Here is a 406,592-nt window from a genome sequence, read left to right on the forward strand (position 1 = left end):
TCACCAATGTTCTGAATGAACTTAGGTGAGTTTAAGAGGTTAAGCATCATATCGGCATCGTCAATGCTCGTGGGGCGTAGTATGAGTCGCTCTGTTGTGTATTCTTTCATAATATCGTTTCAAATTTAGCCTTATAGTCAGGTGTAATCTTTCGCACTAAATCGTTTGAAAAAGACAATAGCCGACTCTAGGAGGCGGCTATTGTGATTTAGTAAGGCGTAGAAAAACTCTACTGTTCTATTTTACAATAGTCATTTCCTTAATAAGGTGACCTGCACCTGCATATTTGTCAATGATCCAAAGTACGTAACGTGCGTCAACGCTAATGGTTTTTTGCCATTCTTTTTCGAAAACAATATCCCCAGAAAGTGCTTCTGAGTTTCCGTCAAAGGCAAGTCCAATTAACTCTCCGTTACCGTTTAGCACCGGCGAACCTGAGTTCCCCCCTGTGATGTCATGGTCAGATAGGAAGTTCACAGGTAAGTATCCCGCAGGATCTGCATACTGCCCGTAATCTTTTTGTGCATTCAGATCGATCAGTCTTTGTGGAAGATCGAATTCTTCATCTCCTTTTTTGTATTTCGCAACGGTACCGTCAAGATCCGTATAGAAGTTGTTCGTGATTCCGTTGTAGTTGCGATCGTCTCTCATGGGAAGAGTTGAGATTTTACCAAAGGTAATTCTCATAGTCGAATTTGCATCAGGATAGAATTCTTTTCCTGGGTGCGATTTTCTAAGACCATCAAAATAGAGTCGGTTGCTGTCTGCAAACTTGTCGTCTTGTTCTGTGTATTTTGCTGCACTTTCTCTTGAACTTTCAAGGTAGGCATTTACCAATCGGTAAACAGGATCTTGATCTAATCTAGGTCCGTATGCGAATGTAAGAAAATGCATTGCAGATTCTTTAGTTGCAAAGATTGAATTCTTTGCTAGTTCATCTAGAATCGAAGTGTTTAGATTTCTAAATGCAGGCGACGCAGCTGCGAAAGGAACTTTTTTCTTGTAAAGAACAATCATTTCTTCAAACATTTGTTGTTCGAGTTCAGGATTGAACTTCTCGTATAGAGATTCGATACGTTCTGCAGTTGATTTTTTAAGTTCCGCTTTTTTTGCAGGATCTGTCTCTGCAAGATAAGCTTTGTACATAGAGCCTAGCGTTACGGCATAACGGAAGTATTTCGCATTACGTGTCATTTGCGAGGCATAGTTTCTTTCAATACCACGGGCAGCCGTCGCATTGTAATAGCTTTGCATGTTGCTAAGTACATCTCCATAAAGAGCCTTGTTTTCGTCTTGGTTTGCCCAAGTCTGGAACACTTGCTCTACTTTTTGCTTGTCTTCAATTGTACCGTTCTTTTTTACAGACTCAATGGTACCTTGTCTGTTTTTCCAGTAATTCGCCACGCTCGCGTACTGAGATGCGTAGTTAAGTTTGGTTGCTTGGTCTTTGTCCATGTAAGATTTCATTACATCCATGGCAACTTTGGAAGCATCCACCCAGGCTGGATAGTCTTTGTTAACCAATTGGTCAATCCCGTAAGAGGTCATGTAACGATTGGTACGTCCAGGATATCCAACGATCATTGAAAAATCACCTGGCTTAAAGGATTTAAGAGAAACCGGTAAGTGGTGCTTTGGTTTCAAGGGAACATTCTTTGCTGAAAAATCAGCTGGATTGTTAGTTTTATCTGCATAAACTCTGAAGACAGAAAAGTCACCGGTATGTCTTGGCCATTCCCAGTTGTCTGTGTCTCCTCCGAATTTACCGATGGAGTTTGGAGGAGTACCCACCAAACGAACGTCGTTATAGTCTTGGTAAACGAAATAATAAAATTCATTTCCATTGTAGAAATCTTTCACAGACACTACATATTTCCCGTTTTCGGAGTTTTCCGCTTGAATAGCTTTGTATTCCGCGTTAATAATAGACTGTCTTTCCTCTTGAGACATCTGGTTGTTTAGTTTGGAATTGATTCGTTCTGTTACGTCATCCATTCTTACTAAGAATCGAACCGAAAGTCCTTTTGCAGGAAGCTCTTCGCTTCTTTTCATGGCCCAGAAGCCGTTTGTAAGGTAATCGTGTTCAGGGGTTGATAGAGCTGCAATTTGTCCATATCCACAATGGTGGTTAGTAAACAAAAGCCCTTCTTGGGAGACCATCTCTGCAGTACAACCTCCACCGAATTGAACAATCGCGTCTTTAAGGCTTGAATTGTTTACAGAGTAAATTTCCTCTGGAGTTAATTTTAGTCCTTGCTTTTGAAGATCCTGACCGTTCAATCTTTTTACAAGCATCATTAGCCACATTCCTTCGTCCGCTCTCATTTGAACGAAACTTAAAAGAAATGTACATAGTAAAAATAGTTTTTTCATTTCTAGATTTAATTTTTAATTGGACGCAATTTAAGTATTTTTTGTGGGAATCAAAATGGGATTTATCGAGAATTATACGTGGAGAGCCTTAAAATTGACAAAATCCGCGAGGATAAAGTCAATTTGAGAGTCCTTTGGTCTCTTCACGATGCAAAGGAATGAGGCTGTGTCTTTTAGAAAGGCTAGGATGCAAACGAGTCAATTATGGAATGGGATTCCGAAGTGCATTTTTATTTTTTTCCTCCAGTCTATTGAAGTGATTGGGCCTATGTAGGATGTGGATGGCGACTTGAATCAACAAATCCTGGTAACGCAGTATAGAGACCAACGGATTTTTCATTAAATTTGTACTCGACGAGAATAAATTATGCTTGAAAAGAAAGAACATACTTATGAACAGGCCGTTTTGGTCGGTTTAGTTACAAAGGATCAGGACGAAGAGAAGTTAACTGAATACATGGATGAGTTAGAGTTTCTAGCGTATACAGCGGGAGCTACTATCGAAAAACGATTCACCCAAAAACTTTCAAAGCCGGATCCAAAAACCTTTGTGGGTTCTGGAAAGGCAGAGGAGATTAAGGAATTTATCAAGGAGCATGAGATTGGAACTGTGATTTTTGATGATGAACTCTCACCCTCCCAGTTAAAAAACTTGGAAAGAGATTTAGAGGTTAAAATCTTGGATAGAACCAATCTTATACTTGATATTTTTGCGCAACGAGCGCAGACTTCCTACGCAAGGACGCAGGTGGAATTAGCTCAATATGAATATTTACTACCTCGATTAACGAGAATGTGGACTCACCTTGAGAGACAGCGAGGAGGTATTGGGATGAGAGGACCAGGAGAGACCGAAATTGAAACCGACCGAAGGATAATTCGCGATCGAATTTCCCTCTTAAAAGAGAAACTAAAAACGATTGATAAGCAGATGCATACGCAGCGTCAAAACCGTGGAAAAACGGTTAGAGTCGCACTTGTAGGGTACACCAATGTTGGAAAATCCACGTTAATGAATGCGCTTTCTAAATCCGAGGTTTTTGCGGAAAATAAGCTATTTGCAACGCTTGATACAACGGTACGAAAAGTGGTGATAGGAAATCTTCCTTTTTTACTAACCGATACGGTTGGATTTATTAGAAAGTTGCCGACTCAACTAGTAGAGAGTTTTAAGTCCACATTAGACGAGGTGAGAGAAGCGGACCTTCTAGTGCATGTGGTTGATATTTCACACGAAAGTTTTGAAGATCATATTGATTCGGTCAATAAAATTCTTACTGAAATTGGAGCTAGGCAAAAGCCCACGATTATGGTGTTTAATAAAATAGATGCCTTTGCTTACGAACCGAAAGAAGGGGACGATTTAACCCCATCCTCCAGAAAAAACATTTCCCTTGAGGAATGGAAAAAGACTTGGATGGCAAAATCTGAGGTTCCTACTGTCTTTATTTCTGCGCTCAACAAAGAAAACTTCCCAGAGCTTAAAAAGCTTCTTTATGACGAAGTGTACCGATTGCATATCGCTCGTTTTCCATACAATGATTTACTCTTTGAATATTTCGAAGACGACGAGTCGCTTGAGGATTAAAGTTTGAAAATGTGGAGTATACCGCAAAGGATTTGCAGGAGGCTTTAGCCCTGCTAGCACAGGAGGATCGAAGAATAAAAAATACTCGATTTTTTAAAACGGGGGTAGGAGACTATGGTTTTGGTGATGAGTTTTTGGGCGTGACGGTTCCTGATCAACGAAAAATTGCGAGTTCTCTTTATTCCCTATCCCTAGAGGAGCTTCAGAAGGTACTGCGCTCCTCAATTCACGAACACAGAAGTTGCGCGTTGTTTATTCTTGTGCTAAAATTCGAAAAAGAAAACAAGAGTGAAGAACGAATGGAGATCGTTAGGTTCTACTTAGAGAACCTCTCCTGGGTCAATAATTGGGATTTGGTTGATAGTTCATGCTATAAAATCTTAGGCAGACATTGTTACGAAACGAACTCAGCGGCGATCCTTCATGAACTTGCCCAACGGAATGATCTCTGGGCTAATCGTATTGCAATTGTATCCACCATGTTTCACCTCAAGAAAGACGTGTACGAATTAACCAAAGAACTTGTGTTAAAGAATAAAAATCATTCTCATGATTTGATGCACAAAGCCAATGGTTGGCTTTTGCGCGAAATGGGCAAGCGTAACGAGGACGAACTGATTGAATTTTTGAAATTGCATTCGAAGGGGATGCCTCGAACAACCCTTCGGTATGCTATTGAGAAATTGGATCCAATCTGCAGAGCAAATTTTCTAAATGCAAAATTTTGATGGAAGCACTGCCAATTGTAAAGAATTTTGTTCATTATTTCCTTCATTTTGGACTTCCCCTTCTAATCGCATTTTTCTTCTATCGATCGGAGTGGAAAAAGGCATATCTTGTCTTACTGTTAACTATGCTAGTGGATTTGGATCATTTGCTTGCCACGCCTATTTTCGATCCTAACCGAAATAGCATTGGATTTCATCTGCTTCATTCGTATCCCGTAATTGCTGTGTACGCAGTATGTGCCCTTTTCACAAAAGGATATTACCGTCTTTTCTTTCTTGGACTTTTGCTTCATATGTGTACCGATTTCCAAGACTTTTATCTCTGGCAATAGGCTGAAAATGTTATTAGTTTTTTAGATTGAATAACCTACTTTTAATAGATTATTTGTATTTTGCAAAAAAAATAAAATGAAGCTCAAAAGATTCCTGAAATGGTATACTTTAGTTCCCTTAGTCGCTACTTTATTTTATTTGAGTGGAGCACTAAACGGCGCCGCCATAATGAATGTGATAGGAGCGGCACTACTGTTTATTTGTGTTTTAGCGGCAGTACACCATGCCGAGGTAATCGCGCATAAAGTGGGAGAACCCTACGGAACCATCATTCTAGCCATCTGTATTACGATTTTGGAGGTGGGTCTTATCATCTCGTTTATGCTCTCGGGAGGTGATGGCGCACTCACTTATGCGAGAGACACTGTTTTTGCAGCGGTCATGCTAATACTAAATGGAATCTTGGGCGTGTGCATTTTGATTGGTGGATTTAAATTCAAAGAGCAGAATTTCATGCAAAGTTCCGCTACTACCTACCTAGTTAGTTTGGTCGCAATCGTTGTTCTTACTTTGATCCTTCCAAATTACACCTCGAGTGCGAGAGGTCCCTTTTATACGAACGCGCAACTTATTTTTGTATCCATCGCTTGTCTCGTTATTTATGGTACTTTTTTGATGGTACAAACGGTTCGTCACCGTAACTTTTTTATAGTGGAAGGGGAAGGCGAAGTTATTCATGAAGCGGATCCTCCGACAACGGGGACCACTCTTAGAAGTCTTGTTCTACTCTTAGTTTGCCTTGCCGTTGTGATTTTTATGGCCAAAGGATTGTCACCCGTGATTGAATCGTTTGTTCAATCCATTGGGGCGCCACATGCACTGGTCGGAGTAATTATTGCGGTCGTAGTATTGCTACCGGAATGCGTGGCGGCCATTCGTGCTGCGAAGAACAATCAAATACAGTCTTCTATTAACTTGGGACTAGGTTCTGCGCTAGCCAGTGTTGGGCTTACAATTCCTGCTGTTTCCGTTGTATGTATATTATACGATATTCCTTTCGTGCTCGGACTGGACCTCAAATCGATTATCCTTCTAGCTCTGTCGTTTTGCGTGGTGATGTTATCACTAAGTAGAGGAAAGACTAATATATTGTATGGAACCGTTTTGCTTGTGATTCTAGCTGCTTACGTGTTCACAGTAATCGTGCCTTAATCCTAGCGCAATTTTCTTGCAATTTCCATTTTATGGGCCATTAAACGAGCAATGTTAGTGGCTTTGTAGATGGCTTGATCTGCCATTTCACCCGCGAAGTGCTCATTAACGGTGTCAGTCCATAATTTTAACCAATGTTCAAAGTGGTCTTTTTCGATGGCCACAACCTCATTGATAGGGAAGTGTTTTGCCATTGGATTTCCTTTGTAGGAAGCCTGTCCGAAGAGTAAAGTTTCCCAAAAGCTATACATTTTAGGTAAGTGATATTCCCAATCAACTTTAGCAATGTCCGTGAAGAAATAACCAATGGTGGGATCCACAGCTACCTTTTTATAGAATGTATTGACGAGAAGTTCAATGTCTCCTCTGGTTTCTAGCTTGTTCATACTTGCAAAATTAGGCAATTGCAAGGAGATAGGAAATTTTGGTTATACGGAGGCAGACTAATTACAAAGAGCTAAAAGTGGAATCCCGCAAGAATGCCGTATTTTTGCAACTGTAGTTTACAGGATTACCATTTATTATGGATATAGAGCAAAATCGCAAGGCCGCACTTTTAAAATCAAAGGACCATAAAAAATTCTTGGAGGGACTTAAGCGCAAACCTCCCAAAGACTTGGATTCTCATGTTCAAGAAATTCACGAAAAGGTCTTTTCGAAGATAGATTGTCTAAGTTGTGCTAACTGTTGCAAGACCACAGGGCCACTTTTTACCTCTAAGGATGTCGAACGGATTTCAAAGCATCTGCGGATGAAAGCATCGGATTTTGAATCTAGGTATCTTCGTGTGGATGAGGATAAGGATATGGTTCTGCAAAATTTGCCTTGTCACTTTTTAGCAAGTGACAATACATGCTTGATTTATGACGTACGTCCAAAAGCGTGTCGTGAATTTCCACACACAGACCGAAAAAAGATCTACCAAATCAATTCTCTGACATTGCAAAATACTTTGATTTGTCCTGCAGCCTTTGCCGTTGTGGAAGAGCTCAAAGTGAAATACTCATCGGGTAAAGACAAATGAGCTTTGGTTTTCACAGACTTGTGATTTTCGATAGAAGTCTTATGTGATTCTCTACCCATGCGATCGAACGGCCAAGCCGATATTATTTCATTAAGAATATTCTTTGATTAGATCACGCTCTAATTGTGACCATTTTTGCAAGTGCATTCTCTTATTTCCATAAGAATTCTATACTTGTGGATGCTTTGTAAACCCTTGTCCCACCGCGCGATGCGGTTTTCTCTTGTCATCTGTTTTGGTATATATTTTCATTACATTTTCTTTGATGTAATTTTACTAAATTCTGAACACGCTTCCTTTTTCTCCTCTGTTTTTGTAATAATTTCAGAATATTGACATCCAATTGATAGCTACAAGAAAAAAGCAATTTCATTATCAGCCAATTTATTTAAAAATGAAAAATCATTATCAACAGATTGATCATCACCAAATATTCAAAAAATGACTTACAATTTTGATCAACTTTACCAAGAGTTTTCACCTAGAATTTACAAGCTATGTCTGAGCTATTCAGGTGATAGATTATTTGCAGATGACCTTCATCAAGAAACATGGATTGCTGTTTGGAACAGTTTACCAAAATTCCGAAACGAAAGCAAAATTGGAACTTGGATTTATAGAATCGCGATTAATACGTGTTTGGTTGGACTAAAAAAAGAAAAAAACAAAGATCAAAATTCCGAAATTATTCTTTCGAAATTAATGTACGAAGAAACTTATGATAACTCCAAAGAAATCAACCTTTTGTTTGAATGCATTAGTAAACTAAGAGAAAGCGAAAGAATTATTATCACTTTGGTTTTGGAAGAAAAACCGTACGAAGAAATTGCTGAAATTACAGGAATAACAGAAAATAATCTGCGCGTAAAAATCCATAGAATCAAAAAAGAACTTCACGAAATATATACCCATCATGGAAGAATTTAAAGAACTTGAAAATCTTTGGAATCAATCTGAAACAAAGATTCCAACAAAAAATACTAATATTTCAAAAATCAATAATAATCGTATGAAACTGAGAAAAACGTATTCAAAAGGCGCAATTTTGCTTTTGGTTACTGGGATTTTAATTTTGGGATTAATGACCACTTTCGATACCGAAATAAAGACTACTGCACTTATTTTCTCAATGGTTATGGTTTCGGTAATTTGTTTTCTACAGGCAATTTTAATGCTTTATACTGCTAAAAAAATTGGAGATATTGATGACAGCTCGACGCCCAGTTTTCATCTTCAACAATGGCAAGATTTCCGAATTTTTCAAAAAAAACAAAGACATTGGAATATGCCTATTTACTACGTTTTACTAAGCGCGACATTAGGAATTTATCTTTATGAAATATTGAAAGATGTGGATTTATGGAAGATCGTTTTGACCTTCTTAGTTACTTATTCTTGGATGTTATTTGCGTATTTTTATTTAGGTAAAAAAGAGATTAAAAAACAGGATGCAAAATTAGATAGCATCATTTCGGACCTGAGAAACCTTGAAAGCCAATTTCATTAGTTTGGCAATTCGATTCTCAATTGGGGTTAGTAGTTTGCATCACACAAGCTAAAGACACGCGAGTTTTAGGTTTATTCTTTAAAGTTGAATAAAGAAAGCAGATAAAAATTAAAAAGAGCGCCTCTATTGGGGCGCTCCTACTTTTTAATGGAATTTCACATATCGTACAATGCCTCCGCCTATACAACACCTTGGGCAAGCATCGCTTCTGCAACTTTTACAAAGCCTGCAATGTTCGCTCCCTTCACATAATTTACATATCCATTCTCTTCTTTTCCATAATCACGGCAAGCCTTATGGATCCCGATCATAATTTCTTTTAGTCTTGCATCGACCTCTTCTGAAGTCCAATTTAATCGAATTGAATTTTGAGTCATTTCTAACCCTGAGGTTGCAACTCCCCCTGCGTTAGAAGCTTTTCCTGGACTAAAGAGTATTTTGTTATCAACGAAATGGTTGATTGCCTCAAGCGTGGAAGGCATGTTTGCTGCCTCAGTAACACATAACACACCGTTGGAAACCAAAAGTTCGGCGTCTTCTAACAAAAGTTCATTCTGGGTGGCTGCAGGAATTGCAACATCGCATTTTACTTCCCAAGGACGTTTTCCCGCATGAAATACAGCGGAAGGAAATTGAGTAGAAAAGTCCTCTGCACGGTTCGTTCCTGAAGCTCTCATTGAGAGCATGAAATCTACTTTCTCTCCGGAAATTCCATCTTTATCGTAAATGTACCCATCCGGTCCTGAAATCGTAAGTACTTTTCCGCCTAATTCATTAATCTTTTTCACGACTCCCCATGCCACATTTCCAAATCCAGAAACAGCAAAGGTTTTCCCAGGAATTGTTTCGCCGATGGTTTTTAGCATCTGTTCACAAAAATAAACGACTCCATATCCAGTGGCTTCCGGTCTAATTAAGGAGCCTCCATAGGCTAGTCCTTTTCCCGTAAGTACTCCACTAAATTCATTTCTGATTTTCTTGTATTGTCCGAATAAGTATCCAATTTCTCTAGCTCCCACTCCAATGTCTCCTGCAGGAACGTCGGTTTCTGGGCCTATGTGTTTGCACATTTCCGTCATAAAGGCCTGGCAGAATCTCATGATTTCCATGTCGGTTTTGCCTTGTGGGTCAAAGTCCGCACCTCCCTTACCTCCTCCCATGGGAAGGGTTGTCAAAGAATTCTTAAAGACCTGTTCAAAGGCTAAGAATTTAAGTACGGAAAGATTTACAGTTGGGTGGAAACGAATTCCTCCTTTGTATGGGCCAATGGCAGAATTCATTTGAATTCGGTAGCCTCTGTTTACATGGATTTCTCCTTTGTCGTCCATCCATGGGACCCTGAAAATGATGATCCGCTCTGCTTCCGCCATGCGTTCCAAAAGCTTTTTGCCGCTATATTCCTTTCGGGTTTCGATAAAAGGTAGAACCGTGATGGCTACCTCTTTGACCGCCTGTAGGAATTCGGGTTCGTTCGGGTTTCTGGCTTCTATTCTCGCAATAAAGTCTTGGATTTTTTGCTCAATGTTAGGGTTCTCCATAATGATGAAAATTATAATAAACAAATTTAATTTTATTTTTAAACCTCACAAGCAATCAATTTCTATTTGCAAAAAATTCATTTAAATGAGGTTAAGCACTCGGTTTTGTGCGATTTTAGCCATCGGTTCCTTCTATTTATTTTGGTTTTTGCTGAAATTCGTGCAGAGTTAAAAATCGAAATCTGATACAAGAAGCCAATGTAAGCACCAAAATGTATTGCGAAAATCGCAATCTGAACCTGAATTTGAGTAAAACCTAAAATTTCCAGTCCGATTCAGAGCTTTTCGAATGAGTTCACTATTTTAATTGAATTCTTTCTTATCGCTTTCAGAAAAGTAGCCCAAAACGCTATTTGTTGCGAAGTTCTTCTAGCCTATCCCATACAGGGTCCTTCTTTTTTTGTGGCATTTCATTAAAGTCCTCTGGATGCTTTAGGATATATTCTTGCCAGAGACGATCGTCTTTCTCACTGTAATAATTAGGGTATTGCCATAAAAACTTCTTTTTTCGTTCGCCCGATCGTCTCATGAGGAATGCAAGAACGAGGCCCACGACCGCACCTGCTAAGTGAGATTGCCAAGAAACTCGGCTAGGAGCCTCTAGCTGCTGAAAATATTCCTCAGGAAATATTCCCCAAATAAGACTACCGTAATAAAATGCAACGGCAAGACTCACGGCCAATAATTTTAGATCCCAACGAAAAACTCCACTAAAGAAGAGAAAGAATGCGAGTAAATAGACAAGTCCACTCGCCCCAATAATGCAGGCGTAGCTTGAGCGCAATCCTGTATAAAAATCAACTGGGGGCAAGAGCCATACCACGAGACCTGTCGTAATCCATCCAATAAGCAGCGTGCGGTGTGCAATTTTTGGGTAAAATTGATAGAGTAAAAAGGTGAGAATTAGAATGGGAAAAGAGTTGCTCAATAAGTGGTCCAAGCTTCCGTGTAGCAAAGGACTAAGGAAAACTCCCTTTAAGCCTTCAGGCAATAGAGGGATAATTGCACCAAAACAATCTGGCACTAGATTTAAATATTGTAATAAATACCCCACCCACATCCCAAGGAGCAGTAACACTGGGAACACCAATGCATCGATTTGAAGGGGAGAGTTATTTTGCATGAAGCGATAGAGTCAAAAAGAGTGCTAAATTTATTTCCTGACTAATTTACGACTAAAAATCAGTTCAATTTCTTTAAAATTGAGACAAAAAGGCAATATTTTTTATTTTTCTTAAGATTTTCAATAAATTGCAAGCTCAAAGTATATAATTTCTAACAACCGTACCCTTGAAGCGAATAGTTTTATTGGTGATTCTTTTCACTACCACAGGTTTTCATGCACAACGCACAGAAACACAGAAGAAATTGGATTCCATTTCCCACTCAAACTGGCTAAAGATGCAACCGAATTTAGATTCTCTCGCCAATCCCGTGTTGGAGGGCATCGAGGTCATTGAAACCGATACTCTGGTCATTCGTGATGAGATTATCATTCCTCAAGTTTCCACAGAAATTCCAATGACTCCCTTTAATTTGATTAATTATGAGCAGGAAAAACGTTGGTTCTTCTTTGGGCAAAACAATTTGCACTTTAACCAAGCCTCTTTTTCAAATTGGAATTCAGGAGGGAATAACAACATGGGAGTTCTTGGAAAAGTGAATTATAATCTCAGTTATAAAAACAACCGACATTATTTGGAGAATTTATTTTCCTTTGGTTTTGGATTTGTGGCAACGGACGGACAAAGTACTCGCAAGACGGAAGACTTCATCAACATTGCCTCCAACTACGGATATGAATTAGGACGGAACTACTACCTTTCTGCAGGGTATCAATTGCTTTCTCAATTTACACCAGGGTATAATTATTCTGCTACACCGGATCCAAATTACGAAGATCGAATCTCTCGCTTCATGGCACCAGGCTATTTAAACCTAGGGATCGGGCTCTCGTATAACCCCAGTGAAAATTTCCAAGTAATAGTTAGACCCATCAATGGCAAGTTTACGTTCGTTCTGGATCCTGATTTGCAAGTGGCCGGAAAATACGGTTTAGAGGAAGACGGCCAGAGTGTACGTAGTGAGCTTGGTACCAACGTCAACTTCCTATATCGACTTAAGATTTACAAGGATATATACCTAAACAACCAACTGAATTTCTTTGCCAATTATCTTAGTCATTTTGAGAGGGTCGATGTGAATTATTCGGGAGTACTAAACCTAAAGTTCAATCAATTCGTTTCCGCCATTGTAGGACTTGATATCCTTTACGACCATGACCAAATTCAAAAAACCCAGCTTAAACAAACCTTGGGAATTGGATTCACATACAGTCTGGGAGAGAAAGGAGTTCCAAAGAACACAAGCAAAAAACAGATTAAGCCTTTTCTCAATTAGGAAAGAGCTTTACATAAATCGATCCCCCTTTTTCAGATTTTTCAGGTCTTGAACATAGTCTTTGATTAACTGATCGTGGTCTCGAGGACAAATAAGTAGGGCTTTGTCGGTGTCTACCACAATGTAATTTTTTAGTCCGTCAATGATGGCCGCTTTGTTTTTGCTTTTTAGGCGTACCACATTTCCTTTGGAGTTGTAGCTTAAGATATTCTTCGAATTCACAGCATTGTTTTGATCGTCCTTTATTGCATTTTGGTAGACGGACGTCCATGTACCCAGATCACTCCATCCGAGATCGGCAGGGATCACATGCACATTTTGTGCTTTTTCTAAAATTCCATTGTCAATGGAGATTTTTGTCAGTTTTGGATAAATCTCTTCAATGCAGTGTTCCTCCTTTTGTGAATTGTACTCACAATAATTGAACTGCTGAACCATCTCAGGTAGATACTTTTCAAAGGCATTGATAATAGATTTGACGCTCCAAATAAAGATTCCCGCATTCCATAGAAAATCACCGCTTTCTAGAAAGGCTTTTGCAATTTCCAAATTGGGTTTTTCTGTGAAAGTTTTTACTTTGAAAATCGATTTATTTTCTTCGCTTAGGTATTGAATATACCCATAACCTGTATCGGGCCTCGTAGGCTTAATTCCTAAGGTTATGAGGTAATCGTTCTGCTCCACTAGGGAAAGAGCCAGATTGATTTTTTCTTGGAAACGAGCTTCCTTTAAGATTAGGTGATCCGCTGGAAGTACTACAAGTTTTGCCTCCGGATTGATCTCTGAAATTTTGTTAGCCATGTAAAGATTACACGCTGCGGTATTTTTCATCATAGGCTCTCCCACAATATGCTCGGGGTTAATCTCCGGCAATTGAGAGTAGGTGAGCTCTAGGTATTCCTTACTGGTGACAACAAATATGTTTTCCGCAGGAAATAGTTCACTAATTCGGTCATAGGTCTGTTGAATCATAGTGCGACCTGTTCCTAAAATGTCTTGAAATTGTTTTGGATATTTGGTTGTACTCATAGGCCAGAATCGACTTCCGATTCCTCCTGCCATAATCACGCAGTACAAGTTTGACTTATTCATGTATTTTTAATTTTTCCACCTTGGCTAAGGCGCTGAAATTATAGAGTCGTCCCGTACCAAGTTGTTCACAAAGATAATTCTTTTTCATCTTCTTCTTAAGTAGGTAGGTCTGGCCTTTAAATTCAAACTGATCTTGAGGCTGAAGGTTTTCAATATACGTTTTTGTACTGGTGGGATCCGGGGTTTCAAAATACTTCACTAGATCGGGTGAAGCCATGAAATTTGCTTTCGGACTCCTTGAGAAGGGAAGGAGAATGCGCTGAAGATCGAGAGGGTAGAGATCAATGGATTCCAAAATCATTTGACCAAAAGTGATTTTCCATTCGATGCCGTGGGGTGCGATGCGTCGAGAATAACGTTCAAAAGCGAGCAAGTGTGCAATTTCATGAGTGAGGACCAGAAAAAAGAGGTTAGGCTCTAGGTTCCCATTGATGGAAATTTGATGTTGTCCATTTTGAACCTTACGGTAATCTCCTAATTTTGTTAATCGTTTTTTTGTAACTGTGAGGAGAAGAGGATATCCGTCTACCCATTTTTGTAGAATGGGAATGGCTCCTGAAGGAAGTCTGGGTTGTAAAGGAACAAGCGACATTTCTTATTGTTTCGTTTTGACAAATTTAGGAATTGTTTTGCAGTCTCTAAATCTTTGTTTGAAACGGCATAAGTGCGGGCTGTAGTTCTCTAATTCAAATTGGATTAAAGAACTACAGCCAGTCTTAAGAAAATAAGGTTTTATGGAACCTTCAAAGTTTGAAAATTGTCGAACTTAAAGGGTGATAGGAATCCCTTGGTAGAAATTCAGAAGTTTAAGGCTAAATAAGTAATTGTATTTGGCCTGAGCTACTGATCCTTTTGCATTAGCACTGCTGTTTCTTGCGTTGTTCAGATCGTATATGGTGCTTTTCCCCGCTTCATAGCTTTTTTCTGCAAAATCCAAAGCCAGTGTAGAGCTTCTTTCCGCTTCCAAGGCTGCAAGGTAACTTTCATAATTGCTTTCTGCATCAAATTGAGCAAGTTGCACATTTTGTTTTACCGTTTGCTTTTGTTGTAAAAGCGTGTTTTGAGCAATGCTTTCGTTGATTTTAGCTTGTTCTACTTGCAATTTGGTAATCCCTTTGTTAAAGATTGGGATGTTTGCACTAAGACCAATCTGTTGTCCAAAGTTCTCTGAATATTGCTTAAAGAAGCTCGTATCTCTTCCTTGGTTTAACTGATTGAAATAGAAGCTACCCACACCTGCACTTAGACTTACGGTAGGATAGAATGCGGTTTTGGTTATTTCGGTTTGTTCCTCCGCGGCCTGGATTCTGTACTGAGCTGCTTTGATCTCAGGTTGGTTTTCATAGGCCGTTTCAACAATCGTCTCTCCTGCAATCAAAGGAGCATTTAAATCGCTGTCTAAAATCACATTCTCAATGTCAAAATCTTTATAGTTTTCTAACTGTAGGAGCTGAGCCAGATTAAATAACCCGCGATCTACGTTTACTTCGGCAGTAATTACATTTTGCTTTTCCCTTGCCATGGAAGCTTGGGCTTCGGCAAGAACAATTTGCGCCGTCGTACCGACCTCCGTGGTTATTTTTGCGCGCTCAAACAAGTACCTCGCGTTTTCAAGTGCACTTTGGCTAATGGCTACAATTTCCTTGTTTAGAAGGATGGTTAAGTATTGCTCTGCGATTTGCAAAGAGATGTTGTTCTTAATGGTTTCTACATCGTACCGACTAGCATCGAGTTCATAGGAAGCTTTCTGCACAGCTTTCTCGAGTCGATTGTGATTGTACAAAAGAACATCAGCACTAAGGTTCGCACTGTTATTGAAGTTGTCATTTCTCTGCACTAAATTTACATAACGTTGCTGACCAAAACTAAGATTGTTTGATAGCGAACCCGAAACACCGGGAAGCTTTTGCTTTTTGGTGGTTTCTAAAGTAAGTGCCTGAATATCTTGGTTGTATTGGTTGCTGAGTACTTGCAGATTATTCTCCAAGGCATAAGTGACGCACTCTTGTAGAGACCATTTTTTTTGGCCAAAACTATAGGTTGCGATAAGGGCCATGGTGGCGAGGAGCAGTTTTCTCATGTTTGCTTTTATACAAATTAGACGCATAGTTCTTTTTTTTGTTACAAATTTCATTTAAGGATTTCATTAGACTTAAAAATTTTCTATTTTTGTTACCTATGGCAACGAAGGCTTTATTCAATTCTTTAGTGAACTGGTTCATTAAACAAAGAATTGATAACATTCAAAATTTCATAAAGGATCCCATTGAAACTCAAAGTGGAGTTTTGTTTTCTCAGTTGTATTTGGCTGAGGACACAGTCTATGGAAAAGAGTATGGATTTAACCGGATTGGAAGTATTGAGGATTTTCAAAAACGAGTTCCAATTGTATCCTATGAAGAAATAGAGCCCTATATTGAACGAGCCAGAAGAGGAGAAAAGAATGTGCTGTGGCCAGGCGGTGTAAGGCATTTTGCCAAGTCTTCTGGGACCACCAATGCAAAGAGTAAATACATCCCGATTACGGAGGAAAGTTTAGAGCATTGCCATTTTAAAGCAGGAAAGGATTTGATTTCAATTTATGCAAACAACCATCCTGAAAATCAACTCTTTTCCAACAAGAATCTAAAACTAGGAGGAAGTGCCGAGCGATACGAAGATTTTAACTCGAAGTACGGAGATCTTTCTGCCATATTAATTGAGAATTTACCCATGTGGGTGGACATCACCACTGTACCGAGTCGAAAGGTTTCGTTAATGTCCGAATGGGAAACGAAATTGGAAGCGATAATTTCGGAAGTTAAACACCAAGATGTGGGAAGCCTCACAGGGGTGCCTAGTTGGATGATGGTGCTTCTAAAACGAATTTTGAAAGAAACGGGCGCACAAAACATGGCAGAGCTATGGCCCAACTTGGAAGTCTTTTTTCACGGAGGAATTAGTTTTAAACCGTATCGTGAGCAGTACAATCAGATTGTTGGACGCCAAGTGAATTACTACGAAATATACAATGCGTCCGAAGGGTTTTTTGCCATTCAAGATCGTCCCAATAGCGATGAAATGCTCCTTATGCTCGATTACGGTATATTCTATGAGTTTATTCCCATGGAGGAGTTTGGAAAACCAGATCCGGTGGTGCTAACCCTTCCTCAGGTCGAGATTGGAAAGAATTATGCATTAGTGATTTCAACCAATGGGGGACTTTGGCGCTATTTAATTGGCGATACAGTACGATTCACCTCTTTAAGTCCATTTCGAATCCAAGTTTCGGGAAGAACCAAGCATTATATCAATGCCTTTGGGGAAGAGCTAATGATCGATAACGTGGAGACGGCATTAAGCCGAGTTTGCGAGGCTTGTGGAGCCCAAGTGAAGGAATTCACTGGAGCGCCCATTTACATGACAGATCAGGGATCAGGAGCCCATGAATGGATTATTGAATTTGCAGTAAAACCAACAGATCTGTCTTACTTCACAGACTATTTTGATAAACAATTGCAGTCGTTAAATTCAGATTATGAAGCGAAGCGGTACAAAGACATTACCTTAAAAGCTCCCGTTGTTCACGTAGCAAAGGAGGGACTCTTTTATGAGTGGATGTCCAACCGCGGCAAATTGGGAGGACAGAACAAAGTGCCTCGTTTAAGTAATGAGAGAGAGTATATGGAAACCTTACTAGAACTCAACGTGTAATTTCTTATAAAACAAACCTAACAAAAAGGGCGACTTTGATCATTCAAAGTCGCCCTTTTTTAATTTATAGTATGAATTACTTGTTGTAAAGTTCTTCTACTTTGTCCCAATTGATCACATTGAAGAATGCAGATACATAATCAGGTCTCTTGTTTTGGTAGTTAAGGTAATACGCATGTTCCCAAACGTCTAATCCTAACACAGGCGTCCCTTTGCAGTCGGCTTGTGGCATTAAAGGATTGTCTTGGTTCGGAGTAGAGCACACTTGAAGTGAACCGTCCTCTTTTTTGCATACCCATGCCCAACCTGATCCGAATCTAGTTTTTGCAGCTTCTGAAAAATCGGTTTTTAATTTTTCAAATCCACCGTACGCTTCGATTTGACTTTTTACGTTTCCAACAGGCTCACTACTTCCTCCAGGAGTAAGAACTTCCCAGAATAAGGAGTGGTTAAAATGACCACCTCCGTTATTTCTAACAGCGGTTTTATCAGATCCTGACATGCATACTTCCTCAATTGTCTTTCCTTCCAAGTCAGTTCCGGCAATGGCTTTGTTTAAATTGTCCACATACCCTTGGTGGTGTTTCGTATAGTGAATTTCCATTGTTTTTGCATCAATGGTAGGTTCTAAAGCGTCGTAAGCATAGCTTAATTTTGGTAACTCGAATGACATAATTGTATTTTTTAGTTAATGGTCTAATTTAAGCAAAAATTATGCAGATCCCTAATCTATGCTATGGTTTTAATAAATCTTTAACATCGAAAAGATGGATAATGACAGTCAGATTGATGGCCTTATTTAGTCTTAACGATTCATTGACATTAAGAACTCTTCGTTCGATAAGGTGCCTTTGATGTTCTTTTCAACAAAGTCCATCGCTTCTAGAGGGTTCATATCAGACAAGTATTTTCGTAAAATCCACATACGCTGAGTGGTGGTTTCTGATAAGAGTAAATCGTCCTTTCTCGTACTAGAGGATACCAAATCAATGGCGGGGTAAATTCTCTTGTTCGCAATTTTACGATCCAGTTGCAGTTCCATATTCCCTGTTCCTTTGAATTCTTCAAAAATAACCTCGTCCATTTTTGAACCAGTATCAATAAGTGCCGTTGCAATGATGGTTAACGAACCGCCTCCCTCAATGTTTCTAGCAGCTCCGAAGAATCGTTTAGGTTTGTGAAGAGCGTTGGCATCCACACCACCAGAGAGAACTTTACCTGAAGCAGGTGTGACGGTATTGTATGCTCTTGCAAGCCTTGTAATAGAGTCTAAAAGAATTACAACATCATGCCCGCATTCCACTAGTCTTTGTGCTTTTGCAAGAACAAGGTTGGCTACTTTCACGTGTTTGTCTGCGGCTTCGTCAAAGGTAGAGGCAATCACTTCCGCATTGACGCTACGCTCCATATCCGTCACTTCTTCAGGACGCTCATCAATTAAAAGAACCATCATGTAGGCTTCCGGGTGATTTGCTGAAATTGCATTTGCAATGTCCTTTAAAAGCATGGTTTTACCGGTTTTAGGTTGTGCGACAATCATCGCTCTTTGGCCTTTTCCGATCGGGGCAAAAAGGTCTACAATTCGAGTAGATATGGTAGATCCTTTTCCCGCCAAGTTGAATTTTTCTTCTGGAAATAAAGGAGTTAAATATTCAAAAGCAACACGGTCTTTGATGAAATCTAGATCTCTACCGTTCACTTCTAAAGGCTTTTTCAAAGAGAAATACTTTTCTCCTTCCTTAGGAAGTCTAACAATCCCTTTCACCGTATCTCCCGTTTTTAAACCGTAATTACGAATTTGAGTCGTAGATACGTAAACATCGTCTGGAGAAGAAATATAGGAGAAATCTGAAGAGCGAAGGAATCCGTAGTTGTCTGGAAGAATCTCAAGAACTCCTTCAATGGTAACGAGTCCATCGAAATTAAATTCTTTTTTAGATTCCGCTGGTTCCTGCGTTCCTTTGTTGGAATGGTTATTATTATTGTTGTTGTTGTTGTTGTTGTTGTTGTTGTTGTTGTTGTTGTTGGCTCTTTGAGAATTTCCTGAGTGAGCCGGTCTTTTCTGACCTTGTGGAGTAGCAGAGTTTTGTGGTCTTCTCTCTCTAGCTNGTTGTTGTTGTTGTTGTTGTTGTTGTTGGCTCTTTGAGAATTTCCTGAGTGAGCCGGTCTTTTCTGACCTTGTGGAGTAGCAGAGTTTTGTGGTCTTCTCTCTCTAGCTTCTTCCTGGTTTTGTGAAGTTTCAGTCTTCACAAGGTTAGGTTTTTCCGTAGGTGTCGCCATCTCGGTTTCCTTTGCCGTTTCTCCCTCGATTGCTGGTTCAGCGGAAGAAGGGTTCACTTCTTCTGTCTTACGCTTTGCTTTGGGTTGATTAGCCGGTTTTCTTACCGGCTTGTTTTGCTTTGCGGCGGGAATTTCTTTCGCCTCTACCTCAGACTTTTCGTCTAAGATGGCTACAGCCTCTTGAGAGGTCTCTTCGACTTGGGTTGGTTTTTTCACGGCCGGTGCCTTTTTCGCTGTTCTTGCCGGTGCCTTCTTTGCAACGGGTTTATCAGCTACGGTTTGGGTCGTATCGCTAGGTTCTTTCGCAGGTTGCGAAGGGGTGGTAGAAGTGTAATAGTCTTTTGCAATTTTAGGATTAGAAGCCTGGAAGTCAAGTATTGCAAATATTTTGTCGTTTTCGGTTGCAGCTTTCGCAATTTTAATACCGAATTCTTTTAGTATAAGTGCCAATTCCGAGTCGGATTTTGACCTTAACATTTCAATGTTGAACATAAAGTGTTGAGTAAAATGTGTTTGTAAGTGGGTTTGTGTATAAAAGAATAAAGCCAGGATGGCTTAGAAATAGAATCAATTATTGTGCAAATCTACATTTTTTTTTAAAAAATGCAAAAAAAATTACTATTTTTGCCATATGTTACAGCGAATTCAATCGGTTTGGATGTTACTCTCCGTACTTGGCAGCGTGTTTTTATACGTAACTAGCCAAGATTTGAATACTTTATTATTTGAGGGGTTTGTTAGTGGGGCTGCCATCGTGCTAGTTCTTCTAGGAGCATTTTCAATCTTTAATTTTAAGTCGAGATTAAGACAATTGCTGCTGAATTATATCAGCATCATTATAAACGTTTTGTTGATCGGTGTACTTGTGTACGGTTTACTCAATTTATCTGGAGGAATGTCATTTCCTGAGAAAGGTATTGAGCCTATTTTCCCTTTACTGAGTTTAATTTGTTTGCTTATTGCAAACCATTACATACGTAAAGACGAGAAGCTCGTAAAATCTGTAGATCGACTTAGGTAGCCAAACAACGATTTTTTTTAGAGTGTAAGAAACTGTCTCCAATGCGGAGGCAGTTTTTTCTTTGCAATTTGCGGGGACTTTCGCCTTTTTCTTTGTGAGGAACTAAACTCCTTAGAATTGTGTATTTTTGTAGCTTAATTTCAAGTATGAAGCCACTCCAAAGAATCTTGTATTTCGCAGGTCCGCATAAGCGTTTTCTATACCTAAGTATCTTCTTTAACATCCTTTATTCAGTTCTGAATATTTTTTCGGTGGCCACGATGCTTCCTATTTTAGGTCTTATGTTTGGCACAATGGACCGTGTGGATGTGAGTACAAAGCCCGTATACAACGGAGAATTTGGAGATTATTTCAGTTATTTAAAAGATATAGCGTATTACCATATTCAAGTGCAGATCGACCAAAACGGAGCCGTCCAAGTACTAGCCATTCTTTGCGCCGTGACAGCATTTGCATTTTTGCTTCGTAATATTTTCCGCTACTTAGGGGCTTTTTTGCTGGTGAATTATAGGGTAGGGATCACGAAAGATTTGCGCTCAGCAATGTATCGTAAATTTTTGAAGCTTCCAGTTTCTTTCTTTACGGAGAAAAGGAAAGGGGATATGATGTCGCGAATTTCGAATGACATTGGAGCTGTAGAGAGTGGAGTGATGGGTAGTTTAGTGGACGTGGTGAACGCTCCTTTTATGATCATTACTTCCCTTATCACTTTGTTCTTACTTTCTCCCAATTTGACACTGTTTTCCCTTTTGGTCTTTCCAATTATGGGTTGGATTATCTCTAGTGTGGGCAAAAGTTTGAAAAGGAAGGCGACCGCAGCCCAAGAAGAGTTGGGAAATTTGTTTTCTTTGGTCGATGAGACGCTCAAATCCTCCAAAGTGATTAAAATTTTCAACGCAGATAAAATTTTAAATCGACGCTTTGATAAAACGACACTCAACTGGCAGACGCATACCATTGGAATGAGTCGAAGAAGAGAACTTGCCTCGCCTATGAGTGAATTTTTAGGCTCAGTAACCATCTTACTTATTACCTGGTTTGCAGGGTATCAAATTCTAAATCAAGACTCAATGGATCCGGAAACATTTTTGGTTTTCATTGCGATTTTTTTCCAAATTTTAGAACCTGCTAAGAAGCTTTCAAATGCGTATTCTAACATCCAAGGGGGGATGGCCAGTTTGGACCGAGTCTCGGAAGTTCTCGATTACGATTTGAGAGTAGAAGAGTCTGTGAATGCACAACCTATTGAGGAGTTGAAAGACAAAATTGAGTTTCAAAATGTATCCTTTTATTACGATTCAATTCATCCCATCTTGGAAGACTTTAACTTGGTTTTAGAAAAAGGGAGTACCGTAGCCCTTGTGGGGCAGTCTGGAAGCGGTAAAACGACCGTTGCCAATTTGCTTGCTCGTTTCTACGACGTGCAGGAAGGCTCTATTCTAGTGGATGGAGTGAATGTAAAGGAACTTCAGTTAGAACCCTTCCGCAACTTGCTAGGAATGGTTACTCAAGAATCGGTTCTTTTTAATGATAGCGTTTACAATAATATTCTAATGGGAAAACCGGAAGCAAGTGAGCAGGAAGTTATTGCGGCGGCAAAAATTGCCAATGCGGATTCTTTCATTACTCAATTTGCCGAAGGCTATCAAACCAATATTGGAGACGACGGATCGAAACTCTCTGGAGGGCAAAAGCAAAGAGTATCCATTGCGAGGGCAGTACTTAAAAATCCGCCGATTATGATTCTTGATGAGGCAACCAGTGCACTGGATACCGAAAGTGAGCGTATGGTTCAAGATGCTTTAGACAAAATGATGGAGAACAGAACCTCGCTTATTATTGCCCATCGACTTTCCACCATCCAAAAAGCAGACTCTATTGTGGTAATGGAAAAGGGCAGAATTGTGGAGACAGGGACTCACCAGGAATTACTAGAAAGGAAAGGGGTTTATTACAAACTGGTAGAATTGCAGAATTTTACAAGTTAAAAAATCTTTACTTAAATAGTTTTCCAATCAAATTCCCAATCTCACTATAATCTTCTAAATTGTTGTGGCTTCTCCGATTCGTGTACGATCGAAGTGTAGTCGGTTGATCAGATTCCGTCGAAGGGTAGAGTACCAGATAATTCGTCTTCGTGAAGTTCTCATGAAGGAAGTTTGGCACCTTGGCCATTTCCTTGATATAGGAAGCCTGTCCTCTTTTGCTCATCATTAGAATAAGTCCTTCGTCCGCCTTCATTTTTTCTGCTATTTTTGGCAGGTCATTCCAATTGGTGAAGATGATAAACTCGGATTCAATCGTTGCTTTTTTCTGAATCTTTTCTAGAAGTTTGATCGTACTCTCACTGGTATAGAAAACCATTTGTGCACCGGAATGTCGAGCCAAGTTCCATATTTTGAGCAATGATTTGAAAAAGCCTGGTTCCTTAGGTGCTTGGTCTGGAATCACGGTGTGATACGTATGAATGGTGGCGGTAGGCTGTGCACTATGGTACACCAGAACATTGGTCGTGGAATTGCTTAAATACCCGTTGTAAAGATTGTAAACGAAAGACGAACTAAATCCTTTCGCTTGGTCCACACCGATTAGTAGATCCGTAATCTTATGCTCTTTTATTTCATTGTTAATCCCATTGATTACATCCGAGTCGTGCCTCTTTAAAGTAGTAATTAGAATCTCAGCTCCGGCCGCAACGTTTGCCGCTGTATGCAACAGCTTGTCTGCATGCTTGTCCGAGGATTCATTCCTTCCTTCATTAATCACATTAAGTGCATAGAGATGGTCTTTGTTTGAGCTCGATTTTACGAGCAGAGCTAGGTTGGTCATTGGTTCAACCGTTTCTGGATAATTAAGAGCTAGTAGAATTCTCTCTTCGCCTGCATTTTCATCTGATATGTTTTTCTCGCTTTCCCGTTCAAAGATATTGGTGGCGCTTTTAAGCGATACAAAAGAGGAAATGGTACAAGAAATTAAGATCAGTAAAATACTTCCGTTCAGGATGCTTTCGTTCAAAAGTCGAATGGGTTCGCCAGAATCCGTTTCGCCTAAGATTACATTGTATCCTACCATTACTGCGGCCAGTGTTGCCGCAGCGGAAGCGGAGGAAAGTCCAAATACTAAATTGCCTTCATCGTCGGTCATCTTGAACGTTTTTTTCGTAGCCATTGCGGCCAAGTATTTTCCACCGATGGCAAGTATGGTCATAACCAGAGCGACTTTTATCGTTTCAAAGTCTTTAATAAAGGCTTGGAAATCGATAATCATACCCACAGAAATAAGGAAAAAGGGAATAAATAAAGCGTTTCCGACAAAGTCGATACGATTCATAAGGGTTGAGGTATGAGGAATTAGGCGGTTCAAGGCGAGTCCGGCCAAGAAAGCACCAATGATCGCTTCTACCCCGGCTAGTTCAGCGAACAGTCCCGCTAGATAGATCATCACCATGACGAAAATGAAATGGGAGACCTTGTCGTCTACTTTTTTGAAAAACCAACGGCCTATAATCGGGAATCCAATTATTACCACGGCTCCAAAAACCGCGATTGAGATTCCGAGTCGTATCCAAAAGGCGTTGTTTACTTCGCCTTGGGACATGCCTACAATGACCGCAAGCACTAAAAGGGCAAGCACGTCCGTAATCATCGTTCCTCCTACGGTAATGTTGACTGCTTTATTTTTTGTAATCCCTAATTTACTGACAATAGGATAGGATATTAGGGTATGAGAGGAGAATATACTCGCAAATAAGATGGAAGTAATCCAATCAAAACCTAGAAAATAATGGCCCGCAAACATTCCCAGAGTAAGAGGAATGACGAATGTGTATCCACCAAACCCCAGACTTTTCCATTTGTTTTTTTTGAATTCTGTGAGGTCGATTTCAAGACCGGCCATAAACATGATAAATAGAAGACCTGTGGTTCCTATGACCACAACGCTAGCGTCCCGGGGAAGCACCCCAAATCCATTGGGGCCTATGAGAGCTCCCGCAATAATCAGTCCTATTAAATGGGGCACCTTGATCTTATTTAAAAGAAGAGGCGCAGCCAATATAATGACAAGAATTACTAAAAACTTGAGTAGAGGATCCTCAATGGGAATACTGAAGTGTCCTGCACTTAAAATTGTGAGCATAAAAAATCAGCTTATCGTGAAAGTTCAATGGTGTATTTACTTTGGCATTTCCCGTCGATTTGAACGTTACGAGAACCCGAAAGTTTGTTTGCGGATAGATCCGGAAATACGATGCCTATGTTTAAGACCGTGGTCGCATCTGCAGGGCTGTTGTAGTAGAGTTTTAATTGGTTGTTTTCGATGGTCCCTTTGTAAACGCGAATAAAGCCCGATTTATTCAAGTTTTTAGCCGTTACAATCCCGGCGACGACCTCAAGTTGCCAATCGTCAATTCGCGTGTCTCCCACAACGTACTCAGGACAGCTACTTTCGGTACAAACAATCTTTCCTTTCCATTTTCCTGCAATGAGGTCTAATTTAGGGTGAATGTCAAGAGAATCCACGGAGCTCACAATAGAGTCCCGCATTTGGGAAAGCAGTTGGTAATCCGCTTGTTTTAACGCAAATGCGCTTTCTTTTTCCTGCAAAGCGGCCTCGCGCTTTTCAAGCTCGATTTTTTGTTGGTTAATATCCTGCGTACAGGAAACAAGTAGAAAAAGAAGGGCGGCGCTGAAGCCAAAAAGTCTTAACAATGTCATAAAGGAAGAATTTTGGTTTAAAAGGTACAAAAAAAAACTAAAATAATTTTTTGCAAAGCCAAAATTTGATTTTTAGGTCGCTAGACTTTTTTTCGAGATTAAAAGGGAGCTAGGGACTAAGACCCTAGAAATTGTCTATTAAGAATCGGATTTGGATAGTTGTGCAATTAGATCCACTCCGCCTTTAGTTTTGTCTCCAATTTTACAGAGTATTTCCGAGTCTAAAGGTAAAAACACATCCATTCTTGATCCGAATTTGATAAACCCAAATTCTTCTCCCGCTTTTGCCTCGTCACCAGGTTCACAATAGAAGACAATTCTTCGAGCGACATACCCTGCAATTTGACGAAATACAATCTGATGCTTTGCCGGAGTTTCCACCGCAACGGTGGTTCTTTCGTTTTCGGTCGATGATTTCTCATGCCATGCGACGAGGTATTTTCCCGGATGGTACTTTTTATAAATTACCTTTCCGGAAACAGGGTAGCGGCAAATATGCACATTAAGAGGGGACATGAAAATGGAGATTTGAATCGCTTTTTGATTCAAAAACTCCGATTCATCCACTTCTTTAATCATGACCACTTTGCCATCGACAGGAGCCACAATGGATAGTTCCTGCTCCGATAAAATACGATGAGGTACTCGGAAGAACCAAAACACCAGCCCATAGAGAATGAGAAGGGGAACGATAATAAGCAGGGACCACTGCTTTAGAAAATAAATCGTGAGTATCGCGACGATCACGAAAAGTAACGTGGCAACTAGAAGAGTGCCTTTAGATTCTTTATGCAGTTTCATAGTCGATTTTATAAAAGTTGATTGAGTAGGAAGTAAAGATACACAACGGGAGCACAAATAATAAAGCTATCGAGCCGATCGAGCACTCCGCCATGACCTGGAATAAGGAATCCACTATCCTTTACATTGAAATTTCGTTTTAATTGGCTTTCTACGAGATCCCCTAATGGGGCGAAGATAGAAACTAAAAGACCGACTATAATCCAGTTTCCTCTTAGTTGAGGCAAATTAGATTCAATGAAGTAGGCTAAAATCAAAGTAAGAAGGACTCCTCCTGCAAACCCTTCCCAGGTTTTCTTAGGAGAGATGGTGGGGGCCATTTTATGTTTGCCAAACAGTTTACCTGAAAAGTATGCAAAGGAATCGCTTGACCAAATCAGAACAAAAAGCCAAAACGCTTCCCATGTAAACTGATCGTTTTCGAATTGAACGAGACCTAAAGCAAACCCAAAGGGAAGAGCCGTATAGAGAACGGTAAAAACTAATTTTCCAGAATTGTTGCTAAGTTCTTTCTTGAAAAAGAACAGCGTAAGACAGGCGACAAGGATCAGAAAGAGCGCCATCCATTCAGAGGAATTCGCTTCATAAGAAAACCCCTGTTCAAAATATCGTTTTGCAAAGATGTAAAAGACGGCTAAGCTTAAGGGAAGGGCAAAGATTCGTTGCCACCCTTCTGTGATTTTGAGAATTCGAATGCATTCCCACACACTGGCCAATAGAAGAAAGGCAATAAGGCCAAAATACAAATGATGTTGACGAAGTTTAGGGGCGATGGGCTCTAGTAGACTCTGCCCAAGAGAAGTTGTGCAGAGTATGATAATTAAGCCGTACACTAGTCCTGAGATTAGCCTTTGAATTAAATTTTTATCCAATTTTGTTCTGATTAGAGAGTAAACATACCAGGGGTTTAATCTTCGAGTAAAAGTAAGAAAAGTTTTGTATTGTCTTTCCCTGTATGATCCAATTTCGAGTGCCCGCCACTAATGGAGGTAAGATTTTTAAGGGTGCCTCTTCTTTTTACCTTCATCATGGCATCCCCCAAATTGGTCACAATTTGCGAGACGTTCGCCATAATAATAATCTTTTCAGGAAGTCGAGAAGAATGGTAATGAAGAATGTTGTTGTGTGAGAGCATAATTCGACCGTCGTACGCGATGAGATACTCACAAGTGATAAAGGCCGCATCGTGGAACGATTCTAACGTTTTGTCATAAGGAATCTTAACGACATCCAAAAAATTCTTTAGGTCCTGATCGCAGCAAAAAACGGATCGTATATCCTCGAGCTTTAAAATCTGGTTGAGGACTTGCAAGGCCTCCGCTTCGTCTTGGCAATAATTAAAGTAGCCTCCCGAGTGCGTGAAAAGCTGGGCGAACTTGTAATCCAAATCCGCATGCTTTAACTGGTCTCCTAATTTTACCAGATCGTTCTCGTCATCAACTTCAGGCTGATTAAGAATTTTTCCTACAAATTTCCTAAATAAGCTCACGTATACAGTATGGATTTATCAATTATAGAATACAAAAATAGAAATTATATTTTATTGAATCGCATAAATAGCAAAATCCTGACCGAAAGTAAATTCTTAGGTCAGGATTTTGTATTTAATTAAGAGGGTAGCTCCGAGGAGGGAGCCTCTGGTTGCAGCGGCTCTGCTTCGCTAGGAGGGGTAGATATAGGCTCTACATCCTCTTTCTTATTTTCTTCTGCAACCTGCAGGGGTTGTTCCGTAAGTTCTGGATCCCAGGCTCTTTTGCCAAAAATCTCTTCTAAATCTTCTCGGAAAATAACCTCCTTCTCTAACAGCTTACTAGCGAGTGCATCTAGCTTGTCGCGGTTGTCAGTTAAGATCTGGAGTGCACGGGTGTACTGAAGTTCAATGATTTTAGAAATTTCTTCGTCAATGGTTTTTGCGGTATGTTCTGAGTAGGGTTTTCCAAGGGAATATTCACTCTGTCCTGAACTATCGTAATAAGAGATGTTTCCTACTCGATCGTTAAGACCATACACGGTTACCATGGCTTGTGCTTGCTTGGTTACTCTTTCTAGGTCGGAAAGGGCTCCGGTAGAAATGTTTCCGAACACAGTTTGCTCTGCAGCTCTACCTCCCAGGGTTGCACAAATCTCATCGTACATCTGCTCGGTTGTGGTAAGTGAACGTTCTTCAGGCAAGTACCATGCGGCGCCTAAAGATCGGCCTCTTGGTACAATAGTCACTTTAAGAAGAGGCGCCGCGTGCTCTACGAGCCATGAAATGGCAGCATGTCCTGCTTCGTGGAAGGCCACTCGCTTCTTTTCGGAAGGTTTAATGGCTTTGTTTTTCTTCTCTAATCCTCCAATAATACGGTCTACTGCATCGAGGAAGTCCTGTTTGGTTACCGTATCGTGGTTGTTTCTTGCTGCAATAAGCGCCGCTTCGTTACATACGTTTGCAATGTCTGCACCGCTAAACCCAGGGGTTTGTTTTGCTAAGAAATCACGATCTACGTTGGGATCCAGTTTGATTTTCGCCAAATGCACATCAAAGATTTGTCTTCTTTCGTGAAGTTCGGGAAGGTCTACATAGATGGAACGGTCAAAACGTCCCGCTCTCATAAGTGCTTTGTCTAGAATGTCCGCACGGTTGGTTGCCGCCATCACGATCACGTTGGTGTCGGTTCCAAAACCATCCATCTCCGTAAGGAGTTGGTTCAAGGTGTTTTCCCTTTCATCGTTTCCTCCCGTAATGTTTCCTTTTCCTCTCGCACGTCCAATCGCATCAATTTCATCAATGAAGATAATGGCGGGTGATTTTACTTTTGCTTGAGCAAACAGGTCTCGAACTCTAGAGGCTCCTACTCCTACAAACATCTCAACAAAATCAGAACCTGACAGGGAGAAAAAGGGAACTTTTGCTTCGCCAGCTACGGCTTTTGCAAGAAGGGTTTTCCCAGTTCCCGGAGGACCTACTAAAAGGACTCCTTTCGGGATTTTCCCACCTAATCTTGTGTATTTATCTGAATTTTTTAAGAAATCTACAACTTCTTGAACTTCTTCTTTTGCTCCTTCTAGTCCAGCTACGTCTTTAAAGGTAACTTGTACTTTGTCTTTTTCGTCGAAAAGCTTGGCTTTCGATTTGCCAATTGAGAAGATCTGTCCGCCAGGTCCTCCGCCTCCGCCACCCATTCTTCTAAAGAGGAAGAAGTAGAACAAACCAAGTACGGCAACCCAAATTAGGATCGTTACAAATAAGTCCGAAATCGGGTTTTTAGCGGTCGTGTAATCCATTGTGGTAGCAATGGCAGGGTTGGTCTTTTTAAGGTCTCGATACGTTTCTAATAGAATTGTTTTGTCCCCGTATGCAAAAGTATAGTCGGGTCCCGTTTGAGGACTTAGCATTTCAAAAGGGCTCGGAGTCTGCTCTTTGCCGTTTTTTGCCAGTTCTGCCTTGGCATCTTTGGTTAAAAAGACATCGGCTTTGCTGATGTCCGTGTAGACTAAGACATCTTTTACCTTGCCTTGTTCCACGAGCTCATAAAATCGCTCTTCGTCTAGTTTCGATCCTTCGCTAGAGCTAAACATGGGCTGTAAAAAGAGAAACAGCACCACTGCTATGGCGATCGGAAAAAACCAGTTAAATCCTTTATTTTTCATTTTTAATGGTCTTCTTGGTAGGAAACGAATTCCTTTTAATAATTAATCTTCGATGCTTGTAATCTTGGCATCCCCCCATAGTTCTTCTATTTCATAGTATTCGCGGGTTTGTCTTTGGAATACATGCACGACAACAGAGACATAGTCCATAAGCACCCACAGTGCATTGTCGGTTCCTTCCACGTGCCATGGACGTTCGCCCAGCTCGTTTCGAACTTTCTTTTCTACATTGCCAGAAATGGCGTTCACTTGGGTGTTGGAATTCGCACTACAGAGAATGAAGGTTTCTGCGACAGAGTTTTCGATGCCAGTAAGGTCAAAAATTTTGATATCCTCACCTTTGGTATCTTGAATCGCCTCGACGATTTTGTCTATAAGTTGTTGCTTTTGTGTATTTTTACTCATTCAAAAATTGGTCTAATCTGCAAATTTATTGTTTTTTGTTTACTTTCTGCGCTCCAAGGAGGGTTTTAATCTCATAAAGTTTCATAAATGTTTCCTCTCTACTACTTGACTTCCTGCCTTTCTACGAATGATGCCATCATAAACTTCCTTTCGGAACCTACACGATCGCTCGCTGTTTACACCTTTAATCAAACCAAGGGGCGCGGTCAGTACGGCAATTCGTGGGAAACTCAGGAGAATCAAAACCTGGCATTTTCTCTCGCACTTCCCGAGCAGATGCTCGCACTTAGTGAGAATTTGCTCAATTATCATACCGCGGAAACCTTTCGGCAGTTTCTTGCCAAATTGACCCAATCGGATACTTTGATCAAATGGCCAAACGACTTAATTCTACACAAGAAGAAAGTGGGAGGGATGCTCATTGAAAAACGACGGATTGGTAAAGTGGGATATTATATACTCGGTGTCGGAATCAATGTTCGCCAAAGAGATTTTACAGCTTTACCCTCGGCAGGCTCCTTATGGACGCAATCTGGGCAGGAGTTCGACTTGCATGAGACCGCGCAATTGCTAAATGAGTACCTTTTTCAGAACTTACAAAAATGGCCGAGTAGCGAGGCTATTCTAGAATCTTACAATGCTCATTTGTTCAAAAAAGACGAGGTTAGTGTTTTTGAAATTCAAGGCTTGCGCCAAAATGGCATAATCAAAGAGGCAGACCTCGAGGGAGGGCTCCTGGTGGATTTAGAAAAGGACGAAATGAGGCGGTTTTACCACAAAGAAATCAAAATGCTTTATTGATTCGCTCTTCTAAAATAGAGGATAAGGGCCATCGGTCCAAACAGTAAATTCGGAAGCCACATGGCTACCACAGGAGGAAGCACATTGTTTTGAGAAACGACCTTCAGGGCTTCAAAGGAGAATACAAAAGCAAATGCAAGGGAGATTCCAATAGCCAGATTGACACCAAGACCTCCTCTTTTCTTTTGCGAGGCGAGAGAAAGAGCAAGAATCGTCAGAATGATAATGGAAACGGGCATGGAAGTTCTTAGGTAGAGTTCGTTTAGAAAGTAATTTAAATTTTTGTTTCCTTTGTTTTTCTCCTGCTCAATTAGTTTTAAAAGTTTGGGTGTAGTTTTGGTTTGTCCTAAGTATTCGTCCGGAAACAACTCTTCCGGCGGATAGCCGAAATTCAGGTCTTTCAAATCCCCGTTCGATATTTTTTCTGTCTGTTTTGGGCCGCTTTTCCTCTCCAAATAACTCGTGATCGTGAATTTGTTCTTTTTGGCATCCCAAAAGATCTCGTTCGCAGAAATTTCTTCAATCAATTTGCGGTTTTTATCAAATTTTTGATACAAAAAGCTAGACCCTCGTTTTTCTTTCCGGTTGTAATTGTGAATAAAGATAAAGGTGGTAGGGGAGAGCTGAGTCGCTATTTCCACGTTGCCTAGGATTTTCTCTTTAGAAGTGTCCCCCATGGTATAAACTTCCAATTTGTTTTTTTGAATGTTTGCCCAAGGCAAAACAAAATGGTTTGTTGCTAAGGAAAAAATGGCAATCACCCCCGAGGCAATAAAATAAGGACGAGCAAACCGGTGGAAACTTGCGCCACTGCTTATGATAGCTACAATTTCGGTGTTGTTGGCCAGTCGAGAGGTGAAGTAAATTACGGAGATGAACACGAGAATGGACATGAACGTAATGACCAAATAGATCATCCAAAACGGATAGAAATTAAGCAGGAAATATCCTACCGTAAATCCATTTCCTTCAATTCTTGGAGATTTAGATTGCACATCGATTACCACTACAATTAAGGAGAGTAGCAAAAGCATGAACCCGAGCGTCCCTAAGTACTTTTTGATGATATATTTGTCTAGTATGGTCATAAATAAACTAGAGTCTTTGTTTTAAATTAGGAAGTATGGAATCTTTCCAGGAATAGAAGTCCCCTTTCACGATGTGTTCTCTTGCCACACGAACGAGATCAAGATAGAATGCGAGGTTGTGAATTGAAGCAATCTGTTTGCCTAAATATTCTTTCGAAACAAAAAGATGCCTTACGTAGGCTTTGGAGTATTCCTTATCGACGAAGCTAGTTCCAAAAGAATCGAGGGGTGAAAAATCGTCCTTCCATTTTTGGTTTTTCATGTTCATCACACCGTTCCATGTAAAAAGCATCGCGTTTCGAGCATTCCGAGTCGGCATCACGCAGTCCATCATGTCAATTCCAAGACCGATGGCCTCAAGAATGTTCCATGGCGTACCTACGCCCATTAGGTAGCGGGGTTTCTCTATAGGAAGAATGTCCGTCACTTCGTTTGTGATACGGTACATTTCCTCCTCAGGTTCTCCCACAGAGAGTCCTCCTATGGCATTTCCTTCAGCTCCCTGCTCTGAAATGAATTCGGCTGAAGCTTTCCTTAGGTCTGAGTAGGTGGATCCCTGCACAATTGGGAAAAGTCGCTGTTTGTGGTCGTAAATTTCTTTGTTTTGATCCACCCATTGAATGCATTGCTTTAACCAACGGTGGGTCATTTCCATAGACTCCTTTGCTTGGTTATACTCACAAGGATACGGAGTGCACTCATCAAAGGCCATAAAGATGTCTCCTCCAATTTGTCGCTGGATCTCCATTGATTTTTCAGGGGATATGAAATGAAGGCTTCCGTCAATATGCGATTTAAATTGCACGCCTTCTTCCGACATCTTTCTACTTTTGGACAAAGAAAAAACTTGATATCCTCCAGAATCGGTAAGAATAGGACCTTGCCAATTCATAAACTGATGCAGACCTCCTGCTTTTTGCATGATGTCCATCGTAGGACGAAGATATAAATGGTAGGTATTGCCCAGTATGATCTGCGCTTTAATGTCGTCTTTAAGTTCTCTTTGGTGCACCGTCTTCACGGAGGCCACTGTGCCTACAGGCATGAATATTGGCGTTTGGATTTCGCCATGGTCTGTGGAAAGAAGGCCCGCTCGAGCTTTGCTTTCTGATTTTTTCTCAATTTGAAAAAAAGGTTTTCCCATAATTTATCTTGCAAAAATAGGCACTGAGCCTACTTCTTTTAATTTTTTCTCAATATAGCTTTTCGCTTTGGGGTCTTTTTCCGCTACGATTTGCTGTGCTTGCACAAGGATTTTTTCAAGTACCCTAGGGGAAGCAATATAATAATTATAACTTTCTTGAAACTCTGTGGCGCTTACTTTTTGGGAAGCAAGCACATAGCGCGAGGTGGTTTCTAAATCCCCTCCTTTGCTTTGGTAATTTACTTGTTCGCTGACCGCAAACTCGGCAATAATCGTAGCCATCTGATCCGGTTCAATCAGATTCTTTGGCTTATCGACGGCGCCCGATTTTTGACACGAAGTGGCAAAGAGTACTATAAAAAGGAGTCCTAGTTTTTTCATAACCTTCCCAGAATTGATTTCCAACGCAAATTAAGAATCCCGAAAATAGCCTCTCCAATAATCCCTCCGTTCATTTTGCTTTCCCCGAGCAGACGATTGGTAAATATAATAGGGACTTCTTTGATTTTAAGACCTTTTTTAAAAACACGGTATTTCATTTCCACTTGAAAACCGTAGCCTTTTAATTTAATACGGTCTAAATCAATTTCACGAAGTGTGCTTTCTTTAAAGCATACAAACCCTGCTGTTGTATCGTGAACAGGAATTCCCAGAACGATTTGTACGTATTTAGAGGCGAAATAAGAAAGAAGAACTCGTCCCATCGGCCAATTCACTACGTTTACTCCTTGAGAATACCTACTGCCCACACTCATGTCCGCATTTTTACATCCTTCCCATAGGGGAATGAGGTCGTTTGGATTGTGCGAAAAATCAGCGTCCATTTCAAAGATATAGGAATACTTCCTTTCTAAAGCCCATCTAAATCCGTGGATGTAGGCTTTTCCAAGTCCGTCTTTTACTTTTCGAACGGTTAAATGGAGAGTAAGAGGAAATTCCTTTTGCAAGGATTCCACAATTTGAGCGGTTCCATCAGGAGAGGAATCGTCTACCACTAAAACGTCAAACTTCTCTTCCAAAGCAAAGACGGCGCGAACGATGGATTCGATGTTTTCCTTCTCATTGTAAGTCGGAATAATGACTAGTTTTTCCATATTAATTTGCAAAGATAATGTATTTTTCAAATGCGTTTTTTCGGATTTAAAAATAGTCTTACTTTTGCAAAAACAATGTGGGCTTGGTAAGAATTATAGAAAACAGGGACTGGGTAGTCGGGGTTCTTTTAGCCTCTGTACTTGTGATGATTGTCGTATTGCAGTATTTGCAACGCGAACGCGGTCTCAAGGGATTTTTTACTGCGGCGTACAGTGATTCTGGAAATATATTTCCCACTTGGATTCTAATCTCAGTTGTGTACGTCTTCTTGTTATCTACTTTGTTTTGCTCTTACGTTCCCATGGTACCTCTCGAAATCGAGCGGCTCTCTATTTTTGGTTTTTCTTTGAATCGATTTGGCTATACACTTCTTGTTTTTAGTTTGTTTTATTTCTTGCGGTTTTTTCTCACCTTCTTTTTTTACAGCAGCGTAGGTCAAGATCGCAAATGGGGGCGTTTGTACTTTGTGACTTCCAAATTTTATATGGCTCTTTGTTTTTTACTGATTGGAGCGGTGGTCTTGAACTATTACTTTCTTATCGAGCGACTGGAGTTTCTCCAAGTGACACTTTTGGTGGCGGTTGGACTGTTTTTATTTAAAATTTTATTCTACGCCTTCAACCCAAACTACATTCTTCCAAAAGAGTGGTATTATAAAATTTTGTATATTTGCACGCTGCAATTTATACCCATACTTGCCCTATGGAAGTTGCTTTTTTTATAAACGAAATTAATGATGAAAGTAAAGTCTATATTGGTGTCTCAACCAGAACCAAACGAATCTTCTCCTTATTTGGAAATCGCCAAAAAAGAGAAGATTAAAATCGACTTCAAACCCTTTATTTTAGTGGAAGGTGTGGATGCAAAAGAGCTCCGGACACAAAAAATTGATTTGAGTCAGTATACAGGGATTGTGTTTACGAGCAAGAATGCAATTGATCATTATTTTAGATTGGCAGAAGAAATGCGTTTTTCAGTACCGGATACCATGCGCTATATTTGTCAAAGTGAAGCGGTAGCCAATTACTTGCAAAAGCACATTGTCTATAGAAAACGAAAAATCAGTTTTGGGGAAAAACTCTTTTCGGATCTAGCTCCACTGTTCAAAAAATACCCAAACGAGAAATATCTCCTTCCGTCTTCTGATGTCTTGAACGCAGACGTACCTAGCACCTTGGACAAGGCTGGAGTGGAATGGACTAGAGCGATTATGTACCGTACTGTTTATGCGGATCTATCACAGACTCCAGTAAACGACTATGATATGCTCGTGTTTTTCTCCCCACAAGGAATTCGTTCTTTGTTTGAAAACTATAAAGATTTTAAGCAAAATAGCACACACATTGCAGTGTTTGGAACTACTACGCAACAGACGGCTGAAGAATTAGGCCTCGTGGTCAATTTAATGGCACCTACGAAGGAAACCCCGTCCATGACCATGGCCATCGAAAAATACATTCGTAACGGGAAGTAGAGTTCATAAAACTCAAAATTAAAATAAGCCGTCTTTTCCCTTTGGATAAGATGGTTTTTTGTTACTTTTAGACCATAAATAAGATGATGCAGGCACCTAGGGCCCAAAGAATAGAAAAAAAATTAAAGAAGCATGGCGATTTACGAATCGATGCCTATTATTGGATGAACGATCGGGAATCTAAAGAGGTGAAGGCCTATTTAGAGCAGGAGAATGCTTATTGTGACGAGGTGATGTCCTCGACACAGGACCTCCAAAATGAGCTTTATGAGGAGATGAAGAGTCGGTACAAAAAGGACGATGAATCGGTCCCCTATTTTTTCAATGGCTATTGGTACATCGTTCATTACTTTGAGGGAAAAGAGCATCCCGTTTTCGTTCGCAGGAAAGGATCTCTTGACGCGCAGAGTGAAACAATCGTGGATGTGAACTCTCTTGCTCTCGGCTATGAGTTCTTTGAGATAGGAAGCGTAGCAGTAAGTCCTGACAATGAGTTAGTAAGCTATGCTTGGGATGCGGCAGGAGATCGTAGTTATTCCATTTCAATTAAGAACTTACGTACGGGAGAAGTCCTTAAGGATGAGCTTTTGAGCACCACGGGAAAACTCGTGTGGGCCGAAGACAATACCCACGTTTTTTATGTGAAACTAGACGAACAGCTCCGCGCAAGTCGAGTGTATCGACATCAGGTGGGTACCGATCCCTCTGAGGATGAACTGGTTTTCATGGAAGAGGACGAAGCTTTTGATGTGCATGTGCAAAAATCCAAATCCCAAGAGTATATTTTATTAGGTATTTCAAGCACCCTTTCGGATGAGTGTTGGTTTTTAAGATCCGATGAGCCTCTTGGAAACTGGAGCTTAATTCAGCCGCGTGAAGACGGATTAGAATACTGCGTCGAACCTTATAAACAGGAGTGGATCCTTTTAACCAATGAAGGAGGGGCTACCAACTTTAAGTTAATGAAAACAAGTGTTTTAACTCCCACTAAAGAACATTGGCAAGAGTTGCTTCCTTACGATTCTAACGCACTGTTGGAAGGGTTTGAAGTGTTTGAAAACTACCTCGTGGTAGAAGAACGGCGAAAAGGGCTTCTTTTCATCCGAATTGTAGATCGAAAAGCAAATGAGTCTCATTATCTTCCTTTCCAGGATCCTACCTACAGTGCTTATATAGGTCTTAATTTAGATTTTGAGACCGACCAGCTTCAATACGGGTACAGTTCTCTTACACATCCGAACCGGGTCTGCAACTACGATATGTCCCTTCGAGAGAGTACAGTGCTGAAGGAGCAGCAAATTATGGATCCTACGTTTAAGATTGAAAATTATACGTCTAGTCGACTTTGGGTGAAGGCGCGAGACGGAAAAGAAATTCCTGTTTCGTTGGTGTACCGTAAGGATACAGAGCTTAGTACAGAAACTCCCTTGCTTTTGTATGCCTACGGTAGTTATGGGAGTACGGTAGATGCGCACTTTTCAAGCGTAAGACTTTCCCTATTAGACCGAGGATTTGTCTATGCCATTGCTCATGTACGTGGAGGAGAATATCTAGGAAGGGAATGGTATTTGGACGGAATGATGCTCAAAAAGAAGAACACCTTCTACGATTTTATAGACGTAAGCAAGGAATTGATTGCACGTGAAATGACCTCTTCACGTCATTTGTACGCGATGGGCGGCAGCGCGGGAGGTCTTTTGATGGGAGTCGTGATGAATTTAGAACCGACTCTTTATCATGGAATTGTTGCTCAAGTGCCGTTTGTCGATGTTGTGACGACGATGCTAGACTCATCCATACCCCTAACCACAGGGGAATATGACGAGTGGGGGAATCCAAACAAAAAGGAGTATTATGAGTATATGAAATCCTATTCTCCCTACGACAATGTTGAGAATCTTCCCTATCCCAACCTTTTGGTGACCACGGGTTTTAACGATTCCCAAGTGCAATACTGGGAACCGGCTAAATGGGTTGCGAAGCTAAGAGTACACACTCAGTCTGAAAATCTAATTCTGCTAAAGACAGATATGGATTCTGGACATGGGGGCGCAGCAGGACGCTTTGAATCCTTAAAAGAAGAAGCTTTAGAATTTGCTTTTTTATTAAAATTAGAACAAGCCACATGAAAGAAAATGAATTATGGAGCGAAGTAGAACGCTTCTTTGTCACGAATTTTGATACCGAACCTCACGTAGCCATCGAAACGGTCCTGTTTTTAATTGGAGTTCAAGAACTGGGAAGTGGCAAACAAAAGTACACGAAAGAGGACAAACTGAATTTGATTCACATCGCAGTATGTCGACTTCTTCAGCCTTATGGGTTTTACGAGTTCTCGCATTACGACGATGCGGGGTATCCTCATTTTAATGCCAAAGAAGAGATGCCTCAACTCAAGCCAAACGAGCAGACGATTTTGATGAAAAAGGCAGTCGTTCAATATTTTATAGATGAAAATCTCTTTTCTCAGGAGGTTCTCGATTCTCTATCTAAGGCGTAATTGAAATAATTGTGTTAAAAACCAATGTTTTAAGAGTGTTTGCTTAATTTTATGGCCTATTTTTTGTATTTATATTGTTAAATGGTTTAATTTTAACAATTGAAACTTAAAAAGAGCTCATGAATCAACGGTTTATTCCTATCATCTCCATCTTGATGTCAATTTCAGTGGTGGTTTTTGTGACGCTTCAAATCAAATGGTTGAAAGAGTACTACGGTGCGTTAGATCAGGATTTCTCGAACAAAGTAGAAGCCTCCCTTGTTAGTTCCGTGAGAGAACTTAATGATTTGGAGGTGGATAAATATTTGAACGAGACGTTTAAGAACTTCGGAAATACCGTCGTTGCCAACAGTAAACAACCTAGCTCCACAATCATTCAACAAACGGAGGACTCTGCGACCAAAAGAACCATCACGTATCAACAGAATATTATAGAACGGGAAAATTTACCGATTGCCAATACGGGCGATAGTTTAAACCGTATCAAGATGTGGACTGACGAGGTTCTCGTCAAGCAAACCAAAGATTCTTCGCATGCCGAGCCTTTAACAGCTGCGCTGAATAGTTCCATTAATTCAGGAGAATACAATCTAAAAGAATTTTATCGTATTGTTGGGAATAACCGTCCTATCGAAAAAAGGGTAGAACCAAAGGCGATTGATTCGCTCGTTCGAAAATCTTTAAAAAACCACGGAATCGAAATCGATTTCGGCTACGGAATTTTTGACAAGAGCGGAAATGTGACCAGCATCGCTAATGTAAACTACGAAACGCAAACGCAGAATGCAAAGTACGAAGAAGTGCTTTTTCGCGATGCGGATGACCAACCCTTATATACACTTTCCCTTGTGTTTCCTAGGCAGAACTTCTCGCTCGTGAAAAACAATCTTCCTATGCTTTTAGGTACTTTTTTGTCCCTTCTGACCATCCTAGGAATCTATATAACCTCCATCAATTATATGATGCAGCAAAAGAAGATTGCGGACATTAAAACGGATTTCATTAACAACATGTCGCACGAGTTCAAAACTCCACTTGCGACTATTTCCGTGGCCACAGACTCGCTGGCAAATGATAAAATCGCAAGTGTTCCCGAGAAAGTAAAGTACTATTCGCAGCTTATAAAGCAGGAGAATTTGCGCATGAAAAAGCAGGTGGAGAACGTTCTAAATATGTCTAAATTAGAACGTAACGAAGTTCAATTGTTCCTCAAGGAAACCAATGTAAGAAGTCTAATCCAGAAGATCACTCAATCGTTTGAACTTATTGTGCATGAAAGAGGAGGAGCGCTTATTCAAGAATTTGAAGCCACCGATTTTACTTTTAAAATTGATGAGTTTCACCTTTCCAATATGCTCGTGAATTTACTTGACAATGCAAATAAGTATTCTCCTGAAGCCCCCAAAATCTGGGTTCGAACCCGAAACGAAGGCTCCTTTTATGTCATAGAAATCCAAGACAAAGGAATGGGCATGGAAACGGTGAATAGAGTAAAAATCTTTGAGAAGTTCTTCCGCGAAGAAACGGGAAACATTCATAATGTCAAAGGGCAAGGACTAGGGCTTTCGTATGTAAAGAAAATTGTAGAGCTTCACAAAGGAAGTATTCACGTGGAATCCACGATCGGAAAAGGATCTAGCTTTACGGTAAAGCTGCCCATGGTTTAATAGAAAATCAATTTATAATCAAACAATCACAAAATAGTAAGAATATGAGCAATAGAATTTTATTAGTAGAAGACGACCAAAGTTTTGGTGCCGTACTAAAGGATTACCTGACGATTAATAGCTTCGAAGTTACGCTCGCTACGGACGGAGAGCAGGGGTTAAAAGAGTTCACGGAGAATGAATTTGACATTTGCATATTTGATGTCATGATGCCAAAGAAAGATGGATTTAGCTTAGCGGAAGACGTCAAGAAAATTGATAAGTCTACGCCCATTATTTTTCTGACCGCAAGAAATTTAAGAGAAGATATTTTAAAAGGATACCAAATCGGCGCAGACGATTACATCACAAAGCCTTTCGATACCGAACTGCTTCTTTACAAGATTAAAGCGATCTTACAACGTTCTTCTACCATTGAGAATGAAGAACAGGAACAGTTTAAAATTAGCAATACGTACTTCGACTCAATGCTAAGACAATTGAAAGTAGGAGATTTAGAATATAAGTTGTCCCCTAAGGAAAATGACTTATTGAAGCTTTTGTGTATTCATAGAAATGACTTTATGCCGAGAGACTTGGCGCTTCGAAAAATCTGGAAAAAGGAAAACTATTTCACAGCCCGAAGTATGGACGTCTACATTGCAAAACTGAGAAAGTTACTGCGCGATGATGAAGGCTTAGAGATCATTAACGTACACGGAGAAGGGTTCCGTTTGCTTGTGAAAAATTAAATTTTGAATAAATATTTGAATTCTGCCTTTTTAGAGGCGGAATTTTTTTTGTGCGTCAAACAACACAACCATCTAGGATTACAGACCAACTTGATGAGTTTCCATGTGCACAAGAACTTGCACGATCATTGCCCAATTTAGAAAATGACATTTCGAAATTGCTAAATAGTACTTTTGGTAATAATGATCGGTATCACATTAGCTTTAATGCGAAAAGTGGATTAGGTGAAATCGATGGATATGAAATATCAAGTGGCAGTTATGAGTTTGATACATTTAAGTCTACAATTTATCTTAATGACGAAATGTTGAATAATGCAACAAAAGAGTATATCCTAATCACTATGTTTCACGAAGCAATTCATTCTTTCTTGCGATATGAAATGTTCAAGTTGGGACAAGAAATGTTTAGCAGTAAATATCCCATGTTTATTGTTTATAGTGAAAAATTACCAAATGGTATTCCTGTGTTTAAGTACTACTATGATCATGATCATAGTAATTTTGGCTTATTTATTCACGATTTAAAGAAAGTATTGTCTAGTTTTATAGTAGTTTGCCATTAAATGTCATTGAGGCGTTAGTAAAAAGAGGTATTGCACCAGAGAGCGATCAGCAAAAGCAAATTAATGAAAATGAGCGAAATACATTAATGAATAATTATCAAGGAACTAAATGTTAGATATGAAAAAGACTCTCATTATTTTAATTGGCATTTTGCCTTTGTTGATTTTTGGACAGCGATATGTTTTATTAAGCGAGTTGCAGTCAAATTTCAAGGTTAATTCTTTTAATTTGGATACTAAGGATATCTATGATATAGATGAACAAATCAGGGTGCATAATGTTTATGTGAGCCCAAACACTATTCTGTTATTCTCAGAGCTACCTGATCTCGAACCGACAAAGAGTAAGAATGTCCTCGAGTTAAAGGATATTAAGGGAGAAATCCTGTCAGGAAAGGATATTTTGAAACTAGTCACTGATTTTTACGCACAAGAAAGTGTAGAAACCCCATTTCCGAAAACTTTTGAAATCATTTTAGTGCGAGAGGAAAGTGGCAAGTACATCCCTAGTAAAACGCTCACAGAATTATTTCATGTCAAGAGGCTGCCCGCTCCTATGGTAGCCAGTCCTGGTGTAATAAATATATTGGAAGATCCAATTTCGATTGCTAACATGAAGAAGGTGGTTACGGAAGATGATTCTGGAGCCGTTTTTTTATTAGATGTTCGAGCGAACGCTCAACTAAAAAGTTTGCCTCAGGCGTTTTCCAACAAATATTATTTATCGAAGAAATATGAGATAGCGGGTAAAGAGGCTTATCAATTTTGGACTTTGGACGGATGGTATGTTACCGATGGTTATGACCTTCATCGTGGAATTGATCGGTTTGTTTACATTGAAAACCTTGGAATTGTTGGTGGATCTTTCGACTTTTACTTTAAACAGAAACCAACTCGCTCATCTCCTTCCTATTTTACGGTCTCCAAAGAAATTCTGTGGGACAATATCATTAACGAGAAAGTGATGGTAGCCAAGGAATTATAACCCATGAGTAGGATTTCAGGTTTTTCGGTGAATTAGTTCTTCGAAGTGTAGAAAATTATACCAAACTATTCTTATCCGCGTAATTCAATTTAAAAAAGATAGCCGTCATAATGGAAAAGGCGAGTAGTGAACTGCCTCCATAACTAAAGTAAGGAAGCGGAATCCCCACAGTGGGAAAGAGTCCCATCACCATTCCAATATTGATTGCGTAATGAATTAGTAGGATGGAAGCAAAGCTATATCCAAAGATTCGGTTAAAGTGGTTTTTCTGTCTCTCTGAGAGGTAGTAAATTCTAGCAATGTAGATGGCGTATGCGATGAGCAAAAGAGCACTTCCGAAGAATCCCCATTCTTCTCCAACCGTACAAAAGATATAATCGGTTTCTTGTTCCGGTACAAATTTACCTTGCGTAACGGAGCCTTGCTTGTACCCTTTTCCCCAAAATCCGCCAGACCCAATGGCTGTTTTTGAATAGAGTAAGTTGTATCCTGAAGTATCGCGAAACGCTCTTTCCCCTTTGTAGAGTACTTCAATTCTTTCCCGTTGGTGCTTCGGCAATTTTTCTAAAACGCTCGGTGTGGCGAAGGCCAAAGCGGAAAGTACAGCAAGAGAGCCACCAATGTTCGCGAAGGTGTAAACGTTCCACCGAATTTTACCATAGTATCGCAAGATTAAAATAGCGGTTAAAAGCAAAAGACCTAAAACCACATAGAGAGGGTTTACAGCGATAGAAACTAAAAAAACAACAGCTAGAATACCCACCACACCAAAGAGCCAACCGCTTAGTCCTTCTCGATAAAGCGCGATGAAAAAGGCGCCAAAGACGAGAAGAGAACCTACGTCCGGGATTGCCAATACAACAATGGCAGGAATGGCGACAATCGCAATGGCGGTTCGAAGGCTTTTGCCGTACTTGATATTGAAATTGGGTCCAGAAACGTAATGAGCAAGCATCAGGGCGGTGCCTATCTTTGAAAATTCGACGGGCTGCATGGTAAAGCTTCCGAATCTATACCAGTTCTTCTGTCCTAGAATCTCAGTTCCAAAAGGGAAAAGCCCTACAAGTAAAACAAGTCCAAGCAGGTAAAAAACACTTGACATATTTTCGAAGAACTTGGTTCGGGTAATGAAAATCAAGATCCCCACAAAAAGGGAAATGCAAAAGAAAAGGAATTGCTTTTTACCTAATGCGGGATCCACACTGTAGATATTCGCAATGGCAAAGGAGCTGATTAAAAGATACAGCGTAATTCCGAGTTTGTCTAATCCTTGAGTCCACTTCATAACCTACTTTTTAGAAGTTTTGCGTTCGTTGAATCGTGTGAGTAGGGAATCTCGACGGTAGAGTAGTTTCTCACGCTGCGCTTTGTTTTTGATAAAACGAAGACTGTCTTGAATCTGAACAATTTGCAAAGAGTCTTTGCTTGGTTCTTTGTAGAGACCTTTGCGCTTTTGCTCTTCAACCCATTGTCTACGGTATTCTCCCATAAAGCTCGCGTTAATCATGCGGTCGTAGAGGTATTCTCTTTTAATGGTACCTGTCAAAAATTTTTCTGCAATGATCGTACTGGCGGGACCTGCCCAGGTGGAGCCGAAGCCAGCATGTTCAATTAGGGCGATCACCACAATTTGCGGCTTTTCTTTGGGCGCAATTAACACGTATACGGAATTGTCTTTCCCTTGCGGTACTTGGGCCGTTCCCGTTTTCGCAAGCTGCGTAAATTCATTTGACTTTAATCCTCGTCCGGTACCGGCTAAAACCACCTGTTCCATTCCTTTTAAAATCGGATCGTAATGTTTGGGATCCACTAGGGTCTTATGTTTTACCTTAAATCGGGGATCCGGATTTGGTTTGCCGTCAATGGACTTGACGATATGGGGCGTGTAATAGAATCCTTTGTTAGCAATGGCTGCAATTCCATTGGCCAATTGAAGGGGCGTAAGCATGACATCGCCCTGTCCCATTCCATTAAAGATGGCTCCTGTGGAAAGTGGACTCCAAACTTTCGTTTTTGCTCGTTTTTCGTAAAATTCACCGCTAGGAATTTGTCCCTTGGCTCCTGTGGCTAAATCGTTGTTAAGGTATTGGCCAAAGCCAAAGCTTTCCATTATTTTCTTCCATTCGTTTACGCCTTTTGAAGGGTTGCCAGGGTATTTGTTGACAATGGCGAGATAAGCATATGAAAAATAGCAGTTGCTGGAGACCTGAATGGAGGGGATTAAGGGGTCGGCTCCTCCATGACCTCGAATCCGAAGACCTTTGTAGTTGAATCCTCCTCCGCATGGGAAAATAGTATTTTCATCCATAACTCCCATTTGCATGGCAGCGAGTGCGGTAAACATTTTGAAAGTAGAGCCGGGCATATGGGCAGACTGGGTGGAGCGGTCAAACATGGGCTTGTTAAACGTGTCGTTTAGTAGCGCATTAATCTGTTTGGATTTGCCAGGTCCGGTGAAAGAATTCGGATCGATATCCGGCCCCGTTGCGAGGGCTAAAATCTCTCCATTGTTTGGATCTAAGGCCACAATGGCCCCTCTTTTATTGACCATCATTTCTTCTGCAATTCGTTGCAGGTCGTAATCGATGGTGAGAGTTAAGTCTTTTCCAGTCACGACATCGACATCAAGATCTCCGTCTTTGTAGGGACCGATGTTTCGAAGTCGAATGTCTTTTTGAATATAGTGGATTCCTTTGGTTCCTCTGAGTACCTTTTCATACGATTTTTCAACCCCTGATTTTCCGATATTGTCTCCCGGTAAATAATAAAGTGAGTCTTTCTTAATGTCATTGTCATTAACCTCGTTGGTGTATCCTAATAAGTTTCCGGAAGTACCCACTTCATACTGTCTCTGTGGCCTTTCTATGATGCTAAAGGCTGGGTATTTAAAAATGATTTCTTGAATTCTAGCAATTTCGTCCCGACTAATGTTTTTCTTAAAGGTGATGGGAGTCATTCGAGAATAGTAGCGTTCTTTTTTGACCGAATCAAGAATCGAAATAAATCGAGGTTTGCTGATCTTCATTAACTGGCAGAACCCAAGAGTGTCAAAATCAGGTTTTAAAAGCGCTTGAGTGAAAGAGATTTCGTAAGAAGGTTGATTGCCCACGAGTATTTTCCCATTGCGATCAAATATAACCCCTCTTTGAGGAATAATGTATTCCTTTTTAATGGAAGTATTGGCGGCATTTAGGGCGTACCGATCGGTAAAAAGTTGTAAGTACGCAAGCCTCGCTATAAAGACAATAACGAGAAAAAGGAGAAAAAGAGAAATTTTTAAATACTGGGACCTCACACTTTTTGTTTGATTCTAAAAGCCAAAGCGTATATCAATATAAAGACAAACGAAATGCAGCTGCTTGCTAAAATGTTTAATAAAATTTCTATCGTTCGAGAGAATTTAAAGAATTCAATGGTTTGAACGGTAAACTGATGAACAAAGATACTTGAAAAAATAAAGAAGAGGAATTGACTCCATTGCAAGGTTTGAAAAGAGAAGAAATCTGTGGAGGTATCTGTGGAGGTTCGAAAGATGATCGTCCTAAAATACGCGATCAGCGTGGTGGCGAAGGCATTAATTCCCCAAGTTCCTAAAAAGGCGTCAATGCAAAGCCCTAAGATAAAACTTGAAACAAGAAAAAGGTACTTGTTTCGAAAGAAAGGATAAAACATGACGAAGACCGGATATAGGACAGGGGTATATTTTCCGGCCAGAGTAATTCGGTTTAGCACAAAGATTTGAAGTGCGACGAGCACGACAATGGAAAGAATGTCGGTGAAAATACTTCTACTAATCATCTCTTGACATTTGTACTTTTAGGGTATCCTGAATTTTTGCAACTTCTACTTTCTTTAGATTCTCAACGATATAGATCTTATTCAAATTCCCCATGGTTTCGCTGAGCTCCACGGCGATGTCCCAAAATCCCGTCTTGCGGTCTACTTGGTAACCGGCCACGGTGCCAATCATTACCCCTTGAGGGAAGATGGCGGATTTTCCGTCGGTTACTACGGTGTCTCCCACGAGCAAAGGAACGTATTTTGGAACGTCTTGCAAATGCATAATTCTAGAATCTTCACCTCTCCAGGTGAGGGTTCCAAAATATTGTGAGTTTTTCAACGCTGCATTAATTTTGATCTTGTTTGTGCTTAAAACAGACTGAACCAAAGCGTAGTGATCTGTCGTATTCACGACTATGCCTGCAATCCCTTTGGGAGCAATGACTCCCATTTTAGGTTTAACCCCATGAAGTTTGCCTCGGTTGATTGTGAAATAGTTATCCTGTCGATTGATGCTATTGTATACGATATCCCCATCCACAATGGTGTAAGCTTGGGCAATTCCGGTCGTATCTCGGATCGTTTTAAGAATCGCAGGGTCCGCATTCTGGTTCCCATAAAGCTCTTGGAGTAGGGACTTGTTCTGCGCGACAAGGCGATCGTTAATTTGCTTTAGTTTCAAATAGGAAGTCCCTTCGTCGACAAATCCAGAGACCGTCGAATTGAATGCAGTGGTTTGTCCGGCAATCCAACTTTGTTGCATAGAATTGCGGGTAAACACTAGGACAAGTGCGATTACTTGCAAGACCAGAAAAAAGAAGAACAGTGCATTCTTCGAAATTAATCTTAACAAAAATCCCATCCCCAAAAAGTCAAATTAGTATGATTAGCGAATCAAAAAGTTGAATTTATCCATGTTTTTAAGTGCAATCCCAGTTCCTCTTACTACGGCTCTTAAAGGATCTTCTGCTACGAAAACAGGCAGGCCTGTTTTGCGGTGCAAACGGTCGGCAAGGCCTCTTAAGAGAGCTCCTCCTCCTGCTAAATAAATACCTGTTTTGTAAATATCGGCTGCAAGTTCTGGTGGTGTTAAGGAAAGCGTTTCCATCACAGCATCTTCAATACGAACAATAGATTTGTCAAGCGCTCTTGCAATTTCTTTGTACCCTACCATGATTTCTTTCGGTTTCCCCGTAATAAGGTCACGCCCTTGAACTGGAATGTCATCGATGTCTACATCAAGTTCTTCCACGGCAGACCCTACCTCGATTTTCACACGTTCAGCCGTTCTTTCACCAATGTAAAGATTATGGTGTGTTCTAAGATAGTAAGCAATGTCACTGGTAAAAACATCTCCGGCAATTTTTACGGATTTATCACAAACAATCCCTCCTAAGGCGACTACTGCGATTTCCGTAGTTCCTCCCCCTATGTCGATAATCATGTTTCCTTCCGGCTTTTGAACATCAATTCCTACACCGATGGCCGCAGCCATGGGTTCATAAATTAAGCGAACTTCTTTTGCGTTTACTTTTTGTGCGGAATCTCTTACGGCTCTTTTTTCTACTTCTGTAATTCCTGAAGGAATACAAATTACAATTTTTAGGGCAGGTTGTATGAGCTTGCCTTTGATGGCAGGAATTTTTTTAATGAATTCTTTTATCATGTGCTCAGAGGCATGGAAGTCTGCAATAACTCCGTCCTTTAGTGGACGAATCGTGCGGATGTCCTCGTGCGTTTTCCCCTGCATGTGTTTCGCCTGTTCCCCTACGGCAATTGGCTTCCCGGATTGACGCTCGATAGCGACAATCGAAGGTTGGTCCACAACAATTTTGTTGTTATGGATAATCAGTGTGTTAGCTGTTCCTAAATCAATTGCGATTTCTTGTGTGAACATATCAAATAAACCCATCTTCTTCGATAAAAATATTAAGGATACAAAGATATAAATTTAGACCCATTATAAGAATCGATACAATCAATATTTGGTTAAAGTTTTATTAAAGTTTACTCAGGGCAAAGAGTTACTAGCAATATCCAGGAATTGGAATTTCGGAGTGACTTTCGTCATGGGTTTATTAATTAAAAAAGCCCTAAATTTGCCTTTGTTTACTATGCCACAAAATAATAACATACATCAGACCTCTAATTTTGCGGTGTTAAGTGTCAGTTTTGAAAAAGCCGACGCGAAAACCAGAGGTAAATTTGCTTTTTTTGACCAGCATGTCAAAGAATTTGTTGACCGAATTCATTCGGAAAACTTGGGCGATGCTTTCGTGGTTTCTACCTGCAATCGAACGGAAATTTATACCACCACTCCTAACTACCTTTTAATTGCGGAGCAATATTGCAAATCTGTCGATGTGGAATTGACGGATTTTATGAAATATGCAGAAGTTCTAAAAGAGAAGCATGCGCTCAACCATCTGTTTCGTGTAGCGGCGGGTCTAGAAAGTCAGATTCTGGGAGACTTTGAGATTATTGGTCAAATCAAAAACGCATACAATCGATTCAAAAAAGAGAAATCGAAATCAAATCCGTATCTTGAACGAGCGATTAATTCGGCGATTCAGATTTCCAAGCGAATAAAAAACGAAACTGGAATTTCTAATGGGGCTGCAAGTGTATCCTACGCAGCGGTCCATTATATTTTGAATTCCCAAACCCAACTCTCTGGAAAAAACATCCTTTTGCTAGGGGTTGGAGAGATTGGACAGAATACCGTAGAGAATTTGGTAAAGCACATTTACCAACCTAAAGTAAAGATTGCCAACCGTACCAACGAGATTGCAGAGAAAATAGCGCAAAAATACCAGATTCCCTATGTGGAATTTGAGGATTTTTCCAATGAGCTTCTTGAAACAGACATTTTAATTGTCGCCACGAGCGCAAAAACGCCGATTATTAAGAAGTCCCATTTTTCTGGAAAAAAACCTATGCTCGTGATTGATCTCTCGATTCCGAACAATGTGGATTCGGAAGTGAAAGAAATCAAGGGAGTAGAACTTGTGGATGTGGATATTCTTTCAAACCATATACAAGAAACCATGGAGCAGCGAAAGAAAGAAATTCCAAAGGCTGAAGAAATTATTAAAGGAATGACGAGTGATTTCATAGATTGGGAGAAGAAGCGGACGCTTGCTCCCACAATTCATGACTTTAAAGCCATGTTGAAAAACATGGAACGCCATGAGATGCACAGCATCCATAAAAAGCATCGGTATATTGCCGTAGACGATATGGAGCTCACAGATAAGATGATTCAAAAGATCACGAATCGTTTTGCGAAGTACATCATAGACAACCCGTCTCGAGCGAACGAAGTAAGTGATCTTATGCACGAAATGTTTGTGGAACAACCAAATAAAGAATTCAATGAAAAGCATTAAAATTGGCACACGCAAATCTCCACTTGCTCTTTGGCAAGCGAGAGAAGTGGCGAGGCATTTGCAAAATCGGAATTTTAAAACAGACATTACTCCGATTCTTTCGAAGGGCGATAAGCAACTAAATCAACCTCTTTATCAAATGGGTATTACAGGTGTGTTTACACGCGATCTTGATACCGCCCTTTTGAATAAGGAAATTGATATTGCTGTGCACTCTTTAAAAGATGTACCCACTTTGCTTCCAGAGGGACTAGAACTTGTAGCTTTCTTAAAAAGAGATTACCATCAAGATGTTTTGGTCAGGAGTCAAAAAGCAAAAAGCAAGCGACTTGAAGAGTTGACTCTTGCCACGAGCAGTCTTAGAAGACGAGCGTTTTGGTTGGAACAGTTCCCGGATACGAGCTTTGTCGATATTCGCGGAAATGTCCAGACGCGACTGGATAAAATTGAGAGTGGTCTGGCAGATGCAACACTTTTCTCAAAAGCCGGTCTCGCAAGGTTGGAGCTAAAAGTAGAATTTGAAGAACTGCCTTTTATGCTAAGCGCACCCTCGCAAGGTGTAGTTGTAGTTACAGCGCGCACAGAGGATTTAGAGATAAAAGAAATTCTACAGGGAATAAACGATCGCGACACACAAATATGTGTAGAAATAGAAAGAGCCTTTCTTCAAACTTTAGAAGGTGGCTGTACGGCGCCGATTGGCGCGTACGCAGAAATTATTGAAGAAGACGTTCGATTTCAAGGGAGAATATGCACTCTTGATGGACGCAATTGCATCGGTTTGGAAGAGATCTTGTCCAAGGAAAGTCCAAGAGAGCAGGGGATTAAGATGGCGCAAACCTTCCTTAATTCGGGTGCAAAAGAAATTATGGAGGAAGTGAAACCAAGATTGGGTGGTACTTTATAAGGAAGGATAAAGCGTTTTTTGAAATGAATATACTTTTCACAAAAAAAAATCTAGATCGAAAACTGATCGCCAAGTCACTTGGGGATCAGTTTTCCTATGATTTTGTAGAAGTAATTAAAACGACCCCTCTTAAAGTCGAACCCTTTGACTTAATAGATTATTCCTTAATATTCACGAGTGTGAACGGCGTAGATTCCTTTTTTGAAAATGGTTTTAAACCTAATGAAGTGTTTACCAATCGCCGGTACAATCGTATCTACACCGTGGGTCCTAAGACGAAAAATGCACTTCGCAAATATGGATTTGGCACCTACAAAGTAAAGCGCCATGCGCAAGAACTTCGAGAGTTTCTAGTCGAGAACGCTCAAGGGGAAAAGTTTTTGCATTTTTGCGGAACGTTATCCCTAACGATTTTAGACTCTTCTCTACCTCTACAAAACTTTAGCTACCGACAAATTCCGGTGTACCAAACCGAACTCCTACATCCAAAAGTAGAACAAGAGTACCAAGTGTTGGTCTTTTTTTCACCTAGTGGAGTGCGAAGTTTTGTTGAGCACAATAGTCTTGAAAACAAGAAATTGTTTTCAATCGGTCTCACCACCGAAAAAGAATTAAGAAAATATACTCAAAACAAGATAAATACAAGTATGGAAAGTAATTTCGAAGACCTGATGAAGGTTTTAGTTCGAGAACTTTCGCATACGAAATAAGCCCATTATGATTAAAAATGATTTGTTCCTTAAGGCCCTAAGGGGTGAACAGGTGGAAAGACCGCCGGTTTGGATGATGAGACAGGCAGGACGCTATTTGCCGGAATTCATTGCGCTACGGGAGAAATACGATTTCTTTACGCGCTGTCAACGTCCAGAGCTTGCCTCTGAAATTACGGTTCAACCTCTTCGCAGGTTTCCACTTGATGCTGCGATTTTGTTCTCTGATATTTTGGTCGTGCCTCAAGCGATGGGGATTAATTTTGAAATGAAAGAATCGGTGGGTCCTTGGTTAGAGAACCCAATTCGTACGATGGCACAAGTAGAAGCGGTTCAAGTACCCGATGTGGATGAAAGCTTAGGATATGTCTTTGATGCGATCGAGATGACCTTAGAGAAATTAGACAATGAAGTTCCACTGATTGGATTTGCGGGATCGCCTTGGACTATTTTATGCTATTGTGTGGAAGGGAAAGGCTCCAAAGCCTTTGATATTGCAAAATCCTTCTGTTTTCAACACCCTGAGGCCGCGCACCTATTGCTTGAGAAAATTACACAAACTACGATTAAGTATCTCAAGAGAAAAGTAGAGAAAGGAGTTTCTGCGGTTCAAATTTTTGATTCTTGGGGAGGGATGTTGTCTCCGACTGATTATCAAGAGTTTTCATGGAAATACATCAACCGTATTGTGGAGGCACTCAGTGAGGTGACCCAAGTGATTGTTTTTGGAAAAGGATGTTGGTTCGCACTAGAAGAGATGGCGCTTTCAAAAGCCTCTGCATTAGGTGTAGATTGGACCCTAACCCCAGAGCACGCTAGAGCTTTGGTTGGCCCAAATATGACTCTACAAGGGAATTTTGATCCTGCTAGACTACACTCCTCACCAGAGGTGATCCGAAAAATGGTTCATGAAATGATTGACCGCTTTGGAACACAGAGGTATATCGCGAATTTAGGGCATGGTATTCTACCTAATATTCCAGTGGAAAATGCAGAAGCTTTCATACGTGCAGTAGTAGAGTACGAAAAGAAATAGAAACCTCCTTGATTAAAGATGAAAAAGCGGCCTCTTGTTTAAGAAGCCGCTTTTTATATGGAGTCTTTGTCTAGTCCGATTACTTAATGTCAAATGTAGCAATGACCGGAAAGTGATCCGAGATGTGAACACTTCGATCTACCTGATAACTTCTTGCTTTTAGAGAGTTCGAGTGAAATAGATAATCAATTCGGATTGGAAATTTATAATCGTGAAAACTCGTGGCACTTCCATGTCCTACTTCTAAGAAGGGATCGAGTAGGCCTTCGACCAAATGATAGTATTCCCAAGAATTTGGAACGGAGTTAAAATCTCCTCCGATAATGACAGGGTAAGGTGACTCCTGAATTGCACGACGAATTTGTTGTACTTGGCTTTGGTGCGCTTTAAAGGTAGGGACGAGTCGGAAAATGAGTTTTTTAGCCTTCGCTTGATCCACAGCCGCATCCCCCGAGGGTTTTACCATCGATTTTTGAAGCTGAAAGGGTTGAAGATAAACATTTACAATGCGCACGATTTTCCCTTCTATATCAAGGTCAGCGTAAAAAGCGTGAGAATTCGATCCGTCTGTAATTAATGTTTCCTGGTTTACAATTTTGTACTTAGAAAACAGCTGAGTCCCACCCTGCGTAATTAGGTTTTCTGAATCCAGTTTTGTGTGATCTTCCTGCACAATGACAATGTCAGCATTTTGACTGGCCAGATAGTCTTTGACACTTGTTTGGGGGTTGCCAGTGGCTTCTATTCCATTTTTGGTGTTGAAGGTGATAATCTTGATTTTCCCTTCAGCAGAAACCGACGGGTTGTAATTTACAATACGCTGAGCCGGTTTTAGAAAGAAAAGAGATAGAAGTATAAAGACAATGGCCCTTTTTTTCCAAAGTACAATCCAAAGAAGCGTAAGTCCTAGATGAAATATCAGAAGAATAGGAAAGGACAGAGATAACAAGTTTAAATAGCCTAACGTTTTAGGAGCTATATAGTCATTTAATAACGTGCCTAGCATCAAAACGACGATACAGAAATGGACAAACGTGAGGGCTGCTCGAATTAATGCCATCTTTGAATGTGGTTTTTTCTAAAGTACAAGGCAAGCAAGAATCCAACGATTGCGCCTCCAATATGAGCAAAATGGGCAACTCCTCCCATGGATCCACTAAATCCTAAATAGAGCGACACGACTAGGATAATTGGAAATAAATATTTTGCTTTTATAGGGAAAGGGATGAACAAGAAAACCAATTTCGCATCCGGAAACATGGTTGAAAATGCAGCGACTACGCCGAAAATGGCACCGGATGCACCAAGCATTTTCCCGTTCAGCATTTGACCCAGAAGCAGGGCGTCTGGATTATTAAATACACTCATATCACCGTGATACCCTTGGGCGCTTTTCCGAAACACCTCCGCAATGTCGACTCCTTGCGTTTGCAATTGGGTTACCACTGTGTTTACTTCGTAAAAATTCCATACGTTAAAGAGAATGAAAGCACCAAGTCCACTTACAAAATAAAGGATTAGGAATTTTTTCTCTCCCAAAACCTGTTCTAATACTGGGCCAAAGCTCCATAGGGTGAACATGTTAAAAAGAATGTGTGTAAGGCCAATTCCTTCTCCCATGGGTGCATGCATGAACATATGGGTGACAATTTGCCACGAATGAAAATTAGGAGAAAAAGGATAGTAGGCCGAGAGTAAGTCGTAGAGTTTTCCGCCAAAAAGTAAATTACTAAGGAGATAAACAACGATATTGATTATAATAATACTTCTTGTAATGGGGGGGATGTTTTTAAACATGCTTTAAAATTTAGTTTTTAACTCATCAAGTGGGAGTTCAATAAAACATTTTTTACCTCCTGGAGTATAGGTTGGGAATCCAATCGCAATGTATTCCTTGATAAGTGCCTCTGCTTCGTATTTATAAAGGAAATCAAAACGAGATTTGGAATGGATCTTGTCCCATTGGTATTGGTACTGGGAGAGGAACTCTTCCTCACTTTTGTATTCCAATTTTTCAAATAAGTTTTCTAGGAATTTGATGACCATACTTTCTTTTAAACCCTCTGGCACAGCATCGATTCGAAGCGTGTTTTCATGGGCTAGGGTCATTTCAAATCCTAAGGAAGGCAAATGCTTTTTAAAGGATTTGTATTTGAGTTTCTCAATTTCATTCATTAAATATTCTAAGGAAAATAGCAGCGGTTGACTGACCGAGCTTCTTTTTTTGCCTTGGTTTTTATGACCAATCAGAATTCGATGCATTCTTCCAAGGTCTAGCATCAAGGTTTTGTCTCCTTGATTGAAAAGCCAATACCCATTGGGAAGTCGCATTAAGTCTTCATCAAATTCTTCGTCCTCGAATAAGTTGATTTTGGAAGGTTTTGCCTCTAGAGGTGTATCGTATATTTCTTGCAGATTGACGATCTCATTGGCAGTAGCAGCATCCGTTGCACGGAATGGATTGAAATCACGAGGTACCGAAATATGACCCGGCTTTTCGTTCATAGCACTAGCAGACGATCCGTTGGATCCTCCCTTGTTTTGGAAATCAAGAAATGTATCTAGGTTAGGGTCTCGGTCAAAATCAAGGCTAGGGGCAATGTTGTAAATACCAAGCGCTTTTTTGATTGTGGAACGAATTAAAGCAAAGATGAGATTTTCATCTTCAAATTTGACCTCTGTTTTTTGAGGGTGAATGTTAATGTCAATCTTTTCAGGATCAATTTCCAAGAATAGAAAAAAGGAAGGGTGGTAACCAGGCATCAATAATCCTTCAAAAGCATCTTGTACTGCCCGATTAAGATAAGGACTCTTGAAAAATCGATGGTTAACAAAAAGAAACTGTTCTCCTCTAACCTTTTTTGCACCTTCAGGTTTCGAAACGAACCCACTAAGCTTGATCCAATCTAAATCTTCTTTGATGGGAATCAAAACGGGCTGTAATTTTCGACCAAAAATTTCAATGATTCGTTGAAGCATGGTGCCCTTACGCAATCTAAAAATGATTTCGTCGTTATGATACAATTCGAACTCTATGTCTTGATGGGCAAGTGCAACACGTTGAAATTCATCAATAATATGACGAAGCTCAATATTGTTATTTTTTAAAAATTTACGTCTTGCCGGAATGTTGAAGAATAAATTTTTAACCGCAAAACTAGATCCTTCGTGCGTTTGGATGGGTTCTTGAAATTTAAATCCACCCCCTTCAATGTATAGGTTGGTGCCTGTTTCTGCCAGCCTTTGTTTTGTTTTTAGCTCCACTTGAGCCACAGCTGCAATGGAAGCCAATGCTTCTCCACGAAAACCCTTTGACCTGATCTTAAAAAGGTCTTCAGAACTCTTTATTTTCGAAGTCGCATGGCGTTCGAAAGCGAGTCTAGCATCGGAATCCGACATGCCTAGTCCATCGTCAACAACTTGGACTAAATTCTTACCTGCTTCCCGTACAATAAGCTCAACTTTAGTGGCTTGTGCGTCGATTGCGTTTTCCAAAAGTTCTTTTACAATGGATGCAGGACGTTGCACGACTTCACCCGCCGCAATTTGGTTGGCGACGTGATCAGGTAAAAGTTGTATGATATCAGACATGCACGAATTTATTAAGGCAAAAATACGGATTAGATTCGGTAATAAAAATATGTAAACGAGTGAACAGCTAAAATAAGGCCATACCTAGATTTGAATTTACAGTGCGCTTTATAACCTTTTGAAATAAGGACAAAGCTTGGCTACAGCTTTCGTAGGTATTTCTGTTTTCTTCAAAAATTTCTTGTCTTCGTAATACACCGTAAGAGGGAGATTACACGTTCGTTATGGGATCGTGTGAAAGCACTAGAAAGAAAGCACTGCTCCTTGTTTCGCCGCTTCACGATTGATGCTCTTTTATAGAGGTCCGGTAAAATACATCTTGTTTCTTGTTAAATACATGCTTGTTCTGTAGAATACTAGACTGAATTTAAGGAACTTCACAAAAATAAAAATGGCGTGAAGAAAAAGAGAATTGATTTTGAAACGAAGATTTGGGAGGGAGTCGAACTAGACTCTTGGTTGTCTGTGATGCGAGCCTTTTTTCGTGTGGAGGACCTAGTGACGCTTAAAGAACAACGAAATGAAATGCTTCGTTTTGCATTCTCTTCGAGTTCCGCTCCGATTAGAATGGGGCACAACGTGTTTTGGAACTATCTCTGCATGCGATCCTTTCTTAAAGCGTGCTTTGTTTTAAGTAAGCAAACTTATAAGTGGAGACTATCTGAGGCTCTAATTCCTTCCTCTAATTTATTGTTTGCATCGCTATCGAAACTGGAGTACCAAGATCCGTTCTCAATCTTTCGAGACGCGTTTAAAAAATACAGCCTTAAGGATTTTGAATGCTTTAATAGTCAGGTAGTTCACTTGTCTATGGAGGAGTTTTCTGAAGCGCCTGAGGTAAACCTTCTCGTTTTGCAACACTTTTTGGTTAAAATGCTTGATGGAGCACAACTTATTCTCGAGCGTGATCCACAGAGGATTTAGCCCTAAAATAGGGCGTTTGAGACGGGTTAACAGATTTTTAAATTAGGATTTTACAATTAATTAGCAATTTATTACATTAACCTCAACTAAAACTTAACTATGGAATCGAAGAATCGCTTCAACACGCGGTATATAACTAACGTAGAGGACGCTAGAAGATCTTTAGAAGCTCTGCTTGGAAAAAATGAAAAGGGTGCACTAGAAAAAAGTGTTTATGATCTGAGTTCAAGCTTGAACATTCCTATTCTTGAGATGCATGTTAGAGAATTTCCAAAAATTTTACAACGGTATCGGTTTGACCAATTAATCTCTGCTGAATTCGAAATTAAAGGGATGGAATCAGTTGATATTAGACGTTTGGGTTATATGACCAGTATTCTTTCGCTCGCATCCTTCGGAGGTGGCTTAATAGATGAGAATAATAAGTTAATCCCCTTGCCAAATATTAAAGGTAACAATGCTTGCTTTGGGATGATACAGTATCTAACTAATTTCATTTCACTGGATGATTACTTTGATGTTTTGTATCTGATGGTATTTACCGCGGTTGGTAAGGAGTATTATGATGTGATTAACTCGAAAATACAGCATGGTGAACTTAGGGCAGAAAATTTGGAGATTATTTACTCTGACCCTGATCTAGAAGTTCACCGTAATTTGATGCTTGCTTTTTCTATGATACGGATGTTTTTAGAATCTATCTATGTCTACTTTGATTTAGAAAGTCATTATGCTGAAAACTAATTCTTGATTTTGACCGCAATTCGAACTACAGTATTCCCATGTTTACCAATATAGTGTGTTTAGTTAAGTTATCTGAAGATTCCTATTCAAACTTGTATGATTAAATACTAAATGATTTGGAAAGGGAAACAAGACGAAATGCTTTTACCCAAAAGAATCTAGTTACTAATAATTAGGGAAAGACTATGCCAATACCCTATCCTTTTTAAATTGAATTAAAGAAAATGAAAATTTCTTAATGCATTGGCACTTAATCTTAAAAAAAAATAAACATGAAAAAACTTTTCTTGCGTAACAAACTTTACTTTGGCAAAGAGTGGTCAAGCAATGATGTTAAAACAAGATAAAACAGAAAATACCGCAAATGATTATAGAGAATTGGAAAGAAGTATACAAAATAATTTGAAGAGATATAACAATCCAATTGAATTATCTCAGAAAGTGGATTATAAATAGTACCAAAATAATAACTAATTTTGGTTTCATCCTTCATCTAGAATAAAAAAGACTATTAATCGTTGATTAGTAGTCTTTTTATGTACTCCAGACGGAGGTGTAAATACGTCCCTAATTTTAAGTTCTGGTTCTATATTTCAGGACAAGACATAGTTTAGAGCGGATATGACATAAGGGAAATGGGGCTTCCCTCCGACCAAAAAAACATCTCCGAAATTCTAGAAATATAATTCTTGGAGAATTTTTGCATTTCTTGGAGAATCGAATTATGATCATAATCTCAATTTTTCAATTGGTGTATTTGCCAATAATTCGCCTCCAAAAATCTTTGTAATAATTTGCACAAAAATATTTTGTCGCACCAAACTGTATCTTCAGTAATGAGAATTTGTTCTTGATCCCTTTTATTAAAGCCAGCATTGAAGCCAACTCTAAAAACAAAAAAGACTGTTAATCAATGATTAACAGTCTTTTTGTGTACCCCAGACGGGACTTGAACCCGTACGTCCTTGCGGACACAGGATTTTAAGTCCTGCGTGTCTACCAATTCCACCACCAGGGCAAAGTAGAAGTTGAGCGAAAAACGGGACTCGAACCCGCGACCCCAACCTTGGCAAGGTTGTGCTCTACCAGCTGAGCTATTTTCGCAAAAAAAATTTCTAAGTGATTAGAAATTTTTAAAATAGTGCGGATGAAGGGACTCGAACCCCCACGCCTCGCGGCACCAGATCCTAAGTCTGGCGTGGCTACCAATTACACCACATCCGCAGTTATTATAAGATCTTCTTTTCTTTTTTGTGAGTGCAAATATAGCTTATTTTTAAATTGTAAAACAAATTTTTTTTCATTTTTTTTATTTGCAAAATACTAGGTTTTGAATTCATTTTTTTAAGTTTGTTTTTGCTATTTTTACCGAATTAAGTTTTTAGATTATGGAATTACAAGGCACAGTGAAGAAACTTTCTGAAACCCAAACTTTTAACAGTGGATTTCAGAAGAGAGAATTAATCCTTTTAACGCAGGAACAGTACCCGCAGCCTATTAGTATTGAGTTCTTGCAAGATAAGATCTCATTGCTAGATACAGTAAGCGAGGGCGACCAAGTTAAAATTGGAATTAACCTCAGAGGAAGAGAGTGGACAAGCCCTCAGAATGAAGTTAAGTACTTTAACTCGATTGTTGGCTGGAGAATTGAAAAATTGGCTTCTGACAATTTTAATGAACCCACTCAAGCTGCCCCACTTGAAGAAGGAGCAAAGCGTGAATCGCAAAATGCAAATCCTTTCGAAGAAGAGGATGATGATTTACCTTTCTAAAAAGTAAAAAATAATTGATTTGAATCCCACTATCTTTGGTGGGATTTTTTAATTCTATGGTTTCATTAAAGAAAGAGGAAATAGGATTTCCGGATCCAAGAGAGTACCATCCTTTAGGGGGTCTCATTGCTATGGGAGGTGACTTGTCTTCCGAAAGGCTATGGCTTGGTTATAATCTTGGACTGTTCCCGTGGTTTAATCCCGGTGAAGAGATTTTATGGTGGTGTCCGGATCCTCGATTCGTTCTTTTTTCAAAGAATTTGTATGTCTCCAAATCCATGAAAAAGGTTCTTAATTCCAACCAATTTACCTTTACTAAGGATCAGGCCTTTGAAGAGGTTATGCGTGCTTGCATGGAGGTCCCTAGAGTGGACCAAGACGGAACTTGGATCAGTGAAGAGCTGATCAGTGGGTTCTTAGAACTGCATCAACAAGGCAAAGCTACGAGTATTGAAGTTTGGCAGGGTGATACGCTTGTAGGTGGGTTTTATGGTGTAGTGGTGGGAAATGTGTTTTGTGGTGAAAGTATGTTTTCAAAAGTAAGCAATGCTTCAAAGGCCGCATTTATCACCTTTGTACAATCCAACCAAGGCAATTACAAATTAATCGACTGTCAAATTCACTCCAATCATTTGGAAACTTTTGGAGCCGAAATGATTTCAAAAAAGGAGTACCTTGAAATTCTCTTTGAGTCGAATGGGCTCTAAATTCGATTAAAACTTAAATGAAACATTTGCGAAGAACGTACGTCCGCGATCATACCAGAATTTGGTGCCAAATAGAGGTTCTGATCTTTGTGAATCTATTTGGGATTCCGGATAGTTTGTGTTTCTAATTTGTTCGTAGCCACCCGAAATATAATCTCTGTTATTTAGTACGTTGATTACGCTTAAACTTAACCCTAAGGTGTAGCGCCCCACACTGAAAGACTTTCCTGCATCCAAATTAAATAGCCACTGATCTTCCATTTTGACTTGAGAAAGTAGGGGTGAGATGGAAGAGGGACGCGCTGCTGGAATTACAAGTCCTGTATTTTTGTCTGTGCTTTGCTCGTAATGGCTTCCTGTTTGAGGATTGGTGTAAAAATTGGAAGTTCGATTGGCTGCATAAAAGTCCATGTAATGGTCTGCGAAAAAATTGGCAGAACCGCCTAGCCACCAAAGTTTTTTATTGCTATATCTAAATCCTAGCGTAGCTGCTGTTTGTGGGGAACCCGCTAATTTATAATCTTTGATTTGTGCCGGGCCTAAGTCTTGATATCCTTGGGCAGAGGTTTCGTTTTCGGTGGTTAGAAGTACGATTGGATTGTTCTCAATGGTATACTCTCCTAAACTGGATATGGCAAAGAGTTTTAAATTCGGAAAAATCCTCGCCTCGATTCCGACTTCGATTCCCTTGTAGCGCTTTTCAACTCCGGATAAGAACTCGGTTACATAGGATTCTGTGTTGTTATTTGTGCCCTGAGAGTAAAGATCTGTGTAGAATCTTGAAACTTCGGTCCCATTTTTTAAATCACTCCAAAATCCTGACACACGAATTCTTAGGGCTTGGCTACTATAGTTATAGCGAAGTTCGTTGGAACTTACAACTTGGTTCCTTATTTCAGGCGTTTCCAGATTGCTTAATCGAGGGTTGACAAATAAGTCCGTAAGGGTAGGGGCAGCGCTGTAAAGCATCGCATTGTATGAGAGCTGACTTCTAGGATTTAGTTTGTAGCTAACTCTTGCTTTCACGCCTGCATCCAGATTTTCAATTCGCTTGCTTAAACCTTTTGAGTTGCTGTAATATGGATTTAGGTAATTGCCTTTTCTTTGAGAGGATGTATAGTTTACGAAAACAGAGGCCATTACATTCCATTTGTTAAGTTCAGCATCTGTGGACAGATTGAGGCTGGCTTTGTTCTTAAAAAACAAAAAATCGTATTTATAATGATCGCCGACGGTAAGTTTCGTATTTTGATTGGAGGAATCGTAGTTTTCATTGCCATTGGAAGCGTACTGGTTTAGTGCAAATTCTGCCCCCAGTAAATCGTTTATTTCTTGATAATGCTTCGAAGTGAAATTTTGATAATTTAAATTCAGATTTAAATTCCAAAAATCAGTTAGTTTTGTGTCGAAATGCGAAGCGAAATTAAAATTTTTGATGTCACGAACATCTTCTACCACCATATATTTAGCACCTTCTTCTAAATGGTTTTGATTTTCCATTCGTAAAGCTTGCCAATTGATTTGATTAAAGGAATCGTCTTCGTTCCATCTCTGTTCGAGCAGTTCTAATTCACCTGGGCGTGCATTTATAGATCGGTAATAGCTGGGTAGGTTTGTGTAGTACGTAGGGTAGGGATTGGGTGCGTTTCTCCAGGAAAGACGGCTTTGGGCGTCTCTTCCGTATTGATACGATAAGGTATTGTTCCAATTGCTGTTCTCGCCAACCACATTGTAAAATTGCAGTTGGAAGACAGGCATAAAGGAATTTCTAGTACGCGCACTGCGATTTTTTCCTCCATCAAATCCCCAGTATGCATTGTAATTTTTACCCATTAAATCGTACACTTCTCTTGTGTTTGCACTATAGGTGTCTCTTTGAGTGGGTGCTCCAAAGGCCGTAAAGTTTATAGAAAAACGGTCTGACAACTTCTTTTCAACCGATCCAAAGTAAGCGTAGGAGTCTTGTTCAATTCCCTGAATCACGCCATCGCTTCCTGATCTTTTGCTTACAGAAAGAGCAAACGCCCATCCGCTAGGAAAAAGTCCACTTGCGTAAGAGGCTAGAAGTCTGTTTTTATAATTGCGATTGAGGTAGGAATAAGTAATCGAAGCCTCTTTGTTCAAATTAGAAGCTTTCGTGTCGTAGTAGAGGGAGCCAGCAAGATTTGCAAAGCCGTATTTTGAAAAGGATAAATAGTCAGAGATTTCAGAAGGATGCCTCGTAACGTCGCTTAATCCTCCCCATTGAATAGGATCTACTACGCCGTCTATGGGATCCGACATTGATACTCCATTAAAGGAAATTTCTTCGTAGCGGTTGTCCACCCCTCTTGGAACAAAATTATACATGCCCTGTTCAAGCATGGCATTTTTTTGATACACATCCCGTCTTGCACTTAGTAGTGAGGTCATGGGCTGTACTAAAGATCCGTCACTATCGGCAATGGCATCATCAAGAACTAAAATTCCTAAGTCAGTACTATGGTTAGCAGAGCGCATGCTGATGACCCCAAGGTCTTTTCTTTTTTCACCCTGCTCGATAGTAAAGGTGATTCGTCGCGGTTCTAGTCCGGCCTTGGAAATGTTTATTTGGTAGGTACCGGGATCTAATCTTACAAATTGGAAGTAGCCAATTTTGTCGGCTACAAGGTCATTGGAGGATTGGCTTAAATCAACCTCCGCTCGTTCTACTGCATTCCCATGCTCATCTTTAATGTAGGCAAAAGCCGTAGTTTGCGATTGAAACCATGCAAAAGTGAATACGGTAAGGGCGATTGAAAAGAGAATCCTAATTTTCAAACTTTGATTTCTATTTGTCTTTTGCACTCCCATAACCATGGCTTGCCTTCTTGCAAGAGTGCAACAAAGGTTTGACTTGAAAAATGATTTGGAAACTAAGGAAATCATTCGGATTCTAGTGGTTTGGTCCAAAGTTTTCCCTTGGAATTTTTGGATTCACAATGAGGGACTTTGTGGGGTGGGTTTCGTACAATATTTTGCTAGAATTTTGCAACAATAACCGTTCCAATCTTTCCTATTGCGGGCTCAATAAGCAAAGTTGCTTGGATTCTTTGAGTGTAGTTCAAGTTTGGCGTTTAATTTGCTGCCTTTCCAGCATATACAACAGTCATGAAAACAACATTCTATCTAGTTTTGCTCATTGGAGCTTTAAGCTTTGTCACGAGTTGCAGTAGTTCGCGCGCACTGAGTAAGGGCGACTCGACTGTGATGAAACCGGAAAAGAATGAAGAGGGGGAATGGGAGCTGATTGTAATGGACACACAATTTGATTATTTTCTCTCTGCGATTGCAAAACCGCAGAGTATGTATAGCGAAAGCAGTCTAAAAGTACGCAATGCAAGTTTGGTTTCGGAATGGAATAGCTATTACTATTCAGGACGTTACCGAAATGTAATTGAGTCAGGGATTGATTACGATCCCAATGAAAATTACGGAATGGCTTTCGAATATAAATTGTATCAAGTCTTTGCCTATGTCCAATGGAAATACGGCTTGAGACTTCGAGGTCTTGGAGGAGCCGAGGTGCGCTAATTTCTTCTAACTTAGCATTCTTTGAGCCTTACGGACTCCCTCTACCAATGCGTCTATTTCCTCTAGTGTATTATAAATTGCGAAACTCGCACGAATGGTACCTGCTATTCCATAAAAGTCCATAATAGGTTGAGTGCAGTGATGTCCTGTGCGGACGGCAATACCCAGTTTATCTAAGATCATTCCCGCATCGGATGCAATTCCCGCATTATTCAACGTGAAAGAAATTACGCCTGCACGGTGTGCATTTTCGGCATAGATATGTAAGTCGTCGAGCTGCTGAAGTTCTTTTTGGGCGTATTCAAGTAGTGCATGTTCGTGACTTTGTAAATTGTCATGTCCAATGGATTCCATGAAATCTACTGCTGCCCCTAGGGCGATATTTCCTCCCACATTCGGGGTTCCTGCTTCGAATTTGAAAGGGAGTCCCGCATACGTGGTTTTCTCAAAACTACAGGTAGAAATCATTTCTCCTCCACCATGGAAAGGAGGAAGTTTTTCAAGTAACTCTTCTTTTCCATAAAGGATCCCAACTCCCATGGGAGCGTACATTTTGTGGCCAGAGAAGACGAAAAAATCACAATCCATTTCTTGCACATCAATTTTTAAATGTGGCACAGACTGAGCACCGTCAATGATGATTTTAGCACTAGAATTTTTACGGATCATGGAAATAATTTCCTTCAGGGGATTGACTACACCTAGCGCATTGGAAATTTGATTAACCGAAACTATTTTCGTTTTCTCACTTAAATTATTTTCAAGAAAAGTAAGATCGAGCTCACCTTCCAAGTTCATAGGGATCACCCGTAGTTTTGCGCCAGTTCTTTCGCAAAGCATTTGCCAAGGCACTATGTTGGAATGATGTTCCAAATAGGAAATTATGATCTCATCACCAGCCTTAATCTCGCTTGTATGCGCATAAGCAAGTAGGTTGAGGCCCTCCGTAGTTCCCTTTGTAAAAATGATTTCATAATCATGTTTTGCTCCAATGAATTTTTGAATTTTCTTACGCGAATCTTCCATAGCCTCTGTGGCAATTTGACTAAGGGTATGAATTCCTCGATGCACGTTTGCATTGTATTCAAGATAGTACCGGTCCCAGGTTTCTAGTACCGAGAGGGGTTTCTGCGAGCTTGCTGCATTGTCCAGGTATACTAAAGGTTTTGAATTCACTTCTTGCGAAAGAATTGGAAATTGGGATCGTATGGCTTGTATTGAAAACATGTGTCTTATTTAGAATGGTTCAAATTTACGGAATTTAAAAGGAATCAAACAGTTTATGCCTCGAAGAAATTAACAGAAATAGCAAATGGCCTAATGCAATTAGACCATTTGAATTTTCTTTTTTCGATGAAAATTTAAAGCTTAGACAAAAGGGTTCTAAAGTTTGTTTTTTCGTCAATGATTCTTCGTAAGTCTGCTACCTTGACTCTCTCTTGCACCATGGTGTCACGGTCACGTAGCGTCACGGTGTGTTCTGTTAAGGATTCATGGTCCACGGTGATGCAATACGGAGTTCCAAGCGCATCGTTTCTACGGTATCGTTTTCCAATGCTATCTTTTTCCTCGTAATTCAAGTTGAAGTCGAATTTTAAATCGTTGTATATTGATTCTGCATATTCCCCTAACCCGTCTTTTTTCATAAGCGGAAGTATCGCCGCTTTAATAGGAGACAAGGCCGGAGGTAGAGAAAGAACAGTTCGCTCAGACCCATCTTCAAGCACTTCGTCTTTTAAGCAATGTGACATTAAGGCAAGGAACAATCGGTCGAGTCCAATGGAGGTTTCGACTACGTAAGGAACGTAGTTCTCGTTTTTCTCAGGATCAAAATATTGAATTTTGCGACCGGAAAACTCTTCGTGCGCCGAAAGGTCGAAATTGGTTCTGGAGTGAATACCTTCGAGTTCCTTAAATCCGAAAGGAAATTTAAATTCAATGTCCGTCGCTGCATTTGCGTAATGGGCTAACTTTTCGTGGTCATGAAATTTGTAATTTTCTGCTCCGAGTCCTAACGCCAAGTGCCAGTTAAGCCTTTTTTGTTTCCATTGTTCAAAATGAGAAAGTTCGGTATTTGGTTGTACAAAAAATTGCATTTCCATCTGTTCGAATTCACGCATTCTGAAAATAAATTGTCTAGCAACAATTTCGTTACGAAAGGCTTTTCCGATTTGAGCAATCCCGAAAGGTAATTTATGTCGGGATGTTTTTTGTACGTTCAAATAGTTAACGAAAATTCCTTGAGCAGTTTCGGGTCTTAAATAGAGGTCAGTCGCGTTTTCAGCAGAGGCTCCTAGTTTGGTTCCAAACATCAGGTTGAATTGTCGAACGTCCGTCCAGTTTTTACTTCCTGAATCAGGATCTGCAATCTCTAGTTCCTCAATTAATGATTTAACATCTGCCAAATCATTGCTTTCTAGTGATCTCGCCATTCTAGAAAGAATGGTTTTTTGACGTTCGCGATAGTCTAAGACTCTCGCATTTGTAGATTCAAACGTCGAGAGGTCAAAGGATTCTCCGAATCGCTTTGCCGCTTTGTCAATTTCTTTCTGTGCCTTGTCTTCTAGCTTTGCACAATAATCTTCAATTAAAACATCGGCACGGAAGCGTTTTTTACTGTCCTTGTTATCAATTAACGGGTCGTTAAAGGCATCTACGTGACCGGAAGCTTTCCAGATCGTAGGGTGCATTAGAATCGCGGAATCAATTCCGACGATGTTTTCGTTTAACTGTACCATGGCTTTCCACCAGTACTGCTTAATATTGTTTTTCAGTTCCGCGCCGTTTTGTCCATAGTCGTAAACGGCAGATAGTCCGTCGTAAATTTCAGAACTTTGAAAAATAAACCCATACTCTTTTGCATGGGAAACTACTTTTTTAAACGCATCTTCCTGTTTTGCCATAATTGTCTTGATAATTTGGACAAAATTAGTGAAATAAAACTGAATAACGTCGGATTTAGCTCGTTTCGAGACTTAATTTGCCAAACAGGGCGGATCGCATTTTTAGCAGTTTTGAATAAGGTTTTGCAAAAGAGAAATTCCTAGATTATAGGGTCAGACTATAGAAAAAGCTTTAAATTTGTCGTATCCATCTTTTTACTATGTACAAAACTATTTTACGTCCGCTTCTATTTAAGTTAGATCCTGAAAAAGCTCACCATCTGACGTTCTGGATGCTTCGGAATTTCGGGTTCCTGGCTCCCTGGTTTTTACGCAAACCCTTAGAGGATTCCAAACTTGAACGAGAGGTTTTTGGATTGAAGTTTAAAAATCCAGTGGGTCTTGCAGCGGGATTAGACAAAGATGCGAAACTTTATAAGCAGCTAGGAGCCCTTGGATTTGGATTTGTAGAAATTGGAACCTTGACACCTAAGGCGCAAAGTGGCAATGAAAGGAAGAGGCTCTTTCGGTTGGTGGAAGATTCCGGTATTATTAACCGAATGGGGTTTAACAACGAAGGTGTAGATAAAGCGGTTGAGAGGTTGAAGTCGAATACGGGTGTGTTAATAGGCGGAAATATTGGAAAAAATAAATTAACGCCGAACGAAAAGGCAAGTGCCGACTATAAACTTGCTTTTGACGCTTTGTTTGAGGTCGTGGATTATTTTGTCGTCAATGTAAGTTCGCCGAATACTCCAAACCTTAGAGCACTTCAAGATAGAGGTCCTTTGACAGAGTTGTTAAATGAATTGCAGAAGCAAAACAATACCAAAACCAAATCAAAGCCGATTCTTTTAAAGATCGCCCCCGATTTGTCCGAAGACCAATTGCTAGACATCATTCAAATTGTTAAAGAAACAGGTATTTCTGGGGTGATTGCTACCAATACAACTCTTTCGCGTCAGAATTTAATTTCTGTCAATCAAAAAGAGTCGGGAGGGTTATCGGGAAAACCCCTAAAGGAAAGATCCACCGAAGTCATTCGTTTTCTTCATGAGAAGAGTGAGGGAGCGTTTCCTATTATAGGTGTCGGTGGAATTCACTCAGCGACTGATGCACTTGAGAAACTGGAGGCAGGTGCTTCCCTTGTTCAACTGTATACGGGCTTTATTTACGAAGGGCCACAGCTGATCACAGAGATTAACAAAGCCCTTTTGAAACAGGCTAAATGAAAAAATTAGCAATCGTATAGAGGATTAGTCCCACGAGTCCTCCCACGAGAGTTCCATTCACACGAATAAATTGAAGGTCCTTTCCGACTTCCAATTCTAATTTTTCACTAAGCATTTGTCCGTCCCAGTTTTCCACTGTGCTCGAGATTAAATCGCTAACTCGGTGCGTGTTTCGTAAAAAATATCGATAGGCTGTAAGTCGAACCCATTTGTCAATTTTAGTTTTTAAGTTCGGGTCCTCAGTAAGATCCACGGCTAAGTTATGGATGGATTTTTGAAGATAGGCCTTTAGTGGAGAATCACTTTGAGCGAGTTCCTTTAAAAGAAGGGTTTTTATGGAATGCCAAATATCCTTTGCGTAGCTCTGTACCCTTTCTTCCGTGAGAAAATAGGATTTCATCGAATGGATTTTCTCGTTCCATTCTTCTTTCGTTTTTAAGTCCAGTGACAATTCCTTTATTTTTTCTGTCAGAACTGATCGAACAGGATGAGATAAATCCGATTCAATTTCTTCAAAGTACGAGACAATTCCTTTTGAAATCTTATCTGCAATGGCTTTGTCTACAAAATTGGGAATAATCGAATAACTCTGTCTTTTCACACGCTCTCTAATTTCCTCCTCGTTTTCAAGAATGTACGTTTTGATGTGAGAAGCGATCGAGCTTACTAGAAGTTGGTGTTGATCTTTTTCGACCAAATATTCCATCGTACTGCCTAGTGCGGAGGCTAAATTAAGATTTTCTGTAAGTTCGTTTGTTTTTTGAACTAGGAAGGATTCTATGGAATGGTCTTCCAGTTTTGAAATAAGATCTTGTATAATAATAGACCCCTCGGAGATTAAAAGTTGCTGGTTGCTGGGTTTTAGAAGCCAAGTGCCTAGGTATTCCGATAGGTTTAGCTTTGAAATGTAAGGGCGAATCGTCTCCGCAGATAAAAAATTGCCGACGACGAACGAACCTAAGTTGTCTCCGATTTGGTCTTTTTTGTTTTGAATCAAGTTTGTATGCGGAATTTTCAGCCCTAAAGGATAATGGAATAGGGCACTGACCGCAAACCAGTCCGCAAGTGCGCCTACCATTGCCGCTTCTGAAAATGCATGCAGATATCCTATCCAATGCGAATCAGACTGCTTTTGTATGGCGGTGGTCACCATAAAAATAGCCGCCATTAAAACAAAGAGTCCCGTTGCAAATAGCTTATGATTTCGTAATTGTCTTCTTTTTTGTGTTTCTGTCATTTAGTATTATTTCACTAATTTTGAACTAAATAAATAAGTTTTAATAGGCTCTTTAGGCCTTAAGAAACTGATCAAATGAAAAAAATTCTATTAATATTGGGAGGTATACTACTTCTGCAAGCGTGCTCGCAGAGTTATTCTCCTATTAAGTCCAACGTTATGCAAGATTCTACATCAAAAAACAATCCATACTTTTCTCCTAATGACTCTACAGCAGTAAGCAAAAGCAATGAGGAGTGGAAAGAAGTGCTCGCACCTGAGCTCTATTATATTGCACGAGAAAAAGGAACCGAGCGTCCTTTTAGTGGCAAATACAATGAATTCGACCAGCACGGCGATTATTATTGTGCGGTTTGTGGTAACCATTTGTTTAGGAGCGACCAAAAATTTGCTTCCACTTGTGGCTGGCCTAGTTTCTTTGAGGCCGATAAGAACGGAGTCTCTTACATGAGAGATTCTACCCACGGAATGGAAAGGATTGAGGTTCTTTGCAAAAAATGCAGTTCGCACCTTGGACACGTTTTTAACGACGGTCCCAAACCTACGGGTGTTCGTTACTGTATGAATTCGGTGAGTCTTACTTTTGTAGCTGACACGCAAAAAGAGGCAGAATAATAAGGATCAGAGCTGTTAACATTGTTATAAATTTCTGTTAAAGTGTTTCATAATAACGTTCTGATTGTTATGATTTTATAAATTTGCAATCGCAATTCTATTTAACATAATATTTATGACAAAGAAAATACTGCTCTCTCTGGTTTCCGTTTTGGCCTTAAGTACGTCTTACAAATCGTCAGACTCAGCTAAATCAGTCAGCACGAAGGAAGCTAAATCAGATACTTCTGCATACGTGGCCTTACCTGAAGTGAATGTAGAGAAGAGTTCATTGTCCCAGATCGTATTGAGTTCATACAACCGACTTGATTTTTCAAAAGCGAACGAACTAAGTTTTGAGGTGTTTGAAAAAGCAATGACGGGATTCGAAAATCTCAAAAAAGCAGGGGAAATTAAGGAAGAGACCGTTTTATTGACCGTTTTGGATTTTTCCAAATCTTCGAATGAAAAACGTCTGTGGGTGATTAACACCAAAACGGGGGCGATCCTGTTTAATGCATTAGTTGCTCATGGGAAAAACACCGGGGAGGAATTTGCTCAGAACTTCTCGAATACCGAAAGTTCCCTTCAAAGCAGCCTTGGCTTCTATCGTACGGATTTAACCTATCAAGGGGGTAATGGATACTCTTTAAAATTGCACGGGCTCGACAAGGGATATAACGACGCTGCATTTCGTCGGGCTATTGTGATGCACGGTGCAAACTATGTAAACGAAAATTTCGCAAAACAGCATAAGCGTATCGGGCGAAGCTGGGGATGTCCCGCTGTTTCTACTGAATTAGCGAAACCTATTATTAATACCATTAAGGACGGAAGTGTTTTGTTTATATACTATCCGGATCAATCCTACTTGAATGAAACTAGATGGCTTAAAAGCTAAGAGCTCTGAACATCGAAAACAAAATGAACCTGATTCTTGAGAGAGTCAGGTTCATTTTGTTTTAGAGTGGAATGCAGTCTATTCCAGTATTTAAATTAGAATTTCACATCAATTCCAATGTAAAAATTAGCAGGCATGATTGGCGCGTAGATCATGCCGCCATCGAAATAGTTTCCAAAAGGATTCTGTGCATCTATAATGGCAAGGTCTTGCGTATACGACGTCAAGTTTTCACCCCCAAGATAAACTCGGAATTTTGAGGAGAAATCTCGAGCGATCTGTGCGTTTAGTGTACCGTATGACGGGGAGTAAGAGGCAAGCCTAAATTCCGCTGGGTTTTGCTCCGTAAGAGGTAGTCTTTGTTTTCCAACATAATTAAGGGTTGTGTCAAAACTCCAAAAGGCACCCTTGTCATTTTTTGTTGTAGCATAGGCAATATTGAGGAAACCTCGGTGCTTCGCCATAAATGGAGCTTGCTTTTCGCCACTGTGGTACTCTGCCTTTACATCGTAAAATTTGTAGGCTAGGCGAACGTCTAAGTTTCTTACTGGACTTAGGTCAAATTGAGTTTGAAAACTGTTCGCGTACGATTTATTCTTAAGATTGTAGAAAAGAATTTTATGTGTGGATTCGTCCAAATCTAAAATGACCTGGTTTTGGAAATCGGTACGGAAAAAATCGACAAGTACTGCGGCACTGCGACCAAATAGTTTTAGCTGTTGGTTAAAGCTAACACCATAATTCCAGGCGATTTCGGGATCTAAGCCATACAGATCGTCTCTTGTTTTTTCCACTTCAATTTGACGGTTCGAAGCAAGGTAAGCTTGACTTTCTGCAAAAATATTGGCAGTTCTAAAGCCTCTTCCTGCGGAAAGCCGAAGGGTAGTAGAAGGCGAAAGATCGTAACGGAAATTTAGACGCGGGGTGAATTGTGTTCCGGCTAGATTATGGAAATCCGCTCTTGCCCCTGCCACTAAAGCATAGTTAAGTCCAGTTAGAGTGTATTCAAAAAACACACCTGGGACCGTTTCTGTCCTTTCGATTGGGCCCTCTCGATATATTTCATCAAATCGGTCGTAAAGGAAGCTTACCCCCGTTTTGTACTTATGGTTTGTGTTTCCAATAATGCTTTCAATGACCAAGTTAGAGTAGAAGGTTTGTTGCTCTCCTAAGTAATTTCGAAGCCCAAAGAAACTATCCTGCTGATGGTAGGTGTATTGGTTCATCAAGCCAAGGCTTTGATAGGGTTTTCCTTTGAAGATGTATCCTGTTTTATTCCATACTTGAAATCTTGAGATATCAATGCCTACACCGTAAGCACTTTGCTCTGAGGCGGCCTTGTGTTTATCAAAGAGGGTCTGTCCACCGTAACGGGAGTCACGAACCAAGTTAATTCCAAAGTGGCTTCCCCATCCAGAGTGGTCCAGATCATTGTAATTTAGGAGATACGCTAAGTTCATTTGTTCTCCTGTCGGTTGGTCCAAAAACCCATCTTGGTTGTGGTCTTCTTGCCCAAGGGTTGCATTTCCATGAAGAAGGATGCTTTGGTTCCAATGCTCATTCAAACTTGAGGTATGCGTAAGGTTCATCTCGGTTCTTGCATTTTGATCGACAAACAAATTGAGCTGGGTCTCATTTTCCCCTGAATATTTACGCAGCTCCGTGTTAATTTGGCCTGTAATACTTTCATAGCCACTCGTCACGGTACTTCCCCCTTTGGTGAGTTGAATTCCTCCTATCCACCTTCCAGGGATGAAATTAAGGCCGTATGCAGTGGCTAGACCGCGGATCTCCGGCAAGAGTTCCTTTGTAAGGGCGGTGTATTTTTGGTCAAGTCCTAGCATTTTAAGCTGCTTGGTTCCGGTCACTGCATTGCTATAGGACACATCGACTGTTGCATTCGTTTCAAAGCTTTCTGCCAGATTGCAGCAGGCTGCTTTTAGAAGTTCTTTCTCTCCAATGTTGAAAACAAGGCCTGCGCTCTTTTTGTCTAGTGCGGTCGCCGCTTTGGTCTTTAAAAGAGAAACCGTTTCTAAGTTTGTTTCTCGACCTTCTGGAGTAGTGGTATCAGACTCGTCCTTGTCAAAATGAACAAGCTCGCTAATTTGCCCTAATGGAAGATCACGGTCATACAAACAGCAATCCGGTAAATTTTTATACGCCTTATCCTCTGCTGTAAAAAGTTCATTGTCATGCCCAACCATTGCGATTTCTTTGAGAATGGTTTCGGCCGAGGTTCTCGACTCGTCAAATTCAAGCGTTAGTTTCTGCGTTAAGGGTGTCCATTTTGCCTCCGTGGCTCCCGCTTTTTTCGCGGTCGATTCGATACGCAATTGACAGGATTCACAGTTTCCCCTTACAAAATATTCGTTTGAATGCTTGTGGTTAGTAGAATCTGCATCTAAGAAAGAAGGCTCACGTGCATACAGACAGCAGGCGGGAAGATTTTGATAGGCCGCTTCCGATGCTTGCATATATTGATTGTCATGTCCTGCCTCTGCAATCTTCGTGAAAATAGCGGGTATGGAGGTCTTTTGTGAATCGTACTGCACGGAAAGAGTCTGAGTGCTAAGGTCCCATGCCGCAACCGTCGCACCTGCCTCTTTCGCGCTTGATTCAATTCGCTCTTTGCAGAGCTCACAATTTCCTTTGACTAAGGCGCTATGTTCATGAGTTGTTTGCGCCTGAAAACTACTGCTGATAAGTAGTATGCTTAAAAATAGGAAGTATTTTATAGTAAATTTCATTAGAATAGTTCGTTGTATAATTTAAAGTTCATCCTTCCGGAGGTCTTAAAAAGTTCATCAAAAATGGAACTTTCAGGACTTAAGAAAGTCTTGCAGCTGGAATGCAGTAGACTCCTTACCTGGGATAGGATAAATTTGGGGTGCAATAAAGGGGGAGAAAGTGGAAAGGAGCGTGCGTCCTACGTCCAATAAAGGGTTTAGCCTATTTTAGGAGGTTGCCATATGTCCTTGCTGCTATCTAGCACGAAAGAAGATATGTAACTAAAAGTACTTGTTCTGAATTTTCGAGCCGAACAAAGACTCGTGTCTGAGAAGCTCGAGTTGAGTAGGGGTGTCCCGACATGCAGACACAAACCGCAGTGCTGCGCACAGTGCGAGTCGCAATTCTGATCAGAAGATGGATTTGAACGGTCTGAGCCCGAATCCGTTTGTTGCATGGGATTATGGCATGGATCTGTGCTTTGGGTCTCGCAGCAATTGAGCGCCATGATTTGAGCGGAAAAATTTTGCTGTGGAAGTAAAAGAACTCCCAAGGATAAAAGGATTAAAAAAAGCTTGAGTTTGCGTTTCATTGCAAATGCAAAATTATGAAATACTTCTTAGGGCAAAAAAATAAACCGCTAGAAATTTTCTAGCGGTTGATATTTTTCAATTAATTAATCTTACTATTATTCTGTGCTAAGTTTTGCGCATCCATAAAGCCGTCGTTTATAACGCGTTTGGCGAATCTGAATTTTGGACCCCAATAACGATCGCTAAGCGGGGAAATCATTACGCCTCTAGAGGTTGCCGCATGAATGAAGTGAATCTCTCCGTTGCTATCCACATCGTGAACAATTCCTACATGAGAAATTCTGCCTCCTCGTGAGAAGAATACTAAATCTCCTTTGCGGATGTCTTCTTTTGCGATTTGTTCTCCTTCTTTTGCTTGGGAAGCGGCTACTCTTGGTAAGTTAAGTCCCATAGTGGCTCCAAACACAGAAAGGACGAAAGCGCTGCAGTCAATTCCGTTTCTTGTGTTGCCACCATAACGGTAAGGGACTCCAAGATACGATTCTGCTTCGGCTAAGAGTCCGTCCATTTTTTTCTCAAACTGAATGGTCTTCTCAATTTCCGCCGCTTTATTGGCAGTTTCGACAGAGGCAAGTGCCATGTCGATTTGTTGAGAAGGGGTTAAATCTTTCTTTAAAAAGTTGAGAGTCTTAGGACTTACAGCTGCCAGTTTGGCATCTGTTTTGTATAATATGGGTTGAGTAACAACGTAGTTCGAAACGCAAGATTGTAATGTGAATACAGAAGTAATTACAGTCACATAAAATAGAACTCTTTTCTTCATATATATTTGATTATCTGTGTTATAGATATTATTTACTTTGATTTTGACTAGACAAATGTAGATAATAGAGCCAAAAGATGCTGTTTTTCAAAATTAAAAACACTCTTTTTTAACACATTTTAACATTATCATCCGATATGTTAAAGGAAGACGGTCCGCAATCCCTTTATTTAGGGGTTGCGGCTTTTTGTTTTGTTAAGGTTTATTAACATTTATTGTTTTGGTCTATTTATTATATAAATCTATACTATAATTCCGTAAAAGTGGAGAGGTCGAAGTGCTCTATATTTGTCATGTTGTAAGGTCTGTCTTGTAACTCACTTTGAATCTTATAATTTGTACTTTTTGAAACCTAACCTTAAGTGTAAGTTGGCAAAGAAAAGTGTTGAGAGTCAATGATTTTATGAATTGCTTTGCTCTCTTAATTTATTTCCTTTGTAGAAAATAATACAACCTTAATAGAACAAGATAACGAGGGGACAAGAAGAAAACAAGAAGAGCGCAAATCCAAGGGGATTCCCTGGGTTTGCGCTCTTCTTTGAATTAAGCTTTCGTAGCCGCTTTTTTCTATCTTGTAAATAGAAGTTCGCGGTACTTTGTCATTGGCCAAAGTTCATCGTCTACAAGCATTTCCAGCGTATCGCATGCCTCTCGAATTTTATCAAATCGGGGTCTTACATCGTCGCAGTATGTTTCGGCTTGCTTCTGTCCGTGCTCCTTTTCGGCTTTGTCTTTTGCTTTCAAGAGTTCATCTACCCCCACTTTGATTTGAGATACATTATGGGAAATGCTGCGAATTAAATCCATTTGCTCTTTAGCAAGCGTTTGAAATTCTTTATCTGTGAAAATTTCTTTTAGGCCTTTTACATTGTCTATCAATCGGTTTTGATAAGAAAGAGCGGCAGGCACAATGTGATTTCTTGCAATGTCTGAAAGTACTTTGGCTTCAATGTCAATCTCAGTTGCGTATTTCTCTAATTTGATTTCGTTACGAGCTTCAAATTCTCTATGATTATAGATTCCGAGTCCTTCATAGAGTTGAATGAATTTCTCGTCAAGTTCACTTTTTAAGGCTTCGGGAGTGGTTCTAAGGTTGTTGAGGCCTCTTTTTTTAGCTTCTTTGGGCCAGTCATCAGAATATCCATCCCCTTCAAACATAATTTGTTTGCAGTCCTTTATGTATTCTCTTAAGACGTTAAACAATGCTTCGTCTTTCTTTAGTTTTTTGTCTGCAATTAATCCATCTACTTGCACCTTAAACTCTTTCAATTGTTGAGCTACAATTGCGTTAAGTACGGTCATCGGTTCTGCGCAGTTGGCTGAGGAACCTACGGCTCGGAATTCGAATTTATTTCCTGTGAATGCAAAGGGAGATGTTCGGTTACGATCCGTATTGTCCAAAAGGATTTCTGGAATCTTACCTACCACGTTTAATTTAAGTTCCGTTTTTTCTTCAGGGGAAAGTTTTCCGTCGGTTACCTTCTCAAGCTCTTCAAGGACACCAAATAGCTGGGTGCCTATAAAGGCCGATATAATTGCAGGTGGAGCTTCGTTTGCCCCGAGGCGGTGATCGTTGCTTGCGGTGGCAATTGAGGCGCGAAGTAAATCTGCATATTCGTGTACCGCTTTAAGGGTATTGACAAAGAAGGTAAGGAACTGAAGGTTTTTCTTGGGGTTTTTACCTGGACTTAATAAATTCTCTCCTGTATCCGTTGCCAGTGACCAGTTGTTATGCTTTCCGCTTCCGTTTACTCCTTGAAAAGGTTTCTCATGAAATAAAATATGAAAGTGGTGTTTGTGTGCCACTCTGGCCATGATGTCCATTAGTAAGGAGTTGTGATCGACCGCTACATTCGTTTCTTCAAACATGGGCGCAAGCTCAAACTGGTTGGGAGCAACTTCGTTATGACGAGTCGTGACCGGGATTCCAAGTTTCATGCATTCGATTTCCAATTCTTTCATGAAGTTCATGACTCGCGTTGGAATCGATCCGAAATAATGGTCGTCTAATTGTTGGCCTTTGGCCGGGGAATGTCCTAGCAGCGTACGACCTGTAAAGATTAGATCGGGTCTTGATTGGTAAAGAGCGCTGTCAATTAGAAAATATTCTTGTTCCCAACCTAAGGTAGGGGTTACTTTGGTGATGTTTTTGTCAAAATAAGCTTTGCAAACTTCGGTCGCAGCATCGTCTACGGCGGATAACGCTCTTAAAAGTGGCGTTTTATAATCTAATGTTTCTCCCGTATACGAAATGAAAATGGAAGGGATGCAAAGGGTTGTACCCATGATGAAGGCAGGAGACGTCGGGTCCCACGCAGTGTATCCACGGGCTTCAAACGTATTTCGAATTCCTCCATTAGGAAACGAGGAGGCGTCAGGTTCCTGTTGGATAAGCATGGCTCCGCTAAAGCGTTCAATGGCTCGGTCGCTTTCGAAAGGGGTGAAGAAGCTGTCATGTTTTTCCGCAGTGGTTCCCGTTAGAGGTTGAAACCAGTGTGTGTAATGGGTTGCTCCTTTCGAAAGAGCCCAATCTTTCATGGCAACCGCAATTTGATCCGCAATTAATCGAGGGGTTTTCGTTCCTTTTTTAATGGCGTCTTGGATAAAGGTGAAAGCTTCTTTTGTTAAATAACTACGCATGGTCTCTTCCGAGAATACGTTTTCACAAAAGAGTTCTGATAATTTTTTAGGAACTTCGATCGCGTTGTTTTTTCTGTAATCGCGAAAGGGAAGTTGCGACAGGGCGTTGAATCTTAGTGTTGGCATAGTGATCTGTTTAGACTGCAAATTTAAATAAAAAATCAATTCAAAATAAAAAAATGGAAAAAAACAGGGGGTCTGATTTGAAAATAATAGTATTTGTGCATTTGCACCTGCTGTATTTAGGGGTTAGTGTGTTTAATTCTGAATTTTCGTGAGAGGTCTATTTTTCCCAGCATGTCTTTTTATGACCCGAATCCAAGTGGATCACCTGTCTACTTAGACGTGATTATTGGCGAACGGAACTCATTTCATAGGATGAACTCATAAATTCACAAAAGATTAATTTAATTTTCATTAACTTTGTGCGTCATTAATTGTAAATTTAACAATCTAAATATAATTTATGGCGACCAATTTAAAAGCACGCGAAACGACAGAAGCAATTGAAAGGCTGTATGTCACGATGCGTCACTTATTCTATAGAGGTTTCTTCAAGCCGGGCGGCATTTCGGGAGAAACAATTCGAAACCTTTTAATGACTATTTCACCTGAGATCTATGGATCGATGGGCATCAAAAACAAAGTAGAACTAGACGGTTTGCTTTATGTTCTTGATCGATTGCCAGCAGGAATTGAAGAAACGGCATTTGTTCATTTGACTTCAGACGAAGGATTTGAGAAGGGAAGCTTCGAGCTGATCGTTCCTAAGAAAAGGAGACGGAATTGCTACCGTATTGATTCTCATCAAATGAATATTGAAGTCCTTTTAGGACGCTCTGAGATTTACGACATCTTAACTCACTTAACCTTCTTATATATAGAGGCGGATAAAATTCGAGAAATAGCTTATCATCAAGGAGAGAACTATGCTCCTACAAGAACCTGGCGAATTATTGAACAGGTGGCAATGGGGGAAAAGAAATTAAGTCGAAAAGAAAAGGAAGTGGCATTAATTCACTTGTCTTCACTTTTAGGAAGAACCTTTGAAGAGGTCCTTCAGGCCTACCATAATTTTGGAGACGACCAGAATCCCGATCGCCTTTTCAAAATCATTTACCATTTAGGAAACAATTCCTTAAATGATTTGAAAGGGATTAGAGATCGTGAAATATTCTTTAGTGCTATTCTAAGAGAACGGGTGGGTCACCACCTTTTCGGAGAACGTTGGGCCAATCAATTAAAAGAAGAACTCGTGAGCAGAGGACTTCAAATGAAACCACTCCACATCATCTCAGCGAATATGCACTCCGTTAAAAATATGCTGTTTGCCGAGAATGCTTTAGGGTTAAAACCCTCGTCGAATGAGGTAGATTATACTCTTTACGAGGAAATTAGCAACAAGAAGCCTTTACAAGAAAAGATTTTAACTTATTCTGAGAAGCACGGCCTAACCTACGTGAAAGATCACAGCGGAAGTAATATTGATGTTCAAATAATTGACCTCTCGAAAGTGAACCTTAAGAATTCACCTTTTGGTTCCTTAGGATTTAAGGGAGACGATGTGGTACTCGTGTTTGACTATGCATTTGGGGAACAGGCCTTTGAAGTGATGGATGAGTTGTTAAGACCATATCAGTCGAATGAAGAGGTCTATACAATGAAAGTGAAGTCCATTTCCATTATGGGGAAAGCGGGGATTTTAACCGGAAAAAAAGGAGATATCATGATCCCGAACTCGCATATTTTTGAAGGAACTGCCGACAATTATGTGTTTGAGAATGCACTGAAATTAGATGATTTTAAAGACGATGAAATTAAGGCTTACGAAGGCTCAATGCTTACCGTACTAGGAACTTCTCTTCAGAACAAAGATATCCTTTCTTACTTTATGAATTCTACATGGAACACTGTAGGATTAGAAATGGAAGGAGCGCACTACCACAAAGCGATCCAGGTTGCCTCAAAGATTAGACACCATATTTCACCCGATTTGTTTGTTTGTTACGGCTATTACGCCTCAGACAACCCCCTTGAAACGGGAAGTACTCTATCCTCCGGAGGACTAGGGCTCACCGGGGTGAAACCCACCTATATGATTACAAGACGAATAATTGAAAAAATTCTTTTGTCTTCCCGATCGTAAGATAAACTGTGTATTCGTACTAAAGGTCGCCCAGTAGGCGACCTTTAGTCGTTTTACGACTGTGGGCCGCAAAGAGCCTGGTTTAGTGCCTGAATGGCTTTGTTGTAATGCTCACGTTTAATAATGAATTGCAAGTTTACTTGCATAAGCGATTGTCCGTAACATTCAATGTTAATCTGGTTTTCATAAAAAGCTTTCGCAGCTCGATATAAAAATCCAGGTCCTTTAATGTTCGTGCCCATAGCACACACAATGGCCGCGTCAATGGTCGAGACGCGATAGAATGTTTTTGTGAGCTCTTCAATGAGTTTATGGGCCTCGGCTTGATCCCATACCACCATTGTAATTGAGTTCGCATTGGTGGATTTGAATACGTAACTTACTCCGTGTTTTTGGAAATAACTCATAATACGGGCATCGAAACCGACTTCGTTCACCATAAGTGGATCGTGGATTTCAACGGCAATCATCTGGGTGGATCCCGAGACTATTTCTACGCGAGCCTCCTTCGAGATGTAATCTTTTGAGATCAGAGTTCCCTCGTGAAGCGGCTCAAACGTGTTTTTAATTCGGATGTTAATTCCTGCAAGTTCAAGGGGTTTTGCTGCTTTTGGGTGGATTGCCTCCATCCCTATGTCTGCCAATTGGTCCGCCACGATGTAATTGGTTTGCCCCACAGGAGCACAATTCTCCACCCCAACAATGGCCGGGTCTGCGCTAGACAGATGGTATTCTTTGTAAATTATGGCTTCGTGCGCCTTTAATTCCACGGCAATTTTGCTAAAGGTAACCTCTGAATATCCACGGTCAAAAGCTCTCATAATACCTTCGGTACCTTTGGTATAACCTGTACAAATACAGACTGTCTTCGCGAGATCAAGGTCTTCAAATTCACGCTTAATTCTTTGGTCAATGGTGAGCGATTCATTGTCATTGAAACCACATAAATCGATGTATTTTGCATTAAAACCTTTGCTTTGCACGATATTGACTGAATTCCATGCAGAATGAGCTTCTCCAATGGAGGCGAGAATTTCTCTGGCTGCAAGTCGAATGTCGGTTGGGTTTACATACCCTGAGGCCATTACTTGACTCAAACTCAAAAGCATGGTTTTGGCCTGCTCGATCCGGAGCGTAATAAACTGCGCTGCCTTTACGGAGTCCAGGCCTAAGGGAACGTATTTTTCATTGATTTCTAAAAGTCTCCCTAGCAGTTCGTCTAAAGCCTCGCTGTAATTTTTGTTCTCAACGAAACGGCTGTAAACTCCCTTTTCTCCTGTTTTTTTGTGCTCCAAGAGCCAGTTTGTCACATGGCTATACGCGGAAACCACAAACACTCTTTCGTAAGGGGCTTTTCTGCTTGCACTGGTTCGAAGGATAATGTTTTTTAGGACGTCTTCAAATTGACTCATGGAGGTGCCTCCAATTTTCTCTACTGTGACCATGGATTTTGATTCTGCATGCAAAACTAGTAAAGTTTCAGATTGAAATTATGCAAAATCGTAAAAAGTATGCATCCAATCCCTGACTTTAGCCTACCTAGATTTTGAAATTTGCTAAATTTCCGTAACTTTCCCTCAAATTTAAGTGTTTCATGGAAAAAACGATGTTTCTAGCGCTAGGTCTTTTAAGCGCTTTTTTATTTGGTCAAAAAGAGCAGTACTATCAGCAGCACGCGAAGTACAAAATGGAAATTGATGTGGATGCGGCTCATTTTACGTACAAAGGGAAGCAAACTCTTACCTATACAAACAATTCTCCAGACGAATTAAAAGTAGTCTATTTTCATCTGTATTGGAACGCCTTTAAACCGGGTTCCATGATGGATCAAAACGTTTCGAATCAAGGTGTGAATGGCGACAGCCGTTTGCAAGTAGGCGGCGTTTCTCGCCTCGCTAGTATTCCTACAGAAGAGGAAGGTGTTCAAAACATTCGCTCTATTCAACAGAACGGTGCCGACTTACGTTTTGAGATCCAAGAAACGATCATGAAAGTAGTTTTAAACGAACCGATAAAACCGAATTCTTCTACAGTATTCACCCTAGATTGGGATGCGGTGGTTCCCTACCAAATCCGTCGTGCCGGTAGAAACAATAGAGAAGGCATTGACATGACCATGACCCAATGGTATCCGAAGATTGCAGAGTACGATTACGATGGCTGGGCGACGTTTGATTATATCGGACGTGAATTTCATGCTCCCTTCAGTGATTACGATGTGACGATTAAAATTGACAAAGACTATGTACTTGGTGCAGGCGGGGTACTTCAAAACCCTGGAGAAGTGAAAGGATACCAAGACAATGCAGAGATAAAAACAGATAAAGGAGGCAAGGCAACTTGGCGCTGGAAAGCAAACAATATTCTTGATTTTGCTTGGGCTGCAGACCGGGACTACACCGTGGAGAGTTTTACAGTTTTAGATGGACCTAAAGTTTATTACGTTTATCAGAAAAACGAAAAAACAGCCTTTTGGGAACAAAGTAAGCCCCTTATTACCAAGTATTTTCAAATCATGAATGCCGATTACGGTCGTTATGCCTATCCAACCTATTCGTTTATCCAAGGAGGTGACGGAGGTATGGAGTACGGAATGGCCACGATGGTCTTAGGAGAACATAGAACCCTTGAACGATTAGTGGGACTGATGGTTCACGAAGGTTCACATATGTGGTTTCAACAAATGCTTGCAAGCAATGAAAGCACAAAACCTTGGATGGACGAAGGGTTTACAAGCTATGCTTCCACCAAAGTAATGAGCCAACTTTTTCCTCCTGCGACGCCTGAAAGCAATCCTTTTGTAGGAACCTTGAGAAGCTATGCGAATTTCACGAAGACAGGAAAAGAAGAGCCTGCTTCTTGGTTAGGGGATCATCACGATGATGGAAGAGCTTATAGTGTGGCAAGTTATACGAAAGGAGAAACCTTCCTTGTTCAACTGGGCTATATCGTAGGGGAGAAAAATCTTTCTCTCATCATGAAAGAATATTTCACTCAATGGAGTTTAAAGCATCCTTCCGATCGGGATTTCATGCATATCGCTCAGAAAATATCAGGCATGGATCTAAAATGGTTTTACCACTATTGGATTAATACGGTAAAAACAATTGACTATGCGATTAAAAATGTGGAGTTTTCTGAGGGAGCTACGAAAATCACTTTAGCGAATGAAGGAGGGGTTCCCATGCCGATTGATTTTAGTGTTCTTACAGCAGATCAAAAGATTGTGAATTACCAAATACCTCTGAACATGACAAGAGAATGGAAGAAAGCGGATTTGTACGGATCCTTCACAACTCTGCATTATTGGCCTTGGACTCAAAAAGAGTATACCTTCGTAATTCCTTACGGGAAAGAGCAAATTAAAGCACTTGGAATTGATTTTTCTGGCCGATTGGCAGACGTTGATTTAGAAGATAACTATAGAGAAGTGCAGTAATTTCAATTTGGACACTAGACTAGAAATTAAAGATGAATGCGATTGTAGTCAATATCGGGAATACCAATATTCGCTTTGGTCTCTTTAGGGACGATGAGTGTCAAAGTTCATGGATTATTAACACGAAACCTTATCGGACTCGGGATGAGCTTTATGTACAGTTTCTTATGCTGTATCAGAGTTATTCCGTGAAGATAGAAGACATCGATCTTCTGGTCATCGGGTCTGTGGTCCCTCAACAGACCCATGATATTGTTCGGGCTTTAGAAAAAATTCATTACATCAAGAATTTAAAGGCTGTTTTGGTCGATCGAAATACACCCTCGGGCGTGCGTGCGAAGAGTAAGCAAATGGGTACGGATATCTATGCCAACCTTGTGGCAGCGCACAACCTATATCCTGGGCGAAAGAAAATCATCTTAGATTTTGGAACCGCCCTTACGGCAAGTTGCGTGGATGAAAATGGGGAAACCTTGGGCGTAATTATAGCCCCAGGGATTATTACAGCATTAAACTCGTTAGTGGGTCAAACGGCTCAACTTCCGGAGATTGAACTCGTAAAGCCAAAAACTGTACTTGGACTGGATACCGTCTCTTGCATGCAGAGCGGAATGGTCTATGGATATTTAGGGATGGTGGAAGGATTTATTGACCGTATTAATGAAGAAGTAAAGGATACCTGCATGGTGATTGCCACGGGAGGTGTATCCCATGTGTACAAACCGCTGACGACAAAAATTGACATAGGTGATCGTCTCCATACTCTGAAAGGACTTTATTATTTAGGAAAAGACAAGTAGGTCATTTTCTTTTCGATTGAAAAAATTCTAAAAGAAGTGATCTGCACTCGTCTTCAAGAACTCCTGTGATTACTTTGGTTTTCGGATGAAGCTTTAGGTTGTGCTTTTGATAGCCGCGCTCCGGATCGGGGGCTCCAATCACCACATTTGAAATTTGACTCCAATTTAGGGCTCCAGCGCACATAACGCAAGGTTCTAAAGTGACATAGAGTGTACAGTCGAGTAGATACTTGCCGCCAAGATAATTGGCTGCACTTGTGATCGCCTGCATTTCCGCATGTGCCGTTACGTCATTTAGCGTTTGGGTTAAGTTGTGACTCCGCGCTAGGATTCTATCTTTGGCCACTACGATGCAGCCCACAGGCACCTCGTCCCTTTCAAAGGCTGCCTTGGCTTCGTTTAGCGCGAGGCGCATGTAATATTCAGCACTAAATTCCATAGGGATTTTTTCTTTGCTCATTTCCGAAAATAGAAAAAGGCTTAACGAGATCGTACAGCCTTTTATGTTCGTTGGAATTTTAGAGTTAAAATTCTACCTGATTGGTTTCTCTTCCTCTCGTAAAATTCATTGTTTTTTGTTGCCCTTTGTATGCGACGTTCACTACATTAAATTGTTTAGGGTAGGTCTCAAGTAAGATCGAATTTCGAATTTTTAATTGTTTGATTTCACTTACACCCTTCGCTTCAAAATAAACCCAAACGGACTCTCCATTCACTTGGCTGCCCGTAAAGGTTAGTGTTTTTGCACTTCCGTTGACGTGGACATCTACATTTTTATTGACATAGCGCTTAACCTCCGCTTCAAACCCTGCTGTTTCTGGCCTAATTTTAATGGCGCTTGAAATGTGCTCCGTGTTTAATTTGGTGGTAAACTTAAGTGTTTTACTACCCTCGACATAATCTACTTTGGTCATCGAGGAGTAAAAGTCTGCATTTGTGGAGCTTGTCATTAAGAAGAAGCCCAAAAGTGCAAATATGTATAATTTAATATTCATTATAGTTTAAATCTAATTGCAAATATAAGATTTATGATATAATCTCAAATAATATGCCATTGCTAGAAATTAACATCAATCGTGTACTTGTCATAGAAAGCTTTAATATGAGCTGCCGCCTCTTCAGCCGTATCTACGACTCGATAGAGGGAAAGATCCTGCTCCGAAATAAGTCCATTTTCTAAAAGTGTATTTTTGAACCAGTCTAGTAAACCACTCCAAAACTTGGAGCCTACAAGTACAATAGGGAAGCGAGCTACTTTTTGTGTTTGAATTAAGGTTAAAGCCTCGGAAAGTTCGTCAAGGGTTCCAAATCCTCCAGGCATCACCACAAATCCCTGAGAATATTTCATAAACATCACTTTGCGAACAAAGAAATAATTGAAATCCATGGAATAGTGCTTATCGATATACGGATTAAAATGCTGCTCAAAAGGTAGCTCTATGTTAAGTCCGATGGATTTCCCACCTCCCAGATGTGCTCCTTTGTTTCCTGCTTCCATAATTCCAGGACCTCCTCCTGTAATAATTCCAAAACCGATTTCGGTGATGCGGCGAGAAATATCCACAGCCATTTCGTAGTAAGGGTCTTCTTCACTGAGTCTTGCCGATCCAAAGATAGAAACGCAGGGTCCAATTTTCGCTAATTTTTCATAGCCGTCAACAAATTCGGACATGACTTTAAAAACCATCCAACTGTCCTTGGTGACCGTTTCATCCCAAGTTTTTTCTTTGAAACTCATCTGAACTCGTTGGTCAATTTCTTTTTCTGGACCTGCGACCATTTTGGTTAGCCCTTTATCTCTTTTTATTTTTTTCATAATTTAATCAAAGTGTTTTTCCGCTTCTATGACAGATTCGGGACGACCGACATCGACAAGCTTAGCCTTGTGCTCGAAGCCCTGAATAATGCCTTCCTGCATTTGGTCTAAATACTCATCCATGATTGAGAATTTCCCCGTTCTTTTCATTTTCTCCAGGAATTTTGAATCAAGACAGTGAATTCCACTAAATGCAAGGGGAGTTAGGCCCGTGTTTTCCCCAGACAGTTTTTCTTCGCCCGTGGTAGTGTTGCGCCAACCTTTAAGTTCCATTTGACCATTGAAGAGGAGCTTTCGGGAACTGTTTCGATTGGATACAGCAAGGGTCACGAGAGCCTCCGTATTTCTATGGTGGTTGATGAGAGAGGATAAATTTAAATCCGTGAGAATATCAGCATTCATAATGAGAAAGTCCTTTTCGTTTTGAAGCATTTCTTTTGCGAACAGCAATCCTCCTCCTGTCTCTAATAGCGCTAAGGACTCGTCTGAGAATTCAATATTCGCGCCGAAGTTCTTATGGTCATTCAAATAGGTCTGAATTTGATCTCCAAAATGATGAAGGTTAATCACGACATCCTTTATTCCATAGGACTGTAGATAGAGCAAATTTCTCTCGAGAAGCGTTTTGCCATTGACTTTCGCTAAGGCTTTGGGATGAGAATCTGTAAAGGGCTTTAAGCGAGTGCCTTTTCCTGCGGCAAACAATAGAGCTTTCATAAAAGTAGAATTGCGTGGTACAAGGAGTAAAAGGCTAGGAGGCTAATTGAGGCTGCTCATCATGCTGAATCGTTACGCGGGTCTCCGGGTATTTTTCCTGAATGAATTTCGCCGTTTGGATGGCTGCATAAACGGAGCGGTGTTGTCCTCCCGTGCATCCAAAATTAATTTGCAAATGCTCAAAGCCTCTATCCACGTAGTTGTCTAGTGTAAGACTTAAGATTTCGTGCGCAGCCTTAAGAAATTCAGGCATTTTGGTTTGGGTTTCCAGAAATTCTTGCACCGGCACTTCTGCACCTGTCATAGGTTTGTACTCATCCATTCTTCCTGGGTTGAGAATCCCCCGGCAATCAAAAGCGTAACCGCCACCGTTCCCAGTAGAATCTTTTGGAATTCCACCTTTTTTATAAGAAAAACTATGAATTTCAACATGTAAAGTGCTCATGGACATTTTATTTTAAGGTATTTGTAGAATGGGAACCCAGAAATATGTTCAATTTCGATTTCGTTTCGGGGCTTTCTAAAGCTTGAATTACGCTTAGCAGTTCTGGAAAATGAGTTATTTCTTTCCATTGACGAGAAAGGGAAGACGTATTTTTAATTCCATTTTCAAGGCTGCTTAAGAAGTGGGATTTTCGTTGGACGAGGCCTCGTAGCCCGTAGGCTCCTAGTACTTGAAGTGAACGAATGAGCCTAAGTGGTAAAATTCCCTGTTTTAATTCTTTGCGCTGATTTGCATCCTCAAAAAGATTCAGGTAATAGGTAAGCATATCCTTTCTTAATTTCGCAGAAAAGGGAGCTTTAGCCTGATAAAGGAAGGACACTACATCGTAGAGCAAGGGGCCATACATGGCCGATTGGTAGTCAATAAAATAGATTTCTTGGTTAGGCCCAAGCATTATATTTCGGGATTGAAAATCTCGAATCATGAGTCCTTTAGGACCGAGCTGCTCAAGTAGATGAGTAAGTTTTTTAAACTCCGTCAACAGGCGGGTTTTGTGATAGGGAATTTCTAGGATGTCAACTAATAAAAATTTGAAGTAATTCAAATCATGCAGAATTGGGAGCTCATTGTATTTTTCATACTCAAAGGTTTTAGAATAATCGATCCGCCCTTGGGTTTTCATTTGGAGATCGTAGAGTTTCTCTAAAACATTCTGTAAAAGAGCTCGAAGTTCCTCTTCGGAGCTCACCTTTGGGAAGTATTCAAAAAGGGTTTGCTCACCCAGATATTCTTGAAGATAAATTGTTTTGTCCTTTGAGACAGATAAAATCTCTGGAGTGTTTAATTTGAGTTCTGAGAAAACGCGTGAAAAATAGATAAAACTTTCGTTCTCTAAAATGTTTTCATTTTGGGTTAGAATGTATTTCTGACCCTCTCCCTCAGCCAAATAATTAATGCGCGCAGAACCACTTTGGGGTAGTGCGTTTAGCCTTCCTTCGCTGGCTAAATAATCGTTTAGAAATTCGTTTGCCGTTTTCAATAGATCCTTGATGTATGCCTAGCAAAGATAAGTATTTGAAATCAAACCTTTGTCTTTGAACGGATTTGATTCTTAGTTGATCAGCGAGGTAGATAGGCACTACTCCTCGCTATGCACTGTATGTTTGTCTGGCTGTGTTATGGTTTTTGAGGTCCATACAATTTGTTTTTCAAATGCAAATTCTCGCACAGGACAAGTGTCTAAATTGCATATTTTACACGAGAAAGGTTTGCAGTCGTCCATATGGAAATTGAATTCAATTTGGCGATCCGTATTCTTAGCGATGGATTTAATGACGTTTTCCATTTCTGTGTGTGCTTCCCTTAAGGATAAATAATAGGGCAGCGTAAGATGCGCATCAATATGAAGTTTGCTGCCATGCTGCTGGATGCGCACGTTATGCAAATCGACCCACTGTTTTTCGCGAACCGACTGCAAGTAGTTGGCAAGGCTCGAGATCATTTTGAGATCGGCCTCGTCCATAATCCCACTAAGGGATTTACGGATGATTTTATAGCCCACGAACATAATATAGGCACCGAACAGCAAGGCAACAACAGAGTCAATCCAATTAATTCCTGTCAAGTACACGAGGATAAGGCTTAAGACCACTCCTAAGGTCGTAAAGGTATCACTTTGCAGATGTTTCCCAGAGCTCTGTAGGACCAGTGAGTTTTCCTTCTTGCCTCGCTGAATAGAGTAATATCCAATTAAATAATTCACTAGAGCCGTAGCTGCTATGATATAGATTCCTGCATCAAGCTTTTGCAAAGTATTGCCGTGAAGTACAGAGTCTGCAGCCTGGATGATGATCATAATCCCTGCAAAGATAATGAGGGCACCTTCTATCCCCGAAGTGACAAATTCGACTTTGCCATGTCCATAGGGATGGTCATGATCCACAGGTTTGGCTGCAAGATAGAGCGAATAGAGACCCATAAAGGCAGCGATTATGTTGACAATGCTTTCTAGCGCGTCAGAAAACACCGCATCGGAACTCGTGAGTCTCCAAGCTAGAAGTTTTGCCAAGAACAAAACAATTCCTAAAATCGCAACCGTGCGTTGGAAAGTAAAATTTTTGTTTTTTGAAGTGAGTACGGGTTTCACGGGTCTGTACTATATTGTTAAAGGGTTCTAACAAAGCATCCCGCTTTTGGGCGGGATGCTAGTTTATACTAATTTCTGTTGGACCAAATATTCTGCAATTTGAACTGTGTTGGTCGCCGCACCTTTTCGAAGGTTGTCCGCTACAATCCACAAGTTGATTGTTTTGGGTTGAGAAGGGTCTTTTCGAATTCTTCCTACAAACACCTCATCCTTTCCTTCGCTGTAGTAAGGCATAGGGTAGCGGTTGTTTTCTGGATCGTCTTGCAATGTGACCCCCGGTGTCGTGGAAAAGATTTGACGAATTTCTTCTAGTGAAGGTTCCGTTTCAAACTCAATATTGACACTTTCGGAATGCCCTCCTTGAACTGGAACTCGAACCGCCGTAGCGGTAAGAGAGAAGGAGTCGTCTTGCATTATTTTTTTGGGCTCCGTCATGAGTTTAATTTCCTCCTTCGTGTATCCACTGTCCGTAAAGACATCGCAATGCGGCAATGCGTTTTTAAAGATTTGATAAGGATATACTTTTTCCGAAGGGGTTCCTGAAATTTCTGCATTTAATTGATCTACAGCTGCCTTGCCTGTACCTGTAACGGATTGGTAGGTGCTGACCACCACGCGTTTTAGCGAGTAGCGTTTATGCAAAGGGGCAAGGACCATTACAAGCTGAATAGTGGAACAATTCGGATTGGCAATGATCTTGTCGTTTGCTGTAATTTGATCGGCATTGATTTCGGGAACAACCAGTTTTTTATCCTTGTCCATTCGCCATGCGGAGGAATTGTCAATGACAAAAGTTCCTCGTTCTGCAAACTGAGGCGCCCACTCCAAGGAAGTTTCCCCTCCGGCGGAAAATAGAGCAATCTCAGGTTTAAGATCCAAGGCTTCTTTCATCGAAACAATCGGATAGGATTTTCCTTGAAAAGAAATTTCCTTTCCTATCGATTTACTTGAGGCAACAGGTATCAATTGAGTTAAAGGAAAGTTTCGTTCCTCCAATACTTTTAGCATGACTTGTCCCACCATTCCGGTGGCTCCAACAACGGCTACTTTCATGAATTTAAATACGAATTATGCGCCAAATAGACGTCCCCATTGGAAAGCCCAAAGCATGAATACCACTGCCAATAAAGCCATAATGAACGTTCCCATAGAAAGCTTTTCATTTGTCTTAATTCGTTTGTTTGCGATGGTTAATAATACCGCTGCAATAATCATTGCCGCAGGATGTTCAACATAGGTGTTTCTTGAAAGAGAATCGCTCATTAGCGTACCTGCTTCTTTTGCCTGCTTAAATCCTGGCGAAAAGAAGAACAACATCACCAATCCAATTAAGGCTTGCAAGTGAAAGAAAATCATGGTAAACAAAGATGATTTTCTAAGAAACTTTGAAATGGTTCCCGAGTATCCAAACATCACTAAAAAAAGTGAGATGACAAGGAGCGCAGTTAACAGAAGTATAAGGTAAGCAAATCCTCTGTGCGCTTGAAGCATGATAAAAAACGTATCCATTGAATTGGTTTTAAGTTAATGACAAAGATAAAAAAAATCCCGGTGAAAACCGGGATTTGAGTAAGATATGATCTAATTATTAGAACGTGTACGCAACGGATGCGTTCCAAGTTCTACCGAACCCGAAGTAAACTTCGTTGTTCTTGTTAATACCATTCCAGTTGTTTGCTGCATTAGAATCTGCTGCGATGTTGGTTCTAGATTCAGCGATGTAAGTCGTATCAAATACGTTGTTCACGTTCACTCTGAATTTAAGACCTTGTGCGTTTGCAAAGTTCCATTTGAATGTAGCTCCGAAGTCTGCAAGACCATAAGAAGGTAGCTTAACGGCAGTAGCACCGTCATCGCTCGTTCTGTTTTGAGGCTCGAATGCAGAGTATAAGTTGTCTGCGAATCTATATTGAGCATCTACGTTGAACCAATCTGTTACTTTGAAGTCTGCTCCTAGTGCTGCAGTTAATTGAGCTGCATCCCCTACCTTAAGACCATCTAAGTAAAGAGTTTGTGTAGAAACCACTTCGTTTGTACTGTCGTCAATGAAAGAAGCCGTTGGGTTTCCTTTGTAAGTCCAGTCTCCGATGGATAGCATCCCGAATACGTTCATGAAGCTTGTTGGTTTCGCAGTGAAATCAAATTCGATTCCTTTGTGAACTTCTTCAATACCTAACATATTAGCTACATAAGAGACGTTGTTAACTCTTGAAGTTAGTCTTCTGTAGATATCATCCCATGAAGTTGAGTACACGTTTAAGTTTGCATCGAAGAATGCAGATCTGAATCCGTATCCAATTTCAAATGAGGTAATTTTCTCGTTAGTTAAACCTGGGTTTACGTCGTTTCTGTTATTCAAGAATACAGCTCCAAAGAAAGGCTGTCTTTCGTAGTAACCTGCGTTGAAGAATACATTGTGATTTTCGTTGATGTTATAATTAGCACCCCCTTTCACGTTGAATCCCACTAGGTCTACTTTTTTGCTTTCTTGTTCTGCTGGTTCGAATAGCATGTAATCAATTCTCTGGAATCCTTGGTTGGATATAGATCCTTGAACAAATGCAGATAGAGCATCGTTTGTGTATTCAACTTGTCCAAATCCACCAATCCAGTTTACAATACCGTCATTGCTATAAGCAATTTGGTCTTTAATATCGTTGGTTTTTCCACCAAATGGATTCCAGCTTGCTGAAGGACCAAAAGTGTTTGTCACACGGTTTGGTTTGTTGTTTACATTCGAATTGTCTGTGTACCCGTTGTTTCCAAGAAGGTCAGAAACAATTCTGTAGTGCATTCCGTCGTATCTTCTTGCGTCAACACCAATCGTAGCATTAATGTTTTCTGTAAATTTGTGGTTTAAGCTAGAGATGATTCCGAACCAGTTATGTGAGTTAATAGAAGCTCTTCTGATTAGCCCGTTTCTTCTGTTTCCGTCTGCTTCAAATGGGTTTGCGTCTACCGCTCCAAAATCAGCAACTACTCCACCCTGATTCCATTTTACAATGTCGTCAAAACGGATAAGTCCGTCTGCAGTTCTTGGAAGTGCAGTGTATGATTTGTTATCAATACCTCCTAAATCTCCAGATCCTCCACCTCTACCGAAAGAAGCGTAAACAACCGAGTTTAATTTGGTTTGCTCATTGAATTTCCAATCCCAGTTTAAGGACATTACCGGTTTGTGGTAGTAGTTACGAGTCATGGAATATTCTTCCCCGTTCAAATACCCCCAGTTTTGGTTGTATTTTCTGTTTGGCTCGTCTTCTGATCCACCGTATTTAATATGGTCTGAAATTTTAGATTGGAAAGCTCTTTGATTGTGCCATTGTGGCGCACCTGTCATTGTGAATTGGAAGTCATGCTTAGCGCTTGGATTGAATCCTAAAGCGAAGTAGTAGTTGTACCCTTCGAATTCAGTTCCGTCTGCATACATTGAACCTGCCGTTCTACTCATTAAGATAGATGAAGACCATCCAGATTCGTATTTACCTGTGTTGTAAGAGAATAAGGTTTTGTGGTATCCGTCGTTTCCAACACCCACCATAATATTCCCTTGCTTCTTTTTATCTGCTGCTCTAGTAAGAACGTTAATCGTTCCTCCAACGGAAGCAATCGCTAATTTAGAAGAACCTAGTCCTCTTTGCACTTGCATTGCAGAAGTCACGTCAGAAAGACCTGCCCAGTTAGACCAGTAAACAGCTCCGTTTTCCATGTCGTTCACAGGAACTCCATTGATCATTACCGCTGTGTTTCTTTGGTCAAATCCTCTTACGTTGATTCGAGAGTCTCCAAATCCACCTCCACCTTTTGTGGCGTATACGGAAGGAGTTGTGTTAAGGATTTCAGGAAATTCTTGGTTCCCCAGTCTTTCCACAATTACAGTTTCTCTAATAGTAGAAACGGCAACTGGTGTTTTTCTGTCTTTCGCGATGTCAGCGACTCCAGAAAGTACAACCTGCTCAATGTCTCTTTCTCTTTGCAGAGTGTCGGAATTTTGAGCAAAATAAAAACTTGCAGTAGATAAAGTGACTACCGTCGCAAGCATTGATCTTTTGAATGGATTAAAATTCATAATGGTTTAATTAGGTAAAATTAATTTTCACGTGGCAAAAATACTATTAAAATTCAGATTACACATTAACGAATTGTTAATATTTGAAATCTCCGACTTTCCCTCTTTAGAATTGTTGATTACTAGGGGCTTGTGGCGATATTCAAAAATGATTTATATTTTTATCTTTTGATAATTTAACAAAAAAAACGCATTATTTTCCAAATCAAACAATTATATATCGTTTGGTACGGCTTTTAGACTGATGTCTATATTGCTTGCCGAATGCGTGATGGCTCCAGCGGAAATGAAATCCACGCCGCAAGCAGCTACGCTTTGTAATCGATCGCGAGTGATTCCACCTGAGGCTTCGCTCTCGCAGCGTCCTGCAATTAATTCTACGGCTTTACTCATCGTATTATTGTCCATATTGTCAAGCATAATCCGGTCTACTTTTGCGTCGATCGCTTCTTTCACTTCCGCAAGGTTCCTCGTTTCTACCTCGATCTTCAATCGTTTTTTGTTGGTCTTGAGGTATTCTTTGCATCGTTTTACAGCGTCTGTAATGCTTCCGTTGAAATCAATATGATTGTCTTTCAGCATAATCATATCGTACAGACCGTATCGGTGATTGGTGCCCCCGCCAATAGCGACTGCCCATTTTTCACACACCCGGAAATTCGGGGTGGTTTTTCGGGTATCTAATAATTTGGTTTTTGTTCCCAAAAGGCGGGAATCCCAGTCGTGCGTCAGGGTAGCAATTCCACTCATGCGCTGCATACAGTTAAGAACCAATCTTTCCGTTTGTAAAATAGATTGGGCTTTTCCTGAGACGATAAAAGCAATGGCTCCTTTTTTCACAAAGGTGCCGTCTTTGATTAGCACTTCGATTTCCATGGTTTTATCAAACGTGGTAAAAATCTTTTCAGCCAGTTCAACGCCAGCCAGGATGCAATCCTCTTTAATAATGCATTGGGCTTTTTGAATAAGGTCTTTCGGAATCGTGGAAAGCGTAGAGTGATCTCCGTTTCCTAGGTCTTCTTCGAGTGCGGATTTAATGAATTGATTAAGTACTTTGTCTGTGGCGTATGGGGGTCTTGTCATGCGTATAGTTCTTGAATTAGCTTTAGGCTAAAGTTAAGGGTTTGTCAGCGAGGTCTTTGTTGTAAAAGGATCCCTTATTCTCTGTCATTTCTAGGGACTGCTTTATAATAAGATAAGAAATGTTTACTAGGTTTCTTAATTCTGAAAGTTGCGGAGATAGAATCGAGTAGTTATAGAGCTCGGTGACGGCTAAGTAAATTTCGTTTTGTTTTCGTTTTGCAAGTTCTAATCGAGAATGACTTCTTACAATCGCGACGAGGTCACTCATTAGCTCCTGCAATTGTTTACGAAGGTAACTAATAATGATCATTTCATCGATGGTCTTCATACCATCATCATCCCAAGTAGGGACTAAGGAAAGATCCTCATAATTAAAAGAATCTTCATTTAAGAGCTCTACACTTCGCATCGCTGCATTGTGTCCAAAGACAAGACCTTCTAAGAGAGAGTTGGAGGCGAGGCGATTTGCGCCGTGCAGTCCAGAGTTTGTGCATTCTCCACAAGCAAACAGGTTCCGAATGGAACTTTGCCCATCGCGGTCCACTTCAATTCCTCCCATAAGATAATGGCAGGCTGGTACCACCGGAATTAGTTGTTTGAAAGGGTCTATTCCTTCACTCATGCATTTTTGGTAGATATTTGGAAAATGCTCCATGAATTTCTTTTGGTCCATATCACGGCAGTCTAAACCTACGTAATTGTCTCCACTTTTAAGAAGTTCGTTATCGATTGCGCGCGCGACTATATCCCGAGAAGCGAGTTCTTCTCTAGGGTCGTAAAGATGCATGAATGGCTGTCCATTTTTCGTTCTTAATTTTGCGCCATCCCCTCTGAGCGCTTCGGATATCAGAAAGAGCATTCCTTCACGCTGTGAATAGAGTGCCGTCGGGTGAAACTGATAGTACTGCATGTTGGAAACCTTTCCTTTTGCCCGATGTACAAAGGCAATGCCGTCTCCAGTGGCTATAATGGGGTTGGTGGTATTTTTATAAACGTGTCCTGCGCCGCCTGTAGCGACGAGTGTGATTTTTGCCGCAATTTTTGTAACCCGTTTCGTTTTCTGATCTAGAACATAGGCGCCATAGCAAGTAATATTCTCTAAATCAAGGGTCCGTCCTGGGATTTGGTGTTGAGTGATGAGATCGACCACATAGTGGTAATCAAGGATGGTAATGTTGGGGGAGTGATTAGCGGTTTCTAAGAGTGCACGTTCAATTTCAAAGCCTGTGATGTCTTTGTGATGCACAATCCGGTTCTCTGTATGCCCACCTTCCCGTCCAAGCTTGTAGTCTCCGTTTTTCGCTTTGTCAAAATGAGTTCCCCAATCCACAAGTTCTTGAAAACGTGCAGGCCCCTCTTTAATGACCATTTCCACAACTTCACGCTTGTTTTCGCCGTCTCCGGCACGCATGGTATCTTCGATATGTTTTTCAAAGTTGTCTTGATCAAAGTCGGTGACCACTGCAAGCCCTCCCTGCGCGTATTTTGTGTTGCTTTCGTCTTCGTCCGCCTTGGTGACAATGGTGATTTTTGTGTCGGGTCTTTTTTCAGCAATTTTGATAGCATAGGAAAGACCGGAAATTCCAGAACCTATTACAAGCACATCTGTGTCAATCATCTTTTGTGTTTTAGAATTCAGCTTTACAACCAAAGATAAAAAAAGGTTTGTTATAAATAGGTAAGTAGTTTTTCATTTGGTTTTCTTACTTTCTTAAGTGTACTGAAAACATCATCCTGTGCTCGGTATCCAAGTGCGAGGGTGACGGCCGGCCGCTCGAGGGTCGTATCAATTCCTAAAGCCTCAGCAAGAATATCGGAATTAAATCCTTCCATGGGGCTGGAGTCGATTTCTTCTAATGCCGCTGCCATAATGAGATGACCTAAAACGATATAGCCTTGTTTTTCCGACCAATGAATTAGGTTCTCAGTGCCCACTTTTTCGCGATGACCTTGAATGCTGGTTTTAAATCCCTCGAGACTTTCCATCGGTATTTCTCTCACTTCGGAAATATGCCGAAAATACCCCTCAATGTAGGAGTCTTCTATGTTCGTTTTGGCCGTGATGAGAATTAAATGGGAACAAGTAGAGATCTGAGATTTATTGTAAAAAGCGTCAGCCACCTTTTCAAGACTTTCGCTCGATTCTAAAATATAAATTTTATAGGGTTGAAGACCTAAAGAAGAGGCAGAAAGCTGTCCTGCCTTAAGGATACGTTCTAGCGCGTCCTTTGGTACTTTTTGGTCGCTAAATTTCTTGACAGAATATCGTTTCTCTAATGGGGTAATGTAATTCATATCACAAAATTAAGGAATTTACGCTAGCTCTCAGAGGTAAAAAAACATTCCTTTTAATTGAGGCTTAAAATAGAGAATCGGCCTGCTGCGCTTCAAATCCCTTGTCAATCTCAAGAATCCCTTCTTTATAAGCTTTTACCGCGAGTTGGTCACAGATTTCGTTTTCACGATGACCTGCATGGCCTTTCACCCAATGAAAAGTGGGCTTATGCTTTTCGTAAAGAGGAATGAATCGTTTCCAGAGGTCTGGATTTTTGACGTTTTTGAAGGCTCTTTTCTGCCAATTGCTAAGCCAGTTTTTGTTAATCGCGTCCGAAACGTACTTGCTATCGGTATACAAATGAATGGTATGGCCGTCTGTCTTTAATTCCTCTAAGGCTGCAATCACGGCAAGAAGTTCCATGCGGTTGTTGGTGGTTTTGCGAAACCCTTTCGAATAGAATTTCTCATGGCCTTTGCCTTCAATGCGCATCACAATTCCATAGCCTCCTTTTCCAGGATTCTTGCTGCAGGCGCCGTCGGTAAATATACTAATGGTAAACCCCAAAATTATGAGTTAAAAAGGTAAGTCTTCGTCGCTTGAGTCGTCGAAATCGTTCATTGAGGAACCTGAAAGTCCTGAGTAGCTAGCGTTGTCTGGGGCGTCAAACGCACTGGCGGGATCGATTCCTTTTCGAATCTGATCGAGTCCACTTGTGGAATCTTGGTTGGTAAATTGCGCCCCTCCATATCCTTGGCCAAAGCCGTCGCCGTACAAATCTAAATCGGCAAATTTCCCGAGGTTCTTGATAAACGAAAGTCGAACATCTTCAGTCGCTCCATTTCGGTGCTTAGCGATGATCAGTTCTGCCTGGTTTTCTGTCGTGGATTCCATACCCTCTTCGTCGTTATCCCAGACTGCAATTTTATAGTATTCAGGTCGAAAGATAAACGAAACAATGTCCGCATCTTGCTCAATCGCACCCGATTCCCGAAGGTCGGAAAGTTGAGGGCGTTTCCCGGGTCTGCTCTCCACACTTCTAGACAACTGAGAAAGCGCGATTACAGGCACGTTTAGTTCCTTTGCAATGGCTTTGAGGGATCTCGAAATGGTGGCAATTTCCTGTTCTCTGTTTCCTCCATTTTTCCCTCCACTATTTGCTGTCATCAGCTGAAGGTAGTCTACCATGATGATTTTCACGCCGTGCTGCATGACCAGACGTCGGCATTTCGCACGGAAGTCAAAGACAGAAAGCGAGGGAGTTTCGTCAATAAACAACGGTGCATTTTCAAGTTCAGAAACATTCGAATAAAGTCTCTGCCATTCATCGTCAGCCATTTGACCTTTTCGTAGTTTTTCGGAGGAAATTCCAGTCTCCGAAGAAATCATTCTCGTGATTAATTGGACGGAGGCCATTTCTAAGGAAAATAGAGCGAGGGGTATTTTGTGTCCTACAGCAATGTTTCTAGCCATTGACAGCAAAAAGGCGGTCTTACCCATGGCGGGTCTTGCCGCAATAATCACGAGATCCGAGTTTTGCCAGCCTCCGGTTGCATTGTCAAGCGCCGTGAATCCTGAGGGAATTCCCGAAAGACCTTCCTTGTCTTTTAAAGATTTAATGGTTTCAACGGCTTGTTTTACGAGCGTATTGGCCGTGTCAAACCCTTTTTTAATGGTGCCGTTTGTGATTTCGAAAAAGCTTTGCTCCGCTTTGTCAAGCAGTTCAAAAACATCGGTGGATTCTTTGTAGGAATTGTCTATTACGTTTGCAGAAACGTTAATAAGACTTCGTAAAATGTATTTTTCTAAGATGATACGCACATGGTATTCTATGTGCGCGGAGGAACTTACCCCAAGGGTTAATTCAATTATATAATGATCTCCTCCCGCCAATGAAAGTTTTTCTTGGCGCTTGAGTTCTTGAATCACCGTCATGAGATCGACCGGATGGTTGTCTTGAAATAATTTTAATATGGCCTCAAAAATGACTTGGTGTCTTGGGTCGTAAAAGACCTCTAGTTGCAGTAAGTCAATGGTGTAATCGAGTCCCTTTTTGTCAATGAGGAACGTGCCTAAGACTAATTTCTCGAAATCAATTGCATTGGGAGGCATTTTGCCTTGAGAAATAGACAATTCCTGTGCAAAGTTCCCATGAATTAAGGACGATAAAGTTTCGTTTTGTGCCATTTAGCAAAGATAGTTTTTTTGAAGATGGAATAAAAAAAAGTAATTCACAATCCTTTTTAATTTTTCCTAATATATTTGTAAACAGGAGGTAACGATGTGGATAAGTTGTCTTTAGAGATCCGTTAAAGGAGCTTTCTCTTTAATACTGCATCTTTCTAAGTTTAGGGATTTTCTTCGCTACAAACAAAGCGATAATAAGGGTCATCGTTCCACCAAAAACGACCGATCGTGCTACCCCTAGTAGTTTGGCTGCAAGTCCACTTTCAAATTGACCGAGTTCATTGCTTGACATAATAAAAATGGAGTTGACACTCAGCACGCGACCCCGTATGTGTTCAGGCGTTTTAAGCTGTACAATGGTTCCTCGAATGACGACCGAAATTCCGTCCAAAATTCCACTAAGTACGAGGAAGAAGAACGAAAGCCAATACCATTTTGAGAGACCAAACCCGATGATACAAAGTCCAAATCCTGCCACGGCAAATAAGAGTAGCGTGCCTTGGTTCTTACGTAAGGGCACAAAGGCTAGTGTAATAATAACTACCATAGCGCCTATGTCTGCTGCGGCATTTAAGAAGCCAAAACCTTGGGATCCGACATGCAAAAGGTCTTTTGCAAAGACGGGAATCATGGCCACTGCGCCCCCAAAAAGGACGGCAAACATATCAAGTAGTAAGGCTCCTAGGATTTCTTTTGTGCGGTATATATAGGAGAGTCCTTCTTTCATGCTTTCCATGACTTTCACGCCTTTGTTTACGGCTTCACTGGGATGCAGAGGCAAACGCCAGAAAAACAGGGAAGCCAGAGTCATGAGCCCTACCACGCAAAAAAGCGTACCTGGAATCCCAAACCAATGGATGAAAAAACCGCCGAGTGCATGGCCCGTGACTGAAGCCGTTAAAAAGGTTGCTTGATTGACGGTAATGGCTGCAGGCAAACGAATCGTCCCTACAATTTTAGGGATCATGGACGGAACGATAGGGCCTAAAAAGGCGCGGCAAAAGCCCGTGAGAAATATAGTTCCGTAGATGAAGTAGGTAAGTTCTTTTCCACTAAATCGATGGAGATCACTTTGGAAGTAGGCGACAAGCGCGAGCGTTCCAATTAAAACCACGTATAAATAATTGCATATAAGGAGGAGCCTTTTTTTCTCGGTGTTGTCAATCACGTGTCCTGCGTACAAAGCGGAACTGACCGCAGGGATGACCTCGGAGAGTCCAATGAGTCCGATGGCGAAAGGGTCTTTGGTTAAATCGTAAACCCACCAGCCAAGTAAGGTGGCCAGCATCCGGAAAGCCAAGACTAAAAAAAAGCGCCCCACAATTAAATCACGAAATTGGGGGATTAAAAGGGTCTTGATCGGCTCTCTAGAAATCATGGCTCAAATGTATTAAAAGCAGAGCTACAAATTAGAAAAGTATTCTCTCTTTTTTTTCGTGAATTGCAACCTAGGAGCGATTTGCTTATTTTTGCCCCATGAACTGGATTATTTTAATTGTTGCTGGACTTTTTGAAACGGGATTTGCGACCTGCTTAGGGAAAGCGCAAGAGACCCAAGGAAAAGAAAGTCTTTATTGGTGGATTGGATTTGGACTCTGTCTTTTTATTTCCATGTTTATGATGTATAAATCGATTTCGTGGGGAACAAATCCAATTCCAATTGGAACTGCCTACGCCGTTTGGACAGGGATTGGAGCTGTAGGTGGAGTACTTGCGGGTATTTTCATTTTTCAGGAGCCCGCTACAATGTGGCGCTTGTTTTTTGCGAGTACACTGATTGCCTCTGTCGTGGGTCTTAAACTCGTGAGTAGTTAGAGGTTTTCAATCGCATACTTAGAAAGCTCGTCTCCGATTTTACGATCGTTTGCAAGGCGCGGAATTTTGTTTTGTCCGCCCAGTTTTCCATTTGATTTTGCATACTGACGAAAAGCTCCTTTTTCTAGAGAGCAAATTTTTAAGGCTCGAAGAACTCGACCTTGCACTAGGTCTCTGTAATAAGAGTTTTGATCTTGAAGAGCCGTGTCGAGTTGGCTGGCAAACAAGTCTAAATCCTCAGGATTTCTCTCGAATTCAATAAACCACTCATGGTAAGGAGGTCCCTCTTTAGGGTCTACTTGCGGGGCCAAATGAAATTCAGTGACTTGGGCTTGTACGGATTTCAGTGCAGATTCCATCGCGTTTTCCACTTCAATGGCAATGACATGTTCGCCAAAGGCAGACGTGAAATGTTTCGTTCTTCCGCTGACTAGAATTCGGTAGGGTTCTTTGGAGATGAAGCGAACCACGTCCCCAATGGAGTAACTCCAAAGGCCTGAATTCGTCGTTAAAATAAGGGCGTAATCGGTATGAAGTTCAATGTCTTTAAGAGTCAATCGAGGAGCACCCGGTTTTCCATACTGTTCCAAAGGAATGAATTCATAAAAGATGCCATGATGGGTTAAAAGAAGGAGCCCTTCTTTTTGGTAATCGTCTTGAAAGGCGAAAAAACCTTCACTAGCCGGAAAGGTCTGAATTGTATCCACAGGCCTTCCTAAAAGCTCGTTCATTTTTTCACGGTACGGTTCGTAATTCACCCCACCCGTAATTAAGAGTTGAAGATTGGGAAACATTTCTGTGATTTTCTTTCCGCTTCTCGCCGTTAGTTTCTCAAAGTACATCACTAGCCAAGGCGGAATCCCAGAAATGAGCGTCATGTTTTGTTTTTCAGTTTCTAAAACAATTTGATCTACTTTTTGCTCCCAGTCTTCAATTAAGTTCGTTTCTAAACTAGGAAGACGGTTTTTTTGTAAATAGGCGGGAATATGGTGAGCGACAATTCCAGAGAGTCTCCCCACGTGAATACCGTTCTGTTCTTCAAGCTCAGGTGAGCCTTGTAAAAAAATCATTTTCCCATTCACAAAATCGGCAGAGTCCTTTTTGTCAATGTAATGGAGGATCGCGCTTTGCGCAGCCTGAAGTTGAAATGGCATTCCTTGTTTGGAGATCGGAATGTATTTCGAACCAGAGGTCGTTCCAGAGGTCTTCGCGAAATACAGGGGGATGCCAGGCCATAGAATATTCGCTTCGCCTCTTTTGGTTTTGTCAATATAGCGCTTCAAACCTTCGTAATCACTTACCGGAGTTTTATTTTGGTACTGCTCAATCGTTTGAACCGTATTAAACTCATGCTCGAGACCAAATAATGTCTTTTCTGCAGTCTTTACAAGTTCTAAAAGTAAGGTTTCTTGGTCCTCAATCGCCTTGTTTTTAAACGCCTGTGATTTTTTCACATGGCGTTTGGCCCAGAGTCTTGCAAACGTTTTCTTGATAAAAGGAATCATAGAGCAAATTTAGCAAAAATTATGGGCGCAAAACTGTTTTTTCCAAAAACACTACCTTTGCGCAAATAACGGTTTCAGGAGTCCTGAAATCGCTTTTCTGCTTTAAGTACTTTTATCTATGCCATTAAAAAGCCTTCGAGATACTCTTTTCCCTCAGATTCTTTTAAAAGAGTTTGGAAAACAAATTATTGAGTCTCTTTCTCAGCCTGCCCCGACCAGTGTTAAAGGGTTTGTGGGAAGCGCCCATTCTCTTTTTGTTGCAGAGCTTGCGCTCACGCAAAAGAAAACCTTACTTTATCTGGTGGCAGATAAGGAAGACGGTCTTTATGCGAGCGCAGAACTAGAGGAAATCTTAGGCAAAGAAAATGTTCTTTACTTTCCGCCCTCCCATATGGAGCCCTATCAAGTAGAGAAAATCCAAAATGCAAATCTAGTTCTACGTACCGATGTACTCAATGAACTATTGGCTGACAAATCAGCCAAGGTGATTGTAGCTCCCTATAGAGCTCTCAGTGAGAAGGTGCTTAAAAAGGAAGATTTTTCTCGCATATCTCAGACCCTCCGAGTGGGCGAGTCCCTCCCTTCAAATTTTGAAGAGGAATTAGCAGAGAATTATCACTTTACACGATGCGATTTTGTCTCGGAACCCGGAGAGTTTTCCGTTCGAGGAGGAATCGTGGACATCTTTTCCTATTCCAATGAGCAGCCCTACAGGTTAAGTCTTTTTGGAAGTGAAGTAGAGTCCATTAAGACCTTTGATTTAGAATCGCAGCTTTCTGTAGAAAAAGTAAGCTCCTTCCAATTGGTTTCTAATATGAGCTATTCGGTGAGCTCAACTCGCACAGGATTCTTGGATCTTTTTCCAAAGGATTCAATTGTAGTGAGTAAAAATTTAGAACTGGGTGCTACACAAATAGAAGCCTTTTTCGAAAAAGCAGAACTTAATTTTGTAAACTTAAGCAAAGACATAAAACACCAACGCCCTGAAGAGTTGTTCATTTCAAAAGTGGATTTTGAGCATAGCCTGCAAAGGTTTAAACAAATTGATTTTTCTTCTCAGCCGAGGACTGGCGCCATGCTTATTGAGTATCCTTTGCAACCACAGCCTACTTTTCATAAGAATTTTGAATTTCTAGCGGAAGATTTGAATTTGAAGAGAAAGGCAGGTTATGATACCTGGATTTCCTTTAGCTCGCCAAAGCAAAAGGAAAGGCTCGAAAGTATCCTTGAAGAAATGAACCACGATTTAAGCTTTCAAAGTTTTAAATCCGAACTTCATGAAGGGTTTGTGGACCCAAACCTAAAAATTTCGGTTTATACCGATCACCAGATTTTTGATCGTTTTCAACGCTACAAAGCGAAGAACGAATTTGCAAAATCGGAGCAGCTTACACTAAAGGACCTAATGTCCTTGCAAGTAGGAGATTATATCACCCACATTGACCATGGAATAGGGAAATTTATGGGACTTGTAAAGGTGAATAACAATGGTAGAATTCAAGAGTGTTTTAAACTTTCTTACAAGAATCAAGATTTGCTTTATGTAAGCATTCACTCGCTGCATAAGATTTCAAAATATACAGGGCCCGAAGGCAAAGCAATCGTCCTTTCCAAACTGGGATCGCCCGCATGGAAATCCTTAAAGGCAAAAACCAAAGCGAAGGTAAAGCAAATAGCCTTCGATTTAATTGAACTTTACGCCAAGCGAAAAAGCGCAAGAGGATTCGCTTTTACCCCCGATACGTATCTTCAAAATGAGCTCGAAGCTAGTTTTATTTATGAAGACACGCCCGATCAAGAGAAAGCCACGCAAGATGTGAAAAAAGACATGGAAGCTGTGGGCGTGATGGATCGTCTGGTGTGTGGAGATGTAGGGTTTGGGAAAACTGAGGTCGCGATTAGAGCGGCTTTCAAAGCAGCAACTGACGGGAAGCAAGTAGCAATTCTAGTGCCCACCACGATCCTTGCCTTTCAACATTACCGTAGTTTTCAAGAGCGATTGAAAGATTTTCCAGTGACGGTTTCCTATTTGAACCGGTTTCGAACTGGGAAGCAAAAAGCTGAAACGAAGGAAGGACTTAAAAATGGAAAGATTGACATTGTAATCGGAACGCATCAGCTGGTGGGGAAAGACATTGTTTTTAAAGATTTAGGGCTTTTGATTATCGATGAAGAACATAAGTTTGGAGTCGGGGTAAAAGACAAATTAAAGACTTTGAAAAGCAACGTGGATACGTTAACTCTTACAGCCACGCCGATTCCAAGGACTCTCCAGTTTTCGCTCATGGCCGCTCGGGATTTGTCCGTAATCAAAACCCCACCGCCCAACCGTCAGCCCGTGCAAACAGAGTCCATCGCATTCGATGAAGAAATTATTCGAGATGCAATTTCTTATGAGCTCCAACGAGATGGGCAGGTCTATTTTATCAACAATCGAATTGAAAATCTAAAAGAAATTGCAGGTCTTATTCAGAGGCTTGTGCCGGATGCAAGGGTCATTACGGGGCACGGTCAAATGGATGGAAAAACCTTAGAGCGAAACGTGCTTGACTTTATGGAAGGGAAGTACGATGTTCTTGTCTCGACAACTATTGTAGAGAGTGGTGTCGACGTTCCCAATGCAAACACGATGTTCATCAACGACGCCCAGCGTTTTGGAATGGCGGATATCCACCAAATGCGAGGGAGAGTGGGGCGAAGCAATCGAAAAGCGTTTTGCTATCTTATTACTCCATCTTACGATTTAATTTCTTCACAAGCTAGAAAAAGACTTGAAGCCATCGAGCAATTCTCGGACTTAGGTAGTGGATTCCAAATTGCCATGAAAGATTTAGAGATTCGGGGAGCTGGAGATTTGCTGGGAGCCGAACAAAGTGGATTCATCAACGAAATGGGATTTGAGACCTACCAAAAGATCATGCAGGAAGCTCTAGAGGAGCTTCAAAACGACGAATCTTTTGAGGATTTGTTTGAGAACGAAGAGCAGCGAAGTAAGCTGGTTCAAACCAAACGCGATGTGAACATTGATACCGATTTAGAATTAATGCTTCCGGATTACTACGTTCAAAGCACGGAGGAAAGGCTTTCTCTGTACCAGAAATTGGCAGAAGTTGGAGATGCCATTGGACTGCTTCGTTTTGAACATGAGCTAATCGACCGTTTTGGACCGATTCCAAAAGAGGGAGCGAACCTTTTAAAATCGGTAGAGCTCAAATGGCTTGCCCAGTCTATTGGTTTTGAAAAGGTGATTATTAAAAGCGGTGTGTTTTTAGGATATTTCCCCGGAAATCCCCAAGATAAATTTTATACCACACCTCAATTTAGCCATTTGATTTCCTATCTTTCGGCCAATCCTGAGGAAGCTATTTTGAAGGAAAAGCATACCAAAGAGGGAAGCCAATTAATCTTCCGAAAGGAACAGGTAGACTCTGTAGATGAGGTGACTCATCTCTTAGAGCGTATCCTAGGATCAGCCCCTAAAAAGTAACGTATTAATTCTCTAATTGACGGAGTAAGAAACTATGAAATATCTAATTGTAGGCCTTGGAAACAAAGGCGAGGAGTACGAAGAGACAAGGCACAATGTAGGGTTTAAAGTGGTTGATAGAATTGCGAAAATCCTGGAAGTCCCCTTTGCTACGACGAATTTTGGTTGGATGGCTGAAGGGAAATACAAAGGCCGCAAGGTTTTGCTTTTGAAACCGGATACCTATATGAATTTGTCCGGCAAAGCCGTGAAGTATTGGATAGCAAAAGAGAACATACCGCTTTCTAATGTGCTTGTCGTAACCGACGATCTTGTTCTTCCCTTTGGAACCTTGCGTATGAAAGCAAAAGGATCGAGTGCAGGCCACAACGGATTAAAAAGTATGGAGCAGGAATTGGCCTCCCAAAACTACGCAAGACTTCGTTTTGGAATTTCCGCCGAGTTTTCAGAAGGAAAGCAGGTGGATTATGTGCTAGGCACGTGGAATGAAGAAGAGAAAAAAGACTTAGAGGCCCGAATCGAGCAGTTTTCTCGAGCTTGCCTCAGTTTTGTCTTTGCTGGAATTCAAAATACGATGTCCGCATTTAACGGAAAGTAGCAAAAGGGTTTTGTTTATTCTCCTTTTTTGTTCATAACCCAGCTTGAATTCGTAAGGTCATAAACCTTCTGGATGTCCTTCAAGATTTCTTCAAAATCAATGTCTAAATCAATGAGGCGGCCTGTGGCCATATCAAACACGAGACCGTGGACAATGGGATAATCTTCCATTATATACCGCTCTTGTACGCATGCCATTTTAATCACATTGATGCACTGTTCAACCACATTTAACTCCACGAGTCGATTGTAGCGCTCCTTGTCGCATTCAATTTGATCAAGTTCCTGTTGGTAAGTTCTGTATACATCGCGAATGGTTCTTAGCCAGGGATTTAATAGTCCTAAATCTTCTGGTGTCATGGCTGCTTTTACACCACCACAACCATAATGTCCGCAAACCATAATGTGTTTCACTTTCAGATGCTGCACGGCATATTGAATGACAGCCGTAGAGCTCATATCCAAAGTGTTAACCACGTTGGCAATGTTACGATGCACAAAAAGTTCTCCGGGTTTAAGTCCCAACAATTCCTCTGCTGTCGCTCTTGAGTCACTACAACCAATATAAAGGTATTCTGGCTTTTGCCCTGCCGCAAGCTTTTCGAAAAATTCAGGATCTGTTTCTAGTTTTGATTCAATCCATTTTTGGTTGTTTTCAAAAAGGACTTCGTAGGACTTGCTCATAGAGTAGGTTTTTAAGGGTTAATTCAGCTGTATAGATCTGCGGGAAATGTATGTTTTCAGATGTAAGATTAATTTTCTCTAGGATCAATTGTTTTTCGACCAATGCTTTTGTAATAAAATTGATGTTGTTTAGGCCTCTCTAAAGGATAAAGATTTCGGCCGTCAAAAATTACTTTTTGGTTCATTTTTTCTGCCATTAAATTGAAGTCTGGGTTTTTGAATTCGGGCCATTCTGTAGCAATTAAAAGTGCATCCGCGCCTTCCAGCGCATCATACATGGTGCTGGCATACTTGATTTTTGAGCCGAGTAGTTTTTTTACATTCTCCTCTGCGATGGAGTCATAGGCTGTGACCTGCGCTCCTTTTTCTAGCAGCAGTGCAATATTGTCTAACGAGGAAGCCTCTCGTATATCGTCCGTATTGGCTTTGAAGGCAAGCCCCCATAGGGCAATCTTTTTGCCTTTTAAATCGCCAAAATAATTCTCCATATCATCTATCAGAATCACCTTTTGTTTTTGGTTTACATCCTCCGTGGATTCAAGTATTTTAAAATCAAAATTCTCATCTTTTCCAGAATGAATTAAAGCTTTGACGTCTTTTGGAAAGCAGCTTCCTCCATATCCAATGCCAGGGAATAGGAATCGTTGTCCTATTCTATCGTCAGATCCCATTCCTAATCTTACCATGTCTACGTCCGCTCCTACCTTTTCGCAATAATTTGCAATTTCATTCATAAAGGTAATTTTCACCGCCAAAAAAGAATTTGCAGCGTATTTGGTGAGTTCCGAAGATTTTTCATCCATGAAAATGATAGGAACACCTGTGTTGGTAAAGGGCTGATAGATTTTGGACATGATTTCTTTTGCTTTGGCACTTTGAGTGCCCACAATCACACGCGCAGGATTCATGGAATCTTCGACGGCAAATCCTTCTCGTAAGAACTCAGGATTCGAAACGACGTCGAAAGGATGGTCTGTTTTCGAAGCAATAAGCTCACTTACTTTCTGCGCGGTTCCTACAGGAACGGTCGATTTATTAACCACCATTTTGTACCGGTCCATAAGTTCTCCGATTTGTCCGGCTACGCTTAGTACGTAGGATAGGTCCGCAGAACCGTCTTCCCCTGGAGGAGTTGGTAGGGCTAGGTAGATCACTTCACATTGTGAAAGCGCTTCCTTAAGATCCGTTGTGAAATGCAGGCGTTGCGCCTGAATGTTACGAAGGAACATTTCTTCTAAATTGGGCTCGTAAATGGGGATTTGTCCGCTTTGCATTTGCTTTACTTTGGACTCGTCGACGTCGACACAGTAAACAGAGTTTCCAAGTTCGGCAAGAGTGGTGCCTGTAACCAGACCTACATAGCCGGTTCCAACGATGGTAATATTCATAACGTTTTATTGCTACTGCAAATTTAGAAAAAAAACGCCGGTCTTTGCGTACTCTAGAAACTCACGCAGATATTTCTTGTTTTTAGTTCGGTTTTCAAGTTTATTTAGGATGTACTATATTGATTATAAGGATGATATTGCTTTGTGTGACCAAGCATTGCCTTTTATAGGATTTACTTTGCTTTCTTCCCTGAATGCTCCTATTGCCTGGGTTAATCCATTAATTTTGAAGTTACTAATTATTTATGTATCTTTGCCGAAGATTTAGAGAACAGATGAAAAGGCCTTCGCGTAGAAAGCCTTTTTTCGTTCGAAATATTTTGAACATGGAATTTAAAAAACAGATTGAGCAGTTATTGAATGATTTTCTAGAGCAAAGAGAAGATTTGTTTCTGATAGATTTGAAAATTTCAACCTCTGATGAGGTAAACGTCGTGTTAGACGGGGACAATGGTGTGACTCTGCAAGATTGTCTGGACGCCAGTAGGGCGATCGAATTCAATCTAGACCGCGAAGAGCGAGACTTTAGTTTGCAGGTAGGATCCGCAGGACTTAGCGAACCGCTAACAAGACCAAGACAATTTCGTAAAAATATCGGACGTGACTTAAGCGTAGTTCTTCAAGATTCAACTGAAATTGAGGGAGAACTCAGTCGTGTGGAAGAGGATAAAATAGCCTTAGTCCTACGCTACCGAAAACCCAAAGAAATTGGAAAAGGAAAAGTGGACGTGGAAGAAGAACGCGAGATTTTACTCGCTGACATAAAGAAAGCCACCGTCGCACTTAAATTTTAAAACGGACTGCTTTAAAAACAAGCAGAGAAAAGAAAAGGCAACATGAAACTTTTAATAAGAACAAAGTAATGGATAATTTAGCTTTAATTGAAGCGTTTGGCGATTTTAAAGATGAGAAAAGTATCAGTAAAATTGACCTGATGGCCATCATCGAAGATTCCCTAAAAACGCTACTAAGAAAGAGATACGACTCAGATGATCATTTTGATGTGATTGTAAACCCAGATAAGGGAGATTTTCAAATCTTCCTAAATAAAAAGATTGTCGAGGATGAAATGTCTGAAGACGATGATTTGGAAATTGAGATTTCGCAAGCAAAGAAAATAGATCCTACGTTTGAGGTTGGTGAAGATTTCACCATGGAAATTCCCGTAGCGCAGTTAGGTAGAAGAAATATCTTAACTTTGAAGCAGATTTTGGCTACCAAATTGCAAGAACATAACAATGCGCTTCTTTATGAGCAGTTCCACGATCGAATCGGAGAAATTGTGGTAGGAGAAGTTCACCACATTCGCCACAAACATGTGATTCTTTTAGATGACGATGGAAATGAGTTTATTCTTCCAAAAGAAAACCAAATTCCTTCGGACTTCTTTAAGAAAGGAGAAAATGTAAGAGCAATTGTAGAGAGTGTAGACTTTAAGGGGGCTAAACCTCAAATTATTGTCTCACGTACAGCGCCTAAGTTTCTTGAAAAACTTCTTGAATTGGAGATTCCAGAAATTCAAGACGGAACGATTATTTTGAAGAAAGTAGTTCGTATCCCGGGTGAGAAAGCGAAAATCGCTGTGGATGCGTACGACGATAGAATTGATCCAGTAGGTGCCTGTGTAGGGGTGAGAGGGTCAAGAATTCACGGAGTAGTTCGCGAATTAAGAAATGAAAATATAGACGTGATCCAATGGTCTAAGAATCCTGAAATAATGGTAAAAAGAGCCCTTGGGAATGTCACTGTCAATAAAATAGAAATTAATCCAGAGACGGGATATGCACTTGTGTATACACCGGTTGAGGAAATTTCGAAAGTGATAGGTAAGCATGGACAAAACATTCGTCTAGCTTCCTGGTTAAGTGATTTTGAGATTGATGTATACCGTGAGACTGTTGAAGAAGACGACGTTGAATTAAGCGAGTTCTCGGATGACATCGAACTTTGGATCTTAAATGAATTTAAAAAAGTGGGTCTTAACACTGCAAAAAGTGTCTTGGACAAAGACACGGACAGTTTGATAAACATGACTGACCTTGAAGAGGAGACCATCGAAGAAGTGAAACAAATTCTTAAAGAAGAATTTGAGGATTAGACGAAGCGATATACTCTAGTTCACTTCGAAGCCCATTAAAAACAAAAGTTAAAAGTATAAATGCCAAAAATTAGATTAAATAAAGCGGTTAAGGAGTTTAATATCTCGATGTCAAGGATGGTGGAATTTCTACAGTCTAAAGGTTTCGAGGTCGAAAGCAACCCGAACGCTCAATTAGAAGAAGCGGCATATTCTGCATTGGAAGCTGAGTTCGCCAAAGACGGGGAACAAAGAAAAGCATCCCATGAGGTTGTCATCTCTAAGGTTCCAGAAGAGAAGCTAGAACTAGAAGAGAAGAAGCCTGAGGTCATAAGAGCCAAAGCTAGTCTAAAACCAGAAACGAGAATTCTTGGTAAAATTGATTTGGAAGCAGCTGCAGGTACTCCCGCGGAGGCACCTGCCCCAAAAGCAGAAGTAAAGCCTGAGGCACCTGTGGAAAAAGAGCCAGAGGTGATCAAAGCGGCTAAAACCGAATTCAATGTGCTTGGAAAAATCGATCTCTCTAAGATTGATAGTTCTTCTAAGCCAAAGCCAAAGACGCAACCCAATGAGGCAAAACCAACCGAAGAGGTGAAAGAAGTGAAAGAGCCCGCAGAACCGAAAGTGGAAAAAGTGGAGGCGCAGTCTGAGCCTGTGAAACGTGAAGTGGCTGAACCTGTGAAAGAAGAGGTCAAAGAGCCCACTGCACCTGCAAAAGAGACTGTGGATTCTCCGGAAGGACAAGAGTCCGAAGTGCTTAAGACACAATATAAGAAATTAGACGGTCCAAAAATTCTTCAACAAAAAGTGGATCTTACTCAATTCCAATCGAAGAGTAAAGATTCTGCAAATAAGAAGAAGAAAAGAAAGAGAATTGAAAAACCGGCTACGCCAGGAACACAAGCTGCTAGCGGCACCGGAAATCAAAATCGTCCTAACCAAGGAGGCGGAAATCGCCCTAACCAAGGGGGAGGTCAGAATCGTCCGAATCAAGGGGGAGCCAAAAAAGGCACAGGTCGTCGCGGAGAGCGCGTCATGCCGGTTGAGCTTACCGACGAGCAAGTTAAAAACCAAATTCGTGAAACTCTAGAGAAGCTTACTAACAAAGGAGGTAAGAGCAAAGGAGCAAAACACAGAAGAGATAAAAGATCCGTTCGACGTGAGCAAGACGAGCTACAGCAAGAGATCGACGCACAAGACAGAACCTTAAAAGTAACGGAATACATTACCGTAGGAGAACTTGCTTCTCTTATGGATGTAAGTCCAACGGAAGTGATTTCCACATGCTTCTCTCTAGGAGTAATGGTAACCATGAACCAAAGGCTAGAAGCGGATACGCTTCAATTGGTTGCAGATGAATTTGGATACGATATTGAATTCTCTGACGCAGACCTTGAAGAGGCTGCGGAAGAAGAAGTACCAGACAGAGAAGAAGACCTTTTACCTAGAGCACCAATTGTGACTGTAATGGGTCACGTTGACCACGGTAAAACTTCCCTTCTGGATTACATTAGAAAGGCCAATGTGATTGCAGGAGAATCCGGAGGGATTACCCAGCACATTGGAGCCTACAATGTGAAATTAGAAAACGGTCAAAGAATTACATTCTTAGATACTCCAGGTCACGAAGCGTTTACAGCGATGAGAGCTAGAGGGGCGCAAGTCACCGACATTGTAATCGTTGTAATTGCAGCGGATGATGACGTGATGCCTCAAACCAAAGAAGCGATTGCTCACGCACAGGCGGCAGGTGTACCGATGATTATTGCAATCAACAAGGTAGATAAGCAAACTTCCAATGCGGACCGAATCCGGGAACAACTTTCGGCCATGAATATCTTGGTAGAAGATTGGGGAGGAAATGTTCAAGCGCAGGAGATCTCTGCAAAATTTGGTACCAATGTAGACCAACTCTTGGAAAAAGTTCTATTGCAGGCGGAGATGCTTGAATTGAAAGCAAATCCTGATAAAAATGCACAAGGGGTGGTGATTGAAGCTTCCCTAGACAAAGGAAGAGGTTACATTTCGACGGTCTTAATTCAATCGGGAACTCTGAAATTAGGAGATTATGTACTCGCGGGGAAAAACCACGGGAAAGTAAAAGCCATGTTGGACGAACGAGGGAAAACCATGGAAGGTGCCGGGCCTTCAATTCCAGTCACTATTTTAGGACTTGATGGAGCGCCTACCGCAGGGGATAAATTCCGAGTTTTTGCCGACGAGAAAGAAGCAAAATCAATTGCAAACAAGAGAGAGCAGCTTCAAAGAGAACAATCGATTCGAACCAAGAAACACCTTACACTCGATGAGATTGGAAGACGTATTGCACTTGGAGACTTTAAAGAACTTAACATTATCCTGAAAGGGGATGTGGACGGTTCAGTGGAAGCGCTTTCGGATCAGTTACAAAGACTATCCACAGAGGAAATCCAAATCAATATCCTTCACAAAGGAGTAGGTCAGATCACAGAATCCGACGTGCTTCTCGCTACAGCATCGGATGCCATCATGATCGGATTTAACGTTCGTGCTGGAGTAAGTGCAAAAGAGATTGCGGACAGAGAAGAGATTGAGATTAGAACCTATTCTGTTATCTACGATGCAATTGACGATGTGAAAGAAGCGATGGAAGGGATGCTATCTCCTGAAATCCGTGAACAAGTTATTGGAAACGTGGAAATCCGTGAAGTCTTTAAAATATCGAAAGTGGGAACCATCGCAGGATGTATGGTCCTTACAGGTAAAGTGACTAGAAACTCGAAAATCAGACTACTACGTGATGGTATCGTGAAACACGACGGTGTCCTTGAAAGTTTAAAGCGATTTAAGGATGACGTGAAAGAAGTAACGAAAGGCTACGAATGTGGACTTAACATAAAGGGATACAACGACATAGAAGTTGGCGATGTATTAGAAGTTTATGAAGAAATTGCAGTGAAGAAAAAACTTAAGTAGTTTTCTTTATGATAATATTAACAAACCAGATGAGAAATCATCTGGTTTTTTTGGTTTTTATTGCAAAAGTTTTTGACGTAATGTTCTGAAAAATAATAATATGCAGTTATTTAAAATCATTATAAATAAGAAATATTATACCAAATTTAAGATATTTGCATATAGCGGAAATTGATAGTAATCTCACATTAAATGGCAGTTAACATTTTGTAATCCATAATAACTTAGGTCATATCATAGGGTTAAACTTTTTAAATGGACTGAAAGTTTGCGGGTGTTAAATTTTTTTAACATATTTGCGAAAATATAATATTAAATTTTGTTAATATGAATGTAAAACTACAGGTGTTGACCGCAGGTGCGCTATTCTTTTTGGGTAGTCAAACGGTATTAGCACAAAAAGATTCTCTTAGAACACAGAATGTTGAAGAAGTAGTGGTTGTTGCTTTTGGTAGTCAAAAGAAGGAGGCGATCGTCGGTTCCGTTGCGACTGTTGATAAGAAGACCATCGAAAGCCAGCAAGCGACTAGTGTACTAAGTGCCTTGCAAGGGACTGTTGCTGGGGTAAATGTGATTTCTACTGGTGGTATGCCAGGAGATAACCCAACTATTTACATTAGAGGTATTTCGTCTATCAACGCGAGCGCTGAACCTCTTATTATTGTAGATGGATCCCCTTACGGAGGAAACTTAAATTCAATTCCACAAGATCAAGTTGAATCATTAAGTGTACTGAAGGATGCTTCTGCAACTGCACTTTATGGATCAAGAGCTGCAAATGGGGTTGTGATTATTACTACAAAAAAAGGTAGACTAAATTCAAAACCAAGAGTTAGTGTAACGTCGCTTATAGGTGTGTCTACATCTGCAGTTAAGTTTCACGAAACTTTAGGGGCAGAAGATTTCTTGAAGGGTACATGGGAAGCCTTCAAGAACAATGAAATGTATAACAACGGTGCAGATGCTGCAACAGCAGGTCAATTTGCATCAAATCAGTTAATCAATAGACTAGGTTACAATCCATATGATGTTGCAAATCCGGTCGATGCAAATGGAAATATCGTAAACGGAGCTAATCTTCTTTGGGATACAGACTGGAAAAAAGCGATTATTAATGAAGCTGCTATCAAGCAAGAACATCGTTTTAATCTATCTGGAGGTAGTGAAAACACAACTTACTTTTTAGGAGCTGATTACTTAGACATGTATGGTAACGTGAAAACTTCAAGATTCGAAAGACTTGGATTTAGAGCGAATGTAGAATCCAAAGTGAACAACTGGTTGAAAGTTGGATTGAATTCTTCATTTACATCTTCTTCACAAAACTATCCTACTCAGTCAGGTAACTCGTACCAAAGTGCTGTTCAATGGATTTATACAATGCCTAACATTTTCCCTCTTTATATGAGAGACGAAAGTGGTGCATTTATCTATGATACATTTGGTAATAAGCAATATGACTACGGAAATAACGCTTCTTCTGGAAGATTACTTAATGCACAAAGAGGTACATTAAATAATGAAAATGCTGTAGGTGCACTTTATAACTACCAAGTAAGAAATAATCGTTACGACGTTTTTGCAAATGGATTTGCAGAAGTAACATTTACCGATTATTTAAAATTAAGATCTCAAGGGTCTTTCCAATTATATACATACGACAGCTATGAATATAGCCACTATGCATATGGAAACGCTGCGAGTGTTGGTGGTCGTGTTTCTCAGGGAAGAGACCTTGCGAAAACAATTAACTGGACAAACAGTTTAAACTTCAATAAGAAATTTGGTTTACATACGGTAGATGCTCAAGCAATTTTTGAGATCATGGACTATCGCTATGATGCTTTAAGTGCACAAGGAACAGGTTACTTACCAGAAGTATTTGTACTTAATGGTTCTACAGTTCCAGAAGGAGTGGGAGGCTACATCAACCAAGAAAGACTTGTTGGTTATTTAGGAAGAGCTGCTTACAACTATGCTAATAAGTATTTTGTTGAAGGTTCAATACGTACAGATGGTTCAACAAGATTTGCTCCAGAAACTAGATGGGGAACTTTCTATTCTGTTGGTGGTGCATGGGTAGTAAGCAAAGAGAATTTCTTCCAAAATGACGTGATGAATCATTTTAAACTAAAAGCATCTTATGGTGAGCTTGGTAACAATGCGACATCAAGTTACTTCCCTTATTTATCTGTGTACAATACGGGATGGAATCAATTAGATCAAACGGGTATCCTTTTAGGAGGTGCAAGAGATTACTTCTTAACTTGGGAGAAAACAGCGTCATTTAACGCAGGAGCTGAGCTTGGATTCTTTAACAACAGAATTACTGCAGACGTGGATTACTTTAACAAGGAATCTATTGACCTTATCTACGCGAAGCCACTTCCTGGTTCAACAGGTAACACTTCCATCACAACAAACGTAGGAGCATTAAGAAACTACGGATGGGAATTTAGTATCAACTCACTAAACTTTGATACAGATAAATTCACTTGGAGAACGAACCTAAACATGACTTTTGAGAAAAATGAAATTACTGCGTTAACTCAAGATTCATTCATCAACGGAACTAAGAGATGGGAAGTTGGACGTTCACTTTACGATTTCTTCCTTGCAGAATGGGCTGGTGTTGATCCTCAGACGGGAATGGGTACATGGTATCATACTGTAACCGATGCAAATGGTAATGAAACGAGAGAAGTTACTTCAGATTATAATTTAGCAAACCTCGAAGAAAGTCGTATTTATACAGGTACTTCTTTACCTAAATTCCGAGGAGGTTTAACAAATAACTTCCGTGTAAGTAATTTCGAATTAAACACATTATTTAACTTTGCATTCGGAGGTTCAATTTATGACTCTACGTATGCAGGATTAATGAGTGGATTCTCAAGTGATGGTAGACAGCAACATGCAGATACTAAGAATTCTTGGAAAAACCCTGGAGACATTACGAATGTACCAATGAATATTGCTTCCAACAATCAGAATACATCACAATCAACAAGATTCTTGTTTGATAACGATTATATCAGATTAAAAGCTGTAACTTTAGGATACAATGTAAATAAAGATCTAATAGAAGGAATGGGACTTAACAACCTTAAGATTTTCTTACAAGGAGATAATCTGTGGACTTGGCAGTCACATGAAGGTATTGATCCAGAACAAGGTTTATCAGGAACGACAAACAGTAGATCCTACAACCTACGAACTATTTCGCTTGGTGTCAATTTTGGATTTTAATATAAAAAGAAGTTAAAACAATGAAAAATATAAAATTAATTTTATTAGTACTTTTGATTGGTTTTGTTCAATCATGCCGTGAAGAATACTTAAATGAACCTGCGCCGACAGACACGGTTACTCCTGATGTGGCATACGGTTCTTATGAAGGAGCAAAAGCACACATCGCTGGTATTCTTAGAAGAACTCGTGGGCAGTTTACCTCGACCGACTCAGGTAATTTAGGTGCGATGTATTTTGCACGTGAAAATAAAGGGAACACTACGATAAACAATGGTAGCTGGTTCGCTTTCGACTATGAAAACGATAACAGAGAGCCTAACTACAGACGTACTGTATTTACATGGAACTTTCCTTATTACCTAATTAATCAGGTTAATGCTTTTATTCAAGGAGTGGAAGAAAGTACAGCGATTAGTGATACAGAGAAAAATGAGTTATTAGGACAGGCGTATACAATGCGTGCTTACTTCTATTTTGAATTGAGTTTAGAGTTCCAGCATACTTATTCTTTTGATCCTTCACTGCCAGCTCCTCCGATCTATACGGATGCAGGCGCATTAGAAGGTAATCCAATGAGTACAATGCAGGAAATGTACAAATTCATCACTGATGATTTAGAAAAAGCAATTTCAATTGGTACTAACGCAAGAGATAATAAATCTTATTTCAACAAGGCAGTTAGTTACGCTGTTGCAGCAAGAGTTTACCAAGTAATGGGTGATTGGACAAAAGCAGGGAATTATGCGAAATTAGCATACGGTGGTAGCGCTGCAGCTGCACTAAGCCCAAGTTTCTATCAGTCAGGATTTGATAGCATGGATGAAGGTGTGGAATGGTTATTAGCTGACCCACAGACTGCAGACCAATCTACTTACTATTATTTAGCTCCTCACGGATTCTATACAAGAACAGAAAGTGCATATAATAATACGTTTATTAACAAATCGTTTGTTGCGTTATTTTCAGCAACCGATGTGCGTAACCAGTTTTATAAAACGCAAGCAGGAATTACAGATTATAGAGAATGGTACACGAGGAAATTTAAATTCGCATTTGATTCCGATTTAGCCCTTATCAGAACTCCTGAAATGATCTTAATTGAAACAGAAGCGCTTTATCATTCAAGTCCATCTGCAGCGCATGATTTGCTTTATACATTGCAAAAAAACAGAGATCCATTGGCTGTGAAATCTAGTAATACTGGAGCCGCATTGTTAGAAGAGATTTTAACAGAAAGGAAAAAGGAATTGTATGGAGAAATTGGAGTTGAGTGGTATGATGCTAAAAGACTTAGAAGAGGTTTACCAAGAGATGCTTGGCACCGTGTGAATTTAGCAAACAATCCAATGATGCCAGATGATAAGAGATTCTTCTTAAAAATTCCTCAGGCAGAACTTGATGCGAATCCAAACATCGATCCCGCAATTAATGCGAATCGTTAAGATTTGAGATATAATATTTGCAATTTGCAAATGATATGCGCCCTATTATTCAATAGGGCGCTTTTTGTTTATGTAATGTTGTAGATATCCTTCGAATTGAATCTATAGTACACTTAGTAGTAAAGTTGGAGTTTATAATTAGATGAGGAGGGTGGGCTCGTGTCGCTTTAGTCCAAGGAAAATTTGACGAGGTCATTTTATTTGAATTGATTTCTTAAATTTGCAGTAGATTCCCATTTGATGAAATACATAATTTGCTTTCTATTTATAGCGGTTGGTCTTAATGCACAAGTTGTTAACAAGACAGACCGTACAATAAACAATTCCGATACGCTGGTAGTGGATAACGGTGAAAAGGATTCCATGAAGATCTTTAAGCCTACCATTGAAGATTATCGTTTCAAGACGCAATATGGGGAGACCAAAGTCTTCGACACTACCTTTACGGCAGATCGAACCTATAAATTTTCACAGTACAATAACCAGGATAATTTTGGTAAGATTCAATTTGCCAATATTGGTTCCGGGTTTCAGGATTTGGTTTTAACAAGAAAGAAAGAACAAGCTCTAACGTTACTGCCGAGTAATAAGTCTCATTTTTATTTGTCAGAGAACCAAATCAAATACTACGATGTAAAAACGCCAACGACTTCTTTTATATACCATACAGCAATGCGTAACGGAGCAGCCCTCCAATCTACATATACTCAAAATGTAGGCAAAAATTTTAATTTTGCTATCGAGTATATGGGGCTTCGGTCTCAAGGATTCTACACCAATAGTTTAGCAGCAAATAGCAATACGCTATTCTCGGCCCATTATCGATCGGAAAACGGCAAATATGAGGCTTTTGCGCATTACATCCATCAAAATGTAAATAACGAGGAGTATGGTGGGATTGAGGATTTGGATTTGTTTTTGGGAGGTGATTCAAGGTTTAAAAACCGGGAGAACCTAGAAGTGAATTTGAACAATTCGGATTCCCGATTTTCAGCAAGACGGTATTATTTGAGTCAAAGTTTCACACCTTTTAATCCAGAAAAATATCCCTTTAAACTTCGTCATACAATTATGCACCAAGGAAATAAGCAGTATTTCAATTTAGGTGCAAACGATGTCACTTACTTTGAGATGCTTCAATCCGGAAGAGATCTTGGTAGTAAGACCTATTCCAACAATTTAAGCAATACGGTTAGTCTAGTTTTTGATAACGAAAAATTTAAATTAGATGCAGGGGTTAGACATCAGAATTTAACCTTGGGAAGTCTTAATGAAATTTCAGAAACGGGACTCTTCGCGGGAGAAGAATGGAGTGAAAGTCGACTAGGAGCAGTAGGGAACTTGCAGATAGATCTTTGGGATAAATTTAACTTGAGATCAGGCGTAGAGTTCTCCAATGGAAAAGTGTTTGGCAATTTCCTCAGAGTGGATAACAATTTGAGTTTTGAGCCTATTAAAGAGTATTTTGTGGATGCCCACGTAAATTTCCAAAGTGCGGCTCCAAGTTTTAATTATTTGCTAAAGGCTTCCCCGATTGTCAATTACAATTACGCCTTGAAAGGTTTCGACAATGAAAGTGTGCTGGAAGTTGGTGGTGTAGTGGGTCTTAAGTGGTTTGATGCCAAAGCGCTAGTAAACTATTTAAGGATTGATAATTACACTTATTTTAGTTCCGTCGGACAACCTAAGCAAGCCGAAAACTCACTGGATGTCACGCAAATTGGTGGAGAAGCGACTTTTTCTGCAGGTAAGTTTCACCTCAATGCCAAACTTCTATTTCAAAGCGCGCTTGGGAACAAGGATTTGTTTCCAATGCCGGATTTTATAGGGCGAGCGAATGTGTACTACAAAGCTCCCGCGTTCAAAAATGCAGCGCAGGTAATGACAGGGCTTAAAGTCTATTACTTCTCAAAGTTTAATTCTAGAGAGTATTCGCCTGTTGTCTCTGAATTTATTTTACCAGGCGCATCAGGCTATGCCATCGGAGGAGAACCCATAGTGGATGTATATTTTAATATGAAGGTGAAAACGATGCAATTTTTCATTGAAGGTCAGAACTTAACCGCTACTTTTATGCAGAATAAATCTTACACTGCTCCTTTTTATCCTCTATACGATTTTAGATTAAACATCGGAATCGTATGGAATTTATTTCATTAATATTTTGAAAAGCATCACCCACATACCCTTTACGCAGATCGACAGCATTCCAAAGTTAATTAAAGATTATTTGGAGGGCGATTTAGAGGCTTACAATGCACAGCGCTTTAGCCTCGAGCATTTTGCAAACCAAATCGAAAAAAAGAAACATTCCTTTTCGAAATCAAGCAGGGAAATTCTTTCGGAGGTTCTATTGGACCAGCACAGAGTGCTTGAACTTAGCGAGAAGCAAAGGTCGAATCTTGATCTGATCAAAGGAGAGAATACATTTACGGTCGTTACAGGGCACCAATTGAATTTGTTTACAGGCCCCGTCTTCTTTGTTTATAAAATATTGCAAACGATAAAAACGGCGGAATTTTTAAAAATAAATTTCCCCCACTATAATTTTGTTCCCCTTTTTTGGCTTGCGACTGAGGATCATGATTTTGAAGAAATAAATCATTTCAAAACCAGAGATGAGTATTATGAACTAAAAGCGAAATCTGGAGGGGCTGTAGGACGAATTGAAATAGAAGAACCCTTCTTTATTCATGAATTTCAAAAGCAGTTTGAACATTCAATTTACGGGACGGAATTGATTCGTTGGATGAAAGAGGCGTATGAGAAGGGTACAAGTCTCACGGAGGCGACAAAGAAACTTGTAAACCGCTTATTCGCTTCTTATGGCCTACTTATGGTGGATGGTGATGAAAGGCGCCTTAAAAGAGGCATGATTTCCACGTTTAAAGAAGAGTTGGAGAGCGAAGCTCTATTCCAGCATTCAAAGAAAGAGGTAGAAACGATAGTAGATACCTACGGCAAAGCACAAGTTAACCCAAGAGAAATCAACCTTTTTTACCTTTCAAGTACTCGCAATCGGATTCAGAGTAGTCCAGAGGGGTTTGAGATCGTGGACACAGAGCTTAAATTCACAAAAGAGGAGCTTTTTAACGAATTACAAAAGCATCCTGAACGATTTAGCCCAAATGCACTCATGAGACCTGTTTATCAGGAAACGGTCCTTCCGAACCTGGCTTATATTGGTGGAAATGCAGAAATCATGTATTGGATGGAACTTAAATCCTATTTTCAACATTTGAATTTAGACTTTCCCCTTTTGATTCCACGCAATTCGTTTTTAATGATATCGGAAAAGACACTCGGAAAAATAAAGCGCATGGATTTGCATGTGTCTGATTTCTATAAGAATTTCGCACAGGTTGTAAATCGTAAATTCCTCGTTGAATCTCAAGTTCAACCTACTCTAACTGAGCAAAAAGAACTACTTATAAAAGGGTTTGAGGCCCTTAAATCAAGAGCCTTTGAAACCGACAAAACCTTTTTGAATTTGGTTCTTGCAGAAGAGAAGAGGCAGCTTCGTTCTTTTGATAAAATGGAGAAAAGACTTCTGCGCGCCGAGAAAATTAAACACCATGAAAAATTGGATAGACTTGAACAGTTGTTTTTGGAGGTTCATCCGGGTGAAAATTGGCAAGAGAGGGTGTTTAATTTCAGTGTCTTCTACTCTGAATTTGGCAGAGATTGGCTCCAAAATTGTTACCTTCAGATGGAAGTTGAAAAATCGGGTGTTAATATCCTGATGATTTAATTTGAAAGCGTTATTTTTGCAAGCAAGAGACACCGATATGATAAAAAGATTCCTACTATTATCTGCCGTTGTGTTTGGTTTTGGAGCTAGTGCCCAAAGCACGCACACCGTCATAAAAGGGGACACGCCATATAATATTTCAAAAAAATACGGCCTGTCTATTAATGAATTGTACCGATTGAACCCCTCGGTTGTCGAAGGGACTATCAAACTTGGTGATGTACTTACCGTTACGCGCGGTAGTAGCCAAAATTCTGCGCAAAGTACCACGGGAGCTTCTACAGGTGTCATTGTTCTTCAGCCGAAGCAAACCATTTACGGAATCACAAAAACCTATCGTATTTCTGAAGCGGATTTAAGAAAACTAAATCCAGAGCTCGACTCTCATATGAAAATTGGAGATAAGGTCGTACTTCCTCTTGAAAACATTAGAAAATACGGACCTGAATCTGCCGTAGTCGTTAGCGAGGCTAATGTAAACACAGTTAAACCTACTGCACCTGAAGAAGTTAGCGATCTTTTGCAAGGCCAGGAGCGTTACGAAGTGCAGCCTCGTGACAATTATTATCGAATTACTCGAAAGTTTAAGCTGTCACAAGCCGAACTTTTTTCCCTTAATCCTGGGCTTGAATCCAAAGGACTTCAACCTGGAGATTTTCTTGTTGTGAGTACCCGTTCGAAATCCTCGGACGATTCCGTTGCGATGACAGAATTAGAGCCGGCAGTTTCTGAAAGTATACCGGTTTCGACTGTTAATAGAGAAGATGTCCTCGAAGAGTCAGGTGATTATCTAACCTATACAGTACGTAGTGGAGATACGGTTTTTGGGATCTTAAATGAATTCAAAATTACACTGGATCAATTGCTTTCCTTAAATCCCTCTTTGAGCGGTGGACTTAAGGCTGGCATGGTTCTGAAAATTAAATCCATTGATTCACAATACGTTAAAAAATCAGGCGACCAATTAAATGTGGTGTTAATGCTTCCGTTCGGATTTGATGCGGGGGATAGCAAATACCGTAGTTTAGCAAGTGACTTCTTAAGCGGTGCAAAACTCGCCATTGAGCGCAGTGCAGCCGGTGGGCAAAAGTTGAACATTAATATAGTGGACTCTGGAAATGATACCAGTTTTAAAAATAGTTTGAGCCAAATTCAAAAGGAAAATACGGATTTGATCATCGGACCCTTCTTTAAATCTGGAATTGTAGAGGTACTAGACTATGTAGGCTCGTCAAAAATCCCAGTTGTTGCACCCTTTGCGAATACGGAAGATTTGTATGGGCACAGCAATTTAATTATTGTAGAAACGAAAGAAGATATATATGCGGATCGCATTGTGGAAGAAGCAGAAAAAGTATTCAGCAACCAAAAGGTGTATATCGTTGCAGACTCTGACAAAACACAGGCGAACCGAGTAAAAGCTGGCCTCGAGAAATCCCTAAAAAATGCTTCGATTTCAATCGTGACTTCAGTCGCAGATATTGTAAGCGAAACCAACATGATGACGGGGCAGCCTACACCTGTAATTGCCATTCTTGCCTCCAATAATGATTCTCTTGGAAAAGCATTTGGTGAGCGCATGATTCAAATGTCTAACGAGATCAAAGGCAATCGTGCCTTTAGCCTTTATTACCATAGTATCTTCGAATCGCAAATGGACGCTTTAAGCCAAGCCAATCTTGTGTATTTAATGGATAGAAAGGTAAATATGGAGGGGAAATTTGAAAAAGAAATTTTAGCGGCCTACCAAACGAAGTATTGTAAGTCTCCTTCGAGATATGCAATCATTGGGTTTGACGTGGTCAACGATATTCTAAGCAGAGAAAATAAAAACGGGGAAGTTTTTAAACAGATAGACAAAGTGCAGACTCAACTTGCAACCAAGTTCGAATACGTCCGTGCAAAACGAAATGGCGCCTATATCAACACTGGGTACCGTGTAGTTCGATTGGTGCCTTAAGAGCAAAAAAAACATAACCCTTGATTTACTAAATTAATTATGAAGAAAGCATTAGTGTTTCCCGGACAAGGGTCACAATTTGTCGGCATGGGAAAGGAATTGTATGATTCTAGAAAAGACATCAAAGATTTGATGGAGTATGCAAATGAGATTCTAGGATTTAATATTCTATCCACAATGTTTAGTGGAACGCAAGAAGATTTAACCAAAACAAGCATTACACAACCGGCAATTTTTATTCATTCCGTGGCTGCTGTAAAAGCGATAAACGCATTAGGAGCAGAGATGGTGGCCGGGCATTCTCTTGGAGAGTTCTCCGCCTTGGTGGCCAACGGTGTCTTGTCCTTTGAAGACGGACTAAAATTGGTTTCTGAACGAGCTCAAGCCATGCAGGACGCTTGCGATAGCAACCCAGGTTCTATGGCTGCTATTTTAGGTCTTGACGATGCCCTTGTCGAAGAAATTTGTGAACAAATTGACGGAATCGTAGTCCCTGCCAATTACAATTGTCCTGGACAATTAGTGATTTCGGGAGAAACTGCGGCAGTTGAATTAGCTTGTGAGAAGTTAAAGGAAGCGGGTGCCAAAAGAGCTCTTATGTTGAGCGTTAATGGAGCTTTCCATTCTCCGCTTATGCAACCTGCACAAGACCGTTTAGCCTCAGCGATTCAAACGACCAAATTTAGAAAGGCTACCCTTCCTATTTATCAAAACATATCGACTTTGCCGGTGACGGATGAAAACCAAATTAAGGAGAATTTAATTTCACAATTAACGGGTCCCGTAAAATGGACGCAAAGCGTTCAGAATATGGTGAAGGACGGTGCTACCTTATTTATGGAAGTTGGACCGGGTAAAACATTGCAAGGCTTAATTCGCAAAATTGACTCTGACGCGCAAGTGACTTCCGCAATTTAAATCTTTCCCATGGAGTCTTTTTTCTCACCAGGAAAGCTCTTACTTACCAGCGAATATGTAGTACTCGACGGCGCACTTGCCTTAGCTGTCCCTACGAAATGGGGACAAGAACTTTGGGCAGAAGAAGAGTCTGATTCGAAATCACGGGTCTATTGGGAAGCCTACCACCAAGATACCTTGTGGCTTCGCTGTGAAATTGATTATGCCAATTGGAAAGTGGTAAGCACCAACAATCTCGAAGCCTCTCTTTTCGTGGTGAGCGTTTTACAGTGGGTTCAAAAAGCTTCCTTAAAGGTATTGCGAGATACTCGCTCTTACCGCCTGAAAACCAATTTACAGTTTCCTTCTGATTTTGGACTTGGAAGCAGCTCTACTCTCATGACTAACCTTTCTCAATGGGCCGAAATTGAAGCGTTCACCTTAAACGATCGAGCTTTAGGGGGGAGTGGATACGATATTGCAGTAGCTCAAGTGAATCATCCGCTTCTTTTTCAAATTCAAGCATCGAAAAGAGTAGTGCAGCCCATCGATCTTGATTTTAGATTCAAGAATGAACTTCTTTTTATTCATTTGAATCAAAAACAAAATTCAAGAGATGGAATAAAGCATTATCGAAATAAACCGATTAGCACGAACTTGGTATCAAAATTTACAGATATCACAAAAAAAATTATCGTTTCTCAAACAGTTGAGGAGTTTTCGACGCTCCTAAATTTGCATGAAGATTTGCTTTCTTCCCATTTAGAGCTTGATACAGCCCGTAAACTGCACTTTGAGGACTGTCCTGCCTTTGTGAAAAGTCTGGGTGCTTGGGGGGGCGATTTTGTATTAAGTGCCAAGTTTGAGGGTTATCAGAGCTATTTTCAACACAAGGGTTTTCCGACTTTTTTCGAGTGGTCTGATTTAATCAAGTGATAATAAGTGAGTTACAGTAAATTTGTAATTTTGTAATATCTGATTAATATCATTACCTTCCCCATGTGAAAAGTTTTCAATAAGTGTAAATTTGGATTCTTGAAAGAAAATCGAAAAAAAAGTAATTTTATGAAAGACAATCAAATCATTCAGCAGCTGCATGATATGGGAATCAAGGGTTATGAAGAGATCATTTACAATCCGTCCTATGAAACTTTATTTAAAGACGAAGTCTCTAGTGAGAACCAAGGTTTTGAAAAAGGGGTTTTGACGGAATCAGGAGCTATCTCGGTGCAAACTGGAGAGTTTACTGGACGTAGTCCAAAGGATCGCTATATTGTTCTAGATGACGTAACAAAAGACACGATTTTTTGGGATGGAAAAGTAAACATTCCAACCACAAGTGCACTTTTCGGACACTGTAAAGATTTGGTTGTAGAGCAACTTTCTAAAGCAAAAAAGCTATACGTGGTGGATACCTTTTGTGGTACAAATCCAGACACAAGACTAAAAGTAAGATTTATAATGGAAGTGGCTTGGCAAGCTCACTTCGTAACCAATATGTTTATCCGTCCTTCCTCGTTCGAGCTTGAGAAGTATGGAGAGCCTGATTTTGTGGTAATCAATGGATCTAAGACGACGAATCCAAATTGGGAAGAACAAGGATTAAATTCTGAGAATTTTGTCATGTTCGATTTAACGGAGAAAGTACAAATTATTGGAGGTACGTGGTACGGTGGAGAAATGAAGAAAGGAATGTTCTCTATTATGAATTACTATTTGCCTCTAAACGGAATGGCTTCTATGCACTGTTCTGCTAACGTAGGAGAAGATGGAGACGTTGCTCTGTTCTTCGGTCTTTCAGGTACAGGGAAAACCACGCTTTCTGCGGATCCAAAACGTTACTTGATCGGAGACGATGAGCACGGTTGGGATGACAACGGTGTCTTCAATTTTGAAGGAGGATGTTATGCAAAAGTTATTGACCTTTCTGAAGAGAAAGAACCGGATATTTTCAAAGCGATACGCCGCGACTCACTGCTGGAAAATGTGGTAGTGGATGAGAACGGAGTTTGTGATTTCACGGACAAAAGTATCACTGAGAACACAAGAGTATCCTATCCAGTTCATCATATTTCAAAAATTGTTCTTCCCTCAAAAGCAGGACATGCAAAAAAAGTGGTTTACCTTTCTGCGGATGCCTTTGGAGTATTGCCACCGGTATCTATTTTAAATGAAGAGCAGGCTCAATACCACTTCCTTTGTGGATATACCTCTAAATTGGCGGGCACGGAAAGAGGGATTACAGAACCTCAACCTTCCTTCTCACCAGCATTCGGTGAAGCTTTCTTAACGCTTCATCCCACTATGTACTCTAAAACCCTAATTGGGAAAATGCATGAACATGGAGCAAAAGCTTATCTCGTAAATACAGGATGGAACGGAACAGGAAAACGTATTTCCCTTAAGGATACAAGAGCGATTATTGATTCCATTATTGACGGTTCGATTGATTCGGCACCAAAAGATGTAATTCCAGTAATGAATCTTGAAATTCCTACAGCGCTTCCTCATGTATCTGAAGGAATTCTGGATCCTCGTGCTACGTATGCAACTGCTGAGCAGTGGGAAGAGAAAGCAAAAGATTTAGCGGCACGCTACATCAAAAATTTTGAAAAATACACTGATACAGAAGAAGGTAAGAGGCTGGTTGCAGCGGGTCCAACCCTTTAATCGTTGTAATAATAAAAAAATCTCCATCTTACTAAAGATGGAGATTTTTTATTTTGCCTTTTTCTTACAAGCTTAGCACGGCCAATCGGTAGCCTTGCATTCCGAAACCAGATATGAGTCCTCTCACATAGGGAGCCGTAACCGATTTGTGTCGAAACTCTTCCCGCGTGTATAGGTTGCTTATATGCACTTCAATTTTGATCTTTTGACAATTCTTTAAACAATCCGCTAGCGCATAGGAATAATGAGTGAAAGCGCCTGGATTCATAATCAAGGCATCAAAATCTTCTTTTTGAATTCGATCAATTAATTCTCCTTCTGAATTGGACTGAAAATACTGAAATTCATACTGAGAGAATTCAGTTTCTAGTTCACTTAAAGTACTCTCCATGCCTTTGGTACCATAGATGCTGGGCTCCCGAGTGCCTAGTAGATTTAAGTTGGGTCCGTTAACTAATAATATTTTCATATTCAAATTTAGGGAAATAAAGATAAGAATTAGTAAAAGAGGTTGGATTTGATCTATGTGTGAGTTTCTTCCGGTAAAGAAGGGGGCATCTGGTAGGTATATACGTTATAAGGAAAGATCCATTTTGAAAAATAATTTGCACTGACAGAGCCTACTAGGATGGGAAGTGCGAGTGTGAATCCATTCGGAACAAGGTTGCAAATCAAAAACAGGGCTGTCAAGGGTGCGTAAATACTGGCAGAAAGCATGGCCGCGGCGCCCACAAGCATGAAATTTAAAGGTATAAGGGTGGTTCCAAAGAATGTGTTGCAGAACAGAGCGAACGCTAATCCTAAAAAGCCTCCTGCGACAATGCTAGGTGCAAATACTCCACCATCTCCACCAGCGCCTAGTGTTAGAGCTGCGGCAAGTGGCTTGATAAAGGCGAGTATCACTAAAGTAGCAATGGCGTAGGTTTCTGGATTTACAGCCAATTTATTAAGCCCGTGGTAGCTATCTCCATATAAAACTGGAAAAAGAAAGAGCATGGTCCCTACGCTGAGTGCTCCTAGGTTCACTCGAATAAAATTGTTGTTGATTCCAGAGAAAAATTGTTTAAGTCTAGTAACTAGGAATGTGAAATAGATTGACATGAGAGCACCAAGGACCCCCAAGATTGCCATGTAAGGAATAGCTCCCCATTTCCAATCGCTCACACTTACAGGAATGATAGGCGCACTTTCGAGAATGTTTAGTAGACCCCATGAGACTAACGCGGCCGCTGTACAACTTAGAATAATTGTTTTGTTGAGTCGACGTGCTATGACCTCCACGGCAAATAGCCAACCTGCAATAGGACTGTTGAAAAGAATTGCGACCCCTGCACATACTCCGGCACAAACAAGTTCGCGTTTGTACATTTTGGCAGAGAATTGCCATTTATAGATTCCATTTCCAATCGTAGCGGAAGCGACCACGGTAGAAACTTCAACTCCTGTAGATCCACCAAAAATCACAGTTAGAAAACCGTTAATGTAATGAGAAGGAACTTTAAACCAAGGCAAGTGTTCTTTTCGAAGGTCTAAGGTTTTGTAAATTTCTTGTATTCCTTTGTTTCGTCGATTTTTAAATACGTATTTCCTAAGAAAGTAGATCGCGGTAATCCCCACTGAAGGGATTATAATAAAAAGCAAATAGCTTTTTAATTTTATGAAATGAAAAATATGTTCTTGGAAATATTCCGTAATTATCTTCAGAGAATATGCCATAAAAGAAGCTAAGACTGCGATTAATGCGGCTGCAAAAATTAATCGAAAGTAATATTGTCTTTGAATGGTGACTCTGTTCATGATTATCTGAGAATTAAGGTGCAAAGTTACATTATCTATTTCCGAATCGGAAATTATCAGATATTCAATTCTAGGTGAATACAATGGACTTTGTACTACTTAGCGGAATTGGCCGTTTTTTTGAACATAGAAAAGGCAGATTAAGAATAATCCACTTGTTAATTGTGGCCTTAGCGGAATTGGTTTCGTTTTAGGAGGGTAATTTTCAATGTCTTGTTGAGGGTACTCTCGAAGTGCGAACCGGCTTACTAATCTTTAGGATAATTCAAAATATTAAATAAGAAGGAATTACAGTAGATGTAGTATTAAAAGGAAACTGCTAAAATTACTGCGCTGTTGCGCTAGACAGTTCTTCTGGTGTTTCGTTGTTTAATTCTCAAGTAGGATATAACTCCGTGGGATCTTATATCGATAAACTACTTCGGGTTTTCATAACACACCTCTTTACCATTTTCCCAATAACAATATGGTTTGCTTTTTTCCTGGGACGCCACGGGATCCGCACGTTCACATGAATACATACTTAATATAATCACACAAAGGGCCGTTGAAAGTGGTTTGCATTTTTTGATGGCGAAACAACTAAAGATATTTTGATGTTTTCTGATTGATTTTTTCATATGGGTGTGGATTTAAGGTGAATATTTGACGAGAGTTTAATTCATTGCGTATGTCGGTTCGTGTGCGTCACAAAATTTTCGTGGTTAAATACACCGATTAATACGATGCCAATACGATAAATGCCATGTAGGAAAGAGAATAGATACGGTTCAATTTAATTTTCATATCAAAGAACCATAATTATCCCATAAAAAAAAATACCTCGAAAGAGGTATTTTTTAGATAAAGAACTTGCTAAACATTATTCCTTTTTGATTATGTATTCACCAGTTGTGGTACCAAGCACAAACACATCGGTATTTGTTGCCTAAATTAAATTGAAAGTGTGCAGATATAGTAATCGTGCAAGGAAGGTTTTGAGCATAAAAAAAGTGGATTAAAAATAATCCACTTTTTTGATTGTAGCCCGTAGGGGAGTCGAACCCCTCTTGCAAGAATGAAAATCTTGAGTCCTAACCGATAGACGAACGGGCCTCCTATACTAATTAAGCTAGTTTGTTAACGTGCTTAGTTAATTTGCTTTTTAGGTTAGCCGCTTTGTTTTTATGGATGATGTTTTTCTTAGCTAAACGATCCACTAGCGAGATAACTTTTGACAATTGCTCAGTAGCAGCTTGTTTGTCTTCTTCGTTTCTTAGTACTTTCACAGCTGTTCTTGCAGTTTTGTGATAGTATCTGTTACGCAGTCTTTTTGCTGCGTTTTGTCTGATTCTCTTTAGAGCTGATTTATGATTTGCCATAATTGTTTCTCAATTGTGGGTGCAAAGATAATACTATTTTTAATTCCCACAAATTAATTTTTAAAATTAATAAAATTTTTCTTTTATCTAAAGTAAGGCTCCATACTTTGCTTATTTCACCTTCTTATTTTGCTTTTCTACTCTCTGATTTAGAAAGAGCGGCAAAGATACGTGAATCTCTGCTGATTTCAAAGAGTGATTTCAATTTTCCTTTCTAAAAAGTGCATAATTGCAACGGGTAAAGTTAGGATATGGTAGCCTATAGGGGAATCGAACCCCTGTTGCAAGAATGAAAATCTTGAGTCCTTACCACTAGACGAATAGGCCGGATTTGAGGATTGCAAAAATACGGAATTATTTGCAGTTGGCCAACCATTGGGCAATTCGTCTATAAAAGTGCTAATTAATTCAGTTTTTGAATCACTGTGCCTTCAATTCCTTTTTTCTCAAGATCTTTTTGAAGTTCAACTGCCGCTTCCAGCGTTTTCACACTTCCATACGTGTAGTAGAAGACTCCGTTCTCTTTCGTTCTGGTCACTTTATCCTTAAGGGTTTTCAGTAGGTAGGAGTTGCTACTAAGTCTACTTTTTGAAACGGCTAATTCAATGGTGTAGGACCCTTTCGACAACTTTTGGTTTGGTGTAAATCCTATGGAAGTTGCATTTCGGAATCCTGCATCTTTGGCGGTTTTTAAATTTGCATCTCTAACCGATGCAAAATTCGTGGTTGCATAATAGTACTTGTAGAGTTTTCCTTCTTTTATAGTAAGGATATACTTAAGGCCTTTAAGTGCAGGGTCAGCGTCATTGTATTTTGAATTCGAACTCATAAGTAGAATTCTAAAATCATTTTTCAAAGGTTGTTCCACTGGTTTTTCAGGAACTTTTTCAACGATAGGACTGGATTTTCCACCGGACTTGCGATCGTATGCTTTTTTGTAACTGACTATGGAATTGTAGATGCTTTCTGCGACTTCGTTTTTTCCTCTTGTAGAAGCAAGATAGTGCGCTTCGTCGTAATTGGATATAAATCCTGTTTCAATTAAAACGGAAGGCATTGCATTCATCCTAAGTACGTGAAGGTTCATTTGTTTTACTCCGCGTGAGAGTCTTTGGTCTTTTTTAGAGAAATTCTCTTCAATATGCCCCCCTAGAATTAAACTTGCCTCTAAGTATCTGTTTTGTTGAATTTTTAATGCAATTAGGGATTCAGGTGTTTTTGGGTCATAGGATCCAAAGGTTTCCTTGTCCTTTTCATCTAAAAAGATTACGTCATTCTCTGCTTTCGCCACTTCCAGATTTGTGCGATTCTGATCAGGCCCCTGTACGTAGGTTTCAGTTCCGTAAGGAGAGGTTCTTTCATTCGCATTGAGGTGAATTGAAATAAAGAGATCAGCCTTGGATCGGTTGGCTAGATTGGTTCGGTCCGTAAGAGAAGGATAAACATCTGTTTTACGCGTATAGATTACTTTATAGTCTTTGTCTTTTTCAAGCATTCTCCCCACTTTTAGGGTAATGTCTAGAGCAATGTCTTTTTCTGCGACATATCCAATATCCGCATACTTACGATTTGCTCCGTGATCATGACCGCCATGACCCGCATCTAGGACGACAACGAATTTATTCTGGCCCCAAAAAAAGGCACTTAAAAGAATAAAAAATATCCCCAAAAATTTATTGGGATAATTTGTTTTGCTATTCATCAGCATTATTTAATAAAAATATTTAATTTTGACCCCATTAATGATAAACATAAAGCGAATCAAAATCAGCTTCAAAAATATATTACATATTTCAATTATCCTAATTTTTAACAGTTTTTTAGCACAAGTAAGCGCTCAGAATCAGGTTAAAAAAGAGGGGGTTGATACGATTATGGTGAAATCAGACACTCTGAATTTAAGAGAGCCTGAGCCCTTGGCCGCCCCTGTGAACTCCACGGCGGATAACATTCGTACAGACGTGCCTAAGCGCATGACCTACCTGAATCAGAATGCGGAAGTCACCTATCAGGATATGAATATCAAGGCAGACTATATTTCTATTGATTGGAATACAGGGAATGTTTTTGCTCGAGGTAAGCTCAATGATAAAGGTCGGGTGATAGAACCTGTAATTACAGAGCAGGCAGGGAAAATCTATGAAACGGATCAGTTCAATTTTAATTACAAATCCAAGCAGGCAATTGCTTACAACACTCGAACGGAAGAAAGTGAGGGGGTGATTGTGGCAGAAAAGACGAAGAAAGTCAACGACTCTATTTTTTATATGCGTCGAGGTAAGTATACGACGGATGAGTATTTTCTGAGTAAAAAAGATACCATAGCAGATTACTATCTGCTTGCGCCGAATATTAAGCTTATAAAAGGCAAAAACAAATCTCAGGTGATCACGGGTCCTATTCAAATGTACATTGAACAGGTTCCCACGCCTCTCGCATTACCCTTTGGAATTTTGCCTTTCTCAGACAAGAGATCCGCAGGGATCTTGATTCCAAGTTTTGGGGAAAGACAAGATGTCGGGTTCTTTTTGAACGGACTCGGGTATTACCAACCGATTGGTGAGCATTTCGATATGAAAGTAATGTTGGACTTTTTCACCAAAGGAAGTTGGAATATACGACCAGAAGTCAATTATCGAAAGAACTACCGTTACAACGGAAACTTTAATTCCGAAGTGGGAACTACTGTTCGAGGAATTAAAGGGCTGGATGATTATCAGAAATCATCTACCTATCGAATTGGCTGGAGACATCAGCAAGATTCGAAAGCGAATCCTTATTTTAATTTCTCCGCCTCAGTCAACGTAGTAAGTAGCAAGTTTTACAGCAATACGATTAACAACAATCATATTTTTGATCAGAGTGTTCTTAATACACAGCAGAATTCTACGATTTCTGCGACGAAAAGGTTCCTGACGCTTCCAATTACGATCACAGGAACGGCTTCCTATTCCCAGAACTTTGCGGACGGCAGCGTCAACTTAAGGCTTCCCCAGATGAATGTGGCTATTAATCAGTTCTATCTATTCTCTCCCAAGGATGGGGGGATACGAGAAGGCCTTTTGCAAAACATTACTGTGAACACAGGACTTAACTTCTCAAATTCTATTAGTGGCGTAAAAGAAGAGGATATGTTCCAAAAAGCGATGTGGGACAACATGCAAACGGGTCTTCAGAATAATTTATCCATTGCGACCAATACTACACTCGCAAAGTATTTCACATTTTCTCTTAGTGCAAGTGCAAACAATGTGCTGACGACCAAAACTCTGGATCGTTTCTACGATCCCATTGAGGATAAAGTGCAAAATGTATACGAGAAAAAAATCGCAGGGTATTCCACATTCTCCACTTCAGCGAGTTTGCAAACCACACTTTATGGGATGCTAAATTTCAAAAAAGGAAGTCTTGTCGAACGAGTTCGACATATGGTAATTCCAAGTATTGGATTTACTTACCAGCCTGATTTTGGTACTCCCGATTGGGGTTATTTTAAAAATTATTATTCAGCCACGGGTGAGCTTACACCTTATTCCATTTTTGACGGAGGAATGTTTGGGTCTCCCTCGAGCGGTATGGTCGGGGCAATGACCTACAGCATTGGAAACAATATTGAGATGAAGGTCCGAAACAAAGAAGATTCCACTGGCGTGAAAAAAGTAAAACTTTTTGAAAGTTTGAATATTTCAGGAGGATATAATTTTGCTGCAGAAAGCCATAAATGGAGTATGGTCAACATAAACGGACAAACTTCTTTATTCGATGGCAAAGTAAATATGAATACAAGTTTGGTGATTGATCCATACGAAACCATTTACGATGTAAACGGTTTAGGAACTCGAACCGAGAATTTTGGAAAATTCAATTTACAAGGGTTTAGTATTCAGATGTCTGTTCCTTTAAGTGATGCACTTTTTGCGTCGAAAGACAAGAAAAGTCCAGAAGAAATGTACAAAACCAGAGGAGAGATTCGAAATGAGAATTATTATTTTGACGAGTTTAACTATGCTCATTTTTCTCAGGCATGGACTCTGAATTTAAATGCGAATTATGCCTATACCCAAGGGGCAACGCAGTTTGGAAATAAGGTCGCTTCCGTCGGTATTGACGGCTCTATCAAGCTAACTCCGTTTTGGAACATTACGGGAAGTACGCATTACGATTTTATTACAAAGAAACTGGCGTATACCCGAATCGGGTTCTTTAGAGACCAGCGAAGTTTCACAATCAACTTTAACTGGGTGCCTTTTGGACAGTACAAAGTCTATGACTTCTTTATCGGAATCAAAGCGAATATCCTAAGCGATGCGATTAAATACAATGATCGTAGCTTTACAGAACCGAATTCAAAATTCTAGACTTTCGAGTATTTTAATAATAATATTACCTTTGCAAAAATTCAACTATGGAAAAAAAATATATAAACACGACGAAAGCACCCGCTGCAATAGGTCCCTATTCACAAGCTGTTCTTGCAAAAGGAGTTCTTTATATTTCAGGTCAAATCCCATTAGATCCTGCTAGCGGTAAGCTAATTGAAGGAATTGAAAAGGCGACTCATCAAGTGATGCAGAACCTTCAGGCGATTCTCGAGGAGGCAGGAATGGATTTTAGAAATGTGGTCAAATCAAGTATTTTTCTGACCAACATGGATGATTTTGCTCTTATGAACGAAGTGTATGCGTCTTATTTGAATCCTGAAAATTTACCGGCTAGGGAAACGGTTCAAGTATCTTCTTTGCCTAAAAATGTTGAGGTCGAAATATCGATGATTGCCTACGAGAATTAATCAGATGAATTTCCTTCGTAATACAATTGCCGTCCTATTAGGGCTGGGAATCGCAGGTCTTATTATCAGTTTCGGTATTCGAATTAATCCGGATTGGATTACCTATGAGCGGTTTTCAGCATTTCAATCGTGGGAGAACTTTCTTTATTCCATGAAGGACAATGATGCCTTCTTTGTCTTCTTACTTTTCCTTTCGGGGATTGGTGCTACAATAGGTGGCGTTTTGACCGCGATTGTGGTGAAATATGCGAAGGTTGCTTATGCCATCCTAATTGGGTTCATCCTTTTGTTTATCGCAATGATGGATGTAATTGTAAACCCCTATCATCCTACTTTTTATAAGATCCTCATCTTTTTAACTTTTTTCCCTTTTTCGTGGATTGGAGGCAAAATCACCGAGGTGATTTACGATAGAAAGGAAAGACAGGCAAGAAAAAAAGAAAAGAAGGCCTTAGAAAATTAAATAGATTTTTTTACAATAGAAAAGGGGCTTCGAAGTAATTCGAAGCCCTTTTTTAATTCAAATATTTATTAGAAACGAAAGTTTCTTACTGCGGCATTTTAAATCCTTGTGTGTAGATTCCGCCACGTTCATTGACATACTTCACTTGAACGTTTCCGGTAAAGCCGTTAAGTATTTTGTCGACGTCTTTTTGGGAGTTTACGGGTTTTCCGTTGATCTCAATGACGATGTAGTTGTCCACAACTCCGATCTTAGCCATTTCTCCACCTTGGACCACGTTTCTGACAAGAACTCCGCTATTTAGCCCATACCGAGTCTTAAATCCTTCGTTTAGGGGCTGGAATTCAGCTCCAATTTTTTCAGACACTGTAAGATCGGCACGAGTACGGACCGAGGTGTTTCCTTTCTGGTCTTTCAATACCACACGAACCGTGTTTTCTTTGCCATTACGGTTGTAGGTTACATTTACTGCATCCCCAGGTCTTTTACTACCGACTGCTACAGATAGGTCAGCGAAATCAGTAATGTTTTGGTTGTCCACTTTGTATATAATGTCTCCTGCTTTTAATCCCGCATCTTCGGCCCCGGATTTTGCGGAAACTTCTCTTACGTAGATTCCCACACCCGGCTTCAAACTTGTTTTGTATTCTCGGTTGTACAGAGCTACTTGCTGTTCGTCGGAAAGATCAACAGACATTACACCTAAGAATCCTCTTTGAACGAGACCGAATTTTTTAATGTCCTCCACAATCTTACGCGCAAGATTAGAAGGCACTGCAAATCCATACCCTTGGTAGTAACCATTTGTAGAGGCAATGGCAGAATTAATCCCAATTAGATCCCCGTTTGTATTGACTAGGGCACCTCCTGAGTTCCCCATATTAATAGCTGCGTCCGTTTGAAGAAAACTTTCAATCGGGTTGGTTGCGGATCCCTGGGAAAGAATTCCAATTCCTCTTCCTTTCGCTGAAATAATTCCGGCAGTGGCAGTGGAGTTTAACCCTAAAGGATTCCCAACGGCAAGTACCCATTGACCTACTTCAACAAGATCAGAGTTTGCAAAATTCAAGTAGGGCAATCCCTTTTCATCAATCTTTAATAAAGAGATATCTGTGTTTGGGTCTGTACCTACTAAAGTCGCGGTATAGCTTTTCTTGTTACTTAGAACTACTTCCAATTTAGAAGCGCCCGCCACCACGTGGTTATTTGAAATAATATAGCCATCGGGTGAGATGATTACTCCAGATCCCATTCCACTTGGCATGTTGTCTGGACGTTGTTGTTGTCTTGGTTGAGCACGTTCCCCAAAGAACCATTCGAAAATGTCTTGTTCAGAACTACGTCCTGCGGATCTTGTGGAGTAATTTTTAATGGTTACCACGGCCGGTACAGTCATTTTTGCAGCTGTGGTGAAGTCTGTTCCTGTACTGGCTGCTCCGAGGGAAGCGAAGTGAGCACTGTCGTTTTTAGTTGAACCGAAATAAGAGTAATCTTGCAAGCTTGCTTGCTGATTTTCGGCTAGTTTAATACCGCCAAAGACGGTAGCTCCTGAGATAACCCCTACAAGAGCAAAGGGTAGCATTTTTTTGACTTTCTCTGTCATTTTTATCTTTCTCATTATTAAGTTAATTGGTATGTATCGCAAATTTAACACTAAATAGGTATGCAGTCAAAAGCGGTTGTTTCATATTTAACGGAACTTTAACAAGATTTATCACTATTTTAGAGTATTCCTTCGCGTTCTATACCTTTGCCGAAAGATAGGGGGCTTTAATTGAGTGATTTCAGTCGTTCTTGCACAAAATTTAAAACCATATCTTTGCAAAAATTTTTGATATCATAATGACAAATACAGGAAAAATTGAATTGATGGCTCCCGCAGGAGACTTTACGGCCATGCAAGCTGCGCTTGACAATGGTGCGGATTCTATTTATTTTGGTGTGGAGCAGTTAAACATGCGTGCTCGCGCTTCCATGAATTTTACCATCGACGACCTTCCCGAAATATCGAGACGTTGCAAAGAAAAAGGAGTGCGTACCTATTTGACACTCAATACGATCGTGTATGACCACGACCTTTCTATCATAAAAACTTTACTAGATAAAGCCAAGGCTGCCGAGCTTACCGCTGTGATCGCGATGGATCAAGCTGTTATCTCCTACGCGAGACAAATTGGACTTGAAGTACACATCTCCACTCAGATTAACATCACCAATATTGAAACTGTGAAATTCTATGCACTGTTTGCAGATACGATGGTCATGAGTAGAGAGCTCAGCATAACGCAAATAAAAAAGATTTGTGAACAGGTAAAAAGAGACGAGGTTAGAGGTCCTAACGGAGAACTTGTTGAGATCGAAATTTTTGGACATGGAGCCCTTTGTATGGCGGTTTCTGGAAAATGTTACCTTAGTTTGCATTCCAGTAACTCATCAGCAAATAGAGGTGCCTGCAAACAAAACTGTAGAAAAAAATATACGGTAATCGACCAAGAATCTGGATTTGAAATTGAATTAGACAATGAATACATGATGTCTCCTAAAGACCTATGTACCATTGGATTTTTAGATCAAGTAGTGGATGCCGGTGTAAAAGTCCTGAAGATTGAGGGGCGTGGACGTGCGCCAGAATATGTGGCCACAGTCGTAAAATGCTACCGCGAAGCGATTGACGCAGTGGCAGACGGTTCGTTTAGTCAAGAGAAAGTGAAAGGATGGATGGACCGATTGGAAACCGTTTACAATAGAGGTTTTTGGAGTGGGTACTATTTAGGACAGGAGCTTGGCGAATGGTCTGAGAATCCAGGTTCTAGTGCGACACAGAAAAAAGTATACATTGGAAAGGGTCGTCATTTTTATCCGAAATCCAACGTAGCTGAATTTTTAATTGAAGCGTACGACTTAAGTGTAGGGGATAAAATTCTTATACAAGGGCCAACTACCGGTTCACAAGAAATGGTAGTGGAACGGATGCTAATTGACGAGAAAGGAGAAGCAGAAAAGGCAAGCAAAGCGGATGTGATTACTTTCAAAACAGAATTTAGAGTAAGACCTTCCGACAAACTTTACAAAATTGTTGAGGCTTAAGCAAGGAACGGAACTATGGTGATTGTTACGCTACAAAGAGATAAATGCATTGGATGCAACTACTGTGCAGAGTTTGCGCCTGAGTATTTCCGAATGTCTAAAAAAGATGGAAAATCGGTACTTTTGAAATCTACAGATAAGAAAGGGTTTTTCACTTTGAAGACCCCTTTTCCGGAAGCATTGACGCCGTGTGAAAGGGCGGCCAAGGCTTGCCCAGTCAATATAATCTCTGTTAAAGAAGTGTGAAATGACAAAAAGTGAAATTCGTCAACATTATTTAGAACTTAGAAAAACCTTATCTAGCGATGAGGTTTTGTCTTATTCTACACAAATCTTTGATCGGTTTCTTAAAGCCTTTGATCCTTCAGAGATTCAAAAGGTGCATCTTTTCCTAAGCATTGCCAAATTTAAAGAAGTGAATACAGAGCTTTTTATTTCCTATTTTTTGGAAAGGGGTATCCGTGTTTTTGTTCCTAAGATGGTCGGAGACACCCTTATTTCAATCGAGCTAAAAAGAGAGACTCCAATGGCCCTTAACTCTTGGGGGATACTCGAACCTACAAGCACAATGGATAGTGGGGAAAAGGATTTCGACCTAGTCATCACACCACTTCTGTATTGTGATTTGCTTGGCAATCGTGTTGGGTATGGGAAAGGGTTTTACGACCGATTCTTCGCTTCGCTTCCTGCAAAAACGAAAAAAGTGGGGGTGGGTTACTTTGACCCGGTACAACCCGTAGAGGATGTATACGATTCGGACGTTCCACTTGATTACTTAGTGACTCCTAGAGAAGTACTGTCTTTTATCGGCGTTTGATAGAAGTTGAGAAAAAAGAATTTAAATTCCTTCTGAAATTGTTTGGGCGTTGATACGAGAACATACTGCGCCTCACGCTGTTTCCTAGCGATCGATCTATTTTGTGCTGAGAAATATTCCACATCAAATTTCGCAAAATTTAACGTGTCATTTTCGTGAATTTTTTCATAAACGCTGAGGTTATGCACTTTTGCAGCTCTCACTTGGAAGCTATCCAGTTCCTTTAACAACGGTTGCAATGTAGTTGAATCCGCCTTAAAGAAGTAGCCCTGCAGTTGAGAGTACATTGCGGAATCAATCTCTGTATCTTGTTTACCCGAACTATACAGGATCGAAAGATCAATAACCTCCTGTACTTTTTGTTTCGTAATGGAATTAATAGCCTGGGCACTGTCCATATTTGCACTTGGATAAGAGGACTTGTTATTGTTGTACTTTACATTTTCAAGTGATAGTTCGTGTTTGTCTTTTTTGCAGGCTAATACTAAAAAGGCAAGGGCAAAGAGTAATACGTATGGATTAAAGTTCTTCATGGTTTGTAATTCTAAATTTAATTAAGACAATCTTACCTTTTTCCATTTTTGTGTCGATTACCTCCATATTCTTTAAAGAAGTCGTTGGAGTAGTTACCAAATTGATATATCGAGATTTGTCAAGTGTTTCAATCCCATAAGTGTCGTTGTCATAGACTTGATAGATAAGGGCGTCTTGACTGATTAGAAAGTTTAAGCTCTCCCGCTTTCTCTTAATGTCCTGAATGGAATTAGAGTAATAATAGAGCATAATCGCATAATCGTTCGGCTTTAGCTCAATGATTTCACTTTCTGGGGCCGTTTTTAAGTTTCTACGAATTGTGTCGGTTCGGTAGTACGGAGACGAAACAACCATTGTGAGCGTGGAGCCTTCGGGATTTCGATACACGAACGGTTCGTTTGGTTTCGCATTGTATAAAATTGGAGATTCATCTTTTTTCAAAATCTGTACCTGAAGTTCCGCGTTTATTTTGGAATTTCGATCGGAATCAATAAAGTTGTAATAATATTCCTTTGTGAAGAGCTCGTCTTTGTAAAGGAAAATCACCGCTGCGAGTGCGATAAAGGCCAGTCCCGCAATCCCATACCACATTTTTGCTGTTCCCAGTTCTATTTTTGATTCCTGTTTTTTTTCAGGGACCGTTAGGTGGTTCGTGACTTTAGAGAGTGAAGCGTCCAATTCAACCATTTCAGAAGGCTGAGACTCTATTTTTGTAGGAGAGCTAGGAATCTTTGGGTCTCGTTCCTCCGTGAGATTTGATTCGGAAGAAGGACTGTGAGTCATTGGGCTCGCTTCTTCATTTTCTAGTTCCGAGAGAATTTCATCAGCGTAAAGGTGTTTCTTTTTAAATTCATACCAAGAAGAGTATCCAGCGTAATCGGACAGTAAGTTTAGAATGTCGATGCGGGGTAGTTTGGTAACGGGTGAATTCTTGAAATAGGTGTAAAATGATTTCTCACTGATGTTTCCTTTCACCTTTTGACGCAAATCTTCTTGGAAATAAATGATGTCGATTCCTTTCCAATGGGCTATATTTTCTTCAGACGGAGTGTGTGATTCTAAGTATTTTGCCTGAATCTCCGTTTTAAGCTGTTCAAAATGCAATAAATCTAAATCGCTCAAAGTAGATGTTTAGTATTTAAGTCGTTGGTTTTCAGTTATACAAAATTGTAAATTGATTTTACAAATATAATACAATCAATTTTCATAAACAAGTTTGGTATCCGATATACCTTTGTATTGTTCAATTGAAGATGTGCTTTAGAGCGAATCCTAGATTGAATAACAAAAATAGGAAATCAAATCAAACCAAACACCTTATTATGAAAAAATCATTATTCCTAGCTGGATTTGCTGCACTTACCTTAGTAGCATGTAAGAAAACAGAAACTGTAGAAACTGCGAACGCTGCAGATTCAACTGCAAATGCACTAGCTGATTCGGCTGCTGTAATTGCGGATTCGGCTGCATCTGTTATTGATTCTGCTGCAACTGCAACGGTTGACGCTGCTAAAGATGCTGCGGCTGCAACGACTGCGGCGGGTGCTGAAATAGCAAAGGACGCTGCGAAAGGAGCTGCTGATGCTGCGGAAGGAGCTGCGGATGCAACTGTGAAAGCTGCAAACGAAGCTAAGAAAGCAGTTAAGGAAGCTACTAATTAGTAGAAAATCCTTTTTATTCCAGAAATGGATAAAAAAAAGTGCGACGTATTAAAAAATGAATTACATTTGCACGCTTAATTAAAAAAACAATTTTTAAAACAATAATTTATTATGAAAAAGTCATTATTCGTAGCGGGTATCGCTGCTTTAGCTCTTGTAGCTTGTAACAAAACTGAAACTGTTGACACTGCTGCTGAAGTAGTAGATTCTACTGCTGCTGTAGTTGATTCAGCTGAAGCTGTAGTTGACTCTGCAAACGTAGTTGCTGATTCTGCTGCTACTGTTGCTGAAGAAGCTGCTGCAACTGCTGTTGAAGCTGCTGAAGAAGCAACTAACTAGTCACTAGTTTAGAAAAGCTAAAGCCATCTTACCTTAGGTAGGATGGCTTTTTTATGTTTAGGCTTTAGATGCAATTATCTATTTTTCCATTTTTTGCCTTACGATCTCATAACAGCTTATTGCAACGGCATTGCTTAAGTTGAGTGAGTCAATGGTACCTACCATAGGAATAAGAGTGTTTTGGCCCTTGTTTTCCCAAAATGAGGAGAGTCCTGAATGCTCAGTCCCGAAGAGGATGGCTGATTTTTTTGTTAGATCTTTGGAAGGAAGTGACTTGGACGTTTGGTCCATTAAGGTGGTTAGGATCTGAAAGCTATTTTCTTGCAAAAACGAGTGCAACTCTTCATTGTTTGAAGTGTAGACCTGAAGCCCAAACAAACAACCCACACTAGAACGAATTACGTTAGGATTGTATAAATCTACCTTTGGATCGCTGATAATTAACGCATCGATACCAAAAGCCTCGCAGCTGCGAAGAATGGCTCCTAGATTGCCTGGCTTTTCAATTCCTTCCAGAACAATAACTGAGGCGTTGGAAGCGGGTTTGTACTCGGATAGTTCACTTTCTTTTGCTTTGTAGACACCTAGGATCCCTTCGGAACTTCCCCTATAGGCAATCTTTTCGTAGACCGTAGAGGAAACAAGATAAATTTTTGAATTCGGAAGAGGTTCGTGGTAGTAATCTTCGCATATATAAAACTCAAGGGGCTCGTAGTGGAAATCAAGAGCTCTTTTATTCTCCTGTCTACCTTCTACAAAAAAGATTCCTTGTTTTTTGCGCTCTTGATTTTTCGTCAAAAGTCGAGTGAGGGTCTTTATTTTTTCATTTTGCGCACTTTCAATTCTCATTCGTATGGTTTTCTAGGGTGGCATCATTGCCGACTTCGGACTGTTCAATTATGGTTTGCGAGAATTCTTTTTTGCTTTTGATTCCCAGCGCTTTCATTTTTTGGGTTTGATGAATCAAATTGTCTCTTCCGGTGTTAAGTTGCTTGTAGGCTTCGTTGTATGTGTTTTGAGCAGCATCTATGTTTTTCCCAACCTTTTCTAGGTTTTCCACGAACGAGACGAACTTGTCGTAAAGTTTAGTGCCTCTTTCCGCAATTTCAATCGCATTTCGATTTTGGTATTCCCGTTTCCACAAATCTGCAATTAGCTTAAGCGAAGTGATCAAGTTGTTTGGACTGAGAAGCAGAATTCTTTTGTCGTAGGCGTAATTCCAAAGAGTAGAATCGTGCTGCATAGCTGCAATATAGGCGGCTTCGTTAGGAACGAACATCATTACGAAGTCTAGGGATTTCCCATAATCATCGTACGCTTTTTGAGAGAGTTGGAGGATGTGATTCTTCATAGAACCTACATGCAGCTTTAGATGCGATTCGTACGTGTCGGGATCGGTTTCGTCAATTAGGGCTGAGTAGGCCGTTAAAGAAACTTTGGAGTCAATGATGACACTGCGATCGTCTGGGTATTTAACCACCGCATCCGGACGCATTTTCTTTCCAGAGAACTCGGAAAAGAGTGCTTTTTGATCTTGGTCAGTTAATTGATGCTCCATGAAGTACTCCCGTCCTTTTACCAGTCCGGACTTTTCTAGTATGCTCTCCAAAATCATTTCGCCCCAGTTTCCTTGGGTTTTGCTTTCTCCTTTTAAGGCGCGCGTTAGGTTTTTCGCATCTTGGGAAATTTGTTGATTTAGTTGGGCTAGTTCCTTTACTTTTTCTCCAAGGGAGAATCGTTCCTTAGACTCCTTTTCATAAGATTCGCTTACTTTGGTTTTAAGTTCTTGAATCTTGTCTTGAAAGGGCTCGAGGATTAGTTTGAGATTGGATTGGGTCGTCTGGGAAAATTTGGTTGATTTCTCTTCAAAGATTTTATTGGCGAGATTTTCAAACTGCTGTTTGGACTGCTCATGTAGTTTTTCTACTTCCTGGACATGGGATTCGATTTTGCTGCGCAGTTGCTTGTTTTCTTCAAAGAGTTGCGTTTTTTGTCCAAATAAGGTTTGCTCCTCCGTTCGGAAAGTTTCTAATTGAGCTAAAAGATCTTTCGTGCGCTCTTTTTCTTCATCGTAGTGTTGGGTTTGACTTTCAAATTTTGCATGGATACCGGCCTGAGTCTCTCGGGCTATCTCTAACGCAGCTTCTAGCTCCTTTCTTTTAGCTTGATCCTGCTCGAGTTGCCCTTGCAAATGCTCCATTTGTTTGATCGCATTTTGCTGTTCTGTTCTAATTTGAATGAATTTCTCATTCAAATCTTCAAATTGACTTCGCTTTACGCTCGAAGATTTGTTTAAAAAATAGGCGATTAGACCGCCGAGTAAAATACCCAGTACGAGTCCTACAATCAGATATATGGTTTCCATGGTTCAAAAGTACGAAACTATGTGAGTACAATCAAGAGCAAAGCTAGGGGATTCCTTAGGGGTTTTGTTTCGCGATTTTCTTGTGAATTTTTAGGTGGGTACCTATAGCGGCAGAGCCATACCAGGGTAAAATCTCAGCTTCAAAGATCCCTTCACTCAGCGTGGGGTCGCCCTTCAATAGTTCTTTTGCCTCCTCCTCTGTCTTGCAATTTAGAAGAAAAATTCCGCGATACTTTCGTGTGTTTGCAGTCGAAAACGGACCTGCAATCACCAGTTTTCCAGAATCTGCCAATGCATTTATATTTGCAAAATGGCCTTTGAAAAGTTCTGCTCTTTGGACAGGGTCGGTTAGTTCCTTGTCCTTAGGTCCTGTTTTTAGAATGACCAAGATGTAAGATTTCATTCCATAGTCATCTGCGCCCAAGGAGTCTGCTAGTTTTTGGTCAAAATTCGGGTTTAGGATTTCCTTGTCTTGCTCAGCTGCTTTGTTTTGTGCATTTGCAAAGCAAAAGCTAAAGAACAGGCCAACAAAAATGAGATGGAAAGTGCGCATTTTCTAATCTTTTATTTGTAAGAATTCTTTGGCAAGCTTAATCATACTCGGATCACCCGTGTACTTGCCATGCTCGTCAGAAAGTTTGATTGTGGGGATCCAATCTCCATTATGGCCTTGAACTCCAATGAGCTTCATGACAATGTTCATGGGCTTTAGACCCACGTCGTTCGTGAGGTTGGTGCCGATTCCAAACGAAGTGCCGATTTTTCCTTCGCAATAGTTACGAATTTCTTCCACTTTGGTTAGGTTCAGTCCATCGGAAAAGATGATGTATTTATAGAGTGGGTTGATTCCATTGTTTACGTAATGGGCAATGGTCATGTCTGCGAATTCCATAGGATCTCCACTGTCGTGACGGACTCCATCAAATAGTTTTGCAAACTTTTTGTCAAATTGCTGAAAAAACACTTCCGTGGTGTAGGTGTCCGAAAGAGCGACTCCTAGATCCCCGCGGTAGATATCCACCCAATGTTCTAAGGCGAGTTTGTTTGCCATTTTAAATCCAAACTCCGCCCCATGGAACATGAACCATTCGTGCGCATGCGTCCCAATGGGCTTCACTCCATATTTCATTGCGAAGTGAACGTTTGAGCTTCCCGTGAATTTCGTGTTTTGATTTTGAACCAGGGAGTTCACAACCATGTCGTGCACTTTGTAGGAGTGGCGACGACGGGTGCCAAACTCTGCAAAAGTGACCCCAAGTTCAACCAGTTTTTGTGCTTTTCGATCCGTCGTTTCGATGACCGTTTCGTTGGAATCTCTTTCCATATGATTTAGAACATAATGGAGTTCGGAGATAAGAGCTAAAAGGGGGACCTCCCAAAGGATTGTTCGATACCATAGGCCCTCGACCCAAACTTTCAGTTCATTTCCCTCCTGTTCAATATGGACCTCTGAAGGATCGTAATGGTAACCTTCTAAAAAGTCAAGATACGGAAGGTCAATGTAGGGACATGTGGTTTGCAGATAGGACTTTTCTGCTTTGGTTAACTTAAGTTCTGCCATTGCGTTTACGGCCTGACGGAGCTCCTGCGCAAATCCGGGAGGAAAGAAGTGTTGCCCCCGGTTGATGAATTCGTATTTTACACTTTGGGTAGGAAACAGTTTTACAACTGCATTTTGCATTGTGAATTTGTAGAAATCATTGTCTAGGATGGAGTTGAATCGAACGTCTGCCATATATTGTTTACTAAGTAAATACAAATGTAACGAAACAGATCATAAAAAAATCGCCACGAGGGGCGATTTTCGAAAAACTTGGATAAAGCTTTTATTTTCTTAAATACGCATTATACATCCATACTTCTTTTTCTTGTTCGGTCACATAATCACTCATTTGAGAGTTGGTTCCTTCGTCTCCTGCTTTTTCGCTCAAATCGAGAAGTTCTCTCTGCAAATCAATCACGATTTTAAAAGAGTGTAGAATGTTTTCGACCGCTTTTACAGGGTCGCTCACTTCCTTACTTTCCTTGATCGTTGAGATTTCAAGATAATCTGAATAGTTGTGTAGGGGAGTCCCATCGAGGGTTAGAATTCGCTCTGCGATTTCATCAATTTTTAAAACTAAATTATTGTAAAGCTCTTCAAATTTGGGATGCAAGGTGAAAAATTGATCTCCTGTAATGTTCCAATGAGCCCCTCTTGTGTTTTGGTAAAAAATAGAGTAATTGGCAAGTAGAGTATTTAATTTACCTGCGATTTCTTCGCAGTCGGCCTTAGCCAGACCGATAATAGCATGTCTTTTCATATCGCTTGTTTTTAAGTTTCTTGTTTGATTAAGACAAAGGTAGGAAGAATCGATGGCGATACCCAAAGCATCGAATAGAAGGTTTCAATCTGCATGATATTCAATATGATTTGCGAAGTGTGAACTTTGATTATGTTCCTGTTCACCCTCTACTTTTTGATTGAGATAGACCTTTGATCCTCCAAATCACAAGGGGTCCACCATTTATGTTTGGGAAAATCTGGGGTAATTCATTGACTATGAAGCGAGGCAAATGTTGAAATTATGGCAAGAGCTATTGCCAAATAAAAAATATTCACTACTTTTGCACCCTAAAATAAAAAGCAATTAAATGCCTACTATTCAACAATTAGTTAGAAAAGGAAGAGCCACGCTTGCCAAGAAGAGCAAATCGGCTGCCCTTGAATCCAGTCCACAAAGACGAGGAGTATGTACGAGAGTATATACGACTACTCCTAAGAAACCGAACTCTGCACTTAGAAAAGTTGCAAGGGTAAGACTTTCTAATGGGAAGGAAGTCAACGCTTATATCCCGGGCGAAGGACACAATCTTCAAGAGCACTCGATAGTATTGGTACGTGGAGGAAGGGTGAAAGACCTACCGGGAGTACGTTATCACATTGTTAGAGGAGCCTTAGACACCGCTGGTGTTAACGGAAGAACCCAAAGAAGATCCAAGTATGGAGCTAAGAGACCAAAACCAGGTCAAGCGGCTGCAACTGGTAAGAAAAAGTAATCATTAATTATTTAGAAACGAAACAATGAGAAAGACAAAAGCGAAAAAAAGACCGTTGTTACCGGATCCGAAGTTTAATGATCAACTGGTAACACGATTTGTAAATAACTTAATGCTCGATGGTAAGAAATCGATCGCATTTAAGATATTCTACGATGCATTAGATTTAGTAGAAGCGAAAAAAGGAGAAACTGAAAAGACTTCTCTTGACATCTGGAAAGATGCGCTAACCAATGTAATGCCACACGTAGAAGTACGTTCAAGAAGAGTTGGGGGTGCAAACTTCCAAATTCCAATGCCGATTCGTGCAGACAGAAAAATTTCAATGGCCATGAAATGGTTAATCAAATATTCTAAAGCAAGAAACGATAAATCAATGGCTCTTAAGTTAGCGACTGAAATTATCGCGGCTGCAAAAGAAGAAGGTGCTGCTTACAAGAAGAAATCCGATACGCACAAAATGGCAGAAGCCAACAAAGCGTTCTCACACTTTAAATTCTAATCTGAAATGGCAAGAGACCTTAAATACACAAGAAATATTGGTATCGCTGCTCACATTGATGCAGGTAAAACCACCACGACAGAAAGAATTTTATTCTATACGGGTAAAACTCACAAACTGGGAGAAACCCACGAAGGTTCTTCTCAGATGGACTGGATGGAGCAGGAAGCTGAAAGAGGGATTACAATCCAATCTGCAGCAACTACTTGTAGTTGGGTGTTCCCTCGTAAAGACGGACAACCTACACCTGAGTCAAAAGATTACCACTTCAATATTATTGATACCCCGGGACACGTTGACTTTACCGTAGAGGTAAACCGCTCGTTAAGAGTACTTGACGGTCTTGTTTTCTTATTCTCTGCCGTAGACGGTGTGGAGCCTCAATCGGAAACGAACTGGAGACTTGCAGACAACTACAAAGTAGCCCGTATGGGATTCGTTAATAAGATGGACCGTCAAGGTGCAGACTTCTTAATGGTAGTGAAGCAAGTAAAAGAAATGCTTGGATCGAATGCCGTTCCAATCGTACTTCCTATTGGTGCAGAAGAAGACTTTGTTGGGGTTGTAGACCTTATCAAGAACAGAGCGATCGTTTGGCATGACAATACACAAGGGGCAACCTTTGACGTAGTGCCAATTCCAGAGGATATGAAAGAAGAAGTTCACGAATATAGAGAGAAGTTAGTAGAAGCAGTAGCGGATTATGACGACACTCTAATGGAGAAATTCTTCGAAGATCCAGATTCTATTTCAGAAGACGAAATCAACGAAGCCCTAAGAAAAGCGACAATCGATATGTCGATTATCCCAATGACTTGTGGTTCTTCATTCAAGAACAAAGGAGTTCAGTTTATGCTGGATGCGGTATGTAAATACCTTCCTTCTCCAATGGATAAAGAAGCGATTGATGGAACCGATCCAAAAACAGACGAGCCTATTACAAGAAGACCTGACGTAACCGAACCATTCGCTGCGTTAGCGTTTAAAATTGCGACGGATCCATTTGTGGGACGTTTAGCATTCTTCAGAGCTTATTCTGGAAGATTGGATGCAGGATCTTACGTTCTTAACAACAGATCAGGTAACAAAGAGAGAATCTCTAGAATCTACCAAATGCACGCAAACAAGCAAAATCCAGTGGAGTATATCGAGGCTGGAGATATTGGTGCTGCTGTTGGATTTAAAGATATCAAAACAGGAGATACTCTTTCTGATGAGAAAAACCCAATTGTTTTAGAATCTATGTTGTTCCCAGATCCAGTGATCGGGATTGCAGTAGAGCCGAAAACAAAAGCGGACCAGGATAAAATGGGGAACGCTCTTGCTAAATTAGCAGAAGAAGATCCAACATTCCAAGTAAAAACAGACGAAGCTTCAGGTCAAACGATCATCTCCGGAATGGGAGAGCTTCACTTAGATATCATCGTAGACCGTATGAGACGCGAATTCAAAGTGGAAGTAAATCAAGGTCAACCTCAAGTAGAGTACAAAGAAGCACTTACTGCGAAAGCATCTCACCGTGAAGTTTATAAAAAGCAATCGGGTGGACGTGGTAAATTTGCTGACATTGTATTTGAAATTGGTCCTGCAGACGAAGACAAACCAGGTCTTACCTTTGTGAATGAAATTAAAGGAGGTAACATTCCAAAAGAATTCATTCCATCGGTTGAGAAAGGATTTAAGGAATCTATGAAAAACGGTCCTTTGGCTGGATTCGAAGTAGAGTCCATGAAAATTACACTGAAAGACGGATCTTTCCACGCAGTGGACTCGGATCAACTTTCTTTTGAACTTGCAGCGAAAATGGGATTCAGAGAATCCGGTAGAGCAGCGAAAGCCGTGATCATGGAACCGATCATGAAACTTGAAGTAGTGACTCCTGAAGAATACATGGGAGATATCGTAGGGGACCTTAACAGAAGAAGAGGAACCGTAAACGGTATGGACGATAGAAACAATGCGAAAGTAATTAAAGCATTTGTCCCACTTTCTGAAATGTTTGGTTATGTGACTTCGTTAAGAACCTTGTCTTCTGGTAGAGCAACCTCTTCCATGGAGTTCGAGAAATACGAAGCAGCACCTAACAATATTGCTGAAGATGTAATCGCGAAAGCTAAAGGTTAATTTTTAAAATTAGATTAAAATGTCACAAAGAATTAGAATAAAACTTAAGTCTTACGATTACAATTTAGTAGATAAATCTGCTGAGAAAATCGTAAAAACTGTAAAAGCTACAGGGGCTGTTGTAAATGGACCTATTCCATTGCCAACCAACAAGAGAATCTTTACTGTGTTAAGATCTCCTCACGTGAACAAGAAAGCGAGAGAGCAATTCCAATTGTCCGCACACAAGCGTCTAATGGATATCTACTCTTCTTCTTCGAAAACGGTTGATGCTCTAATGAAGCTAGAACTTCCAAGTGGAGTAGACGTTGAGATCAAAGTATGATCCTTGTTTACTCACTATAACTCAAAACCGCTCTTTGGAGCGGTTTTTTTTTGGTACTTCCAATTCTAAATTAGCCAATCTTATTTAGAATAGTTCTAGATTAATTTTAAATAACTGATATTTGTCATTCTAAGTCCTTATTTAGACTAATTAAAAATTGTAATTTTGGGCATCGAAAAAAACGACAGTTACTTATGAGAAAATCAATAATTATTGCCGCTGTCTTAGGATCTATGGGGATCTTTGCCCAACAAAAAAAGGATTCTATCCCGGCCGTAACACAAATAGAAGAGGTAAACTTATTTGGAGCCAGTGCTGCCCAGCCGGAAGGTCTTGAGATGATTACTCGTATGCCTCTCAAAACTAGAGATCAAATTCAAAGCATATCAGTTCTTTCTTCCAAAGTGATTGAAGACTTAGGGGGACTTAGTGTAACCGATGTCGTAAAGAACATTCCAGGCGTTACGCAATTTGCCTCTTATGGCGGAACTAAGGAAAGTATGACAATCCGTGGATACCGCGGAGTACCTGTACTTAAAAATGGAGTTCGCATGGACAGTGATTTTAGAACGAGCTCTATGCTAACGGATATGCAAGGAGTAGAATCCATCCAAGTAATTAAAGGATCGGCCGCCGTTACCCAAGGAGTGGCTAGTGGATTAGGAGATGCTGGGGGAGTGATTAATATTGTGACTAAGAAACCGCATTTCATTAACAAGGGAAGTGTGGGAGTGCGTTACGGAAGTTGGGATTTATACAGAGGTTTTCTCGATGTACAACGTGTTCTGGACCCTGCAAAGAAAGTAGGAGTTAGACTAAATGCTTCGTATCAAAACAACCAGAGCTTTAGAGACAATGTTCAGGGAGAAAGAGTTTACATTAATCCTTCCGTCGCTTACCGAATAAGCGATCGAACGGAAGTAAGTGTGGAAATGGATTATTTCAATTCCAATTTAACTCCAGACCGAGGGACCGTGAACTTAGGCCCTGGAAGTGAAAATCACATTTACGAAATGCCAAAAGGAAACTTTTTAGGTTTCAAAACGGACAATAGCCATACCACGACTATTAATTTAGCGACGAATTTTACTCACCGACTAAGTGATAAATTGAAGTTACGCGCTGCTTATTACAATTCTTCTTATACAAATGACAATATTTCTTCTTCCCTAGGAAAAGGATCGAGTTCGACGGGGTACGCTATTTTGTCTCGTTCTTTAGGACGAAGCGAAAGAGAAGACAACAACCAAACGTTGCAATTCGATTTCATTGGACAAGATGTGTATACGGGCTCTATTAAGCATACGTTTCAAACAGGGTTTGACTGGACGCAATCCAATGTGGATACCTATTCGTATGCGACCAAGTCGAATGTCGATCAAATCAATGTACTCGAGAAAATTAACAATACACTTCCTGCAGGAGTCAATCTTGATTTTGGATCGAGACCGGATGCTGTCAATACAAAAAACAGTACCTACGGACTTATTGCACAAGACGTGATCACAATCAATCCATTCTTAAAAGCAGTTCTTGGACTTCGCTATAGCCATTTGAATGGACTCGATGCAGAAACTGTAAAAGATGCTTGGAACCCGACCTTAGGTTTAATGGTTTCCCCACGAGAGAATATGAATATCTTCGCGTCCTATACTTCAACCACTTCTTTACGAGGTGCAAACAATCCTCTTGAAGGAGGTGGAATTGTAGGGTCAGAAAGAACAGATCAAGTTGAGGCCGGATTGAAATCGGACTGGTTCCAAGAAAAACTTAGATTCAATGTGACTTTGTTTCATATGAATACAGACAATCTTTCCTACACCATCTTAAATGAACAAGGACAGTCGACAGGTCTTTATGGTCTTGCGGGGAAACTGGTTCGTTCGGGTGTGGATTTAGAACTAATTGGTAAGGTAATGACCAATCTGCAGGTGATGGCTGGGTACTCGTACTTAGATGCGAAGTATAAGGAATCTCCTGCCTATATGGACGATTCTGCTCCTATGAACACTCCTTCACACACTGCGAACGGATGGGTAAACTACAAATTTAACGAAGGGACACTTCGAGGTCTTGATTTCGGAGTCGGTGCTTATTTTGTGGGGGCGAGACCGGTGGACAATTACACAAAGAAAACCATCCAATCGACCCACGTAAATTCCGTGGAACCCGGAGTGAAACCGTTTGAACTTGATAGCTATGCTACACTCGAAGCGCAAGTAGGATACCAAATGGGAAATCTCGGACTGAGAGTTTTCCTTAACAACTTAACCGATGTGGTGAATTATAGTTCTTATTTCCGAGGAGGCTATTTGGATCAGATTCAACCGCGCAATGCTTCTGTACAATTGACATATAAATTCTAATCTTATAAAACTGAAAAAATGAAATTAATCAAAACTCTGTTGTCTTTTGCTCTTGTCATGCTCGTAGTGGCTTGTTCAAAAGAAGGAAAGAAAAGAATGGCTGACTATTCTATCATTCAAAAAGAATTGAATTTGGATAGTGAAACCTCAACGACCTTTAAAGCCATCACCGACAAATACGATGAGTCTCGTAAGAGCTTCCGAGCGACCCTTGGTGAACACCCGGACCGTGTCACTCTTTTCTCTAAATACGAAGAGTTCCAAGCGAGTCAAGATGGGGAAGTAGCGAAGATTTTAACCCCTGAGCAAATGGCGAAGTACAGTAAGTTTGTAGATGAGAACACAAGAAAGAGACCAAGGTACAACAATGCGACTTTGGCCCTGATTCAATCTGAAGCGCAATTGGATGAATCCCAAATGCAAGTGGTCAATGCGGCGAATGATGCTTTTGAGAAGTCCTATTCCGATGCGCACGACTTGTATCATGGCAATCCCGAACTTGGCAAAGAATATTGGACGAAGTTTGATGCGCAAAGAAAAGCAGCGATTGAGTCCGTTTTAAGCCCAGAACAAAAAGCGGCCTATACGGAAGTCGTGAAAGATATTTCTAATACTAGCAAAAAGTAAGTGACTTTAAGTAAGTCTATTTTCATCCCTTTAATTTAATTACGGAAAGTTGAACCTTTAGAGGTTCAGCTTTCTGTAAATATAGTCATGAGCAACGTAAAGAAGAGTTTATTTCGAAAACGCCGAAAGAAGGAGAGTCGTCTGAAGTACTTCATGTTTCTTTCTCATTTATGGTTAGGGCTACTTAGCGGAGTCGTCATTATGCTGCTGTGTATTTCAGGCTGCCTTTACTCCTTTAAAACGCAAATTATTGAGTACTATAACTCGGATAAAGTTTTTGTACAAGCGAAGGGACAGAAGCCCATTAGTCCAAAGAAGCTACAGGATCTATTAGAGGCTAAGGACCATAAACTCAATAGCATTCATTTGCCAAAGGAGGCTGATCGCGCATGGAGCTTTTCCTATTTTGATAAGCAAGAAAATTTAAAAAGCACGTATTTTAATCCCTATACGCAAAAAGAGCTGGGAACAAGCGATGCAGCACTGGATTCCTTTTTTCAAGTCGTACTTGATTTTCACCGAACCTTTCTCTTGGGCGATTTTGGGCGCCAAATCTTAGGGGTGGGGGTTCTTATGTTCTTGTTTTTAATGCTGAGCGGTTTTGTTCTATGGCTACCCAAAAAACTTAAGTATCTTAAGCAAAGTTTTACGATAAAATTTAGGGCTAAATTTCAGAGAGTAAATTATGATTTTCATAAAGTGGTTGGGTTTTATTCCATGCTGCTACTCGCTTTTATTTCGGTGACTGGAATTTACGTTACTTATCCGTGGGTAAAGAGTGGACTTATCGTAGCTCTTGGGGGAGAGGCTCTAAGTCAAATTAATTCTGAGAACGAATTAGAAGGTTCAGGGGATTTTGCTGCCCTGATGCAAGACATGCTGAAGAGACAAGATGAAAAGAAGCAAGTGCCTGAGCAAAAAACAGCCACGCTCGCGGAAATTGTAGATAAGGTTCAAAAAGAATTTCCAGCCAAGGCAAGTCTTACCATAGAATTCCCGAACTCTGAAAACCCTCGCTTCATGGTGAAGAGGAGGCATAATGAGAATACACTTCGCTTCATTGTGGAGGATGAACTTAGTTTTGATCGAACTGGGGGGCTACAGACCAAAGAGATTTTTCTAGACAAGCCCCTAAACAAACAGTTTTCTGCTTTAGCAAAACCGCTTCATACGGGCGAAATCATGGGACTCTCTGGTATTATTGTATACTTTATCGTCACTTTGATTGGCGCATTACTTCCATTGAGTGGATTTTTGATCTGGTGGAACCGCGCACGAAAACTAAAATAAAGCTAAAGCTCTGAACGGGAGCTCTTCCGAGTTTAAGCACTAGATTCAAAAGCTAGTTTGCACATTCTTTGTTATTTTTCTGAAATTAATTTAACTCACTGTTTGTCAGTTAAAAAAATATCCTTAAATTTGCACACTCATTTTAGGGGAGAAGTGTGCCTAATTGAATCATAGAAATCACTTACAAACCGAAATGAAATCGTTGAAAACAGTAACTATATATTAAATAATGTCAGGTATTATTGGAAAAAAAATCGGGATGACTTCCCTGTTTGACGAAAGCGGAAAAAACATTCCGTGTACCGTTATTCAGGCGGGGCCTTGCTCGGTTTTACAGGTCAGAACCGTAGAAGCTGATGGCTATAGCGCCGTGCAGCTAGGTTTCGATGACAAGAGTGAAAAGAACGTTGGTAAAGCGTTAGCCGGCCATTTTAAAAAGGCAGGTTCTACTCCAAAAGCTAAATTGGTAGAATTCGTACACGGATCTACGGAATTAAGCGTTGGAGATGAAGTAAATGTAAAACTTTTTGGAGAAGGAGAGTACGTGGATGTAACCGGTACCTCTAAAGGTAAAGGATTCCAAGGGGTAGTAAAAAGACACAACTTTGCGGGTGTTATGCAAGCGACTCACGGTCAGCATAACCGACTAAGAGCACCAGGTTCCATTGGAGCAGGTTCTGACCCATCTAGAGTATTCAAGGGCATGAGAATGGCCGGAAGAATGGGAGGTAAGCAAGTGACGGTTCAAAACCTTCAGGTGTTAAAAGTGGATGAAGAACAAAATCTTTTAGTTGTAAAAGGTGCTGTTCCAGGGGCTAAAAATTCATATGTAATTGTAAGAAGATGGAACTAGTAGTATTAAATAATTCAGGGAAAGAAACCGGAAGAAAAGTTACTCTTGACGAATCTGTTTTCGGAATTGAGCCTAACCAACACGCGGTTTACTTAGAAGTAAAACAATACCTGGCTGCACAAAGACAGGGAACCCATAAGTCGAAAGAAAGAAGCGAAATTACCGGTTCTACTAAGAAACTTAAGAAACAAAAAGGATCTGGATCTGCACGTTACGGGGATATCAAATCACCAATCTTCAAAGGAGGAGGACGTATTTTTGGTCCAAAACCAAGAGACTACAGATTCAAATTGAACAAAGCGCTTAAGAGACTTGCTAAAAAATCTGTTCTTTCACAGAAGCTGAAAGACAACAGCATTAAAGTCCTTGAAGATTTGAGCTTGAACGCTCCTAAAACCAAAGATTTCATCAGCGTATTGAACGCATTGGAATTGAACGGTAAGAAGTCTCTGTTCATTCTTCCTGAAGCGAATAAGAATGTGTATTTATCTTCAAGAAATTTACCTAAAACAAGAGTATTGAGCTATACTGAGATTAGTTCTTACGATCTTGTAAATGCAGGTGAGATTATTTTCTTCGAAGGTGCAATTGAAAAATTCCAGGAAAACTTAAAGAAATAAATCATGTCAGTTATTATTAAACCAGTTATTTCAGAGAAAGCCAACTACCTTACCGAATTAAGAGGGGCTTATTCTTTCTTAGTAGATACTAAGGCGAATAAAATCCAAATTAAAGGGGCTGTAGAAGAAGCTTACGGAGTGAAAGTAGCGGACGTTAGAACCATGATTTATGCGCCTAAAGTTTCTGCGAAACACACAAAAAAGGGTCTTCAAGTAGGAAAGACAAACAAATTGAAAAAAGCAGTAATTACCCTTCAAGAAGGGGAAGTACTAGATATTTTTTCAGTATAAATAAGTATTAATAGTATAAATAATAGTAATGTCTGTTAGAAAATTAAAACCTATCACCCCGGGACAGAGATTCAGAGTTGTAAATAACTTTGAGGAAATTACTACCAACAAACCAGAGAAGTCTCTAACTGTTGGTATTAAAAAGTCAGGCGGACGTAACCAAACTGGTAAAATGACCATGCGTTACACCGGAGGTGGACACAAAAAGAAATACAGAATTATCGACTTCAAAAGAAATAAATTTGACGTTGAAGCAACCGTTAAGTCTGTAGAGTACGATCCAAACAGAACTGCTTTTATCGCACTTCTAGAATACACAGATGGAGAGAAGAGATACATCATCGCTCCTGCAGGTATCCAAGTGGATCAAAAAGTAGTGTCTTCAGAATCAGCGGAACCTAATGTAGGGAACGTAATGAAGTTAAAGAACGTACCTTTAGGTACTGTGATTTCTTGTGTAGAACTTAGACCAGGACAAGGAGCAATCCTTGCGAGATCTGCAGGTTCATCCGCACAATTAACTTCAAGAGACGGAAAATACGCGATCGTTAAACTTCCTTCAGGGGAGTCTAGAATGATCCTTACGGAATGTCTTGCAATGATTGGTTCTGTATCCAATCACGACCATATGCTTACCGTTTCTGGTAAAGCAGGTAGAAGTAGATGGCTTGGTAGAAGACCTAGAACGAGAGCGGTTGTAATGAACCCAGTCGATCACCCAATGGGTGGTGGTGAAGGTCGTTCTTCAGGTGGACACCCAAGATCAAGAAACGGAATGCCGGCCAAAGGGTACAAAACCAGAAAGAAAAACAAAGTTTCTAACCGTTACATCGTATCTAAAAGAAAATAATTATGGCAAGATCACTTAAAAAAGGACCATTCATTCATCATACTTTAGATAAGAAGGTTCAGGCAAATATTGAGTCTGGTAAGAAGACAGTAATCAAAACGTGGTCCAGAGCATCGATGATCTCTCCAGACTTCGTAGGACACACCATCGCAGTGCACAATGGAAAATCTTTTATTCCTGTATACGTGACTGAAAACATGGTAGGTCATAAGTTAGGCGAATTTTCTCCGACAAGATCTTTTAGAGGTCACGGTGGTAACAAAAATAAAGGTAGCAGATAATCATGGGATCAAGAAAACAAGATAGCGCAATCGCTCAAAAAATAGCAAAGAAAGACGTGGTACAAGCCCGTCTTAACGACTGCCCATCTTCTCCTAGAAAAATGAGATTAGTTGCTGATATCATCAGAGGAGAAAGCGTAGACAAAGCTCTATACATTCTTAAATTTTCTAAGAAAGAAGCGTCAAACAAATTGGAGAAGCTTTTGCTTTCTGCAATGGCAAACTGGCAAACGAAAAACGAGGGGGCTGACATTGAGGAAGCAAACCTTATCGTGAAAGAAATCTACGTGGATAGTGCAAGACAATTGAAGAGACTAAGACCGGCTCCACAAGGAAGAGGTCATAGAATCAGAAAGAGATCTAACCACGTGACATTAATTTTAGGGAACAAAGAAATTTAATCAAGGTATGGGACAGAAGACAAATCCAATTGGTAACAGATTAGGTATCATCAGAGGATGGGATTCGAACTGGTATGGTGGAAAAGATTATGGAGACAGAATCGCAGAAGACTATAAAATCAGAAGATACCTTGATGCTAGATTATCTAAAGGTGGGGTTTCAAAAATCTACATCGATAGAACCTTAAAATTAGTAACTGTAACAATTACGACTGCTAGACCGGGACTTATCATCGGGAAAGGAGGACAAGAGGTTGATAAATTGAAAGAAGAATTGAAAAAACTTACCGGTAAGGAAGTTCAAATCAATATTTTCGAAATCAAGAGACCAGAACTTGACGCTGTATTAGTAGCAGATAGCATTGCAAAGCAAATTGAAAACCGTATTTCTTACAGAAGAGCGGTAAAGATGGCCATTGCAAGTAGCATGAGAATGGGAGCGGAAGGAATCAAAGTAATGGTTTCTGGACGTTTGAACGGAGCTGAAATGGCAAGAAGTGAATCTTTCAAAGACGGAAGAATTCCACTTTCTACTTTCAGAGCTGATATCGATTATCATTGGGCTGAAGCGCACACGACTTACGGAAGACTAGGCATCAAAGTCTGGATCATGAAAGGAGAAGTTTATGGAAAAAGAGACTTAACTCCACTTGTAGGTCAACAACAGAAGAAATCGGCTCCAAGAGGAGAGCGTTCGGATAGAGGTGGCGATAGAAGACCAAGAAGAAACAATAATAATTAAAATTTTAGATTAGACGTTTTTAATTTTAAATTACCGTTACTTTTTTAAAATGAGAAAATCTAAAATCTAAAATCTAAAATCTAAAATTTAGAAATTATGTTACAACCAAGAAGAACCAAATTTCGTCGTGTTCATAAGATGAAGATGAAGGGAAGTGCGCAGAGAGGATCTCAATTAGCGTATGGAACTTTTGGAATCAAGGCCACAGACGGAGCTTGGATTACTGCAAGACAAATAGAGGCTGCGCGTATTGCTGCAACTCGATATATGAAAAGAGAAGGGCAACTATGGATTAAAATATTCCCAGACAAGCCAATTACCAAAAAACCTGCGGAAGTACGTATGGGGAAAGGAAAAGGTGCTGTAGAATATTGGGTAGCTGTAGTTAAGCCTGGTAAAATTATGTTTGAAGTGGGTGGAGTTCCTTATGAAGTTGCAAAAGAAGCTCTTCGTTTGGCCGCTCAAAAATTACCAATCGTCACTAAGTTCGTGGTGGCTAACGATTTTGTTAAACCTGAATAAATCTTTGAATTATGAAAAATGCGGAAATCAAAAATTTAAGCGCAGGGGATCTACAAGCTAAGCTAGCTGAAGTAAAAGCAGAATTCATTAAATTGAAACTTGCTCATAAAATCAGCCCAGTAGAAAACCCAATTCAAATCAGAGATTTGAGAAAGACGATCGCTAGATTAAATACTGAGTTAACTAACAAACAATAATTTCATTTACCAATGGAAAGAAATTTAAGAAAAGAAAGAATCGGAGTTGTTTCCAGCAACAAAATGGAAAAAACTATTGTTGTTAGTGAAACATTGAAAATGAAACACCCGATGTATGGAAAATTCGTTACCAAAACGAAGAAGTACACGGCACACGACGAAAACAACGAGTGCAACGAGGGGGACACTGTTCTTATCCAAGAAACAAGACCTCTTAGTAAAAGCAAGAATTGGAGATTAGTAAGAATCATTGAAAAAGCTAAGTAATGTTACAAACAGAATCAAGATTAAAAGTAGCTGACAATACTGGTGCAAAAGAAGTACTAGTGATCAGAGTTCTGGGAGGAACCAGAAGAAGATATGCTTCCGTTGGTGATAAGATCGTAGTGACTATCAAAGATTCTACACCACAAGGAAACGCGAAAAAAGGACAAGTATCCAAAGCGGTTGTTATACGCACAAAGAAAGCAGTGAGAAGAAAAGATGGTTCTTACATCAAATTCGACGACAATGCTTGTGTGTTACTTAACGCAGCTGGAGAAATGAGAGGTACGCGTGTTTTTGGACCGGTAGCTCGTGAGTTGAGAGACAAAGAATACATGAAAGTCATTTCATTGGCTCCCGAAGTACTTTAATTTTTAAAATTTAAGAAGAATGACAAAAGTTAAAATTAAAAGAGGAGACCAGGTACTAATTACAACCGGTAAGAACAAAGGTTCTAAAGGGGAAGTACTTGAAGTGATCAAAAAAGAAGGAAAAGATCCAAGAGTAGTAGTTGCGGGAGCAAACATCGTGAAAAAACACGTAAAGCCCTCTGCTTCTAACCCTCAAGGTGGTATCGTAGAGAAGGAAGCTTCTATTCATATTTCTAACGTCGCTTTGATGGACAAAGACGGAAAAGCAACGAAAGTAGGAACGAAAGTAGAAGGTGACAAAAAAGTGAGAGTTGCTAAATCAACCGGTGAAACTTTATAATGCATAAGACAATGGAATTTATAGCAAGACCTAAAACAATATATAAAGAGAAAATTGTTCCTGCGATGATGGAAGAGTTTGGGTACAAATCTGTAATGCAGGTACCTAAATTAGAAAAAATCGTAATTTCCCAAGGTTTGGGAGCTGCAACTGCGGATAAAAAAATCGTAGATTATGCAGTGGAAGAATTGACAATGATCACTGGCCAAAAAGCAGTAGGAACACTTTCAAAGAAAGACGAAGCTGCATTCAAATTAAGAAAAGGAATGCCAGTAGGTGCAAGAGTGACTTTAAGAGCGATTAGAATGTATGAATTCTTAGATCGTCTTACGTCTTCTGCACTTCCGAGAATTAGAGATTTCAACGGCATCAAAGCAGATGGCTTCGATGGTAGAGGAAACTATAACTTAGGAATTACCGAACAAATCATTTTTCCTGAAATCGTAATTGACAAAGTGAAAAAGATCCAAGGGATGGACATTACGTTTGTAACTTCTGCGAAAACAGACAAAGAAGCAAAAGCGTTGTTAACTCATTTCGGTTTACCTTTCAAAAAGAACTAAGAATGGCTAAAGAATCAATGAAAGCGCGTGAGCGCAAAAGAGAAGCAATGGTTGCTAAATATGCTGAGAAAAGAAAGGCTTTGAAAGAGGCTGGCGATTACGAAGCATTACAAAAACTTCCTAAAAACGCTTCCCCTGTAAGACTTCACAACAGATGTAAACTTACAGGAAGACCTAGAGGATATATGAGAACTTTTGGTTTGTCTAGAGTAACATTTAGAGAAATGGCCAATCAAGGACTTATCCCAGGGGTTAAGAAAGCAAGTTGGTAACAATTTATTTTAAATCAAGATAATTAAGTTTAAGTCCTAGTCGAAAGTTATTTTCAGATAACTTAACTCGAAATTAGCCTTCGACGGATTTAAATACTGATTATTCTCAACCAATAACAACAAAAACGAAAAATGGTAACAGATCCAATTTCAGATTTCCTAACTAGAGTAAGGAACGCACAAAGCGCAGGCCACAAGGTGGTGGAAATTCCTGCATCGAAAATCAAAAAGGAGATTACGAAGATTCTATTTGATCAAGGGTACATTTCAAACTACAAGTTTGAAGAGAGCTCTGTTCAAGGGAACATCAAAATCGCTTTGAAGTACGACAAACTATCCGGTAAACCCGCGATCAAATCTATCCAGAGAGCTTCTAGACCTGGACTTAGATATTATGCAGGTTCTACTGAACTTCCAAGAGTTCTTAACGGATTAGGAATCGCTATTATCTCAACTTCGAAAGGAGTAATGACAGGTAAACAAGCGAAGAGCGACAAAGTAGGCGGTGAAGTAATCTGCTATGTTTATTAATTTTTTAAAATAAGGAAAATGTCAAGAATTGGTAAAGCAATTATAAATATTCCTTCTGGAGTGACGGTAACAGAGTCTAATGGCGTTGTTACTGTGAAAGGCCCGAAAGGGGAACTTTCACAAACTCTTACGGATGGGATCGCTTTAGAGCAAAAAGACGGAGTTCTTACAGTAACTCGCCCTTCTGAATCTAAGCAGCACAAAGCGCTTCACGGTTTATACAGAGCGCTTATTAACAACATGATCATTGGAACCAACGAAGGTTTCACCAACAAGCTTGAGCTTGTAGGGGTAGGATATAGAGCTTCTCATTCAGGTCAAAAACTTGAATTGGCTTTAGGTTTCTCCCACGGGATCGTTCTAGAACTTCCAAGCGAAGTGAAACTAGAAACATTAACTGAAAAGGGTAAAAACCCAATTATTACTTTGTCTTCACACGACAAGCAGCTATTAGGAATGGTATCTGCTAAAATCAGATCTTTCAGAAAGCCTGAGCCGTACAAAGGTAAAGGGGTGAGATTCGTAGGTGAAATCGTGAGAAGAAAAGCTGGTAAATCTGCTTAATAAATTTTAAGAAAATGGCACTGAATAAATTACAGAAAAGAAACAGGATCAAAAGAAGAGTAAGAGGAAAAATCTCTGGCTCTGCTGAACTGCCAAGATTATCCGTATACAAAAGTAATAAGGAAATTTACGCACAGTTGATCGACGACAAAGAGGGAAAAACCCTTGCTTACGCGTCTTCAAGAGCGTTAAAAGCGACAGGAAATAAAGTGGAAGTTTCAATGCAAGTGGGGAAAGCCATTGCAGAGGTTGCAAAAGCAGCTGGAATTGAAACTATAGTGTTCGACAGAAACGGTTTCGTGTACCATGGTAGAGTGAAAGCTTTAGCGGAGGGAGCGAGAGAAGGCGGACTTAAATTCTAATCATATAATTTCGGAAACAATGTTTGGACAAGATAATATCGAAAAAGTAAAACCGGGAGGATTAGAACTTAAAGATCGCCTCGTATCGGTGAACAGAGTAACTAAGGTAACCAAAGGGGGACGTGCATTTGGATTCTCTGCTATTGTAGTAGTAGGAGACGAAGCCGGAATCGTGGGTTACGGTTTAGGGAAATCAAAGGAAGTTGCAACTGCAATTTCAAAAGCAGTCGAAGACGCGAAAAAGAATTTGGTTAAAATTCCGGTAACAAAAGAAGGAACTATCTACCACGAGGCAAAAGCTCGTTTTGGTGGGGCAGACATCTTTATGAAGCCAGCTTCGCATGGTACAGGGGTTATCGCAGGTAACACCGTACGTATCGTAGTGGAATCGGCTGGTATTAAAGACATTCTTACAAAATCTAAAGGATCTTCTAATCCACATAACATGGTAAAAGCAACTTTCAAGGCGCTTTTAGACATTAGAACTCCAGAAGAAATCGCAAGAATGCGTGGTGTATCTCTTGATAAAGTATTTAAACACTAAAAGTTTTAAAAAATGGCAACAATTAAAGTAAAGCAAGTAAGAAGTGCTATTGGTAGAACAAAATCTCAAAAGAGAACTCTTGAGGCTTTGGGTTTAAAGAAATTACACCAAGTAGTAGAACACGAAGCAACCCCTTCTATCTTAGGAATGGTAGCTGCCGTGAGACATTTAGTAGAAGTTCAGGAAAACTAATCAAATTTAATTACAATGAAATTAAATACTATACAACCGGCTAGCGGAGCTACTCACAATTCCAAAAGAATTGGTAGAGGTCAGGGAAGCGGAAAAGGCGGTACTTCAACCAAAGGACATAAGGGTCAGAAGTCAAGATCTGGGTATTCTCAGAAGATTGGTTTCGAAGGAGGGCAGATGCCACTTCAAAGAAGACTTCCTAAGTTCGGTTTCAACAACGTGAATAGAAAAGAGTTTAGAGGAATCAATTTAGATTCAATTCAAACCCTAATTGATACGAAAGGTCTTACTGGTGATATCACTAAAGACGTATTAGTAGCAAACGGTTTAGCCTCTAAGAATGACCTTGTGAAAATCATGGGTCGTGGCGAGTTCAAAGCAGGAGTTTCGATTACTGCCGACAAATTCACCAAATCTGCGGAAGAATTAATTTCAAAAGCAGGAGGTAAAGCAATTACTCTTTAATCTCTTATTTACGTAATGAAAGAATTTATACAGACACTGACAAACATTTGGAACCTCAAGGAACTTAGGGAAAAAATTATTTTTACCTTAGGGTTAATTCTTGTGTATAGATTCGCATCTTATATTTCTCTCCCGGCCATTAACATGGCCGAGGTAGGGAATTTATTGGAATTATATAAAGATCAAGGTGGTAGTCAATCAGGAGCAGGTCTTCTAGGGCTACTTTCTTCGTTTACTGGAGGGGCGTTCAGTCGGGCCTCTATTATGGCTCTTGGGATCATGCCTTATATTTCTGCTTCGATTATCGTGCAGTTAATGGGGATGGCCATTCCTTACCTTCAGAAACTTCAGAAAGACGGACAGAGTGGTAGAAATACCCTTAATCAAATTACGCGTTGGTTAACCATCGCTGTTTGTTTGGTTCAAGCCCCGTCTTACCTTACCTCAATTACGCAGATGTTCCTTCCGTACTCTCAATTCCAAAGCGCATACTACGTAGAGCCCAATTCAATTATGTTTTGGCTTCCTAGTATTGTAATTTTGGTTGCTGGATCCGTTTTCGCGATGTGGCTTGGAGAAAAAATTACGGACAAGGGAATCGGTAACGGTATCTCAATTCTAATTATGGTAGGTATCCTAGCGGATCTTCCTTCCTCTTTCTTGCAAGAAATTGCAACGCAAACTGGAAAAGGAGGATTTGGAACTATTATGATTCTGATTGAAGTATTGTTCTGGATGCTGGTCGTATTGCTAGGAGTTATTCTTTCGGTTGCCGTAAGAAAGATTCCAATTCAATATGTATCACGTGCGCAAGCTCGAGGAGGAGTGAACCGTAATTTAATGCAAGGTGCAAGACAGTGGATCCCTTTGAAAGTGAACGCTTCCGGAGTGATGCCAATTATCTTTGCCCAAGCACTAATGTTCGTTCCTGGTTTATTAACCAATATGGATGAGACTAATACATTTTTGGCTGGTTTCAAAAATGTTTTTAGCTGGCAGTACAATGTGCTGTTTGCAATCTTAATTATTGTATTCACATTCTTCTATACCGCAATTACAATTCCTGTGAATCAGATGGCTGAGGATCTAAAAAGGAATGGGGGACTTATCCCTAAAGTAAGACCGGGGAAGGAATCGGCTGATTATCTGGATGATATATTGTCCAAAATTACTTTGCCGGGTTCAATATTTTTAGCTATCTTTGCAATCCTTCCGGCACTTGTGTACGGAACTCTGGTTCAGACAGATAGATTCGCCTTATTCTTTGGGGGAACTTCTCTGTTGATTATGGTGGGCGTTATATTGGATACCATTCAACAAATCAATACGTACTTGTTGAATCATCATTATGACGGATTAATGCAATCGAAACTCTCCAGAACCACAAATTTTGAATAGATAGATGGCTAAGCAAAAACATATTGAACAGGATGGCGTGATCGTGGAAGCACTTTCTAACGCCATGTTTCGCGTGGAGCTTGAAAATGGGCATATTTTAATTGCACATATTTCTGGCAAAATGAGAATGCACTATATTAAACTCTTACCTGGTGACCGGGTAAGACTCGAAATGTCCCCTTATGATTTAACGAAGGGGCGCATCACTTTTAGATATTAAAAATAATTACAATGAAAGTAAGAGCATCGATTAAAAAAAGAAGTGCTGATTGCAAAATTGTGCGTCGTAAAGGAGTACTTTTTGTAATCAACAAAAAAAACCCAAAATTTAAACAAAGACAAGGCTAACATTAAATTATGGCGAGAATTTCCGGTATTGATTTACCAAAAAACAAAAGAGGCGTTATCGGTTTAACTTATATTTATGGAGTAGGTAGAAGCACAGCTTCTGCTATCCTTAAAAATGCCGGTATCAGCGAAGACAAAAAAGTCAACGAATGGAATGACGATGAATTGGCGGCTATCAGAAACTACATCACAGACAACGTAAAAGTTGAAGGTGAGTTACGTTCAGAGGTTCAATTGAACATCAAACGTCTGATGGACATAGGATGCCAACGAGGAATACGTCACAGACTCGGATTACCTTTAAGAGGCCAAAGAACGAAAAACAATTCTAGAACCCGTAAAGGAAGAAGAAAAACAGTTGCTAACAAGAAAAAAGCAAGTAAATAATCGTTAGAATTATGGCAAAACAAAGTAAAGTAGTTAAGAAAAGGAAAGTAAAAGTTGAGGCTATTGGAGAAGCACATATTCAAGCGTCTTTCAACAATATTATCATTTCTTTAACCAATAAAAGTGGGGAAGTAATCTCTTGGGCATCTGCCGGTAAAATGGGATTCAGAGGATCTAAAAAGAACACTCCTTTTGCAGCTCAAATGGCTGCTGAAAACTGCGCTACTGTAGCTCACGATGCGGGACTACGTAGAGTAAAGGTGTTTGTGAAAGGACCCGGACAAGGGAGAGAATCCGCTATCCGTACCATTCACAATTCAGGTATTGAAGTTAGTGAAATCGTAGATGTGACTCCAATGCCACACAACGGATGTAGACCACCTAAAAGAAGAAGAGTTTAATTTTTAGATTTAACCTATGGCTAGATATATTGGACCAAAAACAAAGATTGCGAGAAAGTTTGGTGCTGCAATCTTCGGAGACGACAAGAACTTCGAGAGAAGAAAAAACCAACCCCCAGGACAACACGGACCGAACAAAAGAAGAGGTGCGAAGAAGTCTGAATATGCAAATCAGCTTGCAGAAAAGCAAAAAGCTAAATATACTTATGGTATTTTAGAAAAACAATTTGCAAACTTATTTGAAAAAGCCTCCAGAGCCAGTGGCGTAACTGGGGAGATCCTACTTCAACTATGTGAATCAAGACTTGATAACGTAGTATACAGAGCAGGATATGCAAAATCAAGAGCAGGTGCAAGACAATTGGTTTCTCACAGACATATTACTGTGAATGGTGAGTTAGTGAACATCCCGTCTTATTCCCTTAAGCCTGGTGATGTAATTGCAGTAAGAGAGAAATCAAAATCTCTAGAAGTAATTGCAGATTCACTTGCTTCCAAGTCCACATACGAGTGGTTACAATTCAACGATGAAAAGAAGGAATGTAACTTCGTAGCTGTTCCCGAAAGAATTCAGATTCCTGAAGACATTAGAGAACAGTTTATCGTGGAACTATACAACAAATAATAATTAAATCAATTTTTGCTCAACCAACAATATGGCAATTTTACAATTCATAAAACCCGATAAGGTAATTCTATTAAACTCTGATGATTTTAGAGGTCAGTTTGAATTCAGACCTTTGGAACCTGGTTTCGGTCTTACCATCGGTAATGCTTTGAGAAGAGTATTACTTTCTTCTCTAGAAGGATATGCTATTTCATCTATCAAAATTGAAGGTGTAGAGCACGAGTTTTCAACTATTCCTGGAGTAATCGAGGATGTAACAGAGATTGTTCTTAATTTGAAACAATTGCGTTTGAAAGCGAAATCTGAAAATGAGGCCTCTGAGCAGGTTGTAGCTAAAATTACTGGTCAAACTCAAGTGACGGCTGGCGATTTAGGTAAATCAATGAACGGTTTTGAAGTGTTGAATAAAGATCTTGTGATCTGTAATTTAACCAAAGACGTAAGTTTTGAAATTACTTTCAATGTAGAGAAAGGAAGAGGATATGTTCCATCGGAGCAAAACAAGTCCAACAATGCTCCCCTAGGGACCATTGCGATTGATTCTATCTTTACGCCGATCAAGAAAGTACAGTATTCTATTGAAAACTACCGTGTAGAGCAAAAAACAGACTACGAAAAATTAGTTATTGACATCGAAACTGACGGTTCGATCACTCCACAGAATGCTTTAACAGAAGCTTCTAAGATTTTGATCTACCACTTCATGCTATTCTCTGACGAAAGGATTACCCTGGAAACAGAAGCAGTGAAAGCTTCGATTCAGTACGACGAAGAAACTCTTCATACAAGACAACTTCTAAAAACGAAATTATCTGATTTAGATCTATCGGTAAGAGCGCTTAACTGTCTTAAGGCAGCGGAAGTTGAAAGTTTAGGAGAACTAGTTTCTTACAGTAAGTCTGATTTAATGAAATTTAGAAATTTCGGTAAGAAATCTTTAACTGAATTAGAAGAATTAGTACATTCAAAAGGTCTTAACTTCGGTTTTGACGTCGCAAAGTATAAACTAGATGCTGATAAATAATTAACAATGAGACACGGTAAAAAATTTAATCACTTAGGAAGAACAGCGCCACACAGAAAGGCAATGCTTTCTAATATGGCTTGTTCTCTTATTGAGCATAAAAGAATCAACACGACTGTGGCTAAAGCGAAAGCTTTAAGAGTTTATGTTGAACCCCTTTTAACAAAAGCAAAAGAAGATACAACTCACAACAGAAGAACAGTGTTCTCTTACTTACAAAGCAAAGAAGCGATTACGGAACTTTTTAGAACCATCGCTCCTAAAATTGCAGGTAGAGAAGGAGGGTATACCCGAATCATCAAAACAGGTTTTAGACTTGGGGATGCTGCGGATATGGCTATGATCGAACTGGTTGACTTCAACGAGCTTTATAATCCAAACGAAGAGGAGAAGAAAACAACTAGAAGAAGCCGCAAGACTTCCACGAAAAAAGCAGAAGCAGTAGCTACTCTTCCAACGAAAGAGGAAGAGAAAGCTCCAGAAGCTGTGGAAGAGCCAAAAGCTGATTCCAACGAAGAAAAATCAGAAAACTAATCGTTTTTTGATTTCAAATAAATTAGTCCGCTTAAGCAATTAAGCGGACTGTTTGTTTTTACTAGTCCTGACCTCTTGCTTTTTTGAGTTCAATCACGTTATCGCCTTGGTCAAGTACGATACTATCCCCAAAGGCACGGATTTCAATGTCGTGATCCTTGTAGATCGCCTCATTGTCTTTTGAGTCTACTTGAGGAACCGTCAGGGTCAATTGATTGCTTTTAAGCGTAATGGTGTTGCCTCCATTCTCAGTTGCAAAGGTTACGTTTGTGTTCGATCCGTCAAATGCTACATAACGAAAGGTGCCAGGTTCCATAGTGTAGCTTAAATTAACACTATCTACTGCCGTCGTACTTATCGTATCTTGCGAGTCTGCCACGACTATGCCTTTGTTTCCTTCCGTTTTTGAACAACTAAATAGTAAGACTGCTGGAAGGGCTAGGAGTAAAAGTTTTGATTTCATCTTCTTATGATTTTTATAGTTACCGAAAGTTACAATATTTTCAGTAAACCAAAGGGTGCAGAAAAGACCTGCTAAAATTTACATAAATGCTTTATTTTGATTATTTTTGTAGGATAAGTTTTTAGCTTACTAACATTTAATTATTTACACAATGAGTTACATTTCGTACATCGAAGCAAGACAAATTTTAGATTCTAGAGGAAATCCAACTGTAGAAGTGGATGTCTTTACAGAGAATGGTTCTATGGGACGCGCTGCCGTTCCTTCAGGAGCTTCTACTGGAGAACACGAAGCCGTAGAACTGAGAGACGGAGGTAGTGATTATTTGGGGAAAGGAGTGCTCAAGGCGGTAGAGAATGTTCGCGATGAAATTGCACCTGAACTCATTGGAATTCCTGTACACGAACAAAATTTGATTGATCAGATTATGATTGATCTTGACGGAACACCTAACAAAGGTAGACTTGGTGCGAATGCCATCCTAGGGGTTTCCCTTGCGGCTGCTAGAGCGGCTGCAAAAGATTTAAGAATGCCACTTTACAAATACGTAGGCGGTGTGAATGCAAATACGCTTCCGGTTCCGATGATGAATGTCATTAACGGAGGATCTCATTCGGATGCACCGATTGCTTTTCAAGAATTTATGATCATGCCTGTGAAGGCTGATTCTTTCTCCCATGCACTTCGCAAAGGGACAGAGATTTTTCATCAATTAAAATCCATATTAAAATCTCGTGGTCTTTCGACAGCCGTAGGAGACGAAGGTGGTTTTGCTCCAACATTTAAAGGGACTGAAGATGCATTAGATACTCTTACGCAAGCGATTGAGAAAGCGGGATATAAGCCAGGTGACGATATTATGTTCGCCCTAGACTGCGCAGCGTCTGAATTTTACAAAGAGGGTACTTACGATTACCGCAAGTTTGAAGGGGACAAAGGAGCTCACCGTTCCCGTGAAGAACAGGTAGATTACTTAGCTGAGCTCGCTGCGAAATACCCTATTATTTCTATCGAAGACGGAATGCAAGAAGACGACTGGGAAGGTTGGAAGATGCTAACTGATAAAATTGGAGGCAAAGTACAGCTCGTCGGAGATGATTTATTCGTAACCAATGTAGAGCGCCTTTCAAGAGGAATTAAGGACGGTATCGCAAATTCTATTTTAGTAAAAGTGAATCAGATCGGAACTCTTTCCGAAACGATGGCAGCGGTACAAATGGCACAACATAACCGTTATACCTCCGTAATGTCTCACCGTTCGGGAGAAACAGAAGATTCAACCATTGCGGATCTTGCGGTGGCGATGAACTGCGGTCAAATTAAAACAGGGTCTGCTTCTAGATCCGATCGTATGGCGAAATACAACCAACTTCTTCGTATCGAAGAAGCGCTTGGAGATACGGCCGTATTCCCTGGATTGGAAGCCTTTAAAATCAATCGTTAAACGAAATTAAACTATGCAAAACATCGGATATTCCGGTGTTTTTTTATGAATCAAATTGACAAGTAATCAGGCAGATAAAGGGAGCAGAGCTTTTCAAATTTTTCAATGTACTTTTTTGAATTAAAATCATAGAAAAATATTATAGAGATCCCAAGGCTAACGCTTGATTTGTAAGTCTTTTTTCCGTAATTTTAACAAAAAATATAGAACAATATGTCAGACAACAAAGTAATATTAAGTTACGATGGAAATTCTTACGAGTACCCAATTGTAGACAGTACAATTGGAGACCGAGGAATTGATATATCAAAATTGAGAGCCCAAACGGGACTGATTACCTTGGATTTAGGGTACAAAAATACTGGTGCGACCGTAAGTGAAATCACCTATTTAGACGGAGATAAAGGAGAACTTTATTACCGTGGATATCCAATCGAACAAATTGCGGAGAAATCCAACTTTACAGAAGTAATGTATTTACTTTTGAATGGAGAACTTCCTACGCAAGGACAATTTGCAAATTTCGAACAAGGAATTAAAAAATACAACTACGTGGCAGAAGAGATGAAAAAAATCATCGATGCGTTTCCACGTTCTGCGCACCCAATGGGAGTGCTATCTTCTTTAACTTCGGCTTTAACTGCATTCAATCCTAAATCAGTCGATGTGCGTAGCAAAGAAGGTTTAGACCATGCTGCGGAAATGCTAATTGCAAAATTTGCTCATCTATGCGCATGGACCTTTAGAAAAACACAAGGGTTCCCTCTAAATCACGCGGACAACAATTTAAATTATGTGGAGAACTTCTACCGCATGACCTTCCGCATGCCAAACCGAGATTTCGAAGTAGATCCCGTAATTGTAAATGCACTAGATAAACTTCTAATTCTTCATGCAGACCACGAACAAAACTGTTCTACGTCAACCGTAAGAATGGTAGGCTCTGCACATACAGGTCTTTTTGCCTCTATTTCTGCTGGGGTTTCTGCACTTTGGGGACCACTACACGGGGGAGCAAATCAGGCAGTAATTGAAATGCTAGAGAGAATTGAAAAAGACGGAGGTGACGTTGCGAAATACGTAGCCAAGGCGAAAGACAAGGACGATGACTTCCGATTGATGGGCTTTGGACACCGTGTGTACAAGAATTTCGATCCAAGAGCGAAAATCATCAAGAAAGCAGCAGACGATATTTTGAACTCTCTAGGAATAGACGATAAGGCACTAGACATTGCAATGCAATTAGAAAGAGTAGCTTTAGAGGATGAATATTTCATCGAAAGAAAACTATATCCAAACGTCGACTTCTATTCCGGTATTATTTACCGTGCCCTAGGAATTCCAACGGAAATGTTTACAGTTATGTTTGCATTGGGTAGACTACCAGGATGGATTTCTCAGTGGAAAGAAATGAGACTAATGGAAGATCCTATTGGACGTCCAAGACAAGTATACAAGGGAGCGCCGGCAAGAAATTATGTCGACATGGCAAATCGCTAAGCTTTCAAGAACTTATATTCAATTCCGTTTCTCTTCCCTTGAGAAGCGGAATTTTCATTAAGACTAGATTGGTTCTTTTGTATCCATTTCTTTGATTATATTTGTAACAATCTCAACTTATGAAATTAAATATCACAAACGAAACGGCTCGATTAAAATCTGTAGTACTCGGTCAACCCGCTTCTCTAGGTGGAATCCCAATTTTAGAGGAAAGCTACGATGCGAAATCCTACCATTCGATTCAGAATGGAATTTATCCGACTGAGTCTGATGTCATTCATGAAATGACAGAATTTGAAAAAGTTCTGCTTAAGTATGAAATTGAGGTTCTGCGCCCTGAAATCATAGAGGATTACAATCAAGTCTTCGCGAGAGACGTAGCTTTCGTGATTGATGACAAGATGATCATTTCCAATGTGATTCAAGACCGTGCAGATGAACAAGATGCCTACCGTAAGATTTTTGAAAAAGTAAAATGGAGAGATATTATCAATCTACCAGAAAGTGCGCACATTGAGGGTGGGGACGTCATCGTCTGGAATGATTTTCTGTTTGTGGGAACTTGCTTTTCGGAGGATTATAGAAATTTCAAGACGGCTCGTACAAATGAATATGCAATCAATATTTTGAAGGAGTACTTTCCTAAGAAACGAATTATAGATCTTGAATTAAAGAAAAACGATACGGTTCCGTTTGAAGGAATTCTTCATTTAGACTGTACTTTTAATCCGATTGGAAAGGATAAATGCATTATTTACCAGAATGGATTTGTAGATCAGAGTGACTATAGGCTTCTAATTGATATTTTTGGCGAGGAAAATTGTTTCCATGTAAGCGATCAAGAAATGTTTGAAATGTGCCCGAACGTTTTTTCTATTTCTCCAGAGATCGTTGTGTCCGATTCTAGTTTTACAAGAATGAACACCTTTCTAAGAGAGCAGTGGGGTATAACGGTAGAGGAAGTTCCTTATCGTGAAATTTCAAAAATGGGAGGGCTTCTAAGATGCTCTACCATGCCGCTTGTTAGATCCAACTAAAGATATTTTTTTAGTTTTTTAATCTCGTCGTCATTCACATAGGTTTCGTAGGTGGGAATTGCTGAGGAGTGAAAGGATTTGGCACCTGTATGGAGTTTTAATAGCTCTACGTTATCCGACCTTACTTCACCCCCCACGAGTATTTCAATGTTCTCCTCATACGATTCCACAAGCTGTTTAAGGCGATCTCTTCCTTCCATAGCACTTGAGGTTCCGCCAGACGTTAGTACTGTGGAAAAGCCAAGCTCTATGAGCTGCGTAAAGGCCTGGTCAAGATCAGGAGTTCGGTCTACGGCGCGATGGAAAGTACAGGGCAGGTGCCCCGCCAGTTCAATCAGTTCTTTGTTCTTTTCCCTATCGATGTGGTTCCCTTCGTTTAATATTCCAAAAACAAACCCATCGGCTCCAGAAGCTTTGAATTGCAAAAGATCCTTTTTCATTTGCTCAAATTCAATTAGGTTGTAAAGAAACGAACCTTCTTTGGGTCTCAACATGACGCGAATAGGTTTCGTTGAGATGCTCTTTAAGTATCGAAACTCGTCAATATTGGGGGTAAGTCCTCCTACATTCCTTTCTGCACAAAACTCAATTCGATCTGCAAGCGAGTTTAAGGCAATCTGTGCAGAGGTAATCTCAAAGCACGCTATTTCTAAAGTATAATTCATAGGGTCTTAAATTAAGTGGAGAGCCGATTTCAATTGGTTCTCTTGTGGGGTGTGACAGGCATAAGTAAATCCTTTTTGGAGGCTGTATGCACCGGTTTCTCCCTGTTTATTTAGAGCGATAAAGCCGATTTGAGTATCCTTTAGAGATCTCTTTTGATTGATAAAATTTTGGTAGATACGTTCGACTGCTTTTTTGCATGCCGTTTGCGGATTATGACCTTGGCGCATGAGCTCCACGACTAAAAAAGAACCCACAGTGCGAATCACTTCTTCTCCATGGCCTGTAGCGCTAGCCGCTCCAATACTGTTGTCAACAAACAGTCCAGCTCCAATGATAGGAGAGTCTCCCACTCGACCGTGCATTTTGTAGGCCATCCCAGAGGTCGTACACCCTCCAGATAGGTTTCCTTCTTTGTCAAGTGCGAGCATTCCTATGGTGTCGTGGTTTTCAATGTTGACTTTTGGTTCATAGGTTGAAGATTTTAGCCACTGCTCCCATTCCTTTTTGCTTGTCTTGGTAAGTAGGTCTGTTTTTTGAAATCCTTGCTCCAGGGCAAATTGCAAGGCCCCTTCCCCCACAAGCATGACATGGGGTGTTTTTTCCATCACGGCTCTTGCGACTGAAATTGGATTTTTGATGTGCTCGAGGGCAGCCACGCTGCCTATCCCCGCGTTTTCATCCATGATACAGGCATCGAGTGTAACTCTTCCATCGCGATCGGGTCTACCCCCATATCCTACACTTCGCTCATTCGGATCATCTTCGACTAGCCGCACTCCTTTTTCGATGGCATCGAGCGCGCGCCCTCCCGATTGAAGCACTTTCCATGCCTGTTCATTTGCTTTTATTCCGAAATCCCAGGTGGAAATAACCACGGGACCTATGGGCGCTACGGGTTTAGAAACCTTTGGTTGGGCTCCTAATTTAGGGGTAAGGAGTCCGCCTAAAGCGCCAAGAGTAGTCAATTTTAAAAAAGTTCGACGGTCGTGCATGTGTGGGAAGTTTACCTTACTAAAGTAGTCAAATTAATCGGACTGGAAAAGATTTGGCATTCGGCTAATTATGGTTATTTTTGTTATCTAAATTCAAAGAATGCAAACAACTAGTACACTTCTAATGATAGAACCCGTTTCGTTCGGGTACAATGCCCAAACGGCGGAGAATAATTATTTTCAAGTGAACTCCGAAGGAGATTCAACCCAAGCGCAAGCTTTGCAAGAATTTAACCAATTTGTTGAAAAATTAAGAGCTGCAGGCGTCGAAGTTATTGTCGTAAAAGATACTTTGGAGCCCCATACGCCGGATTCTATTTTCCCGAACAATTGGGTGAGTTTCCATAAAGACGGTACTGTATATCTCTATCCTATGTTTGCTCCAAATCGTAGAGACGAGAGACGAATCGATGTTTTAGAAAAAGTAAGAGCGGAGGGATTCGAGGTTTCGGAAATTATCGATCTTTCCTCTTCCGAGTTGGAAGGAAGATATCTAGAAGGAACGGGAAGTATGATCTTTGACCATGTGAATAAGATTGCATATGGTTCGGTGTCACTTCGTTTGGAAGAAGAACTATTCAATGAGTTTTGCTTAAGAATCGGATACCGTCCGATTGCTTTCCATAGTTTTCAGAGCGCCGGAAACGAGCGCTTACCTATCTACCATACGAACGTCATGATGTGTGTTGCCGATAAGTTTGTAGTGATTTGCCTGGATAGCATCGACGATGAAATGGAAAGAGAAAAAGTGCAAGAAACCATAAAAGCTTCGGGCAAAGAAGTGGTGGAAATCTCTGAGGAGCAAATGCACCAGTTTGCGGGTAATATGCTGCAGGTTGAAAATAAAGAAGGAAAAAAATACCTAGTAATGAGTGAATCGGCCTATAAATCCCTTTCAAATGAGCAGGTTGAACTTCTTGAGTCTTACAACGAGATATTGTATTCAAATCTGTCTACCATCGAGGAAAATGGAGGTGGAAGTGCACGTTGCATGCTAGCGGAGGTTTTTCTTCCAAAAGCGTAAAAGAAAAAATCTTAAGTAGAAATCAATAAGAAATCCAAATCAAAACGAGTTGCGTTTTCCGGAATGGGAGACGCAATTTTTATTTTCTTCGCTGGGGGTACAACGTCTTATTCTCTTTCTTACATTTTGTTCCGCACTATAGAATCGAAAAGCCAGAGTAGGGTTAAACTCTGGCTTTTCTCCAAAAATATTGAAATGAAATGAATTCTAATTGGATTTATTGCGTTCTCGATTTAGCATCTGTGTTTGCATCTTTGATTTCTCTAACCTTTTTCACTTTTTTATTTCCAAAATTGTAAGTGATTGAGAGCTCGATCGATTGATTGAAGTTGTTGTTGGTTACATTGTTGTAGTTTCCATTGCTTTGAAGATCTTTCACTTTGACCACATTGGTCTTTAATAGGTCAAAGACCTGCAGGTTAAAAGTCCAATCATTCCAGATCTTTTTAACATTCATATCGAGGGAAGATATGGGCTCTAAAGTTCCTATGTTTAAGATCTGAGAACCGATATGGAAAAAGTTAACTCCTAAGAACCAATCTTTTTTGCTGGAAAGTCTAAGGGTATTGTTCGTTTGAAAATAAATTGAATTGGTTGCTGTGTCAATGGTAAAAGGATCAAATTTATCTCCTGTAATAGGGTCTGTATCTAGGAAGGCATCCACTTTTGCATGTTGTAAACCTATGGAAGTATTGGTGGTCCAGATCCCTTTAAAGTAACTTTTTTGCATTCCCAAGGATACGGTGCTTTGCGTTTTATCTCCGTAGTTGGTTCTAATGTATCTCAATTCTTCGCCGCTTTGCAAAGGGACTTGAGAATAATCATCTTTGGTTAGGTTGTGGCCAATAATTAAGAAGTAGGAGTTTTTGTACATGTAGGTCAGTTCATGGTTGTAAACTTCCGCAGCTTTCACAAAAGGATTGTTTTGTATGTAGTTTGTTGGCGTAAGGTAGAGGCGGACCGGATTCAGTTCCCAGAAACTTGGCCTTTTTATGCGGCTAGAAAAGGAATAGGAAAGATTGTGGTTTGCATTAATACCATAGCTAGCACTTGCATACGGTAGTATATTCGTATACTTGCGATCGATTGTCAGATCGGTCCCTAGAACTTCTCCTTTTGCATTTGTGTCTTCTAAACGAGTACCTATTTTTGCGGATAGGCGATCCGAAAATTGTTTTTCTAGAGTAAGGTAAAGTCCGCTTATGGTTTCATCGTAAACGAAATGATTTGATTGATTAGGATCCATAACATAATCCCCTGTGCTTAAATCTAGATTCTCTAAGTAAGTATCATTGTCTGTTTTGGTTCGGCCATAATTTGCACCTATGGAAGCTGTGAAATCATTTTTGAACTTTTGAATGTAATCCGCTGTGGCTGCGTAATTATCAATTTTTTGAGGGGTCCTTTGTTTGAACTCCTGTTGTAAATCTAAAGTTTCTTCAAGGGAATTTGAACGGTAGGTTGTGTTGTGTGTAAACTGTTTTTTTTCGAAATGAAGATAGGCGGCGTTCAGATTTAACTTGCTTCCCAAATCGTCCGTACGAAGTTCATAGTTTAAATTCGCGGAGTTGTTTGATGATTTTTCATTTGCATCTATATGGGTTAGGCTGTATTTCGATTCTCCATTTCTTGTTATTTTATTGAAAAGATCCGATTGTGCACCCTTGCCATCATTATGATAAGAATTTAGACTAAGGGCTATGTTTTGTCGGTCCGCTAGTTCATAATCTAAATTCACATAGCCCCCAAAAGATTGATTTGGAAACTTGACATATCCTTTCGTTGAATTGTCAAGCTCGGGCGTTCCATTCTCTAAATGTAGATCTTCGATATGAGTCCTGTTTCGAGTGCTTAACGAGGTGGATATACCCAGCCTATTTTTTCTTATATTGAGGGATACAGCGCCACTTTGCTGGTTTGTTTTTGATTGGGTATTGCTTAATCTCAAATTCCCGCTAATCCCATCGTCTAGTTTTTTCTTAAGAATTATATTGATAATTCCATCGGAGGATTCTACATTGTATTCGCTACCAGGGACCGTAATGACCTCAATTTTACTAATGTTTTCGGCCGGTGTGTTTTTTAATAACTCAGTAATTGCCTCAGCGCTCATGTTCGTCTTGCGACCATTCATGTAGATAAGGGCATTGCTCTTACCTAGAATCTTTAGCGTTGTATCGTCTGTGCTAGAAACAAGGGGAGTCTCTTTTAAAAGTCCAAAAGCAGTATTCCCTTTTGCAACTGGAGAGGCGGATACATCGTAGACAAAACGATCCGATTTTTTTTCGAAAACTTTTTTCGTTAACGTGATTTCCTGAATGTCGGACACTTTCGAGGAGTCGGTCGTTTGCCCGTAAGAATATGCGGCGCAGACAAGTAGGATGGGTAGGACTAATTTTCTCATGATGTTTTTTTTTGAATGGCATTCATTGGAAATTTGATTTCAAAGAATCACCCAGGTAGTTTTATTTTTTCAGAAGTTTCTTATGCAAAGATATATTAATATTCTAGTATTATGCAATACAAAGTAGTAAATAATTATTTTACACATTAATATGCTGATAGTCAGAATAGTAAATTTACATAGAAATGCCTTCCTGTTCTAATAAGACAGGTAAAGAGAGAAAACGTTACATCAAAATTGAAAAATACTACTCTTCGCGATCAAATTTTGCCAGTTTCTTGTCGATCCATATCGTTGCGAACGGAAAGAAAGCAGCTAAGATGGCAAAAATGAAATCCTCATCGTCCCAAGAATAGATTGTCCTGGCAGGTATTGTAAGCAGCAAATAGAGGGTAAAGAAGAGTCCGTGGATATTTCCCACGACGATAATGAAAATGAGTGCAAAATCTGCTTCCGGAAAATAGCGCTTAAGGGGCATCGCCACTAAGTATAAAAAGAAGCATGTCCAAGCCTCAATAATACAAGCTTTTTTGAACCAGCGAATTACTTTTTCTTCGCCGTATTTTGCTATAAATTTGTCGACAGTGGGTTGCATGAATAGAAAATTTAAGATTTGTAAAATGAGCTTCCTTCTAAATAGTCGTAGACTTCTGCAGGGAGCATCGGACGGACGTTTTTTCCTTCTTTGATCATTCTTCTAATCTCAGTGGCAGAGATTTCAATGATTGGGGCCTCAATTAAGGAGATCATAGGGCTTAACTCGGAAGGGGACTGGGTCTGTTGGTCGCTATTAAGGCGTGGATACACAATGATTTGATGGTTATCAATTATCTGCGATGCATTTTTCCACTTAGAAAGCCCTTTCAGATTGTCCTCGCCCATGATAAGACTAAAACTGTAAGTAGGATGCTTCTCGTGAAGGTATGCAAGAGTGTCTACTGTATAACTAGGTTTTGGAAGTGAAAATTCAACATTAGAAGCTCGCATTTTAGGATACGACGCGATGGCTTGTTGTACCATATCCAAACGGTGGTGATCGGCTAAAAGTGATTTTTTGTCTTTGAATGGACTGTGGGGGCTTACGACAAACCAAAGTTCGTCCAAATCTGAAAACTCTAATATATAGTTTGCAAGAATCAAATGACCAATGTGAATGGGGTTAAAAGACCCAAAGAAAAGTCCTACTTTTTTAGCTTTCATTGAACTTAACGTCTTTAATGTTTAAGTAATAGGTGACATTGCCTTTCCAATGATTTTCTTCTGCGGTAAACGCAATATCAAAGGACTTAGTGTTGAATTCAGTAAAATACTTTCCCAATTTAAATCCGACACATTCAATGTTTCGGTTGTTCTGTGGATTGTGAAGATAAAACTTAATGTGATTGCCTTCTTTTCCCATTTGCTTTGCCACTCCTCTGATTTTGCGGTTTGTGAGCGTAAGTACAGGTTTTTGATTGTGAGGACCAAAGGGACCTAGCTTTCTATGAAAATTAAAGAAGTCCTTGCCCAAATCTTCGACTTCTACCTTTCCATCAATTACGATAGAGGGCTCTTTTTGATAATCTTCAATGGTCTCTGTTACCGTTTTTTCAAACTTTATTTTGAATTCTTCTAATTTGTCTTTTTCCATGGAAAGTCCTGCTGCAGCAGGGTGGCCTCCAAATTTGGTGAAAAGTTCAGAGCAATTCTCGAGCGCCCTATGGACATCGAAATCAGACACGGAACGTGCAGACGCTACAAGCTCTCCATTGTTTCCGTCGGTAAAGACCACCGTTGGTTTGTAGTGGCTTTCGGTGAGCCGCGAGGCCACAATCCCGATGACTCCTTTGTTCCAGTCAGGACCATAAACGACAGTTGTGGTTAAGGAATCCTGATGTGTATCTAAAACTTGCTGCAACGCATCGGTCGTCGAACTTAAATCAAGTTCTCGACGAGAGTCATTTAAATCCACAATGTTCTTAGCGATTTTGTTGGCATGCTTTAAATTGTCAGACACCATCAGTTCAACCGCTGCTTTTCCATGGGAGATTCTTCCCGCTGCATTTATCTTAGGGGCAATCTCAAAAACTATGTTTGAGATTTCATAAGTAGCTAGCTTTTCCTCGGGGATCAATAAACGTAGGCCAATGTTTCTTGTTTTTCTTAGGGTCTTCAGTCCCATCTTTGCAAGAACTCTGTTTTCTCCTGTCATTGAAACGATATCCGCCGCAATGGAAATGGCGAGGAGGTCTGTCAGTTCGTGAAGTTCTGTTTCAGGAATTTTATAAATGGTATTGAGTCCTTGACAGAGCTTAAATCCAACCCCGCAACCGGAAAGTTCTTTGAAAGGGTAACGGCAGTCTTTTCGTTTTGGATCTAAAACTGCGGCTGCCTTCGGAATTTCAGGTCCAGGCAAATGATGGTCACAAATGATAAAGTCAATCCCATAGGACTTGGCGTATTCGACTTGATTAATTGCTTTGATCCCGCAGTCTAAGGCGATAATAAGCGAGTAGCCCTGGTCTCTTGCGAACTCGATACCTTCGTCCGAGATTCCGTATCCTTCTGAATTACGGTCGGGGATGTAATAGTCTAAATATTTTTTTTCAACCAGTTTGCTTAAGTAGAGATACATTAAAGCTACCGCGGTAGTGCCGTCCACATCGTAATCTCCGTAAACCATAATTTTTTCTCCCATTTCGATGGCCGTGGCGATGCGCTCAACGGCTTTCTGCATGTCTGCCATCAAAAAAGGATTATGGATATCGGTAAGATTGGGTTTGAAAAACTCTCGGGCTTTTTGATAATTGTCTATTCCTCGTAGTACGAGGATTTTAGATTCCAGAGTCCCGAAACCTAGCGAGGTACTTAGTGCGTCGACTACATCCTCATTGGGCTCTGTTCTGTAAATCCATTTTTGTTTCATAGGTCTACAAAAATACACAAATATTTTTGTTTTACCGTGGTGAATCAAGGGGATAAATCCCTGCTTGTTTGACTTGCAAGAATGAAAAAACCGCACTTTTGTGAGTGCGGTTTAAGGGTATGAGTTAGATCGAATCTAAGAATACATTTGTTCTCTAAGTTCTTTCATTTTTTTGTCTGACAAGTACTCATCGTAAGTCATGTCGCGATCAATGACTCCTTTTGGAGTGAGCTCAATGATTCGGTTACAGACCGTTTCCAACATTTCGTGGTCATGAGAAGAAAGTAAGATTGTGCCTTTAAAGTTAACAAGAGAGTTGTTTAAAGTGGTAATACTTTCTAGGTCCAAGTGGTTGGTAGGCTCGTCCATTAAAAGAACGTTTGCTCTTTGAAGCATCATGCGGCTAAACATACAACGCATTTTTTCACCTCCAGAAAGTACCGTGCTGGATTTAAGGGCTTCGTCTCCTGAGAAAAGCATTTTCCCAAGGAACCCACGCATGTATTCTTCGTGTCTTTCCTCATCGTTCTTGGTGAATTGTCTTAGCCAATCTACTAGGGATGAGTCTTTGTCCTGGAAAAATTCGTTGTTATCAAGAGGAATGTAGGATTGGTTTGTGGTAACTCCCCACTGATAATCTCCTTTGTCCGCTGTTTGATTTCCAGCAATGATTTCAAAAAATTCAGTGATTGCCAAGGAGTTTCTTGATAAGATCGCCACTTTGTCGCCTTTTTTTAACTTGAAATCAATGTTTGAGAACAAAAGTTCAGAATCTTTAGTCTTAGAAAGTCCTTGAACTTCTAGAATTTGGTCTCCTGCTTCACGTTCCGTTTCAAAAATAATAGCAGGGTAGCGTCTAGAAGAAGGTTTGATGTCGTCAATATTTAATTTGTCGATCATCTTCTTTCTTGCGGTCGCTTGCTTTGCTTTCGCTACGTTTGAGCTGAATCGCGCAATAAAGTCTTGAAGCTCCTTCTTTTTTTCCTCTGCCTTTTTGTTCGCTTGCTGTCTTTGTCTTGTGGCAAGTTGAGAGGCTTGGTACCAGAAGGAATAGTTTCCTGTATAGAGATTAAGTTTTGCATAATCTAAGTCACCGATGTGTGTACAAACGGCGTCTAAGAAGTGACGGTCGTGAGATACAACAATTACTGTGTTTTCATAATCAGCCAAGAAATCTTCTAACCAAGCAATGGTATCAATGTCAAGGTCGTTGGTTGGTTCGTCTAAGATTAGAACGTCAGGATTTCCAAAAAGAGCTTGTGCCAAGAGAACCTTTACTTTATCCTTGTTTTCAAGTTCGCTCATCATTTGGTAATGCATGTCGTCTTTCACCCCTACGTTGGAGAGCATGGTTTGTGCATCTGATTCTGCGTTCCAACCGCCCATTTCTTCGTAAGTGACACCGAGTTCACCCGCTTTAATTCCGTCTTCATCTGAAAAATCAGGCTTTGCATAAAGCGCATCCATCGCTTCTTTAATTGCAAATAGCTTTTCATTTCCACGAAGGACGGTTTCCAAAACTGTGAAATTATCGTAAGCAAAGTGATCCTGCTCCAATACAGACATTCTTTTGCCGGGTTCAAGTGAAACGGTTCCGGTGGTGGGTACTTGTTTTCCAGTGAGGATTTTAAGGAAAGTGGACTTTCCTGCCCCGTTGGCTCCAATAATCCCGTAGCAATTGCCTTTGGTAAACATAATGTTTACTTCGTCAAAAAGCACTCTCTTACCGAACTGAAGAGATAAATTAGATACTGTTAACATAGAGTTTTGTAGATTTGCCGCAAAATTACGAAAACTAATTGGCTTTACCACGTATGTCATTTTATTAAAGAACATTAGAAAAAATATATACGGTATATTTAAAAAGGGTTAAATTTGCCTTTAGTTCTAAAAAACAAAGCTAAAATTATATAAATTCGAGAAACTTACCAGTTCGTACCTTTACGCCATCCAAATGAAGATAGAAAAAACGGTTACCATTTTAAACAAACGGGCTCGATTCGAATTCGAATTAATTGAGCAAATCGAAGCAGGGATCGTGCTTACGGGGACAGAAATCAAATCATTACGTTCTTCAAAAGCTTCGATCACGGAGAGTTTTTGTCAGATGATTGAAGGGGAGTTATATGTAATCAATATGTCTATAGATGAGTATAAACTCGGTACTTTTTACAATCACAAAACGAAAAGGGAACGGAAATTGCTCTTGCACAAAAGGGAATTGCAGAAATTTGAGAAAAAACTCAAAGACGTAGGAACTACGATCGTGCCTTTGAAATTGTATATAAATGAAAAAGGAATTGCCAAATTACTGATTTCCTTAGCGAAGGGAAAAAAACTGTTTGACAAAAGAGAAGCTATAAAAGATAGAGAAAATAAAAGAAATATGGAGAGAATCCTAAAGGATAGGTGAAAAAATCTCTGTAAATCTTTGTTTATAAAGAAAAATTATATTTATTTTGCATTATCAATTATTTAATCATTTAATTCTATGAAAAATCTAAAATTAGGAATTTCAGCATTGGCACTAACCGTTGCCTCTACTGTATTTGCGCAGACAGCGAACAACCCGTGGTTAATCGGGGTGGGAGCTCACGCGGAGAATCACGTAGCAGCTGGTGGAAATGTTGGTGACGTTTTTAAACAAGCGTTCTCGGGTGAAGAGTTATATAGTATTAACAACTTTACTATCACACCACCACTTTCTAAATTAACTGTTGCAAGACACCTTACAGGTCCGTTAGTGTTAGACTGGCAAACTACTGTAGGTAACGTAGACAACAAAAAAATCGGTATGGATAAAGAATTCATGCTAATGACTGGTCTAGGTCTACAATTAAAAGCAAACTCTCTTTGGAACGAAGAATCTTGGTTCGACCCGTACTTAAGAGTTGGTGCTAACTACCTAAGACATGACTATTCAGGTACAGGTGTAGTGAACGGAGACGGTAAAGCAGTAGGTGCTAACCATTTCGCTCTTGCAACTGGTATCGGATCTAACTTCTGGTTAACTGACAACTTCGGTTTAGGTATCCAAGGAGATTACGTTTCTACTCCAGGAGACAAATCTTCTGTTGCGAACTTTTTCCAAGCAGGTGCGTCTCTATTATTTAGATTCGGACAATCAGACAGAGATAAAGACGGAATCCTAGACAAAGACGATCTATGTCCAGACGAAGCAGGTTTACCTGAATTCCAAGGATGTCCAGATACTGACGGTGATGGAGTTCCAGACAAAGATGACCAATGTCCAGATGTTGCAGGTCCAGCAGATAACAACGGATGTCCTTGGCCAGATACTGACGGAGACGGAGTATTAGACAAAGACGATGCTTGTAAAACTGTTCCAGGTCTTGCTGAGTACAACGGATGTCCTAAACCACAAGAAGATCTTGCACAAGATGCAACGGTTGCACTTACCGATATCTTATTCGATTTCGATAAATCAACTGTAAGAGCTGAATCTCAACCTAAATTAGATGCAGCTGCTGAAATCATCAAATCTTCTAACGGTGGAACATTCCTAGTTGCTGGTCATACAGACAAAAAAGGTTCTGCTGCTTACAACTTGAAGTTATCTCAAAGAAGAGCTGCTGCAGTTGTAAAAGGATTAGAAGCGAGAGGAGTTGTAGATTCTCAACTTAAATCAAAAGGTTTAGGTGAATCAGAAGCTACAGTTGACGAAAACGCATCTAACGAAGAAAGACTTAAAGACAGAAAAGTTGTCGTAAGCGCGGTTGATGCTGCTGCTTGGGATGCTATCAAAAAGAGAGATTACTAGTCGTAATTGAATCTTAATAAAAAGAAACACTCGCTCTAAGCGGGTGTTTTTTTTATGCTCATTTTTCAGTATTTTTGTATCGTAAAAATTAAGTTATGGGACGCGCATTCGAATATAGAAAAGCATCAAAGATGGCCCGTTGGGATAAGATGGCCAAAACTTTTTCAAGAATTGGAAAAGACATTGCACTTGCAGTGAAATCAGGAGGACCGGATCCGGATACGAACCCCACGTTAAGGCGTTGCATTCAAAATGCGAAGGGTGCAAATATGCCGAAAGACAATGTAGAACGTGCCATTAAAAAAGCGAGCGGAGCTGAAGCAGAACACTATGAAGAGGTCACTTACGAAGGGTACGGACAAGGAGGTGTTGCTTTTTTTGTGGAATGTACCACAAACAACCCTACTCGTACAGTAGCTAATGTCAGAGCCATTTTTAATAAATTTGATGGGAACCTTGGGAAAAACGGAGAGCTTGCCTTCATTTTTGACCGTCATGGAATCTTCACTCTAGATAAATCTCTAGTCACTATGGATTGGGATGATTTTGAAATGGAAATGATTGATGGAGGTGCAGACGAGATAGATAGTGATGCGGAAGAAGTAATGGTGACCACAGCGTTTGAAGATTTTGGGACTCTTTCACATAAGCTTGAATCCATGAGCATAGAAGCAAAGAGTGCGGAGCTTCAAAGAATCCCGAATTCGACCAAAGCGGTTACCGAAGAGCAATTCAAAGCCAACATGAAAATGCTTGAAAGGTTTGAGGACGATGACGATGTGCAAAACGTCTACCACAATATGGAAATCACGGAGGAGCTTCTTAATTCCTTGTAAAAACTAATGCGCTACCTTTTAAAAAGTAGCGCATTTTTCTTAATCGTTCGTTTTTAATAAAATATCTTGCACTTCCGGCATTCTCATCATAACCGAACGTGCATAGGAACAGTGTGGATATATATTCCATTGGTTTTCTCGCGCAAATTCAATTGCATTGCTCACAAGGTATTTCCCCATTCCTTTTCCTTCATGTTGAGGGTGAACCAAAACGAAAGAGATAATCATTTTTTTGTCGTCTGGGAATAGCGTATAGGTGAGTCGGCCAATTTCTTCCTGCTCTTTTTTCAGAAGGATCACACCTCCGTTTCCGCTTCTTTGATTTTCGTAAGTCATATTTGAAGTTTTTTAATTTACTCATAGGATCTGTTCAAATAAAACAGATTGTCCTACGTATGCAGCGAAAGAAGTGCCAATCTTTTCTTTCTTATCGAGAGGGGTCTTTTAAGAATTTGGTATCTTTACATTTGGAAAAATAAATACCCTATTTTATGCAAATTCATTTAGAACGAATCGACGAAAACTTTCTTTTTCAATGCACAAATGCATCTGGCAATTCAATTTTGCTTGACAATACCTCAAGAGAGGGTGCCAAAGGGGTTTCTCCTATGGAGACCGTACTTATGGCCGTGGCAAGTTGCAGTGGGATTGATATTGTTGCCATCTTACAAAAACAAAAGCAGGAGGTAACGTCTTTTAAAGCAGAGGTTACTGGGGATCGCGAACAAGTAGGAAGTGCAAAGCCCTTTAAAGCGATTTTGGTCAAGTTCTTTCTTGAAGGCGGTGTAGATCCTCAAAAAGCGTACAAAGCGGCTCAATTGTCCTTTGACAAATACTGTTCTGTCTCCAAGACGTTAGAGCCCAATGTAACCGTAAACTATGAAGTTCATGTGAATGGAGCCAAGGTGGAAGAAAGTGCGGTCAATTAACCTAACCGAGGTTGAATTAGTTTGGCAAGGGTAGCAGTCCAACCGCATTGATGGGAGGCACCTACCCCTCGACCATTGTCTCCGTGGAAATATTCATAGAACATGATGTAATCCTTGAAATGGGGATCGTGGTTGAATAAATCATTGTTTGCATTAAACGCTCTTTTGCCCATTTCATCTCGCGTAAAAATTGATTTTAATCTTTCGATTAGATCTGACGAAATAAAATCGAGGTTTCGCATTTCTCCGCTCCCTGTTGGGTATTCTACTTGGAGACTTTCGTCGTAGTAATAGTGGAATCTTTGAAGACTTTCCACAATGAGGAAGTTGATGGGGAACCAGATGGGTCCTCGCCAATTGCTATTGCCCCCAAACATGCTGCTATCGCTTTCTGCCGGTAAGTATTGGACTTTGAAGTGTTGTTTTTCAAAGGTGAATTCAAAAGGGTTTTCTTCATATACTTTGGAAAGAGAACGAACGCCGTAGGGACTTAAGAATTCTTTTTCATCGAGCATTCGGTTGAGGATTCGAGAAAGTCTTGTTTTCCTCAAGATGCTCATTAAATGTTTTCTGCCTTTTCCTTCGACTTCCCAATGCGATACCAAATTGGCTAACTCGGGCTTGTTTTTAAGCACCCATTCCATCCGTGTTTTGAAGTTCGGTAAACGCTCAAGCGTTTCATGTTCGATCACTTCCACGGCAAACATCGGAATGAGCCCTACGATACTTCTGAGCTTAAGGTTGACAGAATCTCCATACTGGTCTTGAAGGACATCGTAAAAGAACCCATCCTTTTCATCCCACAATCCGTCTTTATCGCCAATGGTCTCCATCGCTTCCGCGATGTAGAGGTAGTGCTCAAAAAATTTAATGGCCATGTCTTCGTAGACGGGGTTGTGAAGAGCTAGTTCCATTGAAATGCGCATCATGTTTAGAGCAAACATGGCCATCCAACTTGTCCCGTCTGCTTGTTCCAGGTATTGACCGTTTTGAAATTGCATGTTTCGGTCGAAGGCACCAATGTTGTCTAGACCTAAGAAACCTCCACCAAAAATATTGTTGTCGTTCGGGTCCTTCCGGTTTACCCACCATGTAAAGTTTAATAGAAGCTTTTGGAAGACCGCTTCTAAAAATGGTAGGTCGGGAGTTCCGTTTATCTTTTCATCAATTTTGAAGATTCGAAACGTGGACCAGGCATGCACGGGGGGATTGACATCACTAAAGTCCCATTCGTAAGCAGGAAGTTGCCCATTGGGGTGCATATACCACTCTTTGGTTAGGAGTCGCATTTGGTTTTTCGCAAATTCACTGTCAATAAGGGCAAAAGGTACACAGTGAAAAGCTAAATCCCAAGTTGCAAACCAAGGGTATTCCCATTTGTCTGGCATTGAGATGATGTCTTTGTTGTGCATATGTGACCACTCCTGGTTCCGTTGGTAGGTGCTTGGATCTCGAGGTTGTCCATTTTTCGGGTCTCCTTTAAGCCATTTGTTCACGTTGTAATGGTAGAACTGTTTGTTCCAAAGTAGTCCAGCGAAGGCTTGACGTTGAATGTTTCGTTCGTCAGCGTCTGGAATGACCTCTTGTAATTCCCCGTAAAATTCATCCGCCTCCTTTTTTCTAGCCTCAAAGACCGTGTCAAAGTCAAAAAAGGCATCTTGCATATCGTGGGGCGAGAGTCTAAACTCAAAGGTTTTGCTTTCTCCAGGACTTAGGATTGTATTCACTAAAAATGCAGCTTTCGTTCCCGTTTTGTTTGGATTGACGGTGTCTAACCCGTGCACCACATGATCGTTAATCCCGTCTTTGTAAAACCCGTCCTGCTGAGAAGAGCCGGATAATTTGGGTTTGTTCGTCTGGTTTTCACAAAATAGAGTGGTGGCTGTTTTGTCCTTGCTGTATAGATATTTATAGGGGAGAGATTCATGCTCAATTTCAATAACGCCTTCCTTACGATGCTTTAAATTGGGTTTGTAAGTGCCGTATCCCCAGTCCCAATTGTTTCGATACCATAAAGTCGGAAGCAGGGTCAGGGGGGCGGGCTCGTTACTGCGGTTTACGGCTGTAAGTCGTATAAGGATGTCATCGTGGTAGATTTTCGCATACTCAATAAAAAGATCTACGTATTTGTTGTCCTTGAATATTCCTGTATCGACGAGTTCAAATTCAGGATCCTTTTTGCTTCGTATGGCATTCTCATGAACGAGTTGTTCGTAGGGAAATGCATCAATTGGATACTTGTACACCATTTTCATGTATGAATGAGTGGGCGTGCCGTCCAGGTAATAAAAGATTTCTTTAATGTCCTCCCCATGATTCCCTTGATGGTTGTTTAAACCATAGAATCTTTCTTTTAGGATTTCATCTTTTTGATTCCAAAAGCTAAAAGCGAAACAAAGTAGCTGCTTTTCATCGCTAAGTCCTGCGATTCCGTCTTCACTCCAACGGTAAGTTCGGCTTATGGCTTCGTGGTATGAAGTATATCCCCATGCATTTCCATGATTGCTATAATCCTCTCTTACCGTACCCCATTGCCTGTTGCTTACATAAGGTCCAAATCTTCTCCATAATGGGTCTTTTAACCGCTTCTTTTCAATTGCCATAGTTCAGTATCAAAGTGCAAAATTAAGGGTTTTAGATTAATTTACGGAGTCCTCGCACGAAATGCTGTAACCTTCATATACTCAAAGTGAAACCGCTAAAATCGGTGCGCTACGGCTTGAATCGGAAGCTTAATGTAGTCCTGAGGAATGGAAAATTTGAAATGCATAAGAGCTAAAATGTTTTTAGTGGATACTTTTTGCTCGATCCAAACTTATTCAGTCCATTTGATGCCAGGTAGAAGGGTTTAGATAGTGGCGAGAATAGCTTCCAAAATGTCGATTTGAAAGAAGGTTTATCTTTTGTTTTTTTTAAAATCTCAAAAATTACTAGGTGGGTTCCTCAATTTTGTTCTATATTTGCGTCCAATTAGTTCATTCACATATTGAAAATGTTATCAAGAAAGGTGGAGGGAATAGACCCTATGAAACCTTGGCAACCTACCGCGATGCGGAAAGGTGCTAAATTCTACTCTTTAGCGAGAGGGAGATAACAGTAAATTCTTTTTACCTTTTTAGGTCGCATTTTCAATTTTTAAATCTTTTAAAAATTGAAGCCGACACTTTCTTTTATTACCATAACCGATTTTAGAACTTCCCTAGGGGAGAGTATATCTCTTACCTTGAGTTACGAAGTTTTTGGAAAACCTTTGGCCGAGGCGCCTGTGGTTCTAATTAATCATGCCCTCACGGGAAATTCAACGGTGGCGGGAGTAAAAGGGTGGTGGAATAAAGTAGTGTACGAGGGGGGACCCATCGATTTGAATCGCTACAGTGTTTTGTGTTTTAACATACCCGGAAACGGATATGATGGAATCGATCAAAGCCTTCCCTTCGAACTTGCACTTTCTGATATCGCTGCACTTTTTCTTGAAGCACTGTCTCAACTTAAAGTTACTCATCTTTATGCACTCATCGGTGGTTCGATTGGGGGCTCCTTAGGATGGGAGATGCTTGCGCAGTCTCCGAAATTTACCGATTTGTTTCTTCCCATCGCCTGTGATTATAAAACCACGGATTGGCTTTTTTCACAATGCCTTATTCAGAAATACCTTTTGTCTCATCCTGAAAATCCTTTGCATAAGGCGCGTGCCCACGCCATGCTTTGTTATCGCACACCTGAATCTCTTAACTCTCGCTTTCGAAGCGAAGTTTCCTCCGAAAGTGGCAAGCGCCGGTCCCAAGAATGGTTAGAATTCCATGGAGATAGATTAAACGAAAGATTTAGTTTAAAAGCTTATCGTTTGATGAATCGCCTTTTAACCACGATAATGGTTCAAACGGAGTCACTTCTTCAGATCGAAGCAAGAATCCATCTCATAGGGATTGACAGTGATCTGTTTTTTCCCGCGAAGGAGAGTAAGGACTGCTACGAGCTGCTTCTTGCCAATCAAAAGCAAGCAGACTATAGTGAAGTTCAGTCTGTTCATGGTCACGATGCCTTTCTTATCGAGTACACGCAATTAAATACAATTATAAATAAAGTCCTAGTATGAAAACCCAAAAAGAAGTGAAGCTATATAAAAACCGAGCGATTATTCGATTTGAAGGTGATGATTTTTTAGATCAAGTTGGTATTGACGGTAGAATTTTCAAAGCCTTAACCCTTGCTAGAATAAGTGTCGGGGTTATTTCTCAACAAGCCATTGAAAATGGACTCTCCATTTTAGTTCAATCCACAGATTCTCAAAAAGCCATCGAATGCCTTGAAAGAGAATTTCAAAAAGAGAGAGAAGAGCAGAAAGTACAGTCCATTTATAGCATTAATGCGGTCTCGGTTCTCGCCTTCGATTGTGAGGACTATAGCAGGCTCTCTCAGGAGCTGGGCCGTAACGGTGTGTTCCCACTCATTTTAAGTCAAGTGGCCTCTGAGAATCGAGTCAATATCGTGGTGAGCTCCTCGCAAGACGAAAAGTCAAAAAGCATTATTGAAAGTGAACTTTTTGGAAAACCGAAAGTGGTGCATCTCGCCATCATTGGACATGGCAATGTAGGAGGAACCCTCATCGAGCAGGTTTTAGGTTCTCAAAAAGAGATTCGCCGTAGAAAAAACTTAGATCTTCGGATTGTCGGGATTGCCAATTCTAAGAAACAGATCTTTAATCCTAGAGGAATTAACTCGGAGTGGCGAAGTGAACTTGAGTACAGTGATTCTGTGTCGGATCTTCAAACTTTGGTGTCCCAGCTACATCGCTACCAACTTGAAAACCTGATAGCGATTGACAATACAGGGTCCAGAGAATTTGTAGAACACTACCCGTATCTTGTTGAGAATGGATTTGACATTGTCTCTTCCAATAAAATATTCAACACCCTTCCCATTGAGAACTATCGCAGTCTTCGACGCTTGCTTGCGAAAAACACCAAGCGCTATTTATACGAAACCAATGTGGGAGCAGGCCTTCCGCTTATCGACACCATAAAATTACTGCACCTGTCGGGCGAAAACATAACTAGAATTAAAGGAGTTTTTTCAGGGTCATTAAGTTATTTGTTCAATCAATTTTCTCAAGGAGATCAGGCTCTTTCCGAGGTTTTGCAAGAGGCTATTGACAAAGGATTTACAGAGCCTGATCCCCGAGAAGATCTTTGTGGGTTAGACGTAGCAAGAAAACTTCTGATTTTGGCTCGTGAGCTTGACTTGGAAAATGAACTTGACGATATCAAAATTGAAAATTTGATTCCACCTTCTCTTCGAGTGGGTTCGAAAGAGAACTTCTTGAAGCGAATTCATGAGATTGATTCTCCGTATGAAAAACGTCGACAATCCCTGAAACCTGGACACGTCCTGCGATATGTTGGGGACCTTTCTGGTGATCTACAAAAAGAAAAGGGAGACTTAGAAGTGAAACTGGTAGAGCTTCCCGTCCATTCGCCTTTAGGACAACTTAAAGGATCGGATTCTGTCTTTGAAATCTATACCGAAAGCTACGGGGAGCAGCCTATTGTGATTATGGGTGCAGGTGCTGGCGCAAAAGTGACCGCGCGCGGTGTTTTTGGCGATTTGTTACGTATCAGTGAAACCAAGTAAATAGAAACTAAAAAAAAAATTGGAATGAGTACTCATTTTGAAACGGATGCCATCCGTTCACAGACTCCTAGAAGTCAATACGGCGAACATTCGTCCGCACTTTATTTAACCTCAAGTTTTGTCTTCGACGATGCCGAAGACATGCGAGCTAGTTTCGCCGAAGAGAAGGAAAAGAATCTTTACAGTCGCTATAGCAATCCAAACGTCAACGAATTCGTTGACAAAATGGTATTGTTAGAAGGAGCAGAAAAAGGCTACGCATTTGCCTCGGGCATGTCTGCAATCTTTTCGACCTTTGGAGCACTACTAGAATCCGGAGACCAGATTTTGAGCTGTCAAAGTGTTTTTGGAGCCACCCATGCCCTCTTCACGAAATACCTTCCCAAATGGCAGATTGGAACTACCTATTTTAAAGCCGAGCGTCAATACGAGATTGAGAGTCTCATTACGCCTTCTACTAAAATTCTCTATGTGGAAACCCCAACGAATCCTGGAATTGAAATTTTGGATTTAGAGTTTTTAGGTGAGGTTGCAAAAAAAAGAGGGCTTATATTCATTGTGGACAACTGTTTTGCAACCCCTTATCTGCAGCGCCCTATAGAATTTGGAGCGGATGTCGTCGTGCACTCGGCTACCAAGCTTTTAGATGGGCAGGGACGTGTGCTAGGAGGGGTCGCAGTGGGATCTAAAAAATACATTGATCTGATTTATGCATTTTCTAGGCTTACGGGTCCCTCTCTTTCTCCCTTCAATGCATGGGTATTAAGCAAAAGCTTAGAAACCCTTGCTGTGCGTGTAGAGAAGCACTGCGAAAATGCGCTGAAAGTCGCAGAGTTTTTAGAATCTCATCCCAAGGTGGAAAAGGTGAATTATCCCTTTCTAGCCTCTCATCCAACTGTGGAAATTGCCAAACGTCAAATGAAATTGGGCGGAAATATTGTGGCATTCGAAGTAAAAGGAGGCATTGAAGGAGGAAGGCGTTTTTTAAATAACGTAAGACTCTGTTCCTTGTCTGCTAATTTAGGAGACACCAGGACCATCGTCACGCATCCTGCGTCGACCACACATTCAAAGCTCCTCGAATCGGAACGTATGGAAGTGGGCATTTCCCCTGGACTTGTTCGCTGCTCTGTGGGATTAGAGAATATAGAAGATATTATTAAGGACTTAAAATTAGGTTTGGATGGGAACTAAAAAACGGACTCTTTTGAAAAATAGTGAAGCTTTATACAAAGCTTTAAATGAGAGGATTCTCCTTTTGGATGGAGCTATGGGAACCATGCTTCAACAATATAAGTTTTCCGAGGCTGATTTCCGCGGTGTTCGGTTTGCGAATTGGGAATCGGACCTAAAAGGAAACAATGACCTTCTGTCCCTTACGCAGCCTGCGGCAATTCGGGCAGTTCACAAAGCGTATTTAGAAGTGGGTGCCGATATCGTGGAAACCAATACATTTTCTTCTACAACAATTGCGATGGGAGATTACCGGATGGAAGAACTTGTGTATGAACTTAATTTCGAATCGGCGCAGATTGCACGAAAAGTGTGCAATGAATTTACGGCTAAGGATCCGAGTAAACCTCGGTTTGTTGCTGGTGCTATGGGACCTACAAACAAAACCGCTTCCTTATCCCCTGATGTAAGCGATCCGGGATATCGAGCGATCACTTTTGAAGAGTTGAAAACGGCCTATTACCAGCAAGCCAAAGCCTTGGTTGAGGGAGGTGTTGATTTGCTGTTGGTTGAAACCGTCTTTGACACCCTCAATGCAAAGGCCGCCTTGTTTGCGATTGATTTGTATCGAGAAGAATCAGGAAAGGAGGTTCCTATTATGGTTTCTGGCACCATCACAGACCAATCGGGTAGAACCTTAAGTGGCCAAACCGCGGAGGCCTTTCTAATTTCCATTTCCCATTTGGATCTTTTAAGTGTAGGATTTAATTGTGCACTGGGCGCGCAGCAACTCCTGCCTCACTTGGAAACGCTTTCTCAAAATTCAGAGTTCTGTATTTCAGCTTACCCGAACGCGGGATTACCCAATGCTTTTGGAGAGTACGATCAAAGTGCGGAGCAAATGGCTAAGGAAGTAAAACAATATGCTGAGAAGCAGCTTGTAAATATTGTGGGAGGATGTTGTGGGACCACTCCTGCCCACATTGAGGCTATTGGGAACGCACTAAAAGGATATAAGCCTCGAAGAGCAATGAAAGAGGCTCTTTAAAAATGAATTTAAACAATTTGAAAATTAACTTTCTACGAAAATGAAGTATTTAAAATTATCCGGTTTAGAACCCCTTATTGTGACTCCTGAAAGCAATTTTATCAATGTAGGGGAAAGAACCAATGTGGCAGGAAGTAAGAAGTTTCTTCGTCTTGTGAAAGAAGGAGATTTTAACGAAGCCCTAAGCGTGGCTAGAGATCAAGTCCAAGGAGGTGCCCAAATTTTGGATGTCAATTTTGACGATGGACTGCTTGATGGAAAGGCGTGCATGGTGAAATTTCTAAACCTTATCGCCTCAGAGCCTGATATTGCGCGTATTCCGGTGATGATTGACAGTTCAAAATGGGAGATCCTAGAAGCGGGTCTTCAAGTGATTCAAGGGAAGGGAGTGGTGAATTCCATCAGTTTAAAAGAAGGAAAAGACTTGTTTTTAACTCAGGCTAGAACCATCAAACGCTATGGGGCTGCCGTTGTGGTGATGGCTTTTGATGAGCAGGGACAAGCGGATTCATTTGAAAGACGAATTGAAATTGCCAAACGTTCGTATGAACTTTTAGTGAACGAGGTTGAGTTCCCACCTGAGGATATTATTTTTGATCTAAATATTTTCCCTGTTGCTACAGGAATGCAAGAGCATAGACGAAATGCAATTGATTTCTTTAAGGCGGTGGCTTGGGTCAAAGAGAATTTGCCTTACGTTTCTTTAAGTGGAGGCGTTTCAAACGTTTCCTTTTCTTTCCGTGGAAACGACCGGGTTCGGGAGGCCATGCATTCCGCTTTCCTTTACCATGCCATCAAGGCAGGTATGAACTTAGGCATCGTGAATCCGAATCTGCTTGGGATCTACGATGAGATTAAGCCAGATCTTTTAACCTTAGTGGAAGATGTCTTATTAGACCGAAATGAAGAGGCTACGGAGAAACTTGTGGAATATTCCATGACGCACGATTCTAGTGTTAAGAAGCTAGAAGAAGATCTAGCTTGGCGCGAAGTTTCCTTACAGGATAGAATTAATCACGCGCTGGTAAAAGGGATCGATCGTTTTATTCTTGAGGACATCGAACAAGCAAGGAGTGAGGCGGAAAACCCTCTTCATGTAATCGAAGGCCATCTTATGACCGGAATGGGAATTGTGGGCGATTTGTTTGGTAGCGGGAAGATGTTTTTGCCTCAAGTGGTCAAGTCCGCGCGTGTCATGAAAAAGGCTGTAGCCTATTTACAACCTTTTATAGAGGAGCGAAAGGACGGTTCTAAACCAAGCAACGGTAGAATTCTGTTAGCAACCGTAAAAGGAGATGTACACGATATTGGGAAGAATATTGTGGGCGTGGTTCTAGGGTGCAATAATTATGAAATCATTGATTTAGGAGTGATGGTGCCCCCTCAAACCATTATTCAAACGGCCATTGAGCAAAAGGTGGATGCGATTGGTCTAAGTGGACTTATAACACCCAGTTTAGACGAGATGGTGCATTTGGCACAGGAACTAGAGCATCAAAAACTTGATTTTCCGCTTTTAATTGGTGGAGCCACCACTTCCAAAGCGCATACAGCCGTGAAAATTGATCCGGGATATAGCCGGGCTGTGATTCATGTAAACGATGCTTCGCGAGCCGTTGGAGTTGTAAGTCGACTAATCGGGGAAAAGAAAGAGTCCTATAAAGACGAATTAAAACTAGAATACAAAGATTTCCGGGAGAAATTTCTAAGTCGCCAAGTAGAAAAGAACTACGTAGAGTTGGCCGTGGCCAGAGCACAAAATTTCAAAGTGGACTGGGAAAAGAATCCGCCCGTTTTGCCTCGTAAACTAGGAGTACATGTACTTGAAGATCAGGATTTAAGTGAACTAATCCCTTATATCGATTGGAGTCCCTTTTTCCGGACGTGGGAACTGCACGGAAGGTATCCAGACATTTTACAGGACGAGGTGGTGGGTGAACAAGCAAGAGAACTCTTTAAGGAAGCTCAGGAGAAACTTTCTGAAATCATAGACCAAAAGCTCTTGAAAGCAAAAGCTATTTTTGGGCTGTTTAAAGCCAATTCAAATCAGCAAGATGACATTGAAGTAAGTGACAGCGCCGGAAACTATTTAGCAAAATTTCATACGCTTCGACAACAACTCGAGCGATCCAAAGGGAAGGAGTACCACGCACTTTCCGATTTTATCGCTCCCAAAACTTCGGGTATTCAAGATTACGTAGGTTGTTTTGCCGTTTGCACAGGTTTTGGTTCAAGTGAATTAGAAGCCAAATACCATGAGGATCACGACGATTACAATGCGATTCTCGTAAAATCTTTAGCCGATCGTTTGGCAGAAGCCTTCGCGGAATTTTTGCATGAAAAAGTTCGAAAAGACTATTGGGGGTATGCAACCGAAGAGGAGCTAGACAACGAATCGTTGATCAAAGAAGCTTATGAGGGCATTCGGCCTGCACCCGGATACCCCGCCTGCCCAGATCACCTCGAAAAAGAAACCATTTGGAAACTCCTTGACGTGGAAGAAAAAATTGGACTCACCCTGACTCCAGGTCTTGCGATGTTCCCAACAGCCGCTGTTTCTGGTTATTACTTTGCTAATGCGCAAAGCAAATACTTTGGGGTCGGGAAAATTACCCCGGAGCAACTAGAAGAGTATGCAAGCCGTAAGGAGGTGGATGTAAGCTATGCTGAAAAATGGCTTAAACCCAATTTATCTACCCATGCACTATAGAATAAGATCAAGCAATTGCAAAAAGAATTCCCTTAAACCATGAAAATTACAGAGCATATAAAAGCCGCAAAAGATAAGACCCTTTTTTCCATCGAAGTCATACCCCCCACTCGAGGAACAGGAATTGAGGATTTGTATAGTCATATTGATCCTTTAATGGAATTCAATCCTCCTTTTATTGATGTGACCACTTCAAGAGAGGAATACGTGTATTTGGAAAAAGCAGGGGGGTTAATGGAACGCCGAATTACGCGCATGAGACCTGGGACCCTTGGGATATGTGCTGCGATACAACATAAATATAAAGTCGATACCGTACCTCATGTGCTTTGCGGTGGATTTAGCAAAGAAGAAACCGAGTATTTGCTTGTTGATTGTCTTTATCTTGGAATTGAAAACATCATGGCCCTTCGTGGAGATGCAAGAAAAGGAGATGTTCATTTTGTTCCAAGCAGTGGAGGTCATTCTCTCGCAAAACACCTCGTGGAACAGATTAATGACATTGGTAGGGGCAAGTATTTAACTGACAATGAGCGATGCGACTCAGAGAATAAATTTTGTGTGGGTGTGGCCGGTTATCCCGAGAAGCATATTGAGGCTCCTTCACTTGCAACCGATCTCCAAAGGCTTAAAGAGAAAGTAGAAGCTGGGGCAGACTATGTCGTCACACAGATGTTTTTTGACAATCAAAAATACTTTCAGTTCGTCGAGAAAGCTCGTGAGATTGGGATTACAGTGCCAATCATTCCAGGGATTAAACCCATTGCGATTCAAAGTCATCTTTCCATGCTACCGAAGACATTTAAAATCGATCTTCCGCAAGACCTTGTTAAAGAAGTGGAAATGGCTACGAGCAATGCCATGGTAAAAGAAATTGGAATTCAGTGGGCTATCCAGCAGTGCAGAGAACTTAAAGAGGCAGGTGTACCCCTACTTCATTTTTATTCTATGGGAAAAAGTGACAACATACGTAAAATTGCCTGCTCTTTATTCTAAGAGCAGGGATTTACACATCCGTAAGGCGCTTGAAGGGCTTTTCGCGATCGAAAAGGTAACGATTGGTGGCTAGTTTTTTAGTCACCGTCGTATCTAGTGCTTCTGCAATTTTGATCATCTTGGGATTGAAATCGCCAATCCATTGCAGTTCGGTTTTTTCAAAATCGGTATGCTTTCGTAAATGTTGAGTGCCTTCCCAAATCATATAGCCATCTAGCCCCGTTTTTTGCCATTCCGGTACGATACCAAAAACGATACCCACCATTGTGGTGTTCTTTTTGAATCGTTTAAGCCAGAGGAATTGGAGTTTTTGGAGCAGTCCGAATCGCCCTTTTAAGTATTTGAACCACTGGTTGACATCGGGAAGATTAAGCCACATCGCAATGGGTTCATCGTTATGATAGACAAACCAAGAAATATGTTCGTTTATGAGAGGCTTCATCGATTTGAACATGCGAAGCGCTTTTTTGGGATCCATTTGTTTCCCTTCTCCATGCGAGGCCCAAGCCGCGTTGTAGACAAGAGTGAAATCCTTCGCGAATTTCTCAAGTTGGTTTCTTTTAAGAGAGACGGCCTTTAATTCAGGATTTCGCGAATGCTTTTTATGCATAAGGGTGAAAAGTCTAGAAACCTCACCGTGTACGGGTCTCGAAAAACAAAGTTGATTGAAATAGACCTGAAATCCATAATTTTCAAAAAGGGACTGGTAATAAGGTGCATTGTAATTCATTCCATAGAGAGGCTCCTCAAATCCTTCAATTAAAACGCCCCAAAATTTATCTCGCTCCCCAAAGTTAATGGAACCGTCCATTGCCTCCATCCCCCGATCTTGCAAATATTTTTTTGCGAAATCAAAGATGAAATTGGCTGTATTCTGATCGTTTATGCAATCAAAAAATCCGATTCCTCCTGTGGGTTGGTCTTGAGAGTATTTTGCGTTGACAAAGACCGCGACTTTTCCTAGGGTCTTATTTTCCTTATCTACAAAAAGAAATCGCTCACAAGTACCCGACTGAAAAAGCTTGTTTTTTTTAGGATTGAAGACGGCTTCAATATCCCTATCTAGGGGACGAATATAATGAGGATCATCCGCATAGAGTCGTGCAGCGAATTCAAGAAATTCTCGCTTTTGATTGTCATTTTGCACTTTTACTGCCTTCATCTAAATCCGAATTTAGTATACAGGACAGTGCTGTACACCCACTGTACTTATTTTTTGTGTTTTGTCTTTGAGGATGAATTCTACGTTTGGAACCATCCCGTAGAGACAATCCGAAGTCATTTCGTTAAAGCTTCCATTTTCTGCGATCACTTTAATCTGTGGCCCACTTAAGATATAATTGTTCTCCGAGAATTGCATTTTTGTGAGGCCATAGGATTTGCCCTCTACGACTGCTTCTCCATTCTGCGCCTGCAAATCGTAGGATAGAATCACGTTTTGGTCTTTTTTAAACTGGAGTTTGCCCTGTGCCGACTGCTCATTTAGCGCTGTGGCAAGAGAATCCGCTTTTAATTGATCCGTAAAGGCAAGAGAATCGCTTGTCGTACTAGGGATTTGTAAGGTGTCCACTATAGGGGTGTCCGCCACAGGAGCTTCCTTTTTACATCCTGCTAAAAATAGAAAAGCGGTGAGAAATAATAAAATTCGTTTCATTCGCTAAAAATAGGAAATTTCTAGCAGCTGGACATTCCTTTAAAAGTGTTAAATTTGTGCATCTAATAGTAAACTATGATTTTATCGATGACCGGCTTTGGTAGAGCCGAAGGTATATTTGAAGGCAAAAAAGTCACTGTGGAGATTAAGTCTCTCAATTCCAAGGGTATGGATTTAAGTATGCGTGTGCCCATGCGATATAAAGAAAAAGAATTTGAAATTCGTAAAGTGCTAAACGATCAAATCGTTCGAGGCAAAGTGGATTGCTACATTAACAGCGAAACTTTGGAAGACCATCAAGAGGTTCGCCTTAGTAAATCTTTGCTTGAGGCCTATATGCAAGAGCTGAAAAATGTCGCGTCTGACGGTCCCGATTTTGAGTATTTAAAAATGGCCATTCGAATGCCTGAGGTTATCTCGTCGAAATCAGACGTGCTCACCGAGGAAGAGTGGGAATTTTTAAAGAAAGTCCTTCAAGAAGCGATGAGTACCTTCCAAGCCTTTAGAGCAGAAGAAGGTCGGATTTTAGGGGAAGAACTGAAAAGCAATTTGCTATTTATCAAGCAGTATCTTGGCGAAGTAGAACCTTTTGAAAGCGTACGAATGGATGCTGTTAAGCAGCGTTATGAAACGACCTTAAAGGAGTTCGAAGCGGTCGATCAAACGAGGTTCTATCAAGAATTAGCCTATTACACAGAAAAGTTAGATATTGCGGAAGAGAAAGTTCGCTTAACTCAGCATTTAATCTATTATCAAGAGGTCTTAGAGACCGAGAATCAGAACGGAAAAAAACTCGGGTTTATCGCCCAGGAAATGGGTCGTGAGATTAATACACTTGGTTCGAAAGCGAATCATGCAGAGATTCAAAAACTTGTGGTGAAGATGAAGGACCATTTGGAGAAAATCAAGGAGCAAACCTTAAACGTACTATAATGGAGAAAGGGAATAGCAAGGAAAAAGTGATCGTCTTTTCCGCTCCTTCCGGAAGCGGTAAAACCACACTTGTGAAACATGCCTTAGGGGTTTTTGACCAGCTTGAATTTTCAATTTCCTGCACGACCAGAGCACCAAGAGGTGAGGAAATCGACGGTCAGGATTATTATTTTTTATCAATTGAAGAGTTTCAAAATGCAATTGCGAAGGACGCTTTTGTAGAATACGAAGAGGTTTATGAAGGAACCTTTTACGGTACCCTTAAAAGCGAAGTACAGCGGATTTGGGCTCAAGGGAAAACAGTGATTTTTGATGTGGATGTAAAAGGTGGGATAGCCCTAAAGCAGTTTTTTGGAGAAAAAGCCCTGAGTCTGTTTATTACCGTCCCTAGTATAGAGGAATTGGAACAAAGATTGATTAATAGAAAGACAGAGGATAGGAAGACCATAGCGATGCGTGTAGAAAAAGCAGCTTATGAAATGAGCTTTCAGCCTCAATTTGACCAAATTTTAGTGAACAAGGAATTAGACAAGGCCCAAACGGAGCTCGAGAGTCGAATTAGGGCGTTCTTAGCCTAAGTTTTCCTTTCAACGAATAGAAACAAAAAGCATGAGTACAGAGAATTTTCAAAAGGCCATAGCGAATTTACCCGTAAAAGGTTTTTTAGACATTAGCGATATTGCAATTCCGCAAGGAGAGGCATTAGTAGAGGCTATTTTAGAGCTAAAGAAGGAGAAAAATGCGGTGATTCTCGCCCATTACTACCAGCCACCTGCCATTCAGGACATCGCTGACTTTTTAGGGGACTCCCTGCAGTTAGCGCGTCAGGCCAAAGATACCGATGCGGATATGATCGCTTTTTGTGGTGTTCATTTTATGGCGGAAGCGGCTAAAATCCTTAATCCCACTAAAAAAGTAGTGCTCCCTGATTTACAAGCGGGATGTTCTCTTGCGGACGGTTGTAGCGGGGAAGGACTAAGAGCCATGCGGGAAAAGCACCCAAGTGCTTTAATTGCCACCTATATTAATTGCAATGCTGAAACGAAAGCAGAAAGTGATATTATCGTGACAAGTTCCAATGCGGAAACCATCATTAATTCTTTACCGAAGGATAAGCCGCTTATTTTTGCTCCTGATAAAAACCTAGGTCGATACCTGATGAAAAAGACAGGACGTGATATGATTTTATGGGATGGGAGTTGCATTGTTCACGAGGCATTCTCCATGGAGAGAATCGCGGCTCAGATGGCTGAGCATCCCAATGCGAAGCTAATTGCGCACCCGGAAAGCGAAACGCCTGTCCTTGATCTTGCTCATTTTATTGGGTCTACTTCCGCTCTGCTCAATTTCGTGGAAAAAGACGAAGCTACTGAGTTTATCGTAGCGACGGAGGAAGGAATCCTTCATGAGATGCGCAAACGAGCACCTGAGAAAACGTTGATTCCGGCCCTTGTTTTTGACGAAAGCTGTAATTGTTCTGAATGTTTCTTTATGAAAAGAAATACACTTGAAAAATTATATTTGTGCATGAAGTATGAGCTTCCTGAAATCACAATGGACGAAGATCTTAGACTCAGAGCACTTGTACCCGTAGAAAAAATGTTAGAACTTTCCCAATCGGTTAAATAGTGGCGGGCTCTATGGCAAGAATCATTCTAGAAGATGTAAAAATCTATGCGTACCATGGTGTACTAGAAGAGGAGACTCTAACGGGTACTTATTATCTTCTGACTTTGGAGCTGCATGCCGATATCGAAAAGGCGGTTGCGTCTGACTCCCTTGAGGACACAATAAATTACGCGATTGTAAATGACATTGTGCATGAAGAAATGAAAATTCCTTCCAAGCTTTTAGAGCATGTTTGCGGACGTATCTTAAATAAGATTCATCTAGAATTTCCCCAGGTGGAGTTTATGAAAATCAAACTGACTAAAACCTCGCCGCCCATGCGTGGTGAGATGCGTGGTGTTAGTGTGGAAATTGAGAGGAGTTACTAGTAGCTTCCGGTACTGAATTTACTGCAATTAAAATGAACAAGCCCTAGACAACGTCTGGGGCTTGTTCTGTTTTTTTTAGTTGCTAAGTTCACCCACCACTTCTTTAAGGATTCGATACGATTCTTTTCGAGCATTCTCATCGAAGATAGCAGAATTGATCATGATTTCGTCTACGTTAAATCGTTCTTGGAACTCTGTAATTTGCGTTTTCACTCCTTCTTTGCTACCAATGAAACTGTATTTTAATTTTTGCATTAAATGGGCTTTTTCTTGAGGGCTCCAGATCGCATCCATATCGTCTACGGGTTTTGCATAGGGTTTTCTTTCGTTTCGAATTAGACCTAAAAACGTAAGGTATAAAGTTGAGGATATCTTTTGAGCTTCTTCTTCTGTGCTCGCTGCCATCCCATTTACACAAGCAATTGTATAAGGTTTTTCAAACTGAGCACTCGGCTCAAAGCGTTCGTGATAGATTTTAAAAGCTCTTTCCATCATCTCTGGTGCGAAATGACCTGCAAAGGCATAAGGAAGACCTAATTCTGCTGCGAGATAAGCACTATCCGTTGAGGAGCCTAACATATAGATGGGGATGTTGCTCCCTTCTCCAGGGATGGCCCGCACAAGAGCGTTACTGTTTTCAGAGGAGAAATAGGTTTGAACCTCATTAATCTGCTTTGGAAATTGCGTGTTGATTGTCATGGGGTTTCTGCCAAGTGCTTTGGCGGTATAGCCATCGGTACCCGGCGCACGACCTACTCCTAAATCAATGCGGTTAGGATAAAGTGCTTCTAGGGTTCCAAATTGCTCCGCAATCACTAAGGAAGAGTGATTGGGAAGCATCACTCCGCCTGAACCTATACGCATGGTTTTCGTTCCGGAAGCAATGTATCCGATTAAAACGGAAGTAGCGGAACTGGCAATGCCTTCAAAATTATGGTGCTCTGCGAGCCAGTAACGGTGATAACCTAAAGACTCAACATATTTTGCTAAATCCATGCTTTCATTCAAGGCTTCTTTGACAGAACAGCCTTCCTTTATGGGAGCGAGATCCAGAACGGATAATTTAAATGCTTTCATATAATTCAATTAATCTGTTAAGATACGAAGGCTTTTTCTGCATACAAAACGGATTCAATTCAAAAAAGCTATAAGCTTAGGTTGAACTATATATCAGTCTTCTTTTGGAGAGAAAAAGGAGCTTAACAATCTAATTTCTCCGTATTCGAATTCAGGGGGAAGAATCGCTTTCCACTCATTTAAAGTCTGCTTAGGCTCTTTTGAAAATTGAGATTCAAATGTCTTTATCTTCTCTTTGGGCAAGAGTCGCAAAAGATCCTGCATATCTAAAGATCCGTTCTGAGCAAATTTATCAAAATGCCCAATGAGTGTGGCCCGAATAAGTCCTCTGTGTTTTTCAATCTCCGTAAGTGTTTTGCCTTCTTTAAAGAGCTGCCAAGTCATTTGGTGGCTAGGTATCTTAACTACTTTTGTACTTAGATCCAGATCGGTGTCCGAGTCTAAAAGTGGAGTGTCAAGAAGTTTAAGGTCTCTAAGGTCCTGCAAGTAATTTTGAAAGTCTTCAAGTAGATCTTTCGTTTTTTCGTTAAATCCTTTTAAACCACTGACTCCCTTCGTATGCGAATAGAACAGTTTGAAGGGTTGGAAAAGATTTTCGTGAACGCTTTTGAAGAAGAATTCGGTGGCTCCTTTTGTTTTAAGATCTAGCGCTTCCCATAGAATTTCTCCCGCAAAGAATTTCTCCTTCATTTGGGGTAGAATGCGAAAGAACTTTTGATAGATTGCCCCTAGATGCTCAAGTTCTTTCTGGCTTCTAAATTCTAAAGATTTGACATCGCTTTGGTCGATATTTTTACTTTCTCTTGCCACTTTATGCCATACGCTCAATTCTTTTTTCGCCCAAGTTATGTCAAGCTTTTGCAAGATTTTTGAGATTGTGAAATCGTATTTTTCCCGTTCTAAAATCTCTTCAATCCTATCGTTTGCGTGCGTAGAGTCCTGAAAGCTTGCGATTCGACGGTCCGAAAATATGACCTCTGGAGTGATTTTAGACTTAAGCACAATACCTTCTAAAGTACGACAACGAGAGAGCGCTACATATACCTGACCTGAAACAAAAGAATTTCCCGCATCAATGATTACGTTTTCAAAGGTAAGCCCCTGGCTTTTGTGAATGGTAACTGCCCAAGCTAGGCGAATCGGGTACTGCTCAAAGCTTCCAAGTACGTCCTCTTTAATGTTTTTATTTTGATCAAGTGAATAGGATTTCTGTTCCCATACTTCTTTTTTAAGCGTATAAAGAGATTCACTCCCTTCAATCTGTACTTTAATTGAGTCCTCCGAAAGGGATTGTACCACGGCAAGTTTTCCATTGAAATAGCGTTTTTCAGCCGAGGCATCGTTTCGGATAAACATGATTTGAGCTCCCACCTTTAGTTCAAGATTGGTTTCACAAGGGTATTGGTTTTCTTTAAAATCGCCCACTATGCTTGCAGGGTAGAACTCGGAAGATCCTGGGAGCTCCTCTATTTTTTTTCGGTTAATGGCATCTGCCATTTTATTATGAGACGTGAGGTATACATAAGACTTTTCACTTGGCTCAAAATCGGGATCGTAACGCTCATTTAGGCGATCGAAATCAATGGCATCCACATCCGCGTCACGAATCGCATTCAAAAGATCAATGAAGTCCTGATCACTTTGGCGATAGACTTTCGTTAACTCCACCGTAATTAATGGCAAACCTTGCAGGACTTTCGCACTAAAGAAAAAAGGAGTAGGATAGTAGCGACCTAAGGCCTCTTGTTCACGAACCACGGGGGGAAGTTGATAAAGATCCCCAATGAATAACATTTGAACCCCTCCAAAAGGAAGAGGGGAGCGCCGTACAAAACGAAGCGAATAATCCATCATGTCAAGGACGTCTGCACGAAGCATGGATACTTCATCAATAATGAGAAGCTCTAATTCCCGAAGTAGTTTTAGTTTTTCTTTGCGGTATTTAAAATGTTGAAGTAAATCGTTTACATTGTTGCCTAGATGCCCGTCAATACGATCGATGGTTGGGAGAAAAGGTCGTAGGGGAAGGCCAAACATCGAGTGAATGGTGACCCCGGAGGCATTGATGGCCGCGATTCCTGTGGGTGCGACAACAATGTGTTTTTTGCGTGTTTTCTTGACCAGCTCGTTTAAGAAGGTGGTTTTTCCGGTGCCCGCTTTTCCGGTTAAAAAAAGACTTCGGTTGGTGTATTCCGCAAGCTCAAAAAGAGGTGGGTTCATGGCTCAAATTTAAAGAAAAAAAAGAGATTTTGTTCGGCCTGAATCTTGCTTCCTTTTCCTTAGATTTACGCCTTAATACTTTTTTTATGAACCGAATTGCCTCTTTTCTACTCCTATCTTTATTTTTGTTGGGATGCAAAACCAAGGACGTCGCACAAGACCAGGAGCGATTGCCAAAAGATGTGGCCTTAATGCCTGAAAGGGATTATACGGATAAAGAAGATATGGATATTGAACGAGACCGAGGATACCTTACCGAATTGAGAGCTTCGATTGCAGAACAAATCTCAAGTGTAAAATGCTCAGATCCCCTGCAATGGAGAGTGTCGCCTTTAGGGTCCAAAGCTTGTGGAGGGCCCGCTAGTTTCATTGCATACCCTATTGAACTAGAGGAAGAGCTTCTTCCTCAAATTTCGACATACAATCAGGCTAGCTCAAGTTTTAATTTAAAGTATGGAATTATTTCTGACTGTTCCGTTACTCAGGCTCCTGCTGGAATCCGTTGTGAAGAGGGAGTGGCTACTTTGTATTATGGGCAAAGTGCACTAGAGGTTACTCAATAAATAGAAATTGAAAAAGCCACAGATCTTGTGGCTTTTTGACTGCTTGCAGTTAATTTCACTCCTTATACCAATTTGAGTACATCACATAATTGTCTGCAATCCGATTTACTTCGCCTTCTAAAAGATCCACAGAAATGTCTTTTAGTTTTCTTGCCGGTGTTCCTGCCCAAACTTCACCTGATTTAATTCGGGTTCCTTGGGTAACTACAGAGCCTGCTCCTACAATTGAATTGCTTTCTATCTTGCAGTTGTCCATGACGATGGCCCCCATCCCGATTAGGACATTGTCCTCTAATGTGCAGCCGTGTACTATGGCATTGTGGCCAATAGAGACGTTATTTCCAATTACAAGTGGATACTTCTCATACGTACAGTGCAACATTACGTTGTCCTGGACATTCACTTGGTTTCCCAATTTAATGAAATTGACATCCCCGCGTATCACCGCATTGTACCAGATACTACAGTCTTTCCCCATCTGCACGTCTCCGATCACAGTAGCTGTTTCTGCTAAAAATGTACCCTCACCAATTTGAGGGGTTTTTCCTAAAAGTTCTTTTACAAGTGCCATGACTTAAATTATTTTATGATAAATGTTAATTGACAATCTCTACTGCACTTCAGCTTTTATGTGGGCTTAATTGCGTATTTTTGCTATTCAAATTTACGAAAAATGAGACAACTAACGATAGAGACTACTGCGAATCCAAAAGTAATAAAATTCGCAACCGATTATACCCTGATACCAGGCTCTTTAGAGCTAGATCGGGACACCGATAATTCAGAAATTCCCCTAGCAGGAGAACTTTTGAAGTTCCCTTTTGTTGAGAAAATTTTTGTCACGGCCAATTTTATTGCAGTCGCGAAAGCAGACGGTGTAGAATGGGACGCAGTTCAAGATCAATTAAAAGAGATTATTGAAGACCAACTGTTAGAAAACCCGAGACTTTACGCTAAAACGAAGAAAAGAGAGCTTTTCCCTGTCTATGCAGAAATGACTCCAAATCCTGCCGTAATGAAGTTCGTTTCCCAACGATTTATTTTGGAAGGATTTCTTGAAGTGAAATCCCGAGAGGCAGCTACTGAAGTTCCCTTAGCAAGCGCATTGTACGAAGAATTTGAATTTGTGACCGAATTGTTTATTTCAGACAATTTCGTGGCGGTTACAAAAGACGATTCCGTAGAGTGGCATCAGGTAATGGTGGCTGTGAGAGGATTTATCGCAGAATTTTTGCAAAGTGGAAATACAGTATCGCTTATCAAGGCGCAAAGTCACGAAGCACCTGCTATGGAGCGTATTCAAAGAGAATACACGGATGCAGAGCAAGAGATTTCCAATATTTTAGATGAATACGTTTCTCCTGCTGTAGAAAATGATGGCGGTAAAATTACTCTTATCGAATACGATGCTGACAGTAAGACTGCAAAAATGCTATTACAAGGTGCCTGTTCAGGATGTCCTAGCTCAACTGCAACCCTTAAAGGAGGGATTGAAAACATCCTAAAGCAATTTGTACCTGAGTTAGTGGAAACCGTAGAGGCGGTGAACGGATAGTCGAGAATCAAGATCCCTAGAAAGCAGAGACTTTTAGGACAAGAGATAATTATGAAGGGAATTTTATTAGTCAATCTTGGATCGCCAAAGTCGACCGAGGTAGAAGATGTCAAAACATATTTAGACGAGTTTTTGATGGACGAACGTGTCATTGATTACCGTTGGTTTTTTAGGAATTTGCTGGTAAGAGGCATCATCTTAAAAACACGTCCCAAGAAATCCGCTGAGGCCTATCGTTCCGTTTGGACGGACAAAGGTTCACCTCTTATTGTGATCACAGAGCAAATTAAAGAAAAATTGCAGCTCCTGGTCGATGTACCTGTGGCTGTGGGAATGCGGTATGCAGAGCCAAGCATTGAGACTGGGATTCGAGAGCTTGTGGAAAAGGGAGTCGATGAAATTGTCCTTTTCCCACTGTATCCGCAATACGCAATGAGTACCACAGAAACGGTTATCGAGAAGGCAAAAGAAGTACAGGCGCTAAAGTTCCCGAATGTGAAAATTAATTACGTTCCTGCGTTTTACGATAGGGATATTTACATTGATGCTCTTGCGAAAAGTATTGAGAAGGATTTGCCTCAAACGTTTGATAAATTGCATTTTTCCTACCATGGAGTTCCCGAAAGACATTTGCGTAAAACCGATCCCACCAAGACCTGTCGTATAGACAATTGCTGTCAAGAGGATTCTTTGCCTGCTCACAAATACTGCTACCGACATCAATGTTTCCGGACTACGGAACTTGTTCGTGAGCGTTTAGGGTTAAGCAAAGATCAGGTGGCAATTTCCTTCCAATCCCGTTTAGGAAGTGACAAATGGATTGAGCCCTACACCGACAAAACCCTAGAAACTTTCCCCAAAAACGGAGTGAAGAAAATCGCCATTTGCTGTCCTGCATTTGTGTCCGATTGCCTCGAAACTTTAGAGGAGATCGCCATCGAAGGAAAAGAACAGTTTACCCATGCAGGTGGCCAGGAATTTCAATACATTCCTTGTATGAATGATCAGGATCCTTGGATCCATGTAGTTAAAACCCTTTGCGAGGAGCAAATGAATTTTAACTAGTCCCAATCTAATCATCTAAAAGCTCATCAAACTCGCAAGTCTAGATGAGCTTTTTTAATAGACCCAATCCAATTACTATTCCCTTATGTTTGACTTTGAACCCTTTGCATTTAATCCTTTTTCTGAAAACACATATGTTCTCAATTCTGAGACTCAGGCCTGGATTTTAGATCCTGGCAATAGCAACGAAATAGAAACCAGAAGTCTGTTTGATTTTATTGAATCCAAGAATCTTACAGTAGAAGGGGTTTTACTAACGCATGCGCATATCGATCATGTTCTCGGGCTACAGGCGTGTGTAGACCGGTACAAGGTGCCGGTTTCTTTGCATGCCCTTGAAAAAGAGATTTTGGCCAGAAACCCTCTTGATGCTAGAAGATTTGGATTTGAGTTTGAAGCATTTCGTGGAGAAATTAAAGAGCTTACCGAAGGGGAGGTTTTGCATTTAAACGACCAGCATTTTGAAGTACTGCATGTTCCTGGACACTCTCCTGGACATGTGGCGTTTTACTCGAAGCAAAACAAGGCCATTTTCAGTGGAGATGTATTGTTTCAAGGAAGCATTGGACGTACGGATCTCTATAAGGGAGATCATCCGACACTTCTAAAAAGCATTGAAGAGAAACTTTTTACCTTAGATTCAGACACAAATGTATATTGTGGACACGGCCCCTCCACAAACATTGGGTTTGAAAAGCAGTATAATCCCTATTTCTAGGAGCGCGTTTTAGATAGATGAATTTTAAATAGAAAGAGAAATTCCTACTTCCATTTGATGCCGCATCCTAAGCTTGGTTTTTGAAAATCTTCCTGAGGGGCACCCGCAAGTAGGTTTTCAAAAGCTATAATTAAATCCTCGCCCGTGATTTCTTTTGTGTTGCCAGGTCTGGAGTCGTCCATTTGTCCGCGGTAAATAAGGTCCAATTTCTCATCAAAAAAGAAGAAGTCTGGCGTACAAGCCGCATCGTATGCTTTGGCAACCGATTGACTTTCATCAAATAAATAAGGAAAATCAAAACGGCGCTCAATCTGAAACTCAATCATTTTCTCTGGTGAATCTGCAGGGTACTTTTCAGCGTTGTTCGCGTTAATTGCAATGAACTCGATTCCTTGACCTTGATAGTCTTCATACAGTTCCGTAAGCTTGTCAATCACATGCTGTACAAAAGGACAATGGTTGCACATGAAAATAACAAGGGTTCCTTTTTCTCCTTTCAATTGCTCAAGGCTTTGAGTTTCTCCTTGTGTGGAAGGATTAGGAAGTTCGAAGTAAGGGGCTCTGGTTCCTAAAGGGAGCATATTTGAAGGTGTATCTGCCATGGGGGAAATGTGTTTTACTCGTGATTTCGAAAGTCAAAAATACTGAATTTTTTCCAATATAACCCTGCTCTTGGAAAGTGCTGGGATCTTTTAATTGTTAGTGCTAGATAGCGGCTCCATAGGTGCGAACGGATGGGTTTTCAAATACTGCATGCTTTGCTCAAAGGCATCGCTGTGGTCGACCCAAAAAATATCATTTTCCTTCCGGTACCAGGTGAGTTGACGCTTTGCAAACCGCCGAGAATTTTTCTTGATTTCTTCGACCGCATTTTCTAAGCTGCACAGGTTTTCAAAATATTGAAAAAGTTCACTGTAGCCTACGGTCTGTAAAGCAGGGTAGTCTTTGAAGGGAAGTAAAGATTTTACTTCTTCTAAAAGCCCCTTTCGCATCATCGTTTCCACCCGTTGGTTTATCCGCTCGTATATGAGCTCTCGAGGGGCTTTGATTCCAATTCGAATGGATTGAAAAAAACGACTTGATTTTGATTCTTGTAAGAGAGTAGAATAGGGAGACTTAGTTTGCCAGATGATATCAAGAGCGCGCAGCAGTCTACGGGGGTTTTGAAGGTCCACTTGATTATGGTATAGCGGATCTAACTCTAAAAGTAGATTTTGAAGGGCTTGCAGCCCTTTGGTTTGCCACAATTCCAGTAATTTCGCTTGGTTTTCATCGTTGGCAGTAGGTAGAGGGTGAAGTCCTTCTAGAACGGCTTTCTCGTACATCATGCTACCTCCTACCAGAATGAGAAGTGAGGACTTCTTAAACGAAATTTCGAGTTCTTCTACTACGTCATGTTCGTATTGGCCAATGGAGTAGGGCTCAGAAACAGACCTCTGTCCAATAAAATGGTGAGTAGCCTCTTGGAGTTCCTCCTTAGAGGGTGCCGCCGTGCCGATCGGCATTTCTTTGTAAAATTGACGAGAGTCACAAGAGAAAATCTCAGTTTTCAGCTCCTTAGCTAAATCAATAGAGAGTTTTGTTTTTCCGATTCCTGTCGTACCTACAATTGAGAGTAAAGTCTTCACGGCGTAAATTTGAGGAAAAATTTGGTAAAATAAAACCGACGAAGGAAATTCGCCGGTTTTGTTTTTGATTTGTTCTTATTTCTATCCTTGTGCTTCAATATCTAGTGTTGTGATTCCTTCTTTTTGCATGGCTTCCCAAAGCAAGAATTTGTCTATTTCTTTGAGTAGTCTAGGAATGATAAAGGCAAGTACCGCAAGATCGTCTAACGATCCGATGACCGGTACCGCTATTTCTGGGATAAGGTCAATGGGGGAGATCACATAGAGAAGCCCTAAAATAGGGATGATTAAATCGATCGCTTTTGTCTGATAAACTCCCTTTCTCCATAGTTTGACCATGCGCCAAATGACAGGAACTTTTTGTAGGAAACCTTTGTGCTTAATGGCTTCCTTGATAAGTGCAATTTTTGAATATTTCATTTTGTGTTGTTAGGCTAATTTAATTGCAAAATGCATTCCATAATGAATTTGATAAATTAAATTGCCGACAAATTATTTCAGCATATTGTCAATGAACTCATTGGACTCCACACTGTTCCAATCTTTCGTCGCAGTTTCCTTTTGCAAGATTCTTCCCGTTTTATCGAGGATAAATGTGGTGGGATAAACCTTGGGAAGAATTTTGCCACTCACGGGGCTTTTGGCTAAGTAGACCGGCGCCGTATACTCATTTTCTTTCATGAATTTTAAAACCGCTTCTTTTTCGTCTAGCATCGCGATAAGAACAAAGTCCATCTCTTCTTTACGGTCTTTGTAGAGCGCTTCAATGGTAGGCCACTCTTCTCGACACGGTGCGCACCAAGTGCCCCAGAAGTTGAGAAAAAGAAGCTTTTTGCCTCGAAAATCTTTCAGGTTTGCATCAGGAGTATTAAGTCCTTCAAGGGCAATGTCATAGTCCTCTTCATTCACTTTCACCGCCTCTTCTATTTCGGCGACCGGCATAAACATTTCTTTTACTCCCGGTACAAATGCGATGATACCTAATGCGGCTAAAAGTACGATGTAAATTAAATTCTTTTTCACTGCTATTTTTTTTGTGGATTTATATCAAATCTAAAAGTTCTTCAAGGGCGTCTTTTCCTTTGTTCTTTGCATAATATACTTGCAAATCATTGTAGAATTCTTCCCTCGGATAGGCTTCTGGATTCTCTTTGAATTTTTTTAGAAGTTCGAAACCGTGTTTAGGTCGAGGCCCCCAATGAGCCAGCACATCATCGTCTTGATTTAAGACCAAAGCAATCGGAATCGATTGCGTTCCGTTTGTAAGATATTGGTCAATTAAGGAGGTGTCGTCGTCGCGTAGGAAGATTTTCACCTCATGGGTATCCTTGAAAAACTGATAGATGACAGGAACCGTTGCGCTAGCATCGCCACACCAGGGTTCAGAAATCATAAGAATTTTGCCGTTGAATTTTTTTGATTTTAATTTTTCAACTAAAGCTTCATCCTTTTTAAAGGATTTTAGAGTTCGTGCCATTCGCTGCGCTCCGAGATCATAGTATTCCTTGTAGGATGCTTCCTGCTCGTTCTTCGGCTGTTCGAGTCGTTGGTTGTTTACTTCTAGGTACTGGTCAAGACTAATAGCTTTGTCCCAAAATGATTTTACGTTGTTCATGGTATTATAATTTTCTAGTTTTTTGAATTAAAAATAAATCTGCCAGCACAAAGGCCGCTAGATTCTCCACAATAGGAACGGCCCTAGGAAGTACGCATGCGTCGTGCCTGCCTTTTCCTTCCACTATGGTCGCGTCTCCATTTTGATCGATGCTAGGTTGAGGTTTTAAAAGAGTAGCCACCGGTTTAAAAGCCACCCGGAAATAGATCGGCATTCCATTGGAAATCCCCCCTTGAATTCCTCCTGAAAGGTTGGTCTTCGTAGTGAAATCTTCGTTGAATAGATCATTATGCTCGCTTCCTTTCATCTTCGCACCACAAAAGCCGCTACCGTATTCAAAGCCTTTGGCCGCGTTAATATTGAGCATCGCTTTTGCAAGCTCTGCTTGAAGCTTTCCGAAGACAGGTTCGCCTAGGCCGGCGGGAACATTTTCAATCACGCAGGTAATGGTTCCACCAATGGTATCTCCTTGTTTTTTTATCTCTTTTATTTTGGCCGTCATCTTTTCCGCAGAGTCTGGGTCCGGACATCGAACATCAAAGTCCTCCGTTTTTGAGAAGTCTAATTCTTGATACGGTTTTTCACAAAATATTTCCCCTACAGAAGAGACGTACGCATTGATGGTAACGCCTTCCAAAAGGTGTCTTGCAATCGCTCCTGCGATGACCCAGTTAAGGGTTTCTCTTGCAGAAGATTTACCTCCTCCTCGATAATCACGAAACCCAAATTTCTTATCATAGGTGTAATCTGCGTGGCTCGGACGATAACTCTCTTTTAAATGGTCGTAATCTTTGCTTTTTTGATTTTCATTTTCCACTAAGAAACCGATAGGAGTTCCCGTGGTTTTTCCTTCAAAGATTCCACCAAGAAATTGAACGGTGTCACTTTCTTTTCTTTGCGTGACTAGTTTGCTCTGCCCTGGTTTTCTTCGGTCTAGTTGATACTGGATGGAAGGGAGGTCTAACTCTACCCCTGCAGGAAAATTACTTAAAATACCTCCATAGGCAGGGCCATGGCTTTCGCCGAAGGTGGATAGTGTGAGGAAATTACCAAGTGTGAACATAGTACAAATATAAGCAATGTTCGGGGTGCTTGCCTAAGGATTATGGTGAATTTAATCATACGGAAGCAAAGATAAGTTCCGGCTTTGTTTTTTTTTAGATCCTCCATTTAGATGGGGAGGAAGTGGCAAAAAGCAACCGTCCGAAATCACAAGACTCCGGACGGTTTATAATATTAAATTTTGTTCTTTTGGAAGGACTTAACGAACTACACGTCCGTCTTTCCTGTCTTGAGATCTACCAATGGTATATCCGGTTGCACCCCCAATAATACCTCCGACTACAGCTCCAGCACCTCGGTTCTTTTTGCTAATAATTGCACCTGCAGCAGCTCCTCCCACAGTACCAATTATGGTTCCTTTAGCGGCCTTACTAATTCCCGTTCTGACAGGAGCTTCTTCGTAAGTCCCGTAGTCATCTCCACCCGCATAAGTTCCGGAATTAGAAGAAGGACTCTCTCTATACACAGTCTTTTCTACCACTCTTTCTCTAACTGGCGTTGCGGATCTTGAAACAGCAGCCTGTTTTTCAGACTCGACTTTCGCGATACTATCTTTGGCTCTTTCGAACACCATTTTTTCTTTTTCAATGGCAAGTTTTTGCCTTTCAATTTCTAATTGACGAGCTTGGTACTCAATTTTTTCTTGCTCAAGTGATTTCTGAGCAACGGTTTCGTCCTTCTTACATCCACTCAGCATTAAAACTGAAGCGGCTCCTAGTATTACTATTGCTTTCATTATTTCTATTTTTCAGTTAGAATAATTAATTCTACTTAACCTATAGACAAGTAAGAAGCCAAACCTATGTTAAGGAAATGTTAAAATTCTTAAATTGAGTTTGACAAATAGAAGCTTTAGTGTTGCTATGTATTTAGTATCGAATGATTTATGCGCTATAAATTGAATTTTAATATTCTTTTTAATTGCTTCATTCTGATTTTTAAAAGGAAAGAAAGTGGAGTGCTTTCTAGTTTTGAACTTATTTGCCGTTCGTTTTGTGCAAAGTGAACCGCATGCTTTTTAGGCCTTCATTTAGACGTGAAACCAACAAAAAACCCTATGTCGCTTGGATTCAGCATCATAGGGTTTTGTAGAGGTACCTAGCGGATTCGAACCGCTGTAGATGGTGTTGCAGACCACTGCCTAGCCACTCGGCCAAAGTACCCTTTATTGGAATGCAAAAGTAGGCAAATTTTTATTAATCCATAATATCCGCTGTAAATTTTTTTTCAACCCTTATTGCTTCGTATATTTGTAATCTATTTTATACCACAAAATGTCAGATATTCAACTTAATACCATTCCCGATGCAATCGAGGATTTACGTCAAGGGAAAATCATCATTGTAGTTGATGATGAAAACCGCGAAAACGAAGGCGATTTTCTTTCCGCAGCCGAACTTACCACGCCCGAAATGATCAACTTTATGACTCTTTACGGTCGAGGACTAATTTGTACGCCCCTACCTGAGAAGCGCTGTGACGAGCTGGGACTCGATATCATGGTAACTCGTAGTAGCGATCCAAAGGAAACTGCATTTACCGTTTCAGTAGATTTGTTAGGAGAGGGGGTATCCACAGGTATTTCTGCAAGTGACCGTTCGAAAACCATCTTAGCTCTTATGGACCCAAAGACAAAACCTGCGGATTTCATGAGACCAGGCCATATCTTTCCGCTTCGCGCTAAGAAAGGAGGCGTTTTAAAACGTGCAGGGCACACAGAAGCTGCGATCGATTTAACTCGATTAGCAGGTCTAAAAGAAGGAGGTGTAATCTGTGAGATTATGAACGAAGACGGATCCATGTCTAGACTTCCTCAACTCGTTGAGCTTGCTAAAAAACACGATCTTAAAATCGTGTCCATTGAAGATCTAATTCATTATCTACTTCAAAAGGGAGATTTAATAGAAAGACTAGAGGAAAGAGAAGTCACCACGCATTACGGCGATTTTCATTTTTATGCTTTCCGTGAAACCAGTACAGATCAAATTCACTTTGCTTTGACCAAAGGAAGTTGGAAAGCGGACGAACCGGTACTCGTACGTGTACAAGCCTCTAATTCTTATTTCGATGTATTAAGTAGATTAATCAACGGAGAAAAGCCTTTGCTAGAGAAGGTAACCCAGATGATTAATGAGGAAGGCAAAGGAGCGCTTATTTTCATTAATAACGTTTCCAACAACGAAAATACGATGCGCAAGCTTCAGCAATTTCTTAATTACCAAGAAGGCTCTGCTGCGCGTCCAACACTCGCTTCTAATTTCCGAGACTACGGAATTGGAACTCAAATTCTGAAGAATTTGGGAATAAGTAAGTTTCGGGTGATTACACAGAATCCGGATCTAAAACCGATAGTGGGAGGATACGACGTAGAAGTCAGCGAGCTTGTTGAACTTTAAAAAAATTAAAGAGCCTGAAAAATCAGGCTCTTTTTATTTCGGATAAGGATTTGAACCCGTTTAATAGGTCCTTAATTTCCATTCTTTTTTTACCTTCAAGTTGAACGCTGGTGGGGAAGTAGATTCCGTCTTTTGTATAAATTCGGAGTTCATTTTTATCAACAGAAAGAGTTCCTGGGTCTTTCCCTGTTTCAAGGATTTCAAAGCGTCCTTCATAAATTTTAAGATTCTTTTGCTCTCCTCCAATTTCAAGGGTCGTAAATGCGGAAGGGTAAGGAGAGAGTCCTCGAATGAAATTATACAGGGTTTCACTGTCTTTTTGCCAATCAATTTTGGTGTCTTGCTTAAAGATTTTGAACGCGTTTTTAGGTTCTTTTGTTTGAATTTGAACCTTAGGTTCCAACTCGTTTGCAGCCAAACCGTCAAGGGTTTTTAAAACCAAATCTGCTCCAAGATGCATTAGTTTGTCATGCAGCGTGCCGGCCGAGTCCGTGGTCTCGATTGCTATTTCTTCCTGCATAAGGACTTCTCCTTCGTCTATTTTTTCGTTTATGAAAAAAGTGGTGACACCTGTTTTTTTCTCGCCACCCATAATCGCATAGTTGATGGGTGCAGCACCTCGGTAGTCTGGGAGTAGGGAGGCATGGAGGTTGAATGTGCCCAATGGCGGCATTTCAAAAAGGATTTTAGGCATCATACGGAAAGCTACAACCACGAAAAGGTCTGCCTTAAGCGCCTCAATCGAAGAAAGAAAATCGGGATCCTTGAGTTTTTCAGGTTGAAATAAGACAAGTTCATTTTCATGTGCAAAGCTTTTTACAGCCGATTCCGATACTTTCTGTCCCCTTCCTGAAGCTTTGTCTGTGGTCGTAACGACTCCGACGACTTCGTGCGAGGACTCATGTATTGCCTGTAAGATTGTTTTTGCAAACTCTGGGGTGCCGAAAAAGACGACTTTAAGTGGTTTCATAATGCAAAGATATTGCTTGTTTTAAAGCTGTGCAAAGCTTTATGCCTTCGTATAGGTTCGAAAATCTTTCATCTTCACTTCCTCCTTATCTAGGAGTAGTATTAAAGATTCGAGAATATCATTTTTCGGGTAGAGACTTAAGTGTACGGAGAGCTGTTCCAAGGTCTTAGGCCCTCTTTCCAGAGCAAAGAGAAGTTCACTCTCTAGGGAGCTTCCAAAATTTGCTTCTTGGTTCTTTTTACAGACATAGCATCGCTGGCACGGCTCATTTGATGATTCCCCAAAGTAACGGAGGATGAGAACCATTTTGCAGGTTTTTTCCTCTTTTACAAAGTATTTCATTTCCTCCCATTTTTGAACTTTGTTTTTCTGTATCTGTGCAAATAAAGGGTAGTAGCCAAAGGAGAGAGCTCTGGAATCGCGTGGTTTTAAGAATTTCACACTAGAAAGCGAGCCGTCCATATAAAGAGCATAGTCTGTTTTGTTTAAAGTGACAAAAGTCTGTTTTAAATTCTCAAGTGAGACGCCTATCTTCGAGGCGAGGCCAATGTCCGAAAAATGGACTCTTTGCTTGGAGAGACCGGGAAGCTGACGGTATAGATTTTCCAGAACCGCTGCCTCCGAAGCAGGGAGTTGATCAATTTCATCCGGAGATAGAAAAAGCTCTAAAGTGGAGGGGCTTTTGTAGTCGTTATGGTAAATCAATTCCTGGTGATGGAGGAATTGAATGATGTTGCGCACCTTTGCTCCAGAGCAGCGTGTAAGTCGCTTTATCTTTTCAATGTCTAATACGAAAGATTTTTCCGGAAGTTCTCCTTCTGCGACTTGGTAAATCGAGTATAGGATGCTCAGTATTTTTTCATACTGTTCTTTGGTCGGCATTTGATTCTTTAGAATTCGGTCAAATTCCGCGATTTCTTCCTCGGACCATAGCAGTAAAGCAAGGCTTAAATGAGCGTCTCGTCCTGCACGTCCAATTTCTTGGTAGTAATTTTCGAGTGAGCTTGGGATCGTAAAGTGCACGACGAATCGAACGTTCGTTTTGTCGATACCCATTCCAAAAGCATTGGTGGAGATAAGCACTTGGTTCGAGCTTTGGAGCCAATGGGTTTGACGACTTATTTTTTCTTTTGCTGAGAGTCCCGCATGGTAATATTGAACTCGATCGTTCCCTCGTGAGCGAAGGAATTGACTCAGGTTTTCTGCTTCTTTTCTGGTTCTTACGTAGATGAGGCCCGACTCTTTATGATTTCGCAAAAGCTCAGCAACTCTTTCGTACTTATGGCTTTCTTTCTCCATCGCAATTTGGAGGTTGTCTCGCTTAAAGCTTTTTTGAAAAAGTTGAACCGGAGTAAGGGCTAGCTTGGTCTTAATTTCGGCCAGAACTTGGGGCGTTGCGGTGGCCGTCAGAGCAAGGCAAGGAACTTGAAGAAATTCTTCTCGAAATTGTTTGATGTGTTGATAGCTTGGTCGAAAGTCTTGGCCCCACTCAGAGATGCAATGGGCTTCGTCGACGGCCAAAAACGAAACTTCAATTTCTTCCATGTGGCGAAGGAATACCGAGTTCTGGAGTCGCTCTGGAGAGACAAACAGGAGTTTAGTGACGCCTTCTTTGCATCGGGAGAGAATGAGTTCCATTTCTAAATCCTCAAGTTCGAACGAAAGGTATTCAGCTTCAATGCCTAGGGCTTTTAGTTGAATGACCTGGTCTCGCATAAGGGCAAGAAGCGGAGAGATGATAAGGCAGGTGCCCTCCAAGAATAGAGCTGGAAGCTGATAACAGAGTGATTTTCCTGCTCCTGTGGGGAGTAGCGCAAGGGTGTCTTTTCCTGAGACTATGGAATCAATGATTTCTTCTTGTTGATCTCGGAATTCACTATACCCCCAAAACATTTTCAAGTACTCATACTTCAGCTGTTGGTAGCGAGCGTCGTTCATGGCGTAAAAATACTTAAATTAAACAAAAAAAACCACGCAAAGTTGCGTGGTTTTCACTGTTTTTGGGTTTAATGCCCTATTAGTTAGCCTCGAAGTATACTCTTCTGTTTGCTCTGTTTTTCCATTCAGGGCATTTTGTAGAAGGATTACATTCTGGGTATTTAAGGTCTTTCTCACCTCTACCGATTGCGTTAAGTCTAGTGCTTTCTACACCGCTTTCGATTAGATAGTTTTTCACGCTACCTGCTCTTCTTTCGGAAAGTTTTTGGTTGTAAGCATCAGATCCTGCAGTATCCGTTCCACCTACAACATTGTAGTTGCCTGTAGAAGAATTGATGTAGTTTGCAGCAGAGTTAAGGATTGGACGATTTGATGGAAGTACTTGAGAAGAATCGAAGTCAAACTCGATACCTTCTAAAGCTCTTGTGTCATCGCTTACAATTCCTTGTCCTGTTGGACAACCGTTGTTTTCAATCGGTCCTGGAACCGTAACACATTTGTCATATAGGTCAATTACTCCGTCTAAATCTGTGTCTAGTGCAACACCGGCTCCGTCAACTCTTGCACCTGCTGGTGTGTCAAGTTCTCTATCCCAGTCGTCACATACACCGTCATTGTCCGCATCTCCTTTTTTACAAACTTCTACGTCTTGGTTTTTGTTTTCAAGTACGTCTACTTTGTAATAAAGTTCTTGAAGTGGGTCATGCCACATTAGGTGAGATTGGTGTTGACCTAGTTTTAAGGAAAGACCTAAAGTCGCATTCCAGAAACTAGCACCTGCTCCTGATGCAGAAGCTGCACCGTCAAATAGATCGTCTCCAGTGAACACGTACATTGCTCTACCTTCAAGGTCGATTCTACGGTTCACTTTGTATTTTAAACCTGCACCTGCTTGTCCAAATGGAGAACCAAGTTTAAAAGGTTTTACTTCTGCTACTAAACTTTGTCCGTTTGCATTTTCTTGGTAAGCTCTATAAGCTAAAGTACCAATACCTGCATACCCGTGAAGAGCCCAACGCATTGGCGATTGGTTGTCTACACGTCTAAGTAAGTTAGAGAAGTTAATGTCTCCTAAGATGGAGATAGCATCGTACTGAGTTCTACCTGCTACTTGGTTACCCGTTGCGTTGTCAGATTTGGTGTTGAAATCACCTTGTCTTGTTTCTCCTCTGTCGTATTGTAATTTCAATCCGAACGCATGAGAAATCGCTTTATCCACACTTAAGTATGCGGAATAACCGAATACATTCTTACCGTTTCCGTCTTCTTTCAAAGAGACTAGGTTGGCAGAATGTTGCAAAAGTGGAACCCCTGCACCAGCAGAAATACTCCAGTCATTGAATCTCTTTGATTCTTGTGTAAAAGGGCTCACGTTTGCAGAACCGGAAGTATATGTGTTTGGATACACTTCGCTTGCTACTACAACTGAATCCTGCGCGTAAGAGGCTACTGGAATTGCCAGTGCTAGCGCCAAACTTGCTAAATTTAGTTTCATAAAATATATTTTTAGTTAATAAATGATTCTTTTTTATTTTGCATCCCTAAAGATGCCTTTTTCTTGCGGTCCTAAGCTGGAGAAATCTCCATTTGAGTTAATTGGGGCCTCTTTTACCCTATTTAACAAGAAACATGCCATGAATGGGATTGGTTCTTATATAATAGTTTATAATATTCACATTTTTTAACATAAACCTACTTGTTTCCGCCTCATTCGCTTGCGTTTCCTCTATTTCTATTGGACCAAAGTTATGCCATAGCCTTTAGTTCTTCAAGGATTTGCATTGAAAATTCACGCTCTTTTAAGTGACGCAAATGGGGAAGTTCTAAGGTAGAACTTTTAAATTCTAGGTTGTCATAGGAAACGATGTCTAGGTCAATCAGACGATCCGTAACCTTTCCAGACGCTTTCGAGTCCAGGGGTCTACCCATTTCGCTCTCAATTTTCTTTAACGTTTTCAAAAGTGAAACAGGAGAAAGTGAGGTTTGAATTTCCAACGCAAAATTAAGAAATTTATAGGGACTCACAAACTCTACGGGGCTTGTTTCTATGATTTTTGTCTCTTTAATGATAGTCACTGCATAGTGCTCTAGGCGTAATTTTGCCTCTTCAAGATTCTTTTCTCGGTTATTTAAGTTGGATCCCAGTAACAAAATGGCGGTATGTAGCGACATATAGAGTCATATTTATTGCAGATAAAGTTATGAAAAGTTTTTTTAAGAATGTACTGGCTAATGTTGTAGCCATTTTTATAGTAGGAGCCATGCTATTTTGCTTCTTCCTTATCATGATGATTGTAGGGAGTCTTACCGGTGGAGACAAGGTAAAAATTCAAAACGATTCGATCCTTACTCTAAATGAGAAGATGCAGATTATTGACAGCCCAGGGGAAGATCAGCCTTCTTTGTTTTTTTTAGCGGCCCCACAGCATTCAAAGGTCCTTTTAAAGGATGTTCTATTCGCTATTAAAAATGCGAAAACAGACGATAAAATCAAAGGGATTAGCATTGAAACGGATTATATTATGGCAGGTCTTACTCAATTAGACGACATTCGAGCCGCTTTGGAAGATTTTAAATCCAGTGGTAAATTCGTGTATGCGTACGGGAATGGGGTTACTCAAAGTGGATATTACCTAGGCTCGGTTGCTTCTTCCTATTATCTCAACCCGATGGGAATGATTGATTTGAAAGGGATGTCTTCGGAAGTCGTATACATGAAAGGATTCATTGAGAAGTATGGAATAGGGATGGATGTCATCCGCCATGGAAAATTCAAGGCAGCAGTAGAACCTTTTTTACGCGAATCGATTTCAGAGGAAAATAAAGAGCAGCTTTCTACCTTGCTGGGGGATCTTTGGGGCGACAGCGCTCAAAAAATCGCAAACTCAAGATCGATGTCCGCCGACGAATTTAAATTGGTGACCGACAGTTTGTATGGAATGATTCCAGAAAATGCACTCAAATACAAATTAGCAGATAAGTTAATTCAAAAGAGCCAGTATGAGGATCTTATCCGTTCTAAAATTGCGGCGAAGAAAGACTCGAAATTAAATCGAGTGTCTTTTGCAAAATACATCGAGTCCACAAAAGATTCTCAAAAAACAGGAGCAGATCAGATTGCAATTCTCTACGCGAGTGGGGCTATCTATAATGGGGAAGGTCACGACGGGATCTATTCTCAAAATTATATTGAATATATACAAAAGCTTAAAGACGATGACAAAGTAAAAGCGGTCGTGCTAAGAATTAACTCTCCGGGAGGGAGTGCAAATGCGTCCGAAGAAATACTCTATGAGCTGCAGCAACTTAAAGCCAAAAAACCACTTGTGGTTTCTTTTGGGGATTATGCCGCTTCAGGAGGATATTATATTGCCATGGCAGGAGATAAGATTTACTCAGAGCCTAACACGTTAACGGGTTCCATCGGTGTATTTGGCATGATTCCGAATTATAAGGAGCTTGCAAACCGCAACGGCATTCGTTCGGATGTAGTTCAAACCAATGAGAATACAGTGTACCATTCATGGCTTCAAGGATTAACGCCTGCGGGAGAAAGAATGTTTACGAATAGTGTGGAGCACACCTACAAGAAATTCGTGCATTGGGTGACTGCAAACCGTAAGCAAACTTTTGAGCAAATCGATGCCATTGGTGGAGGTCGTATCTGGTCTGGAAAACGTGCAAAAGAATTAGGCTTAGTGGATGAGTTGGGTTCTTTGGATCAGGCGATTGCTGAGGCAGCGAAACGTGCAAAAATGACAGATTATACGCTCGAATCTTTTCCTAAGAAAGTGTCTCTATACGAGCAACTGATCAAGGATTTAAACTCCGATCAATTGTACAACAAAGTGCTTAAGAATAAATTAGGAGAAGATAAATTCAAACTTTTTGAAACGATCAGCTCTCCAGAATCAAAACCTCAAATCATGATGGAATCTTTCTATAGAGTGAAAATAGATTAAGACCTTAAACCCTATAAAAAAAGCAGCCGTTCTAGGAACGGCTGCTTTTTTCTTTTTTACTTTGGTTCTATCTTTTTGTGGCCATGCCATAAATCCATAAAACAATCAAGGCTCCAACTACAGCGAGTGCCATGCTTCCAAAAGAGAAGCTGTTGACATCACCAAGTCCTACAAGACTTCCGACGAATCCACCGACGAATGCGCCAACGATTCCTAAGATGATGGTCATTAACCACCCCATGTTTTGGTTTCCTGGCATAATTAATTTTGCAAGTGCGCCTGCAATAAGGCCAAAAATGATCCAAGTTAAGATACCCATAGTTTAAATTTTTTAATTGTTAGTATTTGAAATGATTTGGTTTGCTTAAGGCTAAAATTACACCAAAAAACAATACGCTGTTTCAAATATTGAAAAATTATAACAATTTCGGTAAATTATTAAAAATGGGATTATCGTCTTGTGAAAAATGATTCAACGAATTCTTCGCCGTTAAAGAGTTGCAAGTCTTGCATTTTCTCTCCTACACCAATGTATTTTACGGGGATTTGAAATTGGTCCGAGATCCCGATAACAACTCCCCCTTTTGCGGTGCCGTCTAATTTGGTTACCGCTAAAGAATTAACCTCAGTGGCCGCAATGAATTGTTTGGCTTGTTCAAATGCATTTTGGCCGGTCGATCCATCGAGTACGAGCATGATTTCGTGAGGAGCGTCCGGAATCACTTTTTGCATGACTCGTTTGATTTTGGTAAGCTCATTCATTAGGTTCACTTTGTTGTGTAATCGTCCTGCTGTATCGATAAGGGCAATGTCTGCTCCTTGTGCTACTGCGCTTTGTACTGTATCAAACGCGACAGAAGCAGGGTCGGAACCCATTCCTTGTTTTACAATGGGCACGCCTACACGCTCACTCCAAATGACAAGTTGGTCCACTGCGGCAGCACGAAACGTGTCTGCGGCCCCTAGGATTACGTTTTTACCCTGGCTTTTGAATTGGTGAGCGAGCTTTCCAATTGTGGTCGTTTTGCCCACGCCATTCACACCTACCACCATGATCACATAGGGTTTTTTAGTGGGCCCGTTTTCGTTAAGTCCTTGAGATGGGTTTTCAAGAAGGAGTCCTTTAATTTCTTCTTTAAGTATTTTGTCAAGCTCTTCCGTGCCTACATATTTGTCTCGACTTACGCGCTCTTCTATTCGCTCGATAATTTTAATGGTGGTACTGGCTCCCACATCGGATGCGATTAGGATTTCTTCCAGTTCATCGAGAACCTCGTCGTCCACTTTGCTTTTTCCGACAACGGCTTTTGAGATTTTATCGAAAAATCCAGTGGATGATTTTTCTAGTCCCTTGTCAAGGGTCTGCTTTTCTTCTTGATTAAATATTTTTTTAAACCAGCTCATGCATTAGGGGTTAACCGGGGTTTGTTTTTATAGGACGTTAAGTCGCTGTACAAAGATAAAACAAAAAAACCACCCAAAATTGGGTAGTTTTGATATTGTATTAAGTGTGGGAGTCTTATTTCTTAAGAAACGCGTCTACTTCGTCCGCACTCATCACTCTTTCTTCGAAAACGTAAGCTCCAGATTTAGGAGACTTTACCATTTTCACCACTTTGGTTAGTTTTTTAGAGGTCCCGTCTTTTAGGGTTGCTACTACTTTTTTTGCCATTGTAAATATTCTTTAAAAATGGTTACTTAATTTCCTTGTGAACCGTGTACTTCTTAAGAACCGGGTTGAATTTTTTCAGCTCCAGTCTTTCTGTCGTGTTCTTTTTATTTTTGGTTGTGATGTATCTGCTCATCCCAGCCATGCCAGTTTCTTTGTGCTCAGTGCACTCAAGAATTACTTGAACTCTGTTACCTTTTTTTGCCATTGCTGTTATTTTTTAATAAGTCCGTTTCTTTTTCCAATTTCAACTGCCTCTTCAATTCCGATTTTGTTGATAATTCTAAGTCCGTGTGCAGAAACTTTTAACGTGATGTTCTCGTTGGTTTCTGGAAGATGAAATTTCTTCTCCAATAAATTGATTTCAAAACGTCTTTTCGTTTTGTTATGGGCGTGGGAAACGTTGTTACCAACCATTGCACGCTTTCCTGTTATTTGGCAAATTCTTGACATATCTCGATGTTCTTTTTACGACTTTATTATTTGAGTGTGCAAAATTAGGATTAATTTCTGGTACCTCCAAATGTTTTTGAAATTTATTTTCAAATAGTTGCGCTTGAAAGCAAGGGAGAATTCCTCTTGTTGGAGCGTTAAGATACGGGGGGTCACTCGTAAGGCTGCAAAGATACTCTTTTTTGTGCATACGGCCGTTTTAGATTCCTGATTTATTGGGAATCGCGAATTGTAGTGGAGTCTAAAACGGTCTGAAAAGACGTATTCTAGTGCATTAGGCTTTCTTTCGGTTTTGAAACTTTTTGATTAGTGTGTAAAATAGCAAGAAACCTAAAGTAAAGATTGAAATCCGGGTTAAAAGGTCACCGCTTTGCGTATAAAAGGTTTGGTTTTCGTACAGCTTCACTTTGGCATAGAGCGCAGTTTGGTCTCCATAAAAAGTGTCGTTTATAATTTCCCCTCTTGCATCGATATGAGCAGAGATTCCACTGTTTGCTGAGCGCGCAATTTCGCGCCTGTTCTCAATGGCTCGTAAACGGGCATAGGAGAGTAGTTGTTTGTGACCGTTAGAGACTCCCCACCAACTGTCGTTGGTCATGATGGCTAAAAAGTTGGCTCCGTTCTTTACATACTCGGTGGTAAACTCTCCGTAGATGCTTTCGTAGCAAATAACAGGAGCTAATTTTCCTGGGTTGTAAGGGTTTGAAAAGACAGCCCTTTTGTCGTCCTTTCCCAGAGAAGCCACTGCGCCGCCAAAATTAAGCATCGCATCTCCTAAAAGGGGCTTTAAAAGGTTCATGTAAGGGAAGATCTCGACGCCGGGTACTAATTTGCCTTTGTGGTAAGTTTGTATTTCGCTTTTAGGATCTAATTGAACGGCCGTATTGTAACTTTCTACAAAAAGACCCCCTGAAGTTTGGTAGGCGTTTTTGGGTGCGGTTTCTAGTGGAGAGAAAAAGCGGTGCGAGGAGATTCCTGCTGCAAACACGGCGCCGGGTTTGGTGCTTAAAAATTCTTTAACCTGTCCTAGGACGAGGCTATGGTCAAATCCAGTTTCAGAAATGGAACCGCTTCCCGGGAGTGAAGTTTCGGGAGCGATGTAATAGTCGATTTTTCCAGTGGAATGGCTCTGTGCCAATTGCAAAAGCTCCGAAAGGATGGTAAGGGAATCTTTGCTGTATTTCTCGGTATAGGGGTTTAAATCGGGTTGCAAAAGTAATACACTTACTTCCCCTGTAGGCTTCTGCTTAAAAGATTGGTACTTAAGCAGAGAGATTGCCATGGGCAATAGGATTCCAGCTAGGAGAATTGAGGAATTGATAAGCAATGCTTTTTGTTTTCTTGCGGCCTGCCAAACTCGTAAGGTGTAGAATCCGAAGACGTTGATAAGCAAGATCCAGAAACTTCCGCCGGTGGCCCCTAGTGTGTCGTACCACTGAATTAGTTTCGGATACTCTGAAAATGCATTCCCAAGGTTTAACCAAGGCCAAGTGAATTCCCAATTGAGATGAAGCTTCTCAAAGCCCATCCAAATGGCCACAAAGAAAACAAGTCCCCAATAGGTGCCTTGAATTCTCTTATAATGATGATATAGAATGAATACACAGGAGTAGAGTAGGGAATTGGCAAGAACAGGAATGACCACCGCTAAAAGGGAATGAGTTCCGTCTGGGTTTAAAGAGCCGTAGAGCCAACCCGTGGTGACGATGTTCCATATAAGGAAGGTGAGATACGAAAAGCCAAAAATAGACCAGGCCTTGTTTTTTATTTTTGAAAACTTACTTAAGTCGTGCTCCATCACGAGTAAGGGAATGAGCGCGAAAAATAGGAAGAAAGGAATGCCGTATGTAGGCCATGAAAGAGCAAGAAGTACGGCGCTGAGAAGGCTGAGAAACAGGTATTTCATATAAACAATTGCTTCTAGCAAAAATAGGGCTTTAAATTTAGATTCTCTCCCCTAGGTTTGCATTAATTGTGTAAAGCCGATAAATGTCAGGGACCTAAAGAATATTTACTTCTCTCTCTAAGGTAATTCCAAAGGTTTGAAAAACGCTTTGTATGATTTTTTCAGAAAAGTCGAATACTTCCTTTCCTGTTGCCTTTCCTGTTTTGTTCACAAGTACGAGCGCTTGGTGCTCGTGGGCGGCTACATTTCCAATTTGCTTGCCTTTCCAACCGCACTGCTCAATTAAGTAGCCCGCAGGGACTTTTTGTCCACTGGTCGCGGAGTAATGAGGCATGCCGGGAAATTTCGCTTCCAATGTTTGGAAAAATGAATCGGAAACAATTGGGTTTTTGAAAAAACTACCGGCGTTTCCTAAAATTTTGGGATTGGGAAGCTTGCTTTGTCGAATGGAGATCACCGCATTAGAAATGTCTTGAATGCTTGGGTTTTGAATTCCTTTGGATTCAAGTTCCGCGCTAATTGCACCGTAGTTTGTTTTTAAAAGATGAAAAGGGTCTTTTGTGAGTTCGAATTCTACTTCGGTTATTACGTATTTTCCTTTTCCCTGTTTTTTGAAAAAAGAATCGCGGTACCCAAACTGCGCTTGCTCTAAAGAAAATTCTTCTAACTCTAAGGTTTGCAAATTAAGAGCTTTGCAGTTTTTGAAGACATCTTTGATTTCCACTCCGTACGCTCCTATATTCTGTATAGGAGAGGTGCCGACGTTTCCTGGAATAAGGGAGAGGTTTTCCAGGCCGCCGAGGTTTAATTCCTCTAAGGTATAAAGCACGAACTTATGCCAGTTTTCTCCAGCCATGGCTGAAATGGAAGCGGATTTTGGCCCCTTGGATTCCCACTTAATTCCTTTTAAATTGAGTTTGATAACCAGCCCGTCGTAGTCTTGTGTAAAAAGTAGATTGCTTCCTTGTCCTAAAAATAGAGGAGGTTTTAAACTAGGCTCTTCCTTCAATAGAAAGTTGTAGTTTAAAAGAGTCTCTTTGAGCTCATCCAAAGTGGAAACGGCGGCGAAATAGCGTGCCTTTGCCTCCACGCCAAATGTGTTGTACTCTTTAAGAGAATAGGATTCGTTCAAGGTCATAATGCTTTTTTTACACTAAAAAAATAAGGATGAAATAAGAGAAACCGTAAGTCCTATAAAGGGCTTACGGTCCTGTTGGGTTTTAAATGCCTTTGGCTTCTCTGTAAGCAGCAATTGCTTTTTGCAGTAGCTCTACGCTTCTTCTTAAATCGTCTTCGTTTAGTACATAGGCGATACGAACTTGTTTTTTTCCAAGCTCTGGATCGCTGTAGAATCCTCCTGCTGGAGCCACCATGACGGTCTCTTTGTCGTCTTGGAAGTTTTCTAGCATCCACTGCGCGAATACTTCTGTATCATCAACCGGTAGTTCCGCTACACAATAGAATGCGCCCTTCGGTTTTGGACAAATTACTCCCGGAATCGTATTGAGTAGTTCGACAAGTAAGTTTCTTCTTTTGGTGTATTCTTCGCGAACACTTAAAATGTACTCCTGATCGTTTTTATGAGCTGCTGCAGCTGCAATTTGTCCTAAGAGAACAGGGCTTAATCGAGCTTGAGCGAACAGCATTGCCGCATTATGGATAAGTGTAGATCTTGTAATCATACAACCAATACGAGCGCCGCACATGGAATAGCGTTTTGATTCGGAGTCAATCACGATGGCGTGATCTTTTAGCTCTGGAAACTCTAAAATAGAGACTGCTTTTTCTCCATCGTACACATATTCTCTGTAAACTTCATCAGAAATTATAACGATATCATGTTTTAATGCAATTTCAGCAAGCTTTTGAAGCTCTTCTTTTGTGTATAGGTAGCCGGTCGGGTTTCCTGGGTTGCACAGGATGATAGCTTTGGTTTTCGAAGTAATCTTCTTTTCAAAATCTTCCATCGGTGGAAGAGAAAACCCGGATTCAATGCTTGATGGAATGGCCACAACTTTTACTTTGAAAGTAGAGGTGAACCCATTGTAATTTGCGTAGTAAGGTTCTGGGATGATCACTTCGTCTTCATCATCACAAAGTGTAGAGATCGCAAAGTTAAGGGCTTCTGAGCCTCCGTTCGTCACGATGAAATTGTTTGTAGTTAGGTCTGTGAATCCTAAAGAATGGTAATAGTCTCGTAACGCTTCACGGTATTCGATATTGCCTTCAGAAAGTGCATATTCGTAGATCTTAAGATCATTCTGTTTCACGGCATCAAGTGCGGTTTGCGGGGTTGGGATGTCCGGCTGCCCGATGTTTAGATGGAATACTTTGATTCCTTTGGCTTTGGCCTGTGTGGCAAATGGGACTAGTTTTCTAACCGGGGATGCCGGCATTAATTGAGCTCTTTTAGAGATGGTAGGCATATCGAAAATCTTTTACGCAAAATTACTGAAAATACTTCAATTTTCTAGGGATTCCAATTTTGAATTCTAGAGCAGAATTCTATCACTTTATTTTCCTAATTTTGAATGTGCATCAAAATGCGTTAAATCAAATACGAATAAAATGAAGTTTAAATCCCAAGACATTCAGACCTATTACGAGGCACTACCCCAAGATAGAAAGGTGCCTTTTGAGAAACTGTTTCGAATTTTCGAAACCCATTTACCCTCAGGATTTGAATCTCGTCTATCTTATGGTTTTCCAACCTTTAGTGTTCCGCTCAGTACGTATGGGGCAGGGTATCATTGCAAAACGGATGAGCCACTTCCTTTCCTTTCCATTGGTTCACAAAAGAATTTCATGGCGGTTTACCATATGGGTCTTTATGCGAGCCCAGAATTATTAGCGTGGTTTACTACTGAGTACCCCAAACATAGCAAGTACAAATTGGACATGGGAAAATCTTGTATTCGCTTTAAGAAAATGGATGCGATTCCGTACGAGCTCCTAGAAGAATTGGCGGAGAAGATGACCGCACAGCAATGGATTGAGCTTTATGAAAGAAGCTTCCTAAAGCAATAAGTTAAATTACTCGGGGCATCTAAACCAAGTAGTTGTTCTGCGTCGTACAGATGGAAAGCAAGACGAAAAGTACGTGCCTTAAAAAAACTCTCTCGATTTCACTACCTAAAAGTATTAATCTTTAAGTGGTAGCGAATCGAGAGAGTTCTATTTTTTAAAAGGATACCCTTTTAGGAGGTGCGGACAATGTCTGCTCCTAAAGCCTTTAATCGTCCGTCTATGTTTTCATACCCACGGTCGATTTGCTCGATGTTGTGGATCGTTGATTTTCCCTCGGCACTTAAAGCTGCAATTAAAAGCGCATTTCCCGCTCTAATGTCTGGTGATATAAGCGTGGTGCCTCTTAAGGGTGCTTCATGATTTAACCCTACCACTGTGGCGCGGTGTGGATCACAAAGAATTATTTGTGCTCCCATGTCAATTAGTTTGTCCACGAAGAATAGTCTGGACTCAAACATTTTCTGGTGCACCAGTACCGTTCCTTTTGCCTGAGTTGCGACCACTAAAATAATGGAAAGTAAATCCGGTGTAAAGCCTGGCCATGGGGAATCCGAGATGGTTAAAATCGATCCGTCAATAAATTTTGAAATTTTATAGTGTTCTTGAGCGGGAACGAGAATGTCTTCCCCACTACGTTCTAGTTGAATTCCAAGTTTTCTAAAGGTAGAGGGAATAAGCCCGAGCTCTGGCCATTGTACATTTTTAATCGTGATTTCAGATTTGGTCATGGCCGCAAGTCCAATCCATGAACCAATCTCTACCATATCTGGCAGCATGGTGTGCTCGGTTCCGTGTAAGGTTTTAACTCCTTCAATCGTGAGTAGATTGGAGCCAATTCCAGAGATTTTAGCTCCCATACGGTTCAGCATTTTACAAAGCTGTTGCAAGTAGGGTTCGCATGCTGCATTGTATATGCGAGTAGTTCCCGTGGCCAATACAGCGGCAAGTATAATGTTAGCTGTTCCTGTTACCGAAGCTTCTTCTAAAAGCATATAGGTTCCTTTCAGTTCCTTCGCGGATAGACTATAGAATCCTTCCGTTTCATCGTAATGGAATTCAGCGCCTAACTCGACAAGTCCTTGAAAATGCGTGTCAAGTCGACGGCGTCCAATCTTGTCTCCTCCAGGAGTGGGCATATACGCCTCACCAAAACGAGCCAGCATAGGGCCGAGAAGCATAATAGAGCCTCTTAACTTTGCACTGTCTTTTTTGAACTCTTCGGATTTGATATAATCAAAATTGATTTCATCCGCCTTAAAGGAATAGTCTCCATGACCATTTTTTGTGATTTTAACCCCAAAATCGCCAAGGATTTCAATAAGACGGTTCACATCGTGAATGTCGGGGATGTTTTTCACACGAATTTCGCTGTCGCTTAAAAGCACAGCGCATAAAATTTGAAGTGCCTCGTTTTTGGCACCTTGTGGAATGATTTCACCGGAGAGTCTTTTTCCTCCTCTTATTTCAAACGTCCCGCTCATTATTTTCTTCGGTTTTTATTCTGTTGGTATTTTTGACGGTTTTTGTTGCTGTGGTCGCTAGGGCCTGAGTGCTTTTGGTTTTTGTTACGCGTATTCGAATAATAAATTTTGCTTTTTTCTAGCGAATCGATACCGGTTAAATCCAGTCGGTCCTCAGAGAGCTCTTTTAAATGCCTGAAAATAACATCGTCCGTCACGTGCTCCTTGTTATAGATGTTATAGGACTTTTTCATGTTGTTTGCAATGACCTCGATCAACGCTTCTTTTTCATCCCCTTCCTCTTGCTCAATCGCGAGTTCGATGAGTTGAAGAATGCTTTTCCCATAGAATTTGAATTCTCCTTGTAGTATAGGGTAATCTAATTTTTTAGGCTCCGTTTTTCTTTGGTCTTTCGTCGGTATAGGGTAGGGAGAATCCACATCCAAGTCAAAATCTGCTAGGATGAATAAATGGTCCCAAAGTTTATGTCTATAGTTTTCTTCGTCTCGTAAACTCGGATTTCTTTGACCCATGAAGTCCACAATGGCGTGGCTCATTTCATTTCGCTCTTCCTTCGTAGGTAGCTCTTTGCATTGTTCGACCAATTGCTGAATGAGTCGTCCGTACTCAGGCATATTAAGCTGGGTTCTATCGGTATTGTATTCCATGGGTGCAAATATAAGGATTGAAGACGTAAAAAATCTTAGTCAATGAATTTCTTTCGCTGCACTTCGGTGGGCACCGCGCAGTAGGAGCTCGCAAGGTTTTTGCGGTTTTTGGCCACCTTATCGTAGAGGGTGTCGGTTAGCGATCGAGGTAGGAAATTGATTCTGGCCAGTAGTCCATAGGTCCCGCCTAAAACCTTTGCGATTTCAATTGCTGCGCTTGATTTCGTATGGTAGTATAAGCCCGGTTTCCACAAATAGATTGTGTTCATTTCGCCTGCTTCCAATCCTCGTTCTTTTAAAAAGGAGGTAGAAAATTCACTCTGCAGCGCAGAAAATCGAAACAGGTCCTTTGAATCTCGTTTTAAAATCCACTGAATCCAGAAATTGCAGAAGCCGCAATCCCCGTCGTAAAGTACATAGTACTTAGAGGAGTCTACTTTAGGTTCCAATTATTGGGGTTGAAGGTTGAATTTTATTCTTGTGTCGAGTTCTACTTTCTTGAAGTAGTCCACTACCATTTTCATGTCTTCCGGCGAAAACTTAGCCTCTGGGTGTCCAAGTAGGTACGATTCCATCGGCATGTTGCCATTTTGAATTTCTTCCGCGGATTCCTCAAGCTTGTGAGCTTGGCGTTTAGGTTCGTACGTAGCAAATGTGGAAAAATTCAGTTTGGTTCTCGCATCTTCAATATGTTTTTTCAAAAGCCAAGCGGTCGGTTGTACGTTAGAGTACCACGGGTAGCGTGACTCGTTGCTGTGGCAATCGTAGCACGAATTGCGTATTTTTTGAGCGATCGGTTCTGGAGTTTGCTTTGAAATTAGGAAATCCATTCCTTTTGTAACCGGTGGATTGGTCTTGTCAATGGGGAAGAATTGAATGATCACAAAGGCGACCAGTAAGACAAGGAGAAGTTTTTTCATAGCAGGATTTGGTTTGGAGATGTGAAATTACTACTTTTTTTAAGAACTGTAAGAATGGAATTGCATATCTTTGCAAAAATTTTTGGGCTCGGAAAGACTGGGTAACCCATTAATAATCATCATCCTTGAGAGATCTCGGATTATTAAACAAAATTTTGATGAGCAATATTGTCGCTATCGTAGGACGTCCTAACGTCGGAAAATCAACCCTATTTAACCGTTTGCTTGAACGTAGAGAGGCTATTGTCGACTCCGTATCCGGTGTGACCAGAGACCGCCACTACGGGAAGTCCGATTGGAACGGTGTTGAATTCACTGTGATTGACACAGGAGGATACGAAGTAAATTCTGAGGATGTTTTCCAAGGAGAAATCACCAAACAAGTGCAACTAGCCATCGAAGAGGCTACTTCTATTTTGTTTATGCTGAGTGCAGAGGATGGACTGACCGACACAGACCAAGAAATTTTTGAAATGCTTCGCCGCTCTCAAAAGAAGGTCTATTATGTCGTGAACAAAGTGGACTCTGCTACAGAGGAAGTGGCTGCGACTGAATTTTATTCCTTAGGAATTGAAAAGTACTATACCATGTCATCGGCTACAGGATCTGGTTCTGGTGAGCTTCTAGACGACGTGGTAAAAGATTTTCCTACAGTGGATTACAAAGACCCTTTTGAAGGCCTTCCTAAGATAACCATTGCCGGGAGACCTAACGTGGGAAAATCCACAATGACCAATGCCCTTTTGGACAATGAACGTAATATCGTAACGGATGTTGCAGGAACAACCAGAGACAGTATTGAGACGCTTTATAATAAATTTGGACATGAGTTCGTTTTGGTCGATACCGCAGGTATGCGACGAAAAGCGAAAGTAAGTGAGGATTTAGAATTCTATTCCGTGATGCGTTCGGTTCGTGCCATTGAGAACTCGGATGTCGTTATCATTATGATCGATGCCACGCAAGGTTGGGAAAGCCAAGACATGAATATTTTTGGGATTGCCCAGAAAAACCGTAAAGGAATTGTGATTTTAGTGAACAAGTGGGACTTGATTGAGGATAAGCAGACCAATACCATGCGTGATTTTGAACAAAAAATCAAAGACAAAATTGGTCAGTTTACCGACATTCCCGTTTTGTTTGTGTCGGCGTTGACGAAACAAAGAATTTTAAAAGCGGTGGAGGTTGCCATGGAAGTTTTTGAGAACCGTAAGAAAAAAATCAAAACTTCGAAACTTAACGAGGTGATGCTTCCGATCTTTGAAAATTATCCACCTCCTGCATTAAAAGGGAAATACATTAAAATCAAATACTGTGTGCAGTTAGGAACCCCTTCGCCTCAGTTTGTATTCTTCTGCAACTTACCTCAATACGTAAAGGAACCTTACAAGCGTTTTACGGAGAACCAACTTCGGAAACATTTTGGATTTAACGGTGTTCCCATTGAAGTGTATTTCAGACAGAAATAAGAAAAATAAGAATTTGCCTTTTGAGTTTTGACTCAAAAGGTTTTTTAATACCTTTATCGCAACGATATTTTAAACGCTAATTTGATTATGGTGACGCTGCTTTCTGCTCAAAACTCCCTTGTGAGTTGCTGGATGAATGAACTAAGAAATGTGGAGGTTCAATCGGACCGCTTACGATTTCGACGCAATATGGAACGTATCGGAGAGATCGCGGCCTATGAATTAAGTAAGGAACTGGAATTCAAAACAAGTGAAATCTCAACGCCACTCGATGTAATTTCTGTGAATGAGTTTTCAGTTCAGCCTGTGATCACCACCATACTTCGAGCAGGAGTTCCTTTGTTTCAAGGACTACTCAACTATTTTGATAAGGCGGACTGTGGCTTTGTAGCTGCTTACCGCAAACACGAAGAGAATGACTACTTTTCCATCAAGCAGGATTATTTGACTTGCCCTAGCATTGAAGGACGACCCCTTATTGTGGCCGATCCTATGCTAGCCACGGGTGCCAGTTTAATCGAAGCGTTAAAAGACTTACTATCCAATGGAACTCCTTCCAGTATTCATATTGTGGCTGCTATTGCAAGTAGACAAGGGATTGCCACGTTAAAAGAGGCGTATCCTGAGGCAAGAATGTGGGTGGGAGCCATCGATGAGAACCTAACTCCCAAAGGGTATATTACCCCAGGACTTGGAGATGCAGGAGACCTTTCTTATGGCGAAAAACTACAGAGTTAAAGTGGACTTTGAAATTCAATTTAGCGATTGGAATCCATTTCGTACTTGAGCGCTACGGTCCTTTTAAAAAGAGTAATCCTTTAGACATAAAATAAAGAATGCCTATCTGAAACGGAGATAGGCATTCTTTGTTTTAGAAATACAAGTTACTTCTCAAGTAAGTAGGTATTGAAATGCTCTAAGATTCGGCGGTACTCGTCCGTCCAGGAGGAAGTCTCGCGAAAACCATGAGCCTCCACGGGATAAGAAGCTAGATTCCAATTTGTTTTTCCAAGTTCAATGAAGCGTTGTTGCAGCCTGACAATGTCTTTGTATTCCACATTGTTATCCACTACGCCATGAAGCATTAATAGGTGATCCTGTAGATTGTCCGCATAATAAATGGGTGAGGATTTTTTGTAAGCCTCAGGGTCTGTCTCAGGGAAATTTAAAATATTGCCCGTATACCCATGGTTGTAATGGGCCCAATCGGTCACAGAGCGCAGCGCAGCGCCCGCTTTAAATTCACCCGGCTCAGTGAGTAATGCCATAAGAGTAATGAAGCCTCCATAGCTCCCTCCGTAGATTCCAACTTTGCTCGGCTCGATTCCATACTTTTCAACAAGAAGCTTTTTTGCATCCAAATGATCGGAAAGATCTTTGCCACCCATAAAGCGGTAAATGCCGGTTCTTACGTCTCTTCCGTATCCATCGCTTGCCCGGTAATCTATATCAAGAACGGTGTATCCTAAATCGGTTAATAGGTTATGAAACATATATTCTCGAAAGTAAGAACTCCACCAATTGTGCGCATTTTGCAAATAGCCCGCCCCGTGCACAAAAATCACGGCGGCTGAGTTTTTCACCTCTGCTTTTGGCTTGTAGATTCTTGCGTAAATTTCTTGACCGTCCTGCGCATTGAAAGAGAGAACTTCCGGTTCTTTCCAGGAATAGCGATTAAATTCCTTAGTGGTGGAATGGGTAATGGGTTGGAGTTTTGGGTTTGACGAGTTGTCAGCCACATAAAGTTCCCAAGGTTTGTTTTTGTACGAATAGCGAACGGCTACTTTTTTCTCATCTGGAGAAAGCACGACTTCGTGAGCGCCGTTTTGGGTAAGGAGTGGGGTGAGTTTTCCACCGCTAGTGCTTAGTTTGTAAAATTCTCGGTTCCCAGGATGCGTGGTATTGGTTGAAAGGTAAAACGTTTTTTTGTCTTTAGAGAGCTGGGCTTCTCTCACTTCCCAGTTTCCGCTGGTAAGGGTTTTTCTTTCTTTCGATTTCAGGTTGTACGTGTAAAGATGCGAATATCCCGTTTTCTCAGATTGGTAGTAGAGTGTGGATAGGTCCTCTAAAAACCCAATGTTTCCCGTGCCGAAGGAATAGGAAGGAATGCCCGGTCCGCCTATCCAAGCTTCGTCATGTTGATGGTCAATTTCCTCAAAACTTCCATCCTTTAAATTTAAAGAAACGAGCCATCGATCTTTGTTGTCTTGGGATCGAATGTCCACAACCGCGTAGCTTCCATCGTCACTGTACAGGGTCCGTCCAAAGGACAATTCTCTTGGTTCTTTTTTGCTTTTGCTCTCTGCTTTTGCAGAACTAGTGGTTTGGCGAAGATACTCGGGCTCTATAGAAAGACCGGTTAAGGTTTTAAATTCAACAAAATAAGCGCTGTCTCTTTCGATACTATAAATTCCAAGTCTAGAAGGGAAGAGGTTCTTGTGGGACACTTTCTGTTTGGTTGGCCTCGATTCGTTGTATCCATCCTCTGTGATGAATACGGCCATGACTTCGTTTTGATTTTTAGCGCGCGTACCTTCCACAAACGTGACATACTTCTCGTTTGGATTTACGGAGAGATTAAAGAAATCTTTTCCTGTACCGAAAGATTTCGGTAAGGTTTTTTTTAGGAGTTTGCTTCGCTGTTCTCTCCACTTTTTTCTCGCGTTTTGGTCTTGAATGTATTCAAAGAGTTCCTTTTGTTGAGAGGCTAAGAAACTGTCCTTTGCTTTTGGTTTCTCTTCTGTTTTTGCTTTTGAAAAGTTTGTGATCTGAACGAGGCTTCCTTCGCTAGAACTCAGTTTGAAACTATTTCCATTTTGCTCAAAGAAAAGTACGCCTGGCGTTTTGCCCAATTGTAAATTAGAAAGGGGAGCCGCGTTTTGAAAAAGTCTTTTTTTCTTTTTGCTTTTCGAGTCATAGGACCAAAGGGCGCCTCCTGACACATAATAATAGGTTTGAAAATCCTTAGTTTGAAATCGGCTGCTATAAAACTGCTCGTCCTCAAGGCTTGCGGGAAGAGGCTCTCTCATTCCTTTTTTCCAGTAATGCATCGTTTTCCCAAGCTCGTTTTTTGGGTTCCAATCAAAATAAAGAGTTTCATTGTCGAAGCCCCAAACTGGGTTTTCAGGGGAATAGCCTACGAACTCTTCACCTTTCATGATTTCGGCTAGATTTAGAGGTGAGGATTGAGCAGACAAAAGGAGGGCAAAAAGAAATGCCGAGAGCCTAAGGAGTTTTTTCATAGTTACTTTTTTTCAGGAGAGTTCAAATATAATTATTTTTAACACAAAACGAGTAGTGATAAAGGGGCTAGCAGGAAATTAGTATTCAAAGGAGGACCTATTTTCGAAGTGCAAGATTTTTGATTTGCAAAAGAGCACGATTTGCTAAATTCATCCTCGTCCTTATTGCTATGGGTCCCGAGGGAGTAAGGCGACTAGGCAAGAGAGTTCTCGTTTTAAAGTTTTATCTTTGCGCTATGATACGCATCACCAAACAGTTCAGTTTTGAAACCGCCCACGTCCTTTACAATTACGATGGGAAATGCAAAAACATGCATGGGCATTCTTATAAGTTGTTTGTTACCGTGAAGGGGGAGCCCATTCAGGATTTAGACCATGCTAAAAATGGAATGGTAGTTGATTTTGGTGACATTAAGGCCATTGTCAAAAGACAAATCATTGAACCTTGGGATCACGGAGTTTTGGTCAATGCACTTTCCCCGCACAAGCAATTGGGGGAGGATTTGCAGGCTCAAGGACATAAGGTGATTTTTTGCCCTTACCAACCGACCTGCGAGAACATGCTCTATGAAATTGCCAAAAAAATAAGCGCAGAACTTCCTAAGGGAGTAGAACTTGCGTATTTGAAACTCCACGAAACAGAGAATTCTTACGGCGAGTGGTTTCTTGAAGAGAACCGCTAATCTTAGCACTTGAGATAGTACCATGACAGAAATTGAACTTTTACCCGGAAAAAAAGTCTATTTTGCTTCCGATCAGCATTTTGGCGCGCCAAGCTTCAAAGAAAGCAAGGTTCGTGAGCAAAAATTCATTCGTTGGTTAGAGCAGATCTCTTCGGATGCGCAGGTGCTTTTCTTAATGGGGGATTTGTTTGATTTTTGGCACGAATGGAAACACGTCGTGCCCAAAGGCTTTGTTCGCGTATTAGGAAAATTAGCCGATTTACACGACCAAGGAGTTGAAATCCATTTTTTTATTGGCAACCACGATTTGTGGATGAAAGATTATTTTGAAACCGAAATTGGGGCCAAAGTATATTTCGAGAAACAGATTTTCAAAATAGGGGATAGGACCTTTCTTCTCGCTCACGGAGATGGATTAGGACCTGGAGACAAAGGGTATAAGCGAATGAAAAAGCTTTTCACCAATCCGCTTGCACAATGGGCCTTCAAATGGATTCATCCAGACTTAGCCATGCGCATAGCGCTGTACCTTTCACAGAAAAACAAAATGATTTCCGGAGAAGAAGACAAAGCTTTTTTAGGAGAGGACAAAGAATTTTTAATCCTTTATTCCAAGGAGAAATTAAAGGCGCAGCATTATGATTATTTTGTCTATGGACATAGGCATTTGCCTATGGTTTTAGACCTAGACCAGAGCGGCTCACTTTATATTAATCTGGGAGATTGGATTTCGTATTTTACCTATGGAGAATTTCAAACGGAATTTGAATTGAAAACGTTCGAAGGGTAGATGGATTCAATCTTTGACATAAAATCTAAGCCGGATTTCCTTAAGGCGGCACTCGAAACATTTCAGTACCAGTATGAGAACGTGGAGGTTTATCAGCGGTTTGTTGATTTTCTAAACGTGAAAGTATCTGCGGTCCAGAAGTTGGATCAAATTCCATTTTTACCCATCGAAATGTTTAAGAACCATACGATTTTAGATAAAAATTTTGAGAGCGAACTCTATTTTCAAAGTTCAGGAACCACACAAATGGTTCGATCAAGTCATCATATAGCAAAAAGCGCGCTTTACGATAAAAGTCTCTTTAAGTCCTTTGAACTCTTCATAGGCCCCCCTGACGAATTTATCATTTTAGGTCTCTTGCCCTCGTATCTTGAAAAGTCGAATTCGTCTCTCATCTACATGGTGGATGCGCTGATGAAGCGGTCCAATAGGCCAGAAAATGATTATTTCCTGTACAACCACGAGGCTTTACTTGAACTCCTTCAAAAAACACAGAATGAAAAAGTGGTGCTTTTTGGAGTTTCTTTTGCGCTGCTTGATTTTTTAGAATCGGACCCGAGCATAAAGGAATTAGATCTCAAAAACCTCGTTGTGATTGAAACCGGAGGAATGAAAGGCCGAAAGGTGGAAATCACCAAAGACGAACTGCTTTTGCAACTAAAAGAGGGGTTTGGAATTCAATCGATCTACTCTGAGTATTCCATGTGTGAACTTTTATCGCAAGCGTACTCCTTAGGAGAAAATCGCTACCAGTGCCCCCCTTGGATGAAAGTTCTAATTCGCAGTTTGGATGATCCTATGTCGTATTTGCCTGAAAATAGAAACGGCGCACTTAATATTATCGACTTGGCGAACCGGCATTCTTGCTCTTTTATTGCGACTCAGGATTTAGGAAAACAAAGGGACCTCTTTTTTGAAGTCTTAGGTCGTATTGACCATTCGGATGTTCGGGGCTGCAGTCTACTGGTTTCCTAAAGTAAGATATTTGCATGAAATTTGTAGCTTTTGGCTAAGCGCATGCGCCTTTAAATAAACTATAGGATTTATGATTCCAAAAAAATACAAAATGCTACTGCTCTCTCTAGGAGTGCTAGGCGTTCTTTTGCTAGGTTATATCTTGTATCAGCTAGCTACGAATAGTGCGGCTCAAGGGGGAGTGATGATTTTAGTGATGCTCGTGCTAGGTCTTCTCTTGGGCGGTCTCATTACGTATTTGGCAGTGGGGAAATTAAAATCCTCTCCTCCTGTAGTGAAGGAAAGTTCGCATACGGTGGCGCAAAGTTTAAAAAAAGTTTTTAAAGTCGTTTCCGCGGAAGGGCATTTTAGTGAGATTTACAATTACGAAGAAACCAAAAAGCTTTTAAATTTCATTCCTACGAAGAAAAGAGCGCTGGTCATCGTGGAAGCAAAAGTCCTTGTAGGGTACGATTTTGAGAAATTAAAATGGGAATTAGACTCCGAAACCCGGACGGTGAAACTAATCGATTTTCCAGAGCCCGAGATTCTTTCTACAGAGACTGAATACAAATATTACAATATTGAGGAGCAGCTATTCAATCTCTTTAGCCGAGAAGATCTCGCCAACATTCAAAGAAATAGCAAGGCTCAAGTGATTGAAGCGGCAAAAGCTTCCCATTTGCCCGAGGCAGCCAAAGAACAAATGCAGATGCTCCTTACAGAGCTTTTAAGTTCCAAGAATTTCAGATTGGAAAATGCGAGCCTGATTACCCAAAAGGAATCCGGTCTCAGTTTGCCTAACGCAGCGCAAAACTAGACGTTAAAAAGGGAAAGAAACGATTTTTTTGTTGACTGAAAAGGGGTTTTTTAGACTCAAATTGGGAGTTCAAATTCCTCATACAATTTTCGTACTTTTGCACCCGTAAACTTTTTACCTAACTACTATGCTTTCAGTTCAGGGCCTTGGCCTTCATCATTCGGGAAATTATCTCTTCCGTGACGTTAACTTTACCATCAAGCGCGACGATAAGGTCGGTCTTGTAGGGAAGAACGGTGCGGGAAAATCGACGCTTCTAAAAATCTTATCTTCTGAGATACAATTTTACGAAGGAGTTGTGGTACCTGAAGGGTCCATCACCATTGGGTTTCTAAAGCAGGATTTGGAGTTTGTGAAAGGCCGCACGGTTTGGGAGGAGACTCTTCAAGCCTTTGAGCAGATAAATCTCTGGAAAGCAGAGCTTGAGGAGGTGAATCATCAAATGACGGTTCGAACCGATTACGAAAGTGACGCCTACACGGATTTGATTACTCGTATGACGGAGCTTAACGATCTTTTGCACCATCACGACGCATACAATTTAGAAGGCGATATGGAAAAAGTACTCCTTGGACTTGGGTTCAAGGCGGATGATTTTTCTCGAATTACGGACACTTTTTCCGGGGGATGGCGTATGAGAATTGAACTAGCTAAGCTTCTACTTCAAAATAACGATTTACTTCTATTGGATGAGCCGACGAACCACTTGGATATGGAAAGTATCATTTGGCTTGAGAACTTCCTAAAGGATTACAATGGGGCGATTGTTTTGGTAAGTCACGACAAACAGTTTATGACTTCCGTTTGCAACCGTACTTTTGATGTGAACAACCGTAAAGTAGACGATTACAAAGCCAATTATTCCAAGTATTTAGAGCTAAGAAAAGAAAGACGCGAAAAACTGCAACAGGCGAAAAAGAATCAAGATACAGAGATAAAGCAGATGGAAGACAATATCAATCGATTCCGTGCTTCTGCCACGAAGGCTTCTTTTGCGCAGTCCCTTATTAAGAAATTAGACAAAATCGAACGAATTGAAATCGACAACGAGGACATTTCTAAATTTAACATTCGATTTGTTCAGAGTGTCGTGCCAGGGAAAGTTATTTTTGAGGCGGAAAACCTTGGAAAAGCCTATGACGGTAAACAAGTTTTTGATGGAGTGGATTTCTTTATCGAACGAGGAGATCGCATTGCCCTCCTCGGACAGAACGGACAAGGAAAATCCACCCTTGCAAAAATCCTAACCGGAGATATAAAAGATTATTCAGGCGATTGGACTTTAGGCCACAACGTAAATATTGGGTATTTTGCTCAGAACCAGGAAGAGGTTCTTACGGCGGGGAAAACGGTGCTTCAAGAAGCGGAAGATGCCGCCACTGAGGAGACTCGTCCTCGAGTAAGAGATCTACTTGGAAGCTTCCTTTTTTCAGGGGAAGATGTGAATAAGAAAACCCAGGTGCTGTCCGGAGGGGAAAGAAATAGACTCGCACTGTGTAAACTTCTACTACGTCCGTTCAATACCCTAATCATGGACGAACCGACCAACCACCTTGATATTCAGTCGAAAGAGATCATCAAGTTAGCCTTGAATAAATTTGAGGGAACCCTGATTGTAATTTCTCACGACCGTGAATTCTTACAAGGACTCGCTGATAAAATCTTTGAATTCCGTGACGGCCATATGAAGGAGTTCTTAGGAAACGTAGATGAATATTTAGAATTCCGTCAAAAAGAAAGTATTCGTGAAATCTCAATGGAAAAGGCAAAGCTCAGTCAAAAGCAAGAGAGCAAAGTAGAGGTGAAAGCCGCTCCTGCTCCAGAGAAACCGAAAGAAGAACCGAGAGGTTTTGTGACCAAAGAGCAAAAGCAGTTGGAAGGCAAACTCAAAAAAGCAGAACAGGCTATTAGTGAACTGGAAGCTGCCATTGCCAAGAAAGAGTCGGAATTTGCAAGCCATAATCCTTCGGAGTCGGATCTTGAATCTTACGAAAAGCTTAAACTTGACCTTGAGACGCAAATGGCACTTTGGGAAGAGCTTGCTTTAGAAATGGACTAAGACCAAGGATTAAGCCCCTTTTTGCGGTATAGGTTTTATTTTTTCAGTACATTTGATCGATTTAATTTGTACGCATGAAACTATCAAAACTCTCACTCTTTTTCGTCTTTTCAGCCACTCTTCTAACGGCTCAAAAGCAAAAATACACCATGGAAGAGGCCGTAAGTGGTCTACGCAGTAATTTAGCGGTGGAGAACATCTCCCAGTTTTCTTTTTCTTCGGATTCGAAAAGCTATTTAAGTGCTGTAAAAAGCGGCTATATGATTACTGATTTCGGGACTTTAAAATCCGATACTCTAATTTCACTTTCAAGAGTGAATCAAAACCTTCAAGGAAAAGACCGGTTAGATCGATTGCCTCCTTTGAGTTTTCTTTCGAGTACGAGCGCCTATTACAAAGACGCGGGTCAATATTCCCTTTTAACCAAAACTTCCAAAGGTTGGACAAGAAGCACCTATTTCAAGGTGCCTGAAAAGGCGGAAAACATTACGGTTCTAGAAGGTAAAAACGCAGCTGTTTATACAGTGGATCAAAATCTATATTATGTAAAAGGACAAGAGGTTAGGGCTATTTCTCAGAGCACAGATCCTAATGTCGTTTACGGGCAAGCTGTTCACCGAAATGAGTTTGGTATTGACAGAGGGATTTTTGTTTCCCCAGATCAGCAGAAAATTGCCTTTTACCGAATGGACCAAACGATGGTCGCCGATTATCCCATTGTAGATTGGTCAGGAAGTCCTGCCAAGAATGAAAACATGAAGTACCCAATGGCGGGTCAAAAATCACACGAAGTCACACTGGGGGTTTACGATATTAATACGTCTAAAATTACCTATTTGAACATTCCGGGAGACAAGGAACAGTATCTTACGGCCGTGACTTGGAGTCCCGATTCCAAAAGCATTTTCGTGGGCGTTTTAAATCGAGACCAGAATCATTTAAAAATGAATCAGTATAGTCTGGCAGGAGCTTTTGTAAAGGAAGTGTTTGAGGAAAAAAGTGCTCAGTATGTAGAGCCCCAGCATCCACTTGCCTTTTTCCCAGGTTCCAATACCGATTTTATATGGCAAAGCGAACGAAGTGGCTACAACCACATGTATCATTACAATGTGGACAAAGGCCTAGTAGGAGCTTTAACGCAGGGCGATTTTATCATCACAGAACTCCTCGGCTTCAATGAAAAGAAAAATGAAATTTACTATAGTTCAACGGAAAAGTCACCGCTGGAAAGACAGTTGTATCGCCTCAACTACAAAACAAGGAAAGTGGAGCAGCTAACTCGTCAGCCTGGAATGCACAGTGGAAAGTTAAGTGCAGACGGCGCGCTCTTATACGATTCTTATTCGAATAGCGAGACCCCTCGCGTCGTGTCCGTTCTTCGCACAGCGGATCTGAAAACCCATGTTTTGGTAAAGAGTAAGAATCCCCTTGAGAACTATGAAAGACCCGAAATCCGAAACATCACCCTAAATGCAGAGGACGGGACCCCTTTGTATGGAAAATTAATTCTTCCTACCCAATTTGACCCGTCTAAGAAGTATCCGGTGATCGTCTATCTATACAATGGACCCCATTTGCAATTGGTGACCAATAGTTTCCCTGCAAGTGGCAATTTATGGTATGAATACATGGCTCAAAATGGGTACATCGTCTTTACCATGGACGGGCGAGGCTCAAGCAACCGCGGTGCAAAATTTGAAAGAGCCGTCTTTAGAAACTTAGGGGAAGTAGAAATGAAAGACCAACTCAAAGGGGTTGAGTTTTTGAAAACCATTCCGCAGGTCGATCAGCAGAGAATGGGTGTGCACGGATGGAGCTTTGGAGGGTTTATGACGACGAATTTAATGCTTAGCTATCCGGATGTGTTTAAAGTAGGTGTGGCAGGTGGACCGGTGATCGATTGGAACTGGTACGAGATCATGTATACCGAACGATACATGGACTCCCCAAGTCAAAATCCAGAAGGGTACAAAAAGGCGAACCTAACAAGCAAAGTGCAGAATCTCAAAGGTGACCTACTTATGATCCATGGAGCGCAGGACGATGTGGTGCTTTGGCAGCACTCAATTAAGTTCCTTAAAGCCGCAGTGGACAAGGGAATTCAACTGGATTACTTTGTGTATCCTGGACATAAACACAATGTCCTCGGAAAAGACCGGGTTCATTTGATGCAAAAAGTAACGGATTATTTTGATCTCCATTTAAAAGGAGAAAAAAAGTAGAAATAAAAAGGGCGGTTCATTATAAGAATCGCCCCTTTTTTTTGGACCTGTAGTGAAGCGTTAGTTTTTGACTTTAAAACTCCAAAGGAATTCGAACTGAGAAACGGTCTCTCCCTTTTCATTGATTCCTTTTGAACGGAGCCAAAGGGTTTGGCCCTCACCAGACTTAATCGCTAGTTGAATTGCACTTTCAATTTCTTCGCCCTGCTCGCAAGAGAAATGGATTCTTCCTACGGCTTTTTTCGTGAATTCTGCTTTGTTTTGTACCACCAGCATCGAGATTTTTTGGCTTGTCTTTCTGATTTTGTCGGCGCAAAGTATTCCGGTAGAAAACTCGGCAGCCATTCCCTGAACGGCCCAAAACATAGAGCGAAAAGGGTTTTGGTTTAAGAGTCCTAGCTTTACGCTCGAACGGCAAGATTTTGAGTCTAATGCTTTAATTCGGACTCCAGCCAAATAGGAAATTGGAATCGTCTTCAATAAGTAGAGGTTGTAGAGCGTGGTAGGTTTCATGGGTTAAAAATACATAAAAGCCTTTGGGAATAGAAATTAACTTCTATTGCATGAATAAGGGTTTTGCTTTTTCAAAAAAGAAAGCGGTTATAAAACTTTCTGTTTACAACCGCTTTTTTTTAATTCTCTTTCGTTCGCTTCGAACTTATTTGATAAACCCTTTGCTTTTTAGTAGGGGAGTAAGATCGGGATCTTTCCCTGTAAATTCTTTAAAGGCCGTGTTGAGATCGGTAGAATTCCCAACCGAGAGAATGTACTTTCTAAAGCGTTCCCCGTTTTCACGAGTCATTCCTCCATGGGTACTAATGTAGTCCCAAGCCGAAGCATTTAGCATATCCGCCCACATATATGCGTAATATCCTGCGGAGTAACCGCCCCCGAAAATATGGGAGAAATAGGGAGAATGGTATCTTGGAGGAACTTCACTTAAATTGAACCCAAATTTAGCGAGGGTTTCTTTTTCAAATTCAAGGGTAGGTTTAAATTCATTTTCATTTTTCACAGAGTGCCAACCCATATCAATACTTGCAGCAGAAACTAGCTCTGTAGTAGAGTATCCTTGGTTGAAGCTACTCGCCTTTTTTATTTTGTCCACAAGGGATTGAGGCATTGGCGCTTTCGTTTCATAATGAAGTGCGTAGTTCTTTAATACGACCGGTTCTAAGGCAAAGAATTCATTGATTTGCGAAGGGAACTCCACAAAATCTCTTGGGGTCGCTGTACCCGAAAGAGAAACGTATTGTTGGTTGGCAAATAGACCGTGAAGTGTATGTCCAAATTCATGGAACATGGTGGTCACATCGTCATAAGAAATTAAAGAAGGTTTTCCTTCTGCCGGTTTCTGGTAATTGAATACATTGACAATGACCGGTTTTTGCCCTAGTAGGTGAGATTGATCCACAAAGTTGCTCATCCAAGCACCTCCTCCCTTGTTGCTACGAGTATAGAAATCCAAATAGTAAATGGCCATGGACGTTCCGTCTTGGTCAAAGACTTCGTATACAACCACGTCGGGATGGTAAACGGGAAGATCGGTGCGCTTTTTAAAAGTAATTCCGTAGAACTGCTCTGCGGCATAGAATACTCCTTTCTCTAGGACCGTCTGTACTTCAAAATACGGTTTGATTTCGTTTTCATCAAGATCATATTTTTCCTTTCTAACTTGTTCTGCATAGTAATTCCAATCCCACGGTTCGAGTTTGAAGCCTCCGTTCTGCTTGTCAATAAGAGATTGTATTTCATCTCTCTCGCGTTTTGCAGTCGCTACAGCCGGAGTTGCGAGCTGAGCAAGTAAATTAATGGCTTTGTCTGGAGAACCTGCCATTTGGTCTTGAAGTTTCCACTCTGCAAAAGAACTTTTTCCCATTAGTTTTGCTTTCTTTAGGCGCAGAAGGGCTTCTTTTTCTAAAACAGAACGAGTGTCTGCATTGTCGTTTTTCTCTGCACGATGCCAAGAAGCTTTGAAAAGTTTTTCTCTTGTGGCTCTTACATTTAAATTTTGCAGGATGGGTTGTTGCGTTGTGTTTTGAAGAGCAAGAAGGTAGCCAGTAGCGTGACCTGCTGCCTTCGCATCGCTTGCCGCCGCAGCCAATTGGTCTGGGGATAAACCGTCAAGCTCTTTTACGTCGGTTATGTATAGTCCTCCCTGTTTTCTTGCTGCTAAGAGTTTGTTAGAATATTGAGTGGAAAGCGTTGCAAGCTCTGCATTGACCGCCTTAAGTTCTTTTTTGTTTTCAGGAGATAAATCCGCTCCGGCAATTTCGAAGTTCTGTTTGTAATACTCTAGTAAGCGCTGACTTTCTTTATCGAGACCTTCACTGCTTACTTTTTTAAGCCTTTGCCATATTTTGTCATTCAAATAAAGCAAGTCGGAATGACCTGCTAGAATAGGCGCATACTCCTCTTCTAGTTTTTGAATAGTTGGGTTTGTGTTGGCACTGCTTAGGTTGTAGAAAACCGTAAGCGCTCTTTTTAAGACCTCACCGCTGTTCTCAATCGCAAGCACAGTATTCTCAAACGTAGGCGCTTCCGAATTGTTTGCAATGGCCTCGTATTCTGCTTTTTGAATTTTTAGTCCGTAATCGAAGGCAGGTTTGAAGTGTTCGTCCTTTATTTTATCAAACTGGGGAGCCTGGTATTGCAATGTGCTTTTGTTTAAAAAAGGATTGTTCTGCATGCTGGGATCTTGCGCATTTGTAGAAGATTCTGCGCTGGAAGTAGATTGTTTCATTGTGCTACAAGCCGTGGCCGAAAGAGCCAGCGACGAAATTAAAACTAATGAAGTAATGTTTTTCATTGGTAAGGTGTTATAATAGTAAGAGATAAAGATACAAAATCTTAAATTTGAATACCCTTAAAATTAATAGTATGAAAAAAATTCTAATCGTTTGCCTGTTTTCTCAAGCTTTATATGCATGTAATTCTTCAGATCCTCAGGGAGTTATTTCAAATTGGGTCACCCAAGATCAAGTCTCGGCCACAGGGCCTATGAGTGAAAAATCGTTTAAGGTTTCCTTTGAGACCGTTCGCGTTTCCACATCCATCGATGCGGAAATCATTCAATCGAATCGCCAAAGAGTGGTTATTTCTGCACCGGAATCGATTTTAGACAAAGTTTTGGTAGATTCAAGCGGAGATCATCTTCATATAACCTTTAAACCTGGAACCTCAATTCGAGGCGCGCACAAAGTGAGAGCAAAAATTTACACAAATAGACTTTCAGGGGTCACGGCGGATTCGTCTGCAGACATTGTGATTCAAAGTAAATTTACGCAAGAAAGAATGAATCTGAAAGCTTCAAGCAGTGGAAGTATTGCGGGAGATGTAGAAGCAAATGACCTCTTTTTAGATGTTTCTAGCAGTGGAGACTATTCTGGAAAAATATGGGCCATTAACCTAACTGCCGAAGCCTCCTCTTCGGGAGATCTTAAACTAAGTGGAAAAGCAAGGAATGCAGAGTTGAAGGCAAGTTCTTCAGGCGATATTAAAGCCGAGTCCCTTTTCGTAGAAGATGCGGCAATCAAAGCCAGTAGCAGTGGCGATGTGAAAGTGTCGGTTTCCCAAAGGGCCAATGCAAGTGCAAGTAGCAGCGGGGATGTGACCATTTTAAAAAGAGGGAATGTAATCTTAACAAGGCATGTAAGTTCTGGAGGATCCGTTCGTATGGATTAAGGAAGATTCTCATTTTCCGCTTCGTCGTAATCGTTCCAATCGTGCGTATCAAAATTGAGGTTGTCTAAGGAGAGAAGCGCTTCTTCTCTTTGAATGGATTCCCGTGTAGAAAAGCTCAGTCCTTCGCCGCTTTCGTATTCTTTCGCAATTTTTCGAACCGAAAGTTTATCAATGTTCATAAATCGTTTTCCGAGTCGACGGGCTGCGTATTTTCGCATGCCCGTTTCACTCAATACATCCACCGCCATATCCACGGCAGTTCCTAGGGTTTCACGGTAAATCTGATCAATCCCGTGGTTGAGGTAATGATAGGCATCCAATCTGTTTTTAGCGCGGACAAATATTTTCACTTTCGGATAATGTTCTCGAACGGTTTCCGCAATGAATCTATTGGAATCGGGATCGTCTAGGGCCAATATGAGAATTTCCGCTTCTTCGATTCCGGCCGCTCTTAGAATCGGAATTCTCGTAGCGTCCCCATAGAAAACTTTGAAACCAAAACTTCGAAGCACTTTGATTCGCTCCGGATCATAATCCAAAACCGTCGCAGAAATTTTGCTTGCTCTTAGGAGTCTTCCGACGGTGCTTCCAAAATGTCCGAACCCTACAATAATGATTTTTTTATCCTGTATTTTGGTGTCCAAAATGTTAAAGGGCTTTTCATCCGACTCTCCAGGTGTGAACTTGGGCGCTAGTTTTTTCTCATAAAAGATGAGCAGTAGAGGGGTAATGGTCATCGTAATGGCTGTAACGGCCATCATTTGAGAATTAAGAGTAGAGGAGATAAGATATAAGTTTTGAGAATAATTCAGAAGCACAAAGGCAAATTCTCCTACTTGAGAGAGAGCAAACGCGTAAAAAAAGTTTTGTTTGTTCTCTATCTTAAAGAACTTGCCCACGGCATAAAGCACAAATAATTTGATGGCAAGTACCACGACTACCGTGGAGAAGATAAAAAGGGGGTCTCTTGCAATGGTAGCAAAATTGATCATCGCTCCCACGCTCACAAAAAAGACGGCTAACAAAAGTCCCTTAAAGGGATTGATTTGAGCTTCGAGTTCATGACGGAATTCGCTGTTAGCAAGCATGACCCCAGCAAGAAAGGCACCCAATGCAGGGGAGAGTCCAACGGCCACCATGAGTTCAGATACTCCAATCACTAAAAATAGAGACGAAGCGGTTAGTAGTTCACTCATTCCGGCTTTTGACACATACCTTAGGAAAGGAACAAAAACGTATTTACCTAAGAGGACGAGAAGTACGACCCCTAAGATCACGGTGGCTCCTTGCATCCATTCGGGTAGATTTTGAATTAAAATTTGAACTTCGTTTTCTTCTTTAATTTCAAATTTCGCAATCAAAGGAAGTATGGCAAGAATGGGAATAACGGCGATGTCTTGAAAGAGAAGGGTAGCAAAAGAGGCTTCCCCCACAGTGGTCTTAATTAAGTTTTTCTCTTGCAATAATTGCAATACTATCGCGGTGGAAGAAAGGGCAAAACACATGGCCACGGCAATGGCCTGATTCACTCGCCAACCGGCCAAAATAAAAGCAAGAAACAAAAGTCCAATGGTGAGGGTGACTTGTGAGAGCCCCAGTCCCACGATGCGTTTACGCATCGACCAGAATTTCCTAGGTTCGAGTTCAAGTCCTACAATGAAAAGAAGCATCACGACGCCAAACTCTGTGGCATGCATGATGCCGTCCGTTTGTTTTCCTGTTAACTGCAATACAAAAGGACCTATAATGACTCCGCCAAGGATATAACCAATGACGGAACTCAGTCCAAGTTTTCGTACGAGCGGCACCATAATGATGGCAGCTCCTAAGAAAATCAGTAGGTTCATTGCAATGTTGGTTTCCATTAACTTGTAAGGAGTTTTATAAAGTTTTGTTTGTGTTGAATGATTTCTTTTTTGGTTAAGTTTTCGGCTTCGTAAACAATGAAGGTGGGTTTTAGATCCGCCTCAAAGGCTCTTAATGTGACAATAAGCCCACTGATTAAATGTTCAATCGTATAGCCGTGTTTACCAGAAGGTCCAAAGGACCGCTCCTTGCTTCTCGTAGTGGTCAAGATGAAAACCTCTTTGTTTTCAAAGGGATTTTCGATCTCAGCGTTTATCCAGGTAGGGTCTAAGACTTCGTCTAACCAAAGGCGTAGCAGAGGAGGAATACCAAACCAAATAATTGGAAAGTGAAAAACAAAACGCTCGTAGTGTGCAAGGCGCTTTCGTTCTTTAAATGCAGAAATGTGAAAATCGGAATACAATTCATAGAGATCTAAAAAATCGTAATGCTGATGTCTTTCGTAAAAATTAATTAGTACCCGATTGGAATAAGAATATTCCAAGTAAGGGTGAGCGAAAATAACCAGTGTGTTTTTCACATAAAATAGATTGGAGCTCTAATCTAGTGAAAAAAAGAGTACCAATCGTAAAGGTTTTGGGAAAATTCTCAAACAACCTTCGTTATTTTGACAGAAAGAGGATTGCGTCTGGATTACCAACCGCCAGAGGCTCCTCCACCACCAAAACTTCCTCCTCCGCCGAAACCTCCGAAGCCGCCTCCGCCGCCAAAGCTTCCTCCTCCGAAACCCCCACCGCCTATCGGTGGGAAAGGAAAGAATCCTCCGGGATACGATCTTCTCCCTCTTTTGCTTAAGATGACATCTCTATCTTCATCTCGGTAGCCTCCGCCACCTCCGCCACCCGTTTTCGAGAGAATGATCAGAACGAGCATCACAATAATGAAAATTACAATGATCCGACCCATGCCAGGCATTTCATTGTTTGAAGGGTCTTTTACAATAGGTTTGAACTGTCCTTGAACCGCTTCCATTAATGCAGTGGTGCCTCGGTCTAGTCCTGTGTAGTAATCTCCTTTTTTGAAACTTGGGGTAATAAGGTAGTCAATGATTTGTCCTGCGACTGCGGCCGTAAGGTATTTTTCCACCGCTCTTCCTTGTTGAATGGCAAGAGTTCGGTCGTCTACAGCGACTAGCAGAACAATCCCATTGTCTACTTCTTTCTTACCGATTTTCCAAGTTTCTCCAAATTGCCAGGCTACGAAATTTACATCTTCGCCTTTCGTGGAGGGGATAATAATTAGCTCTATCTCTGTGGAGGTAGAGTCTTCAAATTTGATGAGTTTCTCGTTTAATTGATCCTGCTGCTGCTTTGAAAGAATCCCCACCTCGTCATAGACCGGGTAAAGCACTTTCGGCTTTTCGGGTACGGTGTATTGAGCCCATAACAAAGCGCTAAAAGCAAAGGAAAATAGAATCGTAAAAAAGTTACGAGAATGTAATCTCATTGGATAGTTCGTTTGGATTTCCCTCCTGAATTGGGAAATAGTTTTTTAGTTCTTGGCCTGTTTTTAAGATGGCCTCTTTTAGAGCCTCATAAAAACGGCCCTGGGCAAATTCTGCAGTGATGTTGTCGTGGAGATTGTCCCAGAATTGTTGCCTTACCTTTTCATGAATTCCTTCATCCCCAATAATGGTTAGATATTTCTGTTCAAAATTGACATGAAATAGCACGCCGTTACGCTCCTTCGTATTTTGCATTCCCAGTTTCGTGAAAGCAGCAAAAGCCACGGCGGCATTGTCCTTTGGGGTTGTCGCGTCAATATGGACTCGTATCTCACCACTGGTGTGGTTTTCAGCCTCACAAATGGCCTCCACGAGGGAGGACATTTGCGATTCTGAAAGAAAAGACTTTTTCATTGTTTTTTAGTTAGAAAAGACCTCAGGCGCTACTTCAGATCCAGCAGCGGATTTGAAATAAGGTTTTTCACCTTTGTTAAACAAGCCAGCCAAAACATTGTTCGGGAAGGTTTTCACTAAATTGTTATATTCTTCCACGGCACCGTTGTACGTGACGGTTTCCGCTCGAATGGAGTTTTCAATTGCCGTATATTCTCGTTGGAAGTTGAGATACTGCTGGTCCGCTTTTAAATTAGGATACTGCTCCACGACAGCCATTAATCGACTAAGCGCTCCGGAGAGTTCGCCTTGTGCGGCTTGGAATTTGGCCATGTCCGCCTCCGTCATATTGGTTGGGTCAATGGTAACAGAGGTCGCTTTCGAACGAGCTTCTACCACACCTGTAAGGGTTTCCTGTTCAAATTGTGCGTAAGACTTTACGGTTCTTTCTAAGTTTGGAATTAAATTCGCACGTTTTTGGTACACGGTTTCCACGTTTGACCAACGAGCATTTACTTTTTGTTCTCCTTGAACAAAACTGTTGTAGGCATTTTTCCCCCAAAAGAATAACACAGCAGCAATAACGACTAGTGCGATTCCAATGGTGCCTGCGCTAAGACAACCCTTATTTCTCATAGTTTAAATATTATATGGTTTAATGCCTCGTAAATATACAAATTATGTGCTATTTTTGTCAAAATTCAAAAAAAATGACGACGCTAATTGTGGCCATGGGGCAGAATCGAGAAATTGGACACGACAATAAGCTCTTGTGGCACTTGCCAAAGGACCTAAAGCACTTTAAGGCACTGACGAGTGATCATCCCATTGTCATGGGACGAAAAACCTTCGAAAGCATTGGTAAGCCGCTTCCCAATCGGACCAACATTGTCGTAAGCCGAAAGAAAGATTGGTTTATGGAAGGGGTTCTGATTGTAGGAAGCCTTAAAGAAGCGCTAAAGTTTGCCAAGAAAATCAATCCAGATATCTACGTGATCGGAGGAGGAAGTCTATATGAGCAGACGATTGAAAATGCGGATCGATTGGAAGTGACCCTCGTAAAAACGAGCCTTGAGGCCGATACGTTCTTTCCCAAGATTGATTCGAAACTCTGGATCAAAACAAGTGAAAGATGTGAAGAGGCAGATGAAAAAAATGAGTATGATCTTTGTTTTCAGACTTACGAGCGGAAGGATGCTCAAAAGGAGACAGAAGCTTAGTTTTCAAAACCACTATAAGATTGATAGCTGATTTCTTAAGAAGAAGTAAAATGACCTGAGCGTAATTCGTGCTTGGCGACTTCTCCAAAAGAAGAAAAGGAATTCCAATTTTAGAACTTCCTTTTTAAAGGCATTTTTTTATCTTTGTACCACATAAAAATAGAAATGAATAAAATTATAAAATTAGTATTTGCAGCCCTTTTGATGGGTCTAGGCGTCTACATGATGTTTTTCACTCGGGAAACAGGGTGGGGAATCGTCGTGTTTCTTCTTAGTGCAATTCCGATCGCGCTGTTTTTCAAAAATGAATACATTCTACTTGCTTTCTGGCAGATGCGTAAGCAAAATACAGAGAAAGCAGGGCAGTGGCTTGAGAACATTAAAAATTACAGAACCCAATTGCACAAATCGCAGTATGGATACTTCCATTATATGCAAGGTCTAACGCTAGCGCAAGATCAACCTGTGAAAGTAGAACCCTTGATGAAAAAGGCCCTCGAGTATGGATTAAATATGAAGCACGATCGTGCCATGGCTAACCTAAACCTAGCTGCTGTGGCTATCTCCAAAGGTCGGAAGCAAGAAGGACAAAGACTTTTAGAGGAAGCTAGAAAATTAGACAGTGCTGGAATGATGACCGATCAAATCAAAATGATGAAAGATCAGTTAAAGATGCCTTCTATGCAGAAGCATATGCACAATCCACACATGAGACAAAGAGGCAAGTTCTCTTAAGAAGAAAAATAACTCAAATAAAAAGGAATTAGCCTGCAAGGATATTGCAGGCTAATTCTTTTCTATGGATTGAAGATTAATCTTCAAAATTGGTTCTCTGGTCGTAGAATTTGGGCATCTGCCAATGGTATTTAACGGCGAAGGTTCGAATCAGTACAATAAGAAGAATCGTTGCAATTTGAATGATGACATAGGCTAGGTTGGTGTACCGAATCAGAGAAAGGAAAATCCCACCCCCTACAATACAAGCGGTTGCATAAATTTCTTTTCGAAAAATCAATGGGATTCGGTTCAGGAATGTATCTCTTAAAATCCCACCGAAACAACCGGTGATCGTTCCAAGTGTTAAGCAAATCAAAGGGTGAAGTTCTTGGCTTAAGCCTTTTTGGATTCCGATAATGGTGAAAAGGCCAAGACCAAAACTGTCAAAAATAAAGAGGGTGACTTTAAAATTTCGTTCAAAGGATTTGACGATAAAGGCCAAAACGGTCCCGATGAAAATCGTGATAGGATACAGCATATCGCGCATCCAAAAGACAGGTACGCCTAGGAGTAGGTCTCTCACCGTTCCGCCTCCTACCGAAGTAACAAATGCAATAATAAGGACACCAAAGGGATCTAGGCGTTTCTGCATAGCTGCAAAAGCACCTGACATCGCAAAGGCTAGGGTTCCTACGACCTCTATGAAGAGGTTGAAATTGTGATGGATTTCCAATACAAACAGGTTAAATTAGACGCGTACCGCGGTGGGTACTAGGAGTTCGTAATCTCCTTTAAAGGTAATGATTTCTCGAACAATACTACTTGAGATAAAGGATTTTCCAGAAGAGGTGAGAAGGAAAATGGTTTCAATTTTATTGTCTTGTGTGAGAGTTCGGTTGGTTTGCGCTATGGCTTTTTCGAATTCGAAGTCGGCAGGATTTCGTAGGCCTCTAAGGATAAAATTTACATTTTTGCTGCGGCAGTAATCGATGGTGAGGCCCTCGAAGTTGTCAACTTCCACATTTGGAAAATCTTTAAAAGTGTTGCGAATGAATTCTTTTCGCTGTTCCAAAGAAAACATGTATTTCTTTTGAGAGTTCTGTCCAATGGCAATAATGATTTTGTCAAATAGAGGCGCTGCTCGCTCCACAATATCAAAGTGTCCTAAAGTAATCGGGTCAAATGATCCCGGAAATACCGCAATTCTCATAAGCGTTGTTAAAGGGGTTTGTTATAGGCTTTCTCCACTTCATTTCCGCAGAGTTCTTGTATGCTGAGACCAAAATGGGTCGCTTGTTGTGGCAATATGCTCGTGGGAGAGAACCCGGGATTGGTATTCATCTCTAGCATGTAGGGAATGCCCTCTACAATGATAAATTCACTTCTTGAGAATCCACTCATCCCTAAAGAGTCGTACGCACGAATCGCTACTTTCTCCACTTTCTCTTTGATTGAATCCGAGATTCTGGCTGGGGTGATTTCCTGGGAAGCTCCCTGGTATTTTGCAGCGTAATCAAAGAATTCGGTTTCGGGAACAATTTCTGTAATTCCCAGAACGGTGGTTTCTCCTTTGAAATCGACCACGCCGACCGAAACTTCCATTCCGTCTAGGAACTCCTCAATTAAAATTTCGTCGTCCTCGGCAAAAGCGGTTCGGATCGCTTCCGGGAATTCTTCTAAGGATTTCACTTTGGTAATTCCGAGCGAAGAGCCGCTTTGGTTGGGCTTCACAAAAAGGGGAAGTCCCAGGTGCTCAATAATTTGCTCTGCCTCAATCCGATCGTTTTTCCGTAAATAGACGCTTTTGGCAGAAGGTACCTGGTATTTTGCTAGAACGGCTAAGGTATCCTTTTTGTTGAACGTTAAGGCACTCTGGTAAAAGTTGCATCCCGTGTATTTTTGTCCAATGGTATTCCAATAGGCCTGCAGTTCTCCATTTTCACCCGGTCGACCGTGAACGGTATTGAAACAAACATCGAATTTGAGAACATACCCGCTTTGCATTTCTACGGAAAAGTCGGCTTTATTAATCGGAACTTTTTGTTCGTTATCGTCCATGAAATACCACTCATCTTCTAAGATGACTACGCGATAAACATGGTAAGCCTCCCGATCTAGGGAGTCGTAAATGAGTTGTCCACTCTTAAGCGAAACTTTGTATTCTTCGCTGTATCCGCCCATGACCACGGCAACGTTCTTTTTATTCATATTTACTGCACCTTAAGGGTAAGGCAAATTTAGCAATTTTGTTTAAGCTAGCAGATTTTTGAAAAAAAATAATGTTCTCACGCTTCAAGGGCATGAAAATCCAATCCCGTTTTTAAAATTATTAGTTATATTTGTCTTCTGTAACAAGGATACTGTATGTTTAAATCGCTTTTTCACTGGAAGGTACTAGGGAATATACTTCTCGCAGCCATTGTATTTTTAGGTCTCGTCTGGCTTACCTTTCGTTGGCTTGAAGTCCACACCAATCATGGGGAAGAAATTCCAGTTCCCAATGTCGTCAATTTATCCGTACACCAAGCGATTGAAGTACTGGACGACAATGGACTTCATTACGAAGTGGATAGTTTTAAATACGATCCTAAGTTTAAGCCTTTCCAGGTTTTGCAAATCTATCCAGCCGTAGGTTCAAGAGTGAAAGGAGGACGAGCTATTCTTCTAAAAGTAAACCCTCGAACCTATGCACCGGTTCAGGTACCTGATATCTTAGATCAATACAAAGGACTTGCCTTTAGGCAGTTGGAATCGATTGGGCTTAAGGTAGGCGATACGATTTATGAGCCTAACATTCAGCGTGATGCGGTTATTCGTATGCAGAGAGGAGGTACCATCGTCAAGCCAGGAATGAAACTTCCTCGTTTTGCAAGCATAGATTTAGTCATTGGTACGGGACCCAAACGAAATGTAACGGTTCCCAACTTAGTAGGTCTCACAGTCCAAGAAGCAAAAGCGGTCATCTCAAACAATTTGTTTGAAATTGGTCTGATTGATTTTGAAGACCCAAACCGAGATCAATCGGATATTGTGTACTACCAAGATCCTGAAGGCGGAGCTATTCGGGACCAAGGAATGCAAATTGATCTTTGGGCTAGCAAAAAGATTCCAGCCCAAATGATGGGAAAAATCCAGCAGCTCAATTCTATTTATCGGACCCAGATTGAGCGAGCGCCAGCACCTATTGAATGGGAAGATACTTCCAATCCTATAGAGACGGCTCCGAGAAACCCGGTCATCCCAGCACCCCCACAAACAGATCCCGAGCAAAAAGCAAAACCGGTGGAACCGGCAAAAACACCGAAAACAACAAGTGAAAAATCGAGTACTTCTAAAACGCCAGAATCGAAGGATGAAACTAAGCCTAAGGCTCGAAAAGTAATTGTGGAGTAACTTTTAGTCAATAAAATAATAGAAATATAATAGCTTCAACGTTTGCGTGAAGCTATTTTCAATAGCGGATGAGCCAAGATTATAACGAAATAGAAGATCAAGATCCCGAGTTAGACTTTGATGGAAACGAAGATTCTCAGGACGAGAATCAGGAAAGCGGCGCCCTGTATGAGCATTTGCGTCTCAAGGTGGATCCGGGTCAGGTGCCACTTCGTATTGACAAATACTTACTAATATTCCGTCAAAATTCTTCAAGAAACAAACTCTCTCAGACCTGTAGAGCCGGCAATGTCGTTGTGAACGGAACGCCTGTCAAACAAAACTACAAGGTAAAACCGGGCGATGAGATTTCCGTTCTCTTAAGTCGTCCTCCTAGAGAAAATGTGATTGTTCCTCAGGATATTCCTTTGAATATTGTGTACGAAGATTCAGAAGTCTTGGTTGTGGACAAAGCTCCAGGTATGGTGGTGCACCCGGGCCACGGCAATTGGGACGGAACTCTTGTGAATGCGCTTGCATTTCACTTTGAGAAGAACAAAGAGAAAAGCGATTTAGACCGCGTAGGACTGGTGCATCGAATCGACAAGGATACGTCCGGACTACTCGTGATCGCAAAATCAGAATTTGCTTTAAGTTTCTTAGCGAAACAATTTTTTGAAAGAAAGACAAAGCGACTTTACTGGGCTTTTGTTTGGGGAAACCTAGCAGAGGACGAGGGTACTATTGAAGGAAATATCGGTCGCCACGAGAAGAATCGCATGCAGATGGCGGTTTTCCCTGACGGGAGCAGTGGAAAACATGCGGTGACCCATTACAAAGTAAAAGAGAGATTCCGCCATATGACTTGGGTAGAGTGTCGCCTGGAAACAGGACGTACTCATCAGATTAGAGCTCATTTTAAATACCTCGGCCATACGCTTTTCAACGACGAACGATACGAAGGAAATGTAGCCCTACGAGGCGTCAATTTACCGAAATACAAGCACTTTATTAAGAATGTATTTGAGGTGCTCCCTCGCCATGCGCTGCATGCGCATACCCTAGGATTTATCCATCCCACCACCAAGGAGCCTATGTTCTTTGAAAGTCCAATGCCTCAGGATATGCAAGAAGCACTAGACAAATGGAGGATGTATTTAGAGCATAATTAATAAAGGCGCATGATTTACTTTCACATTCCTTTTTGTAAACAAAAATGCAGTTATTGTAATTTTCATTTTTCCACTTCTTTAAATCAGAAAGAGGAGCTTCTACTTGCTCTCCATAAAGAATTATCTCTTCGGGAGCGGGAACTCGAGAAAAAGCCACTTCGTTCGATTTATTTTGGAGGCGGTACGCCGTCCCTTTTGGAAGTAGATGAACTTTGGGCACTTCTCGAAAAGACGCAGCGTTATTATGATTGGGACGAGGATATTGAAATTACGCTGGAGGCGAATCCAGATGATTTGTCTGCAGTGAAGTTAGGGGCGCTTTCAAAAACACCGATTAATCGACTTTCTATTGGAACTCAAAGTTTTTTCAAGGACGATTTAATCCTCATGAATCGCGCACATACTGCCTCCGAGGCTCTCGATTCTATTAAAAGAAGTCAGGACTTTGGGTTTGAAAATCTTTCAATAGACCTGATTTACGGAGCGATGACCTCTTCTATGGAGATTTGGCAAGAGAATCTTCAAATTGCGATGTCCCTTGAAATCCCTCATATTTCAGCGTATGCCCTTACGGTGGAGCCTAAGACGACCTTGAGCCATTGGGTGCAAGAGAAGATCGTTCCCCCGCCAAGTCAAGCCCTTCAAAACGATCAGTTTCATTGGATGGCGCAGTATCTTAAAAAGCAAGGACTAAGTCACTATGAAATTTCAAATTTTGCAGTGCCTGGAAAAGAGTCAAGACACAATTCCGCCTATTGGAATTATTCACCTTACCTTGGAATTGGACCCTCAGCACATTCCTATGATGGGAAGTCCAAAAGAAGCTGGAGCGTGGCAAACAACACAAAATACATTCAATCCCTTCGCGAGGGAGCGGTTGCGTTGGAAGTTGAGATTCTTGAAGAAAAGGACCGCTACAATGAAATGCTAATGATAGGTCTTCGAACTCGCAAAGGGGTAGACTTACAAAGGCTTCAATCGGAATTTTCATCGGAGATTCTTACCCATTTTGGCAATGAACTGACTCCAAAAATGGACAACGGGTATTTAAAAATGGAGGGGAATCGCCTTGTGATTCCTTCCGAACATTGGTTTATGGCCGACGGTATCGCTTCCGATTTGTTCAAAATCTAGCCACCAAGAAGAGGCTAGAAATCCATACGAGAAATAATATTTGTATTTTTGCAACAAATTGGAATCGCTTTGAAAATAAAAAAACCAGATTACTCTTCTCTTCACGCAGATATGCCTATCGGAATATTTGATTCAGGAGTAGGAGGACTGACCGTCGCAAGAGAAATTCGCAAGATCCTTCCCAAGGAAAATTTCATCTATTACGGCGATACAAAGCATTTGCCTTACGGAGATAAATCTCCCGAAGCGATTCAAGGCTATTGCCGTCGAATCACTCAATTTCTACTAGATCAGGGCTGTAAAGCGATTGTGGTGGCTTGTAATACGGCCACTGCGAATGCTCTGAAAGAAATCAAAGAATTGGTCGATGGAAGAGTCCCGGTGATTGATGTAATTAGTCCCGTGGCAGAAAAAGTAGCTTTTGAAATTCATACCAATGTGGGCGTGATTGCAACCAAAGCGACCGTGAGCTCGGGAATCTATCGAAAAAGCATTCGAAAACATAACAAGTTTATTCATGTGGATGAACTTCCGACCCCTCTCTTAGTGCCTGCGATTGAGGAAGGCTTTCGGAACCATCCCATTACAAGCGCGATCATCTACAATTATTTAAGTCAAAATAAGCTTAAGAATATTGAAACGTTGATCTTGGGATGTACGCATTACCCTCTTCTAATGGACGAAATTAAGCAGTTTTACGGCAACCGAGTTCGTATTATCGACTCGCCAAGCATTGTGGTGGGTCACTTAAAATTCATCCTTGATTCGAGCCATTTGCTCCAGAGTGAAAATCAGAACGTGGAATATCATTTCTACGTCTCGGACGTGACGAAAAACTTTGAAAAGATTTCAAAAAAGATTTTTGGAAACGCGATTCCTTTAGAGCTTAGGCCTCTGTAATCGGAGTTTGCTCCGATTCAACTTCTGATGCTGCTTCTGGTTTTTGAAGGAAGGAAAACGTGATGTTTCCGTACTTTCTACTTTCAAGAATAGAAGGATGCTGCAGCTTTAATCGTGTGGTGTGTTCCAAGATGAAACTTCCCCCCGGCTTAAGAAAATCCCCATTTAAAACAAGATCGATTAGTTTTTGGTATTGTGCCTCGTCGGTGGATTCAAAGGGCGCATCACAAAAGATCAAATCAAACTGCTTTTTACTACGGTTCTTTTTTAAGTATTCGTAAACGTCCGCACGTTGCACATTGATTTGCAGTGCCATGTCTAGCTCTGCTGCGGTCGCGTTAATAAAGGCGCAATGCTTCGGATTGAGCTCTACGGCGGTAATGTCTTTGCAGTCCCGAGAAGCAAATTCTAGGGAAATCGATCCAATGCCTGCGAAGAGGTCTAGGACCGTAAGGAATTCTAAGTCATGACGGTGCTCTAGGATGCTGAACAGGGCTTCCTTTGCGAAATCCGTGGTAGGACGGACCTCGAAATGTTTGGGAGCAGCAATTCGTTTGCCTTTCCAGCGTCCGGAGATAATTCTAAACATCGTCTGAGTTCTTGGGGGTTAATTTAAGATGAAATTCTTTTTCGGCAAATTGTCGAAAGGAATTTTTAAATGGGTCGCAAATTTATTGAGTTCCGAGATAAAGGTTTCGTTTTGAGAGGTTTCTCCGTATATGTGAAACCGGGTTTCTCTAAGGGAGAAATCAATTTTGCTTAAAGTGAAAAGTATGAAATACAGGAAGTCAACCTCGGATTGCAAATCTAGATGGTTGTAGAGCACTACTTTTTTGTTCGCAAATGCGAAAAATTCACATTGGTTCTGATACAAATTTATGTGAACCTCTCTTGGTTTTTTAACTGAGATCTGGTTTAAAAATTTTTCTCCAGAGAAGTTGAATTTTGCATTCTTATTTTTCTGTTTTATAACCTGGTAAAGATCCTTTGGGAAGGTGTAATAAAACTGAACTGCATGTTTTTTATTCACCGCAAGCATCAGTTCTTCTTCGTCTTTCTCTAGAGAGGCATTCAGGGAAAGCAGATCCAGTCCCATTTCGTGCTGAGAAAAACCTTCGGGCATCAGGGTGAAATGGTTAAAAGCAGAATAAACTTCAATCTTATCGAACGAGCTTTTAAGAAGGTTTTCAATGGGCTGCAAAAACGATTGTTCTTTGGATTCCAAATCTAAGAGCAGTTCCTTTTCTTCCAATACGCTTTTCGCATTGGTAATTTGGTAAAGTAAATAGTCTTTGGAGACAAGTAATCGGAGCTGTTTCATCGTTATTTAGGCGCAAATTTAGAGAATTTAATTGGGATTTGAAAAAGCAGGGAGCGTTTGTGAGGCGTAGAGCTGCATTACTTCCAGTACACGAGAATGCTTGCAGATTGCTGGGTCAAGATCTGAGTGTGCTGGAATTCAAGATCCATCGCATTTTCTAGGTAGTCCACGACCAGCTTTTGAAGGACCCCATCGCCTAACCCGTGGATGATTTCTAATTTTTTTAGGCGGTGCGTTCGGCAGAATTCGATGGTTTCGATCAGTTTTTCTTTTTGAAGAAAGAGTCTTTCAAAACTCTCATAGGCAAGCGGATTCGAGACCAATTTATCAAAATGAAGATCAAGAACAAGATGGGTAGTTCGGTGTTTCTTCGAGGTTGTTTTTAAGGGTTCCTTTTTTGGGTTTACTTCCATGTTTTCATAAAGCGAAGTATCCATCGGAACCAGTTCCGATTTGTGATGCTTATGGGTGAACCCATGAGAGTCTTTAAAGACAACCCATTCTCCATGAACCGAAGTGACGGTTCCATAGAGATCTTGGTCTATGAGTGATACAGCGTCGTTAATCTTCATTGTTTTTTTCCGTTTTGTTTCCCAGTTCAATCACGATTAGATTTTGGATTTCTCCTTTCTCTATTTCAAAACTAAGCAGGGTTCTTTTTTGATGCCAGCCTTGGCGACCACAGGCGCCAGGATTCAAATGCAACAGTCCTAAATTTTTATCGTACATCACTTTTAAAATATGCGAATGTCCTGAAATGAAGAGTTTTGGTTTTAGCTGCTTAATACTTTCTCTGGCAGAAGGTGAGTACTTACCGGGATAACCTCCAATGTGAATCATGAAGACCTCGAGACCTTCACAAGTAAAGGAAAGAGACTCAGGGCAGCGGCTGCGAAGAGAGGCCCCGTCTATATTCCCATAGACTGCGCGAAGAGTCCCTTTGGACTCCAGAGCCTCAAAGACCTCAAGATTTCCGAAATCTCCGGCGTGCCAAATTTCATCCGCTTGCTCGGCGTAATGCAAAATGCGCTCGTCCATATAAGAATGCGTGTCAGAAAGTAAGAGTATCTTCTTCAAATGTTTTATTTTTGCATTGCAAACATACGAAATTGAGATATTTTATTGAGTTTTCCTACTTCGGAAAGAATTATTTTGGCTATCAAATCCAGCCCCGAGAAATCTCGGTGCAAGAAGTTCTAGAAACATCACTCTCGACACTTTTGCGCGAGAAGATCTCCCTTACAGGAGCGGGTCGAACGGACACCGGAGTACATGCCAAAAAAATGTTTGCTCACTTGGATTTTGAGGGAGAAATCCCTTGTGACCTAGTAAGACGCTTAAATCGGTTTTTGCCTAGAGACATTCAAGTGGAAAAGCTGTTTGAGGTTCAGCCCTCAGCGCATGCTCGCTTTGATGCAACCTATCGAACCTATGAGTACCATGTATCACAGGTCAAGGATCCCTTTTCAATCGATACAGCCTACTCGTTTTATACGCGAGCGCTTGATCTTGAGAAAATGAATCAGGCCGCTGAAATTATTTGTCAGTACAAAGAATTTGAAAGTTTTGCAAAAGTAGGTGGAGATAACAAAACGTTTGTTTGTCAAATCTATAAAGCAAAATGGGAAAGGATTGAAAACCGTCTAATTTTCACCATATCGGCCAATCGATTTTTACGCAACATGGTTCGAGCTATTGTGGGAACTTTATTGGAAGTGGGAGTTGGGAAGATTAGGCCTGAGGAAGTAAGAGAAATAATTGAAAGTAAAAATCGAAATCGAGCAGGAACCTCTGCGCCTGCGCACGGTCTTTATCTTCTCGACGTAGGCTATGAGTGGGAAACGATCTTAAAGAAGGACTCGATTTTCAAAACCCCTAGCTAGAGACGGCATGCTATCTATGAAACATTCCGTAAATTTGCATCAGAAAATTTAACCATACTAAATTTTTATACCCCTATGAATAAACCCTCGACCGGATCTATCATTAAACGCCTATTTCTAATAGGTATGAAATTTCGTTCGTGGTTTATCTTCGCCTTGGTCGTATCCATTTTGCTATCGGTAACCTCCACATTCCGACCTTATTTAACCATGCAAATCGTCGACAATGACATTATCAAATTAGGCGACAAGGGTCTAATGATGAAGCATATTTATTGGTTGGTGGGTCTTGTCTTTTTAGAGACCTTTCTTAATTTTTTCCTCGTTTATTTCTCCAATTTTATTTCTCAGAATGTCATTCGGGATATTCGAGAAACTCTATACAAGAAACTGCTCTATTTCAAAACTTCTTTTTTTGATAAAACGCCTATCGGTCAGTTGGTGACCCGAGCGGTTGGAGATGTGGAAACCATTGCCACGGTGTACACCGATGGGTTTTTGATGGTGTTCGGGGATATCTTACGAATCGTCTTCGTATTAATCATGATGTTCAACACAAACGAGCATTTGAGTTATATTTCTATTGCGATCTTACCTCTGATGGTGGTCATTACAAGGTTCTTTCAAAAGAGGCTTAAAAAAGCGTTTGGAGATGAAAGAACTTGGACTGCAAACCAAAACTCGTTCGTACAAGAAAGACTTGCAGGGATGCAACTGATTCAAGTTTTCAATCGACAAGGACAGGAATATTCGAAGTTTGTTTCCATTAACGAGACTCTAAAGAGTGCGCTTCTTCGAACCGTCTTTATCTTTTCGCTCTTTTTCCCAGTAGTGGAATTAATTTCTTCCTTATTTATCGGCTTTGTTCTATTTTACGGAGGGTATATTACCATTACAGCAGGGGTGGTTATTGCATTCATTCAGTACATCTCGATGCTTATTCGACCACTTCGACAAATCGCAGACCGCTTTAACAATATTCAGCGAGGCATTGTGGGAGCTGAGCGTGTATTAGGACTGATGGATCAAGATTTATCCATGTCCAATACGGGCACCGTGAAGAAAGATCATTTCGAAGGCCGAATTGAATTTAAGGATGTGCATTTTTCGTATGACGAAAAACAAGAAGTGCTTAAGGGCATAAGTTTCCAGGTGAATCCTGGAGAAAGCGTCGCCATAGTAGGCGCTACAGGAGCCGGTAAATCCACGATTATTAGCTTGCTCACTCGTCTTTACGACCGCAATTCTGGTGAGATTTTAATTGACGGTGTGCCGCTTGAAAAATACGAGCTTTACAATTTAAGAGCCCACGTGGGAGTTGTATTGCAAGACGTATTCTTATTCCATGACAGCATCTATGAGAATTTAGCCTTTGGTGACCCTGAGGTTACACCTGAAAAAGTGAAAAAAGCGGCCAAAGAAATAGAGGTCGATCAGTTTATTTCCCAGCTTCCAGGAGGATATGAGTATGTCGTTAGCGAGAGAGGAAGCTCTATTTCTCTAGGGCAAAGACAGCTTTTGTCCTTCCTTCGGGCTTATCTATCCGATCCTAAAATCTTAATTCTCGACGAGGCAACCTCTTCCATTGATCCCCAAAGCGAAAAACTCATCCAACGCGCAACAGAGAAGATTACTCAAAATCGCACCTCGATTATTATTGCGCACAGACTCTCCACTATTCAAAAAGCTGACAAAATTTTGGTGATGGACTCAGGTCTGATTGTAGAGCAAGGGACTCATGAGGAGCTTCTAAAAGTAGGTGGGTTTTATTCGAACTTGTACAAAGGTCAGCTTCAAAAACCGTCTGTGGAAGTCGAGAATACGTCCGAAGAAATCTAGGTTTTTACCGTTTGTTTTCCAAATAGAGAATCGTATCATGATATGGGGTAGAGGCCCTCTGCCTTGGAATGCCAAATGTCTTTAAGGAGCCATGGTTTTATTTCGCTCGACTCTTTTTTGGGCACGGCCCTATGGAATTTTATGCGAGCGGATTGAGCTCGAATTTCGGTGTCGTTTTTATCATGAAGAGATGCGACTCTTACGTATACCCCCGAATCTTTACCCGTCTCTGGTTTTCCTTTTGGGGTCTCTCGGGATCATGAATAAAAAAAGCAGCGAGCTCTTTTAAAAGAACTCGCTGCCTATAGGATTCGAAAAACGAATGCCTGGACCTTTATTACATCATCCCTGGCATTCCTCCGCCCATTGGCATTTGAGGTTCGTCTTTCTTAACTTCTGTAATTACACATTCTGTTGTAAGTAGCATTCCAGAAACTGAAGCTGCATTTTCAAGTGCAACACGTACTACTTTCGTTGGGTCAATAATACCTGCTTCAAACATGTTTACATACTCATCGTTTTTCGCGTTGAATCCGAAGTCTCCTGTTCCTTCCGATACTTTCGCAACGATTACAGAACCTTCTCCACCTGCGTTCGCGACAATCTGTCTTAAAGGCTCTTCAATGGCTCTTTTTACAATTTTGATTCCCGTAAGTTGATCCGCATTTTCAGCCGTTAAATTGCTAAGTGCTTCAATGCTTCTTACTAGTGCAACCCCACCTCCAGGAACGATTCCTTCTTCTACGGCAGCTCTTGTTGCGTGAAGCGCATCGTCTACACGGTCTTTCTTTTCTTTCATTTCCACTTCCGAAGCAGCTCCTACGTAAAGGACAGCCACCCCACCTGCTAATTTAGCAAGACGTTCTTGAAGTTTTTCTCTATCGTAATCTGAAGTTGTGTTTTCCATTTGAGCTTTGATTTGACCCACACGCCCCTTGATTTGAGCTTGGTCACCTCCTCCGTTTACGATGGTAGTGTTGTCCTTGTCAATCGAAACTTTCTCAGCGGTTCCTAGCATCTCAAGAGTTGCGTTCTCCATTGTGAACCCTCTTTCTTCTGAGATTACTTGTCCTCCTGTTAAAATCGCGATGTCTTCAAGCATAGCTTTTCTGCGGTCTCCAAATCCTGGAGCTTTTACGGCTGCAATTTTTAGAGATCCTCTTAGTTTGTTTACAACCAAAGTAGCAAGTGCTTCTCCTTCTACTTCTTCAGAAATGATAAGAAGGGATTTTCCGGCTTGTGCTACAGGTTCAAGTACAGGAAGAAGTTCTTTCATGGAAGAAATTTTCTTCTCAACAAGTAAAATGTATGGGTTTTCAAGTTCCGTTACCATTTTCTCTGAATTGGTCACGAAATAAGGAGATTGGAATCCTCTGTCGAATTGCATTCCTTCTACTACATCTACAGTCGTATCTGTTCCTTTTGCTTCTTCTACGGTGATTACTCCTTCTTTACCCACTTTACCGAACGCTTCTGCGATCAGAGCACCAATGGTGTCGTCGTTGTTTGCAGAAATAGAAGCGACTTGCTTGATTTTTTCTGCAGCTTCTCCTACTTCTTGTGATTGGGATTTAAGGTTTTCTACGACGCTAGCAACGGCTTTGTCGATTCCTCTTTTTAGGTCCATTGGATTGGCTCCAGCCGCTACGTTTTTAAGTCCTTCGCGAACGATCGCTTGAGCAAGTACAGTCGCGGTAGTGGTTCCGTCTCCGGCAATATCATTGGTTTTAGAAGCTACTTCTTTTACCATCTGTGCTCCTAAGTTTTCAACTTTGTCTTCTAGTTCAATTTCTTTTGCTACAGAAACTCCGTCTTTGGTTACGTGGGGTGCTCCGAATGCTTTCTCGATTACTACATTTCTTCCCTTAGGTCCTAGAGTTACTTTCACAGCGTTTGCCAAGGCATCTACACCTCTTTTTAACGCGTCTCTCGATTCAATGTCGAATTTTATTTCTTTTGCCATTTTAATTTAATTTTTTAGATAAGTCGGTTTGTATGACTTTATTTAAAGTTTGTTAATAGGGATTTAATTACGATCCTAAAATTCCAAGTAGATCGGATTCTCTTACGATAAGGAAATCTTTTCCTTCCAATTTAAGTTCAGAACCTGAATACTTTCCGTAAAGTACTTTGTCTCCTACTTTAACGGTGGTAGGTTCGTCTTTCTTTCCAGGGCCTACTGCCACTACAGTTCCTTCTTGTGGTTTTTCTTGTGCCGTGTCTGGAATGATAATTCCGGAAGCCGTTTTGGTTTCTGCCGCGGTAGGTTCAACGAGAACGCGGTCTGCAAGCGGTTTGAAATTTACTGACATAATTGTATATTTTAATTAGTTGTTGTTATTTTCTCTTCAATTCCCCAAAACTTTGCCAATGTCTAGCTGGGTAGGAAAAAGCTACTTTAGGGGGATAAATTGGCAGACTCTTGGACAAGAGGTGTAAATATGGCAGATTTTTTTGGGTCCGCTTTTTTGCATTAAAAAAACCACCTGCGCTGCGCAAGTGGTTTTTAGGAATTTTTATTGGGTCTATTTCTTAGCGGCCTGCATTGGGTTTAGTCTTCCACTGGAAGCGCCGCGAGCGGACTGTCCTTGTTTGCGTTTGAAGACGTCAAACGAAGTAGCGGGCTCTTTGTTTGTACTAGCGCTCCAGAAATTGTTCTTTTCGTCAATGTCAGAGGTTTCTTTCATTGGGTCTAGTTGAATGGATTTTAGTTTTTTATCGAACACATAGGAAAGCTTCACGTTTTTCTCATTGTGTCTCCAAATTTGAGCCGGACGCTTGTCCTCAAGTTTAGTTCCATCTTCAAAAGTGAATTCGAGTAGAATCGGCATCACAAGTCCTCCTTTGTTGGAGAACTCTAGCTGGTAGGCCGTTAAGTTTTTAAGATTAGCTTTTTCACTTGCAGGAACTTTTTCTTGGAAATCAAAACTCATCGTGTGACTAGTAGTAGTGTCCACTTTCTCAAGTCCGCGGTTGTATCGATAGTAAAAGTCTTGCAATTCCTTGTCCTGTTCCGTGTAAAATACAATAGAAGGATCTGCTTGATTTCGTTTTTTAGACAAATCCACGAAGTCGTTTTCAAGCGGTTTGTCAACTGTGTAATTTCTTGTCATCGGTTTTGGAGAATACTCTAAGTTCGGAGTAGCCACAGAAACTTTATCGAGAGAAATGTCCACAGGATCGGTGCCATAGAACCAGCCTCTCCAGAACCAGTCTAAATCCTCTCCACTCGCATCTTCCATGGATCTGAAAAAATCCGCAGGTTCAGGATGGCGGAAGGCCCAACGTTTTGAATAGGTTTTGAAGGCTTGGTCAAAAAGTTCACGTCCCATAATGGTTTCTCTTAAGATATTGAGTCCCGTTGCCGGTTTTGCGTAGGCATTAGGTCCAAAATGCGTGATATTTTCGGAGTTGGTCATAATAGGTTCCAACTGGTCTTTTGGTAATTTCATATAGTCCACAATCGTGTGGGCCGGACCTCTTCTCGATGGGAATTTCGGATCCCAACGTTCCTCCGTTAGGTACTCCACAAAGGTATTGAGTCCTTCGTCCATCCAAGTCCACTGTCTTTCGTCAGAATTGATGATCATAGGGAAGAAGTTGTGACCTACCTCGTGAATGATTACACCAATCATTCCGTTTTTGGTTCCTTCGGAGTAGGTTCCGTCTTTCTCCGTGCGTCCATAGTTGAAACAAATCATTGGGTATTCCATCCCGTTCGAAGCTTCAATCGACTGGGCTACAGGGTAAGGATACGGAATCGTAAATTCAGAATAAGTCTTAATCGTATGTGCTACCGCTTTGGTGGAGAATTTTCTATAGAGTCCGTAGGCCTCTTTTGGATAAAGACTCATGGCCATCACGTCGTTTCCGTTTTCTGGGATTTTTACGTGCATCGCATCCCAAATGAATTTTCTAGAGCTTGTCCATGCAAAATCACGTACATCGTTAGCTTCGAAAACCCAAGTTTTTCTCTTTTTGCTTTTGTTTTTTTCTGCTTTTGTGGCCTCTGCTAGAGTCACAATTTCAATAGGTTCATTTGAGGTTTTGCTTTTTTGGTAGCGGCTATATTGATCCGCGGAAAGCACTTCTTTATAATTTTTACCTTCGCCTGTTGCGGCCACGATATGATCTGCCGGCACGTTCATCGTCACTTTGTAGTTTCCAAAGACAAGTGCAAATTCCCCACGTCCTGTAAATTGATGGTTTTGCCATCCCTGAAAATCAGAGTAAACACACATTCTAGGGAACCATTGCGTAATGGTGTATAGATCGTTTCCATCTTCTGGGAAGTATTCATAACCTCCTCGTCCTCCCGTAGAAAGGCGGTTCGAAATGTTGTAGTTCCAGTCAATGTGGAAGGTGATTTTATCACCAGGTTTCAAGGGGGAAGGAAGGTCGATTCGCATCATGGTTTTGTTAACCGTATACGAAAGCGCTTTTCCATTGGAGTCGACTACTTTTTCAAGGTCAACCCCAAGACCGTTGTTCTTTTTAGGAAGTTCACTAGGTCCCAAATCGTCTGAAGAGACTTGCTTGGGAAGGGAAGAAGAGAAATCATACCCTGCATTGTTCACAGAGGAATGCTCATTCTCATCGAGTTGAAGCCAAAGGTAGTCTAGTGCGTCCGGTGAGTTGTTATAATAGGTTACTTTCTCGGATGCTTTTAGATTTCTTTTTTCTTCGTCTAAGTAGGCTGTAATGTCGTAATCCGCTCGGTTCTGCCAATACTGAGTTCCCGGAGCTCCCGCTGCGTTGCGGTAAACATTGGGTGTCGGTAGGATTGTGCCAAGCTGTTCGAACTTATTGCCGTGCTTAGCCTCTGGATTGTTTTGGTGATTTTGAGCTTTGGAAAATCCGAAGCTTAGGAGCAGGATTAAGAGTAGTTTTAGTTTCATAATGAAGGGTGCGAGAGGAATTGAAATGGGTTTCGCGTATCAAAACTACTTATTATTTGCCAAAAAACGAAAAAAATGAAGTTTTTTTTCAAAACTATTTTTTGAAATTCTGCTGAGAAGTAATTCCTCATCAACGTCTACCAACTCGTCAGTTGGTGTTTTGTGCTTCTAGTTGAATTATGGAATTCGCTCTAGAGTCATTTGCATCGCTAGAAAAAAGACCCCCGAAGAAATAAACAGTGCCCAGTCTCTTTTGGGAATCTTCACCAGTTGAACCATCACAAAACTCACTAGCAAAAAGACCACCACAAGAAGGATCTGGCCAAGCTCCAGTCCAATGTTAAAGCCTAAAAGAGGGAGGAACAAAGACTGCTCCTTCGCTAGGGTCATACGGATCGTATTGGCAAATCCCATTCCGTGAATGAGTCCAAAGAAAAGTGCGAGGTAATAATTAAGACGCATTAAGGTTTTGGCCTTATTGCGTAAAATAAGGTTGTCAAGTGCCGTTAATACAATGGTAAGCGGAATTAAGAACTCAACCCAATTTCCAGGAACTCGAAGGATTTCCATTGCACTTAAGGCGAGGGTTAGGGAATGCCCGATGGTAAAAGCAGTCACAAGAATTAAAATTTTCTTGAAATCTTGGATCGAGTAAGCCATGATTAAAACCAAAACGAAAAGTTGATGGTCTAAGGCATCCAAGGAAATAATATGCTCCCAACCGAGATTTAAATACAAAGTAAAGTCCTTCACAGAAATGTTTTTTAGTAAATGAAAGTACGACGAATCGCAAAAGTAAGAAAAATTGACCTATGAAATCAATAGAAAAAGACTCTAGGCAATTTCAGTTTGAAGGGCATTAATTTGGTACTTTTGCCGATTGAAAAAACAGGTAGTATGAACGGAGAAGAAAGGAATAAGGAAAGTTTTGCTGAACAGCCCAATTGGAGCGCCGTTTGGTCTGTAGCCCTGTGTGTGGCCGGACTCATTATTGCAGAATTTTTGCCCGCGAGTCTTTTAACTCCGATGGCTTCTGAGCTAACCGTAAGCGAAGGAACGGTGGGAATGGCCATCTCGGTCACGGCCGCCGTGGCTATGATTTCTAGTTTGTTTATCGGAGTCACCACCGCGAAATTAGACCGTCGGTGGGTTTTGATGGGCTTTAGCTTACTTCTTGTTTTCTCAAATTTAATTGTAGGTTTTGCTCCTAATTTTGGCATCCTTATTATAGGGCGTATCCTTCTTGGAATTGGAATTGGTGGGTGTTGGAGTATGATGGCTGCCACCGCCATGCGTCTGGTTCCTAAGGAGCATGTCCCCAAAGCTCTTTCGATTATCTTTAGTTCAGTTTCGGTAGCGACTGTACTTGCTGCCCCTCTGGGCAGTTTCTTAGGGATGCACATCGGATGGAGAAACGTATTCTTGCTTGCTTCTCTTGTGGGAGTGATTTCCTTTGTATGGCAGTTTTCTTCCTTGCCTGTAATGGCCTCACAAGGAGCGGTTAAACTTCGCGAAGTATTTAGGATTTTAAAGCGCAACGAAATCAGACAAGGAATGCTTTCTACTTTCTTTATTTTTATGAGCTACGCGATTTTCTTTTCCTATTTAAGACCTTTTCTCGAAAATGTTACGAATGTGAAAGACGCCACCTTAACCTGGGTTCTACTTAGTTTTGGTGTGGCGAACTTTTTGGGCGCAAGTCTATCTCGTTATGCTCTTGATTGGAATCTCCATAAAACGCTACTACTGGCGGCACTTTTCATGGGGATTTGTGTAGTGGGTCTCATGTATTGGGGGACACTCCTTCCTCCCACCGTGGTTTTAGTCTCTTTTTGGGGAATGTTTTTCGGAATTGTGCAAGTGGGATGGACCCATTGGCTCACCCGAACAATTCCTGAACAGGCTGAGAGCGCAGGTGGACTTCAAACGGGACTTATCCAGCTTGCCATTACCCTTGGCGCTTTGGGTGGGGGACTGGTTATTGACGCACTAGGAGCAAGAAGCGTCTTTTTGTTTAGTACCGTTTGCGCAGCGATTGCCACTGTGATTGGAGTATACGCCTTTCGAAATCATTTGAAATTTAAATAATTGTTTTCATAGAAATTCCTACTTTCGTAGGATGAAATTTGCGACTCAAAGATTTTGGTTTTTTCCATTCCTACTGCTTTTTTGTTTTGCTTCGTTTGCGAAGGCAGGCTCTAACCCGGAAGCAAAAGTACTGCTTATACATCCCTACCATGTGGGTAGCGTGGAGTTTAATTACTCATCTCAATCTCAGACCTTTCAAATCACGGGAAGGTTCTTCTTAGATGATTTAGAAAATGCACTTCGAAAAAAGACGGGGAAGATTCTCTATTTTCAAAATGAGTCGATGAAAAAGTCTCTAAACGAGGCTCTTCGAGCCTACCTGTCAGAAAATCTACGTCTAAGAGTAGAAGGAGAATTCCTAAACATTGATTATTTAGGATTTGAGGAGGACAGTGAATCTGTGGTGGTTTATTTAGAGTCTTCAAAAGTAGAAACGCCAAGGAAAGTGGAAGTCGCGGTGAGTGCGCTTTACAATCTTTTCGACGATCAAATCAACATCATTCACTTAACGGTTGAGGGCAAAAGACAAAGCCAGAGGCTAAACTATCCCGATCGTTACTTATTCAAAGAATTCTAGCTTTGGCCTGCGTTAAACTCTTCACAATACGCTTTTAACTCAGGGAAAAACGCATCGTACAATTTCTTAATTCGATCGAGGTTCTGTACCAAAACTTCGAATACATTCACCGAGTCCTCTAAGAATTCTGCTCGTCTTACGACATGATGCAATGATTTTCTCATCCCTTCTAAGGACTGATATTGCATAAGCCAGTTGTCGCGAATCATACTAGGGAGGGCGGATTTTAACCGTGGGGGCAACCACTCTTCATACTGCGTAAGGCTTTGATACGCCCACTGACAATGAGTGTGCCACTGAGCAGTAGAGTGAAGCCGCCTGTCATTCAAAATAAAGTAATCCAAAACAATGTCGGCAAACACGCCTGCATAATGTCCAGTCAGAGGTCGAAATAGCGCTTTGATTGCTTTGAACTTAGGATGGCTGTCGGTAAAGCGATCAATCGCATGATGAAGATCAATTCCTTTTTGAATTTCTCTGGGATAGGAAAGACGATCTTTTCGCTTTGCAAAGTCCACAAGAAGGTTTCCCACCAATTGCTCAGGAGAATAGGAAAGATAACTGTGGGCTAGGTAATTCAATAAAATGAGTTTAAAATAAGAGTTCGTGCAATTGATCGAGTTTGCTGATTTCCACTATTTGGATGCCGTATTTTTTCTTGGGAATCTTATTTAGTTTGGAGACCACAATGGTTTCGTAGCCTAATTTTTCCGCTTCAGATATGCGCTGCTCAATCTGCCTTACAGGGCGCACCTCGCCGCTAAGGCCAATCTCTCCTGCAAAACAAAATTTTTCTGAAATTGGAATGTCTTCATTGGAAGAAAGAATACTTGCCACAACGGCTAAATCTAAAGCAGGATCATCCGTTTTAATGCCTCCTGTCAAGTTTAAGAAGACATCTTTTGCTCCCAATTGAAATCCTGCTCTTTTTTCAAGCACGGCAAGCAGCATGTTAAGTCGTTTGCTATCAAAGCCCGTGGTGCTTCTTTGCGGAGTACCGTAGACCGCAGAAGAAACAAGTGCTTGAATTTCAAGGAGCATGGGTCGGTTCCCCTCGAGGGTCACCGCTACCGAATTTCCTGAAAGAGGTTCAAGTTTCTTCGTGATTAAAACCTCGGAAGGATTCTTCACTTCTTTTAGGCCCTGAGAGACCATTTCATAAATGCCGATTTCCGCTGTGGAACCGAAACGGTTTTTACTCGCACGAAGCAGTCTAAAAAGATGGTTCCGATCTCCATCAAAGTTTAGGACCACGTCGACCATGTGCTCTAAGACTTTAGGACCTGCAATTTGCCCATCTTTTGTAATGTGACCTACAATAATAATAGGTGTGGAGGTGCTTTTCGCGAACTTAATTAGCTCGTTCGAACAGTCCCGAATTTGGGAAACCGTCCCGGGAGAACTTTCTAAATTTTGAGAATGAAGAGTTTGAATCGAATCGATGATGAGCAGATCGGGCTGTAGCTTTTTTGCCTCGTGAATGATTTTCTCTACGGAGACTTCCGTGAATAAGTAGCAGTGCGGATTCTGAAGCTCGGTGAGTCGATCCGCACGCATTTTGATTTGCGAGGTGCTTTCTTCTCCCGAAACATAAAGAATCTTCTTTTTCATCTTAAGGGCTAACTGCAAGAGCAAAGTTGATTTTCCGATTCCCGGTTCTCCACCGATTAAAATAACAGAGCCCAAAACAATGCCTCCGCCCAGAACACGGTTCAGTTCCTCGGAATTGCTTTTAATTCTAGGCTCTTCCGTAGTTTCTACTTCCACAATGTTGATAATGTGGTTTTTCGATTTTTCTGCGCTCTGTTTGCTAGAGGATTTCTCTACTATTTCTTCCGCGAGTGTATTCCAGGATCCACACGTTTTGCACTGTCCGTGCCACTGCGAATACTGAGTGCCGCAATTTTGACAGAAATACACCGATTTTAGTTTGGCCACTAGGTCTATTTTTTAAATTCAAATGGCAATTTACACTTTTTAGCGGCTTATTTCGAAAAAAAAAGGAAGTAAAAAAGGGTGAGTAGCAAGAAAAAAAGAGGCTTTTTTCAACTTGAAGGTGCGCTTTTTAAATCTTCGTTTTAAACGAACTAAAATCTTTTTACCGATCTTGGTTCCAATAGCTAATTACCTAATATGCAGTGCGTTTTTGGCTCCATAGTTAACTAAGTTTACTAAGTAAAGAAAGAATAAAAAGAAATCAAATTGCGCTGCATTGTTTTTTCCTTTAACTTTGCACAAACCTAAATCAATGAGTAAAAAACCGACAAAATATATTTTTGTTACCGGAGGCGTGACATCTTCGTTAGGAAAAGGAATCATCTCAGCCTCACTAGGGCTTCTTCTTAAAGAGCGAGGATTTAATGTCACCATTCAAAAACTCGACCCGTATATCAATATCGATCCAGGTACTTTAAATCCCTACGAGCACGGAGAATGTTACGTGACGCAGGATGGAGCAGAAACCGATTTGGATTTAGGTCATTACGAACGATTTTTAGATTCCACGACTTCTCAAAACAACAACGTAACCACGGGACGAATTTATCAAACCGTGATTGAAAAAGAGAGAAGAGGGGATTTTCTTGGGAAGACCGTTCAGGTTATTCCTCACATTACAAACGAAATTAAGCGTCGTATTAAAATTCTTTCTAAACAGAATTACGATATTATTATTACAGAGATTGGGGGGACGGTCGGAGATATTGAGTCACTTCCTTACATAGAATCTGTACGACAACTTCGTTGGGAGCTTGGAGAACAAAACTCAATGGTAATCCATTTAACCTTGGTTCCTTATTTAGCAGCCAGTGGAGAATTGAAAACAAAACCTTCTCAGCATTCTGTTCGCCAACTCATGGAATACGGAATTCAAGCCGATATTTTGGTTTGCCGCACCGAGCACAGCATAACGAAAGAAATTAGGGCAAAACTAGCTCAGTTCTGTAACGTGGACATTGCAAGTGTAATTGAATCGAAAGATATGGAAACCATCTATGAGGTTCCTTTAAATCTGCAGAAGCAAAATTTCGACGAAGTCGTTTTAAATGCCTTGAATTTAAAATCAGACAAAAAAGCAGAACTTAAGGATTGGAAACAGTTCTTAAAGCGCTATAAAAATCCGAAAAGAAAAGTAGAGATTGCTCTTGTGGGTAAATATGTCTCTCTGCAAGATTCTTATAAATCCATTGTAGAATCCTTTATCCATGCGGGCGCAGAACTCGAAACTGAAGTCAATATTCGCTGGGTATATAGTGGCGAGATTACGCGGGAAACCGTGGCTCAGACCTTTGAAGGAATTGACGGGATCTTAATTGCGCCAGGCTTTGGAGATCGAGGCATTGAGGGAAAAGTGGTAGCTGCACAGTACGCAAGAGAGGCCAAAATCCCAACCCTTGGAATTTGTCTAGGGATGCAAATTATGACCATTGAATTCGCTAGAACTGTGCTAGGTCTAGAAAAAGCCAATTCGGTTGAATTTGATTCCTCAACCCTGGATCCAGTCATTTCCTTAATGGAAGACCAGAAGAATGTGGTGGAGAAAGGGGGAACCATGAGACTGGGAGCTTGGAAATGCAGCTTGAAAACCGGCTCGAAACTCCACGAAATCTACGGAGCCAAAAACATTTCAGAGCGTCATAGACACAGGTATGAATTTAATTCTGAGTATACGAAGGAATTTGAATCCAAAGGACTCGTTCCCACAGGATTTAATCCTGAAACTCAGCTTGTGGAAACTTTGGAATTAAAGGACCATCCTTTTTATGTAGGAGTGCAGTACCATCCAGAGTATAAAAGTACCGTAGAATCGCCGCATCCGCTCTTTGTAGCCTTTGTGAAAGCGAGTCAAACAAAAAAATAAAGCCCTAGTAGCCGTCTCAATATTGGGGCGGCTATTTTTATGATTATTTTCTTAAAATTATTGTGTGCACTGTTGCTTTCTTTTCTATAGCAGTGGTCTTCCCGATGGCTTGTTTAGTTAACTTTTTTTGAACATCCTTTTTAACGGTTGCATTTACTTTTTTTGCAGTTCCGTTTGACTTTGTTTTCATAATTAGAAAATTTTAGATTAAACAATAGGGGATACCGATTTTTTAGGCGGATAAATTTGAACGCAAATATTTTGCGACGTTTATTTTTCGGGAATATTGTAAGAATACTATCTATTACCATGTTTTTTATGAGTGTCCATCTTTTTGATTTAAAAAGTTTAAAAAAACATGAATAAGCAAACTTATAGTTTGTATATTTATATTTAAATAAACTAAAGACTATTTTTATAGTTTAAAAAAAGTCGAAAACAGAAACTATTGGTTTGGAAAAAGAGCAAAAAATAAACCATCTTCTTAATTCACAGCCTCCGGGGGTCGTGTATTTAAGTTCGTGGTTAACGGAAAATGAGTTCTCCACGCAATTGCTGAACCGATATAAGACCAGCAATTGGATTTATTCTATAGGAACGGGAGCTTGGATGCGGGTGGGTGATAAGCCTACCTATCAGGGTGCTTTGTCCGCATTGCAACAGCAAGCTGGTCTGAATATCCATCCTGGAGGTAAAACGGCCTTGTCCTTATTGGGAAAAACCCATTATCTGGAGCTATCTGCAAAACAGATAACATTGTTCGGGGGAAGCGATGAAAATTTGCCCGCTTGGTTTTCAAAATACGATTGGGAGGTAAAAGTGAACTACTTCAGCTCCACCTTCCTTCCGCCCAAAATAGGGTTGCAAGTTTTGGAACAGGGGGCTTTCAGTTTGTTGGTGTCCAACCCTACAAGGGCCTTAATGGAATGTCTGTACCTAACGCCCAAAAAACAAGAACTGGTCGAGTGCTACGAAATCATGGAAGGGTTGAACAACCTCCGGCCAAAACAGGTACAGGAGCTCTTGGAGGCATGTACGTCCATAAAAGTAAAGCGGCTTTTCCTGTATATGGCAGAAAAGGCACGGCATGATTGGTTTAAATATATCGATTTAGACGGAATAGACCTTGGAAACGGGAAGCGTTCCTTGGTAAAAGAGGGTGTTTATATATCCAAATACCAAATAACCGTCCCTAAAGCATTTAGAACGCCATAAGTCCAAAGTGCGGGAAAACATGCTGAGCGAACTTGGAGAAATAAATCGCAAGCAGCGTAGTGTGGATGTGAAACCTGTATTTGCTCATATCAAATCCAACAGAAACTTCAAACGATTCACACATATAGGAATGCAAAAAGCAGAATTATAGTTCGGATTGCATGCATTAGCGCACAATTTAAGAAAGAAAGGAGCTTAAACAAGAGCCTCTTTTTGCTCAATCACTACAAATCGTGCAAACCCACAAAATATTTACTTAAAATTAAGTATATAAAAAAACCGCCTCAAAATTGTATTGAGACGGCTCCTTTTGCGTGAAAACTTGGCGTTTTGTACTTCGTTCGTTTTTCGCCCAAACTAAAAGGAGGCTTTCAAAAAAAAAATAGTAATTTTGTGACCTTGAAATTTGCACTAGGCTATAGAATAGTTTTAGAGGAAGTTAATTTAGATACAGACCAAATACGATATAAGGAATGCGACAAAATAACGGATTAGACAAGAATCAGTTAATTAGTTTTATGCTCTTCTCAGCACTTATGCTAGGGGCGATGTTCTATTTTCAGAACAAACAAAACAAAGAAGCCGAAGTAAAAACCCAAGAAGCGGCCGCAGTCGCTCAGAAGGTAGAGGCAGTAAAGCCCGCTGAAGCTGCGATTTTGGCCTCTACTGATAGTGCCGAGGCTTCTGTTCAGACCATCCCTTTGGAGTCCGAGGAGCTACGGCTTGAATTTTCCACTTTAGGGGGAGGGGTTTCCAAAGTAGAGCTTAAAAATTACAAAGCGTACGATTCCAAAACAGACAAAGCGGATTTGCCCCTGGTCATTGTTGAAAAGAACAGTGCTTCTTACGGATTTGAATTTAAGGACAAAACGGGCAAAACCATCAATACAAAAGATTTACTCTTTTCTCCTAGTCAGAATGGTAATCAACTGACCCTTACGGCGCAAAGTGCAGGAGCCAATATTTCATTTGTTTACACTTTAAATCCAAATTATACGCTTGATTTCAAGGTGAGAACAAAAGGTCTTTCCCAAATCTCAAACGATTCCAAAGCTGCCTTTAAATGGGACTACAATGTAATCAATGTGGAGAAAGGACGTAGCCAAGAACAAACGCATTCCGAATTTTCTTACGCATTTAATAATTATAAATCCTACGATTACGATGGGAGAACAGGCTTAGACGAAAAAGGAGAAACCCTAAACTGGATTGGAGTGAAGCAGCAGTTTTTCGCCTCTATTATTGAGTCTTCGAATGGATTTAATGGATCTGTTGGAAATCAGGATATGATTGAAGAAGGACCCTATTTAAAGAAATTAAACTTTTCAGGGGATGTTCAAATGACGGCAGGAGAGTTAAACCAAGATTTCAATTGGTATTTCCTTCCCCTAGACTTGCCCCTTTTGAAATCATACGATAAGAATTTTGATGAAATCCTTCCTTTGGGATGGTCTTTCATTGGAACGATTAACCGTTGGTTTTTCATGCCTTTGTATAACTTCATTTCGTCCTTCGGAATTGCCGCAGGTTGGGTCATTTTCCTAATGACCATTATTGTGAAATTAATCCTCTCTCCCGTGATGTTCAAGCAGCATAAGCTTAGTGCGATGATGCGAGTCATTCGTCCAGAAATCGACGAGGTAAATAAACAATACAAAGATGCTGATGCGATGAAGCGTCAGCAGGCCACGATGGCAGTCTATCGAAAGGCCGGGGTGAATCAAATGGCCGGTTGTTTACCCGCGCTACTTCAGGTGCCTATTTTCTATGCACTCTTTCGATTCTTCCCTAACTTTATTGACTTGAGAGGAGAAAGCTTCTGGTTTGCAAAAGACCTAACCGCATACGACGATTTGATTCAACTTCCGTTTGCACTTCCTATCCTTGGAGACCATTTAAGCGTATTTGCGATTGCATGTACGGCTGTGATTTTAGTGTACACGATGCTTACCGCTGGGAACATGCAGCAGCCTACTGCGCCAGGAATGCCTAATATGAAGGTCTTAATGTATATCTTCCCTATCACCTTCTTGTTCTTCTTAAACACGATGGCTTCAGGACTTTCATGGTATTATTTTGTTTCCAATGCGATTAACATTGTCATTATCCTTGTGATCAAATATTGGATCTTGGATGAGAAAAAAATCCATGCACAGATTCAGGCGAACAAAGCCCAACCTAAGAAAGAAGGGAAGTTCCAAAAGCGTATGCGAGAAATGATGGAGCAGGCTCAAGAGCAGCAAAAAACCCAACAAAATCAAAAAAAACCTAGCTCGAATCGTTCGAATAAGAAGTAAGGTTTAGCCCAATAAAAATGAAAACAGGAAGCAAAAGCTTCCTGTTTTCGTTTTTTATATTAGTCGTATTTGAGTCGAAAACTTTGTCGATGATAGGGAGTGGGTCCAAATCGATTGAGGGCTTCGCGATGTACTTTGGTTGCGTATCCCATGTTTTTATCCCACCCGTACTGTGGAAACTCGGAATGAAGTTTACCCATGAGTTCATCTCGATAGGTTTTTGCTAATATAGAGGCGCAAGCCACTGAGAGAACTTTAGCGTCCCCTTTGACCACGCAGGTGTGAGGTATCGATCCGTAGGTATGAAATCGATTTCCATCGACAACAATATGCTCCGGTCTTACTTTTAAGTCATCTATCGCGAAATGCATCGCCTTAATACTTGCATTTAAGATGTTATGCTCATCGATCACAGCCGGGGGTAACTCCGCAATTGCATAGTCCCATGCATGCTGTTTAATATACAAAGCCATCTGCTGACGGGACTTTGCGGATAGTTTTTTTGAGTCGTTTATTAATTCATGAAAAAAATCTTCTTTTAATATGACGGCTGCGGCGACTACTGGACCCGACAAACAGCCGCGACCTACTTCGTCGCAACCTGCTTCTACTAGGCTATTTGTCAATTTTTTTATTAACATAATTCGTATTCGTTTTAATTCACATAAAGCGAAAATCCTTTCCCAAATATAAAAAATTTTTAAGAATTTATTAACTAAACGTTTGGTCAATTTAACAAAGTTTTGCACATTTGTCTATTGAAAAAATTTAATTTGATATGAAGAAACTAACAACAAGCGTTTTAGCCGTTGTGTTGACTTCGTCATTTGCACTTGTAAATGCGCAGGTTGACACCACTAGAACTGCAGATATCGAGGGCGTTGTCGTAACGGCACTCGGTATTAAAAGGGAGAAAAAATCTCTAACTTATTCTTCACAAGAAGTGAAGGCAGATGAAATTACCGGCGGGACGACCAACACTGGTAACGTAGCTTCTCAACTTTCTGGGAAAGTGGCAGGTTTACAGGTGAACACTAACAACAACTTTGGGGGATCTACCAACCTTGTTATTAGAGGGTACAAATCGCTGAATGGTGGGAATCCATTAGTCGTAATTGACGGATCGCCCGTAAGTAACAATTCCTTATCTGGTTTCTATGATTTCGGTAACTTCTTATCGGATATCAACCAAGAGGACATTGAATCGATGAACGTATTGAAAGGAGCTGCGGCTTCGGCTCTTTACGGAGAGAGAGGACTTAACGGGGTAATTGTGATTACTACCAAGAATGGACGTGGATCAAACGATAGCCGTTGGGGGGTAACGCTGAATACAGCAGCCAACTTTGGGGTAATTGATAAATCTACATTCCCAGAATACCAAAACAAATTTGGTGGTGGATACGCAGGGAACGATTTCACGTTTGGTTCTGATTACACGAACTACAACGATGACGGTTCCTTCGGACCTGCTTACGATGGACACCCAATTTACCATTGGGACTCTTTTGACCCAACGTCGCCAAACTACGGGAAAATGAGACCTTATGTAGCAGGAGCTCATACACCAGTAGACTTCTTCGAAACGTCTTCGAATTATGTGAACTCGATCACATTAGAGAAAAGTGCTGAGAAATCTAACATCATGCTAGGATACACAAACCAGATGATGACAGGGATTATGCCGAATTCTAATTTAAGAAAGAATACGCTATCCACTAAGTTCAACTTTGATTTTACAGATAAACTATCAGCAAGTATCTACTCAACTTTGACACTTCAAGATACGAAAGGTCGTAACGAAACTGGGTATTCTGATAACCAAATGTCTGCTTTCAGACAATGGTGGAACGTAGATGCGGATATGTATGCACTTAAGAATGCTTACAACAGAACAAAACAAAACATCACGTGGAACAGAAAATCTCCAACCAATCCAACACCGGCATATTGGGATAACCCTTACTTCGCAAGATATCAAAGTTATCAGACCGATGATAGAATTAGAAACTTTAGCTATGCAGCCGTTGACTATAAATTTAGTCCAAATGTTTCTGCAACCGCTAAATTATCTTATGACTATTTAGGAATGACGCTTGAGGAAAGATTAGCTGCAGGTTCTGCTCCAAGAGGATTTGGTGCTTCAGGTGACAACGTTACCTCTGGGTATTCAAAACAAACGATTAGACAAACCGAAGCTAACTTCGATTTATTAGCGAATTACAACTTTGACTTAAGTGATGATATGGACATCTCTGGGGTTGTGGGAGGAAACGTAAGAAGAAACCAATATGAATCTGACTATGCTTCTACAGAAGGTGGATTAGCACTACCAGGTTTGTATGCTCTTTCTAATTCTGCGGGACAACCTTTACCTGTTAGTGAGACTTTAAATAAAATCGCGACTGCAGGTGCGTACGCGACTGCGTCATTAGGGATTTTAGATACTTATTTCATCGACGGTACTTACCGTGTGGATAAATCATCAACTCTTCCAAAAGATAACAATGCTTATGGATACGGATCTATTGCAGGATCTATTGTTCTTTCCAACCTGGTAAAACCTAACTTCTTAAGTTTCTGGAAAATCCGTGGTAACTACGCTGTAGTTGGGGGAGCAACAAGTCCTTACCAGCTTAAGAATACCTATGGAAACATTGGTAACTTCGCAGGTGTAGTATTGTATGATACTGCTAATACTCTTGCAAACGCTGAACTTAAGCCAGAAAGATCGAAAGAGGTTGAGTTAGGTATGGAGGCGCAATTCTTCAGAAACAGATTAGGATTTGATGTAACTGTATACGATACAAGAACTGAAGACCAGATTATTAGCTTACCAATTTCAGTAGGTACAGGATATTCTGCAACTGTATTTAATGCAGGTCGTATTGACAACAAAGGGATTGAAGTTTCAGTTAATGCAACTCCAATTAAAACTTCCAATTTCTCATGGGATATGGACATTAACTTTGCGAAAAACAAAAACAAAGTTGTGGACTTAAACGGTGTTGATAATTACCAATTAGGAGGTTACCAAGGTGGTGTTACATTAAATGCAACCGTTGGTGAAGCGATGGGTACTTTAAGAGGTACAGATTATGTATATCACGAAAACGGTCAAAGAATTGTTAGATCAAATGGTCTTTGGCAGAAATCGGGTAACAGAGAAGTAATTGGAAATATTACTCCGGACTGGACTGGAGGGGTTAGAAACTCCTTCAAATACAAAGGTCTTAGTGCAAGTTTCTTAATTGACGTTCAACAAGGAGGAGATACCTTCTCTACTGACTTATGGTACGGGTACTCTACTGCGCTTTATGCGGATACAGTGGACCCAATGTACAGAGATCCTAGCGGAGTTGTACTACCAGGTGTTGATGCAAACGGAAATCCAAATACGGCAGAAATTGGTAACGGTGCATTAGATGCAAATTCATACTTTGGTTACAACCCTAAAGGGTATGGAAACGTTCCTAACAGTGAGCACGTATACGATGCTTCTTACGTGAAATTAAGAGAAGCTAGTATCTCTTATGCACTTCCTAAATCAATCCTTTCTGGAACATTTGTGGAAGCAGTTACAGTATCCTTAGTGGGAAGAAACCTTTGGATTATTCACAAGAATCTTCCGTATGCAGATCCTGAAGCAGGAGTTGGTGGTGGACTAAGATCAAGAGGTAACTCAATCGGTGTCTTACCAACTACTAGAGATTTTGGATTTAATGTCAATATTAAATTTTAATACTATTTGAACAATGAAAAAGTTAATTTATATAGCGTGTAGTATATTCCTTGCTACTTCAATCACAATGTCTTGTGAAAGGGATATCTCGAGCCTCAACGTAAATCCGAAGAAACCGGAAGTGGTTCCGTCCGCAAATTTAGTGGCGGCCTCTCAACAGTATCTTGCGGAACAGTGGGTGACTCCAAGTGTGAACTTAAATATTGCGAGATTCTTTACTCAACAGTGGACAGAAACTCAATATGTAGATGAAACCAACTACAATTTTGTAACTAGAAACCAACCTCAGAATCATTATAATACATTGATGAGGGATATTTTAGGACCACTTAAGACCGCTTCGGTTTATTTAGAAACAGAAGCAGAAAGTACAAATTATAGTACTGCAGATCAGGCTAAAATCAAAACCAATAAGCATGCAACGATCGAGCTTCTTTCTGTGTTTGCTTGGGCTAATTTAGTGGATACTTTTGGAGATGTTCCTTATTCAGAAGCACTTCAGAATGGAGAAACTAAAATTTTGCAACCAAAATACGATGATGCAGCTACCATTTACGCAGACTTAGAAACAAGACTGAATGCTGCTTTGGCTTCCATTACTCCTGGTCTTCCAGGATATGATGTAGATCTTGTCTACAAAGGAAACATGTCCAAGTGGAAAAAATTTGGAAATACCTTGAAGTTACAGATGGGATTAAACTTGGCTGATGTAAACCAAGCGAAAGCCAAAACGATGATCGAAAGCGCATACCAAGATGGCGTGATTTTAACGGAGGCAGATGCTTATTCTCATCCTTTTATGAACGGTCAGTTTGCAAATCCAGTTTATCAAAATTTAGTAGCGAGTGGTCGTGATGACTTTATTCCTGCGGATGTGTACATGAATTACTTAAAGAGTGTAAACGACCCAAGAGTACCAAAATACTTTACAGTAGATAAAGATGGAAATTACGAAGGTGGTCCTTATGGAGTACTTGCTGCTTACGCAAACTACTCACACATTTCACCAGACATTACAAAAGCGGACGTTCCGGGTAGAATTTTAGATGTTGATTACACGAAATTCATGCTATTAGAAGCTGCTGCTAGAGGATTTAGTGTTGGGAAAACTGCTGCTCTTTGGTATGTGGATGCTGTAACACAGTCTATGAATACATGGGGAGTTGATGCTGCCGATACGGCTGCTTTCCTTCTTGCAAATCCATACGATGCGGTTAACTGGAAGAAATCAGTTGGTTTAGCTGCTTGGAGTGCAATGCACAACAGAGGAATTGAAGCTTGGTACTTCTTTAGAAGACTTGATTCACCTACTCTAGTGGTTCCAGGAATTGCAGACGGGTTGGTATACAGAATGCCATATTCTAGTAACGAATATTCAACTAACGAAGTGAATGTGAAAGCAGCAGCTAGTGCTATTGGAGGAGACTCTTATACGACTAAGTTGTTCTGGGACATTCATTAATATTTAGAATTATATTTTTAAACCGCCTTCGGGCGGTTTTTTTTACCTTTATACAATTCTACCATACACAACACCAAAATCGAAATCCTATGAAAAAAATTCTATTTAATACCTGCATGATTGCCCTTCTGGCGACACTTATTAGTTGCTCGTCCAAGAAGGTAAGCTTTGAGAATATACAACAGATGGTGTATTCTAACAATTTTAACTTCATTGCGAAAGATTATACGAGTCGAACGACTTATAGTGCGCCCGCTGGCACCGGACGGATTGTGAGTACCACAATTCAAGACGGGACAAGTGATAAAATAGGTGTGCAAGTGAATCACGACGAGTTAAGAATCAATTTGCCAATTAACGACAAGGAGTCCAAATTAGACAAGACCTCTTTGGTGGCACTTTCTCAAGACTTCACCGTCGCTAGAAAAACATTGGACAATGGAAACATTCTTCTTAATTTCTTTTTGAATGACCAAACCGATATTAACCTTGTGAAAATGGAGGTGGATAAATCTGGAAAGATTGATTGCTCCATTGAAGGACCCAATCAGAAACCTCTCCTTTTTGTAGGGACAATTGAAAAGAACTAAAATTTCTAATTTGATTTAATGAGCCGCCTTTTGGCGGCTTTTTTATGCTCATATTTCAGCTTTTTTGAAGCGCTTTCGCAAACCCTCGAAGTTTCTTTCTTTTTTAACGATTGATGCTGGATCAAAGGATTGTTACTCACAATCGTTTTCAGTATGTAGTATGGTTACGGGAGATCTGACCTTACTATCCAATGCGATTTATTCAATAGTTTGCTTTTTTTTCATGTGTTTTCTAATTCTGAGTAAAGGAATGTTGGTTTTAGTAGAATGAATATTTCCTTTCATTTAAGAAGGTGAAATATCATAAATGTTTTCTGTCAAGTCGCTTAGGACGGGCGTTCACAAAGTTTTATATGAATGCGATTCATATTGTGGTTAATGTATTCAATCTGACATTTTCGTTCATTATCTAAAATTTATTAAGAAATTTTTAACAAAACCCTTTGTGGTTTTAACAAATATTTGCACATTTGAATATCCAAAAAATTTAATTTGATATGAAGAAATTAACAACTAGCGTTCTGGCCGTTGTATTGACCTCTTCGTTTGCGCTCGTGAATGCGCAACAAGGGGACTCGGTAAGAACTCAAAACATTGGTGAGGTAGTCATTACCGGAGCCTTGGGTATCAAAAAAATTGTTGATGCTCAAACTTCTGCTCAGCAAGTTGTAACGGCTGAGGCCTTAAACCAAGCCTCGAACTCGAATCCAATTCAAGCTTTAACAGGGAAGGTATCGGGGTTACAGATTACTCAAACCAATAGCAGTGTCAACAGTTCAAGCTCCATTCAGCTGAGAGGAGCTCGTTCCATTACAGGGAACAACGAAGCACTGATCGTAATAGACGGGGCAATCTCCACGGCCTCGATCTTTCAACAGTTGCCTACCGATGTTATTGAATCGGTAAACGTAATTAAAGGGGCGCAAGGATCAGCCCTGTATGGATCAGACGGGGTAAACGGGGTGATTGTGATTACCACGAAGCAAGGATCAAGACGAGGTCTTACTGTAAATTACAGTGGGACTGTAGATTTTGAACAAGTTGCGAAGCTTCCAATTCGACAAACAAACTACGGCCAAGGTTGGGACGGTGCGAGAGACCAATATGAAAATGGGGCGTGGGGTCCCGCTTTTGATGGATCTATGACCACTTATGGATATCCACTTTACGATTATGACGGAGATGGCTTCTTTAATTTGGATAGCTGGAATTACGGTTCCGACGATATGACTTCTGGAGACATTCCAGCTCAGATTGCCGGCAGGTATGAGGCGAGAGATGAGGTGAAGAAGTTCTTTAAAATGGGTTCTGTCTTTAGTAATGATTTAACGATTAATGCGGGAAGTGAAGGGAAGTATGCCCTTTTGAATATTTCTCATATGAATCGGAACTTTGTAATCCAGGATGATACGAACCGAAGAACCTCTTTACTCTTTAAAGGGGGAGCTAAGGTGAACAAGTGGACGATCGACGGAAGTGTGAATTATATTCGAAGAACGACTTCTGAAACCAATGGAGGTCTTTATTGGGATTTACTTCAATCGGCACCAGACATTCCAGTTACGGCGTACAAAGACTATCCGGACAATGCCTATGCATGGAATATCTATTATTTAAACCCGTACTGGTACATTAAGCATAACCGAAGCAATTATTCTGGAAATTTCTTAAATGCAACCGCGTCCTTGGGGTATCAAGTGAACGATCATATTTCCGTAAAGTACACGGGGAACATACAGAACAACAATACAACAAGTACTCAGTACCAAGACGATTGGTCTAACTCGTTGATTCACCCGGATTACAGACCTTACATTAGTTCCATTGTTTCCAACCTAAATATTCGTCAAACGAATGATTTGAGATACTACGGCGATTTACTCGTTAATTTCAATTACGACTTGACCGAAGATTTGAACATGAACTTAACGGTGGGAAATAACTACCAAGAAAGACAATACAAAGTGTCTGAAGCGGGAGGGACGAACCTTGACATTGCAGGACTATATTCCATTTCAAACGTAACCAAACCCTACGCGGCAACAGCCCTTGAAAATGGAACTTACAGAAGAAACTCTTACGCATTCTTTGGTAACTTAGACTTAGCGTATAAAAACTTCCTATTCTTAAATGCAACGGGAAGAAACGAATGGACTTCTGTGCTTCCAAAAGACAACAATTCATACTTCTATCCTTCTGTAGGACTTTCCTTTGTTCCAACAAAAGCATGGGATTTTGGTGGAAATGTACTTAACTACATGAAAGTGTCTGCTAACTGGGCGCGTGTAGGGAACTCAAGTTCTATCGGTTGGTATGGTATCAACCAGATCTCAGAGATTGGAAGCGGATTTCCGTACACCAACGGTAGTCTTTCGTATGTAAATTCACTGAATGCAACGGATCCTGAGATTCGTCCAGAGTTCGTAACCAGTAAGGAGATTAACTTAGCATTAGGATTCTTAAGAGACCGGATCACACTTTCCGGATCTGTGTTCCAACAAGATACTGATGATTTGATTACCACTCAAACGACATCGAATGCCTCTGGGATTAACACCAAATTAATTAACATTGGTCTGATGCAGTCCAAAGGTTTAGAAATTGATTTAGGCGTTTCTCCTATTCGCACGAAAGATTTTACGTGGGATATGAACTTCTCATATTATACGGCGCAATCGAAGGTACTTAAGGTGACCGACGAAACCGACGAAGTAAGTTTACTTACATTAGGATCAAGAGCAGGTATTTACGCAAAAGAAGGATACTTGTTCCCGCTCATTAAAGTAAACATGATGCAGCGTGACGAAAATGGGAACATTATCGTGAATTCCGCAACAGGAAATCCACTTGTGACTTCCAATTTAGTGGAAGCTGCCACTGCGGTGCCGAAACATACCTATGGATTTACAACCAACGTACGATACAAAGGACTGAAATTAGGGGTGGTAATGGATTACAGAACCGGACATAAATTTGTTGGGGATGTGGCCAATGGGCTTTCTTTTAACGGAACTATTTATGAGTCTGGACAAATGGATAGAACCCAAGGGTATATCATTCCAGGATCGGTTTACGATAACGGTAGTGGAACCTACGTTCCCAATACGGATGTCTATGTAGGAGGTAATCACGCAGACTACGGTGGTGTACTTTCTTACTATTCAAGTATCTACAACCGTATTGGTGAGAACTTCCTATTTGATGCGACCGCATTCAAGGTTAGAGAATTATCGCTTAGTTATTCTTTATCTCAAAACATTCTTGCCGGTACAGGTATGAACGAACTGACCTTCGGAGTGCATGCGAGAAATCCATTTGTGAAGTACGCGGATGACAACTTAAACTATGCGGATCCGGAAACGAGTTTCACCTCAGGGAATGCGAAAGGAATTGCGACCAGTACGCAATACCCTAACCAAAGAACCTACGGTTTCTCATTAAATGTTAAATTTTAATCTCGAATAATATGAAAAAGTATATAATCGCGTCGTTAGCTGGACTTCTAGCTTTAACGTCGTGCAGGTTGGATGATAATTTAAATCCAAACAAACCCGTATCTTCTGCCATTAGTTTAAAGCAAAGGTTAGCCGCGGCACAAACCTCAACCTACGCGATTCAGGCAGGTCGAATGAATGCCCTTGGAAATCTGTGGATGAACGCATGGACAGGGAACAATTACCAGTACGGAAATCCCGCTACAGATGAAACCAACTTAACGCTCCATTCAGGCTTTTATGCTGGTATATGGAACGATATGTACCGTGCAGTGACGCGCCTTCAGGTGATGATCGATTCAGATCAGGCCGCGCAAGCACCTAATCACGTGGCCATTGCTAAGATTATGAAAGCGTACTACATGCAATACATTGTGGATCTTTACGGGGACATCCCGTATACCGAAGCATTTCAAGAAGCGGATCTTGTAACACCCACATACGATAACGATGCAGATGTTTATAAGGCCTTGGCAACTGAGTTAATGGAAGCGATCACTCTTATCAATAACAGCGGAAGTGCTGATTTTGCGGTGAGCGCAACGGAAGATGTCATGCTTGGCGGAAAAATGGCTGAGTGGAAGAAATTCGCAAATACCATTCTCTTAAAGTATGCAGTAAGATTATCCAATACCACGGACGGTACTGGAGTAGCGACCAGAAATGAAATTCTTGGAAAACTTGCAGGAGCACAGTTTTTAACGGCGGATGTAAAAATTCAACCGGGATACAATGCCTCCACGGCTGCAAGTCAGAACCCTTTATACAACTGGTTTGGTAGACAAACAGCGACCGGATCTTCCAATACAGGAGGGTACCTGCTATATCGCGCTTCAGACCATATTGTGAAAACCTTAACAGGGGACGTAAATAAAATTACAGCCGGGGTAGTAGACCCTAGAGCGGGCTTCCTCTTTGCAACGGCGACGGAGTATTGTACAAAAATAGTATCTTACCAAGGGCTTGTTCAAGGAGCTGTCAAAGCTGTTGACGACTGCCCAGATGGCACCAAACGTGCAAACGGAAACTTCTCCGGTTTCGGTGGAATCTTTGCCCAAGCGGCCGGTACGGGATCTAGTGCACCCGGTGTGGTCATGTTCCTTGCGGAAAGTGAACTACTTCAAGCCGAAGCTGCTGTCTATTATCCAGGTACATTCTCAGGAGGTCAATCGCATTTTGAGAAAGCGGTACAAGCTTCGTTTGTGGCTGACGGACTCACAGCGGTAGATGCAACCGCATACTTAGCTGCGATTACGGCCAAACCACAAGTAGGTTGGGGATTAACGAAAGAAGATCAATTGGCAGCAATTCAATACCAAAGATGGATTGCACTTACCAATTACAACGCACTTGAAACCTTTATTAATTACAAGAAAACGGGGTACCCTGTAACGCCACTTTCTTTATCAACTTCAAAAACAACCAAACCGTTTAGACTTGTATATCCTGCATCAGAATATTCTGCGAATGCGGCGAATGTACCTCAAATGACGGGAGACGATGTGTTTGATAGAGCAAGCGACCTTACCCCTTTCTGGTATAAATAAGAACAAAGCTTGCTAAAAATTAAAATTAATGAGCAACTCAAAAGTTGCTCATTTTAAATCTTATCCATGAAGAAAATCATACTTATCTTTTGTCTTGTTTCCGGTATCGTATCCTTTGCTCAAAATTGGGCTTCAGGTGGAGACTCCTTTGAAAGCGATAGACTTCGCTCCGTCCTTTCTAAAAAATCTGTCCAGTACAATGAAGTAGAAGGGTCGGTCTATTTGAATGATAAATTCATAGAGGCGCAAATTAAAGGCGTGGAAGGGCAGTGGCCTGTACGTTACGATGCATACAAAGACGAGATCGAAGTAAGCAAAGATGGGGAAGTATTTGTTCTCAAAAAAGAACCAGAATTTGAGGAGATCAATTGGATAGGAAAGGGAGATAAGGCCCGTTTGGTGTCCTATGAGGATGGAAATAAGAAGGTGTTAGGGTATTTGTTCTTAGTGGAGCAGACGCCAACTTACACTTTGTATAGAAAAGACAAAGTCAATTTCAAAGAAGCCAAACAAGCGAGCACTCCCCTTGAAATTCAATTGCCAAGCCGTTTTGTACCTAGTTCTACGACGTATTACATCCAAAGTGGAGATACGTTCTATGAAATTGCGAAGAAAGGCAAAGGGTTAGAAAGTCTTTTCCCAGAAGGGAAAAAGGGTCTTTCCAATTGCGTAAAAGAGTCGAAGTTAAAAGAAAACGAACTCTCAAGTGTGAAGGCCTTTTTGAAATGCCTTCCCAATTAAAACAAAACCAAGTCACAGGATATTCCTGCTTCATAACTTGTAATTTTTTCAATCAAGTTAGAGAGGCTAATATGAATTAGCCGAAATCGACTCATGTTTCATGAGTCGATTTTTTATTTTGCAGTATATTTGCATAACAAACCCTTAGAAATGACAATTAAAGCCACACTACAGAAAAAACTCTCTGAGTTAATTCAGAATTTATATCAAATTAATGACATCACACTCGAGGTCCAAGACAACAAAACGGATTTTGAGGGAGATTTCACAGTGGTGATATTTCCTCTTGTAAAACTATTGAAAAAGAGTCCTGATTTAATTGGTTTGGAATTGGGAGGAGCCCTTACGGGCAATACAGATTTTGTTCATGACTTTAATGTGGTGAAAGGGTTTTTGAATTTGAAGTTGAAAGATGAGTTCTTTCTGAAAGAACTTTTAGCCACCCAAAGTGGACTCGATCAAATTGAACAGAAAGAGAAGACTGTGATGGTAGAGTATTCCTCGCCGAACACAAACAAACCTCTGCATTTAGGGCACATCCGAAACAACCTTTTAGGGTTTTCGGTCGCTGCTATTTTGAAAGAAGCAGGCTATCATGTGGTCAAAACTCAAATTATAAATGATCGTGGAATCCATATCTGTAAGTCGATGCTTGCGTGGCAGGAATCTGGACTAGAACAAACCCCTGAGTCCACGGGACTTAAAGGTGACAAATTGGTGGGAAACTACTATGTTGCTTTTGATAGGAAGTATAAGCAGGAAATAAAGGAATTAATGCAGTCCGGACTCTCGGAAGCAGAGGCAAAAAAAGAAGCCCCTTCTATTAAGAAAGCGCAGCGGATGCTACTCGACTGGGAGAAAGGAAATCAAGAGGTTCGTGATTTATGGAATACCATGAATTCTTGGGTTTACGAGGGTTTTGGAGAAACCTACAAGAACCTTGGAGTTGATTTTGATCAGGTCCAATACGAAAGCAATACGTACCTATTAGGAAAGGATATCATTCAAAAAGGACTCAATGAGGGAGTCTTTACACGTCGTGAGGACGGATCCATCTGGGTGGATCTGTCTGCTGAGGGATTGGATGAAAAGCTCCTTCTTCGCTCTGACGGAACCTCCGTGTATATGACGCAAGATTTAGGAACTGCAGTGCAGCGATTTAAAGACAATCCCATCCATAAGTTAATTTATACCGTTGGAAATGAACAGGATTACCACTTTCAAGTCCTTTTCAAAATATTAGGGAAATTAGGATATTCTTGGGCAGATCAACTTTATCACCTGTCCTATGGAATGGTGGAGCTTCCCGAGGGTAAAATGAAATCTAGAGAAGGGACGGTTGTAGATGCAGACGATTTAATGGAGGAAATGTACCTTACAGCCAAAGAGAAAGCGCAAGAATTAGGAAAGCTTGAATCCTTAAACGAGGAGCAGAAAGAGGCCTCTTACAAGGCTGTGGGTCTAGGAGCCTTAAAATACTTCATGCTAAAAGTGGACCCTAAAAAGAAGATGCTTTTTAACCCAAAAGAGAGCATAGATTTTAACGGAAATACAGGTCCCTTTATTCAGTACACTTATGCACGAATTCAGTCCTTACTTAGTAAGGCAGGCTTCGAGGACTCGACTGAGATCTCTTTCTCTGGTGAACTAAATGAGTATGAGAAAGAACTGATTCAAGTACTTTCCAATTATAAAGAAGTGGTAGGGAAAGCAGCGGATGCTCTTTCACCAGCACATGTCGCTAATTATGTATACGAGCTCGTAAAATCCTACAACGCATTCTACCAAAATACTCCCATTTTAAATGGGGAGCAGGAGCAAAAGAACTTACGCTTAACTCTTTCGTTTGTAACAGGGAGGGTTATTCAGCGAGCCTTAGGCCTTCTGGGGATTTCAACCGTACAAAGAATGTAAAAGACTACCTTTCAAAATTCGTTCTTGAAATACCTAGTTCAGAGCTGAAATTACATTGCAACTTATATAAGACCACTGTTTTGAGTGGTCTTTTGATTTTTTAAGGTTTGGGGCAAATGAAAAAGAGCTGAATTCTTTTTTTAGAAAACAGCTCTTACAAATTGACTAGAGAAAGGGGTCGTTTAGTTTACGACCTTGATGCCTGAAGCAAGCACGCGAATCTCTGTTTGTGGTTTCGTGATTTTTGCAATCTCTGAAGCAGATTTTCCTGCATCCTGAGCGTAGTGCTTAAGTTCTTTAACCGAAGTCACCATCTTTTCCGCATCAGCATCTAAGAGAATGGTTTTTCCCATAATGTCTTGAGGAAGGAAAAATGCGTAGTCTTTCATTTTTACAAACACGCGTGTGTCCATGTCATTAACAAGGGTTAACCAGCATCCTTTCTTTTCACAGACTCCGCTTACCTCTGCTCGGATCACAAGGTTTTCTAATTTGTCTTTACTTGACATCTCGCGAACAAGTTTGTCTGCACTGTATACATCGAAGGTTTGAGCTTCACTAACACCAGAACCGTACTCTTGACCCTTGGTTGCAGGGGCAATATCCGCTACTTGAGCATTTAGAGTAAGGGAGGCTAAGAACAGGCCGGTTAGAAGGATTAATTTTTTCATAACTTTATTTGTTGATTATTTATTGTGTATAATTTTATTATTTTGGAAGCTCGGGAGCTCTCATTTTGTAACGTAAACTGTGGAGCGATTTAAGGAAGTTTTCAAGGTCCACAAGTTCAGTTTCTGAAAGATTAAGACTGGTTAGCATACCGGATTTTTCTGGTGAGATTCCCCGCCCGCTTTCTTTCCATTTCTCATTGGGCATTCCTGCGTTGTACATATTTAATACGCCACGAATATCGGGAAACAATCCGTTATGCATGTAGGGGGCAGTGTGAGAGATTTCTCGAAGAGATGGCGTTTTGAATTTCCCGACATCTTCCTTGTTTTTGCTGATTTCGTAGCGTCCTAGATCTTCGTATTCACGGTCGAAATAAGTAAGTCCTACATTGTGAAACTTCTGATCTGAAAAGTAGGGTGTATTGTGGCAGTTAATGCAATTGGCTTTGGTTCTAAAGAGATGAAGTCCTCGAACTTCGGAATCGCTAAGTGCGTCTTTTTTTCCTTTTACAAATTGATCGAAACGAGTAGCGGGACTTAAAAGGGTCCTCTCAAAGGTTGCAATGGCTTTGTCTATTTTGTCTTGTGTGATTTTCCCTTCGCCAAAAGCCTCTTCGAAAAGCGGTCTGTACGCTTTTATCTTGGCTATTCGTTTTACGGCAAGTTTGGAATGAATATTCATTTCCACTGGGTTTTCAATTGGGAATTTCACTTGGTCTTCTAAATCCTTTGCTCTCCCATCCCAGAATAAGGAAGTGGCGTACGCAATGTTTACAAGTGTAGGGGTGTTTCGTATGCCTAGTTGGCGATCGTGGCCATACGCGACTCTTCTTGCGTCTGCCCACATCAGTTCCGGATCGTGGCAACTGGCACACGAAATTTGGCCGGACTCAGAAAGTCGAGGATCAAAGAAGAGAGTTTTTCCAAGTTCTTCTTTTTCTTTGCTGTAGGGATTGTCTTTCGGGAATTTCGGTTTGGGAAGGGGGCCAATGTCCTGAAAACCCTCGCGAGCCTCCTCAAACAAATGAGCTTCTGGCCAAGTGGAGGGATCTCCGCTGGAGTACAGGGCTCTTAAATCAATGCCTCGGTCGGCGCGCGTGGATTCATTCACCGGAGTGAAGGAATAAACTAAAACCAGAAGCGCGACAAGCGGAAGTACAAATTTCATAGTCTTTAATAATAAATCACAAGTCCAAACTCGGCAGAGCTGTAAGGACGGTTAAAATGGTCCGGAAGTTCACTTGAACTGCCGTTTTTAAATAAGCCCTCAAAATTAGCGAAAATCTTATAATTCGAGTCTTTTTTGAGTTTTCCAAGGAATGCGACTTCTAAAAACCCTCCGGTTTTGCTTAATCCCTCGTAAAGGTGATCCGGCGAAATGACGTTCGTGTAGAAGAACGAATCGGAGGAGGCCGCTGCATAATTTAAGCTGGTCTTTAGCGGGATGTACTGCTGGAGACCCAATTCGAGGCTGAGGGTGGCTTTTGGGTTTTGGTAGATTTCTTTCAGACCGCTAAGTTTCATCGTCCAGCTATCGGCAATCTTGTCGGTCACGCCCAGAAGGTCTCGCGCCCTAAAGAAATGCAGGGCATTTGAAAAACGAAGCCCGTAGTTCAGTCCCTTTTTATTTTGGGTCGTCAGCTGCGTGTTTAAAAAGAATTTATCAGAAGTCAGTCGGTAGTTCTGACCCTTTTCCTCCTTATTGTAATTGTCCCCGGTTTTAATGCTAACGCCAAAGTCGGCTAATAGTTGATGCGCACCAATGTGTGTGAGAAAGGTCCCAAAGGTGGCATGCTCCATAAGCCGGTATTTCATTTTGAGGAGCTGAGGATCGATATACACCTGGCTATTGGCGTCTTTGCCAAAGATCTCCTCCAGAGCATAGCGGTATTCGTAGTTTAAATTGAGCTCAGACTGCAGCGTTTGGTATTGGTAGCCTGCTCCGAACTGGTACTTGTAGGTCTTGTATAAAAAGTCCGAATAGGATTGAAAGTTAACCACGCGACCGTAGCCGTTCGAGAAACGAACGTAGGTGTCGGGATAGGCGGGGGCATTAATGTACTCATTTACGGCCATCACGTCGTTGGTCTCGGTGCTGCGCCCCACGCCGGCAACAAGGGATAATTGGTGCGCGCCCAGCTGATAACCCGCGCGCAGTTTTGCGCCGTAGTCGGCCGTAAGGACCGAGGGTCTGGGATCGGCTTTTCGATACGAACTCTGGGCGTTATAGTATCCTTCAGCGCCCAATCTGAGTGGCCCCTCTTTTAAGGTGGCCCCGCCGCTTAGGGTGTAATTCTGAGTTTCCCAATCGGCTGGCTTGGGAACCAGCAGGTAATTGGGGTTTAAAACCAAATCCGAATCGGTGCGTCTGGAACTGAGGTTATAACCCATGTTTTTTTCCATCCGGTGCTCGTACCCAAACTGGCCAAAGAGTCTTAGTTTTTCACTCGGGTTGTAAATCCCTTTTGCCTCAAACCGGTAGGCCGTAGACTGCTCCGGGGTTTGCACCCGTTTGAGTCCCGCATCTACCACTTCGTGCGAGAGCTTAGTGAGGGTGTAAGTAGCCAAATTTAAATTGGTGACCTGCAAAGGATTTTGCTTAAGCGCACGCTCGTAATTTTGGTGCAGCGCCGTTTGAGCCACATTAAGAGTGTCTTTAAGTTGTGCTGAGAGCACGCTAGTTCCGAGGATAAATCCGGTCAGTAAGAGTCGTTTCATTGTTAATTGGCGAAGCCTTTAGGGGTCGCTTTTTCCAGTTTAATAAAGTCGTTCGAACTGTTATTGGTGTCTTCCAGAATTTTTCTTCCACTCGGTAGGGTGGTTTTGGTTTTGCGGATGACACTTTGGGAATTGTAGGCAGCATCCGTGTTTGTGTGGCCTGCATCCACGGAGGAGGTTAGCATTTTAGGCCTTGGCGAACTCGGGTTGTAATGTTGAAGTTCCACGCCGTCAATAAGAAGGCTGCTTGGTATTTGTTTAAAGTAGCTGGAATTGGAACTTACCGTCGTCACGCTAGGATTGGTGTAAGCGCCAAAGGAAGCAAAGTCCTCGGTTCTAAAGATGGCAAAGCTGTCCCTTCCAAAAGAATCCATTAAAAGATCCTTGTTGTTAGAATAGTATCCCGGAATCCCCCAGTAGGCAATCTGCACGTCGGGAACCGCGGGATTTTGAATGTCGGATTTAAAGACCGCCTCACCGATGCTTTCTCTAAAGTCTCCCAGGTACACCTCAAAGTCGGCGCCGCTTAAATCCACCGTCAGACTTGGGTCGCGCACTTCGATCGGGTCTCCCGTGTTATCTAGTAGGGGCGCTTTATGGTTTACCCCCGTTGCGGCCACTAAGAAGCTTTCTCCGGGCTCAATAGGGTAGCTGATTCCGGTTCCGGGAATCTGAATCACATAGTCCGCGTAGACGTAGTCGGTGTTTGCTTTACTGCCTAGACTCATGCCGAGGGATTTGGACCAATCGTATTGTCCGTTAGGCAGCGTATAGTCCGCGGTCGTGGTGTTGATTTTTCCAAAAAGCTGCGCAATGTAAAGGCCATCGGCGTAGAGCGTCTCGTTGGAATTGTTGTAAATTTCAATAAATTGATCTCGGAACATCGCCCCTTGGGTGGTGTGGGAGCCCGAGTAGTAAATTTGTTTAATCACCAAATTTCCTAACCGCGCCGTTTTTAATGCCACGAGCGTCGAGGTCACATTCACGTTCACCGTCACGTTTTCTTGAACGCCGTTAAAGTGCACCTCAGGCACCTGCGGGTCGTAGCCAAAGCGCTGCGTAAATTGGTCTCTACTCAGTGTGGAGGTGGCCGTTACGGTGTAGTTTCCCGGCAGTATTTGAGTGAAAGCGGCCTGGCCGGTTTCGTTGGCATTCTGCGTATACACGTCCCCCGTCCCTGTATTGGTAAGAACCACTGTAGTGCCTGGTGAGGCCTCCGCATTCAAGTCGGAATCGTAGTGAGTGCTCACGGTGAAATCCACGGGTTGTAAGGCAGTGGCGCCTTTGCCGAAGTCGTCGTCTCGGCAGGAGAGGACGATTAAGAAAGCAAAAAGGCTGTAAAGAAGGTTTTTCATTGGTGAGGCATTTGAAGGATTAAAATTCGTATTCGATTTTCGCGCCGAAGCTTAAGTCAAGGAGCCCGGGCTGAAGTCGTTTCACGTACTGTCCGTTTTCGTAAACGCGTGTGGTTTGTTTTAAATCAAGAAAGTTGTTGCCATAAAAGGAGAGTCTAAAGCCGCTTCTAAATTCTTTGGTGATCTTGAGGTTTAGGTTGTGGTAAACTTTATCGAGTTTATTCTCCACCTGATCTGTATTGCCCGACTTAATGTGCGCGAATTGGTTAGGATCCGAGATCTGCTCGGGGGTCAGAAGGATTTTATCTAAATCGCGATTTAGGTAGGCGTATGGAGTGTTAGGGTTGTAAAAGGCGTTACCGTCTATAAGGTAATGCTGAGAGCGCAGGCTAAAGATCATTCCGGCTTTCGGAATGCGGTAATTTAAGGCGCCCCCTAAGATCAGCTGGTCGTGGGTGGTTTCGTAGGAGCGGTAAAGCCCGTAGATTTCAGTGGACTGCGGGTCTTTGGATCGATAGAACGAATCGGTGTTTGAATTGCTTTTGGTTACCGTATAGGACGCTTGCAAATCAAGGCTGAGTGAGTTTAAAAACAGGCGGTTAATGGAGGAGAGAAGTTCCAGTCCTCGGTCGCTCGAATTTAAATTGTTTGAGGCTTTGTTTTGGATGAAGTAATAATCGCTGTACCCTGAAATTTCGTAAGTGGGGGCGCTTGCCCCGTTATAGAGAAACTCGATGTCAGCCAAATCGCGCCGAGTCGCGTAACGCTCCGTGGTAAACCCGTTGGAAAGTTTATTGTAAAATGCCGTTAGGGCGATGTTTCCAAAAGGGAACTTATAATCCATTCCGATTTCACTACGAATCCCACGTGAGGGTTTTAAATTTTTGTTGTCCGCCTGGTCAATAAAGGTTTGAACGACGCTAAGGTTGTAGTAGCCGGGTAGTCTCACATCGCCAAGCACGACGTCAAATACTCTAGGACCTGTGTAGATCATATTAAGCGAAGGTGATTTGGAAGAAATCCCGAAGGCTCCCCTAAGTTTAAAGTTGTTGTAAATCACATACGTATTGATACGAGGGGCGAGTAAGAAATTTTCATTTTGGTAATCGGCTCTTAGCCCGACCGATAAGTTGAAAAGAACGGAGTCGAATTTGCGGTAGATATTGTCCTCTACGTAGAGTCCCACTTGCGATTCTGCTTTTACATTGTCTCCGAAATTATAGGGTCTAAAAGCAATTCCACCGCCTCCCGTTCCATTTGCGAATTGATTTTGCATGGTTTCTGGAGAGCCCAGTCGTCCCTGACCTTTGTTGTCACTTAATGAAAAATCGATCCCAAGTGACGTATTGTGGTTCCATTTGCCGGTCTGAAATTTCTTTCCAAGATCCAGTGCACTGTATAAGTGGATAGGCTTTCCTTCCACTTCTTTCGTTTGGCGATAGCTCACAGGGGTATAGTATCCTTGATACACACCTTCCTTTGTTGAGGTACCCACGACTTCTCCACCAATGTTGACGAGTTGAGAATCGTGTGAGAACTGATATCCACTGGAGTAACTTGCCCTAAAATTTAAGTTGTCAAAAAAAGAGTCTTCAAAACGCCATTTAAGCGTGTTGGAAAGGCGAAGATCTCGTTTCTTATTCGATGTTATTTTCATCGAAGTATCCTCCTGTTCAAAGTTGGCATCGTCGAGGTTGCTAGAATAAGAAACTGAAAAAGTATTTAGAAGTCGGCGGTTTGTGCTGTTCCACGACCAGATTGCATTGGTGGTAAGTCTTTGGTAAACATTAAACTTGGTTCTGGGATTGGTGTTCGAATCTAAGTAATTTACATTTAGGTTCAAAAATCCAGCTTTTTCACTCAGCTTGAACCCTTTGCTGAGATTGTATTCCTGTGTTCCATTTCGAAACGCCCCGTAGGCTCGAAGCGGAGTTTCTCCTTTTTTTTGAGTGATGGCAATCACCCCAGAGGTAAGATCTCCATACCGAGCGGAGGCGACTCCTTGGATTACCTCAATTTTTTCAATATTGTCCGTGGAGATTTCTCTAAGATCGACTCCATAGTTCGAATTGGAAAAATAGCCATTGCTTCCTCCACCGACTCCAAAACCAATAGAGTTTGGTGAGAAGAGACCAGAGTAAGTCGAGTTGTAGGTCTGCATATTCTCATTGTTCGAGAGGGGAATCCCATCGATCACCACAGAGGTTCCAAACGATTTATTTCCAAAGCCTTCATTGCTGACGGTGGTTGGGGTTACAGTTCGAAAGGCTATGGGTTTAAACTCGTTCAGATTTAAGTTCATGAGTTTTTGACCGGGAAGCTGTTCTAGAACTTCGTTTACAGAAAAGGCTTGTATATTCTTTAAAGCTTCCTCCCGAATCTCAATTTCAGAGTATTGTTTTTTCTTTTGCGATAGGGTCACCTCTGCAATTCGGGCCGAGAGACGATCCATTTCAATTGCGACCTTTCTACTGGGAATTTGTGAATACGTCTTTTGAATAGAAATTAAATTGCTTCGATTAAAGACAAGCGTTTCGCCAGGTTGATACTTTATACGAAACAGTCCATGGCGATCGGTGAGAGTCCAAGTCTGCGTGTTTTCAATTTGAATTCGAACGTTGGTGAGGGGAACCCGGTTTTCCTTGTCCAAAACTACTCCTTCAAGTAGTTGTGCAAAGCCAAGACTTGGAATCAAAACAAAAAGTAAGGATACCCATTTGAAAAGAGAAGGACGAAAAGGCGGAACTTTTGACTGCATAGATTGGTAGATCGTGCTGCAAAAGTATTAATTATTTTTAATAAGTCTAAATAAATGCTACCTAATTTACTTTTATGAAAAAGAGGGCGCGAGTGAAACCAAGGGTGTCCACCGATCAGGGGCTAGGAAAATACGGTCTCCCTGTTCTATTTGGCACTTTTCTACTTGTGATGAATCTTGAAAGGATTTTTAAGAGTTCTGAGTTATTTGCCTCTCGAAAATGCAAATACGGCATAAGCTAGCGAAAGCAAGCCTCCGGCTAGAAGAATTTTTTTGGTTTTTTTAGATGGGGGAGGTAGCATCGTTTCCCCGTAAATTCTATGGGGAGCACGGGAAGGAACAAAAAGATTCCCATTGGTTTGGGCGCCGTCTTTGTCCATTAGTTTTCTAAGAACCCACGAGCCGGATTTCATCATGGTTTTTGGAAACAGGCTGTAGGCGGATTGTAAAAATAAAGAGGACCAATCGGTTGTTGCCGCTCTTTTTGGATACTTCGCGAGCGTAACCATTTGGTTGGCGAGCACTCTAGGGTCAAAAGAGAAGGGTGGTACTTTCATATCAAACCCTGAATACTTTGCACTGTGCATATTTCCTGTTGAGCGCTGCATCCCTGGGTAAAGTGATACCAAGTGTATGTTGGGATAATCGGATACTTCTGATTCGAGCGCCTCCATCATACCTCTGAGTCCAAATTTGGATGCACTGTAGGCGGTCGCGTAGGGAATAGGCATATGGCCTGAAACCGAGATATTGGTTATCAGTACACCCTCGTTTTGAGCTTTAAAGATTGGAAGGAGAGCTTTGGCGCTATGGAGCGCAGACAAGAGATTTGTTTTAATAATTTGATCCAATGCCTCTGACGGCATGTCTTCCAAATGGCCCGTGGCCATCACGCCCGCATTGTTGATCCAAATGTCAATTCGGGCATTAAATTGAAGCGCTTTTTGAATTAAATTTTCTATCTGATCCCTTTGTGTTAGATCGGTGGGAACGCTTATCGCGCTCGCGCCCAAATCTCGCATGAGTTGCAGGGTTTCGTTTAGGGCGCTTTCTCCTCTAGCCGCAAGAACAATTCGAGCGCCTTGGAGTGCAAAAGCTTCTGCGGCAGCTCTCCCAATTCCGCTGGAAGCGCCTGTAATCACGACTGTTTTTCCTTTCAATGAATCGAATGCTTGCATGGGTTTATTGCTTTAGAGTTCACGTAGTAAGAATGACAAAATCATTCCACTACTTCTACTTTGAAAGAAAAATTCCGGTCATGTAAAACATTAAGCAAATTGTGTAAGTTCTTACACCGGGGAATAAATACCTTCGATAGTTGAATTATTTACGTAAGTGTAACTCTATGGATCTCAAATCAAATGAACCTTTTTGGCTAGTAAAAAATGGACTGGTTTCTTCTTATCCTTCTCTTAAAAAATCGATTGCTTGCGATGTACTCATCGTAGGTGGAGGCATTACGGGAAGTTTGCTTGCTCATCAAATGATAAAAGACGGCTATTCCACTGTTCTTATTGATAAGCGTGAAGTCGTGCATGGCAGTTCTTCTGCTACCACCTCTCTTCTACAGTACGAGATCGATTTCCCTCTGTGCGAACTCATTGAAAAAATTGGAAAAAAGGGAGCTGAAGCTAGTTACAAGGCCTGCGCGCAAGCGATTGATACACTAGAGGAAATTACCAAGGAGATTAATTCCAAAGCTGGGTTTACAAAGAAAAACTCGCTTTATTACGCCGCGCTTAAAAAGCAGGAGGTCGGACTTAAGAGAGAATTTGAGTCCCGGAAAGAAGCAGGGTTCAATGTAAGATGGCTAGAAAAAGAAGAGATTCAAAAACGCTATGGCTTTGAAAAAGCTTACGGCGGAATTCTTAGCTCCCAAGGGGCTAGCGTGGATGCCTATCGGCTTGCCCATGAGCTTCTAAGGTACAATTCTTTAAGAGGGTTAAAGGTCTTTGATCGGACCGAACTGAAAGAGGTTAAAGATTGTAAAAACCATGTGATTGCCAAATGTGGAGACGGAAATGAAATTAACGCAAACCGTATCTTATATTGCACTGGCTATGAAACACAGAGCTTTATAGAAGAAAAATTTGTGGACCTAAAGAGTACTTATGCGATGGTATCGGAAGTGAATGTACAACCTATAAAACCTTTAAGCACTACCTTATTTTGGAACACTTCAGATCCCTATTTGTATTTTCGAACTACGGATGACGGAAGGCTCCTCGTAGGGGGAGCAGACGAAGAGTTCCAAGACGCAAAGAAGAGAGATGCCCAACTCAATTCGAAGGAAATGGCCTTAAAAAGTGAATTCCGAAAACTATGGCCCACGTATGAGTTTTACACGGATTTTGTCTGGGCGGGTACTTTTGGAGAAACAACAGACGGCCTACCGTACATTGGCACTCATCCTAGGTTTCCACATTCCTATTTTGTTCTCGGTTTCGGAGGAAACGGAATCACGTTCTCGGTCATAGGAATGGAAATGGCTTCGCTTTTCTTGAAGAAAAGAACACATCCGCTTACCCCGTATTTCAAGTTTGGTCGCGCCACCACCGAGCAAGAACGTTAACGATAAACCTAGGCCCTATGAAAGAAAAACTTCCTTACTCTCAGACCTACAGTCAGTTATCCGCTGCAGAAATTTCCCTTTTGCAACAGGCTTTAAAGGCCGTGAAAAATTTTGTTCGCCATTCGAAAGTTGAAAACCCTAAGGGCTACGCCACTCGGGGTGCCCATGCCACCACCTACAGTTTTTTAGAAGGAACGTTCCTCCCTAATGAGGCGGGGAATGAGCTCTTTAATCTTGAGTCTTACCACGCCCTTGTGCGCCTCTCGCATCCGCACTTGAAAATAGTGAGTCCGCGTCGGGGTCTTCCGCTCTTTGGAGTGTCGCTTCGTCTGTCGGATCACAGCCGAAGCGTACTAAATCTTCCGTTGGTGAATTTTCCGTTATTTCCCATGGTCAGCGTGAAAAGGTTTTTAAATCTCTTTATTCATATAAATACCTTTTTTACAGGGGGACTTTTTTCTAAAGTCAAGAGCAGTTTACTTATTTTGGGCGCTTTGCCCCATGTTCTTAAGAGCAGTCTGAACGTTTCGTTTATGGAGCAAGTGTTTAAACTGTATCGAACCAAAGAGCGCTTTAGTTTGGACTTTGAATACCATTCGGTCGGAGCCTACCGCTTTGGGGACGCGATGGTCAAGTATAAGCTACAGCCTAAGGGCGAAAAAGGCAAGGCTTTAGAGCGCGTAGACCAGTCTGTGGAAGCTTATATGGCGAATGGCCAGGGCTACAAGGCAGAGCTACTAGTTCAATTTGCTTTCGATACGCAAAGCCAGCCCGTAAATTTTCTAAACCGCATGTGGAAAAATTCTCCATGGGTCTGTATTGGCGAACTAGCATGCTCCGGGGTGTTGAATTCCGGGGATCCGGATTTGGAAAACCTCTCGTTTAATCCCTTTGAAAGCCACGAAGTCCTTAGGCCCGTAGGAAAAATACAGGCGCTACGAGAGGCGAGCTACGAGGTCTCGCACGCCGAGCGCGAAGCGTTAAATCAAAAACCGATATCCCATGGATGAAACCCTTATAGGAACCGTAGCCGGTGTTTTGACCTCGGTGGCCATGCTGCCTCAACTCATTAAAGTGCTTAAAGAGAAGAATGCGCAAGATCTTTCCTTATTGACCCTTGGGGTCTTAATTACGGGGCTCTCACTCTGGGTCTGGTACGGGATATTAAAACAGGAATGGCCCATCATTCTTTCCAATGGATTCGCTGTTCTGGTGAATCTGACCCTACTGGTAAGCGCCTTTGTGTTTAAAAAGAAGCAGGGTGATATTTAAGTTGGGATTGTCTTTTTTTCTTCGCGGATTTGCCCTGGTCTCACCGGCGGAGTTTGGACTATAGACCTGTGGCACGAGGCGGTTTTTGAATTAAATGGGCGCCTTTAAACCTTTGCAGCGCCGTGGTCACGGAGCTAACTTTTTAAAAGACCTCGTCCATAAAGTGGAAACCTACCTAGACGGTACGCTTTACAAGACCGTGAATGAAGAGGCCTTTATTCGAGAGGGCCGCATCGCTGTAATCAAGCTTCCGATTACTGGGTCTGAAGACTTCCATTTAGAAATGAAGATTTATAAAGGGGCGGGTCGTGTTCGAAGCATCGTCCTGGAAGAAATCCAATGGCACTAGAACGAATTTCTGTACCAGTTCAAAACAAGCTGAAACACGATTTATTATTGAAATTATTTATTATCTTTAATGCCCTGTTGCTCAACGGCCCCGATGGGGTGCTAAGAGGATTAAAGCAGGTTTTTACTCTCATGAAGAAAATAAGTTTTCAAAAGCTAGACTCAAAAACGAATCTATTATTCCTTGTTTTTTTAGGAATTTGCGTGCTCGTGGATGCTTTTTCGGTATTGCATAAACTGGATATTGGAAACGTACTGTTTCGAAAATTGTTTCCCATATTCACTTACCTCTCGATTCTGCTTTATTTGCTGAGAGTCTATTTTTTTAAAAATGTATTTCAATGGAATTCGAGCGGATTTGCGGCGAAAATCAACAGTCCTTCAGGGTTAAAAAAGAAATTCGCTCAAATCAAGTCAATTGATTACGGTCCGAGTGCCGTTGTTATTACCGATACAAATGGCAAAGTCGATACCCTCAATTTAGAAAACATTCATCCTGTTAGTAAATCAAAACTTACTGAGGTTTTAAAGTCGAACGTCAACTAAAGAGATGCTTTGCGGCATTGTGAGTTTTGTATGAGGTTTTGCGAAGCAAACGAAAATCTATGCCTAAAAATCAAAATCCGTAGATTTTGTTTTTGATCCGTATTTTTGTCCTTAATTTGACCCTAAACGTGAAACGAAATAAATCATCTGAAACACCTACTAATGAAAAAACCACCTCTAACGCTTAGTTTGAGATGGTTTTTTGTTTCAGGAAGTAACTCCTTTGCAGACCCACAGGGATTCGAACCCCAGATGACTGAACCAAAATCAGTAGTGTTACCGCTACACCATGGGTCTGTATATTTAAGTGGTGCAAATTTAAAGAATTTTTACACATTTGCAAAAGTTTTGTTTAAAAAAGTATAATTTTAAGACGTGTAAAACAGGAAGTTCATGAAAATAGATTTTAAGTCATTCGATATTAATCAGTTATTGCCAAAAACAAAGTTTGAGCAAAAGACAATTGCATTTGTGGAAGAGTGGTTTTCGAGCTCAAAAGAGGTGGAAGTTCAGACTTCCGGATCCACTGGGATTCCTAAAGTTCTAAAAGTGAACAAAGATAAGATGCTTAATTCTGCAAAAATGACTTGTGACTTTTTGGATTTGCACCGCGGGGATACGGCTCTTTTGTGTCTTCCGCTTGAATATATTTCTGGAAAGATGATGGTGGTGCGCAGCTTAGAAAGAGGACTAACCCTTACTATTGCAGATCCTTCCCTGCGTCCCCTAGAGAATCTTAAAAAACGAATTGGCTTTTGTGCGATGACTCCATTGCAGGTAGAAAATAGTTTGCATGCTATTTCCAAAGTACAAAAATTGATTATTGGGGGTGCCGGCGTATCGGAATCCCTAAAGAAGAAGCTGCATGAGGTTTTATCGTCTGAAAAGAATACCGGAGAAGAAGAATTAACGATTATATACGAAACGTACGGCATGTCGGAGACGCTTTCCCATATTGCTCTTAAGCAGCTGTATCCTGTAGAACAGGACTATTTCACTCTCTTTGACGGAATCGAAGTCAAGCTTGATTCTAGAGGTGCCCTTCTTATTAATGCCCCAAAGGTAAGTGATGAGCTGATTCAAACGAATGATCTTGTAGAATTAATAGCAAAGGATAAGTTTCGGTTTTTAGGAAGAACCGACAATGTGATCAATTCAGGGGGGGCGAAAATTAGGCCGGAGGAGTTGGAGTCCTTGGTTAAAAGACAAGTTCCACGAGAAGTGGTCTTTGTAGGAGTAAAAGATGATGTCCTAGGGGAGAAGTTAGTTCTTGTCGTTGAAGGAGAAGAGTCAAGCGAAATTCGCGCTCAGATTGAGCACACTCCATTTGAAAAGAATTTTCATCGTCCCAAGGCAGTTTTGTTTGCGCAGAAAATTCCACGCACGTCCAATGGGAAGATTAGTCGTCCCTTGTTAAAAAAATGGCTCGAAGAGCAGGTGAAGTAAAATGGATTTAAAGTCAGAATTATCCTATCGAACCCAGCGAAGCAGCGGGGCGGGAGGACAAAATGTAAATAAGGTAGAAACCAGTGTTACCGTTCTATGGTCGGTAAAGGATACTCTGCTTCTGAGCGATGAACAGATCGAGAGAGTTCTTGATAAATTGCGCACTCGCATTAATTCTGCGGGCGTACTCAGCGTCACTGTGAGCGAAGAGAGGTCTCAACTTCGAAATAGAGATATTGCCACTCGACGAATCACCGAACTGGTGGCGCAGGCCCTTGTCGTGCCCAAAAAGAGGCTTAAAAGCAAACCTTCAAAATCTCAAATAGCCAAGCGCCTCGATCAAAAATCCAAATTATCAAAAAAGAAACAAGATAGAAGGTACCGGTTTTAACTAGTGCATTTCTTATTTGTCTGCACGTTTTATAATCCGTACCTTTGTGTACTATTCAAACTACTGTAAATAAGATGGTTGCGATTGCTCAGGTTGCCGGTTTAAAGTTTTGTGCAGGGATTCTCTTTGCATTGTCTTATCTTTTTACAGATTCTTTTCTAAAAAGTTCTAAGGATTTCATGGACTAATCCCTGTCAGATCTGGGACAGGGCCACTTTTCAAGTTTATCACTTTAAGCACCGTTCGATTTTTTAAAAAAACGAACGTGTCAGATTGGTGCGAATCTTACTCAACAATTTTAGAAATTAAAAAAGAATGGAAAATCAAATACAATTAACCACAGGTATATACGATGCAATTAAAGAGCATTTAAGAAGGAGACGAGTTACGCAAGAAGAAGAAAATAGACTGACGACTGAGCTAAGACACGCAAAGCAAGTTCTAAGGCGTGATCTTCCTGAAGATGTGGTGACTGTAAATAAAGTAGTCACGATTAAGGACCACACAGAAAATAGAGAAAACGACTACATTCTAGTGTCTTCTGATAAAGCCAAACCTAAAAAGAACAAGCATTCTATTCTCTCAGATATTGCGCTTGCAGCCGTAGGGTATAAAGTAGGCGATGTAATCGAGTGGCCTTTTAGAGAGGGAAATCGAAAGATTGAAATTCTAAAAGTGGAAGACTGGGTGGAGACCTTTCACTAAAAAACAATTCACTAGACTAAAATAATGGCGCAATTTTTTGCGCCATTATTTTATTCAAAAGGTCCTTAGGGTTTCGTTTTCACCCGATCTGCAGTTTTATGTTAACAAACGGCATAGGGTTATATTAGGCAAAATCTTATCTTTGCCAAAACATTACAATAATGAGTAAACCCATTACAGAATTTCTTGAGAAATACTACCTCCATTTTAACTCTGCAGCCCTTGTGGATGCCTCCAAAGGGTATGTAGCACACCTTAAAGACGGCGGTAAAATGATGATTACCCTTGCAGGTGCAATGTCTACGGCAGAAATTGGTAAAATTCTGGCTGAAATGATTCGCCAGGACAAAGTACAAATCATTTCTTGTACAGGTGCAAACCTAGAGGAAGATTTGATGAACCTTGTCGCTCATTCCCATTATAAAAGAGTTCCTAACTACAGAGATCTTACCCCTCAAGAGGAATGGGACTTACTAGAAAAGGGATTAAACCGTGTGACCGATACTTGTATTCCTGAGGAAGAAGCATTTAGAAGGCTTCAAAAACATATTGTTGACATTTGGAAGGATGCTCAAGCTAAAGGGGAAAGATACTTCCCTCATGAGTACATGTACAAAATGCTTCTTTCTGGCGTTTTGGAACAATACTATGAAATTCCGAAAGAAAACTCGTGGATGCTTGCCGCAGCAGAGAAGAATCTACCCATAGTAGTTCCTGGATGGGAAGACTCCACTATGGGAAATATTTTCAGTAGCTATTGTATCAAAGGAGAACTCAATGCCTCGACGATGAAATCGGGTATTGAATACATGATGTTCCTTGCCGATTGGTATCCTAAGAATTCAGGTGGAAAAGGGATTGGTTTCTTTCAAGTAGGAGGAGGGATCGCTGGGGATTTCCCTATTTGTGTAGTTCCGATGCTTTACCAAGATTTAGAGATGACCGACACTCCATTCTGGTCTTATTTCTGTCAAATCTCAGACTCAACTACTTCTTACGGTTCTTACTCAGGAGCGGTTCCAAACGAGAAGATTACATGGGGGAAATTAGACATTCATACGCCTAAATACATTGTGGAAAGCGATGCGACCATCTGTGCGCCTCTAATGTTCCAATACATTTTAGAGAATTCCTAGATTTAGGGAAATAATAAAAAGTATAACCAGTTCGATAAATTCGAACTGGTTTTTTTATCGGTAGACCCTTTGTGCTTGTCTCACTTTTACTAACTTTGGAAGATGGATCCACTGTTTAAGTCTCAAGTGTACGAGGTAATTGAACTCATCCCTAAGGGACGAGTCACTTCCTACGGTGCCATTGCTCGCGCAGTGGGGTATCCAAACCATGCACGCCATGTGGGAAACGCCCTCCGGGATTATCCCTCTAATTTTCCAGCACATAGAGTTTGTAACAGCAGCGGTCACATCACGGCGAGCTGTCTCGATCGTTTTACGAAAGCATTAGAAAAAGAAGGCGTCAAAGTCCATGGAACCAAGATCGTGGAGTTTAAAACTCGTTTCTGGGATCCTCTTGAGAACCTCTGATTTTTTTCGGGTACTTTTTGAAATAGACTTTTTGCCCCCTGCTTATTTTTTAGGATAGTGAATGGCTTTGTCTAATTCGATCGGGTTGTTTTCCTTTCGAATATTCTGCTGCGCATCCTTTTCATGTTTCTTTAATTGGTCTTTTGCAGTGATCTGAGTACCGCGGTAAAAGAATTTGGTGTTGGGCTCTTCATCGAACTGGAGTCTAAAATCTTTTAGCGGATCTTCATAGTACTCAAGTTTCTTTTGCTTAAGGGTCCTCTCGCTGATTTCAATAGGTCTGGCACCCCCGTAATTTTCGATAATGCCGCTTGTGTCAAAGGTCTTTTTTAGAGTTAAAGATTCAACCATCGAATAGGCAAATGAGTTCTGGGTATCGTGAATTTCAAAGACGAGCCCCGGAAGTCCTCGAAACTTGTAAGGACCCTCATTGTAAGGGATTTCTTGAGCAAACCAAGCAATCCAAGACCGACCTCCAAAGTCTGTCGTTGCTTTTTGTAAGGTATAGGAACCTACTTTCTTCGTTTCTTCTTTGAGAGTCCATTGAATAGGATCGCTTGTCGTGTACACAAAGACATTGTCCGTATTCTCATAATTTTTATTTTCGAAAGAGTTACGTTTTCTAGTAACAATGTTCTGATAGCCCCAGACTTGGTATCCGTTATTTTGATTGGCCTTGTTAATGGAATCCATTTCAAGAAAATCGTGTTCGTAAAATTTCACGGAATCCGGATTGATGTCTAGTACCATTTGAGTGGAGATAAGCTCCGTGCTCGTAGAATCCAATTTGAATTTCAGGTCGTAAATAAAGCGATGCGTTTGTGCAGAGATTACGGACGCTATAAAGAGAAGGCCTAGGAGCAGTGATTTTTTCATAGTCTCAAAATAAACGAAATCGGTTGGTATAAAGGTAGAAAAAATATCGACTTGTAAGGATATGCCACAATCAAAAAAGCCCTCTAATCCTTGGTAGGATAGAGGGCTTATCGTATTTAGTCTAAAAAAAGATTATTTTTTAGCGAATAGCATTTCTTTTACTTGTGCTTCCAAATCTTCTGCTAATTCAGGATTGTCTTTAAGAACTTCTTTGACAGAGTCTCGTCCCTGACCTAGTTTGGTTTCCTCGTAGCTAAACCAGGATCCGCTTTTTTTCACGATGCCTAAATCCACAGCGGCATCTAAGATTTCTCCCGTTTTTGAGATACCTTCTCCGTACATGATGTCAAACTCTGCTTGCTTGAATGGAGGAGCTACTTTGTTTTTTACGATTTTTACTTTTGCGCGGCTTCCTACTGCGTCGTCCCCTTGTTTGATTGGAGCTCCCGCTTTACGAATGTCAATCCGAACGGAAGCATAAAATTTAAGAGCATTCCCACCGGTAGTGGTTTCTGGATTTCCGAACATAACCCCGATTTTCTCTCTTAACTGGTTAATGAAAATCACAGTACATTTTGTTCTCGAAATTGAAGCCGTTAGTTTTCTTAAGGCTTGAGACATCAAACGAGCATGAAGTCCCATTTTAGATTCTCCCATTTCCCCTTCAATCTCCGCTTTTGGAGTAAGTGCCGCAACCGAGTCAATGACTACGATGTCCACTGCACCCGAACGAATCAAATTGTCAGCGATTTCAAGAGCTTGTTCTCCGTTGTCCGGTTGAGAGATGATTAAGTCGTCTAAATTGATTCCGAGTTTGGAAGCGTAATGACGGTCGAATGCGTGCTCCGCATCAATGAAAGCAGCGATGCCTCCTAATTTTTGAGCCTCTGCAATGGCATGAAGAGTCAAAGTCGTTTTCCCTGAGGACTCAGGTCCATAGATCTCGATCACTCTTCCTTTTGGATATCCACCCACCCCAAGGGCGATGTCAAGTCCAAGCGATCCTGTAGGAATTACTTCAATGGACGTGTCAACGGAATCGTCTCCAAGGGTCATCACAGTCCCTTTTCCATAGGTTTTATCTAATTTTTCTAGCACCAGGGCTAGCGCTTTCTTTTTATCGTCTGCTGCGCTCATAAGTCAAATTATTTCGTCAAAAATACGCAATTAATCGCTCAATTCGCTTAGAGCGTTGCTAATTTTTGTAGCAATTTTTAGACCTCGGGAACCGCCAGTGAAAAGGGATAGAAATTCCTTAGCTATGGGTTCGGTAATCTGTAAGAACTTGACGCTGCGCGCGGTCCCCAAGCTTCACAAGTCTTGTTGCGCTTTTGGCGCTTGAGGAGTGAAGAAGTTTTTGAGCCACTTGGTTTAATCCCCAATTTAATTTTGGAAAGAGTCCAAGAGTATCGGTTTCTGGGATGGCTAGTCGTTGCAATATGGGTGGGTCTAGAAAAAAGGTAGACATGCTTTGGTGAAGATTTAGTAGCAGTTTTCGTTGAAACTGGTAAGGCTGAATGGTGCTCTCTAAGTTCTCACGTAGGAGTGCTTGTGCAAGTTCTTTCGAATCCGCATCCGCTTTGTCTTGAAGAGTAGACCACTGATAGAAGATTTCGACGGCTTGTTTTTTATTGTCAGGCAAATGCTCCGTGGGAATTCCTAAGAGAGTTCCTACGTATTTCCAGAGATGGAAAACACCTAGTTCTTCACGTGTCGATATTTTCACGCCTAGTTGGGAGAGCCCATGCAAAAAGACAAGGGAGAATCCCAAATAGGTAGCAATCATATCAAAGTGATTGATAGGCTCTCCCCAGAGCTCCGTATTCCAATCCTGTGCATTTTCCAAAATGGAAAGTCTCGCATAGGAATGCATTAAGCGCGTTTTTAGAATAAGTTCAAAGGCTTCTGAGCCGGGTGTAATTGCGTTTTCGCGCGTGACGAGTACCCAAAATTCCAAAGTATCCTTAAGTCTTTTGACCGCGCCTTTCTTTAATTGTCCCGTATAGATGAGAGGCTTGGCGAGGTAGGCAAATTCATACCCACCCATTAGGCTGTAGTCTCGTAAGACCATGAGGGAGTTAACTCCGCCTCGCATGCAGAGTCTCGCCCCTAGATTGGCTAGCTCGGGGTTATACCAATCCGGACGCGTTCGCATCTGTGTTAAAAGTTTCACTAAACTTTCCACCTGGGGCTCGCTCGCAGTATTCTCCTTTTTGATATACTTGGAAATAAGGCTGCTTGCCTTTGGATAAGGCATGGCTTTGTATGTATCGGTAACCACCTGGTCGGCCAAAGAGTCAATTTGATAATAGAGGGGGGATCGTTTTTCAAATCCTTCGAGCGAAGGTTGGCCTCCCGACCAGTCTAAAAGTCTTTTGCCCATGCCTTTGGTCCAGAATTCTTTAAAGTGAGGACTCTGGTGGAACCGAGGCTGCGCTATTTTAGTCATTATTCTAATCTTTAAATGGAACCTATAGCATTGCAAATTCTTTGCCGCCCTATAGCAAAAAAGCCAAACCGTTCTCAAGAGAAGGGTTTGGCTTTTGATGATTTATAGTATTCTTCCTATAGAGAAGCAGAATGAACCAATAGATCTGTTAATTTGTTAGAGTAACCGGTTTCGTTATCGTACCAAGATACCACTTTCACAAAGGTAGGAGAAAGCATAATTCCCGCTCCTTTGTCGAAGATAGAAGTTCTTTTGTCTCCAATAAAGTCTTGAGAAACGACAGGATCTTCGGTGTACCCTAGGATGCCTTTTAGTTCGCCTTCAGAAGCACTTTTCATCACAGCAGAAATTTCATCGTAAGAAGTAGGTTTTTCTAGTCTTACCGTTAGGTCTACTGCAGAAACGTCTGCTGTAGGTACACGGAATGACATTCCCGTTAGTTTTCCATTCAATTCTGGAATCACTTTTCCTACGGCTTTCGCAGCTCCTGTGGAAGAAGGGATAATGTTTAGAAGAGCAGAACGTCCTCCTCTCCAGTCTTTCATGGAAGGTCCATCTACGGTTCTTTGAGTAGCCGTTGTCGCATGGACTGTGGTCATAAGTCCTTCAAGGATACCGAAGTTGTCGTGAAGTACTTTTGCAAGCGGAGCTAAACAGTTCGTTGTACAAGAAGCGTTTGAGAAAATCGCTACGTCATTTGTAAGTTCTTTGTGGTTTACTCCCATAACGAACATCGGTGTGTCGTCTTTTGAAGGAGCGGAAAGGATTACTTTTTTTGCCCCTGCATTTAAATGCGCCCCTGCTAAGTCTTTAGAAAGGAAAAGTCCAGTAGATTCCACGATGTAATCTGCACCCACTTCATTCCATTTCAGATTGTTAGGATCTCTTTCTGCTGTGACGCGGATTCTTTTTCCATTGACTACAAGGTCATTTCCTTCCACTGTGATTTCGCCATCGAAACGTCCGTGTACGGAATCGTATTTCATCATGTACGCCATGTATTCTGCGTTGATCAGGTCATTGATACCTACGATTTCGATGTTGTCGCGCTCTAGCATAGCACTGAATACCAAACCACCAATTCTTCCGAATCCGTTGATACCTACTTTAATTGTTGACATAATAAATTGATTTTGATTGATTAATTATAGGGCCAGAATTTCTGAGATTTGCAGAAGGTCCTGGTTGATTTCATTGTGTTTTCTAATGGCATCCTCTATCGGAGTATAAACCAATTGGTTCGCTTGGAGCCCGGCCATTACATTCGACTTACCATTCATAAGTCCAAGGACAGCGCCGTAGCCTAAACGAGAAGCGAGTACTCGATCGGCGCAGCTCGGCGAGCCGCCCCTTTGAATATGGCCTAAAATAGTCACTCGAATGTCTGCATCCGGAAACTCTTCTCCTGTTTTCTGTGCAAGTTCATAGGTGGAACCCAGAGTTTCTCCTTCAGCGACCACGACGATACTTGAATTCTTGCCTCTTTTGTGCGCTTTCTTAAAAGTCGTAAGAAGCTCCTCCATGCTGTCGTTTTGCTCTGGAATTAAAATGTCCAAAGCTCCTGTCGCAATTCCACTATTTAAAGCGATAAAGCCTGCATCTCTTCCCATTACTTCAATAAAGAAGATTCGAGAGTGAGAGGTGGCCGTGTCTCTAATTTTGTCAATGGCTTCCATCGCCGTATTTAAGGCGGTGTCGTAGCCGATGGTGTTGTCGGTTCCAAAGATATCGTTGTCAATGGTCCCCGGAACTCCGATCACCTTGATTCCGGTTTCTTCGCTAAATACTTGGGCGCCTGTAAAAGTACCGTCTCCGCCAATGCAAACTAAGGCTTCAATGCCTTCTGCCTTGCAGTTTTCATAGGCCTTTCGTCTTCCCTCAGCGGTTCGGAATTCTTTGGATCGGGCCGATTTTAAAATGGTCCCTCCTAAATTAATGATGTTGCTCACGGAGCGAGGCCCCATTTTGGTGTAATTCCCTTCGATCAGACCGTTGTATCCACCTCGGATTCCAACGACTTGCAAATCATGATAGATGGCCGTTCTTACTACGGCTCTAATTGCCGCATTCATTCCGGGTGCATCGCCTCCAGAAGTTAAGACTCCAATCTTTTTCACCATGGATTTCTTTGTCATTTGCTATGGGGTTTCTAATGAGACACAAATTTACTAAATTCTAGTCAATTTTTCAGACTTGCTTAGGGGCATTGTTAAGAAAGAATTTATTAATTTAGCAGAATGCGGAAAACTCAAAAATTACAACCGGTTTTATCCACTGCGCTCTGCGCGGTGTATGTACTGGTCATGGTGTTTTCCACGCTCTTTCACCACCACTCACACTCCCGTACGAGTACCGAGTTTTTGGTTGCAGATGGCGACTCGTTACAGAAAATTACGACTCTTCACGGGGCAAGCGATTGTCAAGCTTGTCATTTTTTATCTCACCAAATTAGCTTTGAGTCTCCACAAATTTGGAGTCCCAAGATAAAATACGAACAGAAAACAGCTCCTTTGTTTTCTTTCGAAGTTCGCAATTTAAGCGCAGAGATTTTTCATGTCTCAAGTAGGGGACCTCCCACGGGGAGAATTTAACTCTATTTTTTTTCAAAAGCAGCTCCAAAAAGGAGTCATGCTATCTATTTAAGTGCTTAAATCAATCTATGAAGCCATTATTAAAGCTCATGGCATTCTTTTTTGGAATGCTAGTGGTGAGCGCACAAACTTCCTTTGTCCTCAAAGGAAATGTGGAGGATTTCCACAACAAAACAAAGTTAGAAAATGCCACGATTCAACTCGGTGATCGAGTTGCTACCAGTGATTCTGATGGACGTTTTCAATTTAAAAACCTTCCCAAAGGTCATTATCATGTAAAAGTAACACACCCGGAATGTGAGCCTTACGAAATGGGAATCGATCTTGTGAGTTCTACTCGAATTACCATTCGAATGGAGCATCATCTTCACGATATTGAAGCCGTCGTCGTAGAGGGAGCAGGGGTCAAGCAGAAATCGGGACATTCCATACAAACCCTTTCCTCAACTGACCTTCAAAGACTCAGTTCTGAAACCCTTGGAAGTGCTTTGAGCAATTTAAGTGGAGTAGGGATTTTAAGTACAGGAAGTCGGATTTCCAAACCCATCATTCATGGACTTTACGGAACTCGTGTCGCCATACTAAACGATGGGGTTCGCTTAAATGAACAGGAATGGGGTGTGGAGCATGCGCCGAGTGTAGACCCCTCCATGTTTCAGCGGGTTCGCGTGGTGAAAGGAGCAGGTATTCTCAAGTACGGGGGTGATGCGGCAGGGGGACTCGTTCTCTTAGAGCCAAAAACGATGCCTCGCAAAGACACCCTCATGGGGAAGATCACTGCTTCTGGGATTTCCAGTGGTCGTGGGCTGAAGCTAGGAACGGATCTAGGAAAAGCCTGGGAAAACGACTGGTTTGTGACTACTGGTGGTTCCTACCAAAAACTAGGAGACATCCAGATTCCCCACCATACGCTTCAAAATACAGGTGCTGAGCAAAGCTCTTTTCGCTTTGCGGTAGGCAAACGAAGCTTTACCAATGGTTTTGAAGCTTCCTATTCGGGAGTGAATCAAAAGTTTGGAATCTACAGAGGCTCGCATTTGGGCGGTCCAGAAGATTTCTACGATGCAATTGCAAGCAGCCGTCCGATTTATCTCGATGACTTTAGTTACCAAATTTCAAATCCGAGACAGGAAGTGGCTCACCATGTGGTGAAACTAGAGGCCTACCATCGGTTTGCCAATTTTGGGAAACTAAGTGCACAGTACGATTTTCAAATCAACCAGCGAAAAGAGTTCGATTTGAGAAGAGGAGAATTAAGCACTCTTCCTTCTATGGATTTGGAGCTTATTACCCACCGACTGCAAGTGGATCATTTGATTGAGCGTGAAAGTTGGGATTTGGAAACGGGTGTTTTTGGAGCGATTGAGGATAATTACCCCGATCCATCCACCAAAGCCAGAAGACTCATCCCAGACTATTATCGCTATAATTTAGGAATCTATTCGACTTTAAATTATCGTCTGAGCCCACAATTTCATTTGGGAGCGGGAGCTCGCTATGAATTTAATCGCTACGATGCGTACAAATACTACGACCAAAGCGATTGGGAATCCAGGTTTGAATCTAAGTATTCAGAGTTTGAAGTCTCTCACGAGGGGAGTCGTGTGCTCACGAATCCGATTTTAGATTACCACAATCTCTCGCTCAGTGCGTTTGCAAATTACCATGTAGGAAGCGATTTTAGTTTAGACTTTGGGTATTCAAGGTCTTCGAGAACGCCTAGTGCGGCGGAACTGTTTGCAGACGGACTGCATCATTCTGCCTCCACGATTGAAGTAGGTTCCCTTGCGATTGAGTCGGAACAGATTGATCATTTTAGTTTGACGGCGAAAGTAAAGAGACCGTGGTTAGAGGGGTTCTCTCTGGAGGTTTCCCCTTACTTTATGCACTCTTCAAATTACATTAGTCAGATTCCAACGGGGGTGCAGAATTCCAATCGAGGCGTGTTTTTGATTTGGTCTTTTCAACAAACTAAGGCAAGACTTTACGGCGTGGACGTGGATTTAAATTGGAACCTTACCAAGGCTTTAAAATGGACTTCTCAGGCCAGCGGCCTAAGAGGTCAAGATTTAAGTCATGACGAGCCTCTAATTTTAATGCAACCTACGCAGTTTCGAAACGGCATTGAGTTCTCGGGCTTTAAATCCAAGGCCTATTACGCAAAACTAGAAAACCTACTGGTTCTGAAACAAAAGAGATTCCCTCTACGAAATGTAGAGCTAAGTCTCATTGAGGATGGACAAATCGTAGAGAAGGTTTTGGATGTAAGCTCCACTCCGAAAGGATACGACCTCTGGTCGCTGTCTCTTGGAGGACCGATTGCGAAAAGCCTTAATTTCGATCTTCGGATCACCAATTTATTAAACACAGAGTACCGCGATTCTATGAATCGTATGCGGTATTTTTCGCCTGAACAAGGCCGTAATTTTATTTTAACACTAACTTATTCTTTATAAAAATTTTACTATTATGAAATCAATATATTCTATCTTTACTATACTACTGATCGCTGTTTTATTCACTTCTTGTCGTAGGGACGGAGTTCCTGAGGATATTCATGAACACGAAGAAATTGAACAAATTACTCTAAGTTTTAAAGAACAGGGAAGCACGAGTGCACCTCAAGTAATAACCTATTTAGGAGGCAAAGCTTCCTCCGATTTGATCCTAGCGCCCGGAAAAAACTATGAGCTAAGTCTTGATTTTTTCCACAGACATGACGGTCATTTGGAAAGTATGCTAGGGGAAATTATCGAGGAGAAAGACGAGCACTTTATCACCTTTGAATTTGCAGGGGTTGATCTTGAGCTCACAAGGCTTCCAAACGACGTGATCCGCTCTGACGGACAGAAACTTGGCCTAAAGACTCTTTGGAAAGTTAGCCAGGTGCAGTCTCCCGCTAGAGTGAGTGTCAAACTTTACCACGGTTCCCAAAGCGTGAACGACCAAATGCCTTCTGCGCAGAAACAATTTGGAGAGGTGATTGGCGGTGAAGCGGATGTAAACGCTCAAATCGAGATCAAAAACTAGTTTTTCCACTTCTGAATGGATCCCAGCAGGCCTACTGCTGGGATTTTTGGTATAATCCCCTCGCTTTATGGGCATTGTTTGCAAAATTTTCGTATTTTTGCGAACCTTAATTTTAATCAAATAATAGATCATATAATGAACGTTACAGCACAAAATCATGATGAGGTAAGCGCATTACTTACAGTGACCGTAGACAAAGCGGATTATAAGGGGAATGTGGACAAACAACTTCACAACTACGCTAAGAATGCCCAAGTACCTGGATTCAGAAAAGGAAAAGTGCCAATGGGCATGGTAAAAAAGCAGTACGAAGCTCCTATTTCTTTCGAAGAAATTAACAAAGTAGTTTCTGAGGCTTTAAACAACTACATCAAAGACAACGATCTTAAGATGGTAGGTCAGCCCGTACCGGTCCCTGTTGACGATTTAGATCTTAATGCAGAACAACTGACGGTTTCTTTTGAAGTAGGTTACGAACCGGATTTCAAAATTGACTTAGCTTCTTACTCGGCTCCTCACTACGAAGTAGAGGCGTCTGACAAAGAAATTGGACAGAGCATTGAAAACATGCAAAAACGTTTTGCTACCCGTGTAGAGCAAGATAAAATTGGAGCCGATTCTCAGATTGCCCTTGAGGTATCTCAAGTGGTAGAAGAAGATGCAGAGGGTGAGCACCACCACCATCCAAAAACGGTTACTGCAACCAAAGAAACAAAAGCAGCCTTCGAACTTGTGAAAAAGTTGAAAAAAGAAGGAAGCGTAAAAGTTTCTAAAAATGAGTTAGAAAAAAATGAGGACTTAGCGACTGAGCTTGGATTTTCAAAAGAAGAACTTGAACACCTTCACCACGATGAGGTTGAAGTGAAAGTAATGGATATCTATTCTTTAGATCTTCACGAACTTAACCAGGAGCTTTTCGACAAAGTATACGGAGAAGGAACCATTAGTTCAGAAGACGAATTAAAAGAGAAAGTAAAAACCGAACTTGACGAATACTTCCAACAAAATGCAGACATTCACTTTGTGAACAAAATTTTGGAACAAGTAAACGAGAAGCAAGAAGTGAATCTTCCAGAAGCATTCCTTGTGAAATGGTTGCAATTCTCTAACGAGAACATCCAGTCTGAAGAGCAAGCGAAAGAGATTTTTGAAAACGAAAAGGAAATCGTGAAATCTCAAATTATTGAAGGGAAATTAATGACCGACAATAACATCGAGCTGGATTACGCAGACCTACTAGCACAAAGCGAGCAAATGGTAAGAAACCAACTTGCAGTCTACGGTATTCACCACCTTCCAGACGAAGAAATTCAAAAATACGCGGTAGAAATGCTTAAGCAAGAAGAACAAGTAAGACAAATTTCTTCTGAAGTAGGAATGGCGAAACTGAAAGACGTGATTTTGGAAACATCGGAAAAGAAATCGACCAAAGTATCTCACGACGAGTTTTTAGAAATTCTAAAGAAGTAAGATCTAGGCTTACCTAGTCTTTTACAATACAAAAAAAATCGGCCTTTTTTAAGGTCGATTTTTTTGTTTGCTTATTGCTAAAAGTCCTGCTAGCTTCTAAGAAAGAACTCGATTTTACTCCTTATCAGAGTTAAATTCTTTTTCCCACTCGGTGGCAGCATCGCTAAGCACATTGTAAAAATCCTCACCGTATTTACGGATTAAAGGCGTTTTTAGAAATTTGTATACCGGTACCTCAAGGGATTTTCCTAAATCACAAGCAGGTGCACATATGGGCCACTCGTGGTAGTTTAAAGCGGTAAACGTAGAGTACTCTGTGGTTCGGATCGGGTAGAGGTGGCAAGAGATCGGTTTGTGAAACTCTACAGCTCCTTCTTCGTACGCTTTTTCGATTCCGCATTTGGTTACCCCTTTCTCATCGAAAATGACATAGGCACATTCGTTTCCATTTACAAGTGGGGTTACAAGACCTCCGTCGTAAGGATCAAAAGTCCACGCTCCTTGTTCTTCAATCGCTTGAAGTCCTTCTTTTCGAAGGTACGGTCTTAGTTTTTCTACAAGGGTATCTAAGAGTTCGGCTTCTTCCTTCTCCAAAGGAGCGCCCGCATCTCCTTCTACACAGCAAGCTCCTTTGCAGCGTGTGAGGTCGCAAACAAACTGTTTGGAAAAGATATCCTCGGAGATTAATTTATTGTCTATTTGAATCATAATGCAAAATTAGAATAATTGAAAGAAAGTTCCGCCTTTATAAAGCAGTAAGCAAATTAAAATGACCCAAAGTCCAATTTCTCGGTAGGCATACTTAGGCAAATAGCGTAGCATGCGCGATAGGATTAGACTTACGGGAAAAGCAAGAACCAAAAGGTATTCGTAATGAGGCCCCATATAGAGCACAATGCTTATGGCTTGTGCGAGGGTAAAAACCAGTAAGAACGTATATTTAAATCGAGAGTCAGGGCTCTTCTCATTGTAATGTTGAAAATGGTCAAAGATTGCATAGATACTCATAAGGAGTATCGGAAGTAAGAAGTAAAGCGGGTAATAATCCTGCATTAGAGATCCCACCGTTAGGGGCAAGTAATTAGGATCGAGCGTTGTATACCCAATAAAAAACATCACACTCAAGTAGGTCACTAGGCAAAGGCATATCCCGAAAAAGAAACGGAATAAGTTGAGGGCAATGTGCTGAGCCGTGGCAATGATATGGAGTATCACAAACAGTAGCATTGGCCAGACAGGAGGGAGGAAAAAATAGTTCACCGCACATAAAAATCCAACCAAGAGGTAGGACTGCTTCCGGAAATGTTCCTGCGTAGAGGTTAAAAGAAAAAGCAAAACCGAGTTGACAAAAAGCGTCACCGAAATACCAATATCGATGGTCCCGTCATAGAACGCAAAGATAAGCGCCGTGTATAAAACCAGGGGCAGATGCGTATTGTAAGTTAAGTTTATTTGATTAAAAACGAAATACCCCAAAGCGACCCCACAAAAGGCGATTGCGACCGAAATAAAATCCAGATAACTAAAATTTAAAACGTTGAAAAGCACTACTACAACGAGAAGAAAGAAAATATAGACCGGTATCGAAAAAATATTGCTTTCTTTTGAAAGTAGTTTGAACATTTTTTAATAAATTTGTGCAAAGTTAATTTAAAAAAGGAAAATAATGACATCTTTCTGGTTATTCTTAAGTGACGTGTTCAAGTGGGCATTTGGTTTTTACGATTTGTTCGGTAACGTGTTAAATTGGGTTCTGTTTGTAGTGGCTAGTGCCATCTTCATTTATTGGTGCTGGGAGCTAATGGTTCCTCTTGGGAATAACAAGGACAAAGATTACAAATCTCCTTCTAAAGTAAAGAGACCGTATTACGATCCTGCTATTTACAAAAAAGATTAATTAATTGATTGTTAGAAATACCGCTCCCTTCAAAAGAACGGTATTTTTTTTGTCTTGATAATGAGACTGTATTTAGTCTTGTTTCGTACGGGTTAATTTCTGCATCATTGCAATTGCTGATTTTAAATTTGGATCCTTCTAACGTTTTTTTGTAAGATTTTACTGCATTTTCCTTGTCTCTATTTTAAATACCTAATTGTAGGTATTTCAGGACTTGCTAAATCGTGCTAGATTTGTTTATTATATTCTTTTTATAGTACACAATACTTTAATTTAAAAACGATACCTATGAGAAATGTTGTCATATTGCTTTTCATAGTCTTATTTTGCACCACTCAAAAACTCTCCGCTCAAATGTATTTTTTTGCTACCAATCAACTCGGGACAGGTCCAGATTCGTCGGGTAAACAAGGATTTAAAGAATGAAAATTCAATTATTTATTCAATACCGGGAAAAAAGAACTTCTAATAATTGACGGAGTCACGGGTATGACAGAACAAATTGAAGAATTAGGAGCGGTTACAGTGACCAAGAAATCGGAGCGTACAGAATACGATTTTGAGTTCGGTTTTTGGACTAGCCTTTTCGTTATTGATTATAAAGATCCTACAAAACCGGATGAGATGAAATTTCTTGAATTGGATGATGAAATTTCCCATTACAAAGGTGAATTCCGCATGATTTACCTTAAAAGGGAAGAATAAAGTATGCATGCCTCAGTTGTATCATGCTAGAATTAGGTATTGCAAGTTTGCTATTTTCGGCATAGGTTTGTTTCAATTTTAGTTCGAAGCCTTGAAGATTCTCTTTTTTAAATTAACATCACTATGAAAACCATTTTAAACTTCCTCGTCATTGCACTAATTTGCTTGTCACAAGGACTTGCTGCTCAAATGTTTTATTTCGAAGCTATCGAATTTGCGGGTCCACCCGATGCAGAAGGCAGGCACAAGTTTGAGCAGACCCATATAAAAGTTATTTTAGATGGAGAAAAAAAAGAAATATCTGCGATTGATCCTGTGACGAATTTGGTAATAAGTCAATATTCCTTTGACAATGATGCCCGTGCTGAAGAAAAATCTGATTATACGCAGTATATATTTACCGATAAAACAAAGGAATCCATAACAGTAGAGGATTATACGGATCCCAATGGAACGGATCATATGAAGTTTTTCGATTCAACAGGGGAAACGCTTCATTTAAAAGGTATATTTACTATTATTTACCTTAAGCCAGAGTAGGTCAAAGTTTCCTTGAGTAATGTTATTATTGGTTATATAAGCATTCCTATGAAAACCATTTTAGTCCTAGTTCTGTTTATACTTTTTTGCAGTGCTCAAAACCTGCAAGCTCAGGTGTATCTGTTTGAATCCACGCATGGCGCGGGGCCGAGAGATGCGCAGGGGAAGCAGGTATTTAGACCTAGCGATTTGAAGTTTCAGTTTAATGTTGACAAATTGACTCTCACATTAATTGACGGAAGTACAAATAAGGTGCTAGGAGAAGAAGGGATTGAAAAGGATGTACATATCACGGAGACACCTAAACATACCGAGTATATCTTTAGCAACGGCCCCTGGTCTTTTATCTTTGTTACCGATAACAAGGATTCAGATACGGAAGATGAACTTCAGTTTATTGAATTCGCCGATGAGGTACTGCATATGAAAGGGAATTTTAAAATGGTTGATCAAAAGAAAAATTAAAATACTTTTGAAAAAGTACGGTGTACAATTACGCACGTACACGTCTTTTTCTACTTAAAGTTAACAACTTATTTAAAGAAAAAAATCAAGTTGAAGATATTGTTAACTGATTTTACAGTGAGTAAAATCATAAATCTATTTAAAAAGCATTCCTATGAAAACCATTTTAATCCTAGCTCTGTTTATACTTTTTTGCAGTGCTCAAAACCTGCAAGCTCAGGTATATCTGTTTGAAACCACCCAAAGTGCGGAACCTATAGATGATGGTGGGAAACATGTATTTTCTCCAAGCAATTTGAATTTTCAGTTTGATGTAGACGGAATGTCCCTTAGTATATTTTTACGGCCTACAAATGAGTTCATGATACAACAAGCCATTTCAAAGGATGTGGAAATTAAAGTTAAACCTGAAAAGTCCGAGTATGTCATTGGTAACGGCCTTCAATCTTATTTTATTGTGACCGATTACAAGGATTCAGATTTGGAAGATGAAATGCAGTTTTTCGAACTCACCAAGGAGATACTTCATATGAAAGGGAAGTTTCAAAAGGTCAACCACAAAAAACAATGAAGTACTTTTTAACATGTACTGTCAAAAACTGTAGAAATAGAGAAGCCCCTGGATTCTGTAATTAATTGCCGTGGCAAGGAATTACGAGTACAGGAATAGAGGAGCTTTTTGTCAGATCTTTAGTTAGACTTCCCACAAATACATCGTAGATTCCACTTCTTCCGTGAGACCCCATGACAATGTAATCGGCATTTTTGTCTTTTGCGTATTCTAAAATTACGTCTTTCGCGATTCCTTGTCTTAGCAGGTGCTCACACTCCACACCCATAGCTTTGATTTTTTCTTGGAGTCCATTTAGAAGATGTAGCTCTTCTTTAATCTCATTTTGTTCCACTTCAGGAAAGTATTGAAAGCCCATGTCCCCAATGGCAAATCCGATGTCGGAAGGAGCCACGTGAATAAGAAAGATTTTACCCTCTGTGGTCTTGGCAAATTTAACAGCTCCCTCTATCAGTAAATCGGTAGAATCGGAGAAATCAACTGGAAATACAATATTTGTCATGATGGTATGGTTTTACTAGACTAAAGTTAAGCATTTTTTTAACTTTGAATAGAGTCTTCCCCCGATTTAACATGAAATTAAACATTCTCCTCTTTGAAAGTCTTATTTTTGTAGGACTTTAAGAAAATTTGCCATGAAAAAGTACCTTGTTCTTTGCTATAGTTTCGTTTTGTTTTTAGGGTTTGCTCAGGTGGATACCGCGCAAGTGGCGGTTCCAGGCCGGAGCAATAGTGCAGAAGCAATGAAAAAACCGTACGTGATTCTAATCTCTGCGGATGGGTTTCGGTTTGATTATGCAAAGAAATATGGAGCGAAAAACCTTTTGGCTCTAGCCCACTCAGGAGTACAAGCCAAAGCGATGGTACCTTCTTATCCTTCGGTTACAGGACCGAACCACTATACGCTTGTGACAGGAATGTATCCTTCCCACACAGGATTTGTAGACAATAATTTTTACGATACGAAAAGACAGGAAGATTTTTCTATGAGTCGTGCGGGAAAGATAACGGACGGTTCTTGGTTAAAGGGACTTCCGCTTTGGGGCTTAGCAGAAAATCACCATACGATGGCTGCTAGTTTGTTCTGGGTGGCTTCGAACGGCACCGCAGGAGGAACCAGACCTAGTTTTTATTACCCTTACCATGAGAAGTTTGATGCAAACCGGCGTATTTCGATTGTTGAGAATTGGCTTAAGCTTCCCGAAGAAAAAAGACCTCATTTGATTACCATGTATTTTTACGAGGTAGATAAGATGGGACATTTGCATGGTCCTGAATCCAGCGAGACGAAAGAGGCTGTATTAATGGTAGACCAAGCGGTAGGAGAGCTCCAAGAAAGGGTGAAGAAATTAGGCTTGCCGAATGTCAATTTTATCTTTGTTTCCGATCACGGAATGCTTGGAGTGGATTTAGATAATCCCCTTTCGATTCCACAAGTTTTAAACGACAGCGATCGCTTTCGTTTTGTGAATGCTCAAACCTTGCTTCGTGTCCAAGTAAAAGACCCAAAGCAGATTCTTTCCACTTACAAAGAGCTAAAAAAATCCCGAACAAACGACTACAAAGTATATCTCGCTACTCGTTTTCCTAAAAGACTCCATTATCGAAGTGGGCCTGATACGTTTGCATCTCGAATGGGAGATATTTACCTTGTTCCAAGAAAGGGGAAGGTCTTTTTAAGCGAAAACGATTACAAAACCCCTGGAAAGCATGGGTATGATCCCAAAAAAGTTCCCGAAATGAAATCTGTGTTTTATGCGACAGGTCCAGAGTTTAAACAGGGCAAGACGACTCGAGAGTTTAAAAATGTAGAGGTTTATGGAATTGTCGCAGAGCTACTAGAGCTTCCGTACAATCATCCGATTGACGGAACCAAAAAGACGGCCAAAAAGGTTTTGGTTTCTGAATCGAAGTGATTTAGTTTTCTTTCTTGCTAAACACGGCGAGGCTACCTGCAGGGCAGGGAAACTCTCCCCATCCGGATTCGTTGATTTCAACGACTTGCTCTATGTGGCCAAGTAGATCAGAAAAGTGTGTGCCCGCATACCTCGTACCCACTTCCATAGAGACTCGATTCTCGCCTGCGTTGCTTAAAACCACAGCAATCCCTTCATGTTCCGAATCTCCTTCTCTTGTCCATCCAATGCAAGTGGGCTCAGAGAAGAAATCTCGCTGCAATCCAAATGCGTGCTTCTTTCTTGCTTTTAGAAGGAGTTCAAGACCTTCCACTTTGGGTAGAAAAATCTCGTATTCCTTCCCATCTTCTCCTTGGTCTTTGTAGCTTGCTCCGAACAGGTCCGGATAAAACAGACAAGGGTAGCCATCCTCTCTTAGTAAGATTAGGGCGTAGGCAAGAGGTTTAAACCAAGGCTCTACGGGCGCTTCTAATTGTTGAAGAGGTTGCGTGTCATGGTTGGCGACCACAGTGACCGAAAGATCCGGTCTTTCCTTTGTGAGGGTGCCTTCAAAGATTTGGGTTAAGTCAAACTCTTCTCCCTGTTTCGAAGCCAAATGAAATTGGTGTTGTAGTGAAGGGTCAAATAAACTCATGCATTCCTCGGTGGCTTCAATGTATTCCAGTAGGAGAGGAAGCTGACCGGGAGCCCAGTACTCACCTACGGCAAAAAGATTCTTTCCCGTATTCGAGCGAAGGTTATTGAGCCATTCTTTGTAAAAGTTTGGAGATTGATGCTTAACCGCATCAAGTCTTAGCCCATCAAAGAAGATTTGGTCGTGGTACCATTTGCCCCAATTTCCGAGTTCTTCTCTTACGAAAGGGTTTCGGTGCTCAATGTCGTTGTACATCAAATAATCGTAATTCCCTTTTTCATCTCCTATAACTTCTTCCCAACCTTCTCCAAACTCGTTTATAATTTGAAAGATTCCAGCCTCTTGTCCTTCTGCGTAATCGACACCGGAAAAGCATGTGAAATCCCACTCAAAGCAGGAGTATTTCTGTTTTCGCCCTGGAAATGTAAACTTGGTATAGCTTTCAATCTCAAAGGGCTCAGAAAGATTCTCTTGTCGATTCTCAGGGTTGACGCGTACCACATGAAATTGTTCTTTTTCATCGCCTCCGGCTTTATGGTTGATCACGATGTCGGCTATGATTGAGATTCCTGATTCTTGCAGTTCTTTGCAAGCCGAGATTAACTCCTGTTTAGTTCCATACTTGGTTGGAATCGTCCCTTTTTGATCAAATTCTCCAAGGTCATATAAATCGTAAGGGTCGTACCCAACTGAATATCCACCGCCAGAAGCTTTGTAAGCAGGAGGGAGCCACAGGGAACTTATGCCAAGTTCGTTTAGATACGAAGCCTTTTCTTTAAGTTCATTGTAAAGTACACCGTTCCCTTCACTGTACCAGTGAAACCCTTGAAGCATGACCTGATTCATTTGTTAGATATTTACACGAATTTACGTAATCTTAAGCAGCCTACTGAATTTATAATTGAATAGTGAGTCTGCTTAAAAAAGATTATTCTCCAAAACGTTTGATCTCTACTCGGCGCTCTTTGATCTTAAGAATGGTAGTGGGTAGGGTGGTTACTTCGTTTTCCTTTGCAGTGGCTGATATAGGATTTTGATCTACGTACACATTCTCTTGTAAACTTTCTGCATCTACGGTCATGTGGTATTGACCAAGCGGTAAATAAGCTCGGTACTCTCCCTTTTCATTTGTATAAAAGGTGAACTCTTTACCGTGTGCACTTTTGAATAGGACTTGAATTCCTGTGAGATTGGAACTCACTTCGTATTGGTTTTTGTTGTAGTGGGTATACTGTAAGCTTCCAAAGATTTGACCTGTTTTTTCTAAGGGGATCGTGAGCTCTATAGAACGACTATCAAGATCTGTCCTAATGACTTCGGCATACCAATCGCGTTCAATGGATTTTACTGTGTAATTCCCGTAGGGAACTTGTCTGTATTTGATTCTTCCGTCTTTTCCTGTTATAAAGATCGTTTTATTGATTTGAACTTGCTTTCCAACTGCAGGGTAGTCCGTTTCTGGATTAAAACTACCATCGTTATTGATGTCATGATACACAAACACGGCAATCGTTCCATTTTTGTATTTCACACCCGGCTCTCCAATGGTAGGGATTTCTTGTGTAATACCAAATTGTAAATAGGTGTTGTTGAAATCGTAAAAACTGTCAATGAATTTTGTGTAGCCGTAGTAGGCGAAAATGGATGTCGATCGACCTAACTTTAATTCAGCATTTGTAGAAAGCGATAAACTGGTTCCAACGAATGAGTCTTTATTCGCCATTCCACTAAAATTGAGACTCAGTTTTTTATTGAAAAAGTCTTTTCGGTAACTAATTAGCGCGGTGTATTTTTCTGTATCGTTGGTAAGCTGCTGGTTTCGAGTGCCCTCATAAAGAAGAAAATTTCCTTTTTGAGCGCTTATGTTGAAAAGAAGATTTTTGTAATAGTAGTTTAATTGAGTTTTGATTACGAACAGGGTCTCTGTATACCCTTTATACCTTGCAATTCCTTCTACTACTGATAAGTTGAATCTATGTAAATTGTTATTTGTCTGAAATCCTATTGTTTTGTTGACTAGTGCAGACTGGAACTCTACAAGTGTACTCGATAAATAATCCGCGAGGTAAATTCCAGCAGTCTCACTCTGAAACTGAGGAGAAATTGTCATTGACACATTTGATCCTAATAGAAATTGAGTTCCTATTTCTGCTTGATGTCGAGTGGTGGTGGTAGAAAAGTGAAAAAGTGGATTAATGTTTTTTGGATCGTACCGATTAAAATTGTACTGCGCCCAAACGCTTGTGTTTTTAAATTGTCTACCAATTCTTTGATTGAATGTAGTGCTGCCTTTTCTAATTCCTGGGTAATATCCAGTGCTAAAATAGTTATCAGAATTAATTGTATACGCTTTCCATTGAGTTCTATAATGAATACCAGCAGCCATGGAATTTTCCTTTCGATTGGATTCGTCTGTAGATTTCGATTTCCCATACCCGAGAACAATACCGTACTGCGTCTTTTCTGTGTTGTAGAAGTAACCTGTATTTAATAGGACGTTGGTTGAAAGGGGATCCTGGTCGAAAACAAGATCGCTTTCGATTTGAGTGTTTTTGGTAAGAGTAGTCGTGGAGGTAGCAAACGCAGTGTATCCCCGAGGAGAATTTTTAAAGTCTAAGGGGTCGAATAAGTTGTAACTTTTTTCGACTGCTCCAATTTTAAACGTACTCTTTTGTTCTTCCTTTGGAATAAGATACAACTCGACCCCTCGCCCCGTTAAGCTAATGTCAAGGTCACTTGTACTTAGATTTCCGATTTTTAAACCCAGGCCTTGGCGTTCTAGTTTAAGGTATGTGTTTTGAAAGAGGGGGGGAAGAGATTTGTTATGGTAAAACGTACTATTGAGATTAAATTCAGCTTGCAGATCTCCGGAATTCACCGTCGTATTTAGATCAATTGATTGTGCCGCATCTAGTTTGTTGAAGGGGTTTCTAAGACTCCAGCTAACTTGGTTGCCTCTTCCTACATTCGTTAGTAGTCGCTGTTGATTTGGGTCTACGTATCTACGGTTTCCAAGGGCATTTTGGACGAGTACGATCGCATTCCCGATGAATTCATTTTGATCATTCAGCATCGCAACATTTACGTTGAATAGTTCTTGTTGCAATAGTTCGCGATCAATGATCTTGGAAAAGGTCACATTTTGACTTGAAAAGGGCTCGAGTTTAATGTTCTTTTCAATACTGATTGGGCTGCCAGACGAAGAGGGGAATGAGGCGACTAGCTTTACTTGTTCACTATGATTTCCTGCGTTGTATACTTGAGTGCGGATTCGAAGGGAATCTCCAATTTGATAAATGATTTCCTGAGGTTCGTTTGTTGATATTTTTAAAATTCTTTTAGGAGCAATCGTGAGAGTGGTAGAGGTTTCTGCAAGGATATTTTTGGATTGATCACGCAGTTTGAAGGAAATGAAAGCTTTCCCTGCAGGTTGGCTCTTGGTAACTAAAAATTTAATAGGTAGGAAGGTCTTTTCTTTTGCTCCAAGACTAATTGCACTGCTGGTCTTTAAGATTCTTAAATATTGATTTCCACTAGTTTCAAGCTGAAAATCGCCTTCTAAATCACTTTTATTCTCAATCTTAAGGATTAAAGTGACTAATTCTTCGTTTGTGACACTAATGTTTTTGTCACTAGTCATGGAGAAATCGCCCGCCTGCGCATTGAGCCCTAAATAGCTAAGCAGTGCAAGGAAAAGGATGGTATTTTTTAAGAAGCAAGTCAACTTGTTTATTGTGGGGTAATGCTAAAGAGAAGAGTTCCGCTATAGAGTTGATAAGGTTTATTAAAAAATCCGTAGTTATCAGTAGGAGGTTTAATAAAGTAGGTCAAATCATATCCTTTGATAGTGCTGTGAGCTGGAGAACTATGAAGTGTCTGGTTTGTGGTTGAAAGCATTACGGAACCTGTTGTCGAACCACTTTGGCTTTCTTTCATGGTTAATTGAACGCTATTGAAAGGAAGAGTGCTTGTCGTGCTTGAAAGGTCAGTGCTAAGGGTTTTTACTTGCAGAAAATAGGGGGTTTCTGAAAGGATAGAGAGCGCCTGTGGCTGCACTTGGGTTACTCCATTCGCATAATCGTTCGGTGTCTTGAATTCAAGCAGGACATTCGAAGCATTTGGATTCAGCGAGACAAGGTAATTCTGTTCGATTGGAGGTGTGTCCCTAGGGTGAATTCTCATAGCAAAGGCCACCGGAGCTGGCTGTCCACTCGGCATGATTTGTCCTTTTCGATTTCGCAATTCGAAAACTAAATTTACTGTGTAGGAGTTCCAAGATGAGTACTGCTCTAAGTACGTTCCCCCTTCCATCTCAACATCTAGGCCAAGGTTAATACCTAGGTATCGGTTGGTAACTTGTAAATTAAAGTTCGAATAGGGGACTATAGCTGTACTGCCTGTGCTAAATGGGATAAGTGAAAGATCGGCTCCCACATTATTTAAATTAGCAACCATACCGTCGTCGTTAGCACCACTACTTGTAATTGTAGAGACTTGGAATTTAATCTTTTGTAAATCTGCCGGATTTATGGTAATAGCTCCGTTCGTAATTGGGCCAACCACTCTGAAACGAAGTGACCACCCAGACATTTGGTATCCTTGTGTGGAAGTCAAATGAATAGGTACTTTAATTAAATTAGAGACTCTTGCACCTTGGTAACTGTCCACTGGAAACCAGCCTGTATTGTGGGGTTCAATTCTAACAGCTTGTCCATAGTGGAAGAATGGAATGGATAGTATTAAAAGAATGAATAATTTATTCATAAGTAAAAGAAAGCTCCGCCATTTTGATGACATCATTCTTCGTATGAGAGAATGTAGCTGTTGCCAAATACTTGCCCGGTTTTAAGTTTTCGGGTAGTTTAATGGCCGCCTGTCTATGATCCTTAGGCATCGTGTAGATAACCTGATCTGCGAGTGTTACGACGGATCCGTCTGTCTGCGAAACGAGTTCCGAGAGGATAGCCCCATCGGTCCAAGTATTTCCGTCGTTCGTGAAGTTAAGTAGCAATTGCTTCTTCTCCTTTTCAAATTTAAAGTTGGTAAATGTGATATCGGGCCTAGCGGTATCCGATGTATACTGATGGTAAATTTTGACCCCAGTCCTAACGGCCACTTTCACCATAGCCCCCTTTTCGTTAAACGAATCCGAAGGATTGGTTTGCGTAATGAAAAGCATTGTCGTATGTACAGGCTCGAAGGGTGCCGATGGCGTAGGTGCCGTTAATGTAATTTCAAGTTCTCTACTTTCCCCTGGGGCTAAAGTAAAGAAAGTTTGAGGCATTATAGTTAACCAACCCGATAAGGAAGTGGGTAGTGTGCCAGAATCTACCATGACATTACCTCCTTGCAGGTCATAAGACCAATCGTTAAAGGATACGGTTAAGTTCATGGTACCGGTTTTACTCGGATTGCTCACCAGAATCTTTTTTGTTTGAGATTCTCCGGGAGCGGAAATGAAGTAAGTTCTCGGTGGCCCTACCGTAATGCCAGTCTGTGCTTGTGTTATAAAAGGAACGAATAAAAACACAAGGCCTATAAAGTAGAATAGTCGTCTCATAGGATTGCAAAAAAGGCAATTTAAGAAATTGTTCCTAAACTGCCTTGTTATGTTTTTAGTCAAGCAGAAATTATTGTGCTGCAATCGTATATGTTACTGTAGTCGTATAAACGGTTGGGTTCTCTACGTTAAAGTATTTATTTACATATGCATCCAAGTCTCCTTTGGCTGCATAGTTCACATTGACGTTTTTGTTTACCCCTCCAATGGTACTGGAGAATAAAGCTGTTGGAGTTGTCTTAAGAGATACAGCTGGTTCGTAGGTTACTCCCGTGGCCTCTAGTGCATTTGTAGTTCCCGCACTTGCGGTCACAAAAATGTCACTTGCCTCGATGTCTTCTGTTACACCTGTAGCAGTACTTTTTAATTTGTCGGTATCAGATTTTACAGTGACTGCAAATGCGCCAGTTGAATAAACAGTAAGGTGATCTGCTTGTGTTGCGTCTACCCCATTTAAGTAATCTGCTTCTGTGTTGTAATCTAAATTTACATTTTGATTAGAAGGATTTACGATAATAGTTTGGATTGGATGAAGTCTAACGTTTACGGTTGCAGTTGCTGTAGTTTGTGCATTCGCTGTAATTGATACTAGACCTAAAAGTGCTCCAAATAAAATTGCTGATTTTTTCATGAATATTCTATTGTTTTTTATAATAAATTGTGTTAGCTTTGAAAACTGAGTGGTGAATCCCTTTGTTTTCGAGTGCAAAGATACTTCAGTGAATTCCTAAGAATATTATCAAAAAATACAAAAAAGTTATGCAAACGTTTTGCATAACTTTTTTGTATTTTTTGATAACCATACGCATGTAACATGCATAAATACGGACTTTTACGTAATGATTTATTCTTTCACATGAACGATCGTTCGTACTTTAATGGTATTATCGTCGTGATTAAATTGATAATCAAATGCATTTTTCATTGCGTTTTTTTGGTCTTGGTTAGCTTCGGCGACATGAAATTTAGAGCGGGTTGCTCGCTTGTGAGGGTCGTTCTGAACTGTCCCGGCGTAAGACCTGTGTTCTTTTTGAAAAAATTGACGAAGTTTGACTCCTGAGAGAAGCCCACTTCTGCACTAATTTGCTTAATCGGCTTGTCGGTAGTGATCAGTAAAGTCTTAGATCTTTCGGTGGCTTTGCCAATTAAATATTTTTTGGCTGTACATCCATAAGTATCCTTTATGGCGTTGTCCAAGGTTCGTTTTGTGATATTGAGTTGTTCGGAATAATAGGTGGCATTGAGGTTTATGGTTTCCTCATGCGCTAATATAAATAGAAACCGATCCGTAATCTCCTTTTCATAGGTTTGCTGAGAATGGATTTTCATTTCGCTATCGCTACTTAACAGGATGCGAATTAGGATGAACTCTAAAAAGTTTAAAAGACTGTTCTTGCGAATTATTTGGTTTGCGCCAGGGCGACGAACCGGTAAGTAATAATGTTCTAAAATAAGTTCATACGGGAAGAAATCGTTTTTGACAAGGGTCCCCTTCGGATTACTAAATAGATTTCCGTTCTTAATCTGGTAAAGTAGTTCGAGGCGCGAGATAAAGAAGTCTTGGTCAAATGCGAACACAAAAGCGGTTCTGTATTTTTTTTCGAAATAGAAGTCCACATTCGGAGGCAGAAAGAAAAAGTTTTCGCTTGCTATTTTAATTTTGGAATCTCCAATGTGCAAAGTCACATCATCCTTTGCAGTATAGATAATTGTGAATTTACTCGTGTCTATTTGAACCTTATCACGATGGTAATTTCGCAAGTGGACGAGTGTCCAACTCTTTGGAGACTTAGTCATAAATTTGGGTTTTTTTTTCAAGTGTGTTACTTGGCAAACAAGCGCTGTAAGTTACTGTTAATTCTTGAATTAGACAATAATTTAGAATTGTTCTAAATATGAAGAGTAAAATGCGGCGAGAGCTGATTGAAAGGGGGTTACGGGTATAAGTCGTACGGAATCTTGAGTTGAACAGAAGTCGATTTTTGCTCCCGATTTTCGAAGTTAGAAAGGCTTAAACCCAAAAGTCGGATGGGTTTGTCAAAAGGTCGCAATTGCCAGAGATGCAACGCTGTGGAAAGGATTTCTTCTGTATCTAGATAGAAATTTTGGGAAGTGCGGCTACGCGTGAATTGTGAGAAGTCATTATATTTGATTTTCAGCGTTAGAGTTTTTCCTCGAAGTTCCCGTTTTGAGGTTCTTTCAAATAGTTTTTGGGCTATCGTTTGAAGTTCTTTTTTTAAACTAACGTCTTCGGAAAGATAGGAGTAGAATGTATCCTCGACCCCTATGCTTTTGGTGATTCGGTTTGCATTTACCTTGGCGTGATGAATTCCTCTGGCCGCATTGTAAAAATAGAGACCTGATTTGCCAAAATAGTGAGTGAGGTCCTCCACGGAGTGTTTCCTAAGATCTTCTCCTGTATAAATATGCAGTTCATGCATTCGGTTTGCAGTTACTTTTCCAATGCCGTGAAATCGTTCAATGGGTAGGGTTTCCAGAAACTCAAGAACCTTGTCGGGATGAATGGTTTTCTGCCCGTTGGGTTTATGGTAATCAGAGGCTACCTTGGCTAAAAATTTGTTTATCGAAATTCCTGCAGAAGCAGTTAGTCCTGTTTTTTCTAGGATCTGAGCTCTGATTTCTCTTGCGATTTGCTTCGCAGAATCAATTCCTTTTTTGTTTTCTGTGACATCGAGGTACGCTTCATCCAGAGAAAGAGGTTCTACAAGGTCCGTATATTCTTTGAAAATACTGCGTATTTGCTGAGAGATTTCTTTGTAGCGCTCAAAGCGAGGAGGGACAAACAAAAGACCGGGACATTTTTCTAAAGCTCGTTTGGAGGGCATTGCTGAATGAATGCCAAATTTTCTCGCCTCATAGCTCGCGGCCACAACTACGCCACGCTCTTCTGATCCTACACATAAAGGACGGTTTCTTAGCTCCGGAAAATCATGCTGTTCTACGGATGCATAAAAAGCATCCATGTCAATATGAATAATTTTTCTTGTTGCCTCTTTTTCCACTCTTCAAAATTAAGAATTATATCCTCTTCGTGATTAGGCAGTGCGTATGAAGCGTAAATCGACGTGTTAAAACTAAAAAAGCACCCCGAAAGGTGCCTATGTTTTTCTATTTACACATTCTAAATAGCGTGGTCTTTTATCAGTTTTCGAACTACTTTTATGACATTCGGCATGGCGGTATCGGCTGCTGCGAGTACCTCGTCATGAGAAACACTAAAGGCAATATCAGGTCCCCCTACATCGGTGATAATCGAGATGCCAAAGACATTTATTCCCATATGACGTGCTACAATCACTTCCGGTACAGTGCTCATTCCAACTGCATCGCCGCCTAGGATTCGAACCATTCCATATTCTGCTGGCGTTTCAAAAGTGGGTCCCTGAAGGCCTAAATAGATACCTGTGTGGACTTTAATATCCAGTTCTTTTGCTGCCGCTTGCGCAGTAGAAAGCATTTTTGAATCGTACGCTTCGCTCATGTCCACAAAGCGAGGGCCCAATTCTTCTAGGTTGGCTCCACGGAGTGGATGTTCTGGCATAAAGTTAATGTGGTCCTTGATGAGCATGATATCGCCGACTCTGAAATCGGGGTTTACCCCACCCGAGGCATTCGAAACCACCATGTTCTTAATTCCCAGCAAATGGAAAACACGCATGGGGAAGGTGACCGTTTTCATGTCGTATCCTTCATAATAGTGAAAACGTCCACTCATCATCAGAACTTTCTTTCCTTCAAGTAGTCCGTAGATTAGTTGACCGTTATGTCCCACGACTGTCGTTTGTGGGAAGTTTGGAATTTCTGAATAGTTAATGGTTTTTATCACCTCAACTTCGTCTTTTAAGGCGCCTAGACCTGAGCCTAGGACGATTGCGTAATCAGGTGTGTCTTTAATTACCTCTTTAATAAAGGCTGCCGAGGATTTAATGAGATCTAACATAAGATAATACCGTTTGGTTGAAGGTTTCTGGATCGTCAAGCGTTACATTGATGGGCCAGTAATAGACTAAGTCTCGAAGGTAATCAAAAGTTTTTAGTCTCACGTAATCTTTCTCCGTGGTCAAAAGAAGTTTGTATTCTCCGAGTTTGTTGTACTCAGCCAGGATGGTCTTTATATCCTGATCTGAGAAATTATGATGGTCTTTGAATCGAAGGTGTTTTACTTTCTTCGTGTAATTCGAAAGATGGTCCACTAAGGGGGAAGGGTTTGCAATGCCAGTCACAAGTAAGATGTCGTAGTAGGCGAGATTGTTGTCAGGAAGGATCTTATCCTTGCTGTAAACATGTTCGTCGTAAACGACGGAAGAAAAAAATACTTTTTGGTTTCCTTGGGGTTTGATTCGCGAGCGAAAGTATTTCTTCTTTTCTTCGGATAAATTCACTGGGCATTTAGAAACCATAATAATGTCTGCTCGTTTCTTCCCTGAGCGACTTTCACGTAGGTCTCCTGCAGGCAAAACGTAATCTTTGAAATAAGGATCGTTGTAGTCCGTCATTAAAATGGTGAATCCCGCTCGGATGGCTCGGTGCTGCATGGCGTCGTCCAGCACAAGAGCCTCTAGATCCATGTCTGCAAGTACTTTTTTAGCCCCAGGCACTCTTTGCTCACTCACCGCAATGACAAATCGGTTTTTAAACCGTTCGAATAGTTGCATGGCTTCGTCACCTACGGTTTTGTAAGAGCTTTCGTAATTGGTGATTCCATATCCCTTGGTAATTCGTCCATAGCCTCGAGATAAAACACCGGTCTTGTAATGCTCGGAAAGAAGCTGCGCCAAGTACATCACCATAGGAGATTTTCCACTTCCGCCGACGGATAAATTTCCCACACAGATAATGGGGGTTCTAAAGCGTGTGGATTTTAATAATCCTACATCGTATAGCGCATTTCGAACGCTCGTTATAAAAGCGTACAGAAGGGAAAAAGGGTATAGGTACCAACGTTTCATCGTTTGCAAAAATACGTGTTTTTACACGTACAATACAATGGATTTTTGATAAAGTAACCTAAAACTCATTCTTGAAATAGGAAGGACGAAAAAGCTGAGAAATTAAAAATCGTATCCGACTTTGAAACTCAAGTTTGCCATTGCACCTGAAGTGGAAGAAAAGCCAGAATTGAGTAAGAATCCATACCCAAATCCCACCTTAAACTCATAGTTGAAATTCGTTCCAAATTCTCTACGGATCCCATAAGAAGGTACAATGCCAAAGGAAGAGATTACGTTCAAATCTTTTTCACTTGAGATGACAAACCAATCCGGAACGTATTTGAAGTCAAGACTAATGTAGTTTCCTGAATTTCAACTCGTGCTTTTTCCTTTTCGAGCTCGACGATCTAAATTGTAGTAATATTTAGGTTCTACACTTAACTCGGGTGCAAAAACGAAGCCGGAACCCATTATGTCTCCAAACCAAAAGCCTGCATTGAGATTGGCAGAGCTTCGAAGGGCAATTTCGCTTGCAAGTCTACTCTCATTGTAAACATTGAGACCTAAAAATCCGGCTTGAACACCTGTGATGGATTTTTCGACACGAGAAGAAGAAGGACTGGTTTGAGCCCAGGCAATGCTGGTGCATAGGAAGGTGCCTAGAAGTAGTTTGTTCATTGGTTATTTTTCTGTTGTGATTTTTAAGATCCGGAAAAATAAAAAATAATTTCTAGTGAAATTCAATTTTTTCTGCCTCTAATAGGGGGTCGTAATTAGGAAAAGCAAATTCTTGGGGCTGCTCCTTGCTAAGCCAACGCTCGGCAGCCTCAAAATCAAGGACTACGGGCATGCGCTTTTTCGTATTGTGAATTTGAGCCATTAGGGGGTTAGCCCCTGTCGTTACGATGGAAAAGGTAGTGGTCGTTTCTTGCGTATCGGGATCTTTCCAATCGCTATAGAGTGCTCCTAAAGCAAAGAGAGGAGCGTTTTCTAATTGGATGGAATAGGGCTGCTTTTGTTTACCACTTGAATCTAGCCACTGCCATTCAAAGAAGGAATTCACAAGGACTAGCGCTCTTTTGTTCACGGAGTCTCGGTAGCTCCGAACAGTCTCAAGGGTTTCAATTCGAGCATTTAGTGTGCGTTTTTGAAAGTCTCGGTTTTTGCCCCACTCAGGAATGAGTCCCCACTGGGCGGAGGTTATAACCTTCGGATCTTTGTCTGAAATAATGGGAAGCATAGGATTTGCAAAGCCATTAATGCGGTAGCCCAAATGATAGGGCAGCCCTTGGTAGCTTGCTTCGAAATATTCTTCTAATTCCTGGCTTGTGGAGAGTAAGGATACATAATTGCACATGAGAGTTGGTGTTGAAAGTAAAGATAAGTATTTTTAGTCGTTTGTTTTGTGTTTTATTTATGAGAATTTCATCCTTGCAAAAGCGGCCGTTTCCTTATCTTTGAAGCATTAAGCCGTTAAAATCGGCCTTGACTTACTCTATGGAATTACTTATTATTGTCTTATTAATCCTTTTAAATGGAGTGTTTGCCATGTCAGAGATGGCCCTTGTTTCTTCAAGGACATTCAAATTAGAATCCCAAGCGAAGAGGGGGAATATAGGAGCAAAGAAAGCGCTGGAACTTTCCCAGAATCCTACACGGTTTCTCTCCACGGTCCAAATCGGAATTACCCTGATTGGAATTTTATTAGGGATTTACAGTGGGGATAAATTGACAGGGCAAGTGCAGGCACTTTTGAATCAAGTCGATTTTTTAGCGCCTTATTCGCTACCCCTCTCTACGGTTCTAATCTTGATTGCCATTACCTATCTCTCCATTGTATTAGGTGAGCTTTTTCCAAAACGAATTGGAATGCATTTCCCCGAGAAAATCATTTCTGTGCTCGCGGCTCCGATGGATATTCTTTCGAAAGTAACACGTCCCTTCGTCTGGTTGTTAACCACGTCAAACAATGCACTTGCGAAACTTGTCGGGATTGATCAGACTACAGAAGAGAAGGTGAGCGAAGAAGAGCTTAAAGCTTTGGTGAAAGAGAGCGCAGAAAGTGGCGAAATAGATGAGATTGAACGCCATATCGTAGAGCGCGTGTTTGAACTGGGAGACCGAAAAGTGGTTTCGTTAATTACCCATAGAACGTCTCTTGTCTTTTTTGAAATGCAAGACACTTGGGAAACGATTTTTGAAAAGATAAAAGACCAACAACATGCCGCGTATCCCGTCGTGAGTGAAAGCAATCCTGATGAAATCTTAGGACTGATCCATGTAAAAGAATTAATCACGCATATCGGTGAAGAATTGGATTTGCAGCCTCTGCTGAGACAGCCACTCTATTTTAGTGAAAACACGTCAAGTTATAAAGTGCTAGAAGCTTTTAAAACTCAGCGCAATTACCACGCCATCATAATCGATGAGTTTGGAACGGCAAAAGGACTCGTGACACTCAATGATATCGTAGATGAATTGATCGGAGAAGCGCAAGAAACAGAGGACGGAGATAGTTCCATTGAAGAAACCTCCCCAGGTGTATGGCAAATCAGTGGACAGTATCCACTCGCAGACTTTTCAAAAGCGTTTGATCTGGATTTTGATCCTGAAATCTATAAAAATTACACCACGGTTGCAGGGCTGTTTTACCATTATTTCGATGGAGTTCCAGAGGAGAAAGATTCTGTCGAAATTGAAGGGTATCGTTTTGAGGTACTTGAAAAGGATCATCAACGCCTAGTGCAATTTATTATAAGCGAATTGTAGAGGGGGGTAGGCCTTCTATTTATATTTTAGCACTCCCTATGCACGGATACACTTTTACCCTATGACTTTGTGTTTGAGTTTATTTTGGCGAGTAGATTATTGAATTTGAAATGGAAGAAAAGGGGCTGTGATTTTAAAATCACAGCCCTAAATCTATCAAGTAGTAAATCCTTTAGTAAGTAAAGGTGAATCCTGCTCCCCAATGAAGGTGAGAATCATAATTCGTTGAAATTCCAAGGTGTCTTGTGACAATGTATTTGAGACCCGCTCTATATTCTTTGTCTGTATTGACCATGAAGTTTGCTCTAAGTCGTGGAGTAAGAGGGATATCCTCTCTACTTAACTGGACTCGAACCATTCCATCGCTGAAAACTTCAGTCTGCAGTTCCAGTAGAAATGGTAGTTTATATACGAATCCAGCGCTCACAGTGGAGGTTTTGGCCTCGGATAGTTTCTGTCCAAATAGGGTTTTCTTGTCTAGACTGTTTTCGTGGTTTCTCTTATGGTAATTGTACGCGATAAAGGGCATGAACCATTGGTTGTTGTCCACGTAGCGTCCCAGTTTCGTTTCGATTTCTTGTCCATCGTTTGCTTGATATCCAAGTTTCCATTCTGAAGAAAGTTCCCAACGAGTATTGGAAAGCATAGCCGATCCATCCATTCCATTGGTGGCGAAATCATTTTCGGCCGTAAAGTGTGTCATGTTGCTTTCTGCTTGTAGAACTTTGTAGGCACTTTCCCGATCAGGCAAGTTTGGATTTTCATAGTCTCCGACTTGGAAAATCTGATTCATCCCCGCCATCATATGGTACAGGATATGGCAGTGGAAAAACCAATCGCCCTCTTCTTTTGCTTCAAACTCGATTACGTTTGTTTCCATTGGCATAATGTCAAGGACATTCTTTAAGGGAGATTGAATACCCTGGTTGTTTAGAACCCGGAAATCAAATCCATGCAAGTGCATGGGGTGGCGCATCATGGAATTGTTAACCAGTGTAATTCGTAAGATTTCTCCTTTTTTTACGAGAATTTTATCAAGTTCGGACAGCACTTTATGATCCATGCTCCACACGTATCGGTTCATGTTTCCTGTAAGAGTGAATTTTAGTTCCCGCACTGGACTTGAACTAGGTAGAGAGGTATCGTAGGGAGATTTCATCATCCCATAGTTTAGCGTCGTTATGTCGCTTGTAGACATGGTATGCCCCTCATGGCCTGCAGGGTCGGACTGCTTAGTATTTACCTTAGGTTCTGCTGATAGGGTATGTCCTTCATGCGCAGAAGAATCCGTAGGGTGTTTTTGCCCAGAAATCAGGGTGTGGTCTCCATGGCCTGCAGGGTCGGAGTGCTCTGTATTTACCTTACGCTCTGCTGATAGGGTATGACCTTCGTGCGCAGAAGGATCCGTAGGGTGTTTTTGACCTGAATTCATGGTGTGCTCCTTTTCCTTTTTGCCTTTTGCAGGGCCTGTGATTTCAGGATACATCACTTCGTTCATATCCATGGTTTGATAACTCATCTTCATTCCCATGTCTTTCATCTCACCGTTTAGCTTCATCATGTCATTCATCATCTTCATTCCCTCAAAGTACTTGAGTTTCTCAAGCGGTGGGTGGTTCTTTTTTGTCCCTTGTCCTAAAAAGATAGAAGTGGAATTGGAACGATCTTCCGGTGTGACTAGTAGTTCGTAGGAATGGTTGTCTTCTGGGATTTCCACGACAATGTCCACCGTTTCAGAAACGGCGAGTAAAAGGCGGTCTACTTCAATGGGAACAATGTCTAGTCCATCACTAGCTACGACTTTGATCTTTCCTCCAGCATAATTGATCCAAAAATAGGAAGAGGCTCCTGCGTTGGCAATTCTTAATCGTACTTTGTCCCCTTTTTTGTATTGTGGAAGGGTGCTTTGGTTTTGTCCATTGATTAGAAAGGTCTCGTAGTACACATCGCTCACATCCATCGCATGCATTCGTTTCCACTCATTGGTAAGCTTGGTTTTCAAATGCCCTGCCTTAATAGCTTCAAGGTAGCTTTGAGTAGATCCCTTTTTAAGGGCAAACCAGTCGCTTCCATGGTGCAGCATACGCTGAATTTGATGAGGCATTAAATTAGACCATTCGCTTAAAATGAGATTCTCGACGGGTAAATCGTCAATGCCACTACGAAAGGTTGGATCGTTTTCACGTTTCTTTAAAACCATCATCCCGTACATCCCAATTTGTTCCTGAAAACCACTGTGGGAATGGTACCAATGGGTACCGTTTTGAATGATAGGGAAACGATACGTGTAAGTAGAATGTGGCGGGATAGGCTTTTGCGTGAGCCACGGAACTCCATCTTCTTTGTTTTCTAAATGCAGACCGTGCCAGTGGAGAGAGGTGGATTTGTCCATTAAATTATGCACAATGATTTCTGCTGTGTCTCCTTCATAGAATTCTAAAGTTGGCATCGGAATTTGACCGTTCACCGCGATTGCCATCTTCTGCTTTCCTGCAAAGTTGACAAGTGTATCTTTGACATACAAATGATACGTTACGGTACGACCTTCAATCTTTCCAAGAGTAGGCTTAGGTTCTACCTTTTTCAAGCTAGAATGGTCTGCATGCTGTGCATGCTCGTTATGAGCTCCCATCTCTGGTTTGCTCCCTTCCTTCTTCTCGATTAGTTTCATTCCGCAAATTGGGCAGTTGCCCTGCTTGCTCGAAACGATCTCAGGGTGCATTGGGCACGTGTACTGTAGCGCTTTTTCATTCTCGCTATGCACGTGCTTATGCGCTGTGGTTGCTGTGTCTTGAGCGCTTGCCAAGGCAAAGCTCCCAAGTAGTAACAGCAAGGAAATTATATGTTTCATGAGTCTATCCTTAATTTAGATTTTGGAAGTAACTCTTGTAGTTTTCTTCGTTTTCAAAATAAAGTACATTGTCATAAGAGTCTGCAATTGCAATCACAGCTACTGATTTGTCTACCTCATTCCCAGAGACAGGATCAATCGCTACTCTTGCATTTTCTTGCTGTGGGATTTTTGTTTTGCAATCTTCGCAGCATCCGTAATAGGTTTTCCCTTCAAAATCCACTTCAAGTTGTTTTTTACCCATGTAGGCATTGTTTACCATGCAGACATAATCGTTGGGTACAATTTCACCTGTCGTTGGAGTGGCCGCGGCCGTGAAAGTAGTTCCCACTTCTGCAGTTTTGGATTCGTTGCAAGAATAAAGGGTAAGGGATACTAAGGCGATAAAAGAATATAGAATTGTTTTCATTTTGGTAAATAAATTAAGGGATGGCTCATTTGTTTAGGAGCCAAGTGTTTATAGTTAAAAAGTTTTGAGTTCTAGGTAAGCCTATAGATAGACATAGACCAAGTTTCACAAGTGCCGCAAGCATTCCTTATTTGGAAAATAAGAATTGCAAACCCTATTTATCAAGGATAAGGTAGAGGTAAATTGCGCGTGAAATTCTTAGAGAAAAAGTTTAGGCGGCTGCCAAATGGACTTAAGTCCTTCTAAATACGTAGGATTTAGATAATAAAATTGAGATTTTTTAGAAGAGGAATCGACAAGAGCAGTCTTGGAACCCAGTGTTGATTTTGAAATTACAGCTCCCTGTAAAAGCAGAGTGCTACAAACTGCCGCATTGCAATGATTCTGGCAGCCACTGGAATTGCAATCATGAGATTTCGTGTTGCAGTCTCCACAATTTTCCATTCCATGAGAGTCCTTTGGATTTGTATTCTTTATGGGAAGGCTATGGGCAGACATCAAGCAAGTGTTCGCAGTGGGTGCCTGCATTTCCAAATTTGCCCATGCCCACTGAGGCACGAGGAAAAGTCCAAGTGCAATAAAGCAAAACCATATGGAGATTTTTGAGTTCAATGGGTGGTTCTCACGAACTACAAATGTACTGTTTTCTATTGAATTGCACCTGGTCCACCCTAAGGGGTAATTGTCAATTGAGCAGTTTGCAAAATGACCATTCATTCCACAAGGGTTCTAAATAAAAAAAACTGCCTGAAAAATCAGGCAGTTAGAATCTAAAATGTGGAGCTGGAGAGATTCGAACTCTCGTCCAAACAAGTAGTACATAAGATTTCTACATGCTTATTCTACCATTAATTTTCGATTAAACGCAGAGGGCAAACACCCAACGCTTAACTTATCTTCTAAAATTTTTGTTCTCGAGCCGAAGATTCTCGAGACTTAGTTCTGCATTTCCTATGCCCCAGAATCAGACGCCGCAAAACGGAGGCTTCTGTGGGACATCTTGTTTCCTTACTATACTTCGGGAAAAGCGCTAAATCCTACTGTGATTCGGATTAAGCAGCAAGAGCAAACTCTTGGTCGCCAGTTAAAAATTTTCAGCAAGGGATTAAAGAGATCGCGCTGAGGTTCTCTGCATGCTTACTTACCCACTAGGCTTGCTGTCGATACCGGTCAGCCCCTTATTTGTAGTAAGTCTGCAAAGGTAATGAAAATTTCGTTCCAATATTTGATTTATCTCGGAGTGTTTATGCGATTTAAGGAAGATATATTGGAAGTTCAATGCCATTTCTAATCGTTTTTTGTAAGAATTTTAACGAAAAGAAGAAAGTCAAAGTGTTAAGTTGTCTTAAATCGCGTTAACTACGGTTAAACTTGGGCATGAGGCAAAGATTATTTACTTCCATATAGGGGAATAGGAGGTATTTTTACGGACTTAATATGAACTCACTAACGCGTCATTTTGTCATACTGTTTACTTTGGGTACTTTGAGCATGCTCTACGCTCAAAGCGCAAAAGGCTTTGTTAGCACGGAAGGTGTGAAGCTTGCAGGAGTTCTCGTAATGAATATGAAAACCCAAGCGAAAGTCCTTACGGATTCAGAAGGAGCTTATGAAATTCCTGCAAGTGTGGGAGAGGAGCTAAGATTTGTTAAGCGTGGGTACGAACGAAGTGCTCTCGTGGTAACAGGTCAGGATACTCCTTACTTTACCTTCCTTCGTAAGGTAGCCACCTTAATTGAGGAGGTGCAAGTACCGAGTGTGCGTTTAAGTGGAGACCTTGCAAAGGATTCCAAGCTTCTTGCAAAAAGAAGTGCAGCAGATCAAGTGCAAGCGGCTGTTGGCCTTCCGCAGGCTCCAGAAAAGCCGCGTGAGAAAGCCTACACCTCTGCAGCAGAAACGCTTTTACCCATGCTTGTGGGAAGTTTAAATGTGCATGCGCTGTATGAAATAATAAGTGGGGATGGACGTAGAAAGAAAAGTCTTTATGAATTCGAAGACAGGCAAGGGGAGATCAATTGGGTAAGGCAGCGCTTGCCGGAGTCCTATTTTATAGAACAAGGCATTCCTTCCAATCGGATTGGAGAATTTTTAGGCTTTGCCTTTTCTTCCAATCCAAAGGTTAGAACCTATGCACGAGCTAGAAACCTCTCGGGTGTGACAGCCGAGTTAGAAACACCGATCCAGATCTACTTGAGTAGACTTAAAGATTCGAATTAGCCTTAGATAGATTCCACGATAAAAAAACAATTTCCTATGAGAACCCCTTTTCTTTTCCTTTTGCTTTTTCTGACCGCCTCTGTGAGCGCGCAACAGGTTTTAATTGGCCGCGTGAGTGTAGAAGGAGATCGAAGTGTATCCGGCGTAAGTGTATACAATGCCGCGACAGAGAGTTTAACACAATCGGACAACGATGGCCATTTTCTTATCTACGGAAGTGTTGGAGATGAAATCCGTTTTATTAAACCTGGTTTTCAAAGGGTTAGTTACTATGTGAAAGCAGAAAGTTTAACTTCCTCCATTTCAATTGATTTAATTCTCTTAGAACATGAAATTGAAGAAGTAGTGATTGGGTTTCGTCCTTCTGGAATCCTAAGCAAAGACTCTAGAGCCTTGGATCGACCGCTGCGAGAACGAAAATTGAACGATGAGATGGCTTCTTACATGATGAAACCACCTGCAAACGGAGCCTATCCAAGCAATAAAATGCCATCTTCGATGGCAATGGGCCCCGACTTTTCCCAAGGTCAAATGGATCTATTGAAATTAGCATCCGGGTTAGGAGAATTATTTAATAAGGCTACAAATCCAACTCCTCCAGCAAACTATGCACAAAGAGAAGCTTTCTATAAGCGCGTGAAAGAAGCGACCGATTTAGAGTATTACAAATCCCGTGGACTTGACGAATATGATTTTGATATCTATTTAGCCTATGTAGATGAAAGTCTGGATCTAGCTAAGAAATTCAGGCTTCGATTTGATATAAAGGCCATTGAGCTAGAATTAAAAGGTCTTCTTGCTGAGTATCTGGACACCCACGTACTGGTTCAAAAAGACAAGGAGCTTCCTTTGTAATATTTAACTGATCTGTAGATCCGTCAAAATCTTTCTCGCAGAACCAAATCTCATCTTGTCTAAATAGGGACGGGTCTAAATACCCACGGTCCCGCTAATTCTTCTTGCTCTGATAATTTAAGGAATTCGTTCCTTGAAAAAGCGGAACAGGATTTGTTTGTTCTTTTGTACGAATACAAAAAACCAAATCCAATTTTCACAATGAATAAATCTATACTTGCGGTTACCATTGCAGCCTTAGGCTTTATTATTGGCGTAGCCCTTTTTGGCTCCGCCATTAAAAACCGTAACAAAGCCGATAATACCATCTCGGTGACAGGCCTTGGAACTAAAACATTTACCTCGGATTTAATTACTTGGGATGGAAGTTTTTCCCGAACTAGTTTTGAGCTGCAAAGTGCCTACGCCGAACTTGCTGCGGATCGAAGTGTCATATCAGAATATTTGAAATCCAAAGGAATTAAACCACAAGAAATGGTGTTTTCGGCGGTGGACATCCAAAAACTCTATAACTATTCAAACGACGCCAATGGAAATAGTTCCCGAAATTTCGGTGGGTACCAATTAATGCAAAAAGTATCTATAGAGAGTAAGGAAGTAGGGAAGATAGAGGATCTTTCTAGAAATATCACCGAGATTATTAATCGAGGCATTGAATTTACATCCACAACACCCAATTATTTTTACACCAAACTCTCCGAGGTCAAGCAGCAGATGATTGCAGATGCAACGAAGGATGCGAAAGAAAGAGCCGAGAAAATTGCGGACAATGCGGGAGCAAAATTAGGGAAGCTTAAAAAAGGCTCCACGGGGGTCATTCAAATTACGGCACCCAACTCTACCGAAGAATATTCCTGGGGTGGAACCTACAATACTTCCTCAAAAGAGAAGGAATCTAGCATCACGGTGAAATTAGAATACGAAGTTCGTTAGTCGGTTGGCTAAATTTGCAATCAAAAGTGGAATGTTTTAATTAATTCACTAAATTTACCTACTACATTATTTGATTACAATGAAATTTAGACCACTACTAATACTTGGGATGACCCTAAGTGTGCTGCTTAGCTGCGGCTCTGATGGCGGACGCGATCCCGATCCAACGCCGAACCCAGACCCCATTCCCAACCCTCCTCCAGGGGAAGTTGTGGTGAAACCTGACTTTAAAGTCATTAACGTCACCACGCACGATGGAAAGCCCTTTGCGGTGGGTGCCCTCCCTCCAAGCGGCCAAGCGGTAGGCGGAGAAGGTGGATCGGTAATGATGCAAGCATTTTACTGGGATGTTCCGATGGGCGGAACCTGGTGGGATAAAATGAGTGAAAAAGTAAGTGCATGGTCTAGTGCAGGAATTGGAGCCATTTGGCTTCCTCCTGTAACCAAAGGTCAAAGTGGAGGGTATTCTATGGGATACGATCCTTACGATTATTTTGACTTTGGACAGTACCATCAGCACGGCACGACTGAGACTCGTTTCGGGTCCAAAGATGAGCTAGTGAATCTAATTACCACAGCCCATCAAAACAATGTGATGGTGTATGCGGACATTGTTCTAAACCACAACAGCGGTGGGGGTTCGCAGTACAATCCTTATACGAAAACCAATACGTGGACCGATTTCACTACCGTAGCCTCTGGACTTTTTAAAAGAGATTATGAATCTTTTTATCCCAACAGCACGGGAACGAAAGATGAAGGAAGTTTTGGCGACATGCCGGATTTAAGTCATGCAAATCCGTATGTGCAAGATTGGTTCTGGAATAAACCAGAATCCGTAGGGAAGTACTACAAGAATACGCTTAAGTTTGACGGATGGCGTTTTGATTACGTAAAAGGATTTGGTTCTTGGGTAGTCAAAGATTGGAATGCTGCGGTAGGAGGGTTCTCCGTGGGGGAACTTTGGGATACCAACTTACAGCTAATCGACGATTGGGTGAAATCTTCAGGAAGTAATGTCTTCGATTTCTCTACCTATTACAAAATGGATGAGGCGTTTGATGAGGACAATTTAATGAAGCTTACGGATGCGATGTACTGGAAACAAAACCCATACAAATCCGTAACCTTTGTCACCAACCACGACACCGACGAAATTTGGAATAAAAAATATGCCTATGCCTACATTCTTACGCATGAGGGATATCCTACGATTTTCTATCGGGATTATGAAGAGTGGCTTGACAAAGCTTCATTAAACACCCTTATCAAAATCCATAACGAGAAAGCAACAGGGACTACCTCTATTTTGTACGCGGACAAGGATGAATACATTGCAAGACGAAATGGTTACAATGGAAATCCAGGTCTTATTGTGTATCTTAATACCTCTTCCACGTACCAAGAGAAGTGGGTGGAAAGCAACTGGGTATCCAAAGAGATCTCCGATTTAACCAGAAACGAGACCGCTTATAAGACCACGACACGTAGTGACCGTTGGGTGAAAATTAAATGCCCACCGGGATCCTATACCATTTGGTCTGTCAACTAAACACAGAACAAGCATAAATTACAAAAGCGGCCTAAAGTGCCGCTTTTGTCTATTTCAGTTGAGTTGGATTAATGATAAACCACATCGTAAATTTCCTCTTTCAAGGCCTTGATGTCATGGTGTAGATAATTGCTAAGTAGCCATAAATCGAGTGGGTTTTTGTCCAGTCCGTAGGCCGGTTGCTGATAGTTTTTGTCCAGAACCTCCAATCCTAGTTTTTGATAGAAGGAAAGTCGACGTTTTGCATCCAGACCTAAATTTTCAGGCTCGCATTCGAGCACAATTCTTGAATAGTCTTTAAATAGATCCGCAAGAACTTTTGATCCATAACTTTGATTTCGGAACTCATCAAAGATTTCAAAGTGTTCCACGAATACGGAACTTGACAAGGGCCAAAGAATAAGATACCCTAAGTCTTTCGAATCTACCAAAAGGGAGCGAACTTGTACATTTGGATTTTTGAAAAGCGTAAAGAACTGCTCTTTGCTCCGTCTTTCGTCCCGTGGAAAGTAAGATTTATAAGAGTCGTAAATGGGCCTAGCCCGGTAGTGGTCGGCCGAATCCACATGCAAGTAATCTATTTTCATGAATCTAAATTGAATTTAAGTAAAAGTACGGTCTTTTGCCAAGTGAGTTCTTACACTTAAAACGCGGCTTATTACAAAATGTAAAATCAGGGTTCTTTAAAAACGAAGAACGAAAAGGATTCCGAACCAGGAAGGTTAGAGATCGAAGACGCTCGGGCGACGAGTGACAAAGATATCCTTTACCCAAAGGAAGAATGCAAGGACAAGATAGAGCAGAAAAACAAAGCCAACCGTCGCAAAAGTGGAATAGATGAAGAACACACGAAGTTTTGAAACTGGGATTCCCAGTTTTGCACCTAGGCGCGTAAGCACACCAAACCATTCTCGCTCAAGTTTGTGTCGTAGATTGGATATGAATCTCGGTTCGCTCATACAATGCTTGCTTCTCTACGTGTAAATTTAAGGTTTTTTTGAATTCAAAAATTCCTCTGTGGTTCTTCTGTACATCTCCTCATAAAGGGGAACGATCTTATGCAAATCAAAACTCTCCGCTTGTGTCTTGGCATTTACCTTCATTTGGCAAAGTAATTCTGGATCGCTCAGAAGTTTAATGGTATAGTTGCTCATTGCTTCTACATTGCCGATTTCGGCTAGATACCCGGTAACCCCTTGAATGTTCACCTCGGGAATTCCTCCGGCATTCGAACTGATGACAGGGGTGGCGGCTGCCATTGCCTCAAGGGCGGCCAGTCCAAAGCTTTCCTGTTCGGAAGGAAGAAGGAAAACATCGGATAGCTCTAAAATTCGGTAGAGGTCGTTTACTTTTCCTAGAATCCGAATCTTATCAATTAGCTCCGGATTTTGTTCTAGAAATTGATTGACAAGTTCCATATCGGGCCCCTCCCCAATAATGACGAGTTTAGATTTTATTTTGGCCTGTACGTTTTTGAAGATTTGAAGAACGTCTTGTATCCTTTTTACGGGACGCAAATTCGAGACGTGAATCAATATTTTTTCATCCTTTTTTGCAAATTGATCTCTTTGGCAAGGAATCTCAGGTGTGAATACTTTGTTGTCAATGAAATTCGTGATGACCTCAATAGGTCTTGTAATGTTGAAGAATTTCAACGTATCTTTCTTTAAACTCTCAGAAACGGACGTGACCGCATTGCTTTGGTTGATAGAGAATTCCACTGCATGCTTGTAGCTTGGAAACTGCCCTACAAGGGTGATGTCTGTGCCGTGCAACGTAGTGACTAGAGGCACGTCTTTCCCTTCTTCTTTAAGCATTTGCTTGGCTGTAAACGCGGCGTACGCATAAGGAATTGCATAATGCGCATGAAGAAGATCTAATTTGTAAAGGTTTACCACGCGGTAGATCATGGAGCTAAGCGCGATGTCATAAGGTTGGTATTGAAACAGAGGGTAGGTCTGCAAGTTTACCTTATGAAAGAAGATATTTGGGTTGGTGATGTCAAGTCGAGCCGGTAAATTGTTTGAAATGAAATGCACTTCGTAGCCTTTGTCTGCGAGTGCCATTCCAAGTTCAGTGGCTACAATGCCGCTACCTCCATACGTAGGGTAGCACAGGATTCCTATTTTCATTATTCAATGAGGATTTGAGAAGTTGGTTTTGGATTAGTAGAAGTCTCTTGCGTGGGAAGAATAAGCCCATCGCCTGCCTTTAAGTCGGCACTTATACTCACGGGAAGTTTTCCCTCCATAGGACTTTGTCCTAAAAATGCTTTTGCACTCGCCATTTGCGAGTCAATATTGTTTTCGTAGGCGACCACAACCCCTGAAATACCCTGTAGATCCATGTCTAATAGGGCGTAAGGCGAAGCAAACACGCTTAGGATTACCTCATGGTCTTTCGTTAAGTTCTTAAGGATGTCTTTGGATTCTTTTGAGATTTTATACGGTTTGTAGGCCGTAGAATTGTCCTTGTGAAGTCCCACTATTACTTTTGCTCCCTTAGGGATTGTGCTTATTTTTGATTTGGACACGGCTATTACAGTCGTTCCTATTTGGAGCGCTTTTACAAACTCATGGAAAGGGGCTTCTTCTAATCCTATATAGTAGTAAGTCTCTTTGCAAGTAAGAGGAAGAATCGCATTTTCATTTCGTAAAAGAGTTAGGGCCTTAGAATAAACCTTTTGCGCCATTTGTTTGTGCGTCTGATTGTTTAAGTCATAATCTAGATTCTGCGTAGAAATGGGCTCAAAAGAATCAAGGCCTAAATAGTATTTTGTCTTTAGAATTTTCTTTACACTTTCTTCTAAGCGAGACTCAGGAATCGTTCCGTTTTCTAGTCCTTCTCTTATTCGCTTTTTCCCCTCGTGTACCTCTTGAGAAAAAAGCATGATGTCGTTTCCTGCCTGAAAGGCTAGGAAATCCAGCTCTCCAGGTTTGTAGCGCTTGGCGACGGCTCCCATATTGAGGGCATCGGTAATGATAAGACCCTCATAGCCATAGGTGTCTTTCAATAGACCCGTGATGACGGATGAAGAAATCGAAGCGGGTACTCCTTTTTTGGGTTCTAAAGCGGGCACATACAAGTGGGCGACCATCACGCCTCCTACACCTAAGTCCATCATCGCTTTAAAGGGTGCGAGTTCAATCTTTTCTAATCGCTCTTTGGAGTGAGCTACGACAGGAAGATCCAAATGCGAGTCCATGCTCGTATCGCCATGCCCGGGAAAATGCTTGATGGCGGCGAGAACACCGTGGTCTTGAAGTCCTTTCGTGTATGCATTCGCAGAGAGTACTACATTATCGACTTCGGATCCGAAGCTTCGGTTGCCAATGATGGGATTGCTAGGATTGGTGTTCACATCGACCACGGGAGCAAAAACCCAATTGACGCCCATTCGTTTTGCATCCGATGCAATTTGCGAAGCCATTTCGGTGATGACGGTTTTGTCTGTAATGGCACCTAAGGCCATGGCCCATGGCAGCTTATAGGCTTTTGCGATTCTTTGGTAAATCCCCCATTCTGCGTCCATTCCCACAAGCATAGCTACTTTGCTTTGCGATTGCAGCTCATTTAAGATCTCAATTTCTCGTTTTGCATCGTCTTGCATTAAAATGAGGCCTCCTAGTTTTTCTGTTTTCACAAGGGCTTTTACATGCTCAATCTCCTGTTCGCCCTTGTTTGTGTAGAGTGCGACAATAAATAATTGACCTATTTTTTCGTCTTGTGATAAGCTTTCGTAGGTTTTGTTTACCCACTCCTCAGCCTCTTTCTTTGTCGCTTCTGTAAGGTCTAATGGTTTGTACTGAGCTGATAGAAAGCTGCTTATAAAAATACTTAGCAAAAGAGTGGAATACAAACGGGCTGGCTTCATAGGGCAGGGTTTTCGTGAGAAACAAAAATACAACTTTATAATTTTACGCCCCCCATGCAGAGAATAAAGTTTTTGGCATTTGTTTTGGATACTAAAGGATAATTATCACTTAATACCAAAATAAAACTATGAAAAAGTTATTACCCTTATTGATGCTCGCCTTTGTTGGTCTTTTTGCACTAAGTTGCGAAAGTGATGACGATAGAGATTATGGGCAAGACTATGATACATATCCTGTAATGAAGGATGTGAGTGGAACTTTTAGCGCTTCCAACGAATATACGCTTCAACAATCCATTCAACTACCAGCCTCGGACGTGGTTTTGGTCTATCGAAATATCTCTTCTACTGGAACGGTATGGCAACTAATTCCAAAAACAGAATACCTAACTCTTGGAAGAGAATTAGATTACAACTTCATTTTTTCAAAAGATTTAGTGGAGATTTATACAGAAGCGAATTTTGATCAAGCGACGATGACGAGCACAGAGAAAGCTCAATATCTGAACAACCAACAATTTAGAATTGTATTGGTACCCGCTTCTGCAGCCGCTTCTTTAGAAAGCAAAGAGTACAATTCCGTACTGAATGCGCTTAAAGTTTCTGCGCCACAGAAGTAGAAGAAATAGAAAACACAAATTCTATATAAAAAGGCCGCTTCCATATATTTAGGAAGCGGCCTTTTGTTGCGTTTTATTATTTGAATCAGAAAATCCCCGATTGGGAAATTTTCGTCGTTCCATACGATGGCTGAATAAAAAAGAAAAATGCTAGGACTCTGAATCGTCCTTCAATAGGTGTTTGAAATACGTCCGTTTTACCCGTAAATAGTCCCGGCTCTCATCGGTAGCTTCAATCTGAAGTGGGATGCGAGAGTTTAGTTTAATTCCGCTTTGTTCGACGTATTTGATTTTGTCTGGGTTGTTGGTCAGAAGGTTCACTTCTTTTACATCCAGGTATTTTAGGATTTCAATGGCGACCGAAAAATCACGATCGTCCGCAGGAAGTCCTAACTGTAAATTCGCTTGCACCGTATCAAGTCCTCCTTCTTGTAAGGAGTATGCTCTTAGTTTGTTGATAATTCCAATGTTACGACCTTCTTGGCGTAAGTAGATGAGAATACCTCCGTTTTCTTGTAGGTATTTCATAGCGTAGTCAAGCTGTTGCCCGCATTCGCATTTTTTGGAATGGAAGATTTCTCCTGTCATGCATTCAGAATGAAATCGAACGTTTACAGGTTTTGAAAAATCAGTCCCCTCGGCCACTAGAGCCAAATGCGGCATCCAATCGGTTTCAACTTCTGAAAATGCGATAATATTAAAATAGCCAAACTCGGTAGGAACTCTAGATTCAGCTTGTTTTTTGACCATGGTATGGGGTTAGTTTTAAAGGTTATTTACCTCCTGGGGGCCTACTTAGAAGTTCTAGTTGGGCAATGTTACTTTTGATTCTCACCAGATAGCGATTGATTACTTCATCGTCAGAAGGAGAGAGATAGCGTCTTAATTTTTGTATTTTCTTGTAAGAAGATTCGACTTTTTCAAGTGCGCGTTCCTGGCCTACCAGATTGTATGCTTGCGCTGCATAAACGTATTCTTTAACATGGAATTTTAAATCGCCCACTTCGTCATTTAACGCTGAATTCCGGAATTTCGGAAAAGTAGACATGTGAGAGGAAAGCTCCGAGGCATAAAATATTTTCCCTGATTTTTCACTGAATTTAGCGCCTATACTTGACCCTGGGGCCACTCCAGAAGCGGCGTCAATGCTGGATTGAATAGGAGAAAGTGTCACTTTTTCCGAAGAACAGGAGACTAAAAAGGTAAGTAAGGTGATAACTAAAGTTAAAAATTTCATTTTTGCGCATCCTTTCTATATAGGATCGGGTTAAGACTCTCATCGTTATACATCTTCATTTGTTTGTATACCTTCATCTTAACGAAACCGTGCTCTATATCCGTAAGGAGCTGATCGATGGCACTCATTAGGTCGATCTGTTGTTCCAAAAGAACAAGCAGTTTTTCCCTGCACTTCTCCTTATGTTCCTGGCTTGCAGATTCTCTGCTCGCTTCTTGGTCCATATGGTAGATTTTAAGTGCTAAAATCGAAAGCCTATCCACAGCCCAAGCGGGCGTTTCGGTGTTTAAAACCGAGTCCTTGACGGGGACAATGTTTTTGTACTTTTCCAAAAACCAACTGTCAATGTATTCAACAAGGTCAGTTCGATTCTGGTTCGATTTATCAATTCTCCTTTTTAGGGCCAGCGCCTCAATTGGGTCAATTTGCTCGTCTCGGATTAGATCTTCTAAATGCCATTGAACGGTGTCAATCCAGTTCTTTGCATACAAAAGTCGTTCCAAACTGCCCTCCTCGTATGGGTTGCAGTCGGGCGCATCTACTTGATCTGTGATATGATAATGGATGATGGAAAGGTTAAAAACCTCCCATGCTAATTCGGAAAAGGCCATGGGGCACAAGTGTTTTCTTAGGGGTTAGTAGACTCTTCGGATTTTGGATCCTGGCCTTTTTTATCTTCGTCTTTCACCGCATCTTTAAATTCTTTGATGCCGGATCCCACTCCTTTCATAAGTTCTGGGATTTTTTTTGCACCAAATAAAACTACGATAATAAGGGCAATGATTAGTATTTCTTTAAAACCTATCATGAGTATTATTTATTAAGATTATTACAGTGCAAATGTAAACTTTTTTTTAATTATCTTAACCATCCCATGGGATCCACTGGCGTGGTTCCGTTCCAGATTTGGAAGTCTAGCGTGTAAGATCCGTCGAAATCGGCTCCTACCACTCCAATGGATGTTCCTGCCACAACCTTTTGATTTGCGGAAACGGAAACCGATTCTAAATTGGAGTAAATGGTAAAGTAGGTTCCATGGCGTACAACCACTGTTTTTGTTCCTCCGTCTACAAAGACTCTGGAAACAATACCAGGATACACACTTTGGGCTACAGTTCCTCTAGGGACCGCAATTTTAATTCCAGAATTTTCCTCCACAATGTTTTTGAAAACAGGATGAGGTTGGCGTCCGAATCTATGGGTGATGGTTCCAGAAACCGGCATGGCGAGTGATCCTCGGTTGGCGGCAAAGTTTCCTGCGGAAGTTTTCCCAACTCCGTACGCAGTCATCGTTTTGGCTTCGACAGCCTCTTTCGCATCTTCATTTGCTTTGGAGAGTTTAGCCTCGTTCGCTTTTGCTGCAGAGAGTTTGTCTGCAGCCGCTTTTGCTTTCGCAGCCGCTTCTGCTGCATCTTTTGCAGCCGCAATTCTTCTTTCTTCCGCTTTGTCCGCTTCGTCTGCTTTTCGGGCATCTTGCGCTTTCTTCGCATCCGCCGCTTCTGCAAGACGGGTTTTCTCAGCTTCTTCTTTCGCTTTTTTGTCGGCGATGTCTTGAAGTCGTTTCGCCTCTTCTTCTGCTTTTTTCTTAGCGGCTTCTGCCTGCGCAATTTTTGCGCGGTTCGCCGCTTCAATTCTTGCCTTTTCGCGATCGGCAATGATTTTCGCTTGACGGGCAGCTTCTGCTCTTGCTGCTTTTTCCGCTTCTTCTTTTACTTTAGCCAGACGAATTTCTTCTTGGATAATGCTTCTTAATTTTCCTTCAAGAGCTCTGGATTCTGCCTGCTTTTGTTTTAGTTCTTTGGATAGCTCTACTTCATTTATTTTGAATTGAGCTAAGAGTCCCTCTTTTTGCTTTCTTTCTACTTCAATGGTAGAAAGCTCCGTTTGTTGAGAGCGAAGTAGAGTTTCCTTGTCTTGTACAGATCTCTGACGAGATTCAATGTTCATTTCAATTTTCTGAGCGACGCCCATAATTTCAGCGGCTTTTTGGTCTTGAAAATTGCTATAGGTTTTTAAATATTGAGCGCGTCGAATGGCCTCTCCTAGGTTTCTAGAGGATAGAATAAAAGTGACTTTGTTTTGGACCCCTTTGTTTTTGTAGGCTTTTACAAGAACTTCCGCATAATTTTTACGAAGAGTGGCGAGCTCTCGACGTTGGCGATTGATTTCAAGTTGCTTTAGATAGATATCGTCCTCAATGAGGCGTTTTTCCTTTTGGGTGTTTTGGTAGACCTTTTCTCGAAGTTTGATTTTCTTGTTCACTTCCTCTAAGTAGGCCACGGACAATTTCGCCTCGCTTTTGGCTTTGGCTAAATTGCTATTGATCTTTGCGATCTGTTTTTTTAATTCGTTGTTTTGCGCTTGAAGCTGAGTTTTGCTCTGGGAAAAACCAAGCACGAAGCACAGTAGGGAAGCCCCTAAAAAAAGTTTCTTTGCTGTCATTTAATTGTCACTTTTTTGTAACCTGAAGGCACGCTATAGGGCGTAGACATTTTTGTAAGTTCAAATTTCGTGTTTTCTATCTCCACTTGACTTTCCTTTTTGCCTTTTATTATTAGTTTAACATTTTTCGCAAAACGTTCTTTACCCACCGCCTCAAAGTTAGAATAATACACCTCGAGCTGATTCGGCGAGTTTATTTGTTGCAATAATACTTTTTTTAAATCAAAATTGGAAGCATATTCCAAACTTATTTGATACTCTTCACTGCTCTCACTTGAGCCAAAGCGCTGGTTTTCTTTGGAAACGAGGGTGTAAGACGAGGTCCCTTTGGTTAATTTAAAGTCCTTCGAATCGATAGGAAGGAAGGTTTTTCCCACAAGTAATTTTTGAAGGGATTGTAAATCTATGAAATCCACACCCAAAAGGGAATTTAAATAGTCGTAAGAAGAGTCTATATAGGTTTTGTTCCATTTTTCATATCCTTTAAAGCCCTCTGGTGTGGCTACACCACGAGCCACACTTAAAAACAGAGCGGAGAAATTCATCCAGACTTTCTCATCCTTCTCTAGGTAAATCGTGGCGTCAATCGTAGGCAAAAATTTTCCGGTCTGTGCATTGATTTTACTTGAGATTTTAAGGGTTTCAAACTCGGGCGCTCGATTGATGTCAGTCCATAAAGCTTTCGCATCCACTTCTTTATTGATATCCGTGGGATTTGTTACCTTGGATTGGCTCGTGCAACCGAATACAAGAAAAAGGGTAACTAAAGAAAGAATAAATATATTTGATTTCATAAGTGTAGGATTTTAAAGGCAAGTGCAAGATTAAAGCCAAAACACACAACCCTCAAAGGTTGTGTGTTGGCTTATAGGTTGCTTTAGAGCGGGAGCACCGCCTTATTTGGATAAGAAATCTAAAACGGAAAAATCTCCTAGAGAAATTTCTCTTGATACGCCGTAATATTCTGCTGAATTTCCAATCATGGAATTGCTTAAATTCCCGTGGTTGATCGTGGTTTTCTCTTGTATAAGGGAGGTATCAATATTTGAATTTTCAATGATTGTATTGTTTCCTATGGAAACGTTAGGTCCCACTTTTGAGTTCGTAATTTTCACATTTTCTCCAATAAAACATGGAGGAATGATTAAACTGTTTTCAATAATGGCCGAAGCTGGAAAGTTTGCAAACCCTTCTTTTTCGTAGCCTAGGATTTTGCTGTTCGTTTCCACGGTCGCATTTTTGTTTCCACAGTCCATCCAGTCATCGACTTTGCCTAGAGAGAACTTAGCTCCTTTGCTACGAAGGTTTTCTAAAGCGGTGGTTAATTGAAATTCTCCTCCTTCTTTAATGTTCTTGTTCATGATGTCGTTAATCTCATTCATCAAGGTCTCCGCAGACTTAAAGTAATAGATTCCAATAATGGCTAAATCGGAAACAAATTCTTTTGGTTTTTCAACGAAATCAGTTATGAAACCATAGTCGTCTAATTTCACAACGCCAAATGCGCTTGGATCCTCTACTTTTTTCACCCAAATCACGCCGTCAGAAGTTTTGTCCAAATGGAAATCGGCTCTAAATAGCGTATCCGCAAATGCCACAACGACATCTCCCTGCATGGAGGCTTCAGCACACTTGATAGCATGAGCGGTTCCTAAAGGTTCGTCCTGCGTATAGACCGTTCCTTTGGCTCCTAGTTTTTCCGCGACCGCAATGAGGTGAGCTTCTACTTCCGCTCCGAAATCTCCAATAATAAAGGCGATTTCTTCAATGGGTTCGCCTGCAACCTTCGCAATGTCCTCTACGAGGCGCTGAACGATGGGTTTTCCACCAATTGGAATTAATGGTTTTGGAACCGTAAGGGTATGGGGTCTTAGTCGAGAGCCTCTTCCGGCCATGGGAACGATTATTTTCATAAAAGAGTGTGTTTTAAATTTTAGTCAAGTGTTCGTTTTTCGAAGTTTACTTAAGGGAATAAATGGAGGCAAAACCCCTAGAATGGAATTCTATTTTTGGGTACTTCCAAATCCCCCGCTTCCTCTACTAGAGTCGCTTAGGGTTTCTACAACTTCCCATTCGGCGCATTCGTGCTGCGCAATCACCATCTGGGCAATTCGTTCGCCGTCTTGAATCGTGAAGTTTTCTTTAGATAGGTTAATGAGGATGACACCCACTTCCCCTCGATAATCCGCATCAATGGTGCCCGGAGAATTTAGAACTGTAATTCCGTTTTTAATCGCAAGTCCACTTCGGGGCCTTACCTGCGCTTCGTATCCTTTGGGAAGCTCGATGGAGAGTCCTGTGGGAATTATCTTGCGCTCAAGGGGCTCGAGCGTAATCGGGGATTCTAAAAAAGCGTAAAGGTCCATACCGGCCGCGCACGGCGTTTGGTATTTAGGAAGTTCGTGTGAGGAGCGATTGATTACTTTTATCTTCATTGTTTTCAATTCTTTTTTAATAGGCCTCTTTGACTGTAGAGGATGGAGAGGGTAAATATCAAGAAAATTCCGTTCCCAATCCACAAATTCGCATTAAATAATTGGTACGAAACAAAAGAGAGGCCAATTAAGCCGGCTAAAGTTAAACAAATTCTTCGAGTAGGATAGGGTATCGGATAGTATTTTTGACCTAAGAAGTAGGAAAGTACCATCATGAGGAAGTAGGCTCCTAAGGTAACATAAGCCGAGACCATAAACCCGTACTCTTTTAAAAATAAGAAGTTTAACACAAGGGTGACAAGGGCCCCAATCCAAGAAATATAGGTTCCAAAGATCGTACGATCCGTGACTTTATACCATGTGGAGAGGTTGTAATAGATTCCAAAAAATAAATTCGCGACGATGATAATAGGAATGATATCGACCGCTTTCCAATAGGCTGCGTTCGGAATAAAGAGAGTTTTAAGCCAAGAAAGGTTCGCAATCAATCCCAGAGCCATGATGGAAGCAAAGTAAGTGAAGTACTCGGTAATCTTTGCATAGGTCTGTTTTGCGTTCACTTCGTTCATTTGTTTAAAGAAGTAAGGCTCGATACCCATTCGGTACGCAGTCACAAAGAGTGTCATAAGAACGGCGAGTTTGTATGCACCTCCATAAGCGCCTGCATCCTCGGCAGGAATCATATAAAGTTGCATTGCTTTGTCTAGATTCTCATTGATCATAAAGGCAAGTCCTGCGATCATGACTGGCCATGCGTACTTTATCATCCTGTGAAAAAGGGATTTGACAAATTGAAATCGGACCTTTAAAACAATGGGAAGGAGCATGAGAATGCCAAACAAAGAGCCAATCAAATTACTGTAAAAGGTAAAGGATACGTTATGGGTAAGTCCCATGCTCTTGGAGAGTTCGCGCGGAATCCAAAGGAAAAGCGCAATCACAAACACGGTGTGGATGACGCTTTGCGCCACTCGAATGGCGGAATAAACCATGGGTTTGTTATGAAAACGCAAATAAGCAAAAGGAATAATACAAACGGCATCAAAGAAAGCGATCCAAGCCATCCAACGAATGTACTCAGGAGAAGCTCCATAGCCCATAAACCCAGCAATGGACTGCGTAAAGAGAAGACAAACTGTTAGAAACACCGCCGCATTGATTGCTACAAACCAAAACGAAGTATTGAAGGTCTTTCTCTCCATGTCCTTTTCTGCTGCAAAGCGGAAGTAGGCCGTTTCAAATCCAAAGGTTAGAAAAATATTGACAAAAGAAATGATTGCATAGAGATTCGTGAACTGCGCAAACTCACCGGGATTGATGAAGTTAATGTACAGCGGATTGAGTAAAAACACGATGACTCGCGGAAGGATGGCTCCAAGTCCGTAGATCAGTGTTTCGCTTAATAATTTTTTCAAATCCAATGAATTTTGGACAAAGGTAAAAAATAGGATGGATTTCCTCGTTTTAAATCTCACTTGTCAGCAAGACTTTCTTTGGTCCTTCGTACGAATATACCGCTTTTTGACATAAAGGGTAGAGAGGGCTCTATTTTGCGCCTTAAAACGAAATAAGCAAGATAGAGAACGGACCTTGAAACTTGGGCGAAGATTAACTTGCCCCTGTTTTGATTCCCTTGAAGTGGAAGTAGGTTGGATTTCCTCCCATAGAGAGAAAAATCGCATTCTTTTTTTGTAATTTTGAGGCGCTTCCAAAGGAATCCATTTGAAGAAAGGAAACTTCTACTCTTTTTCAAAGGAATTGGGGTCTGAAAGGAAGCGCAAAAACACCCCTAGGGTTTAAATTTCAATAGAATACTTATGAAAACGCTAATACGAAACGCTCAAATTGTAAACGAAGGAAAAATTTTCAAAGGGGATGTCCTACTCGAAGCGGACCGGATTTTGAAAGTAGGTGCCGAGTTGTCCCTAGAGAAGGTCGATCGAATAATTGAGGCCGAGGGGCTTTATTTGTTGCCTGGCGTTATTGATGATCAAGTTCACTTTAGAGAGCCTGGACTCACCCACAAAGGCACCATTGAATCCGAAAGTAGAGCGGCGGTTGCAGGAGGCGTGACGAGTTTCATAGAACAGCCCAATACAGTGCCCAATGCGGTCACGCAAGAACTCTTGGAAAATAAATACGAGATCGCTAGCAAAAGTGCTTATGCCAATTATTCCTTTATGATGGGAGGTACCAACGATAATTTAGAGGAGGTGCTAAAAACCAATCCTAAAAATGTAGCGGGCATCAAACTTTTCCTCGGATCTTCTACAGGAAATATGCTTGTAGACAATCCCGAAACCTTGGAGAAGATTTTCTCTAGTACGAAGATGCTCATTGCGGTGCATTGCGAGGATGAGCAAACCATTCGACAGAATACAGAGAAATTCAAACAACTCTATGGAGAGGATATCCCCGTAGAATTTCACTCTGAAATTCGGAGTGCTGAGGCGTGCTATATTTCTTCTTCGAAAGCCATAGAGCTTGCAAAGAAAACCGGCGCGAAACTCCATGTGTTTCATGTCTCTACGGCGATGGAAACGGAGCTTTTCCGAAACGACATTCCTCTGAAAGATAAGAAAATAACCGCAGAGGTTTGTGTGCATCACTTGTGGTTTAGTCAGGAAGATTACGATACGAAAGGAACACTTATTAAATGGAATCCTGCTGTGAAAAGCGCCAAAGATCGAGACGCACTTTGGGAAGCCTTGTTAGACGACCGAATTGATGTGATCGCGACCGATCATGCTCCACATACCTGGGATGAAAAACAACAGGTTTATACCAAAGCTCCTTCCGGAGGTCCTTTAGTTCAACATTCCCTCGTCGCTTTGCTTGAGTTCTACCATCAAGGGAAAATAACCCTTGAGAAAATCGTGGAAAAGATGTGTCACAATCCGGCCATCCTTTTTGAAATTAAGGACCGAGGCTATGTAAAAGAGGGCTACAAGGCAGATCTAGTATTAGTAGATCTCAATTCCCCTTGGGAAGTGACCAGAGAATCTTTACTCTACAAATGCCAGTGGTCTCCTTTTGAAAAGCAGAAGTTTGAAGCCAAAGTGACCCATACGTTTGTCAATGGTCATTTAGCTTATGAGAAGGGGGAAGTGAGCGAACAGAAAGCAGGAGAAAGACTTTTGTTTGATCGATAAAAGAAGCCGTCTTTCCTAGGAGAACCTCTAAAGAAGGGGGCTTAGCAGCGGGGTTCCACTTTAGTGCGCCTTTTTTTGATTTTCTATTGCAATCGCATAAAAGGGAAATGGTGAAATAAAAGGAATTCTCTACATTTGGAATGTGCTAACAGGAAACTACAGTAAAGCAGAGCTTCGAGAATTCGTGAAGCAAACCCTCTCCGGAAAAGTTAAAACTCTGGAGTACTACCGCGAATTTACCCGCGAAGCTAGCCAAGACATTAAAAAGACCACGAAATACGACAGCATTCGAGAAGAGTTGCAGCAGGAACTGTATCATTTGGATCGCCAAATGGCGAGTCTAAAAAAGATGCAAAAAGAACTTGAGAAAGTAATCTCTTCCCCCACACAGAGAATTCAAAGGGGTTCCCTTGTAATCACCAACAAAGCCCGATTTTATATTTCCGTTTCCTTAGGGGAGATTTTCTTTGACGGGGATCGCTACTACGCAATTTCCCTTGAAAGTCCGATGGCCCAAATTCTACTTGGTAAAAAGAAAGGCGAGCAGTTTAAGTTAAATAACATTACCCAAAGAATAGAAGAAATCTACTAAGAATACTTTTCTTAATTGAGATATCGAATTATCTTTGGCTCATGAATTCACAAGAAGTACTTAGTCAAATTATAAAAGGCCGAAAGAGCCGATTCCCAAAAGATTATAACGGTCAGCCCATTGATCCAGAGGTCCTAAATGAAATTTTAGATTCTGCAAATTACGCTCCTAACCATAAGCGAACACGCCCATGGCGTTTTCAAGTTTTTCAAGGGGAGCAGAAAAATAAAATGGGAGAAAGACTGGCAGAGGTTTACAAAGAAACCACAAGGCCAGAGGTGTTTCTTGAAAAGAAATACCACGATATTTCCCTAAAGTGGGAGCAGTCGGATGCCGTAGTGTCCATTGTGGTGAACTATTCAGGACTGGTTCCTCAGTGGGAAGAAATTGCAGCCGTTTCCATGGCGGTTCAAAACATGTATTTAACGGCAAGCGCCGCAGGAGTGGGAGCGTATTGGTCTTCTCCAGGGCTAAAAGATCACATGGGCCCAGAGCTCAAAATGGAGGAGAACCAATATTGTTTAGGCTTTTTCTTCATGGGGTCACTAGATCAAGAATAGAGGCTCTGAGACTCAGGAGTTTCCCGCTAAGTTACCCCTAAAGAAAGTCTTTTTCAAAAAACTTCAATATTTTTTTGAAAATAGAAGGGTAACAGAAGGTTACTTGAGAAAAATAACTTAAATTTGCAGACTCAAAATGTTAACCGGGACGAGTTTCCCAAAATTTTAAACTTATGTCAGTAAAAATTAGATTACAAAGACACGGTAAGAAAGGTAAACCTTTCTTTCACATTGTGGTAGCAGACGCGAAAGCTAGAAGAGATGGACGTTACATCGAAAGACTAGGTATCTACAACCCTATCACCAATCCAGCGACTATTGAATTGGACGTGGATAAAGCAGTACTTTGGTTAAACCAAGGAGCTCAGCCTACCGATACGGCAAGAGCAATTCTTTCTCACAAAGGAGCTCTTCTTAAAAAACACCTTCAAGGGGGTGTAGCAAAAGGAGCTTTTGATCAAGCAGAAGCAGACAAAAGATTTGCAGCTTGGGCAGAAGACAAAGACAAAGCGGTAGAAGGACAGAAACAATCATTAAGCTCAGCGAAAGAAGATGCGAAAAAAGCAGCTCTTGAAGCAGAAGCGAAAGTAAACGCGGACAGAATAGCAGCTCAAGAAGCTGTAGTTGCAGAAGCAAAAGCAGCAGAAGATGCAGCGAAAGCAGAAGCAGAAGCTCAAGCAAAAGCGGAGGCAGATGCAAAAGCAGCAGCGGAAGCGGAAGCAGCAGCTCCAGTAGCAGAGGTTGCTCCAGAAACTGAGGCTCCGGCAGCAGAGGAGGCAGCTCCAGAAGCTCCAGCAGCAGAAGAAGCAGCTCCAGAAGCGGAGGGTGAAGCGAAAGCGTAAGCTCTTACAAAGAATCTTATAGAAAAGGTGTTACTTCGGTAGCACCTTTTTTTTTGAAATGGTCCTGATTTAAATCAGAGTGCTTTCTAATATCCATAACTTATGGGTACCTTTAGTACAAATCCAAAAATAGAAGATATGAATAGTTCTGCAAACCCAACGGTAAAGCTTCTCTCTACGGGAGGGTCCCTTGTACTAAAGCAAATGAGTGGGAATGAGGGAGAAATGCTTCCAAGGCATTCCGCTAGTTTAGAATCAGTAGTTTATATAAAGACCGGTGAAATCCTATTTCATATGAATGACAAGGCCACTCCACTTCGAGAAGGAGAATCCCTTGTAGTACCGCCTGAAACTTTCCATCAAATTGAGGTAATTAAGGATTTTGAGGCGCTGCATTTTATGCCTAAAGAAATCCGATTTATCTTTGAATAAAGTCTAAATGAAAAGGAGGATGCTTTTTTAAAAGCAGACCTGATCGTATTTATGTAATTGAAACTCTATATGACGGAAAAGTAGATCAACTATTGATTTAACCTATTATTCTCCATCCTTCAGCAAATGATGTAACTAACAACCTTAAATCATTCCATTTTTGTCGGTGGCAATATATTTACATACTATAAAAAGCAAAAAATAGGTAAAAATGCTTTGTTCATTTAACAAAATCTATTAAATTTGCTCTTTACAAAAAGCAAAATGGAGATATTGTTGTTAGAATTCCAAACAAAAATAAATCGTGTTTCCTTGGATATACAGCGCTACTTGGTTCAACAAATTGATTTGAAAAACCGTTTGATTGCAGTGAAAGGCGCAAGAGGAGCTGGGAAAACCACGCTGATTTTGCAACTCGCAAAGTTGTATTTGCCATTGAAATCTACATTGTACGTTAGTTTAGACCATATTTATTTCTTCGATAATAAACTGTATGAACTGGCAAAACAATTTGTCCAATTTGGTGGAACTCATTTGCTACTCGATGAAGTGCATAAATACCCAAATTGGTCCAGAGAGATAAAACTGATTTATGACAATTTCCCCGAACTTACCGTTGTTTTTACTTCCTCCTCAATGCTCGAAATTTATAAATCTGAATCCGATTTAAGCAGACGAGCGATTACTTATTTTCTTAAAGAATTGTCTTTCAGAGAATTTATCAATTTTGAAACCAACCAGATATTTCCAGTGTACTCGTTTGCTGAAATTCTAGTTCATCATAATAGCATTGCAACAAGTATTTTAGAGGATGTAAGGCCATTGCCATTATTTGAAAAATATCTGAAAATAGGAGCATATCCTTATTTTAAAGAAAATGAAACTTTATATGTTCAGAAATTGCAAAATACGATTAATCTCATCATAGAAATTGACATCAATGCGGTGGAGAACTTACAGTACGATACTTTGGTAAAATTGAAAAAATTGCTCATTACAATAGCTTCGAGTGCGCCATTTAAGCCCAATATTACGAAATTGAGTGAAAAAGTAGGTGTGTCCCGAAATATGTTGGTGCAAAGTATAAAAATTCTGGAACGTGCCGGATTGATAAATGAATTGCATAAAGACACTTCGGGCATTGGCGTACTTACGAAACCTGAGAAATTATATCTCAATAATAGTAACCTGATGTATGCTTTGGCAAAAGAAAATACCAATGTTGGAAACGTTCGGGAGACCTTTTTCATAAACCAATTCAAAGGATTAGAGGTAACAAATTTTTCAGAAACTGCTGATTTTATGATTAACAAAACTTACACTTTTGAAATCGGTGGAAAAAATAAAACCAAAAAACAAATAGTAAATACGGAAAATGCTTATGTTGCGAAAGACGGTATTGAAATAGGATTTGGTAATATAATTCCAGTTTGGCTTTTTGGATTTATGTATTAGGGATGTAATTTTCGTATCTTGTGGGTAGTACCCAAGTCTTGCGTAGTGAATTCAGTTGCAAATTTTGCACTTTAGCAAGTAAAAACGCTTGCTGTTGCGATCTTACGATGTTCGCTTCAAGAAAGCCCTAACACTTCGGGCTCTAGCCGAGGGATGAATTTATTTGGACCACGAGCTAAAACGGCTTTCGCACCCGCAATTTTCAAAATCCTATAGCTGACTTAAGTTTATTTTTTAAATTTGCACTTCATGAATTGAGCAACCTACCGTGGAAATAAGTAGGTTTCAATTTAATTAGCCATATTAACTCATTTGAAACATTTACGATCTTGAATAAACAGGACTGTTATTTACTTGGAAAACTTACCCGACGACATGGACTTGCGGGGAATGTGGTACTGAAATTGGATACCGATCAACCTCAGCTCTATAGTAAGCTAGAGGGAATATTTGTCGAGATTAACGGAATGCTTGTGCCTTTTTTTATTGAGAAACAGCAGTGGTTAAAGGGAGATTCAAAATTGGTTTTTTTCAAAAATGCCTCCGAATCACAAATTGATCAAGTTCTAGGGAGAGAGGTTTATTTGCCTTTGTCTACACTTCCTAAACTTTCTGGTAAGAAGTTCTATTACCACGAAGTCGTAGGTTTTGAACTTTTGGATCAGCACGGGGCTAATTTCGGAGTGATTCAATCCATCAACGACCAAACCGCGCAGCATTACTTTTTAACGAATCTTGAGGGTAAACAAGTAGTGGTCCCTATTATCAAGGATTGGATATTAGACGTCAATCGAGATGTAAAGACCATTACTATGGAACTTCCAGAAGGTCTAATGGAAGTCTTTACTCAGCCTGCAATTAAGGACGAGTAGAAACGCTAAGGTCTCAAGTCTCTCCTGCTTTCAAGCAAATAGGTAGCCGTAACTCTTGTTACGGCGGATACTACTCATTTGATTTCTACGAATTGAAGTGCGATTTCCTATCGAGACCGCTAGACTGCGATACGTAAAAAAGCTCAAAATAAAGTATCTTTGCCATCCATAAGAAATTCGGCTTGTTGATTCTTCCTTTGGAAGGGTAGGAAAGTCCGGACACCGTAGGGCAGTATAGCGGATAACATCCGTCCGCAGTGATGCGAGGACAAGTGCAACAGAAAGTATGTACAGTTCGGCTGTAGTGAAACCAGGTAAACTCTATACGGTGCAATGGTAAGTATATCGGCAATTAAGGGCGGCCCGTCCAATGCCGAGGGGTAATCAGCTCAAGCAAGGCAGCAATGCCTTGCGTAGATAAATAACAAGCGTCGCCCGAAGGGCGATACAGAATCCGGCTTATAGAATTTCTTATGGGTTTTTATTTTTCGCTCTCCAGCATCTTTTTTGCCTCAAGGAGCTCTTTTTTTCTCTCATTAGGAAAATCTGGAAATGAGAGGTCCATTTCTTCAAGCGCATCAATAATAATTTGAACCGCAGCTACTCTAGCAAACCACTTTTGATCGGCAGGTACAATAAACCAAGGCGCATGGTCTTTGGAGGTTTGAGATATCGCGGTCTCGTAAGCGTTTTGGTATTCATTCCAAAGCGCCCTTTCTTTTAGATCGCCATGAGCAAACTTCCAGTTTTTTTCTTCTTCATTGAGTCGATCCAAAAAACGCTCTTTTTGTTCTTCTTTTGAAACGTGCAAAAATAACTTCACGATTTTCGTTCCGTTGCCTGCCAAATGCTTCTCAAAATGCTCAATGCTTTCAAAGCGATCTTCCCAGAATTGGGTGTCAAATTCTTTTACATTGTCCCATACTTTCTCGCTCAAATTGTACTCTGGATGCACTTTGCATACGAGAACACTTTCGTAGTGAGAGCGGTTAAAGATTCCGATTTTTCCTTTTGCAGGAAGAGCGACTGCATGTCGCCAAAGGAAGTCATGAGAATATTCCTTTGTGCTTGGCGTTTTAAAGGAGGTGACCTCACAGCCCTGCGGATTGACCCCACCAAAGACATGTTCAATTAAACTGTCCTTGCCTGCGGCATCCATCGCTTGGAGGATGATTAAAAGCGACTTTGAGCCGTCCGCGTAAAGTTTTTCTTGGAGTTCGTAGAGTTTCTCCTTCTCTAATTTGAGCAGGGCCTTTCCTTGGGCTTTGGTAAGCTCACCTTCGTAGCGGGTGTTAAGTTTCTCAAGTTTAACCTTGCCTTTAGCTCGGAAATTATCGCTGAAATCTAAATCCATCCTTATTTGTGTTTAGTTAAAAATCATTTTGCTTTTAAAGGCCTCGAGACCAAATTTGCAATTTTGAAAAAGGAAAATCTGAAAAGTTCCTATCTGACTTTAACGTTAAAAGTACTAAATAATTTAGAATGGGAAGCTTTGCTTCGCAAAATAAAAAAAGCGCAGAGACGCTCAAGTCTCTACGCTATTCGTTTTTATTAGGTAAAAAGGGGTCGAGTTAAAATTTCGATTCTCTTTTCTTATTTTCCCGCTTTCTTCCCTTTTGGGGCTACTTTAGCAGGTGCTTCTCCCTTGGGTTGAACGTTTCCTTTGATGTAAAGTGTGGCTCTACCTTGTTTCGGGTCGTTCGAATAAACCTCGATCAGTTTGGTGAATTCTCCCTTCAATTTGGTGTCATAGCCCACTTTGATTTTTGTGCTTTTTCCAGGTAGTACAGGCGCTTGGCTCCATTCTGGAGTCGTACAACCGCAAGCGGCTTGTACTTTATTAATGATTAGAGGTTTGTCTCCTATGTTTCTAACATTAAAATAACGATGTCCGTCCGATCCCATTTCAATAATTCCGTACTCAATGGTGGTTTTATCAAATGCAATTTTCTGTGCGTACGTAGTGGCAAGTGCGCCTGCCACAAGTAAGATTGATAGTAGTTTTCTCATAATATGTAAGTATTTATACTTTGGAAAATCCGTCGCTTGGATAAATTCCAAGGGACAAAGTTAAAAATATTTTGATTAAATGTTTTTAAATTTTTGTTTTGCCTATTTTTGCACCTAGGAAATTAAAAATTAGAGTTTATGCCACTTAATGACAAATACAACCCTTCCGAAACAGAAGAGAAATGGTACCGCTATTGGAGTGAGAACGGGTATTTTAAAAGTACCCCTGACGATCGTCCCCCGTACACGGTGGTGATACCCCCTCCCAATGTGACCGGAATTTTGCATATGGGGCATATGCTAAACAATACAATTCAGGATGTTCTTGTGCGCCGCGCAAGAATGAGAGGCTACAATGCTTGCTGGGTACCGGGAACGGACCACGCATCCATTGCTACAGAAGCAAAGGTAGTGGCAAAGCTAAAGAGCGAAGGGGTTGAAAAGAAAGACCTGACCAGAGAACTGTTTCTTAAGCATGCATGGGATTGGACAAACGAGTATGGCGGCACTATTTTAGAGCAACTTAAAAAACTTGGAGCCTCTTGTGACTGGGACCGTACACGCTTTACCTTAGAGCCTAAACTTTCTGAGCAGGTAATTAAATCGTTTGTGGCTTTGTACCGCAAAGGACTTATTTACCGTGGACACCGAATGGTGAACTGGGATCCTGAAGCACAGACCAATATCTCGGACGAAGAGGTTATTTACAAAGAGCAAAACGGAAAGCTTTATTTTCTTAAATACAAAGTGGAAGGAAGCGAAGAGTTTCTTACGGTTGCGACCACTAGACCCGAGACCATTTTTGGAGATACCGCAATCTGCGTGAATCCCGCAGATGAGCGTTACGCTCATCTAATGGGAAAAAACGTAATTGTGCCTATCGTAGGAAGAGTTATTCCTGTGATTAGTGATGACTATGTGGATTTAGAATTTGGAACTGGGGCGTTGAAAATCACCCCTGCTCACGACATTAATGACTACGAAATTGGTCAAAAGCACGGTCTGGAGCTAATTGATTCTTTAGACTCGGAAGGAAAATTAAATGAACACGGACTGCATTATGCAGGCAAAGATCGTTTTGTGGTTCGTAAAGAGATTGCGAAAGAACTTGCGGAAAAGGATTTGCTTCTAAAAGCAGAAGACTACGTGAATAAGGTCGGTACTTCAGAGCGAACCGGCGCTGTGATTGAGCCTAAAATCTCTGTACAGTGGTTTTTGAAAATGGACGGACTCGCAAAACCTGCATTAGACGTAGTGATGAACGATGAGGTTAAATTCTATCCTGAGAAATTTAAAAACACCTACCGTCACTGGATGGAAAACATCCGAGATTGGAACATATCTCGTCAATTGTGGTGGGGACAAAGAATTCCTGCCTTTTATTACGGATCCGGCGAGTCGGACTTTGTCGTAGCGGAATCCATCGAAGAGGCGCTTACTCTTGCCAAAGAAAAAACAGGGGATTCTTCCCTTACTCTTTCCTCTTTGTCGCAAGATGAGGACGCGCTCGATACCTGGTTCTCGTCGTGGCTTTGGCCAATGTCTGTGTTTGATGGGCTGCTAGACCCTGAAAACAAAGACATATCATATTACTACCCGACTTCAGACCTAGTAACAGGACCGGACATTATCTTTTTCTGGGTGGCTCGTATGATTATGGCGGGACAAGAGTTCAGAGGAGAAGTGCCGTTTAAAAATGTATACTTCACGGGCATCGTAAGAGACAAACAAAGACGCAAAATGTCGAAGTCTCTAGGGAATTCACCCGATGCACTTAAATTAATAGAGCAGCACGGCGCGGACGGAGTTCGCGTGGGAATTCTATTAAGTTCAGCGGCAGGGAATGACCTTCTGTTTGATGAAGATTTAATGCTTCAAGGACGAAATTTTGCAACCAAAATATGGAATGCCTACCGACTCATGGAAGGCTGGGAAAAATCGGAAGATATTAAAGCGAGTCAAGGAGATCTTCAAACCATGGATTGGTTTGAAAACAAACTGGACAAAACCATTGTGGAGATCAACGAACAGTTCGAGAAATTTAGAATTTCAGATGCACTTCATTTATTATACAAACTGATTTGGGATGATTTCTGCTCTTGGTATTTAGAGGCCATTAAGCCTAGCTATGGTGAGAAGGCTTCAAAAGAAGTTTACGAGCGTAGCATCGGATACTTTGAGGAGCTACTAAAACTGCTTCACCCGTTTATGCCGTTCTTAACAGAAGAACTTTGGCAAAATGCGGGGGAAAGAAATGTAGAGGAGGCGCTCATTATTGCGCAACAATCGGAAGGGAAAGCGTTTGATGAAAAGATCTTAAATGACTTTGAACTGACAAAAGAAATAATTTCTGGAGTCCGAAACTACCGCCAAAGCAAAGGGCTTTCTCCAAGAGAAGCGGTAGAACTTTACACCAGCAGCAAGAACCTTGCGAACCTTCCGGTTCTAGAGAAACTTGCAAACTTGGAAAGTGTTCATTTTGAAAGCAAAACGTCTCTTCCTAGCTATACTTTCCTTGTGGGGAATCAGGAGTTCTCGATTCCTTTAAGCGAGACCCTCGATTTAGAAGCAGAAAAGGAGAAAACACAGGAAGAAATCACGTACCTAAAAGGATTTTTAAAATCCGTCGAGAAAAAACTCTCGAATGAGAAATTCATGAGTGGAGCTCCAGAAAAGGTAGTGGAAATGGAAAGAAAAAAACATAAGGACGCAGAAGATAAAATCGCGTTGTTGGAGCAAAAGCTCCTTACCCTTTAAAAACGGGAAGCAGCACAAGTGCGCAAAGCTTAAAGCCCCAAGGAAATCTTGGGGTTTATGTATCTGAAGTCAACAGGAAGTAAGGAAATGATTTCTATTTTCAATGGGACTTTACTTTGGCATTGTTTTGCATTGTCTATACTTAAGAATTGAACAATATGGAACCCATCGAGAATATAAAGAAACTTTTTAGCCGCAATTTTGTAGAAAGTCCACTTTTAGAGACTTTTGAAGCAGGGGTGCTTCATCTTCCTACGGGGGAGCTTGTAGCCTGTGATCCTTTAATCACAAGCGACATGAAACCTTTTACGCGCCGACTTAAGTCAGGCGATTACCCTGTGCTGATTCACAAGGAGAGAGAAAGCAGCTGCGTAGCCTACATAGAGCTCGTATGTGCGGACACTCCCGTTGTAGATTGGGAGTTAGGACTTACGCAGGGACAAGATCCAAAAGAGCTTGCCTCCGGTGAAATCTTTGGCTTTCCTGTAGAATCAGGAATGGCCGCTTACATGGATAGCGATACGCAAAACGAACTTTCTCTATTAGAGCAAACGCTCTACGAAAGAAAAGGAGTGGATTTCATGGGACTTTATGAAGAGTTTTTCCACGAAGAATTTTTTGATGAAAACGGTGCAATCGATCAATTTGCACTTTTAGCTCCAAATGGAGAGAAGAAAGGACAAGTGTTTGCCTTTGAGGCAGGCTACGGCGAAGGCTTTTATGCGAGCTATTTTGGACTCGATTCAAGCGGTGAAATTGTCAAGGTCGTAAGTGAGTTTATCGAAGTCGGCAGTTAATTTTGTCCTAAAAGTTTGAGTCTTACTTTTGAATGCCCTAAATTTGTTATTTAACCTCTATCGCAATGCATAATACCTCTAAGCAACCTAAAATTATCGTGGTGGGCAGTAGCTCCGTGGATTTGGTGTTAAACACCAAAACCCATCCGGAACCTGGCGAAACCGTTTTAGCTTACAACAGCGAATATTTTTTTGGCGGAAAAGGAGCCAATCAGGCCGTCGGTACGGCAAGATTGGGTGCGAATGTATCCTTTATTGGATGCGTAGGAAAAGATTCCAAAGGCCAGCAAATTTTAGATAATCTGAAAAAGGAGGGGGTCGATGTATCTCATGTGGTACAAACAAGCGAGGCCGCAACCGGTTCCGCCTATGTTTCTGCTTCGGAAGGGAAGAATGCCATTGTAGTCGTTCCGGCTGCAAACCACCTTTTAAAACCTTCTGATATTGAGGCTGCAGAAAAAGAATTTGAATCTGCAGATCTTGTGCTCATTCAATTGGAGGTTCCTATGGAAGTGGTTGAGGCCACCGCGAAACTAGCGCAGAAGCACAATTTAAAACTTGGGATCTATGCCGCTCCTGGACTGACTCTTTCCTTAGAGACCCTACGATATGCCTCCTTCATTGTGGCAAAAAGCGTAGATCTTCCGATTGTCTTTGCCAACTGCAATGAAAAGAATTTAATCAAATCCTTTGCAAACGTACTTTTTGTACGAGACGATAGCAATTCCACTACTTTTTACAACGGGTCTGAAATGCGCTATTTAAGAAATGACCACGACGAGATTCTTCACAAAATGGGAATGGGAGATGCGTTCACTTCGGGATTTGCACTAGCCTTCTGCCAAGGAAAATCCACAGAAGAGTGCGTAAAGTTCGGAAATAACGTTTCTCTAAAAGTAGCGATTAATCGAGGCTCACAGGCAGGACTTCCTTTCTTAAAGGATCTCGATTCTCACTAAAACTATATTCAGAGCATACAGTCTACGTGCTCCTTTTAAGTGAAGTAATTAAAAAACTTCCATATTTAAAGAGACTTTTGTAGAAGGCGCTAATTGAGTGGTTCTTCTAAAATTAGAAAGTCCCGAGTTCTTATGAAAACAAGTATAACACTTAGTGCAAAGGACGGCTATTCTTTAGCTGCCACCCTTTTTACCCCCACAAATCCAAGTTCGAAACTAGTGGTTATTAACTGCGCAACCGGCGTAAGGCAACAGGTCTACTATTCGTTTGCTACCTACCTTTGTGAAGAAGGATTTCACGTCTTATGTTACGATTATAGAGGAATTGGACTATCTAAGAATGGAGATATACGGAGCCTAAAAGCTACGATGCGAGTTTGGGGCGCACTCGATTTCAAAGCAGTCACAGACTACATTGAGCAGAACTATAGTGGATTTGAAACCTATTTGGTAGGCCATTCGGTGGGAGCTCTTATCCTGGGAATGAACGAGGATTCAAAGAACTTTGAGAAATTTGTATTTGTCTCTACGCAAAATGCGTATGTCGGGCATTTAGACTTAAAAACAAAGCTCTTAGGACTCGCAGGGTTCGGACTGCTTGAGCCGCTTACGACAAGTGTACTTGGCTATTTTCCAGCTCCGTTTTTTGCCTTAGGAGAGCCTCTCCCCAAGGGAGTAAGCAAGGATTGGAGAACCCTAATCCTTCACAGAAAATCCACTGGAAAACTGCTCGATAAGAGCGAAGTGGATGTGTCCAAGAGTTTAAATCAAAAGACCTTGGTCCTTTGGGCGAGTGATGACGCATGGCTCACCAAGTCCGGAGTCGAAGATTTACTAGACCGAACCTATCCTAATTTAAAACCCACTTATGACTTGTTATTTCCGAAGGACAGTCCAAAAGAAGACATCGGACATGTGAATTTTTTCCGGTCCTACAACAAAGTGCTTTGGAAACGAGTTCTTACTTTTTTACACGATACAAAATGAACGAAACCATAGAGAAAACCATAGACTTTGTAAAAAAGCAGCTTGAGGGAGCGGAAGCAGGCCATGACTGGTTCCATATCGAGCGCGTATGGAAAAATGCGAAGTTAATTGCAGAGGATACGAGCTGTGAAAGGGAAGTCGTTGAACTAGCTGCACTTTTGCACGACATTGCAGACCCAAAATTTCATGACGGCGATGAAACTTTAGCCCTACGCATTTCTAAAAAGTTTCTAGACTCAATTGGAGTGAAGGAGACTATCACAAATCAGGTGCTCTATATTATTGAACATATATCGTTTAAAAATAGGGAGAATTCTCCAAAATCGAGACCGATTGAACTCGATATCGTCCAAGATGCAGATCGATTGGATGCCATCGGAGCCATTGGAATCGCAAGGACCTTCAATTTTGGTGGATTTAAAAACAATCCCATGTACGATCCTAATCAAAAACCCAGTTTGAACATGTCCAAAGAAGAGTATAAGAAGTCTAATGGGACTACAGTTAACCACTTCTACGAAAAACTCCTTCTTTTAAAGGATCTTATGAACACCCCAAAAGCAAAAGCGTTGGCCGAGCAGCGTCATGCGTTTATGGAGCAGTTTTTAGACCAGTTCTTTAACGAGTGGGAAGGGAAAGTATAGGATGAGAAATCAGCGGTCTTAGGGATAGGGAATAGCGTCCTTTAATTCTACCGGATTGTTGTCTGCCCGAAGATCTTTTTGAATACTCTCTTTTCTCACGTTCAAATTGGATAGGGAGCTTACTTCGCCAGTATCGCGAATTGGGTTCTTATAATAATCGATTAGTAGCTTAGATCGCTGCGCTTTACTTATTTGTAGCGGTTCTTTAAATTGATAATCGACATTCAAATTCTCTTCTTTTTTGATTCCCGTGAAGTTAAACTCATAATCCCCTTTCGAGTCTTTCATCGATAAAATAAGACCAGGCAGTCCATAGAAAACGGACGGGCCTTCTGCAATCGAAATGTCAGGGGTGAACCAAGCTTCCCACTCCCTACCTGAATGGCTTAGAAGAGCTTTTTGAACTTTGTATTCGCCTATGGTCTGGGTTTCGGAAGTGATCTTCCAATCAAGTTTAGGTAGGGGACTTTTCGTTTTATATATTTCTCGTGAAAGACGAAGATATTCAGAGTAGGTTTTTGCCTCATGGTCTTTTTTCACCATCTGTTTGAAATTCAAAGAACGTGGAGGCAAAAGACCATTGGACAGGGTCTGCGTTTGTGCAAGAGAATCTCCTTCATAATGCTTACGGTTAAGAAATATAGATTTTGATTGATCGACCAGCAGGATCATATCCGTTTTGCTCAGTGTAGTGGCCGCTGGATCCCTTTTAAAGTTCATCTCATAGGAAATTTTGTACTTCTGTGCCGATACAAGTCCAAAGAACAAAAGAAGGAAGAAGCCAAGCGCGAGCGAAAGATTATTTTTCATACTGTATATAATTTGCAAGTTTGTTAGTACCTGGGTCCATACTATTTAAGGATCCAAGGGTAAATAAAAATACACTTTAATTTTCAACGCATAGGTATACTTGTTGAGATAAATGCATAGATACTTCCTTTTAGGGCTCAGCAGGTCAGGCAATCGTTGGTGAGTAGGTTTTAATCTCGTATTTTTTACTAGATCGAAGGATTTACGAAGGATCGGGACTCACCTAGAAAGAAGATTTACTATCTTTGCCCCCGATGGAGAATTTCGTTTTTATCGTCTTTTTGCTTCTGTGCTTTGCCATTCTGCTTTCAACTGTGAAAAGGAGAAAGCATAGCGTAAAGGTGCGTTTGGTGAGAGTCGTAATTGTCTTAGGGGCGAGTGCTTTTTTTGCGTACTGGTTCGTACAGAAGAGTTACGATCAGCTTGTTCCCAATTCCATGGCGGTACAAATCATTAACAAGCTACCACAGCCTGTTGATTTTTACGCAATTAAACTAGATTCCACAAAACTAGATTCCGAAAAATTCGACCTGCGTCATGCGGGTAAGATTCGCTCTGAGCATTACCGACTTGAATACTTGCAAATGGACAACTCAGATGAATACTGGCTTGCCGGATACATTGGAAAGAAGAACCTAGTGTATTTTTCGCAGCACGCGGTTCCCAATAAAAACATGGACCAAATTATTGAAATCAATAATTACATTAACCAGAGTTTAAAACTCTCACAAAAGGCGATGACCTTGGTGGAAGCCAAAAGAGTAAGCGATATGAGTACTTCCGTATGGGTTACACTTTCTTTACTTCTGCTATTTCTAAATACCGCACTTCTTTTCAAGAAGTAATCTTATTTTTTCGAAAGGTTGGCTGTTTAATTTATTTAAACTCGTATCCTTTTTAAAATTCTCTAAGCAGTTAAATTTCTAAAAATTATCCTATTTCGTATGAAGCTCTAATGTTTATCTAACAAAGTGCTCATAAAAGCTCTCTTAGATTTTAGTTTATTTAAGACACTAAATCTAATTTGAAAACTGATAATTGGATCAGGTGTTTTAGCAGGAAATAATTTTTTATTTTATCGAGCGAACCTGCGCTTCAAAAGACTTTAAATTTTTGCTGTACTTGTAAATGCTTGCTGCAAACGAAAGGAGGTATGCGGCTAAAATGACGAAATGGACAGTGAAATTTCCCATTGGGCTTTTTAATTCAAAATACACTATGGCAAATGTGATGATAGCGAGAAAAGGAAGGTTTAGAAGAATCGCACTTGAAAGACTCATTTGGAAAAATCCCGAGAGAAAATTCCATCCCGTGAATCGATTGGAGAAGTTCAAACTTCCCTCAGGAGATTTTGATATCATAACTTCTTGTACGGAATTAAGCCTTACAGTTAGCTTCTCTTGATTTTCCTTATGCTCGTAATGGTTAGAATTGAGATAATTGATTAGAGTATTCATGCGTGCAGAATTAATAATGGTTTTACCTATTGTCGGTGCGTTGTTTACTTCAGACTCTAATTTAAGGAAAGAAGTAATAATATGCAATTTTCTGAATTGAAACCTAAAATAAATTTGCTCAGAGGAGCAATTCTCCATTATATCAGTTGGTTATGCAGTTACTAGACAAATTATAAAAGAGCTGCAAATACCTGCCCTAATTCTATAACTGAATAAATTCAGCTTCAATTTTATCAATCACTTTTTGTGGAATGTCTTGTTTCTCTGCAAGCGGTCTAAATAATTCAGTCGCCGCAAGCATACGATCCATAATAGCATTCGGATTTTTCACGGTAAACTGATCGGCTATCTTTAGTAAGTCCTCTCTGGTAATAGCACTTCTTTTTCCATTGATTGACATCGCTCGTGAAACCCTTGTATAATTCTTTAAAGCATCTAGCGGATACGTCAGATCATAGGCGGACGCTAGATTCCAACGGTCTTTATCTGTGTTATAAATGAAGGCGAAGTTCTTCAAATGATCATCAATATTGGCAAAAACCAAATTAAAAACCATTCGCTTGAAAAGTTGTTCTATATCTTTATGAGGAAGCCTAAGATCGACTGATAATCGGAAAAGATTTTCATAAGTAGAATTTTCTGGTTTCTTAAAGTCCCAACCCGTCATTCCAGAAGCGGTCAAAACATGTTGTTTCTCTCCTTCTTGCCGATCAAACCGTAAGGTCGCAAAATGCTTATCATCGATCATTTTAGAGTCCATCATTTCAATTCCTAAAGATTTGGCAATTTGGTAGTAAATAAACTCTACTTTTTCCTTAGAATATCCTTCGTTTTCATCAATCGACAATTTGATAAGATAGTGATTGTACTCTATTGAAGTTTCTAAATCATCCGCTTTTAACTGGCCTGTCTTTTTATGTTCTGAAACCAAAATTTTGGGTCTTGCACCGCCAGCGGATGTTCCAATTTTGAAAATATTTAGTAGCGCCACGTCGCTCAATCCTTTTTCTTCAACAGCTGTTTTAACGTCAAGTACTTTTTTAACCACTTCCGCAATTTCTGCGACATTAATCGTTGTGCTAGAGGTAAGATCTTTTGCAGGAATAAATTCTAAAGCTCCCATTCCCCTTTGACCTACATAGGTGAGTTGCTCTAAGGGAGAAATGTTCTTAATATCTTTATGGCTTGCTTCTAACCATTCCTTAAAAACGATGTTTCCAAAATAGTCAGGCAAAGAATCTGCAATCATCGGAGGCATACCCCTAAAAGTTTCGCCTTCAAATTCGGAAAAAACCTGAACATTTGGACTTCTCCTAATGACATAGGGGAACAGCCTTTTATACAAATCCATCTCTAAAAACTCCGGATTATACTGGAAAGATGATTTGCGCTGATCTTCATCATAGCCAACTTTTCCAATCTCTACCCCTTGAAAATGAACAGAAATAATTTGATTTTTAGCCATACTTAATACATGGATTGGTTATTGGAAAGATTTTCCATTTTATTTTCAACAAATTGATTTAAGCCTTTCATTTCATCGAAATATTGTAAAATTTTCAATAATGTTTCGAGCGTAGGATTTTCTCCGTTTTCGAGATTTGCTATGGTGAATCTCGATAGCTCCAGCTCCTGAGCTAATTCCTGTTTGGTGAGACGTTCTGCTTTGCGCATCATTCGACACCAAGACCCAATATTGGTTTTCATTTCTTTTATCGTAATCGAATCGAGCATACTATTGTTTATTATAATAAACAAATATACTAAAAAACAGATACTTTGATAGATTTAATAAACAAAAATCAAAATAATTATTCTGATAGCTTTTCCTTAAAGCAAATTGCCGCAGTTTATAAACTTATGAAAACAATAGAACTAATGCTATATTGACAATAGCAATCGGGGAGCAAAATGTCGTTTGAAATAATTGAAGTGTTGTGCGTTGTAAGAACAAAAATTTTTTGTGGGTTCTATAAAACAGGTCGAAAAAAAAATTCTGAAACCCGCATTTGCCAGCTCCAGAATTTCACAATTATAATTAGGTTTTTTTTACTTGCTTTGCTGCTCTTTTAGAGCTTCTTTATCCTTATCGCTTGGATTCCATACTTTGACTTCAGAGTCTTTTGTAATACCGGATAGAATTTGTACGTTGATTCCATCACTGGCTCCTAATTTTACAGTGCGTTTTTTAAAGGAACCGTCCGGTTGTTTTACTTCGACGAAAGGAGTGTCCTTTCCCTTGACTTTTTCATATTGAATAAGTGCTTCTTCCAAAAGTAGTGCATTTTTTTGAGAACTCAGCACAATTTCCCCATTTGCAGAAAATCCAGCACGAATGTATTCATTGTCAGGATTAAAGACGTCCCCTTCGACAGGGAATTTAATCGTCCCGTTCTCATCCTTCCCTTTGGGTGCAATCATGGTAAGTTTGCCCGGGAATTTTTTGTTTTGAAGGGCGCCGATTACGATGTTTAAATCCATGCCTTCTTTTAGTTTTCCAGCCTGAGCTTCATCGATTTGTCCTTCAAAGATAAGAGAATTTAAATTAGCGACCGAAGCAATGGTTGTACCTGCGTTAAAAGAGTTGGCTTCAATCACCTGGCTACCCACTTTTACAGGTACGTCCAGTACCGTTCCTGTAGCTTTCGAACGAATCTGTGTAGTGGCCATTCCTTGAAGTTCAGGAGTGACTCCCGTTCTTGCAATTTGAAGGCTTTTTCTCGCCGTAGAAAGTTGTTGGTTCGCATTGTTTAATTGAATCTGTGCACTTTGCAATTGCTGCTGAGCCGTAAGGAATTCTTGTTTTGAAATGACTCCTTGCGTATACAGCTTTTGCTGCATATCAAACTGCTGTCTCTGATTCGCAAGATTTGCTTTCGCATTGCTAATCTGAAGATTTGCATTATTAACTTCTTGCATAGAAGCATTTACGTTCTGTACACTTGGCACGATTTGAATCGTGGCAATTAGTTGTCCCGCGCTCACATGGTCCCCTTCTTTCACTAGAATTTTATTGATAATTCCAGGCATGTTTGGTTTGATTTCAATTTCTTCTCTTGGAACAATCTTTCCTGTGGCCATCACCTTATCGTCCATGTCTTTGATGACTGGTTTTTTGGTTAGAAACACTTCGCTCTTGCTCGAGTTCGAGCTGATGAGGTAAGAGATTCCTGAAATGAGGCCTAAGGCCAGTAAAAGACCTAGGAAAATGTAAAGGGCTTTTTTCAGGGTGAACTTCTTTTTCATATTGTACAGTTTTTTCTTATTACTTATTATTCGGATCTAAGGGCCTCAATGGGTCTAATTTTCACGGCTCTTTGCGCAGGAATCATTCCAATGACAAGGCCTAGGGATAGCATGACAGCCATGGCAATGGCGACGTTCGAATAATCCACTGTGGGATTATAGAACGGGAAGGCATCTTGGTTTTGCGTTGCCATATTTAATATCATGAGTAGGAAAATCCCAAACATGAATCCTAAAATTCCAGAGCTTAAGGTAATCACAACACTTTCTAAAAGGATTTGATTTCGGACTTCACTTGGTTTTGCCCCTAAAGCGCGCCGGATTCCAATCTCTTTTGTACGTTCTTTCACCGTAATTAGAAGAATGTTTGAAATGGCAATGACCCCTGCAAGAATGGTAAGGGTTCCTACCACAATGGTAAGGAGCTGCATTCCGGTTAAAAAGCCTGTAAGCTTTTTAAATTCCTTCCCTAGGTTAAAACTTCCGTAGGCATTGCTATCGTCTGGTGAAACGTCGTAGCGTTCCTTTAATTGGTCTTTTACTTCGGTTTCCACGGCCGTTAAATCGGCATCCGGTTTACTCACGATGGCAAAGAATCCTACTTTATCTCCATCGTTATACATTTTTGTAAAGGTGGATAAGGGAATGTAGGAAGCTCGATCGCTTTCCATACCGCCTTGGGATTTTACTTTAAATACGCCAATCACGTTGAAAAAGATTCCTTTTACATTAATGGATTTGCCTAATGGGTTCTCATGCTTCTTATGATCGAAGAAATTCTTGTAGATTTCTTCTCCTATGACAATCACGTTTTTACTTTCGTTCACATCGGAATCGTTCAAATATCGACCGTACAAAAGTTTCTTCTCCGAGATCTTATTTCCAATAGGAAGGTCTCCCGTAAGCGTATAGACTTCCGTTGTTCCATTTCTTGACATCTGCTCTCCCGGGGTCCCGAAGTTCCCTCGGCTGTTCTGAGGGGAGATATAATCGATTTGCGGAACTTTGCTTTGCAAATACTCAATATCGCCCAAATGAAGATTCATTTGTCTTCCCTTTGGAAATCCTGCGTAAGGAATATTGGTATTCTGCGCCCACATGAAAATAGAGTTCGTTGCAAACCCTGAGAATACTTTGTCAAAACCATTCTCCATTCCTTTCGCAGCCCCTAAAAGAGCCACGTATAAAAACATACCCCAAGCCACACCAATCATAGTAAGAAACGTTCGAAGCTTGTTGTTTCTTAATGAGTGGTAGATCTCCTGCCAAGTGTCGCGTTTGAATAGGATGTTCATGCCGGTTTATTTTCTCTTTATTAGGTTCAAGTTGTTTATTCAGTTCTAAGGGCTTCGATCGGTCGGATTTTACTGGCTCTATAAGCCGGTACAAATCCTGCAATTAACCCGGAGATGATTAAGGCAATAAAGGCCATGGCCATCGTGCCCCAACCCACGGACGGGTCTTTAATGAAATACTTTTCTAGATTGTCGCCAATTAACTCAAGGGTTAACACTCCTAAGAGAACGCCTACAATACCTGAAATAATCGTAATGACTAAACTTTCTTGTACGATAAGCCCCACGATGCTTTTGGGTTTGGCCCCAATCGCTTTTCGAACTCCAATCTCCCTTGTTCTTTCTTTTACGATGTACACCATGATATTCGAGATCCCAATGATCCCCGCCATCAAGGTTCCTAGACCAATGAATCCTACGATTAAGGTTAAGACGAACATGAATTTAATAGTGTCTTCCATATTGCTCGCATTGTTACGAACAACGATCGCATTGTCATCGTCTGGAGAGACTTTGTGCTTGCTTTTAAGTTTCGTTTGCAAATCTTCCCCGTACTTAATTGCCTCCGAAGGAGAAAGGTTAGGATTGTAAGTAATGTAAATATTACTAAGCGTATCTGAACCTTTTTTCATTTGTTGTAGGGTGGTCACGGGAACTGTAATCATTCTCTCGTCCCAGTCTCCACCGTCGTCTGAAAAGACGCCTACTACGGTAAACATCGTTCCATTGATATTTAGTTCTTTTCCGACAGGACTTCCGTTTTTAATTAAGTCCCTTTGGACCATTCGACCGATGACGGCCACGTAATTGTTTCGGTTGATATCGCCTGCGTTGAGATAGCGTCCTTCGAGAAGGTCTCTATTTTCAATGTTTTTTTCTTCCGGCTCGCTTCCAGAAATCTGATACGTGCCACTTTCGTTTCCGTATTTAACCAGAAGGGATGTGGAGTATCGAGGAGTGGAATATTCTACTTTCTCAGGGTCGTACTTAAGAACCTTATCGTAGTCGTCGTTTTTAAGAACAATGGTGCGGTCTTCCTGAAGACCTCCGTAGGCAATGGTGGTTCTTCCTGTGAAAATGGAAATCAGGTTTTGTGCGTCTCTTGCGAAGCCTTGCGTAAATGCGTTTTGAAGACCGGTTCCTATTCCGAACAGGACCACAAAAATATAAAGGCCAAGGGCAACCGTAAAACCAGAAAGGACGGTTCTAAGGACATTGCTCCGTATGGAGGCGAAAATTTCTTGCCAGCGGTCTAAATCAAACATGAGGTCTTGTAAGGATTTATGGTACTCTTTTTTTTTAATTCTTTTTCTTTTACAAATGCTTAGGAAAGGACTCTTTGCTGGATGAACTCGTCGCTTTCAATGCGTCCATCCTTTAAAAGGACATTTCGTTTGGTTTGCGCCGCCACGTCCGGTTCGTGGGTCACCACGATAATGGTTTTGCCGCCTTCGTTAATTTCTTGAAGAAGCATCATGATTTCGTGGGTGGTTTTACTATCCAGGGCTCCTGTCGGTTCATCCGCAAGGATAACCTTTGGGTCTGTGATGAGTGCGCGAGCAATCGCGACTCTTTGTTTTTGCCCTCCAGAAAGTTCGTTAGGCAAGTGATTTGCCCAAGGACCCAGGCCTACCTTTTCTAAATATTCTAAAGCTTTTGCATTTCTTTCTTTTCGCCCTACGTTTTGGTAGTAGAGGGGAAGTGCCACATTTTCTAACGCGGTTTTGTATCCAATAAGATTGAAGGATTGAAAGACAAACCCTAGAAAACGACTTCTGTATTCGGCCGCTTTGGTTTCGTTTAATTCTTCAATGTGAATTCCGTCTAGTTCGTATACTCCGGAATCTTTCTCGTCCAAGATTCCAATGATATTTAATAGAGTTGATTTTCCTGATCCCGAACTTCCCATAATAGAGACGAACTCACCCTCACCGATGTTCAGGTTAATGCCTTTGAGCACGTGAAGTTTGCTTTTGCCGGTATCATACGATTTATGGAGATCCTTAATAAGTAACATGGGCTTCCGGATTGATTTTTCAATAAGTGTAAAAAATAAATAATTTGTTACAGATCCCTTTGAAAATCCAAAAGGGGAGTGTTGATTATAAAAGATTTTTCAGGCTCGCTTCCTGAAGTCTTTGCCTTGAAGGAGATCCTTTTTCGGACCAAGTAAAGATCAAAGTGGGGTAAGGGGCAAGTTAATTAGTCCTCTAGAACCATGCCCGAAAACCTTGTGTTTAGTATCATTTATCTGTAAATCAATAAGATGGAAACTTGTGTTTAGCGCTAAAAGCGCGTAAAGCACGGTTTTGGATGGAATGGCAGCTGTAACCTACTAACAATGCGCACTCTGTGTCATTGTGGAAAACTTTTAGCCTTGATTTGATGAGATTTAATACTCTTGGCTTTTTATCTATCAATTCATTCTCTATTTTTGCTACTGTTCGTAAATGGCAAAATCCATGAAATTTTATGGGATCTTGAAGTGGGTAACTCCTAGTTATCTAGTTTTTTATGCCCTTAGTGTCAATGCGATAGAATATTAATTGTTTAACCTACACCTCCATTATGGGAATCTTTGATAAGAGAATTAGCTACAAGCCGTTTGAGTACCCTGAAGTACTTCAATTTACAGAAGCCATTAACAAAGCCTTTTGGGTTCATTCGGAAGTCGATTTCACGGCGGACGTACAGGACTTTCATTCTCAGTTAGAACCTCATGAAAAACTTGCCGTTAAGCACGCTCTTCTAGCCATTGCTCAAATTGAAGTGTCCGTTAAAACGTTTTGGGGGAATTTATACCACCACATGCCTAAACCAGAACTTAATGGACTGGGGGCTACGTTTGCAGAATGTGAGTTTCGTCACTCCGAGGCGTATTCTCGTCTCCTAGAAGTGCTAGGCTATAACGAGGATTTTTTGAAAGTAGTGGAAATCCCTGTGATCAAAAAAAGAATTGAGTTCTTATCTAATGTTCTTCGCCATGCGAATTCCACGACTCCAAAAGAATATGTGTCTTCGCTTCTCTTATTCTCCATCTTAATTGAGAACGTATCGCTTTTCTCACAGTTTGCCATTATTTTATCCTTTACTCGTTTTAAAGGCTACATGAAGAACGTGAGCAACATTATTGCTTGGACTTCGGTGGACGAACAGATTCATGCCAATGCAGGAATCTATTTAATCAATAAAATTAGAGAAGAACAACCCGAACTACTAACCGATTCTGATCTTGAAGACATTTATACTCTCGTGGATCATTCCATTGAAGTTGAATCCGAGATTCTAGATTGGATCTTCCAAGGAGGAGAATTAGATAATTTTTCAAAAACGGATCTACTCAACTTTATGAAATATAGAGTGGATGATTCGTTAAGAAAAATCGGTATGGAAAGCCGTTACAATGTTTCGCCAGAGGAGTACCGTCCGATGGTATGGTTTGAAGAGGAAGTATTTGCAAATTCGCTTGATGACTTCTTCGCTAAAAGACCGGTGGATTACACCAAGCACGACAAGAGTATCACCGAAAACGATCTGTTTTAGATTGTATTAGGTCTCAATCAATCAGTATACACTGCCTTTTCTAAAGAAAAGGCTCTAATCAAAGAAAAACTATGGAAGAAAATAACGATATCTGGTGGCTTAACGAAGAGTCCGAGCAAATGTTGAACCGGGGATACCTACTCAAAGGAGAAACCGTAAAAGGAGCCATTGAGCGGATTACGACAGCGGCTGCAAAACGTCTATACAAACCAGAGCTTCAACCCGCGTTTGAAGAAATGATTACCAAAGGTTGGATTAGTTTTTCTTCTCCCGTATGGGCCAATATGGGAACTCAAAGAGGACTTCCTATTTCTTGTTTCAACGTACACGTGCCCGATCATATTGAAGGCATTACCCATAAACTCGGAGAGGTAATCATGCAAACCAAAATCGGGGGGGGTACTTCCGGGTATTTTGGAGAACTCAGAAACCGCGGAACCGCGGTGACCGACAATGGAAAATCCTCAGGAGCGGTTTCTTTCATGAAATTGTTTGATACAGCAATGGATGTAGTTTCTCAAGGAGGTGTTCGAAGAGGAGCCTTTGCCGCTTACCTAGACATCGACCATGGAGATATTGAAGAGTTTTTGTCCATTAAAGACATCGGGTCTCCGATCCAAAATCTCTTTACAGGAGTCTGTGTTCCAGATTACTGGATGCAAGACATGATTGATGGGGATACGGACAAAAGAAAGATTTGGGCGAGAGTACTAGAGAGTAGACAACAAAAAGGACTTCCTTATATCTTCTTTACAGACAATGTGAATAGAAATAAACCTCAGGTTTATAAAGATTTAGGTCTAACGGTGAATGCAAGTAACCTTTGCTCTGAAATCATGCTTCCGTCAACGAAGGATGAGTCGTTCATCTGCTGTCTTTCATCAATGAACCTAGAGTTATACGACGAATGGAAAGACACTAATGCCGTGAAACTTGCAATCTATTTCTTAGATGCAGTTCTTTCTGAGTTTATTGAAAAGACCGAAGGAAATTACTACCTAACAGGAGCAAGAAACTTCGCAATGAGACACAGAGCCTTAGGACTAGGAGTTCTAGGATACCATTCTTACTTACAGAAGAACCTAATTCCATTTGAAAGTTTTGAAGCGACACAGTTTAATGCAAGAGCCTTTAGACACATTCGTGAGCAGGCTGAGATAGCATCGGCTGAACTAGCGAATATTTACGGAGAACCGGAACTTTTAAAAGGATACGGAAAAAGAAATACAACTTTAATGGCAATTGCGCCAACGACTTCTAGCTCCGCGATTTTAGGGCAGTCGTCTCCAGGTATTGAGCCTTTCTCTTCCAATTACTACAAAGCTGGACTTGCCAAAGGGAATTTCATGCGTAAGAACAAGTATTTAACCAAATTACTTACTGAGAAAGGAATTGAAAATGAAGAAACGTGGAGAAGCATCATGTTAAATCATGGATCTGTCCAGCACTTAAGCGAACTTACAGACGAAGAAAAAGCAGTATTCAAAACCTTCAAGGAGATTTCTCCGATGGAGATCGTTTCTCAAGCTGCACAAAGACAGCAGTATATTGATCAGGCTCAGTCCTTAAATATGCAGATTCCGTCTACGATGCCGGTGAAGGATGTGAACTTTGTGATGATTGAAGCCTGGAAAAAAGGTGTAAAAACACTTTATTACCAAAGAAGCTCCTCTGTTTCGAAAGAGCTTATGGTGAACTTCGTAACATGCAGTGCGTGTGAAGCGTAAGTAGTAATTAAATTACGCCAATCAATCGTTGAATAAGTAAGGGGCATTCGCATAGCGAAGGCCCTTTTTTATTGATGTTACCTGTTGTGCATTTAGAAATTGAAAGGAAAAAAGATTGTCCATTTGATTAAAAAATCGTATATTTAATTGATTACCAAGTCATTAAATAGATGAACGATCTCATTCAAAACTACGAAATTATTTTAAAAGAATTGACAGCAACCTGTAAACATAGTAAGTCAAATAAGCAGATCAGACTACCGAAAATGTCTGACTTGGAACTTGTGGCACTTAATATTACCGCTGAGTATATGTCCATTAACTCTGAAGTACGGTTGTTTAGATGTATTTCGGGAACCGATTTGGATGTGACTTGCCTACCGGAGAACAGCAACCTATTAAAAAATAAATAAATTTTTATATTGAGAACTACACAAGTTGAAATTTTTTAGTCATAATAAAGCCGTCCCAGTAGAATAGGACGGCTTTTTAAATAATAGTGAAAGAATAAAAATCAGATTCGTTAGTCGTGTCGATTTTCTAAGTTTTTAAATTTCTCATAAGATGCTTTTAAACTGTGAAGTTGATCCTGAACTACTCTCGAACTTTCAGGGCATAAATCACCGCTGTCCAAAGCCTTTTCGTAAGCTTCAATTGCTGCATTTTCGCCGAAGGTAACATTTTCTAAAGTTGATTCTGCATTATCGCTTGAAAAAGCATTTTTCACATCAATCCAAGTACGGTGTAGTCCTCCTGCTACGGTAGTTGAATCATCTGCATCTCCATTTCTTTCAGAGATTAAACTCTTCAGTTCTAATTTTATTTTTTGCGACTGATCAACCATATTGGTATAATCTGATTTAAGATTAGGATATTTTTCCCACACCTTATCTTCCACTTTGTTGAAACCTTCAATTCGATCATTTGTGATTTGTAAAAGATCGTTCAATGTTGATACTGTTGGATTGTTCATAATATTTTATTTTTTTGGTTACCTATAATGAACCAATGAGTATGCCATAAAATTATAAAATCTGTTAAGTTTATATTAAGATTAATAAGATTAAAATGAAAAAAAGAATTATTGGTAAAAAAATTGTATTTAGGAGTAAATTACTAGATGGTAGTATATCCTATTTTTTAGTTAGAATAAATAGCAAGGGTACTTACTCCGTTAAATAAATTTTATGAAAAAAGCATTTCCCTCTCTTTCAACTTTTTTTAAATTAACTTTAATTGGAATTGCTGCCGGAGTAATTTTAATTATACCCCTAAAAATACTTTATATATTAACAGGAAATACAGCTTACATTTTACTTTTTAATTTCGATTATGTGCCCGTTCTAAATCAGTTAAGACCGGTTTTGTTATTCGGTTATATTTTCCATTTTGTCACTTGTATTTGTAGTGTTATCGGACTTTATTATATTTTGAAATATTTGAATAAGCAACTTTCACTCTTCTACTATATAGCGGTCTACACCGTTGGGGGAGGAGCACTATTTTTTCTTACCTGCCTTTCAGTTAAGCCTCCTGCTGAAAATGATTTCACTGCTTGGTTGTATTGGACAATTGCGCATGGAATTTTCGGTTTTGCAGTGGGTCTTTTAGTGAAGAAGTTTATAAAAGCAACATAATTAGAAAATTTGGATTTGTAATACATTGGGTAAGGGAAGCTGTGCCCTGCCGCCAGTAAAACCCTGCAGAAACCACTTCCAAAGGCTACTCAGCGCCACAAAAAAAGCAGTCCTTCTGAAAAAACTGCTTTGTGAATCTAAATTCTAAAAACGACAACTCCATAAATACCAAAATGCTGGAGAAAAGCTACCGGAGCTTCCGTTCAACAGGCTTTCATCTTGTGTGCTGCGGACAAGATGAAAGCTTAGTTATTAGCAGAAGTTTTTCTTTCTCTCATTTAATACGTCGATCAAAAAGTCGCATAATGTCATTGTTGAGTTTACTGCAAGTTTAGCGTGATGTCGTTTAGTGTTAAATTTATTTGCGTGTCTGTCACCTGCATTATTACTTAATCCTGCAAGTCCATTTATTGTTGTGTCAAGTCCTGATAAAATTTGAAATACAAAATCTGGTATTTCGCCTTTTTTTAGATCAAGTTTTAAAACTTTTTTTGCTTTTGACCATAGATTGATAAGATTTCCGTCGTTTTTAATATGACCGTTATCAATTTTTTCAATTATATGAGTCAGAATTGCTTCACATAAAGTTCTTGCATTAGTAATTGCACCATTGAAGTCATCCGACGCAATTTTTTGTTGACATTTTTCAATTTGTTCATTCACGAATTCGTGTCCTATTGTTGAAATAGATTCAGGATTAATAAAGTTTCCTTGTATGTCAGCAACTTTATAGATTTCTCCCCTTTTAATTAAAGCAAATCCATCATATTTTATTAATTGATTAAATTCATTTACTATTTTATCTATAATTTGCTCGTCATCTCCATATCTTCTCGGGTCGACGAAATCTTCTAAAATATTTTTTAATCGTTGCGTTCCGTTACTTTCTACAATTTTGTCAGTTGAATATCTCCACCTCGAAGGAAAACCTTCTCCATACACGTCATCAAATCCGCATTCGTTATAAAAATCCACCAGTTTTGGACCAGTTAAATAAGGTGCAGAACCCATGTCTCCGGCAATCAGTTTCCCGATTTGTTCTGTTATTTTATTTGAAATCTTCACTTTCGAATCGTAATTTTTTAAAATGTCGTACAACGGTTTGGTATTTCTGTAGGAGGGTTAAATATACGAAAACGTTCTATTTGCTAAAAACTAAATTAACCGCTAAAATCGTCGACGAGAACTAAATATGTTATCTGCAGTACTTTTTTTCTAAATCATCAATTTCCTGCAGTAATATTTTATAGATTTTATGAATTTCCTCTACAGTAAGTTCTAATTTATCATCTATTAATATGAATTTAAAATTACTTGCAACTTTTTTAAATTGCGGGGTTGGTCTATGATTGTTATGTATAATTGATTGTCTAAGTTTGTTAAGTTCGTAATAAACTTCACTGTTGATAACATCTACATTTACTTCTTTCGAGATCTTTTTTCGATACTTATCTTCCCATATTTGATAAAAATTAATAATCGCTGATGAAGAAACTAAAAATTGATACTTACCATTATCAAAAGTTTCCTTAATCATATTCTCACCATCGAAACGAACTGATTCATTGATTTTATCTTCAATTACAAAATTTTCTAAATTATGCTCGTTACTTTTTTCATTATAATATTTGTGAATATAAAATAAGCTAAAATGATTTAAACGATAACTCTTATAAAGCTCAGCCGTATCAGCGCGTAATTTGTCAAATAATTCTTTACACATAGTTTGGTGAAATATTGCAGATATGTTTTATTCTGTCCCCCAAAATTCAACCACATTAAGCAGATTTAAGTTGGTTTGTTAGTTCAAAATTAAACAAATCTTTTGGTTTTTGATTGTTAATTCCTTGATGGCTTCTCTTGTTGTAGCCTATAATAAAATCTTGAATACCTTCGTAGAGTTCCCAGCCTGATTCTACTGGGTTTAGATAGATGTAATCGTACTTTATCGTTCTAAAAAATCGTTCGATATAAATATTATCTATAGCTCTGCCTTTGCCGTCCATGCTGATCTTTATACGGTGATTTTCCATACATTCTATCCAATGATTCGAAGTGTATTGGCTTCCTTGGTCGGAGTTGACAATCTCGGGTTTTCCGTATTTTTTTATCGCATCATTCATCACCAAAGTCTGAGTTTCTTTCTCTAGCGTGTTGGAGAGTTGCCAGCCTACAATATAGCGGCTGTACACATCAATAATCGCTGTAAGGTACATAAAGCCTCTTTTCATAGGGATATAACTGATGTCAATCTGCCAGACCTGATTAGCTTCTTCAATTTTTAAACCTTTCAAAAGGTATGGCCGAATGTAGGTCGCCTTGCCCAGCTTGCTCAAATTTCTTTTCGGATAAATTGTGGCAATGCGCATCAACTGCATCAGTCGGCGAACCCTCTTACGGTTCGCGCTAAAGCCAATTTCCCTGAGTTCCTGCGTTATCCTTCGGATTCCAAAACTAGGATATTTCAGGTGGATTTCATCAATTTCAGTCATCAAAATTAGATTCGTATCACTCTCTTTTTTTGGACTATAATACAAATTACTCCTGTTGATGCACAATAAATCGCACTGTTTGCGAACACTCAGGCGGTACTGTTTATCTATCATTTCTCGCCTTTCTTTCACTCCTCGAGCATCCCTAAGTTTTTTTTAGAAAATCAATTTCTATCTGCAACTGACCGATTTTCTGATAGAGTTTTTCCTCCTTCCCAGAGGACTGTTCTTTTTTCTTTTCTAAAGTAAAAACCTGGTCTGATTTGCTTAAAAACTCCTTCTTCCAGTTAAGGATTTGTTGCGGGTGGACTTCGAATCGAGCGCCTAATTCGGATAATGTTTCCCTTTCTTTAAGTGCTTCAAGGGCAACCTGTGCCTTGAAGGTCGGACTAAATTTACGTCTCGATTTTTTCATTTTCTTACGAGTTAAAAATAATATTTTTTTAAACTTAACTCATAGTCTGAATTGAAGGGAACGTTATAATAAAATGTCCCTTGCAGGATTTCAGTTTATAAGGATTAATCAAAACTGATAAACATTAGGTATAGATTGTGGAAAAAGGGCGCTTTTTAATCTTTATTTTCCGTAAATTTGGAACGCTTTGAATAAAGGGCGTTAGATTTAATAATTTCAAATTTTATATAATATGAGCAGCAGTGTGATTTTCGATTTGATTGAGAAGGAGAGAGCGCGTCAAACCCAGGGGATTGAACTAATCGCTTCCGAGAATTTTGTTTCGGACGATGTGATGAAAGCAATGGGTAGTGTTTTAACCAACAAGTATGCGGAAGGATATCCGGGAAGACGTTACTATGGCGGATGCGAAGTAGTCGACGAGATTGAGACTTTAGCAATCGAAAGAGCAAAGCAGCTTTTTGGAGTGGAGTATGCCAACGTACAACCGCATTCAGGATCGCAGGCTAATGCAGCGATTTACCTGTCTGTTTTAAAGCCAGGGGATAAGATTCTAGGATTAGACCTTTCTATGGGTGGGCATTTAACTCACGGATCTCACGTAAACTTTTCAGGGATTCAGTACGAGGCTCATTTCTACGGAGTAGAAAGAGAAACGGGAAGAATCGATTACAACAACGTAAGAGAAAAAGCGTTAGAAGTTAGACCGAAAATGATCATTGCCGGGTATTCTGCTTATTCAAGAGACATTGATTTTGCGAAATTTAGAGAAATTGCAGACGAAGTAGGAGCTACCCTTTGGGCGGACATTGCTCACCCTGCAGGGCTTATTGCGAAAGGACACCTTTCGTCTCCCTTCCCTCATTGCCACGTGGTAACCACCACGACGCATAAAACACTAAGAGGACCAAGAGGAGGTCTGATTATGCTAGGAAAAGACTTTGAAAACACTTACGGACACAAGACTCCAAAAGGAGTGACTAAAATGATGTCTGCTGTTTTAGACTCTGCTGTGTTCCCAGGAATTCAAGGAGGCCCACTAGAGCACGTGATCGCAGGAAAAGCAGTAGCATTTGGAGAAGCTCTAGATGATAAATTTACCACTTACACAAGCCAAGTGATTAAGAACGCGCAAGCGATGGCAAAATCTTTAGTCGATAGAGGCTTTGATATCGTAAGTGGAGGAACAGATAACCACCTAATGCTTGTGGATCTACGTAACAAGAACGTAAACGGGAAAGAAACTGAAAAAGCCCTTGTGAAAGCGGACATTACATGTAACAAGAACATGGTTCCTTACGATGACAAGAGCGCCTTCACAACCTCAGGGATTCGTTTAGGAACTGCAGCCATTACCACCCGTGGAATGAAAGAAAACGATATGGACACGATTGCAGAATTAATTCTGAATGTCGTGGAAAACATAGAGAACGAAGCCGTTTTAGCGGACGTTCGTAAAAAAGTAAATAGCATGATGGATGGCCTTCCGCTATTCTCTTACTAACTTCATGATTTGTTATTAATTAATTTCTTTTTAGCGCGCCTTTTAGGCGCGCTAGAGGGTTAAAGACGCATCCTACTTTCACTATCTTTACTCTAGAAAATTCTATGGAGAAAAAGCTATTCACTTTTGAGGAGATTAAACAGAAACTGGTAAACTACTGTGTATACCAGGATCGCTGCCATTACGAAGTGGAGCAGAAAATGAAAGACTACGTTCTCATTCCTGAGGCGAAAGACGAGATCCTTTTATATTTGATGAAGGAAAATTTTCTGAACGAGGAGCGCTTCGTGAGAAGTTATATTAGAGGTAAGTTCTACATGAAAAGCTGGGGAAAAAATAAGATTCGTCAACATTTGAAACAAAAGCAGATTTCCGAGAAACTAATCTCAAGCTGCATGGATGAAATCGATCCAGAGGATTATAGAAAGACTCTTGAGAAAATTTACGCTCAGTATTACGAGAAACAGAAAGGCTTAAAAGAGTACGCAAAGAGAGTCAAAACGATTCGTTATCTTCTTACTCGAGGATTCGAGTATGAACTGATTTCTGAAATCAGTTCTGCTGAGTAATGCTATCGATTGCGATTATCCCTCGCTACTGACTTTGGTTATTCTGCAACAAGAATAGCAAAAGATGATCTTCATATCGTCAAAAGTGAATACGAAATCAAATTAGTTGTAGTTGCAAATATGTTTAGACACACCGGTAACAAAAGAACCTTTTCCCATAATCTGCAATTAGCCTCCCTACTTTCAGGGGTGGCTGGAATTGTGAACATTACGGGGATATTAGCTTTAGGAGTATTGACCACCAATGTGACGGGGCATTTTGCGTTCTTTTCGGAAGATTTGGTGGGGGGACGGATTGTAGCGGCATTCGCATTTCTAGTTTACATTGTGATGTTTCTTTTAGGAGCTTTTGTTTCCAGTCTCTTACTTGAAATAGGCGCGGCAAAAGGAAATAAGGGTTCCTATCTAATTCCAATCTCCATTGAAATTATTCTTCTTGTTCTAGTGAGTTTTGAGCCCCAATTTTTAGACCGAACAGACTTTGTGCTCACAATTTTCACGCCTTCTGTGCTGTTATTTGTAATGGGACTTCAAAATGCATTAGTCACGCGTGTTTCTCAGTCTGTTGTTAGAACCACCCACTTAACCGGTCTTTTTACAGATTTAGGAATTGAGCTGTCTCAGATTCTGTTTTACCGAAAAGAGAGACAACAGAAACAACTTAGGAAGAATATCTACTTAAAGCTAGCCATTATTGCCTTCTTCTTTTTAGGCGGAATTGGGGGAGGACTTTTATATCCTTATTTTGGACTAAGAACTCTTTTAGTATCTGCTGCTTTACTCCTCTTTGCGCTTTATTATGACCGAATTTTGCAGAGATACCACGATGTCCGTCGTCATTTTCAAAGACCTGAATAAAGAGAATTTGAAAGTATCTTTTGTCGATCCTCATTTCGACAACTAATTCCTTAGCCTAAAAAAGCCGTACCTTATCCCACTATCCATTCATATAGTTGATATAGAATAGTGCTTGATGGGAGTGGGTCTTACTAGGCTAAGAGAATATTTAATGGATAGAAAATCAAATATTTATCAAAACTCAAAGTAATTAATTATTTTGTAAATTTGCACCCTTAAATTCTAGGTCGGAAGTGTAAACCTAATTAATCTGCAGAAGTCATATGAGAACTAAATCTATCGGGAAAAAGAAAATTAACATCGTCACTTTAGGGTGCTCGAAAAACGTAGTAGACTCCGAAGTACTGATGGGACAGCTTCAAGCGAGCGGAAAAGAGGTGGTTCATGAAGATCGAGGGGATATTGTTGTTATCAACACCTGTGGATTTATTGACAATGCAAAACAAGAAAGTATTGATACAATTCTTGATTTTGTAGAGGCTAAGAATCGAGGGGAGGTGGAAAAAGTATTTGTGACAGGATGTTTGTCTGAACGTTACAAGCCGGATTTGGAAAGAGAAATACCAGATGTAGATCAGTACTTTGGTACAAGAGAACTTCCACAACTATTAAAACAGTTAGGCGCAGACTACAAGCATGAACTTGTAGGAGAGCGTTTAACCACAACGCCTAAGCATTTTGCCTATTTGAAGATTTCAGAAGGGTGTGATCGTCCTTGTTCTTTCTGTGCAATCCCCTTAATGAGAGGGGGGCATCAATCCAAGACGATTGAAGATCTAGTGAAAGAAGCACAAGGCCTAGCCAAAAAAGGAACGAAAGAACTTATCTTGATTGCGCAAGATTTGACTTACTATGGTCTTGATATCTATAAACGAAGAGCGCTAGCGGATCTATTAAAAGAATTAGTAAAAGTAGAGGGGATTGAGTGGATTCGTTTGCACTATGCATTTCCAACTGGATTCCCAGAAGATGTACTTGAGGTGATTAAAAACGAGCCGAAAGTATGTAACTATATTGACATTCCTCTTCAACATATAAATTCCGAATTATTAAAATCCATGAAGCGTGGAACCACGCATGAAAAGACGGATGCTCTATTAGCCAAGTTTAGAGAACTTGTTCCGGATATGGCAATTCGTACGACTTTAATCGTGGGTTATCCAGGAGAAACGCAGGAGCGTTTTGAAGAGATGAAAGAGTGGGTTAAATACCAACGATTTGATCGTCTAGGATGCTTTACTTATTCTCACGAAGAAAATACATCCGCTTACCAATTAGAGGACGATGTGCCTCAAGAAGTAAAAGACCAAAGAGTAGAAGAAATCATGGTACTGCAAAGCCAAATCTCTTGGGAGAAGAACCAAGAAAAGATTGGACAGACCTTCAAAGTCTTATTTGACCGAAAAGAAGGAGAGTACTTTGTGGGACGTACCGAGTTTGATTCCCCAGATGTAGATAATACGGTTCTTGTTTCTGCAAAAGATACTTATGTATCCGTAGGAGATTTTGCAAACGTGAAAATTACTTCTGCTGAAGAATTTGATCTTTATGGGGTACTTATTTAAGTCTCTTTTTGTGGATTGCTTTCATTTTTACCTATCTTTGAGATACAGCACAACCGGATAATATGGGCATGGAGCGGTACGGAGTTATGAATTGCTTTCATTTTTCAGTATCTTTGAGATACAGCACAACGCAAGTGATAAAATCAAAATGCTATATTTGCAATGAAAGCAATTCACAATAAGGATTATTCCGTTGTGAAAACATTTAGTGCCTCGCCTATCTGTGGGTTTTTTTTCATGCCTAAATTTGATAGGAATTGTTATTCAGGAAGGTTCCCATCATTATTCCATTACATTAGTGTCTGATAAAAATTTAATTCTGCAATTCGTTAAACGTATAGTAGTGTTTTACAGTTAGATATGTTTTTTTTGAGTTTTAAAAATCGAAAAACGAGCAACTATTCAAGCGATAATTACACTCCATAATCTCGTTCAATAACCCAGTCTTTTTCCGGGTTTTCCAGAAATTTCATCAGGTTGATATAGTTGAACAGGTGAATTTTGCAAAAGCGTACTAGATTAGAATATGCCCAATTTCGCTTTTGTCTCTTGTTGATGACTGCAAACAATAGATTGATTATTAATCAATTTTGTTAACTGTAAATAGCATTTTGTGTGGTTTTGTGCTTTTTATATTAAGCAATATTGCTCATAATGGGATGTGCATGTGGTCTGACTTTTTATCAGTTTGTAAATATTTATTTTTGATTTAAAATTTACATTTTCCCATCGAAATAAGATTAGGCATTGTAAAAGACGAACCCGTGTGGGTTCAGTTTGATGATGGTATATAATTTTCAAGGACAATGCTTTTGGCGGCGCTTCTTTCCGTTATTGATTATGGATGTCGTTTTAGTTAAAATTTATTCAGATTTTTCATTGCGAGTTTGTTCAGTAGTAAGTAATCCAATATTCAAGAGCTCTTTTTATATGTTAAAAACGTTTAATCTTTCACGCTCGATTTGTCTTTAGAGAGATATAGCCTTAATTTTGTGCCCATGACTTACAAAACGAAGATTTCAAGATGTTGGATGAAGCGCTTTCTAGCGCTTTTTGCGATGCTGCTTCTGCTATTTTCCCCTTGCCCGATGAAAGCAAGTGTGAAAATGTGGGTGGTTGAAGCTTCTGCGTTACAGTCTACATTTTCAAAAAATCTTTCGGTAGCTCCTTCTCCAAGTCTTGAAATTTGCACGCAAAATACCCTACTGAGTTTTGAAAAGAGCTCAAAAGTAAGTGCTGATTTTGCAAGGATGCTTCCTGCTGGGGATGCGATATCCATTTGGACAAAGGCTTTCTCTGTTCCTGACGAGAGTTCTGCACATTCTAAATACGTAAGTTCAAGTGGATTTAGAAATCGGGTGCCGCTATTTTTAAAGTATCAAAAACTACTTTTGGCCTTTGGTTAAAAGGACATTTCTGGAGGATATAGGAAGCGCTATTCTACTGCGGATCGACTCTGTACTCTGTCCTCTGTCCCTATTTTCAAACTGTTTTTTTCAAAATATTCACCCTAAGTTCAAAGGGTGCAATACTCATTTAATCGGTCGCTCAAATCGGCCCTCCAATTCAAACAAAAAATGAACAATATTATACGAAATTTCACAAGTGTACTTTTTTTACTTTTTTCTATTTTCACTTTAGCTCAAACAACGAATTCAAGTTCTGCCGTGGATTCTACTAATTCCGAATCATCGACAAACGGGACGTCGGATTCGGCAGAAGCAGATTCCGTCGCTTACGTGACACCAGACTTAAAGTTTGTGGATTCAAAGCAGACTATAAGTTCCCTTCGGGGTCTTAAGGGAAAAGTAGTCTTTATTAACTTATGGGCAACCTGGTGCGGACCTTGTCTCGTTGAAATGCCTACCATTTATAAACTAAGACAAACCTTCAAAGATCGAGAGGATTTAGTATTTTTAATGGTGGATGTAGATGGAAAGCTTGATAAAGCAAAACAGTGGATGGAGAAGAAAGAAATTGATCTTCCGGTCTACGGAATGGCAAGTCAAATTCCCCTTGAACTGTTTTCAGGTTCGATTCCGACTACCTTTATTGTTGACAAACAAGGGCGTTTTGTAGGAAGACAGGTAGGCGCTGCAAATTATATGGATCCAGTGCTTATTAAGCTTTTAAATGAACTCTTAGAAGAAGAGTAATTTTAGCAATTTCTACCAAAATATGTTGGAAACCTTTATTTAGACTGCGTTCCCACCTTATTTTATAGTTGAAATGAAGTAACTTTCTTTCGGGGAAAGTTGGGGAGGTTCCCTCTTTCTCCGCAATAAACACTGGTAATTAATCAGTTAAAAGATAAACACCCAATTTTACACCCAAAAATGTAAAGTTGGGTTTTTTATTTTAGGTTATAAAAAATCTAATGGACTTGGTGTCGATTTCTTATCTACATCTGTAATATGAGTGTAAATCATGGTTGTTCTAATATCACTATGTCCTAATAATTCTTGTACAACCCGAATGTCAATTCCGCTTTTTATTAAATGTGTGGCGTATGAATGACGCAAAGTATGCACACTGCCTTTTGTTGCAATATTGGCTTTTTTCATTGACTTTTTCAAAACTAACTGAACACTTCTTTCGCTGTATTGCTCATCATTAGTTCCTTCAAATAAAAATATTTTGGGTTTATATTCAATATAATATTCTCGCAACAAACTTAATAACTTATCAGGTAAAGCTACTAACCTATCTTTATTCCCTTTGCTTTGCTGTATTAACAGTAAATTACTGTCGGATTTTACATCGGTTAGTCTAAGATTTATTAACTCACTTAAGCGCAATCCACAACTGTAAATAGTGGTGAGAATTGCTTTATGCTTTAAATTTTCTGTAGCATTTAATATTTTTCTCACTTCTTCTTGAGAAAAGAAAGTAGGCAGTTGGGTTGATTTTCGTTTAGGATATAAATAATTTAACTCTATCGATTGATTATTGACCAACTCATAAATTTTCTTAATTGCCCCAACTAAAGAGCGTTGATAAGATGCACTAATATTGTCTTGAAATACTTTTTCATTAATAAAACCCTCTATTTCAGCAATAGGTATTTCGTTGAGCGTACGATATTTATTCATATACTCTAAGAATATTTGTGCATAACCACAATACGATTTTATGGTATTATTGGCATAGCGTTGCACTTGCAATCGGTCGTGTAAGGTTTTTAATATTGTTTCGCTATCCATACTTAAATAATTCTAATTTAACCTATTCTGTTTCGCTATCCACAAAAAATAACTTACTAAGTATCTAATTTACAAAAAATTAATTATATTAGCAATAGATTTTACGAAATGCGCATATAGGTGTTATTTTACGAAACTACACCGTGTTTTGTTTCGTAAAAAAACAATGTTATGGCTCATTTTAAAAGACGACACCGCAAAACAACACAATGAAAATTACAAATGGCAATTAAGAAAAGAACAAGAAAAGTTTGGTCTTTGAAAGAAGAGCTTTAGATTAAGTCAAGGGAGGCAATGCTTAGTGCAGTTCAGATTTTTAATAATCCTAACATTCAATTTAAGTCCGAAAACTTTATAATTCTTGCCAATATTTCTTGGATGTATCTCTTACACGCATATTATCGTGAACAAAAAATTGACTATCGTTATTACAAACAACTTGCTCAACGAAAAAAATATGACAAGACGAAAAAAGGTGCGTTTAAATTTTGGGAACTTGAAAGATGCTTAGATGATGATAATTGCCCTATCGACCATATTTCAAAATCAAATTTGAAATTCCTTATTGGTTTAAGACACGAAATTGAACACCAAATGACAACAAGGATAGATGAATACTTAAGTGCACGATTTCAAGCCTGTTGTTTAAACTATAACCAATACATAAAACAGCTTTTCGGTGATAATTATGGTATCGACAAACATTTGTCATTTTCACTACAATTTTCTACAATTAAGGAAGAACACGCCAACCAATTAAGGAAATTTACTGACTTACCTTCAAATATATCTGCGTACATAAATGACTTTGATAATAGCTTGAGTGACGAAGATTACAATAATATTAGGTATTCCTATCGAGTTTTATATGTTCCAAAATCTGTAAATCATAAAGGACAAGCAGATAAGGTAATAGAGTTTTTACCAGCAAATTCACCAGAAGCAGAAACACTTAACAAAGAATATGTTCTAATAAAAGAAAGAGAAAAAAGAAAATACTTGCCAACTGAAATATGGACAGAAATGCAAAACAAAGGTTTTGTTAATTTTGGTCAGCACCAACATACTGAATTTTGGAAGGCTAAAGATGCCAAAAATCCAAAATTTGGATTTGGCACACAAGTAGCTAAGGCTTGGTATTGGTATGATAAGTGGTTAGACGAAGTAGAAAAGCATTGCATTCAAAGTGGAAACAGATACAAATAGAAAAGCGAAATATTATGCCAATATATAAACTTGAAGGACAGAAAATAGTAGAACTTCAACAGACAACTTTCTCAAATGAAAGAATTGATGAAGCACGAGACTTGCAAAAATTCATAATTAACTCAATTGAGACAGTTGAAAAGAACTTGTTTGTCCTGAGCAGTGAATTTGGAGATTGGGAAGACAGTAAAAGACGAATTGACATTCTTTGCCTTGACAAGGATGCCAATTTAGTAGTTGTTGAATTAAAAAGAACGGAAGACGGTGGACATATGGAATTGCAGTCAATCCGTTATGCTGCAATGGTAGCCAATATGACTTTTGAAAAAGCTGTAAAGGCTTTTCAACACTATATCGAAAAGAATAATTTGGAAATAGAAAATCCGCAGGAAGCAATATTAAATTTCCTTGAGTGGGATGACGTAAATGAAGAAGAGTTTGCCAATGATGTTAGAATAATCTTAGTGTCAGCAGACTTTTCAAAGGAAATCACCACTTCAGTTTTATGGCTAATAGAGAGAGATATTGATATAAAATGTATAAGAATTAAGCCGCAAAAAGACGGACTTAATTTATACTTTGACATACAGCAAATTATTCCACTTCCAGAGACAACAGACTATCAAGTTAAATTAAGAGAAAAGGCAGCAGAGCAAAGACAAGCAAGGAGAGAAAGCAGCCGAGACTATTCAAGGTTTGACGTAACTATTAACGGCAAAAGTGAAATCAACTTAAACAAACGTCAAACTATGCATTTGGCAATTAGCGAGAGTGTAAATTTTGGAGTAAGTCCGCAAGATTTAATGAAGCTGACAGGTGAAAAAAGATGGATTTGGGTTGACAAAGAATGTCACTCAAGACAAGAATTTGAGTCAGAAGAAATTAAAAACGTAAAAAGCTATGACCCTTCAAGATGGTTCAATGAAGATGACGAACTTTTAATTTACGAAGGAAGAACTTACGCTTTTAGTAACCAACACGGAAAAGGTACTTACGATTTAGTGAAAAATATATTTAACCAATACCCTGATTTACAAGGTGAAATAAAGAAAAACGAGCCATAACAGCACCTACCCAAAAGTGGCGGTTCAGTGGTTAAATCAAGCTTTGTGCTTCTATCAAAGTTCCAGCTTGGTTGACAGTGAAGTGCTTCGAAATCGCCACCTTCGGGTAGCTGCAAAACGTTATCTGCAATGAAATTAAAGCAAGCCGTAAACATGAAATTTTTGATTTTCATATTCTTGACAATTCCTATGTGGTTTTTATGTCAAGAGACAAGTAAGGTGAAATTTACGATTGAAAAGGGAAGATTTATTTTTGACAAAGAAAGTTACCTGCTCCATAAAAAGCAGTCTGAAGAAATAGCTGAAAGCCAAAGAAAGGCGGACAGCATCTCTAAAGCAGATCCAAAAGTTCACATTAATTTTATAGATGACAGAATTCTTGAATATCCAAGATTTGACTCTGCTACTGTAGCATTCAGAAATAAAATACTTGAGAACATAAAACTCGATAATGTAAAATTTGGTCAAAATATAATGTCCATTGTTATCGACAAATACGGAAAAGTAAAAAAATTTAAATGTCTGAAAATAGCGGACAGAAAAATTTGCGATCAAATAAATAAAATGGTCGTTAAAAAAGATTTTGACAAATGGAAACCTGCAATTTTTTATGGAACAATTGTAGAATATGATTTTAGATTTTCTATTATTATTGATTCTAACCTTGCAAATTATGACTTGAAAAACAAATGGTCTCAGGAAAGTAATTTGCAGGATTTCATAAAATAAAAAGTCACTGCAGATAATAACTAAGCTTTCGTCTTGTCCGCAGGACACGAGATGAAAGCCCGTTGAACGGAACCTTCGGGAGCTTTTTGGCAGTCTATGGAGTTGTCGTTTTTAGAATTTAGGGTAACAAAGCAGTTTTTTAGAAGGACTGCTTTTTTTGTGGCTTTTTATGAGCCTTTGGAAGTGGTTTCTGCGGGTTTTCTTCACTGCAGAACATAAATTCCCTTACCCACAAAGGTTATTTGGCGGGAGCAGGTTGGATAACGAAAAGATATTCCGGTGGCGGACCACGCTGTCCGAAAACGGCAATAGTCACCAGATTTCCCGTTTTACAGCACCGGCATTTATTGAGCAGCGTTTTGGGTTTTACCTCCGGGATCTTGATCTTTAAATCGGATTGCAGAGCCTGCAGTTTCCCGCGCTTCCAGCTGCTGCTCAGAATGCCGTAATGCCGGATCCGCACAAATCTCTTCGGTAGGATATGCAGACTGAACCTTCGCGCAAACTCCTGGTTGCTCAGGGTCATTTCCTTTTTCGCCCCACCTTTTCGGTAATCTTTGTAGCCAAACCGGACCTGCTGATCCGTCACTTCTTTGATGCGGTGGTTGCTGATGGCAACCTTATGCGTGTAACGCCCCAGATACTCAATCACCTGTTTTGGGCCACCAAAAGGACGCTTGGCATACACGACCCAGTTTTTGGAGAAAAGTTTGTCCACTAAATTCTGGTCATTAATTCCACCAGCCCTTAACAATGCCACAAACTTCGCGCGGAAGACTTTGCTCATCGCTTTTACCGAAAACAGATATTTATCCGTTCGTACTTTCCTTTTCCATTTTCCCTGCCGGTTGATGCCCCCGCCCGGAACAATGCAGTGCAGGTGCGGATGCAGACTCAGGTTCTGTCCCCATGTGTGAAGTATGGCAATCATTCCCACCTGCAGGCCGTCGGTTTTGCCGAACTGGTTTAAAGTAGCCCAGGCGGCCTCAAACAAGGCTTTGTAAATGAGTTGGGGCTGGGATATTGCCATAGCGTTCAATTCCTCCGGTAGGGTAAAAACCACATGGTAATAGCTGCAGGGCAAGAGGTCCTGTTCAAGCTTTTGGATCCACTCTTCCTTTTTATGCCCCTGGCACTGCGGACAATGTCTGTTCCGGCAGGAATTGTAACTGATGGAAAGGTTTCCGCAGCCGTCGCACGCATCGATATGACCACCCAAAGCGGCCGTGCGGCAGTTGGACAAGGCCCGAAGGGTCTTTTCCTGATGAACCGTAAAGTTCTGGGCGGATAAATTGATTCTTCGAAGGACTTCTGCTACACTCCCGCCATTACTTCGGGCCTGCATTCCTGCTGCATAAAGTAAATACAGTGTCCAGCGGACTGTGTGGCTGTTGATCCGAGAGCTGACAGACATGGAGGTATTCCATTGTACTTTCAATACGCTCATGACCCAGAAGTTTCTGCACCATAATGATCGGAACGCCGTCTTCCAGCAGATGAGTCGCATAACTGTGTCGCAGCGTGTGGGTATGAACTTCTTTGGTGATGCCAGCCTTTTTAGAGATGGTCTTTATCACCCACTGAACGCCGCGCTGGCTGTAGCGTGAATCAAAATCTTTGCTAAGCACATCAATCTCTTCGATATTTCTGTTCTGATTGCCGTTAAATAAATACCGCTCCGGATTTTCAATATTGATAAAGGTTTTCAGTCCCCGGATTAAATGTTCCGACAAAGGAACATACCGGTCTTTTTGGCCTTTTCCCTGTACGATATGCAGCATCTTGCGGTCAAAATCAAGGTGCTGAAGTTCGATACTCCTCACCTCCATGCAGCGCAGCCCACAACCGTAAATAAGTCCAATGAGTAGCTTGTGTTTCAGGAGTTCGGCACTCTGAAGCATACGCCAGATCTCTTCCCGGCTGAGGATTACAGGAAGTTTCTTTACTTTAGCAATGGTGGGAAGGTGCAGAAAACTATAAGGCAAACCTTCGGTTTTCAGCAGAAACCGAAGCCCGTAAACGGTATGCTTAAAGTAAGTTTGGGAAGGGGTTTTGGAGCGTTGCTGAAGTTCAAAAAGATAATCTTTGACCTGTTCCGGGTCAAGCTCGGTGGGTAAAGTTCCAAAGTGCAGCGCAAGGGCCGCCACATGACGGGAATAATTATCGAAAGTTCTGGGGCTCCTGCCAAGGATGGAAATATTCCGCTCAAAGCGTTGCAGCAGTTCGGCAAAACCGTTAACTTCGCTACAGGCGCGGTTCAGAAATTTGCTTACCCTTAACTCCTCCGGAGATTTTTTTTGTAGCCATTTTAAAGATTTTATTGTTTGTTTTACCAAAATTAATAAAACAGCGAAGAGAAAAAGCTACCGGAGGTTTAGTTCAACA

At 40.7% G+C, this 406,592-nt stretch carries 385 protein-coding genes, 7 tRNA genes, 2 other RNA genes, 3 pseudogenes and 1 riboswitch (1 of these 398 only partly in view); of the genes and pseudogenes, 200 read left to right on the forward strand and 197 right to left on the reverse strand.

Annotation, left to right across the window (positions count from 1 at the left end; all coding sequences use genetic code 11):
- Both ACX3PU_RS01350 and ACX3PU_RS01355 read right to left on the reverse strand, forming a co-directional pair.
- Positions 1-110, reverse strand: partial view of a GNAT family N-acetyltransferase gene (locus ACX3PU_RS01350; RefSeq protein ID WP_459083046.1) — the start only. It extends 394 nt beyond the left edge of the window; the window shows 110 of its 504 coding nt (coding positions 1-110); the start codon lies at positions 108-110; its stop codon lies off the left edge, out of view.
- A 127-nt stretch (positions 111-237) separates the two neighbouring features.
- On the reverse strand, positions 238-2,373 hold the full coding sequence (locus tag ACX3PU_RS01355; protein ID WP_459083048.1) for a S46 family peptidase: 2,136 nt from the start codon (positions 2,371-2,373) through the stop codon (positions 238-240).
- Positions 2,374-2,740: 367 nt separating this feature from the next.
- Between ACX3PU_RS01355 and hflX the strand changes: the two genes are divergently transcribed.
- The 4 genes from hflX (at position 2,741) to ACX3PU_RS01375 (ending at position 6,174) form a co-directional block, all read left to right on the forward strand.
- Positions 2,741-3,961 (forward strand): GTPase HflX, encoded by a 1,221-nt coding sequence (gene hflX / locus ACX3PU_RS01360; protein ID WP_459083050.1) that lies wholly within the window; start codon positions 2,741-2,743, stop codon positions 3,959-3,961.
- An 11-nt stretch (positions 3,962-3,972) separates the two neighbouring features.
- On the forward strand, positions 3,973-4,689 hold the full coding sequence (locus ACX3PU_RS01365) for a DNA alkylation repair protein (protein WP_459083052.1): 717 nt from the start codon (positions 3,973-3,975) through the stop codon (positions 4,687-4,689).
- The gene (locus tag ACX3PU_RS01370; protein WP_459083054.1) at positions 4,689-5,021 is read left to right on the forward strand and encodes a DUF6122 family protein; all 333 of its coding nucleotides are present in this window, start codon (positions 4,689-4,691) and stop codon (positions 5,019-5,021) included. Before ACX3PU_RS01365 ends, ACX3PU_RS01370 begins: the two co-directional genes overlap by 1 nt.
- 76 nt (positions 5,022-5,097) lie before the next feature.
- Positions 5,098-6,174, forward strand: coding sequence for a calcium:cation antiporter (locus tag ACX3PU_RS01375; protein WP_459083056.1), 1,077 nt, complete (start codon positions 5,098-5,100; stop codon positions 6,172-6,174).
- Positions 6,175-6,176: 2 nt separating this feature from the next.
- Here the strand turns inward: ACX3PU_RS01375 and ACX3PU_RS01380 are convergent, their stop codons facing one another.
- Positions 6,177-6,560: a group III truncated hemoglobin gene (locus ACX3PU_RS01380; RefSeq protein WP_459083058.1), complete on the reverse strand. Its 384-nt coding sequence runs from the start codon at positions 6,558-6,560 to the stop codon at positions 6,177-6,179.
- 137 nt (positions 6,561-6,697) lie between these two features.
- On the opposite strand from ACX3PU_RS01380, the gene ACX3PU_RS01385 reads away from it, so the two are divergent.
- The 3 genes from ACX3PU_RS01385 (at position 6,698) to ACX3PU_RS01395 (ending at position 8,705) form a co-directional block, all read left to right on the forward strand.
- On the forward strand, positions 6,698-7,198 hold the full coding sequence (locus ACX3PU_RS01385; protein WP_459083060.1) for a YkgJ family cysteine cluster protein: 501 nt from the start codon (positions 6,698-6,700) through the stop codon (positions 7,196-7,198).
- A 441-nt stretch (positions 7,199-7,639) separates the two neighbouring features.
- Positions 7,640-8,125, forward strand: a complete 486-nt coding sequence (locus tag ACX3PU_RS01390; RefSeq protein ID WP_459083062.1) for an RNA polymerase sigma factor — start codon at positions 7,640-7,642, stop codon at positions 8,123-8,125.
- Positions 8,112-8,705 (forward strand): hypothetical protein, encoded by a 594-nt coding sequence (locus ACX3PU_RS01395; RefSeq protein WP_459083064.1) that lies wholly within the window; start codon positions 8,112-8,114, stop codon positions 8,703-8,705. The genes ACX3PU_RS01390 and ACX3PU_RS01395 overlap by 14 nt, the downstream gene beginning before the upstream one ends.
- 179 nt (positions 8,706-8,884) lie before the next feature.
- Here the strand turns inward: ACX3PU_RS01395 and gdhA are convergent, their stop codons facing one another.
- Together gdhA and ACX3PU_RS01405 are read right to left on the reverse strand one after the other, a co-directional pair.
- Positions 8,885-10,243, reverse strand: coding sequence for an NADP-specific glutamate dehydrogenase (gene gdhA, locus ACX3PU_RS01400; protein WP_459083066.1), 1,359 nt, complete (start codon positions 10,241-10,243; stop codon positions 8,885-8,887).
- Between the two features lie 349 nt (positions 10,244-10,592).
- Positions 10,593-11,366: a rhomboid family intramembrane serine protease gene (locus ACX3PU_RS01405; RefSeq protein WP_459083068.1), complete on the reverse strand. Its 774-nt coding sequence runs from the start codon at positions 11,364-11,366 to the stop codon at positions 10,593-10,595.
- 167 nt (positions 11,367-11,533) lie between these two features.
- Here ACX3PU_RS01405 and ACX3PU_RS01410 point away from each other — a divergent pair, with 167 nt between their 5' ends.
- Positions 11,534-12,643, forward strand: coding sequence for a DUF3078 domain-containing protein (locus ACX3PU_RS01410; protein ID WP_459083070.1), 1,110 nt, complete (start codon positions 11,534-11,536; stop codon positions 12,641-12,643).
- Positions 12,644-12,652: 9 nt separating this feature from the next.
- Here ACX3PU_RS01410 and ACX3PU_RS01415 read toward each other — a convergent pair whose 3' ends face one another.
- From ACX3PU_RS01415 to ACX3PU_RS01425, 3 genes are all read right to left on the reverse strand, one after another.
- Entirely contained in the window at positions 12,653-13,735 is a 1,083-nt protein-coding gene (locus ACX3PU_RS01415; RefSeq protein ID WP_459083072.1) for a mannose-1-phosphate guanylyltransferase, read from the reverse strand.
- The gene (locus ACX3PU_RS01420; protein WP_459083074.1) at positions 13,728-14,327 is read right to left on the reverse strand and encodes a SprT-like domain-containing protein; all 600 of its coding nucleotides are present in this window, start codon (positions 14,325-14,327) and stop codon (positions 13,728-13,730) included. The genes ACX3PU_RS01415 and ACX3PU_RS01420 overlap by 8 nt, the downstream gene beginning before the upstream one ends.
- Positions 14,328-14,501: 174 nt before the next feature.
- The gene (locus ACX3PU_RS01425) at positions 14,502-15,815 is read right to left on the reverse strand and encodes a TolC family protein (protein WP_459083076.1); all 1,314 of its coding nucleotides are present in this window, start codon (positions 15,813-15,815) and stop codon (positions 14,502-14,504) included.
- Positions 15,816-15,913: 98 nt separating this feature from the next.
- On the opposite strand from ACX3PU_RS01425, the gene ACX3PU_RS01430 reads away from it, so the two are divergent.
- Positions 15,914-17,428, forward strand: a complete 1,515-nt coding sequence (locus ACX3PU_RS01430; protein WP_459083078.1) for a GH3 auxin-responsive promoter family protein — start codon at positions 15,914-15,916, stop codon at positions 17,426-17,428.
- A 76-nt stretch (positions 17,429-17,504) separates the two neighbouring features.
- On the opposite strand, the gene ACX3PU_RS01435 is transcribed toward ACX3PU_RS01430, so the two are convergent.
- Both ACX3PU_RS01435 and rho read right to left on the reverse strand, forming a co-directional pair.
- The gene (locus ACX3PU_RS01435; RefSeq protein WP_459083080.1) at positions 17,505-18,101 is read right to left on the reverse strand and encodes a superoxide dismutase; all 597 of its coding nucleotides are present in this window, start codon (positions 18,099-18,101) and stop codon (positions 17,505-17,507) included.
- Positions 18,102-18,233: 132 nt separating this feature from the next.
- Positions 18,234-19,370: pseudogene (gene rho / locus ACX3PU_RS01440) on the reverse strand (transcription termination factor Rho); the annotation flags it as partial.
- Between the two features lie 969 nt (positions 19,371-20,339).
- On the opposite strand from rho, the gene ACX3PU_RS01445 reads away from it, so the two are divergent.
- Positions 20,340-20,729 (forward strand): DUF4293 family protein, encoded by a 390-nt coding sequence (locus tag ACX3PU_RS01445; protein WP_459083082.1) that lies wholly within the window; start codon positions 20,340-20,342, stop codon positions 20,727-20,729.
- Positions 20,730-20,875: 146 nt separating this feature from the next.
- Positions 20,876-22,717 (forward strand): ABC transporter ATP-binding protein, encoded by a 1,842-nt coding sequence (locus ACX3PU_RS01450; RefSeq protein ID WP_459083084.1) that lies wholly within the window; start codon positions 20,876-20,878, stop codon positions 22,715-22,717.
- Between the two features lie 7 nt (positions 22,718-22,724).
- Here the strand turns inward: ACX3PU_RS01450 and ACX3PU_RS01455 are convergent, their stop codons facing one another.
- The 7 genes from ACX3PU_RS01455 to rsfS all read right to left on the reverse strand — a co-directional run bounded on the left by ACX3PU_RS01455 (position 22,725) and on the right by rsfS (position 30,283).
- Entirely contained in the window at positions 22,725-24,866 is a 2,142-nt protein-coding gene (locus ACX3PU_RS01455) for a cation:proton antiporter (protein ID WP_459083086.1), read from the reverse strand.
- Positions 24,867-24,877: 11 nt separating this feature from the next.
- A complete protein-coding gene (locus tag ACX3PU_RS01460) occupies positions 24,878-25,444 on the reverse strand; it encodes a hypothetical protein (RefSeq protein WP_459083088.1) in 567 nt (188 codons plus the stop codon).
- Between the two features lie 138 nt (positions 25,445-25,582).
- Positions 25,583-26,245 carry a phosphatidylserine decarboxylase family protein gene (locus ACX3PU_RS01465; RefSeq protein WP_459083090.1) on the reverse strand — a complete coding sequence of 221 codons (663 nt, stop codon included), beginning with the start codon at positions 26,243-26,245 and terminating at the stop codon, positions 25,583-25,585.
- An 8-nt stretch (positions 26,246-26,253) separates the two neighbouring features.
- Entirely contained in the window at positions 26,254-27,117 is an 864-nt protein-coding gene (locus ACX3PU_RS01470; RefSeq protein ID WP_459083092.1) for a phosphatidate cytidylyltransferase, read from the reverse strand.
- Between the two features lie 35 nt (positions 27,118-27,152).
- Complete coding sequence (locus ACX3PU_RS01475; protein WP_459083094.1) at positions 27,153-27,734, reverse strand: LUD domain-containing protein; 582 nt, start codon at positions 27,732-27,734, stop codon at positions 27,153-27,155.
- 119 nt (positions 27,735-27,853) lie between these two features.
- On the reverse strand, positions 27,854-29,878 hold the full coding sequence (gene ftsH, locus ACX3PU_RS01480) for an ATP-dependent zinc metalloprotease FtsH (RefSeq protein ID WP_459083096.1): 2,025 nt from the start codon (positions 29,876-29,878) through the stop codon (positions 27,854-27,856).
- A gap of 42 nt (positions 29,879-29,920) precedes the next feature.
- Positions 29,921-30,283, reverse strand: coding sequence for a ribosome silencing factor (gene rsfS / locus ACX3PU_RS01485; RefSeq protein ID WP_459083098.1), 363 nt, complete (start codon positions 30,281-30,283; stop codon positions 29,921-29,923).
- Positions 30,284-30,370: 87 nt separating this feature from the next.
- Here rsfS and ACX3PU_RS01490 point away from each other — a divergent pair, with 87 nt between their 5' ends.
- Positions 30,371-31,084, forward strand: coding sequence for a biotin--[acetyl-CoA-carboxylase] ligase (locus tag ACX3PU_RS01490; protein WP_459083100.1), 714 nt, complete (start codon positions 30,371-30,373; stop codon positions 31,082-31,084).
- Here the strand turns inward: ACX3PU_RS01490 and ACX3PU_RS01495 are convergent.
- Genes ACX3PU_RS01495 through ACX3PU_RS01510 form a run of 4 tightly spaced genes read right to left on the reverse strand, consistent with a single transcriptional unit; the run spans position 31,078 to position 34,410 of the window.
- Positions 31,078-32,172 (reverse strand): LptF/LptG family permease, encoded by a 1,095-nt coding sequence (locus ACX3PU_RS01495; protein WP_459083102.1) that lies wholly within the window; start codon positions 32,170-32,172, stop codon positions 31,078-31,080. The two genes, ACX3PU_RS01490 and ACX3PU_RS01495, sit on opposite strands and share 7 nt — an antisense overlap.
- A gap of 7 nt (positions 32,173-32,179) precedes the next feature.
- Entirely contained in the window at positions 32,180-33,316 is a 1,137-nt protein-coding gene (tgt, locus tag ACX3PU_RS01500; RefSeq protein WP_459083104.1) for a tRNA guanosine(34) transglycosylase Tgt, read from the reverse strand.
- 3 nt (positions 33,317-33,319) lie between these two features.
- Positions 33,320-33,697: a DUF4296 domain-containing protein gene (locus ACX3PU_RS01505; RefSeq protein ID WP_459083106.1), complete on the reverse strand. Its 378-nt coding sequence runs from the start codon at positions 33,695-33,697 to the stop codon at positions 33,320-33,322.
- The gene (locus ACX3PU_RS01510) at positions 33,694-34,410 is read right to left on the reverse strand and encodes a polyprenol monophosphomannose synthase (RefSeq protein ID WP_459083108.1); all 717 of its coding nucleotides are present in this window, start codon (positions 34,408-34,410) and stop codon (positions 33,694-33,696) included. Before ACX3PU_RS01510 ends, ACX3PU_RS01505 begins: the two co-directional genes overlap by 4 nt.
- Before the next feature lie 83 nt (positions 34,411-34,493).
- Here ACX3PU_RS01510 and ACX3PU_RS01515 point away from each other — a divergent pair, with 83 nt between their 5' ends.
- The 8 genes from ACX3PU_RS01515 to ACX3PU_RS01550 all read left to right on the forward strand — a co-directional run bounded on the left by ACX3PU_RS01515 (position 34,494) and on the right by ACX3PU_RS01550 (position 42,334).
- Complete coding sequence (locus ACX3PU_RS01515; protein ID WP_459083110.1) at positions 34,494-35,135, forward strand: DUF4271 domain-containing protein; 642 nt, start codon at positions 34,494-34,496, stop codon at positions 35,133-35,135.
- Between the two features lie 12 nt (positions 35,136-35,147).
- Positions 35,148-35,885 carry a uroporphyrinogen-III synthase gene (locus ACX3PU_RS01520; RefSeq protein WP_459083485.1) on the forward strand — a complete coding sequence of 246 codons (738 nt, stop codon included), beginning with the start codon at positions 35,148-35,150 and terminating at the stop codon, positions 35,883-35,885.
- A gap of 86 nt (positions 35,886-35,971) precedes the next feature.
- Positions 35,972-38,014 carry a S9 family peptidase gene (locus ACX3PU_RS01525; RefSeq protein ID WP_459083486.1) on the forward strand — a complete coding sequence of 681 codons (2,043 nt, stop codon included), beginning with the start codon at positions 35,972-35,974 and terminating at the stop codon, positions 38,012-38,014.
- On the forward strand, positions 38,011-38,385 hold the full coding sequence (locus tag ACX3PU_RS01530) for a hypothetical protein (RefSeq protein ID WP_459083112.1): 375 nt from the start codon (positions 38,011-38,013) through the stop codon (positions 38,383-38,385). Before ACX3PU_RS01525 ends, ACX3PU_RS01530 begins: the two co-directional genes overlap by 4 nt.
- 119 nt (positions 38,386-38,504) lie before the next feature.
- Complete coding sequence (locus tag ACX3PU_RS01535; RefSeq protein WP_459083114.1) at positions 38,505-40,052, forward strand: sensor histidine kinase; 1,548 nt, start codon at positions 38,505-38,507, stop codon at positions 40,050-40,052.
- 44 nt (positions 40,053-40,096) lie between these two features.
- Entirely contained in the window at positions 40,097-40,783 is a 687-nt protein-coding gene (locus ACX3PU_RS01540; protein WP_459083116.1) for a response regulator transcription factor, read from the forward strand.
- A 50-nt stretch (positions 40,784-40,833) separates the two neighbouring features.
- Positions 40,834-41,349, forward strand: a complete 516-nt coding sequence (locus ACX3PU_RS01545; RefSeq protein WP_459083118.1) for a hypothetical protein — start codon at positions 40,834-40,836, stop codon at positions 41,347-41,349.
- A 118-nt stretch (positions 41,350-41,467) separates the two neighbouring features.
- The gene (locus ACX3PU_RS01550) at positions 41,468-42,334 is read left to right on the forward strand and encodes a hypothetical protein (protein ID WP_459083120.1); all 867 of its coding nucleotides are present in this window, start codon (positions 41,468-41,470) and stop codon (positions 42,332-42,334) included.
- A gap of 55 nt (positions 42,335-42,389) precedes the next feature.
- Here ACX3PU_RS01550 and rodA read toward each other — a convergent pair whose 3' ends face one another.
- The 5 genes from rodA to ACX3PU_RS01575 are packed head-to-tail and all read right to left on the reverse strand — an operon-like array spanning position 42,390 to position 48,026.
- Positions 42,390-43,619, reverse strand: coding sequence for a rod shape-determining protein RodA (gene rodA / locus ACX3PU_RS01555; RefSeq protein WP_459083122.1), 1,230 nt, complete (start codon positions 43,617-43,619; stop codon positions 42,390-42,392).
- 3 nt (positions 43,620-43,622) lie between these two features.
- A complete protein-coding gene (locus ACX3PU_RS01560) occupies positions 43,623-45,629 on the reverse strand; it encodes a peptidoglycan D,D-transpeptidase FtsI family protein (protein ID WP_459083124.1) in 2,007 nt (668 codons plus the stop codon).
- Positions 45,626-46,132, reverse strand: coding sequence for a rod shape-determining protein MreD (mreD, locus tag ACX3PU_RS01565; protein WP_459083126.1), 507 nt, complete (start codon positions 46,130-46,132; stop codon positions 45,626-45,628). Before mreD ends, ACX3PU_RS01560 begins: the two co-directional genes overlap by 4 nt.
- A complete protein-coding gene (gene mreC, locus ACX3PU_RS01570) occupies positions 46,125-46,976 on the reverse strand; it encodes a rod shape-determining protein MreC (protein ID WP_459083128.1) in 852 nt (283 codons plus the stop codon). Before mreC ends, mreD begins: the two co-directional genes overlap by 8 nt.
- A gap of 24 nt (positions 46,977-47,000) precedes the next feature.
- Positions 47,001-48,026 carry a rod shape-determining protein gene (locus ACX3PU_RS01575; RefSeq protein WP_459083130.1) on the reverse strand — a complete coding sequence of 342 codons (1,026 nt, stop codon included), beginning with the start codon at positions 48,024-48,026 and terminating at the stop codon, positions 47,001-47,003.
- 202 nt (positions 48,027-48,228) lie between these two features.
- Between ACX3PU_RS01575 and hemA the strand changes: the two genes are divergently transcribed.
- Genes hemA through hemE form a run of 4 tightly spaced genes read left to right on the forward strand, consistent with a single transcriptional unit; the run spans position 48,229 to position 52,156 of the window.
- Complete coding sequence (gene hemA, locus ACX3PU_RS01580; RefSeq protein WP_459083132.1) at positions 48,229-49,503, forward strand: glutamyl-tRNA reductase; 1,275 nt, start codon at positions 48,229-48,231, stop codon at positions 49,501-49,503.
- A complete protein-coding gene (gene hemC / locus ACX3PU_RS01585) occupies positions 49,490-50,410 on the forward strand; it encodes a hydroxymethylbilane synthase (RefSeq protein WP_459083134.1) in 921 nt (306 codons plus the stop codon). The genes hemA and hemC overlap by 14 nt, the downstream gene beginning before the upstream one ends.
- Positions 50,411-50,433: 23 nt before the next feature.
- Positions 50,434-51,120: a uroporphyrinogen-III synthase gene (locus ACX3PU_RS01590; protein ID WP_459083136.1), complete on the forward strand. Its 687-nt coding sequence runs from the start codon at positions 50,434-50,436 to the stop codon at positions 51,118-51,120.
- Positions 51,121-51,127: 7 nt separating this feature from the next.
- Positions 51,128-52,156: a uroporphyrinogen decarboxylase gene (hemE, locus tag ACX3PU_RS01595; protein WP_459083138.1), complete on the forward strand. Its 1,029-nt coding sequence runs from the start codon at positions 51,128-51,130 to the stop codon at positions 52,154-52,156.
- Between the two features lie 79 nt (positions 52,157-52,235).
- Here the strand turns inward: hemE and ACX3PU_RS01600 are convergent, their stop codons facing one another.
- Genes ACX3PU_RS01600 through mutL form a run of 3 tightly spaced genes read right to left on the reverse strand, consistent with a single transcriptional unit; the run spans position 52,236 to position 55,747 of the window.
- Positions 52,236-53,216, reverse strand: coding sequence for an endonuclease/exonuclease/phosphatase family protein (locus ACX3PU_RS01600; RefSeq protein ID WP_459083140.1), 981 nt, complete (start codon positions 53,214-53,216; stop codon positions 52,236-52,238).
- Positions 53,207-53,953: a rhomboid family intramembrane serine protease gene (locus ACX3PU_RS01605; RefSeq protein WP_459083142.1), complete on the reverse strand. Its 747-nt coding sequence runs from the start codon at positions 53,951-53,953 to the stop codon at positions 53,207-53,209. Before ACX3PU_RS01605 ends, ACX3PU_RS01600 begins: the two co-directional genes overlap by 10 nt.
- A gap of 3 nt (positions 53,954-53,956) precedes the next feature.
- Entirely contained in the window at positions 53,957-55,747 is a 1,791-nt protein-coding gene (mutL, locus tag ACX3PU_RS01610; RefSeq protein ID WP_459083144.1) for a DNA mismatch repair endonuclease MutL, read from the reverse strand.
- A 396-nt stretch (positions 55,748-56,143) separates the two neighbouring features.
- On the opposite strand from mutL, the gene ACX3PU_RS01615 reads away from it, so the two are divergent.
- The gene (locus tag ACX3PU_RS01615) at positions 56,144-56,671 is read left to right on the forward strand and encodes a hypothetical protein (RefSeq protein ID WP_459083146.1); all 528 of its coding nucleotides are present in this window, start codon (positions 56,144-56,146) and stop codon (positions 56,669-56,671) included.
- Positions 56,672-56,770: 99 nt separating this feature from the next.
- Positions 56,771-57,415: a hypothetical protein gene (locus ACX3PU_RS01620; RefSeq protein ID WP_459083148.1), complete on the forward strand. Its 645-nt coding sequence runs from the start codon at positions 56,771-56,773 to the stop codon at positions 57,413-57,415.
- Positions 57,416-58,349: 934 nt separating this feature from the next.
- Here the strand turns inward: ACX3PU_RS01620 and ACX3PU_RS01625 are convergent.
- The 3 genes from ACX3PU_RS01625 to ACX3PU_RS01635 form a co-directional block, all read right to left on the reverse strand.
- Positions 58,350-58,433: transfer RNA gene (locus tag ACX3PU_RS01625), tRNA-Leu, on the reverse strand.
- A 13-nt stretch (positions 58,434-58,446) separates the two neighbouring features.
- A tRNA-Gly gene (locus ACX3PU_RS01630) sits at positions 58,447-58,519 on the reverse strand.
- Positions 58,520-58,557: 38 nt separating this feature from the next.
- Positions 58,558-58,639 (reverse strand) — tRNA-Leu (locus ACX3PU_RS01635).
- A gap of 164 nt (positions 58,640-58,803) precedes the next feature.
- Between ACX3PU_RS01635 and ACX3PU_RS01640 the strand changes: the two genes are divergently transcribed.
- Together ACX3PU_RS01640 and aat are read left to right on the forward strand one after the other, a co-directional pair.
- Positions 58,804-59,187: a DUF3127 domain-containing protein gene (locus ACX3PU_RS01640; protein WP_459083150.1), complete on the forward strand. Its 384-nt coding sequence runs from the start codon at positions 58,804-58,806 to the stop codon at positions 59,185-59,187.
- A 56-nt stretch (positions 59,188-59,243) separates the two neighbouring features.
- Positions 59,244-59,894, forward strand: coding sequence for a leucyl/phenylalanyl-tRNA--protein transferase (gene aat, locus ACX3PU_RS01645; protein WP_459083152.1), 651 nt, complete (start codon positions 59,244-59,246; stop codon positions 59,892-59,894).
- A 6-nt stretch (positions 59,895-59,900) separates the two neighbouring features.
- On the opposite strand, the gene ACX3PU_RS01650 is transcribed toward aat, so the two are convergent.
- Entirely contained in the window at positions 59,901-62,693 is a 2,793-nt protein-coding gene (locus tag ACX3PU_RS01650) for a carboxypeptidase regulatory-like domain-containing protein (RefSeq protein WP_459083154.1), read from the reverse strand.
- Positions 62,694-63,023: 330 nt separating this feature from the next.
- On the opposite strand from ACX3PU_RS01650, the gene ACX3PU_RS01655 reads away from it, so the two are divergent.
- A complete protein-coding gene (locus ACX3PU_RS01655; protein WP_459083156.1) occupies positions 63,024-63,446 on the forward strand; it encodes a DUF6146 family protein in 423 nt (140 codons plus the stop codon).
- A 6-nt stretch (positions 63,447-63,452) separates the two neighbouring features.
- Here the strand turns inward: ACX3PU_RS01655 and ACX3PU_RS01660 are convergent, their stop codons facing one another.
- Positions 63,453-64,673 carry an aminotransferase class V-fold PLP-dependent enzyme gene (locus tag ACX3PU_RS01660; RefSeq protein ID WP_459083158.1) on the reverse strand — a complete coding sequence of 407 codons (1,221 nt, stop codon included), beginning with the start codon at positions 64,671-64,673 and terminating at the stop codon, positions 63,453-63,455.
- Between the two features lie 134 nt (positions 64,674-64,807).
- A complete protein-coding gene (locus tag ACX3PU_RS01665; RefSeq protein WP_459083160.1) occupies positions 64,808-66,349 on the reverse strand; it encodes a glycine--tRNA ligase in 1,542 nt (513 codons plus the stop codon).
- A 200-nt stretch (positions 66,350-66,549) separates the two neighbouring features.
- Between ACX3PU_RS01665 and ACX3PU_RS01670 the strand changes: the two genes are divergently transcribed.
- Positions 66,550-67,560: a quinone-dependent dihydroorotate dehydrogenase gene (locus ACX3PU_RS01670; protein ID WP_459083162.1), complete on the forward strand. Its 1,011-nt coding sequence runs from the start codon at positions 66,550-66,552 to the stop codon at positions 67,558-67,560.
- Here ACX3PU_RS01670 and ACX3PU_RS01675 read toward each other — a convergent pair.
- Positions 67,553-68,797 carry a DUF445 domain-containing protein gene (locus tag ACX3PU_RS01675; protein WP_459083164.1) on the reverse strand — a complete coding sequence of 415 codons (1,245 nt, stop codon included), beginning with the start codon at positions 68,795-68,797 and terminating at the stop codon, positions 67,553-67,555. The genes ACX3PU_RS01670 and ACX3PU_RS01675 overlap by 8 nt on opposite strands.
- 75 nt (positions 68,798-68,872) lie before the next feature.
- On the opposite strand from ACX3PU_RS01675, the gene msrB reads away from it, so the two are divergent.
- Positions 68,873-69,412, forward strand: a complete 540-nt coding sequence (msrB, locus tag ACX3PU_RS01680; RefSeq protein WP_459083166.1) for a peptide-methionine (R)-S-oxide reductase MsrB — start codon at positions 68,873-68,875, stop codon at positions 69,410-69,412.
- A 115-nt stretch (positions 69,413-69,527) separates the two neighbouring features.
- Positions 69,528-70,292, forward strand: coding sequence for a murein L,D-transpeptidase catalytic domain family protein (locus ACX3PU_RS01685; protein ID WP_459083168.1), 765 nt, complete (start codon positions 69,528-69,530; stop codon positions 70,290-70,292).
- 95 nt (positions 70,293-70,387) lie between these two features.
- On the opposite strand, the gene ACX3PU_RS01690 is transcribed toward ACX3PU_RS01685, so the two are convergent.
- The 3 genes from ACX3PU_RS01690 to ACX3PU_RS01700 form a co-directional block, all read right to left on the reverse strand.
- A complete protein-coding gene (locus tag ACX3PU_RS01690) occupies positions 70,388-73,039 on the reverse strand; it encodes a TonB-dependent receptor domain-containing protein (RefSeq protein WP_459083170.1) in 2,652 nt (883 codons plus the stop codon).
- 652 nt (positions 73,040-73,691) lie between these two features.
- Positions 73,692-74,375 carry a C40 family peptidase gene (locus ACX3PU_RS01695; protein ID WP_459083172.1) on the reverse strand — a complete coding sequence of 228 codons (684 nt, stop codon included), beginning with the start codon at positions 74,373-74,375 and terminating at the stop codon, positions 73,692-73,694.
- Positions 74,376-74,942: 567 nt separating this feature from the next.
- A complete protein-coding gene (locus tag ACX3PU_RS01700) occupies positions 74,943-77,141 on the reverse strand; it encodes a glutamine synthetase III family protein (protein ID WP_459083174.1) in 2,199 nt (732 codons plus the stop codon).
- A 340-nt stretch (positions 77,142-77,481) separates the two neighbouring features.
- Between ACX3PU_RS01700 and ACX3PU_RS01705 the strand changes: the two genes are divergently transcribed.
- On the forward strand, positions 77,482-79,161 hold the full coding sequence (locus ACX3PU_RS01705; RefSeq protein ID WP_459083175.1) for a DUF6909 family protein: 1,680 nt from the start codon (positions 77,482-77,484) through the stop codon (positions 79,159-79,161).
- A 53-nt stretch (positions 79,162-79,214) separates the two neighbouring features.
- Here ACX3PU_RS01705 and ACX3PU_RS01710 read toward each other — a convergent pair whose 3' ends face one another.
- On the reverse strand, positions 79,215-80,627 hold the full coding sequence (locus ACX3PU_RS01710) for an aspartate kinase (protein WP_459083176.1): 1,413 nt from the start codon (positions 80,625-80,627) through the stop codon (positions 79,215-79,217).
- Positions 80,628-80,755: 128 nt separating this feature from the next.
- Here ACX3PU_RS01710 and ACX3PU_RS01715 point away from each other — a divergent pair, with 128 nt between their 5' ends.
- Both ACX3PU_RS01715 and ACX3PU_RS01720 read left to right on the forward strand, forming a co-directional pair.
- A complete protein-coding gene (locus ACX3PU_RS01715; RefSeq protein ID WP_459083177.1) occupies positions 80,756-82,600 on the forward strand; it encodes a M1 family metallopeptidase in 1,845 nt (614 codons plus the stop codon).
- A 32-nt stretch (positions 82,601-82,632) separates the two neighbouring features.
- Complete coding sequence (locus ACX3PU_RS01720) at positions 82,633-83,400, forward strand: type III pantothenate kinase (protein ID WP_459083178.1); 768 nt, start codon at positions 82,633-82,635, stop codon at positions 83,398-83,400.
- Between the two features lies 1 nt (position 83,401).
- Here the strand turns inward: ACX3PU_RS01720 and ACX3PU_RS01725 are convergent, their stop codons facing one another.
- The 16 genes from ACX3PU_RS01725 to ACX3PU_RS01800 all read right to left on the reverse strand — a co-directional run bounded on the left by ACX3PU_RS01725 (position 83,402) and on the right by ACX3PU_RS01800 (position 99,516).
- Entirely contained in the window at positions 83,402-83,860 is a 459-nt protein-coding gene (locus ACX3PU_RS01725) for a nucleoside deaminase (protein ID WP_459083179.1), read from the reverse strand.
- 64 nt (positions 83,861-83,924) lie between these two features.
- Complete coding sequence (locus tag ACX3PU_RS01730; protein WP_459083180.1) at positions 83,925-84,395, reverse strand: DUF6702 family protein; 471 nt, start codon at positions 84,393-84,395, stop codon at positions 83,925-83,927.
- 62 nt (positions 84,396-84,457) lie between these two features.
- Complete coding sequence (locus tag ACX3PU_RS01735; protein ID WP_459083487.1) at positions 84,458-85,180, reverse strand: LOG family protein; 723 nt, start codon at positions 85,178-85,180, stop codon at positions 84,458-84,460.
- 39 nt (positions 85,181-85,219) lie between these two features.
- Complete coding sequence (locus ACX3PU_RS01740) at positions 85,220-85,933, reverse strand: nucleotidyltransferase family protein (protein WP_459083181.1); 714 nt, start codon at positions 85,931-85,933, stop codon at positions 85,220-85,222.
- 34 nt (positions 85,934-85,967) lie between these two features.
- Positions 85,968-86,384: a RapZ C-terminal domain-containing protein gene (locus ACX3PU_RS01745; RefSeq protein WP_459083182.1), complete on the reverse strand. Its 417-nt coding sequence runs from the start codon at positions 86,382-86,384 to the stop codon at positions 85,968-85,970.
- 1 nt (position 86,385) lies between these two features.
- Entirely contained in the window at positions 86,386-87,417 is a 1,032-nt protein-coding gene (locus ACX3PU_RS01750) for an aminoglycoside phosphotransferase family protein (RefSeq protein ID WP_459083183.1), read from the reverse strand.
- A gap of 99 nt (positions 87,418-87,516) precedes the next feature.
- Entirely contained in the window at positions 87,517-88,524 is a 1,008-nt protein-coding gene (locus ACX3PU_RS01755; RefSeq protein ID WP_459083184.1) for a cation diffusion facilitator family transporter, read from the reverse strand.
- Between the two features lie 63 nt (positions 88,525-88,587).
- The gene (locus ACX3PU_RS01760; RefSeq protein WP_459083185.1) at positions 88,588-89,577 is read right to left on the reverse strand and encodes an aspartate-semialdehyde dehydrogenase; all 990 of its coding nucleotides are present in this window, start codon (positions 89,575-89,577) and stop codon (positions 88,588-88,590) included.
- 15 nt (positions 89,578-89,592) lie between these two features.
- The gene (locus ACX3PU_RS01765) at positions 89,593-90,033 is read right to left on the reverse strand and encodes a hypothetical protein (RefSeq protein ID WP_459083186.1); all 441 of its coding nucleotides are present in this window, start codon (positions 90,031-90,033) and stop codon (positions 89,593-89,595) included.
- A gap of 79 nt (positions 90,034-90,112) precedes the next feature.
- The gene (locus ACX3PU_RS01770; protein WP_459083187.1) at positions 90,113-92,593 is read right to left on the reverse strand and encodes a TonB-dependent receptor; all 2,481 of its coding nucleotides are present in this window, start codon (positions 92,591-92,593) and stop codon (positions 90,113-90,115) included.
- A 213-nt stretch (positions 92,594-92,806) separates the two neighbouring features.
- On the reverse strand, positions 92,807-93,676 hold the full coding sequence (nadC, locus tag ACX3PU_RS01775) for a carboxylating nicotinate-nucleotide diphosphorylase (RefSeq protein ID WP_459083188.1): 870 nt from the start codon (positions 93,674-93,676) through the stop codon (positions 92,807-92,809).
- A gap of 22 nt (positions 93,677-93,698) precedes the next feature.
- A complete protein-coding gene (gene nadB, locus ACX3PU_RS01780) occupies positions 93,699-95,294 on the reverse strand; it encodes an L-aspartate oxidase (protein WP_459083189.1) in 1,596 nt (531 codons plus the stop codon).
- A gap of 50 nt (positions 95,295-95,344) precedes the next feature.
- Complete coding sequence (locus ACX3PU_RS01785; RefSeq protein WP_459083190.1) at positions 95,345-95,971, reverse strand: NAD(P)H-dependent oxidoreductase; 627 nt, start codon at positions 95,969-95,971, stop codon at positions 95,345-95,347.
- A 64-nt stretch (positions 95,972-96,035) separates the two neighbouring features.
- Complete coding sequence (gene rnhA, locus ACX3PU_RS01790; RefSeq protein ID WP_459083191.1) at positions 96,036-96,518, reverse strand: ribonuclease HI; 483 nt, start codon at positions 96,516-96,518, stop codon at positions 96,036-96,038.
- A 9-nt stretch (positions 96,519-96,527) separates the two neighbouring features.
- Positions 96,528-98,138 (reverse strand): replicative DNA helicase, encoded by a 1,611-nt coding sequence (dnaB, locus tag ACX3PU_RS01795; protein WP_459083192.1) that lies wholly within the window; start codon positions 98,136-98,138, stop codon positions 96,528-96,530.
- Positions 98,139-98,277: 139 nt separating this feature from the next.
- Positions 98,278-99,516 carry an MFS transporter gene (locus tag ACX3PU_RS01800; RefSeq protein ID WP_459083193.1) on the reverse strand — a complete coding sequence of 413 codons (1,239 nt, stop codon included), beginning with the start codon at positions 99,514-99,516 and terminating at the stop codon, positions 98,278-98,280.
- A 98-nt stretch (positions 99,517-99,614) separates the two neighbouring features.
- Here ACX3PU_RS01800 and ACX3PU_RS01805 point away from each other — a divergent pair, with 98 nt between their 5' ends.
- Positions 99,615-99,953 (forward strand): DMT family transporter, encoded by a 339-nt coding sequence (locus ACX3PU_RS01805; protein ID WP_459083194.1) that lies wholly within the window; start codon positions 99,615-99,617, stop codon positions 99,951-99,953.
- Here ACX3PU_RS01805 and ACX3PU_RS01810 read toward each other — a convergent pair.
- Positions 99,950-101,458, reverse strand: coding sequence for a GH3 family acyl-acid amido synthetase (locus ACX3PU_RS01810; protein ID WP_459083195.1), 1,509 nt, complete (start codon positions 101,456-101,458; stop codon positions 99,950-99,952). The two genes, ACX3PU_RS01805 and ACX3PU_RS01810, sit on opposite strands and share 4 nt — an antisense overlap.
- Positions 101,459-101,576: 118 nt before the next feature.
- Between ACX3PU_RS01810 and mfd the strand changes: the two genes are divergently transcribed.
- Together mfd and pth are read left to right on the forward strand one after the other, a co-directional pair.
- A complete protein-coding gene (gene mfd / locus ACX3PU_RS01815; protein WP_459083196.1) occupies positions 101,577-104,945 on the forward strand; it encodes a transcription-repair coupling factor in 3,369 nt (1,122 codons plus the stop codon).
- Between the two features lie 34 nt (positions 104,946-104,979).
- Positions 104,980-105,543 (forward strand): aminoacyl-tRNA hydrolase, encoded by a 564-nt coding sequence (pth, locus tag ACX3PU_RS01820; protein WP_459083197.1) that lies wholly within the window; start codon positions 104,980-104,982, stop codon positions 105,541-105,543.
- A gap of 14 nt (positions 105,544-105,557) precedes the next feature.
- Here pth and ACX3PU_RS01825 read toward each other — a convergent pair whose 3' ends face one another.
- On the reverse strand, positions 105,558-106,226 hold the full coding sequence (locus ACX3PU_RS01825; protein WP_459083198.1) for a carbonic anhydrase: 669 nt from the start codon (positions 106,224-106,226) through the stop codon (positions 105,558-105,560).
- Between the two features lie 68 nt (positions 106,227-106,294).
- Complete coding sequence (locus ACX3PU_RS01830; RefSeq protein ID WP_459083199.1) at positions 106,295-107,614, reverse strand: UDP-glucose dehydrogenase family protein; 1,320 nt, start codon at positions 107,612-107,614, stop codon at positions 106,295-106,297.
- Positions 107,615-107,940: 326 nt separating this feature from the next.
- Between ACX3PU_RS01830 and rimP the strand changes: the two genes are divergently transcribed.
- The 11 genes from rimP to pckA all read left to right on the forward strand — a co-directional run bounded on the left by rimP (position 107,941) and on the right by pckA (position 126,618).
- Entirely contained in the window at positions 107,941-108,408 is a 468-nt protein-coding gene (gene rimP / locus ACX3PU_RS01835) for a ribosome assembly cofactor RimP (RefSeq protein ID WP_459083200.1), read from the forward strand.
- 68 nt (positions 108,409-108,476) lie between these two features.
- The gene (gene nusA / locus ACX3PU_RS01840) at positions 108,477-109,712 is read left to right on the forward strand and encodes a transcription termination factor NusA (protein ID WP_459083201.1); all 1,236 of its coding nucleotides are present in this window, start codon (positions 108,477-108,479) and stop codon (positions 109,710-109,712) included.
- A 60-nt stretch (positions 109,713-109,772) separates the two neighbouring features.
- Positions 109,773-112,646 carry a translation initiation factor IF-2 gene (gene infB / locus ACX3PU_RS01845; RefSeq protein ID WP_459083202.1) on the forward strand — a complete coding sequence of 958 codons (2,874 nt, stop codon included), beginning with the start codon at positions 109,773-109,775 and terminating at the stop codon, positions 112,644-112,646.
- Positions 112,647-112,973: 327 nt separating this feature from the next.
- Positions 112,974-115,895 carry a SusC/RagA family TonB-linked outer membrane protein gene (locus tag ACX3PU_RS01850; RefSeq protein WP_459083203.1) on the forward strand — a complete coding sequence of 974 codons (2,922 nt, stop codon included), beginning with the start codon at positions 112,974-112,976 and terminating at the stop codon, positions 115,893-115,895.
- Between the two features lie 20 nt (positions 115,896-115,915).
- Positions 115,916-117,340 (forward strand): RagB/SusD family nutrient uptake outer membrane protein, encoded by a 1,425-nt coding sequence (locus ACX3PU_RS01855; protein WP_459083204.1) that lies wholly within the window; start codon positions 115,916-115,918, stop codon positions 117,338-117,340.
- Positions 117,341-117,580: 240 nt separating this feature from the next.
- Positions 117,581-119,500, forward strand: coding sequence for a putative porin (locus tag ACX3PU_RS01860; protein ID WP_459083205.1), 1,920 nt, complete (start codon positions 117,581-117,583; stop codon positions 119,498-119,500).
- Positions 119,501-119,504: 4 nt separating this feature from the next.
- Positions 119,505-121,091, forward strand: coding sequence for a bacillithiol biosynthesis cysteine-adding enzyme BshC (gene bshC / locus ACX3PU_RS01865; protein ID WP_459083206.1), 1,587 nt, complete (start codon positions 119,505-119,507; stop codon positions 121,089-121,091).
- Between the two features lie 37 nt (positions 121,092-121,128).
- Positions 121,129-123,051 carry a LysM peptidoglycan-binding domain-containing protein gene (locus ACX3PU_RS01870; protein ID WP_459083207.1) on the forward strand — a complete coding sequence of 641 codons (1,923 nt, stop codon included), beginning with the start codon at positions 121,129-121,131 and terminating at the stop codon, positions 123,049-123,051.
- Positions 123,052-123,090: 39 nt separating this feature from the next.
- Positions 123,091-123,969: an ACP S-malonyltransferase gene (fabD, locus tag ACX3PU_RS01875; RefSeq protein WP_459083208.1), complete on the forward strand. Its 879-nt coding sequence runs from the start codon at positions 123,091-123,093 to the stop codon at positions 123,967-123,969.
- A gap of 9 nt (positions 123,970-123,978) precedes the next feature.
- A complete protein-coding gene (locus ACX3PU_RS01880; protein WP_459083209.1) occupies positions 123,979-124,884 on the forward strand; it encodes a GYDIA family GHMP kinase in 906 nt (301 codons plus the stop codon).
- Positions 124,885-125,013: 129 nt separating this feature from the next.
- Positions 125,014-126,618: a phosphoenolpyruvate carboxykinase (ATP) gene (pckA, locus tag ACX3PU_RS01885; protein ID WP_459083210.1), complete on the forward strand. Its 1,605-nt coding sequence runs from the start codon at positions 125,014-125,016 to the stop codon at positions 126,616-126,618.
- Between the two features lie 64 nt (positions 126,619-126,682).
- Here the strand turns inward: pckA and ACX3PU_RS01890 are convergent, their stop codons facing one another.
- The 6 genes from ACX3PU_RS01890 to ACX3PU_RS01915 all read right to left on the reverse strand — a co-directional run bounded on the left by ACX3PU_RS01890 (position 126,683) and on the right by ACX3PU_RS01915 (position 131,484).
- Entirely contained in the window at positions 126,683-127,087 is a 405-nt protein-coding gene (locus tag ACX3PU_RS01890; RefSeq protein ID WP_459083211.1) for a type II 3-dehydroquinate dehydratase, read from the reverse strand.
- Positions 127,088-127,140: 53 nt separating this feature from the next.
- Positions 127,141-128,415, reverse strand: coding sequence for a chloride channel protein (locus ACX3PU_RS01895; RefSeq protein WP_459083212.1), 1,275 nt, complete (start codon positions 128,413-128,415; stop codon positions 127,141-127,143).
- A gap of 1,023 nt (positions 128,416-129,438) precedes the next feature.
- Positions 129,439-129,510: transfer RNA gene (locus tag ACX3PU_RS01900), tRNA-Glu, on the reverse strand.
- Between the two features lie 11 nt (positions 129,511-129,521).
- Positions 129,522-129,776: a 30S ribosomal protein S20 gene (gene rpsT / locus ACX3PU_RS01905; RefSeq protein WP_459083213.1), complete on the reverse strand. Its 255-nt coding sequence runs from the start codon at positions 129,774-129,776 to the stop codon at positions 129,522-129,524.
- A gap of 252 nt (positions 129,777-130,028) precedes the next feature.
- Positions 130,029-130,103, reverse strand: a tRNA-Glu gene (locus tag ACX3PU_RS01910).
- A 76-nt stretch (positions 130,104-130,179) separates the two neighbouring features.
- A complete protein-coding gene (locus ACX3PU_RS01915; protein WP_459083214.1) occupies positions 130,180-131,484 on the reverse strand; it encodes an N-acetylmuramoyl-L-alanine amidase family protein in 1,305 nt (434 codons plus the stop codon).
- A gap of 34 nt (positions 131,485-131,518) precedes the next feature.
- Here ACX3PU_RS01915 and ACX3PU_RS01920 point away from each other — a divergent pair, with 34 nt between their 5' ends.
- From ACX3PU_RS01920 to ACX3PU_RS01930, 3 genes are read left to right on the forward strand one after another with little or no spacing between them, the layout of a single operon-like run.
- Positions 131,519-134,134: a putative LPS assembly protein LptD gene (locus ACX3PU_RS01920; RefSeq protein WP_459083215.1), complete on the forward strand. Its 2,616-nt coding sequence runs from the start codon at positions 131,519-131,521 to the stop codon at positions 134,132-134,134.
- Positions 134,135-134,181: 47 nt separating this feature from the next.
- Positions 134,182-134,565 (forward strand): RidA family protein, encoded by a 384-nt coding sequence (locus tag ACX3PU_RS01925; RefSeq protein WP_459083216.1) that lies wholly within the window; start codon positions 134,182-134,184, stop codon positions 134,563-134,565.
- Between the two features lie 4 nt (positions 134,566-134,569).
- Complete coding sequence (locus tag ACX3PU_RS01930; protein ID WP_459083217.1) at positions 134,570-135,028, forward strand: hypothetical protein; 459 nt, start codon at positions 134,570-134,572, stop codon at positions 135,026-135,028.
- 85 nt (positions 135,029-135,113) lie between these two features.
- On the opposite strand, the gene ACX3PU_RS01935 is transcribed toward ACX3PU_RS01930, so the two are convergent.
- A complete protein-coding gene (locus ACX3PU_RS01935; RefSeq protein WP_459083488.1) occupies positions 135,114-136,631 on the reverse strand; it encodes a trypsin-like peptidase domain-containing protein in 1,518 nt (505 codons plus the stop codon).
- Positions 136,632-136,870: 239 nt separating this feature from the next.
- Between ACX3PU_RS01935 and ACX3PU_RS01940 the strand changes: the two genes are divergently transcribed.
- The 3 genes from ACX3PU_RS01940 to ACX3PU_RS01950 are packed head-to-tail and all read left to right on the forward strand — an operon-like array spanning position 136,871 to position 138,932.
- Positions 136,871-138,115 carry a peptidase U32 family protein gene (locus ACX3PU_RS01940; protein ID WP_459083218.1) on the forward strand — a complete coding sequence of 415 codons (1,245 nt, stop codon included), beginning with the start codon at positions 136,871-136,873 and terminating at the stop codon, positions 138,113-138,115.
- Positions 138,116-138,130: 15 nt separating this feature from the next.
- A complete protein-coding gene (locus ACX3PU_RS01945; protein ID WP_459083219.1) occupies positions 138,131-138,361 on the forward strand; it encodes a ferredoxin in 231 nt (76 codons plus the stop codon).
- Between the two features lies 1 nt (position 138,362).
- Positions 138,363-138,932, forward strand: a complete 570-nt coding sequence (locus ACX3PU_RS01950; RefSeq protein WP_459083220.1) for a 5-formyltetrahydrofolate cyclo-ligase — start codon at positions 138,363-138,365, stop codon at positions 138,930-138,932.
- Here ACX3PU_RS01950 and ACX3PU_RS01955 read toward each other — a convergent pair.
- Together ACX3PU_RS01955 and ACX3PU_RS01960 are read right to left on the reverse strand one after the other, a co-directional pair.
- Complete coding sequence (locus tag ACX3PU_RS01955) at positions 138,887-139,465, reverse strand: hypothetical protein (protein WP_459083221.1); 579 nt, start codon at positions 139,463-139,465, stop codon at positions 138,887-138,889. The genes ACX3PU_RS01950 and ACX3PU_RS01955 overlap by 46 nt on opposite strands.
- Complete coding sequence (locus ACX3PU_RS01960) at positions 139,452-140,588, reverse strand: hypothetical protein (protein WP_459083222.1); 1,137 nt, start codon at positions 140,586-140,588, stop codon at positions 139,452-139,454. Before ACX3PU_RS01960 ends, ACX3PU_RS01955 begins: the two co-directional genes overlap by 14 nt.
- A 200-nt stretch (positions 140,589-140,788) precedes the next feature.
- On the opposite strand from ACX3PU_RS01960, the gene ACX3PU_RS01965 reads away from it, so the two are divergent.
- Together ACX3PU_RS01965 and ACX3PU_RS01970 are read left to right on the forward strand one after the other, a co-directional pair.
- Positions 140,789-141,127: a hypothetical protein gene (locus ACX3PU_RS01965; protein ID WP_459083223.1), complete on the forward strand. Its 339-nt coding sequence runs from the start codon at positions 140,789-140,791 to the stop codon at positions 141,125-141,127.
- Between the two features lie 111 nt (positions 141,128-141,238).
- Entirely contained in the window at positions 141,239-141,466 is a 228-nt protein-coding gene (locus ACX3PU_RS01970) for a hypothetical protein (protein ID WP_459083224.1), read from the forward strand.
- Between the two features lie 78 nt (positions 141,467-141,544).
- Here the strand turns inward: ACX3PU_RS01970 and ACX3PU_RS01975 are convergent, their stop codons facing one another.
- The 5 genes from ACX3PU_RS01975 to ACX3PU_RS01995 all read right to left on the reverse strand — a co-directional run bounded on the left by ACX3PU_RS01975 (position 141,545) and on the right by ACX3PU_RS01995 (position 146,134).
- Complete coding sequence (locus ACX3PU_RS01975) at positions 141,545-142,315, reverse strand: TrmH family RNA methyltransferase (RefSeq protein ID WP_459083225.1); 771 nt, start codon at positions 142,313-142,315, stop codon at positions 141,545-141,547.
- Positions 142,305-143,831 carry a DNA recombination protein RmuC gene (locus ACX3PU_RS01980; RefSeq protein ID WP_459083226.1) on the reverse strand — a complete coding sequence of 509 codons (1,527 nt, stop codon included), beginning with the start codon at positions 143,829-143,831 and terminating at the stop codon, positions 142,305-142,307. Before ACX3PU_RS01980 ends, ACX3PU_RS01975 begins: the two co-directional genes overlap by 11 nt.
- Before the next feature lie 55 nt (positions 143,832-143,886).
- Positions 143,887-144,384: a YciI family protein gene (locus ACX3PU_RS01985; protein ID WP_459083227.1), complete on the reverse strand. Its 498-nt coding sequence runs from the start codon at positions 144,382-144,384 to the stop codon at positions 143,887-143,889.
- A gap of 3 nt (positions 144,385-144,387) precedes the next feature.
- Complete coding sequence (gene pncB / locus ACX3PU_RS01990; RefSeq protein WP_459083228.1) at positions 144,388-145,566, reverse strand: nicotinate phosphoribosyltransferase; 1,179 nt, start codon at positions 145,564-145,566, stop codon at positions 144,388-144,390.
- Positions 145,567-145,657: 91 nt separating this feature from the next.
- Positions 145,658-146,134, reverse strand: coding sequence for a Dps family protein (locus tag ACX3PU_RS01995; RefSeq protein ID WP_459083229.1), 477 nt, complete (start codon positions 146,132-146,134; stop codon positions 145,658-145,660).
- A 331-nt stretch (positions 146,135-146,465) separates the two neighbouring features.
- Here ACX3PU_RS01995 and rpsL point away from each other — a divergent pair, with 331 nt between their 5' ends.
- From rpsL to rplQ, 35 genes are all read left to right on the forward strand, one after another.
- Positions 146,466-146,870: a 30S ribosomal protein S12 gene (gene rpsL, locus ACX3PU_RS02000; protein WP_459083230.1), complete on the forward strand. Its 405-nt coding sequence runs from the start codon at positions 146,466-146,468 to the stop codon at positions 146,868-146,870.
- A 25-nt stretch (positions 146,871-146,895) separates the two neighbouring features.
- A complete protein-coding gene (gene rpsG, locus ACX3PU_RS02005) occupies positions 146,896-147,372 on the forward strand; it encodes a 30S ribosomal protein S7 (RefSeq protein ID WP_459083231.1) in 477 nt (158 codons plus the stop codon).
- 6 nt (positions 147,373-147,378) lie between these two features.
- The gene (gene fusA / locus ACX3PU_RS02010; protein ID WP_459083232.1) at positions 147,379-149,496 is read left to right on the forward strand and encodes an elongation factor G; all 2,118 of its coding nucleotides are present in this window, start codon (positions 147,379-147,381) and stop codon (positions 149,494-149,496) included.
- Between the two features lie 19 nt (positions 149,497-149,515).
- Positions 149,516-149,821, forward strand: coding sequence for a 30S ribosomal protein S10 (gene rpsJ / locus ACX3PU_RS02015; protein WP_002661363.1), 306 nt, complete (start codon positions 149,516-149,518; stop codon positions 149,819-149,821).
- 194 nt (positions 149,822-150,015) lie between these two features.
- Positions 150,016-152,187, forward strand: a complete 2,172-nt coding sequence (locus ACX3PU_RS02020; protein WP_459083233.1) for a TonB-dependent siderophore receptor — start codon at positions 150,016-150,018, stop codon at positions 152,185-152,187.
- 18 nt (positions 152,188-152,205) lie between these two features.
- Complete coding sequence (locus ACX3PU_RS02025; RefSeq protein WP_459083234.1) at positions 152,206-152,814, forward strand: hypothetical protein; 609 nt, start codon at positions 152,206-152,208, stop codon at positions 152,812-152,814.
- An 87-nt stretch (positions 152,815-152,901) separates the two neighbouring features.
- Positions 152,902-154,104 (forward strand): PepSY-associated TM helix domain-containing protein, encoded by a 1,203-nt coding sequence (locus ACX3PU_RS02030; RefSeq protein ID WP_459083235.1) that lies wholly within the window; start codon positions 152,902-152,904, stop codon positions 154,102-154,104.
- A 229-nt stretch (positions 154,105-154,333) separates the two neighbouring features.
- On the forward strand, positions 154,334-154,957 hold the full coding sequence (rplC, locus tag ACX3PU_RS02035) for a 50S ribosomal protein L3 (RefSeq protein ID WP_459083236.1): 624 nt from the start codon (positions 154,334-154,336) through the stop codon (positions 154,955-154,957).
- Positions 154,948-155,577, forward strand: coding sequence for a 50S ribosomal protein L4 (gene rplD / locus ACX3PU_RS02040; RefSeq protein ID WP_459083237.1), 630 nt, complete (start codon positions 154,948-154,950; stop codon positions 155,575-155,577). The genes rplC and rplD overlap by 10 nt, the downstream gene beginning before the upstream one ends.
- A gap of 3 nt (positions 155,578-155,580) precedes the next feature.
- The gene (gene rplW, locus ACX3PU_RS02045) at positions 155,581-155,868 is read left to right on the forward strand and encodes a 50S ribosomal protein L23 (protein ID WP_459083238.1); all 288 of its coding nucleotides are present in this window, start codon (positions 155,581-155,583) and stop codon (positions 155,866-155,868) included.
- Between the two features lie 28 nt (positions 155,869-155,896).
- On the forward strand, positions 155,897-156,718 hold the full coding sequence (rplB, locus tag ACX3PU_RS02050) for a 50S ribosomal protein L2 (protein ID WP_459083239.1): 822 nt from the start codon (positions 155,897-155,899) through the stop codon (positions 156,716-156,718).
- A gap of 2 nt (positions 156,719-156,720) precedes the next feature.
- A complete protein-coding gene (rpsS, locus tag ACX3PU_RS02055) occupies positions 156,721-156,999 on the forward strand; it encodes a 30S ribosomal protein S19 (protein ID WP_459083240.1) in 279 nt (92 codons plus the stop codon).
- Between the two features lie 2 nt (positions 157,000-157,001).
- Complete coding sequence (gene rplV / locus ACX3PU_RS02060) at positions 157,002-157,400, forward strand: 50S ribosomal protein L22 (RefSeq protein WP_459083241.1); 399 nt, start codon at positions 157,002-157,004, stop codon at positions 157,398-157,400.
- Positions 157,401-157,407: 7 nt separating this feature from the next.
- Positions 157,408-158,142, forward strand: coding sequence for a 30S ribosomal protein S3 (gene rpsC / locus ACX3PU_RS02065; protein ID WP_459083242.1), 735 nt, complete (start codon positions 157,408-157,410; stop codon positions 158,140-158,142).
- A 96-nt stretch (positions 158,143-158,238) separates the two neighbouring features.
- A complete protein-coding gene (gene rplP, locus ACX3PU_RS02070; protein WP_459083243.1) occupies positions 158,239-158,664 on the forward strand; it encodes a 50S ribosomal protein L16 in 426 nt (141 codons plus the stop codon).
- An 11-nt stretch (positions 158,665-158,675) separates the two neighbouring features.
- Complete coding sequence (rpmC, locus tag ACX3PU_RS02075) at positions 158,676-158,861, forward strand: 50S ribosomal protein L29 (protein WP_459083244.1); 186 nt, start codon at positions 158,676-158,678, stop codon at positions 158,859-158,861.
- Between the two features lie 12 nt (positions 158,862-158,873).
- A complete protein-coding gene (gene rpsQ, locus ACX3PU_RS02080) occupies positions 158,874-159,128 on the forward strand; it encodes a 30S ribosomal protein S17 (protein WP_459083245.1) in 255 nt (84 codons plus the stop codon).
- Positions 159,128-159,496, forward strand: coding sequence for a 50S ribosomal protein L14 (rplN, locus tag ACX3PU_RS02085; RefSeq protein WP_459083246.1), 369 nt, complete (start codon positions 159,128-159,130; stop codon positions 159,494-159,496). Before rpsQ ends, rplN begins: the two co-directional genes overlap by 1 nt.
- 19 nt (positions 159,497-159,515) lie before the next feature.
- Positions 159,516-159,836, forward strand: coding sequence for a 50S ribosomal protein L24 (gene rplX, locus ACX3PU_RS02090; RefSeq protein WP_459083247.1), 321 nt, complete (start codon positions 159,516-159,518; stop codon positions 159,834-159,836).
- Between the two features lie 11 nt (positions 159,837-159,847).
- The gene (gene rplE, locus ACX3PU_RS02095; protein WP_459083248.1) at positions 159,848-160,399 is read left to right on the forward strand and encodes a 50S ribosomal protein L5; all 552 of its coding nucleotides are present in this window, start codon (positions 159,848-159,850) and stop codon (positions 160,397-160,399) included.
- Between the two features lie 2 nt (positions 160,400-160,401).
- On the forward strand, positions 160,402-160,671 hold the full coding sequence (gene rpsN / locus ACX3PU_RS02100; RefSeq protein WP_194738719.1) for a 30S ribosomal protein S14: 270 nt from the start codon (positions 160,402-160,404) through the stop codon (positions 160,669-160,671).
- Between the two features lie 132 nt (positions 160,672-160,803).
- On the forward strand, positions 160,804-161,202 hold the full coding sequence (gene rpsH, locus ACX3PU_RS02105) for a 30S ribosomal protein S8 (protein ID WP_459083249.1): 399 nt from the start codon (positions 160,804-160,806) through the stop codon (positions 161,200-161,202).
- Positions 161,203-161,220: 18 nt separating this feature from the next.
- The gene (gene rplF, locus ACX3PU_RS02110; RefSeq protein WP_459083250.1) at positions 161,221-161,766 is read left to right on the forward strand and encodes a 50S ribosomal protein L6; all 546 of its coding nucleotides are present in this window, start codon (positions 161,221-161,223) and stop codon (positions 161,764-161,766) included.
- 14 nt (positions 161,767-161,780) lie between these two features.
- Entirely contained in the window at positions 161,781-162,128 is a 348-nt protein-coding gene (rplR, locus tag ACX3PU_RS02115) for a 50S ribosomal protein L18 (RefSeq protein WP_459083251.1), read from the forward strand.
- A gap of 19 nt (positions 162,129-162,147) precedes the next feature.
- A complete protein-coding gene (rpsE, locus tag ACX3PU_RS02120) occupies positions 162,148-162,672 on the forward strand; it encodes a 30S ribosomal protein S5 (RefSeq protein ID WP_459083252.1) in 525 nt (174 codons plus the stop codon).
- A gap of 12 nt (positions 162,673-162,684) precedes the next feature.
- Positions 162,685-162,864 carry a 50S ribosomal protein L30 gene (rpmD, locus tag ACX3PU_RS02125; RefSeq protein WP_459083253.1) on the forward strand — a complete coding sequence of 60 codons (180 nt, stop codon included), beginning with the start codon at positions 162,685-162,687 and terminating at the stop codon, positions 162,862-162,864.
- 15 nt (positions 162,865-162,879) lie between these two features.
- Positions 162,880-163,329, forward strand: coding sequence for a 50S ribosomal protein L15 (gene rplO, locus ACX3PU_RS02130; RefSeq protein ID WP_459083254.1), 450 nt, complete (start codon positions 162,880-162,882; stop codon positions 163,327-163,329).
- A gap of 15 nt (positions 163,330-163,344) precedes the next feature.
- Positions 163,345-164,727, forward strand: a complete 1,383-nt coding sequence (gene secY, locus ACX3PU_RS02135) for a preprotein translocase subunit SecY (RefSeq protein ID WP_459083255.1) — start codon at positions 163,345-163,347, stop codon at positions 164,725-164,727.
- A gap of 4 nt (positions 164,728-164,731) precedes the next feature.
- A complete protein-coding gene (gene infA, locus ACX3PU_RS02140) occupies positions 164,732-164,947 on the forward strand; it encodes a translation initiation factor IF-1 (RefSeq protein ID WP_459083256.1) in 216 nt (71 codons plus the stop codon).
- An 11-nt stretch (positions 164,948-164,958) separates the two neighbouring features.
- Positions 164,959-165,075 carry a 50S ribosomal protein L36 gene (gene rpmJ / locus ACX3PU_RS02145; RefSeq protein WP_007839480.1) on the forward strand — a complete coding sequence of 39 codons (117 nt, stop codon included), beginning with the start codon at positions 164,959-164,961 and terminating at the stop codon, positions 165,073-165,075.
- 9 nt (positions 165,076-165,084) lie between these two features.
- On the forward strand, positions 165,085-165,462 hold the full coding sequence (rpsM, locus tag ACX3PU_RS02150) for a 30S ribosomal protein S13 (RefSeq protein WP_459083257.1): 378 nt from the start codon (positions 165,085-165,087) through the stop codon (positions 165,460-165,462).
- Positions 165,463-165,473: 11 nt separating this feature from the next.
- Positions 165,474-165,863 carry a 30S ribosomal protein S11 gene (gene rpsK, locus ACX3PU_RS02155; protein WP_459083258.1) on the forward strand — a complete coding sequence of 130 codons (390 nt, stop codon included), beginning with the start codon at positions 165,474-165,476 and terminating at the stop codon, positions 165,861-165,863.
- A gap of 16 nt (positions 165,864-165,879) precedes the next feature.
- Entirely contained in the window at positions 165,880-166,488 is a 609-nt protein-coding gene (gene rpsD / locus ACX3PU_RS02160) for a 30S ribosomal protein S4 (RefSeq protein WP_459083259.1), read from the forward strand.
- 31 nt (positions 166,489-166,519) lie between these two features.
- On the forward strand, positions 166,520-167,515 hold the full coding sequence (locus tag ACX3PU_RS02165; RefSeq protein ID WP_459083260.1) for a DNA-directed RNA polymerase subunit alpha: 996 nt from the start codon (positions 166,520-166,522) through the stop codon (positions 167,513-167,515).
- A 6-nt stretch (positions 167,516-167,521) separates the two neighbouring features.
- Positions 167,522-168,049 (forward strand): 50S ribosomal protein L17, encoded by a 528-nt coding sequence (rplQ, locus tag ACX3PU_RS02170; RefSeq protein ID WP_459083261.1) that lies wholly within the window; start codon positions 167,522-167,524, stop codon positions 168,047-168,049.
- A 61-nt stretch (positions 168,050-168,110) separates the two neighbouring features.
- Here the strand turns inward: rplQ and ACX3PU_RS02175 are convergent, their stop codons facing one another.
- Positions 168,111-168,512: a hypothetical protein gene (locus ACX3PU_RS02175; RefSeq protein ID WP_459083262.1), complete on the reverse strand. Its 402-nt coding sequence runs from the start codon at positions 168,510-168,512 to the stop codon at positions 168,111-168,113.
- A gap of 151 nt (positions 168,513-168,663) precedes the next feature.
- Between ACX3PU_RS02175 and eno the strand changes: the two genes are divergently transcribed.
- The 3 genes from eno to ACX3PU_RS02190 all read left to right on the forward strand — a co-directional run bounded on the left by eno (position 168,664) and on the right by ACX3PU_RS02190 (position 172,493).
- Positions 168,664-169,956 (forward strand): phosphopyruvate hydratase, encoded by a 1,293-nt coding sequence (gene eno / locus ACX3PU_RS02180; protein WP_459083263.1) that lies wholly within the window; start codon positions 168,664-168,666, stop codon positions 169,954-169,956.
- Positions 169,957-170,169: 213 nt separating this feature from the next.
- Positions 170,170-171,456 (forward strand): citrate synthase, encoded by a 1,287-nt coding sequence (locus tag ACX3PU_RS02185; protein ID WP_459083264.1) that lies wholly within the window; start codon positions 170,170-170,172, stop codon positions 171,454-171,456.
- A gap of 119 nt (positions 171,457-171,575) precedes the next feature.
- Positions 171,576-172,493 carry a dimethylarginine dimethylaminohydrolase family protein gene (locus ACX3PU_RS02190; protein ID WP_459083265.1) on the forward strand — a complete coding sequence of 306 codons (918 nt, stop codon included), beginning with the start codon at positions 171,576-171,578 and terminating at the stop codon, positions 172,491-172,493.
- Here the strand turns inward: ACX3PU_RS02190 and ACX3PU_RS02195 are convergent.
- Both ACX3PU_RS02195 and ACX3PU_RS02200 read right to left on the reverse strand, forming a co-directional pair.
- Positions 172,490-173,158: a copper homeostasis protein CutC gene (locus ACX3PU_RS02195; protein ID WP_459083266.1), complete on the reverse strand. Its 669-nt coding sequence runs from the start codon at positions 173,156-173,158 to the stop codon at positions 172,490-172,492. The genes ACX3PU_RS02190 and ACX3PU_RS02195 overlap by 4 nt on opposite strands.
- Positions 173,159-173,164: 6 nt before the next feature.
- A complete protein-coding gene (locus ACX3PU_RS02200; RefSeq protein WP_459083267.1) occupies positions 173,165-174,151 on the reverse strand; it encodes an isoaspartyl peptidase/L-asparaginase family protein in 987 nt (328 codons plus the stop codon).
- A gap of 100 nt (positions 174,152-174,251) precedes the next feature.
- Here ACX3PU_RS02200 and ctlX point away from each other — a divergent pair, with 100 nt between their 5' ends.
- Positions 174,252-175,175 carry a citrulline utilization hydrolase CtlX gene (gene ctlX, locus ACX3PU_RS02205; protein ID WP_459083268.1) on the forward strand — a complete coding sequence of 308 codons (924 nt, stop codon included), beginning with the start codon at positions 174,252-174,254 and terminating at the stop codon, positions 175,173-175,175.
- 217 nt (positions 175,176-175,392) lie between these two features.
- On the opposite strand, the gene ACX3PU_RS02210 is transcribed toward ctlX, so the two are convergent.
- The 5 genes from ACX3PU_RS02210 to ACX3PU_RS02230 all read right to left on the reverse strand — a co-directional run bounded on the left by ACX3PU_RS02210 (position 175,393) and on the right by ACX3PU_RS02230 (position 182,245).
- Positions 175,393-177,579 carry an outer membrane beta-barrel family protein gene (locus ACX3PU_RS02210; RefSeq protein WP_459083269.1) on the reverse strand — a complete coding sequence of 729 codons (2,187 nt, stop codon included), beginning with the start codon at positions 177,577-177,579 and terminating at the stop codon, positions 175,393-175,395.
- 247 nt (positions 177,580-177,826) lie between these two features.
- Positions 177,827-178,174, reverse strand: coding sequence for a DUF3817 domain-containing protein (locus tag ACX3PU_RS02215; RefSeq protein WP_459083270.1), 348 nt, complete (start codon positions 178,172-178,174; stop codon positions 177,827-177,829).
- 11 nt (positions 178,175-178,185) lie between these two features.
- Positions 178,186-178,779, reverse strand: a complete 594-nt coding sequence (nadD, locus tag ACX3PU_RS02220) for a nicotinate (nicotinamide) nucleotide adenylyltransferase (protein ID WP_459083271.1) — start codon at positions 178,777-178,779, stop codon at positions 178,186-178,188.
- Entirely contained in the window at positions 178,769-180,484 is a 1,716-nt protein-coding gene (gene recJ / locus ACX3PU_RS02225; protein ID WP_459083272.1) for a single-stranded-DNA-specific exonuclease RecJ, read from the reverse strand. Before recJ ends, nadD begins: the two co-directional genes overlap by 11 nt.
- A 135-nt stretch (positions 180,485-180,619) precedes the next feature.
- Entirely contained in the window at positions 180,620-182,245 is a 1,626-nt protein-coding gene (locus tag ACX3PU_RS02230; RefSeq protein ID WP_459083273.1) for an ABC-F family ATP-binding cassette domain-containing protein, read from the reverse strand.
- 193 nt (positions 182,246-182,438) lie between these two features.
- On the opposite strand from ACX3PU_RS02230, the gene smpB reads away from it, so the two are divergent.
- The 3 genes from smpB to ACX3PU_RS02245 all read left to right on the forward strand — a co-directional run bounded on the left by smpB (position 182,439) and on the right by ACX3PU_RS02245 (position 185,101).
- Entirely contained in the window at positions 182,439-182,897 is a 459-nt protein-coding gene (gene smpB, locus ACX3PU_RS02235) for an SsrA-binding protein SmpB (protein WP_459083274.1), read from the forward strand.
- Between the two features lie 78 nt (positions 182,898-182,975).
- Positions 182,976-184,265: an OmpA family protein gene (locus tag ACX3PU_RS02240; RefSeq protein WP_459083275.1), complete on the forward strand. Its 1,290-nt coding sequence runs from the start codon at positions 182,976-182,978 to the stop codon at positions 184,263-184,265.
- A 95-nt stretch (positions 184,266-184,360) separates the two neighbouring features.
- Positions 184,361-185,101, forward strand: a complete 741-nt coding sequence (locus ACX3PU_RS02245; protein WP_459083276.1) for a YebC/PmpR family DNA-binding transcriptional regulator — start codon at positions 184,361-184,363, stop codon at positions 185,099-185,101.
- A 39-nt stretch (positions 185,102-185,140) separates the two neighbouring features.
- On the opposite strand, the gene ACX3PU_RS02250 is transcribed toward ACX3PU_RS02245, so the two are convergent.
- Positions 185,141-185,437, reverse strand: coding sequence for a GNAT family N-acetyltransferase (locus ACX3PU_RS02250; protein WP_459083277.1), 297 nt, complete (start codon positions 185,435-185,437; stop codon positions 185,141-185,143).
- A gap of 155 nt (positions 185,438-185,592) precedes the next feature.
- Here ACX3PU_RS02250 and ACX3PU_RS02255 point away from each other — a divergent pair, with 155 nt between their 5' ends.
- Positions 185,593-186,030: an OsmC family protein gene (locus tag ACX3PU_RS02255; RefSeq protein ID WP_459083278.1), complete on the forward strand. Its 438-nt coding sequence runs from the start codon at positions 185,593-185,595 to the stop codon at positions 186,028-186,030.
- Here ACX3PU_RS02255 and ACX3PU_RS02260 read toward each other — a convergent pair.
- On the reverse strand, positions 186,027-188,633 hold the full coding sequence (locus ACX3PU_RS02260; protein WP_459083279.1) for an MGH1-like glycoside hydrolase domain-containing protein: 2,607 nt from the start codon (positions 188,631-188,633) through the stop codon (positions 186,027-186,029). The two genes, ACX3PU_RS02255 and ACX3PU_RS02260, sit on opposite strands and share 4 nt — an antisense overlap.
- A gap of 389 nt (positions 188,634-189,022) precedes the next feature.
- A riboswitch (SAM riboswitch) is annotated at positions 189,023-189,127 on the forward strand.
- 54 nt (positions 189,128-189,181) lie between these two features.
- Here ACX3PU_RS02260 and ACX3PU_RS02265 point away from each other — a divergent pair.
- From ACX3PU_RS02265 to ACX3PU_RS02290, 6 genes are read left to right on the forward strand one after another with little or no spacing between them, the layout of a single operon-like run.
- Entirely contained in the window at positions 189,182-190,126 is a 945-nt protein-coding gene (locus ACX3PU_RS02265; protein ID WP_459083280.1) for an alpha/beta fold hydrolase, read from the forward strand.
- Entirely contained in the window at positions 190,123-191,661 is a 1,539-nt protein-coding gene (locus ACX3PU_RS02270) for an ACT domain-containing protein (RefSeq protein WP_459083281.1), read from the forward strand. Before ACX3PU_RS02265 ends, ACX3PU_RS02270 begins: the two co-directional genes overlap by 4 nt.
- Positions 191,662-191,685: 24 nt before the next feature.
- Positions 191,686-192,855: a trans-sulfuration enzyme family protein gene (locus tag ACX3PU_RS02275; protein ID WP_459083282.1), complete on the forward strand. Its 1,170-nt coding sequence runs from the start codon at positions 191,686-191,688 to the stop codon at positions 192,853-192,855.
- Positions 192,845-193,882 carry a homocysteine S-methyltransferase family protein gene (locus ACX3PU_RS02280; protein ID WP_459083283.1) on the forward strand — a complete coding sequence of 346 codons (1,038 nt, stop codon included), beginning with the start codon at positions 192,845-192,847 and terminating at the stop codon, positions 193,880-193,882. The genes ACX3PU_RS02275 and ACX3PU_RS02280 overlap by 11 nt, the downstream gene beginning before the upstream one ends.
- 40 nt (positions 193,883-193,922) lie before the next feature.
- Entirely contained in the window at positions 193,923-196,592 is a 2,670-nt protein-coding gene (gene metH, locus ACX3PU_RS02285) for a methionine synthase (protein WP_459083284.1), read from the forward strand.
- Positions 196,593-196,631: 39 nt separating this feature from the next.
- Positions 196,632-197,588 carry a methylenetetrahydrofolate reductase gene (locus ACX3PU_RS02290; protein ID WP_459083285.1) on the forward strand — a complete coding sequence of 319 codons (957 nt, stop codon included), beginning with the start codon at positions 196,632-196,634 and terminating at the stop codon, positions 197,586-197,588.
- Between the two features lie 10 nt (positions 197,589-197,598).
- Here the strand turns inward: ACX3PU_RS02290 and ACX3PU_RS02295 are convergent, their stop codons facing one another.
- Positions 197,599-198,750 (reverse strand): hypothetical protein, encoded by a 1,152-nt coding sequence (locus tag ACX3PU_RS02295; protein ID WP_459083286.1) that lies wholly within the window; start codon positions 198,748-198,750, stop codon positions 197,599-197,601.
- Positions 198,751-198,762: 12 nt separating this feature from the next.
- Positions 198,763-199,242 (reverse strand): hypothetical protein, encoded by a 480-nt coding sequence (locus ACX3PU_RS02300; RefSeq protein WP_459083287.1) that lies wholly within the window; start codon positions 199,240-199,242, stop codon positions 198,763-198,765.
- 75 nt (positions 199,243-199,317) lie between these two features.
- Between ACX3PU_RS02300 and ACX3PU_RS02305 the strand changes: the two genes are divergently transcribed.
- Genes ACX3PU_RS02305 through folB form a run of 4 tightly spaced genes read left to right on the forward strand, consistent with a single transcriptional unit; the run spans position 199,318 to position 202,172 of the window.
- Positions 199,318-200,175, forward strand: coding sequence for a YicC family protein (locus ACX3PU_RS02305; RefSeq protein ID WP_459083288.1), 858 nt, complete (start codon positions 199,318-199,320; stop codon positions 200,173-200,175).
- Positions 200,175-200,753 carry a guanylate kinase gene (gmk, locus tag ACX3PU_RS02310; protein ID WP_459083289.1) on the forward strand — a complete coding sequence of 193 codons (579 nt, stop codon included), beginning with the start codon at positions 200,175-200,177 and terminating at the stop codon, positions 200,751-200,753. The genes ACX3PU_RS02305 and gmk overlap by 1 nt, the downstream gene beginning before the upstream one ends.
- Positions 200,754-200,784: 31 nt before the next feature.
- Positions 200,785-201,804: a quinolinate synthase NadA gene (gene nadA / locus ACX3PU_RS02315; protein ID WP_459083290.1), complete on the forward strand. Its 1,020-nt coding sequence runs from the start codon at positions 200,785-200,787 to the stop codon at positions 201,802-201,804.
- An 11-nt stretch (positions 201,805-201,815) separates the two neighbouring features.
- Entirely contained in the window at positions 201,816-202,172 is a 357-nt protein-coding gene (gene folB / locus ACX3PU_RS02320; RefSeq protein ID WP_459083291.1) for a dihydroneopterin aldolase, read from the forward strand.
- A 75-nt stretch (positions 202,173-202,247) separates the two neighbouring features.
- On the opposite strand, the gene ACX3PU_RS02325 is transcribed toward folB, so the two are convergent.
- Positions 202,248-203,249, reverse strand: a complete 1,002-nt coding sequence (locus ACX3PU_RS02325) for an LLM class flavin-dependent oxidoreductase (protein ID WP_459083292.1) — start codon at positions 203,247-203,249, stop codon at positions 202,248-202,250.
- Positions 203,250-203,342: 93 nt separating this feature from the next.
- Complete coding sequence (locus ACX3PU_RS02330) at positions 203,343-205,469, reverse strand: helix-turn-helix domain-containing protein (protein WP_459083293.1); 2,127 nt, start codon at positions 205,467-205,469, stop codon at positions 203,343-203,345.
- 86 nt (positions 205,470-205,555) lie between these two features.
- Here ACX3PU_RS02330 and ACX3PU_RS02335 point away from each other — a divergent pair, with 86 nt between their 5' ends.
- Positions 205,556-206,032: a hypothetical protein gene (locus ACX3PU_RS02335; protein ID WP_459083294.1), complete on the forward strand. Its 477-nt coding sequence runs from the start codon at positions 205,556-205,558 to the stop codon at positions 206,030-206,032.
- Between the two features lie 55 nt (positions 206,033-206,087).
- Here ACX3PU_RS02335 and ACX3PU_RS02340 read toward each other — a convergent pair whose 3' ends face one another.
- Positions 206,088-206,603, reverse strand: a complete 516-nt coding sequence (locus ACX3PU_RS02340) for a gamma carbonic anhydrase family protein (RefSeq protein WP_459083295.1) — start codon at positions 206,601-206,603, stop codon at positions 206,088-206,090.
- Positions 206,604-206,705: 102 nt separating this feature from the next.
- On the opposite strand from ACX3PU_RS02340, the gene ACX3PU_RS02345 reads away from it, so the two are divergent.
- The 3 genes from ACX3PU_RS02345 to ACX3PU_RS02355 all read left to right on the forward strand — a co-directional run bounded on the left by ACX3PU_RS02345 (position 206,706) and on the right by ACX3PU_RS02355 (position 209,370).
- Positions 206,706-207,587 carry a NifU family protein gene (locus tag ACX3PU_RS02345; RefSeq protein WP_459083296.1) on the forward strand — a complete coding sequence of 294 codons (882 nt, stop codon included), beginning with the start codon at positions 206,706-206,708 and terminating at the stop codon, positions 207,585-207,587.
- Positions 207,588-207,632: 45 nt separating this feature from the next.
- Positions 207,633-208,652 carry a ferrochelatase gene (gene hemH / locus ACX3PU_RS02350; RefSeq protein ID WP_459083489.1) on the forward strand — a complete coding sequence of 340 codons (1,020 nt, stop codon included), beginning with the start codon at positions 207,633-207,635 and terminating at the stop codon, positions 208,650-208,652.
- Between the two features lie 85 nt (positions 208,653-208,737).
- Complete coding sequence (locus tag ACX3PU_RS02355) at positions 208,738-209,370, forward strand: MBL fold metallo-hydrolase (RefSeq protein WP_459083297.1); 633 nt, start codon at positions 208,738-208,740, stop codon at positions 209,368-209,370.
- Positions 209,371-209,414: 44 nt separating this feature from the next.
- On the opposite strand, the gene ACX3PU_RS02360 is transcribed toward ACX3PU_RS02355, so the two are convergent.
- The 8 genes from ACX3PU_RS02360 to ACX3PU_RS02395 form a co-directional block, all read right to left on the reverse strand.
- Entirely contained in the window at positions 209,415-209,972 is a 558-nt protein-coding gene (locus ACX3PU_RS02360; protein WP_459083298.1) for a thioredoxin family protein, read from the reverse strand.
- Positions 209,973-210,062: 90 nt separating this feature from the next.
- A complete protein-coding gene (miaA, locus tag ACX3PU_RS02365; protein ID WP_459083299.1) occupies positions 210,063-210,998 on the reverse strand; it encodes a tRNA (adenosine(37)-N6)-dimethylallyltransferase MiaA in 936 nt (311 codons plus the stop codon).
- Between the two features lie 81 nt (positions 210,999-211,079).
- Complete coding sequence (locus tag ACX3PU_RS02370; RefSeq protein WP_459083300.1) at positions 211,080-211,418, reverse strand: YkvA family protein; 339 nt, start codon at positions 211,416-211,418, stop codon at positions 211,080-211,082.
- A gap of 72 nt (positions 211,419-211,490) precedes the next feature.
- Positions 211,491-212,021: a TlpA family protein disulfide reductase gene (locus tag ACX3PU_RS02375; RefSeq protein WP_459083301.1), complete on the reverse strand. Its 531-nt coding sequence runs from the start codon at positions 212,019-212,021 to the stop codon at positions 211,491-211,493.
- 19 nt (positions 212,022-212,040) lie between these two features.
- Positions 212,041-212,613 carry a thioredoxin family protein gene (locus ACX3PU_RS02380; RefSeq protein ID WP_459083302.1) on the reverse strand — a complete coding sequence of 191 codons (573 nt, stop codon included), beginning with the start codon at positions 212,611-212,613 and terminating at the stop codon, positions 212,041-212,043.
- Positions 212,614-212,617: 4 nt separating this feature from the next.
- Positions 212,618-213,676 (reverse strand): chorismate synthase, encoded by a 1,059-nt coding sequence (gene aroC, locus ACX3PU_RS02385; RefSeq protein WP_459083303.1) that lies wholly within the window; start codon positions 213,674-213,676, stop codon positions 212,618-212,620.
- Positions 213,677-213,874: 198 nt separating this feature from the next.
- Positions 213,875-214,411, reverse strand: a complete 537-nt coding sequence (locus ACX3PU_RS02390) for a YMGG-like glycine zipper-containing protein (RefSeq protein WP_459083304.1) — start codon at positions 214,409-214,411, stop codon at positions 213,875-213,877.
- Positions 214,412-214,767: 356 nt separating this feature from the next.
- A tRNA-Cys gene (locus ACX3PU_RS02395) sits at positions 214,768-214,838 on the reverse strand.
- A 111-nt stretch (positions 214,839-214,949) separates the two neighbouring features.
- On the opposite strand from ACX3PU_RS02395, the gene ribB reads away from it, so the two are divergent.
- Positions 214,950-216,071 carry a 3,4-dihydroxy-2-butanone-4-phosphate synthase gene (ribB, locus tag ACX3PU_RS02400; RefSeq protein ID WP_459083305.1) on the forward strand — a complete coding sequence of 374 codons (1,122 nt, stop codon included), beginning with the start codon at positions 214,950-214,952 and terminating at the stop codon, positions 216,069-216,071.
- A 22-nt stretch (positions 216,072-216,093) separates the two neighbouring features.
- Here ribB and fmt read toward each other — a convergent pair whose 3' ends face one another.
- From fmt to folK, 4 genes are all read right to left on the reverse strand, one after another.
- Positions 216,094-217,041 (reverse strand): methionyl-tRNA formyltransferase, encoded by a 948-nt coding sequence (fmt, locus tag ACX3PU_RS02405; protein ID WP_459083306.1) that lies wholly within the window; start codon positions 217,039-217,041, stop codon positions 216,094-216,096.
- Positions 217,042-217,080: 39 nt separating this feature from the next.
- Positions 217,081-218,979 (reverse strand): RecQ family ATP-dependent DNA helicase, encoded by a 1,899-nt coding sequence (locus ACX3PU_RS02410; RefSeq protein ID WP_459083307.1) that lies wholly within the window; start codon positions 218,977-218,979, stop codon positions 217,081-217,083.
- A gap of 79 nt (positions 218,980-219,058) precedes the next feature.
- Positions 219,059-220,474, reverse strand: a complete 1,416-nt coding sequence (locus ACX3PU_RS02415; RefSeq protein ID WP_459083308.1) for an OmpA family protein — start codon at positions 220,472-220,474, stop codon at positions 219,059-219,061.
- A gap of 251 nt (positions 220,475-220,725) precedes the next feature.
- Positions 220,726-221,151, reverse strand: coding sequence for a 2-amino-4-hydroxy-6-hydroxymethyldihydropteridine diphosphokinase (gene folK / locus ACX3PU_RS02420; RefSeq protein WP_459083309.1), 426 nt, complete (start codon positions 221,149-221,151; stop codon positions 220,726-220,728).
- A 29-nt stretch (positions 221,152-221,180) separates the two neighbouring features.
- On the opposite strand from folK, the gene sppA reads away from it, so the two are divergent.
- Positions 221,181-222,941 carry a signal peptide peptidase SppA gene (gene sppA, locus ACX3PU_RS02425; RefSeq protein ID WP_459083310.1) on the forward strand — a complete coding sequence of 587 codons (1,761 nt, stop codon included), beginning with the start codon at positions 221,181-221,183 and terminating at the stop codon, positions 222,939-222,941.
- Between the two features lie 67 nt (positions 222,942-223,008).
- On the opposite strand, the gene ACX3PU_RS02430 is transcribed toward sppA, so the two are convergent.
- The 8 genes from ACX3PU_RS02430 to ACX3PU_RS02465 form a co-directional block, all read right to left on the reverse strand.
- Positions 223,009-223,260 carry a GlsB/YeaQ/YmgE family stress response membrane protein gene (locus ACX3PU_RS02430; RefSeq protein ID WP_459083311.1) on the reverse strand — a complete coding sequence of 84 codons (252 nt, stop codon included), beginning with the start codon at positions 223,258-223,260 and terminating at the stop codon, positions 223,009-223,011.
- 131 nt (positions 223,261-223,391) lie between these two features.
- Entirely contained in the window at positions 223,392-224,345 is a 954-nt protein-coding gene (gene ftsY / locus ACX3PU_RS02435) for a signal recognition particle-docking protein FtsY (RefSeq protein ID WP_459083312.1), read from the reverse strand.
- 115 nt (positions 224,346-224,460) lie between these two features.
- Complete coding sequence (locus tag ACX3PU_RS02440; protein WP_459083313.1) at positions 224,461-224,613, reverse strand: DUF4295 domain-containing protein; 153 nt, start codon at positions 224,611-224,613, stop codon at positions 224,461-224,463.
- A gap of 22 nt (positions 224,614-224,635) precedes the next feature.
- Positions 224,636-224,818, reverse strand: coding sequence for a 50S ribosomal protein L33 (gene rpmG / locus ACX3PU_RS02445; protein WP_194739210.1), 183 nt, complete (start codon positions 224,816-224,818; stop codon positions 224,636-224,638).
- Between the two features lie 5 nt (positions 224,819-224,823).
- Positions 224,824-225,063, reverse strand: coding sequence for a 50S ribosomal protein L28 (gene rpmB, locus ACX3PU_RS02450; RefSeq protein ID WP_459083314.1), 240 nt, complete (start codon positions 225,061-225,063; stop codon positions 224,824-224,826).
- Between the two features lie 274 nt (positions 225,064-225,337).
- Complete coding sequence (lnt, locus tag ACX3PU_RS02455; protein WP_459083315.1) at positions 225,338-226,969, reverse strand: apolipoprotein N-acyltransferase; 1,632 nt, start codon at positions 226,967-226,969, stop codon at positions 225,338-225,340.
- Between the two features lie 94 nt (positions 226,970-227,063).
- On the reverse strand, positions 227,064-228,107 hold the full coding sequence (murB, locus tag ACX3PU_RS02460; RefSeq protein ID WP_459083316.1) for a UDP-N-acetylmuramate dehydrogenase: 1,044 nt from the start codon (positions 228,105-228,107) through the stop codon (positions 227,064-227,066).
- An 82-nt stretch (positions 228,108-228,189) separates the two neighbouring features.
- Positions 228,190-229,395: a pyridoxal phosphate-dependent aminotransferase gene (locus ACX3PU_RS02465; RefSeq protein ID WP_459083317.1), complete on the reverse strand. Its 1,206-nt coding sequence runs from the start codon at positions 229,393-229,395 to the stop codon at positions 228,190-228,192.
- 142 nt (positions 229,396-229,537) lie between these two features.
- On the opposite strand from ACX3PU_RS02465, the gene ACX3PU_RS02470 reads away from it, so the two are divergent.
- A complete protein-coding gene (locus ACX3PU_RS02470; protein WP_459083318.1) occupies positions 229,538-229,996 on the forward strand; it encodes a DUF1801 domain-containing protein in 459 nt (152 codons plus the stop codon).
- Positions 229,997-230,166: 170 nt separating this feature from the next.
- Here ACX3PU_RS02470 and murA read toward each other — a convergent pair whose 3' ends face one another.
- The 4 genes from murA to ACX3PU_RS02490 are packed head-to-tail and all read right to left on the reverse strand — an operon-like array spanning position 230,167 to position 233,044.
- Positions 230,167-231,477, reverse strand: a complete 1,311-nt coding sequence (murA, locus tag ACX3PU_RS02475; RefSeq protein WP_459083319.1) for a UDP-N-acetylglucosamine 1-carboxyvinyltransferase — start codon at positions 231,475-231,477, stop codon at positions 230,167-230,169.
- The gene (locus ACX3PU_RS02480) at positions 231,477-232,124 is read right to left on the reverse strand and encodes a DUF4290 domain-containing protein (RefSeq protein WP_459083320.1); all 648 of its coding nucleotides are present in this window, start codon (positions 232,122-232,124) and stop codon (positions 231,477-231,479) included. The genes murA and ACX3PU_RS02480 overlap by 1 nt, the downstream gene beginning before the upstream one ends.
- Positions 232,125-232,159: 35 nt before the next feature.
- Positions 232,160-232,573 carry a thiol-disulfide oxidoreductase DCC family protein gene (locus ACX3PU_RS02485; protein WP_459083321.1) on the reverse strand — a complete coding sequence of 138 codons (414 nt, stop codon included), beginning with the start codon at positions 232,571-232,573 and terminating at the stop codon, positions 232,160-232,162.
- A complete protein-coding gene (locus ACX3PU_RS02490; RefSeq protein WP_459083322.1) occupies positions 232,574-233,044 on the reverse strand; it encodes a heme-binding domain-containing protein in 471 nt (156 codons plus the stop codon).
- A gap of 158 nt (positions 233,045-233,202) precedes the next feature.
- Here ACX3PU_RS02490 and der point away from each other — a divergent pair, with 158 nt between their 5' ends.
- The gene (gene der / locus ACX3PU_RS02495; protein ID WP_459083323.1) at positions 233,203-234,513 is read left to right on the forward strand and encodes a ribosome biogenesis GTPase Der; all 1,311 of its coding nucleotides are present in this window, start codon (positions 233,203-233,205) and stop codon (positions 234,511-234,513) included.
- An 87-nt stretch (positions 234,514-234,600) separates the two neighbouring features.
- Complete coding sequence (gene upp / locus ACX3PU_RS02500; protein WP_459083324.1) at positions 234,601-235,251, forward strand: uracil phosphoribosyltransferase; 651 nt, start codon at positions 234,601-234,603, stop codon at positions 235,249-235,251.
- 146 nt (positions 235,252-235,397) lie between these two features.
- Here the strand turns inward: upp and ACX3PU_RS02505 are convergent, their stop codons facing one another.
- Positions 235,398-237,755: an alpha/beta hydrolase family protein gene (locus ACX3PU_RS02505; RefSeq protein WP_459083325.1), complete on the reverse strand. Its 2,358-nt coding sequence runs from the start codon at positions 237,753-237,755 to the stop codon at positions 235,398-235,400.
- Positions 237,756-237,991: 236 nt separating this feature from the next.
- On the opposite strand from ACX3PU_RS02505, the gene ACX3PU_RS02510 reads away from it, so the two are divergent.
- The 6 genes from ACX3PU_RS02510 (at position 237,992) to ACX3PU_RS02535 (ending at position 245,283) form a co-directional block, all read left to right on the forward strand.
- Complete coding sequence (locus ACX3PU_RS02510) at positions 237,992-238,438, forward strand: 6-pyruvoyl trahydropterin synthase family protein (protein WP_459083326.1); 447 nt, start codon at positions 237,992-237,994, stop codon at positions 238,436-238,438.
- A 22-nt stretch (positions 238,439-238,460) separates the two neighbouring features.
- Positions 238,461-239,228, forward strand: a complete 768-nt coding sequence (locus ACX3PU_RS02515) for a UDP-2,3-diacylglucosamine diphosphatase (protein ID WP_459083327.1) — start codon at positions 238,461-238,463, stop codon at positions 239,226-239,228.
- Positions 239,229-240,203: a LuxE/PaaK family acyltransferase gene (locus ACX3PU_RS02520; protein WP_459083328.1), complete on the forward strand. Its 975-nt coding sequence runs from the start codon at positions 239,229-239,231 to the stop codon at positions 240,201-240,203. It begins immediately after the preceding gene.
- 70 nt (positions 240,204-240,273) lie between these two features.
- The gene (locus ACX3PU_RS02525; RefSeq protein WP_459083329.1) at positions 240,274-241,002 is read left to right on the forward strand and encodes a DUF4230 domain-containing protein; all 729 of its coding nucleotides are present in this window, start codon (positions 240,274-240,276) and stop codon (positions 241,000-241,002) included.
- 127 nt (positions 241,003-241,129) lie between these two features.
- Positions 241,130-243,061 (forward strand): ABC-F family ATP-binding cassette domain-containing protein, encoded by a 1,932-nt coding sequence (locus tag ACX3PU_RS02530; RefSeq protein WP_459083330.1) that lies wholly within the window; start codon positions 241,130-241,132, stop codon positions 243,059-243,061.
- A gap of 74 nt (positions 243,062-243,135) precedes the next feature.
- Complete coding sequence (locus ACX3PU_RS02535) at positions 243,136-245,283, forward strand: S9 family peptidase (protein WP_459083331.1); 2,148 nt, start codon at positions 243,136-243,138, stop codon at positions 245,281-245,283.
- A gap of 60 nt (positions 245,284-245,343) precedes the next feature.
- On the opposite strand, the gene ACX3PU_RS02540 is transcribed toward ACX3PU_RS02535, so the two are convergent.
- The gene (locus ACX3PU_RS02540) at positions 245,344-245,796 is read right to left on the reverse strand and encodes a DUF4442 domain-containing protein (RefSeq protein WP_459083332.1); all 453 of its coding nucleotides are present in this window, start codon (positions 245,794-245,796) and stop codon (positions 245,344-245,346) included.
- Positions 245,797-245,941: 145 nt separating this feature from the next.
- Positions 245,942-248,092 carry a M3 family metallopeptidase gene (locus tag ACX3PU_RS02545; protein WP_459083333.1) on the reverse strand — a complete coding sequence of 717 codons (2,151 nt, stop codon included), beginning with the start codon at positions 248,090-248,092 and terminating at the stop codon, positions 245,942-245,944.
- Positions 248,093-248,163: 71 nt separating this feature from the next.
- Here ACX3PU_RS02545 and ACX3PU_RS02550 point away from each other — a divergent pair, with 71 nt between their 5' ends.
- The gene (locus ACX3PU_RS02550) at positions 248,164-248,967 is read left to right on the forward strand and encodes a head GIN domain-containing protein (RefSeq protein ID WP_459083334.1); all 804 of its coding nucleotides are present in this window, start codon (positions 248,164-248,166) and stop codon (positions 248,965-248,967) included.
- Here ACX3PU_RS02550 and ACX3PU_RS02555 read toward each other — a convergent pair.
- The 5 genes from ACX3PU_RS02555 to ACX3PU_RS02575 form a co-directional block, all read right to left on the reverse strand.
- A complete protein-coding gene (locus ACX3PU_RS02555) occupies positions 248,964-250,832 on the reverse strand; it encodes a monovalent cation:proton antiporter-2 (CPA2) family protein (RefSeq protein WP_459083335.1) in 1,869 nt (622 codons plus the stop codon). The two genes, ACX3PU_RS02550 and ACX3PU_RS02555, sit on opposite strands and share 4 nt — an antisense overlap.
- Positions 250,832-251,353: an NAD(P)H-dependent oxidoreductase gene (locus ACX3PU_RS02560; RefSeq protein ID WP_459083336.1), complete on the reverse strand. Its 522-nt coding sequence runs from the start codon at positions 251,351-251,353 to the stop codon at positions 250,832-250,834. Before ACX3PU_RS02560 ends, ACX3PU_RS02555 begins: the two co-directional genes overlap by 1 nt.
- A 113-nt stretch (positions 251,354-251,466) precedes the next feature.
- Entirely contained in the window at positions 251,467-252,279 is an 813-nt protein-coding gene (locus ACX3PU_RS02565; protein WP_459083337.1) for a TPM domain-containing protein, read from the reverse strand.
- Positions 252,260-252,691, reverse strand: coding sequence for a TPM domain-containing protein (locus tag ACX3PU_RS02570; RefSeq protein WP_459083338.1), 432 nt, complete (start codon positions 252,689-252,691; stop codon positions 252,260-252,262). Before ACX3PU_RS02570 ends, ACX3PU_RS02565 begins: the two co-directional genes overlap by 20 nt.
- Positions 252,692-252,697: 6 nt before the next feature.
- Positions 252,698-253,306, reverse strand: coding sequence for a LemA family protein (locus ACX3PU_RS02575; protein ID WP_459083339.1), 609 nt, complete (start codon positions 253,304-253,306; stop codon positions 252,698-252,700).
- Positions 253,307-253,380: 74 nt separating this feature from the next.
- On the opposite strand from ACX3PU_RS02575, the gene ACX3PU_RS02580 reads away from it, so the two are divergent.
- Positions 253,381-253,890, forward strand: coding sequence for a dihydrofolate reductase (locus ACX3PU_RS02580; protein ID WP_459083340.1), 510 nt, complete (start codon positions 253,381-253,383; stop codon positions 253,888-253,890).
- A gap of 165 nt (positions 253,891-254,055) precedes the next feature.
- The gene (locus ACX3PU_RS02585) at positions 254,056-254,625 is read left to right on the forward strand and encodes a DUF2892 domain-containing protein (protein WP_459083341.1); all 570 of its coding nucleotides are present in this window, start codon (positions 254,056-254,058) and stop codon (positions 254,623-254,625) included.
- A 76-nt stretch (positions 254,626-254,701) separates the two neighbouring features.
- On the opposite strand, the gene ACX3PU_RS02590 is transcribed toward ACX3PU_RS02585, so the two are convergent.
- Genes ACX3PU_RS02590 through ACX3PU_RS02600 form a run of 3 tightly spaced genes read right to left on the reverse strand, consistent with a single transcriptional unit; the run spans position 254,702 to position 256,815 of the window.
- Positions 254,702-255,334, reverse strand: a complete 633-nt coding sequence (locus ACX3PU_RS02590; RefSeq protein WP_459083490.1) for a trimeric intracellular cation channel family protein — start codon at positions 255,332-255,334, stop codon at positions 254,702-254,704.
- A gap of 21 nt (positions 255,335-255,355) precedes the next feature.
- On the reverse strand, positions 255,356-255,817 hold the full coding sequence (coaD, locus tag ACX3PU_RS02595) for a pantetheine-phosphate adenylyltransferase (RefSeq protein ID WP_459083342.1): 462 nt from the start codon (positions 255,815-255,817) through the stop codon (positions 255,356-255,358).
- A gap of 8 nt (positions 255,818-255,825) precedes the next feature.
- The gene (locus tag ACX3PU_RS02600) at positions 255,826-256,815 is read right to left on the reverse strand and encodes a D-alanine--D-alanine ligase (protein ID WP_459083343.1); all 990 of its coding nucleotides are present in this window, start codon (positions 256,813-256,815) and stop codon (positions 255,826-255,828) included.
- A 156-nt stretch (positions 256,816-256,971) separates the two neighbouring features.
- Between ACX3PU_RS02600 and ACX3PU_RS02605 the strand changes: the two genes are divergently transcribed.
- The 4 genes from ACX3PU_RS02605 (at position 256,972) to murI (ending at position 261,185) form a co-directional block, all read left to right on the forward strand.
- Positions 256,972-258,000: a PASTA domain-containing protein gene (locus ACX3PU_RS02605; RefSeq protein ID WP_459083344.1), complete on the forward strand. Its 1,029-nt coding sequence runs from the start codon at positions 256,972-256,974 to the stop codon at positions 257,998-258,000.
- Positions 258,001-258,068: 68 nt separating this feature from the next.
- Positions 258,069-259,151 (forward strand): RluA family pseudouridine synthase, encoded by a 1,083-nt coding sequence (locus tag ACX3PU_RS02610; protein WP_459083345.1) that lies wholly within the window; start codon positions 258,069-258,071, stop codon positions 259,149-259,151.
- A 9-nt stretch (positions 259,152-259,160) separates the two neighbouring features.
- Positions 259,161-260,285, forward strand: coding sequence for a radical SAM family heme chaperone HemW (gene hemW, locus ACX3PU_RS02615; protein ID WP_459083346.1), 1,125 nt, complete (start codon positions 259,161-259,163; stop codon positions 260,283-260,285).
- 111 nt (positions 260,286-260,396) lie between these two features.
- Entirely contained in the window at positions 260,397-261,185 is a 789-nt protein-coding gene (gene murI, locus ACX3PU_RS02620) for a glutamate racemase (RefSeq protein ID WP_459083491.1), read from the forward strand.
- On the opposite strand, the gene ACX3PU_RS02625 is transcribed toward murI, so the two are convergent.
- From ACX3PU_RS02625 to ACX3PU_RS02640, 4 genes are all read right to left on the reverse strand, one after another.
- On the reverse strand, positions 261,172-261,774 hold the full coding sequence (locus ACX3PU_RS02625; protein WP_459083347.1) for an RsmD family RNA methyltransferase: 603 nt from the start codon (positions 261,772-261,774) through the stop codon (positions 261,172-261,174). The two genes, murI and ACX3PU_RS02625, sit on opposite strands and share 14 nt — an antisense overlap.
- An 18-nt stretch (positions 261,775-261,792) precedes the next feature.
- On the reverse strand, positions 261,793-262,506 hold the full coding sequence (locus ACX3PU_RS02630) for a DUF3822 family protein (protein WP_459083348.1): 714 nt from the start codon (positions 262,504-262,506) through the stop codon (positions 261,793-261,795).
- A 77-nt stretch (positions 262,507-262,583) separates the two neighbouring features.
- Positions 262,584-263,078 (reverse strand): Smr/MutS family protein, encoded by a 495-nt coding sequence (locus ACX3PU_RS02635; protein ID WP_459083349.1) that lies wholly within the window; start codon positions 263,076-263,078, stop codon positions 262,584-262,586.
- Positions 263,068-263,583: a metallophosphoesterase family protein gene (locus ACX3PU_RS02640; RefSeq protein WP_459083350.1), complete on the reverse strand. Its 516-nt coding sequence runs from the start codon at positions 263,581-263,583 to the stop codon at positions 263,068-263,070. The genes ACX3PU_RS02635 and ACX3PU_RS02640 overlap by 11 nt, the downstream gene beginning before the upstream one ends.
- A gap of 32 nt (positions 263,584-263,615) precedes the next feature.
- Between ACX3PU_RS02640 and truA the strand changes: the two genes are divergently transcribed.
- Complete coding sequence (truA, locus tag ACX3PU_RS02645) at positions 263,616-264,389, forward strand: tRNA pseudouridine(38-40) synthase TruA (protein WP_459083351.1); 774 nt, start codon at positions 263,616-263,618, stop codon at positions 264,387-264,389.
- A gap of 75 nt (positions 264,390-264,464) precedes the next feature.
- The gene (locus ACX3PU_RS02650) at positions 264,465-266,228 is read left to right on the forward strand and encodes an ABC transporter ATP-binding protein (protein ID WP_459083352.1); all 1,764 of its coding nucleotides are present in this window, start codon (positions 264,465-264,467) and stop codon (positions 266,226-266,228) included.
- Between the two features lie 337 nt (positions 266,229-266,565).
- Here the strand turns inward: ACX3PU_RS02650 and groL are convergent, their stop codons facing one another.
- The 4 genes from groL to ACX3PU_RS02670 form a co-directional block, all read right to left on the reverse strand.
- Positions 266,566-268,191, reverse strand: coding sequence for a chaperonin GroEL (gene groL, locus ACX3PU_RS02655; protein ID WP_459083353.1), 1,626 nt, complete (start codon positions 268,189-268,191; stop codon positions 266,566-266,568).
- A 67-nt stretch (positions 268,192-268,258) separates the two neighbouring features.
- A complete protein-coding gene (locus ACX3PU_RS02660) occupies positions 268,259-268,540 on the reverse strand; it encodes a co-chaperone GroES (protein ID WP_459083354.1) in 282 nt (93 codons plus the stop codon).
- A 213-nt stretch (positions 268,541-268,753) separates the two neighbouring features.
- Entirely contained in the window at positions 268,754-271,126 is a 2,373-nt protein-coding gene (locus tag ACX3PU_RS02665; protein ID WP_459083355.1) for a M1 family metallopeptidase, read from the reverse strand.
- 177 nt (positions 271,127-271,303) lie between these two features.
- Positions 271,304-271,879 (reverse strand): HupE/UreJ family protein, encoded by a 576-nt coding sequence (locus ACX3PU_RS02670; RefSeq protein ID WP_459083356.1) that lies wholly within the window; start codon positions 271,877-271,879, stop codon positions 271,304-271,306.
- A gap of 144 nt (positions 271,880-272,023) precedes the next feature.
- On the opposite strand from ACX3PU_RS02670, the gene ACX3PU_RS02675 reads away from it, so the two are divergent.
- Both ACX3PU_RS02675 and ACX3PU_RS02680 read left to right on the forward strand, forming a co-directional pair.
- Positions 272,024-273,214, forward strand: coding sequence for an MFS transporter (locus ACX3PU_RS02675; RefSeq protein WP_459083357.1), 1,191 nt, complete (start codon positions 272,024-272,026; stop codon positions 273,212-273,214).
- A gap of 31 nt (positions 273,215-273,245) precedes the next feature.
- Positions 273,246-273,791 carry a DUF6702 family protein gene (locus ACX3PU_RS02680; protein ID WP_459083358.1) on the forward strand — a complete coding sequence of 182 codons (546 nt, stop codon included), beginning with the start codon at positions 273,246-273,248 and terminating at the stop codon, positions 273,789-273,791.
- Here ACX3PU_RS02680 and ACX3PU_RS02685 read toward each other — a convergent pair.
- Both ACX3PU_RS02685 and radA read right to left on the reverse strand, forming a co-directional pair.
- Entirely contained in the window at positions 273,788-274,372 is a 585-nt protein-coding gene (locus ACX3PU_RS02685) for an acyl carrier protein phosphodiesterase (protein ID WP_459083359.1), read from the reverse strand. The genes ACX3PU_RS02680 and ACX3PU_RS02685 overlap by 4 nt on opposite strands.
- A 10-nt stretch (positions 274,373-274,382) precedes the next feature.
- Positions 274,383-275,729 (reverse strand): DNA repair protein RadA, encoded by a 1,347-nt coding sequence (gene radA / locus ACX3PU_RS02690; protein ID WP_459083360.1) that lies wholly within the window; start codon positions 275,727-275,729, stop codon positions 274,383-274,385.
- Positions 275,730-276,039: 310 nt separating this feature from the next.
- On the opposite strand from radA, the gene ACX3PU_RS02695 reads away from it, so the two are divergent.
- On the forward strand, positions 276,040-277,650 hold the full coding sequence (locus ACX3PU_RS02695) for a CTP synthase (RefSeq protein ID WP_459083361.1): 1,611 nt from the start codon (positions 276,040-276,042) through the stop codon (positions 277,648-277,650).
- A 43-nt stretch (positions 277,651-277,693) separates the two neighbouring features.
- Here ACX3PU_RS02695 and ACX3PU_RS02700 read toward each other — a convergent pair whose 3' ends face one another.
- On the reverse strand, positions 277,694-277,840 hold the full coding sequence (locus ACX3PU_RS02700; RefSeq protein WP_459083362.1) for a hypothetical protein: 147 nt from the start codon (positions 277,838-277,840) through the stop codon (positions 277,694-277,696).
- Positions 277,841-278,103: 263 nt separating this feature from the next.
- On the opposite strand from ACX3PU_RS02700, the gene ACX3PU_RS02705 reads away from it, so the two are divergent.
- From ACX3PU_RS02705 to yidC, 3 genes are all read left to right on the forward strand, one after another.
- Positions 278,104-278,865 carry a type IV toxin-antitoxin system AbiEi family antitoxin domain-containing protein gene (locus tag ACX3PU_RS02705; protein WP_459083363.1) on the forward strand — a complete coding sequence of 254 codons (762 nt, stop codon included), beginning with the start codon at positions 278,104-278,106 and terminating at the stop codon, positions 278,863-278,865.
- Between the two features lie 19 nt (positions 278,866-278,884).
- On the forward strand, positions 278,885-279,016 hold the full coding sequence (locus ACX3PU_RS02710; RefSeq protein WP_459083364.1) for a transposase: 132 nt from the start codon (positions 278,885-278,887) through the stop codon (positions 279,014-279,016).
- A 322-nt stretch (positions 279,017-279,338) separates the two neighbouring features.
- Positions 279,339-281,162: a membrane protein insertase YidC gene (yidC, locus tag ACX3PU_RS02715; protein ID WP_459083365.1), complete on the forward strand. Its 1,824-nt coding sequence runs from the start codon at positions 279,339-279,341 to the stop codon at positions 281,160-281,162.
- A gap of 59 nt (positions 281,163-281,221) precedes the next feature.
- Here yidC and ACX3PU_RS02720 read toward each other — a convergent pair whose 3' ends face one another.
- Positions 281,222-281,806, reverse strand: a complete 585-nt coding sequence (locus ACX3PU_RS02720; protein ID WP_459083492.1) for a ribonuclease HII — start codon at positions 281,804-281,806, stop codon at positions 281,222-281,224.
- A gap of 134 nt (positions 281,807-281,940) precedes the next feature.
- On the opposite strand from ACX3PU_RS02720, the gene ACX3PU_RS02725 reads away from it, so the two are divergent.
- The 7 genes from ACX3PU_RS02725 to argS all read left to right on the forward strand — a co-directional run bounded on the left by ACX3PU_RS02725 (position 281,941) and on the right by argS (position 294,652).
- Entirely contained in the window at positions 281,941-284,904 is a 2,964-nt protein-coding gene (locus tag ACX3PU_RS02725; RefSeq protein ID WP_459083366.1) for a SusC/RagA family TonB-linked outer membrane protein, read from the forward strand.
- A 13-nt stretch (positions 284,905-284,917) separates the two neighbouring features.
- Complete coding sequence (locus tag ACX3PU_RS02730) at positions 284,918-286,366, forward strand: SusD/RagB family nutrient-binding outer membrane lipoprotein (RefSeq protein WP_459083367.1); 1,449 nt, start codon at positions 284,918-284,920, stop codon at positions 286,364-286,366.
- Positions 286,367-286,455: 89 nt separating this feature from the next.
- Positions 286,456-286,956 carry a DUF4251 domain-containing protein gene (locus tag ACX3PU_RS02735; protein WP_459083368.1) on the forward strand — a complete coding sequence of 167 codons (501 nt, stop codon included), beginning with the start codon at positions 286,456-286,458 and terminating at the stop codon, positions 286,954-286,956.
- Positions 286,957-287,453: 497 nt separating this feature from the next.
- Complete coding sequence (locus ACX3PU_RS02740; RefSeq protein WP_459083369.1) at positions 287,454-290,411, forward strand: SusC/RagA family TonB-linked outer membrane protein; 2,958 nt, start codon at positions 287,454-287,456, stop codon at positions 290,409-290,411.
- 11 nt (positions 290,412-290,422) lie between these two features.
- Positions 290,423-291,997 (forward strand): SusD/RagB family nutrient-binding outer membrane lipoprotein, encoded by a 1,575-nt coding sequence (locus tag ACX3PU_RS02745; RefSeq protein ID WP_459083370.1) that lies wholly within the window; start codon positions 290,423-290,425, stop codon positions 291,995-291,997.
- 66 nt (positions 291,998-292,063) lie between these two features.
- The gene (locus tag ACX3PU_RS02750; RefSeq protein WP_459083371.1) at positions 292,064-292,738 is read left to right on the forward strand and encodes a hypothetical protein; all 675 of its coding nucleotides are present in this window, start codon (positions 292,064-292,066) and stop codon (positions 292,736-292,738) included.
- Between the two features lie 150 nt (positions 292,739-292,888).
- The gene (gene argS, locus ACX3PU_RS02755; RefSeq protein ID WP_459083372.1) at positions 292,889-294,652 is read left to right on the forward strand and encodes an arginine--tRNA ligase; all 1,764 of its coding nucleotides are present in this window, start codon (positions 292,889-292,891) and stop codon (positions 294,650-294,652) included.
- A gap of 182 nt (positions 294,653-294,834) precedes the next feature.
- Here the strand turns inward: argS and ACX3PU_RS02760 are convergent, their stop codons facing one another.
- From ACX3PU_RS02760 to ACX3PU_RS02785, 6 genes are all read right to left on the reverse strand, one after another.
- Positions 294,835-295,323: a DUF4920 domain-containing protein gene (locus ACX3PU_RS02760; protein WP_459083373.1), complete on the reverse strand. Its 489-nt coding sequence runs from the start codon at positions 295,321-295,323 to the stop codon at positions 294,835-294,837.
- A gap of 37 nt (positions 295,324-295,360) precedes the next feature.
- The gene (locus ACX3PU_RS02765) at positions 295,361-296,491 is read right to left on the reverse strand and encodes a cytochrome-c peroxidase (protein ID WP_459083374.1); all 1,131 of its coding nucleotides are present in this window, start codon (positions 296,489-296,491) and stop codon (positions 295,361-295,363) included.
- 5 nt (positions 296,492-296,496) lie between these two features.
- Positions 296,497-298,041 (reverse strand): DUF6850 family outer membrane beta-barrel protein, encoded by a 1,545-nt coding sequence (locus ACX3PU_RS02770; RefSeq protein ID WP_459083375.1) that lies wholly within the window; start codon positions 298,039-298,041, stop codon positions 296,497-296,499.
- Between the two features lie 2 nt (positions 298,042-298,043).
- Complete coding sequence (locus ACX3PU_RS02775; RefSeq protein WP_459083376.1) at positions 298,044-299,396, reverse strand: DUF4876 domain-containing protein; 1,353 nt, start codon at positions 299,394-299,396, stop codon at positions 298,044-298,046.
- 19 nt (positions 299,397-299,415) lie between these two features.
- Complete coding sequence (locus ACX3PU_RS02780) at positions 299,416-302,154, reverse strand: TonB-dependent receptor plug domain-containing protein (RefSeq protein ID WP_459083377.1); 2,739 nt, start codon at positions 302,152-302,154, stop codon at positions 299,416-299,418.
- 203 nt (positions 302,155-302,357) lie between these two features.
- Positions 302,358-303,332 (reverse strand): SDR family NAD(P)-dependent oxidoreductase, encoded by a 975-nt coding sequence (locus tag ACX3PU_RS02785; protein WP_459083378.1) that lies wholly within the window; start codon positions 303,330-303,332, stop codon positions 302,358-302,360.
- A gap of 167 nt (positions 303,333-303,499) precedes the next feature.
- Between ACX3PU_RS02785 and ACX3PU_RS02790 the strand changes: the two genes are divergently transcribed.
- The 5 genes from ACX3PU_RS02790 (at position 303,500) to ACX3PU_RS02810 (ending at position 306,892) form a co-directional block, all read left to right on the forward strand.
- Entirely contained in the window at positions 303,500-304,726 is a 1,227-nt protein-coding gene (locus ACX3PU_RS02790; RefSeq protein ID WP_459083379.1) for an NAD(P)/FAD-dependent oxidoreductase, read from the forward strand.
- A gap of 17 nt (positions 304,727-304,743) precedes the next feature.
- Positions 304,744-305,736 (forward strand): catalase family protein, encoded by a 993-nt coding sequence (locus ACX3PU_RS02795; RefSeq protein ID WP_459083380.1) that lies wholly within the window; start codon positions 304,744-304,746, stop codon positions 305,734-305,736.
- Positions 305,729-305,998 carry a SemiSWEET transporter gene (locus ACX3PU_RS02800; RefSeq protein ID WP_459083381.1) on the forward strand — a complete coding sequence of 90 codons (270 nt, stop codon included), beginning with the start codon at positions 305,729-305,731 and terminating at the stop codon, positions 305,996-305,998. Before ACX3PU_RS02795 ends, ACX3PU_RS02800 begins: the two co-directional genes overlap by 8 nt.
- A 94-nt stretch (positions 305,999-306,092) precedes the next feature.
- The gene (locus ACX3PU_RS02805) at positions 306,093-306,347 is read left to right on the forward strand and encodes a hypothetical protein (protein WP_459083382.1); all 255 of its coding nucleotides are present in this window, start codon (positions 306,093-306,095) and stop codon (positions 306,345-306,347) included.
- Positions 306,338-306,892 (forward strand): hypothetical protein, encoded by a 555-nt coding sequence (locus ACX3PU_RS02810; RefSeq protein WP_459083383.1) that lies wholly within the window; start codon positions 306,338-306,340, stop codon positions 306,890-306,892. The genes ACX3PU_RS02805 and ACX3PU_RS02810 overlap by 10 nt, the downstream gene beginning before the upstream one ends.
- 226 nt (positions 306,893-307,118) lie before the next feature.
- Here the strand turns inward: ACX3PU_RS02810 and ACX3PU_RS02815 are convergent.
- A tRNA-Gln gene (locus tag ACX3PU_RS02815) sits at positions 307,119-307,189 on the reverse strand.
- A gap of 96 nt (positions 307,190-307,285) precedes the next feature.
- Here ACX3PU_RS02815 and ACX3PU_RS02820 point away from each other — a divergent pair.
- From ACX3PU_RS02820 to ACX3PU_RS02840, 5 genes are all read left to right on the forward strand, one after another.
- A complete protein-coding gene (locus ACX3PU_RS02820) occupies positions 307,286-308,338 on the forward strand; it encodes an AMP-binding protein (RefSeq protein WP_459083384.1) in 1,053 nt (350 codons plus the stop codon).
- 1 nt (position 308,339) lies between these two features.
- A complete protein-coding gene (gene arfB, locus ACX3PU_RS02825; RefSeq protein ID WP_459083385.1) occupies positions 308,340-308,729 on the forward strand; it encodes an alternative ribosome rescue aminoacyl-tRNA hydrolase ArfB in 390 nt (129 codons plus the stop codon).
- Positions 308,730-309,044: 315 nt separating this feature from the next.
- A complete protein-coding gene (locus ACX3PU_RS02830) occupies positions 309,045-309,434 on the forward strand; it encodes a GreA/GreB family elongation factor (RefSeq protein WP_459083386.1) in 390 nt (129 codons plus the stop codon).
- A 161-nt stretch (positions 309,435-309,595) separates the two neighbouring features.
- Positions 309,596-310,570, forward strand: a complete 975-nt coding sequence (locus ACX3PU_RS02835; protein WP_459083387.1) for a deoxyhypusine synthase family protein — start codon at positions 309,596-309,598, stop codon at positions 310,568-310,570.
- A gap of 102 nt (positions 310,571-310,672) precedes the next feature.
- Positions 310,673-310,978, forward strand: a complete 306-nt coding sequence (locus ACX3PU_RS02840) for an MGMT family protein (RefSeq protein WP_459083388.1) — start codon at positions 310,673-310,675, stop codon at positions 310,976-310,978.
- Between the two features lie 42 nt (positions 310,979-311,020).
- On the opposite strand, the gene ACX3PU_RS02845 is transcribed toward ACX3PU_RS02840, so the two are convergent.
- The 5 genes from ACX3PU_RS02845 to pfkA all read right to left on the reverse strand — a co-directional run bounded on the left by ACX3PU_RS02845 (position 311,021) and on the right by pfkA (position 316,438).
- Entirely contained in the window at positions 311,021-311,854 is an 834-nt protein-coding gene (locus ACX3PU_RS02845) for a GLPGLI family protein (RefSeq protein ID WP_459083389.1), read from the reverse strand.
- Between the two features lie 132 nt (positions 311,855-311,986).
- Complete coding sequence (gene recA / locus ACX3PU_RS02850; RefSeq protein ID WP_459083390.1) at positions 311,987-312,991, reverse strand: recombinase RecA; 1,005 nt, start codon at positions 312,989-312,991, stop codon at positions 311,987-311,989.
- 118 nt (positions 312,992-313,109) lie between these two features.
- Positions 313,110-314,303 carry an oxygenase MpaB family protein gene (locus tag ACX3PU_RS02855; protein ID WP_459083391.1) on the reverse strand — a complete coding sequence of 398 codons (1,194 nt, stop codon included), beginning with the start codon at positions 314,301-314,303 and terminating at the stop codon, positions 313,110-313,112.
- 116 nt (positions 314,304-314,419) lie between these two features.
- Positions 314,420-315,424 (reverse strand): type I glyceraldehyde-3-phosphate dehydrogenase, encoded by a 1,005-nt coding sequence (gene gap, locus ACX3PU_RS02860; RefSeq protein ID WP_459083392.1) that lies wholly within the window; start codon positions 315,422-315,424, stop codon positions 314,420-314,422.
- A gap of 24 nt (positions 315,425-315,448) precedes the next feature.
- Positions 315,449-316,438, reverse strand: a complete 990-nt coding sequence (gene pfkA / locus ACX3PU_RS02865; RefSeq protein ID WP_459083393.1) for a 6-phosphofructokinase — start codon at positions 316,436-316,438, stop codon at positions 315,449-315,451.
- 102 nt (positions 316,439-316,540) lie between these two features.
- Here pfkA and ACX3PU_RS02870 point away from each other — a divergent pair, with 102 nt between their 5' ends.
- The 4 genes from ACX3PU_RS02870 (at position 316,541) to ACX3PU_RS02885 (ending at position 321,394) form a co-directional block, all read left to right on the forward strand.
- Positions 316,541-316,894 carry a hypothetical protein gene (locus ACX3PU_RS02870; RefSeq protein WP_459083394.1) on the forward strand — a complete coding sequence of 118 codons (354 nt, stop codon included), beginning with the start codon at positions 316,541-316,543 and terminating at the stop codon, positions 316,892-316,894.
- A gap of 68 nt (positions 316,895-316,962) precedes the next feature.
- Positions 316,963-319,350 (forward strand): TonB-dependent receptor, encoded by a 2,388-nt coding sequence (locus tag ACX3PU_RS02875; RefSeq protein WP_459083395.1) that lies wholly within the window; start codon positions 316,963-316,965, stop codon positions 319,348-319,350.
- 13 nt (positions 319,351-319,363) lie between these two features.
- Positions 319,364-319,924, forward strand: coding sequence for a hypothetical protein (locus ACX3PU_RS02880; RefSeq protein WP_459083396.1), 561 nt, complete (start codon positions 319,364-319,366; stop codon positions 319,922-319,924).
- A gap of 135 nt (positions 319,925-320,059) precedes the next feature.
- Positions 320,060-321,394, forward strand: a complete 1,335-nt coding sequence (locus ACX3PU_RS02885; RefSeq protein ID WP_459083397.1) for a trigger factor — start codon at positions 320,060-320,062, stop codon at positions 321,392-321,394.
- 114 nt (positions 321,395-321,508) lie between these two features.
- On the opposite strand, the gene ACX3PU_RS02890 is transcribed toward ACX3PU_RS02885, so the two are convergent.
- Together ACX3PU_RS02890 and ACX3PU_RS02895 are read right to left on the reverse strand one after the other, a co-directional pair.
- Positions 321,509-322,102, reverse strand: a complete 594-nt coding sequence (locus ACX3PU_RS02890) for a DUF3109 family protein (RefSeq protein WP_459083398.1) — start codon at positions 322,100-322,102, stop codon at positions 321,509-321,511.
- Between the two features lie 9 nt (positions 322,103-322,111).
- Positions 322,112-323,017 (reverse strand): DUF6427 family protein, encoded by a 906-nt coding sequence (locus ACX3PU_RS02895; RefSeq protein ID WP_459083399.1) that lies wholly within the window; start codon positions 323,015-323,017, stop codon positions 322,112-322,114.
- Between the two features lie 43 nt (positions 323,018-323,060).
- Between ACX3PU_RS02895 and ACX3PU_RS02900 the strand changes: the two genes are divergently transcribed.
- The 5 genes from ACX3PU_RS02900 (at position 323,061) to ACX3PU_RS02920 (ending at position 325,572) form a co-directional block, all read left to right on the forward strand.
- Complete coding sequence (locus tag ACX3PU_RS02900; protein ID WP_459083400.1) at positions 323,061-323,291, forward strand: DUF6341 family protein; 231 nt, start codon at positions 323,061-323,063, stop codon at positions 323,289-323,291.
- A 489-nt stretch (positions 323,292-323,780) separates the two neighbouring features.
- Positions 323,781-323,996, forward strand: a complete 216-nt coding sequence (locus ACX3PU_RS02905; RefSeq protein WP_459083401.1) for a hypothetical protein — start codon at positions 323,781-323,783, stop codon at positions 323,994-323,996.
- A 123-nt stretch (positions 323,997-324,119) separates the two neighbouring features.
- Positions 324,120-324,536, forward strand: a complete 417-nt coding sequence (locus ACX3PU_RS02910; RefSeq protein ID WP_459083402.1) for a hypothetical protein — start codon at positions 324,120-324,122, stop codon at positions 324,534-324,536.
- 48 nt (positions 324,537-324,584) lie between these two features.
- Positions 324,585-325,001, forward strand: a complete 417-nt coding sequence (locus ACX3PU_RS02915; protein ID WP_459083403.1) for a hypothetical protein — start codon at positions 324,585-324,587, stop codon at positions 324,999-325,001.
- Between the two features lie 154 nt (positions 325,002-325,155).
- Positions 325,156-325,572, forward strand: a complete 417-nt coding sequence (locus ACX3PU_RS02920) for a hypothetical protein (RefSeq protein ID WP_459083404.1) — start codon at positions 325,156-325,158, stop codon at positions 325,570-325,572.
- 61 nt (positions 325,573-325,633) lie between these two features.
- Here the strand turns inward: ACX3PU_RS02920 and ACX3PU_RS02925 are convergent, their stop codons facing one another.
- A complete protein-coding gene (locus tag ACX3PU_RS02925) occupies positions 325,634-326,074 on the reverse strand; it encodes a universal stress protein (RefSeq protein ID WP_459083405.1) in 441 nt (146 codons plus the stop codon).
- A gap of 133 nt (positions 326,075-326,207) precedes the next feature.
- On the opposite strand from ACX3PU_RS02925, the gene ACX3PU_RS02930 reads away from it, so the two are divergent.
- Positions 326,208-327,488, forward strand: a complete 1,281-nt coding sequence (locus tag ACX3PU_RS02930; RefSeq protein ID WP_459083406.1) for an alkaline phosphatase family protein — start codon at positions 326,208-326,210, stop codon at positions 327,486-327,488.
- A 1-nt stretch (position 327,489) separates the two neighbouring features.
- Here the strand turns inward: ACX3PU_RS02930 and ACX3PU_RS02935 are convergent, their stop codons facing one another.
- From ACX3PU_RS02935 to ACX3PU_RS02990, 12 genes are all read right to left on the reverse strand, one after another.
- A complete protein-coding gene (locus ACX3PU_RS02935) occupies positions 327,490-328,968 on the reverse strand; it encodes an alpha-amylase (RefSeq protein ID WP_459083407.1) in 1,479 nt (492 codons plus the stop codon).
- 82 nt (positions 328,969-329,050) lie between these two features.
- On the reverse strand, positions 329,051-331,846 hold the full coding sequence (locus ACX3PU_RS02940; protein WP_459083408.1) for a COG1470 family protein: 2,796 nt from the start codon (positions 331,844-331,846) through the stop codon (positions 329,051-329,053).
- A gap of 5 nt (positions 331,847-331,851) precedes the next feature.
- Entirely contained in the window at positions 331,852-332,886 is a 1,035-nt protein-coding gene (locus ACX3PU_RS02945) for a hypothetical protein (protein ID WP_459083409.1), read from the reverse strand.
- Positions 332,879-333,682: a fimbrial biogenesis chaperone gene (locus ACX3PU_RS02950; RefSeq protein ID WP_459083410.1), complete on the reverse strand. Its 804-nt coding sequence runs from the start codon at positions 333,680-333,682 to the stop codon at positions 332,879-332,881. Before ACX3PU_RS02950 ends, ACX3PU_RS02945 begins: the two co-directional genes overlap by 8 nt.
- Positions 333,683-333,752: 70 nt before the next feature.
- A complete protein-coding gene (locus tag ACX3PU_RS02955) occupies positions 333,753-334,313 on the reverse strand; it encodes a hypothetical protein (protein ID WP_459083411.1) in 561 nt (186 codons plus the stop codon).
- Positions 334,314-334,603: 290 nt separating this feature from the next.
- Positions 334,604-335,479 (reverse strand): helix-turn-helix domain-containing protein, encoded by an 876-nt coding sequence (locus tag ACX3PU_RS02960; RefSeq protein ID WP_459083412.1) that lies wholly within the window; start codon positions 335,477-335,479, stop codon positions 334,604-334,606.
- A 137-nt stretch (positions 335,480-335,616) separates the two neighbouring features.
- Entirely contained in the window at positions 335,617-336,666 is a 1,050-nt protein-coding gene (gene dinB, locus ACX3PU_RS02965) for a DNA polymerase IV (RefSeq protein ID WP_459083493.1), read from the reverse strand.
- Between the two features lie 158 nt (positions 336,667-336,824).
- Entirely contained in the window at positions 336,825-337,643 is an 819-nt protein-coding gene (locus ACX3PU_RS02970) for a purine-nucleoside phosphorylase (RefSeq protein ID WP_459083413.1), read from the reverse strand.
- Positions 337,627-338,652 (reverse strand): tetraacyldisaccharide 4'-kinase, encoded by a 1,026-nt coding sequence (gene lpxK / locus ACX3PU_RS02975; RefSeq protein ID WP_459083414.1) that lies wholly within the window; start codon positions 338,650-338,652, stop codon positions 337,627-337,629. The genes ACX3PU_RS02970 and lpxK overlap by 17 nt, the downstream gene beginning before the upstream one ends.
- A 102-nt stretch (positions 338,653-338,754) precedes the next feature.
- Entirely contained in the window at positions 338,755-338,934 is a 180-nt protein-coding gene (locus ACX3PU_RS02980) for a hypothetical protein (RefSeq protein ID WP_459083415.1), read from the reverse strand.
- Positions 338,935-339,006: 72 nt separating this feature from the next.
- Positions 339,007-339,312: a hypothetical protein gene (locus tag ACX3PU_RS02985; protein WP_459083416.1), complete on the reverse strand. Its 306-nt coding sequence runs from the start codon at positions 339,310-339,312 to the stop codon at positions 339,007-339,009.
- 52 nt (positions 339,313-339,364) lie between these two features.
- Positions 339,365-339,991: an SOS response-associated peptidase gene (locus ACX3PU_RS02990; RefSeq protein ID WP_459083417.1), complete on the reverse strand. Its 627-nt coding sequence runs from the start codon at positions 339,989-339,991 to the stop codon at positions 339,365-339,367.
- A 140-nt stretch (positions 339,992-340,131) separates the two neighbouring features.
- On the opposite strand from ACX3PU_RS02990, the gene ACX3PU_RS02995 reads away from it, so the two are divergent.
- On the forward strand, positions 340,132-341,403 hold the full coding sequence (locus ACX3PU_RS02995; protein ID WP_459083418.1) for a hemolysin family protein: 1,272 nt from the start codon (positions 340,132-340,134) through the stop codon (positions 341,401-341,403).
- A gap of 172 nt (positions 341,404-341,575) precedes the next feature.
- Here ACX3PU_RS02995 and ACX3PU_RS03000 read toward each other — a convergent pair whose 3' ends face one another.
- The 4 genes from ACX3PU_RS03000 to ssrA form a co-directional block, all read right to left on the reverse strand.
- A complete protein-coding gene (locus tag ACX3PU_RS03000; RefSeq protein WP_459083419.1) occupies positions 341,576-344,254 on the reverse strand; it encodes a multicopper oxidase domain-containing protein in 2,679 nt (892 codons plus the stop codon).
- 10 nt (positions 344,255-344,264) lie between these two features.
- A complete protein-coding gene (locus ACX3PU_RS03005) occupies positions 344,265-344,663 on the reverse strand; it encodes a hypothetical protein (RefSeq protein ID WP_459083420.1) in 399 nt (132 codons plus the stop codon).
- Positions 344,664-344,861: 198 nt separating this feature from the next.
- Positions 344,862-345,275 (reverse strand): hypothetical protein, encoded by a 414-nt coding sequence (locus ACX3PU_RS03010; RefSeq protein ID WP_459083421.1) that lies wholly within the window; start codon positions 345,273-345,275, stop codon positions 344,862-344,864.
- 163 nt (positions 345,276-345,438) lie between these two features.
- Positions 345,439-345,841, reverse strand: a transfer-messenger RNA (tmRNA) gene (gene ssrA / locus ACX3PU_RS03015).
- Positions 345,842-346,100: 259 nt separating this feature from the next.
- Between ssrA and ACX3PU_RS03020 the strand changes: the two genes are divergently transcribed.
- The 4 genes from ACX3PU_RS03020 (at position 346,101) to ACX3PU_RS03035 (ending at position 350,220) form a co-directional block, all read left to right on the forward strand.
- Entirely contained in the window at positions 346,101-346,880 is a 780-nt protein-coding gene (locus ACX3PU_RS03020; RefSeq protein ID WP_459083422.1) for a carboxypeptidase regulatory-like domain-containing protein, read from the forward strand.
- A gap of 36 nt (positions 346,881-346,916) precedes the next feature.
- Entirely contained in the window at positions 346,917-347,735 is an 819-nt protein-coding gene (locus ACX3PU_RS03025) for a hypothetical protein (RefSeq protein ID WP_459083423.1), read from the forward strand.
- A 201-nt stretch (positions 347,736-347,936) separates the two neighbouring features.
- Entirely contained in the window at positions 347,937-348,668 is a 732-nt protein-coding gene (locus ACX3PU_RS03030; protein ID WP_459083424.1) for an SIMPL domain-containing protein, read from the forward strand.
- Positions 348,669-348,747: 79 nt separating this feature from the next.
- On the forward strand, positions 348,748-350,220 hold the full coding sequence (locus ACX3PU_RS03035) for an alpha-amylase (protein WP_459083425.1): 1,473 nt from the start codon (positions 348,748-348,750) through the stop codon (positions 350,218-350,220).
- 68 nt (positions 350,221-350,288) lie between these two features.
- On the opposite strand, the gene ACX3PU_RS03040 is transcribed toward ACX3PU_RS03035, so the two are convergent.
- From ACX3PU_RS03040 to ACX3PU_RS03055, 4 genes are all read right to left on the reverse strand, one after another.
- Positions 350,289-350,807 carry a GNAT family protein gene (locus tag ACX3PU_RS03040; RefSeq protein WP_459083426.1) on the reverse strand — a complete coding sequence of 173 codons (519 nt, stop codon included), beginning with the start codon at positions 350,805-350,807 and terminating at the stop codon, positions 350,289-350,291.
- A gap of 135 nt (positions 350,808-350,942) precedes the next feature.
- Positions 350,943-351,179, reverse strand: coding sequence for a PspC domain-containing protein (locus tag ACX3PU_RS03045; protein WP_459083427.1), 237 nt, complete (start codon positions 351,177-351,179; stop codon positions 350,943-350,945).
- Positions 351,180-351,206: 27 nt separating this feature from the next.
- Complete coding sequence (gene bshA / locus ACX3PU_RS03050; RefSeq protein ID WP_459083428.1) at positions 351,207-352,352, reverse strand: N-acetyl-alpha-D-glucosaminyl L-malate synthase BshA; 1,146 nt, start codon at positions 352,350-352,352, stop codon at positions 351,207-351,209.
- Positions 352,352-354,094: a glycoside hydrolase family 3 protein gene (locus tag ACX3PU_RS03055; RefSeq protein WP_459083429.1), complete on the reverse strand. Its 1,743-nt coding sequence runs from the start codon at positions 354,092-354,094 to the stop codon at positions 352,352-352,354. Before ACX3PU_RS03055 ends, bshA begins: the two co-directional genes overlap by 1 nt.
- Positions 354,095-354,222: 128 nt before the next feature.
- On the opposite strand from ACX3PU_RS03055, the gene ACX3PU_RS03060 reads away from it, so the two are divergent.
- Entirely contained in the window at positions 354,223-354,714 is a 492-nt protein-coding gene (locus ACX3PU_RS03060; RefSeq protein WP_459083430.1) for a hypothetical protein, read from the forward strand.
- A 150-nt stretch (positions 354,715-354,864) separates the two neighbouring features.
- On the opposite strand, the gene ribA is transcribed toward ACX3PU_RS03060, so the two are convergent.
- The 9 genes from ribA to ACX3PU_RS03105 form a co-directional block, all read right to left on the reverse strand.
- On the reverse strand, positions 354,865-355,464 hold the full coding sequence (gene ribA / locus ACX3PU_RS03065; RefSeq protein ID WP_459083431.1) for a GTP cyclohydrolase II: 600 nt from the start codon (positions 355,462-355,464) through the stop codon (positions 354,865-354,867).
- 22 nt (positions 355,465-355,486) lie between these two features.
- The gene (locus ACX3PU_RS03070) at positions 355,487-355,951 is read right to left on the reverse strand and encodes a hypothetical protein (protein ID WP_459083432.1); all 465 of its coding nucleotides are present in this window, start codon (positions 355,949-355,951) and stop codon (positions 355,487-355,489) included.
- Entirely contained in the window at positions 355,948-356,562 is a 615-nt protein-coding gene (locus tag ACX3PU_RS03075) for a DUF4254 domain-containing protein (protein WP_459083433.1), read from the reverse strand. The genes ACX3PU_RS03070 and ACX3PU_RS03075 overlap by 4 nt, the downstream gene beginning before the upstream one ends.
- 17 nt (positions 356,563-356,579) lie before the next feature.
- Positions 356,580-356,759 carry a twin-arginine translocase TatA/TatE family subunit gene (locus tag ACX3PU_RS03080; protein WP_459083434.1) on the reverse strand — a complete coding sequence of 60 codons (180 nt, stop codon included), beginning with the start codon at positions 356,757-356,759 and terminating at the stop codon, positions 356,580-356,582.
- Positions 356,760-356,809: 50 nt separating this feature from the next.
- Positions 356,810-358,393: a murein hydrolase activator EnvC family protein gene (locus ACX3PU_RS03085; RefSeq protein ID WP_459083435.1), complete on the reverse strand. Its 1,584-nt coding sequence runs from the start codon at positions 358,391-358,393 to the stop codon at positions 356,810-356,812.
- Positions 358,390-359,187, reverse strand: a complete 798-nt coding sequence (locus ACX3PU_RS03090) for a DUF4292 domain-containing protein (RefSeq protein ID WP_459083436.1) — start codon at positions 359,185-359,187, stop codon at positions 358,390-358,392. Before ACX3PU_RS03090 ends, ACX3PU_RS03085 begins: the two co-directional genes overlap by 4 nt.
- A 102-nt stretch (positions 359,188-359,289) precedes the next feature.
- Positions 359,290-360,306, reverse strand: coding sequence for a sugar phosphate nucleotidyltransferase (locus ACX3PU_RS03095; RefSeq protein ID WP_459083437.1), 1,017 nt, complete (start codon positions 360,304-360,306; stop codon positions 359,290-359,292).
- A 90-nt stretch (positions 360,307-360,396) separates the two neighbouring features.
- On the reverse strand, positions 360,397-360,828 hold the full coding sequence (gene dut / locus ACX3PU_RS03100; RefSeq protein WP_459083438.1) for a dUTP diphosphatase: 432 nt from the start codon (positions 360,826-360,828) through the stop codon (positions 360,397-360,399).
- Between the two features lie 5 nt (positions 360,829-360,833).
- The gene (locus ACX3PU_RS03105) at positions 360,834-362,243 is read right to left on the reverse strand and encodes a lipopolysaccharide biosynthesis protein (RefSeq protein WP_459083439.1); all 1,410 of its coding nucleotides are present in this window, start codon (positions 362,241-362,243) and stop codon (positions 360,834-360,836) included.
- Between the two features lie 402 nt (positions 362,244-362,645).
- Between ACX3PU_RS03105 and ACX3PU_RS03110 the strand changes: the two genes are divergently transcribed.
- The 8 genes from ACX3PU_RS03110 (at position 362,646) to rnpB (ending at position 369,211) form a co-directional block, all read left to right on the forward strand.
- Positions 362,646-363,980, forward strand: a complete 1,335-nt coding sequence (locus ACX3PU_RS03110) for a dihydroorotase (protein WP_459083440.1) — start codon at positions 362,646-362,648, stop codon at positions 363,978-363,980.
- A 142-nt stretch (positions 363,981-364,122) separates the two neighbouring features.
- Entirely contained in the window at positions 364,123-364,572 is a 450-nt protein-coding gene (locus tag ACX3PU_RS03115; RefSeq protein ID WP_459083441.1) for a hypothetical protein, read from the forward strand.
- A gap of 41 nt (positions 364,573-364,613) precedes the next feature.
- On the forward strand, positions 364,614-365,132 hold the full coding sequence (locus ACX3PU_RS03120; RefSeq protein WP_459083442.1) for a nitroreductase family protein: 519 nt from the start codon (positions 364,614-364,616) through the stop codon (positions 365,130-365,132).
- Positions 365,133-365,305: 173 nt separating this feature from the next.
- Positions 365,306-365,974, forward strand: a complete 669-nt coding sequence (locus tag ACX3PU_RS03125; protein ID WP_459083443.1) for a 30S ribosomal protein S16 — start codon at positions 365,306-365,308, stop codon at positions 365,972-365,974.
- Positions 365,975-366,112: 138 nt separating this feature from the next.
- Positions 366,113-366,406 (forward strand): cupin domain-containing protein, encoded by a 294-nt coding sequence (locus ACX3PU_RS03130; RefSeq protein ID WP_459083444.1) that lies wholly within the window; start codon positions 366,113-366,115, stop codon positions 366,404-366,406.
- 312 nt (positions 366,407-366,718) lie between these two features.
- Positions 366,719-367,861 (forward strand): ATP-binding protein, encoded by a 1,143-nt coding sequence (locus ACX3PU_RS03135; protein ID WP_459083445.1) that lies wholly within the window; start codon positions 366,719-366,721, stop codon positions 367,859-367,861.
- Between the two features lie 329 nt (positions 367,862-368,190).
- Entirely contained in the window at positions 368,191-368,733 is a 543-nt protein-coding gene (gene rimM / locus ACX3PU_RS03140) for a ribosome maturation factor RimM (protein ID WP_459083446.1), read from the forward strand.
- 169 nt (positions 368,734-368,902) lie between these two features.
- An RNA gene (gene rnpB / locus ACX3PU_RS03145) (RNase P RNA component class A) lies at positions 368,903-369,211 on the forward strand.
- Between the two features lie 3 nt (positions 369,212-369,214).
- On the opposite strand, the gene ACX3PU_RS03150 is transcribed toward rnpB, so the two are convergent.
- Both ACX3PU_RS03150 and ACX3PU_RS03155 read right to left on the reverse strand, forming a co-directional pair.
- Positions 369,215-370,087: a PPK2 family polyphosphate kinase gene (locus ACX3PU_RS03150; RefSeq protein ID WP_459083447.1), complete on the reverse strand. Its 873-nt coding sequence runs from the start codon at positions 370,085-370,087 to the stop codon at positions 369,215-369,217.
- A 239-nt stretch (positions 370,088-370,326) separates the two neighbouring features.
- A complete protein-coding gene (locus ACX3PU_RS03155; RefSeq protein ID WP_459083448.1) occupies positions 370,327-370,743 on the reverse strand; it encodes a DUF1573 domain-containing protein in 417 nt (138 codons plus the stop codon).
- Between the two features lie 138 nt (positions 370,744-370,881).
- Between ACX3PU_RS03155 and ACX3PU_RS03160 the strand changes: the two genes are divergently transcribed.
- From ACX3PU_RS03160 to ACX3PU_RS03180, 5 genes are all read left to right on the forward strand, one after another.
- Positions 370,882-373,500, forward strand: coding sequence for a valine--tRNA ligase (locus ACX3PU_RS03160; protein ID WP_459083449.1), 2,619 nt, complete (start codon positions 370,882-370,884; stop codon positions 373,498-373,500).
- A 158-nt stretch (positions 373,501-373,658) separates the two neighbouring features.
- Positions 373,659-374,297, forward strand: coding sequence for a DUF4241 domain-containing protein (locus tag ACX3PU_RS03165; protein WP_459083450.1), 639 nt, complete (start codon positions 373,659-373,661; stop codon positions 374,295-374,297).
- Positions 374,298-374,362: 65 nt separating this feature from the next.
- Positions 374,363-375,256 carry a ribokinase gene (locus ACX3PU_RS03170; protein ID WP_459083451.1) on the forward strand — a complete coding sequence of 298 codons (894 nt, stop codon included), beginning with the start codon at positions 374,363-374,365 and terminating at the stop codon, positions 375,254-375,256.
- A 132-nt stretch (positions 375,257-375,388) separates the two neighbouring features.
- Positions 375,389-376,243 carry an alpha/beta hydrolase family protein gene (locus tag ACX3PU_RS03175; protein WP_459083452.1) on the forward strand — a complete coding sequence of 285 codons (855 nt, stop codon included), beginning with the start codon at positions 375,389-375,391 and terminating at the stop codon, positions 376,241-376,243.
- Positions 376,240-376,887, forward strand: a complete 648-nt coding sequence (locus tag ACX3PU_RS03180; RefSeq protein WP_459083453.1) for an HD domain-containing protein — start codon at positions 376,240-376,242, stop codon at positions 376,885-376,887. The genes ACX3PU_RS03175 and ACX3PU_RS03180 overlap by 4 nt, the downstream gene beginning before the upstream one ends.
- Positions 376,888-376,905: 18 nt before the next feature.
- Here ACX3PU_RS03180 and ACX3PU_RS03185 read toward each other — a convergent pair whose 3' ends face one another.
- Positions 376,906-377,697, reverse strand: coding sequence for a GLPGLI family protein (locus ACX3PU_RS03185; RefSeq protein ID WP_459083454.1), 792 nt, complete (start codon positions 377,695-377,697; stop codon positions 376,906-376,908).
- A 254-nt stretch (positions 377,698-377,951) separates the two neighbouring features.
- Here ACX3PU_RS03185 and ACX3PU_RS03190 point away from each other — a divergent pair, with 254 nt between their 5' ends.
- Positions 377,952-378,542: a hypothetical protein gene (locus ACX3PU_RS03190; RefSeq protein ID WP_459083455.1), complete on the forward strand. Its 591-nt coding sequence runs from the start codon at positions 377,952-377,954 to the stop codon at positions 378,540-378,542.
- A gap of 225 nt (positions 378,543-378,767) precedes the next feature.
- Here ACX3PU_RS03190 and ACX3PU_RS03195 read toward each other — a convergent pair whose 3' ends face one another.
- The 7 genes from ACX3PU_RS03195 to ACX3PU_RS03225 all read right to left on the reverse strand — a co-directional run bounded on the left by ACX3PU_RS03195 (position 378,768) and on the right by ACX3PU_RS03225 (position 385,712).
- Positions 378,768-379,154, reverse strand: coding sequence for a hypothetical protein (locus ACX3PU_RS03195; protein WP_459083456.1), 387 nt, complete (start codon positions 379,152-379,154; stop codon positions 378,768-378,770).
- 202 nt (positions 379,155-379,356) lie between these two features.
- Positions 379,357-380,619 carry a type II toxin-antitoxin system HipA family toxin gene (locus ACX3PU_RS03200; RefSeq protein ID WP_459083457.1) on the reverse strand — a complete coding sequence of 421 codons (1,263 nt, stop codon included), beginning with the start codon at positions 380,617-380,619 and terminating at the stop codon, positions 379,357-379,359.
- Positions 380,620-380,621: 2 nt separating this feature from the next.
- Positions 380,622-380,888: a helix-turn-helix transcriptional regulator gene (locus ACX3PU_RS03205; RefSeq protein WP_459083458.1), complete on the reverse strand. Its 267-nt coding sequence runs from the start codon at positions 380,886-380,888 to the stop codon at positions 380,622-380,624.
- A gap of 315 nt (positions 380,889-381,203) precedes the next feature.
- On the reverse strand, positions 381,204-382,400 hold the full coding sequence (locus ACX3PU_RS03210; protein ID WP_459083459.1) for an efflux RND transporter periplasmic adaptor subunit: 1,197 nt from the start codon (positions 382,398-382,400) through the stop codon (positions 381,204-381,206).
- Between the two features lie 26 nt (positions 382,401-382,426).
- Positions 382,427-383,695 (reverse strand): ABC transporter permease, encoded by a 1,269-nt coding sequence (locus ACX3PU_RS03215; RefSeq protein ID WP_459083460.1) that lies wholly within the window; start codon positions 383,693-383,695, stop codon positions 382,427-382,429.
- A gap of 35 nt (positions 383,696-383,730) precedes the next feature.
- Entirely contained in the window at positions 383,731-384,960 is a 1,230-nt protein-coding gene (locus ACX3PU_RS03220) for an ABC transporter permease (protein WP_459083461.1), read from the reverse strand.
- Between the two features lie 59 nt (positions 384,961-385,019).
- Positions 385,020-385,712: an ABC transporter ATP-binding protein gene (locus ACX3PU_RS03225; protein WP_459083462.1), complete on the reverse strand. Its 693-nt coding sequence runs from the start codon at positions 385,710-385,712 to the stop codon at positions 385,020-385,022.
- 551 nt (positions 385,713-386,263) lie between these two features.
- Here ACX3PU_RS03225 and ACX3PU_RS03230 point away from each other — a divergent pair.
- From ACX3PU_RS03230 to ACX3PU_RS03240, 3 genes and pseudogenes are all read left to right on the forward strand, one after another.
- Positions 386,264-387,238, forward strand: a complete 975-nt coding sequence (locus ACX3PU_RS03230) for a ribonucleotide-diphosphate reductase subunit beta (RefSeq protein ID WP_459083463.1) — start codon at positions 386,264-386,266, stop codon at positions 387,236-387,238.
- A gap of 68 nt (positions 387,239-387,306) precedes the next feature.
- A pseudogene (locus ACX3PU_RS03235) lies at positions 387,307-388,965 on the forward strand (ribonucleoside-diphosphate reductase subunit alpha); the annotation flags it as partial.
- Positions 388,966-389,135: 170 nt separating this feature from the next.
- Positions 389,136-389,333: pseudogene (locus ACX3PU_RS03240) on the forward strand (IS982 family transposase); the annotation flags it as partial.
- Between the two features lie 155 nt (positions 389,334-389,488).
- Here the strand turns inward: ACX3PU_RS03240 and ACX3PU_RS03245 are convergent.
- Positions 389,489-389,938, reverse strand: a complete 450-nt coding sequence (locus ACX3PU_RS03245; protein WP_459083464.1) for a ferritin-like domain-containing protein — start codon at positions 389,936-389,938, stop codon at positions 389,489-389,491.
- Between the two features lie 214 nt (positions 389,939-390,152).
- Here ACX3PU_RS03245 and ACX3PU_RS03250 point away from each other — a divergent pair, with 214 nt between their 5' ends.
- Complete coding sequence (locus ACX3PU_RS03250) at positions 390,153-390,602, forward strand: hypothetical protein (protein WP_459083465.1); 450 nt, start codon at positions 390,153-390,155, stop codon at positions 390,600-390,602.
- Positions 390,603-390,854: 252 nt separating this feature from the next.
- On the opposite strand, the gene ACX3PU_RS03255 is transcribed toward ACX3PU_RS03250, so the two are convergent.
- From ACX3PU_RS03255 to ACX3PU_RS03270, 4 genes are all read right to left on the reverse strand, one after another.
- Entirely contained in the window at positions 390,855-391,700 is an 846-nt protein-coding gene (locus ACX3PU_RS03255) for an abortive infection family protein (RefSeq protein WP_459083466.1), read from the reverse strand.
- Between the two features lie 97 nt (positions 391,701-391,797).
- The gene (locus ACX3PU_RS03260; RefSeq protein WP_459083467.1) at positions 391,798-392,325 is read right to left on the reverse strand and encodes a hypothetical protein; all 528 of its coding nucleotides are present in this window, start codon (positions 392,323-392,325) and stop codon (positions 391,798-391,800) included.
- A 55-nt stretch (positions 392,326-392,380) separates the two neighbouring features.
- On the reverse strand, positions 392,381-393,226 hold the full coding sequence (locus ACX3PU_RS03265; RefSeq protein WP_459083468.1) for an IS3 family transposase: 846 nt from the start codon (positions 393,224-393,226) through the stop codon (positions 392,381-392,383).
- A gap of 13 nt (positions 393,227-393,239) precedes the next feature.
- A complete protein-coding gene (locus ACX3PU_RS03270; RefSeq protein WP_459083469.1) occupies positions 393,240-393,509 on the reverse strand; it encodes a transposase in 270 nt (89 codons plus the stop codon).
- Positions 393,510-393,741: 232 nt separating this feature from the next.
- Here ACX3PU_RS03270 and glyA point away from each other — a divergent pair, with 232 nt between their 5' ends.
- The 6 genes from glyA (at position 393,742) to ACX3PU_RS03300 (ending at position 400,161) form a co-directional block, all read left to right on the forward strand.
- On the forward strand, positions 393,742-395,013 hold the full coding sequence (gene glyA / locus ACX3PU_RS03275) for a serine hydroxymethyltransferase (RefSeq protein WP_459083470.1): 1,272 nt from the start codon (positions 393,742-393,744) through the stop codon (positions 395,011-395,013).
- A gap of 104 nt (positions 395,014-395,117) precedes the next feature.
- Entirely contained in the window at positions 395,118-395,582 is a 465-nt protein-coding gene (locus ACX3PU_RS03280) for a regulatory protein RecX (protein ID WP_459083471.1), read from the forward strand.
- Between the two features lie 120 nt (positions 395,583-395,702).
- Positions 395,703-396,440 (forward strand): YoaK family protein, encoded by a 738-nt coding sequence (locus ACX3PU_RS03285; RefSeq protein WP_459083472.1) that lies wholly within the window; start codon positions 395,703-395,705, stop codon positions 396,438-396,440.
- A 263-nt stretch (positions 396,441-396,703) separates the two neighbouring features.
- Complete coding sequence (gene rimO, locus ACX3PU_RS03290; protein WP_459083473.1) at positions 396,704-398,005, forward strand: 30S ribosomal protein S12 methylthiotransferase RimO; 1,302 nt, start codon at positions 396,704-396,706, stop codon at positions 398,003-398,005.
- A gap of 998 nt (positions 398,006-399,003) precedes the next feature.
- Positions 399,004-399,411: a hypothetical protein gene (locus ACX3PU_RS03295; protein ID WP_459083474.1), complete on the forward strand. Its 408-nt coding sequence runs from the start codon at positions 399,004-399,006 to the stop codon at positions 399,409-399,411.
- A 171-nt stretch (positions 399,412-399,582) separates the two neighbouring features.
- Positions 399,583-400,161 carry a TlpA family protein disulfide reductase gene (locus ACX3PU_RS03300; RefSeq protein WP_459083475.1) on the forward strand — a complete coding sequence of 193 codons (579 nt, stop codon included), beginning with the start codon at positions 399,583-399,585 and terminating at the stop codon, positions 400,159-400,161.
- Between the two features lie 207 nt (positions 400,162-400,368).
- On the opposite strand, the gene ACX3PU_RS03305 is transcribed toward ACX3PU_RS03300, so the two are convergent.
- Complete coding sequence (locus tag ACX3PU_RS03305; protein ID WP_459083476.1) at positions 400,369-401,208, reverse strand: tyrosine-type recombinase/integrase; 840 nt, start codon at positions 401,206-401,208, stop codon at positions 400,369-400,371.
- Positions 401,209-401,484: 276 nt separating this feature from the next.
- Here ACX3PU_RS03305 and ACX3PU_RS03310 point away from each other — a divergent pair, with 276 nt between their 5' ends.
- From ACX3PU_RS03310 to ACX3PU_RS03320, 3 genes are all read left to right on the forward strand, one after another.
- Positions 401,485-402,414 (forward strand): DUF3644 domain-containing protein, encoded by a 930-nt coding sequence (locus ACX3PU_RS03310; protein ID WP_459083494.1) that lies wholly within the window; start codon positions 401,485-401,487, stop codon positions 402,412-402,414.
- 14 nt (positions 402,415-402,428) lie between these two features.
- Positions 402,429-403,478 carry a hypothetical protein gene (locus ACX3PU_RS03315; protein ID WP_459083477.1) on the forward strand — a complete coding sequence of 350 codons (1,050 nt, stop codon included), beginning with the start codon at positions 402,429-402,431 and terminating at the stop codon, positions 403,476-403,478.
- Positions 403,479-403,607: 129 nt separating this feature from the next.
- A complete protein-coding gene (locus ACX3PU_RS03320; RefSeq protein WP_459083478.1) occupies positions 403,608-404,207 on the forward strand; it encodes a hypothetical protein in 600 nt (199 codons plus the stop codon).
- A gap of 238 nt (positions 404,208-404,445) precedes the next feature.
- Here the strand turns inward: ACX3PU_RS03320 and ACX3PU_RS03325 are convergent, their stop codons facing one another.
- Positions 404,446-405,552, reverse strand: a complete 1,107-nt coding sequence (locus tag ACX3PU_RS03325) for an IS91 family transposase (RefSeq protein WP_459083495.1) — start codon at positions 405,550-405,552, stop codon at positions 404,446-404,448.
- Entirely contained in the window at positions 405,536-406,543 is a 1,008-nt protein-coding gene (locus tag ACX3PU_RS03330) for a tyrosine-type recombinase/integrase (protein ID WP_459083479.1), read from the reverse strand. The genes ACX3PU_RS03325 and ACX3PU_RS03330 overlap by 17 nt, the downstream gene beginning before the upstream one ends.
- Positions 406,544-406,592 lie beyond the last annotated feature (49 nt).

The sequence above is a fragment of the Chryseobacterium sp. A301 genome, assembly GCF_054489425.1.

Bases quoted from the DNA above. Each gene is read 5' to 3' on its own strand.
- ACX3PU_RS01760 (WP_459083185.1), bottom strand. From the start codon at position 89,577: ATGAAAGTAGCCGTTGTTGGAGCCACCGGAATGGTGGGACAAGTCATG.
- ACX3PU_RS01450 (WP_459083084.1), top strand. From the start codon at position 20,876: ATGAAGCCACTCCAAAGAATCTTGTATTTCGCAGGTCCGCATAAGCGT.
- murB (WP_459083316.1), bottom strand. From the start codon at position 228,107: ATGACCTTGAACGAATCCTATTCTCTTAAAGAGTACAACACATTTGGC.
- ACX3PU_RS01930 (WP_459083217.1), top strand. From the start codon at position 134,570: ATGAATTTCCTTCGTAATACAATTGCCGTCCTATTAGGGCTGGGAATC.
- ACX3PU_RS03040 (WP_459083426.1), bottom strand. From the start codon at position 350,807: ATGAAAATAGATTACTTGCATGTGGATTCGGCCGACCACTACCGGGCT.
- ACX3PU_RS02355 (WP_459083297.1), top strand. From the start codon at position 208,738: ATGTTTGACTTTGAACCCTTTGCATTTAATCCTTTTTCTGAAAACACA.
- ACX3PU_RS03025 (WP_459083423.1), top strand. From the start codon at position 346,917: ATGAGAACCCCTTTTCTTTTCCTTTTGCTTTTTCTGACCGCCTCTGTG.
- ACX3PU_RS01575 (WP_459083130.1), bottom strand. From the start codon at position 48,026: ATGGGTTTATTTGATATGTTCACACAAGAAATCGCAATTGATTTAGGA.
- ACX3PU_RS01880 (WP_459083209.1), top strand. From the start codon at position 123,979: ATGGAGTCTTTTTTCTCACCAGGAAAGCTCTTACTTACCAGCGAATAT.
- ACX3PU_RS03160 (WP_459083449.1), top strand. From the start codon at position 370,882: ATGCCACTTAATGACAAATACAACCCTTCCGAAACAGAAGAGAAATGG.
- ACX3PU_RS01925 (WP_459083216.1), top strand. From the start codon at position 134,182: ATGGAAAAAAAATATATAAACACGACGAAAGCACCCGCTGCAATAGGT.
- ACX3PU_RS02565 (WP_459083337.1), bottom strand. From the start codon at position 252,279: ATGAGATTACATTCTCGTAACTTTTTTACGATTCTATTTTCCTTTGCT.
- rplW (WP_459083238.1), top strand. From the start codon at position 155,581: ATGTCAGTTATTATTAAACCAGTTATTTCAGAGAAAGCCAACTACCTT.
- ACX3PU_RS01785 (WP_459083190.1), bottom strand. From the start codon at position 95,971: ATGAATTACATTACCCCATTAGAGAAACGATATTCTGTCAAGAAATTT.
- ACX3PU_RS01810 (WP_459083195.1), bottom strand. From the start codon at position 101,458: ATGATTCCTTTTATCAAGAAAACGTTTGCAAGACTCTGGGCCAAACGC.
- ACX3PU_RS02870 (WP_459083394.1), top strand. From the start codon at position 316,541: ATGCGGAAAACTCAAAAATTACAACCGGTTTTATCCACTGCGCTCTGC.
- ACX3PU_RS01460 (WP_459083088.1), bottom strand. From the start codon at position 25,444: ATGACATTGTTAAGACTTTTTGGCTTCAGCGCCGCCCTTCTTTTTCTA.
- rpmJ (WP_007839480.1), top strand. From the start codon at position 164,959: ATGAAAGTAAGAGCATCGATTAAAAAAAGAAGTGCTGATTGCAAAATT.
- ACX3PU_RS01985 (WP_459083227.1), bottom strand. From the start codon at position 144,384: ATGCGCACTTTCCATCTCATTTTTGTTGGCCTGTTCTTTAGCTTTTGC.
- infA (WP_459083256.1), top strand. From the start codon at position 164,732: ATGGCTAAGCAAAAACATATTGAACAGGATGGCGTGATCGTGGAAGCA.
- ACX3PU_RS01375 (WP_459083056.1), top strand. From the start codon at position 5,098: ATGAAGCTCAAAAGATTCCTGAAATGGTATACTTTAGTTCCCTTAGTC.
- hemA (WP_459083132.1), top strand. From the start codon at position 48,229: ATGCCACAAAATAATAACATACATCAGACCTCTAATTTTGCGGTGTTA.
- ACX3PU_RS02185 (WP_459083264.1), top strand. From the start codon at position 170,170: ATGTCAGACAACAAAGTAATATTAAGTTACGATGGAAATTCTTACGAG.
- ACX3PU_RS02835 (WP_459083387.1), top strand. From the start codon at position 309,596: ATGAGTAAACCCATTACAGAATTTCTTGAGAAATACTACCTCCATTTT.
- hemE (WP_459083138.1), top strand. From the start codon at position 51,128: ATGATTAAAAATGATTTGTTCCTTAAGGCCCTAAGGGGTGAACAGGTG.
- ACX3PU_RS01870 (WP_459083207.1), top strand. From the start codon at position 121,129: ATGATAAAAAGATTCCTACTATTATCTGCCGTTGTGTTTGGTTTTGGA.
- aat (WP_459083152.1), top strand. From the start codon at position 59,244: ATGGTTTCATTAAAGAAAGAGGAAATAGGATTTCCGGATCCAAGAGAG.
- ACX3PU_RS02760 (WP_459083373.1), bottom strand. From the start codon at position 295,323: ATGAAAAAATTAATCCTTCTAACCGGCCTGTTCTTAGCCTCCCTTACT.
- ACX3PU_RS02585 (WP_459083341.1), top strand. From the start codon at position 254,056: ATGAATAAAATTATAAAATTAGTATTTGCAGCCCTTTTGATGGGTCTA.
- ACX3PU_RS03285 (WP_459083472.1), top strand. From the start codon at position 395,703: ATGTTTAGACACACCGGTAACAAAAGAACCTTTTCCCATAATCTGCAA.
- ACX3PU_RS03225 (WP_459083462.1), bottom strand. From the start codon at position 385,712: ATGTTACTTATTAAGGATCTCCATAAATCGTATGATACCGGCAAAAGC.
- ACX3PU_RS02665 (WP_459083355.1), bottom strand. From the start codon at position 271,126: ATGAAACTAAAACTACTCTTAATCCTGCTCCTAAGCTTCGGATTTTCC.
- ACX3PU_RS02295 (WP_459083286.1), bottom strand. From the start codon at position 198,750: ATGAAGGCAGTAAAAGTGCAAAATGACAATCAAAAGCGAGAATTTCTT.
- ACX3PU_RS03130 (WP_459083444.1), top strand. From the start codon at position 366,113: ATGAATAGTTCTGCAAACCCAACGGTAAAGCTTCTCTCTACGGGAGGG.
- gap (WP_459083392.1), bottom strand. From the start codon at position 315,424: ATGTCAACAATTAAAGTAGGTATCAACGGATTCGGAAGAATTGGTGGT.
- rplV (WP_459083241.1), top strand. From the start codon at position 157,002: ATGGGATCAAGAAAACAAGATAGCGCAATCGCTCAAAAAATAGCAAAG.
- ACX3PU_RS01425 (WP_459083076.1), bottom strand. From the start codon at position 15,815: ATGAGAAAACTGCTCCTCGCCACCATGGCCCTTATCGCAACCTATAGT.
- rpsC (WP_459083242.1), top strand. From the start codon at position 157,408: ATGGGACAGAAGACAAATCCAATTGGTAACAGATTAGGTATCATCAGA.
- rpsE (WP_459083252.1), top strand. From the start codon at position 162,148: ATGTTTGGACAAGATAATATCGAAAAAGTAAAACCGGGAGGATTAGAA.
- ACX3PU_RS01530 (WP_459083112.1), top strand. From the start codon at position 38,011: ATGAAAGAAAATGAATTATGGAGCGAAGTAGAACGCTTCTTTGTCACG.
- ACX3PU_RS01860 (WP_459083205.1), top strand. From the start codon at position 117,581: ATGAAATACATAATTTGCTTTCTATTTATAGCGGTTGGTCTTAATGCA.
- ACX3PU_RS02780 (WP_459083377.1), bottom strand. From the start codon at position 302,154: ATGCAGTCAAAAGTTCCGCCTTTTCGTCCTTCTCTTTTCAAATGGGTA.
- pth (WP_459083197.1), top strand. From the start codon at position 104,980: ATGAAATATCTAATTGTAGGCCTTGGAAACAAAGGCGAGGAGTACGAA.
- ACX3PU_RS01945 (WP_459083219.1), top strand. From the start codon at position 138,131: ATGGTGATTGTTACGCTACAAAGAGATAAATGCATTGGATGCAACTAC.
- rpsM (WP_459083257.1), top strand. From the start codon at position 165,085: ATGGCGAGAATTTCCGGTATTGATTTACCAAAAAACAAAAGAGGCGTT.
- ACX3PU_RS02360 (WP_459083298.1), bottom strand. From the start codon at position 209,972: ATGGCAGATACACCTTCAAATATGCTCCCTTTAGGAACCAGAGCCCCT.
- ACX3PU_RS02535 (WP_459083331.1), top strand. From the start codon at position 243,136: ATGAAACTATCAAAACTCTCACTCTTTTTCGTCTTTTCAGCCACTCTT.
- ACX3PU_RS01735 (WP_459083487.1), bottom strand. From the start codon at position 85,180: ATGGTCGCAGGTCCAGAAAAAGAAATTGACCAACGAGTTCAGATGAGT.
- ACX3PU_RS03320 (WP_459083478.1), top strand. From the start codon at position 403,608: ATGAAATTAAAGCAAGCCGTAAACATGAAATTTTTGATTTTCATATTC.
- groL (WP_459083353.1), bottom strand. From the start codon at position 268,191: ATGGCAAAAGAAATAAAATTCGACATTGAATCGAGAGACGCGTTAAAA.
- ACX3PU_RS02580 (WP_459083340.1), top strand. From the start codon at position 253,381: ATGACGACGCTAATTGTGGCCATGGGGCAGAATCGAGAAATTGGACAC.
- ACX3PU_RS02920 (WP_459083404.1), top strand. From the start codon at position 325,156: ATGAAAACCATTTTAATCCTAGCTCTGTTTATACTTTTTTGCAGTGCT.
- nadB (WP_459083189.1), bottom strand. From the start codon at position 95,294: ATGATTGACACAGATGTGCTTGTAATAGGTTCTGGAATTTCCGGTCTT.
- ACX3PU_RS03260 (WP_459083467.1), bottom strand. From the start codon at position 392,325: ATGTGTAAAGAATTATTTGACAAATTACGCGCTGATACGGCTGAGCTT.
- mreD (WP_459083126.1), bottom strand. From the start codon at position 46,132: ATGATTAGTAGAAGTATTTTCACCGACATTCTTTCCATTGTCGTGCTC.
- rpsD (WP_459083259.1), top strand. From the start codon at position 165,880: ATGGCTAGATATATTGGACCAAAAACAAAGATTGCGAGAAAGTTTGGT.
- ACX3PU_RS01660 (WP_459083158.1), bottom strand. From the start codon at position 64,673: ATGTTTTCAATACAAGCCATACGATCCCAATTTCCAATTCTTTCGCAA.
- eno (WP_459083263.1), top strand. From the start codon at position 168,664: ATGAGTTACATTTCGTACATCGAAGCAAGACAAATTTTAGATTCTAGA.
- ACX3PU_RS02415 (WP_459083308.1), bottom strand. From the start codon at position 220,474: ATGAAACTAAATTTAGCAAGTTTGGCGCTAGCACTGGCAATTCCAGTA.
- ACX3PU_RS02740 (WP_459083369.1), top strand. From the start codon at position 287,454: ATGAAGAAATTAACAACTAGCGTTCTGGCCGTTGTATTGACCTCTTCG.
- murA (WP_459083319.1), bottom strand. From the start codon at position 231,477: ATGAGCGGGACGTTTGAAATAAGAGGAGGAAAAAGACTCTCCGGTGAA.
- ACX3PU_RS01380 (WP_459083058.1), bottom strand. From the start codon at position 6,560: ATGAACAAGCTAGAAACCAGAGGAGACATTGAACTTCTCGTCAATACA.
- ACX3PU_RS02540 (WP_459083332.1), bottom strand. From the start codon at position 245,796: ATGAAACCTACCACGCTCTACAACCTCTACTTATTGAAGACGATTCCA.
- ACX3PU_RS01455 (WP_459083086.1), bottom strand. From the start codon at position 24,866: ATGCTCACAATTTTAAGTGCAGGACACTTCAGTATTCCCATTGAGGAT.
- ACX3PU_RS03070 (WP_459083432.1), bottom strand. From the start codon at position 355,951: ATGAAATTTTTAACTTTAGTTATCACCTTACTTACCTTTTTAGTCTCC.
- ACX3PU_RS01940 (WP_459083218.1), top strand. From the start codon at position 136,871: ATGACAAATACAGGAAAAATTGAATTGATGGCTCCCGCAGGAGACTTT.
- ACX3PU_RS02905 (WP_459083401.1), top strand. From the start codon at position 323,781: ATGACAGAACAAATTGAAGAATTAGGAGCGGTTACAGTGACCAAGAAA.
- ACX3PU_RS01995 (WP_459083229.1), bottom strand. From the start codon at position 146,134: ATGAAAAGACATGCTATTATCGGTCTGGCTAAGGCCGACTGCGAAGAA.
- murI (WP_459083491.1), top strand. From the start codon at position 260,397: ATGCCTATCGGAATATTTGATTCAGGAGTAGGAGGACTGACCGTCGCA.
- ACX3PU_RS02210 (WP_459083269.1), bottom strand. From the start codon at position 177,579: ATGAGAAAATTAGTCCTACCCATCCTACTTGTCTGCGCCGCATATTCT.
- rpsL (WP_459083230.1), top strand. From the start codon at position 146,466: ATGCCTACTATTCAACAATTAGTTAGAAAAGGAAGAGCCACGCTTGCC.
- ACX3PU_RS02925 (WP_459083405.1), bottom strand. From the start codon at position 326,074: ATGACAAATATTGTATTTCCAGTTGATTTCTCCGATTCTACCGATTTA.
- ACX3PU_RS02245 (WP_459083276.1), top strand. From the start codon at position 184,361: ATGGGACGCGCATTCGAATATAGAAAAGCATCAAAGATGGCCCGTTGG.
- ACX3PU_RS03210 (WP_459083459.1), bottom strand. From the start codon at position 382,400: ATGAAAAAGAAGTTCACCCTGAAAAAAGCCCTTTACATTTTCCTAGGT.
- ACX3PU_RS02915 (WP_459083403.1), top strand. From the start codon at position 324,585: ATGAAAACCATTTTAGTCCTAGTTCTGTTTATACTTTTTTGCAGTGCT.
- recJ (WP_459083272.1), bottom strand. From the start codon at position 180,484: ATGAAACAAAAATGGATTTACAGAACAGAGCCCAATGAGGATGTAGTC.
- ACX3PU_RS01765 (WP_459083186.1), bottom strand. From the start codon at position 90,033: ATGGATACGTTTTTTATCATGCTTCAAGCGCACAGAGGATTTGCTTAC.
- ACX3PU_RS03200 (WP_459083457.1), bottom strand. From the start codon at position 380,619: ATGGCTAAAAATCAAATTATTTCTGTTCATTTTCAAGGGGTAGAGATT.
- rpsH (WP_459083249.1), top strand. From the start codon at position 160,804: ATGGTAACAGATCCAATTTCAGATTTCCTAACTAGAGTAAGGAACGCA.
- recA (WP_459083390.1), bottom strand. From the start codon at position 312,991: ATGAGCGCAGCAGACGATAAAAAGAAAGCGCTAGCCCTGGTGCTAGAA.
- aroC (WP_459083303.1), bottom strand. From the start codon at position 213,676: ATGTTCACACTTGGTAATTTCCTCACACTATCCACCTTCGGCGAAAGC.
- ACX3PU_RS03220 (WP_459083461.1), bottom strand. From the start codon at position 384,960: ATGTTTGATTTAGACCGCTGGCAAGAAATTTTCGCCTCCATACGGAGC.
- ACX3PU_RS01590 (WP_459083136.1), top strand. From the start codon at position 50,434: ATGAATATACTTTTCACAAAAAAAAATCTAGATCGAAAACTGATCGCC.
- ACX3PU_RS02775 (WP_459083376.1), bottom strand. From the start codon at position 299,396: ATGAAAAACCTTCTTTACAGCCTTTTTGCTTTCTTAATCGTCCTCTCC.
- ACX3PU_RS01695 (WP_459083172.1), bottom strand. From the start codon at position 74,375: ATGAAGAAAAGAGTTCTATTTTATGTGACTGTAATTACTTCTGTATTC.
- fusA (WP_459083232.1), top strand. From the start codon at position 147,379: ATGGCAAGAGACCTTAAATACACAAGAAATATTGGTATCGCTGCTCAC.
- ACX3PU_RS01430 (WP_459083078.1), top strand. From the start codon at position 15,914: ATGGCAACGAAGGCTTTATTCAATTCTTTAGTGAACTGGTTCATTAAA.
- hflX (WP_459083050.1), top strand. From the start codon at position 2,741: ATGCTTGAAAAGAAAGAACATACTTATGAACAGGCCGTTTTGGTCGGT.
- smpB (WP_459083274.1), top strand. From the start codon at position 182,439: ATGAAGATAGAAAAAACGGTTACCATTTTAAACAAACGGGCTCGATTC.
- arfB (WP_459083385.1), top strand. From the start codon at position 308,340: ATGGATTTAAAGTCAGAATTATCCTATCGAACCCAGCGAAGCAGCGGG.
- ACX3PU_RS03170 (WP_459083451.1), top strand. From the start codon at position 374,363: ATGCATAATACCTCTAAGCAACCTAAAATTATCGTGGTGGGCAGTAGC.
- rplN (WP_459083246.1), top strand. From the start codon at position 159,128: ATGTTACAAACAGAATCAAGATTAAAAGTAGCTGACAATACTGGTGCA.
- ACX3PU_RS02700 (WP_459083362.1), bottom strand. From the start codon at position 277,840: ATGAAAACAAAGTCAAACGGAACTGCAAAAAAAGTAAATGCAACCGTT.
- ACX3PU_RS03215 (WP_459083460.1), bottom strand. From the start codon at position 383,695: ATGAACATCCTATTCAAACGCGACACTTGGCAGGAGATCTACCACTCA.
- ACX3PU_RS02240 (WP_459083275.1), top strand. From the start codon at position 182,976: ATGAAAAATCTAAAATTAGGAATTTCAGCATTGGCACTAACCGTTGCC.
- ACX3PU_RS02960 (WP_459083412.1), bottom strand. From the start codon at position 335,479: ATGACTAAGTCTCCAAAGAGTTGGACACTCGTCCACTTGCGAAATTAC.
- ACX3PU_RS02985 (WP_459083416.1), bottom strand. From the start codon at position 339,312: ATGAACAAACTACTTCTAGGCACCTTCCTATGCACCAGCATTGCCTGG.
- ACX3PU_RS02955 (WP_459083411.1), bottom strand. From the start codon at position 334,313: ATGAAAAAATCAGCAATTTTATTTGGAGCACTTTTAGGTCTAGTATCA.
- ACX3PU_RS01955 (WP_459083221.1), bottom strand. From the start codon at position 139,465: ATGAAGAACTTTAATCCATACGTATTACTCTTTGCCCTTGCCTTTTTA.
- ACX3PU_RS02765 (WP_459083374.1), bottom strand. From the start codon at position 296,491: ATGAAATTTGTACTTCCGCTTGTCGCGCTTCTGGTTTTAGTTTATTCC.
- ACX3PU_RS01505 (WP_459083106.1), bottom strand. From the start codon at position 33,697: ATGAAAAAACTAGGACTCCTTTTTATAGTACTCTTTGCCACTTCGTGT.
- rodA (WP_459083122.1), bottom strand. From the start codon at position 43,619: ATGAAGTGGACTCAAGGATTAGACAAACTCGGAATTACGCTGTATCTT.
- ACX3PU_RS01970 (WP_459083224.1), top strand. From the start codon at position 141,239: ATGAAAAAGTCATTATTCGTAGCGGGTATCGCTGCTTTAGCTCTTGTA.
- ACX3PU_RS02290 (WP_459083285.1), top strand. From the start codon at position 196,632: ATGAAAATTACAGAGCATATAAAAGCCGCAAAAGATAAGACCCTTTTT.
- ACX3PU_RS02215 (WP_459083270.1), bottom strand. From the start codon at position 178,174: ATGCAACCCACTGTCGACAAATTTATAGCAAAATACGGCGAAGAAAAA.
- ACX3PU_RS01705 (WP_459083175.1), top strand. From the start codon at position 77,482: ATGGCGACCAATTTAAAAGCACGCGAAACGACAGAAGCAATTGAAAGG.
- ACX3PU_RS02515 (WP_459083327.1), top strand. From the start codon at position 238,461: ATGACAGAAATTGAACTTTTACCCGGAAAAAAAGTCTATTTTGCTTCC.
- ctlX (WP_459083268.1), top strand. From the start codon at position 174,252: ATGCAAACAACTAGTACACTTCTAATGATAGAACCCGTTTCGTTCGGG.
- ACX3PU_RS01640 (WP_459083150.1), top strand. From the start codon at position 58,804: ATGGAATTACAAGGCACAGTGAAGAAACTTTCTGAAACCCAAACTTTT.
- ACX3PU_RS02675 (WP_459083357.1), top strand. From the start codon at position 272,024: ATGAACGGAGAAGAAAGGAATAAGGAAAGTTTTGCTGAACAGCCCAAT.
- ACX3PU_RS02555 (WP_459083335.1), bottom strand. From the start codon at position 250,832: ATGGAAACCAACATTGCAATGAACCTACTGATTTTCTTAGGAGCTGCC.
- ACX3PU_RS02710 (WP_459083364.1), top strand. From the start codon at position 278,885: ATGCTGAGCGAACTTGGAGAAATAAATCGCAAGCAGCGTAGTGTGGAT.
- ACX3PU_RS02810 (WP_459083383.1), top strand. From the start codon at position 306,338: ATGGCACTAGAACGAATTTCTGTACCAGTTCAAAACAAGCTGAAACAC.
- ACX3PU_RS03245 (WP_459083464.1), bottom strand. From the start codon at position 389,938: ATGAACAATCCAACAGTATCAACATTGAACGATCTTTTACAAATCACA.
- ACX3PU_RS01670 (WP_459083162.1), top strand. From the start codon at position 66,550: ATGTACAAAACTATTTTACGTCCGCTTCTATTTAAGTTAGATCCTGAA.
- ACX3PU_RS02605 (WP_459083344.1), top strand. From the start codon at position 256,972: ATGTTTAAATCGCTTTTTCACTGGAAGGTACTAGGGAATATACTTCTC.
- ACX3PU_RS02650 (WP_459083352.1), top strand. From the start codon at position 264,465: ATGAATAAACCCTCGACCGGATCTATCATTAAACGCCTATTTCTAATA.
- ACX3PU_RS01605 (WP_459083142.1), bottom strand. From the start codon at position 53,953: ATGTTTAAAAACATCCCCCCCATTACAAGAAGTATTATTATAATCAAT.
- ACX3PU_RS02855 (WP_459083391.1), bottom strand. From the start codon at position 314,303: ATGACTAAAATAGCGCAGCCTCGGTTCCACCAGAGTCCTCACTTTAAA.
- ACX3PU_RS01435 (WP_459083080.1), bottom strand. From the start codon at position 18,101: ATGTCATTCGAGTTACCAAAATTAAGCTATGCTTACGACGCTTTAGAA.
- rplX (WP_459083247.1), top strand. From the start codon at position 159,516: ATGACAAAAGTTAAAATTAAAAGAGGAGACCAGGTACTAATTACAACC.
- ribB (WP_459083305.1), top strand. From the start codon at position 214,950: ATGTCAGATATTCAACTTAATACCATTCCCGATGCAATCGAGGATTTA.
- ACX3PU_RS02020 (WP_459083233.1), top strand. From the start codon at position 150,016: ATGAGAAAATCAATAATTATTGCCGCTGTCTTAGGATCTATGGGGATC.
- ACX3PU_RS01980 (WP_459083226.1), bottom strand. From the start codon at position 143,831: ATGGAAACCATATATCTGATTGTAGGACTCGTACTGGGTATTTTACTC.
- ACX3PU_RS02990 (WP_459083417.1), bottom strand. From the start codon at position 339,991: ATGTGCAATTATGTATCCTTACTCTCCACAAGCCAGGAATTAGAAGAA.
- ACX3PU_RS02695 (WP_459083361.1), top strand. From the start codon at position 276,040: ATGAGTAAAAAACCGACAAAATATATTTTTGTTACCGGAGGCGTGACA.
- ACX3PU_RS03075 (WP_459083433.1), bottom strand. From the start codon at position 356,562: ATGGCCTTTTCCGAATTAGCATGGGAGGTTTTTAACCTTTCCATCATC.
- ACX3PU_RS02305 (WP_459083288.1), top strand. From the start codon at position 199,318: ATGATTTTATCGATGACCGGCTTTGGTAGAGCCGAAGGTATATTTGAA.
- coaD (WP_459083342.1), bottom strand. From the start codon at position 255,817: ATGAGAATTGCGGTATTTCCGGGATCATTTGACCCGATTACTTTAGGA.
- ACX3PU_RS02930 (WP_459083406.1), top strand. From the start codon at position 326,208: ATGAAAAAGTACCTTGTTCTTTGCTATAGTTTCGTTTTGTTTTTAGGG.
- ACX3PU_RS02370 (WP_459083300.1), bottom strand. From the start codon at position 211,418: ATGAAATATTCAAAAATTGCACTTATCAAGGAAGCCATTAAGCACAAA.
- ACX3PU_RS02680 (WP_459083358.1), top strand. From the start codon at position 273,246: ATGAAATTTGCGACTCAAAGATTTTGGTTTTTTCCATTCCTACTGCTT.
- ACX3PU_RS01510 (WP_459083108.1), bottom strand. From the start codon at position 34,410: ATGGAAAAACTAGTCATTATTCCGACTTACAATGAGAAGGAAAACATC.
- rpsK (WP_459083258.1), top strand. From the start codon at position 165,474: ATGGCAAAACAAAGTAAAGTAGTTAAGAAAAGGAAAGTAAAAGTTGAG.
- lnt (WP_459083315.1), bottom strand. From the start codon at position 226,969: ATGAAATACCTGTTTCTCAGCCTTCTCAGCGCCGTACTTCTTGCTCTT.
- nadA (WP_459083290.1), top strand. From the start codon at position 200,785: ATGAGTACAGAGAATTTTCAAAAGGCCATAGCGAATTTACCCGTAAAA.
- ACX3PU_RS01665 (WP_459083160.1), bottom strand. From the start codon at position 66,349: ATGGCAAAACAGGAAGATGCGTTTAAAAAAGTAGTTTCCCATGCAAAA.
- ACX3PU_RS02840 (WP_459083388.1), top strand. From the start codon at position 310,673: ATGGATCCACTGTTTAAGTCTCAAGTGTACGAGGTAATTGAACTCATC.
- ACX3PU_RS03230 (WP_459083463.1), top strand. From the start codon at position 386,264: ATGGGAATCTTTGATAAGAGAATTAGCTACAAGCCGTTTGAGTACCCT.
- ACX3PU_RS01520 (WP_459083485.1), top strand. From the start codon at position 35,148: ATGAAAGTAAAGTCTATATTGGTGTCTCAACCAGAACCAAACGAATCT.
- ACX3PU_RS03325 (WP_459083495.1), bottom strand. From the start codon at position 405,552: ATGCAGGCCCGAAGTAATGGCGGGAGTGTAGCAGAAGTCCTTCGAAGA.
- ACX3PU_RS02345 (WP_459083296.1), top strand. From the start codon at position 206,706: ATGAGACAACTAACGATAGAGACTACTGCGAATCCAAAAGTAATAAAA.
- dinB (WP_459083493.1), bottom strand. From the start codon at position 336,666: ATGGATGCTTTTTATGCATCCGTAGAACAGCATGATTTTCCGGAGCTA.
- ACX3PU_RS03110 (WP_459083440.1), top strand. From the start codon at position 362,646: ATGAAAACGCTAATACGAAACGCTCAAATTGTAAACGAAGGAAAAATT.
- ACX3PU_RS02270 (WP_459083281.1), top strand. From the start codon at position 190,123: ATGAAAACCCAAAAAGAAGTGAAGCTATATAAAAACCGAGCGATTATT.
- ACX3PU_RS02875 (WP_459083395.1), top strand. From the start codon at position 316,963: ATGAAGCCATTATTAAAGCTCATGGCATTCTTTTTTGGAATGCTAGTG.
- ACX3PU_RS01725 (WP_459083179.1), bottom strand. From the start codon at position 83,860: ATGAGCAAAGAAAAAATCCCTATGGAATTTAGTGCTGAATATTACATG.
- ACX3PU_RS02430 (WP_459083311.1), bottom strand. From the start codon at position 223,260: ATGGGTATCTTAACTTGGATCATTTTTGGCCTTATTGCAGGCGCACTT.
- ACX3PU_RS03055 (WP_459083429.1), bottom strand. From the start codon at position 354,094: ATGAAGCCAGCCCGTTTGTATTCCACTCTTTTGCTAAGTATTTTTATA.
- ACX3PU_RS02440 (WP_459083313.1), bottom strand. From the start codon at position 224,613: ATGGCAAAAAAAGTAGTAGCAACCCTAAAAGACGGGACCTCTAAAAAA.
- ACX3PU_RS02790 (WP_459083379.1), top strand. From the start codon at position 303,500: ATGGATCTCAAATCAAATGAACCTTTTTGGCTAGTAAAAAATGGACTG.
- ACX3PU_RS01415 (WP_459083072.1), bottom strand. From the start codon at position 13,735: ATGAATAAGTCAAACTTGTACTGCGTGATTATGGCAGGAGGAATCGGA.
- ACX3PU_RS01975 (WP_459083225.1), bottom strand. From the start codon at position 142,315: ATGAGAATTGAAAGTGCGCAAAATGAAAAAATAAAGACCCTCACTCGA.
- rplD (WP_459083237.1), top strand. From the start codon at position 154,948: ATGGAACTAGTAGTATTAAATAATTCAGGGAAAGAAACCGGAAGAAAA.
- rpsG (WP_459083231.1), top strand. From the start codon at position 146,896: ATGAGAAAGACAAAAGCGAAAAAAAGACCGTTGTTACCGGATCCGAAG.
- ACX3PU_RS02410 (WP_459083307.1), bottom strand. From the start codon at position 218,979: ATGAACGACGCTCGCTACCAACAGCTGAAGTATGAGTACTTGAAAATG.
- ACX3PU_RS02030 (WP_459083235.1), top strand. From the start codon at position 152,902: ATGAGCAACGTAAAGAAGAGTTTATTTCGAAAACGCCGAAAGAAGGAG.
- ACX3PU_RS03190 (WP_459083455.1), top strand. From the start codon at position 377,952: ATGGAGAATTTCGTTTTTATCGTCTTTTTGCTTCTGTGCTTTGCCATT.
- rplB (WP_459083239.1), top strand. From the start codon at position 155,897: ATGTCTGTTAGAAAATTAAAACCTATCACCCCGGGACAGAGATTCAGA.
- argS (WP_459083372.1), top strand. From the start codon at position 292,889: ATGACAATTAAAGCCACACTACAGAAAAAACTCTCTGAGTTAATTCAG.
- ACX3PU_RS03035 (WP_459083425.1), top strand. From the start codon at position 348,748: ATGAAATTTAGACCACTACTAATACTTGGGATGACCCTAAGTGTGCTG.
- ACX3PU_RS01745 (WP_459083182.1), bottom strand. From the start codon at position 86,384: ATGTCCATGAGCACTTTACATGTTGAAATTCATAGTTTTTCTTATAAA.
- ACX3PU_RS02550 (WP_459083334.1), top strand. From the start codon at position 248,164: ATGAAAAAAATTCTAATCGTTTGCCTGTTTTCTCAAGCTTTATATGCA.
- pncB (WP_459083228.1), bottom strand. From the start codon at position 145,566: ATGGCAGACGTTCGATTCAACTCCATCCTAGACAATGATTTCTACAAA.
- rplC (WP_459083236.1), top strand. From the start codon at position 154,334: ATGTCAGGTATTATTGGAAAAAAAATCGGGATGACTTCCCTGTTTGAC.
- ACX3PU_RS01620 (WP_459083148.1), top strand. From the start codon at position 56,771: ATGGAATCGAAGAATCGCTTCAACACGCGGTATATAACTAACGTAGAG.
- ACX3PU_RS02745 (WP_459083370.1), top strand. From the start codon at position 290,423: ATGAAAAAGTATATAATCGCGTCGTTAGCTGGACTTCTAGCTTTAACG.
- mreC (WP_459083128.1), bottom strand. From the start codon at position 46,976: ATGGGATTTTTGTTAAGATTAATTTCGAAGAATGCACTGTTCTTCTTT.
- ACX3PU_RS02770 (WP_459083375.1), bottom strand. From the start codon at position 298,041: ATGAAACGACTCTTACTGACCGGATTTATCCTCGGAACTAGCGTGCTC.
- ACX3PU_RS03270 (WP_459083469.1), bottom strand. From the start codon at position 393,509: ATGAAAAAATCGAGACGTAAATTTAGTCCGACCTTCAAGGCACAGGTT.
- nadD (WP_459083271.1), bottom strand. From the start codon at position 178,779: ATGAAAGCTAAAAAAGTAGGACTTTTCTTTGGGTCTTTTAACCCCATT.
- ACX3PU_RS01935 (WP_459083488.1), bottom strand. From the start codon at position 136,631: ATGACAGAGAAAGTCAAAAAAATGCTACCCTTTGCTCTTGTAGGGGTT.
- der (WP_459083323.1), top strand. From the start codon at position 233,203: ATGAGCAATATTGTCGCTATCGTAGGACGTCCTAACGTCGGAAAATCA.
- ACX3PU_RS01525 (WP_459083486.1), top strand. From the start codon at position 35,972: ATGCAGGCACCTAGGGCCCAAAGAATAGAAAAAAAATTAAAGAAGCAT.
- ACX3PU_RS02510 (WP_459083326.1), top strand. From the start codon at position 237,992: ATGATACGCATCACCAAACAGTTCAGTTTTGAAACCGCCCACGTCCTT.
- ACX3PU_RS02505 (WP_459083325.1), bottom strand. From the start codon at position 237,755: ATGAAAAAACTCCTTAGGCTCTCGGCATTTCTTTTTGCCCTCCTTTTG.
- ACX3PU_RS02950 (WP_459083410.1), bottom strand. From the start codon at position 333,682: ATGAGACGACTATTCTACTTTATAGGCCTTGTGTTTTTATTCGTTCCT.
- rpmG (WP_194739210.1), bottom strand. From the start codon at position 224,818: ATGGCAAAAAAAGGTAACAGAGTTCAAGTAATTCTTGAGTGCACTGAG.
- ACX3PU_RS03005 (WP_459083420.1), bottom strand. From the start codon at position 344,663: ATGAAAACAATTCTATATTCTTTTATCGCCTTAGTATCCCTTACCCTT.
- ACX3PU_RS02970 (WP_459083413.1), bottom strand. From the start codon at position 337,643: ATGTTAGATCTCATTAAATCCTCGGCAGCCTTTATTAAAGAGGTAATT.
- ACX3PU_RS02600 (WP_459083343.1), bottom strand. From the start codon at position 256,815: ATGAATAAAAAGAACGTTGCCGTGGTCATGGGCGGATACAGCGAAGAA.
- ACX3PU_RS02340 (WP_459083295.1), bottom strand. From the start codon at position 206,603: ATGGCACTTGTAAAAGAACTTTTAGGAAAAACCCCTCAAATTGGTGAG.
- ACX3PU_RS01950 (WP_459083220.1), top strand. From the start codon at position 138,363: ATGACAAAAAGTGAAATTCGTCAACATTATTTAGAACTTAGAAAAACC.
- ACX3PU_RS01830 (WP_459083199.1), bottom strand. From the start codon at position 107,614: ATGAATATTACCATCGTTGGAACCGGCTATGTAGGTCTGGTTACAGGC.
- ACX3PU_RS01395 (WP_459083064.1), top strand. From the start codon at position 8,112: ATGGAAGAATTTAAAGAACTTGAAAATCTTTGGAATCAATCTGAAACA.
- ACX3PU_RS03125 (WP_459083443.1), top strand. From the start codon at position 365,306: ATGTCAGTAAAAATTAGATTACAAAGACACGGTAAGAAAGGTAAACCT.
- ACX3PU_RS03000 (WP_459083419.1), bottom strand. From the start codon at position 344,254: ATGAAACATATAATTTCCTTGCTGTTACTACTTGGGAGCTTTGCCTTG.
- ACX3PU_RS01800 (WP_459083193.1), bottom strand. From the start codon at position 99,516: ATGATTTCTAGAGAGCCGATCAAGACCCTTTTAATCCCCCAATTTCGT.
- fmt (WP_459083306.1), bottom strand. From the start codon at position 217,041: ATGAAACCACTTAAAGTCGTCTTTTTCGGCACCCCAGAGTTTGCAAAA.
- ACX3PU_RS01655 (WP_459083156.1), top strand. From the start codon at position 63,024: ATGAAAACAACATTCTATCTAGTTTTGCTCATTGGAGCTTTAAGCTTT.
- ACX3PU_RS02910 (WP_459083402.1), top strand. From the start codon at position 324,120: ATGAAAACCATTTTAAACTTCCTCGTCATTGCACTAATTTGCTTGTCA.
- ACX3PU_RS02945 (WP_459083409.1), bottom strand. From the start codon at position 332,886: ATGAATAAATTATTCATTCTTTTAATACTATCCATTCCATTCTTCCAC.
- upp (WP_459083324.1), top strand. From the start codon at position 234,601: ATGGTGACGCTGCTTTCTGCTCAAAACTCCCTTGTGAGTTGCTGGATG.
- rplP (WP_459083243.1), top strand. From the start codon at position 158,239: ATGTTACAACCAAGAAGAACCAAATTTCGTCGTGTTCATAAGATGAAG.
- folB (WP_459083291.1), top strand. From the start codon at position 201,816: ATGGCAAGAATCATTCTAGAAGATGTAAAAATCTATGCGTACCATGGT.
- ACX3PU_RS03185 (WP_459083454.1), bottom strand. From the start codon at position 377,697: ATGAAAAATAATCTTTCGCTCGCGCTTGGCTTCTTCCTTCTTTTGTTC.
- ftsH (WP_459083096.1), bottom strand. From the start codon at position 29,878: ATGAAAAATAAAGGATTTAACTGGTTTTTTCCGATCGCCATAGCAGTG.
- ACX3PU_RS02325 (WP_459083292.1), bottom strand. From the start codon at position 203,249: ATGAAAGCATTTAAATTATCCGTTCTGGATCTCGCTCCCATAAAGGAA.
- ACX3PU_RS02525 (WP_459083329.1), top strand. From the start codon at position 240,274: ATGATTCCAAAAAAATACAAAATGCTACTGCTCTCTCTAGGAGTGCTA.
- rpsS (WP_459083240.1), top strand. From the start codon at position 156,721: ATGGCAAGATCACTTAAAAAAGGACCATTCATTCATCATACTTTAGAT.
- ACX3PU_RS03315 (WP_459083477.1), top strand. From the start codon at position 402,429: ATGCCAATATATAAACTTGAAGGACAGAAAATAGTAGAACTTCAACAG.
- ACX3PU_RS01805 (WP_459083194.1), top strand. From the start codon at position 99,615: ATGAACTGGATTATTTTAATTGTTGCTGGACTTTTTGAAACGGGATTT.
- ACX3PU_RS02260 (WP_459083279.1), bottom strand. From the start codon at position 188,633: ATGGCAATTGAAAAGAAGCGGTTAAAAGACCCATTATGGAGAAGATTT.
- ACX3PU_RS02725 (WP_459083366.1), top strand. From the start codon at position 281,941: ATGAAGAAACTAACAACAAGCGTTTTAGCCGTTGTGTTGACTTCGTCA.
- ACX3PU_RS02480 (WP_459083320.1), bottom strand. From the start codon at position 232,124: ATGGAATACAATACCGATAGAACCCAGCTTAATATGCCTGAGTACGGA.
- ACX3PU_RS03180 (WP_459083453.1), top strand. From the start codon at position 376,240: ATGAACGAAACCATAGAGAAAACCATAGACTTTGTAAAAAAGCAGCTT.
- ACX3PU_RS02635 (WP_459083349.1), bottom strand. From the start codon at position 263,078: ATGAAGATTAACGACGCTGTATCACTCATAGACCAAGATCTCTATGGA.
- ACX3PU_RS02490 (WP_459083322.1), bottom strand. From the start codon at position 233,044: ATGAAAAAACTTCTCCTTGTCTTACTGGTCGCCTTTGTGATCATTCAA.
- ACX3PU_RS01600 (WP_459083140.1), bottom strand. From the start codon at position 53,216: ATGGCATTAATTCGAGCAGCCCTCACGTTTGTCCATTTCTGTATCGTC.
- mfd (WP_459083196.1), top strand. From the start codon at position 101,577: ATGCCATTAAAAAGCCTTCGAGATACTCTTTTCCCTCAGATTCTTTTA.
- ACX3PU_RS02530 (WP_459083330.1), top strand. From the start codon at position 241,130: ATGCTTTCAGTTCAGGGCCTTGGCCTTCATCATTCGGGAAATTATCTC.
- fabD (WP_459083208.1), top strand. From the start codon at position 123,091: ATGAAGAAAGCATTAGTGTTTCCCGGACAAGGGTCACAATTTGTCGGC.
- ACX3PU_RS02275 (WP_459083282.1), top strand. From the start codon at position 191,686: ATGAGTACTCATTTTGAAACGGATGCCATCCGTTCACAGACTCCTAGA.
- ACX3PU_RS03175 (WP_459083452.1), top strand. From the start codon at position 375,389: ATGAAAACAAGTATAACACTTAGTGCAAAGGACGGCTATTCTTTAGCT.
- ACX3PU_RS01700 (WP_459083174.1), bottom strand. From the start codon at position 77,141: ATGCCAACACTAAGATTCAACGCCCTGTCGCAACTTCCCTTTCGCGAT.
- ACX3PU_RS01405 (WP_459083068.1), bottom strand. From the start codon at position 11,366: ATGCAAAATAACTCTCCCCTTCAAATCGATGCATTGGTGTTCCCAGTG.
- yidC (WP_459083365.1), top strand. From the start codon at position 279,339: ATGCGACAAAATAACGGATTAGACAAGAATCAGTTAATTAGTTTTATG.
- gmk (WP_459083289.1), top strand. From the start codon at position 200,175: ATGGAGAAAGGGAATAGCAAGGAAAAAGTGATCGTCTTTTCCGCTCCT.
- ACX3PU_RS01850 (WP_459083203.1), top strand. From the start codon at position 112,974: ATGAATGTAAAACTACAGGTGTTGACCGCAGGTGCGCTATTCTTTTTG.
- ACX3PU_RS01445 (WP_459083082.1), top strand. From the start codon at position 20,340: ATGTTACAGCGAATTCAATCGGTTTGGATGTTACTCTCCGTACTTGGC.
- pckA (WP_459083210.1), top strand. From the start codon at position 125,014: ATGAAAGACAATCAAATCATTCAGCAGCTGCATGATATGGGAATCAAG.
- secY (WP_459083255.1), top strand. From the start codon at position 163,345: ATGAAAGAATTTATACAGACACTGACAAACATTTGGAACCTCAAGGAA.
- ACX3PU_RS01535 (WP_459083114.1), top strand. From the start codon at position 38,505: ATGAATCAACGGTTTATTCCTATCATCTCCATCTTGATGTCAATTTCA.
- ACX3PU_RS02300 (WP_459083287.1), bottom strand. From the start codon at position 199,242: ATGAAACGAATTTTATTATTTCTCACCGCTTTTCTATTTTTAGCAGGA.
- ACX3PU_RS02830 (WP_459083386.1), top strand. From the start codon at position 309,045: ATGGAAAATCAAATACAATTAACCACAGGTATATACGATGCAATTAAA.
- glyA (WP_459083470.1), top strand. From the start codon at position 393,742: ATGAGCAGCAGTGTGATTTTCGATTTGATTGAGAAGGAGAGAGCGCGT.
- rimO (WP_459083473.1), top strand. From the start codon at position 396,704: ATGAGAACTAAATCTATCGGGAAAAAGAAAATTAACATCGTCACTTTA.
- ACX3PU_RS03090 (WP_459083436.1), bottom strand. From the start codon at position 359,187: ATGAAATCAAATATATTTATTCTTTCTTTAGTTACCCTTTTTCTTGTA.
- dut (WP_459083438.1), bottom strand. From the start codon at position 360,828: ATGAAGATAAAAGTAATCAATCGCTCCTCACACGAACTTCCTAAATAC.
- rpsN (WP_194738719.1), top strand. From the start codon at position 160,402: ATGGCTAAAGAATCAATGAAAGCGCGTGAGCGCAAAAGAGAAGCAATG.
- ACX3PU_RS01370 (WP_459083054.1), top strand. From the start codon at position 4,689: ATGGAAGCACTGCCAATTGTAAAGAATTTTGTTCATTATTTCCTTCAT.
- ACX3PU_RS01895 (WP_459083212.1), bottom strand. From the start codon at position 128,415: ATGAACAGAGTCACCATTCAAAGACAATATTACTTTCGATTAATTTTT.
- ACX3PU_RS02800 (WP_459083381.1), top strand. From the start codon at position 305,729: ATGGATGAAACCCTTATAGGAACCGTAGCCGGTGTTTTGACCTCGGTG.
- ACX3PU_RS03085 (WP_459083435.1), bottom strand. From the start codon at position 358,393: ATGACAGCAAAGAAACTTTTTTTAGGGGCTTCCCTACTGTGCTTCGTG.
- ACX3PU_RS02190 (WP_459083265.1), top strand. From the start codon at position 171,576: ATGAAATTAAATATCACAAACGAAACGGCTCGATTAAAATCTGTAGTA.
- ftsY (WP_459083312.1), bottom strand. From the start codon at position 224,345: ATGAGCTGGTTTAAAAAAATATTTAATCAAGAAGAAAAGCAGACCCTT.
- ACX3PU_RS02805 (WP_459083382.1), top strand. From the start codon at position 306,093: ATGGGCGCCTTTAAACCTTTGCAGCGCCGTGGTCACGGAGCTAACTTT.
- rplF (WP_459083250.1), top strand. From the start codon at position 161,221: ATGTCAAGAATTGGTAAAGCAATTATAAATATTCCTTCTGGAGTGACG.
- ACX3PU_RS02330 (WP_459083293.1), bottom strand. From the start codon at position 205,469: ATGAACCCACCTCTTTTTGAGCTTGCGGAATACACCAACCGAAGTCTT.
- ACX3PU_RS02570 (WP_459083338.1), bottom strand. From the start codon at position 252,691: ATGAAAAAGTCTTTTCTTTCAGAATCGCAAATGTCCTCCCTCGTGGAG.
- rplO (WP_459083254.1), top strand. From the start codon at position 162,880: ATGAAATTAAATACTATACAACCGGCTAGCGGAGCTACTCACAATTCC.
- ACX3PU_RS01550 (WP_459083120.1), top strand. From the start codon at position 41,468: ATGAAAAAGACTCTCATTATTTTAATTGGCATTTTGCCTTTGTTGATT.
- ACX3PU_RS03300 (WP_459083475.1), top strand. From the start codon at position 399,583: ATGAACAATATTATACGAAATTTCACAAGTGTACTTTTTTTACTTTTT.
- mutL (WP_459083144.1), bottom strand. From the start codon at position 55,747: ATGTCTGATATCATACAACTTTTACCTGATCACGTCGCCAACCAAATT.
- ACX3PU_RS01920 (WP_459083215.1), top strand. From the start codon at position 131,519: ATGATAAACATAAAGCGAATCAAAATCAGCTTCAAAAATATATTACAT.
- ACX3PU_RS02230 (WP_459083273.1), bottom strand. From the start codon at position 182,245: ATGTTAACAGTATCTAATTTATCTCTTCAGTTCGGTAAGAGAGTGCTT.
- rimP (WP_459083200.1), top strand. From the start codon at position 107,941: ATGGAATTTAAAAAACAGATTGAGCAGTTATTGAATGATTTTCTAGAG.
- rsfS (WP_459083098.1), bottom strand. From the start codon at position 30,283: ATGAGTAAAAATACACAAAAGCAACAACTTATAGACAAAATCGTCGAG.
- ACX3PU_RS02935 (WP_459083407.1), bottom strand. From the start codon at position 328,968: ATGAATCAGGTCATGCTTCAAGGGTTTCACTGGTACAGTGAAGGGAAC.
- rpmD (WP_459083253.1), top strand. From the start codon at position 162,685: ATGGCAACAATTAAAGTAAAGCAAGTAAGAAGTGCTATTGGTAGAACA.
- ACX3PU_RS03120 (WP_459083442.1), top strand. From the start codon at position 364,614: ATGAATTCACAAGAAGTACTTAGTCAAATTATAAAAGGCCGAAAGAGC.
- ACX3PU_RS02175 (WP_459083262.1), bottom strand. From the start codon at position 168,512: ATGAAATCAAAACTTTTACTCCTAGCCCTTCCAGCAGTCTTACTATTT.
- ACX3PU_RS01770 (WP_459083187.1), bottom strand. From the start codon at position 92,593: ATGAATTTTAATCCATTCAAAAGATCAATGCTTGCGACGGTAGTCACT.
- ACX3PU_RS02995 (WP_459083418.1), top strand. From the start codon at position 340,132: ATGGAATTACTTATTATTGTCTTATTAATCCTTTTAAATGGAGTGTTT.
- ACX3PU_RS01490 (WP_459083100.1), top strand. From the start codon at position 30,371: ATGTTTCCTCTCTACTACTTGACTTCCTGCCTTTCTACGAATGATGCC.
- ACX3PU_RS02165 (WP_459083260.1), top strand. From the start codon at position 166,520: ATGGCAATTTTACAATTCATAAAACCCGATAAGGTAATTCTATTAAAC.
- ACX3PU_RS03060 (WP_459083430.1), top strand. From the start codon at position 354,223: ATGAAAAAGTTATTACCCTTATTGATGCTCGCCTTTGTTGGTCTTTTT.
- rpmB (WP_459083314.1), bottom strand. From the start codon at position 225,063: ATGTCAAGAATTTGCCAAATAACAGGAAAGCGTGCAATGGTTGGTAAC.
- ACX3PU_RS02795 (WP_459083380.1), top strand. From the start codon at position 304,744: ATGAAAGAAAAACTTCCTTACTCTCAGACCTACAGTCAGTTATCCGCT.
- ACX3PU_RS01720 (WP_459083178.1), top strand. From the start codon at position 82,633: ATGAATGCGATTGTAGTCAATATCGGGAATACCAATATTCGCTTTGGT.
- ACX3PU_RS01540 (WP_459083116.1), top strand. From the start codon at position 40,097: ATGAGCAATAGAATTTTATTAGTAGAAGACGACCAAAGTTTTGGTGCC.
- pfkA (WP_459083393.1), bottom strand. From the start codon at position 316,438: ATGACAAAGAAATCCATGGTGAAAAAGATTGGAGTCTTAACTTCTGGA.
- ACX3PU_RS01690 (WP_459083170.1), bottom strand. From the start codon at position 73,039: ATGAAATTTACTATAAAATACTTCCTATTTTTAAGCATACTACTTATC.
- rpsQ (WP_459083245.1), top strand. From the start codon at position 158,874: ATGGAAAGAAATTTAAGAAAAGAAAGAATCGGAGTTGTTTCCAGCAAC.
- metH (WP_459083284.1), top strand. From the start codon at position 193,923: ATGAAGTATTTAAAATTATCCGGTTTAGAACCCCTTATTGTGACTCCT.
- ACX3PU_RS01855 (WP_459083204.1), top strand. From the start codon at position 115,916: ATGAAAAATATAAAATTAATTTTATTAGTACTTTTGATTGGTTTTGTT.
- ACX3PU_RS03305 (WP_459083476.1), bottom strand. From the start codon at position 401,208: ATGGATAGCGAAACAATATTAAAAACCTTACACGACCGATTGCAAGTG.
- ACX3PU_RS02630 (WP_459083348.1), bottom strand. From the start codon at position 262,506: ATGAAACAGCTCCGATTACTTGTCTCCAAAGACTATTTACTTTACCAA.
- nusA (WP_459083201.1), top strand. From the start codon at position 108,477: ATGGATAATTTAGCTTTAATTGAAGCGTTTGGCGATTTTAAAGATGAG.
- ACX3PU_RS02255 (WP_459083278.1), top strand. From the start codon at position 185,593: ATGCAAATTCATTTAGAACGAATCGACGAAAACTTTCTTTTTCAATGC.
- lpxK (WP_459083414.1), bottom strand. From the start codon at position 338,652: ATGAAACGTTGGTACCTATACCCTTTTTCCCTTCTGTACGCTTTTATA.
- ACX3PU_RS02660 (WP_459083354.1), bottom strand. From the start codon at position 268,540: ATGTCAGTAAATTTCAAACCGCTTGCAGACCGCGTTCTCGTTGAACCT.
- rplQ (WP_459083261.1), top strand. From the start codon at position 167,522: ATGAGACACGGTAAAAAATTTAATCACTTAGGAAGAACAGCGCCACAC.
- rpmC (WP_459083244.1), top strand. From the start codon at position 158,676: ATGAAAAATGCGGAAATCAAAAATTTAAGCGCAGGGGATCTACAAGCT.
- bshA (WP_459083428.1), bottom strand. From the start codon at position 352,352: ATGAAAATAGGAATCCTGTGCTACCCTACGTATGGAGGTAGCGGCATT.
- ACX3PU_RS03195 (WP_459083456.1), bottom strand. From the start codon at position 379,154: ATGAATACTCTAATCAATTATCTCAATTCTAACCATTACGAGCATAAG.
- ACX3PU_RS01715 (WP_459083177.1), top strand. From the start codon at position 80,756: ATGGAAAAAACGATGTTTCTAGCGCTAGGTCTTTTAAGCGCTTTTTTA.
- ACX3PU_RS01390 (WP_459083062.1), top strand. From the start codon at position 7,640: ATGACTTACAATTTTGATCAACTTTACCAAGAGTTTTCACCTAGAATT.
- ACX3PU_RS02545 (WP_459083333.1), bottom strand. From the start codon at position 248,092: ATGAAAAACATTACTTCATTAGTTTTAATTTCGTCGCTGGCTCTTTCG.
- infB (WP_459083202.1), top strand. From the start codon at position 109,773: ATGCCAAAAATTAGATTAAATAAAGCGGTTAAGGAGTTTAATATCTCG.
- ACX3PU_RS02885 (WP_459083397.1), top strand. From the start codon at position 320,060: ATGAACGTTACAGCACAAAATCATGATGAGGTAAGCGCATTACTTACA.
- rpsJ (WP_002661363.1), top strand. From the start codon at position 149,516: ATGTCACAAAGAATTAGAATAAAACTTAAGTCTTACGATTACAATTTA.
- ACX3PU_RS02785 (WP_459083378.1), bottom strand. From the start codon at position 303,332: ATGCAAGCATTCGATTCATTGAAAGGAAAAACAGTCGTGATTACAGGC.
- ACX3PU_RS03155 (WP_459083448.1), bottom strand. From the start codon at position 370,743: ATGAGAAAACTACTATCAATCTTACTTGTGGCAGGCGCACTTGCCACT.
- ACX3PU_RS02820 (WP_459083384.1), top strand. From the start codon at position 307,286: ATGAAAATAGATTTTAAGTCATTCGATATTAATCAGTTATTGCCAAAA.
- ACX3PU_RS03280 (WP_459083471.1), top strand. From the start codon at position 395,118: ATGGAGAAAAAGCTATTCACTTTTGAGGAGATTAAACAGAAACTGGTA.
- ACX3PU_RS02895 (WP_459083399.1), bottom strand. From the start codon at position 323,017: ATGTTCAAACTACTTTCAAAAGAAAGCAATATTTTTTCGATACCGGTC.
- ACX3PU_RS01385 (WP_459083060.1), top strand. From the start codon at position 6,698: ATGGATATAGAGCAAAATCGCAAGGCCGCACTTTTAAAATCAAAGGAC.
- ACX3PU_RS02470 (WP_459083318.1), top strand. From the start codon at position 229,538: ATGAAGTTTAAATCCCAAGACATTCAGACCTATTACGAGGCACTACCC.
- ACX3PU_RS01465 (WP_459083090.1), bottom strand. From the start codon at position 26,245: ATGAAACTGCATAAAGAATCTAAAGGCACTCTTCTAGTTGCCACGTTA.
- ACX3PU_RS03095 (WP_459083437.1), bottom strand. From the start codon at position 360,306: ATGAAAATAATCGTTCCCATGGCCGGAAGAGGCTCTCGACTAAGACCC.
- sppA (WP_459083310.1), top strand. From the start codon at position 221,181: ATGAAAAGTTTTTTTAAGAATGTACTGGCTAATGTTGTAGCCATTTTT.
- tgt (WP_459083104.1), bottom strand. From the start codon at position 33,316: ATGGGAAAACCTTTTTTTCAAATTGAGAAAAAATCAGAAAGCAAAGCT.
- ACX3PU_RS02625 (WP_459083347.1), bottom strand. From the start codon at position 261,774: ATGTTTAGAATTATCTCCGGACGCTGGAAAGGCAAACGAATTGCTGCT.
- ACX3PU_RS03080 (WP_459083434.1), bottom strand. From the start codon at position 356,759: ATGATAGGTTTTAAAGAAATACTAATCATTGCCCTTATTATCGTAGTT.
- ACX3PU_RS02335 (WP_459083294.1), top strand. From the start codon at position 205,556: ATGAACCGAATTGCCTCTTTTCTACTCCTATCTTTATTTTTGTTGGGA.
- ACX3PU_RS03045 (WP_459083427.1), bottom strand. From the start codon at position 351,179: ATGAGCGAACCGAGATTCATATCCAATCTACGACACAAACTTGAGCGA.
- ACX3PU_RS03295 (WP_459083474.1), top strand. From the start codon at position 399,004: ATGACTTACAAAACGAAGATTTCAAGATGTTGGATGAAGCGCTTTCTA.
- ACX3PU_RS02845 (WP_459083389.1), bottom strand. From the start codon at position 311,854: ATGAAAAAATCACTGCTCCTAGGCCTTCTCTTTATAGCGTCCGTAATC.
- ACX3PU_RS02200 (WP_459083267.1), bottom strand. From the start codon at position 174,151: ATGCACGACCGTCGAACTTTTTTAAAATTGACTACTCTTGGCGCTTTA.
- ACX3PU_RS03030 (WP_459083424.1), top strand. From the start codon at position 347,937: ATGAATAAATCTATACTTGCGGTTACCATTGCAGCCTTAGGCTTTATT.
- rplR (WP_459083251.1), top strand. From the start codon at position 161,781: ATGGCACTGAATAAATTACAGAAAAGAAACAGGATCAAAAGAAGAGTA.
- ACX3PU_RS02735 (WP_459083368.1), top strand. From the start codon at position 286,456: ATGAAAAAAATTCTATTTAATACCTGCATGATTGCCCTTCTGGCGACA.
- ACX3PU_RS02025 (WP_459083234.1), top strand. From the start codon at position 152,206: ATGAAATTAATCAAAACTCTGTTGTCTTTTGCTCTTGTCATGCTCGTA.
- ACX3PU_RS02750 (WP_459083371.1), top strand. From the start codon at position 292,064: ATGAAGAAAATCATACTTATCTTTTGTCTTGTTTCCGGTATCGTATCC.
- ACX3PU_RS02575 (WP_459083339.1), bottom strand. From the start codon at position 253,306: ATGAGAAATAAGGGTTGTCTTAGCGCAGGCACCATTGGAATCGCACTA.
- ACX3PU_RS02465 (WP_459083317.1), bottom strand. From the start codon at position 229,395: ATGCCTACCATCTCTAAAAGAGCTCAATTAATGCCGGCATCCCCGGTT.
- ACX3PU_RS02380 (WP_459083302.1), bottom strand. From the start codon at position 212,613: ATGAACAACGTAAAATCATTTTGGGACAAAGCTATTAGTCTTGACCAG.
- ACX3PU_RS01675 (WP_459083164.1), bottom strand. From the start codon at position 68,797: ATGACAGAAACACAAAAAAGAAGACAATTACGAAATCATAAGCTATTT.
- ACX3PU_RS01685 (WP_459083168.1), top strand. From the start codon at position 69,528: ATGACAAAGAAAATACTGCTCTCTCTGGTTTCCGTTTTGGCCTTAAGT.
- ACX3PU_RS01915 (WP_459083214.1), bottom strand. From the start codon at position 131,484: ATGCTGATGAATAGCAAAACAAATTATCCCAATAAATTTTTGGGGATA.
- ACX3PU_RS03205 (WP_459083458.1), bottom strand. From the start codon at position 380,888: ATGCTCGATTCGATTACGATAAAAGAAATGAAAACCAATATTGGGTCT.
- folK (WP_459083309.1), bottom strand. From the start codon at position 221,151: ATGTCGCTACATACCGCCATTTTGTTACTGGGATCCAACTTAAATAAC.
- ACX3PU_RS02890 (WP_459083398.1), bottom strand. From the start codon at position 322,102: ATGATTCAAATAGACAATAAATTAATCTCCGAGGATATCTTTTCCAAA.
- hemW (WP_459083346.1), top strand. From the start codon at position 259,161: ATGATTTACTTTCACATTCCTTTTTGTAAACAAAAATGCAGTTATTGT.
- hemC (WP_459083134.1), top strand. From the start codon at position 49,490: ATGAAAAGCATTAAAATTGGCACACGCAAATCTCCACTTGCTCTTTGG.
- ACX3PU_RS02610 (WP_459083345.1), top strand. From the start codon at position 258,069: ATGAGCCAAGATTATAACGAAATAGAAGATCAAGATCCCGAGTTAGAC.
- ACX3PU_RS02520 (WP_459083328.1), top strand. From the start codon at position 239,229: ATGGATTCAATCTTTGACATAAAATCTAAGCCGGATTTCCTTAAGGCG.
- ribA (WP_459083431.1), bottom strand. From the start codon at position 355,464: ATGGTCAAAAAACAAGCTGAATCTAGAGTTCCTACCGAGTTTGGCTAT.
- ACX3PU_RS01495 (WP_459083102.1), bottom strand. From the start codon at position 32,172: ATGACCATACTAGACAAATATATCATCAAAAAGTACTTAGGGACGCTC.
- rplE (WP_459083248.1), top strand. From the start codon at position 159,848: ATGGAATTTATAGCAAGACCTAAAACAATATATAAAGAGAAAATTGTT.
- ACX3PU_RS01355 (WP_459083048.1), bottom strand. From the start codon at position 2,373: ATGAAAAAACTATTTTTACTATGTACATTTCTTTTAAGTTTCGTTCAA.
- nadC (WP_459083188.1), bottom strand. From the start codon at position 93,676: ATGACAAGACCCCCATACGCCACAGACAAAGTACTTAATCAATTCATT.
- ACX3PU_RS02250 (WP_459083277.1), bottom strand. From the start codon at position 185,437: ATGACTTACGAAAATCAAAGAAGCGGAAACGGAGGTGTGATCCTTCTG.
- msrB (WP_459083166.1), top strand. From the start codon at position 68,873: ATGAAAAAAATTCTATTAATATTGGGAGGTATACTACTTCTGCAAGCG.
- ACX3PU_RS02730 (WP_459083367.1), top strand. From the start codon at position 284,918: ATGAAAAAGTTAATTTATATAGCGTGTAGTATATTCCTTGCTACTTCA.
- rpsT (WP_459083213.1), bottom strand. From the start codon at position 129,776: ATGGCAAATCATAAATCAGCTCTAAAGAGAATCAGACAAAACGCAGCA.
- ACX3PU_RS02390 (WP_459083304.1), bottom strand. From the start codon at position 214,411: ATGAAAGCAATAGTAATACTAGGAGCCGCTTCAGTTTTAATGCTGAGT.
- ACX3PU_RS03150 (WP_459083447.1), bottom strand. From the start codon at position 370,087: ATGGATTTAGATTTCAGCGATAATTTCCGAGCTAAAGGCAAGGTTAAA.
- ACX3PU_RS03250 (WP_459083465.1), top strand. From the start codon at position 390,153: ATGAAAAAAGCATTTCCCTCTCTTTCAACTTTTTTTAAATTAACTTTA.
- ACX3PU_RS01825 (WP_459083198.1), bottom strand. From the start codon at position 106,226: ATGAGCAAGTCCTACGAAGTCCTTTTTGAAAACAACCAAAAATGGATT.
- dnaB (WP_459083192.1), bottom strand. From the start codon at position 98,138: ATGGCACAAAACGAAACTTTATCGTCCTTAATTCATGGGAACTTTGCA.
- ACX3PU_RS02195 (WP_459083266.1), bottom strand. From the start codon at position 173,158: ATGAATTATACTTTAGAAATAGCGTGCTTTGAGATTACCTCTGCACAG.
- gdhA (WP_459083066.1), bottom strand. From the start codon at position 10,243: ATGGAGAACCCTAACATTGAGCAAAAAATCCAAGACTTTATTGCGAGA.
- ACX3PU_RS02900 (WP_459083400.1), top strand. From the start codon at position 323,061: ATGACATCTTTCTGGTTATTCTTAAGTGACGTGTTCAAGTGGGCATTT.
- ACX3PU_RS01420 (WP_459083074.1), bottom strand. From the start codon at position 14,327: ATGTCGCTTGTTCCTTTACAACCCAGACTTCCTTCAGGAGCCATTCCC.
- ACX3PU_RS03020 (WP_459083422.1), top strand. From the start codon at position 346,101: ATGAACTCACTAACGCGTCATTTTGTCATACTGTTTACTTTGGGTACT.
- ACX3PU_RS02280 (WP_459083283.1), top strand. From the start codon at position 192,845: ATGGGAACTAAAAAACGGACTCTTTTGAAAAATAGTGAAGCTTTATAC.
- ACX3PU_RS01740 (WP_459083181.1), bottom strand. From the start codon at position 85,933: ATGAAAGCTCTATTGTTTGCCGCAGGAAAAGGCACTCGCTTAAAGCCC.
- ACX3PU_RS03165 (WP_459083450.1), top strand. From the start codon at position 373,659: ATGGAACCCATCGAGAATATAAAGAAACTTTTTAGCCGCAATTTTGTA.
- ACX3PU_RS01730 (WP_459083180.1), bottom strand. From the start codon at position 84,395: ATGAATATTAAATTATACATATTTGCACTTTTGGGCTTCTTCTTAATG.
- ACX3PU_RS01890 (WP_459083211.1), bottom strand. From the start codon at position 127,087: ATGAAAATATTATTAGTTAACGGACCCAACTTAAATCTACTAGGCACT.
- ACX3PU_RS02880 (WP_459083396.1), top strand. From the start codon at position 319,364: ATGAAATCAATATATTCTATCTTTACTATACTACTGATCGCTGTTTTA.
- ACX3PU_RS01965 (WP_459083223.1), top strand. From the start codon at position 140,789: ATGAAAAAATCATTATTCCTAGCTGGATTTGCTGCACTTACCTTAGTA.